The following is a 452,901-nucleotide window of genomic DNA, read 5'->3' on the forward strand; positions in this document are numbered from 1 at the left end:
GCTACGGCTCCGCCGAGTGCGCGCACCGGGCGCCGGCCGTGTTCGCGTTCGAGGACGGCTACGGCGTCGTACGGCCCCGAGGCGCGGACGCGACCGAGGACGCGCGGGTCCGGGAGGCGGTCCTGGAGGCCGCCGAGAAGTGCCCGTCGCAGGCGATCGTCCTCAGCGAGTAGTCACCGGGCGGCACGGACGTCCTCACCGAGCGGCGGAAGGATCCGGTGGGTAGCTCCAGCCGAAGGCGGCGAGCGCGCGCGCCCGGGCCTCCGCCACGGCCATGCGGGCCGCCCGCTCGGCGGGGTCGGCGTGGGCCGCCCGCCCCGTGACCTGCCCCTCCCACTTGCGGTACAGCAGACCGGGCTCCGCACAGAACCAGCCGCGGCTCACCGCGTCCAGCGCCAGCAGCAGACCGGTGTCCTCCGAGGCCGGCAGCGCCATCCAGCCGCCCAGCGCGGTGAGCAGCTCCCGCCGTACGCACAGGCCCGCCGGGTGGACCGGGGCCAGGAAGTCGTTCCGCTTCCAGTGGTCGAGGACGGTACCGCGCTCGATCGGGCCCTCGTCGGGATCGCCGGGGAAGGCGGCCGTGGAGCCGTCGGGCAGCAGGTCCAGGACGCGGCACGTCGTCCAGCCGACGGTGTGGTCCGCCTCCAGCACGGCCAGATCGCGGGCGAGCGCGCCCGGCGTGAGCTGGTCGTCGGCGTCCAGGACCTTGACGTAGGCGCCCTGGGCGCGCGCCAGCGCGATCGTCCGGGCGACCCCGGGCCCGCCGGGCCGGCCCTGGCGGAAGCTCACGCGGGCGTCGTCGGGGACGTACGGGCGGACCGCGTCCGTCGTGCCGTCCTCCTGGACGACCCACTCCCACTCCCAGCCGGCGGGCAGCCGCTGCGCGCACAGCGACGCGTACGCGTCCGCCAGGAACCGGGCGGACGGGCCGTGGACAGCGGTGACTACGGTGACGCGCCGGTTCACGGCAGCGCTCACCACCTTTCCGTCGGGTGCGGGTCGTTGCCGTACGAGGATGACCTACCGGGAAAAGCGCGAGACCCCCGGCCGAACCCGGCCGGGGGTCTGTTCGTGTCGACTGGTGCGTACGCAAGTCGCCGTGCGGTCGAGACGTTGCGGTACTGCGGTGGGGGAGGGATCAGCAGTCGAGGGAGTCCGAGAGGTGCTGGTCGTGGGACCTGGCGTCCGTCTGCTCCGGTACCCGCGGCTGCGATTCCGTCTGTGTTCCGTCGAGGGGGCGGTGCCGGCAGCTCGGTGTCTTGCCGTGGGCCTCCGCCCGGATCCGCTGCTTCATCGTGGGGGGCAGGGCCCTGGTTTCTGACCAGGCCCGCTGGCGCATCGCCGGGATCGTCGGGATGGTGCGGTGCGCGGTGCCGGTGTCGGTGCTCGGGGTCTCGGTCCGGGGTGCGGCCGCGGTGGCGGTCGTGGTGGTGGCGGAGACGAGTCCGAGCGCCGTGCACAGCGCGAGGAAGGCGGTGACGATGGCGGTCCACAGCTTCATGACCTTGTTCTGGGCGGTCATGGCCCCTCACTTTCGGGTTGGGCGATTTGCGTACTTTGCTCATGATGTGTATGTGGGCCGGGAAGTGGTGGACCGACGCCCGTGGCGCGTCGATGTTCAGATCAACACCACTCGGACGGGTGCACGGAGGCGGGGAATTCCCGCCGCGGCCGAGGCGGGAGCCGGGCCCCGACGCAGGTCACCGATCGATATCGGTCGGTGTGTATAGTCGGGCGCCAGAGGTCCCCTACGTCAAGGAAAGACGAGGTCGCGCGGTGAAGAAGCTGCTCCTGGTCGCACTGGCCGCCATCGGCGGGCTCCTCGTGTACCGCCAGATCCAGGCGGATCGCGCCGAGCAGGATCTGTGGACGGAGGCGACTGACTCCGTGCCCACGGGTTCGTGAGTCCCGATACCCGATCTGTACCGACCCCGGCCGCCTGCGCGGTCGGGGTTTCGCGTTCCCCGGCCGTGTCGCGCGGGCCCCTGCTCCGTGTTGCGGGGTCGCGGCGGGTGCGGTAGACGGGCGGGACGGCAGGGCCGGACGGTGCCGGGCGTTTCGGACGGGCGTACGCGTTGCCCGGATGGCGCAGCGGCGGCCGGGGCAGGATGGGTCTCGCGGTCCGCCTCTCCGGTGCGGCCGTCCGACGACTGGGGGTGTGGCGCGTGCGGGGCCGAGGGGGCGGTACGGCGGCGGGGGCCGACCCGGCCGGGAAGTGGCCGGCGGAGCCTCCGGCACGGACGCGGGCACGGCGGCGGGCCGCCGCCCGGGGTGCGGTGCTCGCCCTGCTGCCGGCACTGTCCGCGGTCCTCGCCCCGCCGACGCCCGCCCTCGCCCTGCCGGCCGCCGCCGGCACGCGCCCGGGGCCGTACGCCTTCGCCCCCGGCGCCCGGACCGTCGCGGGCACGGAGGGCACCGCGGACGCCGCACTGCTCGACCCACACCACACCTACCGCAGCTCCCTGCCCCGCGACGGCAGGCTCTACTACCGCCTGCGCCTGGCCGCCACGGACACGGCGTACGCCGCCGTCACCGCCGTACCACCGGCGGACGCCACCGTCTCCGCCACCGACGGCATCCGCGTCTCGCTGCGGGACGCGGACGGTGCCTCCTGCTCCTACGCCTCCGCCCGGATCGGCGCCGGGCTCAGCCCGCGCCCGGTCACGGCCCTGGCCCAGCGCGAGGCCGGCAAGGCGCTGTGCCAGGGCGGCGGGACCTACTACCTGCTCGTCGAACGCCTCGACGCCGAGGGATCCGGCGCGGCCGGGTCCCGGCCGTGGGACCTGGAGATCACCCCCGCAACGGAACCCCGTCTCGCCGCGGCCGGGCCCACCACCGCGCCGCGGACCTGGGACTCCGCCACGCCGGCACCCCTGACCGGGACCCCCCGGGACCGCTCCGGCGGCACCGGTTTCGCCACGGCGCGCCCGGTGGCACAAGGGGTCTGGCGCACCCGTCTGGTCCCCGGCGAGACCCGGTTCTACAAGGTGCCGCTGGACTGGGGCCGGCAACTGCACGCCTCCGCCGGCCTGGACGGCGTCCCGGGCCACGGCTATGTCGGCGGCGCCCTGAACCTCTCCGTCTACAACCCCGTCCGCGGCTACGTCGACGACGTCTCCGTCGGCTACACCGGTGCCCCGAAGTCCGCCGCGCTCGCACCGCTCCCGCCGGTGGAGTACACCAACCGGTACGCCGTTCCCGCCGGGGTGACCTCCGTCCGCTTCGCCGGTGCGTACTACCTCGTCCTGCACCTGAGCACGCACCTGGCCGGCACCTTCGGGCAGGGTCTGTTCGAGGTGACCCTGCGGGTCCGGGTCGGCGGGCGGCAGCAGGCGGGGCCCGCGTACGCCGGCCGGCCCCTGCCGGCCGGTGTCCTCACGGTCACCGACGAGGACCGGCGGGCTGCGCTGTCCGGGAACACCGGGGACGGGGCCGACGAGCGGGTGATGCGGCTGGTCGCCGTCGGCGGGATCGGCACGGGCACCGCGCTGCTGCTGGTCCTGGGCGGGTGGACGGTGGCGGCCCGGCGGGCTCACACCCGGGCCAGCGCCCAGAAGCCCACGGCGTAGCAGGCGAGCGCCAGCAGCAGCAGCGGGACCGCGGCCCTGGCCGGGGGACCGGGCCGGCGGGCGGCACGCCGGGCCCGGCGCCCGTGGGCGGCGGTTCGGGGGGCCGGTGGTGACGGCGGTGGAGCCTGCGGGTCGCGGGTGGTGTAGGCGGCGGTGGCGGTGTCGACACGGGGGTCCGGAACCGGGGCCGGGGCTGGGGGCGGCACGGGGACCGGGGGCGGGACCTGGTGGACCGGTGCCGGCTGGGGCGGCGGCAGGCGGAAGCTGCCCGTGTCCGAGAGGGAACCGGTGGAGGTGGGCGTCGAAGGCGCCCGCACCGCCGGGTCCGGGCCGCGGCCGGCCGGCCCACCGCCGGCACGCCCGGAGTCGCCGCTCCCGGCGGTATCCGGTGTCCCGCCCGACTCGCCCACCCCGCCAGGCGCCGGGTCCGGCGTCACACCGGAGGCCCGCCGGACAGGGCCGTCGGGACCGAACCCGGGGGGAAGCGGGCCGAGTTGGTCGAAGATCTCGATGAGTTCGTCGTCGGGACCCGGCTCCGGAAGGAGTTCGGCGGCGGCGGCGAGCGCCTTGCGCGCCCCCGTGGCGGTACGGAAGCGGTCCGCGGGATCGGGCTGGAGCAGGGAGGCGACGACCTGCCAGAGCGGTTCCGGAACTCCCTTGGGCGGGCCGGGCGTTCCGTGTTCCAGGAAGTACCGCACCAGCTCCTTGGCGTCGGGCTTGGCGCCTTCCAGGAGGTACAGGGTGACCAGGCCGACGGCGAACAGGTCGGCCGGGAAGTCGGGTTCGGCGCCCAGCATCTGCTCGGGGGCGAGGTAACCGGGCGTCCCCACCACCAGGTTGGTCTCCGTCAGCCGGGGTTCGCCGAGCCGCATCGCGATGCCGAAGTCGGACAGCCGCAGCCGGGGCCGGCCGGTGCCGGTGGCCTCCAGGAGCACGTTGGCGGGCTTGACGTCCCGGTGGACCACGCCCTCGGCGTGCACGGCCGCGAGCCCCGACAGCAACTGGTCCAGCAGCGTGCACACGAACGCGGGCGGCAGGGGGCCGTAGTCGCCGACCAGGTGGACCAGGGAGCCGCCGCCGACCAGGTCCATGGTGAACAGCACCTTGTCGTCGTCGGCGGCCCAGCTCGCCGGGGCGAGGACGTGCGGGTGGTCGATGCGCAGTGCCTGCTCGCGGACGAAGCGGAGCAGGGAGTGGGCGTCGCGCTGCTGGAGGACCTTGGCGGCCACGTACCGCCGGCGGCGGTGGTCCCAGGCACGCCACACGGCGCCCACACCACCGCGCCCGATCGGATCGGCCAGCTCGTACCGGCCGGCGAAGACCTCACCCATGGCAGCCGCCGCTCCTCCCCTGGTCCGACGAAGCCCCGCGCCACCGCGCCTCTGCCGTACGTGCCCCGCGTCCGGGCGGCCCGGACCCCCCGTCCCGGACCGGCCGCGCGGTCAGTTCTGGTGGGACTGGTAGTGCGCGACGGCGTCGGAGGTGCGGCCGGCGCCGTAGACGCGGAGGAACTCCGCGAGTTCGGGATGGCTCGGGGCGAGGGTGTCCGCGGCGTCGATGATGTCACCCGCGGCGGCCACCGAGCGGAGCAGCGACTGGATCTCGCGCACCACCCGCTTGACCGTGGGCGCACCCGAACTGTTCGTCGTGTGCGTGGTGTTGCTGAGCACGGAGCCCCCCTGCGACTTCTTGATCTCGTCCATCCGCTCGGTCGCCTCGGCGGCGCTGACGCTGCCGTCCGCGACCTGGGACGCCAGTTCCTGCAGCAGCTGCACCCGCTGGACCACCGCCGGATTGCCGATCTTCGCGCGCTGGCCGCTCATCAGCTGCGAGAGCATGGGCGCGGACAGGCCCAGGACCGCCGCGAGCCGGGCCTGGTTCAGCCCGAGATCGTCGATGAGCTTACGGAAGAGCGCCCCCAACGGCTCCCCGTACCAGTTCCGCTGCAGCTCCCGCGCTCTGGCGGTGGCTTCCTGCTGTGCGGCGTCCATTGCGTCTCCCCATCGCTTCCCCTGAAAACCGCGGTTCGCTGTAGCGAACCACGTCGAGCATCTTACGGAGAGTGGTCATCCGCGGGGACCCCCAATCTTTTTGCGGGATACGGGGGGTGACCCGGTACTCTGGTCTGCGGCGCCCGCCGGAACGTGATCCGTCCGGCAGGCCGCTCCTTCCCGGGGCCTTAGCTCAGTTGGTAGAGCGCCGTCTTTGCATGGCGGATGTCAGGGGTTCGACTCCCCTAGGCTCCACCCCGAGAAATGCCCCCTGATCTGCTCGAACGCAGTGTCAGGGGGCATTTTCGCGCGCGCAGGGGAGGACCCTCCGGCCCGATCGATCACGGCCGGAGGGTCCCCTGGTTCCGCTGATGTGTGTGCGGGCCGCTCAGATCTCGTCGTCGCGGCCCGCGGCGTCGTCCTCCGCCTGTTTCGCCTGGACCTCGGGGTCCAGGGCCTGGGCTTCGCTGCCGTCCACGGACGTGATGCGCCCCTCGTCGGGAACCTCCGTCGCCGCGGGCGGCTCGACCAGCCAGTCCGGGTTGGCCTGCTTGTCCCACCACTTCCAGGCGGCGAAGGCGCCGCCCGCCAGGGCGGTCAGCACCACGACGGCCTTCAGGGCGCGACCGGTGCGGGACCGGCGCGCGTTGCGCCGGGCCAGCTTCTGGATGTCCCGGGCCGAGACCTGACCGCGCAGCGCGGCCAGTGCGGCGGCACCGCGCGCGGCCGCCTCGTCGCGGACCGGAGCGGTCGCGGCCACGGCCTGTTCGATCTTGGGACGCGAGTAGGCGGCGGCCTGCCGGGCCGCCTTGCGGGTGCGTTCGGCGGCTTCCTGCGCGGCCAGGTCCACCTTCGGCGGCACATGCGTGCGGGCCTGCTCCAGGCGCGGGGCGAGCCGGGCGTCGTACTGCACGCGGGCCTGTTCGGCGGCCTGCGACACCACGGGCGCCAGCCGTACGCGTGCCTCCTGCGCGTAGTACGCGGCACGCTCCTTGGCCGTGTCGGCGTAGGGCGCCACCACTTCCGCGGCGTGCAGCACGCTGTCCTTCGCCGAGCCGGTCGCGGCGCGCACGCTGTCGATGCGGGTCACGGGTTCCTCCTCCTCGGTGGCGTACGGTATTTCGACTTTCCACCCTTTTACGGATCATGCCTGCCCGCGGCCGCTGTGGCATGTGCGGGCGCGCATACGGGTGCCGATCGGCCCCCTCCGGCCCGATCCGAGGCGACGATCCGGGGCACCGGGGGGCTCGTGGTCGACATTGCCACGAATCACCGGCGCGCGCCGCCCGCCCGGCGGAAGTCACGGCCGCCCGGCGACGCGCGGACGGGACCGTGGAAGGATCGGAGGTGTGCGGCGGACGACGACGGAAGGCGGATCGTGGCCGAGCAGCTGTATGCCACCCTGAAGACCACCCTCGGCGACATCGAGGTGCGACTCTTCCCCCTCCACGCCCCCGTCACGGTCAGGAACTTCGTCGAGCTCGCCCGGGGCGAACGCGAGTGGACACACCCGGGCACCGGTGAGAGGAGCAGGAACCCGCTCTACGACGGCACGGTCTTCCACTCCGTCATCAGCGGGTTCATGATCCAGGGCGGTGATCCCCTGGGCAACGGCCTCGGCGGCCCCGGTTACGGCTTCGAGGACGAGTGCCGGCCGGACCTGGCCTTCGACACCCCGTACCTGATGGCCATGGCCAACGCCGGGCCGGGCACCAACGGCTCGCAGTTCTTCATCACCGTCACCCCGAGCACCTGGCTGAACGGCAAGCGCACCATCTTCGGCGAGGTCACGGACCCGGCCTCCCAGAAAGTGGTCGACGCCATCGCGAACGTGCCGACCGGCCGCAACGACCGTCCGCTGACCGACGTCGTCCTCGAGACGGTGGTGGTGGAGACGCGCGAGGACTGAGGGGAACCAAACGCGCCGCTCGTCCGTAAGGATGGGCGGAGCAGGACCGTACCGCCAGGACGGACACGACGAGCAAGGGGATCTGATGGACCAGGCCGCAGGGAGCGCGCAGGACGCCGCCCGGAGCGTGCCCGTGTGCTACCGGCACCCGGACCGCGAGACCGGCGTGCGCTGCACCCGCTGTGACCGGCCCATCTGCCCGGAGTGCATGATCAGCGCCTCGGTCGGCTTCCAGTGCCCGGACTGCGTCCGCGAGGGCTCGGGCACGGGGCACGCACCGGCGGCGTCCCGGCCGCGCACGGTCGCCGGGGGCACGGTCACGGCCGATCCCCGCCTGCTCACCAAGATCCTGATCGGGATCAACCTCGCGGTGTTCATCGCCGTCCAGGCCGACCGGTCCCTCCTGGACCACCTGGTGCTCTACGGCGCCTGGCCGCCGAAGCCGTTCGCGCCGACCTCGGGCGTCGCCGGAGGCGAGTGGTACCGCTTCGTGACGTCGATGTTCGCGCACGAGGAGTACTGGCACGTCGGCTTCAACATGCTGAGCCTGTGGTGGATCGGCGGCCCGCTGGAAGCGGCCCTCGGCCGGGCCCGCTATCTGGCGGTCTACTTCGTCTCCGGGCTGGCCGGCGGCGCGCTGACCTATCTGCTCACCGCCCCGCAGACCGCCTCGCTCGGCGCCTCGGGCGCGATCTTCGGGCTCTTCGGCGCGACCGCCGTGCTGATGCGCCGGCTCAACTACGACATGCGGCCGGTCATCGCGCTGCTGGTGATCAACCTGATCTTCACCTTCAACCCGAGCATGAACATCGCCTGGCAGGCGCACATCGGCGGGCTCGTCGCCGGTGTCGTGACCGGGTACGCGATGGTCCACGCCCCGCGCGAGAAGCGGGCGCTGGTGCAGTACGGCACGTGTGCCGTCGTCCTGGTGCTGGCGGTGGCGCTGGCCCTGGTCAGGACCGCTCAGCTCACCTGATACCGAACCGTTGTCCACAGGCTGTGGCGGATCTTGTGCACGGTGTGCGGACACAGGTGCGCCCCCTGTCGCTCGGATGTGTTTCCGCAGGTCGGACAGGGGGCGAACAGATGTATGGGGATCGGTCGGCCAGTCACACCGGCGTCAACGCCCGATGAGTTATCCACAGATCGTAGTTTCTTTTCCCCAGGGGATTGTGGACAGCACCCCTGGCCTGTGGATAACTCGGCGGATAGCCCTGGGCAGAGCTACTTCCACTGCGTGGAGACACCGAAGCCGGCGGCGATGAAGCCGAAGCCGACGACGATGTTCCAGTTGTCCAGGCTGTCGACCGGCAGCGAGCCGTCGGTCACGTAGAAGACGACGATCCAGGCCAGGCCGATCAGGAACATGGCCAGCATCACGGGCGCGACCCACGCGCGGTTCGTGAGCTTGATGGCCTGTGCCTGCTTCGCCACCGGCGGCGTGTAGTCGGCCTTCTTGCGGATACGTGACTTCGGCACGAGGGTCTCTCCTGTCGATGCGCTGCGTGGCCGCGCAGGTAACTGGGTCGGGCTCGGGGCAGCGTACAAGGGGCCAACATGACGACTCTGTGTGCTCCCCCGGGCGTCCGTTAGCGTAGTGCTTCCGTGGCGCCGAAGGAGATAAGGGTACGTTGAGCAATTCTGCCGACTCCCCCGGGACGGGATCAACGGGTCCGGACCCCGTCCGCCGGCCGCGTGTGCGGCCCGTGCGGATCCTCACGGCTGCCGTCTTCGCGCTCGCCGGGCTGATCTTCTTCACCAGCTTCGACACGGCCAAGGGCACCGACATCCGTCAGGACGGCTCCCTGCTGAAGCTGTCCGACCTGATCCAGCAGCGCAGCCGCAAGAACAAGGAGCTGGACGAGTCCAACGCGACCCTGCGCGACAGCGTGGAGTCGCTGGCCGAGAACGACGACGGCAGCACCAAGGCCGAGGACGAGAACCTGGGCCGGCTGGAGAAGAGCGCGGGCACCCGGAAGCTGACCGGCAAGGCCGTCACCGTCACCCTGAACGACGCCCCGCCGGGCGCCACCGCCAAGCTCCCCGGCTATCCCGAGCCGCAGCCCGACTACCTGGTCATCCACCAGCAGGACCTCCAGGCCGTGGTGAACGCGCTGTGGCAGGGGGGCGCCCGGGGCATCAAGGTCATGGACCAGCGGCTGATCTCCACCAGCGCGGTGCGCTGCGTCGGCAACACCCTGATCCTCCAGGGCCGCGTCTACTCACCGCCGTACAAGATCACCGCGGTCGGGGACCCCGACCGGCTGAAGCAGGCGCTCGCCGCGAGCAAGGCCATCCAGACCTACATGGTCTACGTCAACGTCTACGGCCTCGGCTGGAAGGTCACCGACGACGGGACGGTGACGCTTCCCGGCTACTCCGGCACGGTGGACCTCCACTACGCGAAGCCGGTGGGGTAGACGTCCGTCCGGAAGCCGCCGGATGTGCGGGCCGAACGGGTGAAACGTCTGGTTCGCGTATCGGATCGACAAAGGCCCCTGCAAAACAGTCCCGCCCGATGTCGAGGGGATCGACCCTGTTCCCCGTACGTCCGGGTACACGCCTGGACTCCGCACAGCCCGTGGAGGCAGGCGAACCGAGGGCTCCGCGCCGTTAGTCTGGTGACGTACGGCGTGTGTCTGGTGCCGTAGCGGATACGGAAGGGACGGCAGGGGACGGCATGTACGGCTGGATCTGGCGGCATCTGCCGGGCAACGCGTGGGTGAGGGCCCTGATCTCCCTCGTACTGATCCTGGCCGTGGTCTACGTCCTGTTCCAGTACGTCTTCCCGTGGGCCGAGCCGCTGCTGCCCTTCAACGATGTGACGGTGGACAACCAGTGAGTGCGCGGATTCTCGTCGTCGACAACTACGACAGCTTCGTCTTCAACCTCGTCCAGTACCTGTACCAGCTGGGCGCGGAGTGTGAGGTGCTGCGCAACGACGAGGTGTCGACCTCGCACGCGCAGGACGGCTTCGACGGCGTGCTCCTCTCGCCCGGGCCCGGGACGCCGGAGGAGGCGGGCGTGTGCGTGGACATGGTCCGGCACTGCGCGGCCACCGGGGTGCCGGTCTTCGGCGTGTGCCTCGGCATGCAGTCGATGCAGGTGGCGTACGGCGGTGTGGTCGACCGGGCGCCCGAGCTGCTGCACGGCAAGACCTCGCCGGTCGAGCACGAGGGCAAGGGCGTCTTCGCGGGCCTGCCCTCCCCCTTCACGGCGACCCGCTACCACTCCCTGGCCGCCGAACCGGCCACGGTCCCGGCGGAGCTGGAAGTGACCGCCCGCACGCACGACGGCATCATCATGGGCCTGCGCCACCGGGAACTCCCGGTGGAGGGCGTGCAGTTCCACCCCGAATCGGTGCTGACCGAGCACGGGCACCGGATGCTGGCCAACTGGCTGGCGGAGTGCGGCGACCAGGGTGCCGTGGCGAGATCGGCGGGGCTCGCCCCGGTGGTGGGCAGGGCCACGGCGTGACCGCGCTGCGCCCCGAGCGCGAGGACTTGTACGACGGCGACAGACCGTACGAGTCCTCCGGCGGTGCGCTGCCGTACGAGTCCTCCCGTGGCACGCGGCCGTACGCCGGGCGGCGACAGGACCCGCCGACGGCTCCGATGCCCCGGCTGACGGAGCAGGACCTCGCGGCAGCCCCGCCGCGCGCCGACGAGGAGACGATGGCGCTGCGGATCCCGCGGCCGGGTACAGGGGCCTCTGGAGCCTTGCCGGCCGCCGCGGGCTCCCCGGCCGCGCCGGGCGGCCGTGCGGCCCGGAGAAAGGCCGCCAAGCGGCGTGGAGGGCGGCACGGCGGTCCACGGGACACCCGCGAGCCGGCGACTCCCGCGACGGGCCGGGACCCGCAGCGGCCCCTGAGCCGGGTGGAGGCCCGGCGGCAGGCCCGGCTGCGCAGGCCGAGCCCGGCGACCGTCGCCAGCCGGGCGATCGGCGAGGTGTTCATCACCACCGGCGTCCTGATGCTGCTGTTCGTCACCTACCAGCTGTGGTGGACCAACGTCCGCGCGCACGCGCAGGCCGGCAGCGAGACGCACCAGCTCCAGGACGACTGGGCCAACGGCAGGCGCAATCCGGGCGCCTTCGAGCCGGGGCAGGGCTTCGCCATCCTGCACATCCCGAAGCTGGACGTGGTCGCGCCCATCGCGGAGGGCGTCAGCAACAAGAGGGTGCTCGACAAGGGCATGGTGGGGCACTACGGCGAGGCCCCGCTGAAGACGGCGATGCCCGATGCCAGGACCGGCAACTTCGGCCTCGCCGCGCACCGCAACACGCACGGCGAGCCGTTCCGGTACATCAACAGGCTCAAGGCCGGGGACGCCGTCGTGGTCGAGACACAGGACACCTACTTCGTGTACAAGGTGACCTCGATGCTTCCGGTGACGCCGCCGTCCAACACCAGTGTGCTGGACCCGGTCCCGCCGGGCTCCGGCTTCACCCGGCCCGGCCGCTACATCACCCTCACCACCTGCACACCGGAGTTCACCAGCAAGTACCGGTTGATCGTCTGGGGCAAGATGGTCCAGGAACGCCCGCGCAGCAAGGGCAAGCCGGACGCGCTCATCGAGTAGGGCTCACCGAGCAAGGGCGCTCATCGACCAAGGGCAGAGGACACAGTGGCAGCGACCGCCGACGAGACCGAAGAGACCACGGACGCGTCCGAACCGGTTCCGGATCCGGCTCCGCGCCGGCGCCCCGGCCGGATCGCCCTGGCGGTCAGCGTCTTCGGGGAACTCCTCATCACGGCGGGCGTGCTGCTCGGCCTGTTCGTCGTCTACTCGCTGTGGTGGACGAACGTGATAGCGGACCGCAAGGCGGACCGGCAGGCCGACAAGGTGCGCGAGCACTGGGCCGAGCAGCGGACCGGTCCCGGCGCGCTCGACACCAAGGACGGCATCGGGTTCCTGCACGTGCCGGCGATGCGGAACGGCGAGGTGCTGGTCGAGAAGGGCACGGGCACGGACGTCCTCGACGACGGTGTGGCCGGCTACTACACGGACCCGGTCAAGGCCACGCTGCCCACCACCGGCAAGGCGGGCAACTTCGCGCTCGCCGCCCACCGGGACGGGCACGGCGCGAAGTTCCACAACATCGACAAGGTGCGGAAGGGCGACCCGATCGTCTTCGAGACGCGGGACGACTGGTACGTCTACAAGGTCTACTCGGTCCTGCCCGAGACCTCGAAGTACAACGTCAAGGTCCTCTCCGCCGTCCCCCGGGAGTCCGGCAGGAAGAAGCCGGGCCACTACATCACCCTGACGACCTGCACCCCCGTCTACACCTCCCGCTACCGGTACGTGGTGTGGGGGGAGCTGGTCCGCGTGGAGAAGGTGGACGCCGACCGCACTCTGCCGAGGGAACTGCGCTGAGCGTGCGCGTGGGCCCCTGCCGGGATGTCCCGGCAGGGGCCCACGTGTGTGCGGGGTGCGTCAGCCGATGCCGCCGCCGAAGAAGCCGCCGCCGCCGTTGTCGCCGCCGCCGTTGTTGCCGCCGTTGTTGCCGCCCGGGCCCCCGACGGTGACCAGGTTGATCGCGGTGCCCTTGTCGACCGGGTTGCCCTGGCCGGGGTCCGACGTGAACACGATGGCGTTGTCGTCCTGCGAGCCGGTGATGTTGCCGACCACCAGGCCCGCCTGTTCGATCAGCTTCCGGGCGTCCTTCAGCTTCTGCCCCTGAACGTTGGGCACCGGCACCTGGGTGTTCTGCGCCTTGCCCACGTTGATCGCGACCGGGGTGTTCTTCGAGACCTGCTGGCCCGCCGGCGGGTTGGTGTTCTGGACCTTGCCGTCCTGGGCCGGGTCGCTGACCGGGGTGTCGTTGCAGGTCGGGGCGAGACCCTTGGCCTGGAGTTCGGCCTTCGCCTCGTCGCAGGACTTGCCGGTGACGTCGGGGACGGTGACCTTCTCCTCGGCCTTGGCGATGACGAGGGTGATCTCGGAGCCCTTCTGCCGCTGCTTGCCGCCGATCGGGTTCTGGTCGAGCACGGTGTTCGGGCTCTCCGTGGAGACACGGGCCTCCGTCTTCACCGAGAACTTGTAGTCGTCCCCCTCCAGCTTCGCCTTGGCGTCGTCGAGGCTGAGGCCGATGACGCTGGGCACGGTGACCTTGGGCGCGCCCGTGGACACCACCAGGTTGACGGTGCTGTTCTTGTCGACCTTCGTGCCCTCGTCCGGGTTCTGGGTGCACACGTTGCCCGTGGCCTGGTCCTCGCAGGCCTTCTTGGTGACGGTCACCTTGAGGTCGACGTTCTCGGCCATCTTGCGGGCCGTCTTCTCCGGCTGGCCCACGAACGCCGGCACGGGCACCTTGCCGTCGCCGCCCTTGTCGCCGAACGCGTACATGCCGATGAGGATCGCGCCGACCAGGACCAGCAGACCGGCGACCACCAGCAGGATCGTGGAGCTGTTGGACTTCTTCTGCTGGCGGCGGCGGTCCGGGCGCTCGTCGTAGCCGTAGCCGCCGTCGTCGGGGTTCATCGGCGGGAGCATGGTGGTCGCTCCCGCCGGCTCCGAGCGCAGGGCGGTCGTCGCCTGGTCGTCGGGGTAGCCGCCGTAGCCGACCGCGCCCATCGCGGCCGTGGCCGCGACCGGCTGGCCGTCCAGGCACGCCTCGATGTCGGCGCGCATCTCGTCGGCCGACTGGTAGCGGTAGTTGGGGTCCTTGACCAGCGCCTTGAGGACGATCGCGTCCATCTCGGGCGTGATCTCGGGGTCGAAGACCGACGGGGCCTGCGGCTCCTCCCGGACGTGCTGGTAGGCCACGGCGACCGGGGAGTCGCCCACGAAGGGCGGCCGTACCGTCAGCAGCTCGTAGAGGAGGCAGCCGGTCGAGTAGAGGTCCGACCGGGCGTCGACCTGCTCGCCCTTGGCCTGCTCCGGCGAGAGGTACTGGGCGGTGCCGATGACGGCCGCGGTCTGGGTCATGGTCATGCCGGCGTCGCCCATGGCGCGGGCGATGCCGAAGTCCATCACCTTGACCTGGCCGTTGCGGGTCAGCATGACGTTGGCCGGCTTGATGTCGCGGTGGACGATGCCGCTGCGGTGCGCGTACTCCAGGCCCTGGAGGATGCCGATGGTCATCTCCATGGCGCGCTCGGGCAGCAGCTTGCGGCCGGAGTGCAGCAGCTCACGCAGCGTGGAACCGTCGACGTACTCCATCACGATGTACGGGATGGAGACCCCGTCGATGTAGTCCTCGCCCGTGTCGTAGACCGCGACGATCGCGGGATGGTTGAGCGAGGCGGCCGACTGGGCCTCCCGGCGGAACCGGGCCTGGAAGGACGGATCGCGCGCGAGGTCCGCGCGCAGCGTCTTCACCGCCACGGTGCGGCCGAGCCGGGTGTCATGTGCGAGGTAGACCTCCGCCATGCCACCGCGGCCGAGCACCTGGCCCAGCTCGTACCGGCCGCCGAGGCGACGCGGCTCTTCCATAGCTACCTACCAGCCCTCTCCGTCGGTCTCGGCCGCGCACCCCTGTGCGCGGCCGAAGGCTGCCGTCCGGGCCTACCGTACCCGGCTCGTTCCGTGTGACCTGGCCAAGCCCGTAACCCGATACAGGACCGGTATCGCAACGTGCGGCGATGTGAAGGAGCTGTGAGCGGCCTCACTCCCGGTGGCCGACGGCGGTCACTTCTTGGAGTCGATGACCGCCTTCATGACGTTCTTCGCGATCGGCGCGGCCAGGCCGCCACCGGAGATGTCGTCGCGGTTGGCGCTCTCGTCCTCGATCACGACGGCCACGGCGACCGGCGAGCTGCCGTCGCTGAGCTTGGCGTAGGAGATGAACCAGGCGTACGGGTTCTCGCTGTTCTCGACGCCGTGCTGGGCGGTACCGGTCTTGCCGCCGACCGTGACGCCGTCGATCTTGGCCCGGGTGCCGGTGCCCTTCTCGACGACCGTCTGCATCATGTCCTGGAGGATCTGCGCGTTCTTCGGCGACAGCGGCCGGCTCAGCTCCTCCGGCTTGGTCGTGGCGACCGGGTCCAGGTTGGACGACTGGAGCGAGTCGACCATGTACGGCTTCATCAGCTTGCCGTCGTTGGCGACCGCGGAGGCGACCATGGCCATCTGGAGCGGGGTGGCGGCGGTGTTGTACTGGCCGATGGAGGACAGCGCGGTCTGCGACTGGTTCATGTCGTCCGAGAACACCGAGGCGCTGGAGCGGACCGGGGTGAACTGCTCGGCGTCGAAGCCGAACTTCTTCGCTTCCGCGAGCATCTTGTCGTTGCCGAGGTCGGCACCGATCTTGCCGAAGACGGTGTTGCAGGAGTACTGGAGCGCGACCCGCATGGTCGCGTTCTCGCACGGGATGTTGCCCTCGTTCTTCAGCTGGGTCGTGGTGCCCGGCATGGTCCACGGCAGCGGCGAGTCGGTCCGCTCGTCGGCCGAGGTGTACTTGCCGTTCTCCAGCGCCGCGGCGGCCGTGACCACCTTGAAGGTGGAGCCCGGCGGGTAGGTCTCGCGCAGCGCCCGGTTCAGCATCGGGTCGTTGGGGTTGTACTTCTTCTGGAGCTTCTTCCAGGCCGCGGCGTCGTCGTTGGTGTTGCCGGCGAACGACGAGGGGTCGTACGACGGGTAGGAGGCCAGCGCCAGTATCTTGCCGGTGGAGGGGTCGAGGGCGACGACCGCGCCCTTGCCGCCGCGCTGCTTGAGACCGTCGTACGCCGCCTTCTGCGCGGCGGCGTTGAGCGTGGTGACGACGTTGCCGCCCTGCTGCTCCTTGCCGGTGATCATGTCCAGCGTCTTGCGGAAGAACAGCCGGTCGTCGTCGCCGGTGAGGATGCCGTCCTCGATGGACTCCAGCTGGGTGGCGCCGAAGGCCTGCGAGGCGTAGCCGGTGACCGGCGCCCACATGGGGCCGTTCTTGTAGGTGCGCTTGTACTTCAGGTCGTTCAGACCGGTCTTGCTGGTCAGGGTGGACCCGGTGATCGGGTCGCCGCCGGACACGATGATGTCGCCGCGCGGGGTGGCGTAGCGGGCGATGGTGACACGGCGGTTGTTCGGGTCGTCCTTGAGCTTGTCGGCCCTGACGTACTGCAGGTAGTTGTCCCGCAGCAGCAGGGTGAGGACGAGGAGGCCACAGAAGATCGCGATCCGGCGCAGGGGCTTGTTCATGACGGGCGGACCACCTGGGTCATCTCGGCGTCGGGGTTGGCGGCGGGGGCGGGCGCCGGGCGGCGGGCGGTGTCGCTGATGCGGATCAGCACGCCGATCAGCGCCCAGTTGGCGATGACCGACGAACCACCGTAGGCGAGGAACGGCATCGTCATACCGGTCAGCGGGATGAGGCCCATCACACCGCCGGACACCACGAAGACCTGGAGCGCGAAGGCGCCGGACAGGCCGATGGCGAGCAGCTTGCCGAACGGGTCGCGGGCGGCGAGGGCGGTGCGTACGCCGCGCTCCACGATCAGGCCGTAGATCAGCAGGATCGCCATGATGCCCGCGAGGCCCAGCTCCTCGCCGAAGGTGGCCAGGATGAAGTCGGAGTTGGCGGCGAACCGGATCAGCTCGGAGTGGCCCTGGCCCCAGCCGGTGCCGAGGGTGCCGCCGGAGCCGAACGCCCACAGGGCCTGCTGGAGCTGGTCGGAGTGGACGCCGGCGACGCCGGGGGTGCGGCTGAGCGTGTACTCGCGCATCGGGTCGAGCCAGGCCTGCACACGGACCTTGATGTGCGGCTCGAAGCTGGCCACGCCGATGGCGCCGGCGACGGACATCAGCAGACCGAAGACGATCCAGCTGGTCCGCTCGGTGGCGACGTACAGCATGATCACGAACATGCCGAAGAACAGCAGCGACGTGCCGAGGTCGGTCTCGAAGACCAGGATGAGGATCGAGATCGCCCAGACGACGAGGATCGGGCCGAGGTCGCGGCCACGCGGCAGGTACAGGCCCATGAAGCGGCGGCTGGCGAGCGCGAGCGCGTCGCGCTTGACCATCAGGTAGCCGGCGAAGAACACCGCCAGCACGATCTTGGCGAACTCACCGGGCTGGATGGTGAAGCTGCCGATGGAGATCCAGATCTTGGCGCCGTACACGTCCGCGCCGAGGCCCGGGACCAGCGGCAGGAGCAGCAGGAACAGCGCGGCCACCATGGAGATGTAGGTGTAGCGCTGGAGCGTGCGGTGGTCCTTGAGGAAGATCAGCACCGCCACGAACAGCGCGATGCCCATCGCCGTGTAGATCAGCTGGTTGGTCGCCTTGCCGCCCGCGACGTGGATCTGCTGGAGCAGCTTGGACTGGTCCAGCCGCCAGATGCACACCAGCCCGAGTCCGTTGAGCAGGGTGGCGAGCGGCAGCAGCAGCGGGTCGGCGTACGGGGCGAACTTCCGTACGACGAGATGGGCGACGGCGGCCAGCAGACCGAGCCCGAGGCCGTAGCTCAGCAGGCCCGCGGGGACCTGGCCGTCGATGGCCAGGCCCACGTTCGCGTAGGCGAACACGGGGATGGCCACGGCGAAGACCAGCAGGGCCAGCTCGGTGTTGCGGCGGCTCGGCGCGCCGATCGCGCCGATCGTGGACGTGTGGTGCGTCGGCGAGTTCGTAGTACTGCTCATCGTGTGACAGGGCCTCTCACGGCTTGCCTACTGCTTACCGCACAGCGAGACGACCTTCTGCTCGTCCTCCGAGAGAGTGGGGCCGGGGCTGGGGGTCGCGGACGGGGTCGTGGACGGAGCCTTCGAAGGGGACGTCGGGGACGTCTTCGAGGCCGACGGGTTCGGGGTCGTGTTCGGCGTCGGGGAGGCCTTGACGAAGGCGGTCTGCGTGGTGGTGCCCGTGGACGTGCCGGTCCCCGTGGACGTGCCGGTCTTGTCCTTGCCGTTCTTCGCGTTGTTCCGCGCGCGCTCGGCCGCCTGGCGCTCGGCCTGCTTGTGGCAGGCGGACGCCTGTACGGCCAGCTCCTGGACCTTCGCCCGGGCCGCTTCCAGGCCGCCCTCCGCGATCGTCGCCTTCACCTGCTTCTGCTGGTACGGCGGCAGGTACTTGAGTTCGATCTCGGGGTGGTCCTTCTCCACCTTCGACAGCGATACCCAGGCCAGGTCCTGGCTGATCCCGCGGTACAGCGCGATGTGCTCGTCCTTGGCGCCGACGTAGTACTGGGTCTGCGTCCAGCGGTAGCCGCCGTACAGGCCGCCGCCGACGACGGCGAGGGCGAGGACGCCGTAGAACGAGGTCTTCAGCCATCTGCGCCGCTTGCGCGGCTTGGCGAAGTCGTCGTCGGAGTAGTCGCCGAAGCCGTCGGCCGGGATGTAGCCGGTGGTGTCGCCGGAGCCGGGCGGGCCGAACTCGCCGCCGCCGTGTCCCTGGCCCTGGCGGCCCAGGTGGGAGGCGCGGCCCGCCGGGGTCTGCATGATGCCGTTGTCGTGCAGGTGGTGCTGGTTCTCGGCGACGGCGCCGACGACGACGGGCTGGTCGGACAGCTGGCCGGCGAGGGTGTCACCGGTGTCCAGGTCGAGCACGTCGGCGACGATCACCGTGATGTTGTCGGGGCCGCCGCCGCGCAGCGCGAGCTGGATCAGCTCCTGCACGGTCTCCTGCGGGCCCTGGTAGCTGGCGAGGGTCTCCTCCATCGTCTGGTGGGAGACCACGCCGGACAGGCCGTCGGAACAGATCAGGTAGCGGTCGCCGGCCCGGACCTCGCGGATCGACAGGTCGGGCTCCACGTGGTCGCCGCTGCCGAGGGCGCGCATCAGCAGCGAGCGCTGCGGGTGGGTCGTGGCCTCTTCCTCGGTGATCCGGCCCTCGTCCACGAGCCGCTGCACCCAGGTGTGGTCCTGGGTGATCTGGGTCAGCACACCGTCACGGAGCAGGTACGCGCGGGAGTCGCCGACGTGCACGAGACCGAGCCGCTGGCCGGTCCACAGCAGCGCGGTGAGGGTCGTCCCCATGCCTTCGAGCTGGGGGTCCTCCTCCACCATGGCGCGCAGCTGGTCGTTGGCGCGCTGCACGGCCACGCCGAGGGAGGTGAGGATGTCGGAGCCGGGCACGTCGTCGTCGAGCGTGACCAGGGTGGAGATGACCTCGGAGGAGGCGACCTCGCCCGCCGCCTGGCCGCCCATGCCGTCGGCGATGGCGAGCAGGCGCGGGCCGGCGTAACCGGAGTCCTCGTTGCCCTCCCGGATCATGCCCTTGTGCGATCCGGCGGCGAAGCGCAGTGACAGACTCATGCGCACCTCGCCCGTCGGCTCCGAATGCAGCCGGTCGTGTCGAGCCACACTGCCCACCCTCCGGTCGGGAGCGCGCCGGAGACCGGGTTGCGGCCTGCCGCTGCGTGCTCGCTCCGCTCGCGCTCATTCATGACGTAGCACTACTTCCGCAGCTCGATCGCGGTCTTGCCGATGCGGATCGGCGCGCCCAGCGGGATCGGTGTGGGGGTCGTCAGCCGGGACCGGTCCAGGTAGGTGCCGTTGGTGGAACCGAGGTCCTCGATGATCCACTGGCCGTCACGGTCCGGGTAGATCCTCGCATGGCGGCTGGAGGCGTAGTCGTCGTCCAGCACGATCGTCGAGTCGTGCGCCCGGCCCAGGGTGATCGTCTGGCCCTGCAGCGCGACGGTGGTGCCGGTGAGGGTGCCCTCCGTCACGACCAGCTTGCTGGGGGCGTTGCGGCCGCGCCGGCCGCCGCCGCCCTGCTGGCCGCGCTGCGGCGGGGGCGCGGCCTGCTGCCGGGTCTGCTGCCGGCCCGGCTGCTGCGGCCGGGCCGCCTCCCTACGCGATCCGCGCTGGGTGACGCGCGTACCGAACAGGTCGCTCCGGATGACCTGCACGGCCACGATCACGAACAGCCACAGTACGGCCAGGAAACCCAGCCGCATGACCGTGAGGGTCAGCTCTGACATTGCCCCCGCTTCACCCTTCGGCTTGCCTATAGATAACGGTGGTGCTGCCCACGACGATCCGCGAGCCGTCGCGGAGCGTAGCGCGGGTGGTGTGCTGCCCGTCCACCACGATGCCGTTGGTGGAACCGAGATCCTGGATCGTCGAGGGCGTTCCGGTCCGGATCTCGCAGTGCCGGCGGGACACGCCGGGGTCGTCGATCCGCACGTCGGCGTCGGTGCTGCGGCCCAGCACCAGCGTCGGGCGGGAGATCTGGTGGCGGGTGCCGTTGATCTCGATCCAGTAGCGGGTGCGCGCGCCGCTCATCGGGGCCGCGGCCGGCCGCTGCGTGGCGGGCTGCGGATAACCGTACCCGCCGGGGCGGGTGCCGGGCGGCGGCGCGGACGGCATCGGGGGCGCGCCGGCGGGCGGGGCGGGCTGCGGGTAGCCGTAGCCGCCGGGGGCGCCCGCCGCGGGGCGGCCGGCCGCCGGGGCGCCGGGAGCCTGCGGGGCCCCTTGCTGGTCGCTGGAGGAGGCGAGGGTGCGCGAGCGCACCCGGTACAGACCGGTGTCCAGGTCGTCGGCCTTCTCCAGGTTGACCTTGATCGGGCCCATGAACGTGTAGCGCTGCTGCTTGGCGTAGTCGCGCACCATGCCGGCCAGCTCGTCGCCGAGCTGCCCGGAGTAGGGGCTGAGGCGCTCGTAGTCCGGCGCGCTCAGCTCCACGATGAAGTCGTTGGGCACGACGGTCCGGTCACGGTTCCAGATGGTGGCGTTGTTGTCGCACTCCCGCTGGAGCGCTCCGGCGATCTCCACGGGCTGGACCTCGGACTTGAAGACCTTGGCGAAGGTGCCGTTCACCAGACCTTCGAGACGCTGCTCGAACTTCTTCAGGACTCCCATGGGGCACCTCCTCCGTCCCTGCCGTCGTCTTGCCTGCTCTGTGCCGCTGCCTTGCCGGGTACTGCGGGTACTGCTCACTGATCGTATCTACGCGCCCGCCAATCAGCCGGTTCCCCCAGCGGCTGCCCTTCGAACTCCCGGGTGCGTGTCCTGCTGCCATGGATCGTAGAGGCGGGCGAAGTCCAGTGTCCCGCACCCGGCTGCGGACCCGGTCCGCCTCCCGGCAGATGGCCGGGACCGGTACGAGGTTGATACGAGAAGCGCGCCTCCCTGATACGTGCGGCGTTCGGTGGGTGCGTCGTTGGGGCGCGCGCCGCGCGCGGCGGGGGTCTGACCGGGGGCGGGCCCGGCGGGAAGCGATGTGAATCCACCCCGTACGACGTGCTAATGTTCTGGGTGTCGGAAGGGGCCGGGCCGAAAGGGCCGGAGCCGGAAGACACACCCAATGCGCGGGTGGCGGAATAGGCAGACGCGCTGGATTCAGGTTCCAGTGCCCGCAAGGGCGTGGGGGTTCAACTCCCCCCTCGCGCACAGAAGGCCAAGGGCCCATCGTGAAAACGGTGGGCCCTCGGTCGTTTGCGGCGCCGTTCACGGGCGCCGTGCGACCGGGGTGTGAGGAAGCTCTCAGGGCGTCAACGGCCGCACCGGGCGAGGGCGGTCGGGTGGTGCGGCCTCCGGCGAGGCGTCCCGCTCCTCGTCCCCGGACGACGCGCACGGGGCGCCGCCACCGCTCGGCAACGGCGTCCCCGCGCCGGGGACGGGCCCGCGCACGGCCCCGCCCGCTCAGGCCGGCTCCCCCTCCCGGACCCGGTCCGCGTCGCAGTACTCCTGGTGCCAGTACGGGTACGGCAGCGGTGGCGCGCTGACCTCGTCCAGGGCCGCGCGCTCCTCGGGCGTGAGGGACCAGCGCGTCGCGGCGAGGTTGTCGGTGAGCTGGGCCTCGTTGCGGGCGCCGATGACGACCGAGGTGACGCCGCGCCGTTCGAGCACCCACCGCAGCGCGACCTGGGCCGCGGACACCCCCCGTCCGGCGGCGATCTTGCGCAGGACGTCGATGGTGTCGAAGGTGCGCTCCGGGTCGACCGGTTCGAACCAGCCCACGGCCCGCCGGGTGCCGGGCGGGGGTGTGGCGCCCCGCTCCTGACGGCCGCTGAGCAGACCGCCCGCCAGCGGGCTCCACACCATGACGCCCACGTCCTCCGCCTCGGCCATGGGAAGCAGTTCCCACTCGACCTCACGGGCGGCCAGGCTGTACTGGATCTGGTGGGACGCGAACCGCTCCAGGCCCCGCTGCTCGCTGGTGGCCAGCGCCCGGGTGAGCTGCCAGCTGGTCAGGTTGGACGCGCCGACGTAGCGGACCTTGCCGGCCCGCACGAGGTCGTCCAGGGCCCGCAGCGTCTCCTCCCACGGGGTGCGGCCGTCCCAGCCGTGCGTCTGGTAGAGGTCGATGTGGTCGACGCCCAGGCGGCGCAGGCTGGCCTCGACGGACCGCACGATGTGGTGCCGGGACAGCCCGCGGTCGTTGGGTCCGCCGCTGCCGTCCGGCATCTGCCAGCGCACCTTCGTCGCGATGATCGCGTCGTCGCGCCGGCCGGACAGTGCCGCCCCGAGCACCTCCTCCGACTGTCCGGCGGAGTACATGTCGGCGGTGTCGAAGAAGTTGACGCCCTCGTCCAGACACCGGTGGACCAGGCGGCGTGCCTCGATGGTGGTGAGCTGGCCCATGTGCTGGAAGCCGTGCCGGCCGCCGAAGGTCATGGTGCCCAGGCAGATCTCGGACACCTGCAGGCCGGTGCGGCCCAGGTAGCGCATGCGCATGCGGTTCGTGGTCCTCTCGTGGTCGTGGTGCGCGCCGTCAGTGCGCGTCGGCCGGAACCGTCTCGGCGGCGCCGCCGGTGACCGGGGCGGCCGTGCTGCGCGCCGGGCGCAGGAAGGCGACGGCGATGACGGCGGCGACGGCCAGGGCTGCCGCGGCGGTCAGCAGGCCGCCCTGCACGCCGTGGAGCACCGCGGCGGGACCGCTGCCGCCGGCGGACTCGATGCCGGACGCGGCGACCGTGGCCAGGATCGGGGTGCCCACCGTCACACCGAGCTGCTGACCGGTGTAGGCGAGGCCGGTCGCGAGGCCCTGCTCGTGGTCCGGCAGCCCGGACGTCGCGGTGATCATGTAGCCGACGACGGCGAGCAGGTGGCCGAAGCCGCCGGCCGCGGTGGCCACGAGCAGCAGCGGCATGCCGCCGTCGGTGTCGAGGAGGTAGAGCACCGCCGTGCTGGCCGCCTGGAGGACCAGGCCGTACACGAGGGCGCGGTGGACGCCGATCCGGCCGATGATCCGCGCCGCGAAGGCGCCGCCGAGGACGGCCGCGACACCCAGCGCGGCGAAGGAGAAGCCGGCGTCGAGCGGGGTCATCCCGCGCACCTTCTGCATGTACAGGGTGAGCAGGAAGACCATGCCGGTCATCATCGCGAAGGTGATCAGGCCGGTGGTGTTGCCCCAGCTGACGGTGCGGCGGCGCAGTACGCCGAGGTCGACGAGCGGGGCGGCGACGCGGGACTCGACGGCGAAGAACGCGGCCAGCAGCACCGCGCCGGCCAGGAAGGAGATCAGGGTGGTGGCGGCCCCCCAGCCGTTGCGCTCGGCGGAGGTGACGCCGTAGATGACCGACAGCAGGCCGCCGGTGACCGTCAGGGCGCCGAGGACGTCCAGGCGGGGCGTCTCCTCGTTGCGGCTCTCCTTGATCAGGATCGGGGCGGCGATGACGGCGGCGACGCCGACCGGCACGCTGATGAAGAGCGTCACGCGCCAGCTGGTCAGCTCGGTGATGACGCCGCCGAGGACGACGCCGGACAGGAAGCCGAGGGAGAGCAGGGCGCCGTTGATGCCGAGTGCGCGGTCGCGCTGGGCGCCCTCGGCGAAGTTGGTGGTCAGCAGGGACATGGCCGCCGGGGTCAGCATGGCCGCGGCGACGCCCTGGACGGCCCGGGCGGCGAGCAGGAAGCCGGGGGTGGTGGCCAGGCCGCCGGCCAGGGAGGCGACGGTGAACAGGGCCATGCCGACGATGAACCAGTTGCGGCGGCCGTAGAGGTCGGCGGCGCGGCCGAAGAGCAGCAGCAGGCCGCCGGAGGGCAGGGCGAACGCGGTGACGACCCACTGGAGGTCGCTCAGGGCGAAGCCGAGGTCCTTGCCGAGGACCGGGAGGGCGACGCTGAGGATGGAGAAGTCCAGCGCGAGCATGAACTGGGCGCCGCACAGCAGGGCGATGATGAGCCACTGGCGCGTCGTGAAACGCGCCTTGGCGGGCGGATTGACGGTGTCGGAAGTCATGAGGCGAGGTTCTCCGTCGTCAACACACGCCGGGTAGCCCGTACTTATCCTGGGTTTATGACCACCAGCCTGAAACCGGTAGGGGACGCGCGCCGACGGGAGGAGCTCAGGCTCTTCCTGCGCACGCGCCGGGAGCGTCTCGCCCCGCAGGACGTGGGTCTGCCCCCGGGGGCGCGACGGCGCACCCCGGGCCTGCGCCGGGAGGAGGTGGCGATGCTGGCCGGCATCGGGGCGTCCTGGTACACGTGGCTGGAGCAGGGCCGGGACATCAAGGTGTCGGAACAGGTGCTGGACGCCATCAGCCGGACGCTGCGGCTGGACGCGGCGGAACGCGACCACCTCTACCGGCTGGTCGGGCTGAACCCGCCGCGGCACACCGCGGGCGACCCCGGCGACATCTCCCGGCTCACCTCGCTGCTGGAGGGCTGGATGCCGTCCCCGGCCTACGCCATCGACCGCTGCTGGAACATCGCGGGCACCAACCGGGCCGCCGAACTGGTCTTCGGGTTCCGGGAAGGCGACACCAACTGCCTGGTGGCCTTCTTCACCAACCCGGCGTTCCGGGCACGGCACCGGTACTGGGCGGACATCGCGCCGGGACTGGTCTCCGAGTTCCGCAGGGACGCCGCCCGCTATCCCGACGACCCCGAGTTCACCCGGATCTCCGAGCATCTGGCCGGGTGCAGCCCGGAGTTCGCCGAGCTGTGGTCGCGCTACGAGATCAGGTCGACGAACCAGGGAGTGAAGGCGATCGACCATCCGCGGGCGGGGTGCCTGATCTTCGACCACTCGGTCCTGGAGGTCCCGGACCGCCCCGGGGTCCGGCTGATGCTGCACACGGCGCAGGCCGGGACGGACACCGCCGAGAGGGTGCGGGAGCTGCTGGACCGCGACGCGCGCAAGGGGCGGATCTCGCTGGTCGAGGCGGGGTGACGAGGCGGGCCGGAGGGGCCGGCGGGCGGGCCGTCGGCGGCCCGGTCGAGGTCCGCTGAAGAACCACCCAAGGCCCGGCGGAAGACAGCCCTCATCGTCATCACAGACGTACTTCGAGTGCCAATGCTCTGCTACACAGGTGCAGGCGGGGGCGCGGTGGCGCGGCCCGCCTGCCGTCTTCCAGCGAGCGGAGGAGCACGTCCGTGATCCACAGAAGCAAGGTCGCAACAGCCGGTGCCGTCGTGGTGGTGGCCCTGGGCATCGGTTTCGCCACCCGGTCCGCGGCCGTGGCGGAGGAGCCGCCCGTCAGCTCGGTGACCCTGAGCCAGGGACTCACCTCGGCCCCGTTCAAGATCAAGGCGGACGGCAACCGCAAGGTCCTGTACCGCAAGGCCGTCGTACAGCCGGGCGCCTCCACGGGCTGGCACTACCACGTGGGCGAGGAGATCGCCGTCATCAACTCCGGCACCTTCACGCGGATCGACGGCTCGGACTGCTCCGAGAAGGAGTACGGCCCGGGGGACTCGCTCGTGGAGCCGGTGGGCCCGCACACCGTGCACATGGGCATCAACCGCGGCACCACACCGGTCGAGCTGTACGTCGTCGACGTCCTCCCCACGGACGCCACGGCACCCTCCGTGCCCGTCGCCGACCCGGGCTGCGGCACGGCGTCCCCGGCCGGCGGCCGGAGCCGGTGATGCGGCTGCCCCGCCCGCTGGGCATCTCCGGTCCCGAGGTGTGGCTTCCCGAGCGGCGGCAGAGCGCGCGGGAAGCCGTCGCACTGGGCCTGCTCGACGCGGAGACCGCCGACGAACTGGGGTACGAACGGCTGCCGGTGGCCGATCTGGCCCCGCCGGAGATGGCCTGCGAGGCGGGCCGGCGCGCGCTGGCCGCGGCGGGCGTGCCGGCCGGGGACGTCGGTGCCGTCCTGCACGCGTGGATCCACTACCAGGGCCACGACCTGTGGTCCCCGGCCCACTTCATCGCCGACCGGCTGGGCGCCGGGGCCGCCGTGCCCGTCGGCGTGCAGCAGGTGTGCAACGGCGGCGCGGCGGCGGTGGAACTGGCCGCCGCGCGGCTGTTCGTCGAGCCGGGGCTGGGCAGCGCGCTCGTCACCACGGCCGACGCGTTCCTCGAACCGGGCTTCGACCGGTGGAGCGGGGACTACGGCATCGGATACGGCGACGGGGCCACCGCGCTGGTGCTGCACCACCTGGCGGACACCGAGGGCGGACGGCCCGCCGACCTCGTGCTGCACTCGATCTCCACGGTGGCCGCGCCGCGGCTGGAGCGGATGCACCGGGGTGACGATCCGTTCAGCCCCGCCGCCCGCACGCTCGGGCCCCGGGTGGACATCCGCCGCACCAAGAAGGCGTTCCTGGCGGCGGAGGGCCTGGAGGCGTTCACGGAGGCCAGCGCCCGCGCCCTGCGGTCGGCCGTGGAGTCCTGCCTGGAGGCGGCGGGCCTGGCGGCGACCGGTGATCAGCCACTGCGCTACGTGGTCGCGCCCCGGCTCGGCCGCAAGACCGTGGACCTGGCCTACGCACCGCTGCTGACGAAGCTGACCGGTGCGGAACTGCTGCGCCCCGGCACCGACACCGGCCACCTCGGCGCCGGAGACGCGGCCGCCAGCCTGGCGGAACTGCACGCGCGCCGGCTGCTGGAGCCCGGCGAGTACGCCCTGGTGGTCAGCGCCGGCGCCGGCTTCACCTGGTCGTGCCTGCTGGTGAGCGCGGCCTGACAACGGCGTGACGCGTGTGCTTCGGTCGGGTGGCTGTGGTGCTGTGATGGGTGGCCGGGGTGAGGGAGTACCTGCGGGGGTGCGAGTTCTTGGCTCCGGGGGCGAGCGACTCCGTTCGGCTGGCGGCCGCCCGGCCGGTGCGGCGCCTCGTCCGGCTGTGGACTGCCGGTATGGCGGATGCCATGGCGTCCCGCCGGGCTGTGCGGGTTCGGTGGCCGGCCGGGGTGGGTGTGACGCCGTGGTGGGCGGCCGGGGCTAGGGAGTACCTGCGGGGGTGCGAGGTCTTGGCTCCGGGCGCGCGACTCCGCCCGGCTGGCCGCCCGGCCGGTGGGGCATCCCGTCCGGTTGAGGACTGCCGGTATGGCGGATGCCATGGCGTCCCGCCGGGCTGTGCGGGTTCGGTGGTCGGTCGGGTGGCCGTGGTGGGCGGCCGGGGCGAGGGAGCGTCGCGGGCGCGGAGTTGCCGGCTCCGGGGCGTGTGACTCCGTTCGGCTGGCGGCCGTCCGGTCGGTGGGGCGTCTGAGGGAGCGTCGCGGGTGCGGGGCGTGGGAACGGCGAGGGCCGCGGGGTGGTTCGCCCCGCGGCCCTCGGCCTGGTGTGTCCGTCAGCCGGTGGGCTGCATGACCGCTGCCGGCGCCGGGTGCAGCCGCAGGTGACCCGACGGGCGGACCACCGACCTCGTGGGGCCCTGGCAGGGCGCCGCGGCCTGGCTCAGGTCCAGGGACGGCTCGCCCCGCAGGATGTCCTGCTCCATCTGGACCAGGAACGGCGAGGGCTCCAGGCCCAGCTCCTCCACCAGCCGGGTGCGCAGCCGTCGCATGACCGCCAGCGCCTCCGCCCTGCGCCCGCACCGGTACAGGGCGAGCATCAGATGACGGTGGAAGTTCTCGTGCAGCGGGTGCCGGGCCGTGAGTTCCGAGAGCTCCGGCACCAGCGTGCGGTGGGCGCCTCGCTGGAGGTCCGCGTAGACCCGGTGCTCCGCGGCGCACAGCATGGACTCCTCCAGGCAGACGATGCGCGCGCTCAGTAACTCACCGGCCTCGACGTTGACGAGGGCCGGCCCGCGCCACAGGGACAGCGCCCGGCGGAGCACGTCCGCGCCGCGGGCGAATTCGCCGCGTTCGACCGCGGCATTTCCCTCCTCGGCCAGCATTTCGTACTCGGTGATATCGAGCGCCACTCGCGACGAGGACAGCACGTAACTGCTGCCCTCGGTGACCAGGATTTCCTCGGCGACTTCCGCGACGCTGATCCGCAGCGCTTCCGCGAGTGTGCGCCGGACATGTCCCACGTATGTCTGAATCGTGGCAGTTGCGGTGCGGGGCGGATTATTTCCCCACAGCTCCTGTACGAGCGCGCTGACGGATATCGCCCGGTCGGCGTTGACCGCCAGCATCGCGAGAATCCGCCGTGGTTTCGGAGCCAGGACGACCGGCTCCGACTCTTCGTCGAAGACGACCATCGGGCCCAGGACATGAATCTGCACCATTCCCCCTTGTTGGCACACGTCATCCCGTCGGTTACCGGTATGACGGATTCATTCACCACTCGGGGACACGCCGGCCGTGCCGGTGACCCTGAGTGACGAATCGAGTATATCAGGACCCGGCTGAAAACCATCCCACCTATTTGAGTGTGAAACCAGAGTTAATCAGTCGGCAACCTGCGGTGTTGCGCAGATCACACCATTCGGAGGCAACGGAAAGGCGGCGGTGGTTGCGCTGTACAAGCGCAACCACCGCCGCCTTTCCCATGCCTCCGGGATGCGGTGCCGAGAATTCAGTCCAGTGAATTCAGTACGGCAATTGCCCGCTCCAGGTATTCCTCGAAGCGGGCCCGTTCCTCCGGCGTGAACTCCGCACTGAGCGAACCCTCGACCCGCAGGGCCGCCTTGTCCGCCTTCTTCGCCACGGCGCGGCCTGCCCGGGTCGCCCGGTTGACCACCACCTTCTGGTGCAGCTCGGACGGCTCGCGGACGACCAGTCCGGCCTTCTCCAGGTTGGTCAGCACCGTGGCCATCGTCTGCGGGGTGACCATGCACTCCCGCGCCAGCTGTGCCGCGGACATGCCGTCGGAGACCGACAGCAGCAGCAGGACCGAATACTGCGGCACCGTCAGGTCGTGTTCCCGCAGCACGTGCGACTTGCGTGCGATGAGGGCCTGCTCAGCCCTCTTGATCGTGTGCCCGAGCCGGCCTGCGGCGACCGTCTCCGTCGTGTTCGCCATGTCAACAGTCTCGCATACGACAGAGGACGAAGGAGTGACCGCAGGCTGACCACGGGCGGGCCGCCGGGCCGGGGAGGAGGCCCTCACCGGGCCCTCCGCCGCCGGGCCGGCGGGATCGCGCAGGTGAGTCTGGCCGTGCAGGTGCGCCGGTCCTGCTCGTCGGAGATGACGATCTCGTACGTGGCGGTGTGCGTGCCGACGTGCAGCGGACGGCAGACGCCGGTCACCTTCCCCGTGCGGGCGCCGGCGTGGTGGGTGCAGGACAGCTCCTGGCCCACGATGATCCGGTCGGCGCCCGCGTGCACCCAGGCCGCGAGCGACCCGAGCGTTTCGGCGAGGACGGCGTTGGCGCCGCCGTGCAGGAGCCCGATGGGCTGGCGGTTGCCGTCCACCGGCATGGTGCCGACCACCAGGTCCGGCTCGCAGACGGTGACCTCGATACCGAGCCGCTCCACCAACTGCTGTTCGGCGTAGGAGGGCAGGACCTCGACGGGTCCGAGGGCGGTCTGGGTCATGTGACGGCCCCTCTCAGTGGGTGGAAGCGGGCTCGGGTGCCGGGGAGGCCGCCTCGGCGGTGTCGCCGGCCGCCTCCTGCGCCTGCCGCCTGCCCGAGAGCAGGCCGCCGACCACGACCGCGCTGACCGCGCACGCCGCCGCGACGAACCACATCGTGGTGTGCAGGCCGCTGGCGTACGCGTCGGACATCGCGGTCGCGACCCTGTCCCGCACGGCCCCGGCCGGCAGGGTGCCGACGGCCTCGGTCAGACCGCCCTGGAGCGCCCGGGACGTCAGCTCGCCGGCACCGCCCGGGTAGGCGGAGACCTTGTCGCCGTCGAGGGCGGCCTTGGTCAGCGCGGTGACGAGGGTGCCCAGACCGGCCATGGAGACCGCGTCGGAGGCGAGCCTGACGGTGTTGAACATGCCCGCCGCCATGCCCATGCGCTCCGGCTCGACGGCCGAGACCGCGGCGCCGTCGAGGATGCCGAGCGAGATGCCGTAGCCGATGCCGAGCAGCAGCAGCGGTCCGGCCAGGGCCAGGGCGGAGGCACCCGGGTCGACCAGCGTCAGCCAGGCGGCACCCGCCGCGGAGCAGGCCAGGAGCACGACGAACAGGGTCCGCTGGGAGAACTTCTGCGCCACCAGACCGGTGAGCGCGGGCATCACGAGCGACGGCCCGGTGAGCAGCAGCAGGACCATGCCGATGCGCAGCGCCGACATCCCGCTCGTGGAGGTGAGGTACGGCGGGAGCACGATGACGAGGGCGACGAAGCTGAAGGCCAGCACCAGCGGCACCAGGCAGACGGCGAGGAACTGCGGCCGGGCGAACAGGCCGAGGTCGAACATCGGGTTCTCCGTGCGGCGCTCGACCGTCACGAACGCCGTGATCAGCACCAGGCAGCCGATGGCGGCGGCGAGCACCATCGGGTCGCTCCAGCCCCGCCCGGGGCCCTCGACGAGCGCGAGCACGAACAGGGCGACGCCGGCGCCGAAGAGCAGGCTGCCGGCCCAGTCGAAGCGCGGGCCCTTGTTGGGGGCGGAGCGGGGCAGCAGCGGGGTGCTCAGCAGGACCAGTGCGGAGACGGCGGCCAGGACGAGGAAGACCGAGCGCCAGCCCCACAGGTTGACCAGGGCGCCGCCGAAGGCCGGACCGAAGGCGAGGCCCGCTCCGAGGAACGTGCCGAAGAGGCCGAAGGCCTTGGCGCGTGCCGTGCCGTCGAAGGCCTGGGCGAGGATCGCGGTGATGGAGGCGAGCGCGGCGCCGCTGCCGAAACCGGCGATCGCACGGGCCAGGTCGAGCAGCAGGATGCTGTTCGCCAGGCCGGACACGGTCATCCAGAAGGCGAAGAACGCCATGCCCCAGGTGAACATGCGGCGATGGCCGACGCGGTCGGCCAGCGAGCCCATCGCCGCGAGGCTGCTGGACGCGGTCAGCATGTAACCGTCGACCACCCACTGGGCGGCGGCAAGGGAACTGTGCAGGTCGGCGCCGATGTCGGGGACGGCCACGGACGGGCCGGTCACCACCAGGGTCATGAGCGGACCGACCACGCACGCCGCCGCGAGGGTGGCCCGCGGGTTGCCGGTGGACACGGTGAATCACCTCTGTCTGTTGTCTGTTGTCGGGTAGTCGTCAGCTATGTAGCAGAACTCTGGCACAGAGTAGGGTACTCAGGAGACCCGCTGTCAACGATGTATGCCAGAGTTCTGTATAAAGACGTTGGCCTGCCACTCGACGGCGGGTGACGGTGACCGACGCTGCACAGCGACGCGGGGAAAGGTGGTGCGTACGGCGATGCGCAGGATCCGACTGGGCGACACGGGACGGCCGTTCGCGGCCGTGGGACTCGGCTGCATGGGGATGTCCTGGGGGTACGACGAGGAGGGGCGGGACGAGAACGAGTCCATCGCGGTCATCCGCCGCGCCGTCGAACTCGGCGTCGATCTCATCGACACGGCCGACCAGTACGGCCCCTTCACCAACGAGGTTCTGGTGGGCAAGGCCCTGCGGGGCCACCGCGACGAGGTGGTGCTCGCCACCAAGGGCGGACTGGTGGTCGACGACCCGGCCACCTACCGCAGCCACCGGGACGGCCGGCCGGAGTACCTGCGCGGCGCGTTCGAGGCGAGCCTGCGGCGGCTGGGCGTGGACCACGTGGACCTGTACCAGCTGCACCGCATCGACCCGCGGGTGCCGGTGGAGGAGAGCTGGGGCGCGCTGGCGGAGCTGGTGAAGGAGGGCAAGGTCGGCGCGCTCGGGCTGTCCGAGGCGTCACCGGAGGAGATCGCCCGCGCCCACGCGGTGCACCCGGTCGCCTCGGTGCAGAGCGAACTGTCCCTGTGGAGCCGCGAGGCGCTGACGAACGGGGTGGTCGACCACTGCGCGCGTGAGGGCATCGCCTTCATCGCGTTCGCGCCCCTGGGCCGGGGCTTCCTGTCCGGTCTGATCGCCGGCCCCGACGACCTGCCGAAGGCGGACGGACGGCACCGCCTGCCGCGGTTCCAGCCCGAGGCCATCGCCGCCAACCAGGCCATCGTGGACCGGGTGCGGGCCGTCGCCGACCGGCTGGGCGCGACCGTGGCGCAGGTGGCCATCGCGTGGGTGCTGGCCCAGGGGGAGCACGTCGGGGTCATCCCGGGCACGAAGACCCGCCGCTACCTGGAGGACAACGTCGCGGCCGGCTCCCTGGCCCTGCCGCCGGACGCCCTGGCGGAGCTGGCCGCCCTGCCGGAACCGGCCGGCCCCCGCTGAGGACCTTCGTGGGCGGCTCCCCCTCGCGGGGACGCCGCCCACCCGGGTGGCTCCGGCGAGCCGTGCTACACGTGCTGGCGGCGGGTCCCCACGGCCAGGGTGGCCGGCAGGGTGGGCCAGCCGTGCTGCGCGGCGTGTTCCGTCATGCGGGGGTTCGCGCCGACCACCGTGGGGTGGCCGACCATGCCGAGCATGGTCAGGTCGCCCGGGTCGTCGCCGTACGCGTAGCAGTCCGCCGGGTCCGCGCCGAACTTCGCCAGCGCCTCGCGGACCGCGTCCGCCTTGGCCGGGCCGAACATCGCGTGCCTGATCGCGCCGGTCATCCGGCCGTCCGCGTCCAGGTCGGGCTCGGTGCACAGGACCAGGTCGATGCCCAGGTCGTCGGTGATGGGGTGCAGCGTCGCCGGCCAGGAACCGGAGATCACCACCGTGCGGTGACCCGCCTGCTGGTGGCGGCGCAATCGGGCGACCGTCGGCTCGATGAACGGCGCGCCGTGCTCGCGCAGGTCGGCGTACCAGGCCCGGGCCTCGGCGACGATGTCGTCCCAGGGGATGCCCGCGTGCAGCTCGTAGAACTTGGACACCACCTCGACCGGTGTGACGCCCATCGACGCCAGCCGGCGCAGCGGCTCCACGGCCCGCTCGTAGGCGGCGCCCGTGATGTCCCCCTGGCGGCGCAACCGCCAGCGCAGCAGGGAGAACGGCGTCTTCATCGCGATGAGCGTCTCGTCGGCGTCGAAGAACGCCACGACGGGGCGGTCGTGGTCCGCGGCGAGGGGGTGGGGGTCGGGACGGTTCGTCATGGCTGACTCCTTGCGTGGGCCGCTCGGGCGAGCAGCCGCGTGGTCTCCTGCGGCCTCGTGGGATCCAGCCGGGCCAGGAGGTGGCCGTCGGGGCGGACCACGGCCACGGCCGGCCGCGGTCCCAGCGCCCGGGCGAGGCCCGCCGGGACCGCGCGCGTGAGGTCCAGCACGGGCGTGCCCTCGGGCAGCGCGCCGCGCACCCGGTCGCGGGCGCCCGGCCAGCCGGCCGGCGGGGTCCGCGTGCCGGGCCACAGCAGGACGGTGTGCCGGTCCCGGTCGATCACCGGCCAGCCCTCGGCCGACAGCGCCGGGGCGTCCGCGCCGTCGCCGGCCACGCCCGCGACCTTCACCGGCAGCCGCGGATGCCGGTCCTCGCCGTAGCTGACGGCCGTCTGGCCGAGCTGGGGGGCGATCCGGCGCTGGAACACGCCCGTGCGGTCCGCCGCGCGGAAGGCCGCGTCGCGCAGCGCCACCTTCGCGGGCCTGTTGACCAGGCCGGCCCTGGTCAGCCACTGGGTGGACCGGGCCACCTGGTGGGAGACGGCACGCCGCTCGCTGTCGTAGGAGTCGAGGATGCCCTCCCCGAACTCGCCGCGGAGCACCCCGGACAGCTTCCACGCCAGGTTGAACGCGTCCTGCATACCGGTGTTCATGCCCTGGCCGCCGGCCGGGCTGATGACGTGGGCGGCGTCGCCGGCCAGGAAGCACCGGCCGCTGCGGAACGCGGACGCGATCCGTACCCGCACCCGGAACGAGCCGCTCCACAGCAGTTCCTCGACCCGGCTCCGGCCGGCCGCCCGGTCGTCGACGACCTCCTGGAACAGCGCGCGCGGCGGCGGGTTGTCCTCGTCGTACGCGTCGTGCGGCACGTTCAGCGCGATGCGGTGCACCCCGCCGCCCATCGGGCCCAGCACGATGGCGCCGCTCGGGGCGTAGCAGTAGTGGGACAGGTCCTCGGACAGGCTGGTGGTCAGCCGGGCGTCGGTGATGGCGAACGAGACGTCGACGGGCGGTCCGTCGTAGGCGATGCCCAGTTCCTTGCGGACGGTGCTGTGCGCCCCGTCCGCGCCGACGAGCCAGCCCGGCCGGAGTTCCTCGACCCGGCCGCTGTCGTGCTCCAGCTTCACCGACGGCACCCCGTCCGCCTGGTCGAGGGCGGTCAGCCGCACCCCGTCCTCGACGGTGCCGCCCAGCGCGGCCACCCTGGCCCGCAGCACGGACTCGGTGTCGTTCTGCGAGAGGGTGAGCGCGAACGGGTACGGGGAGTCGGGCAGCCTGCTCATCCAGGCCGTCGCCAGCCGCCGGCCGCGCGAGTAGAAGGCCGTCCCCGCCAGCCGGTGGCCGATGTCCAGCAGGTCGCCGGTCACCCCGACACGGTCCAGCAGTTCGAGGTTGCGGGGCCAGATGACGTTGGCCCGGGAGTGCCGCGGGTCGCCGCGCCGGCCGGCGTCCACGACCCGTACGGCCACGCCCTGCTGGAGCAGCTCGCAGGCCAGGATCAGGCCGACCGGGCCCGCGCCGACGACGAGTACCGGCTCCCCGGCCCGGCGGTCCGTCACGCCGCCCACAGCAGGCCCCCGTTGACCTCGACGACCGTGCCGTTGACGTACGAGCTCTCGCCGCCGGCCAGGAAGACGGCCGCGGCGCCCACCTCCTCCGGACGGCCCAGCCGGTCCGACAGCAGCCGGCCGCGGTAGCTCTCCCAGGCGCGCTCGTTGGCGGCCAGCTCCTTGCCCATGCCCTCGTCGATGTAGCCCGGCGAGAGGCAGTTGACGCGGATGTTCTTGGGCGCCAGCTCGACCGCCGAGGTACGGGTGAACATCTCCACGGCCGCCTTGCTCGCGCTGTACGCGCCGGCCCCGGCGGCGGCCCGCCCGGCCACGCAGGAGGACACGTTGATGATGCGTCCGCCCGGTCCCGCCGGCTTGCCCGGGGTGGTCATCGGGCCGATCACCGCCCGGGTGCACAGGAACACACCGGTGAGGTTGGTGGCCAGCGTCGTGTTCCAGTCGGCCACCGACAGCCGGGCGATCTTGCCGTCCCGGCTGACGCCGGCGTTGTTGACCAGGATGTCGACGCCTCCGTACGCCTCGCAGGCGGCGGTCATCAGCTCGTCCACCGACCGCTCGTCGGTGACGTCGGCGTACTGGTACAGCAGCCGGCCCTCGTGGTCGTCCGCGAGTTCCTTGATGTCGTAGGGGTTGCGTGCGGCGGCCACCACCGAGGCGCCCTCCGCGAGGAACGCCTCGGCGATCGCCCGGCCCAGGCCCCGCGTGCCGCCGGTGATGACGGCGGTCCGTCCCTCCAGCCTCATGGCTTCTCCTTCGCTGCGTGGGTGTCGTTGTCGTGCGGTGGGGGCGGTCAGTACCAGGTGAGCAGGGCCGCGCCCGCGGTCATGCCGCCGCCCACCGAGGCCAGCAGCACCCGCTCGCCGCGCCGCAGCGGCCGGTCGCGGTGCGTGGCGTGCAGCGTGAGCGGTACGGAGGCGGCGACCGTGTTGCCCAGGTGCGGTGCCGTGTAGGCGACGCGTGCGGGATCGATGCCGGCGTCGGCCACGAAGGTCTCCAGCAGCCTGGTGTTCGCCTGGTGGAAGACGAAGCGGTCGACGTCCTCCAGGGCGAGCCCCGTGTCGTCGAGCGTCTGGGCGGTCAGCTTGGCCAGGACCGACAGCGCGTAGTCGCGCACCGCGCGGCCGTCCATGCGGAAGTAGTGCTTCCCGGCCGCGCGGGCCTCGGCGTCCAACGGGGTCCGCGTCCCGCCGGCCTCCACGCCGACGTAGTGGTGGAACTCCCCGTCCGTGACCAGGTGCACGGACTGCAGGCCGTAGCCCTCGGGCACCTCGCCGAGGACGACGGCGCCCGCGCCGTCACCGAACAGGCTCACCGTGCGCCGGTCCGTCCGGTCCATGATCGTGGAGAACATGTCGGCGCCGACGAGCAGGACGTGGTCGCCGTGCCGGCCGGCGGTGACGAGCCCCTCGGCGACCGCGAGGCCGTAGAGGAAACCACTGCAGACGGCGTTGATGTCGAAGGCGGGCAGGGTGGACAGGCCCAGCTTGTGCTGGAGGATCGCGGCCGTCGACGGCTGCGGCACGTCCGGTGTGCTCGTCGCCACGATCAGGGCGCCGAGCCGCCTGCGCGCATCGGGCCCGAGCGCCCCGAGCGCCTCGCCCGCGGCCGGCACGGCGAGGTCGGACGTGGTCGTGCCCGGCCCGGCGTAGCGCCGCTGGAGCACCCCGGTGCGTTCGGTCACCCAGGACTCGGGCATTCCCGTCCAGGAACTGATCTGCTTGTTGTCGACCACCCTGTCCGGGGTGTGGGAACCGATCGACAGGACACCGACTGGCATGGTTTCCCTTTCCTGTGCTCGCGCGTGGTGGTGGATTCCGGTGGCACGGGACGTCAGTGGCCCATGCCCAGCCCACCGCTGACCGGCAGCACGGCGCCGGTGATGTACGTGGCCTGCTCGCTGGTGAGGAACCGCACGGCCGCGGCCACCTCGTCGGGGGTCGCGGCGCGGCCGAGCGGCGTCATCGACAGGTACTGCTCCAGCCGGGCCGGGCGCACCTCGCGCAGCATGTCCGTCTCGACGAGGCCGGGGGCGACGACGTTGACGGTGATGCCGCGGCCGCCCAGTTCCCAGGCCAGGGACCGGGCCAGGCCGACCAGGCCCGCCTTCGCGGCGGTGTAGGCGGTCTGGCCCGGCGAGCCGGTGAACGCGACGGCCGAGGAGATCAGCACCATCCGGCCCCAGCGGCCCCCGATCATGGCCCGGGAGGCGTGCCGGGCGACCCGCATGACCGCCCGCAGATTGGTGTCGAGCACCGCGTCGACGGCGTCGTCGGCGAGGGCCGGCAGCAGTCCGTCCCGGGCGATCCCGGCGTTGGCGACCAGCACCTCGACCGCGCCCTGGGCGGCCGCGACCTCCTTGAAGGCGCGCTCCACCTGCTCCTCGTCGGTGACGTCGCAGCGCACCGCGAGGAACCCCGCCGGGGGTTCGCCGGTGCGGTACGTGACCGCCACCCGGTCGCCCCGCGCGGCGAGCGAACGGGCGACGGCCAGTCCGATACCGCGGTTTCCGCCGGTGACGAGCACGGAACGGCCCGTCGGCGCGGCGGTGCCGGCAGCGCCGGCGGCCGTGGCCACGGAGGCGTCCGTCATGCCGGAGTCACCACGATCACCGCGTTCTGGCCGCCGAAGCCGAAGGAGTTGTTCACCGCGGCACCGATCTCCATCGCCCGGGCGTCCTTGGCGACGACGTCGACCCCGATCCCCGGGTCGAGGCTGGTCAGGTTGGCGGTCGGCGGGACGAGCCGCTGCTCGACGGCGAGCACCGTGTAGACGGCCTCGGCCGCGCCGGCCGCGCCCAGCAGATGGCCGACCACGCCCTTGGTGGAGGTGACGGCGGGCTTCTCGCCGAACACCCGGCGGATCACTCCGGCCTCGGTGATGTCGTTGAGCGGGGTCGAGGTGCCGTGCGCGTTGACGTGGTCGACGTCGCCGGGCTCCAGCACCGCGTCGGCGAGCGCCGCCCGGATGGCCCGCTCGGCACCGCCGCCCGTCGGGTCGGGCGCGGAGGCGTGGTGCCCGTCGGCGGACGCGCCGAACCCGGAGACCCGGGCCCGGACCCGGGCACCGCGTGCCCGCGCGTCCTCGACCCGCTCCAGCACCAGCATGGCCGCGCCCTCCCCCGCGACGAACCCGTCCCGGTCGGCGTCGAACGGGCGGGAGGCGGACGCGGGGTCGTCGGTGCGCGTGGAGAGCGCCCCGGCCGTGGCGAGGCTCGCCATCGCGGTCGGGGACATCGCCGCCTCCGCGCCGCCGGCCAGGACGATGTCGCAGGCCCCGGACTCCAGCAGGGCGCGGGCGTACCCGATCGCCGTGTTGCCGGAGGCGCAGGCCGTGGAGACGACCTGGTTGGGGCCCAGTGCCTTGAGGTCCATGGCGATGTAGCCGGCGGTCATGTTGACCGGGCCCATCACCATCAGCAGCGGCGAGACGAACTTCGCCCCGTCGGCCAGGTGCTTGCCGTGCTCCCGCTCGACCGTGGACCAGCCGCCCAGCGAGGTGCCGACGACCACGCCGACCCGGGCACCGTCCCAGGACGCCGGGTCGAGACCGGCGTCCTCGACCGCCTGCCGGGCCGCCACCACGCCGAAGTGGCTGACGGGGTCCATGCGGACCGCCGTGCGCCGGCCGAGCAGCGCGCCGGCGTCGAAGTCCGGTACCCGGCAGGCGAAGTCGACGGGCAGCCCGGCGAGGTCCGGGTCGGCGGCCGCGGTCGACGCGCCCGACCAGACCCGTTCGACGTTGGCCCGCACGCCCACACCGGCCGGGGTGACCAGACCCACCCCGGTGACGGCGACGTCGAAGCGCCGCGTGCGCCCTTGCGCTCCCGTGCCCGCCATCAGGCCACCGAGACCTTGGCGTCGAGGGCGGCGAGGATGTCGCCGAGGGTGGACTCGGGGGTCAGCGCCGTCTCGTCGAGCTGGACGCCGAACTCCTTCTCCACGAGGACGCTGAGCTCGATCAGCAGCAGCGAGTCGAGTTCGAGGGCGTCGAGGGTGGCGGCGGGGGACAGCTGCTCGGGGTCGACGCCCAGCTTGTCGACGACGAGGGTGAAGAGGCGGTCCTGCTGTGCGGACATGGGTGTCTCCTTGAGTGGTGTGATCCGGTTCGGATGGGTGGGGACAGGTGGGGACCGGTGTGGACCGGTCGGGTTCAGGCTCTGGCGACCGCCATCGCGGTGAACGTGAACCCGCCGCCACCGTTGAGCACCAGCGCGTACTGCCCGGGCGCCAGCAGGTCCGTGCGGGCCAGGTCGGCGAGGGAGGCGTTGAGGTCGCCGGCCCCCACGTGCCCGGTCGCCCGGCCGAGGTCGAGCACCTCGGCGCTGGTGACCTCCGTCAGCGGCGGCAGGTACGCCTCCGCCATCGCCTTGCTGCCCAGGCGCGGTATCACCGCGTAGCGCAGCCGTGGGTCGTCGGCGGCGAGCCCGGCGTCGGCCAGGCACTCCTCGACGACGGAGCGGATGCGGTCCGCGGCGGTCTTCAGGAAGAAGTCCACGCCGTAGGTCTTGATGAAGGCGCGCTTGGTGCGCCGGACGTCGATCATCGGGCTGTGGCCCATGGGGGTCGCGTTGAGCTCGTCGTCGCCGCGGTGCATCACCTCGAGTTCCGGTGCGGCCTTCGACACCAGGGCACGCAGCAGCAGGTCCGGCGCCGGTGCCGACCCGGTGAGGCGGTGGACGAGGACGGCGGTGGCGGCGTCACCGGCCGCCATGCCGTAGTCGCTGAGCCAGCGGTGCCAGCTCGGCATCAGGAAGCGGTCGGCGGTGGTCACCAGCGCCGGCCCGGCCGCCGGATCGCCCTGCAGCCGGCCGGCGGCCAGCTCGATGCCGGCGGCACCGCCGTTGCACTGCTGGAGCAGTCCGATCGGCAGGGCGTGCCGGGCGCCCAGCCGGTGGGCGACGTAGTGCGGGGCGGACCAGGCGTCGTGGCCCTGGTGGTGGACGCTCGCGTGGAGCACCATCGACAGGTCGTCGGCCTGGACGCCGGACAGCGCCAGCACCTGGCCGGCGGCCTCGACGGCCATGTCCGGCGGCGCGGTGTCCTCGCTCACCGGCAGGGAGGTGTAGCCGAGTTCACGTGCCGTGCGGGCGTCGATGTCACCGGCGGCCAGGGCCTGTTCGACGGTCTGCCGCCGCTCCGGGTACCAGGCCGCGGCGACCAGCCCGAGGGGTGAGGTGAGCCGCACGCCGGGTCACCGTCCGTCCGGGTGCGCGGCCGACGCCGCCGGGAGCCGGGTGACGCCGACCTCGGCGGTGCACACGGACACGCCGTCCTGCCGGAAGTCGACCGCGTGGCGCCCGCCGTCGACGGGCGTCACGGTGACGGTGACCGGACTGTCCAGCTCCACGAACCGCCCGAAGGTGGCGCGGAAGGCGTGCGCGTACCGCTCGTCGGCCGGTGCCCCGGCGGCGAGGACGGCCGCCTGCCGGGCGGCCTCCATCAGCGCCATCGCGGGCACGTGGTCCAGCGGGTGGTCGTACATCGCCGGGTGCCGCGCCGGGACGTCCAGGACGGCGCGCAGGGCGAGCGGTCCGCCCGGGCGCTCGACGTCGACCAGCACCACGTTGCCGGGCCGCTCCCGGCCGACGAGCGCCGGCTCCACGGGGGTGCCGGCCCGGGTGTCCGGCCGCTGGGAGGAGAGCGGCGGCACGGTCCCCCGGCTCTTGGCGCGATGGGCCTGGTAGCCGTCGCGGCTGAGGTACCCGGCCACGATCACGCTCGTACCGGCCCGCCGGCCGCCCGCCACGAACGCGCAGTCCAGCGTGGCGGCCAGCAGCCGGGTGCCGCGCCGCCGCAGGTCCCGGGTGCCGATCTCGATCACCAGCTCGTCCGGCGCGTCACCGCGGGTGCGCAGCGCCGGCAGGTCGGTGAACTCCGTGGTCCAGTCGCTGATCAGGAAGGACGTGTCGTACGAGACGTCCAGCCACTGGTGCGCGACGACGGTGACCGCCTGCCGGGCGGCCTCCAGGAGGAACAACGGGTCGAGCAGTGCGGGCCGCTGCGTGTGGTCGTTGTAGTAGGCGTGCGCGCGGGGCGCCTGGACGGCCACGGCGAAGCGGTCCTCACCGAGCCGTGCCGCGTCCGTGACGAAGACCTCCATGACGGCGCGGCGGTGCACCAGCACACGGTCCATCGAACGCTGGTAGGCGAGTTCGGGGGCGGCCGGGACGGCTGCCGTCCGCTCCTGCTCAGCAAGGGTCATGCCCAGTCCATTCGTCCGTGGTCTTGTTTCGGCGGCCCACCGTGGGGGGCACGGAAAGAGCCTGGCAGCCGCCTCTGAGGGCTCGGCCGAGAGCGCCGGGGGGCCCACCCGAGGACGCCGGGGGGCCCACCCGAGGACGCCGGGGAGCCCGGCCGACGGCTCTGTGAGGGACGGCTCGACGGTCGCTGGAGGATCACTGGAGAACGGGTGACGGGCAGACCCGGGCACGCGAAAAGGGCCGCCCCTCGGGGGGACGGCCCTTTCCGGACAGACACCGGCGCTCCCGGCCGCCGGTCCCTCCCGACGGCCTCACGCCACCTTCCTACGGCCCTGCGGCCCCACGGGCGCGGGGCCGATGGCCCTCGGCCTCACGGGCGCGGGGCTGATGGCCCTCGGCCTCACGGGCCTTCCCGGCCCTGCGGCCTTCCCGGCCTTGCGGCCTCTCGGCTCTGTGGCCCCAGGGGCGCGGGGGCGCATGGCCCTCGGTCTCACGGAGCTCATGGCCCTCGGCCTCATGGGCCTACGGCCCTCGGCACATCGGCCTCTCGGCCTCACGCGGCTCATGGCCCGGCAGTCCGACGGTCCCTTGGCTCCTTAGGGCTCATGACCCGGCGGCCCGATGGTCCCTCGGCCTCACGCGGCTCATGGCCCATGGCTTACGGCTCTCGGCCTCGCGGCCCCACGGGCCTTCCCGGCCCTGCGGCCTCACGGGCCTACGGGGCTCAGGGCCCGGCGGCCCGGCGGCCCGACGGCCCCTCGGCCCCATACGGCCCTGCGGCTCTCGGCCTCACGGGGCTGCGGCTCTCGGCCTCACGGCCCTGCGGCCCTCGGCCTCTCGTGCCCTACGGCGTCACCGCCAGTACGACCTTTCCGCGTACGTGGCCGCCCGCCACCAGTTCGTGTGCCCGGGCCGCGTCCGCCAGTGGGAACTCCGCGCTGACGTGCACCGTCAGCTCGCCGCGGTCCGCGAGGTCCACCAGGGCGGCGAGGTCGGCCGGGTCGGGGCGGACGAAGACGTAGCGCCCGCCGAGTCCGGTGACGTCGCCGGAGATCGAGGCGAGCCGGCCACCGGGCCGCAGCAGCGCGGGGGAGCCGAGGAGGGTGTCACCGCCCATCAGGTCGAACACCGCGTCGACGCCCGCCGGGGCCAGCGCCCGCACCCGGTCGGCCAGACCGGGGCCGTAGGTCACCGGCTCGGCGCCGAGCGAGCGCAGGAAGTCGTGGTTGCGCTCGCTCGCCGTGCCGATGACGCGGGCGCCGAGGGCCCGTCCGATCTGCACCGCGAGGGAGCCGACCCCGCCGGCCGCCGCGTGGACGAGCAGCACGTCACCGGGGCCGATCTGGAGGTGGCGGCGCAGCGCCTGGTAGGCGGTGAGGCCGGCGGCCGGCAGACCGGCGGACTGCCGCCAGTCCAGGGCGCGCGGACGGCGCGCCAGGGTGCGCACCGGCGCGGCCACGAGTTCGCCGTAGGTGCCGCGCTGCATGTGGTCGGCGCGTACGTAACCTACGACCTCGTCCCCGGGCGCGAACTCGGTGACGCCCAGGCCGACGCGCTCGACCACACCGGACAGGTCGCAGCCCATGACCATGGGGAAGTGGGCCTCGAACCAGTCGTGGATGTACCCCTCGCGGATCTTCCAGTCGGCCGGGTTGACCCCGGCGTAGCGCACCCGGACCAGCACCACGTCCGGCCCGAGCCGCGGCTCCGGCAGGTCCATCAGCTCGAGGACCTCCGGTCCTCCGTAGCGCTGGACGGCAATGGCCTTCATCCCACGAACCCCCTGACGACGCGACCGCGCACCGGGCCGGTGCGCACCGGTGCCGACACGCACTATAGGTCAGCGATGAGCCAGAGTTCTGCTTCACAAACGCCAATTGACATATGGCCGAAGGCTAAGACAGAGTCGCGGCATGCTCGTTCTGTCCGCCGCCACCGGCAAGTTCGGCACCAACGTCCACATCGTCGCCCCCGGGCGCGGCGCTCCGTGCCTCATCGTCGACCCGGGGCACGACGCCGCCGACGCGGTCGTCGAGGCCGTACGGGCCCACCGGCTCGAACCGGAAGCGATCCTGATCACCCACGGCCACATGGACCACACCTGGGACGCCGTGCCGCTCGCCCGGCGCTACGGCATCCCGGCGTGGATCCATCCCGCCGACCGCTACCAGTTCGGCGCTCCCGCCAAGGGCCTGCCGGACACCTTCCCGCGCGAACTGCTCGTCGGCCACCCCGACCAGGAGCCGGAGCAGGTCGCCGAGATCCCGGCCGACGGCGGCGAACTGGACTTCGCGGCCATGCCGGTCACCGTGCTGCACACACCCGGCCACACCGGGGGGTCCGTCATGTTCCGCTTCGGCGACGCCGACGCGGACGCCCCGGTCCTGGCCACCGGCGACACCCTGCTGGCCGGCGGCAGGGGCCGCGCGGACGCCCCCGGCGCCAGTCCGGCGAGCCTGGACGCCTCGCTGCGCACGGTCGCCGCCACCTGTCCGGGCGGCACGCGCCTGCTCACCGGACACGGCCCCGCCGCCACGCTCAGCCAGACAGGAATCCGATGACGAACACCCAGCAGACCCCAGGGAGCCTCATGCGCGCCGTACGCTTCGAGTCCTTCGGCGGCCCGTCCGTCCTGGCCGTCGCCGACGTCCCGGTCCCCGAGCCGGAACCCGGGCAGATCACCGTCGACGTCACGCACGCGGGCGTCAACTTCGCCGAGGTCATGTTCCGGCGCGGCCAGTTCCCGGTCGGCCTTCCGCACCACCCGGGCCTGGAGGCGGTCGGCACGGTCCGTGCCGTCGGCGACGGCGTCACCGGCTTCCGGCCCGGCGAGCGCGTGGCCGCCCTGACCCTGGGCGGCGGCGGCAACGCCGAGGTGGTCGCCGTCGGCGCGGAGCACGCCGTACGGCTGGACGGCCCGCTCGCGGGCCTGGACGGCGCCTTGGCCGCGGGCGCCCTGTGCAACGTCACGACCGCCCTCGGGGTGCTCACCTCCGCCGGTCACCTCGCCGAGGGCGAGAGCGTGGTCGTCCTGGCCGCGGCGGGCGGCGTCGGCACGGCCGCGGCCCAGCTGGCCCGGACCCTGGGCGCGGGCACGGTCATCGGTGTGACCAGCAGCCCGGCCAAGGCCGAGTACGCGCGCGGCTTCGGCTACGACAGCGTGGTCTCCTACGACGACCTGGAGCGCGAGGTGGCCGAGCGGACCGGCGGCGCGGGCGCCGACCTGGTCCTGGACTCGGTCGGCGGCGCCTTCCGGTCGTCCGTGACCGGCCTGCTCGCGGCGTTCGGACGGCACGTCATCTTCGGCAACGCGGCCGCCGAGGACGTCACCTTCGAGGGCAACCACCCCTGGTACACCAACAGTTCGCTCGTCGGCTACAACCTCGGCGGCGTCGCCGGCCGGGCCCCGCGGCTGCTCCGCGCCCACCTGGAGCGGGCGCTCGCGGAGGTCGCCGCCGGAACGGTCCGCGTGGACGTCCACGTGCTGCCGCTCAAGGACGTCGCCCACGCCCACGAGCTGCTGGAGACGCGGGCGTCCACCGGCAAGTACGTGCTGGACGTCCGCGCCTGACCACCGGGTGCCGGATTCGAACGAGGGGGAGGCATGCGCGAGTCGGAGTCGGGACTGCCCGTCGAGCCGGTGTACGGGCCCGAGGCCCTGGCGGGCTGGGACCCGGCGGTCAAGCTGGGTGAGCCGGGGGCGTACCCCTTCACCCGTGGCGTGTACCCGACGATGTACACCGGCCGGCCGTGGACGATGCGCCAGTACGCCGGTTTCGGCACGGCCGTGGAGTCCAACGCCCGCTACAAGCAGCTGATCGCCAACGGCACGACGGGTCTGTCGGTCGCCTTCGACCTGCCCACCCAGATGGGCCACGACTCCGACGCGCCGATCGCGCACGGCGAGGTCGGCAAGGTGGGCGTCGCCGTCGACTCGATCGAGGACATGCGGGTGCTGTTCGACGGCATCCCGCTGGACAAGGTGTCCACCTCGATGACGATCAACGCCCCGGCGGCCCTGCTGCTCCTGCTGTACCAACTGGTCGCGGAGGAGCAGGGCGTCCCGGCGGACAGGCTGACGGGCACGATCCAGAACGACGTGCTCAAGGAGTACATCGCCCGGGGCACGTACATCTTCCCGCCCAAGCCCTCCCTGCGGCTGGTCGCGGACATCTTCAAGTACTGCCGGGCCGAGATCCCGAGGTGGAACACGATCTCGATCTCCGGCTACCACATGGCGGAGGCCGGGGCCTCCCCCGCTCAGGAGATCGCGTTCACCCTCGCCGACGGCATCGCGTACGTGCGCACGGCCGTGGCGGCGGGGATGGACGTGGACGACTTCGCGCCCCGGCTGTCGTTCTTCTTCGTCGCGCGGACGACGATCCTGGAGGAGGTCGCCAAGTTCCGTGCCGCGCGCCGTATCTGGGCACGGGTGATGAAGGAGGAGTTCGGGGCGGCGAACCCGAAGTCGATGATGCTGCGGTTCCACACGCAGACGGCCGGGGTGCAGCTGACCGCCCAGCAGCCGGAGGTGAACCTGGTCCGGGTGGCGGTGCAGGGCCTGGCGGCGGTGCTGGGCGGCACGCAGTCGCTGCACACCAACTCCTTCGACGAGGCGATCGCGCTGCCCACGGACAAGAGCGCGCGGCTGGCCCTGCGGACGCAGCAGGTCCTCGCCCACGAGACGGACGTCACGGCGACGGTCGACCCCTTCGCCGGCTCCTACGTCGTCGAGCGGATGACCGACGAGGTCGAGGCGGCCGCGCTGGAGCTGATGGGCAAGGTCGAGGACCTCGGCGGCGCGGTCGGCGCGATCGAGCACGGCTTCCAGAAGACCGAGATCGAACGCAACGCCTACCGCATCGCCCAGGAGACCGACAGCGGCGAACGGGTCGTGGTCGGTGTCAACCGCTTCCAGCTCGCGGAGGAGGAACCCTACGAGCCGCTCCGCGTCGACCCCGCGATCGAGGCCCAGCAGGCCGCACGCCTGGCCGTGCTCCGCGCCGAACGCGACCGGCGGGCCGTGGACGCGGCCCTGGCCGAGGTGCGCGAGGCCGCCCGGGGCGACGACAACCTGCTCTACCCGCTCAAGGACGCCCTCAAGGCCCGCGCGACCATCGGGGAGGTCTGCGACGCCCTGCGCGAGGTGTGGGGCACCTACAGCCCCGGCGAGACGTGGTGAGCCACCCGGAGAGGAAGACGGAGACCCTCATGTCCGCGCCCCTGCGCGTCGTCATCGCCAAGCCCGGCCTCGACGGCCACGACCGTGGCGCGAAGGTCGTCGCCCGCGCCCTGCGCGACGCCGGGGTCGAGGTCGTCTACACGGGCCTGCACCAGACGCCCCGGCAGATCGTCGACACCGCGCTCCAGGAGGACGCCGACGGCATCGGGCTGTCGATCCTCTCCGGAGCCCACATGACCCTCTTCGCCGAGGTCATCGCACTGCTCCGGCAGGCTGACGCCACCGACATCACCGTGTTCGGCGGCGGCATCATCCCCGCCGCCGACACCGGCGCGCTGCGGGAGATGGGGGTGGCCGCGCTCTTCACGCCCGGTACGCCTACCCGCGAGGTCACCGACTGGGTGCTCACCCACGTCCGGCCGTCCTGACGCCGGCTCCTTCACACCGAACGGCTCCGGCGCGTCCCGGAGCCGACCGCACGCGCCTCACGTTCACGAGGCGACTCACGCCTCACGTTCACGAGGCGACTCACCACTCACGCGCCTCACACGCGCGCCCACGCGACTTCTCGCGATCCCACGCGACTTCACAGGGGGAGAAAGGCTCATGACGAAGGGCCGCACATCGATGGGACACCCCGCCGCATCCCGCGGCGGGGACAGCCCCGGCCTGGGCGGACTGCTGGTGCGCGCGGCGGCCGCATTCCCCGCGCACGGCCTGCGCTACGGCCTGGCGGACCAGCCGCCGCACACCTACCCGCGACTCCTCGACGACGCGCTGCGCCTGGCCGACGCCCTGCGGGAGGCCGGAGCCCGGCCGTGGCGGACCGTGGCACTGCTGCTGGAGCGGCCGGAGGACTTCCTTCCCGCCTTCTGGGCGTGCCTGCTCGGCGGGTTCACCGCCTGCCCGCTGGTCCCGGTCCGTAACGACCCGCAGCGCTGGGCGGCCCAGCTGGCGCACGCCGGCACCCTGCTCGAGGGACCGCTCGTGCTGACGGACCGGCGCACGCGCGAGGAGCTCCCCGCGGTCGGCGGCCTGGCCGTGGTGACCCTGGAGGACCTGGTCGCGGTCGCGGCCGGCACCGACCCGGAGACCGTCGCGGTCGCCACCGCCGGGCCGGACGACGTCGCGCTGCTGGTGCTCACCTCCGGCTCCACCGGCGCCGCCAAGGCGGTCCGGCTCACCCACGGCAACCTGCTGGCCTCGATGGCCGCGAAGGCCCGGGCGCAGTCCCTGACCGCCGCCGACGTCACGCTGAACTGGATCTCGTACGACCACGTCGCCGCACTGCTGGAGGCGCATCTGCTGCCGCTGTCGGTGGGCGCCGTCCAGGTGCACGTGCCCCCGGAGCCGGTACTGGCGGACCCGCTGCACTTCCTCCGGCTCATCGACGCCCACCGGGTGACGATGACGTTCACCCCCAACTTCCTGCTGGGCCTGATCAACAAGGCCGTCGACCAGCTGCCGGCTCCCCTGCCGGTCGACCTGGGCTGCGTACGGCACATCGTGTCCGGCGGAGAGGCGAACCCGGTGGCCACGGGCACCGGATTCCTCGAACGGCTGGCCCCGTACGGTCTGCGCCGCGGGGCGCTGTGGCCCGCCTTCGGCATGACCGAGACCTGCGCCGGCAGCATCTACAACCGCGACTTCCCCGACGCCGACCTCGAAGCCGAGTTCGCCGCGGTCGGGCGGCCGGTCAGCGGCCTGCGGATCAGGATCACGGCCGAGGACGGCACCACCCCGCTCGCCGACGGCGAGGTCGGGGAGGTACAGCTGGCCGGACCGATGATCACGGCCGGCTACCACAACGACAAGGAGGCCACGCAGGCCGCGTTCACACACGACGGCTGGTTCCGGACCGGCGACCTCGGCCGGCTGGCCGACGGGCGCCTGACCCTGGTGGGCCGGAGCAAGGACAGCATCATCGTCAACGGCGTCAACTACTACAGCCACGATCTCGAATCCGTCGTCGAAGAGCTCGAAGGGGTGGAGCGGTCGTTCGTCGCGGCGTTCCCGATCCGCCCCCGGGGCGGCGACACCGAGCAGCTCGCGGTCGCGTTCGCGGTCACCGACCGGGTGGCCGGGGACGAGGCGGCCCTGCACCGCCTGATCGTCGCCATCAGGAACAGCGTCGTCCTGCACTGGGGCTTCCGCCCGGCGCTGCTGCTGCCGCTGCCCAAGGACGCCTTCCCGAAGACGAGCCTGGGGAAGATACCCCGCGCGCTGATGCGGCGCCGCCTGGAGGCCGGGGACTTCGCCGGGCACGTGGCGCGGATCGACGAGGTGGTGACCCGGCAGCTCGGTGGTCACGTCGCCCCCGCCGGCCCGGTGGAGGAGGCGCTCGCGGAACTGTACGCCGAACTCTTCGAGACGGATCCGTCCACGATCAGCGCCACCGCCGGCTTCTTCGACCTCGGCGGGACCTCGCTGGACATCCTGCGCCTGCGCGGCCTGGTCGCCCGGCGGTTCCCCGGCGCCGACCTGCCGGTGCTGGCGATCCTCACCTCACCCAGCGTCCGCGAACTCGCCGCGCGGATCGAGTCCGCCCACGACGCGCGGCCGGTCCCGTACGACCCGGTCGTCCCGTTGCAGACCAGCGGTGAGGGGACACCGCTCTTCTGCGTCCACCCCGGGGTCGGCGAGGTGCTGGTCTTCGTCAACCTGGCCAAGTACTTCGTCCACGAGCGGCCCTTCTACGCGCTGCGGGCCCGCGGGTTCAACCCGGGCGAGGAGCCGTTCGAGAGCTTCGAGGAGATGGCGCGCACCTACGCGGACGCGATCCGCGCCCGGCAGCCGCACGGCCCGTACGCGATCGCCGGGTACTCCTTCGGTGCCGCGGTGGCCTTCGAGGTGGCCAAGCTGCTGGAGGCGGACGGCGAGCGGGTGGACTTCCTCGGCAGTTTCAACCTGCCCCCGCACATCAAGTACCGCATGGAGGAGCTCGACTTCGTCGAGACGGCGGTCAACCTGGCGATGTTCCTGGAGCTGATCACCCCGCAGCAGGCGCGGACCCTGCCCGGCGAGCTGCGCCCGCTCGGCCGGCGCGAGCAGCTCGGGCGGCTGCTCGCCCTCGCACCCCCGGACCGGCTCGCCGAACTCGACCTGGACCTGGAGCGGTTCACCGCGTGGGCACGGCTCGCCGACGGCCTGACCGACCTCGGCCGGAGCTACCGGCCCGGCGGCAGCGTCGCCCGGATGAGCGTCTTCTACGCCGTCCCGCTGCGCGGCACCAAGCAGGACTGGCTGGACAACGAGCTCAGCCGCTGGGCGGACTTCACCCGGGAGGCGCCCCGGTACCTGGAGGTGCCCGGCGAGCACTACACGCTGATGGGCCCGGGGCACGTGGCCGTCTTCCAGTCGGTCCTGCGCGCCGAGCTGGACCGGGCCCTGTCCGGGCCGCCGTCCGCGCCGGCCGACGGCCGGGGAGCGGCGGAGCAGTCCGCATGCTGACCGGCAAGAAGATCCTGATCACCGGGGCCACCGGTCTGGTGGCCCGCACCACCGCCGAGACGCTCGCCGCGGACAACGAGGTGTGGTGCCTGGGCCGTTTCCAGGACCGGCAGGCGCACGCGCGGCTGCGGGAGCGGGGGATACGCACCCGGCGCTGGGACATGGCCACGGACGCGCTCGACGGGGTCCCGGACGACTTCACGCATGTGCTGCACGCCGCCGTCGAGCGCGGCGACGGCGACTTCGAGGAGGTGGTGGCGGTCAACTCCGTCGCCACCGGCCGCCTGATGACCCACTGCCGCGCCGCCGAGGCCTTCCTGTTCATCTCCACCAGCGCCCTCTACGCGCCCGTGTCCCTGGACCACCGGTACACCGAGTCCGATCCGCTGAGGGCCGAGTCGGCGTGGCTGCCGACGTATCCGGTGGGCAAGCTGGCCACCGAGGGCGCCGTGCGCGCGCTCGCCGTGACACTCGGCCTGCCCACCACCATCGCCCGGCTCAACGTGGCCTACGGCCCCCACGGACACGGCGGGCTGCCGGTCATCCTCTTCCGGCAGATGCTCGCCGGGCAGCCGATCGCCGTCCCCCGCGCGGGACAGCACCACTGCTCGCCCATCCACACCGACGACATAGCCCGGCACGTGCCACGGCTGTGGGCCGCGGCGAACTCCCCCGCGACCGTCGTGAACTGGGGAGGGGACGAGGTCGTCGGCGTGACCGACCTCATGACCCACGTCTCGCGCCTCACCGGAGTCCCGGTCGACTTCGTGGAGAGCGACGTCACCCGCGCGGTCGTCGCCTTCGACCCCACCCTGCGCGAGCACCTCGCCGGCGACTGCCGGACGCCCTGGCGCGAAGGGGTCCGCCGGGCCCTGGAAGCGCACTTCCCCGGCAGTGTGCAGGCCGGCCCCGACAGAGAGGTCCCGACCCATGACCAGTGACACGTCCACCGAACCGCAGCTGCTGGGCATGCTGGAGCGCGCGCTGAGCGCCGGCTGCGCGGCCTCCGTGCGCGCGGCCGCGAAACTCGGTGTCGCCGACGCCCTCGGTGACACCCCGGCCACGGCGGAGGAACTCGCCGTCGCGATCGGCGCCGACCCGGACGCGCTGCGGCGCCTGCTGCGCTCGCTGACCTGCCACGAGGTGTTCGCCGAGGACCCCGACGGCCGGTTCGTCCACACCGGGCTCTCCCTGCTGCTGCGCACCGGCACCCCGGACAGCGTGCACCACCTCGTGCTGTGGCTGACCGAGCCGTGGTCCTGGGAGCTGTGGGGCCGTCTCGACGAGGCGGTGCGCACCGGCAAGGACGTCTTCGTCGATCTGCACGGCCGGGAGTTCTTCGACCAGCTGCACGCCGCCTGGCCGCAGTCGGCGCAGGTGTTCGACCTGGCGATGACCCAGGCGAGCAGGCAGTCCGCCGCCGCGGTCGCGGGGGTTCTGCCGCTGTCCGGGGCCCGGACGGTGGCCGACATCGGCGGCGGGCAGGGCTTCCTGCTGGCCTCCCTGCTGGAACGCCACCCCGGCGTGCGGGGCATCCTCTTCGACCGGCCCGACGTGGTCGCCGGAGCCGACGCCCGGCTGCGCGAGGGCGGGGCGCTCGCCGACCGGGCGCGCCTGGTGGCCGGCGACTGCCGGGAGACGGTCCCGGCCGGCGCCGACGCCTACGTCTTCAAGAACATCCTGGGGATGAACGACGAGGACGCCGTCGTCGTGCTCCGCAACGTCGTCGCCACGGCCGACGGCGGCGCCCGGGTGATCATCGTCGAGAACCTCGTCGACGACGGTCCGGGCCAGCGGTTCAGCACCGCCATGGACCTGCGGATGCTGCTCACCGTCGGCGGCCGCAAGCACACCCGGCGGGGGCTGCTCTCCCTCGTGGAGCGCGCGGGTCTCGTCGTCACGGACGTGCAGCCGGTCGACTCGTACCAGCACATGATCGTGGCCACGACGCCCGCGCGGCGGCCGGCGCGGTGAGGGAAGGGAGCCCGTCCATGACAGCGGCCGCCGACGTCGTGGTGGTGGGAGCCGGGCCGACCGGCCTGCTGCTGGCCGGTGACCTGGCCACGGCCGGGGTGCGGGTCACCCTGCTGGAACGGCGCGCGCACGCCGACGCCCACATGACCCGCTCCTTCGCGGTGCACGCCCGGACCCTGGAGGTGCTGGACGCCCGCGGCCTCGCCGACGAACTGGTCGGTCTCGGCCGGACGGCTCCGGTGGTCGGCGTGTTCGGCAAGCTCGAACTGCATCTGCACCGGCTGCGCACCCGTTACCCCTTCGTGCTGATCACCCCGCAGTACCACGTCGAGGCGCTGCTGGAGCGGCGCGCGCTGGCCGCGGGGGTGCGGATCGTGCGCGGCGCGGACGTCGTGGCGCTGCGGCAGCGGGCGGACCACGTCGAGGTGCAGACGGCCGGCGCCGGCGTCCACGAGGCCGCGTACGCGGTCGGCTGCGACGGGGTGCGCAGTACGGTGCGGCGGCTGACCGGGATCGGCTTCCCCGGCCGGTCGGTGGTGCGTTCGGTGATGCTGGCCGACGTCCGGCTCAAGGAGGTGCCCGCCGACGCGGTGACCACCAACTCCAACGTGTACGGCTTCGCCTCCCTGGTGCCCTTCGGCGACGGCTGGTACCGGGCGATCGGCCGGATCGCCGGGGACGAGCGGCCCGACGACGCGCCGGTGGCGGCCGAGGAACTGGCCGGCCTGCTGCGCCGGGTGCTCGGCTCCGACTACGGCATGCACGACCCGCGCTGGATCTCACGCTTCCACAGCGACGAACGCCAGGCCGTGCGCTACCGGCAGGGGCGCGTGCTGCTGGCGGGCGACGCCGCCCACGTGCACTCGCCCGCCGGCGGCATGGGCATGAACACCGGGCTCCAGGACGCCGCCAACCTGGGCTGGAAGCTGGCCGCCGTGGTGCGGGGACGGGCCGGGCAGCCGTTGCTCGACTCCTACGAGCGGGAGCGCCACCCGGTCGGCAGACAGGCCCTGCGGGTCTCCGGGGCGATCACCCGCGGGGTGCTCAACGCCCCCCACAGCGGCCCGGCACGCCGGCTGCGCGACACCGCGCTGCCCGTGGTCTCCCGTTTCAGCTCGGTCACCGCGCTGGGCGAGCGCCTGCTCTCCGGCATCGGCATCTCCTACCCGGCCCCGCGCGGCAGCCACCCGCTCACCGGCCGCCGCGTGCCCGACCTGCGGCTCGCCGGCGGCCGGCGGCTGTACGAGGTGCTGCGCGGCGGCACGTTCGTGCTGATCACCGACGGCCGCCCGGTGCCGGAGACGCCGTGGCTGCGACTGGCCGCCCCCGCCGGTTCGTTGCGCACCACCCTGCTGGTGCGCCCGGACGCGCACATCGCCTGGGCGGCCGACGGCCCCACCGGCGCCGCGCTGCGCACGGCCCTGGACCGCTGGCCGGTCACGGCACCCTGACCACCGGCCCCCGTCTCGACGCGGCCCCAGGATCTGACGTGTTCCGGCCACCGGCGGTACGGTCTGCCGAGTCGATGTTCGTACCGCCGCCTGTGCGAAGGCGGACGGGTCGTGCGGGGGAGGCGGTCGCGGTGACCGGAACCGATGGGGGAGCGACGGACGTGGTGGACGGGGGCGCGCGCCGCCTGCCGAGGGTGCGCGGGTTCGCCGCCTGGCCACCGCAGGGCTCGCCGAAGCAGGAGGGCAAGGCGCTCCGGGAGGGCGTGCCGCGCTCCGCCCACCGCACGCTGGAGGTGGACGCCGCCCGCCCCGACGCGGTGAGCGCGGTGGCCGGGTCCAACGCCGGCCGCATCGCCGCACTGACCCCGCTGCGCGTGGGCCGGATGGCGGCCACCCCCTTCGCCTTCCTGCGCGGCTCCGCCGGACTCATGGCCTACGACCTCGCCCGCACCCCCACCACCGGGATCGGCACCCAGATCTGCGGTGACGCCCATGCGGCGAACTTCGGGCTGTACGGCGACGCCCGCGGCGGCCTCGTGATCGACCTCAACGACTTCGACGAGACCGTGCACGGCCCCTGGGAGTGGGACCTCAAGCGGCTCGCGGCCTCACTGGTGCTCGCCGGCCGTGAGGCGGGCGCCGACGAGGACACCTGCCGTGCCGCGGCCCGGGACGCGGCCGGCGCCTACCGCCGCACCATGCGGCTGCTCGCCCGGCTGCCCGTGCTCGACGCCTGGAACGCCATCGCGGACGAGGAACTCGTCTCCCACACCGACGCCCACGACCTGCTCGGCACCCTCCAGCGGGTCTCGGAGAAGGCCCGGGCCAACACCAGCGGCCGGTTCGCCGCCAAGTCCACCGAGCCGGCGCCGGACGGCGGACGCCGGTTCGTGCCCGCGCCGCCCGTGCTGCGCCGGGTACCGGACGCGGAGGCCGCCGCGGTCGCCGCGTCCCTGGAGTCGTACGTCGACACCCTCGGCGAGGACCGCCACCCGCTGCTCGCCCGGCACGCGGTGCACGACGTCGCCTTCCGGGTGGTCGGCACCGGCAGTGTCGGCACCCGGTCCTACGTCGTCCTGCTCCTCGACCACCGCGGCGAGCCCCTGGTCCTCCAGGTGAAGGAGGCCCGCCCCTCCGCGCTTGTCCCGCACCTGGTCACGGCCGGTTTCGAGGCGCCCGCGGTGCCGCACGAGGGGCGTCGCGTGGTCCTCGGGCAGAAGCGGATGCAGATCGTCAGCGACATCCTGCTGGGCTGGACCACCGTCGAGGGGCGCCCGTACCAGGTGCGGCAGTTCCGCAACCGCAAGGGCAGCGTCGACCCGGCCGCCCTCGCCGCCGGCCAGGTCGACGACTACGGCCGCATGACCGGCGCCCTGCTGGCCCGCGCCCACTCCCACAGCGCCGACCCCCGGCTGATCGCCGGCTACTGCGGCAAGAACGAGGAGCTGGACGAGGCGATCGCCGCGTTCGCCGTCGCCTACGCCGACCGCACGGAGGCGGACCACGCCGAACTGGTCGCGGGAATCAAGGCGGGCCGGATCGAGGCGGAGCTGGGGGTCTGAGGGCGGATCCGGGCAACGGCTACGCTGGGCGGGTGACAACCCCGGAAGCCGGCCAGTCCCAGGCCCCCCGCCCCGAGGAACGGCTGGAACAGGCCGTACGGGCCGCCGAGCAGGCGCTGATCGAGTACGAGATCGCCGTGGAGACCTTCCGCGTCGAGGTCGAGAACTTCGCCCGCCTGCACGAACAGCGGCTCGGCCCGCTCTACAGCCGCATCGAGGAGCTGGACGCGGAGATCGCCGAGGCGAAGGCCGCCCGCACCGGCGACCCCGAGGACATCCGCCGCGCCGCGGAGGCCCGCGCCCAGGTGATGCCGATCCCGGGCGTGGAGGAGCTGCTGCACGGCTGGATGGACGGTGACGGCCTGTTCCCGGAGGCCGTCGCCATGCTCACCGACCAGCCGGTACGGCCCCCGCAGCGGGTACGGCCCAGCGAGGAGGCCCGCAAGCTCTACCGCGAGCTGGCCCGCAAGGCCCACCCCGACCTGGCCCAGGAGGAGGCGGAGCAGAAGCGGCGCGAGGAGTTCCTCAGCCGGGTCAACGCCGCCTACGCCCGGGGCGACGAGGGGCTGCTGAGGGAGCTGGCCGAGGAGTGGGCCGCCGGACCGGTACCGCCCGAGCGCCGCCCGAGCCCCGCCGAGGAGCTGTACGCCCGCCTCGAATGGCTCACCCAGCGCAAGGAGCTGCTCACCCTGGTCGCCCGGGAACTGGAGGAGGGCGCGATCGCCGGCATGCTCCGCCTCGCGCCGGACGACCCCGACGGGCTGCTCGAAGAGATCGCCGACCGGCTGCGCGGCGACATCGCCCGGCGCGAGGCGGAACTGGCCGCCCTGCTGGCCCGGGACTGACCCGCCCCGGGCTTCGGGTAGCGTCGGAGCCATGAACTTCGGAGCTGGTGTGCCCACGGTCCAGGTCACGGACCTCAAGGACGGCGACTTCCTGCTGGACGTCCGCGAGGACGACGAGTGGCAGGCGGGCCACGCCGGGGGAGCGCTGCACATCCCCCTCAGCGAGTTCGTGGCCCGCTACGGGGAGCTGACCGAGGCCGCCCCGCAGGACGGCCGCGTCCACGTCATCTGCCGCTCGGGCGGTCGCTCCGCCCAGGTCACCATGTACCTGGTCCAGCAGGGCGTCGACGCGGTGAACGTCGACGGCGGCATGCAGCACTGGGAGGCCGCCGGCCGCCCGGTCGTCACCGACGACGGCAAGCCGGGCTTCGTCCTGTAGCCCCGGGGCCCACCGGCCCCGGCCTCCCGGCGCCGCTCGGCCTCGCCGGTCGACGGAAAAGGGGCGCGGTGGACCTCAGCGGTCGAAGTCCAGCTCCACCCTCTCCGTCAGCGGATGCGACTGGCAGGCCAGCACATACCCGGCCTCCGTCTCCTCCGTCTCCAGCGCGAAGTTGCGGTCCATGCGCACCTCGCCCGCGACCAGGAAGGCCCGGCAGGTCCCGCACACCCCGCCCTTGCAGGCGTACGGCGCGTCGGGCCGGTTGCGCAGCACCGTCTCCAGCAGCGACTCGCCCTCCCGCACCGGCCAGGTGCCGCCGCGGCCGTCGAGCCGCGCGGTGACGGTGCTGTGCGCGGGCGCAGGAGCCGTGGCCGCCGGGGCCGAGCCCGCGTCCACGTGGAAGATCTCCTGGTGGATGCGGTCCCGGGCCACGCCCAGCTCGCGCAGTGCCTGCTCCGCGCCCCGCACCAGCCCGTACGGCCCGCACAGGAACCAGCCCGCCACCTCCTCCACCGGCAGCAGCGCGGGCAGCAGCCCGGTGAGCCGGTCCCGGTCGAGCCGGCCGGACGGAAGCCCCGCCTGCTGTTCCTCCCGGGAGAGCACGGTCACCAGCTGGAACCGCTCCGGGTAGCGGTCCTTCAGGTCGGCGACCTCCTCCAGGAACATCGTCGAGGCGGCCGTGCGGTCGCTGCGTACCAGGCAGAACCGGGCCGCCGGCTCGCGCGCCAGCAGTGTGGCGACGATGGACAGCACCGGGGTGATGCCGCTGCCGCCGACGACCGCCGCGTACAGGCCCGGCGCCGGCTCCAGCGTGAAGCGGCCCGCCGGGGTCATCACCTCCAGCTCGTCCCCGACGTTGATCTCCTTCAGCGCGTACGCGGAGAAGGCCCCGCCCTCGACCAGCCGCACCCCCACCCGCAGGCTGTCCGGGCCCTCGCCGTCCGGGTCGGGGGCGGGGGAGCAGATCGAGTAGGTGCGGCGGATGTCCGTGCCGTCGACCCGGCGGCGCAGCGCGAGATGCTGGCCGGGCGCGTGCCGGTACTCCTCGCGCAGCCCGGGCGGGACGGAGAGGGTCAGGGCGACGGAGTCGTCGGTGATCCGGTCGACCGCGGCCACCGGGAGCGGGTGGAAGCGGGCCATCACAGCTCCTTGAAGTGGTCGAACGGTTCCCGGCAGGCCAGGCAGCGGCGCAGCGCCTTGCACGCGGTGGAGGAGAACCGGCTCAGCAGTTCGGTGTCGGCCGATCCGCAGTGCGGGCAGCGCAGGGGTTCGGTCGCGGTGTCCGTGGCGTGTGCGTCCTGGGCGGCCGGCCCGGCGTGCGGGGCTCGCGTACGGGTCGGGCCGAGGGACAGCGGCACCGGGCCGTCGCCGTGGCGTACGCGCGGTGGCGCGATGCCGAACTCCCTCAGTTTCTCGCGCCCTTCGGCAGTGATGTCGTCGGTGGACCAGGCGGGGCTGAGCACCGTGCGGACGGTGACCTCGCGCATGCCGTGGGCGCGCAGCACCCGCTCGATGTCGAGGCTCATCGCCTCGACGGCCGGGCAGCCGGTGTAGGTGGGGGTCAGGTCGACCTCCACCGTGTCGCCGCCGTCGCCGCCGTGGACCCGCACCGCGCGGAGCACGCCCAGTTCGCGCAGGGTGAGGACGGGCAGCTCGGGGTCGGGCACCGCGCCGGCCAGCTCCAGCAGTCGTTCCTCCAGGGCGGTGGCGGTCACCATGACGCCCCCGGGTGGCTGCGGTGCAGGTGCTGCATCTCGGCGAGCATCCGGCCGAACGGTTCGGTGTGCAGGCCCTGCCGGCCGGCACCCGCCGACCAGGCTCCGGTGCGCGGCCCCTGCGGGACCGGGAGGGTGGCCCGGCCGAGCACATCGGTGACGGACTCCAGCCAGCTCTCCTCCAGGCGGGCCCAGTCGGCGGTCAGGCCCTCCACGGGCTGGAACATCTCGCCGGTGAACCGCCACAGCGCGTCACAGGCCCGGCGCATCCGCTCATGGCTGGTGTCGGTGCCGTCGCCGAGCCGCAGCGTCCACTGCTCGGCGTGGTCGCGGTGGTAGGCGACCTCCTTCACCGCCTTCGCGGCCAGCGGCGCGAACGGGCCGTCGCCCGAGGCCAGTTCGGCGTAGAGCAGCTGCTGGTAGGTGGAGAAGTAGAGCTGGCGGGCGATGGTGTGCGCGAAGTCGCCGTTCGGCTGCTCGACCAACTGCAGGTTGCGGAAGGCACGTTCCTCGCGCAGATAGGCCAGCTCGTCCTCGTCGCCGGCCAGGGACAGCAGCACCCGGGCCTGGCCGAGCAGGTCCAGCGCGATGTTGGCGAGGGCGACCTCCTCCTCCAGCACGGGGGCGTGCCCGGCCCACTCCCCCAGGCGGTGGGAGAGCACCAGGGCGTCGTCGCCGAGGGCGAGCGCGGCGGTCACCGGGACGGGGGCGGAACCGGTGGCGGGGCGGGTCGCGGGGCCGGTGGCGGTCACAGGTGCTTCACCCCTTCCGGGATCTCGTAGAAGGTCGGGTGCCGGTAGGGCTTGTCGGCGGCCGGCTCGAAGAACGGGTCCTTCTCGTCCGGCGAGGACGCGGTGATCGAGGCGGCCGGGACCACCCAGATCGAGACGCCCTCGCCGCGCCGGGTGTACAGGTCGCGGGCGTTGCGCAGGGCCATCTCGGCGTCGGGCGCGTGCAGGCTGCCGGCGTGGGTGTGGGAGAGGCCGCGCCGGGAGCGCACGAAGACCTCCCACAGGGGCCAGTCGGTGGTGCTCATGCTCGCGTCGCTCCCGTCCCACCGGCACCGCCGGTGTGCTTGGCCGCGTGGGCCGCGGCCGCTTCCCGTACCCACGCGCCCTCGTCGTGCGCGCGCCTGCGCTGGGTGATCCGCTGTTCGTTGCAGGGCCCGTTGCCCTTGAGGACCTCCCAGAACTCCGTCCAGTCGATCGGACCGAAGTCGTAGTGCCCCCGCTCCTCGTTCCACCGCAGCTCCGGGTCGGGGAGGGTGAGGCCCAGGGACTCGGCCTGCGGGACGCAGATGTCCACGAAGCGCTGGCGCAGCTCGTCGTTGGAGTGGCGCTTGATCTTCCACTCCATCGACTGCGCGGAGTGCTGGGACTCGTCGTCGGGCGGGCCGAACATCATCAGCGACGGCCACCACCAGCGGTCCACGGCGTCCTGCGCCATGGCGTGCTGCTCGGGGGTGCCCTTGCTGAGCGCCAGCAGCAGCTCGTAACCCTGGCGCTGGTGGAAGGACTCCTCCTTGCAGATCCGCACCATCGCGCGGGCGTACGGACCGTAGGAGCAGCGGCACAGGGGGACCTGGTTGGTGATCGCCGCCCCGTCCACCAGCCAGCCGATCGCACCGACGTCGGCCCAGGTCAGGGTGGGGTAGTTGAAGATCGAGGAGTACTTCTGGCGGCCGCTGTGCAGCTTGTCGAGCAGCTCGTCGCGGCTGGTGCCGAGGGTCTCGGCCGCGCTGTACAGGTACAGGCCGTGGCCGGCCTCGTCCTGGACCTTGGCCATCAGGATCGCCTTGCGGCGCAGGGAGGGCGCGCGCGTGATCCAGTTGGCCTCCGGCTGCATGCCGATGATCTCGGAGTGCGCGTGCTGGGCGATCTGCCGGACCAGGGTGGCGCGGTAGGCGTCGGGCATCCAGTCGCGTGGTTCGATGCGTTCGTCGGCGGCCACGGCCGCGTCGAAGGCGCGCTGGTGGGCCGTCGTGCCGCCGGTGTCCGGCGTGCCGTCCGCCTCGGTGCGGGCCGTGCGCTGCGCGGCTGCTGTGGCCATGCGGTCCCCCTGACCTCGGGCTCTGCGGTGAACTCTGTCCGGTCCGTACGTCCCGGCCGGCGTCCCGACCGATCGTTCGGTTCGTGCGTAGTCCATGGTGTGCCGGGCCGCTGTGGGTGTCAACCGCTGTGGAAAACCCCGCCCACAGCCTGTGGACGAGGCGGACGAGGTGCGGCAGGCCGTCGTACCCACGGCCCCGGGTCGGGCCCTGCCCGCGGCGAGGACCACCACGGTCGGCCCGTACCCGGGGCTGCGCCCGGGGCCCGGGGCTGAGTACCGTTCCGTGCGAGCGCCGAGACGTGGCGCTCGTGCACCGTGCGACGCCTGTGACCGCGTCGCGCTCCCGCGAACCCCGCTCGGCCGACCGACCGGGCCGGGCCGACGGGGTGCACGACCGCACGACTGACCAGCCACACGAGCCGGAACGGGGGACGGGACGCGATGGACGCGTACGACGAGGACTCGCGGGGTCCGCAGGGCCCGGACGGGCCGCCCGGGACGCGTCTCCCGGAAGAACCCGCGCAGCCGCCGCCCACGCCGCCCGGCGACGCGCCCGAACCCCGCACCGGCCTCGCCGCGCTCTCCCCCGGCTACCAGGTCGGAGCCGCGCTCGCGCTCGGCGTCGTCGCCGTGGCCGCCTGTGTGCACCTGCTGATGGTCTTCCTCAGCCTCGCGCCCGCGAACACGGTGACGAAGCAGCACGGCAAGGCGATACAGGAGTGGGTCTACCCGGAGTTCGAGCAGAACTGGAAGCTGTTCGCCCCGAACCCGCTGCAGCAGAACATCGCCGTCCAGGTCCGTGCCGAGGTGCGGATGCGGGACGGGGACCTGCGCACGACCGGGTGGACCGACCTGTCCGCCCAGGACGGCGCCGCCATCGACGGCAACCTGGCGCCCAGCCACACCCAGCAGAACGAGCTGCGCCGGGCCTGGGACTTCTTCACCGCCACCCACGCCGCCGACAACCGTCCCGTCGGCCTGCGCGGGTCCCTGTCCGAGCAGTACCTGCGCCGCATCGCGGTGATGCGCCTGTACCGGGACGATCCGACGAGCCGGGAAGGCGTGATACAGCGCGTGCAGATCCGTTCCAGCACCACCAATGTGCAGCCGCCGTCGTGGAGCCGTGAGCGGGTCTCCGACAAGCCTGCCCTCCGCCTGCTGCCCTGGTGGTCCGTGACCGCCGACGAGGCTGCCGGAGGTGTGCGGTGAACCGTCTCTCGCTGACGCTGTCGCGGGGCATCGCCCGGGTCACCGGGGCGGCCCTCGGGCCCTACCAGAGCGCCGTGATCCGGATCGGCTTCGCCGGGACCTGGCTGCTGTTCCTGCTGCGTGAGTTCCCCCACCGCCAGGAGCTGTACGGCCCCTCCGGGCCGTGGGGCTTCAACCTCGCCAGGCAGCTGACCGCCGACAACCACGCCTTCACGGCGCTGCTCTGGTCCGACGGGCGGCTCTGGTTCGAGTGCTGCTACGCGCTGGCCGTCCTCGCCAGCGCGGCCCTCGCGCTCGGCTGGCGCACCCGGACCGCGTCCGTGCTGTTCATGGTGGGCGTGCTGTCGCTGCAGAACCGCAGTGTGTTCGTCGGCGACGGCGGCGACAACGTCCTGCACCTGATGGCCATCTACCTGGTGTTCACGCGCTGCGGCCAGGTCTGGTCCCTCGACGCGCGGCGCGCGGCCGACGGCACGGCGGCGCGCGCGGGGGGCGAGCGGGCGCCCGCCGACCGGGTGGGGCCGGTGCTGTGGGCGGTGCTCGGACTGGCGCTGGGCACGGCGACGGCGACCGGCCGGTTCGACAACGGCTGGCTGATCCAGGCGCTGTTGTGGACCGCCTGGGCGGGGCTCGCCCTGTGGTGGGTCACCGGGCGCCGGGAGGCATGGCGGCAGCCGCGGATGCTGCTGGACGTCATCGCGAACGTCCTGCACAACGGCGCCCTGGTCGTGATCATGGCCGAAGCCTGTCTGATCTACGCCACGGCCGGCTGGTACAAGATCCAGGGCTCCCGCTGGCAGGACGGCACCGCCGTGTACTACCCGCTCCACCTGGACTACTTCTCGCCCTGGCCCGGCCTCGCCGACCTGATGTCGTCCAGCGGCACGATCATGATGATCGTGGCCTACGGCACCGTCATGGTGCAGGTCGCCTTCCCGTTCACCCTGTTCAACCGGCGGGTCAAGAACGTCCTGCTGGTGCTGATGATGACCGAGCACGCCGTGATCGCGGTCGTCCTCGGACTGCCGTTCTTCTCACTGGCGATGATCACCGCGGACGCGGTCTTCCTGCCGACGTCCTTCCTGCGCCGGCTGGGCGGCCTGGCGGCCCGCGCGCGGGGGCGGTTCGCCCGGCGCGGCGGCCCTGCGGTCCCCGCGCCACGCTCCCCGCAGGAGAGCGCGGCGGACCACGTAGGGTTCACCGCATGAGCGACCCGCTGAGCCGCTGGCGCGCGCACGCGGACACCGCCGTGCTGCTCGACGGCTTCCACGCCCTGAAGCACGCGCTGCGCTTCGGGGCCGAGGTGCCGGTCGCGGTCACCACGGACCGGCGGGCCGCCCTCGCTCTCGCCGAGGAGCTGGCCGGGGACGTGCGCGACACCCTGGACGCCCTCCTCGTGGAGGTGCCCGGCCCGGCGTACGCCTCGCTCGTCCCGCGCCCCCATCCGACCGGTGTGGCCGCCCTCGCGCTACGGCCGTCCCGCGAGGCCAACCTGCGCGCGCTCGCCCGCGCGCCCCGCACCGCGCCCGTGGTCGTCCTGGACAACCCCCGCAACCTGGGCAACGCCGGTGCCGTGATCCGGCTGGCCGCCGGTTTCGGGGCGACCGGTGTGGTCACCACGGGCACGCTCGACCCCTGGCACCCCACCGTGGTGCGCGGCGGCGCGGGCCTGCACTTCGCCACCGCCGTCGAGCGCCTCGGCGCCGACGAACTGCCCGCCGGGCCGCTGTTCGCCCTCGACCCGGAGGGCGAGGACATCCGCGGCACCGGGCTGCCCGACGACGCCGTGCTGGTCTTCGGCTCGGAACGCTCCGGCCTGTCGCCGGAACTGCGCGCCCGGGCCGACCATCTGCTGCGCCTCCCGATGCGCCCGCAGGTCTCCAGCTACAACCTGGCCACCAGCGTGGCGATGACGCTCTACCACTGGAGCGCGACCGGCGCCGCGCAGAGGGCCTAGGCTTCCCGGCGCACCTCCACCACCCGGAAGCGGCTGGCGACGAACGCGCCGTCGGTGAGGGCCGCGTTGGCCGCCGGGTTGCCGCCCGAGCCGTGGAAGTCGGAGAACGCGGCCGTCTGGTTCACGTAGACCCCGCCGGTCAGGTTGAGGGAGAGCTGGGCCGCCTCCTCCAGGCAGACCTCCTCGACGGCGCGCTCGGTCCCGGCGTCCGTGGTGTACGCGCCGACCGTCATCGCGCCCTTCTCGCGGACCGTGCGGCGCAGCAGCTCGACCGCGTCCGTCACCGAGTCGACGGCGACGGCGAAGGAGACCGGGCCGAAGCACTCGCTCATGTACGCGGCCTCGTCGTCCGGCTTGGCGCCGTCCAGCTTGACGATGACCGGAGTGCGGACCACCGCGCCCGGGAACTCCGGGTTGGTGACCTCGCGGGAGGCGAGGGCGACCTCGCCGAGGCCGGCCGCGGCCTCCAGGCGGGCCTTGACGTCCGGGTTGACGATCGCGCCCAGCAGGGCGTTGGCCCGCGCATCGTCACCGAGCAGACCGTCCACCGCGCGGGCGAGGTCGGCGGTGACCTCGTCGAACGACTTGGGACCCTGGTCGGTGGTGATGCCGTCGCGCGGGATCAGCAGGTTCTGCGGGGTGGTGCACATCTGGCCGCTGTACAGGGACAGCGAGAATGCCAGGTTGGACAGCATGCCCTTGTAGTCGTCCGTCGAGTGCACGAGCACCGTGTTGACGCCGGCCTTCTCCGTGTAGACCTGCGCCTGGCGGGCGTTGGCCTCCAGCCAGTCGCCGAAGGCCGTCGACCCGGTGTAGTCGATGATTTTGATCTCGGGGCGGGTGGCGAGCGTCTTCGCGATGCCCTCGCCGGGGCGCTCGGCGGCCAGCGCCACCAGGTTCGGGTCGAATCCCGCCCCGGCCAGCACCTCCCGGGCGGCCTGGACGGTCAGCGCCAGCGGCAGCACCGCGCGCGGGTGCGGCTTGACCAGGACCGCGTTGCCGGTGGCCAGCGAGGCGAACAGGCCCGGGTAGCCGTTCCAGGTCGGGAAGGTGTTGCAGCCGATGACCAGGCCGATGCCGCGCGGGACCGCGGTGAACCGCTTGGTGAGGGCCAGCGGGTCGCGCTTGCCCTGCGGTTTGGTCCACTCCGCCGTTTCCGGGGTGCGGACCTGCTCCGCGTACGCGTACGCCACCGCTTCGAGGCCGCGGTCCTGGGCGTGCGGGCCGCCCGCCTGGAACGCCATCATGAACGCCTGCCCGCTGGTGTGCATGACGGCGTGCGCGAACTCGTGCGTCCGGTCGCTGATCCGCTTGAGGATCTCCAGACAGACCACCGCCCGGACCTCCGGGCCCGCGTCCCGCCAGGCCCGCTGACCGGCCCGCATGGCCGGGAGCAGCACGTCGAGGTCCGCGTGCGGGTACGTCACGCCCAGCTCGACGCCGTACGGCGAGACCTCGCCGCCCACCCAGTCGTCCGTGCCGGGCTGGCCGAGGTCGAGGCGGGTGCCCAGCACGGCGTCGAAGGCGGCCTTGCCCGCCGCGGCGTCCAGGCTTGCGCCCTCGCCGTAGGCCTTGGGGTGCTCGGGGTGCGGGGACCAGTAGGCGCGGGTGCGGATGGCCTCCAGGGCCTGGTCGAGCGTCGGCCGGTGTTTCTCGATCAGCTCGGGCGCGGTCAGTTCGGCGGCCATGCGGGACCAACTCCTCGTCTGGAGAACTCGTCGTCGAGTTCGGACCTGGCAGAAAGAGCAGCGGGATGGGACGGTCAGAGCTAGAGTAACCGAACGATCGGTCGGTACAAGGGGGTCCGCCGCATCTGTGGAAAACCCCGTGCGGGAGGATCGCGCACATGACAGGACTCGACCTCAGCAGCCCCGTGGCCGTCGTCGGCACCGGCACCATGGGCCAGGGAATCGCCCAGGTCGCGCTGGTCGCCGGGCACCCCGTGCGGCTCTACGACGCCGCACCCGGGCGGGCCCGGGACGCGGCCGAAGCGATCGGCGCCCGGCTCGACCGGCTCGTGGCCAAGGACCGGCTCACGGCAGCCGGCCGCGACGCCGCCCTCGCCCGCCTGGAACCGGTGGACAGCCTCGCGGACCTGGCCGGCTGCGGGCTGGTCGTGGAGGCCGTCCTGGAGCGGCTGGACGTCAAGCAGCGGCTCTTCGGCGAGCTGGAGGAGATCGTCGCCGAGGACTGCCTGCTCGCCACCAACACCTCCTCGCTGTCGGTGACGGCCGTCGGCGGCGCCCTGCGCCACCCCGGCCGCTTCGTCGGCCTGCACTTCTTCAATCCGGCGCCGCTGCTGCCGCTGGTCGAGGTGGTCTCCGGGTTCGCCACCGACGTCACGTCGGCCACGCGCGCGTACGAGACCGCCCGCGCCTGGGGCAAGACCCCGGTGGCCTGCGCGGACACCCCCGGCTTCATCGTCAACCGGATCGCCCGGCCGTTCTACGCGGAGGCGTTCGCCGTCCACGAGGCCCAGGCCGCCGACCCCGCCACCATCGACGCGGTGCTGCGGGAGTGCGGCGGCTTCAAGATGGGCGCGTTCGAGCTGACCGACCTGATCGGCCAGGACGTCAACGAGTCCGTCACCCACTCGGTGTGGCAGTCCTTCTTCCAGGACGCGCGCTTCACGCCCTCGCTCGCGCAGCGCAGGCTGGTGGAGTCCGGACGGCTCGGCCGCAAGAGCGGGCGCGGCTGGTACGACTACGCGGACGGCGCCGAGCGGCCCGAGCCGCACACCGCCGACAAGGAACAGCCGCCCGCCTACGTCGTCGCCGAGGGCGACCTGGGCCCCGCCGCCGGCCTGCTGGCGATGATCCGCGAGGCCGGCATCCCGGTCCGCGAGGAGGACGAGGACAACGGCACCCGCCTGGTGCTGCCCAGCGGCGGCCAGCTGGCCCTCGCCGACGGCCAGACCTCCGTGGAGTTCCGCGACGTCGTCTTCTTCGACCTCGCCCTTGACTACCGCGAGGCCACCCGCATCGCCCTGTCCACCGCCCAGGACACCCTGCCGCAGACCCTCGCCGAGGCCACCGGCCTCTTCCAGGCGCTCGGCAAGAAGGTCAGCGTCATCGGCGACGTCCCCGGCATGATCGTCGCCCGCACGGTCGCCCGCATCATCGACCTCGCGCACGACGCCGTCGCCAAGGGCGTCGCCACCGAGGAGGACATCGACACCGCGATGCGCCTCGGCGTCAACTACCCGCTCGGCCCCTTCGAGTGGAGCCGCCGCCTGCCCCGCGCCTGGGCCCACGAACTGCTGGACGAGCTGCACGAACGCGAACCCTCCGGCCGCTACGCGCCGTCCCTGGCGCTGTACCGCCACTCGTACGCCCAGGACAAGCGGGAGGGCACCTCATGACCACGCCCAGGCGCGACACCTACACCCCCGAGACGCTGCTCTCCGTCGCCGTCCGCGTCTTCAACGACCGCGGTTACGACGGCACCTCCATGGAGCACCTGTCCAAGGCGGCGGGCATCTCCAAGTCGTCGATATACCACCACGTCAGCGGCAAGGAGGAGCTGCTGCGCCGGGCCGTCAGCCGGGCCCTGGACGGCCTGTTCGCCATCCTGGACGAGGAGCACGCGCGCGTGGGGCCCCCGGCCGGACGGCTGGAGCACGTCGTGCGCCGCATGGTCGAGGTGCTCATAGCCGAGCTGCCCTATGTGACGCTGCTGCTGCGCGTGCGCGGCAACACCGAGACCGAGCGCTGGGCGCTGGAGCGGCGCCGCGACTTCGACCACCGGGTCGCCGAGCTGCTGAAGGCGGCGGCGGCCGACGGGGACGTACGCGGCGACGTGGAGGTCCGTCTGGCCACCCGGCTGGTCTTCGGGATGATCAACTCGATCGTGGAGTGGTACCGGCCGGACGTGCGGGGCGCGAGCGGCCAGGAGGTGGCCGACGCCGTCGTCAGGCTGGTCTTCTCGGGGCTGCGCCAGGACTGACCTCAGCCCTCCGGCTCCAGGTCCTCCTCCTCGAACACCAGCAGCGTGCGGGTGCTGAGCACCTCGGGGATCGCCTGGAGCCGGGTCAGCACCAGCTCGCGCAGCGCCCGGTTGTCGGGCGTGTGCACCAGCAGCAGCACGTCGAAGTCGCCGCCCACCAGAGCGATGTGGGAGGCGCCGGGCAGCTGCCTGAGCTGTTCGCGGACCGTGCGCCAGCTGTTCTGGACGATCTTCAGCGTGATGTACGCCGAGGTGCCGTGACCGGCGCGTTCGTGGTCCACGCGGGCGCTGAAGCCCCGGATCACCCCGTCCTCGACGAGCCGGTTGATGCGCGCGTAGGCGTTGGCGCGCGAGACGTGGACGCGCTCGGCGACCGACCGTATCGAGGCCCGGCCGTCCGCCTGGAGGATCTTCAGGATGTCCTGGTCGATGGCGTCCAGCGGGCGCGGCGGCGGCGCGGCGCCGTCCTGCGGCCCGGCGGCCATTTGTTCAGCCGGCATGTCCCCCCGCTTCCTCGCCGTGGACGTCCTGCGGCCATTCCAGGCTGTGGAGAACCGTTTGTCCACAGCCTGGGGGCACCTGTAGCCAAAATGTGTCGGCGACCGAACAATCGGTTGGTGAGGCGGGTCACAGGCGACGCGCCTCCCGTAGCCACTCCCACGAGGAGGTGCCGTCATGACGGTTCTGGAGCAGCGGGGCGCGTACCGGCCATCGCCGCCGCCCGCCTGGCAGCCCCGTATGGACGCCGCGCCGCTGCTGCCCGACGCCGAGCCCTACCGCGTCCTCGGCACCGAGGCGGCCGGCAAGGCCGACCCCGATCTGCTGCGGCGGCTGTACGCCGAGCTGGTGCGCGGGCGCCGGTACAACACGCAGGCCACCGCCCTCACCAAGCAGGGCAGGCTCGCCGTCTACCCGTCCAGCACCGGTCAGGAGGCCTGCGAGATCGCCGCCGCCCTGGCGCTGGAGGAGCGCGACTGGCTCTTCCCCAGCTACCGCGACACGCTCGCCGTCGTCGCCCGGGGCGTGGACCCGGCCGAGGCGCTCACCCTGCTGCGCGGCGACTGGCACAGCGGCTACGACCCCTACGCCCACCGGGTGGCCCCGCTGAGCACCCCGCTCGCCACCCAGCTGCCGCACGCCGTCGGCCTCGCCCACGCCGCCCGCCTCAAGGGCGACGACGTGGTCGCGCTGGCCATGGTCGGCGACGGCGGCACCAGCGAGGGCGACTTCCACGAGGCGCTGAACTTCGCCGCCGTCTGGCGGGCACCCGTCGTCTTCCTGGTGCAGAACAACGGCTTCGCCATCTCCGTGCCGCTCGCCAAGCAGACCGCCGCGCCCTCCCTGGCCCACAAGGCCGTCGGGTACGGCATGCCGGGCCGGCTGGTCGACGGCAACGACGCCGCGGCCGTGCACGAGGTGCTCGGCGACGCCGTGCGGCACGCGCGCGCGGGCGGTGGCCCGACCCTGGTGGAAGCGGTGACGTACCGCGTCGACGCCCACACCAACGCCGACGACGCCACCCGCTACCGCGGCGAGGACGAGATCGCCGCCTGGCGCGCCCACGACCCCATCGAGCTGCTGGAACGCGAACTGACCGCGCGCGGACTGCTGGACGACGCCGGCGTCGAGGCGGCCCGCCAGGACGCCGAGACCATGGCCGCCTCCCTGCGGGAACGCATGAACCGGGACCCCGAGCTCAACCCCATGGACCTCTTCGACCACGTGTACGCCGAGACCACCTCCCAGCTGCGCGAGCAGCGTGCCCTGCTGCGGGCCGAGCTGGAGGCCGAGCAGGAGCAGCACGGCGAGCCCGGCGCCCCGGAAGGCGGCGCCCGATGACCACCGTCGCCGTCAAGCCCGCCACCATGGCGCAGGCCCTCACGCGCGCGATGCGCGACGCGATGGCCGCCGATCCCACCGTGCACGTCATGGGCGAGGACGTCGGCACCCTCGGCGGCGTCTTCCGCGTCACCGACGGGCTCGCCAAGGAGTTCGGCGAGGACCGCTGCACCGACACCCCCCTCGCCGAGGCCGGCATCCTCGGCACCGCCGTCGGCATGGCCATGTACGGCCTGCGGCCGGTGGTGGAGATGCAGTTCGACGCCTTCGCCTACCCGGCGTTCGAGCAGCTGGCCAGCCACGTCTCCCGGATGCGCAACCGCACGCGCGGCAGGATGCCCCTGCCCATCACCGTCCGCATCCCCTACGGCGGCGGCATCGGCGGCGTCGAGCACCACAGCGACTCCTCCGAGGCCTACTACATGGCGACGCCGGGGCTCCACGTCGTCACCCCCGCCACCGTCGCCGACGCCTACGGGCTGCTGCGCCAGGCCATCGCCTCGGACGACCCGGTCGTCTTCCTGGAGCCCAAGCGGCTGTACTGGTCGAAGGACAGCTGGAACCCCGAGCAGCCGACGGAGGTCGAGCCCATCGGCCGCGCCGTGGTCCGCCGGACCGGCCGCAGCGCCACGCTCATCACCTACGGCCCCTCGCTGCCGGTCTGCCTGGAGGCCGCCGAGGCCGCCCAGGCCGAGGGCTGGGACCTGGAGGTCGTCGACCTGCGCTCCCTGGTGCCGTTCGACGACGAGACGGTCTGCGCTTCCGTCCGGCGCACCGGCCGCGCCGTCGTCGTCCACGAGTCCACCGGGTTCGGCGGGCCGGGCGGCGAGATCGCGGCCCGCGTCACCGAGCGCTGCTTCCACCACCTGGAGGCACCGGTGCTGCGCGTGGCCGGGTTCGACATCCCGTATCCGCCGCCCATGCTGGAGCGGCACCACCTGCCCGGCGTCGACCGCATCCTGGACGCCGTGGCCCGGCTGCAGTGGGAGGCCGAGGGCTGATGGCTCAGGTGCTGGAGTTCAAGCTGCCCGACCTCGGTGAAGGGCTCACCGAGGCGGAGATCGTCCGCTGGCTGGTCCAGGTCGGTGACGTGGTCGCCGTGGACCAGCCGGTGGTCGAGGTCGAGACGGCCAAGGCGATGGTCGAGGTGCCCTGCCCGTACGGCGGCGTGGTCACCGCCCGGTTCGGCGAGGAGGGCACCGAACTGCCCGTCGGCGCCCCGCTGCTGACGGTGGCCGTGGGCGGGCGGGAACCGGAGCCGGAGGGCTCCGGCAACGTCCTGGTGGGCTACGGCACCCAGGCCCCGGCGGCACGCCGGCGCCGGGTGCGGGCCACCACGGGCGCGGTCGACGGACAGGGCGGCCGGCGCACGGCCGACGGCAACGGGCGGACGGCGCCGAGCGGGGTCCCGGCCGACGGGCGGGCCGTCCGGCGCGGGACCGCCCGGGCCGACGCCCCCGCGCGCGTGGCCGCGCCGGCCGTGGCGCAGGCACCCGCCTCCGCGACCACCACCCCGGCATCTCCCGCCTCCGCGGCCGCCCCCACCGCCGCTCCCACCGAGGGCCCGGTCCCCGTGATCTCCCCCCTCGTGCGCAAGCTCGCCCGCGACAACGGCGTCGACCTGCGGCGGCTGACCGGCTCGGGGCCGGAGGGGCTCATCCTGCGCGCGGACGTCGAGAACGCGCTGCGCGCCGGGGCGGCACCGGTCGGCACGGCGGAGGAGCCGGTCGTACGGGCCCCCGTGGCGCCCGTCGCGCAGGGCGGCGGGACCCGGATCCCGCTCAAGGGCGTGCGCGGCGCCGTCGCCGACAAGCTCTCCCGCAGCCGCCGGGAGATCCCGGACGCGACCTGCTGGGTCGACGCCGACGCGACGGAACTCATGCGCGCCCGTGCCGCGATGAACGCGGCCGGGGGCCCGAAGATCTCCCTGCTCGCGCTGCTCGCCCGCATCTGCACGGCCGGCCTCGCCCGGTTCCCCGAGCTGAACTCCTTCGTCGACACCGAGGCCCGCGAGGTCGTCCGGCTCGACCAGGTCCACCTCGGGTTCGCCGCGCAGACGGAGCGCGGCCTGGTCGTGCCGGTCGTCCGGGACGCCCACGCGCGCGACGCCGAGTCGCTGACCGCCGAGTTCGCCCGGCTCACCGAGGCGGCCCGCACCGGGACGCTGACCCCCGGGGAACTCACCGGCGGGACGTTCACGCTGAACAACTACGGCGTCTTCGGCGTCGACGGCTCCACCCCGATCATCAACCACCCCGAGGCGGCCATGCTCGGCGTCGGCCGCATCGTCCCCAAGCCGTGGGTGCACGAGGGCGAGCTGGCCGTCCGCCAGGTCGTCCAGCTCTCGCTCACCTTCGACCACCGGGTGTGCGACGGCGGCACGGCGGGCGGCTTCCTGCGCTACGTGGCGGACTGCGTGGAACAGCCGGCGGTGCTGCTGCGCACCCTGTGAGCCACGGCCTCCTGTGAGACAGGGGTTCGGAAGGAGGAACCGGCAGGACATACTCGGAGGGTGACCGACACCGCCCCCGCCGCTCCCGGGACACCCGCTCCCGGGACCCCCCTGCCGTACGACGCCGTCGTACTGGCCGGCGGTGCCGCCCGGCGGCTCGGCGGGGCCGACAAGCCAGGGCTCCGGGTCGGTGGCCGCGCGCTGCTCGACCGGGTGCTCGGGGCCTGCGCGGACGCCGGCACGACCGTCGTCGTGGCCACGCCCCGGCCCACCGCACGCCCGGTCCGCTGGGCGCGCGAGGAGCCGCCCGGCGGCGGACCGGTCGCCGCGCTGGAGGCCGGTCTGCGGCTCACCACCGCGGGGCACACCGTCGTCCTCTCCGCCGACCTGCCCTTTCTCGAAAAGCCGGTGCTGCGGCGCCTTGTGAGAGCCCTTCAGGAGAGCGGGGCCGACGGCGCTCTGCTCACCGACGCCGACGGCCGCGACCAGCCGCTGGTGGCCGCCTACCGCACCGCCGTCCTGCGCCGTGAGCTGACCGCCCTGGCCGCCACCCACGGCGGCCTCGGCGGGCTGCCCCTGCGCCGGCTGACCGGCGCCCTGCGCCTCACCCGTGTCACGGACCCGCGCGCCTCCTTCGACTGCGACACCTGGGACGACATCGCGACGGCCAGGGCACGCATCAGGGAGCATGGGTCCGTGTTGGATGAATGGATCTCCGCAGTCAAGGACGAGTTGGGCATCGAACTGGACGTCGACACCGGCGTCCTGCTCGATCTGGCCCGGGACGCCGCACACGGCGTGGCCCGGCCCGCCGCCCCGCTGACCACCTTCCTCGTCGGTTACGCCGCCGCCCGGGGCGAGGGCGGCCCCGAGGCCGTCGCCGAGGCCGCGCGCAAGGCCGCCGCGCTGGCGCTGCGCTGGGAGGAAGAGAACGGTGGGGGCACCACGGACGCGAGGGGCGGGGGCCCGAGCGCCCCGGACGCCGGATGACCGCCCCCGGCACCCGGGCCGAGGCGTCCGCCGAGGACACCGACGACCTCGACGTCGAGGAGGCTCTGGCGCTCGTGAGGGATGCCCACAAGGAGCCCCGGGACGACAGCGCGGACGACGGCACCGGCCAGGCGTCCGCCCCGGCCGCCCGGTCGTCCGGCGCGCGGCCCGCGGAACCGCACCGGGCCACCCCCTGGCCCCAGGCCCGGGAGGCCGCCGCGCGCGCCGCTCGTGCCGCGCGTTCCCGTGCCCGCCGGGCGCCCGTCTCCGTGCCGCTCGGCGACGCCCTCGGACTGGCCCTGGCCGCGCCCCTCGACGCGCTCACCGACCTGCCCTCCTTCGACACCTCGGCGATGGACGGCTGGGCGGTCGCCGGACCCGGACCCTGGCAGGTGCGCGAGGAGGGCGTGCTCGCCGGGCACGCGCAGCCCGGACCCCTCACCGACGGCGAGGCGGTGCGCATCGCCACCGGAGCCCGCATCCCCGCCGACACGACCGCCGTTCTGCGCTCCGAGCACGGCCGGATCGACGCCCAGGGCCGCCTGCACACCACTCGCGAGATGCTCCACGGCCAGGACATCCGCCCGCGCGGCCAGGAGTGCCGCAGCGGCGACCAGTTGCTGCCCGTCGGCGCCCTGGTCACTCCCGCCGTCCTGGGTCTCGCCGCGGCCGCCGGCTACGACACGGTGACCGTCGTCCCCCGCCCCCGCGCCGAAGTCCTCGTCCTGGGGGACGAGTTGCTCACCGCGGGCCTGCCGCACGACGGGCTGATCCGGGACGCCCTCGGCCCCATGCTGCCGTCCTGGCTGCGCGCGCTCGGGGCCGATGTCCTCGCCGTACGCCGGATCGGCGACGACGCCAAGGCCCTGCAGAAGGCGGTCACCCGCTCCGCCGCCGACCTGATCGTCACCACGGGCGGCACGGCGGCCGGACCCGTCGACCACGTCCACCCGGTCCTGGAACGTGTCGGCGCCGAACTCCTCGTCGACGGCGTCAAGGTGCGCCCCGGCCACCCCATGCTGCTGGCCCGCACCAAGGACCACCAGCACCTCGTCGGCCTGCCCGGCAATCCCCTCGCGGCCGTCTCCGGCCTGCTCACCCTCGCCGAACCGCTGCTGCGGACCCTCGCCGCCCACCCCGCCCCCGAGCCGTACACGCTGCCGCTGAGAGAGGCGGTGCACGGGCACCCGCACGACACCCGGCTCATTCCCGTGGTGCTGCGCGGCGACCAGGCCGTGCCGCTGCACTACAACGGTCCGGCCATGCTCCGGGGCATCGCTGCCGCGGACGCGCTGGCCGTCGTACCGCCGGGCGGGACCCGGCAGGGCGAGGAGGCCGAGCTGCTGGACCTGCCCTGGGCGACCGCCGGAATCGGGGTGTGTTTCACGTGAAACTTCCGGGCCATGACGCCATCGCCCGCCAGGCGGGCGAACACCTGGTGACCCACCGGGTGAAACTCCCGCGAAAAGTGGTGGAGCGTCCGATCCGCCAGGTCGTCAAGCGGCTCGTCATGGCCCTGGTGGTGCTGGTCGCCACCGCGCTCGTCGTCTACGCCGACCGCGAGGGCTACCGCGACAGCTCCGACGGTCCCGTCGACCTGCTCGACGCGTTCTACTACGCGACCGTCACCCTCTCCACCACCGGCTACGGCGACATCACCCCGGTCAGCGACAGCGCCCGGCTCACCAACATCCTCGTCATCACGCCCCTGCGCGTACTGTTCCTGATCATTCTGGTCGGCACCACGCTGGAGGTCCTCACCGAACGCACCCGTGAGGAATGGCGCCTGAACCGCTGGAGGTCCACCTTGCGCGACCACACCGTCGTCGTCGGTTTCGGCACGAAGGGACGGTCGGCCATCCAGACCGTCTGCGTGACCGGGCTGAAGAAGGAGCAGGTGGTCGTGGTCGACCCCAGCTCCAAGGCGATCGACGCGGCCACCGCCGAGGGCTACGCGGGCGTCATAGGCGACGCCACCCGCAGTGACGTGCTCCGGCGGGCCGAGGTGCACAAGGCCCGGCAGATCATCGTCGCCCCGCAGCGTGACGACACCTCCGTCCTCGTCACGCTGACCGCCCGCCAGCTCAACCGCACCGCGAAGATCGTGGCCGCGGTGCGCGAGGAGGAGAACGCCCCGCTGCTCAAGCAGTCCGGCGCCGACGCCGTCATCACCAGCTCCGGCGCGGCCGGCCGCCTGCTCGGCCTGTCCGTGCTCAGCCCCGCGGCCGGCATGGTGATGGAGGACCTGATCCAGCAGGGCAGCGGGCTGGACCTCGTCGAACGGCCGGTGGTCCGCGCCGAGGTCGGCAAGACACCGCGCGAGACGGACGACCTGGTGGTGAGCGTCGTCCGCGGACACCGGGTGCTCGGCTACGACGACCCGTCCGTCGGCACGCTCCAGCTGACGGACCGGCTCATCACCATCGTCCGCGCCACGCCGGAAACCCGGATCACCCCGGGCATCCGCCCCCTGCCACCCGGATGACCGGGCGCCGGGGGAGTAGCGTCACCGGCATGCATGCGATCACGATTCCCGAACCTGGTGGGCCCGAGGCGCTGGTGTGGGACGAGGTCCCCGATCCGGTGCCCGGCGAGGGCGAGGTGCTGGTCGAGGTGGTGGCCAGCGCCGTCAACCGTGCCGACATCCTGCAGCGCCAGGGCTTCTACAACCCGCCGCCCGGCGCCTCCCCCTACCCCGGCCTGGAGTGCTCCGGCACGATCGCCGCGCTCGGCCCCGGCGTCTCCGGCTGGGCCGTCGGCGATCAGGTGTGCGCGTTGCTCGCGGGCGGCGGCTACGCCGAGAAGGTCGCCGTACCGGCCGGGCAGCTGCTGCCCGCGCCCGAGGGCGTGGACCTCAAGCGCGCCGCCGCACTGCCCGAGGTCGTCTGCACGGTCTGGTCCAACGTGTTCATGATCGCCCATCTGCGTCCGGGCGAGACATTGCTGGTGCACGGCGGCTCCAGCGGCATCGGCACCATGGCGATCCAGCTCGCCAAGGCCGTCGGCGCCAAGGTAGCGGTGACCGCCGGGACGAAGGAGAAGCTCGAACGGTGCGCCGAACTCGGCGCGGACGTACTGATCAACTATCGCGAGCAGGACTTCGTCGCCGAGATCAAGCAGGCCACCGGGGGTGCGGGCGCCGACGTCATCCTCGACAACATGGGTGCGAAGTACCTGGACCGCAATGTCCAGGCGCTCGCCGTCAACGGACGCCTCGCGATCATCGGCATGCAGGGCGGTGTGAAGGGCGAGCTGAACATCGGCACGCTGCTCGGGAAGCGGGCCGCGATCAGCGCGACCTCGCTGCGCGCCCGCCCGCTGGAGGAGAAGGCCGCCATCGTCGCGGCCGTACGCGAGCACGTGTGGCCGTTGTTCGCCGCCGGGCACGTCGGCCCGGTCGTGGACCGCGAGCTGCCGATGGCGGAGGCGGCCGAGGCGCACCGGCTGGTGGAGGAGAGCGGTCACATCGGCAAGGTGCTGCTCGTCGCGCCGTAGCGGAAGGCGGTGCGGGGCGGTACCGAGAGGCCCCGGGCCGTCCGGGAGATCCCGGGCCGTCCAGGGAGATCCCGGGGCCGTCCCCGGCCGTCGGTCAGTTCCTGCGGAGTCTCAGGCCGAGGAGGGCCAGCCCCAGGCCCAGGCCGATGAGGACCAGGCCGCTGCCGAGCGGGAGGATGCGCAGGACCGGCTCCGTCGGGGCCTCGCCCGCTGGGGCCGCCTGCTCGGCGGCGGGCCCCCGCGGGGAGCCGGTGGGGTCCGGAACGGTCTCCAGGGGCGACGGGGGACCGCTCGGCACCTCCGCGGTCTCCGGCTCCTGCGGCTGGGCGGCAGGGGTCGCGGGAGGGGGGTCGTCGTCCTCGTCCTCGATCTCCGGCCCGTCCGGCCGCCCCGGCCGCATCCGCCCCTCACCGGCCCGGCTGCCCGCCCGGGACGGCTCCACGGAGGCGAGGGGGCGATAGGGGTGGACCGACGCCGAGGCGGAGTCGGACGGCATCGGCACGGCGGTGGACGCGTTCCCCGGCGAGGTCCCGTCCGGGGACGACTCGTCGGACGACTCCTCCGAGGACGACTCATCCGACTCCTCCGGGGACGACTCCTCCGGAGACGACTCCTCCGGGGACGTCCCCTCGGGGGACGCCGACCGCGGAGGGCCCTGGTCCGGGCGCCCGCGGTCCCGGGCGGCGTGCCCCGGAGCCGTGTGCCCGGCGCTCGCGCGCTCCGGGACGGTCAGGGGATGCGCGTGCTCCGGGGCCGCGCCCTTGCCGGTTCCCCGCCGTGTGCCGGCCTGCTCCCGGTGTCCGGTGGCGGGCGGGCGGGCGGTGTCCGGCTTCGCGGCGAGGACGGGCGCACCGCCGTGGGCGACGGCGGTGCCGTGCGCCGGCAGCGCCGTCGCCGTGAGGACGATCAGCAGCCGCAGACAGCGCAGCGTGAGTCGTGGGCGTGCAGTCACGTCGGTGACCTCCCGGGGCCCAGGTGCCGTGACCGATGGAAAACCGACGGGAACAAGCCTCACATTCCATGGCGAAAAAGGCATTCCGGATTGGGCCGTCGGGTCTAAACGGTGGATCAGCCCCACAGGGGGGCACCACGGTGATGAGGTGGTGGCGTGCGAGAGAATGGCGGCATGGAGATGCCGAGGAACGAACGGTCGCCGGGGAACCCCCAGATCCTTGTCGTGGGTCAGGACGGGATGGCGCTCGGCGGAGGCGACGGGCACGAGGACTCGCGTGAGACCCCGGTGACGGAGCAGGTGGAACAGCCGGCCAAGGTCATGCGGATCGGCAGCATGATCAAGCAGCTCCTGGAGGAGGTGCGGGCGGCTCCCCTCGACGAGGCCAGCCGGGTGCGGCTCAAGGAGATCCACGCCAGCTCGGTGAAGGAGCTGGAGGACGGGCTGGCCCCCGAGCTGGTCGAGGAGCTGGAACGGCTCTCGTTGCCGTTCACCGACGACGTCACCCCGAGCGACGCGGAACTGCGGATCGCGCAGGCCCAGTTGGTGGGCTGGCTGGAGGGTCTCTTCCACGGGATCCAGACGACGCTGTTCGCCCAGCAGATGGCCGCCCGCGCCCAGTTGGAGCAGATGCGCCGCGCGCTCCCGCCGGGCATGACCGGCCACGAGGGCGGCGACGACCAGCACACCGGCGGCCGCTCGGGCGGTCCGTACCTGTAGACCCCCCGACCCGCCCGGACACACCAGGGGCCCGGCGGACGACCGCCGGGCCCGACCCGTTCCCCGGCCCCCGCCGGGGGCCGGCTCACTGCGGCGGATTGCCCGTCGACACCCTCAGCTCGATGGTGCCCGCATCGTCCTGGTCGACGTCGGTGCCCTGCTCGGGGAACTGGTTGAGGACGGTCCCCTCACCCCAGGTGTTGTCGTCCTCGTGCTTGATGTCCCACTTCCAGCCCGCGGCCTGGAGGCACTTCTTCACGGAGCCGATGTCCTTGTACCGGAAGTCGGGCAGCTGGATCTTGTCCGGGTCGCTGTAGGACTCCTGCGGATCGGTGCACTTGGACGCGTCGATCCGCCGGGTGGTGTCCGGGCCGCGGTAGCCCGCCCGGTGGGACGCGGACGCGGAGGCGCTCGATCCGCCGCTGCCGGTTCCGGTGTCGTCGCCGGTGTGCTTCAGCGTGAGCGCGACGACCAGCCCGACGGCCACGACGGCCGCCACCGCGACCGAACCGACGACCACCGGCCGCCGGTTCCGGCCGCCGCCGGGCCGGCCGGCCTGGTGCGGCGCCACCGTGTACGGCGGCGGGGTCGGGGCGGCGCCCTGCGGGCCGTAGCCCACGGGGGACGGCGGGTAGCCTCCCTGCTGCGGGTAGCCGTAGCCCGGGGTGGGCGTCGGGTGGCCGTACGGGTTCGGGGCCGGAGCCGGCTGGTACGGCGTCTGCACCTGCCCGTGCGGTGCCGGGGTCGTCCGGTCGACCGGCGGGAACACCGCGGAGGCGACGCCCGAGCCGCTCTGCGCCGGACCGGCGCCCGGCACGATGCTCGGCGGGGCCGCCTGGAAGGAGGCCGCGATCCGCAGGCACTCGTCGCGCATGGACTCCGCGGTCGGGAAGCGCTCGTTCGGGTTCTTCCTCAGCGCGCGGGCGACCAGGGCGTCCACGGCGGGCGGCAGCGCGCGGTTGACCGAGGAGGGCGCCACCGGCTCCTCCTGCACATGCGCGTACGCGATGGCCAGCGGCGAGTCCGCGTCGAACGGCAGCCGCCCGGTCACCAGCTGGAACAGCATGATGCCGACCGAGTACAGGTCGGAGCGGGCGTCCACGCCGCGGCCGAGGGCCTGCTCGGGCGAGAGGTACTGCGGGGTGCCGACGACCATGCCGGTCTGGGTCATCGAGGTGACACCGGACTGCATGGCGCGGGCGATGCCGAAGTCCATGACCTTGACCACGCCCCGCCGGGTCACCATCACGTTGCCGGGCTTGATGTCGCGGTGGACCAGCCCCTTCTCGTGGCTGATCTCCAGGGCCGCGAGCACATCGGCGGTGATCTTCAGAGCCTTGTCCGCGGGCATCGCGCCGTACTGCCGGATGTCCTCCTCCAGCACGGAGCCCAGCGGCCGGCCCTCGACGTACTCCATGACGATGTACGGCGTCGCCATGCCGTTCAACTCGTCCTCGCCCGTGTCGAAGACGGAGACGATGTTGGTGTGCGTGAGCTTGGCCACTGCCTGGGCCTCGCGGCGGAAGCGCTCGCGGAAGGCCTGTTCCCGGCCGAGTTCGGTGTGCAGCGTCTTGATGGCGACCTGGCGGTCCAGCACGGCGTCGTACGCGAGGTGCACGGAGGCCATGCCGCCCTCGCCCAGTACGTCGCGCAGCTGGTAACGGCCCCCGGCCAGCGCCTGCCCCGCGTACCGGCCGTGTGCGCCGTCCTGGCTCATCTCTCCGCGTCCCCCACCGGCCGTGCGGCGCCGTCAGCCGGCGGACAGGCCTTGATCGAATGTGTCATTCCCGGCCAAGTCTGCCCGAGGGCCCGGACACGTCAAGCTCGGTGCCCGTTCCGTGACCGTACGCGCAAGAAGCGTCGCGCAAGCGTTACAGCCGGTGTACGGCCGGCTCACGGAATTTGCGCGACAGCGCGTGCTAGAGGTTTCATGACCGGTCCGTCTCGGGTCGGTCCCGGTTGCCGTTCCGAACCGGTGGCCCCCGCGGAGGCTGTAGCGTGGCGGACGGAGACCGTAACAACACCGCGCGCACCGCGGGCAGAAACGACGGCGAGGACTGATGGCACAGACGCAGCGCTCTCAGGGCCCGTCCGACCCCGAGGCGACTGGCGGCGGCATGTCGGACGCGCCGGAGATGTGGGGCAACGGCGGGCTCGTCGGCGACGGCCGCTACCGGCTCACGCACCGGCTGGGCCGGGGCGGCATGGCCGAGGTGTTCGCGGCCGAGGACGTCCGCCTGGGCCGGACGGTCGCGGTCAAGCTGCTCCGCGCGGACCTGGCCGAGGACCCGGTGTCCAAGGCCCGTTTCACCCGCGAGGCACAGTCCGTCGCCGGCCTCAACCACCACGCGATCGTCGCCGTGTACGACTCCGGCGAGGACATGGTGGGCGGCCAGTCCGTGCCGTACATCGTCATGGAGCTGGTCGAGGGCCGCACCATCCGCGACCTGCTGATGAACGCGGAGGCGCCGGGCCCCGAGCAGGCGCTGATCATCGTCTCCGGGGTGCTGGAGGCGCTCGCCTACTCGCACCAGCACGGCATCGTCCACCGTGACATCAAGCCGGCGAACGTCATCATCACCCACAGCGGCGCCGTCAAGGTGATGGACTTCGGCATCGCCCGCGCCCTGCACGGCGCGTCGACGACGATGACGCAGACCGGTATGGTCATGGGCACCCCGCAGTACCTGTCCCCGGAGCAGGCGCTCGGCAAGGCCGTCGACCACCGCTCCGACCTGTACGCCACCGGCTGCCTGCTGTACGAACTCCTCGCGCTGCGGCCCCCGTTCACCGGCGAGACCCCGCTGTCGGTGGTCTACCAGCACGTCCAGGACATGCCGGTGCCGCCGTCGCAGGTCTCCGACGGGACCTGCCCGCCGGAACTGGACGGCCTGGTCATGCGCTCGCTCGCCAAGGAGCCCGACGACCGGTTCCAGACGGCCGAGGAGATGCGCGGGCTCGTCCAGTACGGCCTGCAGATGCTCTACGACCAGGGCGGGCACACCGGCACCTGGAACACCGGCCCGGTGGAGACGCACGACGGACGGCAGACCCCGGCGGGCGGCTTCGCCGGGACGGCCGTCATGCCGCACCCGGCCGACGCCTCGGGCACCACGCAGATCCCGCAGCCGATCCTGCCCGCGGGCTACGGCAGCGGCGACGACGGCGGCTTCGAGGGGCACGGCAACAAGGGCGGCGGACGCGGCAAGCTGTGGCTCCTCGCCGTGTTCGCGGTCATCGCGATCGCGGCGGGCGTGGCGCTGGCGGTGAAGGGCGCGGGCGGCGGCAGCGGCGGCAACGACACCGACGTCCAGCCGACCAAGACGCAGTCCAAGAGCACGAAGCACGAGTCGCCCACCCCGACCCCGTCCGACGACAAGACCGACCAGCCCTCGGACCCCGAGACGAACAACGGCTCCGGCACGGGCACCGGCTCGGGCTGGCCGCCGGCGACCACGCCGTCGTACACCCCGTCGAGGACGGCCAGTTCCACCCCGAGCACCGAGCCGTCGCAGCCGCAGACCTCGCAGTCGCAGCCCACGGACCCGACGAACGGCGGCACGGACGCGGGCACCGGTGACGCCGGCGGCACGGACGCGGGCACCACGACGGACGGCGGCACGGACGCGGGGACCACGACGGACGGCAGCACGGACGCGGGCACCACGACGGACGGCAGCACCGGCGCCACCACCGGTTGAAGCACGCCCACGGAGGCCGGGTCGGCGTCCCCCTGAGGTGACGCCGACCGCAGGCCCGGTCGCTACTGCACGAACGCGTCGCACACCGCGTCGTACTCGCGGGTCCACCACACCGCGAGGGCGGACGCGGCCGGGAACTGGGTGTCCGCGCGCGTGTCGCCGCGCTCGTAGTGCCAGCGCAGCATCCAGAAGTCGTTCAGCCGTTCCCACCACACCCGGTGCACGGCCGCGGCCAGTTCGGAGGGCGTGGCGCCGGCCGCGCGCCGGTACGCGCGCGCGTAGCCCCGCACTTTCGGCAGGTCCAGGGTCCCGCCGGGTGCCACGAAGAAGATCACGGCGGCGCGTACGGCCTCCTCCGCGCGCGGCTGCACCCCGAGCCGGTCCCAGTCCACGATGGCGGCCGGGGCGTCGTCCTTGTAGAGCAGGTTGAACGGGTGGAAGTCGCCGTGCACCCAGCCGACCGAACCGCCGCGCGGGGGGCGCCGGTCCGCGTGCTGTTCCAGGAGCGCGCGGCGTTCCAGCAGCCGGTGCCGGGCGAGTTCGTCGAAGGCGTCGGCGGGGCGGTGCCGGCGGACATGGGCGAGCAGGTCGTCGATGAGGGCGAAGGTGTCGGCCGGGTCCGCGCTCTCCACGGGGTGCGGGCTGGTCGCCGGGCGCGTGCGCCCCTTGGGGGGCATCACGCGCTCCAGACAGGCGTGCACGGCGCCCAGGAGCGCCCCCAGGCGCGCGCTCTCCCCGCGGGTGAGCTGGCCGCCGTGCCGGTGCCTGCCGTCGATCCAGGGGTGCAGGGCGTAGGCGTGGCCGCCGACGACGGCGACCGTGCGGCCCTCGCGGTGCGCGAGCGGTACGGCGACCGGGACGCCGAGGTCGGCGAGGCGCTGGGTGGCCCGGTGCCGGCGTTCGATGGCGGCCGGGTCGGCGGTGTCCGGGTCGAAGTGGTGCTTGAGGAAGTAACGGCCGCTCGTGGTGCACAGCCGGTAGCCGCGGTTGAGCAGGCCCTGGTCGACCGGCTCACAGGTGACGGCGGTACCCGCGGCGTACAGGCGGAGCAGGGCGCCCAGGGGGAGTGCGTGGGGCGCGGGGGGTGGTACACATGAGCGCGGCACGCGCCAGATGCTAGGGCACGCGCAGCCGCTGTGAGCTGGGGCTTGTCACAGGCAGTCGCCGATGGTCGCTTTCGGTCACGAGACGGGCTTTTCCGTTTCCGTGCGGGCCGTGGCGGGGCCCTGGCCCGCGACTCACCCGTCCGCGGCTCCCGGCGTCATCCGTATGCAGTAGATAAAGCGCGACTTTTCCGTCTTCGTGTGCGAGGCCGGTCTCACATGAAACTCTTCCCGTGACCTGGGTGCGCGGGATAACGTGCGGGTGCTCCGGACTGCCGCAAGGCTGTGACCAGCGCGCTTCCGCATCACCTCGATTTACTTGGAAATCCAAGCAAAATCGCAGGTCAAACGGGGTTTCACAGAAATGTGGGGCACTGGGTAACGTGATGGTTGCAGGGCGCTCGCCGGGGCACCTGTCACGCCTGTTCCCGGCCGAGTGGCACCCACCCCGTGCCCCGGTGGTCGAAACAGGTGAGCCGCACTGGCCTACCGGCAACCCCGGGGGCTGGAACGACGGAGGAGCACACGTGACCGTGGAGAGCAGTGCCGCGCGCAAGCCGCGACGCACCGCCGCAGGCAAGGCCGGCACCGCCGGCGGCAAGACCGGCACCACCGGCGCCGCGACCGGGGCCACCGGCACCAAGCGCACCACCCGCAGCACCGCCGGGAAGAGCACCGATCCGGAGCTCGTCCAGCTGCTGACGCCGGAGGGCAAGCGGGTCAAGAACGCCGAGTACGACGCCTACGTCGCCGGCATCACCCCCGAAGAGCTGCGCGGCCTGTACCGCGACATGGTGCTCACCCGCCGCTTCGACGCCGAGGCCACCGCCCTGCAGCGCCAGGGCGAACTGGGCCTCTGGGCCTCCCTGCTGGGCCAGGAGGCCGCCCAGATCGGCTCCGGCCGGGCCACCCGCGAGGACGACTACGTCTTCCCGACCTACCGGGAGCACGGCGTCGCCTGGTGCCGCGGCGTCGACCCGACCAACCTGCTCGGCATGTTCCGCGGTGTGAACAACGGCGGCTGGGACCCGAACAGCAACAACTTCCACCTGTACACGATCGTCATCGGCTCGCAGACGCTGCACGCCACCGGCTACGCGATGGGCGTGGCCAAGGACGGCGCGGACTCGGCGGTCATCGCCTACTTCGGCGACGGCGCCTCCAGCCAGGGCGACGTCGCCGAATCGTTCACCTTCTCCGCGGTCTACAACGCCCCCGTGGTGTTCTTCTGCCAGAACAACCAGTGGGCGATCTCCGAGCCCACCGAGAAGCAGACCCGCGTCCCGCTCTACCAGCGCGCCCAGGGCTACGGCTTCCCGGGCGTCCGGGTCGACGGCAACGACGTGCTGGCCTGTCTCGCGGTCACCAAGTGGGCGCTGGAGCGCGCCCGCAACGGCGAGGGCCCCACCCTGGTGGAGGCGTTCACCTACCGCATGGGCGCCCACACCACCTCCGACGACCCCACCCGCTACCGGGGCGACGAGGAGCGGCTGGCCTGGGAGGCGAAGGACCCGATCCTGCGCCTGCGCCGGTACCTGGAGACCTCGAACCACGCGGACGAGGGATTCTTCGCGGAACTCGAGAGCGAGTCCGAGGCGTTGGGCAAACGAGTGCGCGAAGCGGTCCGCGCCATGCCCGACCCGGACCACTTCGCCATCTTCGAGAACGTGTACGCGGACGGGCACGCGCTCGTCGACGAGGAGCGCGCCCAGTTCGCCGCCTACCAGGCGTCGTTCGCCGATGAAGGGGGTCACTGAGATGGCCGAGAAGATGGCGATGGCCAAGGCCATCAACGAGTCGCTGCGCCGTGCCCTGGAGACCGACCCCAAGGTGCTGATCATGGGCGAGGACGTCGGCAAGCTCGGCGGCGTCTTCCGGGTGACGGACGGACTGCAGAAGGACTTCGGCGAGAGCCGGGTCATCGACACCCCGCTCGCCGAGTCCGGCATCGTCGGCACCGCGATCGGCCTGGCCCTGCGCGGCTACCGCCCGGTGGTGGAGATCCAGTTCGACGGCTTCGTCTTCCCGGCCTACGACCAGATCGTGACCCAGCTCGCCAAGATGCACGCCCGCTCGCTGGGCAAGGTCAAGCTGCCGGTCGTCGTCCGCATCCCCTACGGCGGCGGCATCGGCGCGGTCGAGCACCACTCGGAGTCCCCCGAGGCGCTGTTCGCGCACGTGGCGGGCCTGAAGGTCGTCTCCCCGTCCAACGCGTCGGACGCGTACTGGATGATGCAGCAGGCCATCCAGAGCGACGACCCGGTGATCTACTTCGAGCCCAAGCGGCGCTACTGGGACAAGGGCGAGGTCGACCCCGAGGCGATCCCCGCACCGCTGCACAAGGCGCGCGTGGTCCGCGAGGGCACCGACCTCACCCTGGCGGCCTACGGCCCCATGGTGAAGCTGTGCCAGGAGGCGGCGGCCGCGGCGGCCGAGGAGGGCAAGTCCCTGGAGGTCCTGGACCTGCGCTCGGTCAGCCCCCTCGACTTCGACTCCGTCCAGGCCTCGGTGGAGAAGACCCGCCACCTGGTCGTGGTGCACGAGGCACCGGTGTTCCTCGGTTCCGGCGCGGAGATCGCCGCCCGGATCACCGAGCGCTGCTTCTACCACCTGGAGGCACCGGTCCTGCGGGTCGGCGGCTACCACGCCCCGTATCCGCCGGCGCGCCTGGAAGAGGAGTACCTGCCGGACCTGGACCGTGTGCTCGACGCCGTCGACCGCTCGCTGGCGTACTGAGGAGAGGGTCGTGACGACGATGACGGAAGCGTCCGTACGCGAGTTCAAGATGCCCGACGTGGGCGAGGGACTCACCGAGGCCGAGATCCTCAAGTGGTACGTCAAGCCGGGCGACACGGTGACGGACGGCCAGGTGGTCTGCGAGGTGGAGACGGCGAAGGCGGCCGTCGAACTGCCCATCCCCTACGACGGCGTGGTGCGCGAACTGCACTTCCCCGAGGGCACCACGGTGGACGTGGGCACGCCCATCATCGCGGTGGCGGTGGCCGGGGCCGGCGGTGCCGCGCCGCAGGCCCCCGCCGAGCAGCCCGCGGCGGTGCCCGCCCCGGCCCAGGACGAGCCGAAGCCGGAGGGCCGCCAGCCGGTCCTCGTCGGGTACGGCGTGGCGACCTCCTCCACCAGGCGCCGCCCGCGCAAGGGCCCCGAGGTCACCGTTCCCGCGCCGGCCCAGGCGGTCCAGGCGGAGCTGAACGGCCACGGCGGCGCGCTCGCCGGGAAGTCCCGCCCGCTGGCCAAGCCCCCGGTGCGCAAGCTGGCCAAGGACCTGGGCGTCGACCTGGCGGCGATCACCCCGTCCGGCCCGGACGGCATCATCACCCGTGAGGACGTCCACGCGGCGGCCAGGCCCCGGACGGCCGAGCCGGCCGCCCCGGTCACGACGGCGCCCGCCGCTCCGGCGGCCCCGGCGCCCGTGGCGTCGTACGACACCGCGCGGGAGACCCGCGTCCCGGTCAAGGGCGTCCGCAAGGCCACTGCCCAGGCGATGGTCGGCTCGGCGTTCACCGCGCCGCACGTCACCGAGTTCGTGACGGTGGACGTGACCCGCACGATGAAGCTGGTCGAGGAGCTGAAGCAGGACAAGGAGATGCAGGGCCTGCGGGTGAACCCGCTCCTGCTGATCGCCAAGGCCCTGCTGGTCGCCATCAAGCGCAACCCGGACATCAACGCGTCCTGGGACGAGGCGAACCAGGAGATCGTGCGCAAGCACTACGTCAACCTGGGCATCGCGGCGGCGACCCCGCGCGGCCTGATCGTCCCGAACATCAAGGACGCGCAGGACAAGACGCTCCCGCAGCTGGCGCAGGCGCTGGGCGAGCTGGTCTCCACGGCCCGCGAGGGCAAGACCTCCCCCGCGGCGATGCAGGGCGGCACGGTGACCATCACCAACGTCGGCGTCTTCGGCGTCGACACGGGCACCCCGATCCTGAACCCGGGCGAGTCGGCGATCCTCGCGGTCGGTGCGATCAAGCCCCAGCCGTGGGTCCACAAGGGCAAGGTGAAGCCGCGTCAGGTCACCACCCTGGCCCTGAGCTTCGACCACCGCCTGGTCGACGGTGAGCTGGGGTCCAGGGTGCTCGCGGACGTCGCGGCGATCCTGGAACAGCCGAAGCGGCTGATCACCTGGGCCTGACCGCCCGACAACGCGCCGGTTGCACGGCGAAGGGCCCGCCGCACGGGAGTGCGGCGGGCCCTTGTCGCCGGTGCGTCAGCCGAGCTTGGCGAAACCGTAGTTGAGCAGCTTCTTCGCGTCCGTCTCGCGCTGGGCGATGGAGGAGGAGGCGAGGACGGTGCCGATGACGGTCTTGCCGTTCCGGGTCGCGGCGAAGACCAGGCAGTACTTGGCCTCCGGGCCGGAACCGGTCTTCACGCCGATGGTGCCGCTGTAGCTGCTGAGAAGCCCGTTGGTGTTCTTCCACGGGTTCATCGTGCGGGTGCTGCCCGTCTTGGTGATCGTCTTCGCGGTGTACGACTTGGTCTTGACGATCGTGCGGAACGTGGAGCTCTTCATCGCGCTGCTGGCGATCTTCGTCAGGTCGCGCGGCGTCGAGTAGTTGGAGCCGTTGCCGATGCCGTCGAACGAGTCGAAGTGGGTGTTCTTCAGACCCAGGTTCTTCGCGGCGGTGTTCATCTTGCCGATGAAGGACTTCACCCGCGCGGCCCGCGTGGAGCCGGAGCCGAACTTGTCGGCGAGCGCGTAGGCGGCGTCGCAGCCGGACGGCAGCATCAGGCCGTAGAGCAGCTGGCGCACGGTCACCTTGTCGCCGACGATCAGGTGGGCCTGGGAGGCGTTGTTCTTGACGACGTAGTCGCTGTACGCCTTCTGGATCGTGACCTTGGCGTCGAGGTTCAGGTTCGACTGCGCGAGCACGACCTTGGCGGTCATGATCTTGGTGGTGGAGCCGGTGGAGCGCTTGGTGTCCGCGGCCTTCCCGTACAGCGTCGCGGCGTTGGCGTTGTTCATCACGAACCCGCCCTTGGCCACGATCGACGGCGCGGTGACGGCCTGCGCGGGCGCCGCGGTGAGGGCACCGGTCGCGAGCAGCGCGCCGGACGTGATGGCGACGGCGGTTGCTCTGCGGAGGCGGATGCCCTTGATGCCGGTATTCAAAGTGATGACCTCGAATGTCTTGAATGCCCCTGGAATGCGGCCGAGTTGAGTGGCAAGCGTAAGCGGGCCGCATCGGTGTGACACGTAAGTAGCACAGAAGGTTGTGCGGGCGCTGCGAGAGGCGTGCGTCACGTCCGCATGATGGACGGTCCTGCCCTTGCGTACGTGTTGTATCTAAGCTGTAGGCATGAAAACGGCCGTCGAGCAGTCCGCCCCGCAGTCCCTCAAGCCGCCACCCGCCGCCGACCGCGTGTACGCCCACGTCAAGCAGGGTGTGCTCGACCGACGCTACGAGGGTGGCACCCTGCTCACCGAGGGTGAGCTGGCCGAGGCCGTCGGCGTCTCGCGCACCCCCGTCCGGGAGGCCCTGCTGCGGCTGGAGGTCGAGGGCCTGATCCGGCTCTACCCGAAGAAGGGCGCCCTGGTCCTGCCGGTCTCCGCGCAGGAGATCGCCGACGTGGTGGAGACCCGGCTGCTGGTCGAGGAGCACGCGGCCCGCAAGGCCGTACCCGCGCCGCCGGGCCTGCTGGAGCGGCTGGCGGAGCTGCTGGAGCGGCAGAAGGCGCAGGCCGCGGCCGGCGACCTGGCCGCCGCCGCGGTCACCGACCGCTGCTTCCACGCCGAGATCGTGCGCAGCGGGGGCAACGAGATCCTCTCCAGGCTCTACGACCAGCTGCGCGACCGGCAGCTGCGGATGGGCGTCGCCGTCATGCACTCCCACCCCGACCGGATCGCCAAGACGCTCGCCGAGCACGAGGAGATCCTGGACGCGCTGCGCGCCGGCGACGCGGAGGCGGCCGTCGGGATCGTGCACCGGCACGTGGGCTGGTTCTCGCACCTGGCCCGGGGTGAGGTCCGATGAGCCTGCCGGGACGCGGCGTCACCCTTCCGGGCGATCCGCCGGGCGGGCGCCGGGCCGTCGCCGTGTGGTCCATAGGCGTGGCCGTCTACTTCGTCGCCGTCATCTTCCGTACGTCGCTGGGGGTGGCCGGCCTCGACGCGGCCGACCGCTTCCACGTGGGCGCCTCCGCCCTCTCCACGTTCTCCATCCTCCAGCTGCTGGTCTACGCGGGCATGCAGATACCCGTCGGCCTGCTCGTGGACCACCTCGGCACCAAGAAGGTGCTGAGCATGGGCGCGGTGCTCTTCACCGCCGGCCAGCTGGGCTTCGCCTTCTCCCCCTCGTACGGCACCGCGCTCGCCTCCCGGGCGCTGCTGGGCTGCGGCGACGCGATGACCTTCATCAGCGTGCTCCGGCTCGGCACCCGCTGGTTCCCGGCCCGGCGCGGGCCGCTGGTCGCGCAGCTCGCGGGCCTGGTCGGCATGGCGGGCAACCTGGTCTCCACGCTGGTCCTGTCCCGGCTGCTGCACGGCATCGGCTGGACCCCGGCGTTCGCGGGCAGCGCGCTGGCGGGCGCGGTCGTCCTCGTGCTCACCCTGCTGTTCCTGAAGGACCACCCCGAGGGGCAGGAGCCGGAGCCGTCCCCGCACCGGGGCGCGGCCTACGTCCGCCGGCAGATCGCCGCGTCCTGGCGGGAGCCGGGCACCCGTCTGGGCCTGTGGGTGCACTTCACCACCCAGTTCCCGGCGATGGTGTTCCTGCTGCTGTGGGGCCTGCCGTTCCTGGTCGAGGCGCAGGGCCTCAGCCGCGCCACGGCCGGCGAACTGCTCACCCTCGTCGTGCTGTCCAACATGGTGATCGGCCTGGTCTACGGCCAGATCGTCGCCCGGCACCACGCGGCGCGGCTGCCGCTGGCACTGGGCACGGTGGCCGCCACCGCGCTGCTGTGGGCGGCGACCCTGGCCTACCCCGGCGAGCACGCCCCGATGTGGCTGCTGCTGGTGCTGTGCGTGGTGCTCGGCGCGTGCGGACCGGCGTCGATGCTCGGCTTCGACTTCGCCCGTCCGGCCAACCCGCCCGAGCGACAGGGCACGGCGTCCGGCATCACCAACATGGGTGGCTTCATCGCCTCCATGACGACGCTCTTCGCGGTCGGCGTGCTGCTGGACGCGACGGGGGACGACTACACCGTGGCGTTCAGCGCCGTGTTCGTGCTCCAGGCGCTCGGGGTCGGTCAGATCCTGCGGCTGCGGGGGCGTGCGGCGCGGCGGGAGCGGGAGCGGCTGGTCGCCAGCCGGGTGGAGACGGTGCACGTGCCCGCGGCGTGAGCCACGGGTCTCCCCGCACGCCCGCCCGTCCCCGGTCGGCCGAGGGGGCGGCCGGGTGCCGTCACGGCGTCACCGCGAAGTGCCGCAGGATGGCCGCCGCCAGGTCCTGGTCGCCCTCCGTCTTCACCCGGTCCGCCACGGCCTCGGGGCTCACCCGGCCACAGGCCAGCCGGACGTAGGTCTCCCAGTCGAGGCTGAGGGTGGCCGCCGGGCCGAGGGCGGGGGCGGTCTCCACCGTGCCGCGGCCCTGGATGTCGACGCGGACCGTGCGCAGGAACTCGACCGGGCCGTGCACGTCGAACACGATCGCCGAGCTGCGCGGCGCGTCCGCGTCGTGCGCCACGACCTTGGGCAGCGCCTCCAGCAGGACGTCCCGGGTGACGTAGGCGCCCGGCGAGTCCAGGTTGCCGGGGCGGCCGAGGGCCGCGCGCAGGTCCTGCTCGTGCACCCACACGTCGAACGCCCGGGCGCGGTAGGCCTGCTCCAGGGTGATGTCCTTGCCCAGCGGGCCGCGCACCTTCGTGCCGGGGTCCCGGGCCTCGTTGCGCAGCTGGCGGTTGCGGCGGATGACCGTGTACTCCAGCTCGGCCGTCATCTCCGGCGCCGTGTGGTGGCGGCGGACGTCGACCTGCATCTCCATGTAGCGCTGGTGCTCGGTGGTGACGTGGAAGAGGTCGCGCGGCAGGGAGTGGATGGGGCGCGGGTCGCCGAGCATCTCGCAGTCCAGGCCGATGACATGGGACACGATGTCCCGCACCGACCAGCCGGGGCAGGGTGTCCGCCGGTTCCACTCGCCCTCCACGAGCGGCTGCACCATCTCGGATATCGCTTCGACGGAGTGGGTCCAGGCGTCGGCGTAGGGCTGGAGGGTGGGATGCAGACTCACGGAACGGGACCCCTCGGCGGTCGGTACACGGGCAGGTTGTGGCGGCATGGCCAGTGGGCGGCTGCACTTCGGCGGGTGTCTTCGGAGTCCCCCAGGTTCTCGGCTTCGCTCGAACTGGGGGCACCCCCAAGTTACGCTGCTGAAGGCACCCCGGCAGTGCTTTCGTGTGACGATCGTAGGCCCGTGTGGACGACTCGAATGCCAGGACGGTGGTAGTGTGCGCGCCTCGCTGATCCAGATCGCCGTGGACGAGGACGAAACGGTCGACTCCCGGCGCCTGCGTGTGGCCGCGCTGGTGCGGGAGCAGAGCGGGGCCGACCTAGTCGTACTGCCCGAACTGTGGACCACCGGCGCCTTCGCCTTCGAGGAGTTCGGCCGCGCGGCCGAGCCGCTCGAAGGGCCGACGTACGAGGCGATGGCCAAGGCGGCGAGCGACGCGGGCGTGTGGCTGCACGCGGGCTCCCTTCCCGAGAGGGACCCTGACGGCACCCTCTACAACACGTCCCTCCTCTTCTCCCCCTCCGGTGAGGAGGCCGCCGCCTACCGCAAGATCCACCGCTTCGGCTTCGACAAGGGCGAGGCGGTGCTGATGGGCGCGGGCCGGGACCTGGTGACGGTCCGGCTGCCGGAGACCACGCTCGGCCTGGCCACCTGCTACGACCTCCGTTTCCCCGAACTCTTCCGCGGTCTGGTCGACGCCGGCGCCGAGACGCTGGTGATCCCGGCGGGCTGGCCCGAGCGGCGACGCGCGCACTGGACGCTGCTGGCTCGGGCGCGGGCGGTGGAGAACCAGGCGTTCGTGCTCGCCTGTGGAACGGCCGGGACCCACGCCGGAGTTCCGCAGGCGGGTCACTCGATCGTGGTCGATCCGTGGGGCGAGGTGCTCGCCGAGGCGGGCCCCGGAGAAGAGGTCCTCACGGTCGACCTGGACCCGGCGAGGGTCGGTGCGACCCGCGAACAGTTCCCGGCGCTCAAGGACCGGGTACTGGGTCTCGAACCGCCCCGGCGCCTGCCCTAGGCCCGGTCGTCGAACTCCCGTCCGCCGCGAGTTCGACGACAGGACCCAGGAAGCGTCAGTCCTCCTCCCCCTCCTTCTCGGCGAGGTGGATCACGCACACCGCCACCGCGATCAGCAGCGCCGGGTCGGCGTCCTCCCGTACGACGTCCACGCCGTAGGTGTCGCGGACGCTCAGCCAGCGGCGGGAGATCACCGCGAGGAGTTCGCCGTCGTACTCGACGGCGAACTCGCGGTCCAGGATCTTTCCGCTGACGTCGAGTTCGGTGCCGTCCACCAGGGAGACCCGGTAGTGGTTGCGCAGCAGGGACAGCCGCTTGCGCCGGATCCTGGCCAGGGGCTCGCCTTCGCGTTCGATCAGCATGGTGTCGCGCAGGGCGAACATCTTCTGGTGGATGTCGATCAGGACCCGTCCCTCGGTGTCCTTCAGCTCGAAGGTGTCCCGCAGGCGCATCGCCTTGCCGTCGACGAGGAACACCTTCCGGCCGTGTTCGTCCTCGATCCACCAGTCGTCACCGATGCCGAGGATCCGGTCGCGCACGAGGAATCTCATACGGTCATGCTTCCCCGGCGCGCGTCGATCGTCACAGGTTGTGCCGGTTCGCCGGACCGGCCGGGGGCCGTGCGTGCTCGTGTGACGGGACACCGCCGTCCAGCGGGACACCAGGTGTTCCGGGGGTGAACTTCCGGTTAGGGAGGGCGCGTTGGCCAACCAACGGCACCGCCCCCGAGTCGAACGGTGCGGAAGCCGGCGCCGGCCGGCCGAAGAGTCCGACCGTTCCCCCGGAGGTCACCGTGTCCGCTCGCACCCACCACCGCCGGCCCGCCCGCGCGCTCGCCCTGGCCGTCGGCACGGCCGCCGCGCTGGCCGTGCCGTCCGCCCTGGCCGGCACCGCGTCGGCGGCCACCTCGCCCGCCACCGCCGCGGTCAACCAGTACGACTGGCAGCTCACCTACCAGGCCGCTCCCGGCCAGGCCAACAAGGCCACCGTCACCGCGTCCCTCACCGCCGACCGCTCGGGCATCACCTACGTGATCGACGACACCGTCCCGATCAAGGCGGGCCACGGCTGCGCACACCCGGACGGCACGGACCCCACGAAGGTCTCCTGCACGGTCACCAGCCTCGACAGCCAGGACCCGTACGCCGCCCTCGTCGTGAACCTCGGTGACCGCGACGACACCCTGGCGTACAGGAACGCCACCGACCAGATCTACTACTACGCCCGGATCTCCCTGGGCTCCGGCAACGACAAGGCGACCGACTCCGGCCGCCTCGACGGCGCCTACGTCTCGGGCGACGCGGGCAATGACAGGCTCACGGTCGGCAAGGAGGGCCTGGCCTGGGGCGGCGACGGCAACGACACGGTCGACGCGAGCGGCGGCGACAACATCGTGCAGGGCGGCAAGGGCGACGACGCGCTGCACGGCGGCAGCGGGGCGCAGTACCTGGCCGGTGACGACGGCAAGGACACGATCACCGGCGGCACCGGCGCCGACACCCTGTACGGCGGCAAGGGCGACGACGTCCTGTACGGCAACAGCGGGAACGACAAGCTGTACGGCAACAGCGGGAACGACAGGCTCTACGGCGGTCCGGGCCGGGACACGCTCTCCGGCGGCCCCGGCCGGAACGTGCTCCACCAGGACTGACCACCGCGCCGGCGACGGGCGAGCCGTACCGCGTCCGGGTTGTCCACAGGCTCCGGAACGGCTGTCGGCGTCAGGTGGCACCCTTGGGGTCATGACCGACTCCGCACCCCGACGCGCCCGAGTCCGCGCCCCCGAGCTGATCGGCAAGGGCGGCTGGCTGAACACGGGAGAGACGCAGTACACCCTCGCCGACCTGCGTGGACGCATAGTCGTCCTGGACTTCTGGACCTTCTGCTGCATCAACTGCCTGCACGTCCTGGACGAGCTGCGCGAGCTGGAGGAGAAGCACCGGGACACGCTCGTGGTGATCGGGGTGCACTCGCCGAAGTTCGTGCACGAGGCGGAGCACCAGGCGGTCGTGGACGCCGTGGAGCGCTACGGCGTGGCGCACCCGGTCCTGGACGACCCCGAGCTGGCCACCTGGAAGCAGTACGCGGTGCGCGCGTGGCCGACGCTCGTGGTGATCGACCCCGAGGGGTACGTCGTCGCGCAGCACGCGGGCGAGGGGCATGTACACGCCATCGAGCGGCTGGTGACCGAGCTGGAGTCCGAGCACGAGGCCAAGGGAACCCTGCGCCGTGGCGACGGCCCCTATGTGCCGCCGGAGCCCGAGCCGACGACGCTGCGTTTCCCGGGCAAGGCCCTGCTGCTGCCGTCCGGCACCTTCCTGGTCAGCGACACCACCCGGCACCAGCTGGTGGAGCTGGCCGACGACGCCGAGACCGTCGTACGGCGCATCGGCTCCGGCACGCGCGGATTCACCGACGGCGGCCCGGGGGAGGCGTCCTTCAACGAGCCGCAGGGCCTCGCCCTGCTCGACGACGGCTCGGTGGTGGTCGCCGACACCGTCAACCACGCCCTGCGCCGCCTGGACCCGGCCACGGGCGAGGTGACCACCCTGGCGGGCACCGGGAAGCAGTGGTGGCAGGGCTCGGCCACCTCCGGCCCGGCCCGCGAGGTGGACCTCTCCTCGCCGTGGGACGTGGCGGTCTTCGGCGGCAAGGTGTGGATCGCGATGGCCGGCGTCCACCAGCTGTGGACGTACGACCCGGCCGACCGCACGGTCGCCGCGGCGGCGGGCACCACCAACGAGGGCCTGGTGGACGGGCCCGCGGCCGAGGCCTGGTTCGCCCAGCCCTCCGGCCTCGCGGCCACCGCCGACCGGCTGTGGCTCGCCGACTCCGAGACGAGCGCCCTGCGCTGGGTCGACCTCGACGGGCAGGTGCACACCGCCGTCGGCACCGGCCTGTTCGACTTCGGCCACCGGGACGGCGCCGCCGGCCAGGCCCTGCTCCAGCACCCCCTGGGGGTCACCGCCCTGCCGGACGGCTCGGTCGCCGTCTCCGACACCTACAACCACGCCCTGCGCCGCTACGACCCGGCGACCGGCGAGGTCACCACGCTCGCCACCGACCTGCGCGAGCCCAGCGACGCGGTCCTGGCCGGCGGGGACATCGTGGTCGTGGAGTCGGCCCGGCACCGGCTGACCCGGCTGCGGCTGCCGGAGGAGGCGGTGCGGGTGGAGTCGGTCGCCCACCGCACCCGGCGCGCCGCGACCGAGGTCGCTCCCGGCGCGCTGCGCCTGGACGTGGTCTTCCAGGCCCCGGCCGGCCAGAAGCTCGACGAACGCTACGGCCCCTCGACCCGGCTGCTCGTCTCCGCCACCCCGCCCGAGCTGCTGCTCAAGGGTGAGGGAGCGGACACCGACCTGTCCCGTGACCTGGAACTGAACCCGGCCGTCACCGAGGGCGTGCTGCACGTCTCCGCGATGGCGGCCTCCTGCGACGACGACCCCGCCAACGCCTACCCGGCCTGTCACGTCCACCAGCAGGACTGGGGCGTCCCGGTCCGCCTCACCGAGGGCGGCGCGGACCGGTTGCCGCTGGTGCTGGCGGGGATGGACGAGACCGCCCCCGGGCAGGGCTGAGCGGCGCGGCCGGCGGGCACGTCGCCGGAAGACGCCGGGGAACGGCTGAACCCACCTTCAGGCGCAGGTGGGTTCAGCCGTCAGACGCCGTAGCCGTCGGAGTAGCCGTCGACGCGGTGGTGGCGGGGTTCCTCCTCCACCACCGGGGTCGTCGGCGGGACCACCACGCGACGGCGGCGGGCTATTCCGCTGAACGTCGCGACGCCGATCAGGCCCACGGCCATCAGGATCAGGCCGACGACGGTCAGGTTGACGCCTTGCATGTGCCAGTCGGTCGCGAACGTCAGAATGGCCCCCACGGCGATGAGGATGATGCATCCGCCGAGACCCATGAGACCTCGCCTCCCCTTCCGGTTCCGGAATCTCCGGTGCCGTCCGGGTACCCGGCCACGCCCCGACTAGCCCTCCAGGAAAGCGGTCAGGGCGTTCGCGAGCAGGAACGGGTCGTCGGCGCCGCAGAGTTCGCGGACGCTGTGCATGGAGAGGATCGCCACGCCGATGTCGACCGTGCGGATGCCGTGCCGGGCCGCGGTGATCGGGCCGATCGTGGTGCCGCACGGCATGGAGTTGTTGGAGACGAAGGTCTGGAAGGGGACGTTCGCCTTCTCGCAGGCCGCGGCGAACACCGCGCGGCCCGAACCGTCCGTGGCGTAGCGGTTGTTGACGTTGACCTTGAGGATCGGGCCGCCGTTGACGCGCGGGTGGTGCGTCGGATCGTGCCGCTCGGCGTAGTTGGGGTGCACGGCGTGGCCCGTGTCGGAGGACAGGCAGACCGTCCCGGCGAAGGCGCGGGCCCGGTCCTCGAACGACCCGCCGCGCGCGAGGATCGAGCGCTCCAGGACGGTGCCGAGCAGCGGGCCGTCCGCGCCGGTGTCCGACTGCGAGCCGTTCTCCTCGTGGTCGAAGGCGGCCAGCACCGGGATGCGGGTGAGCGCCGCGCCGGAGGCCGCCGCGGCGGCGAGGGCGGCGGCACCGGCGTGCACGGACAGCAGGTTGTCCATCCGGGGACCGGCGACCAGCTCGCGGTCCCGGCCGAGGTAGGCGGGCGGCTCCACCGGGTAGGTCATCAGGTCCCAGCCGGTCACCGAGCCCGCCGCCAGGCCGACCTCCTGCTCCAGGAAGGCGATGAGTTCGCCGTCCAGCACGTCGTTGCCGAGGCCCCACACCGGCTGGAGGTGCCGCTGCTTGTCGAGCTTGAGCCCCTCCGAGCCGACCGAACGGTCGAGGTGGATGGCGAGCTGCGGCACCCGCAGCAGCGGCCGGTCCACGTCGACCAGGACGGAGGAGCCGTCGCGCAGGCTCAGCCGGCCGGCCAGGCCGAGGTCCCGGTCCAGCCAGGAGTTCAGCAGCGGGCCGCCGTAGATCTCGACGGCGACCTGGCGCCAGCCGTGCGCCCCGCTGTCCGGGCGCGGCTTGACCCGGAGGTTCGGGGAGTCGGTGTGCGCGCCGATGATGTGGAAGGGGGTGTGCGGCTCGGCGCCCTCGGGCACGTACCAGGCCACGATCGCGCCGCCGCGCAGCACGTACTTGCCGCCGTGCGTGCCGTCCCAGGCGTCCGTCTCCGCCACTTGCCGGAAGCCGGCCTTCTCCAGCCGCTCGGCGGTGTTCGCCACGGCGTGGTACGGCGTCGGGCTCGCGGCCAGGAAGGACATCAGGTCGTCGGTGTGGCCGCGGTCGAAGGTGAGGGGAGCGCGCGAAGCGCTCCCTGGAGGGGCGGCGGCTGGCGGGCGGGATGGTGCGCTCATGGGATTCACCTTAACGACGTGCACGGGCCCGCTCCCGGTAAGGAGCGGGCCCGTGCGAGGAATCGACGGGGTCGTCCGGAAGGTCCGGACGGACCGGTCAGAACGCCGCTTCGTCCAGCTCCATGAGGTCCAGCTCGACGCCCGCGGCGACCTTGCGGGCGAGGGTGACGCCCGGCAGGACGTTCGCCGCGAAGAACTTCGCCGCGGCGATCTTGCCCGTGTAGAACGCCTTGTCCTTCGCCGAGGCCGTGGCCAGCTTCTCGGCGGCGATCGCGGCGCCCTTCAGGAGCAGGTAGCCGACGACGACGTCACCGGAGGCCATGAGCAGGCGGGTGGTGTTCAGGCCGACCTTGTAGATGTTCTTGGTGTCCTGCTCGGTGGCGGCGAGGTCGGTCAGCATCAGGCCGACGATCGCCTCCAGCTCCACGGCCGCCTTGGCCAGGTGCTCGCGGGCGCCGGACAGCTCCTCGCCGCCGGTGCCGAGCGCCAGGAACTTCTTGATGTCCTCGGCGAGGGAGTTCAGCGCGGCGCCCTGGTTGCGGACGATCTTCCGGAAGAAGAAGTCCTGGCCCTGGATGGCCGTGGTGCCCTCGTAGAGGGTGTCGATCTTGGAGTCCCGGATGTACTGCTCGATCGGGTACTCCTGGAGGAAGCCGGAGCCGCCGAAGGTCTGCAGCGACTGGGCGAGCTGCTCGTAGCCCTTCTCGGAGCCGTAGCCCTTGACGATGGGCAGCAGCAGGTCGTTCAGCGCGTGCTCGGCGGAGGCGTCCTCGCCGTTCGCCTCCTTGATCTGGATGGCGTCCTGGATCGAGGCGGTGTAGAGGACGAGGGCGCGCATGCCCTCCGCGTACGCCTTCTGCGTCATCAGCGAGCGGCGCACGTCGGGGTGGTGGGTGATGGTGACCTTGGGCGCGGTCTTGTCCATGAAGTTGGCCAGGTCCGGGCCCTGGACGCGCTCCTTGGCGTACTCCAGCGCGTTGAGGTAGCCGGTGGAGAGCGTGGAGATCGCCTTCGTGCCGACCATCATGCGGGCGAACTCGATGATGCGGAACATCTGGCGGATGCCGTCGTGCTTGTCGCCGATCAGCCAGCCCTTGGCGGGGTGCTTGTCGCCGAAGGTCATCTCGCACGTGTTGGAGGCCTTCAGGCCCATCTTGTGCTCGACGTTGGTGGCGTAGACGCCGTTGCGCTCGCCCAGCTCGCCGGTCTCGAAGTCGAAGAGGTACTTCGGGACGAGGAAGAGGGACAGGCCCTTGGTGCCGGGGCCGGCACCCTCGGGACGCGCGAGCACGTAGTGGAGGATGTTCTCCGACATGTCGTGCTCACCGGAGGTGATGAAGCGCTTCACGCCCTCGATGTGCCAGGAGCCGTCCTCCTGCTGCACGGCCCTGGTGCGGCCGGCGCCGACGTCCGAGCCCGCGTCGGGCTCGGTGAGGACCATGGTGGAGCCCCACTGCTTCTCGACGGCGATCTCGGCGATGTGCTTCTGGACCTCGTTGCCCTCCTCGAAGAGGATGCCGGCGAACGCGGGACCGGAGGAGTACATCCACACGGCCGGGTTGGCGCCCAGGATCAGCTCGGCGTAGGCCCAGATGAGGGAGCGCGGAGAGGTGGTGCCGCCGATCTCCTCGGGCAGGCCGAGCCGCCAGTACTCGGAGTCCATGAAGGCCTGGTAGCTCTTCTTGAAGGACGCCGGGACGGGCGCGGTGTTGGTCTCCGGGTCGAAGACCGGCGGGTTGCGGTCGGCGTCGGCGAAGGACTCGGCCAGCTCGTTCTCGGAGAGGCGGGTCAGCTCCTCCAGGACGCTCTTGGCGGTCTCGACGTCCATCTCCTCGAACGGGCCGGTGCCGTACACCTTGTCGCGCCCCAGTACTTCGAAGAGGTTGAACTCGATGTCGCGGAGATTCGGCTTGTAGTGCCCCATGGCGACGGCTCCGTAGAGGGATCGGCGAGGCACCTGCTCCTCGCACCTAGTTCACGTACCAACAAGTAGCTATGATGATGCTACCCGTCGGTAATAAGAAGCAACCCCGATCCCGGGATCTGTGACCCACCCCTCGCCCGGTTCTCAGTACGCTTACGCGCATGTACGGATACGGCCAGCCCATGGACGGGGGCGCTGCCCAGCAGCAGTACGCCTCGTCGCAGCAGCAGATGCCGGGTGGTGTCGGCGGATACGGGCAGCAGCCGCCGCTGTACCCCGAGCCGTCGCCGCCCTCGCTTGCGGACGCGGTGCGCGCCTTCACGACCGGGCAGATGTCCGCCGAGGACTTCCAGCAGATCTTCGCCACGTCGAAGGTGTACTGCCCGCGCGGTGACACCCCCGGCTTCCTGGCGCTGCACAACACCCAGCAGCCGGTGATCCCGATGTTCACCTCGCTGAAGGAGCTGCGCCGCTACGCCGGCAAGGAGTCCAAGTACTTCGTCATCACCGGCGCCGAGGTGATCGACCTGCTGCCGACCGGCTACGGCTTCGTCCTGGACATGGAGGGCGAGCACCGGATGGTCTTCGACGCGAAGGCGGTCGAGCAGATGGTCGACTTCGCGATGCGCCGCATGTACGGCTAGACGCCGCCGGTGCCGCGCGGGCGGCGGTCGATCCGCGCCCGCGCGTGCGGAGCCCGGAGGGAATGCCCTCCGGGCTTTCTCTGTTCTGGGTGGCAAGAAGTTCAACGCTCAACTAAAGTGGGCGTACCAAGGAGGTACCCACCATGCCTGCAGTGACCGTCGAGAACCCGTTGACGCTGCCCCGTGTGACCGCTCCCGCCGACGCCGTGGCCCGCCGCGTGCTCACCGTCACGACCGCCCCGAGCGGTTACGAGGGCGAGGGCTTCCCGGTGCGCCGGGCGTTCGCGGGGATCAACTACCGCCACCTCGACCCGTTCATCATGATGGACCAGATGGGCGAGGTGGAGTACGCGCCGGGCGAGCCCAAGGGCACCCCCTGGCACCCGCACCGCGGCTTCGAGACCGTCACGTACATCATCGACGGCGTCTTCGACCACCAGGACAGCAACGGCGGCGGCGGCACCATCACCAACGGCGACACCCAGTGGATGACCGCGGGCTCGGGCCTGCTGCACATCGAGGCCCCGCCGGAGTCCCTCGTCGTGTCCGGCGGCCTCTTCCACGGGCTCCAGCTGTGGGTGAACCTCCCCGCCAAGGACAAGATGATGGCCCCGCGCTACCAGGACATCCGCGGCGGCAACGTCCAGCTCCTCACCACCCCCGACGGCGGCGCGCTGCTGCGGGTCATCGCCGGCGAGCTGGACGGTCACCAGGGCCCCGGCATCACCCACACCCCGATCACGATGATCCACGCGACCCTCGCCCCCGGAGCGGAGCTCACCCTGCCGTGGCGGGAGGACTTCAACGGTCTGGCGTACGTCCTCGCGGGCCGCGGCAGCGTCGGTGCGGAGCGCCGCCCGATCCACCTGGGCCAGACGGCCGTCTTCGGCGCCGGCTCCTCGCTCACCGTGCGCGCGGACGAGAAGCAGGACTCGCACACCCCGGACCTGGAGGTCGTCCTCCTCGGCGGACAGCCCATCCGGGAGCCGATGGCCCACTACGGCCCGTTCGTCATGAACACCAAGGAAGAACTCATGCAGGCCTTCGAGGACTTCCAGAAGGGCCGGCTCGGCAGCATCCCGGCGGTCCACGGGATGACCGAGGGCGGCATCTGACCGCTCAGCGGCGGGCCCGCCGGCTCCCCCTCACGACCCCGGCCGTACCCCGGCCGGGGTCGGCGTGTCCTCACCCGCCCGGACCCGCCTCGCAGGACAGCCGGCGCGTCGCGTGATCCGCTGGACGCGTGCAGTTCCTCCCTGTCGCCGCACGCCGGTTCGCCGCCTGGTGTGCCGTGCTGCTGCTCGCCGCCGGGGTCGGGTGGGTCGGGGTGCGGCTGTGCGCGGAGTTCCGCACGGCCGTCACGCCGGTGCTGCTCGCCCTGCTCGGGACCGCGCTGCTCGGGCCGTTGCACCGGCGGCTGGTGCGGGCCGGGGTGCAGGCGTCGGTGGCGGCCGGGCTCACCTGTGTCGCCGTCGTGGCCGTCGTCGGCGGTGCCGTGTACATCGTCGTCGCCGCGCTCGTCGACACCGGCGCGGAGATCCTCGCCTCGCTGCGCAACGCGGCCAAGGGGGTCGCACGGCACTTCGGCGCCGCCGGGACCAGCCTGGACGACCTCGCCGCCAACGCCCGGCAACTGCTGGGCAGGTTCGGCAGCACCGCCGCGTCCAACGTCGTCAGTGGCATCAGCGTCGTCGCCGAGTCCATCGCCATGGCCGTGCTCGCCCTGCTGCTCGTCTTCTTCTTCCTGCGCGACTCCGACCGCGCCCTGGCCGGCCTGCGCTCGCTCGCGCCCGGCGGCAGCGCCGAGCTCCTGGAGGCCATCGCCCGGCGGTCCTTCGCCGCGGTCGAGGGCTTCATGCGCGGCACGACCTTCATCGCGCTCATCGACGCCCTGTGCATCACCGTCGGCCTGCTGATCCTCCGGGTGCCGGGTGCGATCGGGCTCGGCGCGCTCGTCTTCGTCGGCGCGTACATCCCCTACCTCGGCGCCTTCCTCTCCGGCGCGGTGGCCGTGCTGGTCACCCTGGCCGACCGGGGCTTCGTCATCGCGCTGTGGGCGCTCGGGGTGGTGCTCGCGGTGCAGGTGCTGGAGGGGCACGTGCTGCAACCGGTGATCCAGAGCCGCACCGTGCAGATGCACCCGGCCGCCGTGCTGCTCACGATCACCGCGGGCGCCTCGGTCGCGGGCATCCTCGGCATGCTCCTCGCGGTCCCGCTGACCGCGGCGGCCTTCGGCGCCGTCCGCGAACTGCGCGGACGTCAGGCCACGTCCCGCGACGCGCCGGCCCCCGAGCCGCCCGGTTCGTAGAGCTCGAACCAGATGCTCTTGCCCTTGCCCCGCGGGTCCACCCCCCAGCCGTCCGCGAGGAGCTCGATCAGCATCAGGCCCCGCCCGGAGGAGGCCAGTTCACCGGGGCGGCGCTTGTGCGGGAGGTCGTCGCCGGTGTCGAAGACCTCCACCCGCAGCCGCCGTCCGGGACCCTCGCCCATGACCTCGGCGAGCAGCAGCGCGTCGGCGTCGGTGTGCACCAGCACGTTGGTGACCATCTCCGAGACCAGCAGCACCGCGGAGTCCACCTGCTCGGCCGACGTCCAGTCGTGCAGCAGCCCGCGCAGGTGCTGGCGGGCCTCGGCGATCCGCTCCGGCTCGTCCTGCGCCACCGACAGCAGCGTGCGCCGCACCACCGGCCGGACCGCGACGGTGTCGCCGCGCCCGCGGCCCTCCCCCGGCCGGCCCAGCAACAGCAGCGCGATGTCGTCCTCGCGGCGGTCGGCCAGCGGGCCGGTGGTGTGGTGCGAGGACGGCCCGTGCACGCCCTGCACCAGCGCGTCGGCCAGGGACTCCAGGTCGCCCGCGTGGTCCTCCAGGATCGCGCGCAGCCGGCGCCAGCCGCTCTCCATGTCGTGCCCGCCGGTCTCGATCAGGCCGTCGGTGCACAGCATCAGCGTCTCGCCGGGTTCGAGGGTGAACCGGGTCGTCGGGTAGTCGGCGTCCGGGTCGAGGCCCAGAGGCAGCCCGCCCGCCGTCGGCCGGGTCATCACCGTGCCGTCCGTCATCCGTATCACCGGGTCCGGGTGGCCGGCGCGGGCCATCTCCAGCCGGCCGGTCGGCGGGTCGGCCTCCACGTACAGGCAGGTCGCGAAGCGGAGGTCGGCCAGCGCGTCCTCCCCGGCGTCATCGGTGAGGCCGTGCAGGAAGCGGGAGGCGCGGGAGAGGACGGCGTCCGGGCGGTGCCCCTCGGAGGCGTAGGCGCGCAGCGCGATCCGCAGCTGGCCCATCAGGCCGGCCGCGCGTACGTCATGGCCCTGGACGTCCCCGATGACCAGGGCGAAGCGGCCGGAGGGCAGCGGGATCATGTCGTACCAGTCGCCGCCGACCTGGAGTCCGCCGCCGGTCGGGATGTAGCGGGCGGCCACCCGCATCCCAGGGATCTCGGGGCCGAGCGAGGGCAGCATGGAGCGCTGGAGGCCCTCCGTCAGCTCCCGCGCGGACTCGGCGGCGCCGGCCCGGGACAGCGCCTGGGCGAGCATCCGGGCGACCGTCGTCAGGACCGCGCGCTCGTCCGGGGTGAACGCCACCGGATAGGTGAAGGCGGCCATCCAGGCACCCATCGTGCGCCCGCCGGCCGTGAGCGGCAGGAACGCCCAGGAGCGGCGTCCGAAGTGCCGGGCGAGCGGCCAGGTCGCCGGGTAGCGGTCCCGGTAGGCCTCGGGCGAGGACAGGTACACCGCCCGGCCCGTGCGGACGACCTCGGCCGCCGGGTAGTCGGTGGTCAGCGGAATGTTCGAGAAGGGGCCCATGTCGGCGGGGGTGTGCCCGTGCTGGCCGGTGATCGTCAGCCGGTCGCCCTCGACGCCGAACACCACGAGCCCGTCCGGCGAGAACCCGGGCATCGACAGGGCGCCCGCGACCCGCAGCACCTCCGCCGTGGACCGGGCCTCCGCCAGTGCCCGGCCCGCGTCCAGCAGGAACGCCTCCCGGGAGCGCCGCCAGTCCCCCGTGACCGCGCTGCGGCCGGCCGCCGTGCCCGGGGCCGGCTCGGTCACCTCCTGGAGGGTCCCGATCAGCTCGTACGTGTGCCGCTCGGGGTCGAAGGACGGCTTCGACCGGCTGCGGACGATCCGCACGATGTTGCCGTCGCCGTCCATGATCCGGATGCGCACCTCGGCGAGGGTGCCCTCGGCGACGGCCAGCCGCACCACGCCGGTGATCTCGTTCCAGTCGACCGGATGGAAGCGGGCCCGGGTCTGCGCCTCCGTCAGGGTGGCGGGCTCCGCCGGCAGGCCGAGCAGCCGCGCCGCCTCCGCGTCCACGGTGACCAGCCCGGTGTCGGTGTCCCAGTGCCAGAGGCCGGTCGCGAGGGAGGCGAGGACCTCCTCCACGGACGGCAGCGGCTCACCTGTGCGCATTGCCCCACTTTATGGAGAGGTGTGCGGAGCCTGCCACCGTAGACGGGCGAGCGGTACGCACGGTAATGGTGGGGAGCCGATCTTGGGGTGCCCGGTACCCTTGGGATGGCCTAGGCCGTACCCGCCTGGCGACACCCGATCCGCAAAGACTGGATGAACGACGATGCATCGGTACAGGTCCCACACCTGCGGCCAGCTCCGCGCCTCTGACGTCGGCACCGACGTCCGGCTGAGTGGCTGGCTGCACAATCGGCGCGACCTGGGCGGCATCCTCTTCATCGATCTCCGTGACCACTACGGCATCACGCAGCTGGTCGCGCGCCCGGGCACCCCGGCGTACGAGGCCCTGGACAAGATCTCCAAGGAGTCCTCGGTCCGTGTCGACGGCCGCGTTGTTTCACGTGGAACCGAGAACGTGAACCCCGACCTGCCCACCGGCGAGATCGAGGTCGAGGTCGCCGAGGTCGAGCTGCTCGGCGCGGCGCAGCCCCTGCCCTTCACCATCAACACCGAGGACGGGGTCAACGAGGAACGGCGCCTGGAGTACCGCTTCCTGGACCTGCGCCGCGAGCGCATGCACCGCAACATCATGCTGCGCACGGCCGTGATCTCCGCGATCCGCCAGAAGATGTCGGCGATGGGCTTCAACGAGATGGCGACGCCGATCCTGTCCGCCACCTCCCCCGAGGGTGCCCGCGACTACGTGGTCCCCTCCCGGGTGCACCCGGGCAAGTTCTACGCGCTGCCGCAGGCCCCGCAGCAGTTCAAGCAGCTGCTGATGATCTCCGGCTTCGACCGTTACTTCCAGATCGCGCCCTGCTTCCGCGACGAGGACGCCCGCGCCGACCGCTCGCCCGGCGAGTTCTACCAGCTCGACGTCGAGATGAGCTTCGTCGAGCAGGAGGACGTCTTCCAGCCCATCGAGAAGCTCATGACGGAGCTGTTCGAGGAGTTCGGCGGTGGCCGCCACGTCACCTCCCCGTTCCCGCGCATCCCGTTCCGCGAGGCGATGCTGAAGTACGGCTCGGACAAGCCGGACCTGCGCGCCAAGCTGGAGCTGGTCGACATCACCGACGTCTTCGAGGGCTCGGAGTTCAAGGCCTTCGCCGGCAAGCACGTGCGCGCGCTGCCGGTTCCGGACGTCTCCGCGCAGCCCCGCAAGTTCTTCGACCAGCTCGGTGAGTACGCCGTCGAGCAGGGCGCCAAGGGCCTGGCCTGGGTGCGCGTGGCCGAGGACGGCTCGCTCTCCGGCCCGATCGCGAAGTTCCTCACCGAGGCGAACGTCGCCGAGCTGACCAAGCGCCTCTCCCTGGCCCCCGGCCACGCCGTCTTCTTCGGCGCCGGCGAGTACGACGAGGTCTCGAAGATCATGGGCGCGGTCCGCGTGGAGGCGGCCAAGCGCGCCGGCCACTTCGAGGACGGCGTGTTCCGTTTCTGCTGGATCGTCGACTTCCCGATGTACGAGAAGGACGAGGAGACCGGCGGGATCGACTTCTCCCACAACCCCTTCTCGATGCCGCAGGGCGGCCTGGAGGCCCTCCAGACCCAGGACCCGCTGGACGTCCTGGGCTGGCAGTACGACATCGTCTGCAACGGCGTCGAGCTGTCCTCCGGCGCGATCCGGAACCACGACCCGGAGATCATGCTCAAGGCCTTCGAGATCGCGGGCTACGACCGGGAGACCGTCGAGGAGAAGTTCGCGGGCATGCTGCGCGCGTTCCGCTTCGGCGCCCCGCCGCACGGCGGCATCGCCCCGGGCGTGGACCGGATCGTCATGCTCCTCGCGGACGAGCCCAACATCCGCGAGACGATCGCCTTCCCGCTCAACGGCAACGCCCAGGACCTGATGATGGGCGCCCCGACCGAGCTGGACGAGTCCCGCCTGCGCGAGCTGCACCTGACCATCCGGAAGCCGCAGCCCAAGTAGGCAACCGGACAAGCGCCCGGCCGTGCGCGCCGATCCGTCCCGACCCGCTCGTGACGATCGGCGCGCACAGCCGTCTCCGGGCCCTCAGCCGGCGTCCGCCGGCTGACCGGCTCACTCGCCCTGCCCGTCCGTTTCGGTGTCCGGGGACGCGCCCTCCTCCAGCAGCCGCTCTGCGATGTCGTCGGACCAGTGCTGGGCCCAGGCCCGCAGGGCGGCGACGGCGGACTCGTCCAGGCCGTGGCGGAGGAAGTCCCGGTCGGAGTAGAAGTCCGTGCCCGTCAGCCGGGACTGGAGGGTCGGCAGGTCGAACGGGTCATGGGCGTGCCGGCGGCCCAGTTCCTCCAGGGCGGGCAGGGAGAACCGGGCCGCCGCGGCCTGCGCGTCGATGAGGTCGACGGCGGCGCCCCGGTCGTACAGGGCGCGGATCTTCGTACCGACGGCGTCCGCCAGACACAGCGCCGGACCGTACCCGGTCAGTTCCGGCGGCTGCCAGAACGCCTCCTTGTGCAGGGCGAGCGCGCACGGCTCGCCGGTCGGCGGGTCCGTGACCGTCAGCTGCGCGGTGCGCGCGGTGACCGCGCCGGCCCGCACCCGCCGCCCCCGCGCCTCCAGGGCCGCGCAGACGGCACCGGCGATGTGCTCCATCGCCTCGGCGCTCTCGGTGGCGAAGTCCAGGTCGGCGTGCGGTCGGCGGAGCAGTCCGTGCGCCTGGAGGGCGTAGCCGCCGGCCAGGACCAGGCCGTACGGGCCGCCCACGGCGACGACGTCCGCGAGGAGCCGGCGATGGGGTTCGGGGATGTCCACACGAAGATCTTTCCGGCTTCCGGCCGCTCATACGCGGCGAGCGGCGACTATTTCCCGGACAGGACGAGGCGGCGGGCCGTCTCCGAGCGGGGGTCCTACCGCCGCTCGTCACCTCCTGCCTCGTAGCGGGGCAGGCCCTCGGTGGAGATGGTCCAGTCGCCGATGGTCCAGTCGCCGATGGTGACGTCCTCGCCGCAGACGAAGTCCTTGCGGGTGATGTCGGTGAGGACGGCGCCGGTTCCGGTGCGGGGGTCGGCGCAAGGGCCCGGGGAGCGCCACGCTCCCCGGGCCCTTGCCGCTCACACCACCGCTCAGGCGGCCGGCTTCTCCTCCAGACGCGGGAAGAGGACCGCGCCCTTGGTGATCGTGGAGCCCGCCGGCAGCCTGCCCCACTGGCCCGCGTCCTGGATCCGCTGCCCGGCCAGGGCGCCGAGGCCGGCCTCCGCGCCCAGGGAGTCCCAGAGCTTCTGGGAGGTCTCCGGCATGACCGGGTTCAGCAGTACGGCCACCGCGCGGAGGGCTTCCGCGGCCGTGTAGAGGATCGTCGCGAGGCGGGCCCTGCCCTCCTCGGACTCGTCCTTGGCCACCTTCCACGGCTCCTGCTCCGTGATGTAGCCGTTGACCTGCTTGACGAAGTCGAAGACGGCCAGGATGCCGCCCTGGAAGTCCAGCTCCTCGCCGATGCGGCGGTCCGCCTCGGCCACGGCCTTGGCCAGGCCGTCGTGGATCGCCTTCTCCGCCTCCCCGTCGGCGGCCGACTCCGGCAGCGTGCCGCCGAAGTACTTGCCGACCATGGCGGCCACGCGGGAGGCGAGGTTGCCGAAGTCGTTGGCCAGCTCCGAGGTGTACCGGGCGGAGAAGTCCTCCCAGGAGAAGGAGCCGTCCTGGCCGAAGGCGATGGCCCGCAGGAAGTACCAGCGGTAGGCGTCCACGCCGAAGTGCGAGGTGAGGTCCTGCGGCTTGATGCCGGTCAGGTTCGACTTCGACATCTTCTCGCCGCCGACCATCAGCCAGCCGTTGGCCGCGATCTTGCCGGGCAGCGGGAGGCCCTGGGCCATCAGCATGGCGGGCCAGATCACCGCGTGGAAGCGGAGGATGTCCTTGCCGACGAGGTGGACGTCGGCGGGGAACGTGGCCTCGAACTTCTCCTGGTTCTCGTTGTAGCCGACCGCCGTGGCGTAGTTCAGCAGCGCGTCGACCCACACGTAGATCACGTGCTTGTCGTCCCAGGGGATCGGGATGCCCCAGTCGAAGGTCGAGCGGGAGATGGAGAGGTCCTGAAGGCCCTGGCGGACGAAGTTCACGACCTCGTTGCGCGCGGACTCGGGCTGGATGAAGTCCGGGTTGGCCTCGTAGTGGGCGAGGAGCTTGTCGGTGTACTCGCTCAGCTTGAAGAAGTAGTTCTCCTCGCTGAGGATCTCCACCGGCTTCTTGTGGATCGGGCACAGCTTCTGGCCGGCGTACTCGCCCTCGCCGTCGAGCAGTTCGCCGGGGAGCTTGTACTCCTCGCAGCCGACGCAGTACGGGCCCTCGTAGCCGCCCTTGTAGATCTCGCCCTTGTCGTACAGGTCCTGCACGAACTCCTGGACGCGGTCGGTGTGCCGCTTCTGCGTGGTGCGGATGAAGTCGTCGTTCGCGATCTCCAGGTGCTCCCAGAGAGGCTTCCAGGCCTCGGTGACGAGCTTGTCCGCCCACTGCTGGGGCGTGACCCCGTTCGCCTCGGCCGTGCGCATGATCTTCTGACCGTGCTCGTCCGTGCCGGTGAGGTACCACACCTTCTCGCCGCGCTGACGGTGCCAGCGGGTGAGCACGTCGCCTGCGACGGTCGTGTAGGCGTGGCCCAGGTGAGGAGCGTCGTTGACGTAGTAGATGGGGGTGGAGACGTAGTACGCCTTGCCACCCTGCTTCTCGGATCCAGTGGCCGCCATAAGTCGAAATCCTACTGGCCCGCCGAAGATCGACTCACCTGCGCTTCGGGGGGTGGACGGGTGTCCACCCCCCGGGTGGGGCTCACGGGCGCCAGGTGGCCAGTACGCCCTCGTAGAGCTCCGTGTCGGTGAGCTCGCGCGGGGTCGGGCCCGCGTGGAAGAAGGACGTGTTGCCGGTCTTCAGCTTGCGGAGGTAGTCGAAGGCCTTGTTGTCGTGGTCACCGAAGGCGACGAAGGAGAAGAAGAGGGCGGGGTGCCGGGTGGCGGTCTCGGTGAGGGACTGGGTGGCGGGGGTCTTCGCGTCCGGGGCGCCGTCGGTCTGGAACACGACCAGGGCGGGGGTGCCGGGGGCTGCGTTCTCCTCGTAGTGCGCCACGACCGCCTCCACGGCGGCGTGGTAGCTGGTGCGGCCCATGCGGCCGAGGCCCGCGTGCACGTCGTCGATCTTCGTCTCGTGGTCCGGGGCGAGGGTGAGGTCGGTGGTGCCGTCGACCTCCGTGGAGAAGAAGACGACGTGGACCGTGGCCTCGGGGTCGAGGTGGGCGGCGAGGGCGAGGGTCTGGTCGGCGAGGGCCTGGGCGGAGCCGTCCTTGTAGTACGGCCGCATGCTCGCGGAGCGGTCGAGGACGAGGTAGACCTTGGCGCGGGTGCCGGTGAGGCCGGTTTCCTTGAGGGTGGTCGTGGCGGCCTTGTAGGCGGTGGAGAGGGACGGGGTACGGGACTTGACCTTGGCGAGGGTGTTGGCGGGCTTGGCCTGGTCGTCCGTCTCGGGTTCGGGGGTTGCCAGCGGGGCCGCGTCCGTCTCGGGTTCGCGGGTTGCCTGAGGTGCGGGTACGGGTGCGGGTGCGGGTGCCGATGCCGGTGCCGGGTCCGCCTCGGCTTCGCCTTCGGCGTCCGTGTTCCCACCCGCACCACCCGTGCGGCTTTCGTCGTCGGCCGCGGGTGGCCCCTGTGGGGCGTCCTCGCCGTCGGCGGCCTGCGGGGCGGTGGTCGACTCGGCGGTTACGGCGGCTTCGCCGGCCTCCGCCTCCACGTCCGCCTCCGCCTGAGCCGCAACCTCCGCTTCCGCTTCCGGCTCGGTCTCCGTCGCAGCCGTCGGCGCGGGCTTCTCCTCCGCCTCGTCTGTGACCTCGGCGGTGGTCTCGGCCGGGGGCTCCTGCTCGGGCCCGGACCCGGCCTCGGTCTCGTCCTCGGCCGCGGCCGCCGCCGGCGGCTCCTCCTCGGCCGCGGCCGCCGCCGGCGGCTCCTCCTCGGCCTTCTTCTCGACCTCGTCCTGGTCCTCGACCGTGGCTGCGGCCGGAGGCTCCTGCTCGACCTTGCCCTCGACCTCGGACTCGGCCTTCTCCTCCACCCCGGCGTGGTCCTCGGCCTCGACCTGGTCCTCGGCCGTGGCCGGAGGCTCCTGCTCGGCCTTGCCCTCGACCTCGGCCTTGCCCTCGACCTCGGCCTTCTTCTCGGCCTCGACCTGGTCCTCGGCCGTGGCCGGAGGCTCCTGCTCGGCCTTGCCCTCGGCCCCGGCCTTCTCTTCGGCCTCGGCCTTCTCCTCGGCCCCGGCCTTCTTCTCGGCCTTCGGTGGGTCCGTGTCCTCGGTGTTGGAGGGCGTCGGCGTCGGCGTCGGCTGGGGCGGGGTGGTTTTCACCTTGTCGAAGGCCGCTGCCACCAGCTCGTGTTCTTCAGCCGCTGTCACCGACTCGTGGCGGGGTTCCGGGACCGAGGGGGAGTGCGCGGGGGTCTCGGTCGCACCCTCCGGCTCGGTGGCTCGTGCTTTGCGTGAGCGGCCGAATGCGTTCCGCAGGAGAGTGAGAATGCCCATGTGCGCAACCCTTCGTGAGGTGGAGCCGTCAATCCCTGGCCAGGACGGACACGTAAGGTTAGCGGCCCCGGATTGCGGGAGTGGTCAGCGCGGGGAGGCGATCGAACGGGCCGCGGCGACCTCTTGCCGCAGCGGTTCCAGCACGCTGCCCGCCGGGCCGGTCAGGTCGGTGCGGACGGCGGTGAGGGTCTCCGCGTTCCGTACGCCCTCCGACAGTTCCCGCAGTTGCAGGGTGACCTGGGTGATCTCGGCCGTGGAGGGTGCCGCCGCCCCGTGGCGTACGCGGATGCGGGCGGCCGTCGTGGCGTCCACGATCCGTTCCACGGCGACGACCAGCGGCCACCACGCGGCGGCGCGCCTGCCGGTGGGCGGTGGTTCGGTCAGGGCCCGCTGGAACTCGGTGCGGATGACGGACAGGTCGCGGTAGAGGCGGCGGCGCATGCGGGCCCGGGCGGACGGGTCGGCGTGCGGGCCGAAGGCGGCCTCGACGTACGCCGCCGTGTCGGCCACCGCGTCGGCGAGGCGGTCGCCGACCCGGGTGTGCCAGCTCTCGGGCCACAGGAGGTAACCGGCGGTCAGGGCGACGGCGCAGCCCAGGAGGGAGTCGGCCAGCCGGGGCAGCAGAAGAGCCGTGCCCTGGTGGTTGAGGACGTCGGACAGGATGAGGATCACCGGGGTGATGGCGGCCGTCTGGTAGCCGTAGCCCCGGGGGGTGAGGGCCGGGATGAGGGGGGCGAGGAGGAAGAGGACGGGGACGTCCCACCAGCCGAGCGGGACCTCGGCCAGCACCACCGCCGCGATCAGCAGACCGGCCACCGTGCCGAGCGCGCGCAGCAGTGCGCGGGAGAAGACCGAGCCGAAGTCGGGCTTGAGGACGAAGGTGATGGTCAGGGCCACCCAGTAGGAGCGCGGGACGGGGATCAGGGAGACCAGGGCCTGCGCGATGCCGATGCAGACGGCGAGCCGTACGCCGTAGCGCCAGGAGTTGGCGGACAGGACGACGCCGCGGGCCGCGCGGGCGGTGCGGATGCCGAGGGCGGCCGGCCGGCCCAGGCGGTCGTCGATGCCCCGGGGGTCGACGTCGGGGGCGGTGACGACCTCGGCGGTGTGGCGCAGGGCGTGGTCCACCGCCCGGGCCGTCTCCGTGGTGGGGACGGGCAGGTGCAGGGGCGGGAGGGTGTGCGAGCCGTTGGCGACGGCGTCGGCCAGGTGGTGGAAGGCCTCCGGGACCTGCGGGGGGAGCGGGCGGCCCGCCAGGTGGGCCGCGGGGGCCGCCTCTATCACGGGGGTGATCGCGTTCAGCTGGGCGAGGAGCCGGGTCAGGTCCGGGCTGCGGCCGTGGTGGCGGGCGCGCCGGGCCAGGATCAGGTCGTACGACTGGTTCAGCGAGTGGGTGACGGTGCGGCGGGCTTCCTCGTACTCCTCGGTGCGGTCGGTGCCGGCGGCGGCGAGGAGGGTGGCGACCGTGCGGTAGGTGGCGGCGACCGCGGCCCGTTCGGGCACGCCCGCGCGCAGTGGCCAGGCGAGCAGCCCGAGGAGGAGGACGAGGAGGCCGCCGCCGGTCAGCAGGGCCGGGGCGAGCCACCAGGGGGAGGGCAGCGGGAGCCCCGCGCCCACCACGCAGTTGAGCAGCAGGAGGAGGCCGGAGACCGAGGCGACCGCGCCGATCGTGGAGATCATGCCGGAGACGAGGGCGACGCCGGTGACCGCGGCCACCGCGTACCAGCCGTGCCCGTACACCAGGGTTCCCAGGGCCACGCCGACCGCGCCGAAGAGCTGCGGTACGGCGATGTTGAGGACGCGCATGCGGTAGGCGTCGGCGGTGTCGCCGATGACGCCGGACAGGGCGCCCATGGAGGCGAGGGCGCCGTAGGCCGGGCGGCCGGCGGCGAGACCGAGCGCCAGCGGCAGGGCCATGGCGAGGGCGGCGCGGGCCACGGCCGCCCCGTTGACCGGGGCCTGCTGGGGTATGAGGTTCCGGACCAGCCAGTCGGGAGGGGTGAGGCTGATGGGGAACTCTCGGGACATGCGCCCATTATCACCGGGTTGATCCATCCGGGCCGGGCCCCTGCGTGCGGGGTTCGGTCCTGTCAGCGCACTGTCCGGTCCCGTCGGTGCAGGGTGAGGTCCACGACGAGGGCACGGTGGCCGGTGCCGGACACGCGTGGGAAGCGGGCGCCGGTCGCGGTGAGGTCCCGGGACACGGCCCGCGTCCGGAGCGCTGGGTCACACGGGCGAGCCCGCGTTTCCGCCGTCCAGCCGCGCCAGGAATCGTGCCAGCGCGCGGTTGAACTCCTCGGGACGCTCCAGGTTGGGCAGATGGGCGGCGCCCTCGACGACGTGCAGGACGGAGTCCGGGAGGGACGCGTGCATCGCCTCGGCGCCGGCGACCGGGGTGTAGGTGTCGTCGGCGCCGACCAGGACCAGGGCGGGCACCGGCAGCGCCGCCAGCAGGGCGCGGTAGTCGGGGCGTTCGGCCCGGCCGCGCAGCGCGGCGGCGGCGCCCTGCGGGGAGGTGGCCGTCATCATGCGGTGCACGTGTGCCTTGACCTCGGGGTCGGCGTAGGGCGCCACCATCTTCTCCAGCACCTCGTCGGCGTAGCCGCGCATGCCCTCGGCGAGCAGCCGGGCGGCCATGGCCTCGCGGCCCCGCCGGCCCTCGGGGGTCTCGGCCTCGGGGAAGGTGTCGGCGAGGACGAGGCCGCGGAGCCGGTCGCCGCAGCGGGCGGCGCACTCCATGGCGATCTGGCCGCCCATGGACAGGCCGGCGAGGACGAAGGTGTCCACGTCCAGGTGGTCCAGGAGGTCCGCGATGTCCTGGGCGTGGCGGGCGAGCGGGACCTTGCCGGGGGTCACGGGGGAGGCGCCGTAGCCGCGCAGGTCGGGGGCGATCACCCGGCGGGTCGCGGCGAACTCGGTGAGCTGCGGCTGCCACATCGTGCGGTCGAAGGGGTGGCCGTGGACGAGGACGAGGGGGACCCGGGAGGGGATTCCTGGGTCTTTGTCCTCGAATGCGAGGAAGGGGGGCATGGCAACGACCCTAGGAGGCGGTCGTCGCTCGGTGCAATAAAATCTTTGCCCTCGGTGCAATCCAACCGGTCCGGGAACAGGGGGAGTTGTGGACGACTACCGGCGCATCGCCGACAGGATCGCCGCCGACATCACCGGCGGGCGGCTGCGCCCCGGCCAACGGCTGCCGCCCCAGCGGGCGTTCGCGCGCCGGCATGGCATCGCGCCGTCGACGGCCGGCCGGGTCTACGCCGAACTCGTGCGCCGGGGGCTGGTGGTGGGCGAGGTCGGACGCGGCACGTTCGTGCGGGCGACCGCGCCGGACGGACAGCCGGGGATCGCCCTGACCGAGGCGGCCGGGGCCCCGCTGGTCAACCTGGAGCTGAACTACCCGTCCGTGCCCGGCCAGGCCGGACTGCTCGCCCCGGCCCTGGCGCCGCTGCTGCGGCCGGACGCGCTCGGCCAGGCGCTGCGGCCGGCCCCGGTGGCGGGCACCCCGGCGGCCCGCGAGTCGGTCGCCGCCCTGCTCGCCCGGAGCGGGCTGCGGGCCGGGCCGGAGCGGATCCTGTTCACCGGCAACGCCCGCCAGGCCATCGCCGCCACCCTCGCCGCGCTGGTCCGGCCAGGCGGCCGGGTCGGGGTGGAACCGCTGACGTATCCGCTGGTCAAGGAGATCGCGGCGCGCCTCGGGCTCGTGCTGGTCCCGCTGGCCGCGGACGCGGAGGGGCCGCTTCCGGATGCGGTGGCCGCCGCCCACCGCGCCGCGCCGCTGTCCGCGCTCTACCTCCAGCCGGCCCTGCACAACCCGACCTCCCGCACGATCGGTGCCGGGCGGCTGCGGGAGCTGGCCGACTGTGTCCACAGGCTGGGGACGCCGGTGGTGGAGGACCGGATCTGGGCCTTCCTGGACACCGGGGGCACTCCTGCGCTGGCCGCGCTCGCTCCCGGCCTGGTCCACCTCGTCGACAGCCTGTCCAAGCGGGTCGCTCCCGGACTCACCGTCGGCTTCGCCGTCGTGCCGGAGGACCGGGTGGAGGCGGTGGCTCGGGCCGTCCGCTCCGGCGGGTGGAGCGCGGGCTCCTTCGCGCTGGAGGCGGCCGTGCGCTGGCTCGGCGACGGCACCGTGGACCGGCTGGTGGCCGCCAAACGGCAGGACGCGCGGCGCCGGCAGCGGCTGGTCGCCGAGCGGCTCGCCGGGTTCACCGTACGGTCCGACCCGGCCGCCTACTTCGCCTGGTGGGAGCTGCCCGCGCCCTGGCGGGCGGACACCTTCACGGCCGCGGCACGGGCACACGGCATCGCCGTCACCCCGGGCACGGCCTTCTGCGTCGACCCGAGCCGCACACCGGACGCGGTCAGACTCGGACTGGGCTCGGTGCCGGAGGCGTGCCTGGGGCGGGCGCTGGAGACGCTGGCCGGGATCGCGCGGGGTGGGGCGGCCGGGGGGTGAGGGTGGGCCGGGCCGATCCGGGGGTCGGGTGCGGGGTGCCGGTCGGGTGTGGGCCGGGGGTGGTCTCGGAGGGGTGGTCGGGGGCGCTCGCCGATGGTGCGTGTGGCGGGGTGGCCAGGGGCCGGGGTGGGTCCGGAGCCGGGGTGGTGTGGGGGTCGGGCGCGGGGTGCCGGTCGGGTGTGGGTCCGCCCGGGGCGGGCGCCGGCGGGCCGGGGTCGCGGGGCGACGGGAGGGCCGGGGCGGGCCCGGGGCCGGCAGCGGTCCGAGGTTCTGCGCGGGGTGCCGGTCGGGTGTGGGCCGGGACGGGCGCCGGTGTGGTGCGGGGTGGGTGGTGAGGCGGACATCGGGCGTGGTCAGACTTCGGCCCGGGAGGGTGTCGTAGGGGTGGTCGGGGACGCGCGCGGGGGGCGGGGCGGGCGGAGGCGGCGGATGAGCCAGGCGGCGAGGGCGACCGCAAGGCCGAGGCCCAGCAGCAGCCAGGCGGTCGTGCGCAGGGTGCCGGTCAGGGCGTCGTAGACGGCGCCCGCCGCCGGGTGGGGCACACCGGCGGGCAGGTCGGCCAGGGTCAGGCCGCGGCCGACGGCCACGGCGCCGGCGAGCAGGGCGCCGCCCAGGGCCGTGCCCAGGCCGGTCGCGACGACGGCCCGGCGCCGGTGGACGGCGAGCGCGATCCCGCCGGCGGCGAAGACCACGGCCGCCACCGGCAGCCAGAAGCCGGCCACTTCGAGCACGTGGTACCCCTTCCGGAGCTTGGTCAGCCGGTCGGCCGGGAGTACGGGGACCTCGGTGTGCTCCACCGGGATGTGCGCCGCGAGCGTCACGTGATCCTGGATGAGCTGGCGCTTGACCTGGGCGGTGACGGGGGCCAGGTCGACGGTGACGGCGCGCTCGTCCTGTCCGCGCAGGGCGCGCAGCACGGCGTCGTGGGTGATCCGGTTGCCGGTGTCCCAGGCCAGCCGGAAGGCGCGGGTCTGGGTGAAGGAGCGCACCGCGTCGTGCACGAACGGCCGGACCGAGCCGCGTACCGGGCGCACGTCCAGGTGCTCGTCCACCGCGCGCAGGATGCCGTCCCCGACCGTGTCCACGACGGCTTCCCGCACGGCCGGGTCGGCGGCGAGCGGTGCCATCGTGGTGACGTACCGGCCCGTGTCGGCCAGCCCGTACGCCGCCCAGCCCGCCAGCGCGCCGAACGGCACGAGGAGGCAGGAGAGGGCGATCAGTACGGCCGACAGGGCGCTCCTGAGGCGTGAGGGCACGCTTCCAGGCAAGGGCCACCCCGGCCGGAGCGCGAGCGGACGGACTGCGTTCGGGTGCCCTCCGGTGGAGGGTTCCCCCGAACGGGTGTTTCCTGGTGCTGGGGGGAACGAAGTGGCTGATGTGGGCCACTGGGGGCACAGGGGAGCGCGTGGCCCCCGGCCGCCCGGCCGGGGTCCACGCGCCGCTCGGCGAACCGGCCCGGCGGGACCGGCACCCCGCTCGGTCCCCGGCCGACGCGACCGGCAGCCGTCCCGGGCCTCCCCGGAAGTCCCGGCGTCGCGGCGGACCCCGCCGGCCTCAGCGGACCCGGCGGCCGAAGGCGTCCTCGCGGGTGTAGTAGCGGTAGAAGAACGTGGCGAAGGTGGCCGCCGACCCCAGCAGCGACATCAGCACCGCCCGTGACACGTCACCGCTCTGGCTGGCGCTCTGGGTGGGGATGAAGCTGCCGTGCTGGTTGTAGAGGAAGCCGAACGCGCAGCCGACGAACGCCGTCCACAGCAGCGCGTGCACCTCCCGCCGCATCCGGGGGCCCAGTGCCAGCAGCGTCGCGCACAGCACCGCGAACACCAGCGCGCTGAGGAAGCCGAGCAGCAGGTTCCCTCCGGTGATCGGGCCGCCGACGCGGTCGTTGGCCGCCACCCAGTAGCCGTAGACCAGCCCCAGCGCGACCGAAAGGACCGGCCGGCCGATCGCGTGGGCGCGCGCGTCGAAGACGTCGGGCGGGCGCCGGACCACGTCGGACGACCGCCGCTCCGCCGCGGGCGTGCGGCCGGGCCGGGTCATCCCGCCGGGCGTGGGTGCCGCTTGGGACATGAGAGCACTCCTCTCTGCTCGCCCCCGTGTCCAGGGCACACCGGGGCGCACGGCCTGGCAAGTCGGCCAGGGAGGTGACGGTGCCCGGATGCGTGCCGTCCTCCCCCGTGGTTCGCTGGAGGACATGGAGGGCCGGGCGCCGTGACGGAGATGGAGTTCGGGCGGGGGCGCCATCCGCTGCTGCGGATCCGCGGGGCGGGCGTCGCGTGGCTGCCGCCCCTGCTGCTGCTCGTCGGCGTCATCGCGCTGGACTTCGCCACCAGCGAGAAGTTCCGGATCATCACCTGGATCGTGCTGGTCCCGGGCATCGCCGCCGCGATCTGCGGGGTGTGGACGACGGCCGCCTACGGCGTGCTGTCCGTGGTGACGTACGTCCTCGTGGACAACGCCTGGCCCGACCAGTACCAGGCCGGGTTCGGCGACTTCCTCCTCGTCGCCCTCGGCGGCGCCCTCGCCACCCTGGCCTCGGTCGTGCGCGTGCGTGAGGAGCGGCACGCCGGGCACATGCGGGACATCGCCGAGACCACCCGGCGCACCGTGCTGCGCCCGCTGCCGCCGTGCTGGGCCGGGCTGGAGCACGCGGGCGTGTACCTGGCCGCCGACGTCGACGCCCGGGTGGGCGGCGACTTCTACGACATCCAGCCCAGCCCGCACGGCACCCGGGTGCTCGTCGGTGACGTGCAGGGCAAGGGGCTGGGCGCGGTGGAGGCCGCGGCCGCGCTGCTCGGCACGTTCCGCGAGGCCGGCTACCACGAGAGGGATCTCGGGACCGTCGCCGATCGCCTGGAGACCCGGATGCGGCGGCACCGCGCCCACACCGCCGCGCTCGGCCGGAACGACGGCGACCGTTTCGCCACCGCCGTCCTCATCGCCTTCCCCCACGGCACCACGGACACGATCGACGTCACGAACTTCGGCCACGAGCCCCCGCTCGCCGTCGGCCCGCGCGGAGTGCGCGAACTGCCCGCCGGCGACGGACTGCCGCTCGGCCTCGGCGACCTCGCGGGCGGCCGGCCGCCCGTGCACCGGGTGCCGCTCGCCGCCGACGAGACGCTGCTGCTGGTCACCGACGGGGTGACCGAGGCCCGCGACGAGCCCGGCGAGTTCTACGAGCTGGCCCGCGAGGTGTCCCGAGCGGTCCGCGCCGACCCCCGCCGCTGTGAGCCCCGCCGGCTGGTCCGCCGGGTCCGTGACGGCGTCCTGCGCCACAGCGGCGGCTGCCTGGAGGACGACACGACGATCTTCGCGGTCCGGCGGCTGCCGGATGACGGCGGGCGGCCCGGCGCGGCGGGCACGGCGCGCGCGGGCGGCGTGGCGGGTCCACAAGCCCCGGAGGCCGGCGGCTTCGGCACCGGGTGGGTGCGGGGTGGGTGACGGCGCACACGGGTGACGGGGAGTCCCGGACGGGGGCCGGTCACCGCGCGAAGGGGGGTGTTTGCCAGGGGGACGCCTCGGTTTGCAGGCGCAGCGGTTACGGTGCTGGCTGGAGAACGGATCCACGGGGCCCCGGGTACGCGGGGGTCGCGGGGTCCACAGGGTGACTTGGGGGAGGCACGATGCCCGGAACCGTGCTGCTGCTCGCGGCTGCGCCGCTGGGCCGGGGGCGCCTGGTGGACGCGGCCGGTGTCCTGCCGGTGCTGGCCGCGGTCGCCCCCGCCGTCCTGTCCGGCACGGACACCGCGAACGTCGTCGAACTCGCCGATCCGCTGGAACCGCAGGCCGTCCTCACCCGGCTGCGGGCCGCCGCGGCCTCCCCCGGCCCGCTCACCGTGTACGTCACCGGCCAGTTGCAGCTCGACCGCCGACAGCACCAGCCGCACCTCGCGCTGGCCCGCACCACGCCGGCCACGGTCCGCTACACCGCGCTGCCCTGGCACTGGATCCGCGAGGAACTGCGCCTGCGCTCCGCCGCCGACACCGCGCTCGTCGTGGACCTGCACGCGGACGCCGAGGCCTGGCGGCACGTCACCGGACACGGCCTCGACTCCGGCCGCAACACCGCCGTGTACGGCCGTGTCGCCCCGGCGGCGGGACGGCGGGGCCTGGCGGAGCCGGCGTACATGAAGACGGTGGCCACGCTGCTGCGCAGCGGCCACCGGCCCCCGCTGGGGGAGTTGCACCAGCAGGCGGTGGGCCGGATCGCGCGGGAGACGACGGGCAACCTGCTGCTGGCCGACGCGGGGGGCCACGCCGTACCCGTCCCGCATGTCCCGCCGGCCTCACCGGCCTCCCCGACCGCGTTCACCACGTTCACCGCTCCGCTCCCCTCCCCCCGCGCCGAGGACCCGCACGCCGCCATCAGTGCCGCCGTGCGTGCCGGCCGGCACGCCGAGGCGGACGGGATGGCCGCCCGGTACGAGGCGGAGGCGGTGCGGGGCTACGGCGCCGCTTCCGAGCAGGCGCTGCACTGGAGCGAGGTGCGGGCCGATCTGGCGATGTTCGCGGGGGACCCGGTGCGCAGCTGCCGCGCCTGGCTGGCGGTGGCCGAGACGCGGCTGGCCGCCGGGCAGGCGGTGGACGCGCCCGCCGTGGAGGGGGCCGTGGACCGCGCCCACCACCAGTGGACCCGTATCAAGGACACGGCGCGGGCCCGTGAACTCGGGCCCGCGCTCGCGGAGGTGCGGCTCAGGGTGCCGGGACGCCGGCGCGGCGCGCTGGAGAGCGTCCGGCGGGAGCTCGGCCGGCTCCAGGCCGCCCGGTGAGCCTTACTTGGTGAACGTGAAGTACTTCCAGGCGCCGTGCGTCGTGGAGTTCACGATGTCACCGGACGAGCTGTTGATGTACGACGAGCGCACCCGGAACCGCCAGCCGACGTCCTCGGCGTGGTTGCCGGTGATGCGGACCTTGGAGACGCCGTCGGAGCCCAGCTTGAAGTAGGCGGGGTCGCCCGGGTACCAGCGGCCCTGGTAGTACACCTCGAACTCGAACTTCTGCGCGCGGCCCGGGTAGTACGACATCTTCGTCGTGATCAGCGGGTCCTTGGTCTTGTGGAAGAAGTAGTACGTGTGGCCCCACGCCGACTTCGCCTTGTAGTGGCTGCTGACCGAGGTGGAGACGCTGACCCGGGCGCCGACGGTGCTGGCGGCGGAGGCCGGCTTGTAGCGGGAGTCGCCCGCGAACTTCGCGGTGACCTTGGTGTCCCGCTTGAGGTCCAGCGTGACCGACAGGTTGCCGTCGGAGTTGACCTTGCCGGACTTCACGCGCTTGTTCGGCTTGTCGCCGCCGAACGGGTCGGCCCAGATCTCCACCGTGCGGTTCTTGTACGTCTTGCCCAGGTGGGCGGTGAACTTGACGTCCTTGCCGTACGAGTACACCTTGCCGTTGTTGTTGATCGTCAGCGTCGGCTTGGCGCGGGAGACGTCGACGGAGTCCGAGCCGGAGGCCGCCGTGTGGACGGCGTCGCCGGCGTAGGCCACCGTGTACTTCACCTTGCCGCCGGCCGGCGGGGTGTCGGTGAAGGAGAACGTGCCGTCGGCCTTGGTGACCGTCGCCGCGAGCGCCTTGCCCTTCGGCGACTCCAGGTCGGTGCGGGTCACGGTCAGCTTGGTGTCGGCCGGGACGGCCACCTTGGAGCCGACCTTGCCCTTGACCGTGAGCTTCTTGGCGCGGGTGGCGGTGGCCGGCGCGTCCACGGTGACGGTGGTGACCGCCTTGGTGGGCGCGTTCAGGACGCGGAGGGAGAACACGCCCTCGCTGTTGCTGGTGACCGCGAACAGCCGGGAGCCGTCCGGGGTCCAGGCCAGGCCGCCCCGGGCCAGCAGGTCGGAGCCGCTGGTGTTGCCGGTGTTGGGGAAGTCGTAGGTGCGGACCGCCTCGCTGGTGCCGGGCTTGAAGATGTAGACGTCCGGCTCGTAGGAGCCGGAGATGCCGGCCGCGACCGTGCCGTTCGGCGCGATGGCGACGGAGTTGGGGTACGCGTCCGTGACGTACTTGCCGTCCTCGTTGAGGTCGGACGTACGGAACACCTGCTGGTAGTACGGCGCGCCGCTGGCCACCACGACGTCCTTGCCGTCGGGGGTGACCTGGAGGTCGCCGAGGTTGCTGCCCGCCTCGCGGGTGCTCGCCAGCTTGGTGGCGGTGCCCGACGCGACGTCGTACGAGGCCAGTTCGACCGGGCTCTGCCCGACCGCGCCGGCGACGAGGGTGCTGGAGCCGGGCGCGGCGTCCAGCAGCGGGGCCGAGTACCAGCCGCTGTCCTGGCCGAGCGTGACCGTGTGGTCCTCGGCGGCCAGGTCGACGGAGCCGATGTTGCCCGCGGCGTCGCCGCCGTAGCCGAACCACAGCTTGCCGCCCGCGAGGGCGACGCTGAGCGGCTTGTCGCCGACCGGGTACCGGGCGGTCTCGGTGTCGGTGGCGGTGTCGTAGACGGCGACGGAGTCGAGGTCCTGGACGGCCGCGTAGAGCGTGCCGGAGTCGGCGGACAGCTCCAGGCCCGCGACGCCGGACAGGTTGGTGGTGAGCTGCTTGACGACCTTGCCGGCGTAGTCGGTGACGACGATCTTGCCGTTCAGCGGGTCGCTGATGAAGACCTGCTGGTGGACGGCGTCGACGACGATGTCACCGGTCGTCCTGACGGGCAGGATCTGGCTGGAGTCGGCGAAGGCCGGGGTGACGGCGAGGGCCGCCGAGCTGAAGAGGACCGCCAGGGTGGTGGCGGCTGTGAGAGAGCGCTTGCGCACGCTGATTCGAACCCCCCGGAACGAATGAGAAGAAAGACATGGGCGCCGCGTGGGCAGGGCGATGCGTCCGCCCCCTGTGCATGAGCCGTGTGTGCCTGGTGCGGCGAGTGTGGAAAGACTAGGTCATGGCACTGACAAAAGCGCGCGGGCCCTGGCGGCAGGTGCGTGGACATCCGGGGCGCCCGGGGACAGTCCGGGCGTGGTGCGGAGCGGATCAGGAAACGGGCCGTCCGGGGTCACGCGCTTGCGCCCCCTGAGCCTGCCGCGGCGCTCCGGGCCGGCGTCCCCGGGGGGCCCGAGTGTTCCGACCTGCCGCTTCGGACGGCCGTGGCGGCCCGTTGCTCGCGGGCGTCGGCCGTACCGGAGCCCGGGCGATCCCCCTTCCGGGCCGGTGTTCCAGCCGCAGCCGGGTACGCCGGCGCGCTGTCCCGGACGGCCGTCGCCGTCAGCGGTTCGCGGGCGTCGGTGACCGGGCGTCGGTGGTCCGGGCGTCTGGGGTGGGCCGCGCTTCCGGGGTGCCCGGGTGTGCCGGTCCGGGCGCCCCGGGCCGTCAGGGGTTCACCTGTTGGGTCGTCGCCGGTGCCGGGGGCGTGTCGGCCGCGCGGGCCGGGCCGGCGTTCGCCGCGAGGAGGAGGGCCGCGGCGGCGATGACGGCCGCGATGATCCCCCGTGCGGTGGAGGTTCGGCCGATCGGGCGGATGCGGGAGTGGGGCGGTGCGTAGGGTGCGGATGTACGTCCGGGCACGGCGACCTCACAACACAACAGCGGCGTGTTAAGCATGTTTAATTCGCCGTTTAACCTAGGGGCTGCCGAAGCGCAACGGCAAGGGGTGACAAGCCAGTTGGGGGGAGCAGGCGGCATGCGGGAGCGGGACGACCCGGAGGTCATCGGGCGGCGGGTACAACGGCTGCGCAATCAGCAGGGGCTCACCCAGCGACAGTTGGCGGAGCCCGCGTACACGCCCGCCTACATCTCCACCCTGGAGGCCGGCCGGGTGCGCGCCTCCGACGAGGCGTTGCGGCACATCGCCGGCCGGCTCGGCGTCGCCTTCGAGGAACTGGCCGTCGGCCGGCCCGCCCACCTCGCCACCGGCCTTCGGCTGCGGCTCACCGAGGCCCAGCGGGTCCTCGCCGACGGACGGGCCGAGGAGGCGGCCGCCCAGTACTCCCTGCTGCGCGCGGAGGCCGAGGCCCACGCGCTGAAGCACGAGCACGCCGCCGCCCTGCTCGGGCTCGGGGAGTGCGCGCTGGAGACGGGCCGGCTCACCACGGCGCGCGAGTGCTTCGAACAGGCCGAGGAGCGGCTCGCCGACGAGACCCTGCCGGTCCGGGTGCCCGCCCTGCGCGGCCGGGCCGTCGCCCACTACCTCGCCGGCGAACTCCGGTACGCCGTCTACCTCCTGGAGACCGCGCTCGACGAGCTGAACCGGGGCGGACTGCACGACCCCGACGCCCTCCTGCTGCTCTACGCCAGCATCATCGGCCCGTACATGGACATGGGCGCCCACGCCCGCGCCGCCCAGGCCGCCGAGTTCGCCCTGGCGCTCGCCCCGCAGGCCGGCGACCCCGCGCTGATCGCGCGGATGCACCGCTCGGTGGCCCGCACCCTGCTCGCCGAGGGCCGCGCCGACGAGGCCGACGCCTCCCTGGCCAAGGCCGCCGAGCTGTACCGCCGGCTGAGCCTGCGCACCGAGCTGGCCAACTGCCACTGGATGCGCGGCTACGTCTGCGCCCAGAACGGCGAACTGGAGCGCGCCGAGGACGAGTTGCGCCAGGCGCACACCATGCTGTCGGAGACCCGGGCCGCCCTGTACCGCAGCCAGGCCGCCGTGGAGCTCGCCGACGTCCTGCACCGCCGGGGCAAGTCCGAGGAGGCCGCCGAACTGCTGGAGGAGGTCCTCGGGGACTTCTCCTCCGAGCGCGGTGCCGTCCACGCCGCCGGCGCGCACCGCCTCCTCGGGATCATCGCCGAGGACGCCCGGGACACCGAGGCGGCCGAGGAGCACTACGTCCGCGCCCTCAGCCTCCTGGAACGCGCGGGCGCCGCCGGCGACCTCGCCGACCTGTGCCGCCTGCTCGGCGACCTCTTTCGCCGTACGGGCCGTGTGGAGGCCGCCCTGGACGCCTACCGTACCGGCCTCGGCCACCGCACCGCCCCCGGCACCACCACCCTCGGCCCGGCCCCCGCCCAGCCGCCGCTGTGAGAGCTCACACCTGCGCCCGGCCCTGCTTGCGGATGTCGGCCAGGCGCAGGGCGCCGATCTGCACGGCCGCCTGGGTGGCGTCGTTCGGCACGTCACCCAGGCCGCCGTTGGTCAGCGCGAACGCGTCCTCGCCGACCCGGACGGCGGCCACGTCCAGGGTGAGCAGGAACTCCTGCTCGTCGGGCGTCGTACCGGCGACGGTGACGCGCAGCCCCTGGCGGGCGTCGCCCACCTCGGGCAGCGGGGCGTCCACGACCCGCACGTCCTCCACGAGCCCCAGCTCGGTGGTGGCCGTGAACCGCGCGCACCGCGCCGGAAGCGTCCGCAGCCACGCCAGCACGGCGTCGACGTCGGACGGGCGGCGGGCGCCGATCTGGTAGCGGAGCTGCGCGCCGGTGTCGGCGTCGTCCAGGCCGGCGGTGACGCGGGCCGGTCCGCCGAGCAGTTCGTCGCTGTAGAGGGCGTCCAGCAGCCGCTGGCACTCCCCGGCCGAGGTCCGCGCCTTCAGCAGCCCGTCGTGCCAGGTGGCCGCGCCGCGCGTGGCGGTCCAGGGATCGCCGAGGTCGCTCGGGCCGATCAGCGCGGCCTGCGCCTGCCCGTCGCTGAGCGAGGAACCGCCGGCCGGCGCGGACGGCCTGGGTGTGGGGGCCGGCCGGTCGAGCGTGGGCAGGGGGTGCGGCGCGCTCGCCGGCTGCTTGAGGCCGAGGGCCGCGCAGGCGCCGGCGGTCAGCAGGCCGGCGCCGATCAGGGAGAGGGACACGGCACGGGGGAGGTGGGGTATCTCGGGGGACATCGGTGCCTCCTGGGCTGCGGGCGGCCGGGGTGCCTGGTTCTCACGGCACCACCGCCCTGACCTGCGCACCAACGCTCCGGGCCGTACGGGTGAGGGGGCGCAGGTAAATCCGTGGCGCGGCCCCCGCGGGGCCGGGGACGGCGCCCTCCGCGCGGCGCGCCCGTCTGTGCCCGTCGAGCACGACGGCACCGGAGACCGCCCCGGCACCCTGGGCTGATCTAAGGTCGGCACGACGGAAGGAGTCCGCCGTGGACGGTCAGCCCATCCCCGTGATCATCGACTGCGACACCGGTGTCGACGACGCCCTGGCGCTGCTGTTCGCCGTGCGCCACCCCGGACTCGACCTGCGGGCGGTGACCTGCGTGGCCGGGAACACCGACGTGGACGGGGTGGTCCGCAACACCCTCACCGTGCTGGAGCAGGCGGGCGCTCCCGCCGTCCCGGTGGCCCGGGGTGCCGAGCGCCCGCTGCTGGAGCCGGCCCGCCCCGCCCCGGTGCACGGCGCCGACGGCATGGGCGACCTGGGCCTGCCCGCGCCCACCCGGACTCCGGTGGACATCGACGCCGTCAGCCTGCTGCGCCGGGAGATCCTGGCCTCCCCGCGCCCGGTGACCCTGATCCCGACCGCGCCGCTCACCAACATCGCCCTGCTGCTGCGCACGCACCCCGAGGTGACCCGGAACATCGAGCGGATCGTGTTCATGGGCGGGGCGGTGGCGACCGGGAACGCCACGCCGGTCGCGGAGTTCAACGTCTGGCACGACCCGGAGGCGGCGGCGATCCTGCTGACCGCCGGGGTGCCGATCACGATGTACGGCCTGGACGTCTTCCAGCGGGTCGTGGTGGACAGCGCCGAGGTCCACCGGCTGCGCGCGAGCGGAGAGCCCGGCACCCGGCTGGCCGGTGAGCTGCTCGCCCACCGGCCGGCCCACCAGGGCGAGCCGCCCCAGGCCGAGGAGGCGGGCGGCCTCGGCGACGCGGGCGCGGTGTGCGCGGTCGCCGACCCGCAGGGCATCACCACCCGCCGGCTCCCGGTCGAGGTCTCCCTCGCCCCGGGCCCCGCCCGGGGCCAGACGATCGTCGACCGCCGCCCCCGCCCCGGCGAGTCCGAGATCCACGAGGGCGGACGCGAACGCGCCCTGGTGGACGTGGCGTTGGAGGTGGACGCCGACCGGTACGTGAAGCTGTACCTGGAGACGGTCGCGCGGTAGGCGCTACTCGGCGGCGGACGGGGAGACCGCCCAGCGCTCCTCCACCCGGGCGACCTTCCAGTACGCCAGCGCCGCCGCCCACACCAGGACGAACAGGCCGACGATGAGGTAGCCGACGTTGTCCAGGTCCAGGCCGGCGATCCAGCCGGTGATGTCGTCGTGCAGGCCGAACTTCTCGTGCAGGACGCCGACCAGCTCGATGGTGCCGATGAAGAAGGCGACCGCGACGGACAGACCGGTGATGGCGAGGTTGTAGAAGACCTTGCGGACCGGGTTGGAGAACGCCCACTGGTAGGCGAAGTTCATGAACGTGCCGTCGAGGGTGTCGAACAGGCTCATCCCGGCGGCGAAGAGCAGGGGCAGGCAGAGGATCGCGTACCAGGGCAGCCCCGCCGCCGCGCCCGAGCCCGCCATCACCATCAGCGTGACCTCGGTGGCCGTGTCGAAGCCGAGGCCGAAGAGGAAGCCGAGCGGGTACATCTGCCCCGGCCGCGAGACGGACTTCGTCAGCCGGCCGAGGACGCGGTTCATGAACCCCCGCGAGTCCAGGTGCTGTTCGAGCTCCTTCTCGTCGTACGCGCCCGCGCGCATCGCCCGGAAGACCTTCAGGATGCCCACCAGGGCGATCAGGTTCAGGGCGGCGATGAGGTAGAGGAACGTGCCGGAGACCGTCGTACCGAGGAAGCCGAGCACCTGGTGGGTGGTGGATCCCTCGTTCATGACCTTCCCGGCCAGCGAGGTGCCGCCCGCGATCAGCAGGGCCAGCAGCACCACCACGCTGGAGTGGCCCAGCGCGAACCAGAACCCCACCGACACCGGCCGCTTGCCGTCGGCCATCAGCTTGCGGGTGGTGTTGTCGATCGCCGCGATGTGGTCGGCGTCGAAGGCGTGCCGCATGCCGAGGGTGTAGGCGGTGATGCCCAGCCCGACCCCGAAGACGTCGGAGCCGACCTTGTAGTGCTCGGGCGCGACGAGGACGTAGAGGATTCCGAACGCGACGACGTGGAGGGCGACGATCACCGCCAGCAGCCCCACCGTCTTGACGGTGTCCTCACGTCGCCAGCGGAAAGACGTGGCATCGGCCATGGGTTCACGCTCCAGCACCTCGTGGATCACTTCGTGAGCTGCCGTGGCCGGTCTCCTGGCTTACGGGTCGTACGTCCGCCGTTCCTGCCTTCCCGGTCTGCGACCAGTGGCCCGGCGGTGCCGGACGGAACGGGAACTCCCCGATCACAGTGGCGAGGGCCGCGTCGACCTTCCATCGACTTCCCGAGCACCACGGCCCGCCCACCGTAGAGGGGCACGCGGTTTCCTGCATAGCTGCGCACCTGCGCAGGTATCGAAGATCACAAAGAGGGGGCCTGCCAGACTGGCCCCATGCATCTCGTGCCTGCCGACCGAGCCGACCGTCGTTCCATCGACGGGCACCGGGTCTGCGAGGCGATCGCCGCCATCGGTGAGGCGGGGCGTCTGCGCACCTGGGCCGACCGTTTCTCGCTGCTCGCCGACGCCAACCGGCTGGCGCTGCTGGTCGCGCTGCACCGCACCGGGCCGCTCGCCGTGTCGGACCTCGCCATCGCCACGGGGATGAACGACCCCGCCGTCTCCCAGGCCCTGCGGCTGCTGCGGGCGGCCGGGGTCGTGGCGGGGGAGAAGGAGGGGCGCGTGGTGCGGTACAGGGTGGTGGACGCGGACGTCCGGGGGCTGTTGGAGCACTGCGTGGGCTGAACGGCCCTGCAAGGTTGCCTTTCCGGGCAATGTGGACAGATACAGATTCCGTACCGTCGTCCGTCCCCTGGGAGCCCGTATGGCAGACCTCTCGCCGGACCTCTCGTCCAGGAACCCCGACTGGTGGCGGCAGGCCGTCGTCTACCAGGTGTACCCGCGCAGCTTCGCCGACGCCGACGGTGACGGCCTCGGCGATCTGCGGGGCGTCACCGAACGGCTGGGCCATCTCGCCTCCCTCGGCGTGGACGCCCTGTGGCTGAGCCCCTTCTACCCCTCCGAACTCGCCGACGGCGGCTACGACGTCATCGACCCGCGCGGGGTCGACGAGCGCCTCGGCACCCTGGACGACTTCGACGCCCTGGTGGGCGAGGCGCACCGGCTCGGGCTCAAGGTCGTCGTGGACATCGTCCCCAACCACACCTCCCACCTGCACCGCTGGTTCCAGGAGGCGCTGCGCGCCGGGCCGGGGTCCGCCGCCCGGGAGCGGTACGTCTTCCGGCCGGGGCGCGGCGCGCACGGTGAACTGCCGCCCAGCGACTGGCAGTCGGTGTTCGGCGGCAGCGCCTGGCGGCGGGTGCCCGACGGGGAGTGGTACCTGCACCTGTTCGCTCCCGAACAGCCCGACCTGAACTGGGACAACGAGGAGGTCCGCGCCGACTTCCGCGCCACCCTGCGGTTCTGGTCGGACCGGGGCGTCGACGGCTTCCGCGTGGACGTCGCCCACGGTCTGGCCAAGGACCTCACCGAGCCGCTGCGGGACATCGGCGGCATCGGCGCGACCGGCGAGCAGGCCCTGCCGCTGGTGCCGCCGGGCAGCCACCCGTACTGGGACAGGGACGAGGTCCACGAGATCTACCGCGACTGGCGCAAGATCTTCGACGCCTACAGCCCGCCGCGCACCGCCGTCGCCGAGGCCTGGGTCCCCGGGGCCCGCCGCGCCCTGTACGCCCGCCCGGACGAACTCGGCCAGGCCTTCAACTTCGAGTACCTGGAGGCCCGCTGGGACGCGGAGGAGCTGCGGGACGTCATCGCCGCCTCGCTGGTCACGGCCCGGGCCGCCGGCGCCTCCGCGACCTGGGTGCTGTCCAACCACGACGTCGTGCGGCACGCCTCCCGGCTCGCGCTGCCGGCCGGCACCGACCCGGCCGCCTGGCTGCTGTCCGGCGGCACCGCGCCCGCGATCGACACGGCGGCCGGACTGCGCCGGGCCCGGGCGGCGACCCTGCTGATGCTGGCGCTGCCCGGCTCCGCGTACCTCTACCAGGGGGAGGAGCTCGGCCTGCCCGAGGTGGCCGACCTGCCCACCGAGGTGCTCCAGGACCCGATCTGGGAGCAGACGGGCCATGTCCGCAAGGGCCGCGACGGCTGCCGGGTGCCGCTGCCGTGGACGACGACCGGACCGTCGTACGGCTTCGGGCCCGGGCCCGGCTGGCTGCCGCAGCCGGCGGCCTTCGCCGCGTACGCCGTGGAGGCGCAGGCCGGCACCGAGGGTTCCACGCTGGAGCTGTACCGCTCGGCCCTGCGGCTGCGCCGCAAGCTCCTCCAGGGCGAGACGCTGACCTGGACGCCGGACGCGCCCGCGGACGTCCTGGACTTCGCCCGCACCGAGACCTGGCGGAACGTCACCAACCTCGGCACCGAGCCGGTGCCGCTGCCGCCGGGCGAGGTCCTGCTGAGCAGCGGCCCCCTGCCGGGCGGCAGGGTCCTGCCCCCGGACACCACGGTCTGGCTGGCCTAGAGCCTCCTAGCCGGCCGACGGAACCGGGCTGGGTGTCAGGCCGCCGCCCGCACCGCCGCCGCCCGTGCCGCCGCCGAGGCCGCCGAGGTCCAGCGGGGTGGACGTGGCGGTCGGCGGCGGGGTGAGCACCACCTCCGGCTGGCCCGCCGGCGGGGCCGGCGGCGTCAGGTCGGACGACGGCAGCTTCGGCGGGGTGGTCTGGTTGAAGATGGTCTGGTCGAAGTCGACCAGACCGGTCTTCTCCATCACCGTGATGTGGTCGAGGACGGTGTCGTTGGCCTGGTCGGCGAGGGCCCGCACCAGCGAGTTCTTGGTGGTGGAGCGGATCTTCGCGATCGTGTTGAAGATCGAGCCGTGCGTCATCCGAAGGATGTTGGCGAAGTCGGTGTCGAACTGCTTGCCGCTCTCGGCCTTCAACTGGTTGACGAAGCCGACCTGTTGCGGACTCGCCACGTTGGGGAGCGTGATGTTCAGCATGGGGCCGATCTTGCGGCAGGAGGCGTCCAGCGCGGCGTGCCCGTCGATCAGGTGCTCACTGGCCGTCCGGACGCCCTTGCTGGAGCCCTTCTGGAGCCCGATCTGGCCGAGCGGGTACTCCCACAGGCCGGCCGCCCGCACCTTGACCACGAAGTCCCGGTCCGCCTCGGTGAGCGGTCCCCACTGCGTCTGCGCGATGATCCGCGACTGTGAGCTGGAGACGGTGCTCAGCCCGAGCATGCTCGGGTAGGCGAGGGCCGCGAGGGTCAGGGCCATCGCACCGCCCACGAAGAGAGTTCCCGTCGCGTTCCGCGAAAAGCGCACCGTTCCTCCTGCCTGTGGGTCCCGCCCGTCGTTCGGACGCACAGCAGTACGGAGGCGGAGGCCGTTCGTCTCAGTGCGCGCGGGTAAAGAATCTTCCGGGACGGTTGGCGGAAGGTTGACCGCCGCGCGGCACAAGGTTGACCACTCCCCGGGAGAAGGCAGACCGGGACCACCCCTAGATTCGCCGCATGCCCCCACCGCAACCGCCCCGGCCCCCCGCCGCGCTGCCCGTCCTGCCCTACCGCAAGCCCACCCGTGGCCGCGACTACTGGGTGCTGGACGACGTCCTGCCGGACGCCGACGCCGTACGGGAGCGGTGCCTGGCCAAGGACGACTGGGCCGAGGGGTACCCGTACACCTCCGAGACCTGGCCCGGTCTGCGTGCCATGCCCGCCCTGGAACCGGGGGAACTCGCCCGGGTCGAGCGGCTGGTGCGGAAGGCGACCGGGGCGCGGGAGCTGTGGGTGCAGCGGGCGCCGGGCGGCGGCACCCTCAACCACAACTGCGTCCAGGTGGTCGGCGAGGGCGAGAGCGAGCCGCGCCCGCACACCGACTCCCGCGCGCTGTGCCGGTACGCGGCCGTGCTCTACCTCAGCCGCGGGGTGCCGGGGGACTGCGGGACCGCCTTCTACCGCCAGTCGCTGCCGGGCGGCCGGCTCGGCGGCAACATCGTGCAGGCCCCGCACACCAACCTGGTCGAGGCGCTGGGGACGCGGTTCGTCCCGGCGGACCACTTCGAGGAGGACGTCCGCGTCCCGCACCGGTACAACCGCCTGCTGCTCTACCACGCCAACCTGGTGCACAGCGCGACCGGCTACTTTGGCCGGACGCTGGAGGAGAAGCGGATGACGGCGGTGTTCTTCTGGATGGCCTGACCGGTACGGCCGGCACCGCCCGCCCCGGTCCCCGGCCGCGGGCGGTGTGAGGAGGCCGGGTGCGCGGTACGGATGACCGGTATGAGCAGTGTCGCCATCGTGGGAGCCGGGCCGGGACTGGGGACCGCCGTCGCACGGCGGTTCGGGCGCGAGGGGTTCGCCGTCGGGCTCGTCGCCCGGGACAAGGGACGGCTGGACGCGATCGCCGACGCACTGGCGGCCGAGGGCGTCACCGCCCGCGGGTTCGCCGCCGACGTACGCCGGCCGGAGGGGCTGGCCGCGGCGCTGGGCGAACTGGCCGACGCCCTCGGGACCGTGGAGGTGCTCCAGTACAGCCCGGTGCCCCACCGCGACTTCATGCGGCCCGTGCTGGAGACCCGGCACCGGGACCTGGTGGGGCCGATCGAGTTCTCCGTGTACGGGCCGGTGGCCGCCGTGCAGCAGGTGCTGCCGGGCATGCGGCGGCTGGGGCGCGGGACGATCCTGTTCGTCAACGGCGGCAGCGCCGCCGTACCGCATCCCGAGCGGGCCGGCACCTCGATCGCCTTCGCGGCGGAGAGCGCGTACGGGCACCTGCTGCACGACCGGCTGGCGGGCGAGGGCATCCATGTCGCCCAGCTGGTCATTCCGGGGGCCATCACGGCAGGTCACGAGCGCAAGGACCCGGGCGTGCTCGCGGAGAGGCTGTGGAGCCTGCACCGGGAGCGGCACGGGTTCCGGCACTACGCCGACGACCTCGACGGCTGAGCGGCCGCTGACCGGCCGGAAGCGGTCACCCTGCGCGGAGTGACGTTGTGGGCCAATATGGGGCTATTGGCCGCTTCGGTCTCTTCACAAGGGGGCCTCCATGGCTGTCGACATTCCTCCGCTCGTCAAGACGTCACGGCTCAGAAGCCGGGGCGGGCTGCTCGGTGAGTGCCTGGCGGAGTTCCTCGGGACCTTCGTCCTCATCGCCTTCGGCTGCGGTGTGGGCGCGATGGCGGTCGCGGCGCTGCCCGGTTCGGGCCGGGCCGCCACCCCCACCACGATCTTCCTCGCGGCCGGTGACTGGCTGCTGATCACCTGGGGCTGGGCGCTGGCCGTCGTCTTCGGCGTCTACGTGGCCGGCGGCGTCAGCGGCGCCCACATCAACCCGGCGGTGACCCTGGCCATGGCCGTGCGGCGCGGCTTCCCCTGGGCCAAGGTGCTGCCGTACTGGTTCGCGCAGGTCGTCGGCGCCCTCACCGGTGCCGCGCTGGTCTACCTCGTCTACCACAACGCGATCGACGCCTACGACAGCACCGTGACGGGACCGAAGGTGAACGGGCACACCAATGCCACGTTCTCGATCTTCGCCACGTTCCCGGCCCCTTACTTCCACGGCGGCATCTGGGGGCCGCTCATCGACCAGATCGTCGGCACGGCCTTCCTGCTCATGCTGATCGCGGCCGTGCTCGACCTGCGCAACCAGGCCGTGAAGGCCAATCTCGCCCCGCTGGTCGTGGGCTTCGTCGTCGCCGCGATCGGCATGTCCTACGGCGCGAACGCCGGCTACGCCATCAACCCGGCCCGTGACTTCGGGCCGCGCCTGCTCACCTACGCGGCGGGCTGGGGCAGCCTGGCGTTCCCGGGGAGCGTGTCGGGCTCGTTCAGCGCGTACTGGTGGATCCCGATCGTCGGTCCGCTGGTGGGCGGCGTGATCGGGATCGTGGTGTACGACCTGTTCATCGGCGACGTACTGCTCCTGCGGTCCGAGCTGGCCCGGCTGCCGGAGCCGGGCAGGGCGTCACCCGTACGGACCAGCGACGAGGAGTAGGCAGCCGGGGGAGCAGGGGCGTCACGTGCCGCTGCCCGTGATCGTGACCTTCGTGCCGACGGCCGTGTGCTCGTACAGCCAGCGGGCGTCGGCGGAGCGCAGGGCGATCAGGCCCAGGGTGGAGGGGCGGCGGCCGGGCACGTCGGCCGTGCCGTCGGTGCCGTAGAGGTAGTGCTGCTGCTGCCGTGGGCCGAGGAAGGCCAGCACCCAGTCGTGCCGCTCCACCTCACCCGTCGGCGAGGAGCTGAACCGCGCGTGCCGGAGGCGCTCGGTGACCCGGGCGACGGCGTCGTCGCGGAACGGCCGGTTCATGCCGGGCGCGGACAGGGGGAACGTCCGTCCGCCCGCGCGGAGTTCGAGGGCCGTCAGGTCGATCCTGATCTCGCGGACGGTGCCGTCCTCGGGGGCCGGCGGCGGCGCCGGGGCGTGCGTGGAGGCGGTCGCGGCGGGCGGCGGCGCGGGCCGGTCGGCGCCGTCCAGCAGCGTCGTACCGGCGAGGACGGCCGCGCCCGCGACGACCAGCCCGGCCGCGGCCAGTCCGGCCCGGCGGGTACGGCGGCGCCGCACGGCCCGGCCGCGCACGGCCGCTCCCGGGACCGAAGCGGAGCGCCTGCCCTGGGCGGCCACCTCGCCGAGCGCCCGCGTGAGCCGGTCGGCGACTTCCCCGGGCCCGGCCGGGCCCGACGGATCATGAGGCATGCGTGGCCTCCTTCGTCCCGGTCATGGTCTCGGCCTCCTCGGGCGACAGGTGGCGGGCGAGCGCGGCGCGGCCACGGGCCAGCCGGGCCTTGACCGTCCCGGCGGGCGAGCCGGTCTCCGCGGCGATCCGGTCCACGCTCAGGTCGCACACGTGGTACAGGACCACGGCCAGCCGCTGGGCGGGGGGCAGCCGGCGCAGGGCGGCGACCAGGGCGACGTGTTCCGGACCGGGGCCCGGGGTCTGCGCCGGCGGCGCGTCCTTGCGGACGAGTTCCAGCCAGCGCCGGGCCCGCCGGAAGCGGCTCACCGCCAGCCGGGTGGCGACCGTGCGGATCCACGCCTCCGGCGCCTCGGCCGCGTCGAAGGACGCGCGCCGGTCCCAGGCCCGGACGAAGGCCTCCTGCACCACGTCCTGGGCCTCGGCGTGGTCGCCGGTGAAGGCGTACAACTGCCCCACCAGCCGGGGGAACGCGGCCGCGTAGAACGCGTCGAACTCCTCCTCCGTCATCGGCCCCCCGTGTCCCCGTCGTCCCCGTGTCCCCCTCGTGGGAAGGCCGATCCTACGGCGCCGCGCGGGGCGTCCGGCCCGGCGCCGCGGAGCCGGGAGAATTCCGCGGACCCGATGCAACCCGGCCCCCTCGTCGTGCGTACAGGCCGTGTCAGCACACGTTCCAGGGGGGAATTCCGTGTCCACACACGACGCGACGGGCCGTGCCCACGGCCATCCGGCCGGCCGCTCCACCGCTCTGCGCGCGCACCGCCGCCCGCGCACCGCCCTCGGCGCCCTCGCCGCCGCCTGCGCGCTCGTCCTCGCCGCCACCGGCTGCGCGGCCACCACCTCGTCGGCCGCCACCTCCGCCACCACCGGCCCGGCCGCCCCGGCCGCGCACCGGCCCACCGCCGCGCCCAGCCGGACCGCGCCCGCCGTCCCCGAGCCGGCCGTGCTCGCCCGGGCCCGGGTCAACGTCGGCGAGGGCGCCACCGTCGGCATCGGCATGCCGGTATCCGTCACGTTCCCGGAGCCGGTCCCGCGGGACCGGCGGGCGGCCGTCGAGCACTGGCTCACCGTCGGCACCGAGCCCGCCGTCACCGGCGCCTGGAGCTGGGTCAAGGACCGCAACCTGCTCGAAGGACAGCGCGTCGACTACCGCCCGCCCGCCTACTGGAAGCCCGGCACCCGCGTCACCCTGCGCGTCGGCAGCCACGCCGTACGGCACTTCCGCATCGGCCGCGCCCTGACCGCGACCGTCGACGTGCGCGCCCACACGATGACCGTCACGGAGGACGGCAGGCCCACCACCCGCATCCCCGTCACCGCCGGCCGGCCCGGCCTGGACACCTGGAACGGGACCATGGTGGTGATGGACAAGCAGCCCCGGGTCTACATGGACTCCCGGACCGTCGGCCTCGGCGACGCCTACCACGGCTACTACGCCTGGGCCGTGCACGTCACCACGTCCGGCACCTACGTCCACCAGAACCCGAACGCCGACACCTACGCCGGCCGGTCCAACGTCACCCACGGCTGCGTCGGCCTCGCCACCGACGGCACCGCCGAGCGCTTCTACCGCCGGGTCATCCCCGGCGACGTCATCCGCGTCACCGGCTCCAAGGACACCGTCGAGGCCGGCAACGGCTACGGCGACTGGAACCTCAGCTGGTCCGAGTGGCTGGCCCACGGCGCGGCCCCCAGGACCGGCGCGGCGCCACGGTCGTGACCACCCGTACGGCGCTGGGCGCGCGGGGCGTGGAACCGAACCCGAACCGCACGGGGGGCGCGACCGGCGCGAGCGGGCCCTGGTCCCGGCCGTCGTACACCGTGGTGGCCGACACGACCGGGAGCAGGTCCAGGGCGCCGTACCACTCGCGCCGCCCGCCGCCCGCGCTGCCCCGGGTGCGCACGCCGAGCAGCAGCCGGGCGGGCGGGTACGTCAGCACCGTCCAGGCCGGCCGGGCGGCGAGCGGCGCGGGCACGGCGCGCAGCAGCCGGCCCATGGCGCCGCGCGGGCCGGTGGTGAGGCGCAGGTCCAGCGGGCCGGCCGTGATCTCCCAGTGCCGGCCCGAGACGCGTACGGTGACGGGCGTGACCCGCACGTCGTCGAAGGAGTAGGTGGCGGCGATGAAGTCGGCGGTCCGCCGGGAGGGCGCCAGCAGCAGCCGGTGCCCGTCCGCCCGCTCGACCATGACGTCGCTGAACCGCCCGAACGGCGACCGGCCCCAGTGGCCCAGCACCACCCGGGTGCCGGACGCCGTCCCGGTCCCGACGATCCACCCGTCGAAACGCGTCCGCGTCCGCCGGCCGGGCAACGCGTCACCCGTCACCGCGGCACCGCGTCACCGGGAGCGCGGCGTGGACCGGGCACCGCCCCGCCGCTTCCCGCCGGGGTCCGCGCACCGCGGCCTCCCGCACCGCCACCAGGCCGCCAGCCAGCCCGCCTGCATCGCCGCGTCGAGCAGGTAGGTGGGGCGGATCCGGCCGAGGGGCACGTAGACGAGGTCGACGGCCAGCAGGGTCACGGCGGACCCGATGCCCGCCCGGCGCGCCTGGCCGAGCGATTCCGGGGCCGGACCGGTGCGCAGCAGGCTCCAGCCGGTCGTGGCGAGCAGCCCCGCCGTCGTCCGCTGGAGCCAGACGTCGGTCTTCGGCCCGAAGACCCACTCGAAGCTGCGCAGGTGCAGCAGGGGCCAGCCACCGCCGACGAGATTGAACAGGCCCTGGGCCCGGGCCACGGTCACCGCGCTCATCGGCTGCCTCCCGGTCGCCTCACGTCCCCCCTGGACACCACCGGTCCCGAGTGACCCGCGGGTGCCCCGGCAAACCGGCCGGCGCGGGCTCAGAGGGCCCGCAGCAGGGCGGCCAGGGTGGTGACGCCGGCGCACACCGCGAGCGCCACGCCCACGCAGCGCCGCCGTAGTTCGGCGTACCGCTGCTCGTACTCGGCCCGCAGCGACACGCACCGGGCCGCGATGCGTTCGAGGTCGGCCCGGGCCCGCAGCAGGCTGTCGGCGGCGTACCGCCGCTCGACCTCCTCGCGCTGCGCCGTCGTCAGCCAGTCCAGGGAGCCGGCGAACTCCCGGGCGCGCTGCTCCGCCTCCGCGACCCTGGCCTGCCACAGCAGGTAACCCTCGACCTCGTTGCCCAGGTCGCCGTCCACTCCGGTCCCCTGCTGGGGCAGACCGCTCACGCGCGGCCCCCGTCGCTCGTGAGCGCGGTGCTGTGGCCCTCCTGCTCCCGCATCGCGATGTCCGGGTGGTGCAGGTCGAACGCCGGGGATTCGCTGCGGATCCGCGGCAGGGTGAGGAAGTTGTGCCGGGGCGGCGGGCAGGAGGTCGCCCACTCCAGCGAACGGCCGTAGCCCCACGGGTCGTCCACGCCGACCGGCTTGCCGTACTTGGCCGTCTTCCAGACGTTGTAGAGGAACGGCAGGATCGACAGGCCGAGCAGGAAGGAGCTGATGGTCGACACCGTGTTCAGCGCGGTGAAGCCGTCGGCGGCCAGGTAGTCGGCGTAGCGGCGCGGCATGCCCTCGGCGCCCAGCCAGTGCTGGATCAGGAAGGTGCCGTGGAAGCCGGTGAACAGGGTCCAGAAGCAGATCTTGCCCAGGCGCTCGTCGAGCATCTTGCCGGTGAACTTGGGCCACCAGAAGTGGAAGCCGGCGAACATCGCGAAGACCACCGTGCCGAAGACGACGTAGTGGAAGTGGGCCACCACGAAGTAGCTGTCCGTCACGTGGAAGTCCATGGGCGGGGAGGCCAGGATGACACCGGTCAGACCGCCGAAGAGGAACGTCACGAGGAAGCCGGTCACCCAGAGCATCGGCGTCTCGAAGGACAACGAGCCCTTCCACATCGTGCCGATCCAGTTGAAGAACTTCACCCCGGTCGGCACGGCGATCAGGAACGTCATGAAGGAGAAGAACGGCAGCAGCACGGCGCCGGTGGGGAACATGTGGTGCGCCCACACCGTGACCGACAGGCCGGCGATGGCGATGGTCGCGGCGACGAGGCCCATGTAGCCGAAGATCGGCTTGCGGGAGAACACCGGGATGACCTCGGTGACGATGCCGAAGAACGGCAGCGCGATGATGTACACCTCCGGATGGCCGAAGAACCAGAAGAGGTGCTGCCACAGGATCGGGCCGCCGTTGGCCGCGTCGTACACATGGGCGCCGAAGATGCGGTCGGCCGCCAGCGCGAACAGGGCGGCGGCCAGCACCGGGAAGGCGAACAGGACCAGGACACTGGTCAGCAGCACGTTCCAGGTGAAGATCGGCAGGCGGAACATGGTCATGCCGGGCGCGCGCATCGCGGTGATCGTGGTGATGAAGTTGACGGCACCGAGGATGGTGCCGAAGCCCGAGAACGCCAGACCGAGGATCCACATGTTCCCGCCGACCCCGGGGCTGCGCATCGCGTCGGACAGGGGCGTGTAGGCGAACCAGCCGAAGTCGGCCGCGCCGTTCGGGGTGACGAAACCGGCCATCGCGATGAGCGAGCCGAACAGGTACAGCCAGTAGGCGAACATGTTCAGCCGGGGGAAGGCCACGTCGGGCGCGCCGATCTGGAGCGGCATGATCCAGTTGGTGAAGCCGGCGAACAGCGGGGTGGCGAACATCAGGAGCATCACGGTGCCGTGCATCGTGAAGAGCTGGTTGTACTGCTCGTTCGAGACGATCTGAAGTCCGGGGCGGGCGAGTTCGGCGCGGATGATCAGCGCCATCAGCCCGCCGGCCAGGAAGAATCCGAACGACGTCGACAGATAGAGGGTGCCGATCGTCTTGTGGTCGGTGGTGGTCAGCCACTTCACCACGACATTGCCGGGCTGCTTGCGCCGGACCGGCAACTCGTTCTCGTACGAGTCCTCGGCTGGGGCGCCACCGCCCTGGGGTTCGTTGAGGATGCTCACCAGTCGTCCGTCTCCCGATGCTCGCCGTCCGCCCACGACAGGACGTCGGTCACCGCCATCCTCGCCACGCGAGGCCGCGCCCGGGGCCCTGAGCGTGCGACGTGCGGCCATTCGGATGACGGATACACCCGACCGGCCCAACGAACCGGGGCCTCGCGCCCACCCGGCGCCGCCCCGGCCCCGCCGGGAAGGGGGTCAGCGGGCGGGCTCGATGTCCCCCGCGAAGACGATCACCTGGTCGATGAGGTGCGTACGGGGCCGAAGGTGCACCACGTCCGTCCCGGCCAGCCGGGGCCCGCCGTCCGGTGTGGTGAACGCCCACCGGTAGCGGGCCCATTCACCCGGCATGTCCACCGCCGAACAGCGGACCATGGTGCCGGCGCCGGCGGGGTGGCGACGGATGTCCAGCACGAACCGTTCGACCGCCTCCACTCCCTCGCTGCGTCCCAGCGGCCCCCAGAACACCACGTCGGGGGTGAGGGCCTGGGACAGCAGGGAGATCACCTGGCCGTCCTCCCGCGCGTTGAACGCGGAGAGGAACATGTCGATCGCTGACTGAGCGGCTTCTTCCAGCATGCAGCAGTCATACCAGCCGCGCCGGGGCGCACCGACGGTCTCCCGGGGAGAACCCGCGGCCCCCGCCCGGCGGGGGCCGCGGCGGCTAGGATCGCGGACATGGCCCTGACAGTGAGCGACGTGGAGCGGTTCGAGGCGGCCCGGCCCCGGCTGGAGGCCATCGCCTACCGCCTGCTCGGCTCGGCGAGCGAGGCCGAGGACGCCGTGCAGGAGACGTTCCTGCGCTGGCAGGCCGCCGGCGCCGGCCACGTCGAGGTCCCCGAGGCCTGGCTGACCAAGGTGCTCACCAACCTCTGCCTCAACCAGCTCACCTCGGCCCGCGCGCGACGCGAGACCTACGTGGGCCAGTGGCTGCCCGAGCCGCTGCTCGCCGGGGACCCGATGCTGGGCCCGGCCGACACCGCGGAACAGCGCGAGTCGGTGTCGTACGCCGTCCTCACCCTGCTGGAGCGCCTGACCCCGGGCGAGCGGGCGGTGTACGTGCTGCGGGAGGCCTTCGACTACCCGCACCGGGAGATCGCCGAGATCCTCGACATCAGCGAGGCCGCGAGCCAGCAGACCCTGCACCGGGCCAAGAAGCACGTCGCGGACGGCAAGGCCCGCATCGAGATCGACGAGGCCGCCGCCCGGCGGATCGTCGAGGAGTTCCTGGCCGCCGCCACCAGCGGCCGGACCGAGCCGCTGGTACGGCTGCTCACCCAGGACGCCGTCTCGGTCGGCGACGGCGGCGGCAAGGTCCCGGCCCGCACGAAGCCGTTCGAGGGCGCGCTCGCGGTCGCCACGTTCATGCGGGGCCTGTTCAAGCCCGGCAAGGCCAAGCGCAATCTGGTCGGCGGCTCGCCCGGCATCTACGCCACCACCGCCAACGGCGAGCCGGCCGTCGTGGCGGTCCTCGACGGCCGGGTCATCGGCGTCATCTGCCTGGAGGTCACCGCCGACGGCATCCGCGCGTTCCGCGGCCAGGCCAACCCCGACAAGCTCGAACGCGCGACCCGGCACTGGGCGGCCACCGACCACGGCGAACCCCTGCTCCGCCCCTTCTGATCCGGGGCTCCACGCCCGCCGACCATCATGTGACGTGCTTCACACCCGGTTCCTGTCAGGAAACGGCGGGCCGCCCGGTTCAAGGGGCGAATCCGCTCAAGACAGGAGCCAGGAAATGCAGCACCGCATCGTCGTCCTCGGAGCCGGATACACCGGAGCCATCACCGCCGGGCGCCTCGCCAGGCGGCTGCGCCCCGAAGACGTCTCCATCACCCTCGTCAACGCCGAACCCGACTTCGTGGAGCGCGTCCGGCTGCACCAGCTCGCCACCGGCCAGGACCTCAGGCCCCGGCCGTTCAGCGAGATGTTCGCGGGCACCGGTGTGCGGCTGAGGCTCGCGCGGGTCACCGGCGTCGACGTCGACCGCAGGACGGTCGCCGTGACCGACGCGGACGGCGCCGGGGAACTGGAGTACGACACCCTCGTGTACGCCCTGGGCAGCGGCTGGGACGACCAGGGCGTCCCCGGCGCGGCGGAACACGCCCACGAGATCACGGGCCGTGCCGGAGCGCTGCGGCTGCGGGAGCGGCTGGCCGGCCTGACGGCCGGGCAGCCGGTGGTCGTGGTCGGCGGCGGCCTCACCGGTCTGGAGGCGGCGGCCGAGATCGCCGAGGCCCGCCCGGACCTCGACGTCGCCCTCGTCGCCCGTGGCGGACTCGGCGACTGGCTCTCCGCGAAGGGCCGCGCCCACGTGCGCAAGGTCTTCGCCGGGCTCGGCGTCACGGTGCGCGAGCACACCGACGTCACGGCCGTGGCGGCCGACCACGTCACCACCGCCGACGGCGCCACGGTCCCGGCCGCGGTCACCGTGTGGACCACCGGCTTCGCCGTCCACCCGATCGCGCGGGCCACCGGCCTCGAGGTCACCGGGACCGGCCAGATCGTCGTCGACCGGTCCATGCGCTCGGTCTCGCACCCCGACGTGTACGCCGTCGGCGACGCGGCCCTGGCGATGGGCCCCGGCGACAAGCCGCTGCGGATGTCGTGCGCCTCGGGCGTCCCCAGCGCCTGGCAGGCCGCCGACGCCATCGCGGCGCGCCTGACCGGCGGCAAGCTCCCGAAGGTGGCGGTGCGCTACTTCAACCAGTGCATCTCGCTGGGCCGCAAGGAAGGTCTGATCCAGTACGTCACCGCCGACGACCGCGCGGTGCGGGCGGCCCTGACCGGCCGGATCGCCGCCGTCTACAAGGAACTGGTCTGCAAGGGCGCGGCCTGGGGCGTCGCCAACCCGCTGCTCGTCCCGGCCCCGCGGCGGCGCGTGGTGCGGGAGCGGGCGGACGCGGTGGCACCGGCGAACGCACCGGCCTGAGCCCGGCGTCCGGCCCGGGACGCCGTTTCCCGGCGTCCGCCGCACACGCCACACCGGTTGTCGTCGGCGGTTCGCGGCGACAACCGGGCGGCGCGGGCCGTGGCGCCCCGGCACGGCGCCCGGCTCGTGGCCGAACCGTGTGCCGCACGGGACGCGGTGCGCAGGTCCGGCCCGCTCCGTCTCCGGGTGCCACGTCCCACGCCGCTCACACCCGTGAACCGGGACGCGTGGTCACCGGGAGCTCACCAGCGCCAGGCGTCCTCGTCGGCGCGCGGGGCCGGGGCGGGCGCGGCCGGCGCGGCCGGGGGCGCGTCGTGGCAGGTGAACCCGAGCCGGGTCAGGGCCCGGCGCATCTCGCCCGACGTGAAGTCGCGGCGGTCCTGCTTGGTGATCACCTCGCCGACCTGCATGACGGGGTAGACGCGGCGGCCGATGCTCACCGAGACACCGGTGACCGGTTCGGGCGAGACCCCGTTCATCGACTGCTCGACCTCGCTCTTGGTCAGGTCGAAGGGGAAACGGGCGATGACACAGCGCATGGCGGACTCCACAGGATCGGGGGAGGGACAGCGGAGGGATCGACCGTAGGCTCGCCCCGGACGCGGAGGGCGAATCCCGGTACCTGGACTAGGAGTTGTTCCTCGGGGCGGAGCGACGGGTGCGGGTGGCCGCTCCCCGGCCGGCCCCGCGTCCCCGGCGGCCGCGCGGGGCGGACGCGGGGCGCTCGCTCCGTTCGGCGGCCGGCGCGGTGACCGTGACGGGCACGCCGGAGGGGGTGCGGGCGCCGGTGATGCGGTGCAGTTCGGCCTCGCCGGGGCGGACCCGGACGGTACGCGCGGTGATGCCGGCGTCGGCCATCAGGCGGTCCATCGCACGCCGCTGGTGCGGCAGGACGAGGGTGACGACCGTGCCGGACTCGCCGGCCCGGGCGGTACGGCCGCCCCGGTGCAGGTAGTCCTTGTGGTCCCCGGGCGGGTCGACGTTGACGACCAGGTCGAGGCCGTCGACGTGGATGCCGCGGGCGGCGACGTTGGTCGCCACCAGGACCGTCACGTGGCCGTCCTTGAACTGGGCGAGCGTGCGGTTGCGCTGCGGCTGCGACTTGCCGCCGTGCAGGGCCGAGGCGCGCACCCCTACGGACAGCAGGTGCCTGGCCATCCGGTCCACCGCGTGCTTGGTGTCCAGGAACATGATCACCCGTCCGTCCCGGGCGGCGATCTCGGTCGCGGCGGTGTGCTTGTCGTCGTCGTGCACGTGCAGCAGGTGGTGCTCCATGGTGCTGACGGCTCCCGCGGACGGGTCGACCGAGTGCACGACGGGATCGTGGAGGTAGCGCCGTACCAGCAGGTCGATGTTGCGGTCCAGGGTGGCCGAGAACAGCAGCCGCTGGCCGCCGTCGGCGACCTGGTCGAGCAGGGCCGTCACCTGCGGCATGAAGCCCATGTCGGCCATCTGGTCGGCCTCGTCCAGGACGGTGACGGCGACCTGGTCCAGCCGGCAGTCGCCCCGCTCGATGAGGTCCTTCAGCCGGCCGGGCGTGGCGACGACGACCTCGGCGCCGCCGCGCAGCGCGCTCGCCTGACGGCCGATCGACATGCCGCCCACCACGGTGGCGAGCCGCAGCCGCAGGGCGCGGGCGTACGGGGTGAGGGCGTCGGTGACCTGCTGGGCCAGTTCCCGGGTGGGCACGAGGACGAGCGCGAGCGGCTGCCGGGGCTGGGCCCGCTGCCCGTCCAGACGGGCCAGCAGCGGCAGGCCGAAGGCGAGCGTCTTGCCCGAGCCCGTGCGCCCGCGGCCCAGGACGTCCCGGCCGGCCAGCGCGTTCGGCAGCGTGGCCGCCTGGATCGGGAAGGGCGTGGTGACGCCTTCGGCGCCGAGTGCGGCCAGCAGCCGTGCGGGCATGTCGAGTTCGGCGAACGTCTCGACCGCGGGCAGCGGTTCGGTGAGGGTGACCGGCAGGGCGAACTCCTGCCGGCGGGTGCCGGAGCGGGCGCCCGCGCCGCTCCTGCGTCCGGTGCCCGGACGGGGGCCCTGCCGGCCCTGCTCCTGCGCACGGGAACGGCCGCCGCGCGTGCCGCCGGCCGTCCGGGTGGACGTCCGGTCCGCGCGGAAGCGGCCAGGGTCGCCGCCGGTGCGACGGGTGCGGTTCATGAGGGAACCTTCCTCGATGCGGCGTATCGAGGAATTCCGCTCAGCGGTGAACGAACCGCGCGTGGATTCACAAGAATGAGCCGACGGAAATGCGAAAATCCGGCCGGAGCCGGGAAAACAATGGGCTGGGGCCCGCAGCTCGAGAGCGCGGGCCCCAGCACCATGCAGCGCGTCAGCGTCAGGCGGGAACGATGTTCTCGGCCTGCGGGCCCTTCTGGCCCTGCGTGACGTCGAAGGTAACCTTCTGGCCTTCCTGAAGCTCGCGGAAGCCGGAGGTGGCGATGTTCGAGTAGTGCGCGAACACGTCGGCGCCGCCGCCGTCCTGCTCGATGAAGCCGAAGCCCTTTTCCGCGTTGAACCACTTCACGGTGCCAGATGCCATATTGAATCTCCCTCGGGGGCAATGCCGGACTCCGCACTTTACGGAGCCGAGTCGCCGCGATGATCACCCCTCCGGAAGAATCCGGAAAGCTCTGCAAAGAAAAAAATCTCTGGCAACCAAAACTGCAACTGCTATCACGCTAACACAGGCCGGCCGGAAGCCCCACGTGTTTTCGCGGTCGTCCAGGTATTCTGACGCCGTCGTGGCCGGGATTTCTGCAGCGGCGGCTCTAGATATCCGCACGCCGTTGGTCGATCCGCCGGCGCATGTCCTGGTTCACGCGGAGGGCGTCGTCGAGCTGGTCCTCCAGGGAGACGATGCGGCACGCGGCCTCGATGGGCGTGCCCTGGTCCACCAGCTCCCGGGCGCGGGCGGCGACGCGCAGCTGGCGGCGCGAGTACCGGCGGTGGCCGCCCTCCGAACGCAGCGGGGTGATCAGCTCGGCCTCGCCGATGGCCCGCAGGAAGGCGGGAGTGGTGCCGAGGACGTCGGCGGCCCGCCCCATCGTGTAGGCGGGGTAGTCGTCGTCGTCCAGGTTGCCGGCGGCGGCGTTCTCAGCGGGCATGGCACCTTCGTCTCGGGACGCGGCGAGAGGCGCGGGCCTGTGTGGCACCCGTGCTCCGAGGCGTTTCGATACGCTCCGCGTCGTGCGACAACCCTAACTCCGGCGGCCCAGGAGATCTGTCCCCGCCGCGACAGACTTCCTCCCCACGGGCGCCGTGGCGCGCCGTCGGTACGCGCCCCCCCGTCCACCGGCCGGTGGACGGGGTGCGCGTCGGTGGACGGGGACGGGAACGCCGGCCGGCCTACCTGTTGGGTTCGGACGCGCTGATCTCGCTCAGCGCGGAGTCGGTGTCGCGCTCGACGGCGAGGTCGCCCAGGGAGACGATGCCGACCACGCGGTCCCGTTCGGGATCGACCACCGGCAGGCGGCGTACGGCCTTCTCCCGCATGAGGCCGACCGCGCGGTCGACGGGGTCGTCCGGGGTGACCGTGGTCAGGTCGGTGCTGCACGCGTCCTCGACGTGCACACCGCTGACGTCGCCGCCCTCCGCCAGGATCCGCACGGTGAGGTCCCGGTCCGTCACCAGGCCACGCGGGTGGCCCTCCTCCGTCACCAGGACCGCGCCGATGTCCTCGTCCCGCATGCGGCGGGCGACGTCGGCGACGTAGGTCTGCGGGCTCACCTCGACCGGCGGGGCGGTCATCACGTCCCGCACCATCTGTGCTGTCGCCATGGCGGAACCTCCGAATACGTGTCTCGTTGTCTCCGGCTCTCGTGCACGCCGTGCGGTGGCCGCGACCGCCGCGGTGGCCGCAACGACCGCGAGGGGCGAACCACTTCGTCAGCCGGACTACCACGATTCCGGCGATCCATGTCTGCTTCGGTGCGATATGTAGGTCTGTGTACGCGTCTGCCCCATGGGCACCCGTCAGCCACTCCCAGACCCCAGGACAACCCCCTGACCGCACCAGCGGGAGGAAGCATGATCAGCCATCGGCATCTGGTGGAAGAGGTGGCGTCACGGGCCCGTCTCGGCGACGAGGAGGCCGCCGACGCCGCCGTTCACCTCGTCCTCGCGGCGCTGAGCAGCCGCCTCGACCCACCGCACCGGGAGCATCTGCGGCAGGCCGTCCCGCCCCACGAACGGGACGCCCTGGAAATCGGCGCACGGTGGCACGGCGGCGAGGCGCCGGCCGGGCCGGCCGATCCGCTCGACGCCTTGCTGGCCGATGTCGCCCGGCCCGTGGACGCCACCCCCGAGCAGGCGCTGTTCCTGGCGCGGACGGTGGTCTCCCGGATCACGGCCGGGGACACCGGCCTGGAGGCCGACCTGCGCGGCGCCCTTCCGGAGGAGTTCGGGCCGCTGTTCGCGGAAGCCGGCCCGGGGCCCGCGCGGTCGGACCGCTGACCCTCCGGGGCGGACGGGCCTCCTGGCCCGCCCGCCCCGGCCGTGCCGTCGGCGCACCGTCATGGACTGGACTTGCCAGTCCATTTTCTGCGGCGCACAGTGGCCCGCACACCGCGAGACGAGGAGAGCGCGCCATGAGCGGACGGCTGCGGAACAAGACGGCACTGGTCACCGGATCGACCAGCAACATCGGACAGGCGATCGCGGAGGCGTTCGCCGCGGAGGGAGCCCGCGTCATCGTGTCCGGGCGGAACCGGGAACGGGGGACGCAGGTCGTCGAAGGGATCCGCGCGTCCGGCGGCCGGGCCGACTTCCTGGCGGCGGACCTCGACGGCAGCGCCGAAGCCTCCCGGGACCTCGCCGCCCGGGCCCGCGAGACCCTGGGCGGGCGGATCGACATCCTGGTCAACAACGCGGGCGTCTACCCGGCCCCCGGCACCGCCACCACCGACGAGAGGACCTTCGACCAGGTCTACGCGGTGAACGTCAAGGCGCCGTTCTTCCTCACGGCGGCCGTCGCCCCGGACATGGCGGAGGCCGGCGGCGGGGTGATCGTCAACCTCGGCTCCTGGATCGCCCGCCTGGGCGTGCCGCTCGGTGCGCTCTACAGCTCCACCAAGGGGGCCATGGAGACGCTCACGCGGGCGTGGGCCGCGGAGTTCGGCCCGCTGGGCGTGCGGGTGAACGCCGTCTCACCGGGCGTGATCCTGCCCCCGGCGCCGGAGGGCGGCGAACCGCATCCGGGCGAGGTCATGATGAAGGGCACCCCGGCCGGCGGTGTCGGCACGCCGGACGCCATCGCCCACGCCGTGGTCTGGCTGGCCAGTGACGAGGCGGCCTTCGTGCACGGGACCGTGGTGGACGTCGACGGGGGCAGGACGGGCGTCGCCGTCATCGCCGCGTAGCGCCCGCCGGCCGGCCACCGATCAGACGCGGGCGGTGCGGGCGGTGCGGGCCGCCGGGAGGTGAGGCCCGTTCACCTCGCCGGGGCCGGCGGGAGGGGTACCCGGCAGCCGGTGCCTGCGGCTGTCCGGGCCGGTGCCCCCGTCGTCAGGAAAGTTCCCGCCCGTGACGGGGCATACGGAAGATCAGGCGCCCACGGCACCGGGCGACGTACACGCGCGGCGCCCCACGAGCACAGGAGGCCACGACATGGCAGGGGCGGAGAGGGCCGGGACCGGCCGGCAGCGGCAGCGGACGGAACCCCGTGCCCGTGCCCGGCTCGCCGACGCGGTGGAAGCCATCGGCGCCGGAGCGTACGTCGTCGACGAGCAGGGCCACATCCTCGCCGCGAACGTCCTCGCCGAACGGCTGCTGGGCCGGTCCGCCGCGGACCTGCTCGGCCAGGACGCCCACGACCTGCTGCACCGCGGGCCGCAGGGCCAGCCGCTGCCCACGACGCAGTGCGCCATGCGCCAGGCGTTCCACGCCGGGAGCCCGGCGCAGGGCCACACGGAGCACTTCCTGCGCGGTGACGGCTCCCTGCTGCCCGTCTCCTGGATGATCAGCCCGTACGACCTGGGCGACACCGGCGACCGGCGAACCGGCACGCTCGTCCTCTTCCACACCCCCGAGCGGGCGGACGCCGCCGAGCCGCGCCCGGAGCGGGCCACCGAGTCGCTGACCGACTTCGAGCGGCTGGCCCTGCTCGCCGAGACCACCACGCGGCTGACCTCCACGCTCGACGTCGACGAGGCACTGCGCCGGCTGGTGTCCCTGGTGCTGCCCCGGCTGGCGGACTGGGCCGTCATCGACCTGATCACCGAGCACGACGAGGTGTGGCGCACCGCCGTGGTGCACGCCGAGGGCGACCGCCTGGTCCACCACGAGGACCTGGAAGGGCCGATGCCGCCGGTGCCCGAGGAGTCGCCGATGCCGCTGTCCCGGGCACTGCGCGGTGTCGCCTCCGCCCTGGCCGGGCCGGCCACCTACCGGCGTGCCCCGGATTCCGGCATCGCCGTCGAGCAGCGCCGTCTGTTCGAGGCCACGGGCATCCACTCGGCGGCCATCGCCCCGATCCGCGGCACCCGCGAGGTCCTCGGGGCCCTCACCCTGGGCCGGGCCGGGAAGCCGGGGGACTTCACCATCGCCGACCTGCCCCTGCTGGAGGACATCGCCCGCCGCGCCGGCGTCGCGCTGGACAACGCCCGTCTCTACCAGCGCCAGCGCGCGGTCGCCGAGACCATGCAGAACCACCTGCTGCCGCAGATGCCGCGGGTCCCCGGGCTCCAGATGGCCGTCCGCTACCTGCCCGCTCCGGACGCCTCCCAGGTCGGCGGCGACTGGTACGACGCCTTCACCCTGCCCGACGGTGCCACCGCCCTGGCCATCGGGGACGTCGTGGGCCACGACCTGGAGGCCGCGGCCGGCATGGCCCAGCTGCGCAACATGCTCCGCGCCTACGCCTGGTCCCAGCAGGAACCGCCCAGCCGCATCGTCCAGCGGCTCGACGAGGCGATCATGCCCATCACCGACGTCACCATGGCCACCCTCATCCTCGCCCGGCTCACCCGGACGGACGACGGCAACTGGGAGCTGACCTGGACGAACGCCGGCCACCCCCCGCCCCTGCTCGTCACCCGTGACGGCCTGGCCGAGTACCTCACCGAAGGCCACAGCCTCCTGCTGGGCACGGGGGTCGACGCGCCCCGCCCCGACGCCAGCGTGGTGCTGCCGCCGGGCTGCACGCTCCTGCTGTACACCGACGGCCTCATCGAGGCACCCGGTTACACCCTGGACGAGGGTCTGAACCGGCTGCGCCAGCACGCCGCGGCCCTCGCCCACCGCCCGCTGCCGTCCCTCACCGACCAGCTCCTGCGCCGCGTCCACCCGCCCGGCCTCGACGACGTGGCCCTCCTCGCCCTGCGTACACCGCCCCAGCCGGGCCCGGGCCGGCCGGAGCCCCGCGGACGGTGAGTCAGGCGGTCCCGCGCGGCCCGGTCCCGCGGTCCCCGGCCGTCTCCAGCAGCCCCACGAACATGGTCCGGTGGAGCACTTCCACGTGCCGGCGCGCGATGTCGGCCGCCGCCGCGGTGTCGCCGGCGCGCAGGGCGTCGACCAGGGCGCGGTGTTCGAGGTTGGACTCGCGCAGGGCGTCCATCGGGTAGGGCAGGTAGTAGCGGTACAGCTGCTGGAGCACGCCGCGGTAGGCCTCGGCCGCCGCGGGCACGCCGGTGGCGGCGGCGACGGCGAGGTGGAACCGTTCGTCGCAGCCGTGGAACTCCGCCCAGGTCGGCACCTGGTCCATCTCGTCGGCCAGCCGCTCCAGGTGCGCCAGGGCGGCCTCGTCGGCGTTGCGGGCGGCCAGGTGGGCGAGGCCGCACTCCAGCACGAGCCGCTGGTCGACGAGCGCGTGGACCTCGCTGTCCCGCGCGCGGTAGTCGTCCATCGCGCCGACCACGCCCCGGGCCGGCCGCTCGGCGACCCGGGTGCCTCCGTTGCGGCCCCGGCGGCGCTCCAGGACACCGTCCCGGCAGAGCGTGGACAGCGCGCGGCGGACGGTGATCTCCCCGACGTCGAGCGCCGCGGCTATCCGGTCGGTCGGGGGGAGCTTCTCGCCCGGGGCGAGCAGTCCCAGGTCGACGGCGAGCCCGATGCGCGCGCGCACGGTGTCCAGGGCCGTGAGCCGGCGGATGCCGTCGAGCGCGGGGGCGTTGAAGGGCAGGGCCGCGCCGGCCGGCCGTCCGCCGGCCGGCTGCGGGGCGGGGCCGTCAGGGGCGGGGCCGTCCTGGGGGTGAGGCATGCCGTCAATGTAGCGAGACCGGAAAACGGATCAAAATGATTCTATTGATTAACAGCTCACCTTGAGCTAATTTCCTGGCCATGTCCCGTCCCCTCCCCCTCGCCCTCGTCCAGGCACCTCCCCGCCCGGCGACGGCACCCCTGTCCGGATTCGCCGAGGACGTCGGACAGCTGCGGGACCGCTTCCCGCAGACCCGCCTCGCCGTGTACCCGGAACTGCACCTGTGCGGCGTCGACCCTTCGCCGTCGGCGACCGAGCAGCTCCAGGAGGCCGCCGAGCCGCTGAACGGCCCCCGCTCACGGCAGCTCGCCGAGCTGGCCGGCGACCTGGGCATCTGGCTCGTACCGGGCACCGTGTGCGAGCGCGGCGAGCGGGGCGAGCTGTTCAACACGGCGCCGGTCTACTCGCCGGACGGCCGTCTCGTCGCCTCGTACCGCAAGATCTTCCCGTGGCGGCCGCACGAGCCGTACGACCCCGGCGACCGCTTCGTGGTGGCGGACCTGCCCGGCGTCGGCCGTATCGGCATCTCCATCTGCTACGACGCCTGGTTCCCGGAGGTCGCGCGCCAGCTGGCCTGGCTGGGCGCCGAGGCGATCGTCAACCCGGTCATGACCACCACGGCGGACCGCGCCCAGGAACTGGTGCTGGCCCGGGCGAACGCCATCGTGAACCAGGTCTTCGTGCTCAGCGTCAACACCGCAGGCCCGCTCGGCACCGGCCGGAGCCTGGTGGTGGACCCCGAGGGACGGGTGCGCGCCGAGGCCCCCGACTCGGCGCCCACCGTGCTGACCGACGTGCTCGACCTGGACGACGTCACGCGCGTCCGCACCTTCGGCACGGCGGGGCTCAACCGCATGTGGGACCAGTTCACCGACGCCGACACCCCGATCCACCTGCCGCTGTACGGCGGCCGCATCGACCCCGGCCGCTGGCGCCCCGCCACCGGCTGAGCCGTCCCGCCCGTTCGCCCGTCCCCGTCCCCGGAGCTCCCCCCGGAGCCCGTCATGGAGCCCCTCATGGAGAACGCCCCCGCTCAGGGTCTCACCCGTGCGCTGACGCTCAGATCCGTCGTCGTGTTCGGCCTCGCCTACATGACCCCGCTGATCGTGCTCGGCACGTTCGGCGTCGTGGCCGAGAGCACCGGCGGCACCGTGCCCACCGCCTATCTGCTGGCCCTGCTCGCCATGCTGTTCACCGCGCACAGCTACGGGAAGATGGCCGCCGCGCACCCCGTGGCCGGGTCGGCGTACACCTACGTCCGCAGGGCCATCGACTCGCGGGTGGGCTTCCTGATCGGCTGGGCCACGCTGCTCGACTACTTCTTCCTGCCCATGGTCATCTGGCTGATCGGCGGCGCCTACCTCCAGGCCCAGTTCCCCGGCGTCCCGTTCTGGGTGTGGATCATCGGCTTCATCGTGCTGACCACCGCCCTGAACGTGCGGGGCATCAAGACCGCCGAGCGGGCCAACGACCTGCTCATGACCTTCCAGGTGCTGGTGATCGGCATCTTCGTCGCGCTCTCCCTGCGGCACGTGGTGCACGTCGGGGGCGCCGGGGCGCTGGCCGGCACGGCACCGTTCGCCAACCACGCCACCACCCTGGCGGGCGTCTCCGCCGGAGCGGCGATCGCTGCCTACTCCTTCCTCGGCTTCGACGCGGTCACCACGCTCACCGAGGAGACCATCGAGCCGCAGCGCACCATGCCCCGGGCCATCCTGCTGATCGCCCTGATCGGCGGCGGCATCTTCGTGGCCGTCGCCTGGGCCACCCAGCTGGCCCACCCCGGCAGCTCCTTCGACGACCCCAGCTCGGCCGCCTTCGAGATCGCCCGGACCATCGGCGGCGACCTGTTCTCCTCCGTCTTCCTGGCCGGCCTGGTGGTGGCCCAGTTCGCGTCCGGCATCGCCGCGCAGGCGAGCACGTCCCGGCTGCTCTACGCCATGGGCCGCGACTCCGTCCTGCCGCGCCGGATCTTCGGGCACATCCACCCCCGCTACCGCACCCCGGTCCTCAACATCCTCCTCACCGGCGTGGTCGGCCTGATCGCCCTGCGCCTGAGCGTGGCGACCTCCACCTCCTTCATCAACTTCGGTGCCTTCATCGCCTTCACCTTCGTCAACTTCGCGGTCATCGCCACGTACGTGCGCGAACGGCGCGCGGGCCGCCGCCCCGGTCCGCTGGGCCATGTGGTCGCCCCCGCGATCGGCGCGGCGGTGGACATCTGGCTCCTGACCCACCTCGACACCAAGGCCCTCGTCCTCGGCGTCTGCTGGCTCGCCCTCGGCATCTGCTACCTCGCCTACCTGACCCGAGGCTTCCGCACGCCCCCGCCGGAGCTGACCTTCGAGGAGGAGCCGCCGGTCGTCACCGAGCGGGTGTGATCCCGGGGCGCGTGAGGCCGCGCCCCGTCAGCCGGGCCGGAAAAAGGGCGTGGCGCCGCCCGCCCGTGGAACGGGCGGACGGCGCCACGCGCCGGACCGGAGACTCATCCGGGGAAGGGCTTGCTCGCGTCCTCGTCGGCCTTGATGCACGCGTCGAGCTTCCTCTGGATGGCGGCCGCCTCGTTCAGCGCCTTCCTGGCCGCCGCCGTCTCCCCGAGCTGCTTCAGCCTCGCGGCCTTGTCCTTGAGGGCGGCTATCTGCTGGCGCATCTGGTTCTTGTTGCACGTGACGGTGGCCTTGGCGGTGACCGCGCCCCGGCCGGCCGGAGTGGCGGCGTGCGCCGGCACCGATGTGAACAGGAAACCGCCGACGACGGCCGCCGAGACGGCCAGGGCGGAAAGACGCTTGGTCATGAGTTGATTCCCCCATATATGGCGTGACTTGGTCGAAGTCGATCTTACGGGGGCCGACGGCGGGCGCGTCCGGCGGGGCGGCCGGCGGGCCGGGTGCCCGGCCGCCCCGCCGCGACGGTGCGCTAGCGCAGCGAGCGCAAGCCCGTACGGATCTCCTGGACCAGCAGCTCCGGCTGCTCCCAGGCGGCGAAGTGGCCGCCCTTGTCGAGCCGGTTGTAGTGGACGAGGTTCGGGTACGCCTGCTCCGCCCAGCTCCTGGGGGCCTGGTAGAGCTCGTCGGGGAAGACGCTCACGGCCACCGGGAGGCGCACGCCGTTGACGCCGAAGAACGGGGTCCGGTTCTCCGCGTAGAGGCGGGCGGCGGACACCGCGGTGTTGGTCAGCCAGAACAGCGTGATGTTGTCCAGCACGTCGTCGCGGGTGAGGCCCTCGTCGTGCCCGGCGAAGGCGCGGGAGATCAGGGCCAGACTGGCCGCGTCGTGGTCGAGCAGGAAGGCGGCCAGGCCGACGGGGGAGTCGGCGAGCCCGGTCAGCGTCTGCGGGCGCGAGCCCATCATGTAGGCGTAGTAGACGTGCCGGTAGACGAAGTCGAGCGCCTCGACCGCCGCCCGCTCCTCGTCGGAGAGCGTCAGGCCCTCGGGCAGCGGGTCGCCCTTCGCCAGCGCGGCGTCGATGGCGGCCGGGATCACGCCGGGCATGTTGGTGTGGATGCCGACCAGGCCCTCGGGCTCCTGCGCGCCCATGAGGTCGGTCACGATCGCGCCCCAGTCGCCGCCCTGCGCCGCGTAGCGGGTGTAGCCCAGCCGCTTCATCAGCTCTCCCCAGGCGCGTGCGATGCGCTCGGGGCCCCAGCCGGTGGTGGTGGGCTTGCCCGAGAAGCCGTAGCCGGGCATGGACGGGATCACCAGGTGGAACGCGTCCGACGCGGTCCCGCCGTGGTTCGTGGGGTCGGTGAGCGGCTCGATGATCTTCAGCTGCTCGACGACCGAGCCGGGCCACCCGTGGGTCACGATCAGCGGCAGCGCGTCCTCGTGCTTCGAGCGGACGTGGATGAAGTGGATGTCCAGCCCGTCGATCTCGGTGATGAAGTGCGGCAGGGCCTTCAGCCTCGCCTCGGCCCTGCGCCAGTCGTACTCCGACGCCCAGTAGCGCGCGAGTTCCTGGATCGTGGCGAGCTGCGTGCCCTGCGACTGGTCCTCGACCGTCTCCTTCTCGGGCCACCGCGTGGCCAGGACGCGTGACCGCAGGTCCTGGAGCTCCGCTTCCGTGAACTCGAAGGTGAACGGCCGGATCGCCGACGTTGCGGGGTTGGTGGACATGCGTGTGGTTCTCCTTGCTGTCGCCGGCGACCTCGCGTTGCCGGCACCTCCACGGTGGCCCGCGGCGGGGGCGCGTCGGCCCCGGGAGAACCCCGGGACCGATCCCGGGCACGGACCCCGGGGTCTGCCCTGAGCGATCCCGGGGTACGTCCCGAGCCGGGCCCCGGGGCTTCGTCCCGCATCCGTCCCGGCCGTCCACCGACCCGTACAAAACGCCTGAAACACCTGAAACGCACTACGGTGGCTATGGCGGCCCCAAGTCGGCCGCGGGGCCTGCGGAAGGCACCAGGCGGCGCGTCGGCCGGTACAGGCGGCGGATCAGGAGATCGATCATGGGGGCGTATCCCCTCGACACCCCGGTCGGACTGCTGGGGCGGGACCGGGAGCTGGCCGTGCTGGACGAGGTGCTGGCCACGGCGCGGGCGGGCGGCAGCGCGGTCCTGGTCCTGCGCGGCGAGGCGGGGATCGGGAAGACCGCGCTCCTGGGCTACGCTGCCGACCGGGCCGCCGGCTTGCGCACCTTCGGCATCGCGGGCGTCGAGTCGGAGATGGAGCTGCCGTTCGCGAGCCTCCACCAGCTCTGCGCGCCCCTGCTGGACCGGCTCGGTGAGCTGCCGGAACCGCAGTGCGAGGCACTGTCGGTCGCGTTCGGGCTGCGCGGCGGCGACGTGCCGAACCGGTTCCTGGTGGGCCTGGCCGTGCTCGGTCTGCTGGCCGGTGCCGCCGAGGCCCAGCCGCTGGCCTGCCTCGTCGACGACGCGCAGTGGCTGGACAAGGGCTCCCGGCGGGTCCTGGCATTCGTCGCCAGGCGGCTGGTGGCGGAACCGGTGGCGCTGGTCTTCGCACTGCGGGAGCAGGAGGACGAAGGGGAGCTGGCCGGTCTGCCGGAACTGCTCGTCGACGGCCTCGGCGAACCCGACGCGCGTGCCCTGCTGGCCTCGGCCGTCCGGGGGCCCCTCGACCCGCTGGTACGGGACCGGATCGTCGCCGAGGCCCACGGCAACCCGATGGCCCTCCTGCACCTGCCCCGCGCACCCGCGGACCTGGCCGGAGGATTCTGGCTCCCCGGCGGACGCCGCCTGGCGAGCCGCATCGAGGACGCCTTCCAGCGGCGCTTCCGATCACTTCCGCGGGACAGCCGGCGGCTTGTGCTGACCGCCGCGGCCGAGCCGACCGGAGACGTGTGCCTGCTGTGGCGCGCGGCCGCCCGGCAGGGTATACCGGCGAGCGCCGCGGCGCCGGCGGAGGCCGCGGGGCTCGTCGAGTTCGGGACCAGGACGCGGTTCCACCACCCGCTGGTGCGCTCGGCCGTCTACCGGGGGGCGTCCGCGCCGGACCGCCGAGCGGCGCACCGGGCGCTGGCGGAGGCCACCGACGCCCGCCTCGACCCCGATCGCAGGGCATGGCACCGCGCGCACGCCGCCGCCCGGCCCGACGAGGGCGTCGCCGTGGACCTGGAGGAATCGGCCGGCCGGGCCCACGCCAGGGGAGGAGCCGCCGCGGCAGCCGCCTTCCTGCGGCGGGCGGCGGAACTGACGCCCGATCCCGCGCGCCGCGTCACCCGTGCCCTGGCCGCCGCGCAGGCCCACATCGACGCCGGCGGGGCAGACCAGGCCCGCACCCTGCTGGCGGCCGCGGAGGCCGGCCCGCTCGACGACCTGCACCGCGCCCGGCTCGAACGGCTCCGCGCCCGGCTGGTCTTCTCCCAGGTCCGGGGCGGCGACGCGCCCCGGCTGCTGCTCGCGGCCGCGCACCGGCTGACACCTCTCGACACCGCCCTGGCCCGTGACACCCTGCTGGAAGCGGCAGGCGCGGCGATCTTCGCCGGCCGGCTGAGTGACGGTCCCGGGCAGCGGGAGGTGGCCGAGGCGGTGCGTGCCGGGCCCGCGCCGCCGACGCCACCGCGCATGGTGGACGTCCTGCTGGAGGGCATGACCGAGCGGGCCGTCGAGGGCTACGCCGCCGGCGTCCCCGCGCTCCGGCGGGCGCTGCACGCCGTCCGGGACGCCCAGGACTCCGGCCTCACCGACGCGGAACTGCGCTGCCTGCTGCTGGCGTTCCAGGTGACACCCGAGCCCCTCGCGGCGGAGCTGTGGGACGACGACGGCTGGCACGAGCTGGCAGCCGGCGCCGTGCGGATCGCCCGTGCGGCGGGGGCGCTCGCCGTTCTGCCCATGGCGCTGACCTACCAGGCCTGCTCCCAGGTCCACGCGGGCGCGTTCGACACCGCGGCGGCACTGATCGACGAGGCCACGGCCATCTCCAAGGCGGCGGGCGGCGCGCCCATGATGCACACGGACCTCCTGCTCGCCGCCTGGCGTGGCCGGGAGACGCAGGCACGGGACCTCATCGAGACCACCGCCGCCGAGGCGCGCGTCCGGGGCGAGGGCCGTGTCCTCGGCCTCGCCGAGCACGCGACCGCGCTGCTGCACAACGGCCTCGGCCGCTACGACACCGCGCTGGCCGCCGCGAGAAGGGCGTGCGGGTACGAGGACCTCGGCATCTTCGGCTGGTCCCTGGCCGAACTGGTCGAGGCGGCCGCCCGCGGCGGGCAGCCGGAGGCCGCCGGAGCGGCGCTGGAGGAGCTCACCGCGCGCACCCGCGCGAGCGGGACCGAGTGGGCCCTGGGCGTCGGGGCGTGCTCGCGCGCGCTGCTCGGCGACGACCGGGCCGCCGACGCGCTCTACCGGGAGGCGATCGAGCACTTCGGGCGCTCGCGGATCGCCGTCCAGCGGGCCCGCGCCCGTCTGCTGTACGGCGAGTGGCTGCGTCGCCGCGACCGCCGTCAGGACAGCCGCGTCCACCTGGCCTCCGCCTACGAGGCGTTCACCCGGATGGGGGCCGAGGGCCTCGCCGAGCGGGCGCGCAGGGAGCTGCTGGCGACGGGGGAGACCGTACGCAAGCGGACCGCGGGCGCCGACGCCGGGCTCACCCACCAGGAAGCCCAGATCGCCCGGCTGGCCGGTGCCGGGCACACCAACGCGGAGATCGCCGCCCGGCTGTTCATCAGCCCCCGCACCGTGGAGTGGCACCTCGGCAACGTCTTCGCCAAGCTCGGCGTCCCTTCGCGCAGACACCTGCGCTCCGCGCTGCCTCCCCCGTGACCGGGGCCGGGCCGGGCCGACGTCCCGTGGCTTCAGCGGGTGCTGAGCATCCCCTCGCGCAGGCGGGTCAGGCAGCGGGAGAGCAGCCGGGAGACGTGCATCTGGGAGACACCGAGGCGCTCACCGATCTGGGCCTGGGTGAGTTCCTCCACGAAACGCATGTGGATGATCTGCCGGTCCCGCTCGTCGAGTTCGGCGATCAGGGGAGCCAGGGCGTGGAAGTCCTCCACCAGCTCCAGGGCCGCGTCCTCGGCGCCGATGAAGTCCTGCAGGGCCGCCTCGCCCTCCTCGCTGCCGTTGATCGCGGCGTCCAGGGAGGCGGAGTTGTAGCCGTTGGCCGCCAGGCGGGCCTCGCGGACCTCGTCCTCGGACAGGCTCATCAGCTCCGACAGTTCCTTGTCGGTCGGGGTGCGGCCCAGCCTGCTGCGCAGTTCCTCGGTGGCGCGGGCGAGCTGGACGCGGGCCTCCTGAAGGCGGCGGGGCACGTGCACGGCCCAGGTGGTGTCGCGGAAGAACCGCTTGATCTCGCCGACGATGTAGGGGATGGCGAAGGAGGTGAACTCCGCCTCCCGCGACAGCTCGAACCGGTCGATCGCCTTGATCAGGCCGATCATGCCGACCTGGACGATGTCCTCCATCTCCTCCGGCCCACGGCTGCGGAAGCGGCCGGCCGCGTAGCGGACCAGGGACATGTTCATCTCTATGAGCGTGTTGCGGGCGTAGCTGTACTCGGGGGTGCCCTCTTCCAGGACGGCCAGCTGCTCGAAGAAGAGGCGCGAGAGCTCCCGGGCGTCCTTGGGCGCCACCTGGGAGGGGTCGGCGACTTCGGGCAGTCCGGTGGTCCGCGTGTCGGCTGCCGTCGTGCTCGTGAGCACCATGCTGTTCCCCTCCCGAGTTCGAACTGTCCGCAACCGCCGGCCCCGGCCGGCGTCATCGCAGCGGCTACCCGCTCATCCTGCCCCTACACCCTGGGTCCGCACGAATCCCGGGGATCTTCCCGGCGGAGGCCGGCGGCTCGCGGCGCGTACCGGTGCGCGTGCTCCTCCGCGCGGATCCGGGGCAGACGTGGGAGACACCGGCGGGACGAACGAAGGAGGAGAACATGGCCGAGGACTCCTCGGTGAAGGCGGTGGGCTGGGCTCGCTCACTGCCCATCAGCAGCGGGGTGAAGGCGGCCCGGGACTGGACGCGCGCGCACCTGGCGGCGCTGGGGTGGGCCGAGACGGCGCCGGACCTGATGGACTCGGTGCTGCTGACGGTGTCCGAGCTGGTCACCAACGCTCATGTGCACGCCCGTAGTTCGGCACAGCTGATCCTCACCTGGGACCAGGCGTGTCTGCACGTGACCGTCCACGACGCCTCCCCCCGGCTGCCCGAGCAGCGTGACCCCGGGCCCGGGGCGCTGGGTGGCCGCGGTCTGCTCCTGGTCGACGCCCTGGCCGACACCGTGGAGGTCCACCGCTGCCCCTACGGCAAGGACGTCACCGCGTGCTTCCAGCCGCCGTCGCCCTCGAAGGCCGGGTAGACCGGCACACACGCGGGGACCGGCTGAAGCCCAGCCGGTCCCCGCGTGCGGAAGCGATGCGTCAGGTCACCATCGGTACCAGCGTCCGCGACCACCACCCGCGTTGGTGGAGCGCATGACGAAGCCGAGCAGCCAGAGCACCAGGACGGCGACGGCGACCCACCACAGAATCTTGATGGCGAATCCGGCGCCGAAGAGAATCAGTGCGAGAAGCAGGACGAGCAGCAGGGGAACCATAGTTATCTACCTCCTGGACCACCGTTTGCCCTCGGCCGGTGCCCGCATTCCTCGAAGGCGCCTTGTTTGTGAAGGAAAAGCGGGGGAATCAGCGGCAGGCTTTTCACGCGGTGTTCCCCGGTGTTCCTGCCGTGATTCCCGGTGCGATTCCCTTCGTGACTCCTGTCGTGATTGCTGTCGTGGCTCCTGTCGCGCGGACGGGAGATCAGTCGCTGGACAGGACGCCGAGGAGATCACCGACGGCCCGGTCGGGCAGTGCCCTGGCGACGTCCGCCAGGGCGACGATGCCCACGAGGCGGTGGCCGTCGATGACGGGCAGCCGGCGCACCTTGTGGGAGGCCATGGTGCGCAGCAGCTCCTCCGCGTCGTCGTCCGCGCCGATCGTGACGGCCTCCCCCTGGGCCAGGTCACCGGCCTTGACCGCGGCGGGGTCCTTCCCGGCCCCGAGGACCTCGACGACGATGTCCCGGTCGGTGAGGACCCCCTTGAGGCGGTCGTCGGTACCGCAGACGGGAAGCGCGCCGACGCCGAGTTCGGCCATCTTGCGGGCGGCGTCGAGAACGGTCTCGTCGGCGGTCACGCATTCCGCGCCCTCGGTCATGATGTCCCGTGCCGTGGTGGTCACTCGTCCTCCTGAAAGGTCGTAATGTCCGGGACATCTCGATTAACCCGTGACCGGTGGGCGAAACGACTCGCCGGGATATCGGTGCGCGAGATCGGTCCGGGCCGTGCGCTGGGTACCCGGGTCACCTCTGTTCGGTGGACGAAGGGGTGATGGTGTGCGGCGGCAGCTGATGTGGATGCTCGTGGCGCGGGGTGCGGCGGCCCTGCTGTTCGGGGCGGTCGCCCTGGTGTGGCCGGGGGTGACCGTCCTCGCGCTGGCACTCCTCTTCGGCGTGTACGCGCTCGTCGACGGCCTGGCCCTCCTGGCGAGTTCCTTCCGCCGGCAAGGGGACGCGGCCCACCGCGCCGCGCACGCGACCGGGGGTGTCCTGGGCACCGCTGCGGGCGTGGTCAGCATCGGCTGGCCCGGCGTCACCGCCCTCGCCCTGGCCGCGCTGGTCGGCGCCTGGGCCGTGGTCACCGGCACCGCGGAGATCTGGGCGGCGGTGCGCTTCCGGCACGAACTGCACCACGAGTGGGTGCTGTTCCTGGCCGGCGTCGTGTCGGTCGCGGCCGGAGTGCTCGTCTGGGCCCGGCCGGACGTGGGTGCGCTCACCATCGCCCAGGTCATCGGTGTCTACGCCCTGGTCAGCGGCGCTCTGGTGCTGGCCGCGGCCCGGCGACTGCGCGGTACGGCCACAGCGGGGCGGCCGGTGCGCCAGGCGCGGCACGCCTGAGCGGGAGCGCCGGAGCACACGGCGAGGCGGCGACGCCCCGGCCGCCCGGCGCACCCGGCACGCGACGATGCCCCGGTCCGTACGGCCCGGGGCATCGTCGCGCCCGGCCGGGACGAGCGGACACAGCATGTTCACGCACCCGCCCGGTGGCCGGCCGCCCGCTGGGCACCCGTCCACGGTCGCCTGCCGGGAGGGAGCCCGTCGTGGTCATCGTTGCCTGCCTTCTCCTGCCCTTCGTGGGGCTGCTGTTGTACGGCATGGACCGTGTGGAGGACTGGCTGACGCGCTCATCGGGGCCGCCCCGGCACGCCGGAGCGCGCCGTCTGCGTCTGATCGCGGGCGGCCGCCAGGAGTCCCCCGCCCGTGCGGGAACGGGCGGCCGGCAGCGGATCCCCGCCCGTTCCCGCACGGGCCGGCGCGCCTCCCGCGCCGCCTGAGCGGCATCCCGTGCCGTCGGCGGCGTAACGCGGGAGCACCCCCACCGCGTGTAAGAGATGACGTCCGGCCACGAAAGGACACACGGTGGGGGAAGCACCCGCGGACTACCTGGAGTTCGCAGCCGCCCGCAGCGGACCGCTGTTCAGGACCGCCTGCCTGCTCACGGGCGACTGGCACCTCGCCGAGGACCTGGTCCAGGAGACCCTCGCCAAGATGTACCGCTCCTGGCGGCGGATCAGCCGGGCGCAGGCCCCGGTGGCCTATGCCGACACCGTGCTCGTCCGCAGCTTCCTCTCCCAGCGCCGCCGCCGCAGCTCCACGGAGCGCCCCAGCGACCGGCTGCCCGACGCGGTCGCCCCGGCGCGGGACCCCGAGCTGCGGCTGGCCCTGCTGGACGGCCTGGCCCGGATGACGGCCAAGGACCGTGCCGTCCTGGTGCTCCGCTACTGGGAGGACCGCTCGGTGGAGGAGACCGCGCAGGTCCTGCAGCTGTCGCCGGGGGCCGTGCGGGCCCGGAGCATGCGCGCCCTGGAGCGGCTGCGCGCCCTGCTCGGCGACCAGCTGGCCGACCTGACCGCATGACGAGCACGGCCGGGCGGCGCTCCTCGCCCGGGCCGGCAGACGCCCCAGACGAACGGAGATCCGCCATGTCACGCGACGAGGACCTTGAGCGACGGCTGGTCCGCGCCATGACCGGCGCCGCCGAGACGTTCCCGCCCCACTCCCCTGACCTGGTGCGGCGTTCCGTCGTCCGGGGCCGGCGGATGCGGCTGGTCCGCGCCGCCCAGGTCGCCGCCGCCACGGCCGCCTTCGCCGTGGTCGCCGCGGGCGGCACGCTGCTGGGCACGGACGCCCTCGGCGGCACACCCGGGCGGTCGACCGCCGGCGGGCCCGCACACTCCACCGTGCGGTCGCCGTCCCGGGCGCCGGCGTCCATCAGCGGCGCGGAGATGGTCCGTACGCTCAAGAGCCTGCTGCCTCCCGGCGGCACCGTCTCCGGGGCCTCCGGCAGAGGCTCCGCGGAGGACGGCCCCGCCGTCTGGCCGACCGCCCAGCTCACCTACTCCACCGCGAACGGCTCCTCCGGCATCGACATCTCCGTCGCGCGGCTGGATCCCGGCACCACCGCCGGCCAGGGGGGCGGGGACGGCTGCCTGCCGGTGGAGGTCCGCCCCTACGACAAGTGCGCCACCCGCGAGTTCCCGGGCGGCACCGTGCTCACCACCACCGAGTCGTTCACCTATCCCGGCAGCGACACCGGGCAGAAACGCTGGTACGTGGTGCTCACCACCCCGGCCGGGGCGCAGCTGACGGTGCAGGAGTTCGGCGGCGGCGGCGAGAAGGGCTCGGCCGACGGGGCCGAGCCGCTGCTGACGATCGCCCAGCTGACCTCCATCGTGCGCAGCCCGGCCTGGAACAAGGCGATCGCCGCACTGCCGGCCTCGCGGGGAGCGGCCTCCGCCGGTACCTCCGCCGCGGTACAGCGGGTGCCCGGCGCCCGGATGACCCGGGTGCTGAGGTCGCACCTGCCCCGGGGCGGGACCACCTCCGACCTGAACGCGAGCGACGATCTGGTCCAGCTCGTCTACGACGACGGGCGCGGGAGGAACATGGTGCAGGTCGACGCGCAGTACGGCATGACCGAACTCCTGGCCCGGGACATGGGCTGCGCCGGTGTGGCCGGCGCGTGCGAGGCCACGACCCTGGCCGACGGCACCAAGGTCAAGAAGGTCAGGGGGCGCTCCGAGAAGGGCGGTCCTGCCACGGTGTGGCTGGTCGACACCCTGCGTCCGGACGGCCGCCGGGTCGCCGTGCGGGAGGTCAACTCGTACGCCGAGAGCACCCCGGTGACCCGCCCGCGGCCGGCCCTGGGCACGGACGAGCTCCTGGCGATCGCCCTCGACAAGCGCTTCTTCACCGGCTGAGCGGTACCGGCCGGGCCTCCGCGAGCAGATGGCGGACGACACCGTCCTCGTCGTTGGCGGCCGTGACGACGCTCGCCCGGGCACGGACGTCGGGGTGCGCGTTGGCGGGCGCCACGGCGCGGTCGGCGACAGCGAACATCGGCAGGTCGTTGAGGTGGTCGCCGTACACGGTCAGCCGCAGGCCCGCCGGCCCCGCGGTCCGCGCGAGCCGGCGCACCGCGGAGCCCTTCTCGGCCTGCGGGTGCGCGATCTGGACCTCGGTCCAGCCCGGTACGTAGTGGTTGGCCGCCGCGAGGACGGCTGCCTCGGCGCCCATGGCGGCTTCCAGGACCGCGACCGCGTCCGCCGCGTCCTCGTCGGGCACGAAGGCGATCACCGCTGCGGTGCGTGCGTGGGCGCTCCCGGCGTACGGATCCCGGCAGGGGCTCAGCCGGGGATCGCCGTACGCCCGCTTCTCCGCGACGTACCAGGCGGTGGCGGGGTTCGCGCAGGGGCCGTACAGGACGCGGTCGGTGGTGCCGTCCCAGGTGGTCAGCACCGGTTCGGCGGCCAGCGACGCGAGCGCGTCCAGTGCGGCGGCCGTCACCTCGGGGCCGAGCGTGCGGTGCGCCAGGTGGCGGCCGGAGGCGAGGTCGGTGAGGAACGCGCCGTTGAGCTCGACGACGGGCAGCGTCAGCCGCACCCCGGCCAGCAGGCTCCGCATGGCGACGGCACTGCGCGCGCTGGCCACGGTCAGCGCGGTGCCCTTGTCCAGCAGCGCGTTGAGGCCGTCACGGGCGTACGCGCTGAGCGTGGCGTCGGAGCGCAGCAGCGTGCCGTCGAGGTCGAACACGTGCAGCCCCGGGCGGCGGTCGTCGGTCATGGGCGGGTCTCCTGGAGCAGCCTCGTGGGAGGGGCGCGGAAGTCGCGGACGCCAGTGGACCACGAGGCCGCCCGCGTCCCTCGGTGACAGAACTGTCACACGGCCCAGCGCAACCGGCCGCATCCGCGCCGGGTCCAACTGCGCGTGACGACGGCACACTGCCCGCCGTCACCGGGCGCGGCGACCCCGCGCGACCCACGCATCCGGGGGGATACGTTGAACACGTTCGCACACAAGGTCCGCTCGTCGGCGGCGGTTTCGGGGACGGCCCTGCTGCTCGCCGCCGCCGGCTTCGGCCTCGCGCCGGCCGCTTCCGCGGACGAGTCGCAGCCGCCGGCGCTGGCCGTCGACACCGCCGCACCCGCGGAGGTCGGACTGGCCGGCCTGCCGGTCGACTTCACCACCAAGGTCTCCAACACCGGTACCACCGACACCTCGTCGGCGCGGCTGACCTACCGGATCGACGGGGGAGCCGGCCTGCCGCCGAACGCCGTCAGCCTGCAGTACCGGCTGGGCGGCACGGAGTGGAAGACGGTGCCGCTGACGTACGCCGGGGGGACGTTCTCCGGCGAGATGCCCGAGACCTTCCCGCTCGCCGCGGGCGAGTCCCGCACCGTGCAGCTGCGCATCGGGGTACCCATGGGCACCCCGCACAACGGCGACAGCAACGGCGGCACCCAGCAGCTGAAGCTGACCACGCTCGTCTCCTACGGCGCCTCCGGAGCGGCCACCGACACCGACGACGACACCGTCGGCGTGGACGGCCTCGGCACCGGGTTGTCCGGCGTCCCCGCCACCGTGACCGCCGGCGGCCCCGCCGCCGGCTTCGAGGCCACGGTGAGCAACCCCACCGCGTCCGGGTACGAGAACGTCACGGACACCCTGATCACCAGCAGGTACGCCGCCGTGCAGGTGCTGCGCGACGGGACCTGGGAGACCCTCGCGCCGGTCACCTCGGACGCCGAGGCGGACGTGTACGGGTTCGACGTGATCGGCAAGGACGCCTCCCTCGCCGCGCACAGCAGCACGGTCGCCAAGGTCCGGGTGACCTACCGCGAGGACACGCCCGCCGGGAAGACCACCGTGCGGTCCTGTGTGTACGTCAACCAGGGGGCGGTGCCGTTCCGCGGCACCACCTTCTGCGGGAACGAGGCCACCCTGACGGTCCTCGCGGCGGGCTCCACGGGGGGCACGCCCACCCCGGCCCCGACCGCCTCCGCGACCCGGACCCCCTCCGCGACCCCCACCCCCTCCGCGTCGTCGTCCGCCTCGGCCGAGGCTCCGTCCGGGACCTCGGGCACGGCCTCCGGCACGTCCGGGGCGAGCACCCAGCTGGCCGCGACCGGAAGCAGCGGGACGCCCGTGATCGCGATGGCGGCCGGCGCCTTCGTCCTGGCCGGTGCCGGGTCCCTGGGCGCCGTGGCCCTGCGCCGCCGCCGCACGCGGGCCTGACCCCGGAAGCGGCGCGGGCACCTTCCGGCCGGGCGGGACGGAAGGTGCTCGACCGCGAACGGGCGCCCGCAGAAGCGGCGGACACCGCCCGCACCACGCTCCCGGCACCTCGCGCCCGGCAGTGCGCACGGCCTTCACGGTCCGAGTCGCCGATCACGCCAACTCGCCTGCACAAGGGGGTACTTCAGCGACACCTCCGCCGGGGAGGACGCACCGCGGGGCTCCTCCGCGATCTCCGTCCCCGGCGCGGCGGACGGGCCCGGGCCTGCTGCTACTCTCGTGCCGCTGTGCACGGGGAGCAGTCGGGGGGCTGGGTGTTTCCGCAGCACCGTCGACGCGCGCCTGACCGGCCGTCGGTCGTCCCGTTCCGCACATCTCCGCTGAGAAGCCCAGGAGGCCACGTTGGCCCGTCGTACCACCACCCGTGGCGTCGTCGCCGCGCTGGCGATCCTCACCGCGACCGCCGGTCCCGGCCCGCTGGCCCACGCGGACAACGATGTCGCGCGCACCGCCCTCGGGACGGAGAAGGTCTTCCAGGCGGACCGCTACACACCGCGCAGGGACCGGATCTACAGCGCCGGCCCCCATGGCTACCTGCACGCGCAGGAGGGGCGTTCCGGCTACCTGTGGACGTCGTACGACACCGGCGCGACGACCGAACTGGGCAGCCTGGCGCGCCTCGAATTGCCCGGCTATCTGGGGTCGTCGTCCGATGTCGTGGCCGATGTCGTCTCGCCCACCGGGAAGGTCGTCCTCAGGGACCCGTCCGCCGGCACCACCACGGACGTCACCCTCACCCACGGCATGTACATGGCGACGTTCGGCACCCATGTGCTGACCCAGGCCCGCGACGCCGACGGCAACCGCGTGCTGTGGCTGTACGGCGACGGCGCGCCCGCCGAGGGCACCCCCGTCGACGGCTGGCCGACCGGGATCACGGTGAACGCGAGGGTCCTGGGCGGTGACAGCGGCACCGCCGTCATCGGGTACGCGCGGGCGGACGGCGAACAGCACCTGGCGCTGGTGGACCTGGCCGCCGCGAGGGTCACCGGCGATGTGGCCGTAGCCGTCGCCCCGACGGGCGTCGCGCTGAGCGCCGACCGGCTGGTCTGGTGGTCCGATCTCAAGGTGGCGCACGTCCTGGGGCGCGCCGACCTCTCCGCGGCCGAGACGACGCTGACGCTGCCCGGCACGGAGGGCACCCCGTACGTGGGCATCGCCGGGCGCTGGCTGGTGGTGGCCCGTTCCGTGCCGTGGGACCTGCAGGACCAGGCCGACAAGTCCGGCGAGCGGCTCATGGCCGTCCCCCTCACGGGCGGTGACCCGCTCACCCTGCTCCGGCACGCGAACACGTCCCTCGTCCCGGCACCGGACGGCAGCCTGCTGGCCGTCGGCGGCAGCGACGCCGGGCACTGGGCGGTGCGCAGGGTCACCGACACCGGGGCGGACATCCCGGCGCTGACGGAGCTGACCGCCGTACCGCCCACGGCGGCGAAGATCGACCGGCTGTCGCTGCAGAACGGCACCCTGGCCACCGACGAGGCCGACAGCAGCTTCATCGGCGGCTACTACACCCGGCGGATCGCCGCCGACGGAACGCCGAGCGCGCCGACCTGGCGGAACTGGAACCTTCGCGGGGTGGGCCCGTACGCCACCGGGGACGGCCGTGCGGTGACGTTCACCGCCCAGTCCGAGCCCGTCGGCTCGTACGTCCAGTCCCTCGACAAGAACGACGAGGCCGGCTTCTTCCACGTGCCCTCGGCCTCCGGAAGCGTCCTCGACGTCACCGGCCGCTACGCCATCGTCAACGGTTCCTCCCCCGCCAAGCAGTACGTCGGCGACCTCGGCGTCTACAGAGACCTGGAGCCCGTCGTCACCCGCCCCGTCACGGCCGCCTCCGTCTGGGGGACCAGCCTGTGGACGCCGGGTTCCGGCACCGGAGTCGTCACCGCGAAGGACCTGAAGAACGGCAAGACCACCGACACCGTAGCCACCGGCGCCCCGTGCGTCCCCAAGGAGCTCCAGGTGGTGGGCCGCTGGATCTACTGGTCCTGCGGCCCGGCCGCGACGGCCGGCGTCTGGGACCGCACGGCGAAGAGGAACATCCCCGTCCCGTCAGGCCAGGCGCTGCTCGGTGACGGCTACCTCGTCCGGCACGACACCGCGGCCGGGGCGCTCCTCCTCACCGCCTTCTCCGACGGCACCGCCACCACCCGCAAGATCGGCGACCTCGCGGCGGGCACCTCCAGCCTGCGCGGGGTGACCTGGACCGTGGACAAGTTCGGCGGCCCCGCGGCCTATGTGGACGCGGACCAGCGCATCCACCTCGTCCCCAGTGGGGTCGCCGCCCAGCGGCTCGCCGTCGTCGAGTCCGAGGTGACCGACAACGCGTGGGAGAGCAGCGCGGCGAGCGCCCCGTGGTGGCGGTGGCGTGGACTGCTGTCCAAGCCCGCCGCCTCCTGGACGGCCACCCTCACCAGCAAGGCCACCGGCGCCGTGGTCCGCAAGGTCTCCGGCGGTGAGGTGGACGGCACCCTGGCCGTGCGGTGGGACACACGTGACGGCAAGGGCGCGTTCGTCCCCAACGGTACGTACACCTTCACCCTGACGGCCCCGCCCGCCGACGGCTCGGGACCGGCGCTGACGGTGTCGCGGACGGTGAAGGTGTCCTCCGGGGCCGCCGTACGCCGTGACTTCACCAACGGCGGCACCTGGGCGCCCGACGGGACCGGCGACGCGCTGACCCTCACCTCGTCCGGCGTCGTCAGCTACCGGCCGGGCAACGGCACGGGCGCCTTCGGCAAGGGCATGCCCGCCTCCGGCTGGCCCTCCTCCGTGACACTCGTCCCGTTCGGTGACCTCAACGGCGACCGCCGCAACGACATCCTCGTCCGGTTCGGCAGCGGCGAACTGCGGGCGTACCGGACCATGCGCGGGCAGGCCTTCCTCACGAGCACCCCGCACACCTCGCTGGGCACCGGCTGGAACCAGTACGACGTGCTGACCTCCCCCGGGGACATCACGGGCGACGGACGCCCCGACCTGATCGCGCGCAAGGCGTCGACGGGAGAGGTGTTCCTGTACAAGGGCACGAGCACGGGGAAGCTGTCGGCACGGGTCCGGATCGCGGCGAACTGGTCGGGCTACAAGAAGGTCGTGGGTGTCGGGGACTTCAACCGGGACGGCCGCGGCGACCTCCTGGCCCAGGACCGCTCCAACACGCTCTGGCGCTACGACGGCAACGGCTCCGGCGGCTTCAGGTCCCGTGTGAAGGTGGCCTCCGGCTGGGGCTCGTCGTACAACGTCGTCGTGGGTGCCGGCGACATCACCGGCGACGGCAGGGCGGACATCGTCTCCCGCGACACCGCCGGCAACCTGTGGCGCAACAGCGGCAACGGCGCGGGCTCGTTCGGACCCCGCACGAAGATCGGCACGGGGTGGCAGGCGTACAAGGGCGTGTTCTGACGTCCCGGTCCCGCGGCGGCGGCGCGGCGTCCGCGGGACCGGCCGGCCCGGAGGCGCTCAGCAGTACCCGGCGCGGAGGAACCCGCGCCGGGAAGGTGTCCCCAGATCCAGCGGGATGTCGACGTGCTCCGGCAGAGCCCGCAGGCGTGTGTTCGGGACGATGAACTCCCTGCCGGTGTACCTCTCCCGCACGGACTGCCGGGAGGCGGGCTCGCACACGAACGGGTTGGCGTACGTGTTGTAGCCCAGTCCGACGCCCGTGTTGAGGAAGCCCGCGTCCTGGCACTGGTACAGCGCGCCCCTCAGCGCGGCGGCGTCCCTGGGGCCCCGGTACCGCGACTGGAAGTTCGCGAAGCACGCCTCCGAGTCGCCGCCGTCGTACGGGGACGGGCCGGTGGCCGCGAGCGCACCGAGGAAGGAGCGGTTGCAGCCGATGGTCGCTGAAGGCGCCGCGCCCGCGAGCAACTCGGTGCGGCGGCAGCCGGTCACCTTCTGGAACGCGCCCACGACGTCCTCGTCCCTGCGGAGCCGCGAATAGGCGACGACGAGGTCCCGCTGGGCGGCGAGCGGGTACGCGGACGTGTGGCCGAACCGTTCGTCGAGCACGCGGAACCACGTCTCGAAGCTCGGCACCAGCGCCCGGACGCCCGGCGGGAGGGTGTAGACGGCGAGGTCCGTCGGGACGGACCAGGTGTCCAGTCCCGGATACCCGACGTACGACAGGACCCCGATGCCCACCTTCGGCGGCCGGCCCCCGTACCGCTTGCGCAGCTCCAGGTACCGTTCGAGGTTGGTGTCGGACCCGGCCCACGCGTACCAGAAGCCGCGCGGGTACAGCGAGGTGTCCCCACGCGTGTGTGTGGTGGCGAACAAGGCGGGTGACACGCACCGGACCTGCCGCGCGTCCCATGCGGCCTTGTACTCGGCGGGCGTGGCGACACAGCGCGTCCTGGAGGCCGCCGCGTGCCCGCGGACGTGCGCGAACGCGCCCGGGGCACCCGCCAGGACGAGAAGACAGGCGGCGAGGAATGCCAACGGCCGCGCGCGGTGCCCGCCGCGCCGGGACCGGCGGCTCATCGCGCCACCCCGTAGCCGCCGGGCCGGTCGGTTCCCGGTCCGGTCGACGTGCCGGGCGGGCACAGGAACGACTTGTCGGCCGCGCCGGTGTCGAGCCGGCAGGTGGGGCCGAGCACGCGGCCGTCGGTGGTGCGGAAGGTGAGGGCCCACGTGGTGCCGGCGGAGCTGTGGCCGAGGTCCGCGTACCCGGCGATGCCCGTGCCTCCCGTGGGGCCCGTCGTCTGGGTGATCGACTGGTGGACGGGCTGCGGCGGGGTGCCGACCGGCTGGCCGAGGACCAGGAGGTCGTCCGGGCCGTTGTCCAGTGGTCCGCCCGAGGAGCCCACGGTCAGCTGCGGTGGGCGGACCGTGTCGAAATCGACCATCTGGTAGAGGTGCACGTGCCCCGAGAGCACCAGCCGTACGTTGCGCGCCAGCCGGTGCAGTGCCGTGTCGGCGACCGCGTCGCTGAGGACCCTGGTCACCCAGGTCACGTCACCGGTCGTGTGCCCCGCCGCCTTCACCATCCACAGCGGCTTGTGCGTGAACAGGAAGAAGTCCTCGCCGGGGCGTCGCTGGGCGTACTGGTTCACCTGGTCGAGCTGCCTGGTGAAGACGGCCTTGTCCGCCGTGCTGCCGTTGTCCGCGGGGTCGGCGAACGAGGAGTCCAGGGAGACGAGGTTCAGCAGGCCCGCGCGGATCGCCACGGGATCGGTGAACCGGTCGCACGACCCGTCGTCGCGGAGGTCGTCGGCGAGGTAGCGGAACCACGCGCCGCCCGCACCACCGTGGAAACTCGCGTTGCAGTCCTCGTGGTTGCCCCGGGTCAACGCGACCGGCGCGGCGGCCAGCAGCGTCTCCGCGGGCCGGAAGAAGTCGGCGACGACACAGGCCCAGCTCGCCGCGTCGGCGGTCGTCGTGCAGCCCGGGTTCCGCTGCTTGTCGTTCTCCCTGTCCGGGTCCTCCCGGTAGAGGTAGTCACCGACGTGGATGACGAGGTCGGGCCGGGTCACGGTGGCGGCGCTGTTCGCGATCGTCGGGAACGGCCAGCCGGTCTGGTGGTTCGCGCAGTCCTGGACCGTACCGGTCTTCGGGACCGAGCAGCCGGTGTCACCGATGACCGCGATCCTCTGCGGACGTGTCGCCGCCGTCCAGGTGGGCAGGGGGAGCCGGCGGTCGCCGGGGTGCAGCACGGCCGCGGGCACCTGCTCCAGCCGGGCCCCGGACGCCGTGAGCGGCACACCCAGTTCGCACACGGTGGTGGGGAACTGCGCCCCCATGGGCGTGCTCACCCGGTGCATCTGGTGCGCGTCCCTGGCCGTCCCCAGGGTGTAACGGACCGAGGGGCACTGCCGGCTGGTGTCGGTGGACACGTAACGGATCTCGGTCCCGCGGCCGGTGAGCTGCGTCCACGCCCAGGCCTCACCGTCGGCCGCGCCCGGCGGAGGCGTGGGAGGCGTCGGTCTCGCGACGGGCTGCGCGGGGGCCGGGCCGGAGGACGCCGCCGTGGCCGAGGTGGCCGTGACGGAAGGGGTCGTGAGGGAGGCGGTCTTGGCCGAGGAGGCCGTGACCGAGGCGGCGGTGGCCGAGGAGGCCGTGACCGACGCGGCGGTGGCCAGCGCGCTCACCAAGGCGAGCGCGACCATGCGGTGTTTCATGCTCCGGCTCCGGTTCCATCGTTCCTGTGATGGTGGCGCCCGCGGATCACCGCCGAGTGCCACCATGCCGGAGCGTTCCGGATGCTCTCGCTCCGTACACCACCTCGGAGCCGAATGGCCTAGGCGCCCGGAGCCGCGCGCCGCTTCGCGGCCATGGTGAAATCCCCTGTGCCGACGAGTGGTGACGGCATGTCAGCCGAGGCAGAGGCCCAGGAGGCAGAGCTGGGCGGGAGACGTCGCCGCCGGGGCGGGTGCGGTCCCGGAGGTGCTCGGGTCCGTGCCGCCGGTCGTCGGGGCAGGGGCCGGCGGGGTCGCCGTGTCGGCGTGGTCCGGGGCCGGTCCGTTCGTGCCCGTCGTACCGCCGGAGGACGCGGACCCGGTGGTCTGCTGCTGCGGGGGCGACACGACGGTCGGGTGGTGAGGGGGAACGGATTCCGCCCGGGCCACCGGGGCCGCGGTGCTGGGCGTGGCAGGGAGAGCCTCATGCCGAGGGGTGACGCCGATCGATGCGTGCCGCGCGGGCGCGGTGCGGGGCGCGCGCTGCTCCGGCGCCTGTGGCGCGTGCGGCACCCGTGGTGCCTGCGGGGCTTGCGGGGCCTGCTGAGGGGGCTCCGCCTCCAGCCGCTCCCTCGCGGCGCCCATGCTCCGGTCCTCCGGTGCGGTGGCCGCCTGCGCCTGGCCGGTGGTGTGCCGGTCGAGTGTGGCGAGCGACAGGCCGCCGCCGACGAGGGCGAAGGCGGTGGCGACCATGGCCCGCCGCTGGTGCTTCTTCAGCCGGGCGAGCTGGCGGCGGCGTGCCGCCCTGCCCGGCCGCGCGGACGACATCCCCGCGGCGTCGGCGGACGGTTCGGCGGCGGACCCCGTGTCGTGCTCTGGCCGGGGCTCACTGTCCCAGGGGGCGGACACGTCCGTGGCCGTCGGCTCGGCAGACCGGTCGGTGCCGACGCGGTCGGTGAGCAGCGGCGGCGCGATGTCCGGGGCGTACGCACCGCACCCGGGGCAGACCAGGGCGCCATTGAGATGCCGACGACACGTGGAGCAGTAGTCCATCTGCGGTCTTCCTCGGTTGACTGCGCCGTCGGCCCGCCCGGGCCACGGCCTGGTCACGCTCGTACAGGGAGGCGAGCGATCAGCAACGGTAACGACCCCTTCGAAAGGCTGTGTGCAGCCTGTGTGGGGCTCCTGCGCAGATTCCAGAAAGCGGCAGTTCCCGGTGTACTGCCCGCCTCGTGCGGGCCGTGGGCGTGCGGGAACGCACGGGGACACCCTTGCGCCCGCGACGGCCAGGTTCACGTCACTGTGCGCAGGCGCGGCATCACGACCGCGACGGCACTCGCGGTCGGCCTGGGTTCCGTGGCCCTGACAGGGGTACGGCGGGTCGGGCATCGGCCGACTCCGTGAAGGGCCTTCGGATCGAACGAGAGAACTTCCCGGTAGCCCCGGCTGCCGGTGCGGACCCGAACGCCACGGGTCCGCACCGGCGGTGGTCTCCTAGCCGGTCGGCTGGGCGGTGGCGTTGCCGAAGGCTTCCGTGTCGCCGCCTTCGGCCTGCCGCGACGAGGGGGACTCGACGAAACTGTAGGGCGGCAGCGGGCCGCTGACGCGCAGCTCCAGATGGGGGTGCTCCTGGCCGAACGCGTCGACCGCGCTCAGGAAGCGCTCCGCCGAGGGGCTGTCCACCAGGAAGGAGAGGTTGGCCAGCCAGCCGCTGCTCGGCGGGCCGGCGCTGACGTCCTCGGCCATCGGTGCGAGCGCCTGGTGCAGCAACTCGGCGTCGGTCGCCTCGCGTTCCTGGACGGCGGCGGCGACCAACTCCCCGAGCCGCATCCTGTCCTCCTGAGTGCCGCCGCCGGCCTCGCGGTTCGCCCGCGCCAGCGACCGGATGTCGTCACGGTCGGCCATGATCAGGCGGAGCACGGCCTCCTCGTCGTGGTTGGCCTTGATGTTGTACTCCGCCCTGCCGTCCAGTGCCCGCAGCCGCTCGAGGAACCGGTCCGCGCGCTCGGCGAGCACCGTGGTCACCGTCTCGTCGTCCGGGGAGGCGCTGCCGAACCGCATGGGCAGCACCACGCCCTCCGCCCCGGCTTCGTCCAGCACCCGCTGGTGGGCGAGCAGGTCACGGCGTTTGGGGCGCAGCTCCTCGGGGGCGTCGCTGACGATCGCGGCCAGCTCGCCCTGGCGCAGTACGCGTACCGGCCGCGGGGGCGCCCCGACGCCTTCCAGGTCCTCGGGGAGCGGGGGACGCGAGGCGCGGATGATCCCGTAGACGTAGGTGCTCATCTGCTATTCCCCCCTCCTGCGCGCGGCCCGGTCGCCCTGACGCTCCTGGCCCTCGTCGCGTGCCTGCTTGAAAGCCTCCGAAATGGTTTCCGCGGCACCGGACAGGGCTCCCTTGGTCTTGCCGTGGGCGCCGGACTCCATCATCTTTCCCGTGAGTTCCGTGAGCCCGGCCGGCTTGCGGGGGCCTGCTTCGAGGTCGAGGCGGTTGCAGGCCTCGGCGAAGCGGAGGTAGGTGTCGACGCTCGCGACCACGACGCGTACGTCGATCTTGAGTATCTCGATACCGACCAGGGAGACGCGCACGAACGCGTCGATCACCAGCCCGCGGTCCAGGACGAGTTCCAGCACGTCGTACAGGCCGCTGGAACCGCCTCCGCCACCCCCCTGTGTCACCATGGTCATCTCGACCAACTCCTCGCTGTCCGAGCAGACTCGCTGTCGCGAGTAGCCGCCACATCCACGACCAAACGCCGCGGCGAGTGATCACCCGGTACAGCAACAGGCCCGGGTCTGTGACCTGGGCCTTCTTCGTGGAGCGGGTGACGAGGACAGCAATCCCCGGCGAGTGCCCAGCCCTTCCGGCGGGGGGTGCCTTTCCGGAGCCAGGGCGGTGTCGGTCCGGCAGCGGCGGACCCGGCACGCGCCCGCGTGCTCAGACGGAACCGGAACCGCCCGCCGACTGGCCGGCCGCGCGACGGTACTCGGCGTTGATGCGCTGCGCCTCCTCGAGCTGGTCTTCGAGGATGACGATGCGGCACGCGGCCTCGATCGGGGTCCCCTTGTCGACGAGCTCGCGGGCGCGCGCGGCGATCCGCAGTTGGTAGCGGGAGTACCGGCGATGTCCTCCCTCCGAGCGGAGCGGAGTGATCAGACGAGCCTCACCGATGGCCCGGAGGAAGGCCGGGGTGGTGCCGAGCATCTCCGCTGCCCGGCCCATCGTGTAAGCGGGGTAGTCGTCGTCGTCCAGTCGGTCATTCAGAGGGTTGTCCGATGTCATGTCACCTCGCTGTGTAACGCGTCGAGGGGCCCTGGCGCCGTACGGCACCAGGGCCCCGAAGGAAATTGAACACCATCTGCCGGCTCTACTGCTGTGCCGGCCTTCTGTGTCCGCTACCCGGCCCGAGCGGGCGGAGCGGGGGATCGCAGCTGCGTGACCGGGGACCACCATCCAATCCGGGGTCTTGCGGTACCCGGCCGAGTGCCCCTCGGGCCGGGCGATCCTGATGGCGTCGGCTCCTCCGTTCCTCTCGGTCCAACCACTGAATGAGGCTGTACTGCTGCGGGCAGCTCCTCGACCTGCGAGCCGCCCGGTCCTGCTTCTTGTTCGGCCACCCGCCAGTTCGTGTCTGGCGGGTCTCGTTCGACCTCGTCTACGAGAAGAAGCGTACCCATGACGGGAGCGAAAATCTACTGCGGTCAGAGTAGATTCCCTCTTCCGGAGGAGGGGGAGGCAGGCATGGGTGGACGGCATAAGCTGTGGTGCCATGTCGAACCCTGATGAGCTGCTCGTCGCCATCTCCGCCGCGGTGGAGTCCGAGCGAAGCAATCAGATGTCGCTGACCGTGATCGTCGGCGGTGCCGTCATCACCGGCAGACTGGCTCCGGAGGCCGTGTGGAGGGAACGGGTGGCGGAGGTCCTGAAGGACTCGGACCGCCTCGGCCCGTTCTCGGACGTCTTCGCCCGCGCTCCGCGGGAGGACCGGCCCGGCCGCGGCGAGGCGCCCACGCATCTGCACTTCCATCTCGCCCGGATCGTGCAGGGCAGCCTCGGCATCCCGGAGACGGGCGGCATGTACCGGGTCGCGATCAAGGACGTCAGCGCATGGACCATAGGTGACCTCATCCACTTCGACCGGTGAGACGCCGTCCCCACCGGGATCCTGAGGCGGTCCCCGCCCGTCCCCCGCACGGCCACGGGCGCGCCGGGGCACGGCGGATCAGCGCGAGACGGCGACTACGCCCGCAACCCGGCCGTACGCGCCGACGCCGGGCGAGGGCAGTGGCCCGTGGAGAACGTCCCGCAGCCGGATCCGGTCCGTGTACGCGGAACTGTCCCGGACGACGGCGAGCCGGATGCGGGTGACCCGCCCTGTGACCTCGTCGTCCCCGTCGCACACGGTCAGGTGCTCGACCCGGGCACCCGCCATGACGGCCAGAGCCACCTCGACGGTCATGTCGTCACTCACCCGAGGACCGTGCCCCTCGGTGTCCTCGGCCGCGGTCAGCGAAGCGGGGTCCGGCGTACGGCTCTGTGTCCGCGGCGGCGTCACGCTGTCTCCTTCGTGGGGGATGGCCGGCCGGCGGCCCTTGCGGCCGCTAGGTCCACGGTGGCTTCCGGGAGGCCGAGGGGCGCCGGAGGCCGCGCCGGTCTCAGGCGGTCGAGTCCTTCCCGGGCAGCCGCTGTGCCCGTCGGCGCGTCCCCGCCCCGACGGACCGGCCCTGCCCGGTGCGGCCCCGGCGGCTGCGGGACGGCGAGGACCCGCGTCGGGGGCGTTCCGCGACAGGCGCGGTGATGACCACCGGCACACCGGAGGGCGCCTGGGCACCCGTGATGCGGCTCAGCTCCGGCTCGCCCGAGCGGACGGAGGTGATGTGCGGAGTGATGCCGGCCGAGGCCATCAGCCGGGTCATGCCGCGGCGCTGCCCGGGCGTCACGAGCGTGACGACGCTGCCGGACTCCCCGGCGCGGGCCGTGCGGCCGCCACGGTGCAGATAGTCCTTGTGGTCGCTGGGCGGATCCACGTTGACGACCAGGTCGAGACTGTCGACGTGGATGCCCCGGGCCGCGACGTTGGTGGCCACCAGGACGGTGACGTGACCGTCCTTGAACTGCGCCAGGGTCCGGGTGCGCTGCGGCTGGGACCGGCCACCGTGCAGGGCCGCGGCGCGGACACCGCTGTTCAGCAGGTGCTCGGTCAGCCGGTCCACGGCGAGCTTGGTGTCCAGGAACATGATGACCCGGCCGTCCCGGGCCGCGATCTCGGTGGTCGTGCGGTGCTTGTCCGCGGCGTGGACGTGGAGTACGTGGTGCTCCATCGTGCTGACGGCACCGGCCGACGGGTCGACGGAGTGCACCACCGGGTCGGCCAGGTAGCGGCGGACCAGCAGGTCGACGTTGCGGTCCAGGGTGGCCGAGAACAGCAGCCGCTGTCCCCCGGGACGTACCTGGTCGAGCAGGGCGGTGACCTGGGGCATGAAGCCCATGTCGGTCATCTGGTCGGCCTCGTCGAGCACGGTGGTGCCGACGTCGTCGAGCCGGCAGTCGCCCCGGTCGATGAGGTCCTTGAGCCGGCCGGGCGTCGCCACGACCACCTCCGCGCCGGCGCGCAGCGCTCGAGCCTGCCTGCCGAGGGACGTTCCGCCGACGACGGTGGCGAGCCGCAGGCCCACGGAGCGGGCGTAGGGAGCGAGCGCGTCGGTGACCTGCTGGGCCAGCTCACGGGTGGGGACGAGGACCAGGGCCAGTGGCCGGCGCGGCTCGGCGCGCCGGCCCGCCGTACGGGCGAGGACCGCCAGGCCGAAGGCGAGGGTCTTTCCCGACCCGGTGCGGCCGCGGCCGAGTACGTCACGGCCGGCCAGGGCGTTCGGCAGGGTCGCCGCCTGGATCGGGAACGGCACGGTCACGCCTTCGTGGCCGAGCGTGGCCAGCAGCGGCGTCGGCATGGCGAGCTCGGCGAACGACCCGACAGCGGGCAACGCGGGCGTGACCGTCTTCGGCAGAGCGAACTCACCCGGCTGCGGCTGCCGGTTTCCGTGACCGCCGGAGCGGGGCGCGGCGGCGCTTCCTCCGAAACGGTTATCCGTGCGATTGGTGCGTGCGGGAGCGGTACGTGTGCGGTTCATGCGGAACCTTCCTCGATGCGGGCACGATCAAGGAAATTCCGCAGCAGAATAAGCGGCGCAGAGAATCGCGAGAACGGGCCGGAATATGGCAGGGCCGAAATTCCTGGGAAAGACACGAGCTGGGGCCCGCACCCCAAGGTGCGGGCCCCAGCTGCGAAGTGTGCGTCAGCGCCGGCGGCTCAGGCGGGAACGATGTTCTCGGCCGTCGGGCCCTTCTGGCCCTGCGCGATGTCGAACGACACCTTCTGGCCTTCCAGCAGTTCGCGGTAGCCCTGGGCGGCGATGTTCGAGTAGTGGGCGAAGACGTCGGGGCCGCCGCCGTCCTGCTCGATGAAGCCGAAGCCCTTTTCCGCGTTGAACCACTTCACAGTTCCAGTAGCCATGTTGTTCTCTCCTTCGGAGGCGGTACCGGGAACACGCCCTGTGCGCATTCCGTGTCGCCGTGATGAGCAGCCGTCGGAAAAAACCTTCTGGCAACCACACCTGCAACTGATGACGACAGTAGCACGGTGCGATCGGCCCTGCACGGTCGCGAATTCCATTCCGTCGGACGGTCGAGGAATACTTGCCGTAGCCCGCAGCTGTTTCTCATTTCACGGGCACAGATATTGCTCTCCGTGGGCGTGGCCTTCCTGCCGCGCACGTCCGTCCACAGCCCTGTGACCTCGCTCGACGGGACATCTGCCGCTGCCACCGTCGTCAGCGGACGGCACCACGACGAACGCGACCGGGACGTCCGTGCCGCAACGAAGGTCACAAACGACCGTCTGGGCGTTCGTACTGTCGCTGAATGAGACGGAAAGCGAGACGGACGGGCGTCACGCGGTCAGGTCACAGATGCCGGACCGACCAGGACGTGTCCGAGCAGTGGGGGGCTCATCGGAAGTCACGCCCCTTGGAGGCATTGCTCGCCTCTGTACCGCCCGTGTCGCTCCCGGACCAGCCGCACCAGAACCGCGCACCGGCCCTCGGACCAGATGAGGAGGGCTGTAGGCAGGAAGACCAAGTCGCTGACGATCATGGCGAGCGACAGGAAGGGGATGCCCAAGACGACCGCGATCCCGATGTGTTCGAGGATCATGACGGCCAGCAGCACGTTCTTGACCTTGCGGTACATCAGGGTGAAGGGGAAGGAGATCTGCATGATGACGGTGGCGTAGCACAGCAGGAAGACCAGCAGCATGTTCCCCGAGACGAGATCGGTCAGCCACGGCCAGGGGCGGAAGAGATCCAGGTGCATCGCGTAGTAGACGGCGCTGCCGTCCTGCCACTTCGTGCCTTGGCTCTTGTACAGACCCGCTGAGGCGTAGATGAGACAGACCTGAGCGGCGATGACGAGCATCGCGCAGTTGTGCAGCATGGCCGCGCCGGAGTCCAGCAGCGAGCGCATCGCATGGCGAGGAGCCCACAGGTTCAGGGCGAACCACAGGCCTTGGAGACCCCACATCACCCAGAAGATTCCGAGCCAGCCGTCCCAGTGGACGCATGAAGCCCACATCAGCGGCGGGCCGAGCGTGAGCCACAATGCCGCCCCGGTCCGGTCGTTCCGGGTATCGCCGGCCTGCGGCCCACGGCGCCGCGCGTCCAGCGACCAGACCTGGCCACAGCGGGTGAAGGCCAAGTACACCGCCATGATGCGGATGATGTCGTCCCCCGCGTCGCCCGCGAAAGGGCTGCGGTTCTCGATCGCGAGCACTCCCACGAGGAAGAGCACCGCTGTAGCGCGTGTGCGCCAACCCAGCATGAGCAGTACGGCGGCTGCGATCGCCCCGTGGTAGACGAGTTCGAACCACCAACGGCCACCCGACCATGTGAGCACAGTGAAGGCGTGTGTGTCGGCGGTGAGGGTCCTGGCCATGGTCAGTGACCAGGGGTTGTGGTCACCGAACAGCACTCGACGGTTCGGCCATTCGCGGAGCAGGTAGCAGGCGAAGAAGAAGCCGTATCCGATCCGGATGACGGCGGCCTGGTACGGGGACTGGGTGCGGCTGGTGAAAGCGATGAACCGCGACACCAGCGCGCCTGCACGTTGGCGAACGGTCACCCGAGTGCCGGGACGTCCGGATGTCGACGGCTGTGACGCCGGGTCAGAGGAAGGCCGGGGTGCGGTGACGCCGCCCGCTGGAGACTGGGGCGCCGGGACGGAGACCGTCGCTGTGTTGCGGTTCTCGTACACGTCACAGCTCCTTGTAGAACTTCTCCTCGACCGTCCACCACGGCAGGACTCTGTAGGCCGTCGTGTCCGGCGCCTTCTGCCCTGTCCACTTCGGAGGGGCAACGGCAGTGGTGCGGCTGGCGAGTTGGATGCGGACGATCCGCTCGCCCTTCCACTGGCGGCCGAAACGCTGAAGCGCGAGCCGCGTCAGGTATTCGGTGGACAGCGCGCTGCGCATCCCGTTCGTCGGCTTGTCCTTCACATCGTGCGTTTCCGTATAGAAATCCCAGGACCGGCGCAGCACGTTCTGATCCAGATGGCTGGGGATCGGATTGCGCCTCATGGCGGTCAGGTGCCGGAATGATAGATTCTCCCAGTCCCATGTGTGCCGGGTGTTATCACGCCCCAGCGTCTGGACCCGAGCGCCGATCGACACGTTCTGAGCCAGTGGGTTAGGCGCGAACATCTGCCAGTTCTGGCCAAATTCTGGATAGATGTAATCGTTGATCGACTTTTGATATCTGTTCGTCACGGAATTAGCTGGTGTCAGGGTCAGGAAAACCATGCCGAGGTGCCATGCCGCGGCGCCGAGCAGAATGGCGGCCGTAGCCATCAATACCGCCGAAGAAGTCGTGAACGGAACACGTCTCACCGCATTTCGCCCGATGGCTTGGGTGGGCAGTGCGTCGCCCGCAACGTCCGTGTCCGCAGAGGCGGACGATTCGACGCACTCCGCCGGACCGGCCTCGGACGCCCTGGGCGGGCCTACCAGCGTGTCCGAGCTTCTGAACGGGACGGAGTCGCCGGTTGTCTTCGTGAACTGCTCCATGATGATCCTCGTCATCTGCCGATTCATCGGCATGTGCGTCGGCGGGCAGCCGCGGGCCGCTTCGGTGCCTTATGTAACGCGGGTTCCCGGCGCCGCCGATCTGGGCGATGCCGGGAGTTCCCGCCCCTTTGGCGCCCCTACGCAGACAGGCCGAGGACTCGGCTGCAGTGCCTGGAAGGGGAGGGGGTGCCACAGGAGTCCACGCGCATTAGGCGACCCTGTCAGCCATTGCCGTTCGCGTTGTTGCCGTTGTTCCCATTGTTGCCGTTGTTCCCGTTATTGCCGTTGTTGGCATTGTTCGGGTTGTTGCCGTTGTTCCCGTTGTTCCCGTTGTTGCCATTGTTGCCGTTGTTGGCATTGTTGGCGTTGGTCGGGTTGTTCGTTCCGTTGGAGCCACCGATGATGCCGATGGGAATCAGGCTCAGCGTCACCGTCGGGTTGAACGTCGCGTTCTGGGTGCAGTACCCGAAAGTGCCGCCCTTGCAGTTGTGATCCAGGTTCAGGTAGGCGGAGCCGTCCCCGTGGTCCGCACCCTTGCTGCTGTGGCCGAGAGGGTGAGTGATGGAAGTGATCACTCGGTGAGCGGGGATAACGGACGGATTGGCGAGCGCCACGCCTCCCAAAGAGAGGGCGCCGGTCGCAAGCCCCACAACGAGACTCCGGAAAGCCTTCATCGGATGAACTACCTTTCTCTGCGAGTGGATCAGAGGTCACCCCAGATCCTGCAACCTTTCGGTATGGCGTGGGTAGCGAAACACGCAGGTAGAGATGGGCCAGATGTCGTAATGGCGCACGGATATTCACTCGACTGGTTCAACCGACCCTGCCGAAATCGTCGGCTCCGGGCCGTGCGAGAGGGGACGAGATGGGGGCCGAACGCTGCATGGACTCGACTGTTCGACGGAATACGGCTGCCCGTTCCAGAGCATTCGCCATTGCCCCGTGAGGGCTGGGGTGACACCGCCGTCCACTGGGACTGAGGTGTCATCCCCTGTGCAAGGTAGGAATTGCAAGGGCAGTTCAACCGCGTACGCTGCCCAAAGGGTCGACGGTGTGCGGCCACGGTCAGAACGATGCCTCCGGCGGGGGATCGGCCGGCACCGGGATGGTGGGGGCGCCGTTCCCGGCTGCGGGGTCCGTAGTGGCGTGCGTGCGGTGCTCCCGTCCCGCCTCCTGGTGGCACTCGCCTTGTGGTCTTCGGCTCGCTGCCATGTGCGCGGCCCGGGCGCCGGCCGGGCTGGAGCGGGGCGGAGACAGGAGCGCAGGCCCGGCCGGGGGCCCGCTGGACGCGCCGAGCGTGCGAAGCACCGCACGGACAAGAGCGCGGACCGCAAGGAGAAACAGACCGGCAGCTCACCGCGCGCTTATGGTGCGGTTGTGGTGCGCCACCTGCCCACTGGCCAGACAACAAAAACCCCCGGGCCGCTGGCCTGGGGGTTTCTGACAGAGCGGGTGACGAGAATCGAACTCGCGCTCTTAGCTTGGGAAGCTTGGGGTCTTTGGCAGCGGCTGCTGCGCCGACCTGCGGTGGATCTTGAACGGTGTGCGGGCAGTCGCCGACTTGTTCCCCGCTGTTCCCCGTGGTTGTCCGCAGGATCTGGCACACATCTGGCACGCCCGACCACCCCGGGCTGAGACTCTGAGCCCGTGACTGATGATGAGGTTGTCGAGGCGTTGCGGATCGTAGCCCGGACGGGGATTTTGGCACCGCCCGCAACACCGGAGGCCATCGCCGGGGCGGAGGAGGCCATCGGGTTCCCGTTGCCTCCTCTCCTGAGGCGCTTGTACGCCGAGGTCGCCAACGGCGGATTCGGCCCGAACGAAGGAATCCTGGGCGTGAACGGTGGGACCGCGCAGGGCAACTTTGCGGACATCGCCGAGCTGTACCAGGACGGCCCGGATCCGTCCGGCCGCATCCCAGCCGGCCTGGTGCTGATCTACGACTGGGGCTGCACTATCTGGTCGCTGGTCGACTTCCGCGATCCTGCGGGCGTCATGTGGGTCAACCACGAAGGCGAGTGCTGGTCCCAGGGCGTCAACCTCGCGGAATGGCTGACGGGCACGCTGACAGGAACCCTGACGGTGGAAACACTGCTGGAGAGCCAGCCCACTTCGTAGACCAGCTGCCCCCACTGCCCTGAGCCGGTACTTTTCCTTCGCGGTTGCGGGACTTGAACCCACGACCTCTTCGTCCCGAACAAGGTCAGGGCAAGATCCCTAGCTGACATGCGATGAGCGTGCGCAGGTTAGAGGCTTGCTCTGAGTTGATCTGACTCTGCCGCCCGAGGGCTCTGGGAGAAGATTTTCTCCCAGGTTTCTCCCACCTTGCTGGGTCGATGAAGGCCACCGCCAGCGCTGTGGAGACAGATCAGACCAGGTCACGAGCACAGCTGTCCCCGGTTTCGCGCTTGGGTCGTGCGTGCGACTGCGTCCACCACTGTTCATCGTCGATAGGTGATGCCGAGATGGCTGAGCCACATGGCGCTGGACTCCCAGTTGCCGCGCGTCCCGGGCCAGATCACCGCTGCTTGCTGGGTATGAGCAAGCTTCAGAAGGTCTCCCTCCGGGCGTTCAGGGACGAGAACCGCTCGGTATGGGTTGCTCAGGAACCGTGTGTAGTCGATGAGTTGGGCTAGAGCCTGGCGAACGTGGTCTCTGTCGGCCTTTGCTTTCGTCTCCAAGAGAAGATTGACGCCGCCGACCCAGACATCTGTATAGAGGGGGTGGCAGCCCGCCGTGTGTCGAATTTCGAAACGCCAAACGGGGTAGCCCTGCCGCAGCATGAACAGACAGAAGCTCTTCTCTAGGCGAGCTTCTGGGCGCATGCTGCGATGGTCGATTGAGCCCTCACGCAAGGTGCTGAGCAGAGCGTGCCGCTCGACCGGAATCAATTGAACCTGCTCGCTGCTGTGGGTGCAGTACGACGGGTGCGGTGCATGTGTCGCCTCCTCCACGGGACGAAGCAGGAAGATGGGAATGTAGGCTCCGTCACCTACGTCCTTCTCGAACCAGTCATGCAGGATGAATGAGTCAACGTAGCGGAACGGCTGTGGGCCGCGACCTTTTCTCTCCAAGAGTTGCAATGGCCGGCCCTGGCGCCAAGAGGTGAGCAAGGCGTTGTTGTCAGGACGGCTAAAGTTCGCATGTCCAGCGGCTGGCCGTCCTGTGCGTTCATCAAGACGGCTTGCGCCCATGTACTCGTAGAGCCCGTCTTCCCGCCAGCCAGCGGAGTCCCCATGGTCTGAGGCTTGGGCATAGAGAACAATGTGTGAACTGTTTCGCGAGGGCGCGATGCCCTGGATGATGGACGTCCCGTAGTCCCGATTAATGAGCCTTCGGTCAGCAAAATCCCCCCGCCGGTAGCGCCAAATCTCTGGGTTCTTGAGCGGTGAACTGATCCCCATGGCCTACCCAACTCCAGCTCGGCGTCATCCAGTTCATCAATGCTAGCGGCAGCCACCGACAACGCTCAGGCTGACGCGGGGTCGACGGAACCAACGACCTCTTCGTCCCGACGCAACTTCGGTAGGGCTACTGCCTTGGGAGGGCGTGTGCCCGTCACCTATTCCGATGGTCCCCAGACGTCCGTGCTCGTCCGCGGTTGTTCGTCGGCGTTGTCACGCAGTTAAACACACACCCGGTGCGACTCACGATGCGCGGGATCAGTGCACGTCAGCTCAGTTCTCCGGGTGCAGGCATAACACGTCCAGTGTCGCAGATCATCTGTGGGGGCCCAGGCCAGAGCGGGGTGGGGGTAGTCACCTGTGGGTGCCGCCTGTCAGCGTTGGTCGGCTTCGGACGGCCCAGGGACGGCCCAGGCCCGGCGCTTAGAAGGCGCGGGAAGACCCCCTGCAAGCCGGCCCGATGGCACTCTGTACCGCTCCGGGCTGGCGAGCGCCGCAGTTGTCCGCGGCCGTTGCGCTGCCGTCGGTGCTGTGACCATCATGCTCGCGGACGACCAACAAAGCACCAAATAACAATCTGCATTACGGTGGTGGCCATAAGCGCAACAGACCAGCCGACTATGGCCCACGCAGGAACATGACCTTGCGCGCCAGCTACGACCAAGGCGATGACCGCTGCAATGCTGGCTACAGGAAAGGCAGCATAGGTGGCGAGAACACCTACCCACTGTCCACGAGTCTTTGGCTTTGTACTTTCCCAGTCCAACAGTCCCGGCACGCGGGGCCCCAGGTCGTCCCTGATATAATTTCCGATCGACCGGATAGCGAGGCGATGGTCATACCATTGAGCACCGAAGACTAGCGAAAATAGGGGCAAGGTCAGAAGTGCCGTCACGTTATGACGATTGGCAAGTGCCACCGAAGTAAGAGCGGTACTACCGGCCACCTGCAAACTCAATAGAGCCTGCTGCTGGTTCGATCGCCGGTCAATTTCTGCTCGCAATGCTTTGAAGACTTCGAGTGGCCCTTCATGCACCGGTGTGCTCATGCCAGCCTACTTGGGTGCCAGTGCAGCGAGCTTTTGCGCCTCTTTATGATACGTCATATAGAGACTCTTCCAAGGCTCTTCTTCGACTCCCACTTGGGCTGGGTCATCTCCGTCAGATACAGCGTCCGCATGCTCTCTGAGCGGGACTGTCGCTTGCTGAACCGCTTTGTACTGCTCCATGCCCTCGGGGCAATAGATCTGCATTTCTCCGGACTGCGCCAGCGCGGAGTAGTCAGTGTCCACCACCCTCTTGGCCAGCCAATCCCCTTCCAGTTTGATCTGCTTCGGTTCCGTTTTGTGAATAACCCATTGCGACAACGCGTGCACATACTGATGGAACACGTTTACCGTCGCCGCATAGACCAGTCTCTTACGCCTCCTTCGTTCCCTCTGGCGCTCGATCCATGCGCCTCCAAAGACACCAATCACCGCACCCAGAAGTGCGCTGGCTGCCGCGATGGCGGATGTCCAGATAGCAGCCGTCCCACTATCTGCCTTTGCTGCTGCGAGAGTGACCATGAAACCACGCCACCACATAGCCGACGTGCCGGCCAGTCGGTGAGGCCAAGTGGGTGACTGTTTGGCGGCAAGCTGTAAGGGCGGCCGAGTGTCAATGGGTGCGGTGAGCGTCGGCGATTGCGATCAGTAGCCGGTCTACAAATGGGCGCAAGCGTCTGATGCGGTTGGGATTGGATCCTGACGCGCGGGAGCGCGACTCTCTCGCTGCACTAAGGCATCATTCAACATCTTCCGCCCCCAAGATTCCAACCTCCTCACACACGGATAGGTGCAAGTCGGTGGAAGCCTCCGATATCTCGTCTACAATATCGCGCCTGCCCAGACTTCGAGGTATCGGAAACTCGGCGCCGTCCATATCGTCACCCCAGTACACCACGTGATAGAAGATTGCGCGCGCGATGTCGTCCGCTTCGGTCCCTTTCCAGTGGGACTGGAAATCCAATGTGCAAATTAGCGCGTCCGCGAACCTTTCGTTCGCCACCTTCTTGGCGCCCGCAACATCCTCTGCTGTGGATTGGGGTGTAGACTTCACTTCACCGAAAGCCTGTACGCTACGCACCCAGGCGCCTAACTTGATCCGAAGATCCTGGTATGCGGCAATGCGCATGATCTGATCCCCCTTCTCGCCGATTTCGAGCGAAAAAAGCGGATTTAGATTCGCTTTATATTGCCGCATGGCCTTGCGATCCAGCGGATTGTGCGGATCGTCGAATCGCGTATGGCAGGTAGGGCATAAGGCGATCAGATTCTTGAACTCATGTTTCTTTACCTTTGCCCATGGTGTTATGTGAGCAATTTCCACGGGGGTGGCTCGGCACGTCGGAATGGCACAGCGATGCCCAGCCTCAATAAGAACGCGCCGCCGGAGTTCACGCGGGATCGCAGGTCGCTTGGTGCTCATGGCGGCATGCTAGTGACTGGCACTGACAGTCGGGCTCGGTCTGCGGGAGATTACTCCGTGAGGTCGGCGGAGCGGCTTTGGGCTGGAGCTGCTTTGGGGCGAGTGATCATGGCCCCGTAAGCTTCCGGCGAGTCGGGCAGTCTGTGGACCTGCCCGTTAAAGCACGACGTTGGGGCCATGATCTTAGAGGCTCGCCCCAAAGTGGCTGCCTAAAGCCGTGGAGCCGACCGCCCCAGCCACAGCGGGTTTTCCTACCTCTGCCCGCATGCACGCAGCGCGCCGCCGGGCGGGGCCGCCGCTGGCGAAGACAGAGCGGCGGCCCCGCCGACAAGGCGGCGCGCGCCCGCGCCGTGCGCGGGCCTTGAACCCGTAGAGAAGGTTGTAACTCAGTCCGTGGTTGGGATGCGCCACAAGGGAGCTGCGTACTGCTCCGGTCGGCTACTGATCAGGAGGTGGCTTAGCTCTTCGCGCTGCGAACCGCTGAGGTTCAGGGCCTCGGTGATGCGGCGGAACGTCGTGTGGGTGACTCCGCGGGCCTGAGCTTCAGTCTGGAACTGGTCGAGCCGGGACAGCACGTCGGCGGGATCGAGCTTCGTGGGCGTCTGCTCGGTGAGCCAGGCTGCCTTGTTGCGCTCGTAGTCGATTTCCGAGAAGCCGCAGATTTCCGGCTGTACGCCTCGGCCTCGTCCAGGGTGGCCGTCGTCATAACGGCACGGGCCAGGCTGTTGCGGCTGACCTCGTCGTCCAGGTCGACTTCGTGGACTGTGGCTCCCTCGTCGGTGAGGGGTACGGCAAGGCCGGCATCGCGTACCTCGCAGATGCCGCGGACTCCTCGGAAGGCTCGGGCTGAGGCAGCCAGGAAGGCGGCGAAGAAGTCTTCTGGCACGAATCTGGCACGCGACAACTGATCACCGGACACAACAACAAGGCCCAGGTCTCTGACCTGGGCCTTAAACATGGAGCGGGTGACGAGAATCGAACTCGCGCTCTCAGCTTGGGAAGCTGATGTTCTACCATTAAACTACACCCGCGTAATACGGACGGAACGGCCCCCGGAGGGTCCGGTGTCCGGACGCTCGCTCACTCTACATCATCATCGGGTGCCGGTGTCCGGAGACCGGAGGGTTGAGTCGGTTCCGGCGGGGTAACCGGCTGCGGGCGGCTGGAGTCGGGGCGTACCGTGGGCGGGTCCGGTGGGGCCGGAGTGCCGCCTGGAGAGTCGTCTCTTTGATCCCGTAATGTGCCTCTGTCGTCCGGGCAGCAACGCCGGACGAGGCTCCTGGGGAAGGGACTTGAGGGACTTGATGGAACGCACCGTCGTCCGATGCGCGGACGGGCACGTCTTCAGCACCGCTTCGTTCCCGATGCAGAAGGCCGAGCGGCTCGGCCCCGGCCGGCTCGTGCGGTGTCCGCGGTGTGCCCGGCTCCGCAGCGCGGTCCCCGTCGTCCTGCAGAAGCGGTAGGGGCGCGGCGCGAGAGGACCGGCTGTAGTCGGCATGTGACAGCGGGCGTGCGGAGTCGTCGCGATTGCGACGGCTCCGCACGCCTTGCGTATCCTCGCTACGTGCTTCTCTCAGACAAGGACATCCGGGCCGAGATCGACGCCGGGCGGGTACGGATCGATCCCTACGACGAAACCATGGTGCAGCCGTCGAGCATCGACGTCCGGCTGGACCGGTACTTCCGGGTGTTCGAGAACCACCGGTACCCCCACATCGACCCCTCCGTCGAGCAGGCCGACCTGACCCGGCTGGTGGAGCCGGAGGGCGACGAGCCGTTCATCCTGCACCCCGGGGAGTTCGTGCTCGCCTCCACGTACGAGGTGATCACGCTTCCCGACGATCTCGCCTCCCGGCTGGAGGGGAAGAGCTCCCTCGGGCGGCTGGGGCTGGTCACGCACTCGACCGCCGGGTTCATCGACCCGGGATTCAGCGGACACGTCACCCTGGAGCTGTCCAACCTCGCCACGCTCCCCATCAAGCTGTGGCCGGGGATGAAGATCGGGCAGCTGTGCATGTTCCGGCTGACCTCGCCCGCCGAGTCGCCGTACGGCAGTGAGCGCTACGGCTCCCGGTACCAGGGGCAGCGTGGGCCGACCGCCTCGCGGTCCTACCTCAATTTCCATCGGACCCAGGTGTGAGGGCGACGACAGCATGAGCAGCGCAGACGTGCGGGAGAACCTGACCTACGAGCGGTTCGGGACCGCCATCCGCAAGCTGGCGCAGACCATCGCCGACGACGGGTACGAGCCCGACATCGTGCTCAGCATCGCGCGCGGGGGTGTCTTCGTCGCGGGCGGGCTCGCCTACGCCCTCGACTGCAAGAACATCCACCTGGTGAACGTGGAGTTCTACACCGGCGTGGGCACGACCCTCGAAATGCCGGTCATGCTCGCGCCCGTCCCCAACGTGATCGACTTCTCCGACAAGAAGGTCCTGATCACCGACGACGTCGCCGACACCGGCAAGACCCTGAAGCTGGTCCGCGACTTCTGCCTCGACACCGTCGCCGAGGTCCGCTCGGCCGTGATCTACGAGAAGTCCCACTCCCTCGTGAAGTGCGAGTACGTGTGGAAGCGGACCGACGACTGGATCAACTTCCCGTGGAGCGTGCAGCCCCCCGTGGTGAAGCGGACGGGGCAGGTTCTGGACGCCTGATCGAGAGTACGGACAGCGCGAAGGGCCCCCGGCTTTCCCGCCGGGGGCCCTTCTCGCGCGTCCGCACTCAGAACGTGCCGAGCTTCACGATCGACAGCAGCGCGATCAGCTGGATCGCCGACGCGCCCAGCGCCCTCGGCCACGGCAGGTCGTGGGAGCGGGACACCATCAGGGTCAGCAGGGCGCCCGCGCCGATCCAGGTGGCCCAGCCGAGGAGCTGGACGAAGCCGGCGTCGCCGCCGAAGAACATGGCGACGACCAGGCGGGGCGCGTCCGTGAGGGCCGTGATCAGCATGGACAGGCCCACCGTGGGCTGCCAGGCGCCGTCGCCGCCCAGCTGGCGGGCCAGGGTGTGGGTGACCACGCCCAGGACGAACAGGCCGAGGACCATCACGACCGCCGTGATCAGCACGATCGGCACCGCGTTGGAGAGGGTCGCGCTGATCGCGTCCTGGCGGGCGCCGTCGAAGCCGAAGACCGCGAGCAGGCCGTAGAGGAAGGTCACGACGAGGGCGGGCGTCCACATCGTGTAGTCCCGCATGCGCAGGAAGGTGTCGTTCGGGGACAGGACGATCCCCTTCAGCAGTTCCTTCCAGTGCAGGGGCGGGCCGAGCGGCGTGGCGGGCGCGGCGGCGGAGCCCGCCTGGTAGGTCGCGCCCTGGGTGTAGCCGGCGGCCTCGTCGACCGAGAAGGCCTGGGTGTGGCCCGGGTTGTTGGCCGCGTAGGGGTCGTGCGCGCCGGGGCCGGGGCCCGGGTGGTGGCCGCCGTCGCCGAAGTACTCCGGTCCGTCGTCGGCCGGCCCCGGGTACCCGTAGGGCTGCCCCTGCCGCTGGTACGGCGGCTGCGGTGCCGACGGGTAGCCGTACGAGGGGCCCGTGGGAGCGGAGGGGCCCGGCCGTCCGTACGACGGCCCGCCGGGCCGGGCGGGCCCGTGTCCCTGCCCGTGTCCGTACGACGGCCCCTGCGGCGCCTGCTGTCCTTGGGGGGTGCGGTTGTCTCGGCCCCCGCGTCCGATCCTGAATCCAGCCACGTCAACGAACGTACCTGGTCCTGAGAGCCGACGTGCCGGGCCCGGCGGTCCGGGCCCGGCTTTGCGGCCGACCTGTGACATCCCCTAAGGGAGCGTCAGGGGACGGTTCAGGGTCGTGCCGGGGTTCCCCCCGGGTGTCCCCCGGTGGTGGCGCGGGGTGTCAGTTGTTGAGGACCGAGCCGTACCGCGGGGTGCCCGCCGTGGAGACCCCGGTGGCCGACGGGCCGAAGGAGAGCGCCCCGGTCGTCGCCGGCCCGGTGGAGGCGCCGCGCAGCGACCAGACCGCGCCGTCGGCCGCGTTCTCGCCCGGGCCCGCCACGGTCAGCTCGGCGCGGTGGTCACCGGAGTGGTCGGCGAGCAGGACCCGGGCGCCGAAGCGGTCGCCCTTCTCGGCGGCGCCGGGGACGCCCGCGGTGTTCTGGGTGTACGACACCGCGCCCTTGGTCGTCAGCCCGTGGGCGGTGCCCCGCAGGAGGGTGACCGATCCGGCACCGGAGTCCTCGCCGGGCGCACCGATCGCCAGGTCCTGGAAGCCGTCGCCGTCCACGTCGCCCAGGAAGACGCTGCTGCCGAACGCGTCGCCGGTCTCTGCCGCACCCGGCGCGCCCGGTGTGTCCTGGGTGAGGACCAGCGGGGCGCGGGAGGTGTCCTCGCCGCCCGGTCCGCCGTAGACGACGGTGACCTTGCCGCCCTTGGCCCCCGCCGGGTCGGCGGAGGTCTCCGCCGGGTTGCCGACGGCGATGTCGGCGTACCCGTCCTTGTCGATGTCGCCGAGCGCCGAGACCGTGCCGGCGGGCAGCTTCTGCCACCAGTCGGTGTAGTTGCCGATGGACGGGTCGGTGACCAGGTGGGTGACGGCGGCACCGGTGCGGGGCTGCCGGCCGTGCACCACCAGGCTGGTGGACCAGGCGGGGGAGACCCGCCCGGCGGACACGGAGGTGACGCCGTACGACGGGGAGTAGGGGGCGGGGAAGCCCGCGCCCGAGGTGCCGTGGAAGGAGCCGGTCCGGGTGACGGGGCCGTCGACGAAGCTCAGGGCGCAGGAGCCGGTGGAACCGACCACGACGTCGAGGTCGCCGTCACCGTCGACGTCGCCCACGGCCAGCGCCTGCCCGTAACGGTCCGTCTCGTCCTTCAGGTAGTTGGTGACCGTCCGGGCTCCCGACAGACCGGACTTGGCGCCCCAGACGACGACCACCGTGCCGCCGTTGGTGTCGCCGTCGACGTCCTCGCCGGGCGCGCCGATCAGCAGGTCGGCGTAGCCGTCCTTGTTCAGGTCGGCGGAGGCGACGGCGCTGCCGAAGGCGTCGCCCGCCTCGGCGGTGCCGGGCACGCCGGCCGTGTTCTGGGTGATCAGGGTGCGGGTGGCCGTCTTCAGCCCGGTGGAGCTGCCGTAGACGACCGAGACGGCACCCGCCTTGGACTGGCCGCCGACGGTCGCGTCGGGGGCGCCGACCGCGAGGTCGGCGCGGCCGTCGCCGTTGAAGTCGTACGGGGCGGCGGCCGGGGCCGCGTGGGCGGCCGGCACGGCCAGGGCGAGCGGGGCCAGCACGCCGGCGAGCGTGACGGCGAGGACGCGTGTGCGCATGGGGTTCCCTCGGGAAGGCCTGGGGCGGGGGGACGTCACTGGCCGACGGCCCAGGCGAAGTTCCCGTTGCCCTGCACGGAGACGTCGCGGGCACTGATGAACTTGGCGTAGTCGGTGGTCAGGCCGGAGGCGGTGCCGCGCAGGATGGTGACGGCGCCGTAGCCGTTCTCACCGCCCGCGCCGGTGACCAGGTCGGCCTTGCCGTTCTTGTTGATGTCGATCAGCCGGACCGACTGGCCGAACTGGTCCCAGGCCTCGGAGCCGCCGGGCACGCCCTCGGTGTCCTGCGTCCAGGTCTTCGCGCCCTTGGTGGTCAGGCCCGAGGCGGAGCCGAACAGGACCGTCACCGCGCCGGCCCCGCCGATGTTGCCGACGTCCTCGCCGGGCGCGCCGACCGCGACGTCGGCGTAGCCGTCGCCGTTGATGTCACCGGTGCCGACCGACGAGCCGAACATGTCGTCCGTCTCACCGGCCCCGGGCACCCCCGTGGTGTCCTGGTGGACCACGGTCGGCTTCTGGGCGGGGTCGGGACCGTTCGGGCCGCCGTACCAGACGGAGATCTGGCCTCCCTTGTGGCCGGACTTCTTGTACGTGCTGGGGTCCGTGGGGTCGCCGAGGACCACGTCGCCGTAGCCGTCGCCGTTGACGTCACCGATCGAGCCGGGCAGACCGTCGGCGTTCGGCAGGTCCTTCATGACGTGCTTGGAGCCGTTCCAGGTGAAGTACCGGATGTCGCCGCCCTCGTCGCCGTCGACGAGGAACGGGTAGATGCGCTCGGCGGCGCGGTCGCCGTTCAGGTCGCCCGCGAACACCTCGGTGGTGGTGCCCAGTTCGCCGACACGGAGGTTGCTCACCGGGGTGCCCGTGCGGGTGAAGGGGCCCTTGTAGACGCGGGTCTCGGTCCGTCCGGTCAGGGTGACGTCGTTCTTCCCGTCCCCGTCGAAGTCGGCGACCGCGATGCCGGTGGCGAAGTTGTTCCACTCGTCCAGGGTGGACGGCTGGGGCACCAGGGCGCCGCCGGACAGGCCGGACGCGCCGCCCCACAGGATGGTGGCGCTGCCCACGGCGTCCCGGTCGCCGATGGTCTCGTTCGGGGCTCCCACGACGAGGTCGGAGTAGCCGTCGCCGTCGAGGTCGCCGGCGGCCAGGCTCTGGCCGAAGAGGTCCCCCGCCTCGGCGGTGCCCGGGACGCCTGCGGAGTTCTGCGTGATCACGGTGCGCTTGGCGGCCGAGACACCCGAGGACGAGCCGTAGAGGACGACGACCGCACCGGCCTGCTGCGCCGAGCCGACCTGGTGGCCGGAGGCGCTCAGGGCGATGTCCAGGTAGCCGTCGCCGTTGAAGTCGCCGCTGAGCCGGGAGGGGGCGGCGGAGGCGGGGGCGACGGGCAGGGCGGTGAGCAGGCCGGTGGTCAGGGTGGCGGCCAGCAGGAGGACGCGCTTGCGCAAGGCGGGGCTCCGGGTGGAAGGAGGCCGGGCCCGCGACGTGCGGGCCCGGCCGGGGATGAACGGGACGGGGCTGGTCAGTCGGCGAAGACGGAGCCGAACTGCGGGGTGCCCGAGGTGGAGACGCCGGCGCTGCCGGCGCCGATGAAGCGGCTGCCCGAGGTGGTGATCTTCGAGCCGTTGGACGGCAGGTAGGTGAGGGCACCGTCGCCGCTGTCCTCGTTGGCGCCGATCACCAGGTCGGCCTTGCCGTCGCCGGTGACGTCGTCGAGCTTGACGTCGACGCCGAAGAGGTCGTTCTTCTCGTTGCCGCCGGGGACACCGGTGGTGTTCTGGTTGAAGGACTGGGCACCGGAGGCGGTGTTCACACCGGAGGCCGAGCCGTACAGGACGGTGACCGCGCCGGTGTCGGTGACGCCCTCGATGTCCTCCAGCGGGGCGCTGACCACGAGGTCCTGGTAGCCGTCGCCGTTGATGTCGCCGAGGTCGAGGTCCCAGCCGAAGGAGTCGCCCTTCTCGGAGGTGCCGGGGACGCTGCCGGTGTTCTGGTTGATGCCGGTGGTGCCGGCCGGGCCCGAGGCGGAGCCGTAGGTGACGTTCACCCGGCCGCCGTTGGAGGCGTCCGGGACGGGGGTGCCGTCCTCGGTGGTGGCGTCCCAGCCGGCGCCGCTGACGATGTCGCCGAAGCCGTCGCCGTTGATGTCACCGATCGCCGTGATGATGCCGGGCTTGAGGGCCTTGGCGGAGGAGCCGGTCAGACCGCTCGCGGTGCCGGGCAGCCAGTAGTTGGTGTTCCAGCCGTACTGGGTGGAGGTCTCGTAGCCGTCGACCACGAGGTCGGTGCGGCCGTCGCCGTTGACGTCGCCGGCGGTCAGGCTCATCGGGCCGAACGGGTAGTCGTTGCTGCCGGACAGGATGGGCGGCTTGACGGTGGTGACGCTGCCCGCGGTGCCGGAGGTGCTGATGCCGCCCTTGTAGAGGTAGAGCGTGGCGGCGGAGCTGCCGACGACCAGGTCGGTCTTGCCGTCGCCGTCGAAGTCGCCGGCGGCGAGGTCCTTGCCCCAGTAGTCGTGGGCGGAGGGGGCCGGGTCGACCAGGTGGGCGGACTTGCCGGTCAGACCGGTCTTGGAGCCGTACAGGATGACGAGGTCGCCGCCGTTGGTGTCGGTGCCGACCTTCTCGAACGGGGAGCCGACGGCGAGGTCGTCGTAGCCGTCGGCGTTGAAGTCGCCGAAGGCCGTCTCCCGGCCGAAGCCGTCGCCGACCTCGGCGGTGCCGGGCACGCCGGTGGTGTCCTGGCTGATGACGGTGCGCTTGGCGGACTGGACGCCGGTGGCCGTGCCGTACAGCACGACGACCTGGCCGGCGTCCTTGCGGCCGTTGACGTAGGCGCCGGCGGCCGAGCTGGCGACGTCGCCGATGCCGTCGCCGTTGAAGTCGGCCTTCGCGACCTTGACGGAGTCCGCGGCGGTCGCGGGCGACGCGGCGAAGGTGAGCAGACCGCCCGTCAGCGCGGCCGCGGTGGCCGTCGCGAGGGCGAGTCGGCGGTGCTTGTGCATGCGGTTTCTCCTACGGCATGCGGGGGATGCCTGGCGGGCATCCGCAGTCGATGGGGTGCGGTCTCCCCGTGTTCGACGCGAGTTGCACCGCGGTTCACAGGAGGCCGGCGATCATGAGACCCGCGCCGGGGCGTAAAGGTTGTACGTGAGTCCGGTGAGTTTTTCCGAGCCGGACGGGGGCGCGCCGACGGGCACCCCGGCTGGGGAGAGCGTGGGCGCACGGGCGCCCTGAGGGCTGAACGGGCCCGAGCGCGGGCCGGGCGGCGAGTGGTCCACCGCTGTAGGACACACCGGGAACGGTGTCGCCGTCGTCATGTGTCACCGGCCGACACCCCCAAAGGGCCACGATGCCCGGAGGCACCTCCACGGCCCGCCACCGGAGGATTCCAGCAACAGGCCGTGAACGGCGCTCAGGCGCCTAGCTGCTTGGAGCCTTCGCCCAGTGCACAGTCACCCGGTCCTCCGTGTTCGCGTTCCGGCCACGGCCGATGGACTTGGCGATGGTGATGCGGTCGACGAAGAGCGCCAAGAAACTACGCCGGTCCTCCAGGTCCCACCTGCCCCACGTCGACTCCGGCCCCAGCGGGTCACCCTCCGGTCCCGTCCACTCCGAGGGGATCGCCGGCGTGCCGGCCTCGGCGGTCCCCAGTTCTTCCACGCGTCCGGCCGTTCGCGCCTCGTGCGCTGTCAACCGCTCCACGGACTCACGGAACATCTGGTCACCCACGGCACCCGCGTACAAGCCTGCCTGCCGGTCGACGTACAGCGTGCGGAGCGCTTCCCGTACGTGCTCCAACTCGGCGTAGGCGGCTACCAGTTCGGCCTGTCGCTCGCCCGTGTCCGCTTGCGCCGCGAACCGGCGTGCGGCCTCGGCGAGCCATTCGAGTTCTTCGGGATCTTCGGGGTCCAGCGTCGTCAAGCGGGACCACACGGTACGGGCCACCACGTCGTCAGCGGCGTCCATGTTGATCGCCAGCCCACCGTGTCCCGGTACTGCGCCGGACTGGGCCCGGTTGCACCGGTAGAGCTGCTTGCCCTCCCTCCGGTCGGTCACCATGGACGACCCGCAGACGCCACAGAAGAGCATCCCGGCTCCACCCAACAGCGACGGCACGAAGCGCCCACCCTGACGGACCACCTGGGGCGCACGACCGTCGAGTACGTCCTGAAGGCGCCACCAGTCATCCGGCGGAATGATCGGCTCATGCGCGGCCAGCGGTGCCCCTGAGTCGTCTCGCAGGATGACGCGCCTGCTCCCCTGGCGTTCGGCGGCGTATCCGGCAAGGCGCGGGTCACGGAGGATGCGGAGCACAGTGGACGACACCCACGCCGTACGCTCCAGCGGCTGGCTCACGCCTCGGGCCCGGCGGGCGGTCACACGCGCTGACATGTCCGCTGCCTTGGTCGGAACGCCCTCGGTGTTCAGCTTGCGAGCCATGGCTGACGCGGTCATACCGCCCAATGCCCAGGACACCATGTCGCGCACGTACGGGGCCTCAGCGGGATCAGGGACCAGCTTGACCACCACCAGTTCCCCGCGCTGCTCACGCGTCGACTGGAAGCCGTATGGGGCCATGCCGGACACGTGGCTACCTGCTGCCCTCAGCGTCTCTTTGTCTCTTTCGTCGCCGTGACGTACGCCGACTTCTTGTCGGACTCTTGCTGGGCCAGCGCAGCGATAAGGCCGAAGATCGCGACGCCCATGCGGGTGGACGTGTCCAGGTAGGGCTTCTTCCACACTGACGAGCAGCACGCCGTGTGTGGCTACCTTCGAGAGCACCCTGTCGAACTCCGGCCGGACGACCTTGGGGTCCCGGCCGGATTTACCGACGTCGGCGAAGTGGCCCGCGTTGTCCCAGCCCTTGGCCGTGATCAGCGCCTCGCACTTGGTCCGCTGAGCTTCGGGGGACGACGCGGAGTCGTCCTCACGCTTCCTTGACTGTCGGATGTAGGACACTGCGCGCACATGGTCCAGATCAGGGGTCCAGTCGGGGCCCCGTCTGACGAGAGGTGGCATGTGCCAAGCGTAGTGAAGATCAACGTGCTGACCGTTCCCGCCGAGCAGCGGGAGGTCCTGGAGAAGCGGTTCGCCTCGCGGGCCCACGCGGTGGAGAACTCCGACGGCTTCGAGTGGTTCGAGCTGCTGCGGCCCGTCGAGGGCACCGACCAGTACCTCGTCTACACGCGCTGGCGTGACGAGGAGTCCTTCCAGGCGTGGATGGAGGGGCCGATGAAGTCGGCGCACCAGGGCGGCGGCGAGGGCGGCGAGCGTCCGAAGCCCGCGGCCTCCGGCTCGACCCTGTGGTCGTTCGAGGTGGTGCAGCAGGCCGCGCCCGGCAACGCCTGAGCGGATACGACGGCGCCCCCTGCCCGTGCGGGTCAGGGGGCGCCGTCGGGTTCCGGGGGCCGTTACTTCACCGGCTCCGGCTCCGGCTCGCTCTGCGCCTCGGCCTCGCCCGCCGGGTCGGCCGGCGTCCTGACGGAGTCGAGCAGCAGCTGGGCGACGTCCACGACCTGGATGGACTCCTTGGCCTTGCCGTCGTTCTTCTTGCCGTTCACCGAGTCCGTGAGCATGACCAGGCAGAACGGGCAGGCGGTGGAGACGATGTCGGGGTTCAGCGACAGGGCCTCGTCGACGCGCTCGTTGTTGATGCGCTTGCCGATGCGCTCCTCCATCCACATGCGCGCGCCGCCGGCGCCGCAGCAGAAGCCGCGCTCCTTGTGCCGGTGCATCTCCTCGTTGCGCAGGCCGGGGACCTTGCCGATGATCTCGCGCGGGGGCGTGTAGATCTTGTTGTGGCGGCCCAGGTAGCACGGGTCGTGGTAGGTGATGATGCCCTCGACCGGGGTGACCGGGACCAGCTTGCCCTCGTCCACCAGGTGCTGGAGCAGCTGGGTGTGGTGGATGACCTCGTAGTCGCCGCCGAGCTGCGGGTACTCGTTGCCGATGGTGTTGAGGCAGTGCGGGCAGGTCGCGACGATCTTCTTCGCCGACCTGGGCTTCGCGGACTCGGGGACGACCTTGCCCTCGTCGTCCAGCTCCTCGCCGAACGCCGTGTTCAGGGCCATCACGTTCTCCATGCCGAGCTCCTGGAAGAGGGGCTCGTTGCCCAGGCGGCGGGCGGAGTCACCGGTGCACTTCTCGTCGCCGCCCATGATCGCGAACTTCACGCCCGCGATGTGCAGCAGCTCGGCGAAGGCCTTGGTGGTCTTCTTGGCGCGGTCCTCCAGGGCGCCGGCGCAGCCGACCCAGTACAGGTACTCGACCTCGGTGAGGTCCTCGATGTCCTTGCCGACGACCGGGACCTCGAAGTCGACCTCCTTGGTCCATTCCAGGCGCTGCTTCTTGGCCAGGCCCCAGGGGTTGCCCTTCTTCTCCAGGTTCTTGAGCATCGTGCCCGCCTCGGACGGGAAGGCGCTCTCGATCATCACCTGGTAGCGGCGCATGTCGACGATGTGGTCGACGTGCTCGATGTCGACCGGGCACTGCTCGACGCAGGCGCCGCAGGTGGTGCAGGACCACAGCACGTCCGGGTCGATGACGCCGTTCTCCTCCACCGTGCCGATCAGCGGGCGCTCGGCCTCGGCGAGGGCGGCGGCGGGGACGTCCTTCAGCTGCTCCTCGGAGGCCTTCTCCTCGCCCTCCATGGTCTTGCCGCCGCCGGCCAGCAGGTACGGCGCCTTGGCGTGGGCGTGGTCCCGCAGCGACATGATGAGCAGCTTCGGGGAGAGCGGCTTGCCGGTGTTCCAGGCGGGGCACTGCGACTGGCAGCGGCCGCACTCGGTGCAGGTGGAGAAGTCCAGCAGGCCCTTCCAGGAGAACTGCTCGACCTGGGAGACGCCGAAGACGTCGTCGTCGCCCGGGTCCTCGAAGTTGATCGGCTTGCCGCCGGACGTCATCGGCAGCAGGGCGCCGAGCGAGGTCTCGCCGGTGGCGTTGCGCTTGAACCAGATGTTCGGGAACGCCAGGAAGCGGTGCCAGGCCACGCCCATGTCGGTCTTCAGGGCGACCGTGATCATCCAGATGAAGGAGGTCGCGATCTTCAGGCCGGCGAAGAAGTAGGTGAGGTTCTGGAGCGTGGAGACGTCCGCGTGCTCCAGCCAGGAGACGACCGGGTAGGAGATGAAGAACGAGGCCTCGTAGCCGTCCACGTGGTGCTGGGCGCCTTCGAGGGCGTGCAGCATGAAGATGCAGACGCCGACGATGAGGATGACGGCCTCGACGAAGTACGCCTGGCCGAAGTTGGAGCCGGCGAAGCGGGACTTGCGGCCCGGCTTGCGCGGGTGGCTGAGCTGGCGGATGACGATCAGGGCGAGGATGCCGATCACCGTCATGGTGCCGATGAACTCGACGTAGACGTTGTACGGCGCCCAGTCGCCGAGGACCGGCAGCAGCCAGTCCGCCTTGAACAGCTGTCCGAACGCGTTGACGATCGTCAGCAGGAGCGTGAAGAAGCCCACCGCCACGAACCAGTGCGCCACGCCGACGACGCCCCAGCGGTTCATCCTCGTGTGGCCGAGGAACTCCTTGACCACGGTGAGGGTGCGCTGTGTGGGATCGTTGGTCCGCGTGCCGGCCGGCACCGGCTGGCCCAGCCGCATGAAGTTGTAGATCTGCAGGAGGGCGCGGCCGAACAGTGCCACGCCGACCACGATCAGGACCAGCGACACGATGATCGCGGCGAGTTGCATTGGGGCTCCTGAGGCGGCCTCGGTTCGAACGAGCTGTCTGAGCTGATCGACATTACTAAGCGGTAACTTATGCAGTCCGTCTGAGACTACCCCCATCTTCCGTCGGGATGCAGCAGAGCGCGGGGTGATCTGGGTCGCCGCCCGTCAATCGGATCGTGTTATTCGTACCGAATTGATACTTTCGCCCCTACCTTAGAGCCGTGCTCTACGGGATCGCCGCCGCCACCGCAGCCCTTCTCCTCACCGCCGTGCTCGCGGCGGCGTTCCGGCTGCCCGCCCGCAGGGCCGGGATCCTGGACCGGCGCCGGCAGCGGCCCCTGCCCCTCCTCGGCGGCCTCGCGGTCGTGATCGTCACCTGCCTGGTCGCCGGAACGGGTGAGTGGACCCGGGTCGCCCCGCTCGGGGAGGGGGTCGGACGGCTGCTCATGGCGGCCGCCGCCGTCGCGGGGCTGGGTCTGGTGGCCGACGTGTGGCGGCTACGCGCGCGCGTGCTCGTCACCGGTACGGCCGTGGCGGCGGTCTGCGTGGTGCCGTACGACGAGACGGGGGTGCCGGGCGGGCTGCTGGCCATCGGCTGGATCGTCCTCGCCACCCTCGCCTTCAAGGGGCTCGACCACGCCGACGGGCTGGCCGGGACGGTCGGCGTGGTCACCGCCTTCGGCGCCGGCGCCTGTGCCGCCGCCGAGGTGATGGACGGGCTCGCCGTGCTGCTGAGCGTGGTCGCCGCCGCGCTCACCGGCTTCCTGATGCACAACTGGCATCCGGCGCGGGTGGGGCTCGGCGCCTGCGGCTCGCTGTTCACCGGGTTCGTGCTGTCGTCGGCGGTGGTCTTCACGCGCGCGGGGTACGACATCGGGCCGAGCGCGGCGGTGGTGTTCTGCCTCGGTGCCGTGGCCGTCGCCGACGCCCTCCTCGTCGTCCTCGCCCGGGGGGTGGCCCGGCGCCCGCTGCTGCGGCGCGGTCCCGACCACCTCGCCCACCGGCTGCGGCGGATCGGGCTCGCCCCGCAGGGGTCGGTCGTGCTGCTGGGGGCCGGCGCCTTCTCCTCGGTGCTCGTGGGGGTGCTCGTGCACACCGGCTGGACCGGGGACTCGGCCGTGCTCTGGGTGGCGGGCGGGGTCGTCTTCGCCGTTCTCGTCCTCCTTCTGGTTCCCGCTCCGCAGGGCCGCCGCCCGCCGTCGACGCAGGTCAGCGGGCACTTGCGTGTAAGGAACGGATAAGAGTTGAGTCTTGGTGGCTCAGGTCTGTTGACCCAGCGCGTCTCCTCGTGCACACTTGAGCCTGTTCCACTCAAGTCAGCTGGAGGAATCAACCATGGCACGTGCGGTCGGCATCGACCTGGGCACGACTAACTCCGTCGTCAGCGTTCTGGAGGGCGGCGAGCCCACCGTCATCACCAACGCCGAGGGTGCCCGGACCACGCCGTCCGTCGTCGCCTTCGCCAAGAACGGCGAGGTGCTCGTCGGCGAGGTCGCCAAGCGCCAGGCGGTCACGAACGTGGACCGGACCATCCGCTCGGTGAAGCGCCACATGGGCACCGACTGGAAGATCCAGCTCGACGGCAAGGACTTCAACCCGCAGCAGATCTCGGCGTTCATCCTGCAGAAGCTGAAGCGGGACGCCGAGGCCTACCTGGGCGAGAAGGTCACGGACGCGGTCATCACCGTCCCGGCCTACTTCAACGACTCCGAGCGCCAGGCCACCAAGGAGGCCGGTGAGATCGCGGGTCTGAACGTCCTGCGCATCGTCAACGAGCCCACCGCGGCCGCGCTCGCCTACGGCCTCGACAAGGACGACCAGACGATCCTCGTCTTCGACCTCGGTGGCGGCACCTTCGACGTGTCCCTCCTGGAGATCGGCGACGGCGTCGTCGAGGTGAAGGCCACCAACGGTGACAACCACCTCGGTGGTGACGACTGGGACCAGCGCGTCGTCGACTACCTGGTCAAGCAGTTCCAGTCCGGTCACGGCGTGGACCTGTCCAAGGACAAGATGGCCCTCCAGCGTCTGCGCGAGGCCGCCGAGAAGGCCAAGATCGAGCTGTCCTCCTCCACGGAGACCTCGATCAACCTGCCGTACATCACGGCGTCCGCCGAGGGCCCGCTGCACCTGGACGAGAAGCTCACCCGCGCCCAGTTCCAGCAGCTGACGGCCGACCTGCTGGAGCGCTGCAAGACGCCGTTCCACAACGTCATCAAGGACGCCGGCATCTCCATCAACGACATCGACCACGTCGTGCTCGTCGGTGGCTCCACCCGTATGCCCGCCGTCGCCGAGCTCGTCAAGGAGCTGACCGGCGGCAAGGAGGCCAACAAGGGTGTGAACCCGGACGAGGTCGTCGCCATCGGCGCCTCGCTCCAGGCCGGTGTCCTCAAGGGCGAGGTCAAGGACGTCCTGCTCCTCGACGTCACCCCGCTGTCCCTCGGCATCGAGACCAAGGGCGGCATCATGACCAAGCTCATCGAGCGCAACACCACGATCCCGACCAAGCGCTCCGAGATCTTCACCACGGCCGAGGACAACCAGCCGTCGGTGCAGATCCAGGTCTACCAGGGCGAGCGCGAGATCGCGGCCTACAACAAGAAGCTCGGCATGTTCGAGCTGACCGGTCTGCCGCCGGCGCCGCGTGGCGTCCCGCAGATCGAGGTCTCCTTCGACATCGACGCCAACGGCATCATGCACGTCACGGCGAAGGACCTCGGCACCGGCAAGGAGCAGAAGATGACCGTCACCGGCGGCTCCTCGCTCCCGAAGGAAGAGGTCGACCGCATGCGCGAGGAGGCCGAGCGCTACGCGGAGGAGGACCACAAGCGCCGCGAGGCCGCCGAGGCCCGCAACCAGGGCGAGCAGCTGGTCTACCAGACCGAGAAGTTCCTCAAGGACAACGAGGACAAGGTCCCCGGCGAGATCAAGACCGAGGTCGAGGCCGCGGTCGGCGAGCTGAAGGAAGCCCTCAAGGGCGAGGACACCGCCGAGATCCGCAGCGCCACCGAGAAGGTCGCCGCCGTCTCGCAGAAGCTGGGCCAGGCGCTGTACGCCGACGCCCAGGGCGCGCAGGCCGCGGGCGGTGCCTCCGCCGGTGCCGGTGAGGCCAAGGCCGACGACGACGTCGTGGACGCCGAGATCGTGGACGACGAGCGCAAGGACGGGGCCGCGTAATGACGGAGGAGACCCCGGGTTTCGACGAGAAGCCCGACGTCCCCTCCGGCGCCACCTCCGACGACGCCGAGCCGAAGGCCGCCCCCGAGGAGGGGGCGGCCCCGGCCGGGGACGGACACGCAGAGAACAACGCCGGTCTGGTCGCCCAGCTGGACCAGGTGCGCACGGCGCTGAACGAGCGCACTGCGGACCTCCAGCGGCTCCAGGCCGAGTACCAGAACTACCGCCGCCGGGTCGAGCGCGACCGGATCGCGGTCAAGGAGATCGCCATCGCGAACCTCCTGACCGAGCTCCTGCCCGTGCTCGACGACATCGGCCGCGCGCGGGAACACGGCGAACTGGTCGGCGGCTTCAAGTCGGTGGCCGAGTCGCTGGAGACCGTCGCGGCCAAGATGGGCCTCCAGCAGTTCGGCAAGGAGGGCGAGCCCTTCGACCCGACGATCCACGAGGCCCTGATGCACAGTTACGCGCCGGACGTCACCGAGACGACCTGCGTGGCGATCCTGCAGCCCGGGTACCGCATCGGCGAGCGCACCATCCGCCCCGCGCGGGTGGCCGTCGCCGAACCGCAGCCCGGCGCGCAGACCGTCAAGGCCGAGGGAGCCGAGGAGACGCCGGCGGCCGACGACAAGGAGAACGGTGGCCCGGACGAGGGCTGACGGGAACACTGACGGGAAGGAGGGGCGTCGAGGATGAGCACCAAGGACTTCATCGAGAAGGACTACTACAAGGTCCTCGGCGTCCCCAAGGACGCCACCGAGGCCGAGATCAAGAAGGCGTACCGGAAGCTCGCCCGCGAGTTCCACCCGGACGCCAACAAGGGCAACGCCAAGGCGGAGGAGCGCTTCAAGGAGATCTCCGAGGCGAACGACGTCCTCGGCGACCCCAAGAAGCGCAAGGAGTACGACGAGGCGCGCGCGCTGTTCGGCAACGGCGGCTTCCGCCCCGGGCCGGGCGCGGCCGGCGGCTCCTTCAACTTCGACCTGGGCGACCTCTTCGGAGGCGCCGCCCAGGGCGGAGGCTTCGGCGGCGGACTCGGTGACGTCTTCGGGGGCCTGTTCAACCGCGGCGGCGGCGCCGCGGGCACGCGGACCCAGCCCCGGCGCGGCCAGGACATCGAGTCCGAGGTCACGCTGAGCTTCACGGAGGCCATCGAGGGGGCCACGGTGCCCCTGCGGATGTCCTCCCAGGCGCCCTGCAAGGCCTGCTCGGGCACCGGCGACAAGAACGGCACACCGCGCGTGTGCCCGACCTGCGTCGGCACCGGCCAGGTCGCCCGGGGGTCCGGTGGCGGCTTCTCGCTCACCGACCCCTGCCCCGACTGCAAGGGCCGCGGCCTGATCGCCGAGCACCCCTGCATGGAGTGCAAGGGCAGCGGGCGCGCCAAGTCGTCCCGCACGATGCAGGTCCGCATCCCGGCGGGCGTCACCGACGGGCAGCGGATCCGGCTGCGCGGCAAGGGCGCGCCGGGCGAACGGGGCGGACCGGCCGGCGACCTGTACGTGGTCGTCCACGTCGGCGAGCACCCGGTGTTCGGACGCAAGGGCGACAACCTCACCGTCACCGTGCCGGTGACGTACCCCGAGGCGGCCCTCGGCGGTGAGGTGCGGGTGCCGACCCTCGGCGGCCCGCCCGTCACCCTGAAACTGCCGCCCGGCACGCCCAACGGCCGTACCATGCGCGCCCGGGGCAAGGGCGCGGTCCGCAAGGACGGCACCCGCGGCGACCTCCTGGTCACCGTCGAGGTGCGTGTTCCGACGGACCTGTCGGGGAAGGCTCGTGACGCACTGGAGGCGTATCGCGAGGCGACCGCGGGCGAGGACCCGCGGGCGGAGCTGTTCGAGGCCGCGAAGGGAGCTTGAGAGTGATGGACGGCCGTCGACGCGGTGACAATTTTCGTGGGCCGTACGAACTGACCGAGGAGACCCCGGTCTACGTCATCTCGGTGGCGGCCCAGCTCTCCGGACTCCACCCGCAGACGCTGCGCCAGTACGACCGCCTGGGCCTGGTCTCGCCCGACCGCACCGCCGGCCGGGGCCGCCGCTACTCGGCCCGTGACATCGAACTGCTCCGCCAGGTGCAGCAGTTGTCGCAGGACGAGGGCATCAACCTGGCCGGTATCAAGCGCATCATCGAACTGGAGAACCAGGTCACCGCGCTCCAGCACCGCGTCGCGGAGCTGGAGGCGGCCCTGGACGGCGCGGCGGCGGCGATGCAGCAGCGCGAGGCCGCCGTGCACGCCTCCTACCGGCGCGACCTGGTGCCGTACCAGGAGGTGCAGCAGACCAGCGCGTTGGTGGTGTGGCGGCCGAAACGGCAGCAGCAGGACTGACGCACGGACGCACACGAAGAGGGGCCCGGATTCCGGGCCCCTCTTCGTGTCCGGTAACGGCCCGTGCGGGACCGCCCCGCCTGGCCGGATCTTTGCCGTTCCCATGAACTCCCCTGACGTGGACGGTCCGTAAAGGGTCCTTGAAGGGGGTTTCGCGTGACCTTCACAGGTACAGCGGAGCGTGCTGTTGCGCACTCGTTAAGTGATTCTTCTTGACGCCGGGTGTGGCCTGCGCGTTGTCTTTTCAGACACCTGGGCCGTATAGCAACGCCCACGTCCGGAACGCACCTGAAGTGAGCCCTCGCATGCGTCGTATCGCCATATCCGTGGCCGCGTCCACGATGACCCTCTCGCTCGCCGGCTGTGGCGTGCTGAACGTGACGGGGGACGGCGCGAGCGCGAGCCCGACCAAGGGCAACGACATCACGGTGGGCCTGCTGCTGCCGGAGAAGGCGAACACCCGCTACGACAAGTTCGACTACCCCATCATCAGGGACAAGGTGGCCGAACTCACCAAGAAGCAGGGCAAGGTGGAGTACGCCAACGCCGACGCGAGTGCCGCCCGGCAGTCCGAGCAGATGCAGAACATGATCGACGGCAAGGTCGACGTCATCCTGGTCGACGCGGTCGACGCGCACGCCATCGCCGGCGAGGTGAAGAAGGCCAAGGACGCGGGCATCCCGGTCATCGCCTACGACCGTCTCGCCGAGGGTCCGATCGACGCCTACATCTCCTTCGACAACGAGCTCGTCGGCGAGGTGCAGGGCCGCACCCTGCTGGCGGCCCTGGGCCCGGACGTCGACACCTCCGACAAGATCGTGATGATGAACGGCTCGCCCACCGACCCGAACGCCAAGCAGTTCAAGGAGGGCGCGCTCTCCGAGCTGAACGGCAAGGTGGACATCGCGGACAGCTTCGACACCGTCAAGTGGAAGCCGGAGAACGCCGAGGCCAACATGGCCAAGGCCATCGCGAAGATCGGCGAGGACAACATCGCCGGCGTCTACTCCGCCAACGACGGCATGGCGGGCGGCATCATCAAGGCCCTGAAGGCGGCCGGCGTCACCAAGCTGCCCCCGATCACCGGCCAGGACGCCGAACTGGACGCCGTGCAGCGGGTGGTGTCGGGAGAGCAGTACATGAGCGTCTACAAGTCCTACCCGGACGAGGCCGAGGCCGCCGCGCAGATGGCCGTCACCAAGCTCCAGGGCAAGGACATCCAGTTCGACGCCCTCACCCAGGACCGGGTGGACAGCCCCACCACCAAGGACGTCCCGGCCAAGCTGGTCCAGGTGACCGCGCTGACCCAGCGCACCGTCAAGGACACGGTCGTCGCGGACGGCATCTACACCGTCGGGGACATCTGCACCCCCAAGTACAAGGCGGCCTGCGCGCAGATCGGCCTGAAGTAGGACGCCCGCTTTTCCGCCCCCGGCTCGTCGCGGTGAGCGGCGCGGCCCGGTGCCGAAACCCGGACACAGCGCCATTTTCCGGTGACCGCCGTGGAAGGAGCCGTGTTGCGGACCCGGTTCGGCGCCGCGCATAGTTGCGCCACGGAAGAGGCAGCACACCGGGGGTGGAATGGGCGATGGCCGGGCGCGGGGCGGAGGAGCATCCTCACGGTGCCGACCGGCTGTGTGCAGCCGGGGATCGGGTGTACTCCCGTGCCGTGCGCCGGGGACGGGTGCCGCGCACGGACGCCGAACCGGTGCCCTGCCTGCTGGAACTGGCCCTGCTGCACCCGGACCCGGACGACATGGAATGGCTGGTGCCGACCTCCCCGCAGGAGGTCATGACCCGGCTGCTGCGCGGGGTCTACGACGAGGTCAGCGCGAGCCAGCGGCGCGTGGGCTCGGCGGTGGCCGCGTTCGAGTGGTACGCGGGCCTGGGGAGGCGGCTGGACGCGCTGGCGGCGCCGGCCGAGGGCAGCGCCATCCGGGTCCTGGACGGGCTCTCCCGCATCCAGGCCGCGATGGACGAGGCGACCGAGGCGTGCACCACCGAGGTGCTCACGGTGCAGCCCGGCGGCATCCGGCGGGAGGCGGAGCTCTCCGAGGGCCTGCACCGGGCGCTGGCGCTGCGCGGCCGGGGCGTGCGGATGCGGGACCTCTACACGCATGTGGCCCGGCACGGCCAGGGCCTGCTGAACTACCTCGAGCTGATGGGCGACGCCGTGGAGGCGCGCACCCTGGACGAGGTCATCGACCGGCTCATCCTCTTCGACCGCACGGTGGCCTTCATCCCCGCCAACACCGACCGCACGATGGCCCTGGAACTGCGCCACCCCGCCCTGGTGGCCTACCTGGTGACGGTCTTCGAGCGGCTCTGGCGTCTGGCGATCCCGCTCACGGCCCCGCTCCCCGACACCGGCATCGAGGGCATCTCGCACCGCGAGCAGTCCATCGCCGCGCTGCTCGCCGAGGGGCACCAGGACGCGGTCATCGCCGAACGCCTGGGCATCAGCGTGCGCACCTGCCGGGCCCATATCGCCCGCCTGTCGGAGACCCTGGGCGCGGCCAGCCGTACCCAGCTCGGCGTCCGTATCGCCCAGGTGGGCCTGGACGGGCACCGGCCGCCCCTGCCGACCACCGCCCTCGCCGGTCCGGAGCAGGAGCCCCCGGCCGCGCGCTGAGCCCGGTGGCGCCGCGCCTCAGTGCTCCCGGTCGAGGATGCCGGACTGGGCGATGAGGTAGCCGAGCTGCGCGCGGCTGCCGCTGCCGAGGGCCTGGGCCAGCTTGGCGATGTGGGCCCGGCAGGTGCGCACGTTCATGCCGAGACGGCGGGCGATGGCCTCGTCGACGTGCCCCTCGACCAGGAGCTTGGCGATGGAGTGCTGGATGTCCGTGATGCCGTCGGGGGCCGTCTCGTAGGGGGCGCCGGTGCTCATCGGCACGGCACGGGCCCACATGAACTCGAACACCTTGATCAGGTAGCGCACCAGGCCGGGGTGGCGCAGTTCCAGCGCGACCTGGCGGTCGTCGCGCACGGGGATGAAGGCGACCGTCTCGTCGCAGATGATGAGCCGCTCCACCAGTTCGTCGATGGTGCGGTACTCCACCTTCCCGACGGAGAACTGGGCCACGTAGCCGAGGGTCTCGGGGCTGTAGCGGGCGGTGTGCTGGTACAGGGTCCGGATGCGCACGCCGCGTTCGAGGAGGGGGCGGTCGCGTTCCAGGCCCTGCAGAAGGGTGTGCTCCATCCGGCGGCTGGTCGGCTGCACGGTCAGCACCTCGGAGCGGCACTCCGCCGTCGCCGCGTCCAGGGCCGCGTTGATGCGGTCCAGGCCCTCCAGCACCGAGATGGCGTGGGTGGAGGCGGTGTCCTGGGCGCTGAGCGCCATGAACGGCTCGAAGGCCTCGGTCAGTTCGATCGACAGCCGCCGGCGCTCGGAGATCTCCCGCTCGATCGGATTGAGCCGCTGGGCGAGCGCGACGGACGGCGGGGTGGGGCGCAGCCAGTTCGCGTCGTCCGGATCAGGCTGCAGGAGGGCGAACTCCATGAGGCAGGGGGCGGCTTCCGTCTCCGCGCGGGCTATCCGCCCCACACGCAGTGCCTTGGCGTAAAGGCCGCTACCCTCCTCGCAGAGTTCGGTCATGGCATGGGGATGTGACGCTTTGGTCCGATTTGATGGCAAATCTCCACCCCCCAGGGTCCTGAACATGCAGGAACATGATGCACCGATCGTGTGGCCATGACGTGCCCAAATGAGACATCGTCTTGTTCGACGGGGGAAGAGGGGACCTTCAAGTGAGGACGAAGCCGAATATGCGCAACAAATTGCTTCGGTCGATGCTTGCCGTCGCCTTCTCCACCGTTGTGGCCATTGGCGCGCTGAGTGGCCTCTCCGGTGCGAAGCGTGACGTGGCGGGCGATACGACCTGGGGAGTGGCTCCCCGGACAGTCGCTGTGAGTGACGGCATCACCGGAACGGCTCATTCCGATGGTGTGGACGACACCACCTGGGGCTGACTGATGACTACTCCACCCGACGACCGGTCCTTCCGTCGCGAAATGGCCACCGCCTACCGCTCCGGATGGCACTTCATCGACCTGGTCACGGCCATCCCGCACAGTGGTGACTCGCTGATGGTCACCGTGTTCGGTGAGCCGGTCGTCGTCACGCGGGACGAGGACGGGGACGTGCGGGCCTACCGGTGCCTGCGCAAGCCGCGTGGCGCGCCGCAGCCGGTGCGCTGTGCCATCCGGTACGGAATGATCTTTGTGAACCTGGACCAGCGGGACCACCGGCTCTCCGAGCCGGCGCCGTCCGACGTGCGAACCATCTCGGCCACCCCCCGCAGTGCCTGACGCGATTCCCCCGTCGTAACAGATCGCTCAGGTGCTTCCCCCCGCAGCGGCGTCACCGTGACCTGAACACGGTGACGCCGCTGCAGTTTGCGGGGACATTTCCGGGTATGGGCGCACGCCACGGTGGCCGGAAACCGTCAGGTGCCGACCGCGCTCAGCCGCGTCCCAGCGCCCGCTCCACCTCGATCTCGATCACGATCCTGGACGGGTTCGGCGAGGGTGTCCGCCCGTACCGCTCGGCGTAGCGCCGCTCCGCCTCCGCGACCCGCTCCCGCTCGGAGCGCACCCGCGCCCGCCCCTCCAGCGTCGCCCAGCGCCGGCCGTCCACCTGGCACACCGCCACCCGGGCCCCCTCGTCCCCGGCGGCGAGCACATGGGCCACCTTCGCACTGGTCTTGTTGGTGATCACCCGGGCCACCCCCGCCGGGGCGTCGTAGGTCACCCCCACCGGCACCACGTGCGGGCTGCCGTCGGGGCGCAGCGTCGTCAGGGTGCACAGGTGCCGTTCGCGCCAGAAGGCGAGGTACGGCTCCTCCGGGGCAGCGGGATCCTGGGAGTACGAGGCCATGCCGTGCAACCTAACCGACACCGCCGGGACCCGTGCGCGGCCCGCATTGAGTGGAATAGACTCAACTTTGTGTACGTTGACCAAGGCAGGACCGTCGGGTAGGAGGAGAACGCACACGTGGACGCCGAGCTGACCAACAGGAGCCGGGACGCGATCAACGCGGCGAGCAATCGTGCCCTCACCGAGGGACACCCGGATCTCACCCCCGCTCACCTGCTGCTGGCTCTGCTCCAGGGGCAGGACAACGAGAACATCACCGACCTGCTCGCGGCCGTCGAGGCCGACCAGGCCGCCGTACGCTCAGGCGCGGAGCGCATCCTCGCCGGTCTGCCCAGCGTGACCGGGTCCACCGTCGCGCCCCCGCAGCCGAACCGCGAGACGCTGGCCGTGATCGCGGACGCCACCGAGCGCGCCAAGGCGCTCGGCGACGAGTACCTGTCCACCGAGCACATGCTCATCGGCATCGCCGCGAAGGGCGGTGCCGCCGGGGACGTGCTCAAGGGGCAGGGTGCCGACGCCAGGAAACTGCAGGAGGCCTTCCGGAAGGCCAGGGGAGGACGCCGCGTGACCACCGCCGACCCGGAGGGCCAGTACAAGGCCCTGGAGAAGTTCGGCACCGACTTCACAGCCGCCGCCCGCGAGGGCCGGCTCGACCCGGTCATCGGGCGGGACCAGGAGATCCGGCGGGTCGTGCAGGTGCTGAGCCGCCGTACCAAGAACAACCCCGTCCTCATCGGTGAGCCGGGCGTCGGCAAGACCGCCGTCGTCGAGGGGCTCGCCCAGCGGATCATCAAGGGCGACGTGCCCGAGTCGCTGAAGGACAAGCGGCTGGTCGCGCTGGACCTCGGCGCGATGGTGGCCGGCGCCAAGTACCGCGGCGAGTTCGAGGAGCGCCTCAAGGCCGTCCTGTCGGAGATCAAGGAGTCCGACGGGCAGATCGTCACCTTCATCGACGAGCTGCACACCGTCGTGGGCGCCGGTGCCGGCGGCGACTCCGCCATGGACGCGGGCAACATGCTCAAGCCGATGCTCGCACGCGGTGAGCTGCGCATGATCGGCGCGACCACGCTGGACGAGTACCGCGAGCGGATCGAGAAGGACCCCGCGCTGGAGCGCCGCTTCCAGCAGGTCTTCGTCGGCGAGCCGAGCGTCGAGGACACCATCGCGATCCTGCGCGGGCTCAAGGGCCGCTACGAGGCCCACCACAAGGTGCAGATCAACGACTCCGCGCTGGTGGCCGCCGCGACCCTGTCCGACCGGTACATCACCTCCCGCTTCCTGCCGGACAAGGCCATCGACCTCGTCGACGAGTCGGCCTCCCGGCTGCGCATGGAGATCGACTCCTCGCCCGTGGAGATCGACGAGCTCCAGCGCTCCGTCGACCGGCTGCGGATGGAGGAGCTGGCGCTCAGCAAGGAGACCGACCCGGCCTCCGTCGCCCGGCTGGAGAAGCTGCGCCGTGACCTCGCCGACCGGGAGGAGGAGCTGCGCGGCCTGACCGCCCGCTGGGAGAAGGAGAAGCAGTCCCTCAACCGGGTCGGTGAGCTCAAGGAGCGCCTGGACGACCTGCGCGGGCAGGCCGAACGCGCCCAGCGCGACGGCGACTTCGACACCGCGGCCAAGCTGCTGTACGGCGAGATCCCGCAGCTGGAGAAGGAGCTGGAGGCCGCCTCCGCCGCCGAGGAGGAGGTCGCCAAGGACACCATGGTCAAGGAGGAGGTCGGCTCCGACGACATCGCCGACGTCGTCGCCGCCTGGACCGGCATCCCCGCCGGGCGCCTGCTGGAGGGCGAGACGCAGAAGCTGCTGCGCATGGAGGAGGAGATCGGCAAGCGGCTCATCGGCCAGAGCGAGGCCGTACGGGCCGTGTCGGACGCCGTGCGCCGCTCGCGGGCCGGGATCGCCGACCCCGACCGGCCCACCGGCTCCTTCCTCTTCCTCGGCCCGACCGGTGTCGGCAAGACCGAACTGGCCAAGGCGCTCGCGGACTTCCTGTTCGACGACGAGCGGGCCATGGTCCGCATCGACATGTCCGAGTACAGCGAGAAGCACAGCGTCTCGCGGCTGGTCGGCGCGCCCCCCGGGTACGTCGGCTACGAGGAGGGCGGGCAGCTCACCGAGGCCGTGCGCCGGCGCCCGTACAGCGTGATCCTGCTGGACGAGGTGGAGAAGGCCCATCCGGAGGTCTTCGACATCCTGCTCCAGGTGCTGGACGACGGCCGGCTGACGGACGGTCAGGGGCGAACGGTCGACTTCCGCAACACCATCCTGGTCCTCACCTCCAACCTGGGCAGCCACTTCCTGATGGACCCGCTGACCACCGAGGAGCAGAAGAGGGAGCAGGTGCTGGAGGTCGTCCGGGCCTCGTTCAAGCCGGAGTTCCTCAACCGGCTGGACGACCTGGTGGTCTTCTCGGCGCTCACCAAGCCCGAGCTGGAGCGGATCGCGGGGCTCCAGATCGACCGGCTGGCCCGGCGGCTGGCCGAGCGGCAGCTCACCCTGGACGTCACCCCCGAGGCACTGGCCTGGCTGGCGGAGGAGGGCCTGGACCCGGCCTACGGCGCCCGGCCGCTGCGCCGGCTGGTGCAGAGCGCCATCGGCGACCGGCTCGCCAAGGAGATCCTGTCCGGCGAGGTCAAGGACGGCGACACCGTCCGCGTCGACCGCTTCGGCGAGGGGCTGCTGGTCGGTCCCGCGACGGGGAAGACCCTGTAAGGCCGCACGCGGCCGCCACGAGGGCCCCCGCCCGGCCGCCGGCCGGGCGGGGGCCCTCGTGCCGTGCGGGCCGCTCGGACGCCGCTCGGGGCGCCGGGTGCGTCGTCGTCACCCACCACGGCCGCGCCGGCCCTCGTTCCGCCCTCGGCTGACAGGCGGCACGGGGTTGCCATCCCCCGCCCCTCCTGGGGGAGGATGGCGGCATCCGCATGAAGGGAAAATCACGGTGAGCATCGACCCGTCCTCGATTCCGAACTTCGGGGGCCAGCCCGAACCGCAGCCCCAAGGACCGGTTGGCCCCGTCCTCCCGGATCAGGACCTGGTGAAGCAGCTTCTCGACCAGATGGAGCTGAAGTACGTCGTCGACGAGGAGGGTGACCTCGCCGCGCCGTGGGAGCAGTTCCGCACCTACTTCATGTTCAGGGGAGAGGCCGAACAGGCGATCTTCTCGGTGCGGACCTTCTACGACCGCCCCCACAAGATCGACGAGAAGCCGCAGCTGCTGGAGTCCATCGACGACTGGAACCGCCGCACCCTGTGGCCCAAGGTGTACACCCACACCCACGACGACGGCACCGTCCGCCTGATCGGCGAGGCCCAGATGCTGATCGGCACGGGCGTCGACATCAACCACTTCGTCTCCTCCACGGTCAGCTGGGTGCGGGCCGCGATCGAGTTCGACAAGTGGCTGGTCGAGCAGCTCGGCCTGGAGCAGGAGGTCAACGACTCCGAGAACCCCGAGGACGACGGGGAGTAACCGGACCCGGCCGGTCCGGGGGCCTTCCGCCCCCGGACCGGATGCCGCGTGCGTTCACGGCCGTGCCGCCGGGGCGGTGACAGGGCGCTGTCCGCCGTATCCTGCTCACAGACGGGAAGGAGCCGTCCATGAGCGCCGACGCGATCGTGCACACGGAGTTCCCCAAGGGGTACACGGTCCTGTTCGGGGCCGACGGAAAAGTGATCATGACCCCGCAGAGCGTCGAGCGCTCCAGCACGATCAAGTCGATGCAGTTCGACACCATCGTGTCCCTCGGACGCCATGCGAAGACCGTCTCCGACGTCTGCATCGACTTCCCCGCCGACGAGCACTCCGCCCCCGATCTGGCGATCCTGCGCGAGGACGTCCGCCGGGAGGGCAAGCGTTACAGCTTCGAGGACGTCCTGCTGATCTCCGAGGTCGTCTCGACCTCCTCCGCGCGCAAGGACTACGACGACTGCACCGCGAAGTACGGCCGCTACGGCATTCCGATCTACCTGGTCGTGGACCCCTACGCCCAGGAAGTCGTGCTTCACACCCAGCCGACCGCCACCGGCTACATCGCCGCACACACCCACAAGTACGGCACGGGCAAGCTCCCTATCCCCCTGGCCGACGGCCGTACCTTCACCCTCGACCTCGACGAACTCCCGCGTCCCGAAGCGGAAGCGGACGCCCGCTGACGAGGGGCTCCCTGTTCCCGGCTGTCAGCCGGCCAGCGTCTTGAGTCGGGCGGCCGCCTCCTCCAGCACCTCCGTCCGCTTGCAGAAGGCGAACCGCACGAACGGCGCCCCCGCCTCCCGGTCGTCGTAGAAGACCGCGTTCGGGATGGCCACCACGCCCGCCCGCTCCGGCAGCGCGCGGCAGAAGGCGAAGCCGTCCTTCTCGCCCAGGGGCCGGATGTCGGTGGTGATGAAGTACGTTCCCGCCGGCCGGAAGACCTTGAAGCCCGCCCGCTCCAGGCCGCCCGCGAGCAGGTCCCGCTTGGCCCGCATGTCGGCGCGGAAGTCCTCGAAGTAGGAGTCCGGCAGGGCGAGGGCCTCGGCCACCGCGTACTGGAAGGGGCCCGAGGAGACGTACGTCAGGAACTGCTTCACCGCGCGGACCGCGCTCACCAGTTCCGGCGCGGCCGTCACCCAGCCGACCTTCCAGCCGGTGAACGAGAAGGTCTTGCCGGCCGAACCGATGCCGACCGTCCGCTCGCGCATCCCGGGGAACGCGGCCAGCGGCACGTGCTCGGCGCCGTCGAAGACCAGGTGCTCGTAGACCTCGTCGGTCACCACCAGCAGATCCCGCTCCACCGCCAGCTCGGCGACGGCGGCCAGCTCCGCGCGCGTGAGGACGGTGCCGGTCGGGTTGTGCGGGGTGTTGACCAGCAGCAGCCGGGTGCGGTCGGTGACCGCCGCGCGCAGCTCGTCCAGGTCCAGCCGGAAGCTGCCCTCCTGCGGGCGCAGGGTGACCGGCACCCGGGTGCCGCCCGCCATCGCGATGCTCGCCGCGTACGAGTCGTAGTACGGCTCCAGCGCCACCACCTCGTCCCCCGGCTCGACCAGCGCCAGCAGCGCGGCGGCGATGGCCTCGGTCGCGCCCGCCGTGACCAGCACCTCGGTGTTGGGGTCGTAGGACAGCCCGTAGCGGCGCAGCTGGTGCGCGGCGATCGCGGTACGCAGCTCCGGGACGCCGGGCCCGGGCGGGTACTGGTTGCCGCGGCCGTCGCGCAGCGCCCGCACGGCGGCCTCCCGGATCTCCTCGGGCCCGTCGGTGTCGGGGAAGCCCTGACCGAGGTTGATCGACCCGGTCGCCACGGCGAGCGCCGACATCTCGGCGAAGATCGTCGTCCCGAACGCGGCGAGCCGGCGGTTGAGGTGGGGGCGTGCGCTGGAGGTCATGCCGGTCATCCTCCGCCCAAGCTCTGGAGTTCCTCAACTCCGCTTTGGGGTCCGGTGCGGCCGGGCATCCCCCGGTCACCGCGGTAGGACGCGGCAACGGCGAGGCGCCCACGGGGGGCCGCTTCGGGGGAACGGAAGGAGGGTGACGCCGTGATCGTCGGCATCATCCTGGCGGTGGCCGTGGTTCTGGTCATCGCGCTGGCGGCGGGCCGTAACCGCCGCAACCGGCGCGGCGCGGTGCCGCTCGGCAAGGGCGGCCGCCGGAACCGGTCGTACCGCGCGTCGGCGTCGTCGGCCGCGGGCTCCGCGGGCGGCGGGAGCACCAGCAGCTGGTGGGCCGGCGGCGACTCCGGCTCGTCGGGCGGCCACGGGGGACACCACGGCGGGCACGGGGGTCACTCCTGTGGCGGCCATTCGTCCTGCGGCGGGAGCTCGTCCTGCGGTGGCGGCTCGTCCTGCGGCGGGGGTTCGTCGTGCGGCGGGGGCGGATGCGGCGGAGGCGGCTGACACGGGGCAGCCGAGCTTCCGGAACGGGGGTATCCGCATCCGGGCCGCACACGGCCGGGCGCCCGCCGGGGGAGACCTCCCGGCGGGCGCCCGGCCGCGTCCGTTCCCCGCGCCCGGCGCACGCCGTGGTTGAACAGTTGAGCTGTGGAGCCCTCTGAGGGATGGAAACCCTACGAAGTTGGGTAAAAACGCTGTGGCGTCGCCCCTGTTCATGATTCCCTCTACATCGCCAACGCAGCCCCTCGGACGTCCCCCAGGCACCCCACCCCGGCCGGGCCGGCTGGGCTGACATGGCCGATCTCCCCCTCCTTGCGTGTTAGCGGAGCCGATCCATGCTCACGACCCTGAACACCACCTACACCGATACGCGCGCTGCCGATCTCGCCTGGGCCCTGGGACGCGAGCCGCTGCCCGCCCTGGCCACCCTCGACCTCGAACTCACCGGCGCGAAACTGCAGTTGCGGCTGCTCGGCGCGTCCCACCAGGTGCTCCTGGAGGAAGAGCGGGGCCGCTGTTCGGAGACCGTCGCGTGCATCCCCGGCTCCAGCACCCCGCTGCCGCTGGGCGTCGCCAAACGCGTCGGCGACTGGGAGTACGAGTTCGCCGCCCGCGTGGAGGTCCTCACCCCCGGCTCGTTCGCGGGCCGCGCCCAGGAACTGCTGGCCCTCGTCTCCGATCACCCGCACGGCCTCGCCGGGGTCTTCCCGGGCAGCCCGCACGCCTTCACCGCGATGCTGGCCCAGCACCAGGAGGGCCAGGTGCACTGGCGCACCTGGCACGCCTACCCGCAGGACGGCCAGCTGGTGGCGACCCGGACCCGGGTCGGGGCGCGGCGGCGGACGGCGGCCCGGCACCCCGCGGCGACATAAACCCCCACCGCCTCAACCGCCCTCAGATCCACACGTGTGGGTGACGAAGCGTACCCGGCGAGTGACGTAACGTCGCAGCGTGATCGAACCGCACGCCCCAGCGCCCCCGGGCGCCCCGCCCTCCTGGACAGGCCCCGCCCGGCTGCCCGTCCGGCCCGGCACCGGGCGGTTCCTGGTCCTCGTGTGCGTCTTCGTCTGCGCGGCCTGCGGACTCGTGTACGAGCTCGAACTGGTCGCCTTCGCCTCGTACCTGATGGGCGACTCGGTCACCCAGGCCTCCGTGGTGCTCTCCGTGATGGTGTTCGCCATGGGCATCGGCTCGCTCGGCGCCAAGCGGCTGCGCTGCCACGCGGCGGCCGGGTTCGGCGCGGTCGAGTCGGCCCTCGCGCTGATCGGCGGGTGCAGCGCCATGGCCCTGTACGCCGTCTTCGCCTGGACGGCGGGCTGGGGCGGGATGTGGGCCGACGGTCCGCGCTGCCTGCTGGTCGCCTTCTCCCTCGCCATCGGCCTGCTCATCGGCGCCGAGGTCCCGCTGCTGATGGAACTGATCCAGCGCATCCGCCGCCAGGACGCGGGCGGCGCGGTGGCCGACCTGTTCGCCGCGGACTACGTGGGCGCGCTGGTCGGCGGCCTCGCCTTCCCCTTCCTCCTGCTGCCGTTCCTCGGCCAGCTGACGGGCGCCCTGCTCACGGGGACGGTCAACGTCGTCGCGGGCGGCGCCCTGGTCCTCGGCCTCTTCCGCCGTGACCTCACCCGCCGGGCCCGCTGGACCCTGCTCCTCGCCGGGCTCACCGTCCTCGGCGTCCTCGGTTCCGCCGCCGCCCTCGCCGGCGACTTCGAACGGGCCGCGCGGCGCGCCGTCTACGGCACGGACGTCCGGGTGGCCGTGCGCACCGGAGTCCAGGAGGTCGTCCTGGCCGGCGGCACCCACGGCGAACCCCTCGACCTCTTCCTCGACGGCCGCCTCCCGGTCGGCGGCCGGGACCAGCACCGCTACCACGAGGCCCTGGTCCAACCCGCCCTGACCGGTCCGCACGCGCGCGTGCTGGTCCTCGGCGGGGGCGACGGACTGGCCGCCAGCGAGGTGCTGCGCCACCCCGGGGTGCACCGTGTGGACATCGTCGAACTCGACCCCGGCCTGGTCCGGCTGGCCCGCAGCGACCCCGGCCTGTCCGCCCTCAACGGTCACGCGCTCGGCGACCCGCGCGTGCGCGTGACCACCGCCGACGCGCTCACCTGGCTACGGCGGGCGCGCGGACCTGCGTACGACGTCGTGATCAGCGACCTGCCCGATCCCGGCATCACCGCCTCCACCAAGCTGTACTCCGAGGAGTTCTACGGCCTGGCCCGCCGCGTCCTGACCCCGGACGGCCGCCTGGTCGTGCACGCCGGGCCCGTCACCGCCCGGCCCCGCGCCTTCTGGACCGTCGCCGCCACCCTGCGCGCCGCCGGCTTCGCCGTCTCGCCCTACCGGGTGCCGGGCCACGGCTCCGCCCTCGCGGCCGGGGCGCTGCGGGCACCGCACGACTGGGGGTTCCTGCTGGCGGCGCGCGGGGACGCCGCGCCCGCCCTGCGCGTGGGCGGCGGGCGCGCGGGGACCTTGACGCAGGCCGGGCTGAGGGCGGACGCGCGGGCGGCGGAACGGACGCGGGTGGCCGGGGCGCCGGTGTCGACACTGGTGCATCCGAGGTACTGAGCGGCTTCACGGCCGGGTGAGTTCCGGCGACAACTGGGTAGGCTCCCCGGACATGGAGCACCAGGTCTTCGTCCCGGCCCCCGCCGAGCGGATCGGCGCGGCACTGGCCGACCAGGCACGCGTGGCCCGGTCCGTCCCCGGCCTTCAGCAGGACGCCGGTGCCGAACCGATCACCGGCCGGCTGAAGCTGCGGGTCGGCGGACACTCCGTCACCTACCGCGGCACGGCCCGGGTGACCGCCCGCGAGGACGGCGCGTACGCCGTCGTGGGCGATGCCACCGAGGCCCGCGGCACCGGCGCGGTCAAGCTCGCGCTGACCCTGCGCCTCGCGGACACCGAGGGCGGCTGCACGGTCACGGCCGAGGGCACGGCGGACGCGACCGGCCGGATCTCGGAACTGCCGGCCGAGACGGTGGCCGCGGCGGCGACCCGGCTGCTGAGCCGCTTCCTGGAGTCGCTGGCCGCCGGCACCGACGCCGGCACCGATGCCGACGCGGGTGACCGGCCGGAGCCCCCCGCCGCTGCCGGCCGCACCTCCGTCTTCGACACCGAGGTCCCCCCGTCCGCCCTGGCGCCGGACGCGGACGAGAGCCTCGACACCGGCCTGGACGCCGACACCGGCACGGAAGCGGACGCCGGCACGGACGCCGGCACCGACCGCCCCTCCGGCGACTTCGCCGACACCGGTGAGCCCCCCGCCGAGGCCGCGCACGCCCGCCGCACGATGATCGGCCGCAGCGCCGAGGAGGTCGACCACGCCCCGCCGCGCGGCCGCTACGCCCCCGTCCCGGCGCCGCAGACCGTCACGGCGACCTCGGCACTGCGCTGGGCGGCACCGGCGGCGGCACTGGTCGTGGCGTCGGCGATCGTCGTGAGCAAGGCGCTGCGAAAGCGCCGCTGAGCGTCCCGCGCCCCGCGGGGGCGAGGCCGGCACCGTCCTCCCCCCAGTACTGTCGTCCCGTGAGTAACGAAGACATCACGCTGACCGCAGGCGAAGCGGAAGCACGCGTCAGCCCGGCCAACGGCGGCCGTATCAGCAGCCTCAAGATCGGCTCCCTGGAACTGCTGCGGCAAGGGGAGCGCTACGGCTGCTTCCCGATGGTGCCCTGGTGCGGCCGGATCCGGGACGGCCGCTTCCTGGACGGCGGCACCGTCCGCCAGATGCCGCTCAACTCCCCGCCGCACGCCATCCACGGCACCGCCCGCGACGGCGCCTGGCGCACCGCGCGCGTCACGGAGAACGAGGCGGTGATCACCTGCGAGCTGACCGACCCCTGGCCGCACCCCGGCCGCGTCACCCAGATCGTCACGCTCGCCGAGGACGGCCTGACGCTGACGATGTCGGTGGAGACGTACGACGACTCCTTCCCGGCGCAGCTCGGCTGGCACCCGTGGTTCCACCGCAACCTCGGCGGCGACGACGTCCGGCTGGACTTCAAGCCCGCCTGGCAGGAGGAGCGCGGCGCCGACCACCTGCCCACCGGCAACCGCGTCGACCCCCGGCCGGGCCCCTGGGACGACTGCTTCGGCATGCCCGGCGGCGTCGACGTCACCCTCACCTGGCCCGGGCAGCTGGAGCTGAAGGTGACGAGCCGGGAGGAGTGGGTGGTGGTCTACGACGAGCAGGCCGAGGCCGTCTGCGTGGAGCCGCAGACCGGGCCGCCCAACGGGCTGAACACCACTCCGCGCCTGGTCACCCCGCTGGACCCGCTGGAAGCCGGGACCACCTGGAGCTGGCGGCGGCTCTAAGCTGGTCGGCATGACGGACGTTCGCGGCGCGCTGCTGCAGCAGATCAAGGACAAGGCCGTGGTGCACGGCAAGGTGACCCTCTCCTCCGGTCTGGAGGCCGACTACTACGTCGACCTGCGCCGCGTCACCCTCGACGGCGAGGCCGCGCCGCTGGTCGGCCAGGTGCTGCTGGACCTGACCGAGGACCTCGAGTTCGACGCGGTCGGCGGGCTCACCATGGGCGCCGACCCGGTCGCCGCCGCCATGCTGCACGCCGCCGCCGCGCGCGGGCGCAGGCTCGACGCGTTCGTCGTGCGCAAGGCCGCCAAGGCGCACGGGCTCCAGCGGCGCGTCGAGGGCCCGGAGATCGCGGGCCGCCGGGTCCTGGTGGTGGAGGACACCTCCACCACCGGAGGTTCCCCGCTGACCGCCGTCGAGGCCGTCCGCGAGGCCGGTGCCGAGGTCGCCGCCGTCGCGACCATCGTGGACCGGGCGACCGGCGCCGCGGAGAAGATCGAGGCCGGAGCGGGCGTTCCGTACCGGTTCGCCTTCTCGAAGGATGAACTGGGTCTGGACTGACCGGGTGGTTTGACCTGCACTTGACCGGGGCGCCGACCCAGCCCCCCAGGTCTGGAAAGATGGGGCCGACGATGACGTCGCACCCCAGGTCTAGGTCAGGGCCGTAACGCAGAACGCCAACCCGCAACACAAGGAGCGGACAGGATGCCCATCGCAACCCCCGAGGTCTACAACGAGATGCTCGACCGGGCGAAGGCAGGCAAGTTCGCCTACCCGGCCATCAACGTGACTTCCTCGCAGACCCTGAACGCGGCCCTGCGCGGCTTCGCGGAGGCGGAGAGCGACGGCATCGTCCAGATCTCGACCGGCGGGGCCGAGTTCCTCGGCGGGCAGTACAGCAAGGACATGGTGACCGGTGCCGTCGCCCTCGCCGAGTACGCGCACGTCCTCGCCGAGAAGTACCCGGTCAACATCGCCCTGCACACCGACCACTGCCCGAAGGACAAGCTCGACGGGTACGTGCGTCCGCTGATCGCGATCTCCGAGGAGCGCGTCAAGGCCGGCCGCAACCCGCTGTTCCAGTCGCACATGTGGGACGGCTCCGCCGAGACCCTCGCCGACAACCTCTCCATCGCCCAGGAGCTGCTGGAGCGCGCCCGCGCCGCCAAGATCATCCTGGAGGTGGAGATCACCCCGACCGGCGGCGAGGAGGACGGGGTCTCCCACGAGATCAACGACGAGCTGTACACCACCGTCGACGACGCCATCCGCACCGCCGAGGCGCTGGGCCTGGGCGAGAAGGGCCGCTACCTGCTGGCCGCCTCCTTCGGCAACGTGCACGGCGTGTACAAGCCGGGCAACGTCGTCCTGCGCCCGGAGCTGCTGAAGGAGCTGAGCGAGGGCGTCGCCGCCAAGTTCGGCAAGGCCGCTCCGTTCGACTTCGTCTTCCACGGCGGCTCCGGCTCCACCGAGCAGGAGATCCAGACCGCGCTGGAGAACGGCGTCGTCAAGATGAACATCGACACGGACACCCAGTACGCCTTCACCCGTCCGGTCGCCGGCCACATGTTCCAGAACTACGACGGCGTCCTGAAGGTCGACGGCGAGGTCGGCAACAAGAAGGCCTACGACCCGCGCACCTGGGGCAAGCTGGCCGAGGCGGGCATGGCCGCGCGCGTCGTCGAGGCCACGCAGCACCTGCGCTCGGCGGGCAACAAGCTCAAGTAAGCGGTACGGCTTCCCAGCGGGCCCGGCGGCTGTTCATGCCGCCGGGCCCGCTGTATACCTGGGGCATGCCCGACGTCCGGCTCGCCTCGCCCCAGGGCAAGTGGATCCTGCTCACCACCGTCCTGGGCTCCAGCATGGCGATGCTGGACTCCACCGTCGTCAACGTCGCCCTGCCGCGCATCGGCCAGGACCTCGACGCGAGCCTCGCCGCCCTGCAGTGGACGGTCAACGCGTACATGGTCACGCTGGCCGGCCTGATCCTGCTGGGCGGCTCCCTGGGCGACCGCTACGGCCGCCGGAAGGTCTTCGTCCTCGGGGTCGTCTGGTTCGCGGCGGCCTCCCTGCTGTGCGGCCTGGCCCCCACCTCCGGGATCCTCATCGCCGCCCGCGCCCTCCAGGGCATCGGCGGAGCCCTGCTCACACCCGGCTCGCTCGCCCTGATCCAGGCGTCCTTCCACCCCGACGACCGCAGCCGGGCGGTCGGCCTGTGGTCCGGCTTCGGCGGGATCGGCGCCGCCGTCGGCCCGTTCCTCGGCGGCTGGCTGGTGGCCGGCCCCGGCTGGCGCTGGGTGTTCCTCCTCAACGTGCCCGTGGCGCTGCTGTGCGCGCCGATCGCGCTGCGGCACGTACCGGAGTCCGCCGACCAGCGTGCCCACGGCCGCTTCGACGTGCTGGGCGCGGCCCTCGGGGCGCTGTCCCTCGCCCTGCTGACGTACGCGCTGATCGAGGCCCGGGGCGGCTCCCTGGCGGTCGCCCTGACCGGGGCGGCGGGCCTCGCGGCGGCGGTGGCCTTCGTGCACGTCGAGCGGCACCGGCCCGACCCGATGCTGCCACCGGACATCTTCGCCTCGCGCCAGTTCACGGCGGTCAACCTCGTCACCCTGTGCGTGTACGCGGCCTTCGGCGGCTTCTTCTTCCTCACCGCGCTCCAGCTCCAGGTGGTGGCCGGCTACTCGCCGCTCGCCGCCGGTACCGCGCTGCTGCCCACCACGGCCCTGATGCTGCTGTTCTCCTCACGCTCGGGTGCGCTGGCCGACCGTACGGGGCCGCGTCTGCCGCTGACGGTGGGCCCGCTGCTGTGCGCGGTGGCGATGCTGCTGATGCTGCGGGTGGGCAAGGGAGCGGACTACCTGACCGACGTGCTGCCGGCCCTGCTGGTGATGGGCGCCGGCATGGTCACCCTGGTCGCGCCCCTGACGGCCACGGTGCTCGCCTCCGTGGACACCGCCCGGGCGGGCCTGGCCAGCGGCATCAACAACGCGGCGGCGCGGGCGGCGGGACTGGTGGCGGTGGCGGCGCTGCCGCTGCTGGCGGGGATGGGGGCGGAGGCGTACCGGTCGCCCACGGCGTTCGACGCGGCGTTCGACCGGGCGATGCCGATCTGCGCGGGGGTGCTGGTGCTGGGCTCGGTGCTCGCGTTCGCCCTGGTCCGCCGGCCGGCACCGGGGTGCCGGCGACCGGAGTGCCGCACCCACGGCAGTGTGACGGCTCCGCCGTTGGAGGCCGGCAGGCCGGGGTGAGTGCGGCGGTCCCTTCGGCCGCGGGCCGGCGGTGACTGCTCGCGCCGTTCCCCGCGCCCCTTCCGGGGGGCTCCGCCGGCCGTGCGTCAGACTGAAGTCATGACGATTCACGAGAACCTGCTCGGCGGCCCGCCCCCCACCCACCTCCCCGACGACCCGGCGCCCCGCGAGGCCCTGGCGAACGGTGCCGCGCCGGCGGACGTCGCCGCCAAGTACCCCGCCTCCTCCCTCGCCTGGGCCCAGCTGGCCGACGAGGCGTTCGAGCGGGGCTCGGTCGTGGAGTCGTACGCCTACGCCCGTACGGGCTACCACCGGGGCCTGGACTCCCTGCGCCGCAGCGGCTGGAAGGGCCACGGCCCGGTGCCGTGGGAGCACGAGCCGAACCGCGGCTTCCTGCGCGCCCTGCACGCCCTCGCCCGCGCCGCGCAGGCGATCGGCGAGCAGGAGGAGTACGAGCGGTGCACGCAGTTCCTGAAGGACTCCTCGCCCACGGCGGCCCAGACCCTGGGCTGACCCGCGGGTGACGAACGAGTCCGCCCTGGCCCCGCGCCGCGACGGCTCCGCCGGGGCGCGCAGGCCGGGGCCGCTGGGGCTGTCCCGGGACTTCTGGCTGCTGTGGACCGCGGCGGCGGTCTCCGGGCTCGGTGACGGGCTGGAGCTGAGCGCGTTCCCCCTGCTGGCCACGGAGTGGACCCGGGACCCGGTGCTCGTCTCCGCGGCCGCCGCCGCCACCCAGGCACCCTGGCTGTTCCTCGGGCTGCTGGTGGGCGGGCTGGTCGACCGCTGGGACCGCAGGAGGGTGCTGCTGATCGCCGACAGCTGCCGCGCGCTGCTCGTGGCGGCCCTGGCGGCGGCGGTGGCCTCCGGCGTGGGGAACATCTGGCTGCTGCTGGCCGTGCTGTTCGCCCTGGGGTCGGCGCAGATCTTCTTCGACACCTCCGTGCAGGCGGTGATCCCCGCCGTGGCCGGCACCGGCTCGCTGGTCCGGGCCAACAGCCTGCTCCAGGGCAGCTCGACGGTGCTCGTCCAGTTCGCGGGGCCCGCCGCGGGTGCCGCCCTGTTCGCGGTCGCACGCTGGCTGCCGGCCGGCGTCGACGCGGTCAGCTACCTGCTGGGGGTGGCCCTGCTGGCGGGCGTACGCGGCCGCTTCCGCCCGGCGCGGACGCCCACGCCGGAGGGGACCGCGTCCTTGCGGCACAGCGTCGCCGAGGGGCTGCGCTGGCTGCGCGACGACCGGGTGGTCCGGGTGCTCGCCCTGGCGACGGTCCTGCTGGGCATGGGCAGCGCCGCCGCCTGGGGTGTCATGGTCCTGTTCGCCCAGCACCAGTGGCACCTCGGCGGCGCGGGCTACGGGCTGCTCCTGACGGCGAGCGCCGTGGGCAGCGTCCTCGGCTCCCTGGTCGCCGCCCCGCTGGCCCGGCGGCTGACCCACCGGCCGCTGCTGGCCGGTTCCGCCGCCGGTTCGGCGACGGTCTTCGGCCTGCTCACGGTGGCCCGGCCGGCCGCGCTCGGCGCGGCCCTGCTGGCCGTCAACGGGCTGATGGTGGTGGTGTGGAACGTGGTCACGGTCTCCGAACGGCAGGCCCGCATACCGGACGCGCTCACCGGCCGGGTGACCGCCGCGTACCGGGTCCTCGCCTGGGGCGGCATGCCGGTCGGCGGGCTCCTGGGCGGCGCGCTGGCCTCCGCCCTCGGTCTGCGCGCGGCCCTCGCGGCGGCGGCCCTGCAGCTCGTCCTGGCCGCCCTGCTGGTCGCCACCGCACGCGCCCCCCTCGGCGGCGGCGCCCGGCACCGGACATGATCGGCCTTGCCGTATCGGGAGTGATTGCGGAGGATTCCGTAGTGGGGACCGGGGCCCCCGTGCCGGCATCGGCAGGGGCGGACCGCTACCCGGAGTGACACAACAGGAGACAGCGATGTCCCAACAGGCTCACCCCCCTTACGAGGCCGCTGAGCCCGAGACCCCGAATCTCGATTTCGCGGGGACGACGCCGTACGAGGACTACGTCAAGGCGGACGTCCTCACCCACCTCCAGCACACCCTCTCCGACGACCCCGGAGAGATGGTCTTCCTGGTGACCACCCAGGTCATGGAGCTGTGGTTCACGGTCATCGTGCACGAGTGGGAGACGGCCGCGCAGGCCCTGCGCGCGGACGACGTGCCGACCGCGATCGCCGCGCTGAAGCGTTCCGTGCGCGAGCTGGAGGCACTCAACGCCTCCTGGAAGCCGCTGGGGCAGCTGACCCCGGCGCAGTTCAACTCCTACCGCGGCGCGCTCGGCGAGGGCTCCGGTTTCCAGTCGGCGATGTACCGGCGCCTGGAGTTCCTGCTCGGTGAGAAGTCCGCGTCCATGCTCGTCCCGCACCGCGGCGCCCCGCGCGTCCACGCGGAACTGGAGAAGGCGCTGCACGAGCCGAGCCTCTACGACGAGGTGGTACGGCTCCTCGCGCGCCGCGGCCACGCGATCCCCGGTTCCGTGCTGCACCGCGACGTCTCCGCGCGTTACGAGCCCTCCGACGCCGTCGAGGCGGCCTGGACGCGGATCTACTCCGGTGACCAGGACGCCGAACTCGCCCGGCTCGGCGAGGCGTTGAGCGACGTGGCCGAACTGGTCTGGCGCTGGCGCAACGACCACCTGGTCGCCACCCGGCGCGCGATGGGCGCCAAGGCCGGCACGGGCGGCTCCGCCGGTGTGGCCTGGCTGGAGAAGCGCGCCCGCAAGAACGTGTTCCCCGAGCTGTGGACGGCGAGGTCCCATGTCTGAGCTGCCCCTGCTCGCGAAGGAGCTGGACCAGGCCGACGAACTGGCGCACCTGCGGGACCGTTTCGTCCTCGACGCCGCGTCCGGTGACGCGGCCGGCCCCGCGGGCGTCTACCTGGACGGCAACTCCCTCGGCGCTCTGCCCGCGCACGTCCCCGACCGGGTCGCGGACGTCGTCCGCCGCCAGTGGGGCGAACTGCGCATCCGCTCCTGGGAGGAGAGCGGCTGGTGGACGGCGCCCGAGCGGATCGGCGACCGGATCGCCCCGCTGGTCGGGGCCGCACCCGGCCAGATCGTCGTCGGCGACTCGACCAGCGTCAACGTCTTCAAGGCACTGGTCGCCGCGGTCCGCATGGCGGGCGAGGGCCGCGACGAACTCCTGGTGGACGCGTCGACCTTCCCCACCGACGGCTACATCGCCGAGTCGGCGGCCCGGCTCACCGGGCGCACCCTGCGCGCGGTGAGCCCGGCGGAGGTGCCGGCGGCGCTGGGCGACCGCACGGCCGCCGTGCTGCTCAACCACGTCGACTACCGCACCGGCCGGCTGCACGACCTCCCGGCGCTCACCGCCGAGGTCCGCGCCCGCGGAGCCGTCGCGGTCTGGGACCTGTGCCACAGCGCGGGCGCGCTGCCGGTGGGCCTGGACGAGCACGGCGTGGACCTCGCGGTCGGCTGCACCTACAAGTACCTGAACGGAGGCCCGGGTTCACCGGCGTACCTGTACGTGCGGCGGGAACTGCAGGACCGCTTCGACTCGCCGCTGCCCGGCTGGAACTCCCACGCCGAGCCGTTCGGCATGAGTCCGTCGTACACCCCGGCGGCGGGCGCGGTGCGTGGCCGGGTCGGCACCCCGGACATCCTCTCCCTGCTGGCGCTGGAGGCGGCCCTCGACGTCTGGGACGGGGTGTCCGTCGAGGCCGTCCGCGCCAAGTCCCTGGCGCTGACGGACTTCTTCCTGCGGTGCGTGGACGAGTACACCGAGCCGGGCCGGGTGGAGTGCGTGACACCGAGGCCGCACGCGGAGCGCGGCAGCCAGATCGCCCTGCGCTGCCCGGACGCCGGTGAGGTGATGAAGCGTCTGATCGCCCGGGGCGTGGTGGGCGACTTCCGCCACCCCGACGTCCTCCGCTTCGGCTTCACCCCGCTGTACGTGGGCTTCCGGGACGTGGAGCGGGCGGCACGGGTGCTGGGGGAGGAACTGGCGTAGGCCGGCGGACACGGGGCGGGGCAGGCCGGGGCACCGGTCCGCCCGGATTCCCCCGCCCCCGGCACCGGCCTGGCTGGCGGGCGGGGCCCCGGTGGCTCGCTCGGCCGGCCTTTCCGGCCGCCGTGCCGGGTCCCGGCGGCCCGGGGAGCCCGATCGTTTCTCACCGTGCGTCACATCCGCGTGTCCCCGCACGTCACCTGCCTGATACCGTCCCCGCCAACGGCCGATCTCCCACCTGGTCCGCCACGCCTCCCCCCGTGCCGAAAGCCTGGGAGGTACCCCATCGTCGCTGAGAGGTTGGAGCATGCCGGACGACGCCGCCGCAGCCCGCGCCGCCGCCGAAGAGGAGTCGGCCTTCTCGCACTCCCCGGTCGCCCCGGACGTCACCGCCGCGTACGGCGACCACCCCGACCAGGTGATCGACTTCCACGCTCCGCGCCCCGGCCCGGACTCCGCCGCTCCCGGCGCCCTCGCCCCGCTGGTCGTCGTCCTGCACGGCGGCGCCTGGCGCGCGCGCTACGACCGCCGTCACCTCAGTCCCTTCGCGGACTACCTGGCCCGCAGGGGCTTCGCGGTGGCCAACGTGGAGTACAGACGGGGCGGCGACGGCTCAGCCGGTGCCCCGGCCGGCCGCTGGCCCGACACCTTCGACGACGTCGCGGCGGCATTGGACGCCCTGCCCGCCCTGGTCGGCGAGGCGCTGCCGCAGGCGGACCCGCGCCGCACGGTCCTGACCGGCCACTCGGCGGGCGGGCACCTGGCGCTGTGGGCGGCGGCCCGCCATGTCCTCCCCCCGGACGCGCCGTGGCGCACCGACGGCCCGGCCGATCTGCGGGGCGTCGTCGCACTCGCCCCCATCGCGGACTTCCAGGTGGCGGAGAAGCTGGACGTCTGCGCGCACGCGTCCCTGGAACTCCTCGGCGGCCCGGACGTGTTCGCCACCCGCCGTCCGTACGCCGACCCGGTGCTGCTCGTGCCGACGGGCATCGCCACCACCCTCGTCCAGGGCCGCGCCGACCTGGTCGTACCGGAGCCGGTGGCCGAGTCCTACGCGGAGGCCGCGGCGAAGGCGGGCGAGATGGTGGGCCTGACCCTGCTGGCGGACGTGGGCCACTTCCCGCTGATCGACCCGGCGGCGGACGCCTGCGCGGTGGTGGCGGAGGAGATCGCCCAGCTCGCCTGGTGACGGCCGGGCCGCCCGGGGACTGCGCAGCAGGCACCGCAGGAGCCCGTAGTACTTGAGACGGACCCCCGGGGACCCTCCTGCGAGGGGACGACCGGGAGTCCGGCCGGCGCCTACCGTGTGGCACGTGACCGAGACGACGCACACGCAGACGACACCGCCGGGCACGGCCGGCCGGCCGCGCAGCCCCGAGTTCCGGCTGGCCGTGGACGCCCTGCGCGGGCTGCGGCAGGACCTGTTCCACGACGCCTTCGCCTACCGGCCGCTGCCCCGCACGGCCGTGGACGGCCGCCTCACCCGCCACCTGTCCGACCGGACGCGGACCCGCGCGGCCTGGACCCCGCACGCGGTGGTGGTGGCCGGCGGGCTCGTGGCGCTGCTCGTCGGCACGGTGAACACCGACATCGGCGGGCCGTCCCTGCTGTGCGGGCTGCTGGCCCTGGCCCCGGTGCTGCTGACCCTGGTGCGTCCGGTCGGCGCCTTCTGGCTGTCGTTCGCGGCGACGACGGTCGCCGCGGTCCTCGGCGGCGACTGGGGCGGCCGGCCCTGGCCCCCGGGCAGCTTCGTCTCCCACCTGCTGGTGCTCACGATCGTGGCCGGCCGGACCCGCCCGCGCACGGCGGGCTGGATGTGGCTGCTCACCGCGCTGTACGGCTTCTGGGCCGAGACCGTCTTCGGCTACGGGAACGACAGCAGCGACACCGGCCCCATGCTGGTGCTGGCCGCGCTGGCCCTGCTGGTCGTCACGGTCCGGCACGTACGCCGGGAGGCCGAGCAGGAGGTGACCGCCCAGCAGTCGGTGACCGAGCACGAGCGCTCGCGTCGCACCCTGCTGGAGGAGCGCACGACGATCGCCCGGGAGCTGCACGACGTGGTCGCCCACCACATGTCGGTGGTCGCCATCCAGGCGGAGGCCGCGCCGTACCGGGTGGAGAACCCGCCGCCGGAACTGGAGAAGGCGTTCGCCACCATCCGGGAGAACGCGGTCGCGGCGCTGACCGAGCTGCGCCGGGTCCTCGGGGTGGTCCGTGCCGAGAACTACGAGGCCCCGGACGCCCCGCAGCCCACCCTGGCCGACCTGGACGGGCTCCTCGCGAACGTGCGGGAGGCCGGTCTGGAGGTGGAGAAGGTGGTGACCGGCGCGGTACGGGAGCTGCCCCAGGGGGTGGAGCTGTCGGCGTACCGCATCGTGCAGGAGGCGCTGAGCAACACCCTGCGGCACGCGCCCGGTGCGGGCGCCCGCGTCGAGATCGGCTACGTCCTGGGCGGTCTCGGGCTGCGGATAGTCAACGGCCCGGCGCCGGCACCGGACCTGGTGAAGCCCTCGCCCGGGGCCGGGCACGGCATCACGGGCATGCGGGAGCGGGTGTCGATGCTGAACGGCGAGATGACGGCGGCGGCCACGGACGAGGGGGGCTACGAGGTGGCGGTGTTCCTGCCGGTGCCGGCGGCGGCCCCCGCGATCGAGGGTGGGGCATGATCCGGGTGCTGATCGCGGACGACCAGATGATGGTCCGCGAGGGATTCTCGGTGCTGCTGAACGCGATGCCGGGCATCGAGGTCGTCGGCGAGGCGGTCAACGGCCGGGAGGCGGTGGAGCGGGTCCGTGAACTGTCCCCGGACGTCGTGCTGATGGACATCCGCATGCCGGAGCTGAACGGCATCGAGGCGACCCGGGAGATCGTCGCGGCCGACGAGTCGGCGAAGGTGCTGGTGCTGACCACGTTCGACCTGGACGAGTACGTGTACCAGGCGCTGCGCGCGGGGGCCTCCGGCTTCCTGCTCAAGGACGCCTCGGCGCGCCAGCTGGCCGACGGGGTGCGGGTGGTCGCGGCGGGCGAGGCGCTGCTGGCTCCCTCCGTCACCAGGCGGCTGATCACGGAGTTCTCCCGCCTGGCGGACACCCCCCGGCTGATGCCGGCGGCCCAGGCGGCGTACGGGGAACTGACGGAGCGCGAGACGGAGGTACTGGTCCTGATCGCGCAGGGCCTGTCGAACGCGGAGATCGCCGGCCGCCTGGTGGTGGCGGAGTCGACGATCAAGACCCATGTGAGCCGGATCCTGGTGAAACTGGGCCTGCGGGACCGCACCCAGGCGGCGGTGTTCGCGTACGAGGCCCGACTGGTGACGCCCGGCTGACCTGCCGTCATAGGAGGTGATGCGCCTCCCTGTTGCCGACTAGTGTTCGAAGGTGTATGCATGCGGATCGCATGTGCGAACGGCTTCGAGGTGACGGGAAGGCACACGGGGGATGGGCTACGTTCTGCCCGGATGGGCCGACGAGATCCTGGACTTCATCGGGATCAACTGGCCGAACGTCGACGAGGACGACTACCGCGAAATGGCGGACGCCATGCGGGACTTCGCGGACAAGTTCGAGGGGCATGGCGGTGACGCGCACCTGGCGGTGTCCCGGATCCTGTCCTCGTCGCAGGGCTGGGCCGTCGATGCGATGGAGAAACACTGGTCGCACGTCAAGGCGGGGCACCTGGAGAAGGTCCCCGAGATAGCCCGGTTGTTCGCGGACGCGTGCGATGTGGTCGCGGACATCATCTTCGGGATGAAGACCAAGGCCGAGATAGAACTCGGCGCGATGGCTGCCTCGTTGGGCATCTCGGTGGGTCTGGCCGTCTTCACCGGCGGTCTGTCGGCGGTCATCGGGGCGGCCGAGACGGCGGCCTTGCGCCAGGCGGTCAAACGGGTCATCGACGAGGCCGCCGACCGGATCGTGGCCGAGCTGGTGGCGCGGGTGACCGAGCCGGTCAACGCCAAGCTGGAGGCCATGGTCGAGGACATGGTCTTCGACCTGGTGGACGGCGCCTTCTCGCTGCCGCCCGCGCCGGGCGGCGGTCACCCGGACGGCACCGGCGGGCCCGGCGGCAAGCACGGCGGCGGCATGCAGCTGGCCTCCGCCGGCGGCGGAAGCGGCGGGACCGGGGCCGGCAAACGGACCGTCATCGACCACGTCGAGTTCGAGGACGGCGCCGGCAAGGTCTCCTTCCACGGGGGCGAGCTGCACCGGGCCGGCTCGGGCTCGCTGGTGAAGGCCAGGGGCGCCTTCGGCCGCACGCACGGCAGGGACCCCTTCACCAAGGCCTTCGACTCGGTCCTCGAAGGTGCCTTGAAGGGCACGGAGAAGGCGCTGTCGAAGATCGCCAAGCATGTCACCGAGACCATCCCGGAGCGGGTGAAGGCCACCTCCCGCCTGCACAAGGGCATCGACCTCGGCGTCCGCGACCGGGTCAACGCCGTCGACGGCGGCAAGAAGGGCGGCGACGGTGGCGGCCACGGGCGGGCCGGCGGACCGGGCCGCAAGCGCCCCCCGTCGCTGCGCACGGCGCTGGACAGCGTCCGCGAGAAGGCGATCGCCCTGGGACAGCGCCGCTGCAAGACCGACCCGGTCGACCTCGCGAGCGGCGAGATGGTGCTCTCCCAGACGGACCTCACGCTGCCCGGCGTGCTGCCACTGGTGGTGGGGCGCACCCACATATCCGGCTACGGGTACGGGCACTGCTTCGGTCCCGGCTGGGCCTCCACCCTGGACGAGCGGCTGGAACCGACCGGTACCGGCGCGGTCTGGGCCCGCCCCGACGGGTCCCTGCTCGTCTATCCGCGCCTGCCGCACGAGGCGGGCCAGGAGGAGCTGCCGGCGGAGGGCGAGCGGATCGCCCTCACCTTCGTGGAACGATCGGCGCTCGGCGAGGTCACGTACGCCACGACCGACGTCCGCTCCGGTGTGACCCGCCGCTTCACCGGCAGCCCGTACTCCTCGGGCGGCCTGTACTGGCTGACGGACATCGAGGACCGCAACGGCAACGGCGTGCGGTTCGTCCGCGACGACGACGGTGTGCCCACGGCCCTCGTCCACGAGGGCGGTTACCGTGTGCGCGTCACCCGGGACACGGATCACGCCCGGGTCACGGCCCTCGACGTGCACACCCCCGACGGCCCGGTCCGGGTCGCCTCGTTCGCGTACGACGAGCACCACGACCTGGTGGGCGTGTCGGGCTCCCGGGGCGTGCCCCTGCGGTTCACCTACGACGACGAGCACCGCGTCACCTCGTGGACCGACCGCAACGGCCACACCTACCGCTATGTGTACGACGCGGCCGGCCGGGTCGTGGAGACGACCGGCCCCGACGGCGCGCTCTCCTCGCGCTTCGCCTACGACACCGCCGCCCGCGAGACCCGCTTCACCGACTCCACCGGCGCGGTCACCGTCACCCGCTTCAACCAGCTCCGCCAGACGCTCAGTGAGACCGACCCGCTCGGCAACACCGTGCACTTCGAGTGGGACCGCCACGACAACCTCCTGTCCCGCACCGACGAGCTGGGACACACCTCCCGGTTCACGTACGACGACGCCGGCAACCTCCTGACCGTCCACTACCCGGACGGACGCCGGGCCTCGGCCACCTACAACGCGCTGCACCTGCCGGAGACGACGACCGGACCGGACGGCACCGTGTGGCGCAACGTCTTCGACGAGCGGGGCAACCGCACCGCGGTCGTCGCCCCGGACGGCACCTCGACCACGTTCACCCACCACGTGACGGGCGCCGTGGCCACGGTCACGTTCCCGACCGGCGAGACGGAGACCCGCACCCACGACGAGGCGGGCCTGACCCTCTCGGTCACCGACCCCCGCGGCGCCACCTGCACACTGCGCCGGGACGCCTTCGGACGGCCGTACGAGTCGGCCGACCCGGCGGGTTCCGTGACCCGGCTGGAGTGGACGGCGGACGGCTGGCTGACCCGGCGTACGGCACCGGACGGGGCCACGGAGTCGTGGACGTACGACGAGGAGGGCAACTGCCTCACGCACACCGACCCGCTCGGCGGCGTGACCCGCTTCACGTACACGTGGTTCGACCTGCTCGCCGCCCGCACGGGCAGGGACGGGGCGCGGTACGAGTTCACGTACGACACCGAGCTGCGGATCAGCACGGTCCGCAACCCGCAGGGAAAGGTGTGGAGTTACCGGTACGGCCCCTCCGGCCGCACCGACTCGGAGACCGACTTCGACGGACGTACCACGCGCTACGAGTACGACGCCGCGGGCCGCCTGGTCGCCCGGACCACACCGCTCGGTCAGCGCATCGCCTTCACCTTCGACGCGGTGGGCAACGTGCTGGCGAAGGACGCCGGCGGAGTGGTCACCCGCTACACCTACGACGAGGCCGACCGGCTGGTCGCCGCCGTCTCCCCGGCCTCCTCGCTCACTCTGGAGCGCGACGCCCTGGGCCGTCTGCTGGCGGAGACCGTCGACGGGCGCAGCATGCGGTTCGGCTACGACCGGCACGGCGAACTGGTCTCGCGCACCACACCGACCGGGGCCACGACGTCGTACTCCTACGACAGCGCGGGCAACCGGGTGCGCGTGGACCTCGCCGGCCACGTGCTGGGCTTCACCCACGACCTGTTCGGCCGCGAGACCCGGCGTACCGTCGGCCCCGGGCCGGCGCCCGTGACGCTCACCTCCGAGTGGGACGTGACCGGCCGCCTCGTGGCCCGGTCGCTGACCACGCCCCGCGGCACGCTCCGCGACCGCTCCTACGGCTACCGGGCCGACGGTTTTCTGACGGACATCACGGACCGGCAGGACGGACCGGACTGGCACATCGACCTCGACCCCGTGGGGCGTCCGCTCGGCGTCACCGCGGGCGACTGGTCGGAGCGCTACGCGTACGACGCCGCGGGGAACCAGACGGACGCACACTGGCCCGACCGGGCACCCCACCCCGGAAGCCGTGGCGTGCGGGTCTACGACGGGACCCGGCTGCTCGGCGGGGACGGTGTGCGCTACGAGTACGACGGCGCCGGACGCGTCGTGCTGCGCCAGAAGCGGCGTCTGTCCCGCAAGCCCGACACCTGGCGGTACAGCTGGGACGCGGAGGACCGCCTGGTCTCCTGCACCACTCCCGACGGCACCGAGTGGCGCTACACCTACGACGCGCTCGGCCGCCGCACCGCCAAACACCGCATGCGCCCCGACGGGCAGGGTGTCGCGGTCACGGTCCGTTTCGCCTGGGAGGGAACCCAGCTGGTCGAGGAGACCGACACGGCCACCGGCGTGACGCTGACCTGGGAGTACGAGGGCCCGCAGCCGATGGCACAGCTGGAGCGCCGACTGCCGGCCGAGGCCGGTCAGCGCGAGGTGGACAGCCGGTTCTTCGCCATCGTCACCGACCTCGTCGGCACCCCGACCGAACTCGTGGACGAGCGGGGCGACGTCGCCTGGTACAAGCGCTCCACGGTCTGGGGCGTCACGGCCCGCAACCGCGACGCCCGGGCCCATACGCCGCTGCGCTTCCCCGGCCAGTACGCCGACCCGGAGACGGGCCTGCACTACAACCTGCACCGGCACTACGACCCCGAGACGGCCCGCTACGTCTCGGCGGACCCGCTGGGCCTCGTCCCCGCCCCGAACCCCGCCGCGTACGTCGTCAACCCCTACACCTGGATGGACCCCGAGGGCCTGGTCGCCAAGGGGTGCACGCAGGACGGCGGATGGTACGGCGGACTGCTTCCGTCGAACCGGATGGCGAACGGCCAGAGCTACCCGCAGAAGATGGAGGTCAATCACATCCCGGCCAAGTCCGCGTACAAGGACGTCATCGAGCCCGGCTTCTACATAGCCAACAAGCCCCACAAGAAGCAGAAGGTCAACAACGGACCGGCCATCCGCATGGAGCAGGCCGACCACGAGAAGCTCTACAGCACGGGTTACCACCTGCAAGCCCAGGCCTGGCAGCAGTACCAGCGCGAGCTGATCAACCAGGGGCGCATCACCGAAGCCATGCGGATGGACATCGACGACATCAAGCGGCGGTTCCCCGGTAAGTACGATCGGCACATCGAGGAGATGGTGGCCGGCCTGAAGCACAACAAGCCGCTTCAGGACATGCTCACGAAGCGAGGCTGGACCATCGACGAGAGCGCCCTGCTGGCGTGAGGATCCGGGGCGCGTGACCGAGGGAGTGAACATGGAACTGGAACTGGTGCCGCATGTCGGCGTCGGGCGTTTCCGGCTCGGCATGTCGGTCGATGAGGCCCGCGCCGCGGTGCGGGAGTGGGGTCTTCTCCGGACCGCCGCCGACGACGAGGAGCCGGGGCAGATCGTGCTCACGCACGACGACTCCCAGATGGACATCGTGCTCGGTTTCAGCAGAGGCACGCTGAGCGGAGTGGAGCTGATCCGGTTCCGGAAGGAGGACGCCGACGTCCGGGTGCTGCTCGACGGGCTCGACGTCTTCCGCACCCCGAGTGAGGACCTCTTCGAACAACTCGCGGCACGGGGCCACACCATCGAGGAGAACGACCTCGGCTTCGACGCCCTGCCCGAGCTGAAGGTGATCCTCGCGAACCAGAGCAGCTACGAGTACCCGGTGGACGAGGAGGGCGATCCCCTGTACTACGACTACGTCCTCGTCGCGGACCGGATCTGAGCGCCCGTGCGGGAGGGTGACGCCCGGCTGACGGGGGAGAGGCGCCCACGGACGCCGCGATCCACGGCCTGGTCAGATGACGCCCGGCGCGCTAGCGTCCCCGCATGGCAGGCCCCACCGACCTCGCGTTCGACCCCTGGGACCCGGCGTTCGTCGCCGACCCCTACCCGGCCTACGCGGAGCTGCGCGCTCGCGGCCGGGTGATCCGGTACGAGCCGACCGACCAGTGGCTGGTCCCGCACCACGCGGACGTCTCGGCGCTGCTGCGCGACCGCCGGCTGGGCCGGACGTACCAGCACCGGTTCGGCCACGAGGAGTTCGGCCGCACCCCGCCCCCGCCGGAGCACGAGCCGTTCCACACCCTCAACGACCACGGCATGCTCGACCTGGAGCCGCCGGACCACACCCGCATCCGGCGCCTGGTGTCGAAGGCGTTCACACCGCGCACGGTGGAGCGGCTGCGGCCCTACGTCGAGGGGCTCGCGAACGACCTGGTGGCCGCCCTGGTCGGCAACGGCGGCGGTGATCTGCTCACGGACGTGGCGGAGCCGCTGCCGGTGGCGGTGATCGCCGAGATGCTGGGCATCCCCGAGGCGGACCGGGGGCAGCTGCGCCCCTGGTCGGCGGACATCTGTGGCATGTACGAGCTGAACCCGTCGCAGGAGACGGCGGCGCGGGCCGTACGGGCGTCGGTGGAGTTCTCGGAGTGTCTGCGGGAGCTGATCGCGGCCCGCCGCGAGGAGCCCGGCGAGGACCTGATCTCGGGGCTGATCGCGGCCCACGACGAGGGCGACCGCCTCACGGAGCAGGAGATGATCTCCACGGCGGTGCTGCTCCTCAACGCGGGCCACGAGGCGACCGTGAACGCCACGGTGAACGGCTGGTGGGCGCTGCTGCGCAACCCGGACCAGCTCGCGGTCCTCCGCGCGGACCACTCCCTGGTTCCCTCCGCGATCGAGGAGCTGATGCGCTACGACACCCCGCTCCAGCTCTTCGAACGCTGGGTGCTGGACGACATAGAGATCGACGGCACGACGATCCCGAGGGGCGCGGAGATCGCCATGCTCTTCGGCTCCGCCAACCACGACCCGGCGGTCTTCACCGACCCCGCCCGCCTGGACCTCAGCCGGAAGGACAACCCGCACATCTCCTTCAGCGCGGGCATCCACTACTGCATCGGCGCCCCCCTGGCCCGGATGGAGCTGGCGGCGTCCCTGACGGCCCTGCTCCGGCAGGCCCCCACCCTGACCCTGGCCCAGGAGCCGAAGCGGAAGCCGAACTTCGTGATCCGGGGCCTGGAGGGACTGCGCGTGGAGGTGGGCTGATCACCCGTCCGGCTCATCGGCGAGCCGTCGGCACCGTGCTCGGCACGCGGGAACTCAAGCAGTACCGGGAGGAGGAGTACGGGGCAGCGTGAGCGCCCAGGCGCCCGCCAGGACCCGCCACGTCCGGCGCCGTACCGGGCCCGAGACCGCCGCGTCCGCCCGGTAGCGGAAGTCCGCCCCCGTGACCGTCACCGTGTGCCCGGAGGCCAGCAGCGGGGTCGCCTCGGCGCCCACCGACAGGGGCCGCACTTCCACCGAGGCCGTCCCGGTCCGGCCCGGGGTCACGGACACCGCCTCCACCGGCTGGTCCAGGTCGACCACCGTCTCCCCGTCCACCTCCACCCGCAGCCGGGTCACGCGCGGGGACGGCACGGCGGACAGGCGGGTGGGACGGGGGGCGAGGGTGCGGGCCAGCGAGCGGTACCAGGGCCGGTCGGGACCGAGCGGGACCGGCTCGGCGGGCACCGGCCGCGCCGGAGGAATGCCCAGCGTGCCGAGCACCACCCCGTCGCTGTCGTCCACCAGCAGGTCCAGCCGCCGCTCGGCGCCGTCCAGGACCGCTCGCGCCGCCGCCACCGTGCTGCCGGGCACCCCGAGCGACTCGGCGAGCACCGAGTCCCCCACCGGCACCACCGACAGCGCGCATCCGGCCAGTTCCCGCCGCCGGTGCAGCAGGGCGACGGCCCGCACCAGCGCACGGTCGTCACCGATCACCACCGGCCGCCGGGACCCCCTACGGCCGAGTGCGCGGGCGAATTCCTCCGGCCCGTCCGGCAGGCACACCTTCGCCGCCGCACCCGCGCTGAGCACGTCTTTCGCGATCCGTACGGACTCTCCGTCCGCCTGCCGCGCCGATGGATCGATGATCACCAGCAGCTGATCGGACGTCGCGAAAGTCGCCACCTCGGTCCTGCCTCGCTTCCTCGGGTAGCATCTTTGTGCAAGAGCCCCTTGCGCTATTGCGCCAGGGGCTTCGTCTATTCCGGGGCACCCGGTCCGACGGTTGTGCGACCAACGGCGGTCGCAGTGGTACGCGGCGGTGAACCTTACGCCCAAGCCCCCGACGTTGGACATGCCCCGCCCGGAAGGGGTGTACGCGCGTGCCCGCACTTGTGCTGCTCGGTGCTCAGTGGGGTGACGAAGGCAAGGGAAAGGCGACGGACCTGCTCGGTGGCTCCGTCGATTATGTGGTGCGTTACCAGGGCGGCAACAACGCCGGCCACACGGTCGTCGTGGGCGACCAGAAGTACGCGCTCCACCTCCTCCCTTCCGGAATCCTGTCGCCCGGCTGTACGCCGGTCATCGGTAACGGTGTCGTCGTCGACCCGTCGGTCCTGCTCTCCGAGCTGAGCGGTCTGAACGAGCGTGGCGTCGACACGTCAAAGCTCCTGATCAGCGGTAACGCGCACATCATCACGCCGTACAACGTGACCGTCGACAAGGTGACGGAACGCTTCCTCGGCAAGCGCAAGATCGGCACGACCGGGCGCGGCATCGGCCCGACGTACGCCGACAAGATCAACCGCGTGGGCATCCGGGTCCAGGACCTCTACGACGAGTCGATCCTGACCCAGAAGGTCGAGGCGGCCCTCGACGTCAAGAACCAGATCCTCACCAAGCTCTACAACCGGCGCGCGATCGCCGTGGGCCAGGTGGTGGAGGAGCTGCTGGGCTACGCCGAGCAGATCAAGCCGTACGTCGCCGACACGGTCCTGGTGCTCAACCAGGCCCTGGAGGACGACAAGGTCGTGCTCTTCGAGGGCGGCCAGGGCACGCTCCTGGACATCGACCACGGCACGTACCCCTTCGTGACCTCGTCGAACCCGACGGCCGGCGGCGCCTGCACCGGTGCCGGCGTGGGCCCCACGAAGATCAGCCGGGTCATCGGCATCCTCAAGGCCTACACGACCCGCGTCGGCGCGGGCCCGTTCCCGACCGAGCTGTTCGACGAGGACGGCGAGGCACTGCGCCGCATCGGCGGCGAGCGCGGTGTCACCACCGGACGTGACCGCCGCTGCGGCTGGTTCGACGCGGTCATCGCCCGCTACGCCACCCGCGTCAACGGCCTGACCGACTTCTTCCTCACCAAGCTGGACGTCCTCACCGGCTGGGAGCAGATCCCGGTCTGCGTGGCCTACGAGATCGACGGCAGGCGTGTCGAGGAACTGCCGTACTCCCAGACCGACTTCCACCACGCGAAGCCGGTCTACGAGATGCTGCCGGGCTGGAGCGAGGACATCAGCAAGGCGAAGTCCTTCTCCGACCTGCCGAAGAACGCCCAGAACTACGTCAAGGCGCTGGAGGAGATGTCCGGCGCGCCGATCTCCGCGATCGGCGTGGGCCCGGGCCGCGACGAGACGATCGAGATCAACTCGTTCCTCTGACGGTGCCTTCCCGGTCCGTGGACCGGGATCTGACGGGACGGCCGGTGCGGTGACCCCGGCCGGCCTTCCCGCCCCGGCGTCGCGCGTCAGCTGAACACGATCATCGAGCCCTGGGCCAGCGAGCGGGTCGCCGCCGCGTGCAGGCCCAGCCAGACGTGCCGTTCGCGGGCGAAGGGGCTGGGGTCGTGGGGGGCCGCGCCGGCGGGTTCCTCCAGCTCCGTCGGGGCCGTGGGCGGGGCGGGGGGAGCCGGGGGGTTCGCCGGGTCGATGCCGATGGTCGGCGCGACGTGCTGGAGCTCGCGCAGCAGCGTCTGCGACGAGCCCAACGGGCCTCCGCCCGCGAGGAGCTCGTCGTTCGACAGCGGGTGCGGGAAGTCCACGGGGACGTACGCGCCCGCGTGGTCGTAGTGCCAGACCAGGTGGGACTGCTGGGCGGTCGGCTCGAACATCTCCAGCAACTGCTCGTAGTCACCGCCCAGTTCGTCCACCGGGGTCACCGGCAGGCCGCAGACCTGGAGCAGGTAGGCCCGGCGCAGGAAGTGCAGGGCGTCGTAGTCGAAACCGGCGACCGGGGCGACGTCACCGGACAGGCCCGGCATGTACTGGTACACCGGCACCGGCGGCAGACCCGCCTCGGCGAGAGCCTTGTCGTACTGCGCGAGTTCCTCGGCGAAGGGGTTGTCCGGGGTGTGGCACAACACGTCCACGAGCGGGACCAGCCACAGGTCACAGGCCAAAAGAGGGCTCCTACATCGGCAGGCGCGCGGTCACGCACGGCAGCAGGTGGTCAGGGCAGGGTAGTCGGTACGGCCCCCGGGCGGCTCCCCTCGTACGGACCGGATGGGCCGTACCGGTCACTTACCCGTTGGTCAGGTGTTCCAGCAGCGCCAGCGAGTCGGCGTTGGAGGCGGCGACGATCGCGCGGGCCGTCTCGGCCTCGCGCCGGGCGAGCGCGTCGACCAGCTCGGTGTGCCCGGCCCAGAGCCGGCCCCGCAGGTCGGGCAGGCGCAGCAGGTGCTGCACCACGCACACCCAGGACTGCACGCGCAGACGGTGCAGGAAGTCACCGAGGTAGGGGTTGCCGAACAGGGCGCTCAGTTCGCGCCAGAAGCGCAGGTCGTAGCCGATGAGGATCGTCAGGTCGCCGGCGCTCGCGGCCCGTTGGGCCTCCTCGCCGCGGCGGCGCACGGTGGCCAGGGCGGCGGCCGTGCGGGGGTCCTCGGGCGGCGTGCGGAAGGCGGGGTGGCCGGCGGCGAGGACCTCGAACATGCCGTCGGTGACCAGGCTGCGCGCCTCGATCATGTTCCGGTAGTCGGTGACCGAGTACTCGGGCACCCGGAAACCGCGGTGCTGGTCGGCCTCCAGGACGCCCTGCGCGGACAGGTCGACCAGCGCCTCGCGGACGGGGGTGGCGGAGACGCCGTACTGGTCGGCTATCTCCTTCACGGTGAACGCCCGGCCCGGGCGCAGCCGGCCCGCCAGCACCTCGTCACGGAGCGCGTCCGCGATCTGCTGGCGCAGGGTGCTGCGCGTCACGGTGCCGTTGCCGGGCATGTCCGTGCCTCTCCTCACACGTCCGGGTGACGTACTCGTACGGACTCGCGATCTACGCGAGTCGCTGGTGCTTACGAGCACGTCACCTTACGCGTTCGGACCCGCCGTGCGGCAGGCACGGTACGGTCACACCGTGTGTTCGTCGGCGACGCTCAACGCGGCGTCGAGCGCGGCCAGACCCTCCTTCAGCTCGGCCTCGCTCGCGTTGCACGGCGGGACGACGTGGGTGCGGTTCATGTTCACGAACGGCCACAGGCCGTGCCGCTTGGCGGCGGCCGTGAACGCGGCCATCGGGGCGCCCGCCTCGCCGGCCGCGTTGTAGGGCACCAGCGGCTCGCGGGTCTCCCGGTTCCTCACCAGCTCCAGCGCCCAGAACATGCCGGTACCGCGCACCTCGCCGACGCTCGGGTGCCGCGCGGCCAGCTCGGCCAGGCCCGGGCCGACGACACTCTCGCCGAGCCGCCTGGCGTTCTCCACGACGCCCTCCTCCGCCATCACGTTGATCGTGGCGACGGCGGCGGCGCAGGCCAGCGGGTGGCCGGAGTAGGTGAGGCCACCGGGGTAGGGGCGCTTGCCGAAGGTCTCCGCGATCTCCTGCGAGACGGCCACACCGCCGAGCGGGACGTAACCGGAGTTCACGCCCTTGGCGAAGGTCATCAGGTCCGGGGTGACGCCGAACAGGTCGGCCGCGAACCACTCGCCGGTCCGGCCGAAGCCGGCCATGACCTCGTCCAGGACGAAGACGATGCCGTACTTGTCGCACAGCTCGCGCACCCCGGCCAGGTAGCCGGGCGGCGGCACCATGATCCCGGCGGTGCCCGGGATGGTCTCCAGGATGATCGCCGCGATGGTCGCCGGGCCCTCGAAGGCGATCGTCGTCTCCAGGTGCTCCAGCGCCCGGGCGCACTCCTGCTCCTCGGTCTCGGCGTAGAAGCGGGAGCGGTAGAGGAACGGCGCCCAGAAGTGGACGACACCGGCGGCGGCGCCGTCGGAGGCCCAGCGGCGCGGGTCGCCGGTGATGTTGATGGCCTGCTGGGTGCCGCCGTGGTAGGAGCGGTAGGCCGAGAGCACCTTCGGGCGGCCCGTGTGCAGCCGGGCCATGCGGACCGCGTGCTCGACGGCGTCCGCGCCGCCGTTGGTGAAGAAGATCTTGTCGAGGTCGCCGGGGGTCCGCTCGGCGATCAGCCGGGCCGCCTCCGAGCGGGCCTCGACGGCGAACGCGGGCGCGAAGGTCGTCAGCTTCGCGGCCTGCTCCTGGATCGCCGCGACGACCTTCGGGTGCTGGTAGCCGATGTTGGTGAAGACGAGTCCGCTGGTGAAGTCCAGGTACCGCGTGCCGTCGTAGTCCCAGAAGTACGACCCCTCGGCGCCGGCGACGGCGAGCGGGTCGATGAGGTCCTGGGCCGACCAGGAGTGGAAGACGTGCGCACGGTCCGCGGCCTTCACCGCGGCGCCGGCTTCGGGGCTGGGCTGAGGGGTCATGCGGCCGAGCGTAGATGTCCGCGATGCGGAAGTCCTATCGGCGTCCTGTTCCGTGGGCGGGGGCAAAGCGCGACAGGTTGTCGACGGCGGACCGGCCGGGACCGGCCGGAGATCGCCGGAGGAGGGACGTCCCGTCCTGCCACCGCACTATTCTCGGTCGTCGCAGATCTATGGGGGGAAGGCGGACGCGGATGGAGAAGCTGGGGCCGGGGGATCCGCAGGAGATCGGCGCTTATCGGCTGCTGGCGCGGCTCGGCGCGGGCGGCATGGGGCAGGTGTATCTGGCGCGGTCGGACCGGGGGCGGACCGTGGCGGTGAAGCTCGTCCGGGAGGAGCTGGCCGCGCAGGAGGAGTTCCGGGCGCGGTTCCGGCAGGAGGTGCACGCCGCGCGCCGGGTCGGCGGGTACTGGACCGCGCCCGTGCTGGACGCGGACACCGAGGCGGCCGTGCCGTGGGTGGCGACCGGGTACGTGGCCGGGCCGAGCCTCCAGCAGGTCGTCGGACACGACCACGGGGCCCTGCCCGAGCGGTCGGTACGGATTCTGGCGGCGGGGCTCGCGCACGCGCTGACCGACATCCACGCGGCCGGGATCGTGCACCGGGACCTCAAGCCGTCCAACGTGCTCGTGACCATCGACGGGCCCCGCGTGATCGACTTCGGGATCGCCCGCGCCCTGGAGACGGCGACCGCCGGCGGGGAGGGCCTCACCCGGACCGGGGCGCTCGTCGGATCGCCGGGGTTCATGGCGCCCGAGCAGGTGCGCGGGGACCGGATCACACCGGCGTGCGACGTGTTCTGCCTCGGGTCCGTGCTGGCGTACGCGGCGACCGGGACCCTGCCCTTCGGCGGCGCCGACAGCGGCGCGCACGCGCTGATGTTCCGGATCGCCCAGGAGGAGCCGGACCTCACCGGGGTGCCGGAGGGGATCGCCGACCTCGTCCGGGACTGCCTGCGCAAGGAGCCGGGGGCGCGGCCCTCGCTGGAGGCGATCCTGGAGCGGACGGGGGTGGAGGACACCGTGGCCGAGGGGCGGTCGCGGGACCCCTGGCTGCCGGGTTCGCTGGTCGCGCAGCTCGGCCGGCACGCGGTGCGGTTGCTGGACGCGGAGGACCCGGAGCGGGGGGCGGGGCCGGCGCCGGGTCCGGGCCGGGGGCCCGAGCACGCCGCCGTCTCCGACGGCGGGAGCGTCGACCACCTGCCCACCGCGGTCCCCGCCGGGACTCCGCCGCCGCCCGGTGCGCCGCCCGCGTCCGCCGGATTCGGGCCGGCGTACGGGACGCCCCCGGCCCAGCCGCCGTACCCGCAGCAGTCGTATCCGCAGCCGCCGTACGCACAGCCGCATCCACCGCATCCCCGGTCCGCCGGCTACGGGTATCCGCCGCCCGGCTCCACCCCGCCGTACGGGCCGTCCACCGTCGGCGTCCCGGTGGACCCCGAGCGGCGCAGCGGGCGGTCCACCGCGCTGCTCGTCGTGATCGCGCTGGTCGTCGCGCTGGGCGCGGGCGGTTCGGTGTACGCGCTGATGAGGAACGGAGGCGGGACCGACGACAAGGGCGACGGCACGGTCGCCCCGGCGCCCACCGTCACCTCCGGGGCGCCGGACGACTCCGGCACACCCTCCCCGTCCGGGACGCGGGAGCCGTCCCCCTCCGCCTCCACGGCCGGCGCGGTGCCGGACGCCTATCTGGGCACCTGGCGGACGGCCATCGACAACGCGGACGGCTCGAACACCCGTGAACTGACCATCCGGCAGGGCGAGGTGGGCGACACCGTGCTGACGCTGGTCGCGGACGGGCCGACCGCGGGCGGCGGGTCGTACCACTGCGTCTTCGAGGCGGAGCTGGCCGAACAGCCCCGTGACGGCGGTCCCTTGGAGATCGGCCCGTCCACCGTGACCAGCGGCGAGCCCGCCTCCTCCTGCACCCCCGGCGAGGCGACCGAGGTCACCCTGCTGCCGGACGGACGGCTGAGGCGGGCGAAGGCGAGCGGCGGGGAGAGCCTGACGTACAGCAAGGAGTGACCCGGCCCGTACGGCGGCAGGGCGTTCACCGCGGCTCCGGCGGCCGCTGCCGCGGCATGTTCGGGCGGCTGCCGTTCGCCGGTGGCAGGGGGAAGCGGGTACCCGGGCCCCCGGCCTCCTGGCGCGGCACCGACGCCACCGCCGTCTGGATGCCCAGCGGCGCCGCCCCCGTGCGGAACTCCACCATCCAGTCGGTCGTCTCCGTGCGCACCAGCTCCGTGACGTCCTCCGAGAACCGCCGCAGCACCGACAGGCACCGCTCGGCCGCCTCGCTCGCCGTGCCCTCCGCCGGTCCCAGCACCTCGCGCACGCACTCCGACGCCCAGTCGAACTGCAACGCCTGGAGCCGCCGGTGCACCGCCTGGGCCGTGGCCACGTCCCGCATCCAGCCCGACGTGACCCCGAGGAACCGGTCGATGGCGACGCAGGACACCGCGAGCAGCAGCGCCAGACAGCCCCAGGGCGCCACCCCGCCGGCCGCCCCGGTCAGATCCAGCAGCGGCAGCGCCGCCCCGGCCACGGCCCCGGCCGCCGCCCCGACCCGCAGCACGCGCGCCCCGCGCCGCTTCCACACCCGGTCCCGCAGGTACCAGGCGGCCGTCTCCAGTGCCCGCCGCTCCACCCACCGGTACAGCTCGTCCAGCCGCTCGGCGGGTTCGCCCCAGTCCCCGAGCGGGAAGGCCCGCCCGGTCAGATCGCCCGGCCGCAGCCCGGCCGCACCCTCGCCCCGCCCGTCCTGAGGCGGACCCTCGGGCTGCATCTCCGGCTGACCCACCCGGCACTCCCTACTGATCACGACCGGTCACGTAGCGTGACACTCCCTGCCGACGTGCGGCCACCTTCCTACCGCCCAACGGGTGGCGGAGAGGGGGCTTTCCCGACTTTTCCGCCCGTAAGAGGGCCTTGATCAGGTATAGGACTCACCGTGTTCTCACTCGAAAGAGTGGCGGAGCAGTGGCCGCGTGGACCACGTAGGCTCATTCACGACGGAGAAGAACGTCGGACGAGGAACGTCGGACACAACGTCGGACGGACGTCGGAGAAGACGGTGAGGAGCTGATCGTGATCCCCGGTGGTGGCCAGCCCAACATGCAGCAGTTGCTCCAGCAGGCCCAGAAGATGCAGCAGGACCTGCAGCGGGCGCAGGAGGAACTGGCGAACACAGAGGTCGACGGGCAGGCGGGCGGCGGTCTGGTGAAGGCCACCGTCACCGGCGCCGGTGAGCTGCGGGCGCTGAAGATCGACCCGAAGGCGGTGGACCCGGAGGACACCGAGACCCTCGCCGACCTGGTCGTGGCGGCCGTACAGGCGGCCAACGAGAACGCGCAGGCGCTCCAGCAGCAGAAGCTCGGCCCGCTGGCCCAGGGGCTGGGCGGCGGCAGCGGCATCCCGGGCCTGCCGTTCTGACGCCTGCGCCTTCCGGGCGGGGGCGCGAGGCAACTACCGTACGTACCGAAAGGTCTCCAGGAAGGGCAGTCCGTTGTACGAAGGCGTGGTCCAGGACCTCATCGACGAGCTGGGGCGGCTGCCCGGCGTCGGTCCCAAGAGTGCGCAGCGGATCGCCTTCCACATCCTGCAGGCCGAGCCGACGGACGTGAAGCGGCTCGCGCAGGCGCTCCTGGAAGTGAAGGCGAGGGTCCGCTTCTGCGCGACCTGCGGGAACGTGGCGCAGGAGGAGTTGTGCGGCATCTGCCGCGACCCGCGCCGCGACCCTGCCGTCATCTGTGTGGTGGAGGAACCGAAGGACGTCGTCGCGATCGAGCGCACCCGCGAGTTCCGGGGCCGGTACCACGTGCTCGGCGGCGCGATCAGCCCGATCGAGGGCGTGGGACCCGACGACCTGCGTATACGAGAACTTCTCGCACGGTTGGCCGACGGGACGGTCACGGAACTGATCCTGGCCACGGACCCGAATCTGGAAGGCGAGGCGACGGCGACGTACCTCGCCCGCATGATCAAGCCCATGGGCCTGAAGGTCACCCGCCTGGCCAGCGGCCTCCCGGTGGGCGGTGACCTGGAATACGCGGACGAGGTGACCCTCGGCCGCGCCTTCGAGGGGAGACGACTCCTAGATGTCTGACGCCACGCTGCACGCCTCGACGCAGAACCCGGACGACTTCGTGGTCCAGATCGCGGACCAGGTCGAGAGCTTCCTGGTGGCCGTCACGGAGGTGGCGAAGGGCGACGAGCCCGAATCGGCGGTCCCCTTCCTGCTCCTTGAGGTCTCCCAGCTCCTGCTCGCCGGCGGCCGGCTGGGCGCCCACGAGGACATCGTCCCCGAGGAGCGCTACGAGCCCGACCCGGGCCCCGAGCCGGACGTGGACGAGCTGCGCGAGAACTACGCCCGGCTCCTGGACCCGATCGACGTCTACTCCGAGGTCTTCGACCCGTACGAGCCCCGCAAGGCGCCGGTGCCGGCCCGGCTCTCCGACGACCTCGCCGACATCATCACCGACCTGCGCCACGGCATGGCCCACTACCGCGCGGGCCGCACCACCGAGGCCCTGTGGTGGTGGCAGTTCTCCTACTTCTCCAACTGGGGCCCGACGGCCTCCGCGGTGCTGCGCGCCCTGCAGTCCGTCCTCATCCACGTCCGCCTCAACCAGCCCCTGGACGAACTGGACGGCCTCGACACCGACCAGGCCGCCATCGGCGACGAGACCCTGGAGTTCGAGGCGGGCCGCGTGATGGCCGAGGAGATCGGCGAGCCCCTGGGGATCCGTCCCGGGCAGTAGCCGGACCGGTCCGGGTCCGGGCCCGGAACCTTGTGAGCCGAGGCACTTTCCGAGTGGTGGGCCGATCGCTGGGCAGGGGTCGAGACCGGGCGGGCGGATGTCTCACCATGCGGGAGCAGGGTGGTGGAATTCGGACGCTCGATAGACTGAGCCGACACAAACGAACCGAGCGAGGAGCGCACGTGGGCCTTGTCGTGCAGAAGTACGGAGGCTCCTCCGTAGCCGATGCCGAGGGCATCAAGCGCGTCGCCAAGCGGATCGTGGAAGCGAAGAAGAACGGCAACCAGGTTGTCGTCGTCGTTTCCGCGATGGGCGACACGACGGACGAGCTGATCGATCTCGCCGAGCAGGTTTCTCCGATGCCTGCCGGGCGGGAATTCGACATGCTGCTGACCGCCGGAGAGCGGATCTCCATGGCCCTGCTGGCGATGGCGATCAAAAACCTGGGCCACGAGGCGCAGTCCTTCACCGGCAGCCAGGCGGGCGTCATCACCGACTCGGTCCACAACAAAGCCCGGATCATCGACGTCACGCCGGGGCGGATCAGGACGGCTCTCGACGAGGGCAACATTGCCATCGTCGCCGGGTTCCAGGGCGTGAGCGCCGACAAGAAGGACATCACCACGCTGGGCCGCGGCGGGTCCGACACCACCGCCGTGGCGCTCGCCGCCGCGCTCGACGCCGAGGTCTGCGAGATCTACACCGACGTCGACGGCGTGTTCACCGCCGACCCGCGCGTGGTGAAGAAGGCGAAGAAGATCGACTGGATCTCCTTCGAGGACATGCTGGAGCTCGCGGCCTCCGGTTCCAAGGTGCTCCTCCACCGCTGTGTGGAGTACGCCCGCCGCTACAACATCCCGATCCACGTCCGGTCGTCCTTCAGCGGGCTGCAGGGCACGTGGGTCAGCAGTGAGCCGATTGGGGACAAGAAGGTGGAGCAGGCCATCATCTCCGGTGTCGCGCACGACACCTCCGAGGCCAAGATCACGGTCGTCGGCGTGCCGGACAAGCCGGGTGAGGCCGCCGCGATCTTCCGGACCATCGCCGACGCCGAGATCAACATCGACATGGTCGTGCAGAACGTGTCCGCCGCCTCCACGGGCCTGACGGACATCTCCTTCACGCTGCCGAAGACCGAGGGCCGCAAGGCCATCGACGCGCTGGAGAAGAACCGCTCCGGCATCGGCTTCGACTCGCTGCGCTACGACGACCAGATCGGCAAGATCTCCCTGGTCGGCGCCGGTATGAAGACCAACCCGGGCGTCACCGCCGGGTTCTTCGAGGCGCTCAGCGACGCCGGTGTGAACATCGAGCTGATCTCGACGTCCGAGATCCGCATCTCGGTGGTCACCCGAGCCGACGACGTGCCGGAGGCCGTCCGCGCCGTCCACACCGCCTTCGGTCTGGACTCCGACAGCGACGAGGCCGTCGTCTACGGCGGCACCGGCCGATGAACCGGGACACGGTCCGATGACCGGCAGGCCGACGCTCGCGGTCGTGGGAGCGACCGGAGCCGTCGGCACGGTCATGCTCCAGATCCTGTCCCAGCGCGCGGACGTCTGGGGCGAGATCCGCCTGATCGCCTCCCCGCGCTCGGCCGGCCGCAAGCTGGCCGTGCGCGGCGAGGAGGTCGAGGTGGTGGCCCTGACGGAGGACGCCTTCGCCGGGGTCGACATCGCGCTGTTCGACGTCCCGGACGAGGTCGCCGCCGAGTGGGCGCCGGTCGCCGCCGCGCACGGCGCGGTCGTCGTCGACAACTCCGGCGCCTTCCGCATGGACCCGGACGTGCCGCTCGTCGTGCCCGAGATCAACCCGCACGCCGTACGGTCCCGGCCGCGCGGGATCGTCGCCAACCCCAACTGCACGACCCTGACGATGATCGTCGCCCTGGGCGCGCTGCACGCCGAGTTCGGGCTGCGCGAGCTGGTGGTGTCGTCGTACCAGGCGGTGAGCGGGGCCGGGCGGGCCGGCGTGGAGACGCTGAGGGCCCAGCTGTCCCTGGTGGCCGGGACGGAGCTGGGCACCAAGCCGGGGGACGTACGGCGGGCCGTGGGGGACGACACCGGGCCGTTCCCGGAGCCGGTCGCGCTGAACGTCGTGCCGTGGGCCGGGTCGCTGCGGGAGGACGGCTGGTCGTCGGAGGAGATGAAGGTCCGCGACGAGTCCCGGAAGATCCTCGGCCTGCCGGCGCTGCCGGTCGCCGTGACCTGTGTCCGGGTGCCGGTGGTCACCACGCACTCGCTGACCGTCCACGCCCGCTTCCAGCGGGAGGTCGGCGTCGACGGGGCCCGCGAGATCCTCGCGACCGCGCCGGGCGTGGTGCTGTGCGACGACCCGGCGGCCGGCGAGTTCCCCACCCCCGCCGACGTGGTGGGCACCGACCCGACCTGGGTGGGCCGGGTGCGCCGGGCCCTGGACGACCCGACCGCGCTGGAGCTCTTCGTCTGCGGTGACAACCTGCGCAAGGGCGCCGCGCTGAACTGCGCGCAGATCGCGGAACTCATCGCGGCGGAGCTGTCCGCCCCCACATAGCCGTTGAACTTTGTAGGATCTCCGTAAGCACTGCGGCCGGGAGCATGGTCCAAATCCCTTGAACCACTCCCTGCCCGCGACAGAGGATTTCCCTCCCCGTCTTCCGCAACCGTACGGAGGCGGGGAGCGTCTTTGCGGTCACCCTTGCGGGACCTGGGGACGTGATGATCCTGGCGTGGGGACGCCGTGGTCGGGGCGTGGGGGCGCCCGTTCATATGGGACATAAGGGAAGAGCGGGACGCATGACGGCAGTTCAGGCATCGCCGGTTGTCGCACATGTGACGCCCGGCACGTACAACCCCCGAGGGGGGCAGCGTGTCCAACAGGCGTGGCAGAGGTACTCGAACTCAGTGTGGCCCGCGGCGGTACGGCCCTGCGGCCTCGCGCGGCGCTCCGGCCCCGCCCGCCCGGCGGCATGCCGGTGATCGCGCCCATGCCCGCAGCGCGGCCCGCCCGCATACCCAGTCAGCGTGACGGCGCCGAGGAGTCCGCGGGCGCCGTGACGGCCGAGGCCGCCGGCACGACCGTCGACCACCTCACCGAGACCTACCGGGCGCACTACCGCTCGCTGCTCGGCCTCGCCGCACTCCTCCTCGACGACACCGCGTCCTGCGAGGACGTCGTCCAGGAGGCGTTCATCCGCGTCCACTCGGCCCGCAAGCGCGTCCGAGACCCCGAGAAGACCCTCGCCTACCTGCGGCAGACGGTCGTCAACCTCTCCCGCTCCACGCTGCGCCGGCGCATCATCGGCCTGAAGCTGCTCTCCAAGCCGATGCCCGACATGGCGAGCGCGGAAGAGGGCGCCTACGACCGGCTGGAGCGCCGCGACCTCATCAAGGCGATGAAGGGGCTCCAGCGCCGCCAGCGCGAGGTCCTCGTGCTGCGCTACTTCGCGGACATGACCGAGGCCCAGGTCGCCGAGACGCTCGGCATATCCCTCGGCTCGGTCAAGGCGTACGGTTCGCGGGGCATCGCCGCACTGCGGGTCGCCATGGGGACACCGGCATGAGCGACCACGCCGAAGAGGGCGCGTCCCATGAGGGTCACTCCCATGAGCGCCACTCCCATGAACGTCACGAGCCCTACGCCTGGCACGAGCCGACGCGGGGCGACGGGCAACAGCACACGTCATCGCACGCTGGGAACGGAACTGTGAACCACGGCCCCGACGAGAAGGGCCCGGAGAGGCTCGAAGGAGTCCACGGCCTGGACGGGCCCGACTCCGACGAACTGGCCCTGCGCCGGCTGCTGCACTCGGCGGTCGACGACATCGAACCGCGCACCGGCACCCTGGACCACCTGCGCCGGGCCGTCCCCGCGCGCCGCGCGCGCAAGCGCCAGGCGGTGGTCGGCATGGCCGCGGCGGCCCTGTTCATCGGCACCGCGATCCCCGCCCTCGTGCACGTCTCCCAGGCCGGCGGCTCCGACCCCAACACCGCGATGGCCGGCCAGTCCTCCCAGGCCCAGGGCGGCACCGGGGAGGGCAAGGACAAGGGCACCGGAACGGCGGACCCGAAGGACACCGGCGCTACGACGGCCCAGCCCGGCAAGGAGTCCGGCCGGCCCGACGGCACGGGCACGACGCCCGGCAGCGGCGGCGGGTCCACCGGCGCCGCCGACCCCTCCGCCACGCCGTCCTCGGGCGTCCCGCTCTGTACGGCGACCCAGCTGGGCTCCGCCACCGGCAGCGCGAACGCGCCCGACACCGCGGGGGTCGTCTACGGCACCTTCCGCGTCACCAACATCTCCGGCACCGCCTGCACGGTCGCCGGTGCCGGCAGCGTCACGCCCACGGCCCAGGGCGCCGCCGACCCGGCCAAGATCCTCACCGTCCGGCACACCGCCGGTGACGCGGCGACCGCCCTGCCCGACCCCTCCCAGGAGGTCACCGGGCTGGTGCTCCAGCCGGGCGCGGCGTACGAGGAGAAGTTCGCCTTCGTCCCCTCGGAGACCTGCCCCACCACCGGCGGCGACAGCGGTCCGGGCGACCCGGGCCCCACCGGTCCGACGCCCGATCCGTCACCCACCCAGAGCGCCTCCGGAGCCACGACCGACAGCACCGGCACGCAGGGCACGGCCCCGCAGCTCGCCACCGAGGACGGCACGGCCGACGGCAGCGTCACGGTGACCCACACCGCACAGGGGGGTTCGCCGACGGCGACGGCGGTGGTGCCCGGCGCGTGCGCGGGGACGGTCTACTACACCGGGGTGCTCACGGGCGCCTGACGCTCCGCCGGGAGCCGGGTGCGCCGACGCCGTTCGTCCGGGGGAGCGTGCGCGACCGCGGGCCCGTCGTGGCCGGCCGCACGGTTCCCCGCGCCCCTTCGGGGGCGCGGGTCAGCCGCTCGGTACCGGCTCCCGGTCCGACTCCTCCGTCACCAGGCCCAGCGCGGCGTCCCGCTGGAACTCCAGCTCGCGACGGAGCAGACGGAACCACATGAAGACCACGAAGCCCGCGAACACGAACCACTCGCCGGTGTAACCGAGGTTCTGGAACGCCTTGAGGTCCAGCCCCGTACCGCCCGGTGCGCTCGCGGGCACGGCCTTCATCCCGGCGTCCCCCTTGGCCAGGGTGACCCAGGCGTCGTACAGCCGGTACGGCACCAGGTTCACCAGCGACGCCGGGCTGATTGCGGAGGTCTGCCCGGCGGGCAGCCCGCCCTGCGCGCTGACCCCGTTGTCCCCGGGCGTCTCGGGCGCCTGCAGCGCACCGGTGACGGTGACCTCGCCCCGGGGCGGCGCGGGCGCCTTCGCCGCGTCCGCCGTACCCGGCAGCCAGCCCCGCACCACCGGCAGCGCCTTGCCGGAACCGGTGCGCAGCAGCGTCAGCACGTAGAAGCCGCGCTTGCCGTCCAGCTCCCGTCCGGGCACCAGCAACTGCTCCCCGTACCGCCCGCTCGCCGTGACCCGCCGTCCCGACGTGCTCTTGTCGACGGGCAGCAGCGAGTCCAGCGGGCGCGCGGCCTCGTCCCGGTCGGAGGCGGTCTGTTCGGTCGCGGCGCGATGGTCCTGCACCCGCCCCTCGAACCGGCTCAGCTGCCACGACCCCATGAAGACGCAGAACGGGATGGCGAGCAGCACGAAGACGTTGATGCCCCACCAGCGGGGTGTCAGCAGAAACCGGTACACGCCCTCCACGGTACGGCGCCCGGCCCGGTGCCTCGGCCTCGGGTCAGTCCTTGCTCGCCCTCAGGGAGTAGATCAGGGGGATGCGCGGATGGTCCGCCGGGAACCTGTGGTAGCCGTCGCGCACCTCGAAGTTCCCGAAGCGCGGGAAGAGCGACACGTCGTGCTCGTGCAGGAACTCGATGCGCAGCCCGGCCGCGGCGAGCGCGGAGACCACGTCCCCGAGCGGGTGCTGCCACTCCACGCTGCGGTTGTGGACGGTGACGGCGCCCAGGTCGGCGTAGGTGCCCGGTTCGTTCCACACCTGCGCGTCCCGGGTGAAGTAGTCGCGCACGATCCGGGTGCCGGTCTCGTCGTCCCGGGTCTCGGTGATCGGGTGGAACTCGGCGAGGTAGAGGAAGCCGCCGGGCGCGACGAGGGAGGCGGCCGTCTCCGCCCAGCGCCCGAGGTCCGGCAGCCAGCAGAGGGCGCCCAGCCCGGTGTAGACGATGTCGTACGACGGCTCGGGCACCGCCCCGGCCGCGTCGTACACGTCACTGGTGACGAAGGCGGCCCGGTCGGGGCCGTACCCGAGGTCGGCGGCGAGCGTGCGGGCCGCCTCCACCGCGGGTCCGGAGAAGTCCAGGCCGACGACGCGGGCGGCGCCGCGGTGGAGCCAGGAGAGGGTGTCGGTGCCGATGTGGCACTGCAGGTGCAGCAGCGACTTCCCGGTGACGTCCCCGACCTCCGCCCGCTCGAAGTCCCGCAGGTCGTCCCGGCGGGTGCGGAAGCCTTCGAGGTCGTAGAAGGACCCGGCGACGTGGAGGGGCACCCTCTCGTCCCACATGGCCTTGTTGTCCTCGCGCCAGCCTTCGGGGACGGACGGGGACGAGTGCTCCGGCGCCGACGGGGACGACGGCCCCTCGGGTATGGACGGGGAAGTGGCGGAAACGCTCATGCCGCGGAAGTTATCCACAGGCTGTGCGGTCCCGCCACCCAATTGTCGGCGCGGCCAGGCACTATGGGCGCATGACTGGGGCCATGAACGACGGCGGTACGCCGACCACGCAGCACACAGCGGACATGCCGGACTGGGAGAAGCGCTTCCGGGCGCCGCGGGTGTCGCTGCCGGACTGGGCGGAGGACGCGCCGGACCGCTCCCTGTTCGTGTCGAACGCGACGGGGACGTACGAGCTGTACGCGTGGGACCGGGCGACGGGCGAGCAGCGCCAGGCGACGGCCCGGCCGAACGGCACGACGGACGGCGTGCTCTCCCCGGACGGCGCCTGGATCTGGTGGTTCGACGACAAGGACGGCGACGAGTTCGGCATCTGGCGCCGCCAGCCGTTCACGGGCGGCCCGGACGAGCCCGCCGTGCCCGGTCTCGACCCGTCCTACCCGGCCGGCCTGGCCCTGTCCCGCGACGGCCGCACGGCGGTCGTCGGCCGCTCCACGGACGAGGAGGGCACGACGATCCACCTGGCCCGCGAGGGCGCGGACCCGGTGGAGATCTACCGCCACCGCGAGTCGGCGGGCGTCGGCGACCTCTCGCACGACGGCTCCCTGATCGCCGTGGAGCACACCGAGCACGGCGACGCCATGCACGCGGCCCTGCGGGTGCTCCGCCCGGACGGCACGACGGTCGCCGAGCTGGACGACACCAGGGGCGGCACCGAGGAGCTGGGTCTGGAGGTGCTGGGCTTCGCCCCGGTCGACGGCGACACGCGGCTGCTCATCGGCCACCAGCGCCGGGGCCGCTGGGAGCCGCTGGTGTGGGACGTGGCCACGGGCGAGGAGACCGACCTGGCCCTCGACCTGCCCGGCGACGTCAGCGCCGAGTGGTACCCGGACGGCTCCGCCCTGCTCGTCGTCCACGGCTTCGAGGCCCGCAGCGAGCTGTTCCGGTACGACGTCGCGACCCGCGAGCTGACCCGCATCCCCACCCCGCCCGGCACGGTCTCCGGGGCGACGGCCCGCCCCGACGGCAGCGTGGAGTACCTGTGGTCGTCGGCCGCCGAGCCCCCGGCGGTCCGCTCCACGACCGGCGGTGTGGTCCTGGACCCCCCGGGGATGGCGTGTCCGGCGTCGGTGCCGGTGGAGGACGTGTGGGTGGAGGGCCCCGGCGGCCGCATCCACGCCCTGGTCCAGAAGCCGGCGGGCGCCACGGGCCCCCTCCCCACCGTCTTCGACCTGCACGGCGGCCCGACCTGGCACGACAGCGACTCCTTCGCCGCCGGCCCGGCCGCCTGGGTCGACCACGGCTACGCGGTCGTCCGCATCAACTACCGCGGCTCCACCGGCTACGGCCGCGCCTGGACGGACGCCCTCAAGCACCGGGTCGGCCTGATCGAGCTGGAGGACGTGGCGGCGGTGCGCGACTGGGCGGTCTCCTCCGGTCTCGCCGACCCCGCCCGCCTGATCCTGACCGGCGCCTCCTGGGGCGGCTACCTGACCCTGCTCGGCATCGGCACCCAGCCGGAGGCGTGGGCGCTGGGCATCGCGGTGGTGCCCGTCGCGGACTACGTCACCGCGTACCACGACGAGATGGAGTCCCTGAAGGCCATGGACCGCACCCTGCTGGGCGGCACCCCGGAGGAGGTCCCGGAGCGCTTCGAGGCGTCGTCCCCGCTGACGTACGTCGACCAGGTCAAGGCCCCCGTCTACCTCTCGGCGGGCGTCAACGACCCGCGCTGCCCGATCCGCCAGATCGACAACTACGTCAAGAGACTGGAGACCCGGGGCGCGGTCCACGAGGTGTACCGGTACGACGCGGGGCACGGCTCGCTGGTCGTGGACGAGCGGATCAAGCAGGTGAGACTGGAGCTGGAGTTCGCGGCACGGCACCTGCCGGCCTAGGGTCAGCGCAGCTCCGCGAGGCCTCTCCGGGTGGCGGCGACGACCACCCGGTCGCCCTTCCCCAGCACATGGGAGGACGCGGTGTCGGCGCGGCCCAGCAACGCCAGGACCCGCCAGGACCCGGCCCGGAAGGCCTCCCGCACGGTGCGCCCCTCCAGCTGGGGATGCCCGTCCACGTCCACCGCGGCGAACAGCAGCACCCTGCGCTCCACGGCCACGGCCCCGAGCACCTGCCGCCCCAGCATGGCCCCGGCGAACGCGGGGGCGGCCAGGTGGGTGACGCTCCGGCTCCGGGTCAGCGCCTGCGGGTAGGCGGTGCGCAGGGTGCGGTACACGGCGGTGGCGAAGTCGTCGTCGTACAGCCGCAGCACCACCCGCAGATCGGGCCGTACGGTCCGCGCGTAGAGCACGGCCTCCAGGTTGGTGGTGTCGGAGCTGGTCACCGCGAGCAGGGCCTGGGCCCGCTGGATCTGGGCGGCCTCCAGGACGCCCTCCTGGGTGACGTCCCCGAGCACCACCGGCACCCGCAGCCGGCGGGCGGTCGCGAGGCCCCGCGCCTCCGGGTCGGACTCGACGCACACCACGGGGATGTTCAGTTCCCGCAGCCGGGTCAGCACCCGGGTGCCGATCTTGCCGAGCCCGAGCAGGACGACGTGCCCGCTCAGGCCACGCGGCGGCTTGCGCAGGGCGGAGGCGGTGCGGAAGGTGCCGAACGCCTCCAGCGCCGCGGCCAGCAGCACCGGCAGCAGGAGCAACCCGACGAGCGCGGACAGGAGTTGGAGGAGCTGGCGGCCCAGGGGCTGTCTGAGGGCCGGGTCGTCGATCGCGAACAGGTCGAGGAGGGTGATGTAGAAGGCGCGCAGCGGATGGATGCCGGTGACCACCCACAGGGCGACGGCGAGGCCCACCACACAGCCGGCGAGCACGGCGAGGGTCCAGCGCAGCCGCCGGGAGAACAGGGAGCCGAGCGGGGGCACGCCGGTCATCGCGCGACGGGCGGGCGCGGCGGACTCGCCACCGGCCGGGGCGGAGACGTGTTCCAGCACCACCGCCTGCCGTCCGGCGGCCTGCCGGACCTCCTCGTCGTCGGGGAGCAGCCGGGGCTGCTGTTCCCCGGCGCCGTACGGGCCGTCGGCCCCGGCCGGGTCGCCGCCCGAGAGCAGCGCGAGGGTGTGCAGCCCGGTGTCGGGACCGTCCACGGACAGCGGCCGTTCCACGGCCCGCAGCAGCAGGCCCTCGGTCTGCACGACCCTGCTCGTGCCGGCGACGGCGGTGGCGGCCAGCGCGGGTGCGGCGGTGTCGGCGTCGGACAGCACGGTGGTGGAGGCCTCGGTGACGGTGCCCGGGCCGCCGTCGTCCCCGGCGGCCAGCGCGGCGGCCTGGTCGAGGAGTTCCTCGATGTGCTGGCCCAGCCGCCGGTTGTAGAGGCGCAGGACGAGCCGCAGCCGGGGGTTGAGCCGACGGGCGGTCAGGGCGGCCCGGATGTTGGTCTCGTCGTCGTCGTACACCAGGGCCAGCGCGGCGGCCCGGGCCACCCCGGCCTCGGCGAGCACCGCCTCGGTCAGCTCGGCGGCCTCCAGCACCCCTTCCCCGTCGGGGGGTTGGCCGGCCGGCGTGCCGGCGCCCTGCCCGCCCGGGCCGGAGCGGCCGACGGTGCCCACGGCGGCGCTGACGACGCGGTCGAACAGCGCGGCCGACGCGGACCGGGCGCGGCCGACCACCGGGGGCCGCACGGTGCGCTCGTCCGGCGGCACGACGAGGGTGACCTGCTCGCCGTACACTCCGCGCAACTCGGCGGCCAGCCGGTGCGCGAGACCGTCGTCCCCGCACACCACCATGTGCGCCGGCCGGGATCCCGGCCCCCCTTGATACGGAACGCTCGCCACGAGGGAAAAGAGTGCACCAAGGAGCGGGGTGGTTCCAGCGGCGGTCTGAACGCCCGTGCCGGGGCCCGCGTAGGGGAGGGGAGGGAGAGCAGCAGCCGGAGGGAACCGCCGTGACCATCACCGACAACGCCCCGCCGGATACGGACGTCGGCCGTGCCGGGCCCCCGCGGAGCCGGCGGCTCAGCTCCCCGCTGGCGCTCACCCTGACCCTCCTGACCGCCGTGCTCGCGCAGTCGCCGATCCGCGGGGCCCTCGGCACCCCGCTGATGCAGAGCTGGACCACCGTGTTCGTGGCGGTGACCGTCCAGGCACTGCCCTTCCTGGTGCTGGGTGTGCTGCTGTCGGCGGCGATCGCGGTGTTCGTCCCGGCGTCCTTCTTCGCACGCGCCCTGCCGCGCCGGCCCGCCCTCGCCGTGCCGGTGGCGGGGGTCGCGGGCGCGGTGCTGCCGGGCTGCGAGTGCGCGTCGGTGCCGGTGGCGGGCGCCCTGGTCCGCCGGGGCGTGACCCCGGCCGCCGCCCTGGCCTTCCTGCTCTCCGCGCCCGCGATCAACCCGGTGGTGCTGACCGCCACCGCCGTGGCCTTCCCCGGGCACCCGGAGATGGTCCTGGCCCGGTTCCTGGCGAGCCTGCTGGTGGCCTGCGCGATGGGCTGGCTGTGGCAGCGGCTGGGCCGGACGGACTGGCTGCGCACCCCGGCCCACGGCGCGCACGAGGGAGCGACGAAGGGGGAGGCGTTCTGGGGCGCGGTCCGGCACGACGTCATGCACGCGGGCGGCTTCCTGGTGCTGGGCGCGACGGCCGCGGCCACGCTGAAGGCGGTGGTCCCGGCGGACTGGCTGCGCACGGCCGCCGGCACCCCGCTGGTCTCGGTCCTCGCCCTCGCCGTGCTCGCCGTCCTGCTGTCGATCTGCTCGGAGGCGGACGCGTTCGTCGCCGCCTCCCTCACCCAGTTCTCCCCGACGGCCAAGCTGGTGTTCCTGGTGGTGGGCCCGATGATCGACCTCAAGCTGTTCGCGATGCAGGCCGGGACCTTCGGCCGCGGCTTCGCGCTCCGGTTCGCGCCCGCCACCTTCGCGCTGGCCGTCGCGGGCGCCGTGCTGACCGGGGCGGTGCTGCTGTGAACCGCCAGGCCCAGGCGGCCGTCCTGTTCCTGCTCGGCGGCGCGCTGCTGCACGCGGGCACCACCGACCTGTACCTGAGGTACGTCAAGGCGGGCCTGCGCCCGCTGCTGCTGGCCGCGGGCGCGGTGCTGATCGCGGCGGCCCTGGCGACGGCCTGGTACGAGCGCCGGCGCGACCGGGAGCGGCACCGGCACCCCGAGCCGCGTGTCGCCTGGCTGCTCCTGCTGCCGCTCCTCGCCCTGATCCTGATCGCACCGCCGGCCCTCGGCTCCTACAGCGCCCTGCGCTCCGGCACGGCCCTGCAGAAGCCGTACGGCTACGGCCCGCTGCCGGCGGGCGACCCGGTGCCGCTGTCCGTCGTCGACTACGCCTCCCGCGCGGCCTACGGCCACGGCCGCTCCCTGCACGGCCGTGCCGTCCGGGTCACCGGCTTCCTGGCCCTGGACCACGCGGGCCGGCCTTACCTGGTCCGCATGGCCCTCAACTGCTGTGCCGCGGACGCCCAGCCGGTGAAGATCGCGCTGACCGGCGCGCTGCCGCCGGTCCTGCGCCCGGACGCCTGGCTGGAGGTGACGGGCACGTACGCCCCCGGGCTCACCCACGACCCGGTCAACGACGGCCCCATCCCCTACCTGAAGGTCACCGCGACGCGTCCGGTGCAGGCCCCGCGCGACCCCTACGACGAGACCTGGAACACCTGACCGGCGGTCGGCCCGGCCCCGGCTACCGGCCGGCCGCCGCGCCGTCGAAGTCGAAGCGGGCGAGGTCCCTGAGCCACACCTCCGCGTTGCCGTCCGAGGGGGCCCGCCAGTCGCCGCGCGGGGAGAGGGAGCCGCCCGCCGACACCTTCGGGCCGTTCGGCATGGCCGAGCGCTTGAACTGCGAGAACGCGAAGAAGCGGCGGCAGAACACCTCCAGCCAGTGCCGGATCTCGCGCAGGTCGTACGCCACCCGCTTGGCCTCGGGGAAGTTCGGCGGCCAGGCGCCCGACTTCGCGTCGTGCCAGGCGTGCCAGGCCAGGAAGGCGATCTTCGAGGGCCGGAAGCCGTAGCGCAGCACGTGGAAGAGGGTGAAGTCGTGCAGCGCGTACGGGCCGATCTTCGACTCGGTGGACTGCATCTCCTCGCCCGGCACCAGCTCCGGGCTGATCTCGGTGTCCAGGATCGCGGCGAGGATTCCGCCGGTCTCCTCGTCGAACTGACCGCTGTTGATGACCCAGCGGATCAGGTGCTGGATGAAGGTCTTCGGCACCCCGGAGTTGACGTTGTAGTGGCTCATCTGGTCGCCGACGCCGTACGTGGACCAGCCGAGCGCCAGCTCGGAGAGGTCGCCGGTGCCGAGGACGATGCCGCCGCGCTGGTTGGCCAGCCGGAACAGGTAGTCGGTGCGCAGACCGGCCTGCACGTTCTCGAAGGTGACGTCGTACACCGGCTCGCCGGAGGCGAAGGGGTGCCCGATCTCCTTCAGCATCAGCCGCGCGGTCGGCGTGATGTCCAGCTCGGCCGCGGTGACGCCGAGCGCCCGCATCAGCTTGTGCGCGTTGTCCTTGGTGTGGTCGCTGGTGGCGAAGCCCGGCAGGGTGAAGGCCAGGATGTCGCTGCGCGGCCGGCCCGCGCGGTCCATCGCCCGGGCGGCGACGATCAGCGCGTGCGTGGAGTCCAGACCGCCGGACACGCCGATGACGACCTTGGGGCCGCCGATCGCCGCGAGCCGCTGCTGGAGCCCGGCGACCTGGATGTTGTACGCCTCGTAGCAGTCCAGGGCGAGCCGCTCGGGGTCGGCGGGCACGAACGGGAAGCGCTCCACGCGCCGGCGCAGCCCGAGGTCGGTGAGCGGCGGGTCCAGCTCGAAGGAGACGGTGCGGAAGTCACCGGTGCGGGCGGCGTGGGTCCGGCGGTTGTCGTCGAAGGTGCCCATCCGGTGCCGCTCCTGCCGCAGCAGGTCGAGGTCCACGTCCGCGACCGCGTACTGGTCGCCGAGCGGGAAGCGCTCGGTCTCGGCGAGCAGCACCCCGTTCTCGTAGATCATGGTCTGCCCGTCCCAGGACAGGTCCGTGGTCGACTCGCCGAGGCCGGCCGCAGCGTAGACGTACGCGGCGAGGCAGCGCGAGGACGCCGAGCGGCACAGCAGCTTGCGGTCCTCGGCCCGGCCGACCGTGATCGGGCTGCCGGAGAGGTTGACCAGCACCGTCGCCCCGGCCAGGGCCGCCTCGGCGCTCGGCGGCACCGGCACCCACATGTCCTCGCAGATCTCCGTGTGCAGCACCAGCCCGGGCACGTCCTCGGCGGCGAACAGCAGGTCCATCCCGAACGGCACCTCGGCCCCCGCGACCCGGATCGTCCCGCCCCGCTCGTCGTGCCCGTCGGCGATCTGCCGGCGCTCGTAGAACTCGCGGTAGGTCGGCGGGTACGACTTCGGTACGACACCGAGGATCCGGCCGCGGTGCACGATCACCGCGCAGTTGTAGATCCGGTGGCGGTGGCGCAGCGGGGCGCCGACCACCAGCACCGGCAGCAGCTCCGCCGACCCGGCCACGACGGTCCGCAGGGCGGCCTCGACCTGGTCGAGCAGCGCGTCCTGGAGCAGCAGGTCCTCGATGGAGTAGCCGGTCAGGCCCAGCTCGGGGAAGACGGCGACGGCGACGCCCTCGTCCGCGCACCGGCGTGCCAGGCGCAGGACCGCTTCGGCGTTGGCCCGCGGGTCGGCGATGACGGTGTGGCCGGTGCACGCGGCGACCCGCGCGAAGCCGTGGCTGTAGAGCGACCAGAAGTTCAACGGGGCTTCCTTCATGTCAGGAAGCCTAGATCCCGGCCGCGCCGGGCTCCTCGGGCACTCCGGTCCGCCGAGGTACCCGGGGCGGGGTCCGCCGGGGTACTCGGGCGCATCTGAGTACGCGCACTCTGGGCGGTGCCGGTGCGGACCGGAAGGCTGGAGGCATGCGCCAAGAACTCCTGAAGCCTGTTCTCCGGATGCTCCCGGCCCTCGCGTCCGCCCTGGTCGCTCTGGCGGCGTGGGCCGCCTGGCTGGGCTGGGACCAGCGGCGGGACGTCCACGCGGACGGCTCGACGACCGGCCCGTACGAGACCTGGCAGGTGATCGGGCTGGTGCTCACGCTGCTGGTGCCGGTGTACTGGGCCGTGTCCCGGGGGCTCACCGCGAGCGCGGTCCTCGGCACCACGGCCGGGCTGACGGCCGCGGCCTGGTACGACTGGTCGGACGACGCCAGCGGCCTCTTCGTGATCGGCGTGGGCCTGGTCGCGATCGGCAGCCTCGCCGGGACCGCCTCCGTCTCAGCCGTGATCGTCCTGACCGGGCGGGGGGTGCGCCGTGCCGCGCCCTGACCGGCGCGACCTCACGGCACGGGGTGACCCCCCGCGGGCCGGAGGCGTAAGAGCCGCGTCAAGGCCGCACGGGCGGCCGTAAGAGGGCCGTCAACGGGTGATGCGTTCGGGCCGGCCGGGAGTTCTCCTCGTAGCGTCCGTTTCGCCGAACCTCATTCAGGAGTCCGCGATGGCCGATACGGCCTTCGTCCTCACCGTGCTCGCGGCTTTCGCGCTCGTGGCCCTCGTCGCCAAGGGGGTGACGAAGCTGTGACCGCCGAGACCGTCGTCGGCCTGGTCGTGGCCGTCGCCCTGCTGGGCTATCTCGTCCTCGCCCTGGTCTTCCCGGAGAGGTTCTGAGCGCCCCATGGGTCCCGTACCGGCCGGCGTGCTCCAGCTGCTCGCCCTCCTAGGCGCTCTCACGCTCGCCTACGTCCCCCTCGGCACCTACATGGCCCGGGTCTACTCCTCACCGCGGCACCTGCGCGTGGAGAAGTGGATCTACAAGGGCATCGGTGCCGACCCCGACACCGAGATGACCTGGCCCGCGTACCTGCGCGCGGTCCTCGCCTTCTCGGCCGCCGGCGTCCTCTTCCTCTACCTGCTCCAGCGGCTCCAGGGCGTGCTGCCCGGCTCGCTCGGCTTCTCCTCCGTCGACCCGGCGCAGTCCTTCAACACGGCCGTGTCGTTCGTGACCAACACCAACTGGCAGTCGTACTACGGCGAGCAGACGATGGGTCACGTCGTGCAGACCGCCGGCCTGGCCGTGCAGAGCTTCGTCTCGGCCGCCGTCGGCATCGCCGTCGCCGTGGCGCTGGTGCGCGGCTTCGCGCGGTCCCGCACCGGTGAACTGGGCAACTTCTGGTCCGACCTGGTGCGCGGCACCGTGCGCGTCCTGGTGCCGCTCGCGGCGGTCGCCGCCGTCGTGCTGGTCGCCTGCGGGGTGCTGCAGAACTTCTCCGGCATCCACGCGGTGGGGCAGTTCATGGGCGGCTCCCAGCAGTGGAACGGCGGCGCGGTCGCCTCGCAGGAGGCCATCAAGGAACTGGGCACCAACGGCGGCGGCTACTTCAACGCCAACAGCGCCCACCCCTTCGAGAACCCCACCCCGTTCACCAACCTCTTCGAGATCTTCCTCATCCTCGTCATCCCGTTCTCCCTGACCCGGACCTTCGGCGTCATGGTCGGTTCGGTGCGGCAGGGCTACGCGATCCTCGCCACCATGGGCGTCATCTGGCTGGGCTTCGTCGCCCTGATGATGTGGACCGAGTTCACCCACCACGGCCCGGCGCTCCAGGCCGCGGGCGGTGCGCTGGAGGGCAAGGAGGTCCGCTTCGGGGTCGGCGGCTCCTCGATCTTCGCGGTGTCGACGACGCTCACCTCCACCGGCGCGGTGGACTCCTTCCACTCCTCCTTCACCGGCCTCGGCGGCGGCATCACGATGCTGGGCATGATGCTGGGCGAGATCGCGCCCGGCGGTGTCGGCTCCGGCCTCTACGGCATCCTGGTCATGGCGGTCATCGCGGTGTTCCTCGCCGGCCTGATGGTGGGCCGTACGCCCGAGTACCTGGGCAAGAAGGTCGGCGCCCGGGAGATGAAGCTCGCCGCCTGCTACCTCCTCGTCACCCCGGCGCTGGTGCTGGTCCTCGCCGCGGCCTCCATGGCGCTGCCGACCCCGCCGCACTCGCTCCTCAACTCCGGCGCGCACGGGTTCTCCGAGGTGCTGTACGCCTTCACCTCCGCCGCCAACAACAACGGCTCGGCCTTCGCCGGGCTCAACGCGAACACCGACTGGTTCAACACCACGACCGGGCTCGCCATGCTGTTCGGCCGGTTCCTGCCCATGGTCTTCGTCCTGGCGCTGGCCGGCTCGCTCGCCGGGCAGCGGCCGGTGCCGGTCACCGCGGGCACCCTGCACACCGGGAAACCGCTGTTCAGCGGCCTGCTGGTGGGCGCGATCCTGATCATCACCGGTCTCACGTACTTCCCGGCCCTGGCGCTGGGACCGCTCGCGGAAGGGCTCGCGTGATGACCACCCGTACGAAGAAGCCAGAGGACTCCATGTCCACAGTCACACCCACCCGGGCACCGGGCAGCGACGTGCCGACCGCGCACCGGCCCGCGCAAGGCCGTGTCGGAGCCGGTCTGTTCGATCCCCAGCAGCTGGTCAGGGCACTGCCGGAGGCGTTCCGCAAGCTGGACCCGCGGGTGATGGTCAAGTCGCCCGTGATGTTCGTGGTCTGGATCGGGTCGGTGCTGACCACCGCCTTCTCCTTCCAGGACCCGGGCGACTGGTTCGGCTGGACCATCAGCGCCTGGCTGTGGCTGACCGTGCTCTTCGCCAACCTGGCGGAGGCGGTCGCCGAGGGCCGGGGCAAGGCGCAGGCCGACACCCTGCGCAAGGCCAGGACGGACACGGTGGCGCGGCGGATCGCCGGGGACCGTGAGGAGCGGGTGCCCGGCACCGGGCTGCGGATCGGCGACCTGGTGGTCTGCGAGGCCGGCGACGTGATCCCCGGCGACGGCGATGTCGTCGAGGGCGTGGCGTCGGTGGACGAGTCGGCGATCACCGGCGAGTCCGCGCCGGTCATCCGTGAGTCCGGCGGCGACCGCAGCGCGGTCACGGGCGGTACGAAGGTGCTGTCCGACCGGATCGTCATCAGGATCACGACGAAGCCGGGCGAGACCTTCATCGACCGGATGATCGGCCTGGTCGAGGGCGCGGCCCGGCAGAAGACGCCGAACGAGATCGCGCTGAACATCCTGCTGGCCTCGCTGACCATCGTCTTCCTGCTGGCGTGCGCCACACTGCCGCCGTTCGCCGCCTACGCGGGCACGCACCTGACCCTGGTCGTCCTGGTCGCCCTGCTGGTCTGCCTGATCCCGACCACCATCGGCGCCCTGCTCTCCGCGATCGGCATCGCGGGCATGGACCGGCTGGTGCAGCGCAACGTCCTCGCCATGTCGGGCCGTGCGGTCGAGGCCGCCGGTGACGTCTCCACCCTGCTGCTGGACAAGACCGGCACCATCACCCTCGGCAACCGCCGGGCGGCGGAGTTCGTGCCGGTGCGCGGCACCACCGAGGCCCAGGTGGCCGACGCGGCCCAGCTCTCCTCGCTGGCGGACGAGACGCCCGAGGGCCGCTCGATCGTCGTGCTGGCGAAGGAGAGGTACGGGCTGCGCGAGCGCCACCAGGGCGAACTGGCCGGAGCCGAGTGGATCGCCTTCACCGCCCAGACCCGCATGTCCGGTGTGGACGTCGGCGGGCGCCGCGTCCGCAAGGGCGCCGCCGGTTCCGTCATCGCCTGGGTGGAGGATCGGGGCGGCGAGGTCGCCGGGGACGCCCGGGCACTGACCGACCGGATCTCCGAGGCCGGCGGCACGCCGCTGCTCGTCGCCGTCGACGACGCCGGCGGGGCACGGGTCCTCGGCGTCATCCACCTCAAGGACGTCGTCAAGGAGGGCATGCGCGAGCGGTTCGGGGAACTGCGCCGCATGGGCATCAGGACGGTCATGATCACCGGCGACAACCCGCTCACCGCGAAGGCCATCGCCGGGGAGGCGGGCGTGGACGACTTCCTCGCCGAGGCCACCCCCGAGGACAAGATGGCCCTCATCAAGCGGGAGCAGGCCGGCGGCAAGCTGGTCGCGATGACCGGCGACGGCACGAACGACGCGCCGGCCCTCGCCCAGGCGGACGTCGGCGTGGCGATGAACACCGGCACGTCGGCCGCCAAGGAGGCCGGCAACATGGTCGACCTCGACTCCGACCCGACCAAGCTCATCGAGATCGTGGAGATCGGCAAGCAGCTGCTGATCACGCGGGGCGCGCTGACCACGTTCTCCATCGCCAACGACGTCGCGAAGTACTTCGCGATCATCCCGGCCCTCTTCGCGGCGGTCTACCCGGGCCTGGACAAGCTGAACATCATGCGGCTGTCCTCGCCCGACTCCGCGATCCTGTCGGCCGTCGTCTTCAACGCGCTGATCATCATCGCGCTGGTGCCGCTGTCGCTGAGGGGCGTGCGGTACCGGCCGATGAGCGCGGACCGGATGCTCCGGCGCAACCTCGCCTTCTACGGCGTCGGCGGACTGATCGCGCCGTTCGCCGGCATCAAGATCATCGACCTGATCGTCTCACTCGTCCCCGGGATCCGGTGAAGGACATGAACCACACCTTCGCGCACACCGCGCGGCTGCTCGGCGCGGGGCTGCGGGCCCTGCTGGCGCTGACCGTGCTCACCGGCGTCCTGTATCCGCTGGCGGTCACCGGTGTCGCCCAGGCGCTGTTCGCACACCAGGCGAACGGCTCCGAGACCAGGGCGGACGGCAAGGTCGTCGGCTCGTCCCTGATCGGCCAACAGGACTACGGCCTCAGGTACTTCCAGCCCCGCCCCGCCGACGGCCTCGGACAGAACTCGGTCAACAAGCAGTACAAGCTGATCCTGTCCGGCGCGACCAACCTCGCCGCCGACAGCAAGGTGCTCCTCAAACAGGTCGAGGACGCCAAGGCCGCCGTGGTGCGGGACAACTCGGTCCCCGGCCACCCGGTCAAGCCCTCCCAGGTCCCCGCCGACGCCGTCACCTCCTCCGGCTCCGGCCTGGACCCGGACATCTCCCCGGCCTACGCCCGACTCCAGGTCCGCCGGGTGGCCGCACGCAACCACCTGCCCGTCCCCCGGGTCGAGCACCTGGTCAGGGCCCACACCACCGGACGCACCCTCGGCTTCATCGGGGAACCCCGGGTGAACGTCCTGGAACTCAACACCGCGCTCAAGGAGCTGGTGGCGAAGGGGTGACGGGACCGGCGGCTCCGCGCCGGCTCATGACCCGCACCACGCGTGGGACCGCGGGTTTCACCGCCCCGGTCCCGCCCCCGGGCGGCTGAAACCGCGCTGAAGCCACGCTGAACCGCCCGGGCCGCACGCTCTGCGGCATGACGACGACGAACGCGGACGAACTCGCGATCGCGGCCACCGGGCTGCGCAAGTCCTACGGGGACAAGACCGTCCTCGACGGCATCGACCTCCACGTGCCCGCCGGCACCGTCTTCTCCCTCCTCGGGCCCAACGGTGCCGGCAAGACCACGGCGGTCAGCATCCTGTCCACGCTGATCTCCGCCGACGGCGGACAGGCACGGATCGCCGGGCACGATCTCACCACCGAGGCACAGGCGGTGCGGGCCGCCATCGGGGTCACCGGTCAGTTCTCCGCCGTGGACGGGCTGATCACCGGCGAGGAGAACATGCTCCTGATGGCGGACCTGCACCACCTCTCCCGCCAGGAGGGACGGCGCGTCACCGCCGGGCTGCTGGAACGGTTCGACCTCACCGAGGCCGCGAAGAAACCCGCCTCCACCTACTCCGGCGGCATGAAGCGCCGCCTCGACATCGCCATGACCCTGGTCGGCAGCCCGCGGATCATCTTCCTGGACGAACCGACCACCGGCCTCGACCCGCGCTCCCGCCACACCATGTGGCAGATCATCCGCGAACTGGTCTCCGGCGGCACGACCGTCTTCCTCACCACCCAGTACCTGGAGGAGGCCGACCAGCTGGCCGACCGGATCGCCGTGCTCGACGGAGGAAGGATCGTCGCCGACGGCAGCGCCGAGCAGCTCAAGCGGCTCGTCCCCGGCGGACACGTGCGGCTGCGCTTCTCCGACCCGCAGGCGTACGAGCAGGCGGCCACCGCGCTGCGCGAGGCCACCCGGAACGACGAGGCGCTCACCCTCCAGATCCCCAGCGACGGAAGCCCGCGCGAACTGCGCGCCATCCTCGACTGGCTCGACGCCGCCGGCATCGAGGCCGGCGAACTGTCCGTCCACACCCCGGACCTGGACGACGTGTTCTTCGCCCTCACCGCGACCCCCGTGCCCGCCCAGTCCACCGACAAGGAGACCGCCCGATGAGCGCCGCCGCCCAGCCCTTCCGCGACAACCTCACCATGCTGCGGCGCAACCTGCTGCACGCCCGCCGCTACCCCTCCCTGACCCTCAACCTCCTGCTCACCCCGGTCATCCTGCTGCTGCTCTTCGTCTACGTCTTCGGCGACGTGATGAGCGCCGGCATCAACGGCGGACACGCGGACCGCGCCGACTACGTCGCCTACCTGGTCCCCGGCATCCTGCTGCTGACCGTGAGCATGACCTCGCTCGGCACCGCCGTGTCGGTGGCCACCGACATGACCGAGGGCATCATGGCCCGGTTCCGCACCATGGCGATCTCCCGCGCCTCCGTGCTGATCGGCCACGTGCTCGGCAGTGTCATCCAGACGCTGATGGCCCTGGTGCTGCTGCTGGGCATCGGCCTGGCCATCGGCTTCCGGCCCGACGCGACGCCGCTGGAGTGGCTCGCCGCCGCCGGGCTGATGACGCTGGTCAGCCTGGCGCTGACCTGGCTCGCGGTCGGCATCGGCCTGGTGAGCCCCAACGCCGAGGGGGCCAGCAACACCGGGACGCCCCTGGTGATGCTGCCGTTCCTGTCCAGCGCGTTCGTGCCGGTGGACGCCATGCCGGGCTGGTTCCGCTGGTTCGCCGAGTACCAGCCGTTCTCGCCCGCCATCGAGACCCTGCGCGGACTGCTGCTCGGCAGCGGCATCGGCACGAGGAACGCCGTGCTCGCCGTCGCCTGGTGCCTGGGGCTGACCGTGCTGGGCTACCTGTGGTCCAAGGCGCGGTTCAACCGGGAGCCGCGGCGGTGAGGCCGGCGGCGCTCGGCCGGCGCTCGGCCCCTCGGGGCTCACCCGCCGCTCAGCTCCCGCAGCGCCGCCGCCCGCAGCTCCTCCCGCCCCAGGGCGGCGTACCTCGACCTCGCGTCGGCGTACGCCGCCCTGTCGGCGTTCTCCGCGGCCTGCCGGGACCGGGCCGAGGACAGGGTCGGGAAGTCCCGCACCACCGGCATCCGCTCCGCCAGCGCCACCAGCCGCACGGCCGACGTCTCGCCCCTGGCGAGCCCGGCGAGCCCGAGCGCGAGCAACACCGTGCCGTAGACCGGCAGTTCGACGGGGGAGCCGGCGGCGGAGGGGCCGGGGGAGGCGGACGGGGGCGTGGGGCTCGGGGAGCCGGAGGGGCCGGGGGAGGCGGACGGGGTCGCGGGGCTCGGGGAGCCGGAGGGGCCGGGGGAGCCGGGCGAGCCGGAGGAGCTGGAGGTGCCGGGGGAGCCGGAGGTGGACGCGCCCTCCGCGCCGCCCACGTGGGACGCGCCGGACGCGCCGGACGCGCCGGACAGCATCCCCACAAGCCGTTCCCGCAGCTGCCCGGCCAGCCCGGCCACCGGCTCCAGCCGGCCGTGCTGCGCGTGCGCCGCCAGCGCGACCGACTGCACCTGGAGCGACCACGGATGCACGAACGGATCACCGGCATGCAGCACGCTGTCCTCCCGCACCCGTTCCGCCGCCCGGCGCCACAGACCGAGCCCGACCTCCGTCAGCCCCCGGGCCAGCGCGATCTCCGCCCGGGCCAGCAGGTCGGGGGTGTAGATCTGCGGCGACTCGGGCGGCTGTTCCAGGGCCGCCAGCCCCAGCCAGTACTCCGCCTCGTCCACCTCCCCGCGCTGCAGACAGGCCAGCACCAGCCCCCAGCGCACACCCACCGAGTCCGACCAGTCGCCGAACCGGTCGAGCGCACCGAGCGCGGCGCGCAGATGGTCGTACGCCTCGGCGCCCCGCTCGGACTGGAGGCACAGCTCGCTGATCCGCCCGTGACAGAGCAGCTGCATGGTGGGGTTGGCGAGCGGCTCCAGCGCGTCGAGCATCCGGCGGGCGTACTCCAGAGCGCGCTCCGTCTCGTGCGCCGCGTCCCACACGTAGCTGGCGAAGCACGCCGCCACACCCGCCAGCAGGGGTTCCTCCGCGTCGCACAGCTCCCGCAGCAGCGCGTACTCCGGCGGGTGGATGTCCGGTACGGCGCACAGCACGACGGCCAGCGCCCGCAGCAGCGTGTCCGGCGGGGCGGGCGGCAGCCGGCGCAGCGTCACCAACTGCCGTACCGCGTGCGGGCCGTGGGCCATGAAGAGGCTGGCCGTGCAGACGGCCGCCGCGGTGCGGGCGGGTTCGACGTCCTCGGGGCCGGGACGGAAGCGGGACAGCGGCCCGCCGGTGTCGGCGATGAGGGCGGCGAGCCGGGTGAAGTGGGAGTCGGTGGCCCACAGGGAGGCCAGTACGGCGGTGAGGGCGGTGGTGGTGGGCCCGTCGGAGCGGGCCAGCGCGTACCGCAGGGCGAGGACGAGGTTGTCCTGCTCGGCCCGTATGCGGGTCCAGGAGGGTGCCGGGTCGCTGCTGAACAGCACGTCGTTGTGCTCGCGGCCGAAGTCCCGGGCCCAGCGCAGGAACCGGTCGGTCACCGCCTCCTCCTCGCCGGCCTCGGCCCGCCGGGCGGCGCCGAACTCGCGCAGGGTCTCCAGCATGCGGAACCGCGTGCCGGACGGGCCGTCGTCCACCCTGATCAGGGACTGGCCGGCCAGCTGCTCCAGCAGGGACAGCGTGTCCCCCGTCCCGCCGAGCAGGTACTCCGCCGCGTCCTCGGCGAAGCCGCCCGGGAACACCGACAGCGCGCGCAGCGCGGCCCGGCCGTCGGGCTCCAGCAGGTTCCAGCTCCACTCGACCACGGCGTGCAGCGTGCGGTGCCGCTCGGGCGCGTCCCGGGCGCCGCCGCGCAGCAGCGCGAAACGGTCCCGCAGACGGCGCGCGATGTCGGCCACCGAGAGCACCCGCACCCGGGCCGCGGCCAGTTCCACGGCGAGCGGCAGCCCGTCCAGGTGGCGGCAGATCTCGGCGACCCGGTCGGCGGGCAGGTCCACACCGGGCCGGGCCGCCCGCGCCCGCTGCTCGAACAGCTCGACCGAGGTGGCGAGGGACAGCTCCGGCAGGGCGTACACGGACTCCGAGGTCAGCCCCAGCGGGGCCCGGCTGGTCGCGAGGACGCGCAGCTCCTTCGACCGCGACACCAGCGCTTGGACGAGGTCGGCCACACCGCCGATCACCTGCTCGCAGTTGTCCAGCACCAGCAGCGTGGGCCCCGCCCCCAGCGCGCCGACGATGCCGCTCACCGCGTCGCCGCCCCCGGTGAACTGCCGGCCCTCGCCCGCGCCCACCGCCGCGGCCACCTCGGCGGCCACGTCGTCGTCGGCGGTGACACCGGCCAGCGGGACGAAGTGCACCACGGGCTGCTCGGCAGCGCGGCTCACCGCATGGGACAGCCGGGTCTTGCCCAGCCCGCCGGGGCCGACGACGGTGACCACCCGGGCCACGCGCAGCATCCCCGCCACGGCCGAGATGTCGGCGCTCCGCCCCAGCAGCGGATTCGGCTCGTGCGGCACGCCCTGCCGGACCCGGGGCGCGTCCGCGCTCAGCAGCTCCTGGTACAGGGCCCTGAGCCCGGGACCCGGATCGGTACCCAGCTCCTCGCGCAACCCCCGCCGATAGGCGTCGTACCGGGTCAGCGCGGCGGCCCGGCCCGCGGTGTCCGCCTCGCACCGCAACAGCTCCGCCAGCACCTCCTCGTCCCGCGGCAGCTCCCGGGCCAGTTCGGCCAGCGGCGCCGTGGCCTCCTCCCGCCGCCCCAGCCGGGCGAGCGCGAGCGCACGGGAGCGCACGAGCGAGCGGTGTGCCCGGAGCCGGTCGGTGCGGAGCGCCACCACCGGATCGTGCAGGTCCTCGCCCGCCCCGGCTCCCACGCTCCCGTCCCACAGGGCCAGGCCCGCCTCGGCCTGCGCCAGGGCACCCGCGTGATCCCCGGCCCGCGCCCGCGCGGCGCTCGCCGCCTCGTGCAGCAGCAGGGCGGAACTGTCGACCTGCGCCTCGTCCAGCGCGAGCCGGTACCCCGTCGGTGTACTGACGACCAGTTCCCCGCCCACCTGCGCCCTGAGCCGCGACACCAGCACCTGCACGGCCTTGCCGGGCCGCTCCGGCAGCCCGTCCGGCCACAGCCCCTCCACCAGCCGCCCGGTACTGCACCCGGCCCGCAGGTCCCCGGCGAGCAACGCCACCAGCCCCCGCAGCCGGGGAGCGGTGATCCCCCGCCCACGACAGGCGACTTCGGACAACAGAGCCAACTCGGTGGTCACGCGTGAAGACTAGCCACCCAGCGCTCTCGCGGGAGGAGTGGCGTTTCATCCGCCGACGCTCGTGGGGAGCGACCGGAGTGCCATTTGCCCTCCCGCCGGCATCGGGGGCCACGAAGGACCGTGCCGCCAGTCCGGCGGAGAAACCCGTCCCGCAAGGCGCGCAGGGCCGGCATGACGTTTCCTTTACCCGCCTGCCCTATGGTCGTCAACCGCAGCCGCGAACCGGGGGAGGCGACGGCGATGGGCGACGGCAAAGTGCCCGGCAAGGTCCTGGACATCAAGACCGCCGACATCAAGGCGGCGGCACCGGCCTTCCACCAGGGCGCCATCGATCTGAGCAAGGCGCTGACCACGCTCATCCAGACACTGGACGGCCTGGGCGAACCCTGGGGCCACGACGAGCAGGGCGACGCGTTCGGCAACGCCTACAAGCCTGCTCGGCCTGACGAGCGGGTCGGCGACACCGCTCCGACGGAACTGCCCGATCCCAGGCTCGTCACCGTGACGGTGCGGTGAGGCGGAGAGGACCGCGGCTTGAGATTCGTCGACACCCACTGGGACGGCTCGGGATTCTTCCTGGACCCGTCCGCCTACGTGGCCGAGCTTCCTCGTCTGCGCGGGCTGCTGCCGCCGGGCGCCTGGGCGTTCGCCTCCGACCCGGGGCACTACGACATTTCCCGCGCCGACCGGTGCGTCAAGGACCTGGAACTGGCCGCCATCCGTCCGGCGACCGACAAGAGCGGACGGCTGGACCTGGACTTCACGCCCAACGCGTTCAAGCACGACTGCGGCCTGCGCATCAGCTACTCGGGCGTGAAGCACTTCTCCATTGATTACGCGCATGCCATCGACTGGATGCTGGTCGACACCGTGCTCCTCGACGAGATCCTCCCCGACGAGGACGGCGGCTGCGTGCACGAGATCGCGCTCACCGACGCGTCGATCACCGTGCGCTGCGAGGACCTGCACGCCGTGTGGGGCGACGCGAGCTGAGGGGGTGACCGGGATCGTCACTCGCTCGGAGGTCCTTGGCCGGCCGTCCGTACGGGAGGAGACCGAGGATTCCGAGGCGGTGTTACGTGAGTTCAACCGGCGGTGTGGCCGTGCCGAGGTCCGACTCACGCGGAGGGACCAGCCACTACGCCGGTGCCGTCTCCATCAGTTCGGACCAGAATAAGAGCCACACGTGGCCGCTGTCGGAGAGCTCCTACTGTACGAGCACAATCGGCCTGCTTACCTACTCCGGTGGCACGTACAAGACGCCTTCCTCGCACTGCTGAACCACAGCCCCGAACGCCCCGTCTACCAAGGCGGGGCTTTCCCTCTCTCGGCCCTGCTCTCCTCGACATAACCACGCAAGGAACCGCGCCGTGTTTTCCGCCGTCTTTCAACACCATGTCGGCTATCTGGCCGTCTGCACACTGATCGGCCTCATCCTCGGCGGCGCATCATGGACGCTCGTCCGCAAGCGGGGAAACCCTCACGGGGCGTGGTGGTCCGGGCTCGCCTTCACTCTCACCGGCGTGCTCGGCGTCACTTTCATGGACGGTGGCTCGGCCAGCGGCGTGTGCGTCCTCAACCATCGATTCGCCGAACCCTTCCACACCACTCAAGGGTTATGGAACCTCGCCATGATGGTGCCCGTCGGCGCCTGCGCACTACTGGCCATCCGCCACCCGCTGCCTGTCCTCGTCGGCGTCATCGCGCTGCCCCTGGCCATCGAGTTCACTCAGGCCACCGTCAACGGCCTGGGTCGCGTGTGTGACAGCTCGGACGCCCAGATGAACATCATCGGCGGGTTGATCGGGCTCACCGTTGTCGCGGTTGTGCTCACTGTCCGCCACTCGCTCGCCTGGCAGACGGGAACCAAGGACGCCTTGATCACTTTCGCGGCGCTGCTCCTCCTGAGCTTGGGAGTGGCACGTGCAATGCTCGACTTCACGAACGTGGATGGCAGCAGCCTCGCCGGCGCAAGTGCCGACCAGAAGCAGGCGGTTGAGGCTGCTGTCAAGGAGGCGTTCGGTGACCACTACAAGATAGGCCAGCAGTACGCGCAGCCGTGCGTGGGCGCCTCTTGCACCAACATCATCTTCAACCTGCACAGTCGCGAAGAGGGGCACTCCGAGGACTTCGGTACCGGCAGCCTTTCCTGGCCGGACAAGAAGCACCTGAACGTACTGCTGGAGAACAGCGACCGCCCCACCGTCATGGGATACCCAGTGGGGGGCACGAAAGCACCCTCTACCGGAGCAGCAGCTTCTCGAATTGCGAAGTCGTACGCCCAGAGAAAGTATCCTTGGGCGATGGGTGCGACCATGAGTGAAACGTCCGCTGTGGGTGCAAAGGCCGAACTCGGCTGGATCACGAGCTGGAGATGGAAACAAAACGACGTTCTGATGCCCAGGATGCTGGACGTCCAGGTGGACAGGGCCGGGCATGTATCCCAGATTGACGTCACCCTTGGTCCGACCCGGGTAAAACTTCCCCAAACCAAGCTTGACGCCGTGCAGGCCGAAAAGGAAGTGGACAAGGCGGTGGCGGTACAACTCCAGGCCAATGGAAACACTGGCGCAGAATTCCATGCCAAAGCAGTTACTGTAAAAGCGGTCGAACAAGACGGTAATTGGCGACCCAGCTGGCTTGTGAACGTGACGTGGCCCAGTAACGGACAAAGCGATGATCCGCAGGAGCAGGCACCGGTTTATACGTACCGCGTGAACGCGCTGACTGGGCAGGTGTACGACGCAGCCGGACAGCCCCTCAGAACCAACTGACACCCAGCACCGGCGTGTTGCGATCCTGGGCCACCGCTCCGCAGGGCGGTTTCAAGATCCAGCGTTGTGCGGCTGGTCGGGGAGTGACCGGTTGGGGTGCGCAGAAGGGCAGGCGCGGGCTAGGGCAAGCGGGGCGCCCCTCCAAGGCGCTCACCCGACGCGGCCGACGTCCGCCGGGCGTTCGAGGGCATCGACGGGATCAACGCCGACGAGTGGACGCCTCTTCGTCTCGCTGCTCTCCGGCCAGGGCGTCCCTCTGGAGGAGATCTCTCGGCTCGTCGGGCATTCCGGGACGGCCGTGACCGAGGAGGTCCACCGCAAGCAGGTCCGGCCCGTCATTCCAGACTGGAGCTGTGGTCATGGGCGGCATCTCCTGCACGCAAAACGGCGGCCGTAAGTACGCGGAAAGCGGTAGTCACGCACACAGAAACAGATCAGCCACCTCCCAACGTTGGGAGGTGGCTGATCTGCTACTTCGGCTGTCGGGGTGGCGGGATTTGAACCCACGACCTCTTCGTCCCGAATGAGGTTCGGTTGGCGATCCTGCCAGCCGCGATGGCATCGTCGCAGGTCAGGTGGCTGGTCTCTGTTGGTGTCACGGGGCCTGGAAGGAGCTCGGAGAGCTGGCCGGCTCCCAGATGGCTCCCATGGCGTGCGTCCGAAGGGCTTTGCGCGCCTATGCGCCGCCTGTTCGCCCCGGGCTTCTGCGAACACTCGACGGGCACCACGACACACGCAAGGTCGACATGACACTTCCTTTACCCGTCTGTCCTATGGTCGGAGCCGCATCTGCGAACGGGGGAGGCGACAGTGATGGGCGACGGCAAGGTGCCTGGCAAGGTCCTGGACATCAAGACCGCTGACATCAAGGCGGCGGCACCGGCCTTCCACCAAGGGGCCATCGACCTGAGCAAGGCGCTGACCACACTGATCCAGACGTTGGACGGCCTCGGCGAGCCCTGGGGCCACGACGAGCAGGGCGACAAGTTCGGCAATGTCTACAAGCCGCAGCAGAAAAAGATCGAGAGCGCGGCGGGCATCCTGGTGCTCGGTCTGACGAGCATTCACGAGGCCATGGTGGATCTGTCGGACGGGCACGTGGACAACGACCAGCTCATCGCTGGCATGTTCACGGAAGTGAAGACCCCCCAGCAGAGCGACGGTGCCGGTGAGCGTTGAGGACAAAGCCCGCCACATCCTTCTCAAGTTGGGCCTGTGGTGGCCGGAAGCTGACTCCGGCAAGCTGCGGGACGCGGCGAAGGCGTGGCGTGCCTTCGCCGACTCGGTGGACGACGTCCGCGCTCCCGTGCACCGCAGCGCGTCGTCGATCATCCACAACAACACCGGTGAGTCGATCGAGGCGTTCGAGAAGTTCTGGGGCCGCTACGCCAAGGACCAGGACGGCGGCTGGCTGAGCGACCTCGCGAAGTCCTCGCGGGAGATGGCCAAGGCGCTGGAGAAGTTCGCCGACGCCATCGACGACGCGATCAACAAGCTGTGGACGCAGATCGGCATCGACGCGGCCGTGATCGCGGGCGGGATCACGCTGGCCTTCTTCACCGCGGGCCTGGCCTCCGGCGCCGCCGTCGCGGCCGCGGACGCGGTCATCGAGTTCGGCGCCACGATGGGCGTCGCCGTCACCACGACGGTGGCCGAGATCGCCGCGGGTACCCTCGTCGCCGCCGCGTTCGGCGGGGTCGAATCGGTCGCGGTCGACCTCGCAGTGGCCCAGCCGCTGAAGATGGCGACGGGTCTGCAGCACGGCTTCAGCCTGGACGAGGTCAACCAGTCCGCCAAGGACGGCATGATCTTCGGCGGCGCGCTGGGAGCGGGCGGCGGCCTGCTCAAGGCGAGCATGGAAGGCGGGCTCGCCGACACCACCCCGCTGCTGCTGCGCCCACCATCCCTCCGCCCCGACCTGGTAGAGCTGGGCCCAGCCGCCCGCAACACCGAGCGCACCCCCTGCGTGGGTGAGCCGATCGACGTGGCGACCGGTGCCATGCTGATGACACAGACGGACCTGACCCTGCCCGGCAGCCTCCCGCTGGAGTTCACCCGCACCCACCTCTCCTCCTACCGGGGAGGCATCTGCTTCGGCCCGACCTGGATCTCCACCCTGGACGAGTGCCTCCAGATCGACGGCGAGGGCGTCGTCTTCGCCGCGGCCGACGGCATGCGCCTGGTCTACCCGGTACCGGAACCCGGCGTCCCCACGATGCCGGCCAAGGGCCCGCGCTGGCCGCTGGAGTGGGACGGCAAACCGGACGGCGCGATGACGGTCACCGACCCCTCGACGGGCGTGACCCGCACCTTCGCCGCCCCCGTCCCCTCGCCGTCCTTCGGCGTCTTCCACCTTGCGCTGGACTCCTGGAGCGACCGCAACGGCAACCGCATCGACGTCGAACGCGACGACGACGGCATCCCCTTCGGCATCCGCCACTCCGGCGGCTACTACGTCGCCGTCGACACCCAGGGCCCGCGCGTCACCGCCCTGCGCCTCCTGGACGAGCCACCCTCCCGCTACCGCCCGTCCGCCAAGCCCGACGAGGGCACGGTCGTGATGCGTTACGGCTACGACACCGCCGGCAACCTCACCGAGATCGTCAACTCCAGCGGCGAACCCCTCCGCTTCGCCTACGACACCGAGGGCCGCGTCACCCGCTGGACCGACCGCAACGGCACCTGGTTCTCGTACGTCTACGACGACCGCGGCCGCGTGGTCCGTACCGAAGGCGTCGACGGCATCCTCTCCGGGACGCTGACGTACGACGACGCGGAACGCACCACGACGTACACCGACTCCCAGGGCCACACCTCGGTCCACCGGTACAACGCCGAGGGCTTGGTGGTGGAGGAGACAGACCCGCTCGGCCACGTCACCCGCACGGACTGGGACGAGTACGGCGCCCATCCGGTCGCGGTAACCGATCCGCTGGGCCACACCACCCGGTACACCTATGACGACGCCGGCCACCTCACCGGCGTGGCCCTCCCGGACGGCACACAAGCCCGGGCGCGATACAACGCGCTCGGCTTGCCGACCGAGGTGACCGAGCCGGGCGGCACGGTCTGGCGGCACACGTACGACGAGCGGGGCAACCGGCTGACGACGGTCGACCCGCTAGGCGCCGAGACACGGTACGCGTACGACGACGCGGGCCGCCCGACGGCGATCACCGACGCCCTCGGGCACACCCGCACGGTGCGCTGTGACGACGCCGGCCTGCCCTTCGCCCTGACGGACGCGCTAGGCCATACGACGACGGTCCGCCGCGACCTGTTCGGCCGGGTGATCGAGGTGACCGACCCGCTGGGCCACGTCACCCGCCTGGGCTGGTCCACGGATGACAAGCTGTCCTGGCGTGAACTGGCCGACGGGACGCGCGAGTCCTGGACCTGGGATGCCCAGGGCAACCTGCTCAGTCACACGGATCTCGCCGGGAACACGACCCACCACACGGTGGGCCACTTCGGCGTGCCGGCCACCCGCACGGATCCGGACGGGGCGCGGTACGCGTTCGTCTACGACACCGAGCTCCGTCTGACCGGAGTCACGAACCCGCAGGGCTTGACCTGGTCGTACACCTACGACGGCGCGGGCCGACCGACCGCGGAGACGGACTACAACGGCTGCACCCTCACCTATACGCGTGATGCTGCCGGTCGCACGGCCGCACGCACCAACGGCGCGGGGCAGACACTGCACTTCGTGCGGGACCCGTTCGGCCGGGTCGTGGAACAGCGCGCTGACCTCGGCGACGTCACGACCTTCGCATACGGTCCTGACGGCAACCTGTGCCGGGCTGCCAACGCGGATGCAGACGTCGTACTGGAGCGAGACTCGCTCGGCCGAGTGCTGTCGGAGACCGTGAACGGCCGGACGACCACCCATGTCCACGATGCCGTCGGTCGCCGTACCCGGCGGGTGACACCTTCAGGTCTGGTCTCCGAGTGGACGTACGACCCGGCGGGACGCCCGCTCACCCTGCGATCGTCCGCGGGCGCGCTGGACTTCGCACACGACGCTGCCGGCCGCGAGACACAGCGGGACCTCGGCAGGGAAGCGACACTGACCCAGACGTGGACCGCGACCGGGCTGCTGACCGCGCAGACCCTGACCGCCCTCGGTCCGGACCGTCTCCTCCAGCACCGAACGTACGCGCACCGAGCAGACGGCTACGTCACCGAGATCCGGGAGCTGACGTCAGGCACCCGCCGCTTCGACCTGGACGGGGTGGGCCGAGTCACCCGAACGCGTGCCCACGGCTGGAGCGATAAATACGAGTACGACATGGCGGGAAACGTGGTGCACGCCGCGTCGCCCGCCCATGAGGCAGTCGGTGAGCGCCGGTTCGACGGCACGCTCGTCCGCTCGGCCGGGCGCACCTCCTACGCACACGATGCCGCAGGTCGCCTCGTGTGCAGGACCCGGAAACTCCTGAACGGCCAGACCCGCACCTGGACCTACACATGGAACGCGGAGGACCGCCTCACGGAGGTGACGGACCCGGACGGAACCCGATGGCGTTACGTGTACGATCCGCTCGGTCGACGTGTCTCCAAGCACCGGGTGGCCGCCGACGGCTCCGTGGCCGATCGTACGGACTTCGTCTGGGACGACATGTGCCTGGCCGAGCAGACCGCGCCAGACGGTTGGGTCACCACCTGGGACCACGTGCCGAACAGCCACCGCCCGGTCGCCCAGACGAGCCGCAAGCCGACCGCGACCGCCGCCAACACGTCGGTCTTGGCGCAGCTGGCGGAAGAGTCGGATCCCGAGCACTGCGCTCATTTCCACACCGTCGTCACCGACTCCGTCGGTACGCCCACGGAACTGGTCTCCGCGACCGGAGAGCTTGTCTGGCAGCGCCGTACTGGTCTGTGGGGCACTCGATGCCCGGGTCCGGAGGAGGACGCGTCTCCGGTCGACTGCCCGTTGCGGTTCCCCGGGCAGTACGCCGATCCCGAGACCGGCCTGTATTACAACCTGCAGCGGTACTACGACCCCGAGACGGCGCGGTACATCAGCGCGGATCCGCTGGGCCTCCTCCCCGCCCCCAACCACCACGCTTACGTTCCGAACCCGCTCGGCTGGAGCGATCCCCTCGGCCTCGCTGGGAAGAAGGGGCCGAAGGGACCGTATGGGAACCCCCTCGACTTCGGTCAGGGGTACTCCGGGCGAGTGGACATCTGGGGAGAGGGCTCGAAGGGAACGGACTTCGAGATCCACGTGTACGACAAGGCCAACCGTGAGGTTGGGACGTTCCGCAGTGACGGCTGGTTCAACAAGCACAGCCTCAAGGCCGAGGAAGTCGACGTTCCGCCGGGTGTGGAGAATGCCATCAAGGGGCGAGCCATCGACACGATGCGCAGAATCGGGCGTATCGGACCCAAGGGGACCGAGGACATTTCCGGCGACAAATGGCGTCGCCCTCCTCTCTCACAGGAAGGTTGTCCATGAAATTCGTCAAGGCGGAATGGGATCCCGAGGTGCCCGGGTTCCGTCTGGATGCGCACGCCTACCTGGCAGAGCTGCCGCGTTTGCGTGCGGACCTGCCCCCCGGCGCCCGATCATTCGCCACCGACGCCGGGCACTATGACATCGCGGGCGCCATCCGCTGTGTGAAGGATCTGGAACTCGCCGGGATCCACCTGGCCACCGACAAGAGCGGCGGGCTGGTCCTCGACTTCGCACCCAACAAGTTCAAGCACGATTCCGGCCTGCGCATCAGCTACTCGGGCGTGACGCATTTCTCCATCGACTATGAGCACTCCATCGACTGGATGAGCGTCGACACCGTGCTCCTCGACGAGATCCTCCCCGGCGAGGACGGTGGTTGCCTGCACGAGATCGCGCTCACCGACGCGTCGATCACCGTCCGGTCCGCGGATCTCCAAGCAGTGTGGGAGGACGCCGGCTGAGGAGTGGCCGTTCGTCGGTGACGTTGATCCCGCGAGAGAGCCGACCCGACGACCCATGATCACTGTGCAGTTCACCGTACGGCCCGGCCAGGGCGAAGCCGGCGGTGTCGATCTGGGCGACATGGCCGTCACCGGGACTTCGGCACGGCCGACTCGGCCGGCCATGTCCCGATCAGGGGCATGATGATCTACCTGTCGGTCGTCCAGTTGCTGGACGGCCTGGGTGTCTTTCTGCGGGGCAACGCCCGCCTGCTGAGCTTCGCCGGTGCCGACACCTCCTTGGGTCTTGTCGTGCGACGGACCAAAGACGACCTGTCGGTCGCCGGTAAGAACGGCTTCGACGCACGGACGACGCCACCGGAGCTCGCCGCCGCCGTGCTGTGCGCGGCAGAGGGCCAGGGTCCCGCCCTCCCCCCCGGAAGACCCGGTCGCACCCGACTGGGAAGCTGCCCTTGCCGCATTCCGTCCCCTCGCCCCGAGTGGGAAGGGGCGACCTGTGGACCGAGGTGGGCACACGAGCGGAGATCGGCGGAGGCACACCTCTAACCACGCGAGGGCCGATGTCTGTCTGAGCGCCGGTGACCACTGCGGCTGCGGTATGGGTGGAAGACATCCCACCAGTCCTTTGCCCGACGCCCCCGGGCGGACACGGCCCTCGTCTTCTCCCCGGCTGTGGACAAGCCTCTCGATGCAGCCAACGTCCGCTGATCCTTCCGCCAGACACTTAAGGACATTGACGGGACCAATGCCGACGAGTGGACGCCTCGGGAACTGTGGCAGAGCTTCGTCTCGCTGTTCTCGGACGGAAGCGTCCCCCTGGAGGAGATGTCTCGGCTCGTCGGGCACTCCGGGACGGCTGTGGCCGAATGAGGTCTTCCGGAACCAGATCCGGCCCGTGATCCAGACGGGGGCGACCGCAATGAACGGGATAATCGAGGCGGGTAGGTGAATCGATTGTGGTCGGGGCCATGTTCTGCCCCGGCCATGATTTGTTGTTTATCTCCGGCCAGGGGCTACCGAGATGATGCCCTGTATCTCAGCAGAAAACCAGTCACCCCTGTCGCTACTGATAGAGTCGCGGGGAGAATGGCCCATAGGTTTTGGGAAACGGTAAGGATTACCCCCATAGCAGCGGTTGCTAGCACGCTGACTACTAATGCACCGCGGGTCCCGGGCGTTTCCTGCTGAATTCTCTGTACCTGGTTGGTCAGATATTCGTCGGTCACTCTTTCGGCTTCGGCGCTGGCGATGTAGTACGTACTCGCAGGAGTTAGGCTCTGCTGTACAGATTCTTCGTCGTATGAGTCTTCATTTCGACGCCCAGGAATCCGGAAGTCGGGGTCATCCGGATCATCGTCGGGCCGGACAGGGTCACGCCTACGAGCAGCGGCCATCGCCCCTACCTCCTTAGATCTCAGACCAAGCCAGCGGCCAGCGTGTCTGCATACAGCAGTACTTGTCGAACTTCACGCTGAGAAAAGTCCTTATCCCCAGAGTTCCACGTGTCATGACTTGCGTCAACGGCAAGCACCCCTAGCGCAGTTGAGTCAGCCACCACGCGTACCAGAACAAGTGCCTGGTCTGGGTCGGTGGGAGTGGGGCGACGCAAGGGACTTCTCGTGGCTGCTCGATGGAAGACACTTCCGCTGTTAACGACAGCCCGGAAGGCACTGTGCCCGTGATCTCCGGGAGATATTTTTTCCGCGGCTCCCAGAGGTCTTTCCGCTGTAAGGATGAAGTCTCCGGTGGAAGCATCCCAACGGTAGAAGGCCGCGTGCGCGCCCGAATGTATTTCCGATGCGGCGAAGACGATGGATTGATCTAATCGTCCTCGTGCAGCCGCAATCTCTGTAGGGCTTGCTCCCCCTGATAGGCCGCTGATTCTGGCAACATGTCGAACGCTTAGAGTGATGCCCGAGAGGAGTTGCTCTTGGCTGCGCCCAACCTCGCGAGTCAGTTCGAGTGTTCGTCTCTGCACCAACTCGGTCTTTCTGCTCTCATACCTAGCGTTCATGACGGGGATGGCAGTCGACAGGACGCCGATTGCAATGAGCCGCCATTTCCATGAGCCGTGGGCGTCTCCAGCAAGTGTGCCAGTGATGAATGCCCCGACGGCTCCAGCCGCTGATAGGCCGAAGAGCGTCCACTCTATGAATTTCTCCCGACCTGGAGTCACCCCACCCCCCGTGCGTTAACAGTGTGAATTGGCTACCAGGCGACAGCGATGGCCAGTTGAGCTTCGGCCTCTTGTGCCGAGCATCTACTTCAGCATGTCTTGCGGTGCCGCGTGGGCAGATCCGTCAACTCTGCTCTACCGGTCGGAGGCGTAGGGACCACACGGTACTGGTGCGTCGGGATGGATCGGGCGCGTGATGCGCTGAGGCTCGTGCAGTCGGGCGCTCGACGTTCCTCGGCGTCGAGGAGTGACGCTCGTGCTCATCGGATCCGGCGCAGGTCACAGGCCCAGTGACTGACCGCGCGGGCTTAGTCACGCAGATAGTGAGGCAAACAGGTCAGGGGCCCGACCCGCTAAGCGGATCAGGCCCCTGACCTGGTAGTACGGCGTCGGGGTGGCGGGATTTGAACCCACGACCTCTTCGTCCCGAACGAAGCGCGCTGCCAAGCTGCGCTACACCCCGGTGTCGCTGCTTCCCGCGGCGACGACGTTTACTTTAGCCCACCGGTGGCTGTAGACGAAATCCGGTTTCAGGCGGGGTGGCGGACCGGGGTGGGGCGGGCGTGGTCCAGGGCGACCAGGAGGACCGCCAGGGCGTAGATCGCGAGGCCGATGAGGAGGGCGTTGGCCAGGGTGCCGCGGTAGCCGTGGGCCGCGACGTCCAGGAAGGGGTAGAGGTACCGGGACGGGCCGGCCGGTGGCAGGAACGCGGGCCTCGTGAGGGAGAAGACCAGGTAGGCCAGGGGGTAGAGGAGCCAGGCCGCGGTCTGGCGCAGGTGCAGGCGGGCCGCGGGGGTCAGGAGGAGCCAGTCCAGCAGGGCCGCCACCGGGACCACGAGGTGGAGGACCTGGAGCGCTGCCCACTGGGCGTGCCAGCGCTCCGGGGGTGCCGTCGCCCCGGTCATGGAGAACGGGGGCGTCGTGTGGGCCAGCAGCAGGTGGTAGACCAGGGCCGAGGTCAGGACGTAGAGGAGCGTGGCGCCTGTCACGGCCGACGGGAGCGGGCGGCGGGCCCTCCAGGCCCTCGACGCGGACAGCAGCATCACCACGGTCAGCAGGATGCCGGTCTGGACGCTGAAGTAGCTCAGGATGTCGGCCGGGGAGCCCAGCAGCAGTTCCAGTGCGACGCCGCCGGCCGCCGCCACGGCGGTCACCAGGCGGAACACCGCGGCCCGGGGGCGGCGGACCGGGGCCACCACCGCCGTGGCCGGGACCGGGGCGGGCAGCAGCAGGGGCGGGGCCGGGACCGCGGGCAGGTCCGGGATCTCCCTGGGTATCGGGGCGGTCATGCCCTCACGCTAGGAGCGGGCCAGGGGGGCGGCCATGTGGACTCGGCCGTATGGGGGACGGAGGGGAAAGTACGGGTGAGAGCTGGGGAGAGTTGGTGCGGGCGCAGGCCCGCTCCCGCCGCCTGTCGCCCGGTCCCCCGGCCTTGTCCCTCCCTGTTACTCCTTGCTCCTCGCGCCCCTGGCCCGCTGACCCTTTACTCCTTGCCCACCAACGTCAGCAGCGTTGCCTCCGGTGGGCAGGCGAAGCGGACCGGGGTGTAGCGGCTGGTGCCGCAGCCCGCCGAGACGTGGAGGTAGGAGGTGAGGCCCTCCGCCGTGTGCGTGGAGAGGCCCTTCACACGGTCGGTGTCCAGGTCGCAGTTGGTGACCAGGGCGCCGTAGAAGGGGATGCACAGCTGGCCGCCGTGGGTGTGGCCGGCCAGGATCAGGGGGTAGGCGTCGGCCGTGAGCGCGTCCAGGACCCGCAGGTACGGCGCGTGGACCACGCCGAGCGAGAAGTCGTACGAGCCGGACGGGCCGCCGGCCACCTGGGCGTAGCGGTCGCGCTTGATGTGCGGGTCGTCCAGGCCCGTCAGCTCGATGGAGACGCCCTCGATCTTCAGGACGCCCCGCGTGTTCGTCAGGTTCAGCCAGCCGGCCTCGTCGAAGCTGTCCCGCAGGTCCTGCCACGGGTTGTGGATCGCGCCGACCACCGGCGGGTTCCCGTTCAGGCCGTGCCGGCCGCTCGTCTTCTCCAGCAGGTAGCGGGCGGGGTTGCGGGGCCTGGGGCCGTAGTAGTCGTTGGAGCCGAAGACGTACGCGCCCGGGAACTCCATCAGCGGACCCAGGGCGTCCAGGACCTCGGGGACGCCCTCGGGGTCCGACAGGTTGTCGCCCGTGTTGATCACGAAGTCGGGGCGCAGCCCGGCCAGCGACTGCAGCCAGCGCTGCTTCTTGCGCTGCCCGCTCACCATGTGGATGTCGGAGACCTGCAGCACGCGCAGCGGGCGCATGCCCGGGGGCAGGACGGGGACGGTGACCCGTCGGAGGCGGAAGGAACGGGCCTCGAAGCCCGCCGCATAGACCAGGCCGGCGGCGCCGGCCGCCACGATTCCCAGGGGGATTCCGTATCGCGCGCGCATGTGCCCATCGTGTCAGACGCGTTGGCCGTGGTGAGACCGGCCGCCCGGTAAATCGGCGGGCGTGCCGGGCGGTGCACCTGCGACAATCGGGCCATGACCACCACGCTCAAGTCGAAGCTGCACGACGACCTCAACGCCGCGATCAAGGCGCGCGACGAGCTCCGCTCCTCGACCCTCCGGCTGACGCTCGCCGCGATCACCAAGGAGGAGGTCGCGGGGAAGGAGAAGCGTGAGCTCTCCGACGACGAGGTGCTGAAGGTGATCACCCGCGAGGCCAAGAAGCGCCGTGAGGCCGCCGAGGCCTTCGCGCAGGGCGGCCGTGCGGAGCAGGCCGAGCGGGAGAAGGCGGAGGGCGAGGTGCTCGCCGGGTACCTGCCCAAGCAGCTGTCCGACGAGGAGCTGGACGCGATCGTCGCGCAGGCCGTGGAGGAGGCGAAGGCGGCCGGTGCCGAGGGGCCGCGTGCCATGGGCGCGGTCATGAAGATCGTGAACCCGAAGGTGGCCGGCCAGGCCGAGGGCGGCCGGGTCGCCGCGGCGGTGAAGAAGCTCCTTCAGGGCTGAGCGGCCGACTCGTACTCCAGGGCGGTACGGCGTACGACAGCGGGGCCGCACCCGGGTGACGGGTGCGGCCCCGCTGACGTGAGGTGACGGCGCTACCTTCGCCCGCCGCCGCCCCCGTGCCCGTGCCCGTTGTTCCCGCCGTTCACCTGGCCCTCGATGAAGTTGCCGGGGAGGGAGATGGTCGGGGTCGGGAACGTGCCGCCGAGGGTGCCGCCGGTCGCGTCACCCGTGGTGCCGTCCGTCGCTCCCCCGTCCGTCGGGCCGCCGATCAGGCCGCCGATCAGCCGTCCCGTCGTGTCCCTGTTGTTGTCGTCCTCCGTCCCCCCGTCGCCTTTTCCCGGATCATCACCCTCGTGGGTGTCGTCGGGGATGTCGACCAGGTGGAAGTCCTCGACGGGCTTGTCCTCCAGCGCGCCGCTCATCATGTCGCGCCAGATCGGGCCCGGGACCTCACCGCCGTAGACCTTGTCGTGCGGGACGCCGCCGATGGTGATGTTGGTCATCTTCCGCTTGTGCTGGGGGTCGCCGACCCAGACCGCGCCCGCCATGTTCGGGGTGTAGCCGACGAACCAGGCCGCGAAGCGCTCGTCCGTCGTACCGGTCTTGCCGGCGCTCGGCCGGCTGCCGAGACCGGCCTCCTGACCCGTGCCGTCCTCGACCACGCCCTTCAGGAGGGTGCTGACCGTGTCGGCGGTCTGCTCCGACATCGCCCGAGAGCAGGTCGACTTCGGCACCGGCAGGGACTTCCGCTCGCTGCCGACCTTCTTGGTGACCGACTCGATGGCGATCGGGGTGCAGTACATCCCGCGCGACGCGAAGGTGGCGTACGCGTTCGCCATCGTCAGCGGGGACATCTCCTGGGTGCCGAGGGCGATGGAGGGGGCCTGCTGGATCTTGCGGCCGTCCGCGCGCTGCACGCCCATCTTGCCGGCCATGTCGATGACCGGGCAGATGCCGATGTCGCTGATCAGCTGCACGTAGTAGGTGTTGACCGACTTGGCGGTCGCCTCCTTCATGGCGTACGGGCCGTGCTCGGACTCGTTCTCGTTGGTCAGCTTGGTGGGCTTGTTCGGGTCGTCGTGCCAGGTCTTGCCGTCGCACGCGGAGACCGGGCTCGGGTACGTCATCTCGTACGGCGACGAGTACTCCTGAGTCGGGGGCTTGCCGCCCTCGATGGCCGCCGCGGCGACGATCGGCTTGAACGTGGAGCCGGGCTGGTAGCCGGCGCCGCCGCCCATGCCCCCGTTGACGGACAGGTTGATCGTCGTCTCGTCGCTCTTGACGTTGACGCCGTACGGGCGGGACTGGCCCATGGCGAGGATCTTGCCGGTGCCGGGCTCGACGATGGTCGCGGCGGTCGCCACGGGGTCGCTCTTGTAGACGTGGTCCTTGATGGACGCCTGCGCGGACCGCTGGGCCTGCGGGTCGAGCGTCGTACGGATCGTCAGGCCGCCCCGGTTCCAGAGCTTGGCCCGGGTCTCCTTGGTCTTGCCGAAGACCGGGTCGGTGAGGACGACCTGGCGGACGTAGTCGCAGAAGAAGCCGGCGCCCTTCACGGCGGTGATGCAGCCGTTCTTGGGGCGGCTGGTGTGCAGGCCGAGCGGCTTCTCCTTGGCCTGGTCGGCCTCCTTCTGGGAGATGTCGCCCAGCTCCGCCATGCGCTGCAGGACGGTGTTGCGCCGCTTGGTGGCCTCCGCCTCGTCGTTCACCGGGTCGTAGCGGCTCGGGGACTGCACGATGCCGGCCAGCAGGGCCGACTCCTGGAGGTTGAGGTCCTTGGCGTGCTTGGAGAAGTAGCGCTGGGAGGCGGCCTCGACGCCGTAGGCCTGCTCGCCGAAGAAGGTGATGTTCAGGTAGTTCTCGAGGATCTTCTTCTTGCCGAGCTTGTCCTCGATCTGGATCGCGTACTTCAGCTCGCGGATCTTGCGGCCGAGGGTCTGCTGGGTGGCCTCGGCGACCTTCGTCGGGTCGTCGCCGGCCTCCTCGATGAAGTAGTTCTTCACCAGCTGCTGGGTGAGCGTGGAGGCGCCCTGGGCGACCCCGCCCTCCTGGGCGTTCTTGTTCAGGGCGCGCAGGACGCCCTTGAGGTCGACGGCTCCGTGCTGGTAGAAGCGCGAGTCCTCGATCGCGACGATCGCCTTCTGCATGTACGGCGAGATGTCCTTGAGGTCGACCACCGTACGGTCGCGGGAGTAGACGGTCGCGATCTGTTTGCCCTGGTTGTCCAGGATCGTCGTGCGCTGGCTCAGCTGGGGGCTCTTCAGATTGGCCGGGATCTCGTCGAAGCCCTGGACCGAGCCCTTGGCCGCGAGGCCGAGCGCGCCGGCAGCGGGCAGCGCGATGCCCGCCATCACGGCTCCGGCGAGCACACTGACACCGAGGAACTTGGCGGCCTGCTGCATGGGCGACAGACCGCCGCCCGGGCGCTTCTTTGGCATGGGGGCAGCCTAATCCGTACTGTTGAGCGTTCCTAAGGAGCGACCGCATCACGGCACGGCAAAGCGGGGGGCCGGCGTTCCCATTCGCCGGACACACGCCCAGGCCTTGGCCTAAGCTGCTCTCAACTGTCACAGCTGAGCGGTCACGTAGCTATACGTCCGGCGAACCCGAATCGTTCCGGACGTGGCCCGGACTTCCCGGGGACGGCTCGTTCCCTGAGGGGGACGAGACCGATTCCGCCTCGTGTGTCACCTGGCGCCCGATGTGACGTGCCACCACTGTCCCGCTTTGCCGGGATGGTCACGCATGTCGCCAGCTCACTCCCGCGGGTGATCTGCCGCTTACCCATAGTCCGTTCGGGCCATTCAAGATTGGGCCCGCAGGGGGTGTTGCGCTGTCCCCACCTTCCGTAACGTCCTCAACTGGCGGCGGTGAATATGCCGCTGCCGCCGTGGGGGAGCCTCGATTCGGGAGAGGACGGCGCCGGTATGGGCTGGGTAACCGACTGGAGTGCGCAGGCTGCCTGCCGCACTACCGATCCGGATGAACTGTTCGTTCAGGGAGCAGCGCAGAACAGGGCCAAGGCGGTGTGCACCGGATGCCCGGTACGCACGGAATGCCTGGCGGACGCGCTGGACAACCGCGTCGAGTTCGGCGTGTGGGGAGGCATGACGGAGCGTGAGCGCCGCGCACTGCTGCGCCGCCGGCCCACCGTGACCTCCTGGCGGAGACTGCTGGAGACCGCCCGCTCGGAGTACGAGCGCGGCGTGGGCATCGTGCCCCTCGACAACGACGAGGTGTACGAGAACTACGCGGCGGTGAGCTGAGAGCACCCCTGGGGCACGCTCCTGGAGCGCATCGTGGGCACGGTCCGGCGACGGGCGCGTGGTCCTGCGACGGGTACACGCCCCCTGGGCAGCAGCCGTCCGCCTGCGTCTTCCGCGCGCGTGCGCGGAGCCTCGCGGATGTGACGGCGCGCGACCGCCGTTCCTGTGGTCTGCCGCGCCCTGTGACGGGCGGCATCCCGTGGTGAGCGGCGTCCTGGTCTGCCGCGTCCTGTGGTCCGGCCACGTGCCCCCTGGTTCGCGTGCGTTCGGCTTACGTGTGTTCCGGCCGCCCCGCCGCCAGCCGGTCACCGATGTCGCGCAGGCCCGCGAGGTCGTGGACGTCGCCGGGCAGCGCCGGCACCTCCACCACCGCCACCTCGGGGTGACGGGCGGTGAAGCGGTCACGCGTGCGCTGCTCGCGCGCAAGCAGCTGCATGCGGTCGGCGTGCAACCTCAGCAGTCCCGCGGTGAGCCGGTCGACAGAGCGCTCCGTGTCGGCGGGGGAGCCTTCCTCGGAAGCGGCGGCTGCGGGAGTTCGTGAACTGCCGTATGTGTCGGGAGAGTTACGAAGTCCAGCTTTCCCGTCCCCCTGATCGACAATGCGGGGGTCCTCAAGATTTTCCGCGGCGGCGAGCGCCCGCTCGGCCGACAGTCCGCCGGCGCCGCTGCCATGGACCCGGTTGAGCACCAGGCCCATCAGCGGCATGTCCTCCGCGGCCAGCCGCTGCACGAAGTACGCGGCCTCGCGCAGGGCGTCCCGCTCCGGCGCCGCCACCACCAGGAACGCCGTGCCGGGCGCCTGGAGCAGCTTGTAGGTGGCGTCCGCGCGCGTGCGGAAGCCACCGAAGGTGGTGTCCATCGCGGCCACGAACGTCTGCACGTCCTTCAGCAGCTGACCGCCCAGCAGCTTGCCCAGTGTGCCGGTCATCATCGACATGCCGACGTTGAGGAAGGCCATCCCCGCCCGCCCGCCGAGCTTGGCGGGGGCGGTCAGCAGCCGGATGAGCCGGCCGTCCAGGAAGGAGCCGAGCCGCTTGGGGGCGTCCAGGAAGTCCAGCGCCGAGCGGGAGGGCGGGGTGTCGACCACGATCAGGTCCCACTCGTCCTTCGCCCGCAGCTGGCCCAGCTTCTCCATCGCCATGTACTCCTGCGTGCCCGCGAAGCCCGCCGAGAGCGACTGGTAGAAGGGGTTCGCCAGGATCGCGGCGGCCCGCTCGCGGTCCGCGTGCGCCTCCACGACCTCGTCGAAGGTGCGCTTCATGTCGAGCATCATGGCGTGCAGCTCGCCGTCGCCCTCCGTGCCCTTCACCCTGCGCGGCACGTTGTCGAGGGAGTCGATGCCCATCGACTGGGCCAGCCGCTTGGCCGGGTCGATGGTCAGCACGACCACCTTGCGGCCCCGCTCGGCCGCGCGAAGCCCGAGGGCGGCCGCGGTCGTCGTCTTGCCGACCCCGCCCGCGCCGCAGCACACCACGATCCGCGTCCGCGCGTCGTCGAGCAGCGGATCGACGTCCAGCACGCGCGCGGGGGAGAGCCGCGAGCGTGCCGCGTCCTGGTGGGGGGCGGCGTCCTGCGCCTCGGCCGGGTCCGCACTCATGACAACCCCTGCTTCCGCAGCTCGGTGGCGAGTTCGTACAGGCCCGCGAGGTCCATGCCCTCGGCGAGCAGCGGCAGTTCGTGCAGCGGCAGGCCCAGCTCGCCGAGGACCGCGCGCTGCTCCTGCTCCAGCGCGTACCGCTCGGCGTACTCGGCGGCCTGCTCCAGCAGCGGGTCCACCAGCTTCTCGGCGTTCCCGCCGCGCCGGGCCCCGCCCAGGCCGGCCGCCGAGAGCGCCTGCGCGACCGATGAACGCTCCACGGTCCGTACGAGTTCCAGATCGGCCGCGTCCAACACCTCCGGCCGCACCATGTTCACGATGACCCGGCCCACCGGCAGCCGGGCCGCGCGGAGCTCGGCGATGCCGTCGGCCGTCTCCTGGACCGGCATCTCCTCCAGCAGGGCCACCAGGTGCACGGCCGTCTCCGGCGACTTCAGCACCCGCATGACGGCCTGCGCCTGATTGTGTATCGGGCCGATCTTCGCGAGGCCCGCCACCTCGTCGTTGACGTTCAGGAAGCGGGTGATGCGGCCGGTCGGCGGGGCGTCCATGACGACGTAGTCGTAGGCGAACCTCCCCGACCTGTCCTTGCGGCGCACCGCCTCGCACGCCTTGCCGGTCAGCAGGACGTCCCTGAGACCGGGCGCGACGGTGGTGGCGAAATCGATCGCGCCCAGCTTCTTCAGCGCCCGGCCCGCGCCGCCGAGCTTGTAGAACATCTGGAGATAGTCCAAAAGGGCCAGTTCCGGATCGATGGCGAGGGCGTACACCTCGCCTCCGCCCGGAGCGACCGCGATCTTCCGCTCCTCGTACGGAAGTGCCTCCGTCTCGAAGAGCTGCGCGATGCCCTGCCGGCCCTCGACCTCCACGAGAAGCGTCCGCTTCCCCTCGGTCGCGAGGGCCAGCGCGAGTGCGGCGGCGACCGTCGTCTTTCCGGTCCCGCCCTTGCCGCTGACGACCTGGAGCCTGCTCACATCTTCGAGACTAACCAGTCCGGGCGACACTCACGCGGCAGGCTGTGGACAACGGGGGCCGTGGTGGGCCGCCGGACCCCCCGGTCACAGCGGCTACAGTCGCCCCCATGACCAAGAAGTGGGAATACCAGACCGTGCCGCTGCTGATCCACGCGACGAAGCAGATCCTGGACAGCTGGGGCGACCAGGGCTACGAACTCGTCCAGGTCGTGCCCGGGCCCAACCCGGAGTCGCTCGTGGCGTACCTGAAGCGGGAGAAGCCGGAGGCGGACGCGTGAGCGCGGTCGAGGCCAGGCTGGCCGAACTGGGTCTGACCCTGCCGGACGTCGTACCGCCGCTGGCCGCGTACCAGCCGGCCGTGCGGTCGGGGGTGTACGTCTACACCGCCGGCCAGCTGCCGATGGTGGAGGGCAAGCTGCCGGTCACCGGCAAGGTGGGCGCCGAGGTCACGGCGGAGGAGGCCAAGGAGCTGGCCCGCACCTGCGCGCTGAACGCGCTCGCTGCCGTGAAGTCCGTCGTCGGCGACCTGGACCGCATCGCGCGCGTGGTGAAGGTCGTCGGCTTCGTCGCCTCGGCGGCCGACTTCACCGGTCAGCCCGGTGTCGTCAACGGCGCCAGCGAACTGCTCGGTGAGGTGCTCGGGGAGAAGGGCGTGCACGCCCGCAGCGCGGTCGGCGTCGCGGTGCTGCCGCTGGACGCGCCCGTCGAGGTGGAGATCCAGGTCGAGCTGGACCGGTAGACCCCCGGCAGGCCCGCTGACCTCGGGTACCTCTCGAACATTCGCCCTACACGGGATAGCCTCCGGCCATGGCGAACGGTCAGTGGTACCCCCCGGAGTGGCCCGACCGCATCCGCGCGCTCGCGGACGGCACCCTCACCCCGGTGACCCCGAGGCGCGCGGCCACGGTGCTGCTCCTGAAGGACACCCCGGACGGGCCGGTCGTCCACATGCTGCGCAGACGCGCCTCCATGGCCTTCGCCGGAGGCGCGTACGCGTATCCCGGGGGCGGTGTCGACCCGCGGGACGACGACCGGCAGATCCGCTGGGCGGGCCCCACGCGCGCGTGGTGGGCCGAACGGCTCGGCGTGGACGCGGCGGGCGCCCAGGCGATCGTCTGCGCGGCCGTGCGGGAGACCTACGAGGAGGCCGGCGTGCTGCTCGCCGGCCCCGGCCCGCGGTCGGTCGTCGGCGACACCACCGGCGACGACTGGGAGGCCGACCGCGCCGCCCTGGTCGCGCGCGAGCTGTCCTTCGCCGAGTTCCTCGAACGGCGCGGCCTGGTGCTGCGCTCGGACCTGCTGGGCGCCTGGACCCGGTGGATCACCCCGGAGTTCGAGGCCCGCCGCTACGACACCTGGTTCTTCGTGGCCGCCCTCCCCGAGGGGCAGCGCACCCGGAACGCCTCCACGGAGGCCGACCGCACGGTGTGGATCCGCCCCGAGGAGGCCGCCGCCGGGTACGACAAGGGCGAGCTGCTGATGATGCCGCCCACCATCGCCACGCTGCGCCAGCTGCTCCCGTACCGCACCGCCGCCGAGGCGCTGGCAGCCGCCCCCGCGCGCGACATGACCCCGGTGCTCGCCCGGGCCCGCCTCCAGGACGGCGGGATCGTCCTCTCCTGGCCCGGGCACGACGAGTTCACCAAGCACGTCCCGGCCGCCCCGGCGCCCGCCGGGACACCCGTACCGGCCCCGGCCGGGACGGCCGTACCGACGCCCGCTGACACGACCGGTGGAGGCCCCGCATGACCGACGCAGCAGCCCTGCCGGGCCAGCCCCGGGGCGGAGTGCTCTCGGGGCCGGCCACCGAACGGGCCGTCAACGTGCTGGCGCCCAACCCCTCGGCGATGACCCTGGACGGCACCAACACCTGGATCGTCGCCGAGCCCGGCTCCGACCTGGCCGTGGTGATCGACCCCGGGCCGCTGGACGACGGCCACCTGCGCAACGTCGTGGACACGGCCGAGAAGGCCGGCAAGCGCATAGCCCTCACCCTGCTCACCCACGGCCATCCCGACCACGCCGAGGGCGCCGCCCGCTTCGCCGAACTGACCGCCACGCGCGTGCGTGCCCTCGATCCGGGCCTGCGGCTGGGCGACGAGGGTCTGGCCGCCGGAGACGTCGTCACCGTCGGCGGCCTCGAGCTGAGAGTCGTGCCGACCCCCGGGCACACCGCGGACTCGCTGTCCTTCCACCTCCCGGCCGACCGGGCGGTGCTGACCGGCGACACCGTCCTCGGGCGCGGCACGACGGTCGTGGCCCACCCCGACGGCCGGCTCGGCGACTATCTGGACTCCCTGCGCCGCCTGCGGTCCCTGACGGTGGACGACGGCGTGCGCACCGTCCTGCCGGGCCACGGGCCGGTCCTCGACGACGCCCAGGGCGCCGTCGAGTTCTACCTCGCCCACCGCGCCCACCGGCTCGCCCAGGTGGAGACGGCGGTCGAGAACGGCTACCGCACCCCGGCCCAGGTCGTCGCCCATGTGTACGCCGACGTCGACCGCTCGCTGTGGCCGGCGGCGGAACTGTCGGTCCGGGCCCAGCTGGACTACCTCAGCGAGCACGGGCTGATCCAGGCCGGGAACGACATGTCCTAGTCCGGTCGCGGCGCCTTCACGCCGTGCACGCGCGCGTACTCCGCCGCGAGCCAGGGGCCCAGGTCGTCGACGTACGACCGCAGGACGTCCGGGTCGCCGACCGGTTCGTAGCCGTACCCGGCCGCCGTACGCACCTGTGCGGCCCGCCCCGGGTAGTACGCGCCGAACACGTCGGCCATCTCGCGCAGATCGCTGGTCCAGCCCTGCCAGCGCGGCATGACGAGCGTGAAGGCGGTGCGGACGAGATGCCGGGACATGAAGCGCACGAGCGGCCTGCGGGCCTCCTCGGTGTCCCGCGCCCCCGCGATCCGCTCGCGCCAGCGCGGCAGAAGCCGGGCGAGGTCGCCGTTGGTCTCGCGGGCCAGCAGGGAGTCGGGGCGGTAGCGGGGCAGGTGCGCGGCGAGGTCGTCGCCGAGCAGCGGGGTGCACAGGCAGGCGACGAACCACCCCATGTCGTGGCGTTCCAGGTCGCTCAGCAGCCGCTCCCGGCCGTAGAGCAGTGTGCCGACGCCGTCGATCTGCGGGAACTCCCGGTCGACCGCCTCACCGAGGACGCGCAGGGCGTCCCGGTCGGCGTCGGTCGGCTCCTCGCGCAGGGCCACCAGGAGGTCCAGGTCGCTGCGCCCCACGCGCGCGGTGCCGCGCGGGACCGACCCGAAGAGGTAGGCGCTGTGCAGGCGGGTGCCGAGGGCGGCCGGCAGCCGGTCGCGGACGGCGGCCACGACCGGGCGGAAGGCGGGCCGCACGCGCGCGAGGGAACCCTCCCGGACGAAGCGGCCCTGGGCGTCGACGCCACCGGGGGCGGGGAGCACGGTCATGGGCCTACTGTGCCGTCCGCCGACGCCGGGGGCAGCAGGTTTTTCCGGCGGCCGGGTCCCGCGTCAGCGCGACCGCTTCGCCAGCCTCTCCACGTCCAGCAGGATCACGGCCCGCGCCTCCAGGCGGAGCCAGCCGCGCTGGGCGAAGTCCGCCAGCGCCTTGTTCACGGTCTCGCGGGAGGCGCCGACCAGCTGGGCCAGCTCCTCCTGGGTGAGGTCGTGGACGACGTGGATGCCCTCCTCGGACTGCACGCCGAAGCGGCGGGAGAGGTCCAGCAGGGCGCGCGCCACGCGGCCGGGGACGTCCGAGAAGACCAGGTCGGACATGGCGTCGTTGGTCTTGCGCAGGCGGCGGGCGACGGCGCGCAGCAGGGCGCCGGCGACCTCGGGCCGGGCGTTCAGCCAGGGCTGGAGGTCACCGTGGCCGAGACCGAGCAGCTTGACCTCGGTCAGCGCGGTGGCGGTGGCCGTGCGGGGGCCCGGGTCGAACAGCGACAGCTCGCCGATCAGCTCGCCGGGGCCCACGACGGCGAGCATGTTCTCGCGGCCGTCGGGGGAGGTCCGGTGCAGCTTGACCTTGCCCTCGGTGACGACGTACAGCCGGTCCCCCGGGTCACCCTCGTGGAACAGGGAGTCGCCGCGTGCGAGGGTCACCTCACTCATGGAGGCGCGAAGCTCCGCGGCCTGCTCGTCGTCGAGAGCCGCGAAGAGCGGGTTGCGCCGCAGAACGTCGTCCACGAGTTCTCTCCTTGTCGACCTGCTCAGGGGATCTTGCTCCCCCGTGTGCCAGGGGACCGTGTTCCCCATTTTGCCGGACGGTCCGAACAGTGTGATCTGTCACAAGGATGCCGCACAGGTGTCCCGGGGTAAGCGTCAGGGGTCCGATCGGGGGCCGCTCAGCGGGCTCCGGCGCGGATGTCGGTGCCGGGCTTTAGGCTGGCCGGGTGTCCAAATCGCCGGTGAGAGCACAGGGCAAGGGGGCTGGGCGGGTGGTTGCGCGTCATGATTCCGCTGTGGGCGAACAGGATCCCGGTGGAAGTAATAAAACAGGCAAATCGGCTAAAAAGGTCGCCGCTGTCGTGAAGAAGAGCGCTGCCGAGAAGGCCCCAGTGGCGAAGAAGGCTGTGGCGAAGAAGACCTCCGCGGCGAAGAAGACCGCTGCCGCCAAGAAGACCGCGGCCGGCAGGAAGACCCCGGCCCTGAAGAAGGCCGCTGCCGTGAAGGAGGCCGCGTCCGTCGGGAAGCCCGCCGGGGAGGATGCCCCCGTCAGGAAGACCGCCGTGGCGCCCCCGTCCGGCGAGTCCCCCACCGCCCTGGTCCGCCGCGCCCGCCGGATCAACCGCGAGCTGGCCGAGGTGTACCCCTACGCCCACCCGGAACTGGACTTCGAGAACCCCTTCCAGCTGCTGGTCGCCACCGTGCTGTCGGCCCAGACCACCGACCTGCGCGTCAACCAGACCACCCCGGCGCTCTTCGCCAGGTACCCCACCCCCGAGGACCTCGCCGCCGCCAACCCGGAGGAGGTCGAGGAGATCCTGCGCCCCTGCGGCTTCTTCCGCGCCAAGACCAAGTCGGTCATAGGGCTCTCCAAGGCGCTCGTCGAGACCTTCGGCGGCGAGGTGCCCGGCAGGCTGGAGGAGCTGGTCACACTGCCCGGCGTGGGCCGCAAGACCGCCTTCGTCGTCCTCGGCAACGCCTTCGGCCGGCCCGGGATCACCGTGGACACCCACTTCCAGCGGCTGGTCCGGCGCTGGCGGTGGACCGACGAGACCGACCCCGACAAGATCGAGGCCGCCGTCGGCGCGCTCTTCCCGAAGAGCGACTGGACCGACCTGTCCCACCACGTGATCTGGCACGGCCGCCGTATCTGCCACGCCCGCAAGCCCGCCTGCGGCGCCTGCCCGATCGCTCCGCTCTGCCCGGCCTACGGGGAGGGCGAGACCGACCCGGAGAAGGCGAAGAAGCTGCTGAAGTACGAGAAGGGCGGCTTCCCGGGGCAGCGGCTCAAGCCCCCGCAGGCCTACCTCGACGCCGGCGGCAGACCGGCGCCGCCGCTGGGGGCCGCGTGACGGAACGAACCGGGGGCCCTCGGCGTTGGAGAGGGCGGAGCGACGGGGGTGGCGATGACGAGGGCCAGTGACACACAGGGCGGTCCGGTGACGCTCAGCACGGAAGGGCTGCCGGACTGGCTGGAGCCCGTGGTGCGCGCCGCCGAGACGATCCAGCCGCTCCAGCTGAGCCGCTTCCTGCCGCCGGAGAACGGCTCGGGGCGGCAGTCGGCCGTGCTGATCCTGTTCGGCGAGGGGGAGCGCGGCCCGGAGCTGCTGCTCATGGAGCGCGCGGGCTCGCTGCGCTCCCACGCCGGGCAGCCGTCGTTCCCGGGCGGCGCGCTCGATCCGGAGGACGGTGATCCGCAAGGCGACGGGCCCTTGCGGGCCGCGCTGCGCGAGGCCGAGGAGGAGACCGGGCTCGATCCGTCCGGCGTGCAGCTCTTCGGCGTGCTGCCGAGGCTGTACATCCCGGTCAGCGGCTTCGTCGTCACCCCCGTGCTGGGCTGGTGGCGCGAGCCCAGCCCGGTCGGCGTCGTCGACCCGAACGAGACCGCGCGGGTCTTCACCGTCCCCGTGGCGGATCTCACGGACCCCGCCCACCGCGCCACCGCCGTCCACCCCCGTGGCCACAGCGGCCCGGCATTCCTGGTCGAATCGGCCCTGGTGTGGGGCTTCACGGCGGGCGTGATCGACCGCCTGCTGCACTTCGCGGGCTGGGAGCGCCCCTGGGACCGCGGCAAGCAGGTCCCGCTCGACTGGCACGCATGACAGGGTGATCCCCGTGAACGTGCTGGACATCCTGCTGCTGGTCGCGGCCGTGTGGTTCGCGGTGGTGGGCTACCGCCAGGGCTTCGTCGTCGGCATCCTGTCGGTGATCGGGTTCCTGGGCGGCGGCCTGGTCGCCGTGTACACGCTGCCCGTCATCTGGGACGCCGTGACCGGCAAGGCGGAGGTCGGCACCACCGCCGCCGTCGTCGCCGTGGTCGTCGTGATCGTCTGTGCCTCCGTGGGCCAGGCCCTGACCACCCACCTGGGCAACAAGCTGCGCCGGCACATCACCTGGTCCCCGGCGCGCGCCCTGGACGCCACCGGCGGCGCCCTCGTCAACGTCGTCGCGATGCTCCTGGTCGCCTGGCTGATCGGCTCGGCCCTGGCCGGTACGACGCTGCCGACGCTCGGCAGGGAGGTGCGCGGCTCCAGAGTGCTCCTGGGGGTCTCCCGGGCGCTGCCCGCGCAGGCCGACACCTGGTTCGCGGACTTCTCCTCCGTGCTCGCGCAGAACGGCTTCCCGCAGGTCTTCAGCCCGTTTTCCAACGAGCCGATCAAGGACGTACAGCCGCCCGACCCGGCCCTGGAGAGCAGCCCGGTCGCCTTCCACGCCCAGCGTTCCATCGTCAAGGTCACCGGCACCGCCCAGAGCTGCGGCAAGGTCCTGGAGGGCAGCGGGTTCGTCTTCGCCGACCGCCGCGTGATGACCAACGCGCACGTCGTCGGCGGGGTCGACGCGCCGCGCGTGCAGATAGGCGGGCAGGGCCGCAGGTACGACGCGAAGGTCGTCCTGTACGACTGGAAGCGCGACATCGCCGTCCTCGACGTACCGGACCTGAAGGCGACCGCCCTGCGGTTCACCTCGCGGGACGCGACCTGGGGCGACGGCGCGATCGTCGCGGGCTTCCCGGAGAACGGCTCGTACGACGTGCGTGCCGCGCGCGTGCGCGGGCGCATCACGGCCAACGGCCCCGACATCTACCATCGCGGTACGGTCCGCCGCGACGTCTACTCCCTCTACGCCACCGTCCGTCAGGGCAACTCCGGCGGCCCCCTGCTCACCCCGGACGGCAAGGTGTACGGCGTGGTGTTCGCCAAGTCCCTCGACGACGCGGACACCGGCTACGCCCTGACGGCGGACGAGATCCGGGCCGACATCGAGCGGGGGCGTACGGCGAACGAACAGGTGGGTACGGACAGCTGCGCCCTGTAGGGCGACGCGGCGCGTTCAGCCCCGCGGGTGACGCAGGCGCACCGAGACCCAGCGGGCCCGGCGGCGCAGGATGCGTGGGATCCCCACCCGCAGGTCCGCTTCCGCGAGTTGCGGGGTGCCTCGCTGAGGCGTGCTCAGGCCCGTGGCCGAGCGGCGGTTGCGGGGTGCGTCACTGTAGTCGTGCGTCCAGCCCATACCCCGACGTGTGCCCCCGCCCCAAGGTCGATAACCGCCTGCACGCCCCCCAATTGGCCTATGCGGCGGGCATGTGGCCGTTCGGGGGACAACTGTTCAGGAAATCGGATACTCCACGCATCGAACCTTCACCGCACGGTCACCGGACGGGCGTCTGACGCCTCATCGGTCCGGCTCGGGATCCTTGAGCCAGTTGATCAGTTCGGTGGAGAACGCCGCCGGGTCCTCCTCGTGCGGGAAGTGCCCGAGCCCGTCGAACAGCCGCCAACGGTAGGGCGCTTCGACGTACTCGCCCGAACCGGCCGCGCTGCGCGTCCGGGTGACCGGGTCCAGCGAGCCGTGCAGGTGCAGCGTCGGCACCCGTACGGGCCGTTTCATCCGGCGGTAGAACTGCACGCCGTCCGGCCGGGCCAGCGAACGCACCAGCCAGCGGTACGGCTCGATCGCGCAGTGCGCGGTGGACGGGATGCACATCGCCCGCCGGTACGTCTCCACGGCCGCGTCCTCCGGCGGCCTCGGCCCGGACCAGTCCCGGATCAGCCGGCCCGCCAGCGCGCCCTCGTCGGCGGTCAGTTGGCGCTCGGGGATCCAGGGCCGCTGGAAGCCCCAGATGTAGGAGTTGGCGGCCGTCTGCCGGGCGTCACGCAGCATCGCCGCGCGCCAGCGCCGCGGATGCGGCATGGACGCCACCGCCAGGCGCCGTACGAGCTTGGGCCGCATGGCCGCCGCCGTCCACGCCAGATAGCCGCCGAGGTCGTGGCCGACCAGCGCGGCGTCCGGCTCGCCGAGGGACCGGATCACCCCCGTGACGTCCAGCGCGAGGTTGGCGGGGTCGTAACCGCGGGGCGTGCGGTCGCTGCCGCCGACGCCCCGCAGGTCCATCGCCACCGCCCGGTAGCCCGCCTCCGCGAGCGCGGTCAGCTGATGCCGCCACGTCCACCAGAACTGCGGGAAGCCGTGCAGGAGCAGGACCAGCGGGCCGTCGCCGAGTTCGGCGATGTGGAAGCGTGCGCCGTTCGCGGCGACGTCCCTGTGGCTCCAGGGACCTTCGATCCGTACGGCCGAGGGAGCGGCGGGGTCCGTCATGACGACGAGCGTGCCACAGCCTCGATGGCCGCGGGAGCCCGGTCCTCGGGCAGCTCCGGACGCGGGTGCGGCTTGGCGTTCTGCAGGACGCCCGCCGACTGCTTCATCGAGGCCGCCACCTTCTGCGGGCCCTGACCCCTCTTGGCCTTCTTCGCGAACACCGTGCCGATGAGCGCGAGGAGGCCGGCGACCAGCACGTTGGCCGCGAAGGAGAGCACGAAGCAGATCGCCAGGTTCCAGTGGCTCCAGGTCCGGATGCCGTAGGCCAGGGCGAAGTTGAGCATCGGCAGGGAGAACACCAGGACCGCGCCCGCCATCGAGAAGGCGCCGCCGCTGACCGCACCGCGCTTCACGTCCTGCTTGAGCTGGGCCTTGGCCAGCGCGATCTCGTCGTGCACCAGCGCCGACAATTCGGTCGTCGCCGAGGCGAACAGCTGGCCGATGCTGCGTTCGGCGCCGACCGGGCTGCCGTCGGGTGCGCTCATCGCGTTCTCCCTCAGAGGTCTCTCGTGGGTCTTGCGTACCGTCTTGATTTGTACCGTCTCGTCAGATCATGCCGGACGGCCGTCCTCCTCGCCTGCCCCGCCCGGCACTTCCTGAAGCTTGTGGCGGGCCTCGGCGGCCAGCCGGCGGTGTTCGGCGGCCTTGCGCTCGTGGATCTCGGCCATCCGGAGGTGGTACGCCGGGTCGTCCTGCTCGTAGACGTCCGGGATGCCGTCGAGGTCCTCGTCGCGCTCCTCCTCCTCGCACATCCGGCGGTACTTGGTGTTGCGCAGCTTCAGCAGCACGGTGGCGCACGACGCCGCGATCAGCGACCCGGTCAGCACGGCCGCCTTCACCTCGTCGGTCAGTACGGCGTCGCCCTCGAAGGCCAGCTCGCCGATGAGCAGCGAGACCGTGAACCCGATCCCGGCGAGCGTCGCCACCGCGAAGACGTCGGCCCACGCCAGGCCCTCGCCGAGCTGCGCGCGGGTGAAGCGGACGGTCAGCCAGGCGCCGCCGAAGACGCCGATCGTCTTGCCCACGACCAGGCCGAGCACCACGCCGAGCGTCTCGGGCCGCGTGAACACGTCCCCGAGCGCCCCGCCGGATATCGACACACCGGCACTGAACAGCGCGAACAGCGGTACGGCGAGCCCGGCGGACAGGGGCCGCACCAGATGCTCGATGCGCTCGGCCGGAGAGCACTCCTCACCCTCGCGGGTGGTGCAGCGCAGCATCAGGCCCATCGCCACGCCGGCGATCGTGGCGTGCACGCCGCTGTGGTACATCAGCGCCCAGACGACGACCCCGAGCGGCACGTACACGTACCAGCCGCGCACGCCCTTGCGCAGCAGCAGCCAGAAGAGCGCGAGGCCGGCGACGGCCCCGCCGAGGGCGGCGAAGTCCAGCCGGTCGGTGAAGAAGACCGCGATGACCAGGATGGCGAAGAGGTCGTCGACCACCGCGAGGGTGAGCAGGAAGGCACGCAGGGCGCTGGGCAGTGAGGTGCCGATGACCGCGAGGACGGCGAGCGCGAAGGCGATGTCGGTGGCGGTGGGCACCGCCCAGCCCTGCGTGGAGCCGTGCCCGGCGACGTTGGTGAGGGTGTACACGAGTGCCGGTACGGCCATCCCGCACAGCGCCGCCACCACGGGCAGCACGGCGGCCCGGGGATCGCGCAGGTCACCGGCGACCAGCTCGCGCTTGAGCTCGATGCCGGCGACGAAGAAGAACACGGCGAGCAGGCCGTCGGCGGCCCAGTGGGCGACGGAGAGGTGCAGGCCGAGGGCTGCGGGGCCGGCGTGGAAGTCGCCGGCCGTCTCGTAGCCGTGGCGGATGCCGGGGACGTTCGCCCAGACCAGCGCGGCCACGGCGGCGAGGAGCAGCAGCACACCGCCGACGGTCTCGGTGCGCAGCGCGTCCGCGACGAAGGCGCGCTCGGGAAGCGACAGGCGGCCGAGGACCTTGCGGGAGGTGGTGCGGGGGCGGGTGGGTGGCGCGGTCACGGGGGGACCTCCGGGGCAGGCGGGACTCACATGCCGACCAGACTTCCCGGCGCACCTGGAGTGCCGTTCCGTACGGCACTTTGTTTACTTTACCTAAAGTGCCGTACGCCCGGGCCCGGTGTCCGCTGATCTTCACTGTGGACGCCCGAGGGGCACCCGGCACGTTCGCCGCCCGGGTGCCCCTCGGGGTGCCGCTCAGTCCTCTGGTCCCGCTCAGACCCGCGGTCCGCTCAGTCCTCGCTGGGCGATGCGGGCAGCTTGGCCTGGATGAGGTCCATGACGGTGGAGTCCGTCAGCGTGGTCACGTCCCCGAGCTGGCGGTTCTCGGCGACGTCCCGCAGCAGACGGCGCATGATCTTGCCGGAGCGGGTCTTGGGCAGGTCCGCCACCGGCAGGATCCGCTTGGGCTTGGCGATCGGGCCGAGCGTCGCGCCGACGTGGTCGCGCAGCTCCCCGAGGAGCGCCTCGTTCTCCGAGGCCGTGCCGCGCAGGATGACGAAGGCGACGATGGCCTGGCCGGTGGTCTCGTCCGCGGCGCCCACGACGGCGGCCTCGGCCACCGACGGGTGCGAGACGAGCGCCGACTCCACCTCGGTGGTGGAGATGTTGTGCCCGGAGACGAGCATCACGTCGTCCACCCGGCCCAGCAGCCAGATGTCCCCGTCGTCGTCCTTCTTCGCGCCGTCACCGGCGAAGTACCTGCCCTCGAAGCGGGACCAGTAGGTGTCGATGAACCGCTGGTCGTCGCCCCAGATGGTGCGCAGCATCGACGGCCACGGCTCGGTCAGCACCAGGTAGCCGCCGCCGCCGTCGGGCACCTCGTTCGCCTCGTCGTCGACGACGGTCGCGCTGATGCCGGGCAGGGGACGCTGCGCCGAACCGGGCTTGGCCTCGGTGACTCCGGGCAGCGGCGAGATCATCATGGCGCCGGTCTCGGTCTGCCACCAGGTGTCCACGACCGGCGTCCGGTCGGCGCCGATGTGCTTGCGGTACCAGACCCAGGCCTCGGGGTTGATGGGCTCGCCCACCGAGCCGAGGATCCGCAGGGAGGACAGGTCGAACTTGGCGGGGATGTCGTCGCCCCACTTCATGAACGTCCGGATCGCGGTCGGCGCCGTGTAGAGGATCGTGACCTTGTACTTCTGCACGATCTCCCAGAACCGGCCCTGGTGCGGGGTGTCCGGCGTGCCCTCGTACATCACCTGCGTCGCACCGTTGGCCAGCGGGCCGTACACGATGTACGAGTGCCCGGTCACCCAGCCGACGTCGGCCGTGCACCAGTACACGTCCGTCTCCGGCTTCAGGTCGAAGACCGCCCAGTGGGTGTAGGCCGCCTGGGTGAGGTAGCCGCCGGAGGTGTGCAGGATGCCCTTCGGCTTCCCCGTCGTGCCGGAGGTGTAGAGGATGAACAGCGGGTGCTCCGCGTCGAACGCCTCCGGGGTGTGCTCGGCCGGCTGGCGGGCGACGACGTCGTCCCACCACAGGTCCCGGCCCTCGGTCCAGGCCACCTCCTGGCCGGTGCGGCGGACCACGAGGACGTGCTCGACGTTGTCCACCTTGCCGATCGCCTCGTCCACGGCCGGCTTGAGCGCGGACGGCTTGCCGCGCCGGTAGCCGCCGTCGGCGGTGATGACCACCTTGGCGTCCGCGTCCCTGATCCGGGTCGCGAGCGCGTCCGCCGAGAAGCCGCCGAAGACGACCGAGTGGGCGGCGCCGATCCGGGCCGAGGCCAGCATCGCGATCGCGGTCTCCGGGATCATCGGCATGTAGATGGCGACGCGGTCGCCCTTGCGCACGCCCAGCTCCAGCAGGGCGTTCGCGGCCCTGGAGACCTCGTCCTTCAGCTCCGCGTAGGTGATCGCCCGGCTGTCGCCGGGCTCACCCTCGAAGTGGATGGCGACGCGGTCCCCGTGCCCGGCCTCCACATGCCGGTCCACACAGTTGTAGGCGACGTTCAGCTCGCCGTCCTTGAACCACTTCGCGAACGGCGGGTTCGACCAGTCCAGCGTCTCGGTCGGTTCCTTGGCCCAGGTCAGCCGGCGGGCCTGCTCGGCCCAGAAGCCGAGCCTGTCAGCCTTGGCCTGTTCATACGCCTCCGCGGTGACGTTGGCGTGCGCTGCCAGGTCGGCGGGCGGCGCGAACCTGCGTTCTTCCTTGAGCAGGTTGGCCAGGCTCTCGTTGCTCACGACATCTCCCTTTCGAAGGGTGTCCGTTGTGTCCCAGGCCACAGCTCATCAGACCCGGGGTCCGATGACAAGGGTCGACCGGAAAATTGGTTTAGACCTGTTCGCCGCTCGTGACCCGCACCGCTTCGCGTGCCTCCTCACCTCCCCCGATGCCTCCCGTGACGTCCTCGAACACCGCTCTTTCACCCGTCCCCGCGAGCAGGTACGCCTGCGCCTCGCCCACGTGGAAATACATGCCGTGCAGCTCCAGTGCCCCCTCGGCCAGCGCCCGGGCCACCGGCCCGTGCGCCCTCAGATGCGCCAACTGCTGCATCACGTTGGCCAGGCACAGCAGCTCCACCGCGTCCGCGGGCTCCCGCCCGGCCAGCCGGGGCCGCCCGGGGTGATCACCGGCCGTCCGAGCCAGGCTCGGCAGCCCGTGCCGCAGCCACCGCTGGAGCGGGGTGCTGCCCTCCTCCCGGCCGGCCCCCGAGGCCAGCAGTGCCTGCATCGCCCCGCACCCGGAGTGCCCGCACACCGTGATCGAACGCACCCCGAGCACGTCCACCGCGTACTCGATGGCGGCGGCCACCGAGTCGTCGCCGTGCTCCTCGCCCGGCGGCGGCACCAGGTTGCCGACGTTGCGGACGACGAACAGGTCGCCGGGACCACTGGCGGTGATCATCGACGTGACGAGCCGGGAATCGGCGCAGGTCAGGAAGAGCTGGGAGGGCTGCTGGCCCTCCCGGGCGAGCCGCGCCAGCTCCTCCCGCACCAGCGGCGCGGTGTTCCGCTGGAACGAGCTGATGCCACGGGCCAGTTCCCGGCCGGCCCCCTGGCCCGCCGGGGCGGCGGTCGCGGCGAAGCAGGCCTGGTGGTTGCGCCAGGGGGTCCAGGGGCGGCACCGGCACTCGGTGGCCGGGGCCTGCTCGGCGGTCCGGATTCCGTCGCGCCGGCCCGACAGCTCGGCCGTGCCTCCCCGCGCGGTGTGGGAGGTGCGCCAGTCCTGCAGCGACTCGTACGCCGCGTGGTCCATGAACGAACCGTCCAACTCCACGACGGCGTGGGCGCCCTGGGGCACGAGGTGCAGGGTTCTGCTGAGCCGGGGCACCGCGAGGAAGGTCAGCTGGCCCCGGACGCGTACGTGGTGGACTCCTTCCTTCTCGTGGTGGGTGATGCGGGTGCGGGCGAGGCGGTGCAGGGCGACGGCGACCGCCACGGCGACCCCGAGGAACACGCCCTGGAGGACACCGAGGACCACCACGCCGAGTGTGGTCGCGGCGTAGACCGGCACTTCGCGGTGGCGCGTCACCGTGCGGATGTGGTGCAGGGACACCATCTGGATGCCGACGGCCATCACCAGGGCGGCGAGGGAGGCGAGGGGGATCTCCTCCAGGACCGGGACCATCAGCAGCGCGGCGACTACTACGAGAACGCCGTGCACCATCGTGGAGTTCCGGCTGACGGCACCTGATTTCACGTTCGCCGTACTGCGTACCGCCACCCCCGCGATGGGCAGTCCGCCGAGGGCTCCGGAGACGATGTTGGCGGCGCCCTGGCCGAGCAGCTCCCGGTCCAGGTCGGAGCGGCCGATGCGGGACTGCGGCCCGGTGCGGGCGGCGACCAGCTTGTCCACGGCGACCGCGCCCAGCAGCGACTGCACGCTGCACACCAGGGTGGTGGTGAGCACCGCGGCCACCAGGCCGAGCGCGGGGCCCTCGGGCAGTCCCGCCAGGGCGTGGCTGTGCCAGGACGGCAGTCCGACCCGGGGAAGGCTCAGTCCCGTGAGGGCGGCGGTCGCGGCGGCTCCGGTGACGGCGACGAGGGGGGCCGGCACCCTGCGCAGCAGCCGGCCGGCGCGGCCGGGCAGGCGGGGCCACGCCAGCAGCAGGGCCAGGGTCAGCGCGCTCATCGACACGGCGGCCGGGTGCAGACCGGCCAACTGGGCGGGCAGCTGGCGCAGGTTGGCGAGGACGGAGCTGTCCGGGTTGCCGCCGAGGACGATGTGCAGCTGGGCGACGGCGATGGTGATGCCGATGCCGGCCAGCATGCCGTGCACCACGGCCGGGCTGACCGCGAGCGCGCCGCGCGCCACCCGCAGGCAGCCGAGGCCGAGTTGGGCGAGACCCGCGAGAACGGTGATGCCGCAGGTGGCCCGCCAGCCGTAATGGTGGATCAGGTCGGCGGTGACCACGGTGAGTCCGGCGGCGGGCCCGCTGACCTGGAGGGGGCAGCCGCCCAGCCGCCCGACGACGATCCCGCCGACCGCGGCGGCGACGAGTCCGGCCTGGAGCGGGGCGCCGGTGGCCAGGGCGATGCCGAGGGAGAGCGGCAGGGCGATCAGGAAGACCGCGACGGCCGCCGACAGATCGGCGCCCTCGACGCGGAAGCGTCGGCGGGTCGGTGCGGGGTCGTGCGGGGGGTGGGGCTGCTGGGTGTGAGGGGGTGCGCAGGCGGACATGTTCCCGTCTCCTCCGGGGCGGCGCGGTCGCGGACTGGGTGGGAGCCGCGGCGATGGGCGGGCTCGGTCGCGGCCGTGGGTCACGGCGTGCAGCGGCGGGATGGATCAACGCTCGGTAAAAGAACCGTAATGCCAAGTAAAGCCAAAGCATAGCTTTATGAGGCAAATGGGGTGGAAGATCGACCACTTGAGTGAATTAATCATTTGATCGGCTTGTCGTACTAATTCCTTCTTAGTCCCGTGCGACCTTGGCGGCGCTGCCGGTGCGAACCCGGCGCATCACTCGAAAACGGCCCTCGTCAGCGTGTGCCTGAGAGAAGGAAGAAGGTGGGCGGAACATGGCCGCCACCCAGAGGATCGCCGTCGGCGCCATGGTCGCCGCGGCCTGTACGGCGTCGTTCGTCGGTTGCGCGACCGGCTCCAGCGGCACCAAGGAAGGGGCGCCCGGCCCGGGGCAGGGGGCGCCGGCGCCCGGCAGCGTGCTCCGGCTGATCGGCGACGGTTCCACCGCCTACACCGGATCCCAGCCGCACCTGCCCCGGCCCGAACGGCTGAGCCCCGGTCAGAGGCCCCCGCAGTTCGTGGTGTTCTCCTGGGACGGCGCGGGCGAGGACAGCCAGAAGCTGTTCTCTCACTTCCGCGAGGTCGCGAAGGAGAACAACGCGACCATGACGTACTTCCTCAGCGGCGTGTACCTCCTGCCGGAGGAGAAGCGCGAGCTGTACAAGCCCCCGCAGCACTCGCCGGGCCGCTCCGACATCGGCTTCAACGACGAGCAGGGCATCACCGACACCCTCAAGCAGGTGCGGCTGGCCTGGCTGGAGGGCAACGAGATCGGCACCCACTTCAACGGCCACTTCTGCGGGCCCGACGGCGGGGTCGGCACCTGGTCGGTGGAGGAGTGGAAGAGCGAGATCGCCCAGGCCAAGAACTTCGTGAAGTCATGGCGGACCAACACCGGCATGAAGCGGACGGCCCCGCTGCCCTTCGACTACGACAAGGAGCTGATCGGCGCCCGCACCCCCTGCCTGGAAGGCCGGAAGAACTTCGTCAAGGCCGCCCGCCAGCTGGGCTTCCGCTACGACTCCAGCGGAGTCGACAACCAGCTCTGGCCCAAGAAGAAGGAGGGCCTGTGGGACCTGTCGATGCAGCTGGTGCCCTTCCCCGGCCACAACTATGAGCAGCTGACCATGGACTACAACTTCATGGTCAACCAGTCCGGCACCAAGACACAGGGCGACCCCGACAAGTTCGACTACTGGGGCGCCCAGATGCGCGACGGACTCATCCAGGGCTTCTACCGCGCCTACGACGGCAACCGCGCGCCCCTGATCATCGGGAACCACTTCGAGTCCTGGAACGGCGGCACCTACATGCGCGCCGTGGAGGACGTGGTGAAGGCGGTGTGCACCAAGCCCGAGGTGCGCTGTGTCTCCTTCCACCAGCTGGCCGACTGGCTGGACGCCCAGGACCCGGGGACCCTGGCGAAGCTGCGCACCCTGAAGGTGGGCGAGGCCCCCCGGCAGGGCTGGGCGTCCTTCCTGTCCGGCCACCCGGCCCCCGCGCCCAAGGGCGTGCCCGGGGCGCCGGCGGAGGAGCGGTAGACGTCAGGCCGGCGCCGCAACGCTCTCGCCGAGCACGAAGTGGGGGTCGACCTGCGCCGCCAGGTCGGCCCCGGTGCGCTCGTTGCCCCAGGACTCGGCGTTCTTCAGGTGGAAGTGCACCATCTGGCGGGTGTAGCGCTCCCAGTCGCGCTGCTCGTAGGTGGCGTCGACGGTGGCCTTGAGCACGTCGAGGGCGCGGGCGTTGGCCTCCTCAAGGACGGCGAACCGGGGCGGGCGGCCCTTCTCCATGGCGCGCACCCAGTCCGAGCGGCCGACCGTCACGAGCAGGTCGTCCCCGACCTCTTCGCGCAGGAAGTCGAGGTCGTCCGGGTCCTGGATCTTGTTGCCGACGACCTTGAGGGCCACGCCGAAGTCGCGGGCGTACTCCTTGTACTGGCGGTAGACGGAGACCCCCTTCCGGGTCGGCTCGGCGACGAGGAACGTCATGTCGAAGCGGGTGAACATGCCGGAGGCGAAGGAGTCCGAACCGGCCGTCATGTCGACCACGACGTACTCGCCGGGGCCGTCGACGAGGTGGTTCAGGAACAGCTCCACCGCTCCCGTCTTGGAGTGGTAGCAGGCGACCCCCAGGTCGGCGTCCGTGAAGGGGCCTGTGACCATCAAACGGGCGGCGCCGCCGTCGAGTTCCACCGGACGCGCGCAGGCGTCGTAGACCGGGTTGGGCTCGCGCACCCCGACCAGCCGCGAGCCCTCGCCGGGCGGGGTCGTCTTGATCATCGTCGCGGCCGAGGTGATGCGCGGGTTGGTGCCGCGCAGGTAGTCCTTGATCAGCGTGAGCTGTTCGCCCATGGCGGGCAGCGCCGCCGCCTCCTCCTCGCCGAGGCCGAGCGCGGGGCCGAGGTGCTGGTTGATGTCCGCGTCGATGGCGACCACCGGGGCGCCGGAGGCGACGAGATGGCGGATGAAGAGGGAGGAGAGCGTGGTCTTGCCGCTGCCGCCCTTCCCGACGAAAGCAATTTTCATGTTCACCAAGGGTAGTCGGCAGATAGCTGTATGTGTCAGGTGCAGTGAAGAAGACCACTCCTTCGTGGGGTGGGCCGACGGGGTGCGTAGTGTCGTACTCATGAGTACGACAGGCGCGACCGCCGATCCGCTCGCGGCCCTGGGCTCGCTGCCCGGTGTGGCCGACTCCGTTGAGTCCGTGCGCAAGGCCGTGGACCGGGTCTACGGCCATCGGATCATGCGACGTCGCAGCAACGAGATCACCTCCGAGGCGGCTCTGCGCGGCGCCCGGGGCTCGGCGGCGCTGTCCGGCGCGGACTGGGCCCTGGAGGAGGTGCGCCGGCGCACCGACTTCGGCGTCGACGCCGAGGCCCGCGTCATGGGCGCGGCCCTGCGGCTCACGGCGGAGGCGGGGCAGCTGCTGTCCATCTGGCGTCAGTCGCCCCTGCGGGTGCTGGCCCGGCTGCACCTGGTGGCCGCGGCGAGCGGTGAGGACCAGGTCGGCAGGCCGCGCCTGGCCGGTGAGCCGGTCGACGAGCCACTGGTCGAGCTGCCGCTGCCGGACGCCGGGGAGGTCTCGGGCCGGCTGGAGGGGCTGGCGGACCTGATCATCGCGGGGACCTCCGCGCCCGCGTTGGTCACGGCGGCCGTGGTGCACGGCGAGCTGCTCGCACTGCGCCCCTTCACCTCCCACAACGGCCTGGTCGCGCGGGCGGCCGAGCGGATCGTGCTGATCGGCAGCGGACTGGACCCGAAGGCGGTCTGCCCGGCGGAGGTGGGCCACGCCGAACTGGGGCGCGCCTCCTACCTGGCCGCTCTGGACGGATACGTCTCCGGCACCCCCGAGGGCATGGCGGCCTGGATCGCCCACTGCGGCCGGGCGGTCGAACTGGGCGTACGCGAGTCGACGGCGGTGTGCGAGGCGCTGCAGCGCGGCGCCGCCTGAGGGGGCCGGACGAAGCCTCGCGCGGGACGGGCGGGGCTGGGGCTACGGGAATCCCGGACGGCGGGGCGTCCCGGAAAGGGTTGCGGCGGTACGAGTGCTCGTACCGCCGCTGGCATGATCACCGGGTTACCAAGCGTCCTCGATATGTCGCCCATCAGGTCGGGATCTTTGCCCGTCACCTGGTGCGGCTGGCCCGTAATCGACGGGTCGACGTCGCGTGGGTGCCCGGTGTTCATGCTGGGTCCGTGGGGCCAATGCGTAGTGGTAGGGGATCCTCGCGGATGTCCTTTGGTCTCGCGGGCCTACGTTCTTTGTACCGCGAGCCGGGAGGAAGCGGAACCCCAACCTGCACTTCTTTACTTTCAGGTTCAAACAGGGGTGAAACGGGCGCTTGCTCAGGCGGTGCCGCGGCGCCGGTTCGTGTACCAGACGAGGCCTGCGGTCGCCGCCGCCGCGCCTATGGCCGCCACGGCGACCAGCGCCGGGCGGGCCGGTACGGAGAACGCGGGCAGCCGTTTCTTCAGGCGGACCGGGTGCCGGAACTCCAGGATCGGCCAGCCGCGCGCGAACGCCTCGCGGCGCAGTGCGCGGTCCGGGTTCACCGCGTGCGGGTGCCCGACGGCCTGGAGCATCGGCAGGTCGGTCGCCGAGTCGCTGTAGGCGTAGCAGCGGTCGAGCTCGTAGCCCTCGGACGCGGCCAGCTCCCTGATGGCCTCGGCCTTCGTCGGGCCGTAGGCGTAGTACTCCACCTCTCCGGTGAAGCAGCCGTCCTCACCGACGACCATGCGGGTGGCCACCACCCGGTCCGCGCCGAGCAGTTCCCCGACCGGCTCGACCACCTCGGCGCCCGAGGTGGACACGATCACCACGTCCCGGCCGGCCGCGTGGTGCTGCTCGATGAGGGAGGCGGCCTCGTCGTAGATGATCGGGTCGATCAGCTCGTGCAGGGTCTCGGCGACGATCTCCCGCACCTGCTGGACGTTCCAGCCGCGGCACAGCGCGGAGAGATACTCGCGCATGCGCTCCATCTGGTCGTGGTCCAGACCGCCGGCCAGGAAGACGAACTGCGCATATGCGGTACGCAGCGCGGCCCTGCGGTTGATCAGCCCGCCTTGGTAGAAGGACTTGCTGAAGGTGAGCGTGCTGGACTTCGCAATGACCGTCTTGTCCAGGTCAAAGAAGGCCGCTGCGCGAGGCAAGGAGTGGTTTTCCACGTCCCTGAGCATAGGCGCCCACCATTCGGCGTAAGGTAGGGCGCGTGGGTTTGCCTGAGAGGGCTCTCGGGTACACCATGGAAGTCACGGATCGTTCGCGACCGTGCTAACCCGGCCCGACTCCTCCCCCCCCGAGTCGGCCGTGGGGACGACCCCCGCTCTCCCCCCCGGCGGGGGTCGTCGCATGTCCGGATGGGTTTTCTCCCTCCGCTCCCTGCCTTCACACCGTCGTGAGGCCGACAGTGCCCCGCTGGCGGCCGTCATTCGGCATGCCCATGATCGGTGACTGAGGGTAATCGTCAGACTGCACTGTGGATATCGCACACGCGCTGGCACGGGGGTCACCGGTATGGGTGACGGAGTTATTCACAGGGTCCGGGTTGTCCACAGTTATCGACCAAGATCCACATTATTTCGCGGATCACTGCACCGTGATTCCAGCGCACTCCGGCCGAGGCGAGTTCATGACCGGGTCCCATTGCCGGAGCGCGTATGGCCGGTTCCTATCGGCCGTTCATATGGAGGCCGCTTGCCGGTTCTTCACATCTTCGGGAATCGCGTGGCCGCAGGGGCTGCGCGGCCCGCCCAGCGAAGGGGGAACACCCGTGACCGGAACCGTCACCCACGACCCGCCGCCCGGCCCCGCAGAGCGGCCCGGACGGCCGCTCATCCTCACCGAGGACGCCGTCCTCCTGGACGATCTGCTGCGTCTGTGCGCGGCGGCGGGCGCCACGCCCGAGGTCCACCACGGCGTACCGGAATCCGGCGACGGCTGGACGGCCGCCCCGCTGGTACTCGTCGGCGACGACGCCGCCCACCGGATGCGCGGCGTGGCGCGCCGGCCGGGGGTGGTGCTGGTGGGCCGCGACCAGGACGACCCGGGGGTGTGGAAACGAGCCGTCCAGATCGGCGCCGACCACGTCCTGATGCTGCCCGACGGTGAACCGTGGCTGGTCGACCGCATCGCCGACGTGGCCGAGGGCATCGGCCGCCCGGCCCTCACCGTCGGGGTGATCGGTGGTCGCGGCGGGGCCGGCGCGTCCACGCTGGCCTGCGCGCTCGCCGTCACCTCCGCGCGTGAGGGACTGCGCACCCTCCTCGTGGACGCCGATCCGCTGGGCGGCGGACTCGACGTACTCCTCGGCGGCGAGAGCGCCGAAGGGCTGCGCTGGCCCGCCTTCGCCGCCTCCCGGGGCCGGGTCGGCGGCGGCGCCCTGGAGGAGTCGCTGCCCGAGCTGCACTCCCTGCGCGTGCTCAGCTGGGACCGCGGTGACTGCGTCGCCGTTCCGCCCCCCGCGGTCCGCGCGGTGCTGGCAGCCGCCCGGCGGCGCGGCGGCACGGTCGTCGTCGACCTGCCCCGACGCCTCGACGACGGGGTCGCCGAGGCCCTCGCCCAGCTCGACATGGCCCTGCTCGTCGTCCCGGCCGAGCTGCGGGCCGTCGCCGCCGCCGGCCGCGTCGCCTCCGCCGTCGGCATGGTCGTGCGGGACCTGCGGGTCGCGGTCCGCGGGCCGTACGCTCCCGGCCTCGACGACCACGAGGTGGCCCGGCTGCTCGGTCTGCCGCTGGCCGGCGAGGTGCCCGTCGAACCGGCGTTGCAGCGCCCGCGGGGCGGCACGAAACCGCCGGGCGCCACCGGGCGCGGACCACTCGCCCGATTCTGCGCGCACTTCTGGGAGCGCGCGCTGGTCGAGACGGGAGGTGTCCGATGACGCTGCCGGGACTCGACCGGGCCGACGGCGCGGCCCTGCTCGACGGCGTCCGTCGCCGGCTCGCCGAGAGCGGCGCCGAACCCACGCCCGCGCGTGTGGCCCAGGCCCTGCGCGAACAGGGCCGGGTGCTCGGTGACGCCGAAGTCCTCGGCGCGGCCGCGCACCTGCGGTCCGAACTCGTCGGCACCGGCCCCCTGGAGCCCCTGCTCGCCGACCCGGACGTCACCGACGTCCTGGTCTCCGCCCCGGACCGGGTCTGGGTGGACCGCGGCGGCGGCCTGGAGCTGACCCCGGTGACCTTCCCCGACGCGGCGGCCGTACGACGTCTCGCGCAGCGGCTGGCCGCCGTGGCCGGACGCCGGCTGGACGACGCCCGGCCCTGGGCGGACGCCCGGCTGCCCGACGGTACCCGGCTGCACGCGGTGCTGCCCCCGGTCGCCGTCGGCTGTACCTGCCTCGCCCTGCGGGTGGTACGGCCGCGGGCCTTCACCCTCGGCGAGCTCGTCGCGGCCGGCACCGTGCCGCCGGGCGGAGACCGGATCCTGAGGGCGCTGCTCGACGCCCGGCTGTCCTTCCTCGTCAGCGGCGGCACCGGATGCGGCAAGACGACCCTGCTCAGCGCGCTGCTCGGGCTCGTCGGACCCGGCGAGCGGATCGTGCTCGCCGAGGACTCGGCCGAGCTGAGGCCGGACCACCCGCACGTCGTCCGGCTGGAGACCCGGCCCGCCAACCAGGAGGGCGCCGGCCTGGTCACCCTGGAGGACCTGGTACGGCAGGCGCTGCGGATGCGGCCGGACCGGCTGGTCGTCGGCGAGGTGCGCGGCCCCGAGGTCGTGCATCTGCTCGCGGCCCTCAACACCGGCCATGAGGGCGGCTGTTGCACGGTTCACGCCAACGCGGCGGCGGATGTGCCGGCCCGGCTGGAGGCGCTGGCCACGGCGGCCGGGCTGGACCGGGCCGCGCTCCACAGCCAGTTGGCGGCGGCCCTCTCCGTGGTCGTGCACCTCGTACGGGACCGGTCCGGGCGGCGCCGGATCGCGGAGGTGCACGTGCTGGAACGGGACACCACCGGCCTGGTCCGGACGGTACCGGCCCTGCGCTGGGGCGAGCGGGCGTTCGTGCGGGAGCGGGGGTGGGGGCGGTTGCGGCAACTGCTGGGGGACGCGGGGGAGCTGGGGGACGAGTGAGGGGCGGGGCGGGGTTTCCGGCCGGTCAGCTCGTTCGGCGGACCAGTGGTGGTCAGGTCGGTGAGGCTCGGCGGTTCGGTGCGTGTGGTGGTCGGTGGCGGATCAGTGAGGTCCGGCGGATCGGTGCCTTCGGTGGTCAGTGGCGGTCGGCGGGGTTCGGCGGGTGGGCCGAGGCCGGCGGTGAGGGAAGGGGTGACGGAAGTGATGGGTGAGGCGTCCATGGGGGCCGCTCTGGTCTGTCTCGGCGCGTTGGTGTGGCTGCTGGGCGGGCGGCGGTACGGGATGCGGCGGGCACGGCTGCTGCTGGCCGGCGGCGGGGTGGTGACGACGGGGCCGCCGGTCTGGGAGCAGTTCCGCGCGGAGCTGCGGCGGCGGAGCGGCCGGTGGGGAGCCGAGTGGTGGGCGCTCGTCGCCGGTCTGGGGATCGCCCTGCTGGGTGCCTCGGTGATCCCGGTGGTCGCGGGGGCCGCCGGTGTCCCCGTGGTGCGCCGGACGAGGCTGGCCCGGCAGGCCCGGCGCGCCCGGGAGCGGCGGGCCGACGCGGTGATCGACCTGTGCGGTGGGCTCGCCGGGGAGGTGCGGGCGGGACGGCAGCCGGGGGAGGCGCTGTTGCGGGCCGCTCGGGACTCCGGCGGGCTCGGCGAGGCGCAGGCCGCCGTGGTGGCCGCGGCACGGTTCGGCGGAGATGTGCCCGGCGCGCTCGCCGTGGCCGCTCGGCAGCCGGGGGCGGAGGGACTGCTCGGGCTCGCCGCGTGCTGGCGGGTGGCCGTGGACCGGGGCGCCGGACTCGCCACCGGCCTGGACCGGCTGGACGCGGCCCTGCGTGCGGAGCGGGATCAGCGATCCGACGTGAGCGCCCAGTTGGCGGGAGCCCGGGCCACCGCGGTGTTGCTCGCCGCGCTGCCCGCCCTCGGGCTGCTCCTCGGCACGGGCATGGGCGCCGATCCGCTGCGTGTGCTGCTGCACAGCGGCGCAGGTCTCGGCTGCCTGACGGCCGGCGTGGTGTTCGAGACGGCCGGGCTGTGGTGGGCGATGCGGATCGTGCGAGGGGCGGAGGCCGTGTGACGTGCGCAGGGCGTATGCGGCGAACCGGGCGGGTGACCGGGTGACCCGGTGGCCGAATGAGTGATTGCCGATTGACCGAATGGCGGGGAAGGGGCGTGCGGTGTGAGTGGGGAAGTCATCCACAGGCTGGGGACGGCGGTGGTCGTGGTGCTGGTCCTCGGCTGGGGTGTCCGGTGGCTGGAGCTGGCGCGGCGACGGCGCCGGGCGCGGCGCCGGGTGGCCGAGCTGCTCGGTTACGACGTGCCCGAGCGGACAGGCCGGTTGACGATTTCGGACTTCGCTCGGCGGCGGTGGGTCTCGACGGCCGGTGCGGCGTGCGGTGTGTGGGTGCTGGTCGGCGGGGTCACCGGTGCGGCGCTGGGGCTGGGCGTGGGTGCGGTGCTGTGGCGGTGGCGGGGTCGTCAGGCGGCGGCGGGGCGGCAAGAGGCGGTCGACACGGCCGGGGCCGCGCGCCAGCTTCCGCTCGCCGCCGATCTGCTGGCCGCCTGTATCGCGGCCGGTGCCGGCCCCGTGGTCGCCGCCCAGGCGGTAGGGGAGGCCCTTGGCGGGCCCGTCGGGCAGGCGCTGGCGCGGGGCGCGGCGGAGGTCCGGCTCGGCGGTGAACCGGCGGACGCCTGGCGGAACTTGGCGGCGTTGCCCGGTGCCGGTGCGCTGGCGCGGTTGCTGGAGCGGGCCGACGAGTCCGGGTTGCCTGCGGCCGGCCCGGTCGCCCGGCTCGCCTCGGACGCGCGTGCGCAGTGGGCCCGCACGGCGACGGCCCGGGCACGCCGGGCGGGCGTACTGATCTCCGCCCCGGTCGGCCTGTGCTTCCTGCCCGCGTTCGTCGCGGTCGGTGTGCTGCCGGTCGTGATCGGACTGGCGGGCGGAGTGATGGGAGGGAGGTGAGGGCGATGAGAGCGGACCGGCACGCGGACGTCGGGTAGGCCCGGCGGACGACGACAGACGACAGCGACGCACGACGACAGACAACGAACGACCACAGACAACGAACGACGACGACAGAACACAACGAGCGACAAGACCAGGAATCTCACGGGGGTTGAAATGTTCGAGAAGATCAGGAAAGTGGCGGTCCGGGTGCGCGGAGCCTGCCGGCAGGACGGCGGAATGGTGACGTCCGAGTACGCCATGGGGATTATCGCGGCCGTCGGGTTCGCCTTGCTGCTCTACAAGGTCGTCACCAGCGGCCAGGTCCAGGCGGAGCTGCAGGCCATCGTTAAGAAGGCCCTCAGTGCGCGGATGTGAGCGAGGCGGTGACCGTGGGTTCGTGACCGCGGAGGCGGCCGTGGTGCTGTCCGTGCTGGTGGCGTTCACGATGGCGCTGGTCTGGGGGCTGCTCGTGGTGGCGGCGCAGATCGAGTGCGTGGACGCGGCCCGTGCGGGTGCCCGGGCCGCCGCCCGGCAGGATCCGTCCGATGCGGTGGTGACGGTGACCCGGGAAGCGGCGCCGAGGGGAGCGCGGGTGACCGTCGCGCGGGAGGGCGACCGGGTCCGGGTGACGGTGGCGGCCAAGCCGCCGGTGCTGAGCGGTTTGCCGTTCGAGGTCCGGGAGGAGGCCGTGGCCCTCGCCGAGGACACGGTGGGACCGAGGGAGGCGGGGCCATGAGACGCCGGCGTGGGCAGAGCGACGGACGAGTGCGTACCGACCGTACCGACGGACGACGGGAGGCGCGGTGCGGTGAGCATGCGCGGCAAGGCCGGCTGTCCGGCTCCGACCGCGGTTCCGCCACGGTCTGGAGCCTGGGGGCGATCGCCGTGCTGTGTGCGGTGTTCGGCGCCGTGCTCGCTCTCGGGCAGGCCGTCGTCGTACGGCACCGGGCGGCCGGCGGTGCCGACCTGGCCGCGCTCGCGGCGGCGGACCACTGGGCCGAGGGCGGCCCGACGGCCTGCGCGCGGGCCGGGCGGCTGGCGGCGGCCCAGGGAGTACGGCTGGTGCGGTGCGCGATCGTGGGCGACACCTCCGAGGTGACGGCGGCCGCAGGAAGGGGGCCGTTCACGGCGGAGGTCAGGGCGAGAGCGGGACCGGCGGGCCCGGTACCGCCGCCCGGGGTGCCGGACGGGCCCTCGGTTTCCGGCGTCCAGCCGCCCCCTTCGCCTACTCCTCCTCCGATTCGACCGCACCCGCACCCGCATCCGCCCCCTCCGGTGCCCCCCGCAGCAGCACCGTGAGCAGCCGTACCGCGCCCCTCTTGTGCAGGGGGTCGTTGCCGTTGCCGCACTTGGGGGACTGGATGCAGGACGGGCAGCCGGCCTCGCACTCGCAGGAGGCGATGGCCTCGCGGGTGGCGGTGAGCCAGGCGCGGGCGGTGTGGAAGGCGCGCTCGGCGAATCCGGCGCCGCCGGGGTGGCCGTCGTAGACGAAGACCGTGGGCAGCAGGGTGTCGGGGTGCAGGGGCACGGAGACGCCGCCGATGTCCCAGCGGTCGCAGGTCGCGAAGAGGGGCAGCATGCCGATGGAGGCGTGTTCGGCGGCGTGCAGGGAGCCGCCGAGGATCTCCGGGGTGATCCGGGCCTCGTCCAACTGGTCCTCGGTGACCGTCCACCACACCGCACGTGTGCGCAGCGTACGAGGAGGGAGGTCGAGTTTCGTCTCGCCCAGCACTTCGCCGGTGATGAGGCGTCGGCGCAGGTAGGAGACCACCTGGTTGGTGACCTCCACCGAGCCGTAGCACAGGCGGCCGGCGCCCCACGGGATCTCGGTGTCCGTCTCCAGGACGGAGATGGACGTGGTGTCGCGGGCGACCGTCGAGTACGGCGGGTCCGCGTGCTCGACCAGGGCGACGGAGTCCTCCAGGTCCAGGGAGCGCACCAGGTAGGTGCGGCCCTGGTGCAGGTGGACGGCGCCTTCGTGAACCGTGGAGTGCGCGGCGCCCGCGTCGACCGTGCCGAGCAGACGGCCCGTGGCGGCCTCGACGACCTGCACCGGACGGCCGCCGGCGCCGCGGATGTCGGTGAGGTCGGCGGCCCGCTCCCGGCGGGTCCAGTGCCAGGCCTTGGTGCGCCGGCGGAGCAGCTTGGCGGCCTCCAGCTGCGGCAGCACGTCCGCGCAGGCCGGGCCGAAGAGGTCCAGGTCCTCCTCGGTCAGCGGCAGCTCCGCGGCGGCGGCGCACAGGTGCGGGGCGAGGACGTAGGGGTTGTCGGGGTCGAGGACCGTTGATTCCACCGGCTGGTCGAACAGGGCCTCGGGGTGATGGACGAGGAAGGTGTCCAACGGGTCGTCGCGGGCGACGAGGACCGCGAGGGCGCCCTGGCCGGAGCGGCCCGCGCGGCCGGCCTGCTGCCACAGGGAGGCACGGGTGCCCGGGTAGCCGGAGATCACCACGGCGTCCAGGCCGGAGACGTCCACGCCCAGCTCCAGGGCGGTCGTGGCGGCGAGCCCGAGGAGTTCGCCGGAGTGCAGGGCGCGTTCCAGGGCGCGGCGCTCCTCGGGGAGGTAGCCGCCGCGGTAGGCCGCGACACGCCGGGCCAGGGAGCGGTCGACCTCGGCGAGCCTCTCCTGGGCGATCACCGAGATCAGCTCGGCGCCGCGCCGGGAGCGTACGAAGGCGACCGAGCGCACGCCCTGCACGGTGAGGTCGGTGAGCAGGTCGGCGGTCTCGGCGGTGGCGGTACGCCGAACGGGTGCGCCCTTCTCGCCCTGCAGTTCGGTGAGCGGCGGCTCCCAGAGGGCGAAAACCAGCTCTCCGCGCGGGGAGGCGTCGTCGGCGACCTCGACGACCGGCAGGCCGGTCAGCCGCCGGGCGGCGACCGCGGGCTCGGCGGCGGTAGCCGAGGCCAGCAGGAACACGGGGAAGGAGCCGTAGCGGGCGCACAGGCGGCGCAGCCGGCGCAGCACCTGGGCGACGTGCGAGCCGAACACGCCCCGGTAGGTGTGGCACTCGTCGATGACGACGTACTTGAGCGACTTCAGGAAGGAGGACCAGCGCGGGTGGGAGGGGAGTATCCCGCGGTGCAGCATGTCCGGGTTGGTGAGGACGTAGTTGGCGTACTGGCGGATCCACTCCCGTTCCTCGAACGGGGTGTCGCCGTCGTACACGGCCGGCCGTACCGATGTGCCGAGGGGTTGTGAAAGTTCCTTCACCGACCTGCACTGGTCCGCCGCGAGCGCCTTGGTGGGGGACAGGTAGAGAGCGGTGGCACCACGGCCGTTCGGGGCTTCCGCGCCGTCCAGGAGGGTGGACAGGACGGGCACGAGGTAGGCGAGGGACTTGCCGGAGGCGGTGCCGGTGGCGACGACCACCGAGTCGCCGTCCAGGGCGTGCTCGGCGGCCAGCGCCTGGTGCGCCCAGGGGTGCTCGATGCCGCACTCCTGGACGGCCGCGATCACCTCTGGCCGAATCCGCTCAGGCCAGACGGCATGGCGGCCCGCGCGCGGGGGCAAGTGCTCCGTATGAGTGATGCGCGCAGCCCGGCTCGGCCCGGAGGCGAGCCGGTCCAGGACCGTGCTCGGAGACGGGCGGGAGGCCGGGCGGGCCGGGGTTCGATCGGATCGGTGATTCTTGGCCATCGGCACCGAGTGTGTCACTGGCGTGACGGACAATGGAGCCAAGGCGTCGTGCACGCCTGCCGGTAAGTGATTGAATGCCATCGCGGCTGGCGAAACGTCCCGGGGGCCGCAAGCGAGGTGCCCGAGGGGCGACCGCTCGATAGCAAGGTGCTGGAGGATCCGTGGACCTGTCCCTGTCGACCCGTACCGTCGGCGATCGTACGGTCGTCGAGGTCGGTGGCGAAATCGACGTATATACCGCGCCCAAGCTGCGCGAGCAGCTGGTCGAGCTGGTGAACGACGGGAATTTCCACCTCGTCGTCGACATGGAAGGTGTGGACTTCCTCGACTCCACCGGGCTCGGCGTGCTGGTCGGCGGCCTGAAGAGGGTTCGTGCCCACGAGGGCTCGCTGCGTCTGGTCTGCAACCAGGAGCGCATTCTGAAGATCTTCCGCATCACCGGCCTCACCAAGGTGTTCCCGATTCACACCACGGTCGAGGAAGCGGTGGCGGCCACCGACTGATCGGCCACTGACCGATCCCGGACCGCTCGCCGGCACCGGGCTCCTGCCGGGGCCCGGTCGTCGGCCGGTCCAGTCCTGGGCAGGTGCCGACGCGGCGGCCCGGGGCACCTATGTACACCGGGGGGTGTGGGCGCTCGGCGGCCCCGCCCCCGACCGCACGCCCGTAGTCGCGAGGGGGATGCATGGCCACCGTCGAACTCCGCTTCAGCGCGCTGCCCGAGCACGTCAGGACCGCCCGGCTGGTGGCGGCAGCGGTGGCGCGCAGGGCCGGAGTGGACGAGGCCGTCCTGGACGAGGTACGGCTCGCCGTGGGCGAGGCCTGCTCCCGCGCTGTCGGACTGCACCAGATCAGCGGTGTCACGGCGCCGGTGAAGGTGGCGCTGATCGAAGAGGAGAAACAGTTCTCCATCGAGGTCGGCGACGAGGCGCCGCATGCCGCCCCGGGCGGGGACACGCCCGGCGCGGGGCAGGAGGCCGAGGCGGAGGTCGAGGAGGACGAGATGGGCCTCGCGGTCATCAGCGGCCTCGTCGACGACGTGGAGGTCAGCACCGGGCAGAACGGCGGCCTGATCCGCATGACCTGGCCGACCGCGCCGCCGGCCGCGGCGCTCGCCTGAACCTCCGCCCATCCGCTCGCCTGATTCCGCCCGCCTGATTCAGGGCGTCTGATCACACCCTCCCGGCCGGCCGGCCGGTCTCACACGACCCGTCTCACCCGACTGGCCGTAGCCGTCACAACCACCCGACAAGCGCACAGGGGCCCTGCCGAGCAGGGCCCCTGCCGTGTTTTCCCTGGCACTATGGAATTCGTGAACGAATTCACGATCAAAACCATGGTAATTTGATCAAGTGCCCGGGTGGCCGACAATGGCTTTGGGGCATTACATCGTTCTGGTCCGCTGTATGTACACGCAGGCCAATTCCGTTTACCGTCCCCTGTTTAGATCACACGGCGGTACCTAGAATCCGTCCACATCTTGAGCTCAGCCCAAGCGTCAAGGAGGACGAATGGCGGGGCTTTTCACTCCTCAGTCGGGTCACTCCACGTCCCTCGCGGCCGCGGTCCTGACCGACGACAACCGGATCATCGTGGCCGTCATCGCGGCGGTCGCCCTGGCCGCGCTGGTGGTCGCGGGGATCCTGGTCCGCCAGGTGCTGGCGGCCGGCGAGGGCACCGACAGCATGAAGAAGATCGCCGAGGCGGTCCAGGAAGGTGCCAAGGCGTATCTCGCCCGGCAGTTGCGCACGCTCGGCGTATTCGCCGTCGTCGTCTTCTTCCTGCTCATGCTGCTGCCCGCGGACGACTGGAATCAGCGGGCCGGCCGGTCGGTGTTCTTCCTGATCGGAGCGGCGTTCTCGGCGGCCACCGGCTATATCGGCATGTGGCTCGCCGTACGCAGCAATGTGCGGGTCGCCGCGGCGGCCCGGGAAGCGACCCCGGCGCAAGGCGAGCCGGAAAAGGATCTCACCACCGTTTCCCACAAGGCGATGAAGATCGCATTTCGCACGGGCGGTGTCGTCGGCATGTTCACGGTGGGGCTCGGCCTGCTGGGCGCCTCCTGTGTGGTGCTGGTGTACGCGGCCGACGCTCCGAAGGTGCTGGAGGGCTTCGGCCTCGGCGCCGCCCTGATCGCGATGTTCATGCGGGTGGGCGGCGGCATCTTCACCAAGGCCGCCGACGTCGGCGCCGACCTGGTCGGCAAGGTCGAACAGGGCATTCCTGAGGACGACCCGCGCAATGCCGCGACCATCGCCGACAACGTGGGCGACAACGTCGGCGACTGCGCGGGCATGGCGGCCGACCTGTTCGAGTCGTACGCCGTGACCCTGGTGGCCGCGCTGATCCTCGGCAAGGCCGCCTTCGGCGACTCCGGGCTGGCGTTCCCGCTGCTGGTGCCCGCCATCGGGGTGATCACGGCGATGATCGGCATCTTCGCGGTCGCCCCCCGCCGGGCCGACCGCAGCGGCATGTCGGCGATCAACCGCGGCTTCTTCATCTCCGCGGTGATCTCGCTGGCACTGGTCGCGATCGCCGTCTTCGTCTACCTGCCGTCGACGTACTCCGGCCTCGACGGCGTCACCGACGCGGCGATCAAGGGCAAGGACGGCGATCCGCGCATCCTCGCGCTGGTCGCGGTGGCCATCGGCATCCTGCTCGCCGCCGTCATCCAGCAGCTGACCGGCTACTTCACCGAGACCAGCCGCCGTCCGGTGCGGGACATCGGCAAGACCTCCCTCACCGGCCCGGCCACCGTCGTCCTCTCCGGCATCTCGGTGGGCCTGGAGTCCGCCGTCTACACCGCGCTGCTCATCGGGCTCGGGGTGTACGGCGCGTTCCTGCTCGGCGGTACGTCGATCATGCTGGCGCTGTTCGCGGTCGCGCTGGCCGGCACGGGCCTGCTCACCACGGTCGGCGTGATCGTCGCCATGGACACCTTCGGGCCGGTCTCCGACAACGCGCAGGGCATCGCCGAGATGTCCGGCGACGTCGAGGGGGCGGGCGCGCAGGTGCTCACCAACCTGGACGCGGTCGGCAACACCACCAAGGCCATCACCAAGGGCATCGCCATCGCCACCGCCGTCCTCGCCGCGTCGGCGCTGTTCGGGTCGTACCGCGACGCGATCACCACCAACGTGCAGGACGTCGGCGCGAAGCTCACCGGGCCGGGGTCGCCGCTCAGCCTGTCCCTGGACATCTCGCAGCCCAACAACCTCGTCGGCCTCATCGCGGGCGCCGCGGTCGTCTTCCTCTTCTCCGGACTGGCCATCAACGCGGTGTCGCGTTCGGCGGGTTCGGTGGTGTTCGAGGTGCGGCGGCAGTTCCGTGAGAAGCCCGGGATCATGGACTTCAGCGAGAAGCCCGAGTACGGCAAGGTCGTCGACATCTGCACCAAGGACGCCCTGCGGGAGCTGGCCACGCCCGGCCTGCTCGCCGTCATGGCGCCGATCTTCATCGGGTTCACGCTCGGGGTCGGCGCGCTCGGCTCCTACCTGGCCGGCGCGATCGGCGCGGGCACGCTGATGGCGGTGTTCCTCGCCAACTCCGGCGGTGCCTGGGACAACGCCAAGAAGCTCGTCGAGGACGGCAACCACGGCGGCAAGGGCAGCGAGGCCCACGCGGCCACGGTGATCGGGGACACGGTCGGCGACCCGTTCAAGGACACCGCCGGACCCGCGATCAACCCGTTGCTGAAGGTCATGAACCTGGTCTCGCTGCTCATCGCACCGGCAGTGATCAAGTTCTCCTACGGCGACGACAAGAACCTCGGCGTGCGGATCGGGATCGCCATCCTCGCGCTGCTGGTGATCGTCGTGTCGGTCTACATCTCCAAGCGGCGCGGGATCGCCGTCGGGGACGAGGACAGCGCCGGGCGGGTCGCCAACCCGCCGGACGCCGCGGTGGTGTCGTAGGCGGGGCGGCCCCACCCCGGGCCGAGACAGGAAAGGCCCTGCTCAAGCGGGTGGGCGGGCGGCGTGTGCAGACGCCGCCCGCCCATCCGTCGTCTGTGGGCTCGCCCATGCCGTGAGCCTTCTCTCCCAGGGCGCAAAAGATCACAAAACCTGACTTATGCCTCCCCCGGCAAGGGGAGTGAGTGCGTCCGCCGTGTAGATTCCGGGGGCCGAGAGCCATGGAAGGGACCAATCCGGTGAACAAGAAGCTCGCGGCCGCACTGTCCGGCGGTGCGGTACTGATGGTGGCGGTGTCCGGGTGCAGCGACGGCGGTGACAAGGGGCCCGACCCCAAGCTGGTGTCCTGGGCCAAGACGGTCTGCGACGCGGTGCCCGCGCAGGACGCGAAGATCAGGTCGGCCAACGCTTCCATCGCGGCCATCGCCACGGACACCAACCTCCCGCCCAAGGACGCCCAGAAGACGTACGCGGCCGCCTTCCAGGACATGGCCGAGGGCTACAAGTCGCTCGCCGACGCCCTCGACAGTGCCGGAGCGCCCCCCGGGATCGACGGCGGCGCCAAGCTCCAGCAGGACGCCGCCAAGAACCTCGCCGGCCTCTCCACCTCGTACGCCGACCTGAAGAAGAAGGTCGACGGGCTCAACACCAAGGACCAGGGCAAGTTCGCCAAGGGCCTGAAGGAGGTCGCCCTGCAGACCAAGGAGGTCGGCAAGCAGAGCGACAGCGGCACGCAGGCGCTGAAGCGGCTGGAGAGCGGCGACGTCAAGGAGGCGATGGCCGAGCAGCCCAGCTGCAAGGTCGCGGCCTCCGGCTCCGCACAGCCGACGGCGTCGACGACGGCCGGCTGACGTCGGCGGGCCTGCGGCTGACGTCGGCGGGCCTGCGGCTGACGTCAGCGACAACGGCTGACGTCGGCGAACGGTCCGCGCCGGGCCGGCTCCGGGCAGCGGACGTGAGCCGGCGCGCGCAGTCGTCGAGAGCCGGGCTCCAGGCGGTCGCCGTGAGTGGGCCCACGCAGCCGTCAAGAGTGGGCCTACGCAGCCCGCCACGAGTCGGCCCGCGCAGGCGCCGCCGGTCGGCCCCGCGCGGGCGTAGCGGGCCACAATGGGGGCGTGACTGACTCAGGACCCGCTCCCCTGCCCGTTTCCGACCGGCCCGACATCGCCGCGCGCCTGAGGGACGCCCTGCTGGCCGCCTCCTTCACCGCCGACGGGCTGCTCGACCTGCTCGGCGCGCCCGCGTACGCGGCGCTGGCCCGCAGCGAGACCGTGCCCGCTCTCCGGGCGACCCGTGGCGACACGCCGCTGGAGACGCTCGTGCGGCTGTTCCTGCTCCAGCAACCGGTGCCCCACGCGCGCGTGGCGGCCGTTGTGCCGGTCGAGGAGGCGGTGGAGGCCGGCTGGCTCAGGCGTGTGGGCGCGGACGAGGTGGCCGCGACCGTGGACGTACGGCCGTACGGCGGCCCCGGGGGCGAGGACTGGTTCATCGTCTCGGACCTCGGCTGCGCGGTCGGCGGGGCCGGCGGCATCGGACAGCGCGACGAGGGTGTCGTCCTGGGCGTCGGCGGCGCCTCGACGACCCTCGCCGGCATCACCGTCCGCACCCCCGTCGCCGCCGCACTGGACCTCGGCACCGGGTCCGGCATCCAGGCGCTGCACGCCGCACAGCACGCCACGCGCGTGACGGCGACCGACCTCAACCCGCGCGCGCTGCACATCACGGCGCTCACGCTGGCGCTCTCCGGGGCGCCCGCGGCCGACCTGCGCGAGGGCTCGCTGTTCGAACCGGTCCGGGACGACGAGACGTTCGACCTGATCGTCTCCAACCCGCCGTTCGTGATCTCCCCGCGCGCCCGGCTGACGTACCGGGACGGTGGCATGGGCGGGGACGATCTGTGCCGCTCGCTCGTTCAGGGAGCGGGGGAACGGCTGAACGAGGGCGGGTTCGCGCAGTTCCTCGCGAACTGGCAGCACGTGGCGGGGGAGGACTGGCAGGACAGACTCAGGTCGTGGGTGCCGCGCGGGTGCGATGCCTGGATCGTGCAGCGCGAGGTGCAGGACGTCACGCAGTACGCCGAGCTGTGGCTGCGGGACGCCGGTGACCACCGCGGGGATCCGGCGGAGTACCAGGTGCGCTACGACGCCTGGCTCGACGAGTTCGAGGCGCGCAAGGTCAGGGCGGTCGGCTTCGGCTGGATCACCCTGCGCAGGACCGGCTCCGCCGAGCCCGTCGTCACCGTGGAGGAGTGGCCGCACCCGGTCGAACAGCCGCTCGGGGAGACGATCCGGGCGCACTTCGAGCGGCTCGACTACCTTCGGGAGCACGACGACGCGGCGCTGCTGGACAGCCGCTTCAAGCTCGTCCCCGAGGTGGTCCAGGAGCAGGTCGGGCTGCCCGGCGCCGAGGACCCGGAGCATGTGGTGCTGCGCCAGCACCGCGGGATGCGCCGGGCGACGAAGGTGGACACGGTCGGTGCCGGGTTCGCGGGGGTGTGCGACGGCACGCTGAGCGCGGGCCGCATCCTGGACGCCATCGCGCAGCTCGTCGGCGAGGACCCGGTGGTGCTCCGCGACCGTACGCCCGCGCAGATCCGGCTGCTCGTGGAGCAGGGCTTCCTGGAGCCGGCGGGCTGAGCGGACACGGGCGGGCCGGGAGCGCCCCGCCCCGAGCGGTGCCGAGGCGTCTGGCGGCGCCTGCTGACAGGCGGGGGCGAGGGCGGTGCGGGCAGGTGCCGTACGCCGGGTGCCGGTGCCGTCGTAGGCGCCGGGTGCCCGTGCCGTCGTAGGCGCGGTCGGATCATCTTCCGATCGCGGCGCGCGCGTCGTCGTATGCCGGGGGCACGGGCCCGGCGAGGTTGCCGGTAGAGGGCGGCGCCGAGCCGCTTCCCGAAAACGGCCGGAAAAATTATCGGCACCGGGTTCGCGCCCCTCTCGTTCGAGCGTGCGTTCGAATGGCCGGGGGTCTTCCGTTCACCCCGATGTCGCCCGCCCGCCTCCCGGGCGTGCCACCCTCCCGGCGCTGGGCACAGCCGACGGCAGGGAAGGGGCGCTCGGGCGATGGAGAGCGGACCGGCGATCTTCGCGGGAGTGGTGTTCGCCCTGTTCGGGGCCGGTCTGCTGGCATGGACCGGCACGCGTCTGCGGCGCCGGGAACCGGTGGCCCTCGGTGTGAGCCGGGTCGCATCCGCCGCCGTCGCGAGCCTGTCCGCGGCGCTCGCGCTGAGCCTCGCCGTGTACTGCCTGACCCGGCTCTGAGACGGGTCGTCGCCCTGTCCGGCGGGTAAGGGGAGCATCACGCTCCGGACATGATCGCGGGGGCGGACGGGCAGTCCGGGCGGCAGGAATGGCGGTAGTCGGGTTACCGTTCGAGTGGCCGTTGTGGGCTTTTCCCGTTTGACACGAGGGCGGGATGTAGCGTCACACTCCGCAGCGTCACACGTGCCAGCAGTACGCCGCGACCCCGGGACCAAGGCCTGGGGAGGCCCCAGCGTCGACCGGAGAGAAGAGCGAAGTTGTCCCCGACCAGCGAGACCGCACAGGGCGGCCGCCGACTCGTCATCGTCGAGTCGCCTGCCAAGGCGAAGACGATCAAGGGCTACCTCGGCCCCGGATACGTCGTCGAAGCGAGCGTCGGGCACATCCGTGACCTTCCCAACGGCGCCGCCGAGGTGCCCGAGAAGTACACCGGCGAGGTCCGGCGCCTCGGTGTGGACGTCGACCATGACTTCCAGCCGATCTATGTGATCAACGCTGACAAGAAGGCGCAGGTCAAGAAGCTCAAGGACCTGCTGAAGGACTCCGACGAGCTGTTCCTCGCCACCGACGAGGACCGGGAGGGCGAGGCGATCGCCTGGCACCTCCAGGAGGTCCTGAAGCCGAAGATCCCGGTCAAGCGCATGGTGTTCCACGAGATCACCAAGGACGCGATCCGCGAGGCCGTCGCCAACCCGCGCCAGCTCAACCAGAAGCTGGTCGACGCCCAGGAGACCCGCCGCATCCTCGACCGCCTCTACGGCTACGAGGTCTCCCCGGTGCTGTGGAAGAAGGTCATGCCCCGGCTGTCGGCCGGACGCGTGCAGTCCGTCGCCACACGACTCGTCGTGGAGCGGGAACGCGAGCGCATCGCTTTTCGTTCCGCCGAGTACTGGGACCTGACGGGCACCTTCGCCACCGGCCGCGCGGGGGATCCGTCGGACCCGTCGTCGCTGGTCGCCCGCCTGCAGACCGTCGACGGCCGGCGGGTCGCGCAGGGCCGCGACTTCGACTCCCTGGGACAGCTCAAGAGCGAGAACATCCTCCACCTCGACGAGGCGACCGCCCGCGCCCTCGCCGCCGCCCTGGAGGACACCCGCTTCTCCGTGCGGTCCGTCGAGTCCAAGCCGTACCGCCGCTCGCCGTACGCCCCGTTCCGTACGACGACGCTCCAGCAGGAGGCCAGCCGCAAGCTGGGCTTCGGCGCCAAGGCGACCATGCAGATCGCCCAGAAGCTGTACGAGAACGGCTACATCACGTACATGCGTACGGACTCCACGACCCTGAGCGACACGGCGGTCTCCGCCGCCCGCGCCCAGGTCACGCAGCTGTACGGCGCCGACTACCTGCCGCCGCAGCCGCGCACCTACGCCGCCAAGGTCAAGAACGCCCAGGAGGCGCACGAGGCGATCCGTCCGTCGGGTGATCGTTTCCGCACGCCCGCGGAGACCGGCCTGACCGGTGACCAGTTCAAGCTGTACGAGCTGATCTGGAAGCGGACCGTCGCCTCCCAGATGAAGGACGCGACCGGCAACAGCGTGACCGTGAAGATCGGCGGCACCGCCGCCGACGGCCGGGACGTCGAGTTCAGCGCCTCCGGCAAGACGATCACCTTCCACGGCTTCCTGAAGGCGTACGTCGAGGGTGCCGACGACCCGAACGCCGAGCTGGACGACCGCGAGCGCCGGCTGCCGCAGGTCGCCGAGGGCGACGCGCTGTCCGCCGAGGAGATCACGGTCGACGGCCACGCCACCAAGCCCCCGGCCCGCTACACCGAGGCCTCCCTGGTCAAGGAGCTGGAAGAGCGGGAGATCGGCCGCCCGTCGACGTACGCGTCGATCATCGGCACGATCCTGGACCGCGGCTACGTCTTCAAGAAGGGCACGGCCCTGGTGCCGTCGTTCCTGTCGTTCGCCGTGGTGAACCTCCTGGAGAAGCACTTCGGGCGGCTCGTCGACTACGACTTCACCGCCAGGATGGAGGACGACCTCGACCGCATCGCGGCCGGTGAGGCCAAGGCCGTGCCGTGGCTGAAGCGCTTCTACTTCGGCGAGGGAATGGCCACGGGCGGTGCGGCCGACGCCGGCAACGGCGACGGCGACCACCTCGGCGGCCTCAAGGAGCTGGTGACCGACCTGGGCGCGATCGACGCGCGCGAGGTGTCGTCGTTCCCGGTCGGCAACGACATCGTGCTCCGCGTCGGCCGCTACGGCCCGTACATCGAGCGCGGCGAGAAGGACACCGAGCAGCACCAGCGCGCCGACATCCCGGACGACCTGGCACCGGACGAGCTGACCGTCGAGCTGGCCGAGGAGCTGCTGGCCAAGCCCAGCGGCGACTTCGAGCTGGGCACCGACCCGGCCACCGGCCACCAGATCGTCGCCAAGGCCGGCCGCTACGGCCCGTACGTCACCGAGGTCCTCCCCGAGGGCACCCCGAAGACCGGCAAGAACGCGGTCAAGCCGCGCACGGCCTCGCTGTTCAAGTCCATGTCGCTCGACACGGTGACGCTGGACGACGCACTGAGGCTGATGTCGCTGCCGCGTGTCGTCGGCACCGACGCGGACGGCCAGGAGATCACCGCGCAGAACGGCCGCTACGGCCCGTACCTGAAGAAGGGCACGGACTCGCGCTCGCTGCAGTCCGAGGACCAGCTCTTCACGATCACGCTGGAGGAGGCGCAGGCGATCTACGCCCAGCCGAAGCAGCGGGGCCGGGCGGCCGCCAAGCCGCCGCTGAAGGAGCTGGGCGAGGACCCGGTCTCCGGCAAGCCGGTCGTGGTCAAGGACGGCCGCTTCGGCCCGTACGTCACCGACGGCGAGACCAACGCGACACTGCGCTCCGGCGACAGCGTCGAAGCGATCACTCCTGAGCGTGGATTCGAGCTGCTCGCCGAGAAGCGCGCGAAGAGTCCCGCCAAGAAGACCGCGAAGAAGGCGGCGGCGAAGAAGACCGCCCCGGCGAAGAAGACCGCCGCCAAGAAGACGGCCGCGAAGAAGACCACGGCCGCCGCGAAGAAGACGACCGCCAAGAAGACCACCGCCAAGAAGGCGACGGCGTCCAAGGCGACGGCCTCCGGCGCGGAGGACTGACCCGCCGTCGGGCCACCGACGTCAACGCCCCGGCACCCCCGCGGTGCCGGGGCGCGCGCATGCCCGGACACGCGAGGTGTGGTGTCGGCGGCTGCGGATAGGCTGAACGCATGACGCGAGCCGAGCAGCCGACGGCCCAGACCACAGCACCGGACGACGCCCTGGTCGCCGACTCCCGCGAGCGCGCCGTCCGCTCCCTGCTGCGCCGACCGCAGCTGAGGCGCCTGTGGAGCGCGCAGCTGGTGAGCGGTGTCGGCGACATCCTGTCCCTCCTCGTCCTCGTCCTCCTGGTCCTCCAGTCGGCGATCGCCGAGGGAACCTTCGGCGGCGGCTACCGGGGCGTGGCGCTCGCGGTGGCGACGGTCTTCGCCGCGCGCGTCGTCGCCGCGCTGCTCTTCGGCGCCGTCCTCCTCGGCCCGCTGACCTCACTCACCACCCCGGAAGGCCCGCTCGACCGGCGCTGGACCATGGTCGGCGCCGACGGCCTGCGCGCGGCGCTGCTGATCGTCGCCCCCCTGTGGATCGACTGGACGCCGGACAACGCGCCGGCCGTCCTGCTCGTCACCGCCTTCGTCACGGGTGTCGCCGAGCGGCTGTGGACCGTCTGCCGGGAGAGCGCCGCCCCGGCCCTGCTGCCGGCCCCGCCGCCGGAGGGCGCGACGGTACGGCCGCTGCCGGACCACCTGGACGCGCTGCGCCGCCTGTCGCTGCGGACGACCTTCCTGGCGGTGCCGCTGGCCGCCGCAGCCCTGGTCGTCGCCGCCCTGCTGAACAACCTGCTGGGCACCGGCGTGGCCTGGTTCGACCAGCACCAGGCGGCCCTCGGGTCGTACGTGGCGGCGGGCCTGTTCGCGGCCTCGCTGGCCGTGCTGACCTACCTGGAGCTGCCCGTCACGCGCACCCCGCGCGCGCGGTCCCCGCTGGAGGGGCTGCGCCGCCCGCGCACCGGCACCGGCGTCGACAAGGGCCGTACGGGCGCCATCCCGCTGCTCGTCCCGGCCTGCGCCGGGGTCGCCGGCGCCATCGCGGCGGCCGTCTCGGTGTGCGTGCTGCACGCCAAGGACCTGGGCGGCGGCCCCGTGCTGTACGGCCTGCTGGTACTGGGCCTGACCGGCGGTGTCGCCCTCGGCATCCGCACCGCCCCCACACTGCTGCCCTCGCTCTCCCGCCGCCGTCTGCTGGCCCTGGCCATCGCCGTCACGGGCATCGCGCTGCTGGCGGCCGGGCTGGTCCCGGACGTCACCACGGTGCTGCTGATCGTCACGCTCGCCGGCGTCGGCGCGGGCGTGGCCGCCAACACCGGGCACACCCTGCTCGACCAGGAGACCGAGGACTCCCGCCGGGCGCGCACCACCGAGCACCTGCACGCCATGGTCCGCGTCTTCATAGCGCTCGGCGCCCTGATCGCGCCCCTGGTCGCGGCCCTGATCGGCCCGCACCGGCTGGAGAACGGCAGGTTCGTCTTCGCGCACGGCGGTGCGGCCTTCACCCTCATGCTGGTCGGCGCGCTGCTGCTGCCGGTGGCCGCGCTGGTGCTCGCCAAGGTCGACGACCGCTCCGGCGTGCCGCTGCGGCAAGACCTCAGGGACGCCCTGCTGGGCGGCGACGACCCGGACACCGCGCCGGCGGCCAACGGCTTCTTCATCGCCCTCGAGGGCGGCGACGGCGCCGGCAAGTCCACCCAGGCCGAGGCGCTCGCCGAGTGGATCCGCGCCAAGGGCCACGAGGTGGTGCTCACCCGCGAGCCCGGCGCCACCCCGGTGGGCAAGCGGCTGCGCTCGATCCTGCTGGACGTCTCGTCGGCGGGCCTGTCGCACCGCGCGGAGGCGCTGCTGTACGCCGCCGACCGCGCCGAGCACGTCGACACCGTCGTACGACCCGCCCTGGAGCGTGGCGCGGTGGTGATCACCGACCGCTACATCGACTCCTCCGTCGCCTACCAGGGCGCCGGACGCGACCTGTCCCCGACCGAGATCGCCCGTATCAACCGCTGGGCCACCAACGGACTCGTCCCGCACCTGACCGTCCTGCTGGACGTCTCCCCGGAGACCGCCCGCGAGCGGTTCACCGAGGCACCGGACCGGCTGGAGTCGGAGCCCGCGGAGTTCCACGCGCGCGTGCGGGCCGGTTTCCTCACGCTGGCCGCCTCCGACCCCGGGCGCTACCTGGTCGTGGACGCCGGACAGGAGCCCGAGGCCGTCACCACCGTGATCCGGCACCGGCTGGATGTCGTGCTGCCGCTGTCCGAGGCCGAGATCAAGGCCCAGGAGGAAGCCCGCAGGAAGGCCGAGGAGGAGGCCCGCCGCAAGGCCGAGGAAGAGGCCGCCCGCAAGGCCGAGGAGGAGCGCCTGGAGCGCGAGCGCCAGGAGCAGCTGGCCAAGTTGCGCGCCGAGGAGGAGGAGCGCAAGCGGCGCGAGCTGGAGGAGGCGCAGCGGCGCGAGGCCGAACGGCAGGCGGAGGAGGCCCGGCAGCGGGCCGAGGAGGCCCGCCGGCGCGCGGAGGAGGAGCGGCAGCGGCTGCTCGCCGAGGAGCAGGCGCGCGCGGAGGAGGAGGCCCGCCGCCGGGCCGAGGAGGAGCGGCGCCGCAAGGAGGCCGAGGAGGAGGCCCGCCGGCGCGCCGAGGAAGAGGCCCGTCAGGCCCGGCTGCGTGCCGAGGAGGAGGCCCGTCGTCTGGAGGCCCAGCGCAAGGCCGAGGAGGCCCTGCTGCGTGCCGAGGAGGCCCGTCGGCAGGCCGCCGAGGCCGCGGCGGCGGCCGACGCGGCGGCCCGCAGGCCCAGCACGCCCCCGCCGGCGGCGCCGCGGGTGGTCCCGGACGCGGTCACGGTGCCGACGCCGGTGGTCTCGGCGGAAGCGGCCGCGCGCGGGACGGACACGCGGGGCACGGACGAGGAGACGACGGTGCTGCGTCCGGTGCGTGAGGAGCGTGACTCCCGCGACGGCCGTGACGCACGGGGTGTCCACACCGACTCCGAGGTGACCGCCGAGCTGCCGCAGCCGCCGGCGGCCACGGGGCCGGCCGACGAGACCGCCGTGCTGCCGCGGGTGCCGTCGGCCGCGGAGGAGACGGCCGTGCTGCCGCCGGTGTCCGCCGACGAGACGGCCGAGCTGCCGTCGGTGGCTCCGGGCGCGGCGGACGAGACCGCGCTGCCGCCCGTACGGGACGACGCCCCGTCGGACCGGGTGCCGCCCGGTTTCTTCCGGGACGAGCGGCCCGCCGCGGGCCCCGACGGCTCCGAGCCGCGCACGCGCGAGATGCCGCAGCTCGGCGCGGACGGCACGCCCCGCCGCCGGCCGCGCCCCGACTGGGCCGAGGAGACCCCGCTGGACGACCTGCCCACGCTGGCCGACGAACTGCTGGGCTCGTACGACGAGGGGCAGTACGGCGACCAGGGCGACGGCGAGGAACAGGGCCGCAAGGGCCGGGGCCGCGGACGCCGCGGCTGAGCCGCACGCGGACGAGAGCCGGGTTCCGGGGCGCCGGCCTGGGCCGGTCTCCGGGCGCCCGGAGACATCGGCGGGGGCGTCGGTGACAGGGGCGGCCTCGGGGTGGCTCGTGGCGAGGCGTCGGCGACGGCCGCGGTGCTTCACGCTCGACAAGGGGCCGGTGCCGGCCGGACAGACGCGGCGCCGCGCCTCCGGACAGGCGCGGCCCACCGGCGCCACCGCCTCCGCGACCTCTGTCCGCCCTCGTTGTCAGTGCCCACCCGCACAATGGATGCCGGAACGCGCAGTGTGACGGAAGGGCGGCGTGACCCATGACCGTGTGGGACGACCTCGTCGGGCAGGAGCAGGTGAGCGCGGTGCTCGACGCCGCCGCGCGGGACGCCGACGCCCTCGTCACGGCCGCCGCGGCGGACCAGCCGCTGCCCGAGACGTCGAAGATGACGCACGCCTGGCTCTTCACCGGCCCACCCGGCGCGGGCCGGAACCAGGCGGCCAGGGCCTTCGCCGCCGCCCTGCAGTGCGTGAGCCCCGACCGCGCGCTCGGCGGCGCCCCCGGCTGCGGCTTCTGCGACGGCTGCCACACCGCGCTGCTCGGCACCCACGCGGATGTCACGACGGTCGCCGCGGTCGGCTCCGAGATCCTGGTCAAGGACATGCGGGACACGGTCCGCAAGTCGTTCACCTCCCCGGCGAACGGCCGCTGGCAGATCATCCTGGTCGATGACGCCGAGCGGCTGAACGAGAAGTCGGCCAACGCGGTGCTCAAGGCGGTGGAGGAGCCCGCCCCGCGTACGGTCTGGCTGCTGTGCGCCCCCTCCATCGAGGACGTCCTGCCGACCATCCGCTCCCGCTGCCGCCACCTGAACCTGCGCACGCCGTCCGTCCAGGCGGTCGCCGACATGCTCATGCGGCGCGACGGCATCGAGCCGGAGCTCGCCGCGTCCGCCGCCCGCGCCACCCAGGGGCACGTGGACCGGGCCCGCCGCCTGGCCACCGACCCGGCGGCCCGCGAGCGCCGGGCCGCCGTGCTGAAGCTCCCGCTGCGGCTGGACGAGGTCGGCGCCTGTCTGAGGGCCGCCCAGGAGCTGGTCGACGCGGCCGCCGAGGACGCCAGACAGCTCGCCGAGGAGATGGACGGCAAGGAGACCGAGGAGCTGAAGGCGGCGCTCGGCGCGGCCCAGGGCGGCCGCATGCCGCGCGGCACGGCGGGCGTGATGAAGGAACTGGAGGACATGCAGAAGCGCCGCAGAACCCGTACGCAGCGCGACAGCCTGGACGTCGCCCTCGGCGACCTCACCGCGTTCTACCGCGACGTCCTCGCCCTGCAACTCGGTACGCGCGTGGCGCTCGCCAACGCCGACGCGGAGGACGCCCTGGAGCGGCTGGCCCGGGCCGGCACCCCGGAGTCCACCCTCCGCCGCATCGAGGCGATCGCCGCGTGCCGCGAGGCCCTGGACCGCAATGTGGCCCCGCTGCTGGCGGTGGAGGCGATGACGATGGCGCTGCGTGCGGGGTGATGAGGAGCCTCGCCCGTGAGGGCGCCCGGTGGGCAGGACTGGAGCCGTTGGGATGACTGCCCCGCGAGGCCGGCTGACCGGCCGGGCGGGGGCTGAGGGTGTCAGGGCGACCTGCCGGCGAGAGTGACCGCCCCGGCAGCGCTCGGCCCGTCCGGCTGACCGCCGGACAGCGCTCCGCCCATCCGGCTGACCGGCCGGGCAGGGCTCGGCCCGGCAGGGCGACCGGCTGACGAGGGAGGACGCCAGGTGTCCCTCGTACGAGCCACAATCCACACGCACCGCACACATTTCGTCGCACACGGTTAGGCTCGCCGGATGCACATCAGGCCATCTCCCCGCACCCTCCGGGGCACCCGCGCCCGGACGACGGCCCGCCTCACGGCCACCCTCCTCACGGCCGCCGCACTGCTCGTGTCCGCCTGCTCCTCCGGGAGCTCGACCACGTCCTCCGCGGGCGGGACGGTGGAGGCGGCGCTGGCCGCGCTGCCGCATGCGACGCCGTCGGCGCTGACGCCGTACTACGGCCAGCGGCTGCGCTGGCGCGACTGCGGTGTGCCCGGATTCCAGTGCGCGACGCTGAGGGCCCCGCTGGACTACGCCAGGCCCGACGCGGGCTCCGTCCGGCTCGCCGTGGCCCGCAAGAAGGCGACCGGCAAGGCCAAGCCGCTCGGCTCCCTGCTGGTCAACCCGGGTGGACCGGGCGGTTCGGCGGTCGGGTACCTCCAGCAGTACGCGGGCGTCGGCTACCCGGCCCGGGTCCGGGCCCGCTACGACATGGTCGCGGTGGACCCGCGGGGCGTCGCCCGCAGCGAGCCCGTCCAATGCCTCGACGGGCGGCAGATGGACGCGTACACGCAGACCGACCTGACCCCCGACGACCGGCGGGAACGGGACGCGGTGGTCGCGGCGGACCGGATGTTCGCGGAGAGCTGCGGGACCCGCTCGGCCCGGCTGCTGCGGCACGTCTCCACCGTCGAGGCGGCGCGGGACATGGACATCCTGCGGGCGGCGCTCGGGGACCGGAGGCTCAACTTCGTCGGGGCGTCCTACGGGACCTTCCTCGGGGCGACGTACGCCGGACTGTTCCCCCGGCAGGTCGGCCGGATGGTCCTGGACGGCGCGATGGACCCGACCCTGGACGCGCGCAGGCTGAACCTGGACCAGACGGCGGGCTTCGAGACGGCGTTCCGGGCGTTCGCGAAGGACTGCGTACGGCACTCCGACTGCCCGCTCGGGGGGAGGGGCACGACACCGGCGCAGGTCGGCGCCAACCTGAGCGCGTTCTTCCGTAAGCTGGACGGCCACCCCATTCCGGCGGGCGACGCGGACGGCCGCAAGCTGGGGGAGTCGCTGGCCACGACCGGGGTGATCGCGTCGATGTACGACGAGGCGTCCTGGGAGCAGCTGCGCGAGGCGCTGACCTCGGCGATGAGGGAGAACGACGGCGCCGGCCTGCTGTCCCTCGCCGACAGCTACTACGAGCGGGACGCGAACGGCCACTACAGCAATCTGATGATGGCCAATGCCGCGGTGAACTGCCTGGACCTGCCGCCGGCCTTCTCCAGTCCCGAGGACGTCGAGAAGGCGCTGCCCGCGTTCGAGAAGGCGTCCCCGGTCTTCGGTGCGGGACTGGCCTGGGCCTCGCTGAACTGCGCGTACTGGCCGGTGCGGGCGACGGGTGAGCCGCACCGCGTCGAGGCGAAGGGGGCGGCGCCGATCGTGGTGGTCGGCACGGTCCGCGACCCGGCCACCCCGTACCGCTGGGCCCGTTCCCTGGCCCGCCAGCTCTCCTCGTCCCGCCTGCTGACCTACGACGGCGACGGCCACACGGCGTACGGCCGGGGCAGCGCCTGCATCGACACGGCGATCGACACCTACCTCCTGCGCGGCACCCCGCCGGCCGCCGGAAAGCGCTGCTCATAGACCCTGCCACCCACCCCGGAACCACCCCCTCCGGGGTGGGTGCGAAGCACCCCCGGAAACTGTGTAGACTTACCGACGTTGCCGATCGCACCATGGTGCGGGCAGCGCGCCGCTTTAGCTCAGATGGCCAGAGCAACGCACTCGTAATGCGTAGGTCTCGGGTTCGAATCCCGAAAGCGGCTCTTTTGAAGCCCAGCCCAGACACCGTCTGAGCTGGGCTTTTGCGTTCAGCGGATGCGGCGGCGACGCAGGGAGCGTGCCGCACGGGTGTCGGCGGTCTCACTTCTGGTCTCAGTGGGGCCCGGAGCCGGGGCCGACGGGAGCGACTGCGGCGGCACAAAGAACTCGCCCATCCGCCGCATGGCGTCCTTGGACAGGTGGGACCGGCCCTTGACGTATCGCCGGGTTTGACTGATCTGCGTGTGCCGCAGGATCTCCATGATCGTGGGCATGTCGACGCCCAGCTCGTTCAGGATCGTGCCGGCAGTGTGGCGGCTTCCGTCGTACAGGCGGCGGTCATCGATCCCGGCCTCCTTGAGCAGTTCCTTGAACTCCTCGTAGTCGGCGCGAGGATCCAGGGGCCGGCCGTCCGGGCGAGAGAACACGACATCGTGCTCCTGCCACAGTTCCCCGGCGGCCTCCCGTGCGGCTTGCTGCTGGGCCCTGTGGTCGTGCAGGAAGGGAACGAAGACGGGCGGGATCGGTACGGCGTTCCGGCTCTTTTTGGTCTTGGGCCGGGTGAAGGTGAGCCCGCCTTCCTTGCGCTCCGGGCATGCGCTTGCGTGCTTCGCGCATGTCTTGGTGCATGGCTTAGGGCAACCACGCTTGTAGCCCTTGTGCGCGGTGCAGTGCGGCGGGCACGGCTCGAAGCGATGCAGACGCATCCCGCAGGCGTGCGGGTCGTCGCAGCCGTGCCGCCACGTAAGGCGCTGAAGCTGCCACTCGGGGCGGAACAGCTCCGCTTCCAGGTCGACGTACGACCAGCGCAGCCCGAGCGTCTCGCCTTGCCGAAACCCCATGCCGACACCGACGATCCACCGCATGAAGGTGGGCCGCTTCGCCGCGGCTTCGAGGAACGCCTTCGCCTCCTCCTTGGTGAAGGGGTTGGCCTCAGTCTCGTCAACGCTGGGCGGGTCCACGAGCGTGGCAACGTTCTCGCCGACGATGCGGCGGCGATGGGCGATCTTCAGGGCGCGGGACAGGATGCGGTGCACCTTCACGACATGCGAGGGAGCGTGGCCAGCGTCGAGCATGGCCCGGTACATCCGCTCCAGGTGCTCAGGCTGCAACTTATCGATGCGATGCTTGCCGACACCGGGGATGATGTCATTCCGGGTTTTCGACCAGTAGTCATCGAGCGAGCGCGGCTTGAGCTTCAGGCTCGCGATGTCGGTCAGGTAGGTCTCCATCCACGCCGCGACCGTCGGCTTACGGCCTGAGGCCGGCGCACGTCCCTGGTCCCGCTGGCGCTCCAGCTCTTTCACCTTGCGCTTGATTTCGGCTTCCGTCCTAGCCCGACGGTGGCGTCGGTCGGGGCCGCCGTCGCTCTTCACGCCCATCGTCACGCGGCCGTGCCACCAGCCATCGGCGCCGAAGTAGATGGACGACTCCATGTTGGGCTTGCGGGGGCTCATGTGCTCCTCCATGCGGGAGGCGCCCCGAGCGGGATGCTCGGGGCGCCTCGGTGTCGTGGTCGGGTTAGTTGGGCAGCGGTGCCAGGCTCGCCACGTACGCCTCAAGGTCGGCTCGCCGAATCCGGCGGGTGCGGCCCAACTTGATGTACTTCAGGACGCCTTCGGCCATCAGTTCGTAGACGGTGGATCGGCCGATGGCGAGAGCTTCGGCGGCCTCTTCCGGCTTGTACAGGAGTCGGTCGACGGGAGCGGCAATCGCGGTACTCATCCGGCTGTCTCCTAAAGGCTTGGGGCTGTCAGGGCTTGCGCCTGTCTGAGGTGCGGATTTCTGCGTCACCCGCGTCATCTGCGTCATTCACGCCGCTGATCTGCGGCTTCGAGGTGACGCAGGAGCGAGAGGGTGCGTCACCGGTGACGCAGACCTTTGTCATCGGGTGACGCAGGTGACGCGGGGTGACGCAGAGATAAGCCGTCTGCGTCACCCGTCTTCCGGCAGGTCAGCGGCCGTTCCAGGGGTGTGGGTGACGCAGGTGACGCAGCGTCTTTCTACTTCGGACAAAGAGGGGGTGGTGTCTGTTGTGGCGCGCGGCTCAGAGAGTGAAGAACGGGCCGCTTCGCGGCGCGACCCATCGCGGGGCGGCGCCGCCGCCGAACAGCAAGAAGAGCACGGGGCGACGGGTGCTCTTCTTGCTTGTGCGGCGGAAGCGTGATGCCGCGCGGTCAGAAGGCCGCTGCCTGCTCGTGCGGGGCCGGTGAGTGGGCCGGCCGCGTGATCTCGATATAGCGGGCCGTCTTGGTGCGGCCCCAGTCGATGAGGACGCCTCGGGCGGCGAGGGTGGGCTGAAGGCGTTTGAGGCGGTCTGAGAGCACCTTGCCGGTGGTCGGCCACCCTTTGGGCAGGGGACGGAAGTCCTCGCCCGCGTAGAGGCCGCTGAGGCAGTGCAGCCATTCGGCCGAGGCCATCCGCTGCTCGGTGCCCGGCTCGATGCCGGCGGCGTGCTTGAGAACGGTCTGCGCGAGCAGGTCGCCTTCAATGACGTCGTCGTTGAGGTCGTCCAGGCTGGCGCGGTAGGCGCTCAGCGCTCCGAGGCCGGTCGCCGCATCAAGCTGCGCGCACAGGTGGGCGAAGTCGGCCATGCGTAGGTCGGTGGGGATGTCCGCCTCGGCCGCGCGGACCTTGACCGTGAGGTCCAGGAGAGAGCCGAGGATGATCGGTAGGGCCTCGGCGTACTCGGCCCACAGCTCGGCTTCCGTGCGCCGGACCTTGGGCCGCTCCAGCCGCAGGGGCAGGAGCCGTTCCGCGAGGTCGGGACGGATGATGCCCACGTCGATGCCGGTCAGGAGAAGGGGGCGGCGGTAGCGGGCGCGGAAGACGTCCCCGTCGGTGAACAGCGCGCGCTTGACGTTCTCGGCGCCGGTGACGATGCAGCACATCGCATCGGAGAGGTCTGGGGTCATGTGGGAGAGGTTGTCCAGGGCGGTGACCCATCCGGCGGCGACTGCTGCGATCAGGTTCTCTTCGTCCTTCGGGGCGCGGCGCAGGTCGCCGCTCATGCCCTCGATGACCCGTACGAGCATCCGGCCGCCGGTGGATTTGCCGGCGCCCTGCGGGCCGGTGAGGAAGGGGGTGGGGACGGGTACGGACGGGCCGAGGCAGCCGATGAGCCAGGCGATGGCCAGGCACTCCGTCTCCGCGTTGGCGAAGTTGCACAGCCTGAGGAGCAGATCGATGCCCTTGCCGTCGGTGTCCCTGGCTGGCAAGGGCAGTTCCCCTGTGAGCTGGGTGCGCCGCCAGCACACCTCACGCGGGTCAGGGACGGCGATGTCCCAGCCGGTGGGGTGAATGCGGACGGACTGCCCGTCGGCGCGGCCGAGGTCCAGCCACGTGGCTCCGTCGAGTCCGGGCGCGACGCGGATGTGCACGGGCTGCACGTCCTCGGTGAGCGCGAGCGCCTCGATCAGGTCCAACGCCTCCTTGAGGGCGGTGCCGTTGAATACGCCGACTCCGTCGCGGAAGAGACCGACCATGAGTTCCTGGCGGTGGCTGCCGGTGGTGCCCTGGGAGCGGATCGGGCGGGCCACGGGGTGGCCGTTGCGCTGCGCGTACACGGTCCCGTCGGCGGTGCGGAAGTACCGGAAGTGCGTTTGGGCGTAGTCGGTGATGATCTGGCGGGCGGGGTTCTTGTCGTCGTCCGTCATGGTCACAGTCCCAACGTGGTGCGGGCGTTGGTCCACGCGTCGGTGCAGTGCCGCGGGGACTCGCCCTTGGTCTGCGCGGCGGCGAACAGCCGCGTGACGTGCATGTCGGTGAGGCAGCCGCACCGGCCGTGCGTGGACAGCACGGCGAGGAACGTCCGATACACGGTCGCGTGGACCGCGCTGCGCGCCTCTGTGATGCGCTCCACGGCCATGGCGATGCCGCGTTCCAGGAAAGCGGGCGTGCGGTGCGGGCACTCCCCGGACCGTGCGGGCAGGGGGACGGCGTGCGGCGCCGGCCGGGCCGGGGAGAGTGCCTTGACGGCCAGGGCGCGTACGGCGTCGGGCAGGTCGGCCATGTGGCCGGTGCCGGGGCCGAGGTAGCGGGCGTAGGCCATGGACGACTTGATGTCGACGCCGGGCCGGATCGCGTTGCGGGAGGCCATGGCGCCCCGGTAGATCCAGTGCTCCCCGCGCGTCGTCGCCACGGTCCGGGTGGCGGGCAGCGTCTCGCGGGCCCATGCGATGGCCGCCGCGTTGTCCAGGTCCACCACGGTCAGCCCGGCGCCGCCGGGGTGGTAGCCGTTGCAGACGGCCTCACGCCATGCCGGCGCCCACGTGGGCGAGGTGATCACCTGAGGGTCGGTGGTGGCGGCGGCCCACGCGTGGCAGGGTGCCGGGCACTGGCAGGGACCGGCGTTCTTCATGTTCGGCCGTCCGCCGCAGACGTTCTTGGCGCACGCACGGCAGTTCCCGAACGGCACCTTCCCCTTGCGCAGGGGCAGCACCGGCACGCCGGCCGCGGCGAGGTCCAGGGCGGTGGGAAGAAGGTCACGCGTGATGGTCATGCCGCCGCCCCCAATGCGTTGGTGGCGGCGAGGTAGGCGCGGCCGATGAACTCGGTGTAGGCGGGCGGGATGGCCTCGGTCAGCTCCTCGCGGACGTCCGTCCAGTCCATGCCCATCGCCGCTTGCAGCTCTGCCACGGTGGGCTTGCCGCCGCCGTTGCCGTAGGCGGCGACGTAGGGGCCGTCGTAGAAGTGCCCGTGCCGGTATCCGCGTACGCGGCCCCGGTGCGGGACGTGCGCCGGCCGGGCCGTGGTCCAGCCGCCCAATTCGAAGTTGCGGTGCCGGATGACTCCGAGGCCGAACATCTCGCCGCACAAGGTCAGGTCTTTGCGGATCTCCGCCCGGCCGTTGGGCTGCTCGATGACGTACGGCAGGCCGGTATGGTCGAGCAGGTCGCGGGTGGGTGCCACGAGGTCTTCGTGGGTGCCGCCCCATCCCTGGGACCGGTTGGTGCCCACGGTCAGGGAGCACTTGTCCTGGCACGGCGGGGAGGCGTGGAGCATGGCGTACCGGCGGATCTCGCCCGTGGTGATCAGCTCGGCGAGGTAGGCGAGCGCGTCACCCCGCTGGTAGGGGAAGGGGTAGTTCGGCCGGTCGGCGATGTCGCAGCCGTCGACCTGGAAGCCGGCGCGGTGGTAGCCGGTACCGGCACCCCCGGCGCAGCAGAACAGATCCAGCAGGCGCGGCCGGTCGCCGGACACTCGCCGGATAGGGGTCGGTTGGGTCATGCTGGGAGACCTCCACTGTTCAGTTGGATGGACGAGGGCGGCCCCGGTTCTTGGCGGAAGGGGGGCCGCCCTTGGCTTAGTTGGGTGTCGGAGCAGGTCGGAGCCGTGACAGCGGTGGATAACCGGCGGCTGTGACAGTTGAGATGGGCCGGGCCGTCTGTGGTGCATTCGCTCTTCGTGTCCGGCTGGTCAGGTGGTGGTGACAGAGGCTCACGCTAGGGTCGTTGAGCGTTCACCTAGACGGTTCTTGGTCGTGGCGGGTGCCTACTGTCAGTGGGCCCGGGTACAGTGCGCCGCTCACAAACGGAAGGGGAACTTCCATGGCGGCGCGTAGGCTCATCGCCCGACAAACTCCACCAAAGCACCGCCGTTCAGGTGTGCCGCCCGTCACTCTTTCGGTGTGACCTCTGCCACGCCCGAGGGCGAGATATCCCCAATGAGCTGGGTCCTTACCGGTTTCTCTGACGTCTCTTAGCGGAATCGGCATAGGCCCGCAGGTGCATTTGCATGCCTGGCAAGGCAAGATGGGGGCATTGCCGAGCCGTAATGTGGCCCCAATCACACATTGGGGACTTGCGTGCGGGGCGGTAACAGCATTCGGACATAGGGAAGGCCCCACCCGCTGCCTGGAAGCTCAGGGTGAGGCCCTCCTCGCACAACCGTCTGCAGCGTGGCCCCGGCCGTCAGGCCGGGGCTTCTCGCATTACCAGGGCCAGTGGTCTGACACGATCTTGTAAACCGTGTAGACCGGCCCCAGCCAGCGGGCCAGTCGGTACGCCCGGCCTCGCCTGCTGCAGCAGCGGCAGTGCCCCTCTGGCACGTCGTTCATCGCCATCGGGTCAATCACCGCCCTTTCCTTGGGCCCACGACTGCCGTGGACACCCGGGTGGCGCGCGAGAGTCTCGGACCCCGGGGCGTGACTGATAGCGAGCAGAGTACCTGGATGCAAGATGATCTGCGTGCGGTCCAACCCTCCACGGATACGCGGCAGGTGATGCACTGCTGTCGCCTTGGGTTGCTGCACGGTACACGGGCCCGTGGTGTGACGGGGGAGCAGCCCTCTTAGCTGCAGCAACTCCTGACGGTACGTGTGGTACGGCGTGCCAGTTCCCGGGATGATAGTCGCGCATCTCACACAGGAAGCGCCTCTCCAGGATGAACGTACGCTCCCTTGAGTCCGTGACCAGTCAGGTTACTCGCCTGTAAATAAGAGGCAGAGAGGTTCCGGTGACTCGTCGATGGTGACCGAGAAGGCGAGTGCGCACTGTGGACTTCCGAAGAAGGCTGCGAAGTTCCAGTGGGCTGGCGAAGCTGTTCTCTCGTGACGGTTCTCAGTATTAGTGAATCGCATTTGCGACCACTTCTGTCCGACCCTGGTGCGCCCCCAGCCTGACCACTGAGCCGATACATGGGTGCAGGTCATGCCCGGCGGAGGCGTAGCTAGAAGAGCGGTTCGTCGCGGTAGCCGCCGGGTGCCCGCGGGTCACGGCCGGTGTCGCCGCGGCGCAGCCACCGGGGCCGGCGCGGGAGGGGCAGCAAGACCCGGCGGCGGGTCTCGTCCCAGCAGGCGCAGGGCTCCCAGTCGGTGCCCGCGTACTCGCCGGTCTCCGGGTCGCCGTAGTCGCGGTTGGTGCCGCCGTCCCCGTCGCACATCCGGCAGTTCGGGCGGGGGGTGTCGGTGAGGATCAGAACCCTGCGGGGCAAGTGCGTGAGCTGGATGCGGAGTCGGATCACGCATGGTCTCCTGTCAGCGCTTGGAGCCGAAGAGCTTGACGGTGATGCCGCCGACGCTGATCGGGCCGGTCGCGGCGGCGATGGACACGGCGGTGTGAACGGCGAAGTCGAGCAGAGCCAGCAGCGCGGCGATGGTGGCGAAGATGCCGATGGCACCGGCGCCGGCGACGGCGAGCGGGTACAGGAAGTGGCTGAGCGGGCGGCCGGTGGCGTCGGTGGTGTGGACGACGATGACGACCGGCTGTCCGGTGGCTTCGGCGCGACGGTAGGCGTCGGCGGGGATGTGGGGGGCGATGGTTCCCGGCGGGTCGCGGTGCGGCATGGCGGGGCTTCCCTTCGAATGAGCCGGCCGGCCCACGCCAGCGTGGCGCGGGCCAGCCGATTGGGTGCGAGACGGGTGTCACGGCGGTGTCAGGAGCGCGTGACAGCGGGTCTGCCTAGGGGTTTGGGTGTCAGGGTCCGTGACGGTGTCAGGTGTCAGGCCGCGGCCAGGGTGGGGACGATGCGCCAGCGGCCCGTGCTGTTCGTGGGCTCCAGCCGGCCGTCCTGGGCGGCTTCCTTCAGCCGGGCGGACACCCACGGGCGGGACAGGTTGTGCCGGTCGCACCAGTCCATGAAGTCCTTCGGGCCCACGACCATCTGTCCGGCCCGCTCGAACTCCTCCAGCGCGAGCGCGAACAGCTCCCGCGCCTCCTCAGGCGACGGCTTGCGGCCGGTCTCCTGTCCGAAGATCGGCGCGTCGTCGCCGTCCTGGTCACCGGCCAACTCGGCTTCCGGGTCGATGCCGGTGTCCTCGGGGTCGACCAGCAGCCCGTACCCCTGCCCCTGTCCGTCGTTCATGGCGTGGTCTCCCTGGACGGCGGTCAGCCGCGGACTGCCCGCGGCCGGGTGGGGGTCGGGGGTGGTGCGGCCGGTGTAGGCGTGGCCGGCGACCGCGGCCACCGCCTGGGCCGTGACCGGGTCGGCGCTCGCGCCCTCGCGCAGGGCCCATGCCGCGAGTTGTTCCATGAGCGGGACGGCGCGGGCGGGGAAGGCGAAGGTGCGGCCCAGGGAGGGGTAGCGGTCCTCGGGGATGCCCGGGGAGACGGCGTAGCAGTAGCCGGGGCGCCGGTTGCCCCACGCGCCGGGGTGGGCGCCGGCGTCGATGACTGCCTCGGGCAGCGAGAACCCTTCGTCTCGGGGGTCGCAGCCGAGCGCGATCACGGACGGCAGGGAGGCCCGGGTGCTGGTGGACATCTGGTCGTAGGAGGGGCGCTGGAGGGACACGATCAGGGAGACGCCGGCGGAGCGGGCTTCCTGCGCGATGCCGGTGAACGCGTCGTCTCCGAGGTTGCGCAGGGTGTTCGCCGCTTCCTCGAACCAGGCCACGATGAACGGCATGCCGGCGCACCCGCACGCCCGGCCCGCCTGGCAGGAGTGGGCGGGGTCGCTCTGGGTGTCGGCGGCGGCGGGGACCCACTGGCGGTAGCCGTGGGCGCCGAGCCAGCGGGTGCGGGCGGGGATGACGGCCTTGACCGCCTCGACCATGACTTCCGTGTCCGCCCCGCCTTCCGCGGACCAGTCCATGCCGGGCCGCAAGGGGGCGAAGTCCTGGAACGCCTTGGGGTCGGACACCCACAGCAGCACGTCCTGACGGGACAGGATCTCCGTCATGAGGTTCAGGGCGGTCTCGCCCTTGCCCGATCCGGAGACACCCGCAATCAGCAGGTGCGTGCTGTTCCGCTTGGCCTCCGGGTCGCCCGGGAGCCACAGAGACATCGGGGAGCCGTCGTCGTATCGGCCGATGACCAGGGGTTCCGCGATGGACCCACCCAGGTTCGACGGTCCCTCGTACTCGGCCGGCTGCGCGAGCATGTCCTCGGGGACGATGACCAGCTCACCGCGCCGGCTGGAGTCCGGCGAGGGGTGGTAGCGGACGGCGGAGACGGGCAGGTCCAGCGCGGACGCGATCCGGGCCAGTGCCTTGGAGACGTCGTCGTTGGTCTGCTCGCCCGGCTCCAGCGCCAGCGGCGCGGTGACCCGGTTCGGCTCCACCTTCGCCTGCCCGATCTGCGCACGGGCCAGACCGACCTTCTCCAACAGCCCCTTGTCGCCGGTACCGCCCTGGGGGTCGGTGTCGTTGCGGCGCAGGACCATGCGGACGTTCCACGACAGGGCCACGACGGGCCCGCCCATCAGGAACAGGTCGTCCAGCGGGCCGGTGGTGGGGCCGGCGAGGCAGGCCGCGGTCACCCACGCCGACCCCGCCGCCACGGTGATGGCCGAGTGCAGCCGGCGCTGCTGGCTGGTCGACTTCCCCGCCCACCACGTCGCCCCCGTCAGGGCGACGGAGGCGAGGGTCAGACCGACGCCGGCCGGGGCGGAGGCTTCCCACCGCAGCGAGCCGAGCGCACCGGCCAGGCCCGTCCCGGCCCAGCCGAGCCAGGGCGGCAGGTGCGGCTTCACCCGGCTGAGCAGGTAGACACCCACGCCCCCGCCCGACCCGGTGGCGTAGGGGTCGGCGAGGTAGGCGGTCGTCCCGTCGTGGCCGTAGGCCATCGAACGGCTGTTGCGAGCCATGGACAATCACTCCCTTCCTACTGCTGGGCCCAGTTCATGACCGGCTGCTGCGGCCGGCGGGCGCGGTGACGGACGCGGTTGATCTCCTCCTCGAATTCCTGCTGGAACGTGGAGTGGCAGGCGGCGGCGTTCTTCGCCGCGTCCCGCAGGGCGTCCGCGGCCCGCTGCATCTTGCGGGCCACCTTCTGGGCCCTGATCCGCGAGCCGAACGCCCGCCCTTCCGGGTCGGGCACGGCCGCCAGGACGCCCTTCATGATTTCGGCGCCCATGGCCACCTCGATGGACAGCGTCACGGCGGCGGCCCGCAGGGCGTTGCAGTACATCCGCACCAGGGCCGGGGAGGAGAAGTCCGGCTCAGGAAGCAGCGCTTCGGCGTGCGGACGCTTCCCGCTGCCGCCGGGGCCGCGGTGGTTGTTGGTGGTGCGGTTGATGGTGACGTTCACCGGGGGTGCGAACGAGCTGCCCAGTCCGCCGACGAAGCCGCCCGCCGCGGCCCCGGCGTTGGCGAACTTGTTCGACTTGGGCACGTTGGCGTTGCCGTCGCGGCTGTTGGTGGAGGCCATTGGTCGACTCCCTTGGGGTTAGTGGGTGCGGCGGACGATGAGCCAGGCGGTCTGTGCGGTGCCCCAGAGCAGCAGCCAGAGCAGGCCGAGCGGGCCGGTGAGGGGTCCGAAGCCGGCCGCGGCGGCGAGCCAGCCGCCCGCCAGCGTCGCGAGCGCGGCCAGGGCGATGCGCCAGGCGAGGGCGGTGCCGGTTCCGGGGCGGCGGCGCTGCATGAGCAGCACCCACACGGCCGGGCCGGCGGCGAGGGCGGCGAGGACCAGACCGGTCCACGGCGCCGCGGTGTGCAGCACGCCGGCCGCGGCGAGGGCGGAGACGGCGAGGCCGGTCGGGGCGAGGGCGCCGCGGTGGCGCCACAGCAGGCGGCCCACCCATCCGGCGGCCTCCCGGGTGAGTGAGGGCTGCTCGGGGACGACGATCACGAACGGCTGCGCGGCGCGGCGCCCGCGCTGGCGGGGGATGTGGACGGTGTGGACGCCCGCGGCCTTGGCGCCGCGGGCACGGGTACGGCTGGACACAGCGAATCTCCTCGCGGGAGGCGGTTGGTGGGTGTGCTGTGTTGCTCAGGCCGCGGTGGCCTGGTCGTCCGGGAAGGCGCACGGGGTGCACATGCCGAGCGCGGCCGGGATGACGTATCCGGCGTCCCGGCGGCACTCCGGGCAGGTGCGGCGGGCCGTGTTGGCCTTGGCCAGCGCGGCGCGTTTGGCCGGGGTCATCGGGCGCACCGGCCGTGCCTGGTCGATCCGGTACAGGTAGGCGACCAGCGGCGGACGCCCCTTGCGGCGGGGCCGTTCGATCTGTGCGGCCACGTCCTGCCCGCCCGGCCGCAGTCCAGCCGCACGCAGTTGCCGAACCGTGGCCAGACCATCAGGGGCCAGGCGCCAGGGGTAGACGGGGAGGGCAGCCATCACACTGCCGCGGTGTCGATGGCCCGCAGGTGCGGCCGGGAGGGCTCATCGTCGTCTCGTACGGCGAGGATCTGCTTACGCCCCCACGACTCGCTCATACCGAACGCCTCCCCCAGCGCACGTGCGCTGAGCGGGCGGCCCGCCTGTGCGGACTCGGCGTACGCACGGCGTGCGTCCTGCCGCATCCGCTCCAGCTCCGCCTCCTCGAACTGCGCCTGCCGCAGTGCTTCAGCGGCCGACTCCGTCTCGGGTGTGCGGACGGTGTACGGGGCGTGCGGTTCGGCAGCCCGCTCGGTGACCGCACGGGCTGTGACCAGGGCAGATGGCTCCAGACCAGGTACGCCTGCCGAGGTGCTGGTGGCCACCGGGAAGGATGCCTGCCAGGGGTGTGCGGTGGCGTGCGGGGCGGGTGCGGATTCCTGCGCGTCCGGCCCGTACACCGGCTCCGCCGGGGCGGGAGTGCGGTGGTGCAGCACCTTGGCAACCAGGTCAGAGCCGAAGTAGATCGAGCCGACCGGAAGGGACGTCGCCAGCAGTACCAGCGCCCAGTTCGCCGGGTCCCAGTCGGCGAGCCGTCCCCAGTCGACCCCGCGCCCATGCAGCTCGGGGACCAGGCCGTGCACGTAGTTCAAAACCAGCGAAGCGGCGGTGTAGGTGCCGAGCACCCTCAGCGCGAACCTGCGGTCATCACCGACCAGCACCAGCGTGGCGACCAGGGCGAGCGCCATGAGCCCGTCGACCACGAACGGGTACAGCGTCGCCGCGGTGTCGTCCGCACCGACCGCGCCGGCGATGTCCCGCAGCGCGTTCCACGAGACCCGGAACGCCATCCCGACCACCGCGACCAGGGCGAGCACCAGGGCCGCGCGGCCCTTGCGGTGAAGACTCATGCCGCATCCCCGGGAAGGCTTGCGCCGGCCGCGCGGTTGACCAGCGCGACGCGGGCGGCGAGCGCGCGGCGACGGGCCCGGCGGATACGGCGCTCGTCCATCTCGGTCGGCGTGCGGTCGAGGGTGACGATGTGCGCGTCCAGCAGGTCGACATCCGCCAGGATCAGCGGCATCTCCCGCTCGATCTCGTCCAGCTCAGCGTCCGTCGGCTCCATGAAGTCGGCGAACGCGGTAACAGCGTCCTGAACAGTGACGATGTGGCTCATTGGGTCGTGGTTCCTCTCGAAGGGTGAACGGCCCGAACAGCGGCCCCGGTGTTCCCGCACCGGGGCCGCGCGCCGTTGAAGTCGGAACTTCCGGCTCCCCGCGCTCCCGCCCGTACGGACTGTCGCGGTGAACGCGACCCCGGACGGGCGGGAGAGGCAGCCGGCCACAGCGTCAGGTGCTGCGATGGCAGGTAGGCAGCGGACCGGGATGACGTACTGGCGCTCGCCGGTCGGTCCAAAGCGGCGACGCCCGAAGTTTTCGTCGGTGCACGAGATTCCCATCAGCCGAGGTCAACAGGGGCAAAGCACTGCAAAGGGGACCACGTCCCCACCCTCCGGCCGTTGCTCGCGGTCGCCGGGCCACCTCGCCAGTACGGGCCGTAGCCCTGTTCTGCCTGGCCTTCAGCGGGATTGCAGCGTCCCCGCCTTCTGCGCATGCGGCATGAAGCCGCCAACGAGCCGAGCTGTTGCGTTCGGCTATGTAGTACCTGTTTTACAGGTACTACATGAGGGGTCGTCAAGTAGGTCGACGGACCCTCTTGGTGTCGCGCCGGGACTTCTCGACGCACACTCAGCATCGCCGCACGTCAGGGGAGTTGGTTACCCCCCGCGTAGACAGCTGTGGGACTTCTGGCTACGGTCAAGAAGTCCCTAGACGTCCCGACGGGGGTGCAGATGTCGAACGAGCGGTTACGGTCGGCCCTTCTCGCCCGCGGTATGACCGTGCAGAGCCTCGCTGAAGCGATCGCGGTCAACCCGAAGACGGTCGAACGCTGGATCACTCAGGGCAAGGTGCCGTACCGGCGCCACCAGTACGCGACAGCGGCCGTGCTCAAGGTCGACGTAACGACGCTGTGGGAAGACGGCCGGAGCGTTGACAGCGTGACGGACCTCACGAAAGCCGAAATAACGACCGTCTACCCGCACCGGCATACCGTGCCGTCGGGGCTGTGGCGCGAGCTTTACGGTCGCGCCGAGAGGAACTTGGACGTACTCGTGTACTCCGGCTTGTTCCTCTCCGAGGATCTCCGGTTCCACGACCTGGTGAAGACAAAGGTGGAGGCCGGAGCCCAGGTGCGCATCCTGCTCGGAAACCCCGGCTGCGCAGCCGTCCGGCAGCGCGGCATTGACGAGGGTCACCAGATCATGGACGGCAAGATTCGCAACGCCCTGCTGCTGTATCGGCCGCTCATGCGCAGCCACCCGGACATCGGCTTCCGGCTGCACGACTCGACGCTCTACAACTCCATCTACCGCGCCGACGACGAGATGTTGGTGAACCCCCACGTCTATGGCATCGGCGCCTATCTGGCGCCCGTCCTGCACCTGCGTCGCCTACCGGGCGGGGGACTCTTCGACACGTACACGAATAGCATCGACCACACGTGGGAGAACGCCCGTCCGATCACCGCCCAAGACGTTGCCAGCATTACGGGAGCCTGAACCATGGGACGCATCGACTACCTGCACGACCCCGACGCACCGCCGGCCAACTCCGTCGTCCCGTCTGTCGTCGCGTTCGTCCAGAACGAGGCCGGCCAGGTGCTGATGATCCAGCGGTCCGACAACGGGCGCTGGGCACTGCCGGGTGGTGGCCACGACGTGGGCGAGTCCATCAGCGACACCGTCGTGCGCGAGGTCTGGGAAGAGACCGGGATCAAGGTGGAAGTGGTCGGCGTGTCCGGGCTCTATACGGATCCCGGACACGTGATGCAGTACGACGATGGCGAGGTGCGGCAGCAGTTCAGCATCTGCTTCCGTGCGCGGCCGGTCGGCGGCGAACTCCGTACGAGCAACGAGACGACTCAGGTTCGCTGGGTTGCCCCGGCGGACCTGACGGAGCTGGACGTGCACCCCTCGATGCGGCTCCGCATCGAGCACGCCCAGGACAAGGCACGCACTGCGCCCTACATCGGCTGACGCTTGGCGGCGGCGACGCGTTCGAGCACCCGAGACGTGCAGGCCAGGATCTCGGGTTCGGCCCGGCGAATGAACGTCCCGATGAGGCTGTCCGGCCCGTAGCGGCCGGCAATCTCATTAATCCGATCAACCGCGTTCGTGGGCGTACCGTCCGGCGTGGTGTTCATGTCGCAGTAGCAGAGCGCGTCGTTGAGGTGCTCGCGCTCGCGGGGGAACTCGCCGTCCAGCTCCTCGCGCATGCCGCGCGCTTCCGCCTCCATCCAGGCGCAGGAGTGGTGGGCCACCAGGTTGACGACTCGCTCGTCGGCGCCGGTAACGTCGCGGAGGTAGCGCGCACCGTCCAGCGGGTGAAAGCCCGTCTTGGCGAGGTCCGGGGCGTACCCGATGTCGTGCAGGACGGCCGCGGCTTCCATCAGGTCCGCGTCCTGGTCAAGGACGAGTGCGATGGTGCGCGCCCGCTCGGCGACCCCCAGACAGTGCTTCAACCGCCGGGGCAACGGCTCCGCGAGCAGGGATTCGGCCAGGGGATAGGCCCACTCGGTCAACTTCGGCAAGCTAGGAACGCTCCTCTCGAACCGGTACGGCGCGAACCGTTCGCACCCTGCCTTGGCCTCCGCCCATGAGCACGCCAGCGGCTTCCAGTCTGTCCAAAGCCTTGGTCACAGTGGGACGTGAGACCCCGAAACGTTCGGCCAGCTCTGAAGCGCTCGGGAACTCGGCCCCTGCTTGGAGCTCTTCGGCGGGGATGATCTCCGCGATGCGCTCGTGCAGCGGTCGCCTGTCGACGGCTTCACCCGCTCGTACGACTCGCCACCGGCCTCCGCGTACAGGCTCGGCTAGGCCCTGTTCCTGTAGAACCTTGAACGCTCGGAGCGCGACCCCGCGAGACACACTGTGATCGCGCATGATGTCTGCGGCAGACGGGAGATTGGTCATCTGAGGATCCGCCGCGATCCGAGCCTTAACCGATTCTGCAACCTGCAAAAACGTCCCCCGCGGGCTGGCCTGCTGAGCCACGCGGTCTCCCTCCCTGGATGCCTGCACGCCACCGTATCTACCCTCTCAGCATTGCACTGCCATGCTTGAAGCGGTACGTGGTTGGTGCGGGTGGTGCCCGCGACCGGCTCCCTCGTTCCGGGATACCGCCTACATCCGACCGCGCTCGGCAGGCGGCCCGGGTGATCGGACGTGCCCTGATCGACCGGCGAGGCCGTTGCCCGCCATCTGTTGAGGCAGCAGGCGAGTGCGGAGCCCCTTGTGAACGTCACCGTTCCGATGGGGGTGCAGGAGTGGGCAGCGAGCGAGGTGAAGGAGCGCTCAACCATCAGCCTATTCGGGCATGGTCGGTTGATTCCCAGTAGTGGGACGTCTGGTCTGAGGAATAGCCACAGCTGGAGACCGACGTGGCTCTGTCACGTCTTGGTCTGCTACATCGATGAGCATGCCGAAGAGCCAGATCAAACGAATAGCTCGCATCGTGCCTAGAAAAAGCGCAGCTTCAACTAGCCACCCTATGAGGCCGGGATTCTTTCGCGAGTCAAACATTAGAGCGAGCAGGCAAATCCCGGTGATGATCAGCATGGAAGACAGAATGCCGCCCCAATTGCGCCGGAGGCTGGCGCCAAACCGGCGACGGATCTCTAGCATTCTCCTGCCGCTTGCTGTGGCGTACTGACTGATTGCGGCCGTTCCGAAACCGCCGATCAGCGCTGATGCTGATGCGGCGGTGGTGTAAATATCCTTTCGCCGGTCTGGTGTAATCGATACAAAAAGGCCATCAGCGTTGGTCGTGTGACAGTAGATGAGGTGGCCGGCGAGTAACGCTAGAGCCATGAGCCAGTCGACTGCGGGTCGCTCGCCCCACAGATCGCGTATGCGGCGTGCGAAGACACCGAAAGACGCCACGTGACTACCCCCCTAGGCTGAGGCTTGTCACTGTAGACCTAGCCACTGACAGCGCGTCGGAGGTCGCTCGCGTGCTCCTGGGCTGCTTCGAGGATGGCTTCCACGGCCGCTGTGTACCTGGGGCGCGCGTCCTCGTTGCTTCGCACTTCTACGTGCTTCTTGGCAGTCACGTGGTGCTTGAGGAAGTCGAGCGCCTCCTCCTTTACGTGACCATCTTCGGTGGGGAGGGTGACCAACGCTCTCGCGCGTTCGATGCCGCTCGGACCAATCAGGTAACCCAACTCCGACATGAAATGCATAGCGTCTTCCTGAAGGCGCCGGTGCCCTCGGGCGCGGGACGTGGCTTGCCCGCGCTTTGGAACTTCCACCTTGAAGGTGATGCGATGATCTGGGTAACGGTTGCTTGCCTGCTTGAATCCGAAGATGGATGAGCTTTCCGGTGGCATGAATGCCGGATTGGGGCGAAAGGTGAACTCAAAATTATGGACTGCGTTGGCGTTCTGAAGTTTCGTCCAAACGTCCTGGCTGATCACTGGCCAGAGGGCAACTTCTTCCGCGGCTAATCCGCAAGCGTTCATCCATCGCTGGATGGCTGTAGCGCGGGGGGAGGCCTGGCTACTTCCCATCATACCGATTATGTTCCCGTGCTCCAGGAAACAGACTGTTGTGGTGTCCACAAAACCGCGATTCCCGTCGAGTCGCAGGTCCTCGATGTGGCCATGGTCGAGGTCAACGGTTTGCAGTTCCCCGGATCCGATCCGCCCGACGAGCAGATGCATAGCATCGGAAGCGAACACTGCCTCCCCGATGTAGCGGTCCCCATCGGGTGTGACAAATCTGCGCTCCTCGTACCGCTTAGCGGACATCTCTTCGAGTGCCCGCTGCCAGGGAACGTCATCCATACGCGGGTTGTAGTCGTCCTTCGCGCGTACTACTTCATAGAAGTAGACAGTCCTGACGCGCCTTGTCATGGCGAAGCCCCCCTCGCGCTGCCCAGTCGAGATCGTGATGCTATCGCCTGTGCGCCGCATGAATCAGTGCATGGGGCAACTCTGTGTCACCTCCGGGTTGTCAGGCTACTTGGCCAGATCACGGGCAGCTTGCAAGGTCGTCGATCGGTCCACGCCTACGGCGATGCACGAGTGAGCCCAGCAGGGCTCCCCCGGTCCAACGAGACAGTAGGGCGAGTGACCAGAACTCACGAGCCACCCCATCGCTGCTGAGGCGAGAACCTTGCCATGCGCCGCTCGGCGTTGGGTGCGCGTTCGGACCGGTCGGCCAGGCCTGGCAGGATCACCGGCAGCGTGCTGCCGAGAGTCAGGGGGACCATGATCATAAACAAGTGGTGGAGACACGATCCGTACGAGCGGTACTGGCTGGAGATCACGAACCGCGAGGACATCGGCACTAATCTGCTGGCGCCCCAAACCAACGATCGGGGCGAGGAGTATTGGTCCTACACACTCGTCCGTGAAGTACGGCCCGGTGATCTTGTGCTGCACTGGGACAAGAACCACGGTCCTGGCGTGGTGGGGTACTCCCACGCTCGAGGCGAGGCCTTCGCTTCCACGATCGTTTGGCAGAGTCGGGGGACCTACGGCCGGCAACGGGGTGCGTCCGGCCCGGAGCCCGCTTGGGAAGCTCCCCTTGGCGGATACCGAGAGTTGGAGCGCCCCGTAACTCAGGCACGCCTCCGTGAGATCGAGCCCGCCATCCGAGCTCTGCGTGATGACCTGACGGAGGCAGTCGTTGGGCCGCTCTACTTCCCGTTTGCGTTGTCAGACAAGCGGCCCCTTCGCACCGCGCAGGGCTACCTGACCAAGCTCCCGCGAGCGGTAGTGGAAGCACTACCCGAGCTGCGGGAGTTGCGCCAGACGGCCGTCTCTGAGCCTCACGAGCCGGAAGCCCCCGATCTGTCGCCTCCTTCGCTGCCCAAGCAACGCAGGTCCACCGGCTATGGTCGGCAGAGGGACGCACAACGGCGGCAGATCGTCGAGCGGTACGCGGTGGATCTCGTCCTCGGCCACTACCGCTCACACGGCTACGAGGTCCAGGACGTGGGTTCCCATTCGCCTTGGGACATCACCGCACGCAAGAACGGCGACGAGGTTCACATAGAGGTGAAGGGCAGTACCGTCACCCGCGAGGTAATCGACCTGACCGAAGGGGAGGTGCGCCACGCTGAAGGCGTCCCCACCCATCTGGTGGTGATAGACCAGATTGAACTCGGTGAGGACCTTCGCTGTCACGGAGGACGTTGGCGTTCATGGAGCGACTGGTCGCCATCGCGTAGCGAGCTTGTTGCCACCGCCTACCGCTACCCCCTGCCAGCGGGAGGTCACGAGGGCCGGCCCTCTGTTTAGTCAGTTCTGTGGTCTCAGTCGTGGTCTCGTTCGCCGGGGGATCCGTAGCGATCCGGCCGCATCCACCAACGTCCGGCAGGCTGCCTGACCAGGAACGCAAGCAGTAAAACGAACGACGGTGGGCGCTCCCGGACCAAGGTCGGACAACTCGTAATGCGTAGGTCTCGGGTTCGAATCCCGAAAGCGGCTCCCTGGAAAGCCAGGTCGGATCCGCTCTGACCTGGCTTTCGTCTTTCCCTGGTCTGTTCGCGGCCTGCATCCGAACCGCACGGTTGCCCCCATGCTCCCCGAACTGGTCTCTCCTCGGATGTCGCAGCGTTCTCGCATTCGGCCCGGTGGGCGTTGGTCCGGGCGCTCGGATTGAATGACGGTGCGTGCGCCGACGTGGAGGATGAGCGGTCACCGGAGGTCGATCGTCAGGCGGCCGGGTAGCGGCGAGGACAGGGTCTCGGCGCCCTCTTGCGACGCCAGGTCATGTCGTTCATGACCTGGCCTTTCAGTTGTCCGTGGGGGAGTGCGGGGCGGCGTCGGGGCGCAGGCGGGCGGCCAGGAGGGCGATGTCGTCCTCGCACGTGCCGTTGGTCAGCCGGGTCAGGAGCGTGTCGAGCAGGTGGTCCAGTGAGTCGTCCGGCGACAGGGCCATGGTGGTGAGGCGGCGTACGGAGTCGTCGATGTCCGCGCCGCGCTGTTCCACGAGGCCGTCGGTGTACAGGAGGAGCACCGAGCCCGGTTCGAACGCGAACGTCGTCATCTCGTAGTCGCCGAGCTCCGTGCCGATGGGCGGGCCGGCCGGCAGGTGCATCAGGCCGGTGCGGCCGCCCGGGCGGATGACGAGGGGCGGCAGGTGCCCGGCCGTGGCAGCGGTACAGGTGCCGGCCGCGGTGTCCACGAGGACGAGCAGGCAGGTGGCCGCGCGGTCGAGGCCGACGCGTGCCGCCCTGCTGTCCGCCTCGGTGAGCATGGCGTCCACGGGCAGTCCGGCGGCGGCGACGGTGCGCAGGACGGAGCGGTACTGGCTCATGGCGACGGCGGCCTGGAAGCCGTGTCCCATCACGTCGCCCATGACCAGCAGGGTGCGGCGGTCGGGGAGGGCGATGGAGTCGTACCAGTCGCCGCCGACCAGCGCGCTGCGGCCGGAGGGCAGGTAGCGGGTGGCCACCTCGACCGTGGGGTGGGGGCGGTCGGGCTCGGACAGCAGGGCGCGCTGGAGTTCCAGCGTCATCGTGTGTTCGTGGCTGTAGCGGTGGGCGCTGTCGATGGAGACCGCCGCCCGCGCCGCCACACCCTGCGCGGTCAGGATGTCGTCGTTGCTGAAGGACGGGGACGCCCCCACGCGCATCAGGACGACGATGCCGACGCTGCGGCCGGCCGTGGGCAGGGGGACGACGAGGGCCGAGTGGACCCCGGCCGCCCGGAGGATCCGCACGCGCTCCGGGTCCACGACGACCCTCTGGAACAACTCGTCGGAGGCCAGGCTGCCCAGCCATGGCCGTCCGCTGTCCATGCACCGTCGTGGTGCCGAGCCGCGCGGGAGGTCCACGTACGGCTCGCTCCCGCCCAGTTCGCTCAGGCGCCGTTGCAACTCGGGCGGTGCCGTCAGCTTCATCTTGCGCAGGCGGAGCATGCCGGCGGGCGGCGGGGGCACGCCGAAGAACTCCTCCTCCACGATCCCGACCGCGGCGATGTCGGCGAGAGAGGGTGCGAGGAAGTCCGCCAGTTCGGCGCAGGTGGCCTCGACGTCGAGGGTCGTGCCGACCCGGGTGGCCGCGGCGTCCAGGAGGGCGAGCCGCTGGTGGGCGTTCTCCAGGTCGTCCAGGTACCGGCGCAGGTTGCTGACCTCGACCGCGATCCCGCACACGCCGACGACCTGTCCCCGCACCTCCAGCCGGTGGAAGACGGCACGCCACAGCCTTCGTCCCGCGGGTGACGGCACGCGGGTCGTCCCGGTCAGTGTCACCTCCCGCGGCCGGCCGTCGCCGAGCACCTCGATCAGCACGTCGTCGGGTGACTGCATGTCCGGCAGCACCTCGCCGAGGGTCTTGCCGAGGAACGCGGCGGCGGGGACCCCGGTGACCCGGGACCAGGCCGGATTGACGTAGAGGTGGCGCAGATGGCGGTCCAGGATGACGACGGGGGCGGAGGTGCCTTCGACGATCCCGCGCAGGGAGTCGCACTCGCAGGACATCCGGGTGCCGTTGACCGACGACGGGAACGGATCGGTCGCCAGGCTTCTCGGCGCCTGGGAGCGGGCCTGGGCCTGGGGCTGGGCCCGCGTCTGGGGCCGGGTCTGCGTCTGGCCCTGAGTCTGGGCCTCGGGGAAGAGCCATGACGGCGGGAGTCGTTCAGCATTCACCGTCTTCTCCAGCTGTCCGGGCAGGTCGGGCCCTATCCATCGTGTGGGGACAGGGGGTCGGACGCATCTCGGCCGTCGCCCGGCGCCTGCTCCGGCACCCCGTGGCGTTCGCGTGCTCCGGCGCACCGTGGCGTTCGCGCCGGTTGTCTGCTCACCGCACGGGAAGGTGACGACAAAACCGGATCAAAGACGCGGCAAAGTGAATCGGCGTCCGGTGAACCAGGGGACCTGAGGCGACATCTTGGTGAATGGCGGGCAGCGCGCGGTCGGGACGCGGTGCCGCCGTCGGCCGGACGGGGTGAGGGACGTGGTGGAGCCGAGGATCGCCGTCGCCGTGGTGACCATGGGCAACCGGCCCGCGGAGGTCGACGCCCTGCTGGAGTCCGTGGCCAAGCAGGACCTCGCGCCGGCCCGCATCGTGATCGTCGGCAACGGCTGCCGGCTGCCCGAGTTCGCCCGCCGGCTCTCGCTGCCCGGCGAGGTCACCGCCATCGACGTCGAGGAGAACCTCGGCTGCCCGGGCGGACGGAACGTCGCCCTCGCCCGGCTGCGGGAGTTCGGGGACGTCGACGTCGTCGTGGAACTGGACGACGACGGACTGCTCGTCGACCCCGACGTGCTGCGCCGGGTGCGTGACCTGTACGCCGCCGACCCGCGCCTCGGCATCGTCGGCTTCCGCATCGCCGACGAGCGCGGCGAGACCCAGCAGCGGCACGTGCCGAGGATCGGCACGTCCGATCCGCTGCGCGGTGGCTACGTGACCGGTTTCCTCGGCGGCGGACACGCCCTGCGCATGGCCATGCTGGCCGAGACCGGCGACTGGCCCGCCGAGTTCTTCTTCGCGCACGAGGAGACCGACCTGGCCTGGCGGGCCGCCGACGCCGGCTGGAAGATCCTGTACGCCCCCGAACTGCTCCTCCAGCACCCCAGGACCTCACCGGCCCGGCACGCCATCTACTACCGGGTCAACGCCCGTAACCGCGTCTGGCTCGTCCGGCGCCGGCTGCCGCTGCCGCTCATTCCGGTGCACCTCGGGGTGTGGACGCTCCTCACCCTCGCCCGCATGCGTTCCCCGGCGGGGCTCAAGGCATGGTTCGGCGGGTTCGCGGAGGGGCTGCGGGAGCAGGCGGGTGAGCGGCGGCCGATGCGCTGGCGGACGGTGTGGAGACTCACCCGGCTGGGACGCCCGCCGGTGATCTGAGCCCGGAGCCCGGGAAGTCCCGGAGTCCGGGACGGGAAGCGGGACGGGGCCCCGGTCGTTCACCTCCGCCGGCCGGGGCCCTTGCCGTCCCCGGACCCAGCCTGCGGCGACACTCCCCCGAGTTACGCGTGCTACGCGCGCGCCGTCGGGCCGAATCCGATGGAATGATCACATCAGGATGCGCCAACGGATCGCTAACATGTGGCCAACGGTTCGTCAGCGGACCGTGTGGAGCGGTTGGCCGGAAGTTCTCCGGTGGCGGCGGTAACTGCCCCTTCGGGTGGGCGGTTTCGGCTGCCGGACCGGCGGACCGGCGGAGGGGCGGTGGGTCGTCCGGCGGTCGGCCCCCAGGAGGAAGGTGGCGGGAAACCGCTGTGGACAGGGCGGAATCCCGCCAGGCGACGACGGGTACACACCCGCGGCGGAGCGCGGTCGGGCCGACCGCGCGGGAAGGCAGTGGAGCGGCGTGATGCGGCGGTGCGAGCTGCGCTTCGGACTGCTGGGACCGCCGGTCCTCTACGACCGTCCGCGGTACGGGATGTCGTACGACGGCTCTTATGCCGTCACCCCTCCGGAAACCCCTGGCACGTCCGCGGGAACCTCCGGCACGTCTCCGGGAGCCTCCGGCACCGGACCCGAATCCTCTGGTGCCGGACCTGAATCCTCCGATGCCGGACCCGAATCCTCCGGTGCCGCGTCCTCGTCCCCCGGTCCCCCCGCCCCCCGCCGTCCCGCCGAGAAGGCCGGCCGCGACGTCACCGGCCACGGCGTCCGGGCCATCGGCAGCCCCAAGGTCCGCGCCCTGCTCGCCGCGCTGCTGCTGGAGCCCGGCCGGGTCGTGTCCGTCGAGGCGCTGAAGGACGCGCTGTGGGGTGGCGCGCCGCCCGTCTCCGCGCGGGCCTCCCTGCACAACCACGTCACCCGGTTGCGCCGGCTCCTCGACGACCCCGAGCGGCTCAGGGCCGTACCGCCGGGCTACGTGCTGCGGGTCGATCACGGCGAACTGGACGTGCACGTCTTCGACGCCCGGGTCGCCGAGGCGCGCGCCGCGCACGCCCGGCGCGACTGGCCGGGCGTCGTACGCGCCTGCGCCTCAGCGCTCGCGCTGTGGCGCGGTACGCCGCTCAGCGGGCTCCCCGCCGACATCGGCGGCTACGCCCTCGTGCAGCGCCTGGGCGAGGCGCGGCTGCTCCTGCTGGAACTGCGGTACGACGCCGAACTCGCCCTCGGCGGAGCACGCTTGGCCGCGCTCGTCCCGGAGCTGGCGGCCCTGGTGGCCGAACATCCGTTGCGCGAGGCGTACCACCGTCAGCTGATGCTCGCCCTGCACCGCACCGGCCGCCAGGCCGAGGCCCTCGCCGTCCACCGTGATCTGCGTGCCCGCCTGGTCGAGGAACTCGGCATCGAACCCGGCCCGGCGGTCCGCGAGGCGCATGTCGAGGTGCTGCGGGGAACCGGTGAGGAGCGGCGGCGGGACTCGGCCGCCGGCGCCGGCGCCGGTGACGACGCCCACGATGACGAGGGCGACCGCACTGGTCCCGGCACCCCCAGCGGCACGGGTACCGGCACAGGAACCGCCTCCGGCGGCTCCGAGGGCGGTGACACGCCCCCGGTGCCCGGAGCGGCCCCCGCGTCATCCTCCGCGCCCTCCACGGCCTCCGCGTCCGCACGGGAAGCCGACGGTCCCGCCGTACGGCAGACCCCCCGTCCGGCCCAGCTGCCCGCCCCGCCGGCCCACTTCACCGGTCGTGCCGACGTGCGCCGCGAGCTGCGCCGCACGCTGACCGAGCCGGCCGCCCCGGGCCCCGCCGTCGCCGTGGTCAGCGGTATGGCCGGGGTCGGCAAGAGCGCGCTGGCCCTGCACGTGGCCCATGAGCTGAGGGAACGTTTCACCGACGGTCAGCTCTACGTCAACCTGCACGGCGCCACCCCCGGTATGACCCCGCTCACCGCCACGCAGGCGCTCTCCGCGCTGCTGCGGGACCTCGGCGCCGAGCCCCGGAACATCCCGGAACACCCGGATGCGGCCGCCGCCTTGCTCCGCTCACTGCTCGCGCCCACGCGCATCCTGCTGGTGCTGGACGACGCGGCGAACGCGGCCCAGGTACGGCCCCTGCTGCCGGCCGGGCCCGACTGCGCGGTGATCGTCACCAGCCGCTCACCGCTCACCGCGCTCGACGGCGCCCGTCGCTTCCCGCTCTCCCCGCTGACCGGCGAGGACAGCGCGGCCCTGCTGCGCGCGGTGAGCGGGCGCGCGGGACTCGACGCCGGGCACGCGCTGGTGGAGCTGACCGGCCGGCTCCCGCTGGCGCTGCGCGTGGTCGCCGCCCGGCTCGCGGCCCGCCGCGCCCTGACCCCGGACGTCCTGGCCGGCCAACTCGCCGAGACCGGCGGGAGGTTGCGGCACCTGGAGTACGACGACCTGAGCGTCCGCCGCTCCCTGGCCGTCGCCCATGACGCGCTCGCCGCCGCCGAGCGTGAGGCCGACCGGGACGCGGCCCTCGCCCTGCGCCACATCGGCGCGCTCGACCTGCCCACCTACGGTGCCCCGCTGATCGCACGGCTCACCGGCACGGACGAGCGCCGCGCCGAGGCCGCCCTGGACCGCCTGGTCGACGTCGCCCTCCTGGAGGAGACGGCGTACGGCCGCTACGCGCCCCACGACCTGGTCCGCGACTTCGCCCGCGAACTGGCCGACGCCGCGCCCCCGGCCGCCGGCACGGCGAGGCCGGACGGCCTCGGCCGGACTCCCGCGCCGGCCGGAGCCGAGCCGTCCACGGAGAGCCCCGGTCCCGCCGGGAACGGCACGCCCGGCACCGCCTACGCCGACGGCACCGGCTACGCCGACGGCACCAGCTACGCCGCCGACGCGGCGAGGCCGGACGGCCTCGGCCGGACTCCCGCGCCGGCCGGAGCCGAGCCGTCCACGGAGAGCCCCGGTCCCGCCGGCAACGGCACGCCCGGGACCACCGAGGCCGACGGCGCCGCCGGGTCAGCCGACGCCGACGGCGCCGCCCAGGCCTCCGGCCTCGTCGACCCGGACCACACTCCCGGTCACGGATCTGCCTCTGCCGTCCCCGGGCGCGCGTCCGGCCCGGACTCCGCCTCTCCCGCGCCTGAGCGCACGTCCGCCCCGGCCCACGCCCCCGGCCCTGGCTCCGCCTCCGCCGCCCCCGATGGCACGCCCGGCCCGGACTCCGCCTCCGCCGCACCCGATCGCACGCCCAGCCACGGACCGGCCCCCGCCGTTTCCGACCCCACACCCGGCCCCGGGCATACCCCCGGCGCCGCCGATCTGGCCGCCCTGCGCTGGTACGCCGCCATGGCCGAGCGGGTGCTGTCGGCGGTCGTGGAGCCGGGGCTCGATCAGGACGACCGGCGGCGGCCGACCTCCGCGCAGCCGGCGGGGCACGCGGCGGACGTGGCGGCCCTGGCGGCCTTCGAGTCGGCCGAGGAGGCGTTCGCCTGGGGCGAGCTGGAGCTGGAGAACGTCGTCACCCTGGTGGCGCGCAACGCGGACACCGACGATCCGCGCACGGCCGCCCATCTCTCGGCGCTCGTACGGCTCCTCTTCCCCTATGTGCAGCGCAGCGGCCGGGTCGCCGAGATGGAGGTGCTGGGGCGGGCCGCACTGGGCGCCGCGCGGCGGCTGCGGGACCCGGAGGCCGAGGCGTACGCGCTGGGCGACCTCGCGGGCCTGCACTTCCTGACCGGCCGGCAGAACGACGCCCTCGCCCTGACCGACCAGGCCCTGGAGATCTGGGAGCGGCTGGGCACGGCGTCCCGGATCCGGCGCTGCCTCAACAACCGCGGGCTGCTGCTGGAGGGACTGGGGCGGTTCGAGGAGTCGGGGGAGGCGCTGCGGCGGAGCCTCGCCTACTCGCGGCTGCTGAACGATCCTTACGGCGAGGCCGTCACCCGCAGCCACCTGGGCAACCTCTACGAACACACCGACCCGCGCGCCGCCATCGAAGAGCACCGGCGTTCACTGGCCATCGGGGACGAGGTCGGTGCCGTCATCGTGCAGCACTCGGCGCACTGCAACATCGGCTACGCCCATCTGACGCTCGGTGAACCGGCCGCCGCCGCCCGGCACTTCGAGGAGAGCCTGCGCATCCTCGGCGGTCACGGCGACTGGCACGGCGAGTCCCAGACCCGGCTCGGGCTGGTCCGCGCGCTGCGGCGGCTGGGGCAGGCCGAGCGGGCGGCGGACGAGTGCGCCGAGCTGCTGCGCCGGGCCGACGCCCGCGCCGACCGGTACATGGGCGGGCTGGCCCTGCACCAGCACGGCTTCCTGCTGCGCGAGCGGGGACGACCGGCCGAGGCGTACGACGCCTGGCGCGCGGCCCACGAGGCGCTGGACGGCACCGACGAGCAGGCGGTCCTGGCGGAGCTGCGGGAGCTGCTGGGCGGCCCGACCGAGGGATGAGCCGCTGTGGCCCTCCGCCCCGAAAGGAGTCACGTCGCCCCTTACTTGGCGTCGGCATAGCACTCCACCACCGCCGTCGTGAACGGGAACCGCACCGGTGTGTCGCCGAAGGTCAGCCGGCCGGCGAGGGCGGCGGACTCGCGGACGGCCTGGACGACGGCGTCGGCCTCTTCGGCGGGGCAGTGCACGATCACCTCGTCGTGCTGGAAGAAGACCAGCTCGGCCTTCAGCCCGGTGATGGCCCGGCGCAGCGCGGCGAGCAGCAGCAGGGCCCAGTCGGCGGCACTGCCCTGGACGACGAAGTTCCGTGCGAAGCGGCCCCGCGCGCGGGAGTCGGTCGACGCGTAGCCCGGGCCCCAGCCGGTCTGGCCCTCCGGTTCCTCCTCGCCCACGGGGATGCCCGCCTCCTCCGCCGTGTCCTCGCCCGCCCGGACGGCCGGGGGACAGGTGCGGCCCAGCCAGGTGCGCACCAGCCGGCCCTCCTCGCCCGCGCGGGCCGCCTCGTCGACGTGGGCGACGGCCTTGGGGAAGCGGCGGCGCAGCGCGGCGAGGTTCTTCAGGCCGTCCCCGGAGGTCTGGCCGTAGATCGCGCCGAGCACGGCGAGCTTGGCCTGGTCCCGGTCACCGGAGAAGGCGCGGTCGGAGACGGACTGGTAGAGGTCGCTCTCGCGGCCGGCCACCTCCATCAGGCCGGGGTCGCGGGAGATCGCGGCGAGCACGCGCGGCTCCATCTGGTCGGCGTCGGCCACCACCAGCCGCCAGCCGGGGTCGGCGACGACGGCCCGGCGCATCACCTTGGGGATCTGCAGCGCGCCCCCGCCGTTGGTCACCCAGCGTCCGGTGACCGTGCCGCCGGCCAGGAACTCGGGACGGAAACGGCCGTCGCGCACCCAGTCCTGGAGCCAGGACCAGCCGTACGCCACCCAGATGCGGTACAGCTTCTTGTACTCCAGCAGGGGCTCGACGGCCGGGTGGTCGACGGACTGGATGTCCCAGCGGCGGGTGGACTTCACCTTGATCCCGGCTTGCGCGAAGGCCTTGACGACATCGGCGGGCAGATCGGGCCGCACCCGGCGGCCGAAGGCGGCGGACACCTTCTCGGCCAGCTCGGCGAGGCGGCGCGGCTCGCCGCCGCCCGCGTACCGCTCGCCGAGCAGGTCGCGCAGCAGTCCGCGGTGGACCTCGGCGCTCCAGGGCAGGCCCGCGTGGTTCATCTCGGCCGCGACCAGCGTCCCGGCCGACTCGGCGGCGGTCAGCAGCCGCATGCGGCCGGGGTGGGCGGTCTTCTCGTGCCGCCGCACCTGGTCGGCGTAGACCTCGAGCAGGTCCGGCAGGGGCAGGTGGCTGCCGACGTTTTCGAACAGCGGGGACTGGGCGCTCGGACCGGCCGCCCGCTGCGGCGGATCGGGCGGGACCGGGCCGCCGCGGAGGCGGGCCAGGGCGGCGGCGGCCGAGCGTGGCTCGCCGTACCGCCCCTCGTGGCCGAGCAGCAGCGTCTCGGCGTCCTCGATGTCGTAGCACCGCTCCACTCGCACCCCCGTGGCGAGCAGTCGCGGGTAGACCTCGGGGGTCGACCGCCACACCCAGCGCGTCACCTCCGGGCGGCTCCGCACCGCCGCGGCGAGATCGCTCTCCCGCCGCACCGGTCCGGTGGGCAGCCCGTCCGGTCCGAGGGGGGCGACGTCCACGCCTCCGTCCTCGGCCGGTGCGAGCGCCCACCGGTCGGTCATGACTGCGAGTGTGGCAGGGGGGTCTGACAATGGCCCCGGCCTGTGGGTTCGGCCCCCTGGTCAGGCCTGGCCGGGCTCCGCGGCCCCGGTCGCCGACTCGGCCGCCGCGGCGGCCTCCTTCTTCTGTTCCAGCAGCAGTGACAGCACCTTGCCGACGTACTCCTCGGTGCCCGCCTTGGTGATGCCGAGGCCGCTGAGGACCCCCTGGCCGTTCTCGTGCTCCAGCAGGGCGAGCAGGAGGTGCTCGGTGCCGATGTAGTTGTGGCCGAGCCGGAGGGCCTCGCGGAAGGTGAGTTCCAGGGCCTTCTTGGCCTCGGGGCCGTAGGGGACGAGGTCGGGCACGTCGTCCGCGGCGGGCGGGAGCGCGGCGGTCGCCGCCTGGCGTACGGCGTCCAGCGGGACGCCCTGCGCGGTGATCGCCTTCGCGGCCAGGCCCTCCGGCTCGGCCAGGAGCCCGAGGAGCAGGTGCTCGGGGCGGCCCTCGGCGTTGCGGGCGGCCACCGCCTCGTTGTGGGCGGCCATGACCACGTTCCGCGCGCGCGGGGTGTAGCGGCTGAAGCCCTGGCTGGGGTCGAGGTCGGTGGACTCCTTGGGCACGAACCGCTTCTGTGCCGCCTGCCGGGTCACGCCCATGCTGCGCCCGATGTCGGTCCAGGAAGCGCCCGAGCGGCGGGCCTGGTCGACGAAGTGCCCGATCAGGTGGTCGGCCACGTCATCGAGGTGATCGGCGGCGATCACCGCGTCCTGGAGCTGCTCGAGGGGTTCGCTGTGAGCCTTCTTGATCGCCTCGATGAGGTCGTCGAGGCGTACGGATGCCGTGATGTTCGGGTTGGTCGCCATAGTGTCAACCGTAGGTTGCGCTCTGATGACTGTCAACCGATGGTTGACAGCCCTTCGTCGCCCCTCCGAGCCCTTCTCCCTCCATCCATCGGGACCGTTGTCCACAGCCTGTGGACAACAATCGTGCGCTGTCGGCGGGGCATGGCACGATCGACAGCGTGACCAGCACCGCCAGCACCGTCGAACGGGCCTTCCGGGCCGCCCTCTACGACGACACCGACACCGGCCTCGACACGGGCGCCTCCCTGCTCGCCGCCGACCCGGGCGCCGACGCCGAACTCACCCGGCGGGGCGAGGACTTCGTGGCCGGGGCCTGGCAGCGCGGCTGGCAGCCCGCCGACGTCATACGGCTGGTGCGGCGCGAGCTGGACGACGCGCACGTCCGGCTGGTCGCCGCGCTGATCCGGGCGCAGGCCGGGCGGGACCGCCCGCGCGGGCGCCGCTGGTCCGACCAGCTCGCGGCACTGCCCGCCGGCCCCGAGCGCACCGCCGACCGCTTCTCGCACGCCACGGCGGCCCTGGAGCTGTACCGCCTGCTGCTGCGCCTGCCCGCCCTGGAGCCCCTGGACGAGGAGCCCCGGCGCACCCCCGGCCCGGGCGCCTCCCGCATGCTCACCCGCATCCGCGCGCTGCTCGCGAAGGCCGAGGCCACCGGTTATCCGGAGGAGGCCGAGGCGCTCAGCGCCAAGGCGCAGGAGCTGATGGCCCGGTACAGCGTCGACGAGGCGCTGCTCGCCGCCGAGGCGCCCGCGCCGGACGCGCCCGGCGCCTGCCGCATCGGGGTGGAGGCGCCGTACGAACAGGCCAAGGCGGTCCTGCTGGACGCGGTGGCCACGGCGAACCACTGCCGCGCGGTGTGGAACGAACCGTTCGGCTTCTCCACGGTCGTCGGCTTCGAGGCGGACCTGGAGGCGGTCGAGCTGCTCTACACCTCGCTGCTGGTGCAGGCCACGCACGCGATGACGAAGGCGGAAGCCGCCCAGCGAGCCGGCGGGCGCAAGCGGACCAAGACCTTCCGGCAGTCGTTCCTCGCGGCTTACGCGCACCGCGTGGGCGACCGGCTCGCGGCTGTCGCCGAGACCCAGGTGACCCAGGACCTGCTGCCGGTGCTGGCCACGCGCGAGACGGCCGTGACCGGACGGCTGGAGCGCATGTTCCCGCAGACCACGACGACCCGGTTGCGGGGGGTCGGCGACGCGGCGGGCTGGACGGAGGGCGCACGCGCGGCGGACCGGGCTCAGGTCAGATCCCGCCCGCGCCTGGGGTGACGGCCACGCACCACCCGGCCGGCTCACCGGCGTCGCCTCCTGCCGCCCCGCCCGGTCGCCGATTGCTCACCCGACACCGCGTCCAGTCGCCCGGCCCCGCTCCGGTACCGCCCAGCCCGGCCACTGCCGCCCCACTCGCTCACCACCACACCCGGCCACCGTCCCGCACGCATGCCTCGCGGCCGGGTCGCCGGCCCGTACTCGTGTTTCCCGGCCGGGTTGCCGATCCGCGCGCGTGTTCCGCGGCCTGGTCGCGGACCCGCCTGATTGTCGGCCTGTGCTCGTGTTCTCCGGCCGGGTTGCCGATCCACGCTCGGGTTCCGCCGCCCGATCGCAGACCCGCCCGGTCGCCGGCCCGTACTCGTGTTTCCCGGCCGGGTTGCCGATCCGCGCGCGTGTTCCGCGGCCTGGTCGCGGACCCGCCCGGTTGCCGATCCGCGCCCGTGCGCCTGCGGCCCGGTTGCCGGCCCGCGCCCGTCCCCCCGCAGCCCGGTCGCCGATACACGCCCCTGTCGCCCGCCCAATCGCCGACCCGCTCCCGTACCTACAGACCAGGGCACAGGCCCATCCGGTCGCCGACTGGTTCGCTCGCCAGCCCGGTCCGCCCGGCCCGCCCGGCCGCCGACCCGCGTCCGGCCCGCCCGGCCGCCGACCCGCGTCCGGTCCTGCCCGTCCGGTCGCCGGCCCGGCCAGTCGCCGCCGCGACCCCTCGTCCCTCAGTCGCCCACCTGCTGGAAGGCGCTCACGGACGCGTCCGGGGCGGTTCCGGCGGCCTTGGCCGCGACCGGGCCGTACTTCCACGGGAAGGTCCGTCCGGTGTCCGAGCCGGGCAGGGTGATCTTCACGGTCTGTGCGGCCAGGGTGTTCTTGGCGCCCTCCGCTCCGCGTACGTAGCTGATCGAGAAGGACGCGGAATCCCCCTTGGCCAGCTTGAGCTTCTGGGCCTTCGCGCCCTTCAGCACGGGCACCCGGGCCGGGGAACCGCCCCCCTCCAGCACGACGTCCGGGAAGTCGTCCAGGGTGCAGGGGGCGCTCTGATTGGTGATGCTGACGGGGATCTCGCCGGTGTCCCCGGCGGCCGGGGCCACGCTCGCCGCCCCGATCTGCAACGAGACCCCGCCGACCTCGCAGGCGGAGCCGCTCTTGCCGTTCTTGTCCCCGCCGCTGTCGTTGCAGGCGGTCAGCAGCAGAGCGGCGGCGAGAGCGGTGAAGGTGAGCGGAATGGCGCGCATGAGCAGGTTCCCATCGAGGTGGTGACGGTCTCCCCCGCATCATGGCCCCTGCGGCCGGGACGCGATCACGCACCCCGGCCCGATTCACCACTTCAGATGGTGCTGGGCGGCTTCGAGTGCCGCGAGAGCGCCCTTACTGCCGCACCGGCGCCGTCGGCAGTCCCGACGGCAGCTTCCCGCCCTCCGCCTTGGTGTACGTCTCCTGGCCGGCCTCACCCGACCAGGTCACCTTGAGCGTCGTGCCGTCGACCGAGTCGACCATGCCGGTGGTGCGCCCCTTGTCCTGGCCGGTGCACGTCAGACGGATCATCTGCATGCCGTCCTCGGCGCCCGCCGTCCCACTGCACATGGTCCCGCCGGTCGCGAAGATCCCGGCCTTCTTCCCGGTGACCACCAGGGCCACGATCTTGCCGCCGGCGGTGGTGATCCAGCTGCCCTGGAGCTTGGCGGAGCCACCCGTGGCGGAGTCCGCGCCCGCCGATGGGGTCGCGGTCGCGCTCTTCGAGGGTGACGCCGAGGTGCCCTCCCCGCCCCCGGAACCGCCGCCGCATGCCGTGAGCGCCAGCACGCCCGTCAGCCCCGCGGCCAGGGCCGCGCCCCGCCCTCGCGCGGTCGCCCGCACCCTCGCAGTCGCAGTAGTCACCGGAAGCTCCCTCAGCGATAGCGGCCGGCCGCCCTCGCCGGACGGCCCGCAGCGCAAGCTACCAGCAGTCACCGGGAGGACTTCCGTACGCGGGGCGGGTGTCCCCGGTGGGCGGACGGGGCCTGGGGGAGGAGCGGGAGGGTGGAGCGGGGGGCCTGCGCACGACCTGCTTCTCGCGCGCCGAGCCCGCCGCGCTGCCGTACGCCGGACGCAGCGGCTTGGACGCGTAGGAATTTCCCTACCCTTGACCGGTAGGGAACTGCCTACCTATTGTCGGCGGCATGAGCATCACACACGCCTCATTCGTCACCCTCCCCGTCGCCGACCAGGACCGCGCGCTGCGCTTCTACCGCGACGTCCTCGGCTTCGAGGTCACCGCCGACCGGGAGACGCCCCAGGGCCGCTGGCTCCAGGTGGCCCCCGAGGGCGCCCAGACCGTCTTCACGCTTTCGGGGCCCGGCATGGGCGGTTTCGAGCCCGGTTCCGCGCGGGGGATCATGTTGGTCACGACCGATGTCGACGCCGACTGCGCCCGGCTGGCCGCGGCCGGCGCCCAGGTGCGGGGGCCGGACGACGTCCCCTGGGGGCGGATGGCCTCCTTCACCGACCCCGACGGCAACGGTCTGCTGCTGCTGACGGAGAAGGAAGGCTTCTGACCGCTCGATGAACGGGACGGGTACCGCCGCCGAGGACCGTGTCTTCGCCGCGCTCGCCAACGCCACCCGGCGCGAGGTGCTGCGACTGCTGCGCGAGCGCGGGCCGCAGCCCGTGCAGGCCCTGGCCGACCACTTCGACATGCGCCGCCCGAGCCTCTCGGAACACCTCAAGGTGCTCCGGGAGGCCGGCCTCGTCTCCGAGCGGCGTTCCGGACGGCAGCGTCTCTACCGCCTGGAGGCGGCCCCGCTCGCCGATGTGCAGGACTGGCTCCATCCGTACGAGCGGTTCTGGCGCGAGCGGCTGAAGGGCCTCGGTGATCTCCTCGACCGCATGCCCGACGATGAGCGGTCATGAGTTCAGCCCCCGGACCCGGCGCGGACGACCTGACCACGATCCGCGTCGACCAGTTCTTCCCGCATCCACCCGCCAAGGTCTGGCGAGCCCTGACCGACCCCGGCCTGCTGGCCCGCTGGCAGATGCCCGGCGCCGAGGACTTCCGGCTCCGGGTCGGCCACCGGTACCGGATGACGTCCGTCCCCCGTCCCAACGCCCGCTTCTCGGGCGTCGTAGAGGTGGAGGTGCTGGCCTACGACACCGAGCGGATGCTGTCCCTCCGCTGGGCGGATGCCGATCCGGCCAACCCGGCCGACTGGACGATCACCTGGACCCTGGAACAGGAAGGGCGCGGTACGCGTCTCTTCCTAGTGCACGAGGGGTTCGATCCGGACGACCCCGCCCAGCTGATGGCGCGGAAGATCATGGGCGGGGGCTGGAGGGGGCATGTCCTGCCCGCTCTGGGGCAGGCGCTGGAGCGGCTTCGGTAAAGCGGACGTCAAGGCTGTAACCGCGGCACCACTCCCCGTGCACGTGCATTTGCTCATGCAGCTGCACGTGAACAGAGTTATGATCCGAGTCAGTTGACTACAGCATCTATGGCCTCACCAGCCAGTGCACCACTCGGGGAGCGACCTGTGGACCGCGACGTTGACGGCGTGTACGGGGAGTACGACGTGTACAACGGCATGGCTGCCACGCAGCTGGACGGAGTGGCCTGGCAGAAGAGCAGGCACAGCAACTCGCAGGGGTCCTGCGTCGAGTTCGCGCGGCTGCCGGGCGGCGACGTCGCCGTGCGCAACTCGCGCTTCCCGGACGGGCCGGCGCTCGTCTACACGCGCGCGGAGATCGAGGCCATGCTCCTGGGCGTCAAGGACGGCGAGTTCGACCATCTGATCGCGAGCTGAGCCGGCGGTCCGCTCTCGCCGCGCCGCTGGCAACGATGTCGGCGGGGCGCGCCGACGCGGACCGGTCGACGCGCGTAGAAACCGCTTGCCCGCCGGACCCGTACCGGCTCAGCCGGCCGTGTGCAGCCGGAACAGCGCCCAGACCACCTTGCCGTCGAGCCTGCCCGCGAGCGGGTGCCAGCCCCAGCTGTCGGCGAAGGAGTCGACCAGGAACAGCCCGCGGCCCGACTCGGCCGAGAAGTCGTCGGAGTCCCGCGGGGCCGGGGTCTCGTGGCTCGGGTCGCGCACCGCGCACACCAGCCGCTCGGTCCAGCGCATCAGGTGCAGCCGTACGGACGGGTGCACCTCGCCCCCGCGCGGCGCGGCCGGTACCGCGTGGCGCAGCGCGTTGGTGACGAGCTCGGAGACGACGAGGCAGATGTCGTCGAAGCGGTCACCGACGTCCCACTGCTCCAGGGTGCACCGGGTGAAGCGCCGGGCCTCGCGCACCGCCTCGAGCCGGGCCGGCAGGGCGCAGGAGGCGGCATCGGACACGGCCGCGGGATCCAGCGGCGGAAGGCCCTGCCGTAACGGCTTGAGCATGGTCGATCCATTCGTCCCCATGCGAGGCACTCCCGGGAATTCGCGGTCGTTGCGATGCAGCGGTGGCGCGGCACCATGGTTTCGGATGCGCACAACAGATGCAAGGGCAGATGCACGTGCACGGGACCGAAATGACACCGCCCGTACCGCTTCTTGGCCATTTTTTCTGCCATCTTCACGACGTTCCCGCCAGAGGTCCGGACCTCTCACCGGTCCGCACCGGGTGGAAATGGGCGGGCTCTTTCCGTTTCCGTAACCGGACGAGTACTGCTCGAAGTGTTTTAGTGGCAGACTTCGGCCCCTGAAGACGGTTGGGGAGGCTGGCGAAAGTGAGCGCGGGAGAGCCCGGATCGGTGGTGCGGCGGATGCTGCTCGGCTCGCAACTCAGGCGACTGCGGGAAGCGCGGGGGATCACGCGTGAGGCGGCGGGGTACTCGATCCGCGCCTCGGAGTCGAAGATCAGCCGGATGGAGCTGGGCCGGGTGAGCTTCAAGACGAGGGACGTCGAGGACCTGCTGACGCTGTACGGCATCACGGACGAGGCGGAGCGCGAGTCGTTGCTCTCCCTCGCCCGGGAGGCCAACGTGGCGGGCTGGTGGCACAGCTACACCGACGTCCTGCCCAGCTGGTTCCCACCTACGTGGGCCTGGAGGGCGCCGCCTCGCTGATCCGCGCCTACGAGGTGCAGTTCGTGCACGGCCTGCTGCAGACCGAGGAGTACGCCCGCGCGGTGGTCCGGCGCGGCATGAGGGGCGCGAGCGTCGCCGACGTCGAACGCCGGGTCGCGCTGCGCCTGGAGCGGCAGAAGTACCTGCTCGCCGACAACGCCCCCGAGTTCCACATCGTCCTGGACGAGGCCGCCCTGCGCCGCCCCTACGGGGACCGCGAGGTGATGCGCGGCCAGCTCCAGCACCTGATCGACATCTCCGCGCGGCCCAACGTACGGCTCCAGGTCATGCCGTTCAGCTTCGGCGGGCACGCCGGCGAGAGCGGCGCCTTCACCATCCTCAGCTTCCCCGAGTCCGACCTGTCCGACGTGGTCTACCTGGAGCAGCTCACCAGCGCCCTCTACCTGGACAAGCGCGAGGACGTCGCCCAGTACGAGCAGGCCCTGAAGGAACTCCAGCAGGACAGCCCCGGTCCGGACGAGAGCCGCGACCTCCTGCGCGGTCTGCTGCAACTGTCCTGACGAACCCCAACTCTGGTGACCCGCAAGTAGGATGACGCTCGATCAGACCCGGCGTAGATCTGCGGCCGCTAGCGATTGAGGGATCACATGTCGTCCTACTTCACCGACCTGGCCCAGCAGTACATCGACGGCGAGTGGCGGCCGGGCACCGGCTCCTGGGACGTCATCGACTTCAACCCCTACGACGACGAGAAGCTGGCCTCGATCACGGTGGCCACGGTCGACGAGGTGGACGAGGCCTACCAGGCCGCCGCCCGGGCCCAGCGGAAGTGGGCCGAGACCAACCCCTACACCCGGCGCGCGGTCTTCGAGCGGGCCCTCAGGCTGATAGAGGACCGCGAGCAGGAGATAGCCGACCTGATCATCGCGGAGCTGGGCGGCACGCGCGTCAAGGCCGGCTTCGAGCTGCACCTCGCCAAGGAGTTCCTGCGCGAGTCGGTCCACCTCGCGCTGCGCCCCGAGGGCCGGATCCTGCCCTCCCCGGGCGAGGGCAAGGAGAACCGCGTCTACCGTGTGCCGGTCGGTGTCGTGGGCGTCATCAGCCCCTTCAACTTCCCGTTCCTGCTGTCGCTGAAGTCGGTCGCGCCGGCCCTCGCGCTGGGCAACGCCGTGGTGCTCAAGCCGCACCAGAACACCCCGATCGCCGGCGGCACCCTGCTCGCGAAGATCTTCGAGGACGCCGGGCTGCCCGGCGGCCTGCTCAACGTCGTCGTCACCGACATCGCCGAGATCGGTGACGCGTTCCTGGAGCACCCCGTCCCGAAGGTCATCTCCTTCACCGGTTCGGACAAGGTCGGCCGGCACGTCGCCACCGTCTGTGCACGGCACTTCAAGCGCGCGGTGCTCGAACTGGGCGGCAACAGCGCGCTGGTGGTGCTGGACGACGCCGACATCGACTACGCGGTGGACGCGGCGGTCTTCAGCCGGTTCGTGCACCAGGGCCAGGTCTGCATGGCCGCCAACCGGGTCCTGGTGGACGCGTCCGTGGCCGACGAGTTCACCGAGAAGTTCGTCGCCAAGGTCCGCACCCTCAAGGTCGGCGACCCCCGCGATCCGCAGACCGTGATCGGTCCGGTGATCAACTCGGCGCAGGCGGGCGCCGTCTCCGCCACCGTGGAGCAGGCGCTCGCCCAGGGCGCCACCGCGCTGGTGCGCGGCACCACGACCAACAACCTGGTCGAGCCGACCGTGCTGACCGGCGTCCCGGCCGGCTCCCCGCTGCTCCAGCAGGAGGTCTTCGGCCCGGTCGTCTTCCTCCTCACGTTCGACGGCGAGGAGGAGGCGGTGCGGATCGTCAACGACACCCCGTACGGCCTCAGCGGCGCCGTCCACACGGCCGACATCGAGCGGGGCGTGGCCTTCGCCAAGCGGATCGACACCGGCATGTTCCATGTGAACGACGGCACGGTCCACGACGAGCCGATCGTGCCCTTCGGCGGCGAGAAGCACTCCGGCCTCGGCCGTCTCAACGGCGAGACCACGCTGGAGGCGTTCACCACGGTGAAGTGGATCTCGGTGCAGCACGGGCGCAGCGCGTTCCCGTTCTGACCGCGCCCCTGTCGTCCCGCGCCCGGCTTTCCGGCGTCCTCTCCGCGTGCGGGCCCTTGCGGACAGCACCTCACCGGGCACTGCTCGGGCTGACCGAGGAACAGGCCCGTACCCGCCCCAGCGTCAGCGAGCTGTCCCTGGGCGGTCTGCTCAAGCACGTCGCCGAGACGGAGCAGAGCTGGGTCGCCCGGGCGAAGCAGGAGCCGCCGGCGGTGCGGCGGGACCGGTCGAACCGGCACGAGACCTTCCGGCTGACCGGTGACGAGACGGTGGCCTCGCAGCTGGCGTACTTCGGAGCAGGTGGCCGCGGAGACGGAGAAGTTCATCCGCTCGGCGCCCGGCCTGGACGACACCTTCCCGCTGCCGCCCGACCCCTGGTTCCCGCCCCAGGGCCGTGTGTCACTGAGCTGGCTGTGCCTGCGCGAGTCCCTGGACGGCAAGACCGCCTTCGAGCTCGTGGCGCTGGAGCGGGGCGGCTCCTGAGGGTGATCGCGGGGTCCTAACCTGGACCTCATGTCAGCGATCCGTCTCCTCGTGCTGGGCGCGGTCCGCCAGCACGGGCGGGCCCATGGCTACCAGGTCCGCAACGACCTGGAGTACTGGGGCGCGCACGAGTGGTCCAACGCCAAGCCGGGCTCGATCTACCACGCCCTGAAGCAGATGGCCAAGCAAGGGCTGCTGCACGCGCACGAGATGGCGCCGTCCACGGCCGGCGGGCCGCCGCGGGTGGAGTACGAGATCACCGGCCCGGGCGAGGACGAGTTCTTCCGGCTGCTGCGCGAGTCCCTGGTCGCCTACGACCAGAAGATGGACATCCAGTCCGCGGCGGTCGGCTTCCTGGTCGAACTGCCTCGCGCGCAGGCCCTGGAGCTGCTGCGGGAACGGATCCGCCGGATCGCCCGGTGGCGGACCGCCGTCACCGAGCACTACGTCCCCGAGGGCGGCCCGGAGCAGCTCGGCCACATCGGGGAGATCATGAACCTCTGGGTCCACACGGCCGACTCCGACGCGGCCTGGACCCAAGGGCTCATCGACCGTCTGGAGGCGGGCGCGTACACCTTCGCGGGGGAGGGCGAGCCGTTCGTGGGCGTGCTCGCCGAGGGGCAGGAGAACCCGTACGCGACAGCGGAGCGGCATCCGGAGGACGACCGCTGAGCTGACACAGCCGCAGCTAGTCAAGTTTGACCAATCACTGGTCCCGGCGTTATCTTCCGAGCTACTAGTCAAACTTGACTAACAGAGGGAGCGGCATGGCCGACACGGCGATCACCGTCGAGGGCGTACGCAAGACCTACGGCGGCAGACCCGCCCTGGACGGGCTCGACCTGCACGTCACGCGCGGCACCGTGCACGCGGTGCTCGGCCCGAACGGCGCGGGCAAGACCACCCTGGTCCGCATCCTGTCCACCCTGCTCAGGCCCGACAGCGGGCGCGTCCGGGTCGCCGGGCACGACGTGCTGACCGACGCCCGCGCGGTCCGCCGGCGCATCGGTCTGCTGGGTCAGCACGCGGCCCTGGACGAGCAGCTCGACGGCCGGCAGAACCTGGAGATGTTCGCCCGCCTGCACCACCTCGGCGCCCGCCACGCGCGCGTGCGCGCCACGGAACTCCTGGAGCGCTTCGGCCTCACCGGCACCGGACGGACCCCGGTCGCCCGCTACAGCGGCGGCATGCGCCGCCGCCTGGACCTGGCCGCCTCCCTGATCACCGACCCCGCGGTGCTGTTCCTGGACGAGCCCACCACCGGCCTCGACCCCCGCGGCCGGGCCGAGGTGTGGGCCTCGGTCCGCTCCCTGGTCGACGGCGGTACGACGGTCCTGCTCACCACCCAGTACCTGGAGGAGGCCGACCAGCTCGCCCACCGCGTCGCCTTCGTGGACCGGGGGCGGGTCGTCACCGACGGCACCCCCGAGGACCTGAAGGGCCTCACCGGCGGCGACCGCGTCGACGTCGTCCTGCGCGACGCGGACCGGCTGGCCGACGCGGTGGCCGTACTGCCCCTGCCCGGGGTCACCGTCGACGCCGACCGCCGGCTGCTCAGCGCCCCGGTCACCGACCGCATGGCCGCCCTCTCCGGGGTCGTAGGGGCCCTGGAGTCCGCCGGCGTCGAGGCCGCGGACATCGTGCTGCGCCGTCCCACCCTGGACGAGGTGTTCCTGCACCTCACCGGCGACGCGGAACGGCACGCGAAGGACGACGCGAACCGCCGGACGGACCGGGCGGAGGAGGCCGCGTGAGCACGTACGTCCTGACGGACTCCTGGACCATGACCCGGCGCGAACTCGCCCACTGGGCACGGCGGCCCGGTCAGCCGCTGGTCGCACTGGTCTTCCCGGTGATGCTGCTGCTGATGTTCGGCTACCTCGTCGGCGGCGGCCGGGGCGTGACCGGTGACTACCTCGACTTCCTGGTGCCGGGCATGCTCGTGCTCACCATGGCCTTCGGCCTGGAGGGCACCATGCTCGCGGTCACCCAGGACCTCGACCGGGGCGTGATCGACCGCTTCCGTTCCCTCCCGATGACGGACGGCGCGGTGCTCGTGGGCCGGTCGGTCGCCGACATGCTCCAGTCCGCGGTCGGGCTCGCCGTGCTGACCGGGGTGTCGTACGCGCTGGGCTGGCGGACGCACGGCGGCCCCGGTGCCTGCGCGGCCGCCGCCGGCCTGCTCCTGCTGCTCCGTTTCGCGATGCTCTGGATCGGCATCTGCCTCGCCCTGCTGGCCGGCCGCCCGGAGATGGTGCAGGCCGTGCAGATCCTCGTCTGGCCGGCCGGCTTCCTCTCCAACGCCTTCGCCGTGCCCGCGTCCATGCCCGACTGGCTGGGCACGGCCGTCGAGTGGAACCCGCTGTCCCAGACCGCGACGGCCGTACGGCACCTGCTGGGCGGCCCCGGCGGCGCGCCGGGGCACCTCTGGCCGGCCGTCCTCTGGCCGCTCGCCCTGCTGGCGGTGTTCTTCCCGCTGGCCGTACGGACGTTCGCCCGCCTGGGCCGCTAGGGCCTCTCGTTCGGATCATGCCGGCTCGCGGGCCCCGGCCTGATCCACACGGAAGACCCCGGCCCCGCCACCGGCTGACCCTAGTGGTGGAATCCGGTGGCCGCCCCCTTGTCGCGGGTCAGGGGGTGCGGCTGCCGGCGCAGTTCCGGCAGCAGGCGGGCCAGGTCGTCCAGGAACAGGTCGGCGAGGTCGTGCGAGAAACCGTTGCGGCACACGATCCGCAGCACGGACAGGTCCTCGCGGTTCGCCGGGAAGGTGTAGGCGGGCACCAGCCAGCCGCCCTCGCGCAGCCTCCGGGAGACGTCGAAGACGTCGTAGGAGCTGACGTGGCCGGCGGTGGTCAGCGCGAACACGGGGAGCTGGTCCCCGCGCGTGAGCAGCCGGAAGTCGCCGAGTGCCTCGATCCGGGAGGCGAGCGAGGTCGCCACGTCCCGCGTCGACTGCTGCACCGCCCGGTAACCCTCCCGGCCCAGCCGCAGGAACGTGTAGTACTGCGCCACCACCTGGGCGCCGGGCCGGGAGAAGTTCAGCGCGAAGGTCGGCATGTCGCCGCCCAGGTAGTTCACCCGGAAGACCAGCTCCTCGGGCAGCGCCTCCTTGTCCCGCCACAGCGCCCAGCCGACGCCCGGGTACACCAGCCCGTACTTGTGCCCGGAGGTGTTGATCGACGCCACGCGCGGCAGGCGGAAGTCCCACACCAGGTCCTCGTCCAGGAAGGGTGCCACCATCGCGCCGGACGCGCCGTCCACGTGCACCGGGATGTCGAGCCCGGTGCGCTCCTGGAGGGCGTCCAGGGCCGCGCACAGGTCGGCGACCGGCTCGTAGGAGCCGTCGAAGGTCGAGCCGAGGATGCCGACGACCCCGATGGTGTTCTCGTCGCACAGGTCGACGGCCGCCTGCGGGTCCAGGTGGAAGCGGTCGCCCTCCATCGGGACCAGCCGGGCCTCCACCTCCCAGAAGTCGCAGAACTTCTCCCAGCACACCTGGACGTTGACGCCCATGACCAGATTGGGCCGCGCGCCCGGATAGCGGTCGGAGTTCCGCTTCGTCCAGCGCCGCTTCAGCGCCATCCCGGCGAGCATGCACGCCTCGCTCGACCCGGTCGTCGAACAGCCGACGGCCGCCGACGGGTCCGGCGCGTTCCACAGGTCCGCGAGCATCGCCACGCAGCGCCGCTCCAGTTCGGCCGTGCGCGGGTACTCGTCCTTGTCGATCATGTTCTTGTCCCGGCACTCGCCCATCAGCGCCCCGGCCTGCGGCTCCATCCAGGTGGTGACGAAAGTGGCCAGGTTCAGCCGGGAGTTGCCGTCCAGCATCAGCTCGTCGTGCACCAGCTGGTACGCCGTGGACGGCGACAGCGGGGCGTCCGGGAGCCGGTGCGTGGGCGGGGCCTCGGTCATGCCGCCGACGGGGTTGGCCTCCCCGAAGAACGGGTTGACCGACATCGTCCGCCGCTCGTGCTTCTCGGGACCTTTGTGCAGGGCCATCGGGATGTGCCTCCAGATGAACGGGTGCCAGGGGGAATGGGGGTCGGGTGGGGGAGGGTCATCGGACCGGGGTCCCGTCCTGCCGCAGCTGCATCTGCGGACGGCCCGTCACCAGCAGCCAGGCCGGCAGCGAGGCGACGCACAGCAGGGCGAGAGTCCCGGGCGAGGAGACCAGGACGGCGGCGGTGAACAGGCTCATCCAGCCCTGCCGGGTGATCGCCAGGAGCATGCCCAGCACGCCCGTGGCCACGCCCACCGACAGGTGCACGGCCGGTACCAGGGCGTGGGCGCACAGGCCCAGCGCGGTACCGGCGAAGACCGAGGGGAAGATCCGGCCGCCCCGGAAGCCGCAGGTCGCCGCGACGAGCAGCGCGGCCAGCTTCACCACCGTCATGGTGGCGAACTGTCCCGCCGACCAGCCCTCCGGGTCGCGGACCAGCTGCCCGATCTCCGTCACGCCCTTGAACAGCGTCAGCTGGCCGCCCAGAGCCGCCAGGGCCCCCAGCACGGCCCCGCCGGCCGGAAGCATGAGCATCGGGTGCCGCAGCCGCCGGAAGGCCGCGTAGGCGTACGGGAAGGCGCGGACGGCGCACATGCCGAGCAGCGCGGCGACCGAGGCGATCACCAGGGCTGCCAGCAGGTCTCCCGGGCGCGGGTGGCCCAGGGGCGGCAGTCCCAGGTCGAAGGTCGGACGGGCCGCCAGGGCCGTCGTGATCGCCCCGCACGTGCCCGCGGTCAGCGGCGCGAAGACGTTGTCCCACAGCCGGCCCGGCATCGGCCGCCCCGCCAGCGCCTCGGAGATCACCAGTGCCGCTGCCACCGGTGTGCCGAACAGCGCGCCGATCGTCGCCGCCTCCGCCAGCACCGGCCACAGCGCGCCCGGCGTCCGGGGCAGGAAGCGCGCGCCCAGCCAGGCCGCGAGGCCCACGTTGACCGCGATGACCGGGTTCTCCGGGCCGAGGCTCGGACCGCCGGCCAGCATGAGCGCGGTGGCCAGCACCAGGCCCGGCAGGACGGCCGGCGGCAGCACCGGCGCCTCCAGTCCGACGGTGGCCGGGTCGGGCCCGGCGTGGCCGGGGACCTTCCAGACCACCAGCCCGACGGCGATGCCGGTCGCCACGAGCACGACGAACATCCACAGCACGCTGGAGCGGCCCACGCCGAGGGCGTCCGGCAGCGGCCCCCACAGCAGGTGCTGGAGCTTCTCCCCCGCCGTGCTCACCCCGACGAAGACGAGACTCGCGACCACGCCCACGAGGACGGCGGGCAGGATGAACGGCAGCAGAGCCCGTGCCGGGGCGGTCGGAGCGCTGGGGGGCGCCTGCTGCGTCGTCTCCTGGGCCACGGGCTCACCATAAGCGGACGAAACGCACGCAACATCCGGAACTACAGCATCCAGAACGTGCTGCCGGCTTGCACCTCACGCGGCGTGAGGCCGCAGCGTGGGGGCGTACCGACGACAAGGAGCGGAAAGTGAGCTACTCCGTGGGACAGGTCGCGGGGTTCGCCGGCGTCACGGTGCGCACCCTGCACCACTACGACGAGATCGGCCTGCTCGTGCCCAGCGAGCGGACGTACGCCGGCCACCGGCGCTACGGCGACACCGACCTCGACCGGCTCCAGCAGATCCTGTTCTACCGCGAGCTCGGCTTCCCGCTCGACGAGGTCGCGGCCCTGCTCGACGACCCGGACGCGGACCCGCGCACACACCTGCGCCGCCAGTACGACCTGCTGACCGCCCGGATCGAGAAGCTGCAGAAGATGGCCGCGGCCGTGGAGCACGCCTTGGAGGCACGCACGATGGGCATCGACCTGACACCGCAGGAGCGGTTCGAGGTCTTCGGGGACAAGGACCCCGAGCAGTACGCCGAGGAGGCCGAGCGGCGCTGGGGCGGCACCGAGGCGTACGCCGAGTCGCGGCGCCGCGCCGCGGCCTACACGAAGGAGGACTGGAAGCGCATCCAGGCCGAGGTGGACGACTGGGGCGAGCGGTACGCCGCCCTGGTCGCCGACGGCGAGCGGCCGGCCGGCGAGGCGGCCATGGACCTGGCCGAGGAACACCGGCGGCACATCAGCCGGTACTACTTCGAGGTCCCCTACGAGATGCACCGGTGCTTCGCGGAGATGTACGTCTCCGACGAGCGCTTCAAGGCGTTCTACGACGCCATGCGCCCCGGCCTCGCCGAACACCTGCGCGAGGCGATCCTCGCCAACGCGGACCGGCACACCTCCTCCTGACGTCCGGGCCCGGGGCCGGCTCCCCGGGCCCGGGCACCCCACGGTGACGCGGTGGAACCCGGGGTGGTCCCCTTACGTTGATAGTTTTGTACGGCGCCCCACCGACGTTCAGCCGCCGTAGCCGCCTTCACCTCTCAGGAGCCGGACCCGTTATGACACTCGCCCTCGGCCCGAGCTGGCTGGATCCCAACTATCTGCTCGACACGTACAGCGTCTGGGGTCTGCTGCTCATCGTCTTCGCCGAGTCCGGCCTGCTCATCGGCTTCTTCCTGCCGGGTGACTCGCTGCTGTTCACGTGCGGCCTGCTGATCACGTCCGGGGACCTCGACTTCCCGCTCTGGGCCGCCATCGCGCTGATCTCCCTCGCCGCGATCCTCGGCGACCAGGCGGGCTACATGTTCGGCAAGAAGGTCGGCCCGTCCCTGTTCAACCGGCCGGACTCCCGGCTTTTCAAGCAGGAGAACGTCGCCAAGGCGCACGAGTTCTTCGAGAAGTACGGCCCGAAGTCCCTGGTCCTGGCCCGCTTCGTGCCGATCGTGCGCACGTTCACGCCGATCATCGCGGGCGTCAGCGGCATGAAGTACCGCTCGTTCCTGACCTTCAACGTCATCGGCGGTGTGCTGTGGGGCGCGGGCGTCACCCTGCTCGGCTCCTGGCTCGGCAACATCGGCTTCGTCAAGAAGAACATCGAGGCGATCCTGATCCTGATCGTCCTCGTCTCGGTGATCCCGATCGCGATCGAGTACCTGCGGGCGCGCGGCAAGAGCAGGAAGGCCGGGCAGAGCGCCCCGGAACCCGCGCGGCAGCCCGTCTACCAGCAGGCCCGGCCCGTGCACCAGCAGCCGCAGTACCAGCACCCGCCGGTCATGGACGACGCCACGACCCGCCTGCGGCGCGTCGAGCCCGAGCAGCCGTACGCCCCGCAGTACGAGCAGCCGTACCAGCAGGACTGGAACCAGGGCTACGACAACCAGGGCCACGGCCATCAGGGGTACGCCGACCAGGGCTACGACGACCGGCGCTACGACGACCGGGGCCACGGCGACCAGGGCTACGACGCCGGTCAGTCCTACGGCCGGCAGCAGTACCCGCAGCAGCAGTACCCGCAGCACCAGCCCGACCAGCACCAGCCGAACCAGTACGACCCCAACCAGTACGACCCCAACCAGTACCCGTACGACAACCGCGGCCACTGACCGGGGCGCGGGGGACGGGGAGACTCAGAACCCGCGCGTCCGCTTGGCGGCCCGGCGCTTCCCGGCGGAGCCGACCCGCAGGAACAGCCGGGAGATCTCCGACCCCAGGTTGACCCCGATGGCGATGGCCATCGCCAGCGACGCGGCCTTGGCCAGCGACACCAGCCCCTTGTCCACGTCGTTCTGCGCCATGGACAGCAGCCCGAAGTAGGTGGCCGAACCGGGGAGCAGCGGCCCGATCGCCGCCGTCGTGTACGGCAGCGCCGAGGCGAACCGGTACCGGGACAGCAACTGCCCGAACAGCCCCACGAGCCCCGCCGCCACGGCCGTGGAGGCCACCGGCGAGATATCGCCCGCGTAGCGCATCGCGCCGTACACCGACCAGGCCACCCCGCCGTTGAGGGTCACCCAGAGCACGGTGGACCGCTCCTGCTGGAGCAGTACGGCGAAGGTCAGCGACAGCAGCATCGATGCCGCGATCTGGATCAGCGGCCGTTGGGAGATGCCCAGCTGCGCGTCCGGATTCAGCTTGCCGCCGATCTTCACGCCGAAGTACAGGACGGTCAGCACCCCGGTGACGATGCCGACGAAGAAGTACATGACCTCCAGCAGCCGGGCCGAGGCGGTGATGTAGAAGCCCGTCAGCCCGTCCTGCACCCCCGCCACCAGCGCCCGCCCCGGCAGCAGCGCGAACAGCCCACCGGTGATCACCGCGGACGCCTTCACGTCCACGTGCGCCAGGGTCAGCGCCACCCCGATCGCCGCGGGCGGCATCGCGGCCACGGTGAACTGGTAGAACTCCGGCAGCCCGCGCCCCGCGCACAGCCACGCCAGCCGGTCGCCGAGCATCGCGCCGACGGCCGCCGCCAGGAACACGATCGGGTCACCGCCGACCAGCACGGAGGCCGCACCGGCCAGCAGCCCGCTCGCCAGGGTCAGCGCCCAGCCGGGATACGGATGCCGGTTGCGGCGGATCTCCGCCAGGCGCCGGTAGGCCTCCTCGAGGGAGACATGGGTCTCCGGGTCGGTCAGGTCGTCCACCAGCCGGAAGACGGCCGAAAGACGCGTGTAGTCGGTGCCCCGCCGCCGCACCGTCCGGGACGCCGTCACCGGGTCCTCCACCAGCGACGGCTGGTGCGAGATCGACAGCAGCGTGAAGGTGACGGTCGGCTCGCACCGGTCCAGGCCGTAGGACCGGCACACCGCGAACATCGCGGCCTCCACGTCCTCCGCGCCCTCACCGCCGGCCAGCAGCAGCTCACCGATACGCAGGGTCAGGTCCAGCACGCGCGGGACGGCCGGGCCGCCCTCCTCCACGCGCTGCACCGGCTCCGGCGCCGGCCGCTCCGTCACCGGCATGCGCAGCATCGTGCGCATCCGGTCCTGCCAGGGCGCGTCCTTGACCAGGCTGACCAGCGGCACACCGGTGGCCGGGGTGAACTCGGCCGGTGCGGTCTTCGCGCTGTAGGTGCTCGGTGTGCCGAACGCCGAGCCCTCCGGTTCGGCACTGGGCGGCTGCGGGGTCTCCAGCCCCTCCGGGACCGCGAACTCGGAGGTCGTCTCCGACTCGCCGGCCCTCGGGACGTCGAGACCCTTGGGGATGGCGAACTCGGACGTGATCTCCGGGTCGTACCGCGCCTCGTCCGACCGGGGCTTGCGCTCCTCCGCCTCCGTCACCTCGCACCGCTTTCTGAACCGCACTTGCCGTAAGCATCAGTATGCGCACACGTACCCGGCCGGGCCGTAAGTGTGCGGACATGCGAAACGGGCCGCACGCGTGCGCGTGCGGCCCGTTCACGCGAGCGGGGGCTCAGTGGCCGCCCTGCTCCTTGAAGCGCTTGTACGACCGCTCGATCTCCGCCTCGGCGTCCGTCCGGCCCACCCAGTTGGCGCCCTCGACCGACTTGCCGGGCTCCAGGTCCTTGTAGACCTCGAAGAAGTGCTGGATCTCCAGGCGGTCGAACTCCGACACGTGGTGGATGTCGCGCAGGTGCTCCACGCGCGGGTCGGTGGCCGGGACGCACAGCAGCTTGTCGTCGCCGCCGGCCTCGTCCGTCATGCGGAACATGCCGATCGCGCGGCAGCGGATGAGGCAGCCGGGGAAGGTCGGCTCGTCCAGGATGACCAGCGCGTCCAGCGGGTCGCCGTCCTCGCCGAGGGTGTTCTCGACGAAGCCGTAGTCGGTCGGGTATGCGGTCGAGGTGAAGAGACGACGGTCCAGGCGGATCCGACCGGTCTCGTGGTCCACCTCGTACTTGTTCCGCGAACCCTTCGGGATCTCGATCGTGACGTCGAACTCCACCGGTGGCTCCTCCATGATCAGCACATAGTTCTGGTGGTTAAGTGTCCCTCACGCAGGTGTGTGATCGCGAAAGGGGCTGGTGGTCGTGCCTGAGCTGAGGCCTTGGCGGGCCGCGAGACCGCGCGTGGCGCGGATCGTGGCCGCCGTACGACCGGGTCTGGCGCGCGCCGTGACGGCCGCCCGGCCGCGGATCGCGCGGCTGACGGAGGCCGTCCGCGTCAGGCCTGTGCACCTCCCCCGTCCGCGGACCGTCAGGACCTGGCAGTACACCGCGGGCGCCGCCACCGCCGGCCTGGCACTGGCCGCCGGCGTGGTGACCGTGGCCGGTCCCTGGGACGCCAACGGTCAGCGTACGGCCGAGCGGGACCGCGCCGCCGCTCTGGAGCGGTCAGGTGGCGCAGATCACGGCCGCTCCGGCAGGGCCGCCGGGGCGCCCCGGCCCGCGCCGAGCGCCGCGGCCGTGCTGACGGGACTCGGCGCCACCACGGGCGCGGTCGGCACCAAGAAGACCTCTCCGGACGCGAAGGCGCTCTCGGACGCCCTGGGGCCCCTGCTGGACGTGCCCGCGCTGGGCGGCAGCCACGCGGCGGCCGTCGTCGACGTCACGACGGGCGAGCGCCTCTACGGCGCCGACTCCGGCAAGGCCCTCACACCCGCCTCCACCACCAAGATCGCCACCGCCGTCGCCGCGCTGTCCGCCCTCGGTCCCGACCACCGCCTCACCACCCGCACCGCCCTGGAACCCGACACCCGGGAACTCGTCCTGGTCGGCGGCGGCGACCCCACCCTCACCGCGCACGCCAGGACCGGCGGCTGGGCCGGCCTGCGGGCGCTGGCGGCGGACACCGCGAAGGCACTGGACCGGCGCGGCATCCACAAGATCACCCTTTCGTACGACACCACCCTCTTCACCGGCCCCGCCCTGCACCCCATCGGCGTCAACGACAACCTCGCCCCGATCAGCGCCCTGACCGTGGACGAGGGTCGCACCGACGCCTCCACCGAGGGTCCGGCGCCCCGCGTGGGCGACCCGGCGGCGGACGCGGCCACCCGGTTCGCGGGCTTCCTGAAGGACGCCGGCATCGCCACCACGGCCCCCGGCCCCTCCAAGGCCAGCACGCGCGCGGAGACGCTCGCCCGGGTCTCCTCGCCGCCGCTGTCGGAGCTGGTCGAGCGGATGCTGACCAACAGCGACAACGACATCGCGGAGGCCCTGGCCCGGCACACCGCCCTGGCGAGCGGGCAGCCCGCCGGCTTCGACGGCGGCGCGAAGGCCATCGCCACCCAGTTGCGCAAGCTGGGCCTGCCGATGGCCGGCGCCGCCTTCCACGACGGCAGCGGTCTGAACCGCGACGACCGGCTCACGGCCGACCTCCTCACCGCCCTGCTGGCCAAGGCGGGCGACCCCGCCCGTCCCGGCCTGCGCCCGGTCCTCACCGGCCTGCCCGTGGCCGGCTTCACCGGCACCCTGAGCACCCGGTACACCGACGGCGCGGCCGGCCTCGTACGCGCCAAGACGGGCACGCTGACCGGTGTGAACACCCTCGCGGGCACGGTCGTCGACAAGGCCGGCCACCTCCTGGCCTTCGCCTTCCTCGCCTCGGACACGACGGACCCCCTGGAGGCCCAGGCGGCCCTGGACAGAGCGGCGACGGCCCTGGCGGGCTGACCGCGGACGACCACCGCCCGGCCACGCTCCGGGGCTCCGTCGCCGCCCGCCGCGGGCTCCTGCCGGCCCTGGGGCGGCTCGCGGCGCCGGGTGACCGGAAAGCGCGGCCGGCCCTGTCGGCATCCCCACGGCCTGCCCGAAATGGGGGCGCTCACGTACGGTTGACAGCATGACTGGCTTCGGTGGCACCGCATCTCCCGGGATGGTCGACTGGAACCTCGCGGTGGCGACCGCGACCCGCCTCGTACGCCCCGGCCCCGACGTCAGCCGCGACGAGGCCAGGGCCGTCGTCGCGGAGCTGCGCCGGCACGCGAAGGCCTCGGAGGGACACGTCCGGGGCTTCACCCGGATGGGCACCGAGGAGACCCACGACACCCCCGTCCTCGTCGTCGACCGACCCGGCTGGGTCCGCGCCAACGTCGCCGGCTTCCGCGAGATCCTCCGCCCGCTCCTGGAGAAGATGCAGGAACGGCGCGGCGGCAACCCGGGCAGCGCGGTCCTCGGCGCCGTCGGGGGCAAGGTCACCGGCGTCGAACTCGGCATGCTCCTGTCGTTCCTGTCCTCCCGGGTCCTCGGCCAGTACGAGACCTTCGCGCCCGCCGGCCGCGACCTGCCGGCCGGCGAGAACGGCGGCGGACGGCTGCTGCTCGTCGCGCCCAACATCGTCCACGTCGAGCGCGAACTCGACGTCGAGCCGCACGACTTCCGGCTGTGGGTGTGCCTGCACGAGGAGACCCACCGCACGCAGTTCACCGCCGTGCCCTGGCTGCGGGACCACCTGGAGGGCGAGATCCAGTCGTTCCTGGCGGAGACCGACGTCGACCCGATGACCTTCCTGGAGCGCATCCGGGACGCCGCCCAGTCCCTGGTCGGCGGCCGTCCCGAGGGCGAGGAGGAGGACGGCGGGCGCTCCTTCGTGGAGCTGGTGCAGACCCCCGCCCAGCGGGAGATCCTCGGCCGGCTCACCGCCGTGATGTCCCTGCTGGAGGGGCACGCCGACTACGTCATGGACGGCGTCGGCCCGAGCGTCGTACCGACCGTCGCGGAGATCCGCGAGAAGTTCCAGCAGCGCCGCGCGAAGGGCGCCTCCCGCCTGGACACGGCCCTGCGCAAGCTGCTCGGTCTGGACGCCAAACTGCGGCAGTACCGGGACGGCGAACGGTTCGTGCGGGCCGTGGTCGAACAGGTCGGCGTGGACGGCTTCAACCGTGTGTGGACCTCGCCCAACACCCTCCCCACCAAGGCGGAGATCGCCAAACCGGCGGACTGGGTCGCGCGGGTGCACCGCAAGGCCGAGTAGTGAACGTCACGTGGACGTCGTGAAAGGAATCCGGCCGACGGCAGGCGAATGCCCCGCCAATCACCCGTCCGAGGGACCGTGGGCCATGCGTAGGCGTGCAATGCTCGGGGAACGGCCCGCTTCTGTCACCATCTACACACTCTGAGTGACCGTCCCGGGTTCACCCCCCGAAAACTTCATGAAGGGAACCGGACATGGGTCCCCATCCTGCGGTCGCGGCGATACGCCTGGCGGTTCGCCGCGTCCTCCACGACATCCTCAACGACCACCAGGCCCTCCCCGCGCACCCGGCCCCGCAGCCGGCCGGCGCGCGCCCGGACCGGACGGCCGAGCGGCCCCCCTCCCCGCTCGTCCTCGTCGCGTGCTCCGGCGGCGCCGACTCCATGGCCCTCGCCTCCGCCCTCGCCTTCGAGGCACCCAAGCTCGGCGTCCGGGCCGGCGGGGTCACCGTCGACCACGGCCTCCAGCCCGGCTCCGACCTCCGTGCCGAGGAGGTCGTCCTGCGGCTGCGCGGGCTCGGACTCGATCCGGTCGAGTCCGCCGCCGTGACCGTCGGCCGCGAGGGCGGCCCCGAAGCCGCCGCCCGCGACGCCCGCTACGCGGCCCTGGACGCCGCCGCCGAACGCCACGGCGCCGCCGCGGTCCTGCTCGGCCACACCCGCGACGACCAGGCCGAAACCGTCCTGCTGGGTCTCGCCCGCGGCTCCGGCATCCGCTCCCTGTCCGGCATGGCCGCGGTCTCGGGGGCCGGCGGCCGTTACCGGCGGCCCTTCCTGCAGCTCGACCGGCAGACCGCCCGCAAGGCCTGCATGGTCCAGTCGCTGCCCGTCTGGGACGACCCGCACAACGCCGACCCCGCCTACACCCGCTCCCGGCTCCGGCACGAGGGCCTGCCCGCCCTGGAGAAGGCCCTCGGCAAGGGCGTCGTGGAGGCGCTCGCCCGCACCGCCCAGCTCTCCCGCGACGACGCCGACGCCCTGGACGCCTGGGCCCGCCAGGCCGAGGCCTCCGTCCGGGACGCCGCCGGCCTGCTGGAGTGCGCCAAGCTGTACGCGCTCCCGCCCGCCGTGCGCCGCCGGGTCCTGCGCCGCGCCGCCATCGAGGCCGGTGCCCCGGCCGGTGCGCTGTTCGCCCGCCACATCGAGGAAGTCGACCGCCTGATCACCGGCTGGCGCGGTCAGGGAGCCATCAATCTCCCGGGCCGGGTCGTCGCCCAGCGGCAGGGTGGCAGACTGGTGATTCGGCAAGGCTGAATCCCGACCTCCCCGGAGCGAGCTCCGGCGGGCCGGGCAGCCGGAGGCCGTGCGTGCGGCCGGAGCCGGTGGCCGCGCACGCGGCCGTAAGTGCGGGACGACCGAAAGTGATGCGGGTGGACGCGAAAGACATGGGTGCCGACCTCCAGCAGGTACTCATCACCAAGGAAGAGATCGACGCGAAGCTGGCCGAGCTGGCCGCGAAGATCGACGCGGAGTACGCGGGCAAGGACCTGCTCATCGTCGGCGTCCTCAAGGGCGCGGTGATGGTCATGGCGGACCTGGCCCGGGCGCTGTCCACCCCCGTCACCATGGACTGGATGGCCGTGTCCTCCTACGGCGCGGGCACCCAGTCCTCCGGTGTCGTGCGGATCCTCAAGGACCTCGACACCGACATCAAGGGCCGGCACGTCCTGATCGTCGAGGACATCATCGACTCCGGCCTGACCCTGTCCTGGCTGATCAACAACCTCGGCTCCCGCGAGCCCGCCTCCCTGAAGGTGTGCACGCTGCTGCGCAAGCCGGACGCCGCCAAGGTCGCCATCGACGTGGAGTGGGTCGGCTTCGACATCCCGAACGAGTTCGTCGTGGGCTACGGCCTCGACTACGCCGAGAAGTACCGCAACCTGCCCTTCGTCGGTACGCTCGCGCCCCACGTCTACGGCGGCTGAGCCAGTCGGCCCAAGCCCAGTAGGACGATCGGGAACCCCAGCGGGTTCCACGCCGTTGAAGGATGCAGAGACGGTTTCCCAGCCGTCGAAACGGCTCCGTGCGGCTTCGGGCAACAATGCTGGGGTACCGTCAGAAGAACTGTCTTATCAAACTCACTATGGCAGGAGGGACGGGGCGGCACCGCTCCGTATGGATGGACGTGAAGCGATACTTCCGTGGGCCGGTCATGTGGATCGTGCTGGCCGTCCTTGCCGTGGTCGTGTTGATGCAGGTCGTCGGCTCGTCCGGCGGCTACAAGACGGTGGACACCGGCCAGGTCGTGGCGGCGATCAACGACAACAAGGTCGAGTCGGCCAAGCTCACCACCGGTGACGAGCAGAGCATCAAGGTCACGCTCAAGGACGGCTACAAGGTCCAGGGCAGCTCGAAGATCCAGGCGAGCTACATCGGCGACCAGGGCGTGACCATCGCCGGCACGCTGCAGACCAAGTACCAGGACAAGCAGATTCCGGACGGCTACACGGTCTCGCCGTCCAAGCAGAACCCGTTCGTCGGCGTCCTGCTCTCGCTGCTGCCCTTCGTCCTGATCGTGGTCGTCTTCCTGTTCCTGATGAATCAGATGCAGGGCGGCGGCTCCCGGGTCATGAACTTCGGCAAGTCCAAGGCGAAGCTCATCACCAAGGACACCCCCAAGACGACCTTCTCCGACGTCGCGGGCTGCGACGAGGCCGTCGAGGAGCTCCAGGAGATCAAGGAGTTCCTCCAGGAGCCGGCCAAGTTCCAGGCCGTCGGCGCCAAGATCCCCAAGGGTGTGCTGCTCTACGGCCGCCCGGGTACCGGCAAGACCCTGCTCGCGCGCGCCGTCGCCGGCGAGGCGGGCGTCCCCTTCTACTCGATCTCCGGTTCGGACTTCGTCGAGATGTTCGTCGGTGTCGGTGCCTCCCGCGTCCGCGACCTGTTCGAGCAGGCCAAGGCGAACGCCCCGGCGATCGTCTTCGTGGACGAGATCGACGCGGTCGGCCGCCACCGCGGCGCCGGCCTCGGCGGTGGTCACGACGAGCGCGAGCAGACGCTGAACCAGCTGCTCGTCGAGATGGACGGCTTCGACGTCAAGGGCGGTGTGATCCTGATCGCCGCCACGAACCGCCCGGACATCCTCGACCCGGCGCTGCTGCGCCCCGGCCGCTTCGACCGGCAGATCGCGGTCGACCCGCCGGACCTGCAGGGCCGCCTGGAGATCCTCAAGGTCCACCAGAAGGGCAAGCCGGTCGCGCCCGACGTCGACCTGTCCGCCGTGGCCCGCCGCACCCCGGGCATGACCGGTGCCGACCTCGCCAACGTGCTGAACGAGGCCGCGCTGCTCACCGCCCGCGGCGACCAGAAGCTGATCGACAACAAGGCGCTGGACGAGGCGATCGACCGCGTGGTCGCGGGCCCGCAGAAGCGGACCCGGATCATGTCGGACAAGGAGAAGAAGATCACCGCGTACCACGAGGGCGGTCACGCCCTGGTCGCGGCGGCCTCGCCGAACTCCGACCCGGTCCACAAGATCACGATCCTGTCCCGTGGCCGTGCCCTCGGTTACACGATGGTCCTGCCGGACGAGGACAAGTACTCGACCACGCGCAACGAGATGCTCGACCAGCTCGCCTACATGCTGGGCGGCCGGGCGGCCGAGGAACTGGTCTTCCACGACCCGACCACGGGCGCCGCGAACGACATCGAGAAGGCCACCAACCTGGCCCGCGCGATGGTCACCCAGTACGGCATGACCGAGCGCCTCGGCGCGATCAAGTTCGGAGGCGACAACTCCGAGCCGTTCCTGGGCCGTGAGATGGCTCACCAGCGCGACTACTCGGAAGAGGTCGCCGCGCTGGTGGACGAAGAGGTCAAGAAGCTCATCGAGACCGCGCACAACGAGGCCTGGGAGATCCTGGTCGAGAACCGCGACGTCCTCGACAACCTCGTCCTCCAGCTGCTGGAGAAGGAGACCCTGGGCAAGGAGGAGATCGCCGAGATCTTCGCCCCGATCGTCAAGCGCCCGCCGCGGCCCGCCTGGACCGGCTCCTCCCGCCGCACCCCGTCCACCCGCCCGCCGGTGCTCTCCCCGAAGGAGCTGGCACTGACCAACGGTGCGAACGGCGCGACGGCGGCGATCAGCACGGCGAAGTCCACCGCCGCGGAGTCCGCCCCGGTGACGGAGCAGACCCCCGAGGACCGCTCCGAGAGCTGACCCCGTTCCGGCCGAAGGCCCGGAATGGATGCCGCGCCCCCCAGGTTCTAGCCTGGGGGGCGCGGCATTTCGCATGTCCGCGGACGGAACGCGAGCACTCCGCGCGCGAGGCACAGGAACGAGGAACCAGATGACCGACCCGGTGACGCTGGACGGCGAGGGGCCCATCGGCGAGTTCGACGAGAAGCGCGCCGAGAACGCCGTACGCGAACTGCTGATCGCGGTCGGCGAGGACCCGGACCGTGAGGGGCTGCGGGAGACGCCGGCCAGGGTCGCGCGTGCCTACAAGGAGATCTTCGCCGGTCTGTGGCAGCAGCCGGAGGACGTGCTGACGACGACGTTCGACCTGGGGCACGACGAGATGGTCCTGGTGAAGGACATCGAGGTGTACTCGACCTGCGAGCACCATCTGGTGCCGTTCCGCGGCGTCGCCCACGTCGGCTACATCCCGTCCGAGACCGGCAAGATCACCGGCCTGTCCAAGCTGGCCCGCCTGGTCGACGTCTACGCCCGCCGGCCGCAGGTGCAGGAACGTCTCACCACGCAGATCGCGGACTCCCTGATGGACATCCTGGAGCCGCGGGGCGTCATCGTGGTCATCGAGTGCGAGCACATGTGCATGTCCATGCGCGGCATCCGCAAGCCGGGCGCGAAGACCATAACCTCCGCCGTCCGCGGTCAGCTGCGGGACGCCGCGACGCGCAACGAGGCGATGAGCCTGATCATGGCGCGCTGAGCGGGGCGGAGAACGCGCCGGGACGCGGGGCGGGCGGTCAGGCCACCGGCTCCGCCCCCGGATGGTTCTGGTCGTCGTCCTCCGGGAGCTTGCAGACCCGCTCCAGGAAGATGGCGGCGGCTATCACGCCGAGGCCGGTCACGACCGAGAAGCCGGCGTAGATCGCCTGGTCGCGGCGGGCCGGGATGTCCAGCAGCTCCAGCAGGAAGACGCCCGTGCCGCCGTACATGCCCGCGACGAGCGCGGCCACCAGGGCGCTGGCCTGGCCGAAGACGACCGCCCGGGCGGCCATCAGCGGGTCGACGCCCTTGGCGCCGGGCCGGCGCTCGCGCTGGGCCCTGAGACGGGCGCGCAGCGACAGCGCCGTCGAGAGCAGGACCACCGCGATCAGCGCGAGGACGACGGGGGCGGCCAGGGGGACGCTGGGGAGGGTCCCGATCGAGTTCCAGAGGCGGGCACCCGCCCAGGACAGGATGCCTGCCACGACGAACACGCCCGCCAGCACCCTGATGCGCAGCTCTCTCACGGTGTCCCTTCAGTTCCCCCGGACCGCTCCGGACGGTGGTCGTCTTGGTCCTGACCGTCTTGACCTTAACGACTACTCGGGCAGCCGGAGTTCCAGGTCCGCGCGGGGCACGACACCCTCACGGGTGACGGCGGACAGCAGGTCGGCGACCGTGCCGCGGCCGGGGAGCTGCGCCTGCGGGTCGACGTCGTGCCAGGGCGCGAGCACGAAGGCGCGCTCGTGGGCGCGCGGGTGCGGCAGGGTCAGCCGCGGGTCGTCCGAGGTGACGCCGGCGTAGGCGACGATGTCGACGTCGAGCGTGCGCGGGCCCCAGTGCTCCTGCCGGACGCGGTGGAAGGCCTCCTCGACGGCGTGCGCCCGCTCCAGCAGGGACGACGGGGGCAGGGTCGTCTTGAGGACCACGACCGCGTTGAAGTACGACGGCTGGCTGCCCGGCTCCACGCCCCACGGCTCGGTCTCGTACACCGGGGAGACGGCCTTCACCCGGACGCCCGGGGTGTCCTCCAGGGCGTCGACGGCCCCCTGGAGGGTCTCCAGGCGGTTGCCGAGGTTGGAGCCGATGGAGATCACGGCCCATTTCGGGTTGCTCAGCGTGGTGTCGGCGGCGTCGACCTGCTCGAGGACCGAGGCGGGCACCGGCTGGACGGTCGGGTCGCTGTGACCCTGGTGGAAAGGTCGGGTCATACTCGGCTCCGGGTGATGGTGACGGTCACGTCGTCGAAGGGGACGGTGATCGGGGCGTCCGGCTTGTGGACGCGGACCTCGACCTCCTCCACCGCTTCGTGCTTCAGGCAGGTCCGGGCGATCCGCTCGGCGAGGGTCTCGATGAGGTTCACCGGCTCGCCCTCGACCACGGCCACGACCTCCTCGGCCACGATGCCGTAGTGCACGGTCTTCGTCAGGTCGTCGTCGGCCGCGGCCGGACGGGTGTCCAGGCCCAGGACGAGGTCCACGATGAAGGTCTGGCCCTCCTCGCGCTCCTTGGGGAACACCCCGTGGTGCCCGCGGGCCTTGAGGCCGCGCAGCGCGACACGATCCACGCGAATCACTCCTGCAATCGTCGGGAACGACCGGCCCGTGCCGCGTGCGGGCGGCACACCGGCCTCGGACGAATCTACCTGCGGGCACCGGCAAAGCCGGGCCGCGGGGGCGTCGGCGCGGGCCGGTGTCCGCGGGGTTCACCGGCCGTTTCCCCCGGGAACCCCGCCTTGTCATGGGCTGGTAGCCGCTTCTACCCCGGGGTAGGTGATTCCAACCACTTCTCGGTGTCAGGCCAGGGGTTCGTCGTCCGGGTTCGCGCCGTTCCCGTGGTTGTCGTCGTCGTCCTCGTCGGTCTCGGCCAGCACGGGGGAGGCGTGGTGCGACCAGAGCTTCCAGCCGGAGGGCGTGCGCCGGAACACGTTCGTGGCCACGACCAGCTGGCCGACCAGCGGTCCGAGCTCCGCGCCCTCCTCGGGGGCGGGGCCGCCGCTGAGGATGTTCTCCGTGCAGGTCACGAGCGCCGTGTCGCCGGTCACGGAGACGTGCACATCGGTGAGGAAGAACTGGATGTAGTCGGTGTTGGCCATGATCAGGGCGTACGACCTGAGGACCTCGCCCCGGCCGGTGAGCACCGGCCAGCCGGGGTGGACGCAGGAGATGACCCCGCTGTCCGCGGGGTCGTGGTACGTCTCGTCCACGCCCAGGTCGGCGGGGGTCAGCCAGAGCGAGGAGACCTCCTCGAAGTCGCCGCGTTCGAGTGCCTCGTAGAAGGCGGTGTTGGCGGCCTCCACCTGCTCGACGTCGGTGTGGGGGGCGCTCACCGCTCTCCTTCCGCCCCGCGCTCGCCGGTGCCGGGCGCGCCCGCCGCGCCGCGCGCCTCCTCCACGGCACGCGCCACCCGGACCGCGTCCGCCGTCGCGCGCACCTCGTGCACGCGCACCGCCCACGCGCCGGCCTGCGCGGCGAGGGCGGAGACGGCGGCCGTGGCCGCGTCGCGTTCCCGGGCCGGTGGGGGCGCCCCCTGTGGTCCGGCGAGGACCCGGCCGAGGAACCGCTTGCGGGAGGCGGCGACCAGCAGCGGGTGGCCGAGGCAGGACAGCCGTTCGAGGTGGGCGAGGAGGGCGAGGTCGTGCTCGGCCTCCTTGGAGAAGCCGAGGCCCGGGTCGACGACGATGCGGTCCGGGGCGACACCGCCCGCCAGAACGGCCTCCACGCGCGCGTGCAGTTCGTCCACGACCTCCCCGACGACGTCCCCGTAGACGCCCTTGACGTTGCCGCCTTCGAGGAAGCCGCGCCAGTGCATGACGACGAAGGGGGCGCCCGCGTCGGCGACCACCGGGATCATCGCGGGGTCGGCGAGGCCGCCGCTGACGTCGTTGACGAGGGCGGCGCCGGCCGCGAGGGCCTGTGCGGCGACGGAGGCGCGCATGGTGTCGACGGAGACGACGACGCCCTCGGAGGCGAGGCCGCGCACCACGGGGACGACCCGCCGCAGCTCCTCGGCCTCGTCCACGCGCGTGGCACCGGGCCGGGTGGACTCGCCGCCGACGTCGACCAGGTCCGCGCCCTCGGCGACCAGCTCCAGGCCGTGTTTGACGGCGGCGGTCGTGTCGAACCAGCGGCCGCCGTCGGAGAAGGAGTCGGGGGTCACGTTCACGACCCCCATGACCGCGCACCGGTCCCATGCCGGAAGGCCGGCCACTCGGCCGCGCCCGCTGAGGTTGTTCATACGTTCAGCGTAGGCCCAGGACCGTGCCGGAACGCGCCGCGGCCCGGGCGGAAGCCCCCGTGCCGGAGGGGGTGGGGCTCCGCCCGGGCCGGTCCCGGGGGTTGTACCGCTCGGCGTGTCGGGGCTCGGGGCAGGGCAGCGGATCAGGCCGCCCGGACGTCGCGTTCGGCCACCGTGTGCGCGCACGTGCGCTGGGCCGTCGCCCGGCGCCGGCGCAGGAAGCGCGGCAGCGGCACGGCGAGGTTGACGAAGCCCTCCGCCTGCATGGCGGCGAAGCCGATGCGGGGCAGGTCGGCGGAGTTCCGGTACACCACGAACCGCGGCTCCCAGCGCGGCTGGAACTTGGCGTTGAACTTGTACAGGGACTCGATCTGGAACCAGCGCGAGAGGAACACCAGCAGTCCGCGCCAGGCGCGCAGCACCGGACCGGCGCCGATCTTCTCGCCGCGGGCGAGGGCGGAGCGGAACATCGCGAAGTTCAGCGAGACCCGGGCGATGCCGAGCCTGGGGGCGGCCTGCAGGGCGGCGACGATGAGCAGTTCGTTCATGCCCGGGTCGGCGCTGCGGTCCCGGCGCATCAGGTCCAGCGACACGCCGTCCTCGCCCCAGGGAACGAAGTGGAGGATCGCCTTCAGGTCGCCGTACTCGCCGGGCGCGTCATCCTGCTTGTGCGCGGTGGCGATCAGGCAGTCGCCGTCGGTCGGGTCGCCGATGCGGCCGAGCGCCATGGAGAAGCCGCGCTCGGTGTCCGTGCCGCGCCAGTCCTCCGCGGCCCGGCGGATCCGTTCCAGCTCGGCCTCGCCGACGTCACGGATGCGCCGTACCCGGGTTTCGTAGCCGGCCCGCTCGATGCGCTTGACCATCTGGCGCACGTTGCGCATCGCACGTCCGGCGAGCGAGAAATCCGCCACGTCCACCACCGCCTCGTCGCCCAGTTCCAGGGCGTCCAGGCCGGTCTCGCGGGTCCACACCTCGCCACCGGTCTCCGAGCAGCCCATGACCGCCGGCGTCCAGGAGTGGGCCCTGGCCTCGTCCATGAAGCGCTCGATGGCGCCCGGCCAGGCCTCGACGTCCCCGATGGGGTCGCCGCTGGCGAGCATCACGCCGGACACGACCCGGTAGGTGACCGCGGCCTTGCCGCTCGGCGAGAACACGACGGCCTTGTCGCGGCGCAGGGCGAAGTGGCCGAGCGAGTCGCGCCCGCCGTGCTTCTCCAACAGCGCGCGCAGCCTGGCCTCGTCGTCCTCGGTGAGGCGGGCGGCCGGGTGCTCCGGGCGGAAGGCCAGGTAGATCGTGGTGACGGCGGTGATCCAGCCGAGGGCGCCGAGGGAGAAGGCGACCGTCCAGGAGGTGTTGCCCTGGTAGTCGACCGGGCCCTCGAAGCCGGCCAGGCCGTAGATGACGTGCGTCAGCCGGTCGGCCAGGCTCGGGTCGCCGATCGTCCGGTGCGGGTGGACGCTGACGATGACGAGACCGAGGGCGAGAGAACCGGCGCTCATGAGCACGAAGTTGGCGAGCGCGCGCCACCTGCTGCGCGGATCGGGCAGGGCCGCGAACTGGTCGCGGTGGCGCAGCAACGGCACCAGCAGCGCGACCGCGATCAGCATGCCGACCACCGAGTGCCGGTAGGCGAACTGCGCCACCGCACCCGCCGGAAGCAACGCGACCGCCGCACGCCACGCCCGGCGCTTGCGCCGCTTGAGCCCGTGCGCGAGCAGCAGCAACAGCACGCCCGCGCTGAGCGAGAGCGCCGCCGCGAACGGCCCGAAGGAGCCGGGCAGCACCTCCGCGATAGCGTGCATACGGCTGTGACGGAAGCGCGGGAACACGCCCGCGGCGATGTCCAGGGCGCCCACGAGCGCGGCGGCCCTGCCCACCACGGCGGGAACGGCCTCGGGGCGCGGGCCGCGCAGTATGCGCCGCGCCCGGCTTGATCGGCCCGGAACCCCGCCCGACATTTCCCCATCTATCCTGACAGACATCGCATCCCGTAGTTCTGCGAGAGACCTTGAACCCGGGCCCGATCGGGCATCCGGCGACATTGCGCCCTCTAGGACGGTGTCTCGGGGAGAGAGGTTCACTCCCCACCGGAAAGTCGGGTCAAAGGCCAAGGAAAGCCCCGGGCAAGCCCTCGCAACGTCGCGCGGGCACGACGTGGGCGGAAAGCACAGGCAGGAAACAGCCCATGGGTCTGACGAGCAACAAAGTGCTGGTGCTGGCGATTCTGGTCGCCGTCGTGCTGTTCGGCGGCACGGTATGGCTGTGGCCGCGCCTGGCCCGCACGAACTGGCGGGCCGTCAGCGGGCGGGTCGGTCTGCTGCTGTTCACCCAGGTGGCGCTCTTCGCCTGCGTCGGCCTCGCCGCCAACCAGGCCTTCGGCTTCTACGCCAGCTGGGCGGACCTGTTCGGCCAGGAGACCGAGCAGGGAGTCGTCGTCGACCACTCGGCCAACGGCAGCACCGGCGGCCCGCTCCAGGTGGTCTCCACCTCCGACGTGCCGGGCGTGAAGGCCGCGCGGCCGGAGACCGGCGGGCAGATACAGAAGGTCGACATCGTGGGCCGCAAGAGCCACATCGCCACGCCGGCGTACGTGTACCTGCCGCCGGAGTACTTCCAGCCGCAGTACCGCACGCGCACGTTCCCGGTGGCGGTCGTGATGACCGGCTACCCGGGCACCGCGCGGGCGCTGGTGGAGAAGCTGCAGTACCCGAGCACGGCGCAGGGGCTGGCCAAGGACGGGCGGGCGCAGCCGATGATCCTGGTGATGCTGCGGCCGACCGTGGCACCGCCACGGGACACCGAGTGCGTCGACGTGCCGGGCGGGCCGCAGGCGGAGACGTTCTTCGCCAAGGATCTGCCGGAGGCCGTCCTCGGGCACTACCGGGCCGGCAAGCGGCCGGGCAGCTGGGGCGTCATCGGCGACTCCACGGGCGGCTACTGCGCCCTCAAGCTCGCCATGCACCACCCGAACGTGTACGCGGCCGCCGCGGGTCTCTCGCCGTACTACAAGGCGCCGATCGACCCGACCACCGGTGACCTCTTCCACGGCGACAAGAAGCTGCGCAACCGCGCCGACCTGTTCTGGCTGCTGGAGCACGAGAAGGCGCCGGACACCTCGCTGCTCGTCACCAGCAGCAAGGTCGGCGAGCACAACTACAACGCCACGATGAAGTTCATCCAGCAGGTCCAGGCCACCAATCTGACCCGGGTCTCGTCGATCATCCTCGGCAGCGGCGGGCACAACTTCAACACCTGGCGGCGCGAGGTCCCGCCGGCGCTCCAGTGGCTCAGCGGACGGCTCACCGACCGCTGAGCCGTCCTGGCCCCGACACCTCGTGAGGTCCACGGTGTGGCCGTGTTTTTACGGGGCGGGGGCCCATGATTCGCCTACGCGCGGTAAGTTTCTGGCCATGCCACGTGGACGCCACCGCCATTCCCCGCCTCTGCACCGGCTGTTGCCCCCGTCGGCGATCGCCGGTGTCTCCGTCGCCTGCGCGCTGGGTCCGTGGGTGTTCTCCGAGGCCACCGTGTTGCGCGCGCTGGCCGCGGCGGCCGCCGCGACGGCGGTCGTCGGCGCGGTCGTGATGCGCCGCTGGGACGCGCAGGCGGGCAAGCAGGTCGCCGAACTCATGCGCGCGCGTGCGGGCGACGAGTGGCGGTTCGAGGAACGGGTCGCCGAACTGGAGACCGATCTGGAGGAGTCCCGCGAACTGCGCGCGAAGCTGGAACAGCGGCTGCGCGCCAAGCGGGCGGAGCTGGCGGGTCTGCGCAACGAGCACGCGGCCCTGCTGCGCCGGTACGCCACGGCGGAGACCGAGCGGGCCAGCGCCCTGGAGGGGCGGCGGCTGCTGGAGATCGAAGCGGCCGTGCCCGAGCCGGAGCCCACGCCGTCGTCGCGCGCGCTGCCGCCGGCGCGCAGCGCCGAGCCCACGGCCGCCGCGGCCCCGGAGGCGCCCGGCACCGAGGAGCGGCCGGCGGTGTTCTCGCCCGAGGGCGCCCCGCTGTACCGGTCGGCGCTGACGGCCCTCGCGCGGTTCGACCGCGAGGGTGCGGACCAGGGGGAGGCCGGGGTCGTGACCGAAGCCGAGGCTGACGCCGAGGGGGACGAGGCCGGGGCGGCGGAGGTCCGGGCCGCGCGGGTCGAGTCCGCCGAGCCCGCTGACGCCGCGGAGTCCACTGACGCCACCGGAGCCGCCGAGTCCGCCGACACCGACCGGGCGGCCGAGTCCGTCGAGTCCGCCGATTCCGTCGCCGTCGCGTCGGAGGCGTCAGAGCCGGAGGCTCACCCGGCTCCCGGGGACGCCGCCGCCGAGGCCGCTGCCGCCAAAGGAGAACCCGCGGCGGACGGCGTGAAGGAGGACGCCGGCCGGGCGCCGGCCGGCGAACCCGCGCGTCCCGCCGGCCGGCCGGCCGCCGGGCACTTCACCGTGCCGACCGCGGTGGCCGTCGTACCGGCTGCGCCCGCGCGGCGCCCGGTGGTCGAGGGCGGCTTCGACTTCTTCGGCACCCAGAAGGGCGCGCCGAAGACCACGCTGGACTCCGTGCAGAACGAGGACCTCGCCGACGTCGTCGGCCCCGAGGCGCTCGCCGTGCACAAGGCCGAGTCCGAGGCCGGGTTCAAGGCCGCCGACGAGCGGTCCCGGGGGGTGGGCCAGGTCATCGACCTGACCGCGCACGACGAGACCGAGCAGATCGACATCCAGGGGCTGCGCAGCGCGGCCTCCTGAGCCGGCGTCAGCCGTACGCGACACGCACCGGGCCCGGCCTTCCCGCGAGGGGAGCCGGGCCCGGCGCGTCGGTGCGGTGGGGCGTCGAGGCCGTGCCGGTCAGCCGGTGCTCATCCAGCGGTCGGGGAGGGCGTCCCGGCGGCCCGTGCGGGACCGCTCCGCCTGCTCGACCAGGAGCCGCGCGGCCTCCTCGGCGGTCCGCAGCCGGGCCGTCACGGTCTTGTCCGCGCCGGTGTCCACGTGGACGTCGGCGAGCCCCCAGCGGCGCTCCCACGGCCCCTGGGTGAGCCGTACGCTCTGCACCTTGGCGTGCGGGACGAGCGAGAGCCGGCGGCACAGCAGGCCGCTCCGGGCGGCGAACACCGCGCCGGTGACCGCGAGCCCGTGCCCGCGCCACCACAACGGCAGGCACCACCGGGCCCGGCGCGGCACCCGCGATAGTTCCCCGGGCACGGTCACGCCGGGAAGCACGCGCGCGACGACGGTCTCGGCGACCGCGCGCGGGGCGACCGGGATCAGCACGGAGTTGGCGGAGCCCGCCACGTCCAGTTCCACCCGCACCCAGCCCGGCCACCGCCACAGCAGCGGCTCCACGATCCGCACGGTCTGCACCCGGCCGGGCGGCACCGTCTCGTGCGTGCGGTCGAGCAGCCCGTGGTCGATGCGGAGCCCGTCCGGGGACTCGCTCACCGTCCAGTCGAACTCCGTCACGAACCGGCCCACGCTGCTCGCGCCGGCCGCGCCGACCAGGGGCAGGGCGGTCCCGACGACCGTCCACAGGCTGTGGGTGACGAGCCACAGCACGGTCGGGACCACCAGCGCGGCGCACAGCGAGCCCCAGGTGGCACCCGTCAGCACCAGGGAGCGTGCCAGCTCGCGCGGGGGCACGCGCAGCAGTACGCGCGCGGGCGCCTCTCCGACCTTGTGCGCGGTCTCGGGCGCGAAACCCGCCGCGCGCGCGAGCAGTTCCGCGCGCAGCGCGCCCGCCTCCCGCTCGCCCAGGAAGGCCAGCTCGTCCTTGCTCTCGGCGCCGACGACGTCGATCCGCAGCTTCGCGACGCCCGCCATCCGCGCGAGGAGCGGGCGCGAGACGTCCACGGCCTGGACGCGCTCCAGCCGGATGTGCGCGGTGCGCCGGAACAACAGCCCGGTGCGTATGCGCAGTTCGGTGTCGGTGACCGCGTAGTGCGTGAACCACCAGGACAGGAAGCCGTAGAGGCCGGCCGCCGGCACCAGGACCGCGAGCCCCAGCAGGAGGACGGTGCCGGTCAGCCGGTCGAGCTGTTCCTGGGCGCCGTTCGGGTCGTGCGCGGCCCAGCCGGCCAGTACCGCGAGCGGCGCCCACGCCCGGCGGAAGGGCGTGACCGGGTGCAGCCGGTGCTCGGTGACGGGCGGGCGCTCGGGTGTGCCGTCGTGCGGTGTGCCGTCGTGAGGTCCGCCCCCGCCCGGTATGCCGCCGTCCGGTACGCCTCCGGTGCCGTCGGGGGAGGTCACAGGCCCGCCGATCGTGCCTCGCCCAGCTCGGTCAGCCGGTCCCGCAGGCGTTCCGCCTCGGCCGGGTCGAGGCCGGGGATGGTCGCGTCGGTCGCGGCGGCGGCCGTGTGCAGTTGCACGGTGGCCAGCCCGAAGCGCCGCTCCAACGGCCCGGAGGTCACCTCCACCAGCTGCATCCGCCCGTACGGCACCACCGTCTCCTCACGCCACAGGACACCCCGGCTGATCAGCAGGTCGTCGGCGCGCTCGGCGTACCGCCACGAGCGCCAGTTGCGTTCCAGCAGCCACCAGCACCAGGCGGCGCACGCGAGCGGCAGCAGGGCCGAGACCGCCCACCCGGGCCCCAGGAGAAGGCCCGGCAGGAGCCCCGCGGCGAGCGCGAGCACCGCCGTCCACACCACCAGCAGCAGCCGGCGCACCCCCAGCAGCCCGGGCCGCAGCCCGCGCCACACCGGCTGGTCCGCCGGCGCTCCGGTCCCTTCGGGACTCCCCGTTTCCATGAGCCCAGCCTACGTAGGGGAAACTGGGCCCATGACTCCTACGACGGAGACCACGGTCGGTATCGGCGGCGCGGCGGAGAGCACCGACATGGTGCTCAACATCGGGCCCCAGCACCCGTCCACGCACGGTGTGCTGCGGCTCAGGCTGGTGCTGGACGGGGAGCGCATCGTCCGCGCCGAGCCGGTGATCGGCTACATGCACCGGGGCGCCGAGAAGCTCTTCGAGGCGCGCGACTACCGGCAGATCATCGTGCTCGCCAACCGCCACGACTGGCTGTCGGCGTTCTCGAACGAGCTGGGCGTGGTCCTCGCGGTGGAGCGGATGCTCGGCATGGAGGTTCCCGGGCGGGCGGTGTGGACGCGCACGCTCCTCGCCGAGCTGAACCGGGTGCTGAACCACCTGATGTTCCTCGGCTCCTACCCGCTGGAGCTGGGCGGGATCACGCCGGTGTTCTACGCGTTCCGGGAGCGCGAGGTGCTCCAGAACGTCATGGAGGAGGTCTCCGGCGGGCGCATGCACTACATGTTCAACCGTGTCGGCGGCCTCAAGGAGGACCTGCCGGCCGGCTGGGCCGCACGCGCGCGTGAGGCCGTCGCCGCCGTGCGTTCGCGCATGGACGTCTTCGACGACCTGGTGCTCGGCAACGAGATCTTCCGGGGGCGCACCCGCGGGGTGGGCGTGCTGACGCCGGAGGCGGTGCACGCCTACGGCGTGAGCGGCCCTGTCGCGCGCGCCTCCGGCGTCGACTTCGACCTGCGCCGCGACGAGCCGTACCTGGCCTACGGCGATCTCCAGGACACCCTGGAGGTCGTCACCCGGACCGAGGGCGACTGCCTGGCCCGGTTCGAGGTGCTGCTGGCGCAGACCCACAACGCGCTGGACCTCGCCGACGCCTGCCTGGACCGGCTCGCCGAGCTGCCGCCGGGGCCGATCAACCAGCGGCTGCCGAAGGTGCTGAAGGCGCCCGAGGGGCACACGTACGCGTGGACCGAGAACCCGCTCGGGATCAACGGCTACTACCTGGTCAGCAAGGGTGACAAGACCCCGTACCGGCTCAAGCTCCGCTCGGCCTCGTACAACAACATCCAGGCGCTGACCGAGCTGCTGCCGGGGACGCTGGTGGCGGACATGGTGGCGATCCTGGGATCGATGTTCTTCGTGGTCGGCGACATCGACAAATAACCGGCGGCATCGGCGGGCAGGGCCTCACGGTCCGGGCGCGTCCCGCGGGTCCGGTTCGAGGGGGTCCGGGACGCCGACGGGCTGGAGCAGCCAGCCGAAGTCGCCGAGGCCGCCCGGTGCCGTCAGCTCGGCCGCCTCACCGGCGGTCGCGAGGGCGCGCACATAGGCGGAGGGGTCCGAGGAGGCGAGCGCCAGCGGAGGGCGTGCGCCGGTGATGCCGAGGGCGCGCAGAGCGGCGCGTTGCGTGAGCAGACGTGCGCCGGGAAGCTCCCGCGCCGGCGCGGTACCGGAAGCGGTGTGCGCCGTTCCGGAGGGCGTGTGTGCGGTGCCGGAGGGCGTGCGGACCGTACCGGCCGCCGCCGCGCACGCGTCCAGGGCCACATGGGCCGTGATGTCACAGGAGCCGTCCGGGACGGGCGCCGTCTGACGTCCCTCGCGGAAGCCGGTGAGGGTGCCGAACGGGGGACGGGTGCCGACGGTGTGCGCGTAGTCCACGGCCACCGCGAGCCCTCGCGCCACCCGGTCCACGGCCGACGCCCAGGCCAGGTCCCGGGGCAGCCCGACCTCCGCCCGCAGCCCCTGCTCGGCCGGCAGCGGCCACCAGCGGGCGAGCCAGTCGGCCGGCGCGCCCGTCACGGGCTGTCCGAGCCGCTCGGAGCCGTCCTCGGCGACGAGTACCAGCCGGGGCACGCCCGAGGAGTCCACCTCCACGACGTCCAGGGGCACGTTGTCCAGCCACTCGTTGGCGAACAGCAGCCCGGTGACCGCCTCCGGGAGTTCGCTCAGCCAGGTGATCCGTGCGTCCAGGCCGGCCGGGCGGTCGGCGATCTCGACGGCGTACGCACGCGCGCGTGCGGCCACGTCGGCCGGCAGGGCGGCGAGCACCCCGCCGGCCAGCTCCCCCCGCCCGGCGCCCAGGTCGACGAAGTCCAGCACCGGGGGCCGCCCGAGCGCCGCGTCGACCCGGCACAGCAGCCGGGCCACGGCCCGTGCGAACAGCGGGGAGGCGTGCACCGACGTGCGGAAGTGGCCCGCCGGGCCCTCCGGGCGCCGGTAGAAGCCGCCGGGCCCGTACAGGGCCGCCCCGGCCGCCGCGCGCCAGCCGCGCGGGGCGCGGTCCGCGCTGCCGTGGCCGGAGCCCGCGCTGCCGTGGCCGGTGCTCGCGCTGCCGTGGCGGGAGTCCTCCGCCGTCGTCCCATCCGTCACCGCACCAGACTAGGCACATCGTTGATCACGGCATCCACCTTGGGGAGTACGCGCGCCGGGCACGGATCGGTCCTCCGGTTGACCCCTGCACGCATCTGGTTTCCCTACTCTGGGTTACGTGCAGCGCCTCTATGACTTCCTCCGCCGCCACCCGATCTGGGTCGACTCCTCCTGGGCCGTCGTCCTGTTCGGGCTGTCCGCGCTGAGCGTGGTCAATCTCGACGGGGTGAAAGGTCACCACGGGACGATCCCGGGCGGGATCGCCGTGTCCACCGTCCTGTGCGTGGTCGTGGCGCTGCGCCGCCGTCTGCCGGAGCCGATGCTGCTGCTCGCCCTCGTGACCGGGCTGGTGCAACTGGTCCTGGACATCGAGACGACCGTCGCCGACTTCGCCATGCTGGTGATCACCTACACGGTCGCGACGGTCGGCGCGCGCTGGGCCTCCCGGCTGGCCCTCGCCGTCAGCCTCTGCGCGGCGACCGTGGCCCAGATCCGCTGGCCGGCCGCGGACAGCGGCCTCCTCGGGCATGCCGCCATAGCGGTCTTCCAGACGGTGCCCTTCGCCCTCGCCTGGGTCCTCGGCGACTCCATGCGCACCCGGCGGGCCTACTTCGCCCAGCTGGAGGAGCGCGCGGCCCGGCTGGAGAAGGAGCGCGAGGCGCAGGCGAAGGTCGCGGTGGCCGCCGAGCGCGCCCGGATCGCGCGCGAGCTGCACGACGTCGTCGCGCACAACGTGTCGGTGATGGTGGTGCAGGCCGACGGTGCCGCCTACGTCATGGACACCGCCCCCGACCAGGCCAGAAAGGCCCTGGAGACGATCTCCTCCACCGGCCGTCAGGCCCTTGCCGAGATGCGCCGCCTGCTGGGCGTGCTGCGCACCGGCGAGCACCAGGAGAGCGGGGAGTACGTCCCCCAGCCCGACGTCGAGCAGATCGACGACCTCATCGAGCAGTGCCGCAGCTCCGGCCTCCCGGTCGACTTCAAGGTGGAGGGCACCCCGCGGCCGCTGCCCAGCGGCGTGGAGCTGACCGCTTACCGCATCGTGCAGGAGGCGCTGACCAACACCCGCAAGCACGGGGGGCCCCACGCGGGCGCGAGCGTGCGCCTGGTCTACTTCGACGACGGTCTCGGCCTGCTGGTCGAGGACGACGGCAAGGGCGCCCCGCACGAGCTGTACGAGGAGGGCGGCGCCGACGGACAGGGCCACGGCCTGATCGGCATGCGCGAGCGCGTCGGCATGGTCGGCGGCACCCTGGACGCCGGCCCGCGCCCGGGCGGAGGATTCCGCATCAGCGCCCTGCTGCCGCTCAAACCGGCGCACTGACCGACCCCTGATCCCGGACGGAAGAAGCCCGATGACGATCCGCGTGATGCTCGTCGACGACCAGGTGCTGCTGCGCACCGGGTTCCGGATGGTGCTCGCCGCCCAGCCGGACATGGAGGTCGTCGCGGAGGCGGGCGACGGCGTCGAGGCCCTCCAGGTGCTGCGGTCCACCGCCGTCGACGTCGTCCTCATGGACGTCCGGATGCCGAAGCTGGACGGTGTGGAGACCACCCGGCGGATCTGCGCGGAGCCGGACGCGCCCAAGGTCCTCATCCTGACCACGTTCGACCTGGACGAGTACGCCTTCTCCGGGCTGAAGGCGGGCGCCTCCGGTTTCATGCTCAAGGACGTGCCGCCGGGTGATCTCCTCGCCGCCATCCGCGCCGTGCACAGCGGCGACGCGGTCGTGGCGCCCTCCACCACCCGGCGCCTGCTGGACCGCTTCGCGCCGATGCTGCCCTCCGCCGGCAAGGAGCCCCAGCACAAGGAGCTGGAACGGCTCACCGAGCGGGAGCGCGAGGTCATGGTGCTGGTCGCGCAGGGCCTGTCCAACGGCGAGATCGCGGCCCGGCTGGTGCTGAGCGAGGCGACCGTGAAGACCCATGTGGGCCGCATCCTGACCAAGCTCGGGCTGCGCGACCGGGTGCAGGTGGTCGTGCTGGCGTACGAGACGGGCCTGGTACGCGCCGGCGGCCACGGCTGACGACCACGATTGGGCGCCTTGCCGGGCGTGGACGTCTGGTCCGGGGCCGGGCTTGCTCGGGGTGCTCGGCATTGGCCTCCGGGCGCGGGCCCGGCTTGCTGGGCGTGAGCCGTCGGCCTCGGGCCCCGCTTGCTGGGAGTGAACCGTCGGCCTCGGACCTGGCTTGCTGGGCGTGGGCCTCAGCGCCCGGCTCCGTTTCCTCGGCGTGAGCCGTCGGCCTCCGGCCCGGCTTGCTGGGAGTGAACCGTCGGTCTCGGGCCCGGCTTGCTCGGCGTGGGCCTCCGGGGCCGGCTCCGTTTCCTCAAGCGTCAGCCTCGGGCCGGGCCCGCTCGCCGCGGGACGCCCTAGCGCAGGACGCCCTCGATGAAGTCGCTGCCCAGCCGGGCCACCGCGGTCAGGTCCAGCTGGTGCTGGACGTACCGGCCGCGGCGGCAGTCGGTGATCAGGCCCGCCTTCTTCAGCACCGTCAGGTGCCGGGATATCTCGGGCGCCGACATGCCGTGCGCGTCGGCCAGTTCGCTGGTGGTGTGCGGGGCGCGCGCCAGGTGCCGGCACAGCCGCATCCGCACCGGGTGGGCCAGGGCCTCCAGCCGCCGCGTGAGCTGTTCGACGGGGGGCGCCTGCGGCCGGGGACCGCTCGCGGGGTAGGTGATCGAGGGCTGCCAGCCGTACCGGTGCAGGACCATCACGTGCGGCCAGCCGAGGCTGGTCGGCACCAGCACCAGGCCGCCGTCGCCGGTGGCGGCGCGGCCCACCAGCAGCTTGTCGACCGTCACGAGCCCGGCCTCCTCGTCCAGCGAGACCGCCCCGGAAAGGGAGGCGAGGGCCTCGCCGAGTCCCTTGCGGCGCAGCAGCTCGGTCCGGTGCCGGGCGTCGGCGGCCAGCTGGGGCTGGACGCGGGCCCAGGTCTCGGCGAAGAAGGCCTCGTCGCAGTCGAGCATCAGCCGGCGGAACCAGGCGCGCACGGCCGGCGGATCGGTCAGCAGGCGGCGCGTGAACCGCTCCTGCACGGCACCGCGCGCGGCGGCCAGTTCCAGGGAGCGGCGGCGCAGCTCCGGGTCCTCGAGCGGACCGGCCTCCTGGACGTCGTAGCGGAGCTGGCAGGTGAACTCCAGGGCGGCGTTGACGAACTGCCCGTCCGTCAGTTCGTCCAGCTGGTCCAGCTCTTCGGCGAGCGTCGCGCCGGGGAGCGCGCGTCCGCCCGGCAGACCGGCGAACGGGGCGAAGACGTCCGAGAACGTCGTGCGCCACAGGAAGTCCGCCTCGCACAGCCGGTCGGCCAGGCAGGGCTCCAGCCGGGAGGAGACGGCGGTCGCCCAGCCCCGCAGCTCCGGGTGGTGCCCGGGCTCGCTCAGCGCGTGCAGCGCCATCCCCAGTTCCGCCAGCGGGGAGGGCACGACGGAGACCCTCTCCAGGGGCAGTCCGGTGATGTCGATGGTCACGCTCATGGCCCCATGGTGCACCGGGCCACTGACAGTGCCCCCGTGGATTGACGGCAGCCGTCAATCCACGGGACTTCCGCGCCGGTCAGGGGCAGCGTCGAGGGCACCGGGGCCGCCGCGGCGCCCGATCGGTCACCGGTCAGCCACCTCCCGAGAAGGCGGATCAGCCATGAGCATCACCCAGCAGTACCTCCTCGACAGCTACCGCGCCCGTCTGCACGGCGAGCCCGGGCCGCCCGCGCCGGGCCGCCACGACCTCGGCCTCCTGCGCGAGGTGCGCGACCACCGGCACTTCCGCGCGGTCGTCGCCGGACGCCCGGCGCACGGGCGGCTCCGGCGCGCCCTGGCCGGCCGGCTGCGCGCCCTGGCCCACCGGGCGCGCCCCCGCGCCCTCTAGGGCCTCTCGTTCGGATCATGCCGGGCTCGCGGGCCCTGGTCCGGCCTGATCCAGACGAAAGACCTAGCCCCTGCCGGGCAGGCGGTCCACGAAGTCCCGCACCGCCGCGCGGACATCGTCCGCCGTCCACTCCAGCCCCGCGGCCTGGACGCCGACCTCCGTGAACGCGAGGCCGGGCCCGCCGGTGCTCCAGACGTTCGCGAAGAGCATCACCGAGGTCTCCTCGGCCTGGCGGAGCGCCGCCTCGGCGGCCGCCTCCGGCTCGTACGGCAGCCAGACCTGGAACTGGTGGGTGTGCGGCTCCTCCGGGTGGACGCGGGCCCACGGCACCCCGGCCGCCGCGAAGCCTTCGCGCAGCGCGGCGGCCACCACGCGCGCGTGCCGCACGTACTCGGGCAGCCGGGGCACTTCGCGGTCCAGGCCGACGAGCGCGGACAGCACGGTCGGGAACTGCTGGAAGACCATGCCGCCGTACCGGTGCCGCCAGGTCTTCGCCTCCTCCACCAGCGTCCTCGGACCGGCGAGCGCGGCACCGCCGAAACCGCCGACGGACTTGTAGAACGAGACGTAGACGCTGTCGGCGAGGCCGGCGATCTCCGCCAGGGGACGCCCGAAGTGCTCGGTGCACTCCCACAGGCGCGCGCCGTCGAAGTGCACCACCGCGTCCCGCTCCCGCGCCGCCGCGACGGTCTCGGTCAGTTCCTCCCAGGTGGGCAGCACGAAACCGGCGTCCCTCAGGGGCAGCTCCAGCATCAGCGCGCCGAAGGGCTCTTCGAGGTCGCGTATCTCGGCCGCCGTGGGCAGCCGCCGCTCCCCGCCCACCCTGACCGGCCGCAACCCGCTGACCTGGCTGAACGCCTGGCGCTCATGGACCTCCGGGTGGGCCAGCGGATGCAGGGCCACCGCCGGGTTCCCGGTGCGGGCCGCCCAGCAGCGCAGGGCCACCTGCTGGGCCATGGTGCCCGTCGGGAAGAACGCGGCTGCCTCGGTGCCGAGCAGCGCGGCGACCCGCTCCTCCAGGGCGGCCACGATCCGGTCGCCGTAGACGTCCGCGGGCTCGTCCAGGTCGTACACCTCGGCGCCCGCTTCCTGGAGCAGCGCGAGCCGTTCGCGGATCGAGTCCCGGGGGGTCGCGTGCGCCAGGATGCGCCGCGCCCCCCGCTGGGCGGCCCGGCGCCGCTCCCGCGAACGTTCCTCCGCCGACCGTTCGTCGTCCTGCTCAGCCACATCAGTCATGCCGTGGATCATGCCTCGCCCGGCCCCGGCGCGGCAGCCGGGTTTTCCCGCGAGGAAGAGCGGGAGGGGGACGTGGTGAAACCCACAGCCTGTGGACGACCGGCCGCCGCCCCACCCGATAGCGTTAACATGACGAGAAATCGTCCGGTACCCAGAGCGGACTGGAACGGGAAGGCCGCCGTCGCGTGAGTACAGTCCACCAACCAGACCTCAAGGACCGCCCCGCGCGGCTCACCGTCGGCGTCGTCGGCGCCGGTCGCGTGGGCCCCGTGCTGGCCGCGTCCCTCCAGCTCGCCGGGCACCGCCCGGTGGCCGTCTCCGGAGTCTCCGACGCCTCCCGCAGGCGCGCCGAGACCCTGCTCCCGGACGTCCCGCTGGTGCCGCCCGCCGAGGTGCTCCAGCGCGCCGACCTGGTGCTGCTCACGGTCCCCGACGACGTCCTGCCGGGCCTGGTCGCCGGCCTCGCCGAGACCGGCGCGGTACGACCGGGACAACTGCTGGTGCACACCTCCGGCCGGTACGGCGCGAAGGTGCTCGACCCCGCCCTGCGGGCGGGCGCGCTGCCGCTGGCCCTGCACCCGGCGATGACCTTCACCGGCACGCCGGTCGACGTCCAGCGGCTCGCGGGCTGCTCCTTCGGCGTCACCGCGCCCGAGGAACTGCGGCTGGCCGCCGAGGCCCTGGTGATCGAGATGGGCGGGGAACCGGAGTGGATCAGCGAGCAGAACCGCCCGCTGTACCACGCGGCCCTCGCGCTCGGCGCCAACCACCTGGTGACCCTGGTCGCCCAGTCCATGGAACTGCTGCGCACCGCCGGTGTGACGGCGCCCGACCGGATGCTGGGCCCCCTGCTCGGGGCCGCCCTGGACAACGCCCTGCGCTTCGGTGACGCCGCCCTGACCGGTCCGGTCGCGCGCGGTGACGCCGGTACGGTCGCCGCGCACGTCACCGAGCTGCGCGAGCACGCCCCGCAGACCGTGGCGGGCTATCTGGCGATGGCCCGCGCGACGGCCGACCGCGCGCTCGCCCACGGCCTGCTGAAGCCGGAACTCGCCGAGGACCTCCTCGGGGTACTCGCCGACGGGGCCGACGCGAGCCGAGGAGGCCGGAGCGGCGAGGGAACCGACGGCCCGAACGGCTCCGACGGCCCGAACGGCTCCGACGGCCCGGACGGCTCCGACGGCACGACCGGCACCGAGGGGAACGACCGATGAGCACCGCCCTGCTGAGCACCGCCGACGAGCTGCACGCGCGTGTGCGCCACGGCCGCCGCGCCGTCGTGATGACCATGGGCGCCCTGCACGAGGGCCACGCGACGCTCATCCGCGCCGCGCGGCAGGCCGCCGGCCCCGACGGCGAGGTCGTCGTCACGGTCTTCGTCAACCCGTTGCAGTTCGGCGCGGGCGAGGACCTGGACCGCTATCCGCGCACCCTGGACGCCGATCTCAAGCTCGCCGAGCAGGCGGGCGCGGACGCCGTGTTCGCGCCCTCCGTGGACGAGGTCTACCCGGGCGGCGAACCCCAGGTGCGCGTCTCCGCGGGCCCCATGGGCGAGCGCCTGGAGGGTGCCTCGCGGCCCGGGCACTTCGACGGCATGCTCACCGTCGTCGCCAAGCTGCTGCACCTCACCCACCCCGACGCCGCCCTGTTCGGGCAGAAGGACGCCCAGCAGCTGGCCCTCATCCGGCGCATGGTGCGGGACCTCAACTTCGGCGTCGAGATCGTCGCCGTGCCCACCGTCCGCGAGGAGGACGGCCTCGCGCTGTCCAGCCGCAACCGCTACCTCTCGGCGGACGAGCGCCGTACCGCCCTCGCGCTGTCCCGCGCGCTGTTCGCCGGCCGGGACCGGCACGCGGCACAGGAGGCGCTGCGCGCGCGGGCCCGGGAAGTGCCCTCCACGCACGCGCGTGCCGAGGCGCTGAGCGCCATAGGGGAGTCCCGCGCGGCGGCGGACGCCCACGCGGTGGCCACCGCCGCGCCCGGCGGCCCGGCGGCCGTCCGCGCCGCCGCGCGCCAGGTCCTGGACGAGGCCGCCCGCCTCGACCCGCCCCTGCGGCTGGACTACCTGGCGCTGGTCGACCCCGCCGACTTCACCGAGATCGGCGACGACTTCACCGGCGAGGCCGTCCTCGCCGTCGCGGCGCGGGTCGGCACGACCCGGCTGATCGACAATCTTCCTCTCACCTTCGGAGCCGCCTCGTGACCAGCACAGGCATACGACTGCACGCACCCGCCCCCGGGTGGAGCATCTCCGCGGACGTGGTCGTCGTCGGCTCCGGAGTGGCCGGCCTGACCGCGGCGCTGCGCTGCGAGGCCGCCGGGCTCACCACGGTCGTCGTCACCAAGGCCCGCCTGGACGACGGCTCCACGCGCTGGGCGCAGGGCGGCATCGCCGCGGCCCTCGGTGAGGGCGACACCCCCGAGCAGCACCTGGACGACACCCTGGTGGCCGGCGCGGGCCTGTGCGACGAGGAGGCCGTGCGCATCCTCGTCACCGAGGGCCCCGACGCCGTCCGGCGGCTCATCTCCACCGGCGCCCACTTCGACACCGACGACGAGGGCGACATCCACCTCACCCGCGAGGGCGGCCACCACCGGCGCCGGATCGCGCACGCGGGCGGTGACGCGACCGGCGCGGAGGTCTCCCGGGCGCTCGTGGAGGCCGTACGCGCCCGTGGGCTGCGCACGATCGAGAACGCGCTGGTCCTCGACCTGCTGACGGACGCCGAGGGCCGTACGGCCGGGGTCACCCTGCACGTGATGGGCGAGGGCCAGCACGACGGCGTGGGCGCCGTGCACGCGCCCGCCGTGGTCCTCGCGACCGGCGGCATGGGACAGGTGTTCTCGGCGACCACCAACCCGTCCGTGTCGACCGGCGACGGCGTGGCGCTGGCGCTGCGCGCGGGCGCCGAGGTCAGCGACCTGGAGTTCGTGCAGTTCCACCCGACCGTGCTGTTCCTCGGCGCCGACGCCGAGGGCCAGCAGCCGCTCGTCTCCGAGGCGGTGCGCGGCGAGGGCGCGTACCTGGTCGACGGGGACGGCGTGCGCTTCATGGTGGGCCAGCACGAACTGGCCGAGCTGGCGCCCCGGGACATCGTCGCCAAGGGCATCACGCGGCGGATGCTGGAGCGGGGCGCCGAGCACATGTACCTCGATGCCCGGCACTTCGGCGCCGCGATGTGGGAGCACCGCTTCCCGACCATCCTGGCCGCCTGCCGCGCCAACGGCATCGACCCGGTCACCGAGCCCGTCCCGATCGCCCCGGCCGCCCACTACGCCTCAGGCGGCGTCCGCACCGACGCGCGGGGGCGCACCACCGTCCCGGGCCTGTACGCCTGCGGCGAGGTCGCCTGCACCGGCGTGCACGGCGCCAACCGGCTCGCCTCCAACTCCCTCCTCGAGGGCCTCGTCTACGCCGAGCGGATCGCCGCCGACATCGCCGCCGCCCGCGCGGCGGACGGCCTGCACGCACGCGTGCCCGTACCGGTCCCGCAGCCCGCGAAGCCGGCCCACCCGCTGCTCACCCCCGAGACCCGGTTCGCCATCCAGCGGACCATGACCGAGGGCGCGGGCGTGCTGCGCTCCGAGGAGTCCCTCGCCAGGGCCGCGGACCAGCTCCAGAGGCTGCACACCGAGGCCCGGGACGCGCTGGAGGAGAACGGCAAGACCGCCGAGCCCGGCGTGGACACCTGGGAGGCCACGAACCTCCTGTGCGTGGCCCGGGTCCTGGTCGCCGCCGCCCGGCTGCGCGAGGAGACCCGCGGCTGCCACTGGCGCGAGGACCGCGCCGAGCGCGACGACGCGAACTGGCGGCGCCACATCGTCGTACGGCTCAATCCGGACCGGTCGCTGGCCGTACGCACCACCGACACCGCAGACTTCCCCCCTGTCCGGTAACACCAGCGCCCCAGGAGCAGTGACAGACGTGAGCACCGACGACCTTCCCCTCGCCTCGAACGGCGGCTGCGGCGACGGCTGCACCTGCGGCGCCGAGGGCGACGAGGAGTACCTGGAGTGCGGGCTCGACCCCGCGCTCGCCGAACTGCTGGCCGCCGCCGGACTGGACCCGATCGAGGTCGAGGACATCGCCAACGTCGCCATCCAGGAGGACCTGGACGGCGGTGTGGACGTGACGACCGTGTCGACCATCCCGGAGGACGCGGTCGCCACCGCCGACTTCACCGCGCGCGAGGCGGGCGTCGTGGCCGGCCTCCGGGTCGCCGAGGCCGTGCTCTCCGTGGTGTGCACGGACGAGTTCGAGGTCGAGCGGCACGTGGAGGACGGCGACCGGATCGAGGCCGGGCAGAAGCTGCTGTCGGTCACCACGCGCACGCGTGACCTGCTCACCGCCGAGCGCAGCGCGCTGAACATCCTGTGCCGGCTGTCGGGCATCGCGACCGCCACGCGCGCGTGGGCGGACGCGCTGGAGGGCACCAAGGCGCGTGTGCGCGACACCCGCAAGACGACGCCGGGCCTGCGCTCGCTGGAGAAGTTCGCCGTCCGCTGCGGCGGGGGCGTCAACCACCGCATGTCGCTGTCCGACGCGGCCCTGGTGAAGGACAACCACGTGGTCGCCGCCGGCGGCGTCGCGCCGGCCTTCAAGGCGGTACGGGAGGCCTTCCCGGACGTGCCGATCGAGGTCGAGGTCGACACCCTGCACCAGCTGCGCGAGGTCGTGGACGCGGGCGCCGACCTGATCCTGCTGGACAACTTCACGCCCGGCGAGTGCGAGGAGGCCGTCGGCATCGTCGGCGGGCGGGCGCTGCTGGAGGCGTCCGGGCGGCTGACGCTCGCCAATGCGCGCGCGTACGCCGAGACCGGCGTGGACTTCCTGGCCGTCGGCGCGCTGACCCACTCCTCGCCGATCCTGGACATCGGCCTGGACCTGCGCGAGGCGGAGTAGCGGCGATGCTCCTCACGATCGACGTCGGCAACACGCACACCGTCCTCGGCCTGTTCGACGGTGAGGACATCGTCGAGCACTGGCGCATCTCCACGGACGCGCGCCGCACGGCGGACGAGCTGGCGGTGCTGCTCCAGGGACTGATGGGCATGCACCCGCTGCTCGGCGAGGAGCTGGGCGACGGCATCGACGGCATCGCCATCTGCGCGACCGTGCCGTCGGTGCTGCACGAACTGCGCGAGGTCACCCGGCGGTACTACGGCGACGTACCCGCCGTCCTGGTGGAGCCGGGCGTGAAGACGGGCGTGCCGATCCTCACCGACAACCCCAAGGAGGTCGGCGCCGACCGGATCATCAACGCCGTCGCGGCCGTCGACCTGTACGGCGGTCCGGCGATCGTCGTGGACTTCGGCACGGCGACCACCTTCGACGCGGTCTCCGCGCGCGGGGAGTACGTCGGCGGGGTGATCGCGCCCGGTATCGAGATCTCCGTGGAGGCGCTCGGGGTCAAGGGCGCGCAGCTGCGGAAGATCGAGGTGGCCCGGCCGCGCAGCGTGATCGGCAAGAACACGGTCGAGGCGATGCAGGCGGGCATCGTGTACGGGTTCGCCGGGCAGGTCGACGGGGTCGTCAGCCGGATGGCCCGGGAGCTGGCCGACGACCCGGACGACGTGACGGTGATCGCCACGGGCGGACTGGCGCCGATGGTGCTGGGCGAGTCCTCGGTGATCGACGAGCACCAGCCGTGGCTGACCCTGATGGGCCTGCGCCTGGTCTACGAACGCAACGTCTCACGGCTGTGAGGGGGGCCCGGCGCCCGGCCGGGTGCCGGGCCCGCCCCGCGCAGGCCTCCCGCCGCGGGTGGCACCGGATGGAGGAAGCCGGAGCGACACGCGGGGGAAAAGAGATGCGGAATCGTCACTTTTGTCCGATTAGTGGGTAGCGTCGCCGCATGCCCACGCCATACGGATCCCGCGGCGGCATGGCGTTCGGCGCGCAGGAGCTGCGTGTGCTCCGCCGCGCCCTCGCCCTCGCCCTCCACCCCGGCCATGCCTCCGCCGAGGACATGCAGGACTGTCTCCGGCTCGCCGAGTCGCTCGACGAGGCGATGTGCGAGGGGGCCAGGCTGCGCGCCTTCCTGGTGGCCGACCTGGGCCGCTACCGGGCCGCCCTGCCGGGTACCGCCGCCGGGTACCTCACCCTCCTGGAGGAGGTGCTCGGTGCCGGGCACCGGCCGACGCCGGACGACCTCGCCGCGCTGCGGGCGCTGCGCGGGAACCCCGCGGCGGCGGCGTTGCTGGAGCGCTGCCAGGAGCTGGCCGAGCAGGACGTACGGGCACGGTTCGCGCAGGGCGGGCGGAAGGTGCCCGCGCCGGCCGTGCCGCCCGCGAGGGCGCGTCTGCTGGCGCTCCCAGGCGGTGCGGGGGAGTCCGGGGCCCCGCAGGACGGAGGAGAGGCGGACGGGCCCTCCACGCCCCCGCAGGAGCCCGCGGAGCCCGGGCAGAAGCCGGCGCCCGGCCCCTCGGAGCGGCCGGCTGCGGAACCGGCGGCCCCCAAGCGGCCCGTCCCGACGCCCGGCGAGGTCTTCCCGCGCCGCAAGCCGGCGCCCCCGGCGGAGTCCGCGCCGTGCCGGCTGGCCGCGGGTTAGGGCTCTCCGTCCGGGCCAGGCCGGATCAGGAAGCGGTGCCAGGGCCCGCGGGCCCGGCACGATCGGAACGAGAGGCGCCGGGGGCGCCCCTGCCCTTTTCGGGCGTTCCGGCGTGGCTACTCTTGGGCCATGGACTACTTCTCCGCGCTCGTGCCCCCGGTCGTCATGGCCGTGTTCTTCATCGGTGTGGTCAGGGTGATCGTGAAGACCCAGGGCGGGGCCGCCAAGGCCAAGGAGGACGCGGCCGTCGACGCCGCCCTCGCCCGCGCGGAGGGCGCCCGCCAGGCCTCCGCCGCCGGCGACGCCTGACCGGACCCACGCGGAGCACTACCGCATCACCACAGGTCACAGCGACCTGGCCGTCTCCCGGCGTACGACTCCCCGCGCCCCGGCGCCCCACGAGTCGTACGCCCTTTTTGTTCATGTTTGTAGCTCTAGTGCCCGTCCGGCACGCCATTGCCGGGATCTCCCAGTATTGTTCTGAGTTGTGCCTCGCCCATTGGGAGAACTCGAAGACGCGGTCATGACGCGGGTGTGGAAGTGGAACCGCCCGGTGACCGTTCGAGAAGTCCTGGAAGACCTCCAGCGGGAACGCTCCATCGCGTACACCACCGTGATGACCGTTTTGGACAATCTCCATCAGAAGGGCTGGGTGCGCCGCGAGGCCGAAGGGCGGGCCTATCGATATGAGGCCGTGTCGACACGAGCTGCGTACGCCGCCGCCCTCATGAACGACGCCTGGTCCCAGAGCGACAACCCGGCCGCCGCACTCGTCGCCTTCTTCGGCATGATGAGCGACGAACAGCGACAGGCCCTCAGGGACGCCGTACGCATCGTCCAGGGGCCGGAAGAAACCCGGGAAGCCCCCGAAGCCCGCCAACAGGAACCCGCCGAAGCCCGGCAAGAGGAGAACCCCGGCGCGCCGGAGGGCACCGGCGGGCGATAGCGTCCGCTCATGTCAGCAGAGCGTCCCGAAGTCCCCGCAAAAGCCATCACCGTCCGCCGGGCCCGGACCAGCGATGTCCCCGCCGTGCGCCGCCTCCTCGACGCCTACGTCCGCGACCGCATCCTGCTCGACAAAGCCACGGTCACGCTTTACGAGGACATCCAGGAGTTCTGGGTCGCCGAACGCGACGACAACGCCGAGGTGGTCGGCTGCGGAGCGCTGCACGTCATGTGGGAGGACCTCGCCGAAGTCCGCACACTGGCCGTGAAGCCCGGCCTCAAGGGCGCCGGCGTGGGTCATCAGTTGCTGGAGAAGTTGCTCCAGACCGCGCGCTGGCTCGGCGTTCGACGCGTTTTCTGCCTGACCTTCGAAGTCGACTTCTTCGGGAAGCACGGCTTCGTGGAGATCGGGGAGACGCCGGTCGACACGGATGTGTACGCGGAGCTGTTGCGTTCCTATGACGAGGGCGTCGCCGAGTTCCTCGGTCTCGAACGAGTGAAGCCGAACACCTTGGGCAACAGCCGGATGCTTCTGCATCTGTGATCGTCATTGCCCCGGTGGCCTATGTCCGAAACGCGCATGTTTCCGGACGCGGTCGGTCCGCTGAGTCACTCCCGAGGGTTTGTGTTTTTCCGGCAAAAGCGGTTTGCTTTCCGACGTACTGCAGTACTGCATATAACAGGGGCGGCGAAACGGCGGACGCCGCACACCCCTGGCCCTCAACGTTATCGATGAAAGGAAATGCGGTGGCACAGAAGGTTCAGGTCCTTCTTGTCGACGACCTCGACGGCGGCGAGGCGGACGAGACCGTGACGTTCGCGCTGGACGGCAAGACGTACGAGATCGATCTCACGACTGCCAATGCGGACAAGCTGCGCACCCTTCTCGACCCCTATGTGAAGGGCGGGCGCCGTACCGGCGGCCGTTCCTCCGGCGGGCGTGGAAAGGCGCGCGCCGCCACCGGCGGCAACCAGGACACCGCGGCGATCCGCGCCTGGGCGAAGGAGAACGGTTACGAGGTCAACGACCGCGGCCGGGTTCCCGCGTCCATCCGCGAGGCCTACGAGAAGGCCAACGGCTGATCCCGCCGGTCGGCGGGGTGCCCGGCGCACGCGCGCCGCAGCCGGACCCGGTGACACTCCGCTGCCACCGTGTCCACCAGTCGCACGAGATCGGGAGCGCTCCCCTCGCGCCCCGCGGGGGGCGACGCCGGCATGGCGGGCAGCGAGGCCCCGGTCTCGAGTCCCGGACCGGGGGGCCGCACCCACACGGCGGCCCCCTTCGCGGACTGCCGGGGCGCGACCCCGGCCCGTACGGACCCGGGCCCCGCGGCGGCCCCCGCGGGCGGCGGCGGGGCCTGCATCGTGCCGCCCGCCCCGAGGACGCGTAGGTCCAGGGCCACCGCGCCCCACTCCAGCCAGGCCAGCAGGCCGGGCAGCTCCTCCGCGCTGCCCGCGGCCACCAGCAGCCGCATCCGGTCGCCCCTAAGGGCCACCGGGGAGCCCGGCGCGAGATGCCGGAGCGCCTTGGCGCCCGCCTCGGCCGGCACGTCCAGCACGTCGAACCGCACCCCCGTGCGCAGCCGCAGCGGCCGTCCGGGCACGGTCGGCCACCCCAGATCGTTCTCGTACCAGTGCCGGGCCCGTGCCTCCGGATCGACGGGCCGGCGGGGAAGGGGGACCGTGGAGGTCATGGGGACCGAGCCAACCATGCCAGGAGCAACAGCCGGACCCCCTTTCGGGTTACGCTGGGTGCGCTGCCGACTGCACAGAGTGCCGGAAGCGGGGGCGCCTGGGGGTGCGGGGAGGCGCAAGGTTGTTCGCCCATAGCGGAGGGAACCGGTGCGCGCCGCATGGAGTGTCCGTCCCTGCGGGTAAGACATGCCTAGTGGGAGGGGGCGACACGCAGGAAAGGCCGTCTCACGTTCGCCATCGGCGTACTGGCGACTGGGGTAACTGCCTGGCCTGCGGGAACATCGTCTCGCACCATCGGGTTGGAGCAGATGTCGGCGTCACGGGTCAGGAGGCCATCGACGGTGTCGGCAGTTGGAATGAGCGGTCCCCGCTTGCGGGACTAAGCTGCGGAAGGACAGGGAGGGGAAGTTCCCCCCACTGCCTGACCGCTCTGAGGAGCGATTAACGATGTTCGAGAGGTTCACCGACCGCGCGCGGCGGGTTGTCGTCCTGGCTCAGGAAGAAGCCCGGATGCTCAACCACAACTACATCGGCACCGAGCACATCCTCCTGGGTCTCATCCACGAGGGCGAAGGTGTCGCCGCTAAGGCCCTGGAGAGCCTCGGCATTTCGCTTGAGGCGGTCCGCCAGCAGGTGGAGGAGATCATCGGTCAGGGCCAGCAGGCCCCGTCCGGGCACATCCCCTTCACCCCCCGTGCCAAGAAGGTCCTGGAGCTGTCGCTCCGCGAGGCCCTTCAGCTGGGCCACAACTACATCGGCACGGAACACATCCTGCTCGGCCTGATCCGCGAGGGCGAGGGCGTCGCCGCCCAGGTCCTGGTCAAGCTGGGCGCAGACCTCAACCGGGTGCGGCAGCAGGTCATCCAGCTGCTCTCCGGTTACCAGGGCAAGGAGACCGCCGCCGCGGGCGGCCCGGCCGAGGGCACCCCCTCGACCTCTCTGGTCCTGGACCAGTTCGGCCGGAACCTCACCCAGGCCGCTCGTGAGTCCAAGCTCGACCCGGTGATCGGGCGCGAGAAGGAGATCGAGCGGGTCATGCAGGTGCTGTCCCGCCGTACCAAGAACAACCCGGTGCTGATCGGTGAGCCCGGCGTCGGCAAGACCGCCGTCGTCGAGGGCCTCGCCCAGGCGATCGTCAAGGGCGAGGTGCCCGAGACGCTCAAGGACAAGCACCTCTACACGCTGGACCTCGGCGCCCTGGTCGCCGGCTCCCGCTACCGCGGTGACTTCGAGGAGCGCCTGAAGAAGGTGCTCAAGGAGATCCGCACCCGCGGCGACATCATCCTGTTCATCGACGAGCTGCACACGCTGGTCGGTGCGGGTGCCGCCGAGGGCGCCATCGACGCGGCCTCGATCCTGAAGCCGATGCTGGCCCGCGGTGAGCTGCAGACCATCGGTGCGACGACCCTGGACGAGTACCGCAAGCACCTGGAGAAGGACGCGGCCCTGGAGCGCCGCTTCCAGCCCATCCAGGTCGCCGAGCCGTCCCTGCCGCACACGATCGAGATCCTCAAGGGTCTGCGCGACCGGTACGAGGCGCACCACCGCGTCTCCATCACGGACGAGGCCCTGGTCCAGGCGGCCACCCTGGCCGACCGCTACATCTCGGACCGCTTCCTGCCGGACAAGGCGATCGACCTGATCGACGAGGCCGGTTCCCGGATGCGCATCCGCCGGATGACCGCTCCGCCGGACCTGCGCGAGTTCGACGAGAAGATCGCCGCCGTCCGCCGGGACAAGGAGTCCGCGATCGACTCGCAGGACTTCGAGAAGGCCGCGTCCCTGCGCGACAAGGAGAAGCAGCTCCTGGCCGCCAAGGCGAAGCGGGAGAAGGAGTGGAAGGCCGGCGACATGGACGTCGTCGCCGAGGTCGACGGCGAGCTGATCGCCGAGGTCCTCGCCACGGCCACCGGCATCCCGGTCTTCAAGCTGACCGAGGAGGAGTCCAGCCGCCTGCTCCGCATGGAGGAGGAGCTGCACAAGCGGGTCATCGGCCAGAACGACGCCGTCAAGGCGCTGTCGAAGGCGATCCGTCGTACGCGTGCGGGCCTGAAGGACCCGAAGCGTCCCGGTGGTTCGTTCATCTTCGCCGGCCCGTCCGGTGTCGGTAAGACCGAGCTGTCCAAGGCGCTCGCCGAGTTCCTCTTCGGTGACGAGGACGCGCTGATCTCCCTCGACATGTCGGAGTTCAGCGAGAAGCACACGGTGTCGCGTCTCTTCGGTTCGCCCCCCGGATACGTGGGCTACGAGGAGGGCGGCCAGCTGACGGAGAAGGTGCGCCGCAAGCCGTTCTCGGTCGTCCTCTTCGACGAGGTCGAGAAGGCCCACCCGGACATCTTCAACTCGCTGCTGCAGATCCTGGAGGACGGTCGTCTGACCGACTCCCAGGGCCGGGTCGTGGACTTCAAGAACACGGTCATCATCATGACGACCAACCTCGGCACCCGGGACATCTCCAAGGGCTTCAACCTCGGCTTCGCCGCCGCGGGTGACACGAAGACCAACTACGAGCGCATGAAGAACAAGGTGTCGGACGAGCTCAAGCAGCACTTCCGCCCCGAGTTCCTCAACCGCGTCGACGACGTGGTCGTCTTCCCGCAGCTGACGCAGGAGGACATCCTGCGGATCGTCGACCTGATGATCAGCAAGGTGGACGAGCGCCTGAAGGACCGGGACATGGGCATCGAGCTCTCCCAGTCCGCGAAGGAGCTGCTGTCCAAGAAGGGTTACGACCCGGTGCTGGGCGCCCGGCCGCTGCGCCGCACGATCCAGCGCGAGATCGAGGACACGCTCTCGGAGAAGATCCTCTTCGGCGAGCTGCGTCCCGGTCACATCGTGGTCGTGGACACCGAGGGCGAGGGCGACGCCGCCACCTTCACCTTCCGGGGTGAGGAGAAGTCGGCGCTGCCGGACGTCCCGCCGATCGAGCAGGCCGCGGGTGGGGCCGGGCCCAACCTGAGCAAGGAGTAAGGGTCGGTCTCCGGCGGTCCCGCCGGACCAGAGGGGCCGGTGCCTTCGGGCACCGGCCCCTTCGGCGTTCCCCGGGCGCGGTCGCGTGCGGACGACGCGGGCCGTGCGGGGCGTGTCCGGCCGGGGGGTGTCCGGCCCTACGACAGCTGTCCGTCGTAGTCGGGCAGCTTGAAGGTCTTCTCGGCGTGGCCGTCGGACAGGTCCGTGGCGCTGTTGCCGATGTTCGCGATGATCGTGTAGCCGTCGTTCTCGATGCCGACGCGCTGGGCGGTCTTGTAGGCGGCGACGTCCTTGAAGAGGTCGGCCAGGCCGCGGACACGCAGACCGGAGACGTCGTAGCCGTCGTGTTCGAGGTTGTACTCGGTGGGCCAGTACAGGACGCCGGGACGGGCCGTGACGAAGAAGAGGGAGACGCCGTGCTCCTGGGCGTAGCGGGCGACGTCCAGGACGGGCCGGTTGGCCGGCTGGGGGTAGCTGAAGCCGAAGTCGGTCTCCAGCGTGGTGTTGTCGATGTCGAAGACGATCGCCTGCTTCTCGCCGGGCCTGGCGGCGGCTATGCGGTCCCTCAGGTACGGGAGGGCCTGGTCCATGACCGCCTGGCAGTCCTTCTGCCAGGCGGCGTGGTCGACCTTGGCAGAGGCGCTCACGGCCCCGGCGGAGGCGCTCGCGGACGCGGCGGGGGCGGCCGTGGCCGCCGGGGCGGCCGGCGCGGCCAGGGCGGCCACGGAGACGGTGGTCACGCAGATGCGGCGCGCCCAGGGGCGTCTGGTCATCGGTGGGGGTCCTCTCGCGTCTGAATGTCAGGGGCATGATCTGAGGCGAGGGTGGCGCGAGGGGAACCGTAGGGTTACCGGAGGGTAGGCGCCTAGAGGTCTGCGTCACATTTCCGCATTTCCCGACAAGGGGTGCCGGTGATATGCGGCACAGGCGAAATGTCCGGTACTAGACGGGATAGTGGGATGCGCCGTATGGGCAAAACGGACAAAAAGGGGAGCTTTGCCTCACGGGGTCACGCCCGAGAAGTACGTCGTCAGGGCCTTGTGCGCCGGAGTGCGCGGCTGTCAAGAAAGTAAGTGGTATTGGCGGCGTCTACTACGTGATGCCGTACTTAGGGTGTTTTGGGCTTGATGGGGTGCTCGGTTACCAAGGAACAGCCGCCCCGGTGAAACGTCTCCACGGACGTCCGTACGCCGGGTGGCGGAAGTGTCTCCGAGTTCACGAGGTCCAGATGTTCCAGCGCTTCACGTCCCGCTCTTCCCGTACGTCCTCGCTCCGCGCCCGTGTGACCGTCCTGGCTGCCGGACTCGGCGCCACGGCCGTGCTGGGCACCGGGGTCGCGAGCGCCGCCACCGCGTCCGCCGGCTCCTGGGTCGACCCGGTCAAGAAGTACACGCTCTCGGCGGGCTTCGCGCAGGCCGGCAGCCACTGGGCGCACAAGCACAGCGGCCAGGACTTCGCCGTGCCGACCGGCACAGAGGTCGTCGCCGCGCACGGCGGCACCGTCGTCAAGGCCGGCCCCAACGGCGCCGGTGACGGCCCGGCGTACGGCAACGCCGTCGTCATCAAGCACGGCAACGGCACCTACTCGCAGTACGCCCACCTGTCCCGCGTGGACGTGCGGATCGGCCAGGTCGTCACGACCGGCCAGCACATCGCGCTGTCCGGCTCCACCGGCAACTCCACGGGTCCGCACCTGCACTTCGAGATCCGCACGACCCCGAACTACGGCTCCGGCATCGACCCGGTCCCGTTCCTGCGCGCCCAGGGCGTGAAGGTCTGACCCACGCCGGGGGCTAGGCGTGCTGTCCCAGGACAGTCCTAGCCCTTCTCGCGGGCGTGCTCGTGCGCCTGCGCCACGAGGTCCATGGCGACTTCGAGAACAGCCTCGCGCTTCTTCTCGGAGTCGCCTTCGAGGTCCTGCATCACGAACATCCCGGCGTGCAGCGTGAACATCGCGCTGACGGAGCGGACCTGGTCGACCAGGTCCGCCTCCGGGTCGATGAGGATGTCCCGCAGGCCGCGCATCCGGTCCTTGAAGGTGTCGCCGATGCGCAGTTCCCGGACCGTCGCCTGGTTCTCCTGCATGAAGCGGAACAGCGGTTCCGCGCCGGCCAGCGCCTCGCTGTAGCGGCGGACGATCTCCTGCTTGGTCTCCAGGGTGTGCGGCTGTCGTCCGCCCCACTCGATCAGGTCCTCGATCGGTTTCGTCAGGTCCGCGAAGAGGCTGACGATGATCTCTTCCTTGGTCTTGAAGTGGTAGTACAGGGCCGCCTTCGTGACGTCGAGGCGCTCGGCGATCTCCCGCAGGGAGGTCTTCTCGTAGCCCTGCTCCGCGAAGAGTTCGAGCGCCACGTCCTGGATGCGCTGGCGGGTGTTGCCGCGGCGCTGCTGCTTGGTGCCGTCCATGGTGAGGCCCATCCTCGTACTCCTCGCGCTCCCGCGAAAACTTACTTGACGCCCGGCTAGTAACGGGTCTACCTTCCGCAGTGTAGTAACTAGCCGGGCGGCAAGTAAGTACCTGCCGCAGGGGGAATGGGAAGACGATGGCGGACACGGTCGAAAGTGTCATGGCTGAGGGCGGACAGCCCCAGAGTGCTGCCGAGGGCAAACAGCCCCGGAGCGTGCGGGTGGTACTGCTCGCACTGATGATCGCGATGATGCTCGCGATGCTGGACAACATGATCGTCGGTACGGCGATGCCCACGATCGTGGGTGAGCTGGGCGGCCTGGAGCACCTCTCCTGGGTCGTCACCGGCTACACCCTGGCCACTGCGGCCTCCACCCCCGTCTGGGGCAAGATCGGCGACATGTACGGGCGCAAGGGCGCCTTCCTCAGCTCGATCGTGATCTTCCTGCTCGGCTCGGCGCTGAGCGGCATGGCCCAGGACATGGGCCAGCTGATCGGGTTCCGCGCCATACAGGGCCTGGGCGCCGGCGGTCTGATGGTCGGCGTCATGGCGATCATCGGCGACCTGATCCCGCCTCGGGAGCGCGGCAAGTACCAGGGCATGATGGCCGGCGTGATGGCGCTGGCGATGATCGGCGGCCCACTCGTCGGCGGCACCATCACCGACAACTGGGGCTGGCGCTGGGCCTTCTACATCAACCTGCCGCTCGGCGCGGTCGCCCTCGCGCTCGTCACGGCCGTGCTGCACCTGCCGAAGAAGCGCTCCAAGGCCGGCATCGACTACCTGGGCGTGCTGCTGCTCACCGTCGGCATCACCTCCATCGTGCTGGTCACCACCTGGGGCGGCACCGAGTACGCCTGGACCTCCGCGCGGATCATGGAGCTGACCGGCATCGGCGTGGCCGCGCTGGTCGGGTTCGTGTTCTGGCAGACCAAGGCCGCCGAACCGGTCGTGCCGCTGCACATCTTCAGGAGCCGCAACTTCACCCTGATGTCGGTCATCGGCTTCATCACCGGCTTCGTGATGTTCGGCGCCACCCTGTTCCTGCCGCTCTACCAGCAGGCCGTGCAGGGCGCCTCCGCCACCAACTCCGGACTGCTGCTCCTGCCGATGCTCGGCGCGATGCTCGTGACCTCGATGGTCGCCGGGCGGGTCACCACCAACAGCGGCCGGTACAAGATCTTCCCGATCGTCGGCGGCGTGCTGATGACCGTCGGCCTGTACCTGCTGTCCCTGATGGACACCGGGACGACCCGCCTGACCTCCGGCCTCTACATGGCCGTGGTCGGCGCGGGCATGGGCTGCCTGATGCAGATCACCATGCTGGTCGCGCAGAACAGCGTCCAGATGAAGGACATGGGCGTGGCGTCCTCCTCCACCACCCTGTTCCGTACGCTCGGCTCCTCCTTCGGCGTGGCCATCATGGGCGCCCTGTTCAACCACCGGGTCCAGGACGTCATGGCCGAGCGGGCCGGCACGGCGGGGGCCAGGATGACCGAACAGTCGGCGCAGCTGGACGCGAAGAGCCTGGCGAAGCTCCCGGCGGCGGTCCGCGAGGCGTACCAGCACGCGGTCTCCTCCGGCACGCACTCGGCGTTCCTGCTCGGTGCCGGGATCTCGGTGCTGGTGCTGATCGCGGCGCTGTTCGTCAAGGAGGTGCCGCTCAAGGGCGGTCCGAAGGCCGCCACGGAGGGTGCCGACGCGGCGCCGGTGACCGTGGTCGAGGCCGTCTGAACCAGCCCGAGCCCGAAGGCCCCGGCGCGCGTCCGCAGCGCCGGGGCCTTCGGCCGTTCCCGCCCGGGCCTCGATGTCAGACCCCCGTGCCACCATCGGCTCATGGACAGGATCCGCCGCCTGCGTCTGGCCAAGGACGCCATGGATCGGGACTGGGCCGACCCCGGCCTCGACCTGGACGTGGTGGCGGCGCACGCCGGGTACTCGCGGTACCACTTCCTGCGCGCCTTCAAGGAGGTGTACGGCGAGACACCCGGCCAGTACCTCACCCACCGGCGGATCGAGCGCGCCGAGGAGATGCTGCGCACCGTCAGCCTCACGGTGACCGAGATCTGCACCCTGGTCGGCTTCAGCAGCCTCGGCACGTTCTCCGCCCGCTTCAAGGCCCGCACCGGCCTCACGCCGAGCGAGTACCGCGCGCGGCACGTCGGCCGCGGGGCCGCCCTCATACCCGGCTGCTACGCCATGCTCTGGGCCGGCGGCTTCAACACCGCAACATCGGAGAAGCGCCCCGCGCCCGGTCCTGCCTACGGTGACGAGCAGGAACAGCAGCCTCGCGACAGGAGAGCGCAGCCATGATCAAGGGCCTGGCCATCAGCACCGTGTGGACCACCGACCAGCAGCGGACGAAGGCCTTCTTCACCGAGAAGCTCGGCTTCGAGGTGCGCACCGACCTCGCCCTCGGCCACATGCACTGGATCACCGTCGGCGCCAAGGACCAGCCCGACCTGGAGCTGGCCCTGATGAGCCTGGACGGCCTGGACCCGGAGTCCGCCGACGCGATGAAGAAGCTGGTCGCCAAGGGAGTGCTGGGCGCCGGGGCGTTCCGCACGGACGACTGCCGGGCCGACCACGCCGCCTTCGCGGCACGCGGAGTGGAGTTCATCCAGGAGCCGAAGGAGCGTCCGTACGGCATCGAGGCGATCTTCCGTGACGACAGCGGCAACTGGTACTCGCTGACCGAGCGCAGCGAGGAGCTGGACTTCTCCAAGGACTTCGGGTGACCGCGCGGGCGGCCGTGCTCCCGGACCACACGGCGGTGCGGGTCGCCCTGTGGCGGGCGCTGCACGTCCAGGCCGATCCGCCGCCGCACGTCATCGAGGACGAGATCGGGCTGCGCCTGGCCGATCCCGGAGACGACTGGCGGTCCCGCCCCGACATGGACGAGCGGGACACCCGGCCCGTGCGGGCGTCCATCGCGGCCCGCGCCCGGTTCGTGGAGGACCTCGTCGCGGAGCAGGCCGCGCGGGGCGTCGAGCAGTACGTCGTCCTCGGCGCCGGCCTGGACACGTTCGCCCAGCGCCGGCCGGAGATCGCCTCCAGGCTGCGGGTGTTCGAGACGGACCGGCCCGGGCCGCAGGAGTGGAAGCGGCGCCGGCTCGCCGCGCTCGGCCACGAGGTGCCCGACTGGCTGCGGCTGGTGCCGGTCGACTTCGAGGGGGACTGGTGGGGGCGGTTGCTCGCGGCCGGTCTCGACCCGTCCCGCCCGGCGGTCGTGGCCTGCACCGGCGTGACCATGTACCTCACGCGGGACGCCATCACCGCGAGCTTCCGGCAGGTCGCGACGCTCGCGCCGGGCTCCACGCTCGTCACCACGTTCCTGCGGCCGGCCGAGGACGTCGAGCCCGGCCTGCGACCCTTCCAGGAGGCGGCGGAGCGGGGTGCGAGGGCCTCCGGCACCCCCTTCCTCAGCCACTTCACACCGCAGCGGATGGTGGCCCTGATCCGTGAGGCCGGCTTCCGGGACGCCCGTCACGTACCGGCGGAGGAACTCACCCGGCGCTACTTCACCGGCCGACCGGACGGACTCCGGCCGTCGAGAGCGGAGGAACTGGTGGTGGCGACCACCTGAGCACGCCGGTGCGGCGGGGGAGGGTCACCGGGGCAGACGTCACGGCGCGACCGAGGCCCGGGTGCGCCGAGCGGCCGGTCTTCAGCGGTGAGGCCGGGCGGCGCTGAAACCGGACGGCACCGGGCCGGGACAGTGCGGTGCGGTGCCGGGCCCGGACGGCGCCGGGCTGGGCAGTGGTCCCCGGATCGGGCTTCCGGCGAGAGGCGAGACCTGATCCCGGGCGGCGAGGGCCGAGCCCCCGGTGACCCGGCGGGCGCTGCCCGGTGGGCCGTGAGCCCTCATGCGTCCCGGGTCGCGCGGCGAGCGGGGCCCGGGGACGGCAGCGACGTGCCGCCGGACGCGGGCAGCAGCGGGAAGCTGCCCGTGTTGGTCGGAGCGTGCTCCGGCAGCCACAGGACGGCCACCGCACCCTCCGCGGGAACCCCGGCCGGCGCCCCCGCGGGCCGTACGTTGCGGAACGTCAGCCGGGCGCCCAGCACCCGCGCCTGGCCCGCCGCGATGGTCAGACCGAGGCCGTGGCCCTGCCCGGCGCGGTCCTTGCTGCCGGTGCGGAACCGGCTCGGCCCCTCGGCGAGCAGCTCGTCCGGGAAGCCGGGGCCGTGGTCGCGGACCCGGATGACCCGTCCCTCCACGGTGACCTCGATCGGTGGCCGGCCGTGCCGGGCGGCGTTGGCGAGCAGGTTGAACAGCACCCGCTCCAGCCGCCGCGGGTCGGTGGTGACCTCCGACTCGTGCACCACCCGTACGGCGATGTCCGGATCCTTGGCCGCCACCCGCCGTGCGACGAACTCGCCGAGCATGATGTCCTGCAACTCCGCCCGTTCCGAGGCCCCGTCCAGCCGGGCCACCTCCAGGACGTCCTCGACCAGCGTGCGCATGGCCTTGGCCCGGTCCAGTACCAGCTCCGTGGGCCGGCCGGGCGGCAGCAGCTCGGCCGCCGTCAGCAGACCCGTCACCGGGGTGCGCAGCTCGTGCGCGATGTCGGCGGTGACCCGCCGCTCGGCCTCCAGGCGCTGCCGCAGCGCGTCCGCCATGGCGTCCACCGCGCGCGCGAGTTCGTCGGTCTCGTCCCGTACGACCCCGCCGATGGCCTCCTGCACCCGTACGTCGGTCTCGCCGGCCGCGGCCTGGTTCGCGGCGGCCGCCGCCTTGCGCAGCCGGCGGGACAGCTGCCCGCCGATCAGCACGCCCAGCGCGCTGCCGCCGAGCACGACCGCGACCGAGCCGATGATCAGGGCCTGGTCCAGGTCCTGCAGCATGTCGGTGCTGCGGTCGGGTAGATGGCTGTGCAGGGACAGCACATGTCCGTCCTTCACGGGTACGGCCGCCCAGATGTCCGCCACCCCGTGGTGCTCGGAGACGTCGCTCGCCCGGCGGCCCCGCTCGACCTTCTCGCGCAGCGCGGCCGGCAGCTCGGGGTCGTCGACCCTGACGTAGGGGAAGACCGGCCCCCGGTTGAGCTCGTAGTTGCGCTGGGCCATCAGGACCCGGTCGTTGGCCAGCTCGCGCGCGTTGTCCAGCATCGAGACGCGGGCCGCGTTGTGCACGACCAGGCTCAGGACGATCGCCACCAGCCCGGCCACCAGCGCGATGGCCGCGCTGACCTTCCACCGGAGCCCGGTGCGCAGGCCCGCGCGCTCCATGCGCCGGACCGGATGCCGAAGAATCCCCCGCATACCGCCGCTCCGCTCAGGCCTTCAGCTTGTAGCCGAAGCCGCGGACCGTCTCGATCCGGTCCTGGCCGATCTTCTGCCGCAGCCGCTGCACGTGCACGTCCACGACCCGGGTGTCGCCGCCCCAGCCGTAGTCCCACACCCGCTCCAGGAGCTTGTCGCGGGAGAGCACGGTGCCCGGAGCGGCGGAGAACTCCAGCAGCAGCCGCATCTCGGTCGGCGTCAGCGCCACCGGCTGCCCGGCCCGGCGCACCTCCATGCCGTCGGTGTCGATCTCCAGGTCGCCGAAGGCGAGCGTGCCGCCGCCGTCCGCCGACACGGCCTCCTCCGCCTGCGCGGACCCGCCGGCGTGCCCGAAGCGGCGCAGCACCGCGCGGATCCGGGCGACCAGCACGGCACCGTCGAAGGGCTTGGTCACGTAGTCGTCGGCGCCCGCCTCCAGCCCGAGGACGACGTCGATGGAGTCGGCGCGCGCCGACAGCATGATCACCGGCACGGTCGACTCGTCGCGGATCCGGCGGCACAGGCTGACGCCGTCCAGGCCCGGCACCATGACGTCCAGCAGCGCGATGTCGGGGCGGTTCGCCCGGAACGCCTCCAGGCCCGACAGGCCGTCGGGCATCGCGGTGACCGCGAAGCCGTCCCGCTCCAGGGCGAGCTGGGTGGCCTCGCGGATGACGTCGTCGTCCTCGACGAACAGGACGTGGGTCTGGTCTGCCATCCCGGTGCTCTCAGTCTTCGTGGGGTAGGTGCGGCGGTCGGGTGTACGAGGGTGCGGGGCGGTCAGCTGTCCGGTACGGGTGTCGGGCCCCCGCCGGCCGACTTGCTGTACTCGTTGCGCGTGGGCTTGCCCTGGGCGAACCGTCCCGCCTTCCAGGTGTACGGCGTCACGATCTCACCGGACGGGCTGGAGATCGGGTCGCCCTTCTCGTAGTACTGCCTGGTCACCGACAGGACGCCCTGGTCGATCTCCGCGTAGACCGGGGACTCCTCGCTCTTGAAGACGCTCCGGAACGAGCCGCCGGCGTCCCGGTACACGTACGAGCCGATGCCGACGGCGTCGGCGCAGGTCAGCACGTTGATGACGACGTCGTCCACCGGGGCCCCGGTCAGATTGCCGTAGGAGACGTCTACCGGGTACTCATCGCCGTTGCACGGCTTCAGCTCGCGCTTGACCGCCGGTGACACCTCGGGATCGCTCTTGACCAGCGCCACGGGGTCCACCCGCCCGTAGTGCTCGGACGGGCTGGGGGAGGGGGAGGCGACGGCCCCCGCCATCGCCGAGGCGTGTGCCGGGCCCTCGTCCCGTGCGCCCGTGCCCCCGCTGCCGCACGCGGCGAGGAAAAGGGCGGGGGCGGCGAGCGCGGCCCCCACCGCGATCACCGCCTGTGTACTGCCTCGGGCCCGGTCGGGCCCGGCCCCGGTCAGGCCGCGCAACGCTCCCGCTCCTCACGCTCCAGAGCGCGTGCGTCCAGATCGCGGGCCTCCAGCTCCTCACGGAGCCGGGCGAGCGCCCGGTGCAGCGTGCTCTTGACCGTACCGGCCGACATGCCGAGGGCAGCGGCCGTCTCCTCAGTGGACATCTGCTCCCAGTGTCGCAGCACCACGACACTGCGCTGCTTCGGTGCGAGCACCTTCATGACGTCCATCAGCAGGGCCCGGTCGGCGTGCTGCTCGGTGGAGTCCTCGACGGAGGCGTCCGGCAGCTGCTCGGTCGGCACCTCCTCCAGCTTGCGCGCCCGCCACCACTCGGTCCGCGTGTTGATCATGACCCGGCGCAGATAGGCGTCGGCCAGGCGCTTGTCGGCGATGCCCTCCCAGCGGCCGTACGTCCGCACCAGCGCCGTCTGCAGCAGGTCCTGGGCGTCGACCGGGTCCGGGACCAGCCGCCGGGCGCTGCGCAGCAGCGCGTCCTGCCGGCTGCGGACGTACTCCTCGAATTCGAGCACCTCGCCCTGCGCCATGATCGACCGCCTCCGTTCCCCGTTGTGCTTCCGGCCCTTGCCCGAAGTCCCGCTCTCCCCGCGCCCGGTGGTCCGCCGGGCACGGAGAAGAAGCTACGGAGTGGTTGTCACGGGGCTGTGCGGACCAGCCTGCGGCTGGCAATCGGCTATCCGTCGGTTGTGTAACGGACGAAGGAACTGGGTAGCGGCGAAGGGGAGTTTGGCCCACTATGGGGCGATTTGTCCGTTCGGATTCTCCGTAACGGACGCCGGATGGTGGTGACTTGGCCGTGGGCCGGCCGTGCGTCAGCCGAGCGGCAGCCGGTACAGGCCGCCCGGAAGGGGCTCCACCAGACCGTCCGCGACCAGCCCGTCGAGCGCGCGCGCCCGCTGCACCGGCTCGTGCCACACCCGGTCCAGCACCGCCTGCGGCACCGGCGCGTGCGCCTCCCGCAGCACGGCCAGCAGCTTGCCCCGCACCTGCCGGTCCGTGCCGGCGTACGTCTGTCCGCGGCGCGGCGGACCCGCGTGCTCGGGCTTGCCCGCGAGCCGCCAGGCGCACTGCGCGGCGATCGGGCACCGCGCGCACCCCTCGTTCTTCGCCGTGCACACCAGCGCGCCCAGCTCCATGGAGGCGGCGGCCCACCGCGCGGCGGTCCGCTCGTCCTGCGGCAGCAGCTCCCGCGCCAGGCGCCGCTCGGCGGCCGTGGTCGCGTTCGGCGGGTACTGCACCCCGGTCACCGCCCGTGCGAGCACCCGGCGCACATTGGTGTCCAGCACCGCGTGCCGCTGCCCGTACGCGAACGAGGCCACCGCGGCGGCCGTGTACTCACCGATGCCGGGCAGTGCGAGCAGCTGCGCGTGATCCGTCGGTACGTCACCGCCGTGCCGCTCCGTTATGGCGACCGCGGCACCGTGCAGGCGCAGCGCGCGGCGCGGATAGCCGAGCCGGCCCCAGGCGCGCACCGCCTCGCCGGGCGCCTCCTTCGCCAGGTCGGCGGGGCGCGGCCAGCGGGCCAGCCACTCCTCGTAGACGGGCAGCACCCGGTTCACCGGGGTCTGCTGGAGCATGAACTCGCTGACCATCACGCCCCACGGGCCCGCCTCCGGGCGGCGCCAGGGGAGGTCGCGGGCGTGGATGTCGAACCAGGCGATCACGGGGGCGTGCAGCTTCTCAGTCATGGCCCTTCCGATCCTGCCACGGCTGGGCGGGCCCGATGGGTGACCGCACGCTCACCGAGCGTGGCGGAACGGGAAGGACCGTGCCGTTCGCGGCAGTTACCGGGATGATGATCCGGAAAAGTTGACGCCGGCGCGGCGGGTGACGCGAGCAAGCGCGGAGATCTCTCGTACAGTTTGCGCCGTGGGATCTCTGCGCAATCCGGTCGGGCCGCTTCCCTCCTCCATCTACTGGCGTCGGAGGGCCGTACTGCTGTCCGTGGTCGCCCTGTTGGCGCTGGTGATCACATGGATCGTCACCGCGGGCGGCGGAGGCGGCAAGAAGAACGCCGACGGGTCCAACGGCAAGAATCCCACGCACACCATCACGCCCGGACCGAGCTCGTCCGGTCCCGCCATCAGTCAACACCCCGGCGGGCGCGACGAGTCGGGCGGCGCGAACTCCGGCGGCAGCGGCTCCGGCTCCGGTTCCGGTTCGGGCTCGGGTTCGGGTTCCGCCTCCGGAGGCGACGGCGGTGCGGCCGGTGGCTCCTCGGGCTCCGGTGGCGGTTCGGGTTCCGGTACGGCGTCCGGTGGCGGCGGTGTCGCCGCGGGCGACGCGCTGCCGGCGTCCTCCACGCTGCCCGACTGCACGTCCAAAGCGGTGTCGTTGAGCCTGCGCAGTGTGCGCAACTCCTACTCGCCGGACCAGAAGCCGACGTTCGAACTCACCGCGAAGAACGGCTCGTCCGCCGACTGCAAGGTGGATCTCGGCCCGAAGAACGCGGTGTTGACGGTCACGCCCGCGGACGGCGACGACGCGCTCTGGTCGTCGGCCGACTGTCCCGGGGGCGCGGGCAGCCTGGTGTTCCGGGTGCCCGCCGGCCAGAGCATCACCTACACCGTGAAGTGGGACCGCAAACCGAGCGCGGCCCACTGTGCGACGCCCTCCGCGGGTTCGGCCAAGCCGGGCACGTACCTGCTGGAGGCCAAGACACCGGGCTTCGGCAAGGCACAGGCGTCGTTCGTACTGTCGGCGGACTGAGGACGGGGCGGCACGGGCGCGTCGTGGGCGTTCGGCCGGACCTCAGACGTAGCGTTCCAGGATCGACGACTCCGCCAGGCGCGACAGCCCCTCCCGCACGCTCCGCGCGCGGGCCTCGCCGACCCCGTCCACGGTCTGCAGGTCGTCGACGCTCGCGGCGAGCAGCTTCTGCAGGCCCCCGAAATGCTCCACCAGCCGGTCGATGATGGCGCCGGGCAGCCGCGGCACCTTGGCCAGCAGCCGGAACCCGCGCGGGGACACCGCCGAGTCGAGCGTCTCAGGAGACCCCGTGTAGCCCAGCGCCCTTGCCACCGTGCCGAGTTCGAGCAGCTCGGCGTGGGTCAGCGCGTCCAGCTCGGCCAGCGCCTCGTCGACCGTGCGGGACCGCTTGGCCGTCGGCTCGGGCACGTAGTCGCGGACGACCAGCGAGCGGTCGGGCTCGACACCGGCGATCAGCTCCTCCAGCTGGAGGGCGAGAAGCCGGCCGTCCGTGCCCAGCTCGACCACGTACTCGGCGATCTCGGTGGCGATACGGCGGACCATCTCCAGCCGCTGCGCGACCGCCGACACGTCCCGGACCGTGACCAGGTCCTCGATCTCCAGCGCCGACAGCGTGCCCGCGACCTCGTCCAGCCGGAGCTTGTACCGCTCCAGGGTCGCCAGCGCCTGGTTCGCCCGGGACAGGATCGCCGCCGAGTCCTCCAGGACGCGCCGCTGACCGTCCACGTACAGGGCGATCAGCCGCATCGACTGGGAGACCGAGACCACCGGGAAGCCGACCTGCTTGCTGACGCGGTCCGCCGTGCGGTGCCGCGTGCCCGTCTCCTCCGTCGGGATCGTGGCGTCCGGCACGAACTGCACGCCCGCCCGGAGGATCTTGGACAGATCCGACGACAGCACGATGCCGCCGTCCAGCTTGCACAGCTCCCGCAGCCGGGTCGCGGTGAACTCGACGTCCAGCACGAAACCGCCCGTGCACATCGCCTCGACCGTCTTGTCCGAGCCGAGGACGATGAGCCCGCCGGTGTTGCCGCGCAGGACGCGCTCCAGGCCGTCACGCAAGGCCGTACCGGGTGCCACGGCACTCAGCGAGGCGCGCATCAGGCCATCGGAACCGGCACTCCCACCGGACTTGCCGGGAGCTGCTGCCCGGTCGTTGGCTGCCACTGCACTCCTCCGGTCGCAGGTTCTGACGCGCCCCCGCACCCGCACTCGGTTCGTACGGACGGGCGAGACCTGGGCAAAGTCTACCGGCGCTCCTCCGCCTCCCGTGGGGCCTCTCGGCGACGGGAGCGCGGCAGGACCCGGAGCGCGTCGCCCATGTCGGCGACTTCCAGGACCTTCATGCCGGACGGCACCTTCCCCGGATCGGCCGGTACGAGCGCGTGCGTGAAGCCCAGCCGGTGCGCCTCGGCGAGCCTGCGCTGCACGCCCGTGACCCGTCTGACCTCGCCCGCGAGCCCGACCTCGCCGATCGCCACCAGGTTCTTCGGCAGGGGGGTGTCGCTGGCGGCCGAGGCGAGCGCGAGCGCGATGGCGAGGTCGGCGGCGGGCTCCGACAGCTTCACGCCGCCGACCGTCGCCGAGTAGATGTCCCGCTTGCCGAGCGCGCTGATCCGGCCGCGCTGTTCCAGGACGGCCAGCATCATCGACACCCGGGAGGTCTCCAGCCCGGACGTCGTACGGCGCGGGGAGGGGATCTGGGAGTCGACGGTCAGCGCCTGCACCTCGGCCACCAGCGGACGGCGGCCCTCCAGGGTGACGGTCAGGCAGGTGCCCGGGACCGGCTCGGCCCGGCGGGTCAGGAACAGGCCGCTGGGGTCGGCGAGACCCGTGATGCCCTCGTCGTGCAGCTCGAAGCAGCCCACCTCGTCCGTCGCCCCGTACCGGTTCTTCACGCCCCGCACCAGGCGCAGGCGTGCGTGCCGGTCGCCCTCGAAGTGCAGGACGACGTCCACCAGGTGCTCCAGCAGGCGGGGCCCGGCGATGGCGCCGTCCTTCGTGACGTGGCCCACGAGCAGCGTGGACATGCCCCGCTCCTTGGACGCCCGGATCAGCGCGCCCGCCACCTCGCGGACCTGGGCCATGCCGCCGGGCGCGCCCTCGATCTCCGGGGAGGCCACCGTCTGCACCGAGTCGAGGATCAGCAGGGACGGCTTGACCTCGTCCAGGTGGCCGAGGACGGCGGACAGGTCGGTCTCGGCAGCCAGATAGAGGTGGTCGTGGAGCGCGCCGATGCGGTCGGCGCGCAGCCGCACCTGGCTCGCCGACTCCTCGCCGGTCACGTAGAGGGTGCGGTGCTCGGGGCCGGCCGCCTTGGCGGCCACGTCCAGCAGCAGGGTGGACTTGCCGACGCCGGGCTCGCCCGCGAGCAGGACGACCGCGCCGGGCACCAGGCCGCCGCCGAGCACGCGGTCCAGCTCCGGCACACCCGTCGAGCGGGCGGTGGCCTGCCGGCCGTCGACCTGGCCGATGGGCAGCGCGGAGCTGGTCACCCGGCCCGGGGCCGTGGTGCGGACCGCGGGCGCGCCGTACTCCTCGACCGTGCCCCAGGCCTGGCACTCCGGGCAGCGGCCGAGCCACTTGGCCGTCTGCCAGCCGCACTCGGTGCAGCGGTAGGACGGGCGGTCCTTGGTCGTCTTGGTACGGGCAGCCATGCGGAGAACCGTAGCCCGGAGCACTGACAACGGGGCCGGCGGTCGGGTGCGCGGGAGCGGGGGAGCACGTGTGGGTGAACCGCTCTCGGCCACCGCCCACCGGGATCCAGCCGCGGAGCAAAGGGTTCCTGTCCCCTTATGAGGGATCGTTTCACCCGTACGGATTAAAAGTGCTCAAGGTTCCAGAAGGGGCACTCCGCAGCCGCCTACGGTCGCACGGGTGATGAGGAGCAGTCCGGAGACGACCACCCGCACGACAGGCGCGCACCGGGCGCATCGCGGGGCACGTGAGGCCCGTGACGCACGACGCGAAGCGCGCGAGAACCGTGAGGAGAAGGAGGCGCGCGACCGCGCCGCCGCGCGCACCGTCGCCCAGCGCACGCCGGCGCGCTACGAGCCGTACCTGGACGGCCTGTTCACCTACTGCCTGTCCGTCCTGTGCGACCACGACACGGCCACCGCCGCCCTCGGCGACGTCCTCGCCCTGGCCGAACGGCGCGGCCACCGAGCCCCCGGTGCGCCCGGCGACCGCAGGGCCTGGCTGTACGCCCTCGCCCGCTGGGCCTGCCTCCGCAAGCTCGCCGAGGCCAAGCAGAAACGTCAGGCCACGCACGCGGCGGGGCGTGGCGGGCCGGGCGGAGCGGGGAAGGCGACGGGCGGGCCGCCGGGAACTCGTGGGGCCGCTGGACCGGGCAGGTCTGCGGGGTCGGCCGGGCTCGCGGGGACAGGGGGGTCATCCGGACCCTCGGGGCCGCCCTCGGGGTCCCACGGGGTCCCCGGCCGCCCCGGATCTTCCGGACCCGCCGGATCTCCCGCGTCCGCCGGACCCCGTGCCGCCGCTCAGTGGCCCTCCGTGGCCGGCGGGAGTGCCCGGACCCCCGCGTCCGCCGGTGAGGAGCCCCCCGCCGAAGAACCCCCCGCGTCGGCCGCCCTGCCCCCGGAGGTCCAGGAGCGGCGGCGACGCGAACTCGCCTTGCTGGCCTGGCCGGAGGCCGCCGGCACCACGCCCGAGCAGCGCGAGGCCCTGGAACTCGCCGTCCGTCACCACCTCGCCACCCACGAGGTCGCCGCCGTCCTCGGCATGGAGCCCGCCGCCGCGCGGGAACTGCTCGCGTCCGCCGCCTGCGAGGTCGAGCGCACGCGCGCGGCCCTCGCCGTGGTCGAGACGGGCGGCTGCCCCGGCGTGGCCCACCTCACCGGTGACAACCGGCTGGTCCTCAGCGCGGCGGTGCGCCGCGAGCTGGTCCGGCACGTCGACGACTGTCCGCGCTGCCGACGCACCGCCGAGCGCGCGGTCCCCGGCCACTGGCCCGGCGCCACGGTCACCCCCGCCGAGCTGCCCGTCCTGGAAGCACCGCGCGCGGCCCTGGCACGCCACCCGCGCGCGAGGGGCGCGTCCGTGCCCCGCTTCGACCGGCGCGGCTTCCCGATGGACCCCAAGGACCGCGCGGCCCGCCGCGACCGCATCCGCGCGCGTGCGGTCACGACGACGGTCGTGGCCACCGTGGTCGCCGCGCCGGTCCTCGCCCTCTGGGCCGCCTACCGGGCCGGTCCGGCCGGGGAGGACGACGGGCGCTCGGCGACCGCGCGGGAGGCACAGGGCCCCGAGGCACTCGGCGGCGACACGTCCGGCGGCTACGAGAACGCGGGGAACGCCAGCGTGAAACCGGGCGTCCGCATGGGCAAGGACGGCAAGGCGGACGTCTCGGTGGAGGTCGTCAGCGTCGGCGGCACGGGCGCCAAGGGCGCGGGGCAACTGGAGGTGAGCGCCGCCAACGACGGCGACACGACCCTCATCACCCTCACGGCGTCCGGCGCGTCCGGGGTCCGCTGGTCGGTGTCCACGTCGGCCGGCTGGCTCTACTTCAGCCAGTCCTCCGGAACCCTGGAGCCCGGTCGGACGTCGACGGTGAAGGTGTACGTCGATCACCTGCGCGAGCCGTCCGGCCACTGGCACGCACAGGTGGCGGTGGCACCGGCGGGCGCGGTCGTCTCGATCGACGGCTACGGCACGGCACCGAGCCGCCCGACGCCGCCCCACGCCTCACCGACACCCCCGTCGCCCCCGCCGAGCACACCGCCCACCGAGCCCCCTGCCACGCAGTCCCCGCCCCCCGCGGACCCGACGCCGACCCCGACGACCCCGTCCCCCTCCGACCCCCCGACGCCGACTCCCACGCCGACCGACACCGAGACCCCGACCCCGGCGGACAGCTAGGGCCTTACGTCCGGATCAGGGCGGCGAGGCGCGGTGCCAGGGCCCGCGGGCCCGGCATGATCCGAACGAGAGGCCCCGGGGGACGGCCGGGAGGACGGAACCGTCAGCCGGGCGCGTCGGGGGGAGAAGGCCGTTACGGGGCTTCCGGGTCGGCCGGGTGGGGCGCCACCAGGGGCAACCGCGACGCCAGCCGCGCTTCGCACAGCTCGACCAGACGGTCGTAGCCCGCCTTGCCCATCAGCTCCGTCAGCTCGGCCCGGTAGGACACGTACACCGGCTCACCCGCGCCGTGCGCCGACGTCGCCGAGGTGCACCACCAGTGCAGGTCGTGCCCGCCCGGCCCCCAGCCCCGGCGGTCGTACTCCCCGATGGACACCTGGAGCACCCGCGTGTCGTCCGGCCGGTCGATCCAGTCGTACGTCCGCCGGATCGGCAGCTGCCAGCACACGTCCGGCTTGGTCTCCAGCGGCTCCCGGCCCTCCTTCAGCGCCAGGATGTGCAGCGAGCAGCCGGCCCCGCCCGCGAACCCCGGACGGTTCTGGAAGATGCACGACCCCTGGAACGGCCGCGTCTGCCGGGAACCCTCCTCGTCCTCGGAGACCCACCCGCCCCGCATGCCCTCGTCATGGTGCTGCCAGAGCTCCGGCGTGAGCCGCGCCACGTGCTCGGCGACCCGCTTCTCGTCGTCCTCGTCGGAGAAGTGCGCCCCCAGCGAGCAGCACCCGTCGTCCGCGCGGCCCGCCTGAATGCCCTGGCAGCCACTGCCGAAGATGCAGTTCCAGCGAGAGGTCAGCCATGTCAGATCGCAGCGGAAGACCTGCTCGTCGTCCGCCGGATCAGGAAACTCCACCCAGGCGCGGGCGAAGTCGAGCCCCTTCTCGTCGCCCATCAGCGCCTCCGTGGTGGTTTTGGCGGCCTTACGACTTTTGTCCGCCTTGTCGGCCTTCGCCTTTTTCGTCTTTGGCACCCGTCCAGGGTAAGTGGCCGGGTGCCGCATCGGGGACCGAGGACGGACGTTGTGGCAGTAGCGTTCCGTACATGAGACTCGGTGTCCTGGACGTGGGTTCGAACACGGTGCACCTGCTGGTGGTGGACGCGCACCCCGGCGCGTGCCCGCTGCCCGCGCATTCGCACAAGGTCGAACTCCGGCTCGCCCAGCTCCTCGACGACAGCGGTGCCATCGGCGACGAAGGCATCGACCAGCTGATCGCCGTCGTACGGGACGCGCTCCAGGCCGCCGAGGACAAGGGCGTCGAGGACCTGCTGCCGTTCGCGACCTCCGCCGTCCGCGAGGCCACCAACGCCGACGACGTCCTCGCGCGCGTGGCCGACGAGACCGGCGTACGGCTCCAGGTCCTCACCGGAGCCGAGGAGGCCCGGCTCACCTTCCTCGCCGTACGCCGCTGGTTCGGCTGGTCCGCGGGGAAGCTGCTGGTCCTGGACATCGGCGGCGGCTCCCTGGAGATCGCCTTCGGGATGGACGAGGAGCCGGACGCGGCCGTCTCCCTCCCGCTCGGCGCCGGCCGTCTCACCGTCGGCTGGCTGCCCGGAGATCCGCCCGCCCCCGAGGACGTCCGCGCCCTGCGCCGCCACGTCCGCACGGAGATCGCCCGCACGGTCGGCGAGTTCAGCCGCTTCGGCGCCCCCGACCACGTGGTCGCCACCTCCAAGACCTTCAGGCAGCTCGCCCGCATCGCCGGTGCCGCCCGCAGCGCCGAGGGCCTCTACGTCCAGCGCGAACTCAAGCGCGAGTCGCTGGAGGCATGGGTCCCGCGCCTGGCCGGCATGACGGTGGAGCAGCGCGCCGAACTCCCCGGAGTCTCGGACGGCAGGGCCGGCCAGCTCCTCGCCGGCGCCCTGGTCGCCGAGGCCGCGATGGACCTCTTCGGCGTGGAAAGCCTTGAGATCTGTCCCTGGGCCCTCCGCGAGGGCGTCATCCTCCGGCGCCTCGATCACATGGGTTCCGCATAGCGCCCCACAGGGGGCGCGGGGAACGGCGCGACAAGCCACAAACGACCCGCACCCGCCCGAATGGCATACCTCACAACGGCGAATAGGCACCCAACACCGGCACCACCCGACGCCGTATGGTGACGGACGTGGCTGAACCAAGGGACGCAGACGTGCGCATCGCGCTCTCGACCGCCTCCGTCTACCCCGAGTCGACGGCGACGGCCTTCGAGATCGCCGCGCGCCTCGGTTACGACGGGGTCGAGGTCATGGTGTGGACCGACCCGGTCAGCCAGGACATCGAGGCCCTGCGGCGCCTGTCGGACTACCACGGCATCCCGATCCTGGCCGTCCACGCCCCCTGCCTGCTGATCACCCAGCGCGTCTGGTCCACCGACCCCTGGGCCAAGCTCCAGCGGGCCCGGGCGGCGGCGGAGAAGCTGGACGCCTCCACCGTCGTCGTCCACCCGCCCTTCCGCTGGCAGCGGCAGTACGCCCGGGAGTTCGTCGACGGGATCTGGCGGATGGCGAACGAGACGGACGTGCGGTTCGCCGTCGAGAACATGTACCCCTGGCGCTACCGCGACCGCGAGATGCTCGCCTACGCCCCGGACTGGGACGTCACCCACGACGACTACCGGCACTTCACGATCGACCTCAGCCACACGGCGACGGCCCGCACCGACGCCCTGGGCATGATCGACCGCATGGGGGACCGGCTCGGGCACGTCCACCTCGCCGACGGCCGGGGCTCCGCCAAGGACGAGCACCTGGTGCCCGGCCGGGGCACCCAGCCCTGCGCCGAACTGCTGGAGCGCCTGGTGCACACCGGCTTCGACGGCCATGTCGTCATCGAGGTCAACACCCGGCGGGCGATGTCCGGCGCCGAGCGCGAGGCCGACCTCGCCGAGGCCCTGGAGTACACCCGCAAGCACCTGGCCGCGGCGGCCGTAGGGGTGACCCGCCGATGACCGCCTCCCCGCCCGCGCGCGACACCGCCCCCGAGCCGCCCGCCCGGCGCCGGGGCCGGCCCCCCCGCACCGAGTCCGCCGGCACCCGGGACCGCATCCTCGCCGCCGCCCGCGAGGAGTTCTCCGCGCGCGGCTACGAGAAGACGTCCGTGCGCGGCATCGCCAAGGCCGCCGGCGTGGACTCCGCGCTCGTCCACCACTACTTCGGCACCAAGGAACAGGTCTTCGAAGCCGCCATCGAGGTCGCCTTCGCACCCGCGCTGAACGCGCCGGAGGCGGTCGCCGAAGGCTCCCCCGACGCCGTCGGCGAGCGGCTGACCCGGTTCATCTTCGGCATCTGGGAGAACCCCACCACCCGCGTCCCGCTGCTCGCGATCGTGCGCTCCGCCGTCAACAACGACACGGCCGCCGCCGTCTTCCGCCGCCTGGTCGCCACCCAGCTGCTGCGCCGCATCGCCGCCCAGCTTCAGCTGCCGGACGCCGAGCTGCGCGCCGAGCTGGCGGCCGCCCAGCTGGTGGGCTGTGCCATGCTCCGGTACGTCATCAAGGTGGAGCCGCTGGCGTCGGCCGACCTGGAGCAGATCATCGCCCGGGTCGCCCCCGTCGTACAGGGGCACCTCACGGCTCCGTGAAACGCGCGTCCCGCGATGCGGACACCTTGTCCCGCCCACTGGATGACCGGCGTACGCTCGATAACAGCCACACCCGTCTGAAGGAGCGAGCTGCGATGCCCGAGCTGAGGTCCCGCACAGTCACCCACGGCCGCAACATGGCGGGCGCCCGCGCCCTTATGCGCGCCTCCGGTGTACCCGGTGCGGACATCGGCCGGAAGCCGATCATCGCCGTCGCCAACTCCTTCACCGAGTTCGTGCCGGGCCACACCCACCTCCAGCCCGTCGGCCGGATCGTCAGCGAGGCGATCAGGGAGGCCGGCGGCATCCCGCGCGAGTTCAACACCATCGCCGTCGACGACGGCATCGCCATGGGCCACGGCGGCATGCTGTACTCCCTGCCCTCCCGCGACCTGATCGCGGACTCGGTCGAGTACATGGTCGAGGCGCACTGCGCCGACGCCCTGGTCTGCATCTCCAACTGCGACAAGATCACCCCCGGCATGCTGATGGCGGCCCTGCGCCTGAACATCCCGACGGTGTTCGTCTCCGGCGGCCCCATGGAGTCCGGCCGGGCCACCCTCGTGGACGGCACGGTCCGCACCCTCGACCTGGTCGACGCGATCTCCGACGCCGTCAACGACAAGATCTCCGACGAGGACATCCTCCGCATCGAGGAGAACGCCTGCCCGACCTGCGGCAGCTGTTCCGGCATGTTCACCGCCAACTCGATGAACTGCCTGACCGAGGCCATCGGCCTGTCCCTGCCCGGCAACGGCTCGGTCCTCGCCACCCACACCGCGCGCCGCGCCCTGTACGAGAACGCGGCCCGCACGGTCATGGACCTCACCCGCCGCTACTACGAGCAGGACGACGACACCGTCCTGCCCCGCAACATCGCCACCTTCCAGGCCTTCGAGAACGCCATGGCCCTGGACATCGCGATGGGCGGCTCCACCAACACGATCCTGCACCTGCTGGCCGCCGCGCAGGAGGCGGGCGTCCCGTTCGGCCTGGACCAGATCGACGCCGTCTCGCGCCGCGTGCCCTGCCTGGCCAAGGTCGCCCCCAACGTCGCCAAGAACCGCACGTACTACATGGAGGACGTGCACCGCGCCGGCGGCATCCCCGCCCTCCTCGGCGAACTGCACCGCGCCGGCCTGCTCAACGAGGACGTCCACGCCGTGCACAGCCCGTCCCTCGCCGACTGGCTGAAGACCTGGGACGTCCGCGGCGGCTCCCCGTCCGCGGAGGCCGTGGAGCTGTGGCACGCGGCACCCGGCTGCGTCCGCTCCGCCGAGGCGTTCTCCCAGTCCGAGCGCTGGGAGGCCCTGGACGACGACGCCGAGAACGGCTGCATCCGCTCCGTCGAGCACGCGTACTCCAAGGACGGCGGCCTCGCGGTCCTGCGCGGCAACCTCGCCGTCGACGGCTGCGTGGTCAAGACGGCCGGCGTGGACGAGTCGATCTGGACCTTCGAGGGCCCGGCCGTCGTCTGCGAGTCGCAGGAGGAGGCCGTCCAGCGCATCCTGACCCAGGAGGTCAAGGACGGCGACGTCGTCGTCATCCGCTACGAGGGGCCGAGGGGCGGCCCCGGTATGCAGGAGATGCTGTACCCGACCTCGTACCTGAAGGGCCGTGGCCTCGGGAAGTCCTGCGCCCTGATCACCGACGGCCGTTTCTCCGGCGGCACCTCCGGCCTCTCCATCGGCCACGCCTCGCCCGAGGCGGCCTCCGGCGGCACCATCGCGCTGGTCCAGGACGGCGACCGGATCCGCATCGACATCCCGGGCCGCACGATCGAGCTGCTGGTCGACGAGGCCGAGCTGGCCCGCCGCGAGCAGGCCCTGAACGGCGTCTACGCCCCGAAGAACCGCGAACGCAAGGTCTCCGCCGCCCTCCGCGCCTACGCGGCGATGGCGACGAGCGCGGACAAGGGCGCGGTGCGCGACGTGTCCCGCCTGGGCTGAGCCAGGGCAGAAGGGCCGCTCCCGACCGGGGGCGGCCCTTCGCCGTCCCGCGGAGGGACCTTCACCGGATCAGCGGGGCGTTCCCCGCCCCCGCGCCGTCCCGGGCTCGGCCCGTGTCCGTGGGTCACCAGGCCGACGGTTCGCCGCCGTCCACGGTGAAGACCGTGCCGTCGGGCGCGGCGGCGAGGACGCGGGGGCCGACCGGCGCCGGCGCGGGCGGGGTGCTCATGACCTCGGCCGAGTTCGCGCCCAGCCGCGCCGGCGTCTGCCCGACGAGCCTGCCGTTGCCGGCGTCGACGGCGAGCAGCCGGCCGTCGCTCGCGGTGAGGTACACCCGCCCGCCCCGCACGACGGGCGCCGAGCCGCGGCTCACCGACGTCTCCAGGTGCCACAGGTGCTTGCCCGACCGCCCGGGCTCCAGGTCCACGGCGTCCAGGGAGCCGCCGGTGGCCAGCACGTACACCACGTTCCCGCGCACCGTCGCGTGCGCGCCGTCGAGGACGGCGGGCAGCGGGACGCGCCGGGTCGCACCCGTGCCGGGCGTGTAGCGGACGATCTCCTTGGCGCCGTACGCGCTGTCCACGGCCAGGAAGAACACCGAACCGCCCTGCGCCGCGAACGGCTTGAGCCAGCCACCGAGCCGTACGTCCCACCGCACCCGTCCGGTGCCCGGGTCCACGGCGGTCACCTGTGTGCTCGTCCCGTCGGCGGACGTACGCGTCGCGAAGGCCGTCGGGGTGCCGGGGAACGCGTCGAGGACCGGCATGCCCTGGCCGGGCACCGCGCTCCGCCAGCGCGTGGCGCCGTTCGCGCCGTCCACGCCGGTGACCGTGCCGTCGGCGCCGGTGAGCAGGGCCGTGTCACCGGCGTACCGCACGGTCGTCCCGGCCGGCAGCCGCCGCTGCCACACCTGCCGGCCCGTGGCCGGATCCAGCCCGGCGAGCCGTGAGCCGCCGTCCGTGTACGGCTGGACCAGCCCGCCGGAGAGGGCCGGGGGCCCGCTCGTGGACCGGGTGTCGACCGAGCGCCGCCACAGCAGCCCGCCGTCGCTGGCGGAGAGCGCGAAGACGACACCCGGCCGCGCGCAGAACACCTTGCCGGCCGCGTACGCGCAGTGCGGCATGCCCGTGCCGCCGACCGCCGGCCGGGCCGTCCACGTGCTGTCGGAAGCCGCCGTCAGGGTCGGCGAGCCCGGCCCCTTGGCTGCCTGATCGTTTCCGCCGGACGCCCACACCGCGCCGAGCGCACCGAGCAGCGCCAGTCCCAGGCTCCCGGCCGTGAGCGCGACCACCCGCCGGCGCCGCGGGCGTCGGCCCGTACGCCGACCGGCCCCCTCGGAACGATCGGCACCTTGGGAACGATCGGCCCCGGCCGGAGGTCCCCCGGCCTGTGCCGCCCCTGCCTCCGCCCCGGCTTCCGCGGGAGTCCGCTCCTCGCCGGCGCCCCGCGCCTCACCCGTCCGCTGTGCCGGTATGAACGCCTGGGTGTCGTACGAGGCCGCCACCGAGCGCAGTTCCCGCATCAGTTCGTCGGGCGTGGGCCGGTCCTCGGGTTCCTTGGCCAGACACCGGCGTACCAGCGGTGCGAGCCCCTCCGGTACGCCGGTCAGGTCGGGTTCGTCGTGGACCACCTGGTAGGCGACGACGTACGGGCTGTCGGAGTCGAACGGCCCGCGACCGGTGGCCGCGTGCACCATGACCGAACCGAGCGCGAAGATGTCGGCGGCCGGGCCGACTTCCCGGGGCCGCCGGAACTGCTCGGGCGCCATGAACGGCGGAGTACCGATCAGCTTGCCGGTTTCGGTCCGCAGTTCGCTGTCCTTCGGCCGGGAGATGCCGAAGTCGATGACTTTCGGCCCGTCCTCGGCGAGCAGCACGTTGCTGGGCTTGAGATCCCGGTGCACGACCCCGACCCGGTGGATGTCCCGCAGCGCCTCGGCGAGCCCCGCCATCAGCCGGCGCAACTGCTCCTTGGGCATGGGACCCTTCCGCTTCACCTGGTCGGAGAGGGTCGGTCCGGGGATGAACAGGGTGGCCATCCAGGGGCGTTCGGCCTCGGGATCGGCGTCCACGACGGATGCGGTGAAGGCCCCGCTGACCCTGCGCGCGGCGGCCACCTCCTGGCGGAAACGGCCCCTGAACTCGGGATCCCGCGCGAATTCCGCGTGTACGACCTTCACCGCGAGCCGCATCCCCGAGGTGCTCCGGGCGAGATGTACGACCCCCATGCCGCCGGAGCCCAGGCAGGACTCCAGCCGATAGTGCCCGGCGTACTCGGGAAGTTCCGCTTCCGCGCCCGCTCCGGTGTTGCGCTGTGGCGCCATGGACCACCCCCGTGCTCTTCGTCCGCGCGCGCGACGCACGGAGCCTAGTCGATGACTCGTACGAGACAGAGGCGGCTTGCTAGCGTCTGCGTGCGAGTCGCGCACCAGCGTTTCGCGCCGAGTTGAAGGAAGACGACGGGGGAGGACCATTCATGTCGGTCGACCGCGCACAAGAGGCCGAGGCCATCGAGAACGGAGCCGGTGACACCGGGAGCGTGGTGACGGAGGCGGCGGCAGCCGTCCGCACCTACGCCGTGGCGCCCGGCGTCCGGCTGAACGTCCGCAGCGGCCCGGGCACCCAGTACAACCTGGTCCGCGTCCTGCCGGAGGGCGTCCGGGTGCCGATCTACTGCCAGACACCCGGCACGACGGTCACGGGGACCTACGGCACGACGAACATCTGGGACCTCATCGACAGCGGCGAGTACGTCTCGGACGCCTACGTCCACACGGGCACCGACGGCTACATCGCCCCCCGCTGCGGCTGACCCAGCCCGCACCGGGCGCCCCGCACCCACCGGGCGCCCTGAGCCCTCCGTCCCGTCCGGGCCGTGCCCGGGCGGGCGGGGGCCGCCGACGCGGAACCGCCCAGCGGGCACCGCACCCGGCCGCCCCCCCCCCACGAACCGGACAGCCCGTCCAGCCCAGACCCCGCCCCGCCCGGAAGCCTGTCCGCGGTCGGCGCCATAATCGTGTTGTGAGCGACGAAACCGGCACCCCGGACACCTCGGCGGGCTCCCCCGGCCGCGCGGCCGAGGGCGGCGGCGCCCCGCCGCAGGGTGGCGGCCCCCGCCCGGAGCCCCTGCGCTTCTTCGGCACCTCCTGGGTCGGCCACGACAACGGCTACGCGGCCCGCCGCGCCGGCGTCGCCGTCGGTTCCCTCGCCGCCGCCGCCGTCTCCTGTCTGGTGCTGCGCCTCGCCTACGAGGGCATCCGGATCGCCGAGACCGGCTCCTTCGTGACCGTGCTGGTCGTCGCCATGTTCGCGATCTGCAGCGCGCTCGCCTTCCGCAACACCTGGGAGGGCTTCGGCAAGCGTCACGACCCGCAGCGCCAGGCGTCCCTGCGCGGCCTGCTCGCCATCGGCTTCGTCGGCACCCTCCTCGCCTACTTCTTCCGCTCCCTCACCGAGGCGCCGGGCGAGAAGCTGCACCGCGAGGAGTACGAGCAGGCCCTTGAGGCCCACGCCCGCCGCACCACCCGCCGCACCGGCAACCCGTCGAAGAAGAAGCGCCGCCGCTAGGGTCTCTCGTCTGGATCAGGCCGGATCCAAACGAAAGACTCCAGGACGGCACCGTCGAACGGCAAGGGCGGAACGCCGACGGCGGAACCGCGGCCGCGGGACGGGAAACCGGGTACGGCAGGCGCGCGGAGATGCCGTAGACAGGACCCCATGACCGTCACCCAGCCGTCGCCCGCCGACCCGGGCGCCTCCCACGCCGCCCGCGCCGCGTCCTTCAACTCCGCCGCCGCCCAGTACGCCGCGAACCGCCCCTCCTACCCGCCCGCCCTCCTCGACGCCGTCGAGGAGCTGGCCGGCCGCCCCCTCCCGGGCGCCAGGACGGTGGACGTCGGCGCGGGCACCGGCATCGCCACCGCCCTCCTGCACGCCCGGGGCGCCGACGTCCTCGCCGTCGAACCCGGCGCGGGCATGGCCGCCGAGTTCCGCCGCGCGCTCCCGCACGTCCCGCTCGTCCGGGGCAACGGCAACGCCCTGCCCGTCGCCGACGCCCACGCCGACCTCATCACCTACGCCCAGGCCTGGCACTGGACCGACCCGGCCCACTCGGTGCCGGAGGCGCTGCGCGTGCTGCGCCCGGGCGGCGCGCTGGCACTGTGGTGGAACACCGAGGCGCTGGACGTCGGGTGGATCGCGGACGCCGCCCGCCGCGTCGGCCGTTTCCTGGGCGTCGACGTCGCCGCCGAAGCGCGCAAGGCAAGTGATCGCACCGAACTGGCCGACCCCAGCGGGCGCCTGGACTTCACCCGCCGCACGGTCCGCTGGAGCCGCCGCGTGCCGGTCGACGTCCACCTCGCCAACATCGGCAGCCACTCCGCCTTCCTCACCACGTCCGAGGAGCGCACGACCGCCTTCCTCGAAGAGGAGCGCGCCCGCCTCCTGAGCGTCTTCCCGGACGGCACGGTCGAGGAGACCTACGACGTCCTCCTCCTGGTCGCCCGCAAACCCTGACTCCGCCTCCCGCACCCTTCACCGACCGCCCCCGCCTCCCCCTTTTCGTCCTCGCCCCTTGACGCCCCGGCCCCTCCAGCCCAATTATTCATCACGTGATGAATTACGAGCCGGACCCTCCGGCGCCCGCTGCCTCCGCCCCCGCCATCCACGCCGACGACCTCACCGTCACCCGCGGCACCCGCACGGTCCTGCACCACCTCCGCTTCACCGTCCCCCGCGGCCGGATCACGGGCCTGCTCGGCCCCTCCGGCTGCGGCAAATCCACCCTCATGCGCTCGATCGTCGGCACCCAGGCCAAGGTCACCGGCACCCTCGACGTCCTCGGCCACCCGGCCGGCCACCCCGCCCTCCGCAGCCGCATCGGCTACGTCACCCAGGCCCCCTCCGTCTACGACGACCTCACCGTCCGTCAGAACCTCGACTACTTCGCCGCCGTCCTCGACCCCGGCCGCGCCGCCGCCGACCGCCGCCACCAGCACGTCACCCAGGCCATCGCCGACGTCGACCTCACCAGCCACGCCGACGCCCTCGCCGGCAACCTCTCCGGCGGCCAGCGGGGCCGCGTCTCGCTCGCCGTCGCCCTCCTCGGCACCCCCGAACTCCTCGTCCTCGACGAACCGACCGTCGGCCTCGACCCCGTCCTCCGCCGGGACCTGTGGCAGCTCTTCCACGACCTCGCCGCCGCCCGCGGCACCACCCTCCTCGTCTCCTCCCACGTCATGGACGAAGCCGAGCGCTGCCACCGCCTCCTCCTCATGCGCGAGGGCGAGATCCTCACCGGCGGCACCTCCGGGCCGGAGGCCGGGGGAGAGACCCCGGACGCCCTGCGCAGCCGCACCGGCACCGACACCGTCGAGGCCGCGTTCCTGAGCCTGGTCGACGAAGCCGCAGGCCGCACGAGAGAGAGCACCCGATGAACCCCAGCCCCGTGACCACCGCGCGTACGAGGACCCCGGCGACCCCCACCACGGGCCCCAGCGCCCTCAGAGCCTCCCGCACCACCGCCACCGCGGCCCGGGTCCTGCGCCAGCTGCGCCACGACCCGCGCACCATCGCGCTGCTGGTCCTGATCCCCTGCCTGATGCTGATCCTGCTGCGCTACGTCTTCGACGCCAGCCCGCGCACCTTCGACAACATCGGCGCCTCGCTGCTCGGCATCTTCCCGCTGATCACGATGTTCCTGGTCACCTCCATCGCCACCCTGCGCGAACGCACCTCCGGCACCCTCGAACGCCTCCTCGCCCTGCCCCTCGGCAAGGCCGACCTCATCGCCGGCTACGCCCTCGCCTTCGGCGCCCTCGCCATCGTCCAGTCCGCCCTCGCCACCGGACTCGCGGTCTGGCTCCTCGGCCTCGACGTCACCGGCTCCCCCTGGCTGCTCCTCCTCGTCGCCCTCCTCGACGCCCTGCTCGGCACGGCCCTCGGTCTCTTCGTCTCGGCCTTCGCGGCCTCGGAATTCCAGGCGGTCCAGTTCATGCCCGCGGTGATCTTTCCCCAGCTCCTCCTCTGCGGCCTGTTCACCCCCCGCTCCGACATGCACCCCGCCCTGGAGGCCGTCTCCGACGTCCTGCCGATGTCGTACGCCGTCGACGGCATGAACCAGGTCCTCCACCACACCGACATGACGGCGACCTTCGTCCGCGACGTCCTGATCGTGGCCGGCTGCGCGCTGCTCGTCCTGGGCCTGGGCGCGGCGACGCTACGACGGCGCACGGCGTGACCGCGGGCGCCACCCGCCGACGTCCCGCCCACCGGACAAGCCGCCCGCACCCCCCACCCCGGTGCCAGACTGAACCGCATGAGCCAGAAAGTCGCAGTCCTCGGCACCGGCAAGATCGGCGAAGCCCTGCTCAGCGGAATGATCCGGGCCGGCTGGGCCCCCGACGACCTCCTGGTCACCGCCCGCCGCCCCGAACGCGCCGAAGAACTCCGCACCCGTCACGGAGTCACCCCGGTCACCAACATCGAGGCCGCCAAGACCGCCGACACCCTGATCCTCACGGTCAAGCCGCAGGACATGGGCACCCTCCTGGACGAACTCGCCCCGCACGTCCCCGCCGACCGCCTGGTCATCAGCGGAGCCGCCGGCATCCCCACCTCCTTCTTCGAGGAGCGCCTGGCCGCGGGCACCCCCGTCGTCCGCGTCATGACCAACACCCCCGCCCTCGTCGACGAGGCCATGTCGGTCATCTCCGCCGGCAGCCACGCCACCGAACAGCACCTCGCACACGCCGAGGAGATCTTCGGTGGCGTCGGCAAGACCCTCCGCGTGCCCGAGAGCCAGCAGGACGCCTGCACCGCACTCTCCGGCTCCGGCCCGGCGTACTTCTTCTACCTGGTCGAAGCCATGACCGACGCCGGCATCCTGCTCGGCCTCCCGCGCGACAAGGCCCACGACCTCATCGTCCAGTCCGCGATCGGCGCCGCCGTGATGCTCCGCGACAGCGGCGAACACCCCGTCAAGCTCCGGGAGAACGTCACCTCCCCGGCCGGCACCACCATCAACGCCATCCGCGAACTGGAGAACCACGGCGTACGCGCCGCCCTCATCGCCGCCCTCGAAGCCGCCCGCGACCGCAGCCGCGAACTCGCCTCCGGCAAGAAGGACTGAATCCGGCGGCCCCCGCTGGAGCGCCGCCCGGCTAACGCGCGGCGCTCAGCGAGGGCTCCGCCACGGGCGGCAGCAGCCCGATCGCCCGGTAGGCCGTATCGACCGTCGGCCGAGCCAACGCCCTGGCCTTCTCCGCACCATCCCGCAGCACCCCCTCGACATACGCCGGATCGGCGCACAGCTCCCGATGCCTGGCCTGCACCGGCCGCAGCACCTCCATCACCGCCTCCGCGGTGTCCTTCTTCAAGGAGCCGTACGAGTCGTAAACGTCCGCCAGTGACTCGGGGTTCCCACCCGTGCACGCGGCGAGAACGTCCAGCAGGTTCGCGAGGCCCGGCCGCTCCGCCCGGTCGTAGACGACGTCCCGCCCGCTGTCCGTCACGGCCCGCAGCACCTTCTTGCGCACCACGTCCGGCTCGTCCAGCAGATAGACGACCCCCGCCCCCGAGTCGTCCGACTTCCCCATCTTCCTCGTCGGGTCCTGGAAGTTCATCACCCGCGCCGCCACCTGAGGAATCGTCGCCCTCGGCACCACGAACGCCTGCCCGTAGCGCTGGTTGAACCGCACCGCCAGGTCCCGGGTCAGCTCCACGTGCTGCGCCTGGTCCTCACCGACCGGCACCTCGTCCGTGCCGTACGCCAGGATGTCCGCCGCCATCAGGACCGGGTACGTCAGCAGCGACAGCCGCACGCTCCCACCCCGGTCCCGCTCCTTCGCGGCCTTCTCCTTGTACTGGATCATCCGCCGCATCTCACCGTCGGTGGCCACACACTCCAGCAGGTACGACAAGCGCGTGTGCTCGTCGACATGGCTCTGCAGGAACACCGTGCACACCTCGGGGTCGAGCCCGGCCGCCAGCAACAGGGTCGCCGTCTGCCGGCTGAGCCTGCGTACGCGCGCCGGATCGTGGTCCATGGTCAGCGCGTGCAGATCCACGACACAGAACAACGAGTCCGCCCGATGCTGGTCCACCTCGGCCCAGCGCCGCATGGCCCCCAGGTAGTTGCCCAGGGTCAGGTGCCCGGTCGGCTGAATCCCGCTGAAGACCCGAGTCATCTCCACTCCACCTTCTGGTCGGGACCGCCGCCCCCGCGGCCGGCCCCCGGGACCCGGAGGGAGATACGAGAACGGCCGCCGAAGCGGCGGCCGTCGAGTGCATACGTGAGTACGGCCGCCGTCAGGCGGCCCACCAGAGTTGGGTGCACGTACGCGTCATCACGCGGTCCACAGTACGCCCCCGGAGGGCCTCGCGGCGGCGAGTTGACACGCCCCGCGCCGATACGTAGTGTTCTCCGAGTTGTCCGACGTGAGCGCCGACCCTGGTCGGTCCCCGGACAGCCATTCCGCAAGCACCACCCACTCAATCGACGCTCTCCGCGTCGGCTGTTTCGGCGTGCGTATTTGCGAAATGAGGAATCCGCGTTCGAAAGGACGCCGGCCACCGATTAGCTCGGGAGCCAGGAATCCGCTAAAGTCTCACTCGTCGGAACGGCCCAACGGCCGGGAGGACGAACCCCGCTGACCGGGGATCAGACGCCGAAAGGATCTGATAGAGTCGGAACCGCCGGAAAGGGAAACGCGAGAGCGGGAACCTGGAAAGCACCGAGGAAATCGGATCGAGAAAAGATCTGATAGAGTCGGAAACGCAAGACCGAAGGGAAGCGCCCGGAGGAAAGCCCGAGAGGGTGAGTACAAAGGAAGCGACCGTTCCTTGAGAACTCAACAGCGTGCCAAAAATCAACGCCAGATATGTTGATACCCCGTCTCCGGTCATCACGACCGGGACGAGGTTCCTTTGAAAAAACACAGCGAGGACGCTGTGTGCGAGGGGACTATTCCTCCTCTCGCACCGCTCTCGTGGTGTTGAACCGGATTACCGGTAAACATTCACGGAGAGTTTGATCCTGGCTCAGGACGAACGCTGGCGGCGTGCTTAACACATGC

The 452,901-nt window shown here is 72.1% G+C and carries 398 protein-coding genes, 5 tRNA genes, 7 pseudogenes and 1 riboswitch (1 of these 411 running past the window's edge); of the genes and pseudogenes, 229 read left to right on the forward strand and 181 right to left on the reverse strand.

Translation table 11 applies throughout. The annotated features are described in order from the left end of the window. On the forward strand, positions 1-173 hold the 3' portion of the coding sequence (locus AB0946_RS09060; protein ID WP_366759916.1) for a ferredoxin. Its footprint begins 28 nt before the window's first position; 173 of the gene's 201 nt are visible here — the last part of the coding sequence; its start codon lies beyond the left edge, outside the window; its stop codon occupies positions 171-173. A 22-nt stretch (positions 174-195) separates the two neighbouring features. Here AB0946_RS09060 and AB0946_RS09065 read toward each other — a convergent pair whose 3' ends face one another. Together AB0946_RS09065 and AB0946_RS09070 are read right to left on the reverse strand one after the other, a co-directional pair. Beyond that, complete coding sequence (locus AB0946_RS09065) at positions 196-978, reverse strand: glycosyltransferase (protein WP_366759917.1); 783 nt, start codon at positions 976-978, stop codon at positions 196-198. A gap of 160 nt (positions 979-1,138) precedes the next feature. Next, entirely contained in the window at positions 1,139-1,522 is a 384-nt protein-coding gene (locus AB0946_RS09070) for a DUF6344 domain-containing protein (RefSeq protein ID WP_366759918.1), read from the reverse strand. Between the two features lie 254 nt (positions 1,523-1,776). Between AB0946_RS09070 and AB0946_RS09075 the strand changes: the two genes are divergently transcribed. Next, on the forward strand, positions 1,777-1,905 hold the full coding sequence (locus tag AB0946_RS09075) for a DLW-39 family protein (RefSeq protein WP_003999697.1): 129 nt from the start codon (positions 1,777-1,779) through the stop codon (positions 1,903-1,905). Between the two features lie 260 nt (positions 1,906-2,165). Continuing rightward, complete coding sequence (locus tag AB0946_RS09080; protein WP_366759919.1) at positions 2,166-3,569, forward strand: hypothetical protein; 1,404 nt, start codon at positions 2,166-2,168, stop codon at positions 3,567-3,569. On the opposite strand, the gene AB0946_RS09085 is transcribed toward AB0946_RS09080, so the two are convergent. Further along, a complete protein-coding gene (locus AB0946_RS09085; RefSeq protein WP_366759920.1) occupies positions 3,533-4,900 on the reverse strand; it encodes a serine/threonine-protein kinase in 1,368 nt (455 codons plus the stop codon). The genes AB0946_RS09080 and AB0946_RS09085 overlap by 37 nt on opposite strands. Positions 4,901-5,011: 111 nt before the next feature. Further along, entirely contained in the window at positions 5,012-5,560 is a 549-nt protein-coding gene (locus AB0946_RS09090) for a DNA-binding protein (RefSeq protein WP_030982183.1), read from the reverse strand. A 182-nt stretch (positions 5,561-5,742) separates the two neighbouring features. Here AB0946_RS09090 and AB0946_RS09095 point away from each other — a divergent pair. Then, positions 5,743-5,815, forward strand: a tRNA-Ala gene (locus AB0946_RS09095). Between the two features lie 133 nt (positions 5,816-5,948). On the opposite strand, the gene AB0946_RS09100 is transcribed toward AB0946_RS09095, so the two are convergent. Beyond that, positions 5,949-6,650, reverse strand: a complete 702-nt coding sequence (locus AB0946_RS09100; protein ID WP_366759921.1) for a DUF5324 family protein — start codon at positions 6,648-6,650, stop codon at positions 5,949-5,951. 288 nt (positions 6,651-6,938) lie between these two features. On the opposite strand from AB0946_RS09100, the gene AB0946_RS09105 reads away from it, so the two are divergent. Further along, entirely contained in the window at positions 6,939-7,469 is a 531-nt protein-coding gene (locus AB0946_RS09105; protein WP_366759922.1) for a peptidylprolyl isomerase, read from the forward strand. An 85-nt stretch (positions 7,470-7,554) separates the two neighbouring features. Then, the gene (locus tag AB0946_RS09110) at positions 7,555-8,445 is read left to right on the forward strand and encodes a rhomboid family intramembrane serine protease (RefSeq protein ID WP_366759923.1); all 891 of its coding nucleotides are present in this window, start codon (positions 7,555-7,557) and stop codon (positions 8,443-8,445) included. A 248-nt stretch (positions 8,446-8,693) separates the two neighbouring features. On the opposite strand, the gene crgA is transcribed toward AB0946_RS09110, so the two are convergent. Then, entirely contained in the window at positions 8,694-8,948 is a 255-nt protein-coding gene (gene crgA, locus AB0946_RS09115) for a cell division protein CrgA (RefSeq protein WP_366759924.1), read from the reverse strand. Positions 8,949-9,100: 152 nt separating this feature from the next. On the opposite strand from crgA, the gene AB0946_RS09120 reads away from it, so the two are divergent. The 6 genes and pseudogenes from AB0946_RS09120 (at position 9,101) to AB0946_RS09145 (ending at position 12,847) form a co-directional block, all read left to right on the forward strand. After that, the gene (locus tag AB0946_RS09120; RefSeq protein WP_366759925.1) at positions 9,101-9,889 is read left to right on the forward strand and encodes a DUF881 domain-containing protein; all 789 of its coding nucleotides are present in this window, start codon (positions 9,101-9,103) and stop codon (positions 9,887-9,889) included. A gap of 49 nt (positions 9,890-9,938) precedes the next feature. Continuing rightward, a pseudogene (locus AB0946_RS09125) lies at positions 9,939-10,086 on the forward strand (class E sortase); the annotation flags it as partial. 63 nt (positions 10,087-10,149) lie between these two features. After that, positions 10,150-10,311 (forward strand): hypothetical protein, encoded by a 162-nt coding sequence (locus AB0946_RS09130; RefSeq protein WP_103813562.1) that lies wholly within the window; start codon positions 10,150-10,152, stop codon positions 10,309-10,311. Continuing rightward, a complete protein-coding gene (locus tag AB0946_RS09135; protein ID WP_358635832.1) occupies positions 10,308-10,946 on the forward strand; it encodes an aminodeoxychorismate/anthranilate synthase component II in 639 nt (212 codons plus the stop codon). Before AB0946_RS09130 ends, AB0946_RS09135 begins: the two co-directional genes overlap by 4 nt. After that, entirely contained in the window at positions 10,943-12,049 is a 1,107-nt protein-coding gene (locus AB0946_RS09140; RefSeq protein WP_366759926.1) for a class E sortase, read from the forward strand. Before AB0946_RS09135 ends, AB0946_RS09140 begins: the two co-directional genes overlap by 4 nt. Before the next feature lie 45 nt (positions 12,050-12,094). Continuing rightward, positions 12,095-12,847, forward strand: a complete 753-nt coding sequence (locus AB0946_RS09145) for a class E sortase (RefSeq protein WP_366759927.1) — start codon at positions 12,095-12,097, stop codon at positions 12,845-12,847. A 60-nt stretch (positions 12,848-12,907) separates the two neighbouring features. On the opposite strand, the gene pknB is transcribed toward AB0946_RS09145, so the two are convergent. The 6 genes from pknB to AB0946_RS09175 form a co-directional block, all read right to left on the reverse strand. Next, positions 12,908-14,908 (reverse strand): Stk1 family PASTA domain-containing Ser/Thr kinase, encoded by a 2,001-nt coding sequence (gene pknB / locus AB0946_RS09150; protein WP_366759928.1) that lies wholly within the window; start codon positions 14,906-14,908, stop codon positions 12,908-12,910. Positions 14,909-15,103: 195 nt separating this feature from the next. Then, positions 15,104-16,591 carry a penicillin-binding protein 2 gene (locus tag AB0946_RS09155; protein ID WP_366759929.1) on the reverse strand — a complete coding sequence of 496 codons (1,488 nt, stop codon included), beginning with the start codon at positions 16,589-16,591 and terminating at the stop codon, positions 15,104-15,106. Next, positions 16,588-18,033 carry an FtsW/RodA/SpoVE family cell cycle protein gene (locus AB0946_RS09160; protein ID WP_366759930.1) on the reverse strand — a complete coding sequence of 482 codons (1,446 nt, stop codon included), beginning with the start codon at positions 18,031-18,033 and terminating at the stop codon, positions 16,588-16,590. Before AB0946_RS09160 ends, AB0946_RS09155 begins: the two co-directional genes overlap by 4 nt. A gap of 27 nt (positions 18,034-18,060) precedes the next feature. Next, positions 18,061-19,644, reverse strand: coding sequence for a Stp1/IreP family PP2C-type Ser/Thr phosphatase (locus AB0946_RS09165; RefSeq protein ID WP_366759931.1), 1,584 nt, complete (start codon positions 19,642-19,644; stop codon positions 18,061-18,063). 140 nt (positions 19,645-19,784) lie between these two features. Further along, positions 19,785-20,315, reverse strand: a complete 531-nt coding sequence (locus tag AB0946_RS09170) for an FHA domain-containing protein (RefSeq protein WP_366759932.1) — start codon at positions 20,313-20,315, stop codon at positions 19,785-19,787. 10 nt (positions 20,316-20,325) lie between these two features. After that, a complete protein-coding gene (locus tag AB0946_RS09175) occupies positions 20,326-21,195 on the reverse strand; it encodes a DUF3662 and FHA domain-containing protein (RefSeq protein WP_366759933.1) in 870 nt (289 codons plus the stop codon). 447 nt (positions 21,196-21,642) lie between these two features. On the opposite strand from AB0946_RS09175, the gene AB0946_RS09180 reads away from it, so the two are divergent. Next, a tRNA-Leu gene (locus AB0946_RS09180) sits at positions 21,643-21,726 on the forward strand. 252 nt (positions 21,727-21,978) lie between these two features. Here AB0946_RS09180 and AB0946_RS09185 read toward each other — a convergent pair. Continuing rightward, complete coding sequence (locus AB0946_RS09185) at positions 21,979-23,013, reverse strand: aldo/keto reductase (protein WP_366759934.1); 1,035 nt, start codon at positions 23,011-23,013, stop codon at positions 21,979-21,981. A gap of 37 nt (positions 23,014-23,050) precedes the next feature. Beyond that, positions 23,051-24,520 carry an MFS transporter gene (locus AB0946_RS09190; RefSeq protein ID WP_366759935.1) on the reverse strand — a complete coding sequence of 490 codons (1,470 nt, stop codon included), beginning with the start codon at positions 24,518-24,520 and terminating at the stop codon, positions 23,051-23,053. A gap of 57 nt (positions 24,521-24,577) precedes the next feature. Here AB0946_RS09190 and AB0946_RS09195 point away from each other — a divergent pair, with 57 nt between their 5' ends. The 3 genes from AB0946_RS09195 to AB0946_RS09205 all read left to right on the forward strand — a co-directional run bounded on the left by AB0946_RS09195 (position 24,578) and on the right by AB0946_RS09205 (position 27,194). Then, on the forward strand, positions 24,578-25,453 hold the full coding sequence (locus tag AB0946_RS09195; protein WP_171154644.1) for a helix-turn-helix transcriptional regulator: 876 nt from the start codon (positions 24,578-24,580) through the stop codon (positions 25,451-25,453). A gap of 203 nt (positions 25,454-25,656) precedes the next feature. Continuing rightward, a complete protein-coding gene (locus tag AB0946_RS09200) occupies positions 25,657-26,151 on the forward strand; it encodes a cupin domain-containing protein (protein ID WP_366759936.1) in 495 nt (164 codons plus the stop codon). Beyond that, the gene (locus tag AB0946_RS09205; protein ID WP_366759937.1) at positions 26,151-27,194 is read left to right on the forward strand and encodes a 3-oxoacyl-[acyl-carrier-protein] synthase III C-terminal domain-containing protein; all 1,044 of its coding nucleotides are present in this window, start codon (positions 26,151-26,153) and stop codon (positions 27,192-27,194) included. The genes AB0946_RS09200 and AB0946_RS09205 overlap by 1 nt, the downstream gene beginning before the upstream one ends. 604 nt (positions 27,195-27,798) lie before the next feature. Here the strand turns inward: AB0946_RS09205 and AB0946_RS09210 are convergent. The 4 genes from AB0946_RS09210 to AB0946_RS09225 form a co-directional block, all read right to left on the reverse strand. Then, positions 27,799-28,683 (reverse strand): AfsR/SARP family transcriptional regulator, encoded by an 885-nt coding sequence (locus tag AB0946_RS09210; RefSeq protein WP_366759938.1) that lies wholly within the window; start codon positions 28,681-28,683, stop codon positions 27,799-27,801. Between the two features lie 290 nt (positions 28,684-28,973). Next, positions 28,974-29,420, reverse strand: a complete 447-nt coding sequence (locus tag AB0946_RS09215; RefSeq protein ID WP_366759939.1) for a MarR family transcriptional regulator — start codon at positions 29,418-29,420, stop codon at positions 28,974-28,976. An 83-nt stretch (positions 29,421-29,503) separates the two neighbouring features. Then, on the reverse strand, positions 29,504-29,935 hold the full coding sequence (locus tag AB0946_RS09220) for a hotdog fold thioesterase (RefSeq protein ID WP_366759940.1): 432 nt from the start codon (positions 29,933-29,935) through the stop codon (positions 29,504-29,506). A gap of 13 nt (positions 29,936-29,948) precedes the next feature. Further along, positions 29,949-31,511 (reverse strand): MFS transporter, encoded by a 1,563-nt coding sequence (locus AB0946_RS09225; protein ID WP_366759941.1) that lies wholly within the window; start codon positions 31,509-31,511, stop codon positions 29,949-29,951. A gap of 202 nt (positions 31,512-31,713) precedes the next feature. Here AB0946_RS09225 and AB0946_RS09230 point away from each other — a divergent pair, with 202 nt between their 5' ends. Beyond that, on the forward strand, positions 31,714-32,670 hold the full coding sequence (locus AB0946_RS09230; protein ID WP_366759942.1) for an aldo/keto reductase: 957 nt from the start codon (positions 31,714-31,716) through the stop codon (positions 32,668-32,670). Positions 32,671-32,735: 65 nt separating this feature from the next. Here the strand turns inward: AB0946_RS09230 and AB0946_RS09235 are convergent, their stop codons facing one another. The 10 genes from AB0946_RS09235 to AB0946_RS09280 form a co-directional block, all read right to left on the reverse strand. Further along, positions 32,736-33,473: an HAD-IB family hydrolase gene (locus AB0946_RS09235; protein WP_366759943.1), complete on the reverse strand. Its 738-nt coding sequence runs from the start codon at positions 33,471-33,473 to the stop codon at positions 32,736-32,738. Next, complete coding sequence (locus tag AB0946_RS09240; RefSeq protein WP_366759944.1) at positions 33,470-35,032, reverse strand: FAD-dependent monooxygenase; 1,563 nt, start codon at positions 35,030-35,032, stop codon at positions 33,470-33,472. The genes AB0946_RS09235 and AB0946_RS09240 overlap by 4 nt, the downstream gene beginning before the upstream one ends. Then, positions 35,029-35,787, reverse strand: a complete 759-nt coding sequence (locus AB0946_RS09245) for an SDR family NAD(P)-dependent oxidoreductase (protein WP_366759945.1) — start codon at positions 35,785-35,787, stop codon at positions 35,029-35,031. Before AB0946_RS09245 ends, AB0946_RS09240 begins: the two co-directional genes overlap by 4 nt. 47 nt (positions 35,788-35,834) lie before the next feature. Continuing rightward, positions 35,835-36,821, reverse strand: coding sequence for a ketoacyl-ACP synthase III (locus AB0946_RS09250; RefSeq protein ID WP_366759946.1), 987 nt, complete (start codon positions 36,819-36,821; stop codon positions 35,835-35,837). A gap of 53 nt (positions 36,822-36,874) precedes the next feature. Further along, positions 36,875-37,633, reverse strand: coding sequence for a 3-oxoacyl-ACP reductase FabG (gene fabG / locus AB0946_RS09255; protein WP_366759947.1), 759 nt, complete (start codon positions 37,631-37,633; stop codon positions 36,875-36,877). Next, complete coding sequence (locus AB0946_RS09260) at positions 37,630-38,880, reverse strand: beta-ketoacyl-[acyl-carrier-protein] synthase family protein (protein ID WP_366759948.1); 1,251 nt, start codon at positions 38,878-38,880, stop codon at positions 37,630-37,632. The genes fabG and AB0946_RS09260 overlap by 4 nt, the downstream gene beginning before the upstream one ends. Next, positions 38,880-39,119, reverse strand: coding sequence for an acyl carrier protein (locus AB0946_RS09265; protein ID WP_366759949.1), 240 nt, complete (start codon positions 39,117-39,119; stop codon positions 38,880-38,882). Before AB0946_RS09265 ends, AB0946_RS09260 begins: the two co-directional genes overlap by 1 nt. 74 nt (positions 39,120-39,193) lie before the next feature. Further along, positions 39,194-40,228: a ketoacyl-ACP synthase III family protein gene (locus AB0946_RS09270; protein WP_366759950.1), complete on the reverse strand. Its 1,035-nt coding sequence runs from the start codon at positions 40,226-40,228 to the stop codon at positions 39,194-39,196. A 6-nt stretch (positions 40,229-40,234) separates the two neighbouring features. Continuing rightward, on the reverse strand, positions 40,235-41,245 hold the full coding sequence (locus AB0946_RS09275) for a ScbA/BarX family gamma-butyrolactone biosynthesis protein (protein WP_366759951.1): 1,011 nt from the start codon (positions 41,243-41,245) through the stop codon (positions 40,235-40,237). An 842-nt stretch (positions 41,246-42,087) separates the two neighbouring features. After that, positions 42,088-43,014: an NADP-dependent oxidoreductase gene (locus AB0946_RS09280; RefSeq protein ID WP_366759952.1), complete on the reverse strand. Its 927-nt coding sequence runs from the start codon at positions 43,012-43,014 to the stop codon at positions 42,088-42,090. Between the two features lie 142 nt (positions 43,015-43,156). Between AB0946_RS09280 and AB0946_RS09285 the strand changes: the two genes are divergently transcribed. The 11 genes from AB0946_RS09285 to AB0946_RS09335 all read left to right on the forward strand — a co-directional run bounded on the left by AB0946_RS09285 (position 43,157) and on the right by AB0946_RS09335 (position 56,086). After that, positions 43,157-43,804 carry an MBL fold metallo-hydrolase gene (locus AB0946_RS09285; protein ID WP_366759953.1) on the forward strand — a complete coding sequence of 216 codons (648 nt, stop codon included), beginning with the start codon at positions 43,157-43,159 and terminating at the stop codon, positions 43,802-43,804. After that, entirely contained in the window at positions 43,801-44,814 is a 1,014-nt protein-coding gene (locus tag AB0946_RS09290) for a zinc-binding dehydrogenase (RefSeq protein ID WP_366759954.1), read from the forward strand. Before AB0946_RS09285 ends, AB0946_RS09290 begins: the two co-directional genes overlap by 4 nt. A gap of 33 nt (positions 44,815-44,847) precedes the next feature. Then, positions 44,848-46,425 carry a methylmalonyl-CoA mutase family protein gene (locus AB0946_RS09295; RefSeq protein ID WP_366759955.1) on the forward strand — a complete coding sequence of 526 codons (1,578 nt, stop codon included), beginning with the start codon at positions 44,848-44,850 and terminating at the stop codon, positions 46,423-46,425. Between the two features lie 29 nt (positions 46,426-46,454). Then, the gene (locus tag AB0946_RS09300) at positions 46,455-46,853 is read left to right on the forward strand and encodes a cobalamin B12-binding domain-containing protein (RefSeq protein ID WP_366759956.1); all 399 of its coding nucleotides are present in this window, start codon (positions 46,455-46,457) and stop codon (positions 46,851-46,853) included. Positions 46,854-47,052: 199 nt separating this feature from the next. Continuing rightward, positions 47,053-49,875: a non-ribosomal peptide synthetase gene (locus AB0946_RS09305; protein WP_366760277.1), complete on the forward strand. Its 2,823-nt coding sequence runs from the start codon at positions 47,053-47,055 to the stop codon at positions 49,873-49,875. Beyond that, the gene (locus AB0946_RS09310; RefSeq protein WP_366759957.1) at positions 49,869-50,816 is read left to right on the forward strand and encodes an NAD(P)-dependent oxidoreductase; all 948 of its coding nucleotides are present in this window, start codon (positions 49,869-49,871) and stop codon (positions 50,814-50,816) included. Before AB0946_RS09305 ends, AB0946_RS09310 begins: the two co-directional genes overlap by 7 nt. Beyond that, positions 50,806-51,849, forward strand: coding sequence for a methyltransferase (locus AB0946_RS09315; RefSeq protein ID WP_366759958.1), 1,044 nt, complete (start codon positions 50,806-50,808; stop codon positions 51,847-51,849). Before AB0946_RS09310 ends, AB0946_RS09315 begins: the two co-directional genes overlap by 11 nt. Positions 51,850-51,866: 17 nt before the next feature. Further along, positions 51,867-53,300, forward strand: coding sequence for an FAD-dependent monooxygenase (locus AB0946_RS09320; RefSeq protein WP_366759959.1), 1,434 nt, complete (start codon positions 51,867-51,869; stop codon positions 53,298-53,300). 131 nt (positions 53,301-53,431) lie between these two features. After that, entirely contained in the window at positions 53,432-54,862 is a 1,431-nt protein-coding gene (locus AB0946_RS09325; RefSeq protein ID WP_366759961.1) for a DUF2252 domain-containing protein, read from the forward strand. Between the two features lie 32 nt (positions 54,863-54,894). Next, a complete protein-coding gene (locus AB0946_RS09330) occupies positions 54,895-55,707 on the forward strand; it encodes a hypothetical protein (protein WP_366759962.1) in 813 nt (270 codons plus the stop codon). 49 nt (positions 55,708-55,756) lie between these two features. Then, complete coding sequence (locus AB0946_RS09335; protein WP_366750296.1) at positions 55,757-56,086, forward strand: rhodanese-like domain-containing protein; 330 nt, start codon at positions 55,757-55,759, stop codon at positions 56,084-56,086. Positions 56,087-56,161: 75 nt separating this feature from the next. Here the strand turns inward: AB0946_RS09335 and AB0946_RS09340 are convergent, their stop codons facing one another. Genes AB0946_RS09340 through paaA form a run of 5 tightly spaced genes read right to left on the reverse strand, consistent with a single transcriptional unit; the run spans position 56,162 to position 59,850 of the window. After that, on the reverse strand, positions 56,162-57,226 hold the full coding sequence (locus AB0946_RS09340; protein ID WP_366759963.1) for a 2Fe-2S iron-sulfur cluster-binding protein: 1,065 nt from the start codon (positions 57,224-57,226) through the stop codon (positions 56,162-56,164). Further along, positions 57,226-57,804, reverse strand: a complete 579-nt coding sequence (gene paaD / locus AB0946_RS09345; RefSeq protein WP_366759964.1) for a 1,2-phenylacetyl-CoA epoxidase subunit PaaD — start codon at positions 57,802-57,804, stop codon at positions 57,226-57,228. Before paaD ends, AB0946_RS09340 begins: the two co-directional genes overlap by 1 nt. Continuing rightward, the gene (gene paaC / locus AB0946_RS09350) at positions 57,798-58,553 is read right to left on the reverse strand and encodes a 1,2-phenylacetyl-CoA epoxidase subunit PaaC (protein ID WP_366759965.1); all 756 of its coding nucleotides are present in this window, start codon (positions 58,551-58,553) and stop codon (positions 57,798-57,800) included. Before paaC ends, paaD begins: the two co-directional genes overlap by 7 nt. Next, positions 58,550-58,837: a 1,2-phenylacetyl-CoA epoxidase subunit PaaB gene (paaB, locus tag AB0946_RS09355; protein ID WP_171154589.1), complete on the reverse strand. Its 288-nt coding sequence runs from the start codon at positions 58,835-58,837 to the stop codon at positions 58,550-58,552. The genes paaC and paaB overlap by 4 nt, the downstream gene beginning before the upstream one ends. Next, entirely contained in the window at positions 58,834-59,850 is a 1,017-nt protein-coding gene (gene paaA, locus AB0946_RS09360; protein ID WP_366759966.1) for a 1,2-phenylacetyl-CoA epoxidase subunit PaaA, read from the reverse strand. Before paaA ends, paaB begins: the two co-directional genes overlap by 4 nt. A 441-nt stretch (positions 59,851-60,291) precedes the next feature. Between paaA and AB0946_RS09365 the strand changes: the two genes are divergently transcribed. The 3 genes from AB0946_RS09365 to AB0946_RS09375 are packed head-to-tail and all read left to right on the forward strand — an operon-like array spanning position 60,292 to position 63,016. Continuing rightward, positions 60,292-61,059 carry a DUF5819 family protein gene (locus tag AB0946_RS09365; RefSeq protein WP_366759968.1) on the forward strand — a complete coding sequence of 256 codons (768 nt, stop codon included), beginning with the start codon at positions 60,292-60,294 and terminating at the stop codon, positions 61,057-61,059. Next, positions 61,056-62,267 (forward strand): HTTM domain-containing protein, encoded by a 1,212-nt coding sequence (locus AB0946_RS09370; protein ID WP_366759970.1) that lies wholly within the window; start codon positions 61,056-61,058, stop codon positions 62,265-62,267. Before AB0946_RS09365 ends, AB0946_RS09370 begins: the two co-directional genes overlap by 4 nt. Further along, positions 62,264-63,016: a TrmH family RNA methyltransferase gene (locus tag AB0946_RS09375; protein ID WP_366759971.1), complete on the forward strand. Its 753-nt coding sequence runs from the start codon at positions 62,264-62,266 to the stop codon at positions 63,014-63,016. Before AB0946_RS09370 ends, AB0946_RS09375 begins: the two co-directional genes overlap by 4 nt. Here AB0946_RS09375 and paaN read toward each other — a convergent pair. Continuing rightward, entirely contained in the window at positions 63,013-64,704 is a 1,692-nt protein-coding gene (gene paaN, locus AB0946_RS09380) for a phenylacetic acid degradation protein PaaN (RefSeq protein WP_366759972.1), read from the reverse strand. The genes AB0946_RS09375 and paaN overlap by 4 nt on opposite strands. Positions 64,705-64,862: 158 nt before the next feature. Here paaN and AB0946_RS09385 point away from each other — a divergent pair, with 158 nt between their 5' ends. Next, a complete protein-coding gene (locus tag AB0946_RS09385) occupies positions 64,863-66,377 on the forward strand; it encodes a 3-hydroxyacyl-CoA dehydrogenase (RefSeq protein WP_366759973.1) in 1,515 nt (504 codons plus the stop codon). Next, complete coding sequence (locus tag AB0946_RS09390) at positions 66,374-66,961, forward strand: TetR/AcrR family transcriptional regulator (protein ID WP_366759974.1); 588 nt, start codon at positions 66,374-66,376, stop codon at positions 66,959-66,961. Before AB0946_RS09385 ends, AB0946_RS09390 begins: the two co-directional genes overlap by 4 nt. Before the next feature lie 2 nt (positions 66,962-66,963). On the opposite strand, the gene AB0946_RS09395 is transcribed toward AB0946_RS09390, so the two are convergent. Beyond that, on the reverse strand, positions 66,964-67,446 hold the full coding sequence (locus AB0946_RS09395; protein WP_014673824.1) for an Lrp/AsnC family transcriptional regulator: 483 nt from the start codon (positions 67,444-67,446) through the stop codon (positions 66,964-66,966). Between the two features lie 190 nt (positions 67,447-67,636). Between AB0946_RS09395 and pdhA (AB0946_RS09400) the strand changes: the two genes are divergently transcribed. The 7 genes from pdhA (AB0946_RS09400) to AB0946_RS09430 are packed head-to-tail and all read left to right on the forward strand — an operon-like array spanning position 67,637 to position 75,737. Next, a complete protein-coding gene (pdhA, locus tag AB0946_RS09400) occupies positions 67,637-68,800 on the forward strand; it encodes a pyruvate dehydrogenase (acetyl-transferring) E1 component subunit alpha (protein WP_366759975.1) in 1,164 nt (387 codons plus the stop codon). Beyond that, a complete protein-coding gene (locus AB0946_RS09405; protein ID WP_366759977.1) occupies positions 68,797-69,801 on the forward strand; it encodes an alpha-ketoacid dehydrogenase subunit beta in 1,005 nt (334 codons plus the stop codon). Before pdhA (AB0946_RS09400) ends, AB0946_RS09405 begins: the two co-directional genes overlap by 4 nt. After that, the gene (locus AB0946_RS09410) at positions 69,801-71,252 is read left to right on the forward strand and encodes a dihydrolipoamide acetyltransferase family protein (protein WP_366759978.1); all 1,452 of its coding nucleotides are present in this window, start codon (positions 69,801-69,803) and stop codon (positions 71,250-71,252) included. Before AB0946_RS09405 ends, AB0946_RS09410 begins: the two co-directional genes overlap by 1 nt. 60 nt (positions 71,253-71,312) lie before the next feature. Continuing rightward, a complete protein-coding gene (locus AB0946_RS09415; RefSeq protein WP_366759979.1) occupies positions 71,313-72,242 on the forward strand; it encodes an NTP transferase domain-containing protein in 930 nt (309 codons plus the stop codon). Then, complete coding sequence (locus AB0946_RS09420) at positions 72,239-73,633, forward strand: molybdopterin molybdotransferase MoeA (RefSeq protein ID WP_366759981.1); 1,395 nt, start codon at positions 72,239-72,241, stop codon at positions 73,631-73,633. The genes AB0946_RS09415 and AB0946_RS09420 overlap by 4 nt, the downstream gene beginning before the upstream one ends. Next, positions 73,630-74,727, forward strand: a complete 1,098-nt coding sequence (locus AB0946_RS09425) for a potassium channel family protein (protein ID WP_366759982.1) — start codon at positions 73,630-73,632, stop codon at positions 74,725-74,727. Before AB0946_RS09420 ends, AB0946_RS09425 begins: the two co-directional genes overlap by 4 nt. A 29-nt stretch (positions 74,728-74,756) precedes the next feature. Then, complete coding sequence (locus tag AB0946_RS09430; protein ID WP_366759983.1) at positions 74,757-75,737, forward strand: NAD(P)H-quinone oxidoreductase; 981 nt, start codon at positions 74,757-74,759, stop codon at positions 75,735-75,737. Positions 75,738-75,831: 94 nt separating this feature from the next. Here AB0946_RS09430 and AB0946_RS09435 read toward each other — a convergent pair whose 3' ends face one another. After that, positions 75,832-76,689: a hypothetical protein gene (locus tag AB0946_RS09435; protein WP_366759984.1), complete on the reverse strand. Its 858-nt coding sequence runs from the start codon at positions 76,687-76,689 to the stop codon at positions 75,832-75,834. A 174-nt stretch (positions 76,690-76,863) separates the two neighbouring features. Between AB0946_RS09435 and AB0946_RS09440 the strand changes: the two genes are divergently transcribed. Continuing rightward, positions 76,864-77,409 (forward strand): bacterial proteasome activator family protein, encoded by a 546-nt coding sequence (locus tag AB0946_RS09440; protein WP_132784785.1) that lies wholly within the window; start codon positions 76,864-76,866, stop codon positions 77,407-77,409. Between the two features lie 85 nt (positions 77,410-77,494). Here the strand turns inward: AB0946_RS09440 and AB0946_RS09445 are convergent, their stop codons facing one another. After that, on the reverse strand, positions 77,495-79,126 hold the full coding sequence (locus tag AB0946_RS09445) for a protein kinase (RefSeq protein ID WP_366759985.1): 1,632 nt from the start codon (positions 79,124-79,126) through the stop codon (positions 77,495-77,497). Positions 79,127-79,469: 343 nt separating this feature from the next. On the opposite strand from AB0946_RS09445, the gene AB0946_RS09450 reads away from it, so the two are divergent. Beyond that, on the forward strand, positions 79,470-81,110 hold the full coding sequence (locus AB0946_RS09450; RefSeq protein WP_366759986.1) for a protein kinase: 1,641 nt from the start codon (positions 79,470-79,472) through the stop codon (positions 81,108-81,110). Between the two features lie 62 nt (positions 81,111-81,172). Here AB0946_RS09450 and AB0946_RS09455 read toward each other — a convergent pair whose 3' ends face one another. Further along, positions 81,173-82,216 (reverse strand): phosphotransferase, encoded by a 1,044-nt coding sequence (locus tag AB0946_RS09455; protein WP_366759987.1) that lies wholly within the window; start codon positions 82,214-82,216, stop codon positions 81,173-81,175. 524 nt (positions 82,217-82,740) lie between these two features. Here AB0946_RS09455 and pdhA (AB0946_RS09460) point away from each other — a divergent pair. From pdhA (AB0946_RS09460) to AB0946_RS09470, 3 genes are read left to right on the forward strand one after another with little or no spacing between them, the layout of a single operon-like run. After that, positions 82,741-83,970, forward strand: a complete 1,230-nt coding sequence (gene pdhA, locus AB0946_RS09460) for a pyruvate dehydrogenase (acetyl-transferring) E1 component subunit alpha (protein WP_366759988.1) — start codon at positions 82,741-82,743, stop codon at positions 83,968-83,970. A gap of 1 nt (position 83,971) precedes the next feature. Beyond that, positions 83,972-84,949 (forward strand): alpha-ketoacid dehydrogenase subunit beta, encoded by a 978-nt coding sequence (locus AB0946_RS09465; protein ID WP_366759989.1) that lies wholly within the window; start codon positions 83,972-83,974, stop codon positions 84,947-84,949. A 10-nt stretch (positions 84,950-84,959) separates the two neighbouring features. Further along, positions 84,960-86,360, forward strand: coding sequence for a dihydrolipoamide acetyltransferase family protein (locus tag AB0946_RS09470; protein WP_366759990.1), 1,401 nt, complete (start codon positions 84,960-84,962; stop codon positions 86,358-86,360). Between the two features lie 75 nt (positions 86,361-86,435). On the opposite strand, the gene AB0946_RS09475 is transcribed toward AB0946_RS09470, so the two are convergent. Continuing rightward, a complete protein-coding gene (locus AB0946_RS09475; RefSeq protein WP_366759991.1) occupies positions 86,436-87,338 on the reverse strand; it encodes a D-alanyl-D-alanine carboxypeptidase in 903 nt (300 codons plus the stop codon). Positions 87,339-87,525: 187 nt separating this feature from the next. Between AB0946_RS09475 and AB0946_RS09480 the strand changes: the two genes are divergently transcribed. Both AB0946_RS09480 and AB0946_RS09485 read left to right on the forward strand, forming a co-directional pair. Further along, positions 87,526-88,200: a GntR family transcriptional regulator gene (locus AB0946_RS09480; protein WP_366759992.1), complete on the forward strand. Its 675-nt coding sequence runs from the start codon at positions 87,526-87,528 to the stop codon at positions 88,198-88,200. Then, a complete protein-coding gene (locus AB0946_RS09485) occupies positions 88,197-89,507 on the forward strand; it encodes an MFS transporter (RefSeq protein WP_366759993.1) in 1,311 nt (436 codons plus the stop codon). The genes AB0946_RS09480 and AB0946_RS09485 overlap by 4 nt, the downstream gene beginning before the upstream one ends. 61 nt (positions 89,508-89,568) lie before the next feature. Here AB0946_RS09485 and AB0946_RS09490 read toward each other — a convergent pair whose 3' ends face one another. Continuing rightward, positions 89,569-90,393 (reverse strand): maleylpyruvate isomerase family mycothiol-dependent enzyme, encoded by an 825-nt coding sequence (locus AB0946_RS09490; protein WP_366759994.1) that lies wholly within the window; start codon positions 90,391-90,393, stop codon positions 89,569-89,571. A 217-nt stretch (positions 90,394-90,610) separates the two neighbouring features. On the opposite strand from AB0946_RS09490, the gene AB0946_RS09495 reads away from it, so the two are divergent. Further along, positions 90,611-91,411 carry a carbon-nitrogen family hydrolase gene (locus AB0946_RS09495; RefSeq protein ID WP_366759995.1) on the forward strand — a complete coding sequence of 267 codons (801 nt, stop codon included), beginning with the start codon at positions 90,611-90,613 and terminating at the stop codon, positions 91,409-91,411. A gap of 55 nt (positions 91,412-91,466) precedes the next feature. Here the strand turns inward: AB0946_RS09495 and AB0946_RS09500 are convergent, their stop codons facing one another. Then, positions 91,467-91,961: an LURP-one-related family protein gene (locus AB0946_RS09500; RefSeq protein WP_014673847.1), complete on the reverse strand. Its 495-nt coding sequence runs from the start codon at positions 91,959-91,961 to the stop codon at positions 91,467-91,469. A gap of 242 nt (positions 91,962-92,203) precedes the next feature. Between AB0946_RS09500 and AB0946_RS09505 the strand changes: the two genes are divergently transcribed. After that, on the forward strand, positions 92,204-93,061 hold the full coding sequence (locus tag AB0946_RS09505; RefSeq protein ID WP_366759997.1) for a calcium-binding protein: 858 nt from the start codon (positions 92,204-92,206) through the stop codon (positions 93,059-93,061). A 91-nt stretch (positions 93,062-93,152) separates the two neighbouring features. After that, a complete protein-coding gene (locus AB0946_RS09510) occupies positions 93,153-94,988 on the forward strand; it encodes a thioredoxin-like domain-containing protein (protein WP_366759998.1) in 1,836 nt (611 codons plus the stop codon). An 80-nt stretch (positions 94,989-95,068) separates the two neighbouring features. Here the strand turns inward: AB0946_RS09510 and AB0946_RS09515 are convergent, their stop codons facing one another. From AB0946_RS09515 to AB0946_RS09525, 3 genes are all read right to left on the reverse strand, one after another. Further along, on the reverse strand, positions 95,069-95,320 hold the full coding sequence (locus AB0946_RS09515) for a DUF6458 family protein (protein WP_014673852.1): 252 nt from the start codon (positions 95,318-95,320) through the stop codon (positions 95,069-95,071). Between the two features lie 66 nt (positions 95,321-95,386). After that, complete coding sequence (locus tag AB0946_RS09520; RefSeq protein ID WP_366760000.1) at positions 95,387-96,733, reverse strand: M18 family aminopeptidase; 1,347 nt, start codon at positions 96,731-96,733, stop codon at positions 95,387-95,389. A gap of 97 nt (positions 96,734-96,830) precedes the next feature. Continuing rightward, positions 96,831-98,657: an acyl-CoA dehydrogenase gene (locus AB0946_RS09525; RefSeq protein WP_366760278.1), complete on the reverse strand. Its 1,827-nt coding sequence runs from the start codon at positions 98,655-98,657 to the stop codon at positions 96,831-96,833. Between the two features lie 161 nt (positions 98,658-98,818). On the opposite strand from AB0946_RS09525, the gene AB0946_RS09530 reads away from it, so the two are divergent. From AB0946_RS09530 to AB0946_RS09540, 3 genes are all read left to right on the forward strand, one after another. Further along, positions 98,819-99,301: an SseB family protein gene (locus tag AB0946_RS09530; protein WP_103813517.1), complete on the forward strand. Its 483-nt coding sequence runs from the start codon at positions 98,819-98,821 to the stop codon at positions 99,299-99,301. Positions 99,302-99,444: 143 nt separating this feature from the next. Further along, entirely contained in the window at positions 99,445-100,416 is a 972-nt protein-coding gene (locus tag AB0946_RS09535; RefSeq protein ID WP_171154531.1) for a pirin family protein, read from the forward strand. 128 nt (positions 100,417-100,544) lie between these two features. Continuing rightward, entirely contained in the window at positions 100,545-101,609 is a 1,065-nt protein-coding gene (locus AB0946_RS09540; protein WP_366760001.1) for an AI-2E family transporter, read from the forward strand. Here AB0946_RS09540 and AB0946_RS09545 read toward each other — a convergent pair. Further along, on the reverse strand, positions 101,561-103,711 hold the full coding sequence (locus AB0946_RS09545; protein ID WP_366760002.1) for a SpoIIE family protein phosphatase: 2,151 nt from the start codon (positions 103,709-103,711) through the stop codon (positions 101,561-101,563). The genes AB0946_RS09540 and AB0946_RS09545 overlap by 49 nt on opposite strands. A 163-nt stretch (positions 103,712-103,874) precedes the next feature. On the opposite strand from AB0946_RS09545, the gene aspS reads away from it, so the two are divergent. After that, positions 103,875-105,638: an aspartate--tRNA ligase gene (aspS, locus tag AB0946_RS09550; RefSeq protein ID WP_366760003.1), complete on the forward strand. Its 1,764-nt coding sequence runs from the start codon at positions 103,875-103,877 to the stop codon at positions 105,636-105,638. A 111-nt stretch (positions 105,639-105,749) separates the two neighbouring features. On the opposite strand, the gene AB0946_RS09555 is transcribed toward aspS, so the two are convergent. The 6 genes and pseudogenes from AB0946_RS09555 to AB0946_RS09580 form a co-directional block, all read right to left on the reverse strand. After that, complete coding sequence (locus AB0946_RS09555) at positions 105,750-106,442, reverse strand: nucleotidyl transferase AbiEii/AbiGii toxin family protein (protein ID WP_366760004.1); 693 nt, start codon at positions 106,440-106,442, stop codon at positions 105,750-105,752. Positions 106,443-106,537: 95 nt separating this feature from the next. Further along, a pseudogene (locus tag AB0946_RS09560) lies at positions 106,538-106,696 on the reverse strand (Uma2 family endonuclease); the annotation flags it as partial. 57 nt (positions 106,697-106,753) lie between these two features. Next, a complete protein-coding gene (metG, locus tag AB0946_RS09565; RefSeq protein WP_366760005.1) occupies positions 106,754-108,370 on the reverse strand; it encodes a methionine--tRNA ligase in 1,617 nt (538 codons plus the stop codon). 82 nt (positions 108,371-108,452) lie between these two features. Further along, entirely contained in the window at positions 108,453-110,183 is a 1,731-nt protein-coding gene (locus tag AB0946_RS09570) for a VWA domain-containing protein (RefSeq protein ID WP_366760006.1), read from the reverse strand. Between the two features lie 84 nt (positions 110,184-110,267). Further along, entirely contained in the window at positions 110,268-112,211 is a 1,944-nt protein-coding gene (locus AB0946_RS09575; RefSeq protein WP_366760007.1) for an FUSC family protein, read from the reverse strand. Positions 112,212-112,409: 198 nt separating this feature from the next. Continuing rightward, a complete protein-coding gene (locus AB0946_RS09580; protein ID WP_366760008.1) occupies positions 112,410-113,213 on the reverse strand; it encodes an alpha/beta fold hydrolase in 804 nt (267 codons plus the stop codon). Positions 113,214-113,301: 88 nt separating this feature from the next. On the opposite strand from AB0946_RS09580, the gene AB0946_RS09585 reads away from it, so the two are divergent. Continuing rightward, positions 113,302-114,642: a PLP-dependent aminotransferase family protein gene (locus AB0946_RS09585; RefSeq protein ID WP_366760009.1), complete on the forward strand. Its 1,341-nt coding sequence runs from the start codon at positions 113,302-113,304 to the stop codon at positions 114,640-114,642. Positions 114,643-114,995: 353 nt separating this feature from the next. Here AB0946_RS09585 and AB0946_RS09590 read toward each other — a convergent pair whose 3' ends face one another. Both AB0946_RS09590 and AB0946_RS09595 read right to left on the reverse strand, forming a co-directional pair. Continuing rightward, complete coding sequence (locus AB0946_RS09590) at positions 114,996-115,898, reverse strand: hypothetical protein (protein WP_366760010.1); 903 nt, start codon at positions 115,896-115,898, stop codon at positions 114,996-114,998. A gap of 298 nt (positions 115,899-116,196) precedes the next feature. Further along, complete coding sequence (locus AB0946_RS09595; RefSeq protein ID WP_366760011.1) at positions 116,197-116,712, reverse strand: hypothetical protein; 516 nt, start codon at positions 116,710-116,712, stop codon at positions 116,197-116,199. Positions 116,713-116,862: 150 nt separating this feature from the next. On the opposite strand from AB0946_RS09595, the gene AB0946_RS09600 reads away from it, so the two are divergent. Beyond that, complete coding sequence (locus tag AB0946_RS09600) at positions 116,863-118,086, forward strand: PP2C family protein-serine/threonine phosphatase (protein WP_366760279.1); 1,224 nt, start codon at positions 116,863-116,865, stop codon at positions 118,084-118,086. A 182-nt stretch (positions 118,087-118,268) separates the two neighbouring features. Next, complete coding sequence (locus AB0946_RS09605) at positions 118,269-119,414, forward strand: hypothetical protein (RefSeq protein ID WP_366760012.1); 1,146 nt, start codon at positions 118,269-118,271, stop codon at positions 119,412-119,414. A gap of 3 nt (positions 119,415-119,417) precedes the next feature. On the opposite strand, the gene AB0946_RS09610 is transcribed toward AB0946_RS09605, so the two are convergent. After that, positions 119,418-121,391 (reverse strand): Ig-like domain repeat protein, encoded by a 1,974-nt coding sequence (locus AB0946_RS09610; protein ID WP_366760013.1) that lies wholly within the window; start codon positions 121,389-121,391, stop codon positions 119,418-119,420. Between the two features lie 860 nt (positions 121,392-122,251). Here AB0946_RS09610 and AB0946_RS09615 point away from each other — a divergent pair. Next, positions 122,252-123,595: a helix-turn-helix transcriptional regulator gene (locus tag AB0946_RS09615; RefSeq protein WP_366760014.1), complete on the forward strand. Its 1,344-nt coding sequence runs from the start codon at positions 122,252-122,254 to the stop codon at positions 123,593-123,595. A gap of 4 nt (positions 123,596-123,599) precedes the next feature. On the opposite strand, the gene AB0946_RS09620 is transcribed toward AB0946_RS09615, so the two are convergent. Further along, a complete protein-coding gene (locus AB0946_RS09620) occupies positions 123,600-124,388 on the reverse strand; it encodes a hypothetical protein (protein ID WP_366760015.1) in 789 nt (262 codons plus the stop codon). A 248-nt stretch (positions 124,389-124,636) separates the two neighbouring features. Here AB0946_RS09620 and AB0946_RS09625 point away from each other — a divergent pair, with 248 nt between their 5' ends. Beyond that, the gene (locus AB0946_RS09625) at positions 124,637-125,599 is read left to right on the forward strand and encodes a nucleoside hydrolase (protein WP_366760016.1); all 963 of its coding nucleotides are present in this window, start codon (positions 124,637-124,639) and stop codon (positions 125,597-125,599) included. 3 nt (positions 125,600-125,602) lie between these two features. Here the strand turns inward: AB0946_RS09625 and AB0946_RS09630 are convergent, their stop codons facing one another. Beyond that, the gene (locus AB0946_RS09630) at positions 125,603-126,685 is read right to left on the reverse strand and encodes a HoxN/HupN/NixA family nickel/cobalt transporter (protein ID WP_366760017.1); all 1,083 of its coding nucleotides are present in this window, start codon (positions 126,683-126,685) and stop codon (positions 125,603-125,605) included. 27 nt (positions 126,686-126,712) lie between these two features. Further along, a riboswitch (cobalamin riboswitch) is annotated at positions 126,713-126,895 on the reverse strand. An 81-nt stretch (positions 126,896-126,976) separates the two neighbouring features. Between AB0946_RS09630 and AB0946_RS09635 the strand changes: the two genes are divergently transcribed. Both AB0946_RS09635 and AB0946_RS09640 read left to right on the forward strand, forming a co-directional pair. After that, positions 126,977-127,327, forward strand: a complete 351-nt coding sequence (locus AB0946_RS09635; RefSeq protein WP_030640383.1) for a metalloregulator ArsR/SmtB family transcription factor — start codon at positions 126,977-126,979, stop codon at positions 127,325-127,327. A gap of 79 nt (positions 127,328-127,406) precedes the next feature. After that, positions 127,407-129,065 carry a glycoside hydrolase family 13 protein gene (locus AB0946_RS09640; protein ID WP_366760019.1) on the forward strand — a complete coding sequence of 553 codons (1,659 nt, stop codon included), beginning with the start codon at positions 127,407-127,409 and terminating at the stop codon, positions 129,063-129,065. A gap of 6 nt (positions 129,066-129,071) precedes the next feature. On the opposite strand, the gene AB0946_RS09645 is transcribed toward AB0946_RS09640, so the two are convergent. Then, the gene (locus AB0946_RS09645; RefSeq protein WP_366760280.1) at positions 129,072-129,830 is read right to left on the reverse strand and encodes a DUF4142 domain-containing protein; all 759 of its coding nucleotides are present in this window, start codon (positions 129,828-129,830) and stop codon (positions 129,072-129,074) included. Between the two features lie 224 nt (positions 129,831-130,054). Here AB0946_RS09645 and AB0946_RS09650 point away from each other — a divergent pair, with 224 nt between their 5' ends. From AB0946_RS09650 to AB0946_RS09660, 3 genes are all read left to right on the forward strand, one after another. Beyond that, positions 130,055-130,741: a DUF6445 family protein gene (locus AB0946_RS09650; protein ID WP_366760020.1), complete on the forward strand. Its 687-nt coding sequence runs from the start codon at positions 130,055-130,057 to the stop codon at positions 130,739-130,741. 81 nt (positions 130,742-130,822) lie between these two features. Continuing rightward, on the forward strand, positions 130,823-131,488 hold the full coding sequence (locus AB0946_RS09655; protein WP_366760021.1) for an SDR family NAD(P)-dependent oxidoreductase: 666 nt from the start codon (positions 130,823-130,825) through the stop codon (positions 131,486-131,488). 100 nt (positions 131,489-131,588) lie between these two features. Continuing rightward, on the forward strand, positions 131,589-132,536 hold the full coding sequence (locus tag AB0946_RS09660) for an MIP/aquaporin family protein (protein ID WP_366760022.1): 948 nt from the start codon (positions 131,589-131,591) through the stop codon (positions 132,534-132,536). 21 nt (positions 132,537-132,557) lie between these two features. Here the strand turns inward: AB0946_RS09660 and AB0946_RS09665 are convergent, their stop codons facing one another. Together AB0946_RS09665 and AB0946_RS09670 are read right to left on the reverse strand one after the other, a co-directional pair. Then, positions 132,558-133,235, reverse strand: coding sequence for a L,D-transpeptidase (locus AB0946_RS09665; protein ID WP_366760023.1), 678 nt, complete (start codon positions 133,233-133,235; stop codon positions 132,558-132,560). After that, on the reverse strand, positions 133,225-133,743 hold the full coding sequence (locus tag AB0946_RS09670; RefSeq protein ID WP_366760024.1) for a SigE family RNA polymerase sigma factor: 519 nt from the start codon (positions 133,741-133,743) through the stop codon (positions 133,225-133,227). Before AB0946_RS09670 ends, AB0946_RS09665 begins: the two co-directional genes overlap by 11 nt. Before the next feature lie 178 nt (positions 133,744-133,921). Between AB0946_RS09670 and AB0946_RS09675 the strand changes: the two genes are divergently transcribed. Beyond that, positions 133,922-134,953: a L,D-transpeptidase gene (locus AB0946_RS09675; protein ID WP_366760025.1), complete on the forward strand. Its 1,032-nt coding sequence runs from the start codon at positions 133,922-133,924 to the stop codon at positions 134,951-134,953. Here the strand turns inward: AB0946_RS09675 and AB0946_RS09680 are convergent. From AB0946_RS09680 to AB0946_RS09700, 5 genes are all read right to left on the reverse strand, one after another. Continuing rightward, positions 134,889-135,557 (reverse strand): hypothetical protein, encoded by a 669-nt coding sequence (locus tag AB0946_RS09680; protein ID WP_366760026.1) that lies wholly within the window; start codon positions 135,555-135,557, stop codon positions 134,889-134,891. The two genes, AB0946_RS09675 and AB0946_RS09680, sit on opposite strands and share 65 nt — an antisense overlap. Positions 135,558-135,569: 12 nt before the next feature. Next, entirely contained in the window at positions 135,570-135,980 is a 411-nt protein-coding gene (locus AB0946_RS09685) for a hypothetical protein (protein WP_366760027.1), read from the reverse strand. 89 nt (positions 135,981-136,069) lie between these two features. Next, complete coding sequence (locus AB0946_RS09690; RefSeq protein WP_366760281.1) at positions 136,070-136,390, reverse strand: cytochrome C oxidase subunit I; 321 nt, start codon at positions 136,388-136,390, stop codon at positions 136,070-136,072. Positions 136,391-136,416: 26 nt separating this feature from the next. Beyond that, positions 136,417-138,141 carry a cytochrome c oxidase subunit I gene (gene ctaD, locus AB0946_RS09695; RefSeq protein ID WP_366760028.1) on the reverse strand — a complete coding sequence of 575 codons (1,725 nt, stop codon included), beginning with the start codon at positions 138,139-138,141 and terminating at the stop codon, positions 136,417-136,419. 195 nt (positions 138,142-138,336) lie between these two features. Next, on the reverse strand, positions 138,337-138,717 hold the full coding sequence (locus AB0946_RS09700; RefSeq protein ID WP_366760029.1) for a nuclear transport factor 2 family protein: 381 nt from the start codon (positions 138,715-138,717) through the stop codon (positions 138,337-138,339). A 99-nt stretch (positions 138,718-138,816) separates the two neighbouring features. On the opposite strand from AB0946_RS09700, the gene sigJ reads away from it, so the two are divergent. Continuing rightward, positions 138,817-139,761, forward strand: a complete 945-nt coding sequence (gene sigJ / locus AB0946_RS09705; protein WP_366760030.1) for an RNA polymerase sigma factor SigJ — start codon at positions 138,817-138,819, stop codon at positions 139,759-139,761. Positions 139,762-139,876: 115 nt separating this feature from the next. Next, positions 139,877-141,070, forward strand: coding sequence for an FAD-dependent oxidoreductase (locus tag AB0946_RS09710; protein WP_366760031.1), 1,194 nt, complete (start codon positions 139,877-139,879; stop codon positions 141,068-141,070). Between the two features lie 242 nt (positions 141,071-141,312). On the opposite strand, the gene AB0946_RS09715 is transcribed toward AB0946_RS09710, so the two are convergent. The 5 genes from AB0946_RS09715 to AB0946_RS09735 form a co-directional block, all read right to left on the reverse strand. Then, positions 141,313-141,609, reverse strand: coding sequence for an SCO5918 family protein (locus AB0946_RS09715; RefSeq protein ID WP_225808596.1), 297 nt, complete (start codon positions 141,607-141,609; stop codon positions 141,313-141,315). An 88-nt stretch (positions 141,610-141,697) separates the two neighbouring features. After that, positions 141,698-143,221, reverse strand: coding sequence for a DEAD/DEAH box helicase (locus AB0946_RS09720; RefSeq protein WP_366760032.1), 1,524 nt, complete (start codon positions 143,219-143,221; stop codon positions 141,698-141,700). A 178-nt stretch (positions 143,222-143,399) separates the two neighbouring features. Beyond that, entirely contained in the window at positions 143,400-143,603 is a 204-nt protein-coding gene (locus AB0946_RS09725) for a cold-shock protein (RefSeq protein ID WP_007383480.1), read from the reverse strand. Between the two features lie 229 nt (positions 143,604-143,832). Then, positions 143,833-144,168: a MerR family transcriptional regulator gene (locus tag AB0946_RS09730; RefSeq protein ID WP_366760033.1), complete on the reverse strand. Its 336-nt coding sequence runs from the start codon at positions 144,166-144,168 to the stop codon at positions 143,833-143,835. 241 nt (positions 144,169-144,409) lie between these two features. Further along, complete coding sequence (locus AB0946_RS09735) at positions 144,410-144,841, reverse strand: CBS domain-containing protein (RefSeq protein WP_366760034.1); 432 nt, start codon at positions 144,839-144,841, stop codon at positions 144,410-144,412. Between the two features lie 249 nt (positions 144,842-145,090). Between AB0946_RS09735 and AB0946_RS09740 the strand changes: the two genes are divergently transcribed. The 3 genes from AB0946_RS09740 (at position 145,091) to AB0946_RS09750 (ending at position 148,432) form a co-directional block, all read left to right on the forward strand. Further along, the gene (locus tag AB0946_RS09740; protein ID WP_366760035.1) at positions 145,091-145,516 is read left to right on the forward strand and encodes a DUF2267 domain-containing protein; all 426 of its coding nucleotides are present in this window, start codon (positions 145,091-145,093) and stop codon (positions 145,514-145,516) included. 134 nt (positions 145,517-145,650) lie between these two features. Continuing rightward, positions 145,651-146,421 carry an SDR family oxidoreductase gene (locus AB0946_RS09745; protein WP_366760036.1) on the forward strand — a complete coding sequence of 257 codons (771 nt, stop codon included), beginning with the start codon at positions 145,651-145,653 and terminating at the stop codon, positions 146,419-146,421. Between the two features lie 247 nt (positions 146,422-146,668). Further along, positions 146,669-148,432, forward strand: coding sequence for a SpoIIE family protein phosphatase (locus tag AB0946_RS09750; protein WP_366760037.1), 1,764 nt, complete (start codon positions 146,669-146,671; stop codon positions 148,430-148,432). A gap of 1 nt (position 148,433) precedes the next feature. Here the strand turns inward: AB0946_RS09750 and AB0946_RS09755 are convergent, their stop codons facing one another. Further along, positions 148,434-149,258: a GntR family transcriptional regulator gene (locus tag AB0946_RS09755; RefSeq protein WP_366760038.1), complete on the reverse strand. Its 825-nt coding sequence runs from the start codon at positions 149,256-149,258 to the stop codon at positions 148,434-148,436. A gap of 80 nt (positions 149,259-149,338) precedes the next feature. Between AB0946_RS09755 and AB0946_RS09760 the strand changes: the two genes are divergently transcribed. Both AB0946_RS09760 and AB0946_RS09765 read left to right on the forward strand, forming a co-directional pair. Further along, positions 149,339-150,208 (forward strand): carbon-nitrogen hydrolase family protein, encoded by an 870-nt coding sequence (locus tag AB0946_RS09760; RefSeq protein WP_366760039.1) that lies wholly within the window; start codon positions 149,339-149,341, stop codon positions 150,206-150,208. 66 nt (positions 150,209-150,274) lie between these two features. Continuing rightward, positions 150,275-151,639, forward strand: a complete 1,365-nt coding sequence (locus AB0946_RS09765) for an APC family permease (protein WP_366760040.1) — start codon at positions 150,275-150,277, stop codon at positions 151,637-151,639. A gap of 104 nt (positions 151,640-151,743) precedes the next feature. Here AB0946_RS09765 and AB0946_RS09770 read toward each other — a convergent pair whose 3' ends face one another. Next, entirely contained in the window at positions 151,744-152,052 is a 309-nt protein-coding gene (locus AB0946_RS09770) for a hypothetical protein (RefSeq protein WP_366760041.1), read from the reverse strand. A 122-nt stretch (positions 152,053-152,174) separates the two neighbouring features. Next, positions 152,175-153,371, reverse strand: a complete 1,197-nt coding sequence (locus tag AB0946_RS09775) for an epoxide hydrolase family protein (protein ID WP_366760042.1) — start codon at positions 153,369-153,371, stop codon at positions 152,175-152,177. 332 nt (positions 153,372-153,703) lie between these two features. On the opposite strand from AB0946_RS09775, the gene AB0946_RS09780 reads away from it, so the two are divergent. After that, a complete protein-coding gene (locus AB0946_RS09780) occupies positions 153,704-156,475 on the forward strand; it encodes an AAA family ATPase (protein ID WP_366760043.1) in 2,772 nt (923 codons plus the stop codon). Positions 156,476-156,507: 32 nt separating this feature from the next. Here the strand turns inward: AB0946_RS09780 and AB0946_RS09785 are convergent, their stop codons facing one another. Further along, positions 156,508-157,353 (reverse strand): RNA polymerase sigma factor SigF, encoded by an 846-nt coding sequence (locus AB0946_RS09785; RefSeq protein ID WP_366760044.1) that lies wholly within the window; start codon positions 157,351-157,353, stop codon positions 156,508-156,510. A gap of 224 nt (positions 157,354-157,577) precedes the next feature. Here AB0946_RS09785 and AB0946_RS09790 point away from each other — a divergent pair, with 224 nt between their 5' ends. Then, complete coding sequence (locus tag AB0946_RS09790; RefSeq protein WP_366760045.1) at positions 157,578-158,000, forward strand: ATP-binding protein; 423 nt, start codon at positions 157,578-157,580, stop codon at positions 157,998-158,000. A gap of 66 nt (positions 158,001-158,066) precedes the next feature. Here the strand turns inward: AB0946_RS09790 and AB0946_RS09795 are convergent, their stop codons facing one another. Beyond that, positions 158,067-158,237 (reverse strand): hydrophobic protein, encoded by a 171-nt coding sequence (locus tag AB0946_RS09795; RefSeq protein ID WP_171154443.1) that lies wholly within the window; start codon positions 158,235-158,237, stop codon positions 158,067-158,069. A gap of 205 nt (positions 158,238-158,442) precedes the next feature. After that, positions 158,443-158,838 (reverse strand): CBS domain-containing protein, encoded by a 396-nt coding sequence (locus tag AB0946_RS09800; protein WP_366760282.1) that lies wholly within the window; start codon positions 158,836-158,838, stop codon positions 158,443-158,445. A 178-nt stretch (positions 158,839-159,016) separates the two neighbouring features. On the opposite strand from AB0946_RS09800, the gene AB0946_RS09805 reads away from it, so the two are divergent. From AB0946_RS09805 to AB0946_RS09820, 4 genes are all read left to right on the forward strand, one after another. Next, positions 159,017-159,577 (forward strand): DUF308 domain-containing protein, encoded by a 561-nt coding sequence (locus tag AB0946_RS09805; RefSeq protein ID WP_366760047.1) that lies wholly within the window; start codon positions 159,017-159,019, stop codon positions 159,575-159,577. 203 nt (positions 159,578-159,780) lie between these two features. Beyond that, positions 159,781-160,014, forward strand: coding sequence for a hypothetical protein (locus AB0946_RS09810; RefSeq protein WP_366760048.1), 234 nt, complete (start codon positions 159,781-159,783; stop codon positions 160,012-160,014). An 85-nt stretch (positions 160,015-160,099) separates the two neighbouring features. Beyond that, a complete protein-coding gene (locus AB0946_RS09815) occupies positions 160,100-160,597 on the forward strand; it encodes a SigE family RNA polymerase sigma factor (protein ID WP_366760049.1) in 498 nt (165 codons plus the stop codon). Positions 160,598-160,662: 65 nt separating this feature from the next. After that, a complete protein-coding gene (locus AB0946_RS09820) occupies positions 160,663-161,940 on the forward strand; it encodes a hypothetical protein (protein ID WP_366760050.1) in 1,278 nt (425 codons plus the stop codon). Here AB0946_RS09820 and AB0946_RS09825 read toward each other — a convergent pair. Continuing rightward, entirely contained in the window at positions 161,930-162,802 is an 873-nt protein-coding gene (locus AB0946_RS09825; RefSeq protein ID WP_366760051.1) for an HAD family hydrolase, read from the reverse strand. The genes AB0946_RS09820 and AB0946_RS09825 overlap by 11 nt on opposite strands. Positions 162,803-163,018: 216 nt before the next feature. On the opposite strand from AB0946_RS09825, the gene AB0946_RS09830 reads away from it, so the two are divergent. Both AB0946_RS09830 and AB0946_RS09835 read left to right on the forward strand, forming a co-directional pair. Continuing rightward, entirely contained in the window at positions 163,019-164,254 is a 1,236-nt protein-coding gene (locus AB0946_RS09830; protein WP_366760052.1) for a hypothetical protein, read from the forward strand. 402 nt (positions 164,255-164,656) lie between these two features. Further along, a complete protein-coding gene (locus AB0946_RS09835; RefSeq protein ID WP_366760053.1) occupies positions 164,657-167,719 on the forward strand; it encodes an FG-GAP-like repeat-containing protein in 3,063 nt (1,020 codons plus the stop codon). A gap of 57 nt (positions 167,720-167,776) precedes the next feature. On the opposite strand, the gene AB0946_RS09840 is transcribed toward AB0946_RS09835, so the two are convergent. The 6 genes from AB0946_RS09840 to AB0946_RS09865 all read right to left on the reverse strand — a co-directional run bounded on the left by AB0946_RS09840 (position 167,777) and on the right by AB0946_RS09865 (position 173,710). Next, on the reverse strand, positions 167,777-168,796 hold the full coding sequence (locus AB0946_RS09840) for a hypothetical protein (RefSeq protein WP_366760054.1): 1,020 nt from the start codon (positions 168,794-168,796) through the stop codon (positions 167,777-167,779). Next, positions 168,793-170,433 (reverse strand): metallophosphoesterase, encoded by a 1,641-nt coding sequence (locus AB0946_RS09845; protein ID WP_366760055.1) that lies wholly within the window; start codon positions 170,431-170,433, stop codon positions 168,793-168,795. Before AB0946_RS09845 ends, AB0946_RS09840 begins: the two co-directional genes overlap by 4 nt. Before the next feature lie 192 nt (positions 170,434-170,625). Continuing rightward, the gene (locus AB0946_RS09850; protein WP_366760057.1) at positions 170,626-171,483 is read right to left on the reverse strand and encodes a hypothetical protein; all 858 of its coding nucleotides are present in this window, start codon (positions 171,481-171,483) and stop codon (positions 170,626-170,628) included. 441 nt (positions 171,484-171,924) lie between these two features. After that, positions 171,925-172,713 (reverse strand): GvpL/GvpF family gas vesicle protein, encoded by a 789-nt coding sequence (locus AB0946_RS09855; RefSeq protein ID WP_366760058.1) that lies wholly within the window; start codon positions 172,711-172,713, stop codon positions 171,925-171,927. Between the two features lie 3 nt (positions 172,714-172,716). Next, entirely contained in the window at positions 172,717-173,115 is a 399-nt protein-coding gene (locus tag AB0946_RS09860; RefSeq protein ID WP_366750090.1) for a gas vesicle structural protein GvpA, read from the reverse strand. A 250-nt stretch (positions 173,116-173,365) separates the two neighbouring features. Then, entirely contained in the window at positions 173,366-173,710 is a 345-nt protein-coding gene (locus AB0946_RS09865) for a MerR family transcriptional regulator (RefSeq protein ID WP_366760059.1), read from the reverse strand. 487 nt (positions 173,711-174,197) lie between these two features. Between AB0946_RS09865 and AB0946_RS09870 the strand changes: the two genes are divergently transcribed. Beyond that, positions 174,198-174,572: a hypothetical protein gene (locus tag AB0946_RS09870; protein WP_366760060.1), complete on the forward strand. Its 375-nt coding sequence runs from the start codon at positions 174,198-174,200 to the stop codon at positions 174,570-174,572. Positions 174,573-174,650: 78 nt separating this feature from the next. On the opposite strand, the gene AB0946_RS09875 is transcribed toward AB0946_RS09870, so the two are convergent. The 6 genes from AB0946_RS09875 to AB0946_RS09900 all read right to left on the reverse strand — a co-directional run bounded on the left by AB0946_RS09875 (position 174,651) and on the right by AB0946_RS09900 (position 180,214). Then, a complete protein-coding gene (locus AB0946_RS09875; RefSeq protein WP_366760061.1) occupies positions 174,651-174,899 on the reverse strand; it encodes a CBS domain-containing protein in 249 nt (82 codons plus the stop codon). Between the two features lie 184 nt (positions 174,900-175,083). Further along, on the reverse strand, positions 175,084-176,556 hold the full coding sequence (locus tag AB0946_RS09880; protein WP_366760062.1) for a DEAD/DEAH box helicase: 1,473 nt from the start codon (positions 176,554-176,556) through the stop codon (positions 175,084-175,086). 179 nt (positions 176,557-176,735) lie between these two features. Next, on the reverse strand, positions 176,736-176,939 hold the full coding sequence (locus tag AB0946_RS09885) for a cold-shock protein (RefSeq protein WP_366760063.1): 204 nt from the start codon (positions 176,937-176,939) through the stop codon (positions 176,736-176,738). Positions 176,940-177,442: 503 nt separating this feature from the next. After that, positions 177,443-178,732, reverse strand: coding sequence for an HTTM domain-containing protein (locus AB0946_RS09890; RefSeq protein WP_366760064.1), 1,290 nt, complete (start codon positions 178,730-178,732; stop codon positions 177,443-177,445). A 1-nt stretch (position 178,733) separates the two neighbouring features. After that, entirely contained in the window at positions 178,734-179,540 is an 807-nt protein-coding gene (locus AB0946_RS09895) for a DUF5819 family protein (RefSeq protein ID WP_366760065.1), read from the reverse strand. A 221-nt stretch (positions 179,541-179,761) separates the two neighbouring features. Continuing rightward, complete coding sequence (locus AB0946_RS09900; RefSeq protein ID WP_366760066.1) at positions 179,762-180,214, reverse strand: hypothetical protein; 453 nt, start codon at positions 180,212-180,214, stop codon at positions 179,762-179,764. A gap of 973 nt (positions 180,215-181,187) precedes the next feature. Here AB0946_RS09900 and AB0946_RS09905 point away from each other — a divergent pair. Further along, positions 181,188-181,658, forward strand: a complete 471-nt coding sequence (locus AB0946_RS09905; RefSeq protein WP_366760067.1) for an SMI1/KNR4 family protein — start codon at positions 181,188-181,190, stop codon at positions 181,656-181,658. A gap of 323 nt (positions 181,659-181,981) precedes the next feature. Here AB0946_RS09905 and AB0946_RS09910 read toward each other — a convergent pair whose 3' ends face one another. The 6 genes and pseudogenes from AB0946_RS09910 to AB0946_RS09935 form a co-directional block, all read right to left on the reverse strand. After that, a complete protein-coding gene (locus tag AB0946_RS09910; RefSeq protein ID WP_366760068.1) occupies positions 181,982-182,944 on the reverse strand; it encodes a hypothetical protein in 963 nt (320 codons plus the stop codon). A 538-nt stretch (positions 182,945-183,482) separates the two neighbouring features. After that, complete coding sequence (locus AB0946_RS09915) at positions 183,483-183,992, reverse strand: hypothetical protein (protein ID WP_366760069.1); 510 nt, start codon at positions 183,990-183,992, stop codon at positions 183,483-183,485. Between the two features lie 6 nt (positions 183,993-183,998). Next, positions 183,999-184,511: a hypothetical protein gene (locus AB0946_RS09920; RefSeq protein WP_366760070.1), complete on the reverse strand. Its 513-nt coding sequence runs from the start codon at positions 184,509-184,511 to the stop codon at positions 183,999-184,001. Between the two features lie 217 nt (positions 184,512-184,728). After that, a complete protein-coding gene (locus tag AB0946_RS09925) occupies positions 184,729-185,412 on the reverse strand; it encodes an HNH endonuclease signature motif containing protein (protein WP_366760071.1) in 684 nt (227 codons plus the stop codon). Between the two features lie 386 nt (positions 185,413-185,798). Further along, positions 185,799-186,277: pseudogene (locus AB0946_RS09930) on the reverse strand (DUF1152 domain-containing protein); the annotation flags it as partial. Between the two features lie 92 nt (positions 186,278-186,369). Further along, a tRNA-Gly gene (locus tag AB0946_RS09935) sits at positions 186,370-186,443 on the reverse strand. Positions 186,444-186,976: 533 nt separating this feature from the next. Between AB0946_RS09935 and dcd the strand changes: the two genes are divergently transcribed. Continuing rightward, positions 186,977-187,552: a dCTP deaminase gene (gene dcd / locus AB0946_RS09940; RefSeq protein ID WP_014673940.1), complete on the forward strand. Its 576-nt coding sequence runs from the start codon at positions 186,977-186,979 to the stop codon at positions 187,550-187,552. Between the two features lie 13 nt (positions 187,553-187,565). Next, positions 187,566-188,069, forward strand: coding sequence for a phosphoribosyltransferase (locus AB0946_RS09945; RefSeq protein ID WP_366760072.1), 504 nt, complete (start codon positions 187,566-187,568; stop codon positions 188,067-188,069). Positions 188,070-188,136: 67 nt separating this feature from the next. On the opposite strand, the gene AB0946_RS09950 is transcribed toward AB0946_RS09945, so the two are convergent. The 5 genes from AB0946_RS09950 to AB0946_RS09970 form a co-directional block, all read right to left on the reverse strand. Beyond that, on the reverse strand, positions 188,137-189,180 hold the full coding sequence (locus AB0946_RS09950; protein ID WP_366760073.1) for a YIP1 family protein: 1,044 nt from the start codon (positions 189,178-189,180) through the stop codon (positions 188,137-188,139). A 79-nt stretch (positions 189,181-189,259) separates the two neighbouring features. Beyond that, complete coding sequence (locus AB0946_RS09955; RefSeq protein WP_366760074.1) at positions 189,260-190,687, reverse strand: FG-GAP-like repeat-containing protein; 1,428 nt, start codon at positions 190,685-190,687, stop codon at positions 189,260-189,262. A gap of 35 nt (positions 190,688-190,722) precedes the next feature. Then, complete coding sequence (locus AB0946_RS09960) at positions 190,723-192,135, reverse strand: FG-GAP-like repeat-containing protein (RefSeq protein ID WP_366760075.1); 1,413 nt, start codon at positions 192,133-192,135, stop codon at positions 190,723-190,725. A gap of 74 nt (positions 192,136-192,209) precedes the next feature. Further along, on the reverse strand, positions 192,210-193,691 hold the full coding sequence (locus AB0946_RS09965; RefSeq protein WP_366760076.1) for an FG-GAP and VCBS repeat-containing protein: 1,482 nt from the start codon (positions 193,689-193,691) through the stop codon (positions 192,210-192,212). Positions 193,692-194,109: 418 nt separating this feature from the next. Further along, positions 194,110-195,648, reverse strand: a complete 1,539-nt coding sequence (locus tag AB0946_RS09970; RefSeq protein ID WP_366760078.1) for a recombinase family protein — start codon at positions 195,646-195,648, stop codon at positions 194,110-194,112. 60 nt (positions 195,649-195,708) lie between these two features. Between AB0946_RS09970 and AB0946_RS09975 the strand changes: the two genes are divergently transcribed. After that, on the forward strand, positions 195,709-196,038 hold the full coding sequence (locus AB0946_RS09975) for an antibiotic biosynthesis monooxygenase (protein ID WP_366760080.1): 330 nt from the start codon (positions 195,709-195,711) through the stop codon (positions 196,036-196,038). A 62-nt stretch (positions 196,039-196,100) separates the two neighbouring features. On the opposite strand, the gene AB0946_RS09980 is transcribed toward AB0946_RS09975, so the two are convergent. Further along, positions 196,101-198,383 (reverse strand): (Fe-S)-binding protein, encoded by a 2,283-nt coding sequence (locus AB0946_RS09980; RefSeq protein ID WP_366760081.1) that lies wholly within the window; start codon positions 198,381-198,383, stop codon positions 196,101-196,103. A gap of 200 nt (positions 198,384-198,583) precedes the next feature. Between AB0946_RS09980 and AB0946_RS09985 the strand changes: the two genes are divergently transcribed. The 7 genes from AB0946_RS09985 to AB0946_RS10015 all read left to right on the forward strand — a co-directional run bounded on the left by AB0946_RS09985 (position 198,584) and on the right by AB0946_RS10015 (position 206,506). Further along, the gene (locus AB0946_RS09985) at positions 198,584-199,603 is read left to right on the forward strand and encodes an MraY family glycosyltransferase (protein WP_366760082.1); all 1,020 of its coding nucleotides are present in this window, start codon (positions 198,584-198,586) and stop codon (positions 199,601-199,603) included. A 94-nt stretch (positions 199,604-199,697) separates the two neighbouring features. Next, entirely contained in the window at positions 199,698-201,542 is a 1,845-nt protein-coding gene (dnaK, locus tag AB0946_RS09990; protein WP_366760083.1) for a molecular chaperone DnaK, read from the forward strand. After that, entirely contained in the window at positions 201,542-202,201 is a 660-nt protein-coding gene (grpE, locus tag AB0946_RS09995) for a nucleotide exchange factor GrpE (RefSeq protein WP_366760084.1), read from the forward strand. Before dnaK ends, grpE begins: the two co-directional genes overlap by 1 nt. Before the next feature lie 33 nt (positions 202,202-202,234). Next, a complete protein-coding gene (dnaJ, locus tag AB0946_RS10000) occupies positions 202,235-203,404 on the forward strand; it encodes a molecular chaperone DnaJ (protein WP_366760085.1) in 1,170 nt (389 codons plus the stop codon). 5 nt (positions 203,405-203,409) lie between these two features. After that, positions 203,410-203,874 (forward strand): helix-turn-helix domain-containing protein, encoded by a 465-nt coding sequence (locus AB0946_RS10005; protein WP_103814833.1) that lies wholly within the window; start codon positions 203,410-203,412, stop codon positions 203,872-203,874. A gap of 305 nt (positions 203,875-204,179) precedes the next feature. Further along, the gene (locus AB0946_RS10010) at positions 204,180-205,286 is read left to right on the forward strand and encodes a substrate-binding domain-containing protein (protein WP_366760086.1); all 1,107 of its coding nucleotides are present in this window, start codon (positions 204,180-204,182) and stop codon (positions 205,284-205,286) included. A gap of 176 nt (positions 205,287-205,462) precedes the next feature. Further along, complete coding sequence (locus tag AB0946_RS10015; RefSeq protein ID WP_366760087.1) at positions 205,463-206,506, forward strand: LuxR C-terminal-related transcriptional regulator; 1,044 nt, start codon at positions 205,463-205,465, stop codon at positions 206,504-206,506. A gap of 18 nt (positions 206,507-206,524) precedes the next feature. On the opposite strand, the gene AB0946_RS10020 is transcribed toward AB0946_RS10015, so the two are convergent. Next, the gene (locus AB0946_RS10020) at positions 206,525-207,469 is read right to left on the reverse strand and encodes a helix-turn-helix transcriptional regulator (protein ID WP_366760088.1); all 945 of its coding nucleotides are present in this window, start codon (positions 207,467-207,469) and stop codon (positions 206,525-206,527) included. A 170-nt stretch (positions 207,470-207,639) separates the two neighbouring features. On the opposite strand from AB0946_RS10020, the gene AB0946_RS10025 reads away from it, so the two are divergent. Further along, positions 207,640-207,843, forward strand: coding sequence for a hypothetical protein (locus AB0946_RS10025; RefSeq protein ID WP_171150008.1), 204 nt, complete (start codon positions 207,640-207,642; stop codon positions 207,841-207,843). Between the two features lie 3 nt (positions 207,844-207,846). Further along, on the forward strand, positions 207,847-208,182 hold the full coding sequence (locus tag AB0946_RS10030) for a hypothetical protein (RefSeq protein WP_030648261.1): 336 nt from the start codon (positions 207,847-207,849) through the stop codon (positions 208,180-208,182). 154 nt (positions 208,183-208,336) lie between these two features. Here the strand turns inward: AB0946_RS10030 and AB0946_RS10035 are convergent, their stop codons facing one another. Next, positions 208,337-208,750 (reverse strand): TIGR03618 family F420-dependent PPOX class oxidoreductase, encoded by a 414-nt coding sequence (locus AB0946_RS10035; RefSeq protein ID WP_366760089.1) that lies wholly within the window; start codon positions 208,748-208,750, stop codon positions 208,337-208,339. A gap of 117 nt (positions 208,751-208,867) precedes the next feature. On the opposite strand from AB0946_RS10035, the gene clpB reads away from it, so the two are divergent. The 3 genes from clpB (at position 208,868) to AB0946_RS10050 (ending at position 212,905) form a co-directional block, all read left to right on the forward strand. Continuing rightward, positions 208,868-211,465 (forward strand): ATP-dependent chaperone ClpB, encoded by a 2,598-nt coding sequence (gene clpB / locus AB0946_RS10040; protein ID WP_366760090.1) that lies wholly within the window; start codon positions 208,868-208,870, stop codon positions 211,463-211,465. Between the two features lie 226 nt (positions 211,466-211,691). Further along, positions 211,692-212,222: a YbjN domain-containing protein gene (locus AB0946_RS10045; RefSeq protein WP_171154338.1), complete on the forward strand. Its 531-nt coding sequence runs from the start codon at positions 211,692-211,694 to the stop codon at positions 212,220-212,222. Between the two features lie 128 nt (positions 212,223-212,350). After that, positions 212,351-212,905 carry a Uma2 family endonuclease gene (locus tag AB0946_RS10050; protein ID WP_366760091.1) on the forward strand — a complete coding sequence of 185 codons (555 nt, stop codon included), beginning with the start codon at positions 212,351-212,353 and terminating at the stop codon, positions 212,903-212,905. Positions 212,906-212,929: 24 nt separating this feature from the next. On the opposite strand, the gene AB0946_RS10055 is transcribed toward AB0946_RS10050, so the two are convergent. Then, positions 212,930-214,120 (reverse strand): pyridoxal phosphate-dependent aminotransferase, encoded by a 1,191-nt coding sequence (locus tag AB0946_RS10055; protein ID WP_366760092.1) that lies wholly within the window; start codon positions 214,118-214,120, stop codon positions 212,930-212,932. A gap of 141 nt (positions 214,121-214,261) precedes the next feature. On the opposite strand from AB0946_RS10055, the gene AB0946_RS10060 reads away from it, so the two are divergent. From AB0946_RS10060 to AB0946_RS10145, 18 genes are all read left to right on the forward strand, one after another. Then, the gene (locus AB0946_RS10060; protein ID WP_366760094.1) at positions 214,262-214,618 is read left to right on the forward strand and encodes a hypothetical protein; all 357 of its coding nucleotides are present in this window, start codon (positions 214,262-214,264) and stop codon (positions 214,616-214,618) included. A gap of 332 nt (positions 214,619-214,950) precedes the next feature. Continuing rightward, positions 214,951-215,487, forward strand: coding sequence for a DUF2617 family protein (locus AB0946_RS10065; protein WP_225808564.1), 537 nt, complete (start codon positions 214,951-214,953; stop codon positions 215,485-215,487). 79 nt (positions 215,488-215,566) lie between these two features. Continuing rightward, positions 215,567-217,183, forward strand: coding sequence for a polyamine aminopropyltransferase (locus tag AB0946_RS10070; protein ID WP_366760095.1), 1,617 nt, complete (start codon positions 215,567-215,569; stop codon positions 217,181-217,183). 52 nt (positions 217,184-217,235) lie between these two features. Then, complete coding sequence (locus AB0946_RS10075; protein ID WP_366760096.1) at positions 217,236-218,084, forward strand: SRPBCC family protein; 849 nt, start codon at positions 217,236-217,238, stop codon at positions 218,082-218,084. Positions 218,085-218,143: 59 nt separating this feature from the next. Continuing rightward, entirely contained in the window at positions 218,144-218,932 is a 789-nt protein-coding gene (locus AB0946_RS10080; protein WP_366760097.1) for an aldose 1-epimerase, read from the forward strand. A 10-nt stretch (positions 218,933-218,942) separates the two neighbouring features. Beyond that, positions 218,943-219,491, forward strand: coding sequence for an orotate phosphoribosyltransferase (pyrE, locus tag AB0946_RS10085; RefSeq protein ID WP_366760098.1), 549 nt, complete (start codon positions 218,943-218,945; stop codon positions 219,489-219,491). Positions 219,492-219,635: 144 nt separating this feature from the next. Further along, positions 219,636-220,658 (forward strand): class II fructose-bisphosphate aldolase, encoded by a 1,023-nt coding sequence (gene fbaA, locus AB0946_RS10090; protein ID WP_366760099.1) that lies wholly within the window; start codon positions 219,636-219,638, stop codon positions 220,656-220,658. Positions 220,659-220,723: 65 nt separating this feature from the next. Continuing rightward, positions 220,724-222,178 (forward strand): MFS transporter, encoded by a 1,455-nt coding sequence (locus AB0946_RS10095; protein WP_366760100.1) that lies wholly within the window; start codon positions 220,724-220,726, stop codon positions 222,176-222,178. Positions 222,179-222,277: 99 nt separating this feature from the next. After that, complete coding sequence (locus tag AB0946_RS10100) at positions 222,278-222,691, forward strand: DUF3151 domain-containing protein (RefSeq protein WP_171154317.1); 414 nt, start codon at positions 222,278-222,280, stop codon at positions 222,689-222,691. A gap of 7 nt (positions 222,692-222,698) precedes the next feature. After that, the gene (locus AB0946_RS10105; protein ID WP_366760101.1) at positions 222,699-223,979 is read left to right on the forward strand and encodes an MFS transporter; all 1,281 of its coding nucleotides are present in this window, start codon (positions 222,699-222,701) and stop codon (positions 223,977-223,979) included. 115 nt (positions 223,980-224,094) lie between these two features. Next, the gene (locus tag AB0946_RS10110) at positions 224,095-224,943 is read left to right on the forward strand and encodes a tryptophan 2,3-dioxygenase family protein (protein ID WP_366760102.1); all 849 of its coding nucleotides are present in this window, start codon (positions 224,095-224,097) and stop codon (positions 224,941-224,943) included. Beyond that, positions 224,936-226,147: a kynureninase gene (gene kynU, locus AB0946_RS10115; protein WP_366760103.1), complete on the forward strand. Its 1,212-nt coding sequence runs from the start codon at positions 224,936-224,938 to the stop codon at positions 226,145-226,147. The genes AB0946_RS10110 and kynU overlap by 8 nt, the downstream gene beginning before the upstream one ends. Before the next feature lie 304 nt (positions 226,148-226,451). After that, positions 226,452-227,333, forward strand: coding sequence for an alpha/beta hydrolase (locus tag AB0946_RS10120; protein ID WP_366760104.1), 882 nt, complete (start codon positions 226,452-226,454; stop codon positions 227,331-227,333). Between the two features lie 124 nt (positions 227,334-227,457). Further along, on the forward strand, positions 227,458-228,810 hold the full coding sequence (locus AB0946_RS10125) for a histidine kinase (RefSeq protein WP_366760105.1): 1,353 nt from the start codon (positions 227,458-227,460) through the stop codon (positions 228,808-228,810). Then, positions 228,807-229,469: a response regulator transcription factor gene (locus tag AB0946_RS10130; RefSeq protein ID WP_366760106.1), complete on the forward strand. Its 663-nt coding sequence runs from the start codon at positions 228,807-228,809 to the stop codon at positions 229,467-229,469. Before AB0946_RS10125 ends, AB0946_RS10130 begins: the two co-directional genes overlap by 4 nt. A 112-nt stretch (positions 229,470-229,581) precedes the next feature. Next, positions 229,582-234,285, forward strand: coding sequence for an RHS repeat-associated core domain-containing protein (locus tag AB0946_RS10135; protein ID WP_366760107.1), 4,704 nt, complete (start codon positions 229,582-229,584; stop codon positions 234,283-234,285). Positions 234,286-234,298: 13 nt separating this feature from the next. After that, the gene (locus AB0946_RS10140; protein ID WP_366760108.1) at positions 234,299-234,778 is read left to right on the forward strand and encodes a hypothetical protein; all 480 of its coding nucleotides are present in this window, start codon (positions 234,299-234,301) and stop codon (positions 234,776-234,778) included. Between the two features lie 104 nt (positions 234,779-234,882). Beyond that, positions 234,883-236,103: a cytochrome P450 gene (locus AB0946_RS10145; protein ID WP_366760109.1), complete on the forward strand. Its 1,221-nt coding sequence runs from the start codon at positions 234,883-234,885 to the stop codon at positions 236,101-236,103. A 54-nt stretch (positions 236,104-236,157) separates the two neighbouring features. Here AB0946_RS10145 and AB0946_RS10150 read toward each other — a convergent pair whose 3' ends face one another. Then, positions 236,158-237,006, reverse strand: a complete 849-nt coding sequence (locus AB0946_RS10150) for a diacylglycerol kinase (protein WP_366760110.1) — start codon at positions 237,004-237,006, stop codon at positions 236,158-236,160. Positions 237,007-237,203: 197 nt separating this feature from the next. Here AB0946_RS10150 and AB0946_RS10155 point away from each other — a divergent pair, with 197 nt between their 5' ends. Beyond that, on the forward strand, positions 237,204-238,487 hold the full coding sequence (locus tag AB0946_RS10155; protein ID WP_366760111.1) for an adenylosuccinate synthase: 1,284 nt from the start codon (positions 237,204-237,206) through the stop codon (positions 238,485-238,487). Between the two features lie 86 nt (positions 238,488-238,573). Here AB0946_RS10155 and AB0946_RS10160 read toward each other — a convergent pair whose 3' ends face one another. The 3 genes from AB0946_RS10160 to AB0946_RS10170 all read right to left on the reverse strand — a co-directional run bounded on the left by AB0946_RS10160 (position 238,574) and on the right by AB0946_RS10170 (position 241,523). Beyond that, positions 238,574-239,224: a hypothetical protein gene (locus AB0946_RS10160; protein WP_366760112.1), complete on the reverse strand. Its 651-nt coding sequence runs from the start codon at positions 239,222-239,224 to the stop codon at positions 238,574-238,576. Positions 239,225-239,345: 121 nt separating this feature from the next. Then, positions 239,346-240,041, reverse strand: coding sequence for a GntR family transcriptional regulator (locus tag AB0946_RS10165; RefSeq protein WP_366760113.1), 696 nt, complete (start codon positions 240,039-240,041; stop codon positions 239,346-239,348). A 126-nt stretch (positions 240,042-240,167) separates the two neighbouring features. After that, positions 240,168-241,523, reverse strand: coding sequence for an aspartate aminotransferase family protein (locus AB0946_RS10170; protein WP_366760114.1), 1,356 nt, complete (start codon positions 241,521-241,523; stop codon positions 240,168-240,170). Positions 241,524-241,714: 191 nt separating this feature from the next. Here AB0946_RS10170 and AB0946_RS10175 point away from each other — a divergent pair, with 191 nt between their 5' ends. Then, positions 241,715-243,544, forward strand: coding sequence for a serine/threonine-protein kinase (locus AB0946_RS10175; protein WP_366760115.1), 1,830 nt, complete (start codon positions 241,715-241,717; stop codon positions 243,542-243,544). A 25-nt stretch (positions 243,545-243,569) separates the two neighbouring features. Here the strand turns inward: AB0946_RS10175 and AB0946_RS10180 are convergent, their stop codons facing one another. Next, a complete protein-coding gene (locus tag AB0946_RS10180; protein ID WP_366760116.1) occupies positions 243,570-244,319 on the reverse strand; it encodes an SLATT domain-containing protein in 750 nt (249 codons plus the stop codon). Between the two features lie 287 nt (positions 244,320-244,606). On the opposite strand from AB0946_RS10180, the gene AB0946_RS10185 reads away from it, so the two are divergent. The 7 genes from AB0946_RS10185 (at position 244,607) to AB0946_RS10215 (ending at position 251,037) form a co-directional block, all read left to right on the forward strand. Then, positions 244,607-244,951, forward strand: coding sequence for a YbaB/EbfC family nucleoid-associated protein (locus tag AB0946_RS10185; RefSeq protein WP_366760117.1), 345 nt, complete (start codon positions 244,607-244,609; stop codon positions 244,949-244,951). Positions 244,952-245,024: 73 nt separating this feature from the next. Continuing rightward, on the forward strand, positions 245,025-245,624 hold the full coding sequence (recR, locus tag AB0946_RS10190; protein WP_184967449.1) for a recombination mediator RecR: 600 nt from the start codon (positions 245,025-245,027) through the stop codon (positions 245,622-245,624). After that, entirely contained in the window at positions 245,617-246,279 is a 663-nt protein-coding gene (locus AB0946_RS10195) for a DUF5063 domain-containing protein (protein ID WP_366760118.1), read from the forward strand. The genes recR and AB0946_RS10195 overlap by 8 nt, the downstream gene beginning before the upstream one ends. 182 nt (positions 246,280-246,461) lie before the next feature. Continuing rightward, entirely contained in the window at positions 246,462-247,733 is a 1,272-nt protein-coding gene (locus AB0946_RS10200) for an aspartate kinase (protein ID WP_014673991.1), read from the forward strand. Between the two features lie 16 nt (positions 247,734-247,749). Next, positions 247,750-248,811 (forward strand): aspartate-semialdehyde dehydrogenase, encoded by a 1,062-nt coding sequence (locus tag AB0946_RS10205; RefSeq protein ID WP_366760119.1) that lies wholly within the window; start codon positions 247,750-247,752, stop codon positions 248,809-248,811. Positions 248,812-249,139: 328 nt separating this feature from the next. Then, the gene (locus tag AB0946_RS10210) at positions 249,140-249,820 is read left to right on the forward strand and encodes a SigE family RNA polymerase sigma factor (protein ID WP_366760120.1); all 681 of its coding nucleotides are present in this window, start codon (positions 249,140-249,142) and stop codon (positions 249,818-249,820) included. A 143-nt stretch (positions 249,821-249,963) separates the two neighbouring features. After that, a complete protein-coding gene (locus tag AB0946_RS10215; RefSeq protein WP_366760122.1) occupies positions 249,964-251,037 on the forward strand; it encodes a hypothetical protein in 1,074 nt (357 codons plus the stop codon). A gap of 111 nt (positions 251,038-251,148) precedes the next feature. On the opposite strand, the gene AB0946_RS10220 is transcribed toward AB0946_RS10215, so the two are convergent. Both AB0946_RS10220 and AB0946_RS10225 read right to left on the reverse strand, forming a co-directional pair. After that, the gene (locus tag AB0946_RS10220; protein ID WP_366760123.1) at positions 251,149-251,940 is read right to left on the reverse strand and encodes an SURF1 family protein; all 792 of its coding nucleotides are present in this window, start codon (positions 251,938-251,940) and stop codon (positions 251,149-251,151) included. 43 nt (positions 251,941-251,983) lie between these two features. Further along, the gene (locus tag AB0946_RS10225) at positions 251,984-252,763 is read right to left on the reverse strand and encodes a class I SAM-dependent methyltransferase (RefSeq protein WP_366760283.1); all 780 of its coding nucleotides are present in this window, start codon (positions 252,761-252,763) and stop codon (positions 251,984-251,986) included. Positions 252,764-252,957: 194 nt separating this feature from the next. On the opposite strand from AB0946_RS10225, the gene AB0946_RS10230 reads away from it, so the two are divergent. Beyond that, complete coding sequence (locus AB0946_RS10230; protein WP_366760284.1) at positions 252,958-254,772, forward strand: prolyl oligopeptidase family serine peptidase; 1,815 nt, start codon at positions 252,958-252,960, stop codon at positions 254,770-254,772. Positions 254,773-254,774: 2 nt separating this feature from the next. Here AB0946_RS10230 and AB0946_RS10235 read toward each other — a convergent pair whose 3' ends face one another. After that, the gene (locus AB0946_RS10235) at positions 254,775-256,610 is read right to left on the reverse strand and encodes an NAD(P)-binding protein (RefSeq protein WP_366760285.1); all 1,836 of its coding nucleotides are present in this window, start codon (positions 256,608-256,610) and stop codon (positions 254,775-254,777) included. A gap of 158 nt (positions 256,611-256,768) precedes the next feature. On the opposite strand from AB0946_RS10235, the gene AB0946_RS10240 reads away from it, so the two are divergent. Beyond that, positions 256,769-257,779: a permease gene (locus tag AB0946_RS10240; protein ID WP_366760124.1), complete on the forward strand. Its 1,011-nt coding sequence runs from the start codon at positions 256,769-256,771 to the stop codon at positions 257,777-257,779. Then, on the forward strand, positions 257,776-258,480 hold the full coding sequence (locus AB0946_RS10245; protein ID WP_366760125.1) for a TIGR03943 family protein: 705 nt from the start codon (positions 257,776-257,778) through the stop codon (positions 258,478-258,480). The genes AB0946_RS10240 and AB0946_RS10245 overlap by 4 nt, the downstream gene beginning before the upstream one ends. 22 nt (positions 258,481-258,502) lie before the next feature. Here AB0946_RS10245 and AB0946_RS10250 read toward each other — a convergent pair whose 3' ends face one another. Next, positions 258,503-260,569, reverse strand: coding sequence for an NAD(+) synthase (locus AB0946_RS10250; RefSeq protein ID WP_366760126.1), 2,067 nt, complete (start codon positions 260,567-260,569; stop codon positions 258,503-258,505). A 146-nt stretch (positions 260,570-260,715) separates the two neighbouring features. On the opposite strand from AB0946_RS10250, the gene AB0946_RS10255 reads away from it, so the two are divergent. The 7 genes from AB0946_RS10255 (at position 260,716) to AB0946_RS10285 (ending at position 267,801) form a co-directional block, all read left to right on the forward strand. Further along, positions 260,716-261,120 carry a hypothetical protein gene (locus tag AB0946_RS10255; protein WP_366760127.1) on the forward strand — a complete coding sequence of 135 codons (405 nt, stop codon included), beginning with the start codon at positions 260,716-260,718 and terminating at the stop codon, positions 261,118-261,120. A gap of 249 nt (positions 261,121-261,369) precedes the next feature. Next, positions 261,370-261,459, forward strand: a complete 90-nt coding sequence (gene kdpF, locus AB0946_RS10260) for a K(+)-transporting ATPase subunit F (protein ID WP_037629700.1) — start codon at positions 261,370-261,372, stop codon at positions 261,457-261,459. Positions 261,460-261,466: 7 nt separating this feature from the next. After that, a complete protein-coding gene (gene kdpA / locus AB0946_RS10265; RefSeq protein WP_366760128.1) occupies positions 261,467-263,128 on the forward strand; it encodes a potassium-transporting ATPase subunit KdpA in 1,662 nt (553 codons plus the stop codon). A 32-nt stretch (positions 263,129-263,160) separates the two neighbouring features. Further along, positions 263,161-265,260, forward strand: a complete 2,100-nt coding sequence (gene kdpB, locus AB0946_RS10270) for a potassium-transporting ATPase subunit KdpB (RefSeq protein WP_366760129.1) — start codon at positions 263,161-263,163, stop codon at positions 265,258-265,260. Positions 265,261-265,265: 5 nt separating this feature from the next. Further along, the gene (locus AB0946_RS10275; protein WP_366760130.1) at positions 265,266-265,898 is read left to right on the forward strand and encodes a potassium-transporting ATPase subunit C; all 633 of its coding nucleotides are present in this window, start codon (positions 265,266-265,268) and stop codon (positions 265,896-265,898) included. A 137-nt stretch (positions 265,899-266,035) separates the two neighbouring features. Continuing rightward, entirely contained in the window at positions 266,036-267,010 is a 975-nt protein-coding gene (locus AB0946_RS10280) for an ATP-binding cassette domain-containing protein (RefSeq protein ID WP_366760131.1), read from the forward strand. Next, positions 267,007-267,801 carry an ABC transporter permease gene (locus AB0946_RS10285; RefSeq protein WP_366760132.1) on the forward strand — a complete coding sequence of 265 codons (795 nt, stop codon included), beginning with the start codon at positions 267,007-267,009 and terminating at the stop codon, positions 267,799-267,801. Before AB0946_RS10280 ends, AB0946_RS10285 begins: the two co-directional genes overlap by 4 nt. A gap of 38 nt (positions 267,802-267,839) precedes the next feature. Here AB0946_RS10285 and AB0946_RS10290 read toward each other — a convergent pair whose 3' ends face one another. Next, entirely contained in the window at positions 267,840-271,163 is a 3,324-nt protein-coding gene (locus AB0946_RS10290) for a BTAD domain-containing putative transcriptional regulator (RefSeq protein WP_366760133.1), read from the reverse strand. A gap of 171 nt (positions 271,164-271,334) precedes the next feature. On the opposite strand from AB0946_RS10290, the gene AB0946_RS10295 reads away from it, so the two are divergent. The 8 genes and pseudogenes from AB0946_RS10295 to AB0946_RS10330 all read left to right on the forward strand — a co-directional run. Beyond that, the gene (locus AB0946_RS10295) at positions 271,335-271,679 is read left to right on the forward strand and encodes a hypothetical protein (RefSeq protein WP_366760134.1); all 345 of its coding nucleotides are present in this window, start codon (positions 271,335-271,337) and stop codon (positions 271,677-271,679) included. 18 nt (positions 271,680-271,697) lie between these two features. Beyond that, positions 271,698-272,156: a hypothetical protein gene (locus AB0946_RS10300; RefSeq protein WP_366760135.1), complete on the forward strand. Its 459-nt coding sequence runs from the start codon at positions 271,698-271,700 to the stop codon at positions 272,154-272,156. Between the two features lie 377 nt (positions 272,157-272,533). After that, on the forward strand, positions 272,534-273,937 hold the full coding sequence (locus AB0946_RS10305; protein WP_366760136.1) for a VanZ family protein: 1,404 nt from the start codon (positions 272,534-272,536) through the stop codon (positions 273,935-273,937). Between the two features lie 156 nt (positions 273,938-274,093). Further along, a pseudogene (locus AB0946_RS10310) lies at positions 274,094-274,308 on the forward strand (site-specific integrase); the annotation flags it as partial. A gap of 442 nt (positions 274,309-274,750) precedes the next feature. After that, entirely contained in the window at positions 274,751-275,116 is a 366-nt protein-coding gene (locus AB0946_RS10315; RefSeq protein WP_181792998.1) for a hypothetical protein, read from the forward strand. Continuing rightward, on the forward strand, positions 275,106-279,398 hold the full coding sequence (locus AB0946_RS10320) for an RHS repeat-associated core domain-containing protein (protein WP_366760138.1): 4,293 nt from the start codon (positions 275,106-275,108) through the stop codon (positions 279,396-279,398). The genes AB0946_RS10315 and AB0946_RS10320 overlap by 11 nt, the downstream gene beginning before the upstream one ends. Continuing rightward, a complete protein-coding gene (locus AB0946_RS10325; RefSeq protein WP_366760139.1) occupies positions 279,395-279,859 on the forward strand; it encodes a hypothetical protein in 465 nt (154 codons plus the stop codon). Before AB0946_RS10320 ends, AB0946_RS10325 begins: the two co-directional genes overlap by 4 nt. A gap of 654 nt (positions 279,860-280,513) precedes the next feature. Further along, positions 280,514-280,808: pseudogene (locus AB0946_RS10330) on the forward strand (site-specific integrase); the annotation flags it as partial. 1,616 nt (positions 280,809-282,424) lie between these two features. Here the strand turns inward: AB0946_RS10330 and AB0946_RS10335 are convergent. The 3 genes from AB0946_RS10335 to AB0946_RS10345 all read right to left on the reverse strand — a co-directional run bounded on the left by AB0946_RS10335 (position 282,425) and on the right by AB0946_RS10345 (position 284,445). Then, positions 282,425-282,498: transfer RNA gene (locus AB0946_RS10335), tRNA-Pro, on the reverse strand. A 67-nt stretch (positions 282,499-282,565) separates the two neighbouring features. Next, positions 282,566-283,324 (reverse strand): Pr6Pr family membrane protein, encoded by a 759-nt coding sequence (locus AB0946_RS10340; RefSeq protein WP_366760140.1) that lies wholly within the window; start codon positions 283,322-283,324, stop codon positions 282,566-282,568. Between the two features lie 194 nt (positions 283,325-283,518). Beyond that, positions 283,519-284,445, reverse strand: coding sequence for a metallophosphoesterase (locus AB0946_RS10345; RefSeq protein ID WP_366760141.1), 927 nt, complete (start codon positions 284,443-284,445; stop codon positions 283,519-283,521). A gap of 93 nt (positions 284,446-284,538) precedes the next feature. On the opposite strand from AB0946_RS10345, the gene AB0946_RS10350 reads away from it, so the two are divergent. Continuing rightward, positions 284,539-285,006 (forward strand): GatB/YqeY domain-containing protein, encoded by a 468-nt coding sequence (locus tag AB0946_RS10350; RefSeq protein WP_366760142.1) that lies wholly within the window; start codon positions 284,539-284,541, stop codon positions 285,004-285,006. 92 nt (positions 285,007-285,098) lie between these two features. On the opposite strand, the gene AB0946_RS10355 is transcribed toward AB0946_RS10350, so the two are convergent. Further along, positions 285,099-287,444 carry a transglycosylase domain-containing protein gene (locus AB0946_RS10355; RefSeq protein WP_366760143.1) on the reverse strand — a complete coding sequence of 782 codons (2,346 nt, stop codon included), beginning with the start codon at positions 287,442-287,444 and terminating at the stop codon, positions 285,099-285,101. 489 nt (positions 287,445-287,933) lie between these two features. Here AB0946_RS10355 and wblA point away from each other — a divergent pair, with 489 nt between their 5' ends. Continuing rightward, on the forward strand, positions 287,934-288,272 hold the full coding sequence (gene wblA, locus AB0946_RS10360) for a transcriptional regulator WblA (protein WP_356151450.1): 339 nt from the start codon (positions 287,934-287,936) through the stop codon (positions 288,270-288,272). Between the two features lie 271 nt (positions 288,273-288,543). Here the strand turns inward: wblA and AB0946_RS10365 are convergent, their stop codons facing one another. Then, entirely contained in the window at positions 288,544-289,869 is a 1,326-nt protein-coding gene (locus AB0946_RS10365; RefSeq protein WP_366760144.1) for an ArsA family ATPase, read from the reverse strand. Continuing rightward, positions 289,866-290,843, reverse strand: coding sequence for an ArsA-related P-loop ATPase (locus AB0946_RS10370; RefSeq protein ID WP_366760145.1), 978 nt, complete (start codon positions 290,841-290,843; stop codon positions 289,866-289,868). The genes AB0946_RS10365 and AB0946_RS10370 overlap by 4 nt, the downstream gene beginning before the upstream one ends. 107 nt (positions 290,844-290,950) lie before the next feature. Between AB0946_RS10370 and AB0946_RS10375 the strand changes: the two genes are divergently transcribed. The 4 genes from AB0946_RS10375 to AB0946_RS10390 all read left to right on the forward strand — a co-directional run bounded on the left by AB0946_RS10375 (position 290,951) and on the right by AB0946_RS10390 (position 293,440). Beyond that, positions 290,951-291,121, forward strand: coding sequence for a hypothetical protein (locus AB0946_RS10375; protein WP_014674017.1), 171 nt, complete (start codon positions 290,951-290,953; stop codon positions 291,119-291,121). After that, complete coding sequence (locus tag AB0946_RS10380; RefSeq protein ID WP_366760146.1) at positions 291,118-291,582, forward strand: RidA family protein; 465 nt, start codon at positions 291,118-291,120, stop codon at positions 291,580-291,582. Before AB0946_RS10375 ends, AB0946_RS10380 begins: the two co-directional genes overlap by 4 nt. Positions 291,583-291,650: 68 nt before the next feature. Then, positions 291,651-292,592 carry an NUDIX hydrolase gene (locus tag AB0946_RS10385; protein WP_366760147.1) on the forward strand — a complete coding sequence of 314 codons (942 nt, stop codon included), beginning with the start codon at positions 291,651-291,653 and terminating at the stop codon, positions 292,590-292,592. Next, complete coding sequence (locus AB0946_RS10390; protein ID WP_366760148.1) at positions 292,589-293,440, forward strand: MBL fold metallo-hydrolase; 852 nt, start codon at positions 292,589-292,591, stop codon at positions 293,438-293,440. The genes AB0946_RS10385 and AB0946_RS10390 overlap by 4 nt, the downstream gene beginning before the upstream one ends. On the opposite strand, the gene AB0946_RS10395 is transcribed toward AB0946_RS10390, so the two are convergent. Together AB0946_RS10395 and AB0946_RS10400 are read right to left on the reverse strand one after the other, a co-directional pair. Next, positions 293,437-294,258 (reverse strand): nucleotidyltransferase domain-containing protein, encoded by an 822-nt coding sequence (locus AB0946_RS10395; protein WP_366760149.1) that lies wholly within the window; start codon positions 294,256-294,258, stop codon positions 293,437-293,439. The genes AB0946_RS10390 and AB0946_RS10395 overlap by 4 nt on opposite strands. Before the next feature lie 63 nt (positions 294,259-294,321). Next, complete coding sequence (locus tag AB0946_RS10400; protein WP_014674022.1) at positions 294,322-294,996, reverse strand: Crp/Fnr family transcriptional regulator; 675 nt, start codon at positions 294,994-294,996, stop codon at positions 294,322-294,324. Positions 294,997-295,337: 341 nt separating this feature from the next. Between AB0946_RS10400 and nth the strand changes: the two genes are divergently transcribed. From nth to AB0946_RS10415, 3 genes are read left to right on the forward strand one after another with little or no spacing between them, the layout of a single operon-like run. Next, positions 295,338-296,327 (forward strand): endonuclease III, encoded by a 990-nt coding sequence (nth, locus tag AB0946_RS10405; RefSeq protein WP_366760150.1) that lies wholly within the window; start codon positions 295,338-295,340, stop codon positions 296,325-296,327. Between the two features lie 54 nt (positions 296,328-296,381). Further along, positions 296,382-297,077, forward strand: a complete 696-nt coding sequence (locus AB0946_RS10410) for a CoA pyrophosphatase (protein ID WP_366760151.1) — start codon at positions 296,382-296,384, stop codon at positions 297,075-297,077. A 13-nt stretch (positions 297,078-297,090) separates the two neighbouring features. Further along, positions 297,091-298,290, forward strand: coding sequence for a MarP family serine protease (locus AB0946_RS10415; RefSeq protein ID WP_366760152.1), 1,200 nt, complete (start codon positions 297,091-297,093; stop codon positions 298,288-298,290). 15 nt (positions 298,291-298,305) lie between these two features. Here the strand turns inward: AB0946_RS10415 and AB0946_RS10420 are convergent, their stop codons facing one another. The 6 genes from AB0946_RS10420 to AB0946_RS10445 form a co-directional block, all read right to left on the reverse strand. Next, positions 298,306-298,485: a hypothetical protein gene (locus AB0946_RS10420; protein WP_078629584.1), complete on the reverse strand. Its 180-nt coding sequence runs from the start codon at positions 298,483-298,485 to the stop codon at positions 298,306-298,308. 162 nt (positions 298,486-298,647) lie between these two features. Beyond that, positions 298,648-299,571 carry an alpha/beta hydrolase gene (locus AB0946_RS10425; protein WP_366760153.1) on the reverse strand — a complete coding sequence of 308 codons (924 nt, stop codon included), beginning with the start codon at positions 299,569-299,571 and terminating at the stop codon, positions 298,648-298,650. Next, positions 299,568-300,056 (reverse strand): phage holin family protein, encoded by a 489-nt coding sequence (locus AB0946_RS10430; protein WP_366760154.1) that lies wholly within the window; start codon positions 300,054-300,056, stop codon positions 299,568-299,570. The genes AB0946_RS10425 and AB0946_RS10430 overlap by 4 nt, the downstream gene beginning before the upstream one ends. 66 nt (positions 300,057-300,122) lie before the next feature. Next, positions 300,123-301,559: a Na+/H+ antiporter NhaA gene (nhaA, locus tag AB0946_RS10435; protein WP_366760155.1), complete on the reverse strand. Its 1,437-nt coding sequence runs from the start codon at positions 301,557-301,559 to the stop codon at positions 300,123-300,125. 230 nt (positions 301,560-301,789) lie between these two features. Further along, entirely contained in the window at positions 301,790-303,745 is a 1,956-nt protein-coding gene (gene acs, locus AB0946_RS10440) for an acetate--CoA ligase (RefSeq protein ID WP_366760156.1), read from the reverse strand. A 91-nt stretch (positions 303,746-303,836) separates the two neighbouring features. After that, a complete protein-coding gene (locus AB0946_RS10445; RefSeq protein WP_366760157.1) occupies positions 303,837-306,185 on the reverse strand; it encodes a SulP family inorganic anion transporter in 2,349 nt (782 codons plus the stop codon). 338 nt (positions 306,186-306,523) lie between these two features. Here AB0946_RS10445 and AB0946_RS10450 point away from each other — a divergent pair, with 338 nt between their 5' ends. Next, positions 306,524-307,789 carry a hypothetical protein gene (locus tag AB0946_RS10450; RefSeq protein ID WP_366760158.1) on the forward strand — a complete coding sequence of 422 codons (1,266 nt, stop codon included), beginning with the start codon at positions 306,524-306,526 and terminating at the stop codon, positions 307,787-307,789. Positions 307,790-307,792: 3 nt separating this feature from the next. Here AB0946_RS10450 and AB0946_RS10455 read toward each other — a convergent pair whose 3' ends face one another. Next, on the reverse strand, positions 307,793-308,773 hold the full coding sequence (locus AB0946_RS10455) for an ATP-binding protein (RefSeq protein WP_366760159.1): 981 nt from the start codon (positions 308,771-308,773) through the stop codon (positions 307,793-307,795). Between the two features lie 100 nt (positions 308,774-308,873). On the opposite strand from AB0946_RS10455, the gene AB0946_RS10460 reads away from it, so the two are divergent. Beyond that, positions 308,874-309,698, forward strand: coding sequence for an oxidoreductase (locus AB0946_RS10460; RefSeq protein ID WP_366760160.1), 825 nt, complete (start codon positions 308,874-308,876; stop codon positions 309,696-309,698). A gap of 395 nt (positions 309,699-310,093) precedes the next feature. On the opposite strand, the gene AB0946_RS10465 is transcribed toward AB0946_RS10460, so the two are convergent. After that, positions 310,094-310,924, reverse strand: coding sequence for an HAD-IB family hydrolase (locus tag AB0946_RS10465; RefSeq protein ID WP_366760161.1), 831 nt, complete (start codon positions 310,922-310,924; stop codon positions 310,094-310,096). Between the two features lie 593 nt (positions 310,925-311,517). On the opposite strand from AB0946_RS10465, the gene ssd reads away from it, so the two are divergent. The 7 genes from ssd (at position 311,518) to AB0946_RS10500 (ending at position 317,045) form a co-directional block, all read left to right on the forward strand. Continuing rightward, positions 311,518-312,624: a septum site-determining protein Ssd gene (gene ssd / locus AB0946_RS10470; RefSeq protein ID WP_366760162.1), complete on the forward strand. Its 1,107-nt coding sequence runs from the start codon at positions 311,518-311,520 to the stop codon at positions 312,622-312,624. Next, a complete protein-coding gene (locus tag AB0946_RS10475) occupies positions 312,621-313,811 on the forward strand; it encodes a TadA family conjugal transfer-associated ATPase (RefSeq protein WP_366760163.1) in 1,191 nt (396 codons plus the stop codon). Before ssd ends, AB0946_RS10475 begins: the two co-directional genes overlap by 4 nt. A gap of 204 nt (positions 313,812-314,015) precedes the next feature. After that, a complete protein-coding gene (locus tag AB0946_RS10480) occupies positions 314,016-314,876 on the forward strand; it encodes a type II secretion system F family protein (RefSeq protein WP_366760165.1) in 861 nt (286 codons plus the stop codon). A 102-nt stretch (positions 314,877-314,978) separates the two neighbouring features. Further along, positions 314,979-315,761 carry a type II secretion system F family protein gene (locus AB0946_RS10485; RefSeq protein WP_366760167.1) on the forward strand — a complete coding sequence of 261 codons (783 nt, stop codon included), beginning with the start codon at positions 314,979-314,981 and terminating at the stop codon, positions 315,759-315,761. Between the two features lie 159 nt (positions 315,762-315,920). Then, on the forward strand, positions 315,921-316,121 hold the full coding sequence (locus AB0946_RS10490; RefSeq protein WP_366760168.1) for a DUF4244 domain-containing protein: 201 nt from the start codon (positions 315,921-315,923) through the stop codon (positions 316,119-316,121). A 22-nt stretch (positions 316,122-316,143) separates the two neighbouring features. Then, complete coding sequence (locus AB0946_RS10495) at positions 316,144-316,482, forward strand: TadE family type IV pilus minor pilin (RefSeq protein ID WP_366760169.1); 339 nt, start codon at positions 316,144-316,146, stop codon at positions 316,480-316,482. Positions 316,483-316,577: 95 nt separating this feature from the next. Beyond that, positions 316,578-317,045, forward strand: coding sequence for an Rv3654c family TadE-like protein (locus AB0946_RS10500; protein WP_366760286.1), 468 nt, complete (start codon positions 316,578-316,580; stop codon positions 317,043-317,045). On the opposite strand, the gene AB0946_RS10505 is transcribed toward AB0946_RS10500, so the two are convergent. After that, positions 316,972-319,464 carry a DEAD/DEAH box helicase gene (locus AB0946_RS10505; protein WP_366760170.1) on the reverse strand — a complete coding sequence of 831 codons (2,493 nt, stop codon included), beginning with the start codon at positions 319,462-319,464 and terminating at the stop codon, positions 316,972-316,974. The genes AB0946_RS10500 and AB0946_RS10505 overlap by 74 nt on opposite strands. An 80-nt stretch (positions 319,465-319,544) precedes the next feature. Here AB0946_RS10505 and bldG point away from each other — a divergent pair, with 80 nt between their 5' ends. The 11 genes from bldG (at position 319,545) to AB0946_RS10560 (ending at position 336,705) form a co-directional block, all read left to right on the forward strand. Next, entirely contained in the window at positions 319,545-319,886 is a 342-nt protein-coding gene (gene bldG, locus AB0946_RS10510) for an anti-sigma factor antagonist BldG (RefSeq protein ID WP_014674042.1), read from the forward strand. A 182-nt stretch (positions 319,887-320,068) separates the two neighbouring features. Then, a complete protein-coding gene (locus tag AB0946_RS10515) occupies positions 320,069-320,503 on the forward strand; it encodes an ATP-binding protein (protein ID WP_366760171.1) in 435 nt (144 codons plus the stop codon). 391 nt (positions 320,504-320,894) lie between these two features. After that, positions 320,895-323,297, forward strand: a complete 2,403-nt coding sequence (locus AB0946_RS10520) for a sodium-translocating pyrophosphatase (protein WP_366760172.1) — start codon at positions 320,895-320,897, stop codon at positions 323,295-323,297. A 218-nt stretch (positions 323,298-323,515) separates the two neighbouring features. Then, positions 323,516-324,145: a small secreted protein gene (locus AB0946_RS10525; protein WP_366760173.1), complete on the forward strand. Its 630-nt coding sequence runs from the start codon at positions 323,516-323,518 to the stop codon at positions 324,143-324,145. Positions 324,146-324,409: 264 nt separating this feature from the next. Continuing rightward, on the forward strand, positions 324,410-325,930 hold the full coding sequence (locus tag AB0946_RS10530; RefSeq protein ID WP_366760174.1) for a class I SAM-dependent methyltransferase: 1,521 nt from the start codon (positions 324,410-324,412) through the stop codon (positions 325,928-325,930). A gap of 423 nt (positions 325,931-326,353) precedes the next feature. Beyond that, positions 326,354-326,551 (forward strand): hypothetical protein, encoded by a 198-nt coding sequence (locus tag AB0946_RS10535; protein ID WP_366760175.1) that lies wholly within the window; start codon positions 326,354-326,356, stop codon positions 326,549-326,551. 257 nt (positions 326,552-326,808) lie between these two features. After that, positions 326,809-329,640, forward strand: coding sequence for a type I DNA topoisomerase (gene topA / locus AB0946_RS10540; RefSeq protein ID WP_366760176.1), 2,832 nt, complete (start codon positions 326,809-326,811; stop codon positions 329,638-329,640). A gap of 110 nt (positions 329,641-329,750) precedes the next feature. Next, entirely contained in the window at positions 329,751-333,083 is a 3,333-nt protein-coding gene (tmk, locus tag AB0946_RS10545) for a dTMP kinase (RefSeq protein WP_366760177.1), read from the forward strand. Between the two features lie 311 nt (positions 333,084-333,394). Next, positions 333,395-334,600 (forward strand): DNA polymerase III subunit delta', encoded by a 1,206-nt coding sequence (locus AB0946_RS10550; RefSeq protein WP_366760178.1) that lies wholly within the window; start codon positions 333,395-333,397, stop codon positions 334,598-334,600. Positions 334,601-334,915: 315 nt separating this feature from the next. Next, entirely contained in the window at positions 334,916-336,523 is a 1,608-nt protein-coding gene (locus tag AB0946_RS10555) for an alpha/beta hydrolase (RefSeq protein WP_366760179.1), read from the forward strand. A gap of 108 nt (positions 336,524-336,631) precedes the next feature. Next, positions 336,632-336,705, forward strand: a tRNA-Thr gene (locus AB0946_RS10560). 45 nt (positions 336,706-336,750) lie between these two features. Here AB0946_RS10560 and AB0946_RS10565 read toward each other — a convergent pair. The 13 genes from AB0946_RS10565 to AB0946_RS10625 all read right to left on the reverse strand — a co-directional run bounded on the left by AB0946_RS10565 (position 336,751) and on the right by AB0946_RS10625 (position 348,847). Beyond that, positions 336,751-338,157, reverse strand: a complete 1,407-nt coding sequence (locus AB0946_RS10565) for a tyrosine-type recombinase/integrase (protein WP_366760180.1) — start codon at positions 338,155-338,157, stop codon at positions 336,751-336,753. 64 nt (positions 338,158-338,221) lie between these two features. Then, positions 338,222-338,425, reverse strand: coding sequence for a helix-turn-helix domain-containing protein (locus tag AB0946_RS10570; protein ID WP_366760181.1), 204 nt, complete (start codon positions 338,423-338,425; stop codon positions 338,222-338,224). A gap of 452 nt (positions 338,426-338,877) precedes the next feature. Next, positions 338,878-340,356 (reverse strand): ATP-binding protein, encoded by a 1,479-nt coding sequence (locus AB0946_RS10575; protein WP_366760287.1) that lies wholly within the window; start codon positions 340,354-340,356, stop codon positions 338,878-338,880. 2 nt (positions 340,357-340,358) lie between these two features. Beyond that, complete coding sequence (locus AB0946_RS10580; RefSeq protein ID WP_366760182.1) at positions 340,359-341,201, reverse strand: bifunctional DNA primase/polymerase; 843 nt, start codon at positions 341,199-341,201, stop codon at positions 340,359-340,361. Beyond that, positions 341,198-341,929, reverse strand: a complete 732-nt coding sequence (locus tag AB0946_RS10585; protein WP_366760183.1) for a DNA methylase — start codon at positions 341,927-341,929, stop codon at positions 341,198-341,200. The genes AB0946_RS10580 and AB0946_RS10585 overlap by 4 nt, the downstream gene beginning before the upstream one ends. Before the next feature lie 1,440 nt (positions 341,930-343,369). Then, entirely contained in the window at positions 343,370-343,663 is a 294-nt protein-coding gene (locus tag AB0946_RS10590) for a hypothetical protein (RefSeq protein WP_366760184.1), read from the reverse strand. 13 nt (positions 343,664-343,676) lie between these two features. Beyond that, on the reverse strand, positions 343,677-343,985 hold the full coding sequence (locus tag AB0946_RS10595) for a hypothetical protein (RefSeq protein WP_366760185.1): 309 nt from the start codon (positions 343,983-343,985) through the stop codon (positions 343,677-343,679). 155 nt (positions 343,986-344,140) lie between these two features. Further along, entirely contained in the window at positions 344,141-346,201 is a 2,061-nt protein-coding gene (traB, locus tag AB0946_RS10600) for a plasmid transfer protein TraB (protein WP_366760288.1), read from the reverse strand. A gap of 38 nt (positions 346,202-346,239) precedes the next feature. Then, positions 346,240-346,785: a plasmid transfer protein TraA gene (gene traA / locus AB0946_RS10605; protein ID WP_366760186.1), complete on the reverse strand. Its 546-nt coding sequence runs from the start codon at positions 346,783-346,785 to the stop codon at positions 346,240-346,242. 18 nt (positions 346,786-346,803) lie between these two features. Further along, positions 346,804-347,301 carry a hypothetical protein gene (locus AB0946_RS10610; RefSeq protein WP_366760187.1) on the reverse strand — a complete coding sequence of 166 codons (498 nt, stop codon included), beginning with the start codon at positions 347,299-347,301 and terminating at the stop codon, positions 346,804-346,806. Positions 347,302-347,346: 45 nt separating this feature from the next. Continuing rightward, on the reverse strand, positions 347,347-347,691 hold the full coding sequence (locus AB0946_RS10615) for an RRQRL motif-containing zinc-binding protein (protein WP_366760188.1): 345 nt from the start codon (positions 347,689-347,691) through the stop codon (positions 347,347-347,349). Then, positions 347,691-348,581 (reverse strand): DUF2637 domain-containing protein, encoded by an 891-nt coding sequence (locus AB0946_RS10620; protein ID WP_366760189.1) that lies wholly within the window; start codon positions 348,579-348,581, stop codon positions 347,691-347,693. The genes AB0946_RS10615 and AB0946_RS10620 overlap by 1 nt, the downstream gene beginning before the upstream one ends. After that, entirely contained in the window at positions 348,578-348,847 is a 270-nt protein-coding gene (locus AB0946_RS10625) for a DUF6284 family protein (protein WP_366760190.1), read from the reverse strand. Before AB0946_RS10625 ends, AB0946_RS10620 begins: the two co-directional genes overlap by 4 nt. A gap of 717 nt (positions 348,848-349,564) precedes the next feature. Here AB0946_RS10625 and AB0946_RS10630 point away from each other — a divergent pair. Together AB0946_RS10630 and AB0946_RS10635 are read left to right on the forward strand one after the other, a co-directional pair. Next, complete coding sequence (locus AB0946_RS10630) at positions 349,565-350,290, forward strand: XRE family transcriptional regulator (RefSeq protein ID WP_366760191.1); 726 nt, start codon at positions 349,565-349,567, stop codon at positions 350,288-350,290. A gap of 3 nt (positions 350,291-350,293) precedes the next feature. Beyond that, the gene (locus AB0946_RS10635; protein ID WP_366760192.1) at positions 350,294-350,767 is read left to right on the forward strand and encodes an NUDIX domain-containing protein; all 474 of its coding nucleotides are present in this window, start codon (positions 350,294-350,296) and stop codon (positions 350,765-350,767) included. Here AB0946_RS10635 and AB0946_RS10640 read toward each other — a convergent pair. From AB0946_RS10640 to AB0946_RS10655, 4 genes are all read right to left on the reverse strand, one after another. Further along, entirely contained in the window at positions 350,755-351,321 is a 567-nt protein-coding gene (locus AB0946_RS10640) for an HD domain-containing protein (protein ID WP_366760194.1), read from the reverse strand. The genes AB0946_RS10635 and AB0946_RS10640 overlap by 13 nt on opposite strands. A 1-nt stretch (position 351,322) precedes the next feature. Then, positions 351,323-351,703: a GntR family transcriptional regulator gene (locus AB0946_RS10645; protein ID WP_366760289.1), complete on the reverse strand. Its 381-nt coding sequence runs from the start codon at positions 351,701-351,703 to the stop codon at positions 351,323-351,325. A 393-nt stretch (positions 351,704-352,096) separates the two neighbouring features. Further along, complete coding sequence (locus AB0946_RS10650; RefSeq protein WP_366760195.1) at positions 352,097-352,672, reverse strand: hypothetical protein; 576 nt, start codon at positions 352,670-352,672, stop codon at positions 352,097-352,099. A 38-nt stretch (positions 352,673-352,710) separates the two neighbouring features. Continuing rightward, positions 352,711-353,574, reverse strand: a complete 864-nt coding sequence (locus tag AB0946_RS10655) for a hypothetical protein (RefSeq protein WP_366760196.1) — start codon at positions 353,572-353,574, stop codon at positions 352,711-352,713. A gap of 426 nt (positions 353,575-354,000) precedes the next feature. Here AB0946_RS10655 and AB0946_RS10660 point away from each other — a divergent pair, with 426 nt between their 5' ends. Continuing rightward, entirely contained in the window at positions 354,001-355,035 is a 1,035-nt protein-coding gene (locus tag AB0946_RS10660; RefSeq protein ID WP_366760198.1) for a DUF3883 domain-containing protein, read from the forward strand. A gap of 496 nt (positions 355,036-355,531) precedes the next feature. Here the strand turns inward: AB0946_RS10660 and AB0946_RS10665 are convergent, their stop codons facing one another. Continuing rightward, on the reverse strand, positions 355,532-357,388 hold the full coding sequence (locus AB0946_RS10665) for a SpoIIE family protein phosphatase (RefSeq protein WP_366760199.1): 1,857 nt from the start codon (positions 357,386-357,388) through the stop codon (positions 355,532-355,534). Between the two features lie 307 nt (positions 357,389-357,695). Between AB0946_RS10665 and AB0946_RS10670 the strand changes: the two genes are divergently transcribed. Continuing rightward, positions 357,696-358,589 (forward strand): glycosyltransferase, encoded by an 894-nt coding sequence (locus AB0946_RS10670; RefSeq protein WP_366760200.1) that lies wholly within the window; start codon positions 357,696-357,698, stop codon positions 358,587-358,589. 469 nt (positions 358,590-359,058) lie between these two features. Next, positions 359,059-363,018, forward strand: coding sequence for a BTAD domain-containing putative transcriptional regulator (locus AB0946_RS10675; protein ID WP_366760201.1), 3,960 nt, complete (start codon positions 359,059-359,061; stop codon positions 363,016-363,018). 41 nt (positions 363,019-363,059) lie between these two features. Here AB0946_RS10675 and AB0946_RS10680 read toward each other — a convergent pair whose 3' ends face one another. After that, positions 363,060-364,748, reverse strand: a complete 1,689-nt coding sequence (locus AB0946_RS10680) for a bifunctional 3'-5' exonuclease/DNA polymerase (RefSeq protein ID WP_366760202.1) — start codon at positions 364,746-364,748, stop codon at positions 363,060-363,062. A 60-nt stretch (positions 364,749-364,808) separates the two neighbouring features. Further along, on the reverse strand, positions 364,809-365,588 hold the full coding sequence (locus AB0946_RS10685) for a Clp protease N-terminal domain-containing protein (RefSeq protein ID WP_366760203.1): 780 nt from the start codon (positions 365,586-365,588) through the stop codon (positions 364,809-364,811). A gap of 158 nt (positions 365,589-365,746) precedes the next feature. Between AB0946_RS10685 and AB0946_RS10690 the strand changes: the two genes are divergently transcribed. Further along, positions 365,747-366,856: a DUF2786 domain-containing protein gene (locus AB0946_RS10690; RefSeq protein WP_366760204.1), complete on the forward strand. Its 1,110-nt coding sequence runs from the start codon at positions 365,747-365,749 to the stop codon at positions 366,854-366,856. Positions 366,857-367,572: 716 nt separating this feature from the next. Here AB0946_RS10690 and AB0946_RS10695 read toward each other — a convergent pair. Together AB0946_RS10695 and AB0946_RS10700 are read right to left on the reverse strand one after the other, a co-directional pair. Beyond that, positions 367,573-368,088: a DUF4232 domain-containing protein gene (locus AB0946_RS10695; RefSeq protein ID WP_366760205.1), complete on the reverse strand. Its 516-nt coding sequence runs from the start codon at positions 368,086-368,088 to the stop codon at positions 367,573-367,575. Positions 368,089-368,221: 133 nt separating this feature from the next. After that, complete coding sequence (locus tag AB0946_RS10700) at positions 368,222-368,710, reverse strand: hypothetical protein (RefSeq protein ID WP_366760290.1); 489 nt, start codon at positions 368,708-368,710, stop codon at positions 368,222-368,224. A gap of 302 nt (positions 368,711-369,012) precedes the next feature. Between AB0946_RS10700 and AB0946_RS10705 the strand changes: the two genes are divergently transcribed. The 4 genes from AB0946_RS10705 (at position 369,013) to AB0946_RS10720 (ending at position 370,629) form a co-directional block, all read left to right on the forward strand. Beyond that, positions 369,013-369,387, forward strand: coding sequence for a VOC family protein (locus AB0946_RS10705; protein WP_366760206.1), 375 nt, complete (start codon positions 369,013-369,015; stop codon positions 369,385-369,387). A 7-nt stretch (positions 369,388-369,394) separates the two neighbouring features. Then, a complete protein-coding gene (locus tag AB0946_RS10710) occupies positions 369,395-369,742 on the forward strand; it encodes a metalloregulator ArsR/SmtB family transcription factor (RefSeq protein ID WP_171154106.1) in 348 nt (115 codons plus the stop codon). Beyond that, positions 369,739-370,212 carry an SRPBCC domain-containing protein gene (locus AB0946_RS10715; RefSeq protein WP_366760207.1) on the forward strand — a complete coding sequence of 158 codons (474 nt, stop codon included), beginning with the start codon at positions 369,739-369,741 and terminating at the stop codon, positions 370,210-370,212. The genes AB0946_RS10710 and AB0946_RS10715 overlap by 4 nt, the downstream gene beginning before the upstream one ends. Before the next feature lie 147 nt (positions 370,213-370,359). Further along, the gene (locus AB0946_RS10720) at positions 370,360-370,629 is read left to right on the forward strand and encodes a DUF397 domain-containing protein (RefSeq protein ID WP_366760208.1); all 270 of its coding nucleotides are present in this window, start codon (positions 370,360-370,362) and stop codon (positions 370,627-370,629) included. Positions 370,630-370,737: 108 nt separating this feature from the next. On the opposite strand, the gene AB0946_RS10725 is transcribed toward AB0946_RS10720, so the two are convergent. After that, a complete protein-coding gene (locus AB0946_RS10725; RefSeq protein ID WP_366760209.1) occupies positions 370,738-371,232 on the reverse strand; it encodes an ATP-binding protein in 495 nt (164 codons plus the stop codon). Positions 371,233-371,576: 344 nt separating this feature from the next. Between AB0946_RS10725 and AB0946_RS10730 the strand changes: the two are divergent. The 6 genes and pseudogenes from AB0946_RS10730 to AB0946_RS10755 all read left to right on the forward strand — a co-directional run bounded on the left by AB0946_RS10730 (position 371,577) and on the right by AB0946_RS10755 (position 376,943). After that, a pseudogene (locus AB0946_RS10730) lies at positions 371,577-372,400 on the forward strand (helix-turn-helix transcriptional regulator). Positions 372,401-372,487: 87 nt separating this feature from the next. Continuing rightward, positions 372,488-373,948 (forward strand): aldehyde dehydrogenase family protein, encoded by a 1,461-nt coding sequence (locus AB0946_RS10735; RefSeq protein ID WP_366760210.1) that lies wholly within the window; start codon positions 372,488-372,490, stop codon positions 373,946-373,948. A 56-nt stretch (positions 373,949-374,004) separates the two neighbouring features. Further along, positions 374,005-374,431, forward strand: a pseudogene (locus AB0946_RS10740) (DUF664 domain-containing protein). 30 nt (positions 374,432-374,461) lie between these two features. Then, a complete protein-coding gene (locus AB0946_RS10745) occupies positions 374,462-375,103 on the forward strand; it encodes a PadR family transcriptional regulator (protein WP_366760212.1) in 642 nt (213 codons plus the stop codon). Positions 375,104-375,198: 95 nt separating this feature from the next. Next, a complete protein-coding gene (locus AB0946_RS10750) occupies positions 375,199-376,185 on the forward strand; it encodes an ATP-binding cassette domain-containing protein (RefSeq protein WP_366760213.1) in 987 nt (328 codons plus the stop codon). Next, complete coding sequence (locus tag AB0946_RS10755; RefSeq protein WP_366760214.1) at positions 376,182-376,943, forward strand: ABC transporter permease; 762 nt, start codon at positions 376,182-376,184, stop codon at positions 376,941-376,943. Before AB0946_RS10750 ends, AB0946_RS10755 begins: the two co-directional genes overlap by 4 nt. A gap of 80 nt (positions 376,944-377,023) precedes the next feature. On the opposite strand, the gene AB0946_RS10760 is transcribed toward AB0946_RS10755, so the two are convergent. Together AB0946_RS10760 and AB0946_RS10765 are read right to left on the reverse strand one after the other, a co-directional pair. Then, positions 377,024-378,430: a glutamate decarboxylase gene (locus tag AB0946_RS10760; RefSeq protein WP_366760215.1), complete on the reverse strand. Its 1,407-nt coding sequence runs from the start codon at positions 378,428-378,430 to the stop codon at positions 377,024-377,026. Positions 378,431-378,488: 58 nt separating this feature from the next. Then, positions 378,489-379,775 carry an ion channel protein gene (locus AB0946_RS10765; RefSeq protein ID WP_366760216.1) on the reverse strand — a complete coding sequence of 429 codons (1,287 nt, stop codon included), beginning with the start codon at positions 379,773-379,775 and terminating at the stop codon, positions 378,489-378,491. Positions 379,776-379,903: 128 nt separating this feature from the next. On the opposite strand from AB0946_RS10765, the gene AB0946_RS10770 reads away from it, so the two are divergent. Both AB0946_RS10770 and AB0946_RS10775 read left to right on the forward strand, forming a co-directional pair. Beyond that, the gene (locus AB0946_RS10770; protein WP_366760218.1) at positions 379,904-380,668 is read left to right on the forward strand and encodes a MerR family transcriptional regulator; all 765 of its coding nucleotides are present in this window, start codon (positions 379,904-379,906) and stop codon (positions 380,666-380,668) included. Between the two features lie 152 nt (positions 380,669-380,820). Continuing rightward, complete coding sequence (locus AB0946_RS10775; protein ID WP_366760219.1) at positions 380,821-381,864, forward strand: VTT domain-containing protein; 1,044 nt, start codon at positions 380,821-380,823, stop codon at positions 381,862-381,864. A gap of 24 nt (positions 381,865-381,888) precedes the next feature. Here the strand turns inward: AB0946_RS10775 and AB0946_RS10780 are convergent, their stop codons facing one another. Then, positions 381,889-383,541, reverse strand: a complete 1,653-nt coding sequence (locus AB0946_RS10780; protein WP_366760291.1) for a threonine/serine exporter family protein — start codon at positions 383,539-383,541, stop codon at positions 381,889-381,891. A 133-nt stretch (positions 383,542-383,674) separates the two neighbouring features. After that, positions 383,675-384,166, reverse strand: coding sequence for an inorganic diphosphatase (locus AB0946_RS10785; protein WP_029381130.1), 492 nt, complete (start codon positions 384,164-384,166; stop codon positions 383,675-383,677). 79 nt (positions 384,167-384,245) lie between these two features. Between AB0946_RS10785 and dacB the strand changes: the two genes are divergently transcribed. The 6 genes from dacB (at position 384,246) to folE (ending at position 392,029) form a co-directional block, all read left to right on the forward strand. Next, the gene (gene dacB, locus AB0946_RS10790) at positions 384,246-385,835 is read left to right on the forward strand and encodes a D-alanyl-D-alanine carboxypeptidase/D-alanyl-D-alanine-endopeptidase (RefSeq protein ID WP_366760220.1); all 1,590 of its coding nucleotides are present in this window, start codon (positions 384,246-384,248) and stop codon (positions 385,833-385,835) included. Between the two features lie 202 nt (positions 385,836-386,037). Further along, on the forward strand, positions 386,038-387,135 hold the full coding sequence (locus AB0946_RS10795) for a zinc-dependent metalloprotease (RefSeq protein ID WP_366760292.1): 1,098 nt from the start codon (positions 386,038-386,040) through the stop codon (positions 387,133-387,135). 194 nt (positions 387,136-387,329) lie between these two features. After that, on the forward strand, positions 387,330-388,388 hold the full coding sequence (tilS, locus tag AB0946_RS10800; protein WP_366760221.1) for a tRNA lysidine(34) synthetase TilS: 1,059 nt from the start codon (positions 387,330-387,332) through the stop codon (positions 388,386-388,388). A gap of 110 nt (positions 388,389-388,498) precedes the next feature. Then, positions 388,499-389,059 (forward strand): hypoxanthine phosphoribosyltransferase, encoded by a 561-nt coding sequence (gene hpt, locus AB0946_RS10805; protein WP_030342680.1) that lies wholly within the window; start codon positions 388,499-388,501, stop codon positions 389,057-389,059. A 194-nt stretch (positions 389,060-389,253) separates the two neighbouring features. After that, positions 389,254-391,293: an ATP-dependent zinc metalloprotease FtsH gene (gene ftsH / locus AB0946_RS10810; RefSeq protein WP_171154079.1), complete on the forward strand. Its 2,040-nt coding sequence runs from the start codon at positions 389,254-389,256 to the stop codon at positions 391,291-391,293. Positions 391,294-391,423: 130 nt separating this feature from the next. Continuing rightward, complete coding sequence (gene folE, locus AB0946_RS10815; protein WP_366760223.1) at positions 391,424-392,029, forward strand: GTP cyclohydrolase I FolE; 606 nt, start codon at positions 391,424-391,426, stop codon at positions 392,027-392,029. A gap of 37 nt (positions 392,030-392,066) precedes the next feature. Here folE and AB0946_RS10820 read toward each other — a convergent pair whose 3' ends face one another. The 6 genes from AB0946_RS10820 to AB0946_RS10845 form a co-directional block, all read right to left on the reverse strand. Then, positions 392,067-392,555, reverse strand: coding sequence for a DUF3180 domain-containing protein (locus tag AB0946_RS10820; protein WP_366760224.1), 489 nt, complete (start codon positions 392,553-392,555; stop codon positions 392,067-392,069). 72 nt (positions 392,556-392,627) lie between these two features. Beyond that, positions 392,628-393,239, reverse strand: coding sequence for a 2-amino-4-hydroxy-6-hydroxymethyldihydropteridine diphosphokinase (gene folK / locus AB0946_RS10825; RefSeq protein ID WP_366760225.1), 612 nt, complete (start codon positions 393,237-393,239; stop codon positions 392,628-392,630). After that, complete coding sequence (folB, locus tag AB0946_RS10830) at positions 393,236-393,595, reverse strand: dihydroneopterin aldolase (protein WP_366760226.1); 360 nt, start codon at positions 393,593-393,595, stop codon at positions 393,236-393,238. Before folB ends, folK begins: the two co-directional genes overlap by 4 nt. A gap of 228 nt (positions 393,596-393,823) precedes the next feature. Further along, the gene (locus AB0946_RS10835; protein ID WP_366760227.1) at positions 393,824-394,357 is read right to left on the reverse strand and encodes a nuclear transport factor 2 family protein; all 534 of its coding nucleotides are present in this window, start codon (positions 394,355-394,357) and stop codon (positions 393,824-393,826) included. After that, a complete protein-coding gene (folP, locus tag AB0946_RS10840; RefSeq protein WP_366760228.1) occupies positions 394,354-395,265 on the reverse strand; it encodes a dihydropteroate synthase in 912 nt (303 codons plus the stop codon). Before folP ends, AB0946_RS10835 begins: the two co-directional genes overlap by 4 nt. Before the next feature lie 143 nt (positions 395,266-395,408). Beyond that, positions 395,409-397,223, reverse strand: coding sequence for a phosphatidylglycerol lysyltransferase domain-containing protein (locus tag AB0946_RS10845; protein ID WP_366760229.1), 1,815 nt, complete (start codon positions 397,221-397,223; stop codon positions 395,409-395,411). A 227-nt stretch (positions 397,224-397,450) separates the two neighbouring features. Here AB0946_RS10845 and AB0946_RS10850 point away from each other — a divergent pair, with 227 nt between their 5' ends. Continuing rightward, positions 397,451-398,578 carry an alpha/beta hydrolase-fold protein gene (locus AB0946_RS10850; RefSeq protein WP_366760230.1) on the forward strand — a complete coding sequence of 376 codons (1,128 nt, stop codon included), beginning with the start codon at positions 397,451-397,453 and terminating at the stop codon, positions 398,576-398,578. A 97-nt stretch (positions 398,579-398,675) separates the two neighbouring features. Continuing rightward, positions 398,676-399,992 carry a hypothetical protein gene (locus tag AB0946_RS10855; RefSeq protein ID WP_366760231.1) on the forward strand — a complete coding sequence of 439 codons (1,317 nt, stop codon included), beginning with the start codon at positions 398,676-398,678 and terminating at the stop codon, positions 399,990-399,992. Between the two features lie 99 nt (positions 399,993-400,091). On the opposite strand, the gene AB0946_RS10860 is transcribed toward AB0946_RS10855, so the two are convergent. Continuing rightward, complete coding sequence (locus AB0946_RS10860; protein WP_366760293.1) at positions 400,092-401,444, reverse strand: PH domain-containing protein; 1,353 nt, start codon at positions 401,442-401,444, stop codon at positions 400,092-400,094. A 38-nt stretch (positions 401,445-401,482) separates the two neighbouring features. After that, a complete protein-coding gene (locus tag AB0946_RS10865; protein WP_366760232.1) occupies positions 401,483-401,986 on the reverse strand; it encodes a PH domain-containing protein in 504 nt (167 codons plus the stop codon). Between the two features lie 31 nt (positions 401,987-402,017). Between AB0946_RS10865 and AB0946_RS10870 the strand changes: the two genes are divergently transcribed. Continuing rightward, the gene (locus AB0946_RS10870; protein ID WP_366760233.1) at positions 402,018-403,169 is read left to right on the forward strand and encodes an NADH-quinone oxidoreductase subunit D; all 1,152 of its coding nucleotides are present in this window, start codon (positions 402,018-402,020) and stop codon (positions 403,167-403,169) included. 24 nt (positions 403,170-403,193) lie between these two features. On the opposite strand, the gene AB0946_RS10875 is transcribed toward AB0946_RS10870, so the two are convergent. Beyond that, positions 403,194-404,246, reverse strand: a complete 1,053-nt coding sequence (locus AB0946_RS10875; protein ID WP_366760294.1) for an SAM-dependent methyltransferase — start codon at positions 404,244-404,246, stop codon at positions 403,194-403,196. Positions 404,247-404,493: 247 nt separating this feature from the next. Here AB0946_RS10875 and AB0946_RS10880 point away from each other — a divergent pair, with 247 nt between their 5' ends. Next, a complete protein-coding gene (locus AB0946_RS10880) occupies positions 404,494-405,699 on the forward strand; it encodes a sensor histidine kinase (protein WP_366760234.1) in 1,206 nt (401 codons plus the stop codon). A gap of 31 nt (positions 405,700-405,730) precedes the next feature. Further along, positions 405,731-406,402 (forward strand): response regulator transcription factor, encoded by a 672-nt coding sequence (locus AB0946_RS10885; RefSeq protein ID WP_030651489.1) that lies wholly within the window; start codon positions 405,731-405,733, stop codon positions 406,400-406,402. A 344-nt stretch (positions 406,403-406,746) separates the two neighbouring features. Here the strand turns inward: AB0946_RS10885 and AB0946_RS10890 are convergent, their stop codons facing one another. After that, complete coding sequence (locus AB0946_RS10890; protein ID WP_366760235.1) at positions 406,747-407,850, reverse strand: DUF5937 family protein; 1,104 nt, start codon at positions 407,848-407,850, stop codon at positions 406,747-406,749. 163 nt (positions 407,851-408,013) lie between these two features. Between AB0946_RS10890 and AB0946_RS10895 the strand changes: the two genes are divergently transcribed. After that, positions 408,014-408,241 (forward strand): hypothetical protein, encoded by a 228-nt coding sequence (locus AB0946_RS10895; RefSeq protein WP_366760236.1) that lies wholly within the window; start codon positions 408,014-408,016, stop codon positions 408,239-408,241. 63 nt (positions 408,242-408,304) lie between these two features. Here the strand turns inward: AB0946_RS10895 and AB0946_RS10900 are convergent, their stop codons facing one another. Further along, the gene (locus tag AB0946_RS10900; RefSeq protein WP_366760237.1) at positions 408,305-409,477 is read right to left on the reverse strand and encodes a beta-eliminating lyase-related protein; all 1,173 of its coding nucleotides are present in this window, start codon (positions 409,475-409,477) and stop codon (positions 408,305-408,307) included. A 185-nt stretch (positions 409,478-409,662) separates the two neighbouring features. Here AB0946_RS10900 and AB0946_RS10905 point away from each other — a divergent pair, with 185 nt between their 5' ends. The 10 genes from AB0946_RS10905 (at position 409,663) to AB0946_RS10950 (ending at position 418,056) form a co-directional block, all read left to right on the forward strand. Continuing rightward, the gene (locus tag AB0946_RS10905) at positions 409,663-410,691 is read left to right on the forward strand and encodes a DUF2520 domain-containing protein (RefSeq protein ID WP_366760238.1); all 1,029 of its coding nucleotides are present in this window, start codon (positions 409,663-409,665) and stop codon (positions 410,689-410,691) included. After that, entirely contained in the window at positions 410,688-411,680 is a 993-nt protein-coding gene (gene panC / locus AB0946_RS10910; protein WP_366760239.1) for a pantoate--beta-alanine ligase, read from the forward strand. The genes AB0946_RS10905 and panC overlap by 4 nt, the downstream gene beginning before the upstream one ends. Continuing rightward, a complete protein-coding gene (locus tag AB0946_RS10915) occupies positions 411,677-413,374 on the forward strand; it encodes an L-aspartate oxidase (RefSeq protein ID WP_366760240.1) in 1,698 nt (565 codons plus the stop codon). The genes panC and AB0946_RS10915 overlap by 4 nt, the downstream gene beginning before the upstream one ends. Positions 413,375-413,402: 28 nt before the next feature. Next, positions 413,403-414,380, forward strand: a complete 978-nt coding sequence (gene nadC / locus AB0946_RS10920; protein WP_366760241.1) for a carboxylating nicotinate-nucleotide diphosphorylase — start codon at positions 413,403-413,405, stop codon at positions 414,378-414,380. Positions 414,381-414,385: 5 nt separating this feature from the next. Beyond that, the gene (locus AB0946_RS10925; RefSeq protein WP_366760242.1) at positions 414,386-415,183 is read left to right on the forward strand and encodes a type III pantothenate kinase; all 798 of its coding nucleotides are present in this window, start codon (positions 414,386-414,388) and stop codon (positions 415,181-415,183) included. Between the two features lie 179 nt (positions 415,184-415,362). Then, the gene (locus AB0946_RS10930) at positions 415,363-416,028 is read left to right on the forward strand and encodes a hypothetical protein (RefSeq protein ID WP_366760295.1); all 666 of its coding nucleotides are present in this window, start codon (positions 415,363-415,365) and stop codon (positions 416,026-416,028) included. 129 nt (positions 416,029-416,157) lie between these two features. Further along, a complete protein-coding gene (locus AB0946_RS10935) occupies positions 416,158-416,337 on the forward strand; it encodes a hypothetical protein (protein ID WP_366760243.1) in 180 nt (59 codons plus the stop codon). Positions 416,338-416,515: 178 nt separating this feature from the next. Further along, complete coding sequence (locus AB0946_RS10940) at positions 416,516-416,974, forward strand: BlaI/MecI/CopY family transcriptional regulator (protein ID WP_366760244.1); 459 nt, start codon at positions 416,516-416,518, stop codon at positions 416,972-416,974. Positions 416,975-416,983: 9 nt separating this feature from the next. Then, complete coding sequence (locus tag AB0946_RS10945) at positions 416,984-417,517, forward strand: amino-acid N-acetyltransferase (protein ID WP_366760245.1); 534 nt, start codon at positions 416,984-416,986, stop codon at positions 417,515-417,517. A 203-nt stretch (positions 417,518-417,720) separates the two neighbouring features. Then, positions 417,721-418,056 carry an Lsr2 family protein gene (locus AB0946_RS10950; protein WP_103817333.1) on the forward strand — a complete coding sequence of 112 codons (336 nt, stop codon included), beginning with the start codon at positions 417,721-417,723 and terminating at the stop codon, positions 418,054-418,056. Here AB0946_RS10950 and AB0946_RS10955 read toward each other — a convergent pair. Then, positions 418,035-418,667 (reverse strand): SCO3374 family protein, encoded by a 633-nt coding sequence (locus AB0946_RS10955; protein ID WP_366760246.1) that lies wholly within the window; start codon positions 418,665-418,667, stop codon positions 418,035-418,037. The two genes, AB0946_RS10950 and AB0946_RS10955, sit on opposite strands and share 22 nt — an antisense overlap. A gap of 448 nt (positions 418,668-419,115) precedes the next feature. Between AB0946_RS10955 and AB0946_RS10960 the strand changes: the two genes are divergently transcribed. Next, the gene (locus AB0946_RS10960; RefSeq protein ID WP_014674145.1) at positions 419,116-421,638 is read left to right on the forward strand and encodes an ATP-dependent Clp protease ATP-binding subunit; all 2,523 of its coding nucleotides are present in this window, start codon (positions 419,116-419,118) and stop codon (positions 421,636-421,638) included. A gap of 137 nt (positions 421,639-421,775) precedes the next feature. Here AB0946_RS10960 and AB0946_RS10965 read toward each other — a convergent pair whose 3' ends face one another. Beyond that, positions 421,776-422,411, reverse strand: coding sequence for an HAD family acid phosphatase (locus AB0946_RS10965; RefSeq protein WP_366760247.1), 636 nt, complete (start codon positions 422,409-422,411; stop codon positions 421,776-421,778). Positions 422,412-422,866: 455 nt separating this feature from the next. Here AB0946_RS10965 and AB0946_RS10970 point away from each other — a divergent pair, with 455 nt between their 5' ends. Beyond that, the gene (locus tag AB0946_RS10970) at positions 422,867-423,418 is read left to right on the forward strand and encodes a M23 family metallopeptidase (RefSeq protein WP_366760248.1); all 552 of its coding nucleotides are present in this window, start codon (positions 422,867-422,869) and stop codon (positions 423,416-423,418) included. 38 nt (positions 423,419-423,456) lie between these two features. Here the strand turns inward: AB0946_RS10970 and AB0946_RS10975 are convergent, their stop codons facing one another. Then, positions 423,457-424,056: a helix-turn-helix domain-containing protein gene (locus AB0946_RS10975; protein ID WP_366760249.1), complete on the reverse strand. Its 600-nt coding sequence runs from the start codon at positions 424,054-424,056 to the stop codon at positions 423,457-423,459. Positions 424,057-424,181: 125 nt separating this feature from the next. On the opposite strand from AB0946_RS10975, the gene AB0946_RS10980 reads away from it, so the two are divergent. From AB0946_RS10980 to AB0946_RS10995, 4 genes are all read left to right on the forward strand, one after another. Next, positions 424,182-425,780 (forward strand): MDR family MFS transporter, encoded by a 1,599-nt coding sequence (locus AB0946_RS10980; RefSeq protein WP_366760250.1) that lies wholly within the window; start codon positions 424,182-424,184, stop codon positions 425,778-425,780. Between the two features lie 102 nt (positions 425,781-425,882). Next, positions 425,883-426,359, forward strand: a complete 477-nt coding sequence (locus AB0946_RS10985) for a helix-turn-helix transcriptional regulator (RefSeq protein ID WP_366760251.1) — start codon at positions 425,883-425,885, stop codon at positions 426,357-426,359. Then, entirely contained in the window at positions 426,356-426,784 is a 429-nt protein-coding gene (locus AB0946_RS10990; protein ID WP_366760252.1) for a VOC family protein, read from the forward strand. The genes AB0946_RS10985 and AB0946_RS10990 overlap by 4 nt, the downstream gene beginning before the upstream one ends. Beyond that, on the forward strand, positions 426,781-427,632 hold the full coding sequence (locus AB0946_RS10995; RefSeq protein WP_366760253.1) for a class I SAM-dependent methyltransferase: 852 nt from the start codon (positions 426,781-426,783) through the stop codon (positions 427,630-427,632). Before AB0946_RS10990 ends, AB0946_RS10995 begins: the two co-directional genes overlap by 4 nt. 278 nt (positions 427,633-427,910) lie before the next feature. Here AB0946_RS10995 and cseC read toward each other — a convergent pair whose 3' ends face one another. The 5 genes from cseC to AB0946_RS11020 all read right to left on the reverse strand — a co-directional run bounded on the left by cseC (position 427,911) and on the right by AB0946_RS11020 (position 432,430). Next, positions 427,911-429,308, reverse strand: coding sequence for a two-component system sensor histidine kinase CseC (cseC, locus tag AB0946_RS11000; RefSeq protein WP_366760254.1), 1,398 nt, complete (start codon positions 429,306-429,308; stop codon positions 427,911-427,913). A 13-nt stretch (positions 429,309-429,321) separates the two neighbouring features. After that, entirely contained in the window at positions 429,322-430,026 is a 705-nt protein-coding gene (cseB, locus tag AB0946_RS11005) for a two-component system response regulator CseB (protein ID WP_366750277.1), read from the reverse strand. A 62-nt stretch (positions 430,027-430,088) separates the two neighbouring features. Beyond that, the gene (locus AB0946_RS11010) at positions 430,089-430,742 is read right to left on the reverse strand and encodes a hypothetical protein (protein WP_366760255.1); all 654 of its coding nucleotides are present in this window, start codon (positions 430,740-430,742) and stop codon (positions 430,089-430,091) included. Beyond that, positions 430,730-431,269 carry a SigE family RNA polymerase sigma factor gene (locus AB0946_RS11015; protein WP_014674153.1) on the reverse strand — a complete coding sequence of 180 codons (540 nt, stop codon included), beginning with the start codon at positions 431,267-431,269 and terminating at the stop codon, positions 430,730-430,732. The genes AB0946_RS11010 and AB0946_RS11015 overlap by 13 nt, the downstream gene beginning before the upstream one ends. 285 nt (positions 431,270-431,554) lie before the next feature. Further along, entirely contained in the window at positions 431,555-432,430 is an 876-nt protein-coding gene (locus AB0946_RS11020) for an A/G-specific adenine glycosylase (RefSeq protein ID WP_171154015.1), read from the reverse strand. 181 nt (positions 432,431-432,611) lie between these two features. On the opposite strand from AB0946_RS11020, the gene AB0946_RS11025 reads away from it, so the two are divergent. Beyond that, positions 432,612-433,451: a hypothetical protein gene (locus AB0946_RS11025; protein WP_366760257.1), complete on the forward strand. Its 840-nt coding sequence runs from the start codon at positions 432,612-432,614 to the stop codon at positions 433,449-433,451. A gap of 42 nt (positions 433,452-433,493) precedes the next feature. Here the strand turns inward: AB0946_RS11025 and disA are convergent, their stop codons facing one another. Then, positions 433,494-434,618, reverse strand: a complete 1,125-nt coding sequence (disA, locus tag AB0946_RS11030; RefSeq protein WP_015493313.1) for a DNA integrity scanning diadenylate cyclase DisA — start codon at positions 434,616-434,618, stop codon at positions 433,494-433,496. Positions 434,619-434,698: 80 nt separating this feature from the next. Beyond that, a complete protein-coding gene (radA, locus tag AB0946_RS11035) occupies positions 434,699-436,108 on the reverse strand; it encodes a DNA repair protein RadA (protein ID WP_366760259.1) in 1,410 nt (469 codons plus the stop codon). A 220-nt stretch (positions 436,109-436,328) separates the two neighbouring features. Between radA and AB0946_RS11040 the strand changes: the two genes are divergently transcribed. After that, positions 436,329-438,326, forward strand: coding sequence for a hypothetical protein (locus AB0946_RS11040; protein WP_366760260.1), 1,998 nt, complete (start codon positions 436,329-436,331; stop codon positions 438,324-438,326). Between the two features lie 133 nt (positions 438,327-438,459). Here the strand turns inward: AB0946_RS11040 and AB0946_RS11045 are convergent, their stop codons facing one another. After that, positions 438,460-439,293: a hypothetical protein gene (locus AB0946_RS11045; protein ID WP_366760261.1), complete on the reverse strand. Its 834-nt coding sequence runs from the start codon at positions 439,291-439,293 to the stop codon at positions 438,460-438,462. A gap of 71 nt (positions 439,294-439,364) precedes the next feature. Between AB0946_RS11045 and AB0946_RS11050 the strand changes: the two genes are divergently transcribed. The 4 genes from AB0946_RS11050 (at position 439,365) to ilvD (ending at position 443,828) form a co-directional block, all read left to right on the forward strand. Next, complete coding sequence (locus tag AB0946_RS11050; RefSeq protein WP_366760262.1) at positions 439,365-440,297, forward strand: Ppx/GppA phosphatase family protein; 933 nt, start codon at positions 439,365-439,367, stop codon at positions 440,295-440,297. A gap of 128 nt (positions 440,298-440,425) precedes the next feature. After that, positions 440,426-441,247, forward strand: coding sequence for a sugar phosphate isomerase/epimerase (locus AB0946_RS11055; protein ID WP_366760263.1), 822 nt, complete (start codon positions 440,426-440,428; stop codon positions 441,245-441,247). Then, positions 441,244-441,879 carry a TetR family transcriptional regulator gene (locus tag AB0946_RS11060; protein ID WP_366760264.1) on the forward strand — a complete coding sequence of 212 codons (636 nt, stop codon included), beginning with the start codon at positions 441,244-441,246 and terminating at the stop codon, positions 441,877-441,879. Before AB0946_RS11055 ends, AB0946_RS11060 begins: the two co-directional genes overlap by 4 nt. 95 nt (positions 441,880-441,974) lie before the next feature. After that, positions 441,975-443,828 (forward strand): dihydroxy-acid dehydratase, encoded by a 1,854-nt coding sequence (ilvD, locus tag AB0946_RS11065; RefSeq protein ID WP_366760265.1) that lies wholly within the window; start codon positions 441,975-441,977, stop codon positions 443,826-443,828. A gap of 124 nt (positions 443,829-443,952) precedes the next feature. On the opposite strand, the gene AB0946_RS11070 is transcribed toward ilvD, so the two are convergent. Continuing rightward, a complete protein-coding gene (locus AB0946_RS11070) occupies positions 443,953-446,151 on the reverse strand; it encodes a serine/threonine-protein kinase (protein WP_366760266.1) in 2,199 nt (732 codons plus the stop codon). Positions 446,152-446,303: 152 nt separating this feature from the next. Here AB0946_RS11070 and AB0946_RS11075 point away from each other — a divergent pair, with 152 nt between their 5' ends. The 6 genes from AB0946_RS11075 to proC all read left to right on the forward strand — a co-directional run bounded on the left by AB0946_RS11075 (position 446,304) and on the right by proC (position 450,956). Continuing rightward, positions 446,304-446,639 carry an SH3 domain-containing protein gene (locus AB0946_RS11075; protein WP_366760267.1) on the forward strand — a complete coding sequence of 112 codons (336 nt, stop codon included), beginning with the start codon at positions 446,304-446,306 and terminating at the stop codon, positions 446,637-446,639. A gap of 209 nt (positions 446,640-446,848) precedes the next feature. Continuing rightward, complete coding sequence (locus AB0946_RS11080; protein ID WP_366760268.1) at positions 446,849-447,394, forward strand: EamA/RhaT family transporter; 546 nt, start codon at positions 446,849-446,851, stop codon at positions 447,392-447,394. A 150-nt stretch (positions 447,395-447,544) separates the two neighbouring features. Next, positions 447,545-448,342, forward strand: a complete 798-nt coding sequence (locus tag AB0946_RS11085; RefSeq protein WP_366760269.1) for a class I SAM-dependent methyltransferase — start codon at positions 447,545-447,547, stop codon at positions 448,340-448,342. Positions 448,343-448,440: 98 nt separating this feature from the next. Continuing rightward, positions 448,441-449,262, forward strand: a complete 822-nt coding sequence (locus AB0946_RS11090) for an ABC transporter ATP-binding protein (RefSeq protein ID WP_366760270.1) — start codon at positions 448,441-448,443, stop codon at positions 449,260-449,262. Continuing rightward, positions 449,259-450,065 carry an ABC transporter permease gene (locus tag AB0946_RS11095; RefSeq protein ID WP_366760271.1) on the forward strand — a complete coding sequence of 269 codons (807 nt, stop codon included), beginning with the start codon at positions 449,259-449,261 and terminating at the stop codon, positions 450,063-450,065. The genes AB0946_RS11090 and AB0946_RS11095 overlap by 4 nt, the downstream gene beginning before the upstream one ends. Before the next feature lie 78 nt (positions 450,066-450,143). Beyond that, positions 450,144-450,956 (forward strand): pyrroline-5-carboxylate reductase, encoded by an 813-nt coding sequence (gene proC / locus AB0946_RS11100; RefSeq protein WP_366760272.1) that lies wholly within the window; start codon positions 450,144-450,146, stop codon positions 450,954-450,956. 31 nt (positions 450,957-450,987) lie between these two features. Here the strand turns inward: proC and trpS are convergent, their stop codons facing one another. Then, positions 450,988-452,013 (reverse strand): tryptophan--tRNA ligase, encoded by a 1,026-nt coding sequence (gene trpS / locus AB0946_RS11105; protein ID WP_366760273.1) that lies wholly within the window; start codon positions 452,011-452,013, stop codon positions 450,988-450,990. Positions 452,014-452,901 lie beyond the last annotated feature (888 nt).

Source organism: Streptomyces sp. NPDC046870 (genome assembly GCF_040704595.1).
In the GTDB taxonomy this organism is placed as follows: domain Bacteria; phylum Actinomycetota; class Actinomycetes; order Streptomycetales; family Streptomycetaceae; genus Streptomyces; species Streptomyces argyrophylli.

Coding starts and splice junctions, on each gene's coding strand:
- AB0946_RS09685 (WP_366760027.1), bottom strand. CDS start 135,980: ATGAGCGCGGTGACCGTGGCCCGGGCCCAGGGCCTGTTCAATCTCGTC.
- AB0946_RS09605 (WP_366760012.1), top strand. CDS start 118,269: ATGCCCGGAACCGTGCTGCTGCTCGCGGCTGCGCCGCTGGGCCGGGGG.
- AB0946_RS10340 (WP_366760140.1), bottom strand. CDS start 283,324: ATGACCGCCCCGATACCCAGGGAGATCCCGGACCTGCCCGCGGTCCCG.
- AB0946_RS09450 (WP_366759986.1), top strand. CDS start 79,470: ATGGCACAGACGCAGCGCTCTCAGGGCCCGTCCGACCCCGAGGCGACT.
- AB0946_RS10120 (WP_366760104.1), top strand. CDS start 226,452: ATGCCGGACGACGCCGCCGCAGCCCGCGCCGCCGCCGAAGAGGAGTCG.
- AB0946_RS09615 (WP_366760014.1), top strand. CDS start 122,252: ATGCGGGAGCGGGACGACCCGGAGGTCATCGGGCGGCGGGTACAACGG.
- AB0946_RS11050 (WP_366760262.1), top strand. CDS start 439,365: ATGAGACTCGGTGTCCTGGACGTGGGTTCGAACACGGTGCACCTGCTG.
- AB0946_RS09285 (WP_366759953.1), top strand. CDS start 43,157: ATGCTCGTTCTGTCCGCCGCCACCGGCAAGTTCGGCACCAACGTCCAC.
- AB0946_RS10015 (WP_366760087.1), top strand. CDS start 205,463: ATGGCCGGGCGCGGGGCGGAGGAGCATCCTCACGGTGCCGACCGGCTG.
- AB0946_RS10895 (WP_366760236.1), top strand. CDS start 408,014: ATGAGCATCACCCAGCAGTACCTCCTCGACAGCTACCGCGCCCGTCTG.
- AB0946_RS10010 (WP_366760086.1), top strand. CDS start 204,180: ATGCGTCGTATCGCCATATCCGTGGCCGCGTCCACGATGACCCTCTCG.
- AB0946_RS10760 (WP_366760215.1), bottom strand. CDS start 378,430: ATGGCCCTGCACAAAGGTCCCGAGAAGCACGAGCGGCGGACGATGTCG.
- sigJ (WP_366760030.1), top strand. CDS start 138,817: ATGGCCCTGACAGTGAGCGACGTGGAGCGGTTCGAGGCGGCCCGGCCC.
- fabG (WP_366759947.1), bottom strand. CDS start 37,633: ATGACGGACGCCTCCGTGGCCACGGCCGCCGGCGCTGCCGGCACCGCC.
- AB0946_RS09290 (WP_366759954.1), top strand. CDS start 43,801: ATGACGAACACCCAGCAGACCCCAGGGAGCCTCATGCGCGCCGTACGC.
- AB0946_RS09850 (WP_366760057.1), bottom strand. CDS start 171,483: ATGGACTACTGCTCCACGTGTCGTCGGCATCTCAATGGCGCCCTGGTC.
- AB0946_RS10285 (WP_366760132.1), top strand. CDS start 267,007: ATGAGCGCCGCCGCCCAGCCCTTCCGCGACAACCTCACCATGCTGCGG.
- AB0946_RS09870 (WP_366760060.1), top strand. CDS start 174,198: ATGTCGAACCCTGATGAGCTGCTCGTCGCCATCTCCGCCGCGGTGGAG.
- AB0946_RS10235 (WP_366760285.1), bottom strand. CDS start 256,610: ATGGTGGTGTGCGGGGACGACGGTCTCGCGCACCGGCTGGCCGCCGAG.
- AB0946_RS09160 (WP_366759930.1), bottom strand. CDS start 18,033: ATGAGCAGTACTACGAACTCGCCGACGCACCACACGTCCACGATCGGC.
- AB0946_RS10845 (WP_366760229.1), bottom strand. CDS start 397,223: ATGTCGGGCGGGGTTCCGGGCCGATCAAGCCGGGCGCGGCGCATACTG.
- metG (WP_366760005.1), bottom strand. CDS start 108,370: ATGGCGGCCACTGGATCCGAGAAGCAGGGTGGCAAGGCGTACTACGTC.
- AB0946_RS09215 (WP_366759939.1), bottom strand. CDS start 29,420: ATGGCGAACACGACGGAGACGGTCGCCGCAGGCCGGCTCGGGCACACG.
- AB0946_RS11075 (WP_366760267.1), top strand. CDS start 446,304: ATGTCGGTCGACCGCGCACAAGAGGCCGAGGCCATCGAGAACGGAGCC.
- AB0946_RS09230 (WP_366759942.1), top strand. CDS start 31,714: ATGCGCAGGATCCGACTGGGCGACACGGGACGGCCGTTCGCGGCCGTG.
- AB0946_RS09210 (WP_366759938.1), bottom strand. CDS start 28,683: ATGGTGCAGATTCATGTCCTGGGCCCGATGGTCGTCTTCGACGAAGAG.
- AB0946_RS09245 (WP_366759945.1), bottom strand. CDS start 35,787: ATGAGGCTGGAGGGACGGACCGCCGTCATCACCGGCGGCACGCGGGGC.
- AB0946_RS10935 (WP_366760243.1), top strand. CDS start 416,158: ATGGACTACTTCTCCGCGCTCGTGCCCCCGGTCGTCATGGCCGTGTTC.
- AB0946_RS09260 (WP_366759948.1), bottom strand. CDS start 38,880: ATGGCGGGCACGGGAGCGCAAGGGCGCACGCGGCGCTTCGACGTCGCC.
- AB0946_RS11020 (WP_171154015.1), bottom strand. CDS start 432,430: ATGACTGAGAAGCTGCACGCCCCCGTGATCGCCTGGTTCGACATCCAC.
- AB0946_RS10945 (WP_366760245.1), top strand. CDS start 416,984: ATGTCAGCAGAGCGTCCCGAAGTCCCCGCAAAAGCCATCACCGTCCGC.
- AB0946_RS09110 (WP_366759923.1), top strand. CDS start 7,555: ATGGACCAGGCCGCAGGGAGCGCGCAGGACGCCGCCCGGAGCGTGCCC.
- AB0946_RS09770 (WP_366760041.1), bottom strand. CDS start 152,052: ATGACCAAGCGTCTTTCCGCCCTGGCCGTCTCGGCGGCCGTCGTCGGC.
- AB0946_RS09445 (WP_366759985.1), bottom strand. CDS start 79,126: ATGAGCCAGGACGGCGCACACGGCCGGTACGCGGGGCAGGCGCTGGCC.
- AB0946_RS09510 (WP_366759998.1), top strand. CDS start 93,153: ATGACCGACTCCGCACCCCGACGCGCCCGAGTCCGCGCCCCCGAGCTG.
- AB0946_RS10975 (WP_366760249.1), bottom strand. CDS start 424,056: ATGGGCCTCACCATGGACGGCACCAAGCAGCAGCGCCGCGGCAACACC.
- AB0946_RS09765 (WP_366760040.1), top strand. CDS start 150,275: ATGGAGAACGCCCCCGCTCAGGGTCTCACCCGTGCGCTGACGCTCAGA.
- AB0946_RS10490 (WP_366760168.1), top strand. CDS start 315,921: ATGTTCGAGAAGATCAGGAAAGTGGCGGTCCGGGTGCGCGGAGCCTGC.
- AB0946_RS09920 (WP_366760070.1), bottom strand. CDS start 184,511: ATGGTCACTCTCGCAGCAGCAAAGGCAGATAGTGGGACGGCTGCTATC.
- AB0946_RS10855 (WP_366760231.1), top strand. CDS start 398,676: ATGCCACGTGGACGCCACCGCCATTCCCCGCCTCTGCACCGGCTGTTG.
- paaN (WP_366759972.1), bottom strand. CDS start 64,704: ATGGCCGCCGAACTGACCGCGCCCGAGCTGATCGAGAAACACCGGCCG.
- AB0946_RS09660 (WP_366760022.1), top strand. CDS start 131,589: ATGGCTGTCGACATTCCTCCGCTCGTCAAGACGTCACGGCTCAGAAGC.
- AB0946_RS09665 (WP_366760023.1), bottom strand. CDS start 133,235: ATGCCTCATGATCCGTCGGGCCCGGCCGGGCCCGGGGAAGTCGCCGAC.
- AB0946_RS10375 (WP_014674017.1), top strand. CDS start 290,951: ATGACCAAGAAGTGGGAATACCAGACCGTGCCGCTGCTGATCCACGCG.
- AB0946_RS10050 (WP_366760091.1), top strand. CDS start 212,351: ATGAGCGCCGACGCGATCGTGCACACGGAGTTCCCCAAGGGGTACACG.
- AB0946_RS09885 (WP_366760063.1), bottom strand. CDS start 176,939: ATGGCTACTGGAACTGTGAAGTGGTTCAACGCGGAAAAGGGCTTCGGC.
- AB0946_RS09655 (WP_366760021.1), top strand. CDS start 130,823: ATGAGCAGTGTCGCCATCGTGGGAGCCGGGCCGGGACTGGGGACCGCC.
- AB0946_RS10745 (WP_366760212.1), top strand. CDS start 374,462: ATGTCAGCGATCCGTCTCCTCGTGCTGGGCGCGGTCCGCCAGCACGGG.
- AB0946_RS09855 (WP_366760058.1), bottom strand. CDS start 172,713: ATGAGCACCTACGTCTACGGGATCATCCGCGCCTCGCGTCCCCCGCTC.
- AB0946_RS09720 (WP_366760032.1), bottom strand. CDS start 143,221: ATGAACCGCACCCGTCGCACCGGCGGCGACCCTGGCCGCTTCCGCGCG.
- AB0946_RS09710 (WP_366760031.1), top strand. CDS start 139,877: ATGCAGCACCGCATCGTCGTCCTCGGAGCCGGATACACCGGAGCCATC.
- paaB (WP_171154589.1), bottom strand. CDS start 58,837: ATGAGCACCACCGACTGGCCCCTGTGGGAGGTCTTCGTGCGCTCCCGG.
- AB0946_RS10575 (WP_366760287.1), bottom strand. CDS start 340,356: ATGACGGACGACGACAAGAACCCCGCCCGCCAGATCATCACCGACTAC.
- traB (WP_366760288.1), bottom strand. CDS start 346,201: ATGGCCTACGGCCACGACGGGACGACCGCCTACCTCGCCGACCCCTAC.
- AB0946_RS09250 (WP_366759946.1), bottom strand. CDS start 36,821: ATGCCAGTCGGTGTCCTGTCGATCGGTTCCCACACCCCGGACAGGGTG.
- AB0946_RS10645 (WP_366760289.1), bottom strand. CDS start 351,703: ATGACCAATCTCCCGTCTGCCGCAGACATCATGCGCGATCACAGTGTG.
- AB0946_RS09725 (WP_007383480.1), bottom strand. CDS start 143,603: ATGGCATCTGGCACCGTGAAGTGGTTCAACGCGGAAAAGGGCTTCGGC.
- tilS (WP_366760221.1), top strand. CDS start 387,330: ATGGGTCCCCATCCTGCGGTCGCGGCGATACGCCTGGCGGTTCGCCGC.
- folP (WP_366760228.1), bottom strand. CDS start 395,265: ATGAACAACCTCAGCGGGCGCGGCCGAGTGGCCGGCCTTCCGGCATGG.
- AB0946_RS09670 (WP_366760024.1), bottom strand. CDS start 133,743: ATGACGGAGGAGGAGTTCGACGCGTTCTACGCGGCCGCGTTCCCCCGG.
- AB0946_RS09520 (WP_366760000.1), bottom strand. CDS start 96,733: ATGAGCGCACCATCCCGCCCGCCAGCCGCCGCCCCTCCAGGGAGCGCT.
- AB0946_RS10710 (WP_171154106.1), top strand. CDS start 369,395: ATGAACGGGACGGGTACCGCCGCCGAGGACCGTGTCTTCGCCGCGCTC.
- AB0946_RS09395 (WP_014673824.1), bottom strand. CDS start 67,446: ATGGCCGCCGGGCCGCAGGACGGCGCCGCGCCGCCGCCGCGCCCGCTG.
- fbaA (WP_366760099.1), top strand. CDS start 219,636: ATGCCCATCGCAACCCCCGAGGTCTACAACGAGATGCTCGACCGGGCG.
- AB0946_RS09640 (WP_366760019.1), top strand. CDS start 127,407: ATGGCAGACCTCTCGCCGGACCTCTCGTCCAGGAACCCCGACTGGTGG.
- AB0946_RS10580 (WP_366760182.1), bottom strand. CDS start 341,201: ATGACCATCACGCGTGACCTTCTTCCCACCGCCCTGGACCTCGCCGCG.
- AB0946_RS09760 (WP_366760039.1), top strand. CDS start 149,339: ATGTCCCGTCCCCTCCCCCTCGCCCTCGTCCAGGCACCTCCCCGCCCG.
- AB0946_RS09750 (WP_366760037.1), top strand. CDS start 146,669: ATGGCAGGGGCGGAGAGGGCCGGGACCGGCCGGCAGCGGCAGCGGACG.
- AB0946_RS10005 (WP_103814833.1), top strand. CDS start 203,410: ATGGACGGCCGTCGACGCGGTGACAATTTTCGTGGGCCGTACGAACTG.
- tmk (WP_366760177.1), top strand. CDS start 329,751: ATGACGCGAGCCGAGCAGCCGACGGCCCAGACCACAGCACCGGACGAC.
- panC (WP_366760239.1), top strand. CDS start 410,688: ATGAGCACCGCCCTGCTGAGCACCGCCGACGAGCTGCACGCGCGTGTG.
- AB0946_RS11070 (WP_366760266.1), bottom strand. CDS start 446,151: ATGGCGCCACAGCGCAACACCGGAGCGGGCGCGGAAGCGGAACTTCCC.
- AB0946_RS09630 (WP_366760017.1), bottom strand. CDS start 126,685: ATGGCCGATGCCACGTCTTTCCGCTGGCGACGTGAGGACACCGTCAAG.
- paaD (WP_366759964.1), bottom strand. CDS start 57,804: ATGGTGACCGCCACCGCCCTGGAGGAACGACTGCTGGAGCTGGCCGGC.
- AB0946_RS10450 (WP_366760158.1), top strand. CDS start 306,524: ATGGCCGCCACCCAGAGGATCGCCGTCGGCGCCATGGTCGCCGCGGCC.
- AB0946_RS10850 (WP_366760230.1), top strand. CDS start 397,451: ATGGGTCTGACGAGCAACAAAGTGCTGGTGCTGGCGATTCTGGTCGCC.
- AB0946_RS09575 (WP_366760007.1), bottom strand. CDS start 112,211: ATGTCCCGAGAGTTCCCCATCAGCCTCACCCCTCCCGACTGGCTGGTC.
- AB0946_RS10095 (WP_366760100.1), top strand. CDS start 220,724: ATGCCCGACGTCCGGCTCGCCTCGCCCCAGGGCAAGTGGATCCTGCTC.
- AB0946_RS10390 (WP_366760148.1), top strand. CDS start 292,589: ATGACCGACGCAGCAGCCCTGCCGGGCCAGCCCCGGGGCGGAGTGCTC.
- AB0946_RS10030 (WP_030648261.1), top strand. CDS start 207,847: ATGACTACTCCACCCGACGACCGGTCCTTCCGTCGCGAAATGGCCACC.
- AB0946_RS10990 (WP_366760252.1), top strand. CDS start 426,356: ATGATCAAGGGCCTGGCCATCAGCACCGTGTGGACCACCGACCAGCAG.
- AB0946_RS10025 (WP_171150008.1), top strand. CDS start 207,640: ATGCGCAACAAATTGCTTCGGTCGATGCTTGCCGTCGCCTTCTCCACC.
- AB0946_RS09775 (WP_366760042.1), bottom strand. CDS start 153,371: ATGTCCACCAACCCCGCAACGTCGGCGATCCGGCCGTTCACCTTCGAG.
- AB0946_RS09545 (WP_366760002.1), bottom strand. CDS start 103,711: ATGCGCACAGGTGAGCCGCTGCCGTCCGTGGAGGAGGTCCTCGCCTCC.
- AB0946_RS10350 (WP_366760142.1), top strand. CDS start 284,539: ATGACCACCACGCTCAAGTCGAAGCTGCACGACGACCTCAACGCCGCG.
- AB0946_RS10165 (WP_366760113.1), bottom strand. CDS start 240,041: ATGCCCGGCAACGGCACCGTGACGCGCAGCACCCTGCGCCAGCAGATC.
- AB0946_RS10345 (WP_366760141.1), bottom strand. CDS start 284,445: ATGCGCGCGCGATACGGAATCCCCCTGGGAATCGTGGCGGCCGGCGCC.
- AB0946_RS10355 (WP_366760143.1), bottom strand. CDS start 287,444: ATGCCAAAGAAGCGCCCGGGCGGCGGTCTGTCGCCCATGCAGCAGGCC.
- AB0946_RS11090 (WP_366760270.1), top strand. CDS start 448,441: ATGAATTACGAGCCGGACCCTCCGGCGCCCGCTGCCTCCGCCCCCGCC.
- AB0946_RS10420 (WP_078629584.1), bottom strand. CDS start 298,485: ATGGGCTGGACGCACGACTACAGTGACGCACCCCGCAACCGCCGCTCG.
- AB0946_RS09715 (WP_225808596.1), bottom strand. CDS start 141,609: ATGCGCTGTGTCATCGCCCGTTTCCCCTTCGACCTGACCAAGAGCGAG.
- AB0946_RS09190 (WP_366759935.1), bottom strand. CDS start 24,520: ATGACTTCCGACACCGTCAATCCGCCCGCCAAGGCGCGTTTCACGACG.
- AB0946_RS09860 (WP_366750090.1), bottom strand. CDS start 173,115: ATGACCATGGTGACACAGGGGGGTGGCGGAGGCGGTTCCAGCGGCCTG.
- AB0946_RS10750 (WP_366760213.1), top strand. CDS start 375,199: ATGGCCGACACGGCGATCACCGTCGAGGGCGTACGCAAGACCTACGGC.
- AB0946_RS09965 (WP_366760076.1), bottom strand. CDS start 193,691: ATGCACAAGCACCGCCGACTCGCCCTCGCGACGGCCACCGCGGCCGCG.
- AB0946_RS09620 (WP_366760015.1), bottom strand. CDS start 124,388: ATGTCCCCCGAGATACCCCACCTCCCCCGTGCCGTGTCCCTCTCCCTG.
- cseB (WP_366750277.1), bottom strand. CDS start 430,026: ATGGCAGACCAGACCCACGTCCTGTTCGTCGAGGACGACGACGTCATC.
- AB0946_RS09185 (WP_366759934.1), bottom strand. CDS start 23,013: ATGCGCATGCGCTACCTGGGCCGCACCGGCCTGCAGGTGTCCGAGATC.
- AB0946_RS10465 (WP_366760161.1), bottom strand. CDS start 310,924: ATGCTCAGGGACGTGGAAAACCACTCCTTGCCTCGCGCAGCGGCCTTC.
- AB0946_RS09280 (WP_366759952.1), bottom strand. CDS start 43,014: ATGAAGGCCATTGCCGTCCAGCGCTACGGAGGACCGGAGGTCCTCGAG.
- ilvD (WP_366760265.1), top strand. CDS start 441,975: ATGCCCGAGCTGAGGTCCCGCACAGTCACCCACGGCCGCAACATGGCG.
- AB0946_RS09820 (WP_366760050.1), top strand. CDS start 160,663: ATGTCACGCGACGAGGACCTTGAGCGACGGCTGGTCCGCGCCATGACC.
- AB0946_RS09365 (WP_366759968.1), top strand. CDS start 60,292: ATGGACGCGTACGACGAGGACTCGCGGGGTCCGCAGGGCCCGGACGGG.
- AB0946_RS09485 (WP_366759993.1), top strand. CDS start 88,197: ATGAGCCTGCCGGGACGCGGCGTCACCCTTCCGGGCGATCCGCCGGGC.
- AB0946_RS10960 (WP_014674145.1), top strand. CDS start 419,116: ATGTTCGAGAGGTTCACCGACCGCGCGCGGCGGGTTGTCGTCCTGGCT.
- AB0946_RS10255 (WP_366760127.1), top strand. CDS start 260,716: ATGCGCCAAGAACTCCTGAAGCCTGTTCTCCGGATGCTCCCGGCCCTC.
- AB0946_RS10170 (WP_366760114.1), bottom strand. CDS start 241,523: ATGACCCCTCAGCCCAGCCCCGAAGCCGGCGCCGCGGTGAAGGCCGCG.
- AB0946_RS09300 (WP_366759956.1), top strand. CDS start 46,455: ATGTCCGCGCCCCTGCGCGTCGTCATCGCCAAGCCCGGCCTCGACGGC.
- AB0946_RS09865 (WP_366760059.1), bottom strand. CDS start 173,710: ATGACATCGGACAACCCTCTGAATGACCGACTGGACGACGACGACTAC.
- AB0946_RS10035 (WP_366760089.1), bottom strand. CDS start 208,750: ATGGCCTCGTACTCCCAGGATCCCGCTGCCCCGGAGGAGCCGTACCTC.
- AB0946_RS10635 (WP_366760192.1), top strand. CDS start 350,294: ATGGGACGCATCGACTACCTGCACGACCCCGACGCACCGCCGGCCAAC.
- AB0946_RS10475 (WP_366760163.1), top strand. CDS start 312,621: ATGACGCTGCCGGGACTCGACCGGGCCGACGGCGCGGCCCTGCTCGAC.
- AB0946_RS10075 (WP_366760096.1), top strand. CDS start 217,236: ATGGAGCACCAGGTCTTCGTCCCGGCCCCCGCCGAGCGGATCGGCGCG.
- AB0946_RS09880 (WP_366760062.1), bottom strand. CDS start 176,556: ATGAACCGCACACGTACCGCTCCCGCACGCACCAATCGCACGGATAAC.
- AB0946_RS10680 (WP_366760202.1), bottom strand. CDS start 364,748: ATGACCGACCGGTGGGCGCTCGCACCGGCCGAGGACGGAGGCGTGGAC.
- AB0946_RS10865 (WP_366760232.1), bottom strand. CDS start 401,986: ATGGAAACGGGGAGTCCCGAAGGGACCGGAGCGCCGGCGGACCAGCCG.
- AB0946_RS09170 (WP_366759932.1), bottom strand. CDS start 20,315: ATGTCAGAGCTGACCCTCACGGTCATGCGGCTGGGTTTCCTGGCCGTA.
- AB0946_RS10520 (WP_366760172.1), top strand. CDS start 320,895: ATGGCGGGGCTTTTCACTCCTCAGTCGGGTCACTCCACGTCCCTCGCG.
- AB0946_RS10385 (WP_366760147.1), top strand. CDS start 291,651: ATGGCGAACGGTCAGTGGTACCCCCCGGAGTGGCCCGACCGCATCCGC.
- AB0946_RS09600 (WP_366760279.1), top strand. CDS start 116,863: ATGGAGTTCGGGCGGGGGCGCCATCCGCTGCTGCGGATCCGCGGGGCG.
- dnaJ (WP_366760085.1), top strand. CDS start 202,235: ATGAGCACCAAGGACTTCATCGAGAAGGACTACTACAAGGTCCTCGGC.
- AB0946_RS10985 (WP_366760251.1), top strand. CDS start 425,883: ATGGACAGGATCCGCCGCCTGCGTCTGGCCAAGGACGCCATGGATCGG.
- AB0946_RS10100 (WP_171154317.1), top strand. CDS start 222,278: ATGACGATTCACGAGAACCTGCTCGGCGGCCCGCCCCCCACCCACCTC.
- AB0946_RS09440 (WP_132784785.1), top strand. CDS start 76,864: ATGGAGATGCCGAGGAACGAACGGTCGCCGGGGAACCCCCAGATCCTT.
- AB0946_RS09130 (WP_103813562.1), top strand. CDS start 10,150: ATGTACGGCTGGATCTGGCGGCATCTGCCGGGCAACGCGTGGGTGAGG.
- AB0946_RS09755 (WP_366760038.1), bottom strand. CDS start 149,258: ATGCCTCACCCCCAGGACGGCCCCGCCCCTGACGGCCCCGCCCCGCAG.
- AB0946_RS09730 (WP_366760033.1), bottom strand. CDS start 144,168: ATGCCCGCTGAGAACGCCGCCGCCGGCAACCTGGACGACGACGACTAC.
- AB0946_RS09895 (WP_366760065.1), bottom strand. CDS start 179,540: ATGGAGCAGTTCACGAAGACAACCGGCGACTCCGTCCCGTTCAGAAGC.
- AB0946_RS10175 (WP_366760115.1), top strand. CDS start 241,715: ATGGAGAAGCTGGGGCCGGGGGATCCGCAGGAGATCGGCGCTTATCGG.
- AB0946_RS10930 (WP_366760295.1), top strand. CDS start 415,363: ATGGCGTTCGGCGCGCAGGAGCTGCGTGTGCTCCGCCGCGCCCTCGCC.
- AB0946_RS09925 (WP_366760071.1), bottom strand. CDS start 185,412: ATGAGCACCAAGCGACCTGCGATCCCGCGTGAACTCCGGCGGCGCGTT.
- AB0946_RS10885 (WP_030651489.1), top strand. CDS start 405,731: ATGACGATCCGCGTGATGCTCGTCGACGACCAGGTGCTGCTGCGCACC.
- folE (WP_366760223.1), top strand. CDS start 391,424: ATGACCGACCCGGTGACGCTGGACGGCGAGGGGCCCATCGGCGAGTTC.
- AB0946_RS09700 (WP_366760029.1), bottom strand. CDS start 138,717: ATGCTGGAAGAAGCCGCTCAGTCAGCGATCGACATGTTCCTCTCCGCG.
- AB0946_RS10870 (WP_366760233.1), top strand. CDS start 402,018: ATGACTCCTACGACGGAGACCACGGTCGGTATCGGCGGCGCGGCGGAG.
- AB0946_RS09195 (WP_171154644.1), top strand. CDS start 24,578: ATGACCACCAGCCTGAAACCGGTAGGGGACGCGCGCCGACGGGAGGAG.
- AB0946_RS10280 (WP_366760131.1), top strand. CDS start 266,036: ATGACGACGACGAACGCGGACGAACTCGCGATCGCGGCCACCGGGCTG.
- AB0946_RS10130 (WP_366760106.1), top strand. CDS start 228,807: ATGATCCGGGTGCTGATCGCGGACGACCAGATGATGGTCCGCGAGGGA.
- AB0946_RS10550 (WP_366760178.1), top strand. CDS start 333,395: ATGACCGTGTGGGACGACCTCGTCGGGCAGGAGCAGGTGAGCGCGGTG.
- AB0946_RS09980 (WP_366760081.1), bottom strand. CDS start 198,383: ATGCAACTCGCCGCGATCATCGTGTCGCTGGTCCTGATCGTGGTCGGC.
- cseC (WP_366760254.1), bottom strand. CDS start 429,308: ATGCGGGGGATTCTTCGGCATCCGGTCCGGCGCATGGAGCGCGCGGGC.
- AB0946_RS09915 (WP_366760069.1), bottom strand. CDS start 183,992: ATGAGCACACCGGTGCATGAAGGGCCACTCGAAGTCTTCAAAGCATTG.
- kdpB (WP_366760129.1), top strand. CDS start 263,161: ATGTCCACAGTCACACCCACCCGGGCACCGGGCAGCGACGTGCCGACC.
- AB0946_RS10900 (WP_366760237.1), bottom strand. CDS start 409,477: ATGACTGATGTGGCTGAGCAGGACGACGAACGGTCGGCGGAGGAACGT.
- pyrE (WP_366760098.1), top strand. CDS start 218,943: ATGACGGACGTTCGCGGCGCGCTGCTGCAGCAGATCAAGGACAAGGCC.
- AB0946_RS10555 (WP_366760179.1), top strand. CDS start 334,916: ATGCACATCAGGCCATCTCCCCGCACCCTCCGGGGCACCCGCGCCCGG.
- AB0946_RS09090 (WP_030982183.1), bottom strand. CDS start 5,560: ATGGACGCCGCACAGCAGGAAGCCACCGCCAGAGCGCGGGAGCTGCAG.
- grpE (WP_366760084.1), top strand. CDS start 201,542: ATGACGGAGGAGACCCCGGGTTTCGACGAGAAGCCCGACGTCCCCTCC.
- AB0946_RS09410 (WP_366759978.1), top strand. CDS start 69,801: ATGGCTCAGGTGCTGGAGTTCAAGCTGCCCGACCTCGGTGAAGGGCTC.
- AB0946_RS09275 (WP_366759951.1), bottom strand. CDS start 41,245: ATGACCCTTGCTGAGCAGGAGCGGACGGCAGCCGTCCCGGCCGCCCCC.
- AB0946_RS11085 (WP_366760269.1), top strand. CDS start 447,545: ATGACCGTCACCCAGCCGTCGCCCGCCGACCCGGGCGCCTCCCACGCC.
- AB0946_RS10660 (WP_366760198.1), top strand. CDS start 354,001: ATGATCATAAACAAGTGGTGGAGACACGATCCGTACGAGCGGTACTGG.
- AB0946_RS09070 (WP_366759918.1), bottom strand. CDS start 1,522: ATGACCGCCCAGAACAAGGTCATGAAGCTGTGGACCGCCATCGTCACC.
- AB0946_RS10890 (WP_366760235.1), bottom strand. CDS start 407,850: ATGAGCGTGACCATCGACATCACCGGACTGCCCCTGGAGAGGGTCTCC.
- AB0946_RS09165 (WP_366759931.1), bottom strand. CDS start 19,644: ATGAGTCTGTCACTGCGCTTCGCCGCCGGATCGCACAAGGGCATGATC.
- AB0946_RS09155 (WP_366759929.1), bottom strand. CDS start 16,591: ATGAACAAGCCCCTGCGCCGGATCGCGATCTTCTGTGGCCTCCTCGTC.
- AB0946_RS09515 (WP_014673852.1), bottom strand. CDS start 95,320: ATGGGTCTCGGCGGATGCATCATCCTCATCGCCGTGGGGGCCATTCTG.
- AB0946_RS09385 (WP_366759973.1), top strand. CDS start 64,863: ATGACAGGACTCGACCTCAGCAGCCCCGTGGCCGTCGTCGGCACCGGC.
- AB0946_RS10430 (WP_366760154.1), bottom strand. CDS start 300,056: ATGAGCGCACCCGACGGCAGCCCGGTCGGCGCCGAACGCAGCATCGGC.
- AB0946_RS09950 (WP_366760073.1), bottom strand. CDS start 189,180: ATGTCACAGGTCGGCCGCAAAGCCGGGCCCGGACCGCCGGGCCCGGCA.
- AB0946_RS09780 (WP_366760043.1), top strand. CDS start 153,704: ATGGGGGCGTATCCCCTCGACACCCCGGTCGGACTGCTGGGGCGGGAC.
- folK (WP_366760225.1), bottom strand. CDS start 393,239: ATGACCCGACCTTTCCACCAGGGTCACAGCGACCCGACCGTCCAGCCG.
- AB0946_RS11015 (WP_014674153.1), bottom strand. CDS start 431,269: ATGGCGCAGGGCGAGGTGCTCGAATTCGAGGAGTACGTCCGCAGCCGG.
- AB0946_RS10325 (WP_366760139.1), top strand. CDS start 279,395: ATGAAATTCGTCAAGGCGGAATGGGATCCCGAGGTGCCCGGGTTCCGT.
- traA (WP_366760186.1), bottom strand. CDS start 346,785: ATGGCCTCCACCAACAGCCGCGACGGCAACGCCAACGTGCCCAAGTCG.
- AB0946_RS10775 (WP_366760219.1), top strand. CDS start 380,821: ATGACACTCGCCCTCGGCCCGAGCTGGCTGGATCCCAACTATCTGCTC.
- AB0946_RS10615 (WP_366760188.1), bottom strand. CDS start 347,691: ATGGCTGCCCTCCCCGTCTACCCCTGGCGCCTGGCCCCTGATGGTCTG.
- AB0946_RS09375 (WP_366759971.1), top strand. CDS start 62,264: ATGAGCGACCCGCTGAGCCGCTGGCGCGCGCACGCGGACACCGCCGTG.
- AB0946_RS11095 (WP_366760271.1), top strand. CDS start 449,259: ATGAACCCCAGCCCCGTGACCACCGCGCGTACGAGGACCCCGGCGACC.
- AB0946_RS10225 (WP_366760283.1), bottom strand. CDS start 252,763: ATGTGGGACGAGAGGGTGCCCCTCCACGTCGCCGGGTCCTTCTACGAC.
- AB0946_RS09840 (WP_366760054.1), bottom strand. CDS start 168,796: ATGAGCCGCCGGTCCCGGCGCGGCGGGCACCGCGCGCGGCCGTTGGCA.
- AB0946_RS09825 (WP_366760051.1), bottom strand. CDS start 162,802: ATGACCGACGACCGCCGCCCGGGGCTGCACGTGTTCGACCTCGACGGC.
- AB0946_RS10445 (WP_366760157.1), bottom strand. CDS start 306,185: ATGTCCGCCTGCGCACCCCCTCACACCCAGCAGCCCCACCCCCCGCAC.
- AB0946_RS10065 (WP_225808564.1), top strand. CDS start 214,951: ATGCTCACGACCCTGAACACCACCTACACCGATACGCGCGCTGCCGAT.
- AB0946_RS09310 (WP_366759957.1), top strand. CDS start 49,869: ATGCTGACCGGCAAGAAGATCCTGATCACCGGGGCCACCGGTCTGGTG.
- AB0946_RS09390 (WP_366759974.1), top strand. CDS start 66,374: ATGACCACGCCCAGGCGCGACACCTACACCCCCGAGACGCTGCTCTCC.
- AB0946_RS10250 (WP_366760126.1), bottom strand. CDS start 260,569: ATGAAGGAAGCCCCGTTGAACTTCTGGTCGCTCTACAGCCACGGCTTC.
- AB0946_RS09635 (WP_030640383.1), top strand. CDS start 126,977: ATGCATCTCGTGCCTGCCGACCGAGCCGACCGTCGTTCCATCGACGGG.
- AB0946_RS09845 (WP_366760055.1), bottom strand. CDS start 170,433: ATGAAACACCGCATGGTCGCGCTCGCCTTGGTGAGCGCGCTGGCCACC.
- AB0946_RS10480 (WP_366760165.1), top strand. CDS start 314,016: ATGGGTGAGGCGTCCATGGGGGCCGCTCTGGTCTGTCTCGGCGCGTTG.
- AB0946_RS10695 (WP_366760205.1), bottom strand. CDS start 368,088: ATGCGCGCCATTCCGCTCACCTTCACCGCTCTCGCCGCCGCTCTGCTG.
- AB0946_RS10965 (WP_366760247.1), bottom strand. CDS start 422,411: ATGACCAGACGCCCCTGGGCGCGCCGCATCTGCGTGACCACCGTCTCC.
- AB0946_RS09580 (WP_366760008.1), bottom strand. CDS start 113,213: ATGCCCCCCTTCCTCGCATTCGAGGACAAAGACCCAGGAATCCCCTCC.
- AB0946_RS09795 (WP_171154443.1), bottom strand. CDS start 158,237: ATGGTTCCCCTGCTGCTCGTCCTGCTTCTCGCACTGATTCTCTTCGGC.
- AB0946_RS09530 (WP_103813517.1), top strand. CDS start 98,819: ATGTACGGATACGGCCAGCCCATGGACGGGGGCGCTGCCCAGCAGCAG.
- AB0946_RS10585 (WP_366760183.1), bottom strand. CDS start 341,929: ATGACCCAACCGACCCCTATCCGGCGAGTGTCCGGCGACCGGCCGCGC.
- AB0946_RS09735 (WP_366760034.1), bottom strand. CDS start 144,841: ATGGCGACAGCACAGATGGTGCGGGACGTGATGACCGCCCCGCCGGTC.
- AB0946_RS10110 (WP_366760102.1), top strand. CDS start 224,095: ATGTCCCAACAGGCTCACCCCCCTTACGAGGCCGCTGAGCCCGAGACC.
- AB0946_RS10365 (WP_366760144.1), bottom strand. CDS start 289,869: ATGAGTGCGGACCCGGCCGAGGCGCAGGACGCCGCCCCCCACCAGGAC.
- AB0946_RS10395 (WP_366760149.1), bottom strand. CDS start 294,258: ATGACCGTGCTCCCCGCCCCCGGTGGCGTCGACGCCCAGGGCCGCTTC.
- AB0946_RS10455 (WP_366760159.1), bottom strand. CDS start 308,773: ATGAAAATTGCTTTCGTCGGGAAGGGCGGCAGCGGCAAGACCACGCTC.
- AB0946_RS10425 (WP_366760153.1), bottom strand. CDS start 299,571: ATGACGGACCCCGCCGCTCCCTCGGCCGTACGGATCGAAGGTCCCTGG.
- AB0946_RS10055 (WP_366760092.1), bottom strand. CDS start 214,120: ATGACCGGCATGACCTCCAGCGCACGCCCCCACCTCAACCGCCGGCTC.
- AB0946_RS09570 (WP_366760006.1), bottom strand. CDS start 110,183: ATGGGCATTCTCACTCTCCTGCGGAACGCATTCGGCCGCTCACGCAAA.
- AB0946_RS10195 (WP_366760118.1), top strand. CDS start 245,617: ATGTCTGACGCCACGCTGCACGCCTCGACGCAGAACCCGGACGACTTC.
- AB0946_RS09900 (WP_366760066.1), bottom strand. CDS start 180,214: ATGAAGGCTTTCCGGAGTCTCGTTGTGGGGCTTGCGACCGGCGCCCTC.
- AB0946_RS11060 (WP_366760264.1), top strand. CDS start 441,244: ATGACCGCCTCCCCGCCCGCGCGCGACACCGCCCCCGAGCCGCCCGCC.
- AB0946_RS10295 (WP_366760134.1), top strand. CDS start 271,335: ATGACGTTTCCTTTACCCGCCTGCCCTATGGTCGTCAACCGCAGCCGC.
- aspS (WP_366760003.1), top strand. CDS start 103,875: ATGCATCGGTACAGGTCCCACACCTGCGGCCAGCTCCGCGCCTCTGAC.
- AB0946_RS09205 (WP_366759937.1), top strand. CDS start 26,151: ATGCGGCTGCCCCGCCCGCTGGGCATCTCCGGTCCCGAGGTGTGGCTT.
- wblA (WP_356151450.1), top strand. CDS start 287,934: ATGGGCTGGGTAACCGACTGGAGTGCGCAGGCTGCCTGCCGCACTACC.
- AB0946_RS10970 (WP_366760248.1), top strand. CDS start 422,867: ATGTTCCAGCGCTTCACGTCCCGCTCTTCCCGTACGTCCTCGCTCCGC.
- AB0946_RS10620 (WP_366760189.1), bottom strand. CDS start 348,581: ATGAGTCTTCACCGCAAGGGCCGCGCGGCCCTGGTGCTCGCCCTGGTC.
- paaA (WP_366759966.1), bottom strand. CDS start 59,850: ATGGCCACAGCAGCCGCGCAGCGCACGGCCCGCACCGAGGCGGACGGC.
- pknB (WP_366759928.1), bottom strand. CDS start 14,908: ATGGAAGAGCCGCGTCGCCTCGGCGGCCGGTACGAGCTGGGCCAGGTG.
- AB0946_RS10925 (WP_366760242.1), top strand. CDS start 414,386: ATGCTCCTCACGATCGACGTCGGCAACACGCACACCGTCCTCGGCCTG.
- AB0946_RS10515 (WP_366760171.1), top strand. CDS start 320,069: ATGGCCACCGTCGAACTCCGCTTCAGCGCGCTGCCCGAGCACGTCAGG.
- AB0946_RS10525 (WP_366760173.1), top strand. CDS start 323,516: ATGGAAGGGACCAATCCGGTGAACAAGAAGCTCGCGGCCGCACTGTCC.
- radA (WP_366760259.1), bottom strand. CDS start 436,108: ATGGCTGCCCGTACCAAGACGACCAAGGACCGCCCGTCCTACCGCTGC.
- AB0946_RS09405 (WP_366759977.1), top strand. CDS start 68,797: ATGACCACCGTCGCCGTCAAGCCCGCCACCATGGCGCAGGCCCTCACG.
- AB0946_RS09740 (WP_366760035.1), top strand. CDS start 145,091: ATGATCAGCCATCGGCATCTGGTGGAAGAGGTGGCGTCACGGGCCCGT.
- AB0946_RS10410 (WP_366760151.1), top strand. CDS start 296,382: ATGACGAGGGCCAGTGACACACAGGGCGGTCCGGTGACGCTCAGCACG.
- AB0946_RS09535 (WP_171154531.1), top strand. CDS start 99,445: ATGCCTGCAGTGACCGTCGAGAACCCGTTGACGCTGCCCCGTGTGACC.
- AB0946_RS10275 (WP_366760130.1), top strand. CDS start 265,266: ATGAACCACACCTTCGCGCACACCGCGCGGCTGCTCGGCGCGGGGCTG.
- AB0946_RS10735 (WP_366760210.1), top strand. CDS start 372,488: ATGTCGTCCTACTTCACCGACCTGGCCCAGCAGTACATCGACGGCGAG.
- AB0946_RS09910 (WP_366760068.1), bottom strand. CDS start 182,944: ATGGGGATCAGTTCACCGCTCAAGAACCCAGAGATTTGGCGCTACCGG.
- AB0946_RS09315 (WP_366759958.1), top strand. CDS start 50,806: ATGACCAGTGACACGTCCACCGAACCGCAGCTGCTGGGCATGCTGGAG.
- AB0946_RS10675 (WP_366760201.1), top strand. CDS start 359,059: ATGCGGCGGTGCGAGCTGCGCTTCGGACTGCTGGGACCGCCGGTCCTC.
- AB0946_RS10725 (WP_366760209.1), bottom strand. CDS start 371,232: ATGGGGACGAATGGATCGACCATGCTCAAGCCGTTACGGCAGGGCCTT.
- pdhA (WP_366759975.1), top strand. CDS start 67,637: ATGACGGTTCTGGAGCAGCGGGGCGCGTACCGGCCATCGCCGCCGCCC.
- ftsH (WP_171154079.1), top strand. CDS start 389,254: ATGGACGTGAAGCGATACTTCCGTGGGCCGGTCATGTGGATCGTGCTG.
- AB0946_RS09430 (WP_366759983.1), top strand. CDS start 74,757: ATGCATGCGATCACGATTCCCGAACCTGGTGGGCCCGAGGCGCTGGTG.
- kdpA (WP_366760128.1), top strand. CDS start 261,467: ATGGGTCCCGTACCGGCCGGCGTGCTCCAGCTGCTCGCCCTCCTAGGC.
- AB0946_RS10625 (WP_366760190.1), bottom strand. CDS start 348,847: ATGAGCCACATCGTCACTGTTCAGGACGCTGTTACCGCGTTCGCCGAC.
- AB0946_RS10715 (WP_366760207.1), top strand. CDS start 369,739: ATGAGTTCAGCCCCCGGACCCGGCGCGGACGACCTGACCACGATCCGC.
- AB0946_RS09790 (WP_366760045.1), top strand. CDS start 157,578: ATGGCCGAGGACTCCTCGGTGAAGGCGGTGGGCTGGGCTCGCTCACTG.
- AB0946_RS09295 (WP_366759955.1), top strand. CDS start 44,848: ATGCGCGAGTCGGAGTCGGGACTGCCCGTCGAGCCGGTGTACGGGCCC.
- AB0946_RS10655 (WP_366760196.1), bottom strand. CDS start 353,574: ATGGATGACGTTCCCTGGCAGCGGGCACTCGAAGAGATGTCCGCTAAG.
- AB0946_RS09785 (WP_366760044.1), bottom strand. CDS start 157,353: ATGGTGCTCACGAGCACGACGGCAGCCGACACGCGGACCACCGGACTG.
- AB0946_RS10980 (WP_366760250.1), top strand. CDS start 424,182: ATGGCGGACACGGTCGAAAGTGTCATGGCTGAGGGCGGACAGCCCCAG.
- AB0946_RS10145 (WP_366760109.1), top strand. CDS start 234,883: ATGGCAGGCCCCACCGACCTCGCGTTCGACCCCTGGGACCCGGCGTTC.
- AB0946_RS10460 (WP_366760160.1), top strand. CDS start 308,874: ATGAGTACGACAGGCGCGACCGCCGATCCGCTCGCGGCCCTGGGCTCG.
- AB0946_RS09945 (WP_366760072.1), top strand. CDS start 187,566: ATGAGCAGCGCAGACGTGCGGGAGAACCTGACCTACGAGCGGTTCGGG.
- AB0946_RS09320 (WP_366759959.1), top strand. CDS start 51,867: ATGACAGCGGCCGCCGACGTCGTGGTGGTGGGAGCCGGGCCGACCGGC.
- AB0946_RS10135 (WP_366760107.1), top strand. CDS start 229,582: ATGGGCTACGTTCTGCCCGGATGGGCCGACGAGATCCTGGACTTCATC.
- hpt (WP_030342680.1), top strand. CDS start 388,499: ATGCGGGTGGACGCGAAAGACATGGGTGCCGACCTCCAGCAGGTACTC.
- AB0946_RS10595 (WP_366760185.1), bottom strand. CDS start 343,985: ATGCCGCACCGCGACCCGCCGGGAACCATCGCCCCCCACATCCCCGCC.
- AB0946_RS10795 (WP_366760292.1), top strand. CDS start 386,038: ATGGTCGACTGGAACCTCGCGGTGGCGACCGCGACCCGCCTCGTACGC.
- AB0946_RS10505 (WP_366760170.1), bottom strand. CDS start 319,464: ATGGCATTCAATCACTTACCGGCAGGCGTGCACGACGCCTTGGCTCCA.
- AB0946_RS10205 (WP_366760119.1), top strand. CDS start 247,750: ATGACCGGCAGGCCGACGCTCGCGGTCGTGGGAGCGACCGGAGCCGTC.
- AB0946_RS10535 (WP_366760175.1), top strand. CDS start 326,354: ATGGAGAGCGGACCGGCGATCTTCGCGGGAGTGGTGTTCGCCCTGTTC.
- AB0946_RS09480 (WP_366759992.1), top strand. CDS start 87,526: ATGAAAACGGCCGTCGAGCAGTCCGCCCCGCAGTCCCTCAAGCCGCCA.
- AB0946_RS09220 (WP_366759940.1), bottom strand. CDS start 29,935: ATGACCCAGACCGCCCTCGGACCCGTCGAGGTCCTGCCCTCCTACGCC.
- proC (WP_366760272.1), top strand. CDS start 450,144: ATGAGCCAGAAAGTCGCAGTCCTCGGCACCGGCAAGATCGGCGAAGCC.
- AB0946_RS10565 (WP_366760180.1), bottom strand. CDS start 338,157: ATGAGCCCCCGCAAGCCCAACATGGAGTCGTCCATCTACTTCGGCGCC.
- AB0946_RS09745 (WP_366760036.1), top strand. CDS start 145,651: ATGAGCGGACGGCTGCGGAACAAGACGGCACTGGTCACCGGATCGACC.
- AB0946_RS09650 (WP_366760020.1), top strand. CDS start 130,055: ATGCCCCCACCGCAACCGCCCCGGCCCCCCGCCGCGCTGCCCGTCCTG.
- AB0946_RS09595 (WP_366760011.1), bottom strand. CDS start 116,712: ATGTCCCAAGCGGCACCCACGCCCGGCGGGATGACCCGGCCCGGCCGC.
- AB0946_RS09465 (WP_366759989.1), top strand. CDS start 83,972: ATGGCCGAGAAGATGGCGATGGCCAAGGCCATCAACGAGTCGCTGCGC.
- AB0946_RS09500 (WP_014673847.1), bottom strand. CDS start 91,961: ATGAGATTCCTCGTGCGCGACCGGATCCTCGGCATCGGTGACGACTGG.
- AB0946_RS09955 (WP_366760074.1), bottom strand. CDS start 190,687: ATGCGCACACGCGTCCTCGCCGTCACGCTCGCCGGCGTGCTGGCCCCG.
- kynU (WP_366760103.1), top strand. CDS start 224,936: ATGTCTGAGCTGCCCCTGCTCGCGAAGGAGCTGGACCAGGCCGACGAA.
- trpS (WP_366760273.1), bottom strand. CDS start 452,013: ATGACTCGGGTCTTCAGCGGGATTCAGCCGACCGGGCACCTGACCCTG.
- AB0946_RS10230 (WP_366760284.1), top strand. CDS start 252,958: ATGAACGACGGCGGTACGCCGACCACGCAGCACACAGCGGACATGCCG.
- AB0946_RS10020 (WP_366760088.1), bottom strand. CDS start 207,469: ATGACCGAACTCTGCGAGGAGGGTAGCGGCCTTTACGCCAAGGCACTG.
- AB0946_RS09525 (WP_366760278.1), bottom strand. CDS start 98,657: ATGGGGCACTACAAGCCGAATCTCCGCGACATCGAGTTCAACCTCTTC.
- AB0946_RS10685 (WP_366760203.1), bottom strand. CDS start 365,588: ATGGCGACCAACCCGAACATCACGGCATCCGTACGCCTCGACGACCTC.
- AB0946_RS09800 (WP_366760282.1), bottom strand. CDS start 158,838: ATGACCGAGGGCGCGGAATGCGTGACCGCCGACGAGACCGTTCTCGAC.
- AB0946_RS10570 (WP_366760181.1), bottom strand. CDS start 338,425: ATGAGTACCGCGATTGCCGCTCCCGTCGACCGACTCCTGTACAAGCCG.
- AB0946_RS09340 (WP_366759963.1), bottom strand. CDS start 57,226: ATGGCCCGCTTCCACCCGCTCCCGGTGGCCGCGGTCGACCGGATCACC.
- AB0946_RS09305 (WP_366760277.1), top strand. CDS start 47,053: ATGGGACACCCCGCCGCATCCCGCGGCGGGGACAGCCCCGGCCTGGGC.
- AB0946_RS09420 (WP_366759981.1), top strand. CDS start 72,239: ATGACCGCCCCCGGCACCCGGGCCGAGGCGTCCGCCGAGGACACCGAC.
- AB0946_RS09085 (WP_366759920.1), bottom strand. CDS start 4,900: ATGGGTGAGGTCTTCGCCGGCCGGTACGAGCTGGCCGATCCGATCGGG.
- dnaK (WP_366760083.1), top strand. CDS start 199,698: ATGGCACGTGCGGTCGGCATCGACCTGGGCACGACTAACTCCGTCGTC.
- AB0946_RS10705 (WP_366760206.1), top strand. CDS start 369,013: ATGAGCATCACACACGCCTCATTCGTCACCCTCCCCGTCGCCGACCAG.
- AB0946_RS09235 (WP_366759943.1), bottom strand. CDS start 33,473: ATGACGAACCGTCCCGACCCCCACCCCCTCGCCGCGGACCACGACCGC.
- AB0946_RS10955 (WP_366760246.1), bottom strand. CDS start 418,667: ATGACCTCCACGGTCCCCCTTCCCCGCCGGCCCGTCGATCCGGAGGCA.
- AB0946_RS09175 (WP_366759933.1), bottom strand. CDS start 21,195: ATGGGAGTCCTGAAGAAGTTCGAGCAGCGTCTCGAAGGTCTGGTGAAC.
- AB0946_RS10630 (WP_366760191.1), top strand. CDS start 349,565: ATGACCGTGCAGAGCCTCGCTGAAGCGATCGCGGTCAACCCGAAGACG.
- AB0946_RS09265 (WP_366759949.1), bottom strand. CDS start 39,119: ATGTCCGCACAGCAGGACCGCCTCTTCACCCTCGTCGTCGACAAGCTG.
- AB0946_RS10315 (WP_181792998.1), top strand. CDS start 274,751: ATGGGCGACGGCAAGGTGCCTGGCAAGGTCCTGGACATCAAGACCGCT.